This window comes from Bradyrhizobium sp. 187, from assembly GCF_023101005.1.
In the GTDB taxonomy this organism is placed as follows: domain Bacteria; phylum Pseudomonadota; class Alphaproteobacteria; order Rhizobiales; family Xanthobacteraceae; genus Bradyrhizobium; species Bradyrhizobium canariense_D.
Genome location: NZ_CP064693.1, coordinates 3753637 through 4206321 on the forward strand (window position 1 = coordinate 3753637; position 452685 = coordinate 4206321).

A 452685-nucleotide genomic window follows, 5' to 3' on the forward strand; every position below is an offset into this window, starting at 1 on the left:
ACGCTGCTCTGGGTGCTGGAGCGCCAGCGCGCGACACTGGTCGTGACTTTCGCCACGCTGATCGCGACCCTGGCGCTCTATGTCGTCGCGCCAAAGGGCTTCCTGCCGCTGCAGGACACCGCCTCGATCACGGCGGTGACCGAAGCCGGTCCCGACGTCTCGTTTGCGGAGATGCAGAAGCGGCAGGCCGAGGCGGCCGACGCCATCAAGGCCGATCCCGATGTGACCGGCGTGGTCTCGGTGATCGGTGCAGGCTCGGTCAATCCGACCACCAATGTCGGCCGTCTTGTCATGACGCTGAAACCTCGCGGCGAGCGGCGCGACGATGTCAGCGTCGTCATCACCCGCCTGAAGGGGCGGGTGGCCGCCATCCCCGGCATGACCGTCTATTTCCAGCCGGTGCAGGACGTGCAGATCTCGACCCAGTCGAGCCGTTCGCAATACCAGTACACGCTGACCGGCACCGACGCCGCTTTGGTGTCGGAATGGGCGCGCAAGCTGGTTGCCGAAATGCGGCGCGATCCGCTGTTCCGCGACGTCTCCTCGGAAGCGCAGGAAGGCGGTCTGCGGGCGCAGCTCACGGTCGACCGCACCCGCGCCGGCCAGCTCGGCGTCAGCCTTCAGGGCATCACCGACACGCTCAACGACGCCTTCGCGCAGCGCCAGATCTCGACCATCTACGGCCAGGCCAACCAGTACCGCGTGGTGCTGGAAGCGCTGCCGATGTACCAGCGCGATCCCTCGATCCTGTCGAAGCTTTATCTGCCGGGCGCGGCGAGCGCGACCGCCGGTGCGCCCAACGCGCAGGTGCCGCTCTCCGCCGTGGCGACGCTGACGCGCACCACCGCGCCGCTCGCGATTTCGCACCAGGCGCAATTCCCGTCGATCTCGCTCAGCTTCAACCTCGCGCCGGGCGCGGCGCTTGGCGATGCCGTCGAGGCCGTGAAGACCATCGAGACCCGGATCGAGATGCCCAACAGCATCGTCGGCGTCTATGCCGGCGACGCCGCCGAATTCGCCAAGGCACTCGCCGGCCAGCCCTGGCTGCTGCTGGCCGCGGTGATCACGATCTATATCGTGCTCGGCGTGCTCTACGAGAGCTACATCCATCCGATCACGATCCTCTCGACGCTGCCGTCCGCCGGCGTCGGCGCGATCCTGGCGCTGATGCTGTGCGGGCAGGATCTCTCGGTGATCGGGCTGATCGGCATCATCCTGTTGATGGGCATCGTCAAGAAGAACGCGATCATGATGATCGACTTCGCGCTCGAGGCCGAGCGCGGGCAGGGGATGTCGCCGAACGAGGCGATCGTACAGGCTTGTCTGCTGCGCTTCCGTCCGATCATGATGACGACGCTGGCCGCCCTGTTCGGTGCGCTGCCGCTGGCGATCGAGAGCGGCACCGGCGCCGAGCTGCGCTTCCCACTCGGCATCTCCATTATCGGCGGCCTGCTGCTCAGCCAATTGCTCACGCTCTACACCACGCCGGTGATCTATCTCGCCCTCGACCGCATCAACCGCCGCCTCGAGCAGGCGCTGCCGCCGGCCGAATCCGGCGGTCCGCCCGTCGCGGGCGCGACCGAGGGGATGCAGTGATGGCATCGATCTCGGAGCCCTTCATCCGCCGCCCGGTCGCGACCACGCTGCTGTCGATCGGGTTGTTCCTGCTGGGTATCGTGGCTTACGAGTTCCTCCCCGTTGCCTCGGTTCCGAACATCGATTTTCCCGCCATCTTCGTCTCGGCCAGCCGTCCTGGCGCCGACCCGTCCGTCATGGCCGCGACGGTTGCCTCGCCGCTGGAGCGGCGGCTCGGCGAGATCGCGGGCATCAGCCAGATCACCTCGACTTCGTCACTCGGCACGACCAGCATCCAGCTCCAGTTCGACATCGGCCGCAACGTCGACAAAGCCGCCCGCGACGTGCAGGCGGCAATCAATGCGTCGCTGGTCGACCTGCCGAGCGATTTGCCGACGCTGCCGCGCTTCCGCAAGGCGAACACCGCAGGCGCGCCGGTCTTCGTGCTGGCGCTGACCTCGAAGACGCTGTCCGCCAGCGCGGTCTACGACGTCGCCGACACCGTGCTGGCGCAGCGCATCTCGCAGGTGCCGGGGGTGGGCAATGTGACGATCTCGGGTGCCGACCAGCCGGCGGTCAGGATTCAGCTCAATCCTGTCGCGCTGTCCAATGCCGGCATCGCCACCGACGACGTGCGAACTGCGATTATCAACGCCAACCCGCTCGGTCCGGTCGGCATCTTCAACGGCGAGCGCCAGAGCGAGACGCTGTCGCTCAACAAGCAGATGCGGACGGCGAAAGAGTTCCGCGACATCGTCATCAAGAGCGCGAAGGGCAATTTCGTCCGGCTCTCCGATGTTGCCGACATCGAGGACTCCGTCCGTAACGCCCGTTCCATCGCCTGGTTCAACAAGCAGCCGGCTGTGCTGATCCAGATCACCAAGCAGGGCGATGCCAACGTCATCGATACCGTCGACCGGGTGAAGGCGCTGATCCCCGCGCTGAAGCAGTGGATCCCGGCCGGGGTCGATATCTCCACCTTGGTCGACCGCACCAGTACGATCCGCGCCAGCGTGCTCGACATGCAGTGGACCTTGCTCGCGACTGCCATTCTCGTGATGGTCGTCGTGTTCGTATTCCTGCGACGGCTCACGCCGACGATCGCAGCCGGAATCTCGGTGCCGCTGGCGCTGGCCGGAACCTGCGCCGGCATGTGGGTCGCGGGCTTCTCGATCGACAATCTTTCGCTCATGGCGCTGGCGATCTCCGTTGGCTTCGTGGTCGACGACGCCATCGTCATGATCGAGAACATGTACCGCAATCTCGAGCACGGCATGCGCCCGCTCCAGGCGGCATTGGACGGCGCCCGGCAGATCGGCTTCACCGTCGTGTCGATCAGCCTGTCGCTGATCGCGGCCTTCACGCCGCTGATCTTCATGGATGGCGTCGTCGGCCGGCTGCTGCGCGAGTTCTCCCTGACATTGACCTTCGCCATCCTGGTCTCGACCCTGGTGTCGCTGACGGTGACGCCGATGATCTGCGCCCATTACATCCGCCAGACCACGTCTGGCACGGCGACCCTGTTCGACCGGATCATCGAGGGCTCGCTGTCGCGCATCGTCGCGTTCTACACCCGCACCTTGCGCACCGTGCTGGAATATCCGCTGCTGACGCTGCTGGTGTTCTTCGCCACCATCGGCCTAACAATTACGCTCTACATCAAGATCCCTAAGGGCTATTTCCCGACCGACGATTCCGGCTTCGTCATCGGGGCGACGCGCGCCTCGGCCGACATCTCGTTCCAGTCGATGCTGAGCCTGCAGCAGCGGCTCGCCGACATCGTGATGCAGGATCCGGCAGTGGCCGGCATCGGCTCCACCGTCGGCAGCGGCGGCGGACCGGGCGGCGCGACCTCCAATCGCGGCACCATGTTCATCAGCCTGAAGCCGCCGGAGGAGCGCGACCACGTCTCGACCCAGGTGGTGATCGACCGTCTCAGGCGGGCGTTATACCCGGTGCCCGGCATCCGCCTGTTCATGTTCGCCGCCCAGGACGTGCGCGCCGGCGGACGGCAGAGCGATTCCGACTACCAATACACGCTGACCAGCACCGACCTCGGCCTGTTGCAAAAGTGGGCGCCGATCGTGGCCAAGCGCATGGAGAGCGTCGAAGGCATCACCGACATCTCCAGCGACCGCGATCCCGGCGGGCTTCAATTGACCTTGTCGATCGACCGCCAGAAGGCCTCCGCACTCGGCGTCCGCGTCCAGGATATCGACAACGCGCTCAACAACGCGTTCTCGCAGCGGCAGATCGGGATCATCTACACCCAGCGCAACCAGTACATGACCGTGCTGGAGATCGACCCGAAATTCCAGGTCGACCCCTCCAACCTCGATCGCATCTATGTCGCCGGCGCGGGCGACGCGCAGGTGCCGCTGTCGGCCGTGGTGCATGCGACGCGCGGGCTCGCCGCGCTCGCGGTCTATCATTCGCAGTCGTTCCCATCGACCACGGTGTCGTTCAACCTGTTGCCGGATGTGCAGATCCAGGCCGCAACGCAGAACATCCAGCGCGCGGTCGAGGAGCTGCACATGCCGGAAGGCATTCGCGGCAGTTTTGATGGCAATGCTGGCGATTTCGCCAAGACCAGCGGCCGCCAGCCGCTCCTGATCCTCGGCGCGCTGGTGGCGATGTATATCGTGCTCGGCGTGCTCTACGAGAGCCTCGCCCATCCGCTCACGATCATCTCGACGCTACCCTCGGCGGGACTTGGCGCGCTGCTGGCCTTGCAGCTCACCAACACGCCACTGACCGTGATCGCCTTCGTTGGCATCATCCTGTTGATCGGCATCGTCAAGAAGAATGGCATCATGATGGTGGATTTCGCGCTCGATGCCGAGCGCCAGCGCGGCCTGTCGTCGGCGGAGGCGATCTTCGAGGCCTGCCAGGCGCGCTTCCGGCCGATCCTGATGACGACGATGGCGGCGCTGTTCGCCGGCATTCCGCTGGTGGTCGCGACCGGGCCCGGCACGGAACTCCGCCGTCCGCTCGGCATCACCATCATCGGCGGGCTGTTCGTCTCGCAGATCCTGACGCTCTACACCACGCCCGTGATCTACCTGCTGGTCGACCGCCTGCGCCGCCGCTCCGAACCGCGCCCGCTGGCCGCGCCGGCGGAATAGGCGGGTTGTTGAACCGCCGTGCAGAGCGTATAGCGGCGACTATGTCGAACCCCACCGCCGCCGCGCCGGCCGATCCGATCCCCGAATGCCCGCACTGCCAGAAGCCGATGCCGTTGTGCATCTGCGACAGCGTCACGCCCATCAAGAACCGGCTCTCGCTCCTGATCCTTCAGCATCCGCAGGAGCAGGACAGGGCGCTCGGCACTGCGCGGCTGCTTGCGAAGCATTTCGCCGGTGCCACGCTGCGGGTCGGCCTGTCCTGGCCGAGCCTGTCGAAAGCGCTGGGGCAACCCATCGAGAACGCCTCGCACTGGGCGGTGCTCTATCTCGGCTCGGCGCACGCCACCGATCTCGAGGCCGAGGGCGAAATCCTGGCTCTCAACCGCAAGAGCGAGGTCGCGGACAACCAGCGCGCGCGCCTCGGCAAGCTCGAAGGTGTGGTGCTGCTCGACGGCACCTGGAGCCAAGCCAAGGCCCTGTGGTGGCGCAACCCGTGGATGCTGAAATGCCAGCGCGTCATCCTGAACCCGACCACCCCATCGCGGTACGGGCGCCTGCGCAAGGAGCCTCGGAAGGACGGACTGTCGACCATCGAGGCTGCGGCGACGATCCTCTCCGCTCTGGAGAAGCGCCCGGACATCGCCGAGACGCTGAATGCCAGCTTTGAACGGATGTTAACCCGCTACCGCGAGGTCCAGACCGAGATGCCCGAATTGGCGCCAAAGCCGCCGGTGAAGGACCGCCGGCGCGGTGTCCGGCGGGTCAAGCGAGCCTGACTCCGGTCCGGATCATCCGTACGGCCGATTGTCCCGCGAGAGGCGGGCGGATAGAGACCGTCGGCCAATAGGCCGCTATCTGCTATGCTCTCGCACGATCGGAACGCCGGAAACGAAGGGGCCGTCGCATTCAGCTTGCAGCCAAGGAGATCCTTGCCCAGGCGGCGCGGTTCGATCGTTGGGGCACGCTTGCCCTGATGGACGTTTCGCTGCGCTATCGGCGTACCGTGATCGGCCCGCTCTGGATCACACTGACGCTCGCGGCGACCATTGCCAGCGTCGGCACGGTCTATGCGGCACTGTTCAGACAGGACATCACGAGCTTTCTGCCGCACTTTGCCGTCGGCCTGATCGTCTGGACGCTGATCGCGACGACGCTCCAGGAAGGTTCCCACATCTTCGTGGCATCAGGCCATTTGATCAAGGCGGTGCCGGCGCCGCTGATCGTGCACGTGCTCCAGATGATGGCGCGCAACGTCCTCATCTTCGCGCATCATCTGGTGATCGTCGTCCTGCTCTATCTCCTGATGCCGTGGCCGCTGCATGGGAGCATGCTGCTCGCGGTACCGGGCTTCGCGATCCTGCTCACTGTGCTGCTGGGTGGCTCGGTCGCGCTCGGTATGCTCTGCGCGCGGTTTCGTGACATCGGCTCGGCGATCGTCAGCGGCCTGCAATTCGTCTTCTTCCTGACGCCGATCATCTGGACCGAAGACAGCGCGCGCGGCACCGCGTTTTATTGGCTGATCCGCGCCAATCCGTTCGCGACGCTGCTCGATCTGGTGCGCAGGCCGCTACTGTCGCAGTCGACCGATGCGGAGCAATGGCTCCTCGGGGTCATCTATGCGACCGTCGTGGCCGTCATCGGCCTCGGCTGCTACGCGAAATACCGCCATCGTGTGGCGTATTGGCTGTGAGGCACGAGATATGACCCCCGCAGCTCATATCGCGCTTCGCAACGTCTCGGTAAGGTTTCCGGTGCTGTCGTTCCGCGACCGCTCGCTGCGCAGCCGGTTCGTCAACGCGATGACACTGCGGCGGACCACGGCGACCCCGCACATCGTCTCCGCGTTGAATGACGTCAACCTCGACATCCGTGCCGGCGATCGCGTCGCCATCATCGGCGCCAATGGCGCCGGCAAGACCACGCTGCTGCGGGTGCTCGCCGGCATCTACCATCCGACGTCGGGCAGCGTGGACGTGCTGGGCCGCTGTCTGCCGCTGTTCGATCTCTCGGCCGGATTCGACGAGGAAGCGACCGGCTACGAGAACATCATGCGGCGTGGCCTCGTGATCGGCGCACGGCGCTCCGAGATCGACGCCAAGCGGGGGGAGATCGCCGCATTCACCGAACTGGGCGACCGGCTCGACCTGCCGCTGCGCACCTATTCCAGCGGCATGATGCTGCGCCTGATCTTTGCAGTCGCAACCGCCGTCGAGGGCGAGATCGTGCTGCTCGACGAATGGATCGGCGTCGGCGACCAGCAGTTCCGCAAGAAGGCGCGGCAGCGGCTCGACGAGATCGTTGTACGCGCCGGCATTCTGGTGCTCGCCTCGCACGACATCGAGTTGATCAAGAGCACCTGCAACCGCGCGATCCTGCTGGAGGAGGGGTGGATTGTGGCCGCCGGCGCGACCGATGAAATTCTCGGCCAATATCTCGGCGGCGCGAAGGCGTAGCTGGTCCGGTCGGGGTTGCCTAAACCTGTGATCCCCTATATTGCTCCGCCCTCGTTGGGGCCACGTGGCGGAGTGGTTACGCGCCGGTCTGCAAAACCGTTTACTCGGGTTCGAGTCCCGACGTGGCCTCCATCTCAACCTCCTGATATTTCAGCAATATTCGATCGTATCGCGGCTGCCATCGGCCCGCGCGGGCGATGCGTGCTGGCCGCGCACACCGGGTTTGCCCGGGGCCCGGCGGAAACCCGCCATTCAGCCCGCTGGCATAGTCTTCGCATCTGCGAAGTGATGCATCCCAACGATCGAGCGCTGGAGAGCACGTGAGCGAAACCGTCCGATTTGTCCCGAAATCCGAGCTGGAGCGGGCCCGCCTCATCCGCGAGGCCCGTGCGATCTATGACAGCATCTTTCCGCCGGCCGCACCCGACCAGGCGCCGCAGGACGGCGGAGAGCGGGTCAAGACCTGATCGCGATCACGCGGGATTTTCACCGCGTAGCTGCCATAGCAAAACGCCCGCGGAGCGCGGGCGCGTCGGCTCACGGTGAAATTGGCTTCAGCAGGCCGCGTACCAGCCGTCCGGGAAAGGCACCAAGGGCCAGGCGCCCTCATTGTCATTGGCGGCTTTGGGCTTCGCGGAGGCGTTGGGCTTCGCGTAATACGTCCACGAGCGCGGCACGAGATCCTCCCCCGGCACGAACGCCAGATCTTCATGGACCATGGCGTCCTGGACGGCATCCAGCAGCAAGTTGAATTCGGCTTCGCTCATCACACCCTCCGGACCGCGGATGGCGCAATATCGCAACGCCGGTTTGTTTCCCGGTTGAGCCGATCGATCGCATTTTAACGATCCGCCAATCGGGTCCCGATTGGTTAGCGATTGATGAAATCGCGTTGGGAAACTTAGGTTCCTGCCGGGGTGCCCGCAGTGTGAAGGATGTCACATCTTTCGCTGTTTATTTCTCCTACCCCTTTGCACACCGGCCAATACAGGCCGGTCGGGCAAAGCAGACGGGAGACTGGTCATGAAGGCGCGGTTCTTGCGATTTGCGGGCGTGAAAAGCCGGGCGCGCCGGGCCTCGACGGTCGGGCTGTTCCTGACGCTGTTTGCCTCCGCCGCCCATGCGCAGCAGGGAACACCCGAGCAGCGCCGGGCCTGTACCCCCGACGTCTACCGGCTCTGCGCCGGCGAAATCCCCAACGTCCGCGCCATCACGGCCTGCCTGCGCCGTAACAGGCCAAGCTTGAGTGAGGCTTGCCGCATCGTGTTCGATCAGGCCGGCGGCTGACATACCGGCCCTGTGGGTTTGTGCGCAGCAAGTGGCTCGCGCGGGCAGGCGAATCCGGCATAGTCGTCCTGTGGATACACCTGTGGGTATGCTGCGGACAGGCTGGGGACGGCGGGGGATGTGCTTCGGATGTCGGCCGCAGATGCGTCCTTTGATTGTCATATCTCTGTCAAATGACCTCACCGCATGATTCGCTGATCGTGCAGATCGCGGCGTCACGCAAGATCATGTGGTTTCCCCGAATTCGCAATTGCGCGCTACAGCGTCCCGCATTCACGAACAGTTTTTGAGCAGCTGCCTGCCCAAATGGCGGGCTCCCTCCATCCAATTTTTTGTACGCCCGCGGACAAGCTTTCCGGTCCGCTCTCCTCCTAGGCTCGCTTCCGCGATCTGGAACATGGCCATTGCCATGACAATTCGAAGGAGCTGGAGATGGAGAGACCCGTATTGCCCCAGGCGCGGGGGAACGCACGTGCATCGCTGTCTTGGCACAAGGCCGCGCTCGGCGCCGCGGTCACTTTCGGCGCGCTGGCAGCCGCGCCCCTGAGCGCGCAGGCTGCGGCGCCTGCGGCCTGCGCCGCGCTCCAGGACAAATATCCGGACTGGAAGGGCAAGACCCTCGTCAACGCCATCAACCCGCACACGCCGGGCTATGAGACCATCGATCCGAAGGATCCGAGCAAGTATATCGGCTTCGACATCGATCTCGGCGAAGCCATCGGCGAATGCCTCGGCTTCAAGTTGACCTACAAGCCGGTGACGTTCGCGGCGCTCCTGACGACGCTGGCCGCGGGACAAGCCGACATCGTGATTTCCGACATCTACGCCACCAAGGAGCGCGCCAAGGCCGCCGACTTCATCACCTATTCGAAAGTGTTCGACGGCGTGCTGGTCGCCAAGGGCAATCCGAAGGGCATCAACGGCATCAACATGTCGATGTGCGGCGCCGCTGCCGCTGAAAACACCGGCTATGTCGAGGTGCCGCTGATCCAGACGCTGATGCCTGAGTGCAAGAAGGCCGGCAAGGCCGAGCCGACCGTCCAGCTCTACGACAACAACGCCAACTGCATCCAGGCGATCCTCGCCGGTCGTGCCGACACCTATGTCAACGACGTCAACACCGTCGACAGCGCGGTGAAGGCCTATCCGGACAAGCTGGAGAAGGCGACCGCGGTGACGATCCCGTATTCGGTCGGCATCGCCGTCCCGAAGGACAAGCCTAAATTCCGCGACGCCGTGCTCGCAGCCCTGATCGAGGTGCAGAAGGCCGGCACGCATATGGAGCTTCTGAAGAAGCATGGGCTCGACGTGAACAACTTCAAGGAGCCTGACATTCTGACGGCCGACTGATGTCGCTATTCCTCCATTACCTGAGCATGCCGTATCTGCTCGAGGGCATCGAGCTCACCCTCGAGGTGACTGCCCTCGGGCTCGGCGGCGGATTGATCCTTGGATTGATCCTCGCCGGCATGCAGCTCTCCCGCTTCTGGCTGCTGGCGGCGATCGCCAGGGCCTACACCGTGATCTTCCGCGGCACGCCGCTGATCCTGCAAATGGTGTTCGCCTACGACGCGTTGCCGCATATCGGGATCAAGCTGCCGGCGGTGCTGGCCGCCGGCCTTGCGCTGGCCTGCAACGAGGCGCCGTTCATCGCCGAGATGCTGCGCGCCGGCGTGCTCGGTGTCGACCGCGGGCAGGTGACGGCCGGCCAGGCGCTCGGCATGACGCCGCGGATCCTGATGTGGCGGGTGATCGCGCCCCAGGCGATCCGCACCATGATCCCGGCCTTCGGCAACGAGGCCGTGAGTGCGCTGAAGAATTCGTCGCTCGCCTCCGTGGTCGCGGTCCAGGAGCTGACCCTGCGCTCGACCCAGCTTGCGTCCTCGACCTTCGACTTCTTCTCGATCTTCTTCGCCTCGGGCCTGCTATACCTGGTGCTGACCTTTGCCATCAGCATCATCCAGCTTTTCGTCGAATGGTTGCTCGATCTCGATCGTACCAAGGGCCGCCAGCGCAGGCTCGCCGATTACCTGCCCTGGCGTCGCGTCGACCTCGCCACCAAGCTCGAACTTGCCGCAGCGATCGTCGACGTCCAAGTGCCTGCACAGGCTGAGCTCACCGACACGCCACCGCTGGCCTTGACCCGCGAGGAACGCACCCGGCGCGCGGCGACGATTTCACGCAACAACATCGCGGTCGAGACCAAGGACCTCACCAAGAGCTACGGCGGGCAAAAGGTGCTTGCCGGCCTCGATCTCACCGTACGCGTCGGCGAGGTCGTCGCGCTGCTCGGGCCCAGCGGCTCCGGCAAGAGCACGCTGCTCCGCTGCATCAATCATCTCGAAAGCTGGGACGGAGGCACGGTGCGTGTCGGCGGCCGCCGCCTCGGTTTTGGCGACGACGGCAAGCTGCTGCCGCCCCGCGCGATCGCCAATGAGCGGGCAAGCGTGGGCGTCGGCATGGTGTTCCAGCAATTCAATTTGTTTGCCCATCTCTCGGCCAAGGAGAACATCGCCGGGCCCTTGCGCTGGGTGCACGGCATGACCCGCATTGATGCCGATCGCCGCGCCGCCGAGCTGCTCGAGCGGGTCGGGCTGTCGCACCGCGCCGACGCGCTGCCGCGGCATCTCTCCGGCGGCCAGCAGCAGCGCGTCGCGATCGCCCGAGCGCTCGCCCCGAACCCCAGCGTGCTGCTCCTGGACGAGCCGACCTCGGCGCTCGATCCCGAGCTCGTCAGCGAGGTGCTGGAGGTGATCCGGCGGCTCGCCGTCGATGACGGCCTCACCATGATCATCTCGACGCACCAGATCCGCTTCGCCGACGAGGTCGCCGACCGCGTCGCGTTCCTGAGCGGCGGCACGATCATCGAGGAGGGGCCCGCGCACGAGGTGCTCTCCAACCCCCGCAATCCGCTGACCGCGCGTTTCCTCAGCGTGATGGAAGCCGACAAAACTCCGGAGGTGGTGCGATGAGAGCCGCACCCACACCGTTCAAGACCGCGTTTCCAGAAGAGGCCACCTCATGAAGCATGTCACGCTGCCGGTTTCGCCGAAGACCGTCCACTGGGGCTATTTCTCCAAGAAGGTCGCGCCGGCCCTGACCCTGCGCTCGGGGGATCGCGCCACCATCGAGACGCTGACCCATCACGCCAATGATGACTACGAGCGCATGATCCAGGGTGATCCCGGCGCCGAGAGCGTGTTCCAATGGACGCGCGAGCACAAGGCCGTCGGGCGGCGCGGTTCGGGCCCGACCGAAGGCCCGTTCATCCGCGGAGCAGGCGAGGGGATCGGCGTGCATCTCCTCACCGGTCCGGTCGCGATCGAAGGCGCCGAACCCGGCGACATCCTCGAAGTGCGCATCCTCGATATCCGGCCGCGGCCGAGCTGCAGCGCCTGTCATGCCGGGCGCTGCTTCGGCTCCAACATCGCCGCCAATTGGGGCTTTCACTATCACGATCTGATCGAGGAGCCGAAGCCGCGCGAGGTCGTCACCATCTTCGAGCTCGACACGTCAGGCGAGCCCTGCGCCAAAGCGGTCTACAACTACGTCTGGACGCCCCAGACCGACCCCGACGGCATCGTGCATCCGACCATCGATTATCCCGGCGTGCGCGTCGATCACGCCACCATCAAGAAGCGCGAGAACATCCTCACAAGCGTCAGGGTGCCGGCACGGCTGCATTTTGGCACCATGGGGCTCGCGCCGTCGGAGGCCGATTTCGTCAGCTCGATCCCGCCGAGCTATACCGGCGGCAACATCGACGACTGGCGCATCGGCAAGGGGGCGCGGATGTTCTATCCGGTCGCGATCCCCGGCGCCTATTTCTCGGTCGGCGATCCCCACGCCGCGCAAGGCGACAGCGAGCTTGGCGGCACCGCGATCGAAACCTCGCTGACCGGCGATTTCGAGTTCGTCCTGCACAAGAAGGCCGATCTCGCCGGCACCAGCCTCGAAGGTCTCGATCATCCGATGCTGGAGACCGATCAGGCGTGGTCGTTCTACGGCTTCACCTATCCGAACTACCTCGCCGCGCTCGGCGCCGACGCACAGACCGAGATTGCCAACCACTCGAGTCTCGACCGTGCGATGCGCGATGCGTTCCGCAAGCTCAGGAGGTTCCTGATGACCGTGCACGGTTTGAGCGAGGACGAGGCGATTTCGCTGCTATCGGTCGGCGCCGATTTCGGCGTCACCCAGGTGGTCGATGCCAATTGGGGAGTTCACGGCACGATCCGCAAAAACATCTTTCGGTGCGACTGATGGGCCGTAGCCCGGATGGAGCGCAACGCAATCCGGGTTTGTCACGCCGGACTCAAAAGGCCCCCGGATTACGCTTCGCTCCATCCAGGCTACACATCGTGCTCGACGTTGACATCGCGCTCCAACACTTTGAAGAACAGCTCATTTCCAGGATGAGGACGTGACAAAAGACCGTCATTTGCGGCCCCTCGCTGCGACGGATGACCACGTTCGTCTGGCACAGAGGTTGCTTCGATCCACTGCAATCTGGGTCGATCCGATGAGCTTCCGTCCTTTCACGAGCGAGTCCTACGCTCAAGACGACCGCCCCGAAGCCTGGCGGGACGTGCTCGCCGCGGTCGGCCTGCAGCCGGCGGCAGGCCATTGCTTCCTGGATGGGCACGCAACGGCGTCACATCGCCACGCCGCAGGCGTTGCGCTGACGCGCATGGCGGCCGGCGCCCAGACCATCGGTCCGCGTCCGCAGGCCAACGAAGACCTGCCGATTGCGCTGATGCCGGTCGAGGACGGCATGGTGCTCAAGAGCGCCGCCGGCCATCGCATCGTTCCGGTGGGCCATCTCGTGCTGCTGCCGCGGAGCGGGGACTGGAGCATCGTATTCCAGCGCGACATGCGCGCCGTCGTGCTGTCGGTGACCTCGGAGGCGCTGCACGGCCGCCTCTCGGGCAGGCCGCGGCTCGGCGAACCCAGGGTCGTTCCGCCCAGCGGCTTTGCCGATGTCTTCGCGCGCTTGATGGACGCGACCGCGCGCACGCTCGACACGCTGAGCGATGCCGAATGGAATGCGGTCACGCAGTCGCTCGTCGATCTGCTGCTGACACTCGCCCATCAATTGGCGGCTTCGACGTCCGACGCCGGATCGAGCGCGACGCAGTCGGCACTCCTGCACCGGATCTGCCAGACCATCGAACGCCGCCTCGACGATCCCGGACTGGTGCCGGCGCGCGTCGCGCAGGCCGAAGGGATTTCCGAGCGCTATCTGCAAAAGCTGTTCGAGACGGTCGGCGACAACTTTACTCATTACGTTCGCGAGCGGCGGCTGCAGCGCGCCTGGGCCGATCTGTCCAATCCGTCCGAGGCGCATCGCTCAATCTCGGAGATCGCCTACGCCTATGGGTTTGGCGATTCCGCGCATTTCAGCCGCGCCTTCCGCCATCGCTTCGGGCTGCCGCCGCGCGAGTTTCGCCAGCAGGAAGCGGAGCGGGCGACGACCCAGCAGGGGATAGCCGGTCAGCGCGGCTGGCCGCAGGATGCGCTGGCGCAGCTTCGCGTGCACCCGGCGAGCGCCGAGGCGCGCGGCAATCTCGCCCGAACCGACATCGACGAGCCGAGAACGGCCGAACGCAAGCATCATCATCTTCCGATCGAAGCCCACCGTGTTCATTGGGGATATTTCAGTCGCGCGTTACAGCCGCAGCTCGAGATCAATTCGGGTGATACGATCACGATCGAAACGCTAACGCAGCATGCCTCCGATGATCCTGAGCTGATGATCGCGGGCGATACCGCCGCCGAAAGTGTATTCGGTTGGACCAAGGCGAGGAAGAACGTGGATCGCCGCGGCGCGGGTCCGATGGATGCCAGCATATTCGGGCGCGGCGCCGGCGAAGGCTTTGGCGTGCACATCTGCACGGGGCCCGTGTCGGTGAAGGACGCCCAGCCCGGCGACGTGCTGGAAGTCCGGATCCTCGACATCGTACCGCGCACAAGTCGTCATCCGAAACATTCAGGGCGCGTGTTCGGCTCCTCGGTCGCGGCCTGGTGGGGCTATCATTACGACGAATTTCTTTCAGGACCGAAGCCGCGCGAGGTCGTGACGATCTACGAAATCCTGGACGATACCGATGCGCCGCATGCCCGCGCGCTGTATTCCTACCGCTGGGAGCCGCAGACCGACCCGTTTGGCGTGGTGCACGCCACCTACGACTATCCCGGCGTTCCGGTCTTGCCCGGCACCGTGAAGCGCCGCCACGCCGTGCTCGACGGCATCCGCATTCCCTTGCGCCCGCATTTCGGCGTGATCGCGGTGGCGCCGCGCGAGGTCGATTTCATCGACTCCGTGCCGCCGTCCTATTTCGGCGGCAATCTCGACAATTGGCGCTTGGGGAAGGGGGCGACCGTCTATCTTCCGGTCTCCGTTCCCGGCGCATTGTTATCGGTCGGCGATCCCCATGCCACGCAAGGCGACGGCGAATTGAGCGGCACCGCGATTGAATGCTCGATGACCGGAACCTTCGAGGTGATCCTGCACAAGAAGGCCGACCTCTCCGGCCAACCCTTCGCCGATCTCTCTTATCCCCTGATCGAAACCGAATCTGATTGGGTCCTGACCGGATTCAGCCATCCCAACTACCTCGCCGAGTTCGGCGCTCAGGGCCAGAGCGAGGTTTACGCAAAGTCCTCGCTCGATCTCGCCATGAAAGATGCGTTTCGCAAGATGCGACGCTTCCTGATGAACGTGAAGGGGTTGAGCGAGGACGAGGCGATCGCGCTGATGTCGGCCGCCGTCGACTTCGGCGTCACGCAGGTGGTCGACGGCAATTGGGGCGTGCACGCGATCATCAGCAAGCGCCTGTTTCTGGACGCGCCTTAAACCGAAGGATACTCCAGTGAAATTCCACATGATCAGCGGCGGACCCAAGCCGGTCGCGCCCTTCAGCCACGCGGTGGAGACCGACGGTTTTGTCTTTGTCACCGGCCAGATGCCGGACACGCCGCAAATCCCGGGCGTGCTGCCGGAGGGCATCGTGGCGCAGACGAGGGCGGTGATGGAGAATTTGAAGGTGGTGTTGGCGGGCCTCGATCTCGGTTTCGAGCACGTCGTGATGACACGCATCTATCTCACGCGTTTCAAGGAAGACTACACCGCGATGAACGAGACATATCGCGCGTTCTTTCCGCCCGACCGCCTGCCGGCCCGCACCTGCGTCGGTGTCACCGGGCTTGCCTACGACGCGCTGATCGAGATCGACCTGGTCTGCCGCCGGCCGTGAGGAGATGATCCGTAGCCCGGATGGAGCGAAGCGCAATCCGGGATTCGTTTAACGGATACAGGGTGCCGGATTACGCTTCGCTCCATCCGGGCTACAAGCCCTTGCGTTGCCCGACGGGCAAAACACCCAAACGACGGGTCAATCCGCTCGCGCGAAAAGATTCTACTTTACCGAAATTCGACTTTGGCGTATTCAGTCGCCACCTCATCCCTGTCAGCGGGGCGTATCGCGATCGTCACGAACGCGGGGTGAGCTGCGGTGGACGCTAGTCACATCGGCGCGAAGGGCTTTGCAGGGCGGGCAACCGTGAGCGAAGGCGTCGCGCACACGACCGGTGCTATTAGCGCACGGCAAAACCGTGTCGTCCTGACGCCCGGGGTCTGTGCGTCAAGTCTTGTGGTGATGTCGCTGCCCGACCGGGCACGCAGCATCAGCCATCCGCAAGGCGACGGGGGCAATAGTGCATCGCTCCCCGGGGAGAGCTCGGCATAAGCCGTCAAACCACTGCGCAGGGAAGGCCGTGTGTTGGGCTTCACCTGTATGCCGCTGTGCAGCCTCTTGTAGCGCAACCTTCGCACAGTGGACCGTGGGTGCCAGCCGGCACCCGGTCTTCCCTGCGCCCTCTGACGAGGAGGGTGTACGAAACAAAGCAAAGCTCGGGCGAGCCAAGCCGCGAGGGCGCGAAGCTGTGTCTGCGACAAGAATCATATTCGCGCGGTGCCGGGCGCCCGCCCCGGAGACAACAAACCCCGCGATCTATGAATGCCGGTTCATTGCTGCGGAGAATTCGAATCGATAAGAATTGCTCGCTGCGCGTCTCGCGTCGTGCAGAGAGCCGGAGGCGGATCGATCGCGTCTTGCACCTTTCGATTGCGCCTCCGACGAATCCTTCGAGGCAACGCCATTGGTTGCCGCGGCGCCTGCGCCGATCGACGTCAGGCACCGAAAGCCCGTTTCGATCGGGGGAATTTCATATGAAGTATTTTCTGTCTGCACTGATCGCGGTCGGTCTATCGATTGCCGCCGCGCCGTCGTACGCGACTGACGCCCGCAACGTCACTGTCGTCAACGAGACCGGCTATGCCATCAAATTCCTGGGCTTCAACGCCCCGGACGATGGCATGGACGAATGGGACAACGAGCTGGACAAGGTTTTGCAGAACCAGGCGAGCACCTATGTCGAGTTCGACGATGACGACGAAGGATGCGTCTGGAACGTCCGCGTTGACTGGCAGAACTATGACGAGACCGTGCTCTGGAAGAACGTCAACCTCTGCAAGTTCACGGCACTCCGGCTGCGCTACGATTCCGGCACCAAGACCACTTCGTTCGTCGCCGAGTAACTTGACCTGAGGCCGGGCGGAGGAGGGGCCGCGTGCCCTTCCTCGCCGCAATGTGCCACATAGCGAATTCGTCCTTTGCAAGCGCAAGCGGCTTTGTTATACGCAGCCGCGCGCGAACGACAGGTTCGCCCTTTTCCTCGGTAGCTCAGCGGTAGAGCATCCGACTGTTAATCGGATGGTCGCTGGTTCGAATCCAGCCCGGGGAGCCAAATTCCGCTTCATTTTCAGCAACTTGCGCCCAGACTCTGATCTGGCGTGCGATCTCGTTGCAGCAGATCCTCAACTAGATGTGTACCGCGGCGAGCCCGCATCCTCCGCGGTGACGCCAAAACGACTCAATTGAAATCGAGCTTCCAGAGGCCGGTCCTTTATGGAGCTGATTCCCATGCGAGACATCCAGGTCGACCGTTTCCCGCTGGCCCCCTCCATTCTGCCGGCGGACATCCCCGAACTCAGCGACGACGAATGCCTCGCTTGTCTGGCGCGGGCGGTCGAGACCCACGATTCGGCACGGCTGGACGAAGTCGCCGCATTGATCGGCCGCCTCGCGGTCACGATCGAATAGGCGGCTCACCCTCGACGTTGCGAGTTGCGGAAGGGCCCGGTTTGCGGGCCAAAGCCATGTTGCGTTTTCGCAGGGCCTGTTCCAAAGATGCCGCCAACTTTCGTCCGCGGCATCGTCCGCCTTGCAGGGTCCGCAAATGTCCGTTTTCTCGACGGCGCGCCTAAAAATGGTCGATGGCCAGGTGCGCACCAGTGACGTCACCGACCGTCGTGTTCTCGACGCCATGCTCACGGTTCCGCGCGAGGCTTTCGTGCCCGCCAGCCGGCAGGCATTGGCGTATCTCGACCTCGATCTCGACGTCAGCGAGGGAGGCGCCAAGCGGTTCCTGATCAAGCCGCAGCTGACCGGCAAGCTGCTCCAGGCCGCCGAGATCGGCGAGGATGACGACGTGCTGGTCGTCGGCTGCGCCACGGGCTATCTCGCTGCGCTGACCGCCAAGCTCGCGCGCAAAGTCATCGCGACGGAATGCGATTCGGGCCTGGCGGCAAAGGCCAACGACGCCTTCGCCGCCCTCGGGTTGGCCAACGTGGCCTGCAAGGCCGCGGCCTGCACCGAGGGTGATGCCGCCGCAGGTCCCTATGATGTGATCGTCCTCAACGGCGCCACCGAGGTGACCCCGGCAGGGCTGCTCGGGCAGCTCAAGGAGGGGGGGCGCCTGGTGGGGGTCTCGGCCGAATCCAGGCCGCCGCGAGCCATGATCGTGACCCATACCCACGGCGAATTCGGCCATCGGGCGCTGTTCGATGCCGCAGCCCCGGTCCTTCCGGGGCTGGAACGGGCCGCCGCCTTCGTCTTCTGACGGCTTTGGCCCGTTAAAATCCCGTTCTGAATCAGAAGTGTGGCCGGGATGCTGCACGTGAAGAGTTTCCACCGAGAACACCCCTCAGGTAGTTCCGTCGCGCTTGACCGCGTCCTATGTTGCGGCGGGGCAACGACTCCACTCGTAGACGGTAACCCAGCTCGCGGGCACGAGCCGGGCGTTAGAATGAACGGAATTTTTGGATGCATGGGGTGAAGCTCTTCACCGGAGCAGCGGTTTCGGTCCTGCTGCTGGCGCTTGCCGCGCCGACGCCTGCCTTGGCGGATACGATCGAGGCTGCGCTGGTGCGCGCTTATCAGAACAATCCGCAGCTCAACGCGCAGCGCGCCCAGGTGCGCTCGACTGACGAGAACGTGCCGCAAGCGCTGTCGGGCTATCGCCCCAAGGTCGGGATCAATCTCAGCACCGGCTATCAATATCAGGATATTCAGCAGACGCAGAAGGCTGTGCCGATCCATAGCGACCCGCCCCTTCAGCCCAATAGCGCCAGCCTGACCATCAACCAGACGCTCTATAACGGCAATCAGACCGCCAACAGGACGCGCGTGGCGGAAAGCCAGGTCTCGGGATCCCGCGAGGCGTTGCGTGTGCTCGAGCAGACGGTCCTGCTGCAGGCTGCGACCAGCTACATGGATTATCTTCGTGACTCCGCCACACTCGAAGTTCAGCGCAGCAATGTGCGCGTCCTCGAACAGACGCTCAAGCAAACGCGCGATCGGTTCAATGTCGGCGAGGTGACGCGCACGGACGTGGCGCAATCCGAAGCGCAGCTCGCGGCAGGCAGGACCCAGGCCCTGACGGCCGAATCGAATCTCACGACGACGCGTGCCAATTTCCGCCGGATCATCGGCAACGAGCCGACGAACCTTGCGCCGGGCTCGCCGGTCGATCGTTTCCTGCCCGGGACGCTCGCCTCCGCCGTCGGTCTCAGCCTGGTGGAGAACCCCAACGTCACGGCATCGATGTTCGGCATCGACGTCAATTATCTCCAGGTCAAGATCAACGAAGGCGCGCTGCTGCCGACCCTCACGGTTCAGGCTGGCATCACCCAGTCGTACCAGCAGACCCTGACGGTCTTCCGAACGACGACCGCTTCCGCCATCGCGACCGCCTCGGTGCCGATCTATCAGGGCGGCGCTGAATATGCGCTGATCCGCCAATCGAAAGAGAACTTGGCGCAGCAGCGCCTGAATCTTGAAACCACACGCGATCAGACCCGCGCCAACGTCGTGCAGGCCTGGGGCCAGTTGGAAGCCGGCAAGGCGCAGGTGCAGTCTGCGCAGGCGCAGGTTACGGCCTCCGAGATCGCGCTGAACGGTGTGCGCGAGGAAGCCAAGGCCGGCCAGCGCACCACGCTGGACGTGCTCAACGCGCAGCAGGCGCTGGTCAACGCGCGCGTGGCGCTCGTCACTGCCCAGCATGACCGCGTGGTGGCGTCCTATTCGGTGCTCAACGCGGTCGGTCGTCTCGCGCCGCAAGTCCTCGGCCTCAACACCACTGTCTACGATCCCAGCGTGCACTACCATCAGGTCCGCGACAGCTGGGCCGGCGTACGCACGCCAGACGGACGCTAGAGTCCCGTAATCATCCGGTCGGCCTCGCAAATAGCCGAAGCCGACCGGTGCTTTGCTTGCAATCAGCAAAATCCCTGACATAGCCTTGCCAAGAAGGATGCGGGTCGATTCGCTCTGCATCCGATGCCGTGTGCGTAAAGCATGAGTGCCGAGGGCAGGGGCGCACCGCTGCACGTTGAGCTGTCATCTGGGGACAAGTCGGGCTGCCGTGACGAAAATGTCGGGCCACCCATCCGGAACCGGCCAATCCTGTCGTGCTTGGTGTAAAACAACGCATGCGAGGGCGTTGATGATGTGGAGTCGGAGATGACGCAGCCTGCAAAGGTCACAGAACCCTCGATGGAGGAGATTCTGGCCTCGATCCGGCGCATCATTGCCGACGATGAGGCCAAGCCGCCGCCGGCGGATGCCGCTAAGCCCGAGAAAGCTGCCGCCCCCGCCGCGTCACCGAAGCCGCAGGTGATCAACGATATTCCGCCATCCAAGGTCGCGCCGCCCAAACCGGCCGCCGAAAAGCCGGCACCGGCTCCGGCCGCAAAGCCGGCAGCGCCGCCGGCCGCCGCACCCGAGGTGGATGCATCCAACAATCAGGACGATATCGACGCGCTGCTGGCGGGGCTCGACGCAGCCACGCCCGCGCCGGAAATCCGTGCTCCCGAGCCGGAGCCCGAACCTGAGCCCGACGTGCTGGAATTGACCGACGATATGGCGCTGGCGATGGAGCCGACGCCGCCTCCGCCGCCGCCGAGCTTCCGCAAGGTCGAGCCGCGCGACGATCTCGAATTCGCCGAATCGCCGGCGCCGCGTCCGACGCCGGCATCCTATGCGCCCGTGGACTTCGATGCGCCGCCGCTGCCGCCCCAACAGCCGATGCTGGCGCAATCGACGGTCTCCGCGGTCGAATCCGCCTTCAATTCCCTGGCCCACACGGTGCTCAGCAGCAATGCGCGAACTCTGGAGGATCTGGTCAAGGAGATGCTGCGTCCGATGCTGAAATCCTGGCTGGACGACAATTTGCCGGGCCTGGTCGAACGCATCGTGAAGGCCGAAATCGAGCGGGTATCGCGCGGCGGCAGGTAGATCGGGCCGCAGAGCCCTCATAAAGCCCTGCTTGTGGGTAATATTCTGTTTCCCGACCGGACCGGAAAGCCCTGTTGCCGCCTGGCTTTCCGTTGACTTGTCCGTTGACTTGGACCCCGTGCGCGGCTTTCTAACAGCGCCATGATCGAGAAAAATTACCAGCCCGCCGATATCGAAGCCCGCATGTCCGTCGTGTGGGAGGACAGCCTTGCCTTCAAGGCCGGCCGCCCAGACCGCCGCGACGCTGTGCCCTTTACCATCGTGATCCCGCCGCCGAACGTGACGGGCTCGCTGCACATGGGCCACGCCCTCAACAACACGCTCCAGGACATCCTGTGCCGGTTCGAGCGCATGCGCGGTCGCGACGTGCTGTGGCAGCCCGGCACCGACCATGCCGGCATCGCCACCCAGATGGTGGTGGAGCGGCAGCTGATGGAGCGCCAGCAGCCCAGCCGTCGCGAGATGGGCCGCGAGAAGTTTCTGGAGCGGGTCTGGCAGTGGAAGGCCGAGAGCGGCGACACCATCATCAACCAACTCAAGCGGCTCGGCGCCTCCTGCGACTGGTCGCGCGAACGCTTCACCATGGACGAGGGCCTGTCCAAGGCCGTGGTCAAGGTGTTCGTCGAGCTGCACCGCGACGGCCTGATCTACAAGGACAAGCGGCTGGTGAACTGGGACACCAAGCTGCTCACCGCGATCTCCGATCTCGAAGTGCAGCAGACCGAGGTCAAGGGTAGCCTCTGGTACCTGCGCTATCCGATCGAGGGCAAGATCTTCAGCCCCGAGGATCCCTCGAGCTTCATCGTCGTTGCCACCACGCGCCCGGAGACCATGCTCGGCGATACCGGGGTGGCCGTGCATCCCGACGACGAGCGCTATCAGAAGCTGGTCGGCAAGAACGTGATCCTGCCGCTGGTCGGCCGCAAGATCCAGATCGTCGCCGACGATTATTCCGATCCGGAGAAGGGCTCGGGCGCGGTCAAGGTGACGCCGGCGCACGACTTCAACGATTTCGAGGTCGGCAATCGCCACGGCCTCGCCCGAATCAGCGTCATCGACAAGGAAGGTTGCCTCGATCTCCTCGACAACGAGGATTATCTGCGCGACCTGCCGGAAGGTGCCTCGCAGTTCGCCGAGGAGTTCAACAAGCTCGATCGCTTTGCAGCGCGCAAGCGCATCGTCGAGCGACTGGAATCGTTCGGTTTCGTCGAGCGGATCGAACCTCACACCCACATGGTGCCGCATGGCGACCGCTCCGGCACGGTGATCGAGCCCTATCTGACCGACCAATGGTATGTCGACGCCAAGACGCTGGCGAAGCCCGCGATGGCCGCCGTGCGTTCGGGCGAAACCACCTTCGTGCCAAAGAACTGGGAAAAAACCTATTTCGAGTGGATGGAGAACATCCAGCCCTGGTGCATCTCGCGCCAGCTCTGGTGGGGCCACCAGATCCCGGCCTGGTACGGTCCTGATGGCAAGGTGTTCGTCGCCGAGACCGAGGAGGAGGCCGTCAGCCACGCCCTCGGCTATTACGTCGAGCAGGAAGTCATCACGGTCGAGCAGGGCCGCGAGATGGCGCTCGACCGCAACAAGCGGGACGGCTTCATCACGCGCGACGAGGACGTGCTCGACACCTGGTTCTCCTCGGCGCTGTGGCCATTCTCGACCCTCGGCTGGCCCGCAGACGCGCCGGAAGTGCAGCGCTACTACCCGACCAACGCACTGGTGACGGGCTTCGACATCATCTTCTTCTGGGTCGCCCGCATGATGATGATGGGGCTGCACTTCATGAAGGAGGTGCCGTTCTCGACGATCTACATCCACGCCCTCGTCCGCGACGAGAAGGGCGCCAAGATGTCGAAGTCGAAGGGCAACGTCATCGATCCGCTCAGCCTGATCGACCAATATGGTGCGGACGCGCTGCGCTTCACGCTGGCCGCGATGGCCGCGCAGGGGCGCGACATCAAGCTCGCCACCAGCCGTGTCGAGGGCTATCGCAATTTCGCGACCAAGCTCTGGAATGCGTCGCGCTTTGCGGAGATGAACCATTGCGCCGTGCCCGAAGGCTTCGAGCCGGCGAAGGTCAAAGAGACGCTGAACCGCTGGATCGCACATGAGAGTGCGCACACCACGCGCGAGGTGACCGAGGCGATCGAGGCCTATCGCTTCAATGACGCCGCCGGCAGCATCTACCGCTTCGTGTGGAACGTCTATTGCGACTGGTATCTCGAGCTCGCAAAACCCGTGCTACTCGGCCCCGACAGCCCTGCCAAGGCCGAGACCCGCGCCATGGTGGCATGGGCGCGCGACGAGATCCTGAAACTGCTGCACCCCTTCATGCCCTTCATCACCGAGGAGCTGTGGGAGGTGACGGCCAAGCGCGACGGTCTGCTCGCGCTGGCACCGTGGCCGCTGAAGCCGGCCGGGCCGACGCCGGAGCAGCTTGCGATGCTCGCGGCGACGACGGGGCCGACCGACGCGCTCGTCTCGCCGGTTTGGGTGCTGCCGATCTTCGACCATGCCGACTTCACCGATCCCGCGGCCGAGGCCGAGATCGGCTGGGTCATTGACCTTGTCACGCAGATCCGTTCGGTGCGCGCCGAGATGAACATCCCGCCGGCGACCCTCACGGCGCTGGTGCTCGCAGGCGCCTCGGCCGAGACGAAGGAGCGCGCGCCGCGCTGGAGCGACGTCATCAAGCGCATGGCGCGGCTGTCGGACATCTCCTTCGCCGACCGTGCGCCCGACGGCGCGGTCCAGCTCCTGGTGCGCGGCGAGGTGGCCGCGCTGCCGCTGAAGGGCGTGATTGACGTCGTCGCCGAGCGCACGCGTCTGGACAAGGAGATCGGGAAGGCCGACGCCGACATCAAGCGTGCCGAGTCCAAACTGGCCAACGAGAAATTCGTGGCCAACGCGGCCGAGGAGGTCGTCGAGGAGGAGCGCGAGAAGCGCGAGGCCGCGCTCGCCCGCAAGGCCAAGCTGCTCGAGGCGCTGGAGCGGCTCAAGCAGGCGTCGTAAGCTTATTTCGGAAACGGCTTGCTGAGGAATTTCGAGCCCCTGACACCATAGCGCCAGGGCAGCTCGACCGCCTTGGTGATGCCGATCCGGATGCCGGCCGCCACCTCGAAGTCCTCCGTCCGCGCATGCAGCGCGATCGGCGGACGGTCGAGCGGCAAGGCATTGTGCGCGATGGTGATGCCGAGCGCTTCGGTCAGCTTGCCCGGGCCCGAGCACAACGTGTGCAAATCCTGGAGATGGCGGCGCCGCCGCATCGCGGCGATTCCGTGGGTCGGCTCCAGCGCGCGGATCAGCACGGCGCTGGCCGAGCCTTCTTCCTCGCAGACGAAGTTCACACACCAGTGGATGCCGTAGGAGCGGTAGACATAGGCAAAGCCGGGCGGGCCGAACATCACCTGGTTCCGCGGCGTCGGGCCATTGTAGGAGTGCGCCGCCGGCTCGGTATGATGATAGGCCTCGACCTCGACGATGATCCCGCCAACGCCGTTGACCAGCATGGTCGCACCGATCAGATTGGGCGCGACCTCGTGGACGCTGCGCGCGAAAAAGGTACGCTTCAGGGCTTTGCCGAGCCGAGGAGTAGAGGTCTTCGAGACTGGAGCCATTCGAGGTGAGAATCGCCAGAGAACAGAGCAGGATATTGCCCATATCTGCCATGTTCCCTGAAGCGGTGCGAGCCGGGTTGCGATGCCCGGCCAGACCGACTAGGTAGGACTTGGTCAGACCGGACACCCCATGGTCGTTATCGTCGATACCATCTCGAACCCGCTGCGCCCACGTCACCCCGAAAAGGTGAACCGGCCCGATTCCGCTTCGCCGCCGAAGCCGGACTGGATCCGCGTACGCGCGCCCAACACCCGCGGCTATGCCGACACGCGCAACATCGTGCGCGCCAACGGCCTGCATACGGTGTGCGAGGAGGCGGGCTGCCCGAATATCGGCGAGTGCTGGGACAAGAAGCACGCGACCTTCATGATCATGGGCGACACCTGCACCCGCGCCTGTGCCTTCTGCAACGTCAAGACCGGCATGCCGAATGCACTTGACGCGGCCGAGCCGCAGAACGTCGGCGAGGCTGTGGCCAAGCTCGGCCTTGCCCATGTCGTCATCACCTCCGTGGACCGCGACGATCTCACTGACGGCGGCGCCGAGCATTTCGCCCAGACCATCCGCGCGATCCGCGCCGCGTGCCCCTCGACCACGATCGAGATCCTGACGCCCGACTTCCTGCGCAAGGAGGGGGCGCTGGAGGTCGTCGTCGCGGCGAAGCCCGACGTGTTCAACCACAATCTCGAGACCGTGCCGTCGTGCTATCTCACGGTGCGGCCGGGCGCGCGCTATTTCCATTCGATCCGGCTGTTGCAGCGGGTCAAGGAGCTCGATCCCACCATCTTCACCAAGTCCGGCATCATGGTCGGCCTCGGCGAGGAGCGCCACGAGGTGCAGCAGGTGATGGACGATCTGCGTTCCGCCGACGTCGATTTCCTGACCATCGGGCAATATCTCCAGCCGACCCGCAAGCATCACGCCGTGATGCGCTACGTGCCGCCGGACGAGTTTTCGTCCTACGAGAAGGTCGCCTACACCAAGGGTTTCCTGATGGTGTCTGCGACCCCGCTCACCCGTTCGTCGCATCATGCCGGCGAGGATTTTGCGAAACTGAAGGCCGCGCGGGCAGCAAGCGCCCGCTGAATCGCCATGCCCAATTTTTCGAGCAAGCGTCGTGTCGATCACAGCGCGTCCGAGATGTTTGATCTGGTCGCTGACGTCGAGCGCTACCCGGAATTCGTGCCGCTGTGCAGTGCGCTGAAGGTCCGTCAGCGCATGGCGAAACCCGACGGCACCGAGGTGCTGGTCGCGGACATGACGGTGTCGTTCAAGCTGGTCAGGGAATCCTTCACCAGCCGCGTGACGCTCGACCGCGCCAATTTGAAGATCCTGGTCGAATATCTGCAAGGTCCCTTCAGCAATCTGGAAAACCGTTGGACGTTCGAGCCCAAAGGCGAGAGCGTTTGCGATGTCGGCTTCTTCCTTGCCTACGAGTTCAAGAGCCGCATGCTGGCGCTCCTGATGGGCTCGATGTTCGACGCCGCGTTCGCGCGATTTTCCATCGCCTTCGAGAAGCGGGCGGATGCGATCTACGGACGGCGGAAGCTGGTGTCGTCGTAGTGGTTGCGGACGGGCACGCTCTCTCCTCCTTCATTGCGAAGAGCCCTTGCGACGAAGCAATCCAGAATCCCTCTGCGGAGAGACTCTGGATTGCTTCGCTGCGCTCGCAATGACGATGGGGAAGGCAGGCGTGCCAAAATTTCAATCCACCGCCTTCACGACATCCGGCGGCTGCGAGGCATAATACGCAGCGGCCTGCTCGATCTCCAGCGGCGTCATCGCACGGGCAATGTTGCGCATCTCTCGCCGTTGGTCTGGCATTACAGGGCCCACTCTCCAACATCGCCGCCGGCGTCATGCTGCTGCTGTTTCGACCCTTCCACATCGGCAATGACGTCGAGGTCACCTGCATGGCGGGAAAGGTCAAGTCTCTACGGGCTGGTGTGGGGCGCAGCCATCGTCAATCACAGCGCGATCAAGCAGTGCGTGCTCGATCACGTGAGTGCTTAACTCGCGGCTGCGTGAGGGATCTCACCCCCGCGGTCAGCGCGGCGGCCTGCGCTTCACCGCGTGCCGGCGCGGTGATCGTGTCACGCGCGGGCGCAGGCGGGTTACTGCGGCGGCACGTTTCGGCTTGGCCGTAACTTGCGGGCCGCGGGCGAGATCCATCAGCATGCGCAGCGCCTCGACCACGGAGCGCTGACGCACGGCGGTGCGGCCGATGGCGCCAAAGCGATGCTCGCGATGGACGATGCGTCCGTCGCGCGCGGCGGCGGCGAAATGCACGAGGCCAACCGGCTTGCCGGGCGTGGCGCCGCCGGGGCCGGCAATGCCGGTGATAGCGACTGCAAGATCGACGCCGGCACGCTCCAGCGCGCCGACCGCCATGGCTGTTGCCGTCTCCCTGCTGACGGCGCCGAAATTGGTGAGCGTGCTTACCTCGACGCCGAGCATCGCGCGCTTGGCGTCGTTGGAATAGGTGACGAAGCCGCGATCGATGACGTCGGAAGAGCCGGGGATGTCGGTCAGCGCACCGGCAACCAGGCCGCCGGTGCAGGATTCCGCGGTCGCGATCGTCAGCTTGCGCATCCGGCACAAATCGAGCAGCGAGCGGGAGAGGGCGCGTGCGTCGCTGCCGGCCATGGCCTAGACACTCCAGGGCAGACGGATGGTGGCGCTCGCGGTGGCCGCGATGCCTTCCTCGCGGCCGGTGAAGCCGAGCCGCTCGCTGGTGGTCGCCTTGACCGCGACGCGGGAGATGTCGACGCCGGAAATCTCGGCGATGCGCGCGCGCATGGTCTCGCGCAAAGGGCCGATCTTCGGCCGCTCGCAGATCATGGTCACCTCGAGATTGGCGATGCGGCCGCCGCGCTGGGTGACGCGCTCGATGGCGTATTGCAAAAACTGGTCGGAGGAGGCGCCTTTCCACTTCGCGTCGCTGGGCGGAAAGTGCGATCCGATGTCGCCGTCAGCGAGCGCGCCCAGGATGGCGTCGACCAGCGCATGCAGGCCGACATCGCCGTCGGAATGGGCCAGGAAGCCTTTGGTGTGCGGCACGCGCACGCCGCATATCATGAGATGGTCGCCCTCGCCGAAGGCGTGGACGTCGTAGCCCGTGCCGGTCCTGATGTCGCCGAGCAGGCTTGCCAGCCGCGCTTCCTCGCGCACGAAATCCTCGGGAGTGGTGAGCTTCATATTGGCAACATCGCCTTCAAAGGTTGCAACCGTCAATCCCGCCCATTCGGCAATCGCGGCATCGTCGGTGAAATCGCTGCGCCTGTCCTTGGCCGCGCGACGATGCGCTTCGAGGATGACGTCGAAACGAAAGGATTGCGGCGTCTGCGCAATTCGCAACCGCGCCCGGTCCGGCGTGTCCTCGACATTGTCATTCTCGCCGGTGATCTTGATGGTGTCGGTGACGGGAACGACGGGGATCGCCGCGCCGGTGCGGCTGGCCGCATCGATCGCGCGGGTGATCACGCCTTCCGAAACGAAGGGTCGCGCGGCGTCGTGGATCAGGACGATGTCGGGCTTGTGCCTGGCGAGCGCTTCGAGACCGGCGAGCACCGAGGCCTGCCGGGTCGCGCCGCCATTGACCGGCGCCTCGTGGCCGAGCCCTGCGACCGCCGCCGTGAACATGGCGCTGTCGTCCGGGTTCACGACGGGCTGAACTGCGAACACGTCCGCATGACGGCTGAAGGCCTCCATGGCGCGATAGATCACCGGCACGCCGCCGATCTCGCGATATTGCTTGGGGCCACCGGCGCCTGCGCGCAGGCCGCGTCCGGCAGCGACGAGGACGACTGCGGTGCGCTGTGATTTCGCCATAGGACTCAAATACTCATTTGGTGATGAAGAGAGTCGGGGGTGGGGTGATCGCCGCATGCCTCTAGCACGGCAGGCCCGCAATAAAAGGGGTTTCCCCGGATTGTGGGAAACAGCATTTTGCTGCACTGCACTTGAAAGATTTGCAGAACTGTCTAAACTGTAGGCATGACGCTTGACTGCACAAGAATTGTGCGCAAGATAGGTCATGGCAGGCGCGATGAGGCGCTGCCAACGCAACGAGACCCCTGTGACCGGCTCGGTAGTATCAGGCTCTAAGCCATTGAAGATAGGCGATATTGATGTCGCCACCCCGGTCTTCCTGGCACCGATGTCGGGGGTGACTGACTCGCCCGTCCGCCGGCTTGCCGCGGAGTTGGGGGCCGGTCTGGTGGTGTCCGAAATGACGGCCAGCGACGAACTCGCCAATGGCCATCATATGTCCCGGTTGCGCTGCGAAGCCACGGGGATCGGTCCCCACGTGGTCCAGCTCGCCGGGTGCGAGACGCATTGGATGGCGGAGGGCGCCCGGATCGCTGAAGCCGAAGGCGCCGATATCATCGACATCAACATGGGCTGTCCGGCTCGTCACGTCACCGGCGGCCAGTCCGGTTCCGCCTTGATGCGCGACCTCGACCACGCCGTCAGCCTGATCGAAGCGACGATCGCGGCGGTGAAGGTGCCAGTGACGTTGAAGATGCGGCTCGGCTGGGACGACCGCACCCGCAACGCACCGGAACTGGCGCGGCGCGCACAGGCATCAGGCATCAAGCTCGTCACCGTGCACGGCCGCACCCGCTGCCAGTTCTACAAGGGCGAGGCCGATTGGGATGCGATCCGCGCCGTACGCGAGGCCATCTCCATTCCGCTCGTCGTCAATGGCGACATCACCACTTACGAGAAGGCCCTCGCGGCGTTAAAGGCCTCCGGCGCCGATGCCGTGATGATCGGCCGCGGCGCGCAGGGCCAGCCCTGGCTGCCCGGCCAGATCGGCCGCCGCCTCAAGGGTGGGGCGGTGGAAGCCACGCCGCCGCTCGAGACGCAGCTGCATTATGTGCGCACGCTTTATGAAGGCGTCTGCGCGCTCTACGGCCTGCGCATCGGGCTGCGGCACGCGCGAAAACATCTGGGCTGGGCGCTCGACGTCGCGGCCGATGTGAGCCGTGCGCCGGCCGAGAAGCTGAAATCCTGGCGCCAGAAAATCCTCACCTCGGAGGATCCGCACCTCGTTCACCGGTCACTGCAAGATGCCTTCGACGACTTCGCATGGAGCGCCGCTGCATGAGCTCAGTTGCTGAACATCGTCGGCCGTTTCCGTCCGACAGCGATGCCATCCTGGACGCACTTCCCAATCCCGTGCTGATGATCGGGCCGGACGGCAAAATCGTCGCCGCCAACATCGCAACCGAAGCCTTCTTCGATATCTCGACGCAGTTCTTGAAGCGGCAGTCGCTGAAAGAGCTGGTGCCGTTTGGCAGCCCCTTGCTGGCGCTGATCGACCAGGTGCGTTCGTCGAATGCACCTGTCAACGAGTACAAGGTCGATCTGGGCACGCCGCGCATGGGCGGGGACCGCCAGGTCGATCTGCACGTTGCCCCCGTCACGGAACGGCCCGGCCATATCGTGGTGATGCTCCAGGAGCGCTCCATCGCCGACAAGATGGACCGCCAGCTCACCCATCGCAGCGCCGCGCGCTCGGTGATCGCGCTCGCCGCGATGCTGGCGCACGAGATCAAGAACCCGCTCTCGGGCATCCGCGGCGCGGCGCAGCTCCTGGAGCAGCAGGCCTCCTCGGAAGACCGCATGCTGACGCGGCTGATCTGCGACGAGGCCGACCGCATCGTGACGCTGGTCGACCGCATGGAGGTGTTCGGCGACGAGCGCCCCGTGGTGCGCGGCCCCGTCAACATCCATTCGGTGCTCGATCACGTCAAACGGCTGGCGCAGTCCGGCTTTGCCCGCAACATCCGCTTCGTCGAGGATTACGATCCCTCGCTGCCCCCGGTGCTGGCGAACCAGGACCAGCTCATCCAGGTGTTCCTCAACCTGGTGAAGAACGCCGCCGAAGCGCTGATCGACGTTCCCGACGGTGAAATCCAGCTCACCACCGCGTTTCGCCCCGGCGTCCGCCTGTCAGTCCCCGGTCAAAAATCCCGTGTATCCCTGCCGCTCGAATTCTGCGTGAAGGACAACGGACCAGGCGTGCCGGACGATCTTCTGCCAAACCTGTTCGATCCCTTCGTCACCACCAAACAGACCGGCTCGGGTCTGGGCCTCGCGCTGGTCGCAAAGATTATCGGGGATCACGGGGGCATCATCGAATGCGAATCTCAGCCGCGCAAGACAACCTTCCGCGTGCTGATGCCGATGTATTCCACATCGGTGAAACATGCCGATCAAAGCAGTCACGACGGCTCTGCCGGAAAGTCGTCGTCTGCGTCACAGGGGGCGAAATGAGGATTAACGATGCCCGCAGGTAGCATTCTCGTTGCTGATGACGACACCGCCATCCGCACGGTTCTCAATCAGGCACTATCGCGCGCCGGCTACGAAGTGCGGCTGACCGGCAATGCCGCAACGCTGTGGCGCTGGGTCAGCCAGGGGGAGGGCGATCTCGTCATCACCGACGTGGTGATGCCCGACGAGAACGCGTTCGACCTGTTGCCGCGGATCAAGAAGATGCGGCCGAATTTGCCTGTTATCGTCATGAGCGCGCAAAACACCTTCATGACGGCGATCCGGGCCTCCGAGCGCGGCGCCTATGAATATCTGCCGAAGCCCTTCGATCTGAAGGAGCTGATCGCCATCGTCGGCCGCGCGCTGGCCGAGCCGAAGGAGCGGGTCTCGACGCCGAACGAGGACGCCGAGATGGAGGCGATCCCGCTGGTCGGCCGCTCGCCGGCGATGCAGGAAATCTATCGCGTGCTGGCGCGCCTGATGCAGACCGACCTCACCGTGATGATCACGGGCGAGTCCGGTACCGGCAAGGAGCTGGTGGCGCGCGCGTTGCACGACTACGGCAAGCGCCGCAATGGCCCGTTCGTCGCGGTCAACATGGCGGCGATCCCGCGCGACCTGATCGAGTCGGAGCTGTTCGGCCATGAGCGCGGCGCCTTCACCGGCGCCAACACCCGCGCCTCCGGCCGGTTCGAGCAGGCCGAGGGCGGCACGCTGTTCCTGGACGAGATCGGCGACATGCCGATGGAGGCGCAGACCCGTCTGCTGCGCGTGCTTCAGCAGGGCGAATACACCACGGTCGGCGGTCGCACCCCGATCAAGACCGACGTGCGCATCGTCGCGGCCTCCAACAAGGATCTGCGCGTCCTGATCCAGCAAGGCCTGTTCCGCGAAGATCTGTTCTTCCGCCTCAACGTCGTGCCGCTACGGCTGCCGCCGTTGCGCGAGCGCATCGAGGATCTGCCCGATCTCATCCGTCATTTCTTCGCGCTGGCGGAGAAGGACGGCCTGCCGCCGAAAAAGCTCGACACGCTGGCGCTGGAGCGGATGAAGCAGCACCGCTGGCCGGGCAACGTGCGCGAGCTCGAGAACCTCGCCCGTCGCCTCGCGGCGCTGTATCCCCAGGATGTGATCACGGGCTCCGTCATCGACGGCGAGCTGGCGCCACCCACGGTCAGCCCGGGTGCCGCCGTCCAGCATGGCGTCGACAATCTCGGTGGCGCCGTGGAGGCGTATCTCTCCTCGCACTTCCAGGGCTTCCCGAACGGCGTGCCGCCGCCGGGCCTCTATCATCGCATCTTGAAGGAGATCGAGGTGCCACTGCTCACGGCCGCGCTCGCGGCCACCCGCGGCAACCAGATCCGCGCCGCCGATCTGCTCGGCCTCAACCGCAACACGCTGCGGAAGAAGATCCGGGATCTCGATATCCAGGTGTATCGGAGCGGCGGCTAGCCCCACGCAACGGCCGGTGGCTCAGCTCCCCCTACCAAGCGGAGCTGAGCCTGTCCGATCGCGCTGGCCGTCGTGGCTGACGCGGTGAGCAGAAGTCCCGATCGGACTGAAATGTTCCGCAGGAACATTCAAAGGGTGATTTCAGCCGCGGAACGCGGCCTCACACCTATCTGACAAACCGGCCTGAGACCTGTATTGCGCTGGCGACGTTCGCATTGGGCTCCTGCACCCCGAGACCATTGACCAGCAGGTCCGCCGCCACGATCAGCAGCAGCACGGCCGATACCATCATCGCGAGAAAGAACCTGTGCATGCTGGTCAAGCCGCCGGGGCTGGAATCCGTTCCCGCCCTCCGGCATGTCGCTGTGGATGCGCGGGTCGGTCGCGGCGGTGACGCCGCGGAATTGTCGCAATTCGGCAACAATGTGGTACGAATACATCAGTAGCCGCCCGCCGCGGCCCCCCCGTTTTCAGCACCCATTGCCGGAATGACCAGCGCAGACACCTCGGCCGCATCCTTTGACACGGCCCCAGCAGAAGAGCCCCGGCGTTGGTCGGCGCGACGCTGGCTGGCGCCGTTCGCCGTGGCGCTGGCGCTGCTGTCGGCCTTGCTCACCTTCCTGGTCCTGACCGGCCTCACCAGCATCGAACTGACGCCGCAAGTTGTCCGTTCGTTCTATCTGAGCAACGCAGCCACCATCCTGCTGCTGGTCGGCATCATCATCCGCGAGCTCTGGCAGCTGATCCTGGCGCGACGGCGGGGCAGGGCGGCGGCGCGCCTCCATGTCCAGATCGTCAGCCTGTTCTCGATCGTGGCGGTGCTGCCGGCGGTGCTGGTCGCCGTCGTCGCCAACGTCACCATCGAGCGCGGCCTCGACCGCCTGTTCTCCGGCCCGACCAAGGAGGTGATCCAGAATTCACTGACGATCGCGCGGGCTTACATGCAGGACCATGCGCAGCTGATCCGGGGCGACATTCTCGGCATGGCCAACGACATCGCCCACGCGCGGCCGCTCTACGACCAGGATCGCCGCTCGTTTCGCGAATTGCTGACGTCCAGCGCCGCCTCGCGCAATTTGCCGGGCGCGATGATCATCGACAAGAACACCAACATTCTCGAATCCGCCGACACCGGCATGCGGCTGGCCTATTCGCCGCCGGCACCGGACTTCCTCAGCAACGTCAACGAATCCGAACCCGAGATCGCGGTGCTGCCCGATGCGAGCTTCGTCGCCGCGGTGGTCCGCTTGCGCGCCTTCAGTGACACATTCCTCTACGTCGCACGGCCGCTCGATCCGAATGTCGTCAACCAGCTCAAGCAGACCGAGGTCAGCGTCGCCGAATACGCCCAGATCGAGTCGCGCCGGCTCGGCATCCAGGTCGCGTTCGCGCTGATGTTCGCGGTGATCGCGCTGACCATCCTGATGGCCTCGGTGCTGATCGGCCTCAACTTCGCCAACTCGCTGGTCTCGCCGATCCGACGCCTGATGAACGCGGCCCAGACGGTCTCGACGGGCGATCTCCATGTGAAAGTGCCGGTGCACCAGTCGGAAGGCGACCTCGCCCAGCTGGGTGAGACCTTCAACAAGATGACGGAGGAGTTGCGTAGCCAGCGCGACGAGCTCGTCAACGCCAGCGAGCTCATCGACAGCCGCCGCCGCTTCATCGAGGCGGTGCTGTCGTCCGCGAGCGCCGGCATTATCGGTGTCGATACCTCAGGCAGCGTCGGCATTCTCAACCGTTCCGCCGAAAAGCTGATCGGTCACTCCGAAGCCGAGACGCTCGGCCATCCGCTCTCCGACGTGCTGCCCGAGCTCGAAGAGATGATGAAGACGGCGCGGGAAGGGACCCAGCGCCTGGTGCAGGGGCAGATCACGATCACGCGCGACGGGCAGGAACGCAATCTGTCGGTCCGCGTCAGCGCCGAGAAGACCAGCCAGCCGCACGACAGCTACATCATCACGCTCGACGACATCACCGAACTGGTCTCGGCGCAACGCACCTCGGCCTGGGGCGACGTCGCGCGCCGCATCGCGCATGAGATCAAGAATCCGCTGACCCCGATCCAGCTCTCCGCCGAACGCATTCGCCGCAAATTCGGCAAGGACATCACCGAGGGCAAGGACAAGCAGATCTTCGAACAGTGCACCGACACCATCGTGCGTCAGGTCGACGACATCCGCCGCATGGTCGACGAGTTCTCGCGCTTTGCGCGGATGCCTAAGCCGGTCATGGAGGGTGAGGACGTCGCCGACACAGTGCGGCAGGCGGTGTTCCTGATGAAGGTCGCCCACCCCGAGATCGATATCGAGGCCGAGTTCAAGGAAGACCCGCTGCGCGCCCAGTTCGACCGGCGGCTGATCTCGCAGGCCGTCACCAACATCGTCAAGAACGCCACCGAGGCGATCGAGCAGGTCCCCCTGGAGGAGCTCGGCAAAGGCCGGATCGACGTCGTGGTCTCGCGCGAGGGCGAGGACGTGCTGATCGACGTCGTCGACAACGGCATCGGCCTGCCCAAGGTGGCGCGCTCGCGCCTGCTCGAGCCCTATGTGACGACACGCGCCAAAGGCACCGGCCTTGGGCTCGCGATCGTCGGTCGCGTGCTGGAAGACCATGGCGGGCGCATCGAGCTGAAGGATGCCTCGGACTTCCGCGAGGGCCAGCGCGGCGCCTGGATGCGGATGCGTTTTGCGATCGCCGGCGCTCCCGCGAAAAGCGAGGGGGCCGAACCGGCAGCCGCGGCAACGACCAAGCCGGAAAGCGGCGAAACGGCCACGCAATCCCTCAAGGATCCGGAAACAAAAGAGGCGGCCGTCGAAACCAAAGAGCCGGCTGAAAAGACCAATGATTCAACGAAGATCAAAGCCTCAACAGGCAGCTGAGAAAACAGGCGATCCATGGCAAGTGAAATTCTGATTGTCGATGATGAGGCCGATATTCGGGATCTCGTTGCGGGCATCCTCGAAGACGAGGGCTTCGTGACCCGGACCGCGCGCGACAGCGATACGGCGCTCGCCGAGATCGCCAACCGCAGGCCGCATCTGGTGTTCCTCGACATCTGGCTGCAGGGCTCCAAGCTCGACGGCTTACAGCTCTTGGAGCAGGTCAAGAAGGACAACCCCGATCTGCCGGTCGTGATGATCTCCGGCCACGGCAACATCGAGACCGCGGTCGCCGCGATCAAGCGTGGCGCCTACGACTTCATCGAGAAGCCGTTCAAGACCGACCGGCTGATCCTGGTCGCGAACCGTGCACTGGAGAACTCGCGGCTCAAGCGCGAGGTCAAGGAGCTGAAGCAACTCGCGCCGAGCGCAAGCTCGCTGGTCGGCCGCTCGCCCAGCATGAACCAGCTGCGCCAGACCATCGAGCGTGCGGCCAAGGCCAACAGCCGCATCCTGATCGTCGGCCCCGCGGGCGCCGGCAAGGAACTGACCGCCCGCACGTTGCACACGGCCTCGGGCCGCGCCGACGGCCCCTTCGTCGTCATCAACGCCGCTGCGATCACGCCCGAGCGGATGGAGCACGAGCTGTTCGGCATCGAGCAGTCCAACGGCGAGCACGCGCGCAAGCCCGGCGCACTCGAAGAGGCTCATGGCGGCACGCTGTTCATCGACGAGATCGCGGACATGCCGCGCGAGACCCAGAACAAGATCTTGCGCGTGCTGGTCGAGCAGTCGTTCCAGCGCGTCGGCGGCAACGGCAAGGTGCAGGTCGACGTCCGCATCATCTCCTCCACCGCGCGCAACCTCGAAGAGGAAATCGCGGCCGGTCATTTCCGCGAGGACCTCTATCACCGGCTCTCGGTGGTGCCGATCCGCGTGCCCGCATTGTCGGAGCGGCGTGAAGACATTCCGGAATTGATCGACTATTTCATGGAGCAGATCTCCGCGGGCAGCGGCCTGCCCAAGCGGCAGATCGGCCAGGACGCGATGGCGGTACTGCAGTCGCATGTCTGGCCGGGCAATGTGCGCCAGCTCCGCAACAACGTTGAGAGAGTCATGATTCTCGCCGCTGGCGGGCCGGAAGTCATCATCACTGCCGACATGCTGCCGCAGGATGTCGGCTCCATGGTGCCCGCGATGCCGACCAGCAACAATGGCGAGCACATCATGGGCCTGCCGCTGCGCGAAGCCCGCGAAGTGTTCGAGCGCGACTATTTGATTGCACAGATCAGCCGTTTTTCAGGAAATATTTCTCGCACGGCCGAGTTTGTTGGCATGGAACGCTCGGCGCTGCACCGGAAGTTGAAGGCGCTCGGCGTCGGCTAACGCTGCGACGTCGTTGGAATAGGCGAGGAAAATCATCGATTTCCGTAGTTTTTCGGGGCAATACGGCATGGGCTGCCGCGTGAAGCGGCTTGCCTAATAAGCCTACCTGTCCTCTAATTGAACCGCTGTCCCCCCGAGGGGGATCTCATGAGGGACGGCAACCGGACGAGGACCCCGAGTTTCAAAAGAGGGCCGCAACCGGCGCAATAAAAAGAAACTCAAAGCGAGAAAAAAACAATGGCGGCAGACCGCGCACAAAACCTGCAGGACACCTTCCTTAATCACGTTCGCAAAACCAAAACGCCACTGACGATCTTTCTGGTCAACGGAGTGAAGCTCCAGGGCATCGTGACCTGGTTCGACAATTTCTGTTTGCTGCTTCGGCGCGACGGTCACTCGCAGCTCGTCTACAAGCATGCGATCTCGACCATCATGCCGGGCGCTCCGATCCAGCTGTTCGAAGGCGGTGAGGATCAGCCGGCTTGAGAGTGATCTGATTGGAACCCCGGAATTTCGACGGGGATGCCGACCGTCCGCGGTCGGCAGGGGGTACGCAGACGGGGCGGGTGCTTGTCATCGGTCCCTATTTGCGGGTGCGCGCAGGCAGTGCCGACGCGCAATCGGAAGCTCATGTCGTGCGTGACGCGGAAGCCCGGCTCGACGAAGCCGCCGGCCTCGCGCGCGCGATCGATCTCGTCGTTGCCGACGCCATCATCGCGCCGATCAGCCAGATCCGCCCTGCGACCTATATCGGCAAGGGTAAGGTCGAGGAGATCGCCGCGCTCGCCAAGAGCCTCGACGTCGAACTCGTGGTGATGGATTGCGCGCTTGCGCCGATCCAGCAGCGCAACCTCGAGAAGGAGTTGCAGGCAAAGGTGCTCGACCGCACCGGTCTCATCCTGGAAATCTTCGGCCGCCGCGCCAAGACCAAGGAAGGCTCGCTCCAGGTCGAGCTCGCGCATCTCAACTATCAACGTTCGCGCCTGGTGCGCTCATGGACCCATCTCGAGCGCCAGCGCGGCGGCTTTGGATTCATGGGCGGTCCCGGCGAGACGCAGATCGAAGCCGACCGCCGCCTGATCCAGGAGCGCATCTCCAAGCTCGAGGGCGAACTGAAGAAGGTGCAGGCCACACGCCGCCTGCATCGCGCAGGCCGCCAGCGGGTGCCGTACCGCGTCGTGGCGCTGGTCGGCTACACCAATGCCGGCAAATCGACGCTGTTCAACCGCCTGACCCGCGCCGACGTGCAGGCCGCCGACATGCTGTTCGCCACGCTGGATCCGACCCTGCGCGCGCTCACCCTGCCGCATGGCGGCAAGGCGATGCTGTCGGACACCGTCGGTTTCATCTCCAATCTGCCGACGCAGCTCGTCGCCGCCTTCCGCGCCACGCTGGAGGAGGTGCTGGAGGCCGACGTCATCCTGCATGTGCGCGACATCTCGCACGACGATGCCGAGGCGCAGCAGAGCGACGTCGACGCGGTGCTGCGCCAGCTCGGCATCAATCCCGATGATTCAGGCCGCATCATTGAGGTCTGGAACAAGATCGACCGTTATGGTCCCGAACAGCGCGAAGAACTCTTGAATATCGCCGCGCGCAGGCCGGAGGACCATCCCGCGATGCTGGTGTCGGCCGTGTCGGGCGAAGGGGTCGACGCGCTGCTCGCCGCGATCGAGGAGCGCTTGGCCGCCAAGCGCATCACGCTCGACCTCTCCATCGATGCCTCCGACGGCGCCGGCATCAGCTGGCTGCATCGGAATTCCGAAGTGCTGGCGAAAGAGCTGCACGACGGCCGCTTCGACATGACGGTGCGGGTGGACGAGACCAAGCGGGATATCGTGGTGAACCGGTTCGATGCCGTGCCGCGACTGTCCGTGTAGTTAGTGTCGTCCCGGCCGAGTTAGCGGCCGGCTTGCTTGCGCTCCTCTGGTGACGACTGCTTCGCACTCTTCGCCTCATTCCACAACGCGTCCATCTCCGCCAGCGACGCCTGCTCGAGGGTCCGCCCCTGCGCCTCCAGCGCCCGTTCGATATAGGCAAACCGCCGCTCGAACTTCGTGTTGGTCGCCCGCAGCGCGGCTTCCGGATCGGCATCGACATGGCGGGCGAGGTTGACCAGCGCGAACATCAGGTCGCCGGTCTCTTCCGCCAACCCCTCGCTGTCGTTGCGATCGAGTGCGGCCTCGATCTCGTCGGCTTCCTCGCGGATTTTTGCCAGCACCGCGCGCGGATCGTTCCAGTCGAAGCCGACAGTGGAGGCCTTGCGCTGCAGCTCCATGGCGCGCGTCAGGGCGGGCTGGCCGGCCTTCACGCCTGACAGCAGCGACTTGTGGGACGGCGCTTCCTGGGGTGGCCGGCGCGCGGCGCGCTCGGCTTTCTCCTCGGCCTTGATGCGGTCCCAGACTTCCTTGACGTGGGAGGAGGCGAGATTGCCCTCCTTGTCGGCGAAGACGTGCGGATGGCGCCGGATCATCTTGCGGGTGATGGCCTCGACGACATCGCCGAAGGCAAAGGCGTTCTGCTCCTCGGCCATCTGAGCATGGAACACCACCTGCAGCAGGAGGTCGCCGAGCTCCTCGCAGAGATCGTCGAGATCGCCGCGGCTGATGGCCTCGACCACCTCATAGGCTTCCTCGATCGTATAGGGGGCGATGGTCGCAAAATTCTGCTCGAGGTCCCAGGGGCAGCCAGTCACCGGCGTGCGCAGCGCCGCCATGATCTCGATCAGGCGGGAAATGTCGCGGGAAGGGGTCATTGCGGGCATTCTCCTGGCTCTCAAGCCTTATGCCAAAAGCGCCCCCGTTCCCAGCGTAGCGCGGCGGAACAGGGTGATTTCCACCGGTTGGCGCGCCAGATTGGCGAGCCGCGTGCGCAGTGCTAAAGCGCGGGCCATGACTGACGCATCTTCATCCGAAACCGCGCTGGTGCTGTTTTCCGGCGGCCAGGATTCCACCACCTGCCTTGCCTGGGCGCTGAATCGTTTTGCGCACGTGGAGACGCTTGGGTTCGATTACGGGCAGCGCCACGCCATCGAGCTTGCCTGCCGCGACCGGCTGTTCGACGGCATCAAGGGCCTGCGCACGGATTGGGCTTCCAGGCTCGGGGAGAGCCACACGCTAGCGATCCCGACGCTGGCGGCCGTGTCCGAGACGGCGCTGACGCGCGACGTCGCGATTGCGATGGGCGCCGACGGCCTGCCGAACACGTTCGTGCCCGGCCGCAATCTGGTGTTTTTGACTTTCGCCGCGGCGCTGGCCTATCGGCGCGGCATCAGTTACATCGTCGGCGGCATGTGCGAGACCGACTATTCCGGTTATCCCGATTGCCGCGACGACGCCATCCGCGCGATGCAGGCCGCGCTGTCGCTCGGCATGGCCCGCAAGTTCGAGCTGCATACCCCGCTGATGTGGATCGACAAGGCCGCGACGTGGAAGCTCGCCCATGACCTCGGCGGCGACGGGCTGGTCGACCTCATCCGCGAGCAGTCGCACACCTGCTACCTCGGCGAACGCGGCGCGCAGCATGATTGGGGATACGGCTGCGGAGAATGCCCGGCGTGCAGCCTGCGGGCGAAGGGGTGGCGGGAGTACGTGGCGGGACGGTGATACCATAGACTCGGTGTCATCACCCGCGAAAGCGGGTGATCCAGTACTCCGAGAAGGTAGCGATAATCGACAGGCCGCGGCGTACTGGATTCCCCGCCTTCGCGGGGAATGACAGTGTTGGTTGGGATTAGAGTGTACCCAAGCAACGCGCAAAGGGACTACGGCGCAAAATCCTCCGCCTTCAGCTCGATCGGCTTGCCGTGCGGGGTGCGATCGGCCGCGTGGTCCCAGGCGTCGCGGTAGCGATGCAACGTCTCCGCAGACGCAACGCCCTTGCGCGCGACCAGCCCCTCCAGCGTGGCGAGCCAATGGAGATAGTAGGTCTCGCCCGTATCGGGATCGCCGGCCGCCTGCGCGCGCTTGATCTCGGAGGCCAGGGCTGCCGCCCATTCGGGCCAGGTGAACACGCCGCGCTCGTGCAGCGTCAGCGCCATCGCGAAGGCGTGCGCCTCCCAGGGCGCGCGGAACACCGGGCCGTCATCGTCGCGCGGAATGCTCGGGATCGCTGCCGTCGCGGCAGCAGCAGCCGTGCTGCTCATCACGCCGGGTCCAGATACGGCTCGAACGCATCGATCGAGACTTTCGAGGTCGGATCGCCGTCCGCGCCCCAGAGATCGCGGCCCTCGAACACGACAGTGTAGAGCCATTGCGGATTCTCGCCGAGCTCCATCGCCGCCGAGTCCGGAAACACGTGGCAGCCATGGTTCAGCTCGACGATTCCGACATGACCACGCACGTAGCGCGGCAGGCGGGTGTGGGTCGCCGGGTGAATGTTCTTCGCGCGGACCTTGTCACCGATCTTGAATTTCGCCGGCGCCGGGGCAGGGCGGGCGAACTTGCCGCGCACCATGATGCGCTCGACCTGGCCGAGATCAAACTTGCCGTGCTTGAGCGCCTTGGCCGGCTGCATCGCGTGGCCGGCGGCGACTTCCTCCCGAGTGAGGTAGCCCTTCTCGATCAGCATCTCCTCGAGCCCGAGAAACCATTTCTTGTAGTAGGAGCTCGAGAGATAGATATGCGGCGGGATCGTCTCGCGATAGAAGCGCGAGGTGTCGATGTTGAAGGCGCCGGCCGCGCCCATCGCGCGTACCATGGCGAGAACACGCGACTCCCATTCCTCGTGGAACACCGGCTCGTTCGGTTCGGGCTCGACCTTGCCGAACCCGTCCATGCCGCCCATGTCGTGCACGCCGTTCATGACGGCGCCCCCGGCGCCTTGGGAAAGCCGGTGCCGATCATGGAATCGCGCGTGACCAGCTCGGCGAGCTGCTCCTCGCTCCAGCCTTCGGTCCCTGCGGGGCGCATCGGCAGCACCAGAAAGCGCGTTTCGGCGGTCGAATCCCATACCCGGATTTCAACGTCCTTGGCGACTTGCACGCCGAAATCGGCGAGCACGCCGCGCGGGTCCTTCACCGCGCGGGAGCGATAGGGCGCGGCCTTGTACCAGACCGGCGGCAGCCCCAGCATTTCCCAGGGGTAGCAGGAGCACAGCGTGCACACGACCATGTTGTGACGTTGCGGCGTGTTCTCGACCACGACGAGGTGGTCGCCGACGCGGCTGACATGGCCGAGCGTGCCGATCGCCTTCGAGCCGTCCTCCAGCAGTGCCTTCTTGAACGCCGGATCGCTCCAGGCCTTGGCGACAACGCGCGCGCCGTTATGGGGGCCGATCCGGGTCTCATAGGCCTGGATGATGGCGTCGAGCGCGGCCGGCTCGACATAGCCTTTTTCGGTCAGGATCGTCTCGAGCGCGCGCACGCGCAGCTCGGTCTCCGACAGCTCGGAATGGTCGTGATCGTGGTGATGATGGTCGCTCATGGGGCGAAGATAGTCCCAGAATCCGGGCGTTGTCGAGGCGAAGACTCTGCTAACATCGCACCATGGGCTGGGCTGCAAGAACCGGAATAACCGTCGCAATCGCGGCTCTTGGCGCATTCGCGGCGCAGGATGCGCGCGCCGCGAATGGCGCCTATGCGGTCGATGCCGCCGACATTTCCGATGTCGGCTCCTGCAAGGTGGAAAGTTGGCTGTCGGCGGCTTCCAACACGGATTTTTCGGCGGTCGCCAATCCCTCCTGTGTCGTCGATCCCTTCAGGCCGATCGAGCTGAGCCTGCAGACCATCCGGGCCCGGAGCGGCGGCGACTGGAGCACGACAATCGCGCCAAAAGCCAAGACGAATTTCGTCCCGACCGGAATCGGCCGGTGGGGATTGTCGGCCTATGGCGGAGGATCGTTCGACGCGGCGACCGGCGAGGCGCTAGCCGCCTTTGCCGTCATCCCCGCGACCTTCCGCCTGTCGGAGACCATGCGCATCAACGTCAACGGCGGCTGGCTCTGGGATCGGACGGTGGATCGCCATTACCTGACCTACGGCATCGGCTTCGATTGGAAATTCACCGACACGCTGCAATGGACGATCGAGGCGTACGGGCAGGCCGGCGCCGCCGAGGTCGCAAGCATCGTGCAGCCGCGTTTCCAGACCGGTGTCCGCTACCGACCGAACGAGATATTCTCCGTCGATCTGATCTACGGCCGCAACATCACCGGCGAAAATGCCAACTGGATCACCATCGGGACCACGATCCGGTTTCCGGTCCATGGAAGCGAACCCGAACATCGGCGCACCGGGCATCTGTGAGCGCCAGGAAGACCAAGACCAGGGGAGTTTGCGTTGCCTGACTATGTCAAGATCGAGAAGGGCCTCGGGCCGGAGGGACGGATTGCGGTGGTGCGGTTCGACCGCGGCGACGGCATCAATGCGCTATCGCCAGAGGCTTTACGCCAGCTCACCGCGGCCGCGCGCAGTTTTGAGGATGACGCCGCAACCTCTGCCGTGGTGCTGACAGGCAGCGCGGCTGCGTTCAGCGCCGGCTTCGACCTCAAGGATGCCGAAGGCCGCGCGCGCAAGGACATGGACCTCGGCACGCTGCGGCGGCATCTCAAGCTCGGACCGCGCCTGACCCACGCCTGGCAGGAGATGGAGCAGATCACGATCGCCGCCATCGAGGGGTTTTGCGTCGGCGGCGGCGTGGCGCTGGCCGTCGCGCTCGACTTCCGCGTCATGGGACGCGATGCCCATCTGCGCGTGCCCGAGATCGGGCTCGGCATGAACATGAGCTGGCAGAGCATTCCGCGCATGCTGCATCTGATCGGCCCGGCGCGCACCAAGCAGGCGGTGATCCTGGCCGATCAGCGCATCAGCGCGGATGAAGCCTATGAGTGGGGCCTGGTCGAGCAGGTGGTCGATCCCGGCCATGCGTTCGATGCCGCGATGGAGCTTGCGCGCAAGGTGGCCGCGCAGCCGCCGCTCTCCGTTGCCATGACGAAACTCACGGTCAACCGGCTGGCGCATGCGCTGGATAATCTCGCCAGCCACATGGACGTCGACCAGTTCGCCCTGGCAAGCCTTAGCGAGGACCATAAGGAGGGCGTCGAGGCGTTCCTGACGCGACGCAAACCGAAGTTCAGAGGGCGGTAGAAGCCGGCCAGGCATTGATTGCGCCGCCGACTATCCGTATACGCGGCGCTGGGACAAAATAGGCCCGATCAACGGGCCGGCAGACGACAATGACGATCGAGGGGGAGGGCCCATGACCACTGGCACGCAGGCACCCGAGGCGAAAGGGTTTCGCTGGAAGCTGATCGCGCCGCTCGCGGTATGGCTGCTGATCTATCTGTGGCCGGTGCCCGCAGGGCTCAACGCCAATCAGTGGCACTATTTTGCGATCTTCGCGGCCGTCATCACCGGGCTCATCCTGGAATCGATGCCGGTCGGCGCGGTCGGCCTGATCGGGCTGACGGTTGCCGGCGTCGGCGGTTATATCGATCCCGATCCGACCAAATCGCTGCGCTGGATGCTGGCGGGCTTTGCCGAGAGCACGGTGTGGCTGATCGTCGGCGCCTTCGTGTTCTCGATCGGGTACCGCAAGAGCCAGCTGGGCCGGCGTATTGCGCTCGTGTTGGTGCAAAAGCTCGGCACCAACACGCTAGGTCTCGGCTATGCGGTGGCGATGTCGGACTTCTTGCTGGCGCCGGCGACACCGTCCAACACCGCGCGCAGCGGCGGCATCGTCTATCCCATCATCAGCAACATCCCGCGCATCTACGGCTCCGAGCCAGGACCGACTGCCGGCAAGATCGGCACCTACGTGATGTGGACCGCGTTCGCGTCGACCGCCGTCACCAGCTCATTGTTCTTCACCGCGCTGGCGCCCAATGCAGCGGCGCTCGCCATCGCCAAGAAGACCGCCGGAATCGACGTCAGCTGGGCGCAGTGGTTCATCGGCTTTGCGCCGCTCGGCCTGCTCCTGATGGTGCTGGTCCCGCTGCTCAGCTACGCGGTCTGCCGCCCCGAGGTGAAGAGCAGCCCGGAAATTTCCGAATGGGCATCGAAGGAGCTCGCGGAGATGGGCCCGATGTCGCGCAATGAATGGATCATGCTGGCGCTGATCTTGCTCGCGATGTTCCTGTGGATCGCGGGCTCGAGCCCGGACATCCGCGTGCCGCTTCTGGGCTCGAATTTCGTCAACGCCACCACCGTCGTGTTCATCGTGATCTCGCTGATGCTGGTGACGGGCGTGATCGAGTTTGCCGACATCGTCGCCGAGAAGGGCGCCTGGGAGGTGTTCTTCTATTTCACCTCGCTGCTGACGCTGGCCTCGGGCCTCAACGAGATCGGCTTCATCAAATGGTTCGCGACCGAATACGCAAAGCCGCTCGCCGGGCTGTCGCCGTCGACCGCAATGCTCCTGCTGGTCGCGCTGTTCTTCTGGATCCACTATTTCTTCTCGAGCATCACCTCGCATGCCGCCGCCGTGCTGCCCGTGGTGCTCGCGGTCGGATCCGGCATCCCCGACCTACCAGTCACGACGCTCGCCATGCTCTGCATGTATTCGCTCGGCCTGATGGGGGTGATCTCGCCTTACGCGACCGGGCCGGCGCCGATGTATTTCGGGAGCGGCTATATCGGCAAGGGTCAGTTCTGGGGTTTTGGGCTGATCTTTGGGATGCTCTATTTCGCGGGGCTCCTGCTGATCGTATGGCCCTGGTTGCAGGTCCACTGAGTCGGGCGGGAGGCAATGCGGCGGCAGATGAATTTTCTTCAGCGGGAAGACATTTGAAAAACTTCGTCCAACTCCCCGCAAATATCTGACATTGCCAGAGCGACCCGAAAGGGCGATTGTGCGTGCTGCGGTGCAGCGCGCTCCAGCCGAGTCCTCATCGCGGTTTCACTCTCCGTCGCTTGATGCGACCGTTCCCGGATGCCCAGGGGCAAGGGAACTATTGTGCATGAAGGCCGCCTCCATGAACGTCCACCCGTCGCTCGCGATCGGACAGCCGATCGAAAAGTTTGACGCGATCTCAGCTCACGCGATCTCACCTGCCGCGACTGCGTCCGACGCGATGGTCCGCTTCGAAGGCATCTCGAAAACCTATCCGGCCTATCGCGGCAAGCCCGGCGTCAATGCCCTGCAAAACATCGACTTCGCCATCCCGCGCGGTTCGATCACCGGAATCATCGGCCGCTCCGGCGCCGGCAAATCGAGCCTGGTCCGGCTCATCAACGGCCTGGAGAGGCCGACCACGGGCCGCGTCGTCGTCGATAACAGAGATATCTCGGCGCTCTCGGGCCGCGACTTGCGGCTGGCGCAGCGCTCGATCGGCATGATCTTCCAGCACTTCAATCTGCTGTCCTCCCGCACCGCTGCCGCCAACATCGCGCTGCCGCTGGAGATCGCCGGCTGGGCCAAGGCCGATATCCGCGCGCGCGTGGCCGAGCTGCTTGCGCTGGTGGGCATCGCAGACAAGCACGATCGCTACCCGTCAGAACTCTCCGGCGGCCAGAAGCAGCGCGTCGGCATTGCCCGTGCGCTCGCGACGCGGCCGAGCGTGCTGCTGTCGGATGAGGCGACCTCGGCGCTCGATCCGCAGACCACGCGGGCGATCCTCGATCTGCTCGCGAACATCAACCGCGAGCTGGGCGTGACCATCGTACTGATCACCCATGAGATGTCCGTGGTGCGCCAACTTGCGGGGGATGTCGTGGTGCTCGATGCCGGCCGCGTCGTCGAGAGCGGCCATGTCGCCAACATCTTCACCTACCCCAAGCATCCGATCACGCAATCCTTCCTGGCCGAAGTAATCGGAGACAGCCTGCCGGTGTCGCTGGCGAGCCGGATCGTTTCGGAGCAGCCTCCGGCCGGACAGGCCGTGATCCGCGTCAAGGTGCGCGGGGCAGGGGCCGGCGACACGATGGTGGCGCGGCTGGCGCGCGAGCTCGGCCTCGACGTGTCGCTGCTGTCGGCCCGCATCGACGAGATCGGCGGCCAGCATGTGGGCTCGCTGACGCTTGGTATCCCTCTCGGCATGTCCGGCGGCGAGGACGCGACGACGCGCACGCTGGCCTGGCTTTCACAATATCAATTCCCCGCGGAGCGTCTCGGCTATGTCGCCTGAACTCATCAACCTGATCATCCAGGCGACCGGCGAGAGCCTGTACATGGTCGGGCTCGCCGCGCTGATCGGCACCGCCTTCGGCCTGCCGCTCGGCGTCTTTCTCGCGACCAGCCGGAAAGGCGAGCTGTTCGCGGCGCCCATCGTCAATCGCGTGCTCGGTGCCGTCGTCAACGCGACGCGATCCACGCCTTTCATCATCCTGGTCGTCGCCATTATCCCGTTCACGCGGTTGGTGGCCGGCACCTCGATCGGATCGACGGCCGCGATCGTACCGTTGACGATCGCATCGGCGCCGTTCATCGCGCGCCTGGTCGAGGCCGCGATCCGCGAGGTCGATGGCGGCCTGATCGAGACGGCGTCCTCGTTCGGGGCCTCGCCGATGCAGATCGTGCTCAAGGTGCTGATCCCCGAAGCGCTGCCGGGTCTTCTGCTGGCGCTGACGCTCGCGGTTGTCAGCCTGCTCGGCTATTCCGCCATGGTCGGCGCCGTCGGAGGCGGAGGCCTGGGCGATCTCGGCATCCGCTACGGCTATCAGCGCTTCATGCCGGAGATGATGCTGGCCGTCGTCGTGGTGCTGATCGCGCTGGTGCAGCTCGTGCAGAGCGCCGGCGATTATCTCGCGCGCCGGGTTAATCGCCGGCTGCGACATCGCTGACGCCGTTTAAGACATTTCGAACAAGCAGGTTCTTGTCGGTCTGGAAGCATTCCAAACTTCGAGACACGACTGAGTGCATTCGTCGCACGCGTTGCGCACGCGTCTGGAGAAATTCTAACGCAGTTCCTATCGCACTCCGAAATCGCCTGCGTTAGGGCGAGGCATCAAAAACGATACCGGCGAAGCCGGCAGTGCGTGGGGCCTCGACAAACGTGACCGATTTCCAACTTGCTTCGCGTGCCGACACGCGTCGTCGACAGATACAGACTCTCTTCCTCGGAGCGGCCAGCACATTTGCTCTCGTCGTTCCCTTCGGTGCCGTGGAGGCGCAAACGCAGATCCCCGCCGTCACCGTCGAAGCCCCGGCTCAGCGCGCCCGGCCTGCAGCGGTCGCCTCAACGCGACAGTCAGCGGCGACACGCACCGCGCGCGCCAATCGTCGCTCTCCGTCGCAGCAAGCTGCGCCAACCCAGTCGGCATCCTCGAACGACGCCACCGGTGAACGCTCCAATGGTCCGGTGCGCGGTTTCGTTGCGACGCGCAGCGGCACCGCGACCAAGACGGATACGCCGCTGATCGAAACCCCGCAGTCCGTCTCCGTCGTCACGACCGACCAGGTCAGGAACCAGGGCGCGGTCTCGATCGGCGAGGCGTTGCGCTACACCGCCGGCGTCAGCGGCGACGTCAACGGCGGCTCGGACACGCGCTTCGGCGCCCTCCAGATCCGCGGCTTCGACACCACCATGTCGGGCCTCTATGTCGACGGTTTGCGGATTCCCTCCAGCAATTACGTGCACTTCAACGGCCTCGATCCCTATGGCGCCGAGCGTCTCGAGGTTCTCAAGGGCCCATCCTCGGCGATGTATGGCGGCAGCGGCACCGGCGGCATCCTCAACTACGTGACCAAGCTGCCGACGGCCCAGCAGTTCGGCGAGGTCTCGATCTCGGGCGGCAGCTTCAACCGCTATCAGGGCCAGTTCGACATGGGCGGTCCCGCCAACAAGGACGGCACCGTGCTGTGGCGCCTGACCGGCGTGGTGCGCGACGGCGAAACCCAGGTCGACTTCACCAAGGACAACCGCGTCTTCGTCGCGCCCGCCGTCACGTTCAAGCCGAACGATGACACCACCATCACGATCCTCGCCAACTACCAGCGCGACCGGGCAGGGTGGGGCCTCCAGTTCTTGCCGGCCTCGGGCACGGTGTGGCCAAACAACGGCCGCACCATCCCGGTCTCGTTCTTCGGGCGTGCCGAGCTTCAACGCGTTCAACACCGAGATCGCGACCGCCGGCTACCAGCTCTCGCACAATTTCACCGACAACATCACATTCCGGCAGAATTTGCGCTACGCCTACCAGCACAACGAGGAGAAGGTGTTTTTCGGCGGAGGCTATACCGACGAGGCCGCGGGACAGCTCGCCCGTTTCGGCAGCTACAGCAACTCCTACATCGACTCCTTCGCCGTGGACAACCAGCTCCAGGGCAAATTCACCACCGGCTTCCTCAGCCACACCACGCTGGTCGGGATCGACTATCGCAACACCAGATTCCGCGACACCGCCTTTGGCGTCACGACGTCCGCGCCCGAGATCAACGTCTTCAGCCCGGTCTACAGCTACGACTGGACCATGGGCGCCATGAGCGACGACACCGGGGTCAAGCAGTCGCAGGTCGGCCTCTACGCGCAGGACCAGATCAAGCTCGGCCGGCTCTCGTTCCAGCTCGGTGGCCGCCAGGATTTTGTAACGACGCAGGTCGGCAGCGGCATCTTCAATACGTCGGTCGCGAAGGATGCGTCGGCCTTCACCGGCCGCGCCGCAATGATGTACAATTTCGACAACGGCATCGCGCCCTATTTCAGCTACTCGGAATCGTTCCTGCCGGTGCTCGCGACCGGCCCGAGCGGACAGCTGCTCAATCCCGAGACCGGCGTGCAGTACGAGGTGGGCGTCAAGTACCAGCCGCTCGGATGGAACGCGCTGTTCACCTTCGCCGCCTTCGACCTGACGCGCGACAACGTCGTCACCTTTGCGCCTCCGCTCAACATTGCCGAGCAGACCGGTCAAGTGAAATCGCGCGGCCTCGAGCTCGAAGGCACGATGTCGCTCGCCGACGGCTGGAACCTGCGCGCGGCCTATGCCTATGTCGATGCAATCGTCACGCAGGATCCGGTGAATGTCGGCAAGGCGCCGGTCACCGTGCCGCTCAACCGCGCCTCGCTGTGGAACGACTATACGCTTCAGACCGGGCCGCTCGCGGGCCTGCAGTTCGGCGGCGGCGTCCGCTATGTCGGCGCGACCTGGGGCGATGACGCCAATACATTCAAGGTCGGATCCGCGACCGTGCTGGACGCGCTGCTCGCCTACACCAGGGACAATTGGCGCCTGTCGCTGAACGTCACCAATCTCGCCGACACCCGCTACGTCGCCGCCTGTTACAGCCTGTCGGGCTGCTTCTACGCAGAGGGACGCAAGGCCATCGGCAAGCTGACGTATCGGTGGTGAGGTCTAGGACGGTCCGGCAATGGCGGCCGGGCCTGCTTGATGAGAGAAGACGATGAGAGCGATATTCGGCAAGCTGCATCGCTGGGCGGGACTGCTCACGGCCGGATTCCTGTTCTTCTCCGGTATCACCGGGGCGATCATCTCCTGGGATCACGAGATCGACGAGGTCCTGAACAGCCATCTGTTCGACGTCAGCAGCAAGGGCCCGGCCATTCCCTCGATCGATCTCGCCAAGATGATCGAGCAGCGCGATCCCCGCGCGCGCGTTGTCTACCTGTTCATGACGCCGGAGGAGGGCCACTCGCTGTGGTTCTTCGTCATGCCCAGGATCGATCCCGCGACCGGCAAGCGCTATCCGCTCGACTACAATCAGATCTTTCTGGACCCCAATACTGGCGCCGAGCTCGGCCGGCGCTATTGGGGCGCGGTGTGGCCGGTGACGCGCGAAAACTTCGTCTCGTTCCTCTACAAGCTGCACTACACCATGCACATCCCGGAATTCTGGGGCAGCGACCGCTGGGGCATGCGCCTGCTCGGCGTGATCGCCATCATCTGGACCATCGACTGCTTCGTCGGCTTGTATTTGACGCTGCCCTCGCGCCGGCGCGCCCGGGCGGCGCGGGCACCCCAGGTCACGCGCCAGCTCGAACGCGGCTTCTGGGCGCGTTGGGCGCCCGCGTGGACCATCAAGACGTCAGGCAGCGCCTACCGGATCAATTTCGATATCCACCGCGCTTTCAGCCTGTGGACCTGGGGCGTGCTCTTCATCATCGCCTTCACGGCGTTCTCGCTGAACCTCTATTTCGAGGTGTTCTCGCCGCTGATGAAAATGGTGTCGAACTACACGCCGACGCCCTATGAGCAGCGGCCGTATCGCGATCTCGACGACCCCATCGAGCCCAAGGTCAGCTTCGCCGACATCGCCGCGCGCGCGGCGGTCGACGGCAAGGGGCGAGGGTGGACCATCCCGGTCGGCTCGGTCAATCACGGCCCGGCCCACGGCGTCTATGCCGCGGCCTTCTTCCACCCCGGCGACGATCACGGCGCCGGCGGCGTCGGCCCGGCGCAGCTCTATTACGACAGCGAGGACGGTCGTCCGATCGGCGAACGGCTGCCCTGGGTCGGCACCGCCGCCGACATCTTCGTACAGGCGCAATTCCCGCTGCATTCGGGCCGCATCGTCGGGCTGTTCGGCCGCATTCTGATCTCGGTCATGGGGCTGGTGGTGGCGGCGCTCTCGGTCACCGGAATCGTGATCTGGTGGCGCAAGCGCCGCGCCCGTGTCCGCGTGCGGGCGACGGCTGCGATGCGCCCAAGCCGGCAGCAACTGACGCCGGCGGAGTAGGGCGTTCGTCCGGCGCGGATGAACCTTACGGCCCGGCACCGGCACAAAGACTGGAGATCACTCCCCGCCTTTCCGGAAATCGCATGAGATCGCTTGCCTTGCTCTGCCTGCTCGTCTTTGCTACGCCCGCCGATGCGGCCACGCCCGAGCAGCATTATCTCGACCTGCGCGATCGCTACATCGCAAAGTTCTCGAAAGCTGCGGAGAACGACGAGACCTATAAGCAGCACGATGCGGCGCTCAAGGAGTTGACGGGCGTCCTGCGCGGCCTGGTGGGCCCCGTCGTGATCAAGGGACTGCCGGCCGACGGCAAGACGAATGCGGACACGCTCTTCAAGGGCGACTCCGGCTTTGGCCATCTCGACGGCCTCGGCTTCGCCTCCGAAGGCGACAAGATGCAAGCGGTGGCGACCACGACCGGCTTGCTCAGGCACTGGCTTCGCGAGCACCGCGAGGACGGCATGCCGCAGGAGATCGGCGCGGCCTTCAAATCGGACCGCTTCTACTATCAGGCGATCCAGGACTCCGCCTTCGCCAAATACGCCGAACTGCCGATCACGAAGCCCGCGGGAGCGAGCGCGGCCGTCGCCGTGCTGGGCGTGCGCGGCAATGGCGACCTGAAGGGACCGCCGCATGAAATCGACGTCGTCGCGATCCATGGCGACAAGGTCTTCTTTCTCGCCGCAAGCGACGCGGTGAAGACGGCTGAGATCCCGGCCTGCGAAAAGGTCTGGAAGCAGATGATGGCCAAACCCATCGACAAGAAAGACCCCCGCGGCGACATCACCCGCGAAGACAACGCGATGACCGCGTACACGGCGTGCTTCGCCAAGGAGGCACCAAGCCAGAGCTGGTATGCGACGGCGGTCAAGAAAGCGCAGAGCCAGCTGGAGTTGCTGCTCGTGCGCTAGAGCGATCATCCAGTTACCTTCGGGGCTACAACGTTGCGCGCCGCCCTGGCTCAAGAATGCGCAATCGGAAATTGCAGCTTGTCCTGCAGGCGCAACCAAGGCCAAGCAGCGCGAAATCGCCCCAAGCCCGCTCGACGAGGTCGTCGGCCACACTCCGCCCGGATTCGGCGGCGCTCGTGGAACTCGTTCGCGACGAGGGGGTTGCACTGCGGTTGGAACCGAACGGGTAGCACAGTTGAATCGCCGGCAATTCCTGGAAGCCTCGGCATTGACGCCATTGGCGACATTACTACCTGGCGCAGTCTCTGCGGCATCGGCGGCGGAGTTGCCGTTTGGTCCCTCTTATGTCCGCGACCTTGCCCGCAATTTGGCGAGTAAGCCCTTTGCGCCACCAGAGGAAAAGGTCCCGGACGCGCTCAAGGATCTCACCTACGACCAGTACCGGTCAATTCGCTTTCTGCCGGAGCGCGCGGCTTGGCGTAGCGAGAAGCTGCCCTTCGAGGTTCAGTTTTTCCACCGCGGCTTTTTCTATAAGAACAGGGTCGACATTTACGAGGTCGCCGGCGGACGAGCCGTACCGATCAGGTACCGGCGCGACGATTTTGCATTCGGCGACAATATCGGCCAGGTACCGGACGCCGATCTCGGGTTTGCCGGGTTTCGCATTCACGCCCCGATCAATCGCCCCGACTATTACGACGAGGTTTGCGCGTTTCTCGGCGCCAGCTACTTCCGTGCCGTTGCCAAAGGCGAGACGTATGGCCTGTCCGCGCGCGGTCTGTCGATCGATACCGGCGAGAGCAAGGGGGAGGAATTTCCCTTCTTCAAGGCGTTCTGGCTGGAGAAGCCCGCGCCGGGTGCCACATCTGTGGTGGTCCATGCGCTGCTTGACAGCAAGAGCGCTACGGCAAGCTATCGCTTCACGATCAGGCCGGGCGCTCCGACGGTCTTCGACGTGGAGATGTCGCTCTATCCGCGGATCGAGCTGCAGCATGCCGGCCTGGCGCCCATGACAAGCATGTTCTTTTTCGGTCCGAACGACCGACACGATGTCGACGATTTCCGCCCTGCCGTGCACGACTCCGATGGGCTCGCCGTGTTCAACGGAAAGGGCGAGCAACTCTGGCGTCCTCTCAACAATCCGCGCGATCTGCAAGCCAGCACATTCAATGATCTCAATCCTCGCGGCTTCGGCCTGATGCAGCGGGAACGAAACTTCTTTGCCTACGAGGACATCGAATCGCGCTTTGAGCGTCGCCCAAGCCTCTGGGTCGAACCGATCGGAGATTGGGGAGAGGGCAGTGTGGTCCTCTTTGAGATCCCGACCAAGGAGGAAGTTCACGACAACATCGCCGCCTTCTGGCGCCCGAAAACAGCTCTCCAGGCCAAGAGCGAAAACAACTACACCTACCGTCTGCACTGGGGTCCGGACGCGCCGAAGCCCAATTCGCTGGCTCGGTTCACCCGCACAGGCGTTGGCGCGCGGGGCGACGACAGCAAATTGTTCGTGCTCGAAATCGTCGGGGACGGACTGAAGGCGGTCGATCCCAACAAGGTAAGGGGTGCCGTCAGCGCCGACAAATCCGAGATCAAGAACGTCGTCACACAGCCAAACCCGGAAACCGGTGGCTGGCGCCTGAGTTTCCAGTGCGCCGTGAAGGACGCGCCGATCGAGTTGAGGGCGATCTTGATGCAGGGCGAACAGCCGATCTCTGAAGTCTGGGTTTACCGATGGGCGCCCTGACGACCTCGCCCGCGCTCTCGCTTGAGCTTGGCACTCGGTATCTTCCCGACGAAACGCCTCTCCCCATGCAGCCTTGCCGATTGGACCGGACTAACCGTGCCGATCCGGGGCGACTGCGGACCGCCCCTGCCGTTGCAGCGCGACGCCTGTTCATTCTTGGCGGAACGGTCGCGATTACCGCTGCGGGCGCTGTTGAGATGTACGATGTTCTCAAGGTTGGTGGCGTCACGGTCCTCGAAGGCATGGTGTTCGGGCTGTTTCTCGTGCTGCTCGCCTGGATCGCGTTTTCGTTCGTGTCTTCAGTCGCCGGTTTTTTTGTGCTCCTGCGGGGGCGACCGGATGTGCTGCCAATTGACAGCCAGGGTCCGCTGCCCACGATCACCGGCCGAACGGCGATGCTGTTGCCGACCTATAACGAGGATCAGCACCATCTCATGGCGCGACTCCGCGCCATGTACGAGTCGGTCGACGAAACCGGACAGGACCCGTTGTTCGATTGGTTTCTGCTCAGTGACACGACAGATCCGGACATCTGGATTGCCGAGGAGCTTGCGTTTCTGGAACTGCAGCGCAACTGCGGTTCGGGCCATCTCTACTATCGTCACCGATCCGACAACACCGCCCGAAAGTCCGGCAACATCGCCGAATGGGTGAGGCGGTTCGGTGGCGCCTACGACTACATGATCATTCTCGACGCGGACAGTCTGATGAGCGGAGAGACCATCGTGCGGCTGGCGGGCGCGATGGAATCGAACTCGCAAGCCGCGCTGATTCAAACGCTTCCGATCGTCGTCAATGCGCGAACCCTGATTAGCCGGCTTCAGCAGTTCTCGGGTCGTTTGTACGGCCCGCTGATCGCGGCCGGGAACACCTGGTGGCACGCCTCAGAGGGCAACTACTGGGGACATAACGCCATCATCCGGGTGCAGGCTTTTGCGCAAGAGGCGGGCCTGCCCGAGTTGCGCGGGAGGAAGCCTTTCGGCGGCCATATCCTCAGCCACGATTTTGTCGAAGCCGCACTAATGCGACGAGCGGGATGGGGAATTTTCATGGCTCCAGGTATCGGCGGGAGTTTCGAGGAGGTGCCCCCGTCGCTTCTGGATTTCGCGGCGCGCGACCGCCGCTGGTGTCAGGGCAATCTCCAGCATCTTGCCGTTCTACCGGCTCGAGGCCTGCACTGGGTCTCCAGGCTTCACCTGTTGACCGGGATCGGATCCTACCTCACCGCGCCGCTGTGGCTGCTGTTTCTATTGCTCGGAATCCTGACCTCCTTGCAGGCCTATTTCGTCAAGCCGGAGTACTTTCCCAAGGGCTTCTCGTTGTTTCCAACGTGGCCCGCACAGGATCCCGTGCTCGCCGCCTGGGTCTTTGCCGCGACAATGGGGCTGCTCATCGTGCCCAAATTGCTGGCCTACCTCGTTTTGCTCACCAAGCGTGCGGAACGGCAGGCATTCGGCGGCGGATTTCGCGTGCTGCTGGCGGTGGTCGCCGAGAGCCTGCTTGCCGCCTTGATCGCCCCCTCCATGATGATCTTTCAATCCACCGCCGTGGCGGAGATCCTGCTGGGCCGTGACGCGGGCTGGCAAGTGCAACGGCGAAGCGATGGCAGGATCACGCGCGACGAAGTCTATCGCAAGTTCACGGTGCCGACCCTATGCGGTCTGGCCATGGCGGCAAGCGCCTACGCCGTGTCGCTTCCGCTGCTGCTCTGGATGTCACCGGTGATCATCGGCCTGGTTTGCGCCATTCCGATCGGTCTCGTCACCTCGACGGCACCGCGAATGGCGCGCCTGTTTGCAACCCCGGAGGACAATCGCGTGCCGGCGCTGCTGCAGAGGGCGAGAGAGCTTGCCAGCCTGGATCGAATCGAGCCACACGGGGCCCTGATCGAACTTAGACAGAATCCCGCGTTGCTGGGACCGCACATGCAGTCCCTCGAAACGCCGCCGCGCAAATCGGGCCAAATCGACATAGATCTCGCGATCGGCCGGGCCAAGATTGAGCAGAGCGACGATTTCGAGGAAGTCGTCAGCAGCCTCAGCGCACGCGAGACGCTTGCCGTGCTGAAGCACCCACACGCCCTCGAGCAGGTCATGCGCATGCCGCGAGCTACCGCTTCCGCGGAAGTCTAGGTCATGGCGGTGTAGGACAGGGGTTGACGACCCGGCTGGGCTTGGGCCGAGAGCGAGATGTCTGCTGTGCGCGCGGTCCCAGCCTACAGCGAACTGCCACCCAAATTCCAGCCGCGACCACCCTCGCCAAAGATCTCGTAACCCGTCGCCGTCACCGCAACCGTGTCCTCGAGCTTGATGAACCCGCGCTTCGGATGCTTCATCGTGGTCTCGATCGACACCACCATGCCAGTTTCGAGCGGCAGCCGCGCATCCGTGTCGTCGTAGGGGATCGGACCTTTGGCCGTCAGGCGAGGGGCCTCGTGGCTGACGAGGCCCATGCCGTGGGCCAAAAACTCCGTGCAGTCGCGCTGGGTGATCTTCGCGAGCTGCCGCTCGGCCGCGACGTAGATGTCGCCGCCCATGGCGCCCGGCCTGACCGCCGCGAAGGCGGCGCGCTGGACCGCCTCGATCTCGGCCAGACAGTCCTTCAGCTCGGCATCGGGATCGCCGAGCACGGCCATGCGCGCGAGGTCGCCGATATAGCCGTGATAATTGCCGCCGGAATCGAGCGACAGCACGTCACCTTGCTCCCAGCGCTGCGCCGAGGGCGCCCGGTTGTGGCTGTTGCCGCAGGCGAGCAAGCAGTATTCGAAGGTCAGCCCGCGATTGGCTTCGGCGAGCCGCAAGGCGTCCGACAATTGCTGCTTGGTCGTGCCCGGCCCGTGCCCGGCGATCACCGCCAGCATCGAGGCGATCACCAGTTCGGACGCCGTCTTGAGCTTCGCAAGCTCGTCCGCCGACTTCACCGCCCGCAGCCGCTCCAGCACCAGCAGCGCGTCCTTGAGCTCGGCGCCGGGCAGGGCGTCACTGAGCGCCCGGCCCGCATCCATCGGCAGGAACGCCATCTCGACCCCGACCCGCTTCAGGGGCACGCCGGCATCGCGGATCAGGCTTACGGCCCGCGTAATCGCATCGACCGAGCCGTTGGACTCGGTCCGCACCTGCGCCACCCATGGCGGCGCCACGGCGCGCTGATGGGTTTCCAGACGGTGGCCGACATAAACCGCCTTGTCGGGTGCGCCCTTGGGATAGACCAGCACCGGCAGATAGCGGCTGACGCCGAGCGCATCCATGTAGTCGAAGAAGATCGCGCGCTCGGCACCCAGCAGGTACTGCACATTGTGCTTGGAGGTCGCGACCAGGACGTCGAGGCCGGCAGCCTCCATCAGGCGGTCGAGCTTGGCGGCGTCGAATGGAATGGCGCGCGAGCGGTCTGCGCGGGCGACGTTCTCCTGCATGACGAACCTCCCAATGCTGCCGTGGCGACAACCGCTGCGTCGGTTTGCCCGGGGATTTGTTGGCACAAGTTTGATCCGAAAGAGGGGTTCTGGGTAGCTGCGGAATGATCTGGCCTGACCTGCACAGCCATATCCACGATTCGCATAAGGTATATTATGGAATATCATTATATCAAATCAGATCAGTTATTTAGCTAGAATTCCTCTCATCGCACCTTCGTTCCCGGTCCATTTCCAGGCTGGCCGTCGGACGTGGTCCCGACTTTCGACGGCTACTGTGCATGGGGTTGTTTTTCGGTTTTTGAATCGGGCCGATGCCGCCGAAAGCCGATATTGCCGTGAGGATGTCCGGCTGCAATAAGCGAGGCTTCGCGAGATCGCAGATGACCTTCTGACCTTCCGTCCGTATAGGTTTGCATCTCAGAACAACAACAAACTTTCCGAGGAAGCAGACCCATGAGCTTTTCCCGCCGCACGCTTCTCAAGGCCTCCGCCGCGACCGCGGTCCTGGGCGGCCTCAGTGCGCCCCATGTGGCCCGCGCCCAGAGCGCCGAGTTCACCTACAAATACGCCAATAACCTGCCGGACACGCATCCGCTGAACGTGCGCGCCAAGGAGATGGCCGCGGCGATCAAGGCCGAGACAGGCGGCAAGTTCGACCTCCAGATCTTCCCGAACAACCAGCTCGGGTCTGACACCGACATGCTGAGCCAGATCCGGTCCGGCGGCGTCGAGTTCTTCACGCTGTCGGGGCTGATCCTGTCGACCCTGGTACCGGCGGCGTCCATCAACGGCATCGGCTTCGCGTTCCCGGACTACGGCACGGTCTGGAAGGCGATGGACGGCGATCTCGGCGCCTTTGTCCGCGGCGAGATCAAGAAGGCCGGGCTCGAAGTCATGGACAAGATTTGGGACAACGGCTTCCGCCAGACCACGTCGTCGAGCAAGCCGATCACCCATCCGGACGATCTCAAGGGCTTCAAGATCCGCGTGCCGGTGTCGCCGCTATGGACCTCAATGTTCAAGGCATTCGATGCGGCGCCCGCCTCGATCAATTTCGCCGAGGTCTATTCCGCGCTGCAGACCAGGATCGTCGAGGGCCAGGAGAACCCGCTGGCGATCATCTCGACCGCCAAGCTCTACGAGGTGCAGAAATACTGCTCGCTGACCAACCACATGTGGGACGGCTTCTGGTTCCTGGCCAATCGCAAGGCGTGGAGCAGCCTGCCCGAGGATGTGCGCACCATCGTCGCCAAGAACATCAATGCCGCAGCGCTCAAGGAGCGTGAGGATACCGCCAAGCTCAATGCCAATCTGCAGCAGGAGCTCGCGGGCAAGGGCCTGACCTTCAATCAGCCCGCGGTCGCGCCGTTCCGCGACAAGCTGCGCTCCGCCGGCTTCTATGCCGAGTGGAAAGGCAAATATGGCGACCAGGCCTGGGACCTGCTGGAAAAAGCCGTCGGCAAGCTGTCGTAACGCGTTGGAGCCGTCATGGCTCATCTTGAGGTCGAAGTGAGCGGAGTGGCGGGCGAGGCGGCTGTTCGGTCCCCTCACCGGCCTTCCTTGCTGGCCTCGACGGAGCGCGCACTCGGTCTCCTCGTCGAAATTCCGGCGGCCATTTTGGTGGTCGCCGAGATTGCGATCCTGTTTGCCGGCGTGGTCGCGCGCTACGGCCTGCACCGGCCGCTGATCTGGTCGGACGAGCTGGCCTCGATCCTGTTCCTGTGGCTCGCCATGCTGGGCGCGGCGGTGGCGTTCCGCCGTTCCGAGCACATGCGCATGACCGCGGTCGTCGCCAGCACCAGGCCGGCCACGCGGGCCTGGCTCGATCTGGTCGCGACCTGCGCGGCGCTGGCCTTCCTGGCGCTGATCGTCTGGCCGTCCTGGGACTACGCCTACGAGGAAAGCTTCATCACCACGCCGGCGCTGCAGATCTCCAATATGTGGCGCGCCGCGGCATTGCCGGCCGGCATCTGCCTGATGGCGGCGTTCGCGCTGTTGCGGCTGCTGCGCGCAGTCGATTACCGCATGGTGCTGACGGCCGCGGTCGCCGTTGCCGTCGTCGTCGGCTTGTTCTGGCTGGCGCAGCCATATCTGCGGCCGCTCGGCAATCTCAACCTCGTCATCTTCTTCGTCGGCGTCGCCGGCTTCTGCGTCTTTGCCGGCGTTCCCATCGCGTTCGGCTTCGGGCTCGCGATCTTCGGCTATCTGGCACTGACCACGCGCACGCCGGTCATGGTACTGGTCGGGCGGATGGACGAGGGCATGAGCCACCTCATTTTGCTCTCGGTGCCGCTGTTCGTATTTTTGGGGCTCCTGATTGAAATGACCGGCATGGCACGGGCCATGGTGGCGTTCCTGGCCAGCCTGCTCGGCCATGTCCGCGGTGGGCTGCATTACGTGCTTGTCGGCGCGATGTACCTGGTCTCCGGCATCTCAGGTGCCAAGGCCGCGGACATGGCCGCGGTCGCGCCCGTGCTGTTCCCGGAGATGAAACAGCGCGGCGCCAAGCCCGGCGATCTCGTCGCGCTTCTTGCGGCCACCGGCGCGCAGACCGAAACCATTCCGCCGAGTCTCGTGCTGATCACGATCGGATCGGTCACCGGCGTCTCGATCGCCGCGCTGTTCACCGGCGGCCTGTTGCCCGGCGTGGTGCTGGCCATAACGCTGTGCATGTTGGTGTGGTGGCGCTATCGCCACGAGGACATGAGCCATGTCCGCCGCGCCACAGGCGGCGAGATCGGCAAGACCTTCGTCATCGCCCTGCCCGCGCTCGCGCTGCCCTTCGTGATCCGCTACGCCGTGGTCGAAGGCATCGCCACCGCCACCGAAGTGTCCACGATCGGCATCGTCTATGGCGCCCTGGTCGGCCTCCTCGTCTACCGCCGCTTCGACTGGCGGCGGCTGTTTCCGATGCTGGTCGAAACCGCGGCGCTGTCGGGCGCGATCCTGCTGATCATCGGCACGGCGACCGGCATGGCCTGGGGCCTGACGCAATCAGGCTTCTCGCGGGCGCTGGCATCCGCCATGACCGGATTGCCGGGCGGCGCGGCGACCTTCATCGCCGTCTCGATCCTGGCCTTCACCATCCTCGGCAGCGTGCTCGAGGGCATCCCGGCGATCGTGCTGTTCGGGCCGCTGTTGTTTCCGATTGCGCGCGCCGTCGGCGTCCACGAGGTGCACTATGCCATGGTCATCATTCTCGCCATGGGTATCGGGCTATTCGCCCCGCCCTTCGGGGTCGGTTATTATGCCGCCTGCGCCATCGGACGCGTCGATCCGGCCGAAGGCATCAGGCCGATCTGGGGCTATCTGCTGGCGCTGCTGGTAGGATTGATCGTGGTCGCCGTCTTTCCGTGGATCTCCATCGGATTCCTGTAGGCCGGCGCGTAAGGGAGGTGTCGATGAGCGAGCGGCAGAACCAGTACAATATCGGCCTCGACAAGACGCCCGCCAATTACGTGCCGCTGAGCCCGTTGAGCTTTCTCGCACGCAGCGCCGCGGTCTATCCCGATCACGTCAGCACAGTCTACGAGGGGCGCAGCTTCACCTGGCGCGAGACGCATGAGCGCTGCAAGCGCTTTGCTTCGTATCTTGCCGGCAAGGGTATCGGCGTCGGCGACACCGTCGCGGCGATGCTGCCGAACATTCCGGCGATGAACGAGGTGCATTTCGCCGTCCCCATGACCGGTGCCGTGCTCAACGCGCTGAATATCCGGCTCGATGCGCCTTCGATCGCATTTCAGCTCGACCATGGCGGCGCAAAGATCATTCTGGTCGACCCCGAGTTTTCCGGCGTGATCACCGATGCGCTGTCACAGATGAGTGGCCCAAAACCGTTCGTGATCGACGTCGACGACACCGCCTTCAAGGGCGGCGGGCGCATCGGCGAGATCGAGTACGAGGCCGCGCTCGCGCAAGGCGATCCTGACTTCGCGGCGATCCTGCCGGGCGATGAATGGGACGCAATCGCGCTGAGCTACACCTCGGGCACCACGGGAAATCCCAAGGGCGTCGTCACCCATCATCGCGGCGCCTATCTGAACGCCGTCAGCAATATTCTCGCGGGCCAACTCGGCCAGCATCCGGTGTACCTCTGGACGCTGCCGATGTTCCACTGCAACGGCTGGTGCTTCCCCTGGACCATCGCAGCCGCCGCCGGCATCAACGTCTGCCTGCGCAAGGTCGAGCCGACGAAAATCTTCGAGCTGATCAAGCAGCACGGCGTCACCCATATGTGCGGCGCGCCGATCGTCTACAACACGCTGATCAACGCGCCCGATGCACCGAAGGGCGATGCCGCGCGCCGCGTCGTCGGCCTGATCGCCGGTGCCGCGCCGCCGGTCGCGGTGCTCGAGGACGCCGAGAGCATCGGCATCAAGCTGACGCACGTCTATGGCCTGACCGAGGTCTACGGCCCCGCTTCCGTCTGCGCCGAGCAGCCTGGCTGGGATGATTTGCCCGCAGCCGAGCGCGCCAGCCTGAAGCGGCGGCAGGGCGTGCCCTACCCGCTCGAGGAAGCCGTCACCGTCATCGATCCGCAGACCATGAGGCAAGTACCGCGCGACGGCGAGACCATCGGCGAGGTCATGTTCCGCGGCAACATCGTGATGAAGGGCTACCTCAAGAACGACAAGGCGACGCAGGAAGCCTTCGAGGGCGGCTGGTTTCACACCGGCGATCTCGGCGTGCTCGACGCGCACGGTTACGTCATCATCAAGGATCGCTCCAAGGACATCATCATCTCCGGCGGCGAGAACATTTCCTCCGTCGAGGTCGAGGACATCCTCTACAAGCACCCCGCCGTGCTGTTTGCCGCCGTGGTCGCAAAGCCCGATCCGAAATGGGGCGAAGTGCCCTGCGCCTTCGTCGAGCTGAAGGACGGCGCAAGCGCGAGCGAAGCCGATATCATCGCCTTCTGCCGCTCGCATATGAGCGGCTTCAAGACGCCGAAGGCCGTGGTGTTCGGGCCCATCCCGAAAACGTCGACGGGAAAGATCCAGAAATTCCTGCTGCGCAACGAAGCGGGATCGGCGAAGGCAATCTCGAGCTGAGAGCCGCTTGTCTCGACCTCCGCGGCGGTTGGGTGTCGCCGCGAAGTCGTTGCGCAGTTTCGACTGGTCAGATTCGCCGGGCCCCCTCGACCTCACATCTTCTTATAGGCGTCAACCAGGGCCTGGCCGTCGGCTCCCGCCTTCTTGAGCCAGTCGGCGGTGAGCTGTTCGCCGATCCTCTGGAAGCCAGCCTTCAGGGCCGGGCTCGGCGGCTCGACCGTCATGCCCTTGGCCTTGAGCTGATCGATGTACCAGGTGCTCTTGTCCTGCCAGGCCTTCCAGCCGCGGGTTTCCGCGGTCGCGGCGGCCTTGAGGATGGCCTCCTGGGTCGGCTTGTCGAGCGCCTCGAACGCAGCCTTGTTGACGAAGGTGTAGTCCTTCGGGATCCAGGCTTGCACGTCATAGAAGTACTTCAGCGACTCCCATGCCTTCGCATCGTAGCCCGTGCCGCCTGACGACATGAAGGAGTTCACGACGCCGGTCGCAAGTGCCTGCGGCAGCTCGGCGGCTTGAATGGTGACCGACTGCGCGCCAACCAGTTCGCCGATGCGCGCGGTCCCAACGTTGTAGGCCCGCCATTTAAGGCCCTTCATGTCTTCGATGGTCGCAAGCGGCTTGCTGACATAGACGCCCTGCGGCGCCCACGGCACGACGAACAGCAGCTTGAGCCCCTGCGCCTCCAGCTTCTTCGTAATCAGCGGCTTCGACGCCTGGTACAGCTTCATGGCATCCGGGAAGCTGGTCGCCAGAAACGGCACGACGTCGACGCCGAATACCGGATCCTCGTTCTCGTGGATCGACAGCAAGACTTCGCCCATCTGCGCCTGCCCGGTCATCACCGCGCGCTTGATGTCGGGCGCCTTGAACAGTGAGGCGCCCGGATGAACCGTGATCTGGAGCTTGCCGGACGTGCCGGCTTCGACGTCCTTGGCGAACGCGACGAGATTCTCGGAGTGCGGATTGTCGGCCGGATATGCCGCCGGCAGATTCCATTTGGTCTGAGCCAAAGCGGGTGTCGCAGCCAGCACGGCGCTGGCGATCAAGGATGCGCGGAATAAACGAGACATCATCGGGCTTCTCCTCACAGTCAATTTCAAAACCGGTACGCTCAGTCTGGGAAAGCAAGCTTGGGCAGGAACATCACGATCTGCGGATATTCCGTGATGATGAACACGGCGGCGAGCAACAGGACGAAGAACGGGAACGCCGCCCGCGCGACGGTCAAGGTATCACGCCCGCTCATGTTCTGGAGCACGAACAGATTGAAACCGACCGGCGGCGTGATCTGCGCCATCTCCACGTGGATGATGAGATAGACGCCGAACCAGACCAGGTCGAGACCGGCCTGCTTGACCATCGGCAGCACGATCACGGCGGTCAGAACGATCATCGAGATGCCGTCGATCAGGCATCCCAGGATTATGTACATGATGCTCAGATACAGCGCGAGCATGCCCGGCGTCAGCTGCTGGCCCTGGACCCAGGTGGCGAGCGCCGCCGGAATGCCCGTATAGGCCATCGCTGCGGTCGTATAGGCAGCGCCTGCCAGGATCAGCATGATCATGCAGGTCAGGCGCGTCGCGCTCATGATGCTCTCGAGGAAGTTCTTGCGCGTGAGCGTGCGGCTCCACCACGCCAGCAGCAGCGCGCCCGAAACGCCCCAGGCGGCGCATTCCGTCGCCGTCGCGAAGCCGAGCACGAGGGAGAGGAAGACTGCCAGGATCAGCAACAGGCAGGGCGCAAGCCTGGCCGACTCGCGCAGCTTCTGGCGGAACGGCATCGGGGGATCGCGCGGCGGAATCTTCTTCGGGTTCAGCAGCGACCAGATGATGATGTAGCCCGAATAGAGCACCATCACGAGCACGCCCGGCAGGAAGCCGCCGAGGAACACCTGAAGCACGGAGACATTCGCGGTGACCGCATAGACCACCATCGGGATCGACGGCGGGATCAGCAGGCCGAGCGTGCCGGAGCCCGCGAGCGAGCCTAGACTCAAGCCCTTATCGTAACCACGCTTGTCCAGTTCGGGCAGCGCGATCTTGCCGATGGTCGCACAGGTCGCCGCCGACGAACCCGACACTGCCGCGAAGATGCCGCAGCCGATCACGTTGACATGGGTCAGACGCCCCGGCAGCCACTGCACCCAGGGCGACAGGCCCCGGAACATTTCCTCGGATAATTTGGTGCGGAAGAGGATCTCGCCCATCCAGATGAACAACGGCAGCGCAGCCAGCGTCCATGACGAGCTTGCGCTCCATGTCGTGGTCGCAAGCACGGAGCCGAGCGGCAGGCTCGTGGTCAGCGCCATCGCCACGAAGCCGACAAGCCCCAGCGAAACCGCGATCCAGATGCCACTTCCCAGCAGCACGATCATGACGCCGAGCAGAATGAACGATAGTTCGATCATGCCGAGATTGGCCATCGTCAACCTCCGCCGCCCTGCGATATCCGCTCGATGAATTCGTCCGGAGTCTCGTCCGGCGAGCCCTTCTCGTAGCTCGGCCGGTTGCCGCTGATGACACTGACCATTTCATCAATGAGCGCGATCGAGAGGATCACGAGTCCGCCGGAAAACCCGAGCTGCGGAATCCAGAGCGGAAGCGCGACGACGCCCTGCGCCACGTCGTTGAAGCGCCAGGAATCGTAGGTCATCTGCACGGCATGCCGGGTGAAATAGAGGATGAAAGCGGCGGCAATACCAAGGGCCACGACCTCCGCCACCTGTTTGGAGCGCCCATGCAGACGCTCCAGCAACAGGCCGACCCGGATCATCTCTCCGCGCTTGAAGGTGTGAGCGAGGCCGAGGAATGCCATCGCGGCCATGCACCATGAGGCGAAATCATCGCCGGCGGGAATGTTGACCGCAAACTGGCGCCCGATCGACATGATCATCATGATTGCAAAGATCGCAACCATGAAGGCGCCGGCGGCGTAGCCCGCACCGAGATAAAGGAGATCTAGCGCGCGTCGCACCGGCCCCCGGCTCGTGACATCGTCCCCTGCCAACGCGATCCCCATCCTCATACGAAGCGATTCAGAAGGTCCCGGCGATCGCACGTCGCGCGCCGGTCCTGCATGAATATCGCCCCTGCCCAGCGCCTGTCTTTCAGACGTTAGATCAACATGATGGGGCTAGCGCAAGCAAGGAGTATGCCGGCTCTCGCCGGAATTTCCCCCGCAGGTTCAGCGGGTCTCCAGCCGCAGCCCGTCATACGCGGGCACCACTCCCGCCGGCAGCGACTGCCGGATCACCTCATAATCGACGTCGGCCGTCATGTTGGTGATGACGGCGCGCTTCGGCCTGAAGCGCTCGATCCAGGACAACGCGTCGTTGATGCTGAAATGGCTGACATGGCTGGTGTAGCGCAGGCCATCGACGATCCAGAGATCCAGATTTTCCAGGGCGCCCCAGCTCTCGCGTGGGATGTCGTTGAGATCGGGCGTGTAGGCGGCATCGCCGATGCGATAGCCCAGCGCGGGAATGTTGCCGTGCTGCACCAGGAAGGCCGTCATCGTCACCTGGCCGCCCTTCCCCTGAATGGTCTGGCTGTCACCGGCCTCGATCGACTGCGCCGTCAGGATCGGCGGATAGTCGCTGCCCGCCGGTGAGACGAAGCAATAGGAGAACCGCGACATGATGTCGTTCGCAGTCGTCTGATTGAGATAGGTCGGAATCCGCCGGCGCATGTGCATCACGACCGAACGCAGGTCGTCCATGCCGTGGGTCTGATCGGCGTGCTCGTGGGTCAGGAACACGGCATCGATGTGGTCGACATTGGTCGAGAGCAATTGCTCGCGCAGGTCCGGCGAGGTGTCGATCACGATACGCGTGGTGCCCTCGCCCGATGTCTGCTCGACCAGCAGCGAACAGCGGCGACGGCGGTTCTTGGGATTGTTGGGATCGCAGGCACCCCAGCCGAGTGCCGGACGCGGCACGCCGGCGGAGGAGCCGCAGCCCAGGATCGTCAGCGTCAGCGTCATGCGGCTCCCAGTTCTAAGGTTTCACCCTGGAGAACAGGCGAAAGAAGTTTTCGCTTGTCTGGCGCGAGATCTCGTCAAACGACACGCCGCGTGTTTCGGCGAGCACTTTTGCGACCTCGACCACATAGGCCGGTTCGTTGCGCTTGCCCCGGTACTTGCCCGGCGCAAGGTAGGGCGAGTCTGTTTCAACCAGAATACGGTCGGACGGCAGTTCGGCCGCAAGCGCGCGCAAGGCCTCGGACTTCTTGAAGGTCAGGATGCCCGTGAAGCCGATATAGAGCCCGAGCGAGACCGCCTTCAGCGCCAACTCGCGCCCGCCGGTGTAACAATGCAACACCGCGCGAAACGATCCCTTTGCCGTCTCCTCTTCAAGGATACGGCCGCAATCCTGGTCAGCCTCGCGGGTGTGGATCACCAGCGGCAGGCCGGTGGCGCGGGCGGCGGCGATGTGGGCACGAAAGCCCCTCGCCTGCGCCTCCGGCGAGCCGTTGTCGTAGAAATAGTCGAGCCCGGCTTCGCCGAGCGCGACGACCTTGGGATGCTGCGTCAAAGCGATCAGCTCGTCCGGCGCGATGCCGTCTTCTTCATCAGCGTTATGCGGATGGGTGCCGACCGAGCAATAGACGTCGTCATAGCGCTCGGAGATGGCCAAAAGCTGGTTCAGTTTCCTCACCCGCGTCGAGATCGTGACCATGCGGCCGATGCCGGCCGCTCGCGCCCGCGACACGATCCCGTCGAGATCCTCCGCAAAATCCGGAAAATCCAAATGGCAGTGGCTGTCGACCAGCATGGTGCGAACGCCTTTAGGCTGCCGGCTCGATATAGCGGGGGAAGGCCGGCGTCGGCGCGGGCAGCGTCGTACCGGGCGCGATGCGCGTTGCGCCACCAAGCGCGGCGAAGTTGCGCTCCGCTTCGGGGATACCGAGGCTGTTCAGCAGCAATCCCGAGGCCGTCGGCATCGCCGGCTGGGCCAGGATTGCGATCTGGCGCACGACTTCGGCGGTGACGTAGAGCACCGTCCTCTGCCTGACAGGATCGGTCTTGGCGAGTGCCCACGGCGCTTCGCCCGCGAAATAGCGGTTGGCTTCCGCGACCACGGCCCACACGGCATTGAGCCAGTGATGGATTTGCTGCGTCGCCATCGCTTCGCGGGACGCCGCGAGCATGCCGTCTGCTTGTGACAGGATCGCCTTGTCGTTGTCGCTGAATTCGCCGGGCTCCGGGAGCACGCCGCCGAGCTGCTTCGCGATCATCGACAGCGAGCGCTGCGCGAGGTTGCCGAGATCGTTGGCGAGATCGGCATTGATGCGCGCGACGATGGCCTCGTGATTGTAGTTGCCGTCCTGGCCGAACGGCACCTCGCGCAGAAAGAAATAGCGCATCTGGTCGACGCCGTACTGGTCGGCGAGGTTAAAGGGATCGACCACGTTGCCGACCGACTTCGACATCTTCTCGCCCCTGCTGAACAGGAAGCCATGGGCATAGACCCGCTTCGGGAGGGGGATCCCGGCCGACAGCAGGAAAGCCGGCCAGTACACCGCATGGAAGCGGATGATGTCCTTGCCGATGATGTGCACGTCGGCAGGCCAATAACGCCAGTTGTTGTCGCTCTCGTCGGGGAAGCCGACGCCGGTGATGTAGTTGGTGAGCGCGTCGACCCAGACATACATCACGTGATCTTCGTCGCCGGGCACCTTGACACCCCAGTCGAACGTCGTGCGCGAGATCGAGAGGTCGCGCAGGCCACCCTTGACGAAGCTCACCACCTCGTTCTTGCGGGAGTCGGGCCCAATGAAATTGGGCTGCGTCTCGTACAGCTTGAGCAGCTTGTCCTGATAGGCCGACAGGCGGAAAAAGTAGCTCTTCTCCTCGACCCATTCGACCGGCGTGCCCTGCGGCCCGAGCCTCACGCCGTCCTCGTTCAGGCGCGTCTCGTCCTCCGCGTAATAGGCTTCGTCGCGCACGGAATACCAGCCGGCATAGATGTCGGCATAGATATCCCCGTTCGCTTCCATGCGCCGCCAGATCTCCTGGCTGGAGCGGTGATGCTGCTCCTCGGTGGTGCGGATGAAGCGGTCGAACGACACGTTCAGGCGCTCGTCCATTTGCTTGAAACGGCCGGCATTGCGGGCGGCGAGCTCCGAGACGGACATTTTTTCGCCGGCCGCGGTCTGAACCATCTTCTGGCCGTGCTCGTCGGTGCCGGTCAGGAAGAACACATCCTTGCCGTCGAGTCGCGCGAAGCGCGCCAACGTATCGGTCGCGATCGCCTCATAGGCGTGGCCGATATGCGGGCTGCCATTGGGATAGGCGATCGCAGTCGTGATGTAGAAGACGTTGTCGCGCGCGGGGACGGCCACGGGCGTGTTGGCGTGCGGCGCTGCGATGGACTTCGGCGCGCGCGGGGCCTTGGGTTTCGATACATCGGGCTTCGCAGTCTTCGGCGGCGTCGCGACAGGAGCTGGTGCGGCGGTCACTGCGGGCGCAGCCACCCTCGCCGTCTTGGCTATCTTCTTCGCCGGGGCCTTGTTTTTCGCCGAGGCCTTGTTCTTCGCCGAAGCCTTGGCTGGCTTTTTGGTTCCTGTCTTCACCGTCTTCTTGGCGACGACCTGCTTCTTCGCTGCCTTCTTTGCCGTCTTCGCGGCGCTCTTCTTCCCGGTTTTTTTGGCGGCCGCCTCTTTGGTCTTCGTGGCTTTCTTGACGTTCTTGGCAGCTTTGCGCGCGCGCGCCTTCACAGCCTTCTTCGCGGCTTTCTTGACGGCCTTCGTGGCAGCCTTCTTCTTGCTGCTCTTGCCCTTAGCGGTTTTCTTAGCTCGCGTTGCCACGACGAATTCCTTTACCGGCTTCTCGAAATTGGGAAACGAATCTGCGTTAGTTTATTGTCTTGAGCATGATCCAACCGGAAAACCGCTGGACACTTTTCCGGATCATGCTCTAGCGCGTTGCGTCCGCCAGCCAGCCGAACACCGAGAAAACCAAGGGCTTTCGCTCCAGATTGTAGGTTTCGGTGTCGCGCGCGGCGCGGACGATCTTTTCCCATACCTCAGCTAGACGCGCAAGGCGCGGCAGATTTTGGTTGGCATTGGCCTCGTCGGCGTGCAGGCGTTCCGCGATCCAGCGATCGATGCCGTCAATGAAGGCGGCAAGCGCAACGCGGTCGCTTGTGCCGAGCGATTCGCCGAGCGTGTGCAATTCGCGCGGATCGACCTGCGGCAGTCGCGCCAACAATGCGGCCGTGCGTTGCTGGAGCTTCAGGGCGTCGCCGCCGAGCAGCGTCAGCGCCCGCGCGACGCTGCCCTCGGACGCCTCCGCCGCCTCGCGCAATGCCGGATCGTTCGGGTCGAGATCGGCAGCGGTTGCGGCTGCTCCAATCACGTCGTCGGTTGCGAGCGCGCGCAGGCGCAGCTTGCGGCAGCGCGACTGAATTGTGGCGAGCACGCGCGCCGGCGCGTGGCTCACCAGCAGGAACAGCGATTGCTGCGGCGGCTCCTCGAGAATTTTCAGCAGCGCGTTGGCGGCATTTGGATTGAGCTCGTCGACGGTATCGACGATGCAGACGCGCCAGCCTTCGGCCGCCGCGGTCGAGCCGAAGAATCCGATCGTCTCGCGCGTCTCGTCCACGGTGATCACCGTGCGCATCACGCCGCGATCGTTGGCGGTGCGCTCCAGCGTCAGCAGACCCCCATGCGAGCTCGCCGCAACCTGCCGCGCCACGGCGTGATCAGGATTGATGGCGAGATCTTCGGCGCGCTGCACCGAAAGCGCCAGCGGCTGGCCGTGAGCGAGCACGAAGCGCGCCATCCGATATGCCAGCGTCGCCTTGCCGATGCCTTGCGGTCCGCCAATCAACCAGGCGTGCGGGATACGCCCGCTGCGATAGGCGGCGAGCAGCGCGGTCTCGGCCTCGCGATGGCCGAACAGAACGCTCGTCTCGCGCGGATGAGACATGGCAGTTTCGCGCTCGGTCTGACGCGGGCTCATATGGACACCACCGTTGCCGGCGTCGGGAGCAGGCGATCACGCATCGCGATCCAGATGCGTCCGGCAACCGTGTCGGGATCGGAATTGGCGTCGATCAGCACGCAGCGCGCGGGATCGTCCGCCGCGATCTTGCGATAGGCTTCGCGCAGGCCCTGATGGAAACCAAGCTTCTCGGCCTCGAACCTGTCCGGCGTGCCGCTGCCGCGGCGCGCGGCCGCGCGCTGCAGGCCGATCTCGACCGGCAGGTCGAGGATGATGGTGAGGTCCGGCTTGAGATCGCCGATCGTGACCCGCTCCATCGCGTTGATCAGCGCGGCCGGCACGCGGCCGAGGCTGCCCTGATAGGCCCGCGTCGAGTCGGCGAAGCGGTCGCACAGCACCCACGTGCCCTGGTTGAGCGCTGGCTGGATCACGGTGTGGACATGATCGTCGCGGGCGGCCGCGAACAGCAGCGTCTCGGCTTCGGGTCCGAGCAGCTTGCCCATGCCTGACAGCACCAGATGGCGCATGATCTCGGCGCCCGGCGAGCCGCCCGGCTCGCGCGTGACGAGGATACGCATCCTGGCGGCCTTGAGACGGTCGGCGAGCTTCTTGATCTGGGTCGACTTGCCTGTCCCCTCGCCGCCTTCAAAGGTGACGAAACGCCCGCGTCCGGACGGCCACTTTACCGCGCTTTCACTCATGATCAGAGCTTCTCGGCGCCCGCACGGAACATGCCGATCACCAGCTCGCTGGCGCCGTCGATCGCGCGGCGCACCGTCGAGCCGGTGCCGATCGCGTCAGCGGCATAGACCGGCGTCTCCACTGCGATGTTGCCGCTGCGCCAGACCCTGACCAGCCCGACCTTCTGCCCGGCCTCGACCGGCGCGCGCACCGGGCCGTTATAGATGACGCGCGCGATCAGCTTGTCGCTGCCGTTCTTGTGCACCATCACCTTCACGGGCGTCTTGGCGACCAGTTTGACCGAGCGGCTCTCGCCGCCGAACACCTTGGCGTAGCCGACCGGCTGATCGGCCGCGATCAGGGTGCGGGTCTCGAAATTGCGAAAACCCCATTCAAGCATCTTCTTGGCTTCGGTCGCGCGATCGTCGGGGTCTTCCAGCCCGTTAATGACAACGATCAGCCGCGTGCCGTTCTGCACCGCCGAGCCGACCATGCCGTAGCCGCCTTCCTTGGTGTAGCCGGTCTTCAGACCGTCGGCGCCTTCCATCGAATTGAGCAGCGGATTGCGGTTGGGCTGGCGGATCTTGTTCCAGGTGTATTCCTTCTCGCCGAACAGTTTGTAGAATTCGGGAAAGTCGAGAATGATGTGCCGGGCGAGAATGCCGAGCTCGCGCACCGTCATCTTGTTGGCGGGGTCCGGCAGGCCGTTGGAATTGCCGAAGGTCGATTTCGTGAGGCCAAGCTCGCGAGCTCGCTTGGTCATGAAGTCGGCGGCGAAAATCCGCTCGCTGCCCGCCATGGCCTCGGCCAGCGCAATGCAGGCGTCGTTGCCGCTCTGGATGATCGCCCCGTGCAGGAGATCGTCGACCGTGACCTTGCTGTTGATGGCGGCGAACATGGTCGAGCCGCCGGAGGGTGCGCCGCCCTTGCGCCAGGCGTTCTCGCTGATCCGGTATTCGTCGGTCAGCTTGATGTCGCCCTTCTTGATGGCGTTGAAGACGACCTCGGCGGTCATCAGCTTCATCATGCTCGAGGGCGCGCGGAGCTCGTCGGCGTTCTTCTCGAACAGCACACTGCCGCTGGAGGCCTCGATCAGGATCGCGGTCGGGGCGTCGCCGTCGAAGCCGGAATCATCTGTTTTCTTGGCGCCCTGGACGCTCTGGTTGGCGGCGTAGAGCGCCCCGCTCCAGCCAATGGCCGCCACCAGAGCCGTCGCGATCAGCCCGCGCGCCAGCGCTCCGGCGGTAAACCAGGTGCGCCTAAACGAGGAAAGACGAAATTCCATGGCCAAGCCCTGAGAGCGGCGTTCTAACAGTTGGAGCCGGTGCAAACAACACGGGGTGGCCGCTTGTCCCGAGATTGCACGATTCTCGTCCCGCCCCTATCGTGGCACCTCAGATTTTCTGACCAAACCCCTGAAACAAGGCGGAAAAGCGATGTCATCCACCCGCGTGATCAAGGCCAACGGGATCGACCTGTTCATCCGCGAAGCCGGTCAGGGGCCGCTGGTGGTGCTGTGCCACGGCTGGCCGGAACTCTCCTACTCCTGGCGCCACCAGATCCCGGCGCTGGCGCAGGCCGGGTTTCGCGTCGTCGCCCCCGACATGCGCGGCTATGGCCAGAGCTCAGCGCCGCCCGAGGCGACGGCCTATTCGATCTTCGACACGGTCGGCGATATCGTCGGCCTCGTGCAGGCGCTTGGCGAGACCAAGGCCATGGTGGTCGGCCACGACTGGGGTGCACCGGTGGCTTGGCACGCGGCGCTGTTCCGGCCCGACATCTTCACGGCGGTCGCCGGCCTGAGCGTGCCACCGCCGTTCCGCGGCCGCGGCAAGCCGCTCGAACTCCTGCGCCACGGCGGCATCACCAATTTCTATTGGCAGTACTTCCAGGCGCCCGGCGTTGCCGAAGCCGAGTTCGAGCGCGACGTCGCGCGCACCATGCGCATCGTGCTCGGCGGGCGCGGCCTTGCCGATCCCTCCGCAGCCATGTTCGTGCTGGAGGGCAAGGGATTCCTCGGCCACGCAACCCGGAGGAGCCTCTGCCGGCCTGGCTCACCGAGACTGACCTTGCCTATTTCACCGAAACCTTCCGCAAGTCCGGCTTCCGCGGCGGGCTGAACTGGTATCGCAACCTCGATCGCAATTGGGAGCTGACGGCGCCCTGGCAGGACGCGCAAATCCATCAGCCGTCGCTCTTCATTGCCGGTTCGAACGACGCCGTCATCACCGGCCTGATCGGAGCCAAGCGCGTCAACGAACTCGAGCGCGTGCTGCCCAATCTGAAGCGAAAGCTGATCATCGAGGGCGCCGGCCATTGGGTCCAGCAGGAGCGGCCCGACGAGGTGAATGCGGCGCTGATGAGTTTCCTGAAGGAAAGCGCGGCTCAGTAGAGGCCGCGGCCGCTCAGGATGCCGCGGGCCTCGGCAGCGCCGTCCGAGGCGTAGGCGCCGGACGGAGCGCTCTCGGTCGCATAGCGGCCGTCCCCGTCATAGGACACGGCGCGCGCGTTCTGGAGCGCCCGACCCCGGTTGCGGCTCGAGGCCGACATTTCCGAGGTCGCACTGAGTGAAGCCATGTCGGCGGAGGTGTTGCCGAGATTGTAGGGCCGTCCCTCCGGCGTCGGAACTTCGCCGCGCATGGCGCCGCGGTTCGACGATGGCAGCTCCGGCACGAAGGGTCTCGCGGAGGCGACCCGGACCATCGACGGCGATGGCGCCGGGGTCCCGGTGCGCAAGGTGGCCATCAGCTGGCGGTCGTCGGAGCCTTCCAGCGGCGCCCGGCCAACATACTCGACACGGACCTTGGCGATCCCATTGCCTTTGAATTCAAGCAGTTCGGCGGCCTTGTTCGAGACGTCGATGAGCCGGTTGCCGTGATAGGGCCCGCGGTCATTGACGCGGACGATCAGCGACTTGCCGTTCGAGACGTTGGTCACCCGCGCATAGGACGGCATCGGCAGGGTCGGATGCGCCGCGGTCAGCGAGCCCATGTCGAACACTTCGCCATTGGCGGTCAGGCGGCCATGGAAATCGTCGCCGTACCAGGACGCCATGCCCTCGGCGCGGTAGTTGACGTCCTCTTCGGGCACATAGGTCCGGCCACCCACCACATAGGGCTTGCCGACGCGATAGGCGCCGCCGCCCTTCGGGACCGGATCGCCCAAAGCCACGACCCGGGGGCTCGAGGACACGCCGTATTTCGGATCGACCCGGCTGGCGAATTTGTTGGAGGAGGCGCAATTGGCGAGCGCAAGGCAGGTCGCGGCCATCGCAGCAGCGCGCGCGGCCCGCAAAACCGAATCTGACCGTCGGATCCCCATTCGCCCCAAATACCACTTTGCCGGAGGCGTACCTAACCCGCTTTGGCTACGGGTAGCGCTGTCCGGTCCTTTGCTCCGAGGCGGCCCACCACCGCGTCGGAAGTGGTAACGATAACGCAACCCGAACACGGCGGAAATGGGGAGCGCACGGCGTTCACGCCGGGATGGTAAACAGGGCGTATGCGCTCGCCCCGTTGAACTACGGGGCGCCGGTGCCCTGCTCTGTGCCACGCCTGGACATTCTGTTGCGCCAAATCCTCACTCCACCCCATTGTCGCGCCGCTCACTGGAATTCTTTTGACTGTGCAAGGCCGCCCGCGTTTTCTCGCGTGCAGGGCGGAATGGAATGAGACGATGATCGAGACGGTTTCGGCACTGATGGGTTTGGTAAGCGCGGGGATCTTCCTGGCCCATGCGTTTGAAGGTTACCGCACGAGGGCCTGAGGCACTCGCGCGGACGGCAAGCATCACCCTTTCAAGACGGCGCGTTCGGACATTTTTAATCGATCCGATCGAGCATCGCAGACGAGAGCGGCAGGTGTCCCATGCGCAACCATGACCTCGTATCCGATGGCTTCCTGGCATTGACCGCCGGTGGTCTGGTCCTGCTGTGCTCCAGCCTCGTGGCATTGGCCTTCGCCTGAGCACCCAGCACTTCCCGAACAATACGCTTACCGCAGTCCAAGCAGCGAACGCCGATAGAGACTGTCACGGGCTTCGCTCAGGCAGACGAAGCTGCCGTCAAAACCCTGGCCGTACCGCTTCTGGCCTTTGCCGTAATAGACACCTTTGCTGAAATCGAGCCAGACAACCCGGTCGTGCGGGCAGTGACGCTGCGCCTGCGCCTCGTAGCGAAATGGCGTCAGCGGCGTGGCCGATACCTCAGCGCCGCAGCAGCCGACCAGGATCGTAGCAGCGAGTGCGATCGCGCCGGCCCATTTGCGGAAGCTGCTCCAAGATACTCCGCAAGATATTCCGCAAGACACCACCCGCCTCCCGATCCCAGCCGTCGAGGGCCGGCCTGCTTTCACTTGTCCGCTTCGAGTTGCTGCAACGCCTGGTGCATGCATTCCTGAAGCCTGGCTGCGACCTGTTCGCGCGCGACGCCTTTGGCGGCAAGATCGCCTGCCACCTTGTCGAGGATCTCGTCCATCGAGTGGTTCTCCAGATGGTCCGTCACCAACGCCGTCGCATAGCCGGCCGCGGCATCGCCGCTGAGGCCGAGCTGGGTTGCGGCCCAGAGCCCGAGCAGCTTGTTGGACCGGGCCGTGGCCTTGAACATGAGCTCCTCGTCGTGGACGAATTTGGCCTCAAAGCCCTGCTCGCGCTTGTCGAACGTGGTCATGGTCAGCTCCATTTCGTTTTTCGCTGATCGGGATCGGACTGGCTGGAAGCGAACGTCTCCGTGGTTCAAATCAGGGTCGTTGGAAGCTTCCGGCGGAAGCCAAACGCCGTCAAGCCCGCTGGGCGTGCCCAAGGCACCCACCAGCTCTACGCCAGCCAACCCGGCTAGGCAGAGATGTTTACTGTTCATTAAGCAGACTCAGCGCCGCATGGCCGGGGACATCGAGAGCTGACGCATGAACAAAGAACTGCGGGAGTTTCGACGGCTTGAACGGGTCTGCCTGGAGCAGGCAGCCCTCTCCACCATGGACCTCGCGCGAGGCGGGTTGCTCAAGGTCGCTGACGATTGTCGCGTCGCAGCCGAAGCGATCGAGGCGCAATCGCCTCGCAGACCTTTCGCAAGTGCCGTTCAGGCGCTGAAGCAGGCGTTGAGCGTGACCCGCATCCCTCACCGGCACTGAGACCGGCGCTCGCGGGCAAGGACATCCTTGACGGGGCGACCGCGTACGGTCAGCCCTTCGCCTCCGTCTGTTCACGTGCCAACCGTTCGGCCCTTAGCCGTTCCTTGTTCGCATAAAACGCCTTCTGCGCAGCTTCATGATCGCGCATGGCTTTTTCGGCTTCGACACGGCGTGTCGCATCGCGCGCCTGCCGCTGCTCGGGAGTCAAGGGCTTGCGCCGGTAGGAAATGTCTTCCGTCATGGCCAGATAATGCTGAGGTGAGGAAAGAGTTCCTCGTGGTCCCGCTGAGCGGCACTGCGGGCCGACTGCATAATGTGCGAAAACAACCCCATGCACAGTAGCCAAGTCCTTCTGCAGACAGCACTTTTTTTATCGCACTTTCGATGCGTTTGACCCCGCAGGGATCTCGATGTCTGCAATAACAGGCAAATGGTCTGAATAGGCCCTCGCGCCTTCGTCGGTCCAAACCTTCCCGATCGGGCTGTCGGACGTCGCATAGATCCGGTCAAGCCGCAGCAGGGGCAAATGCGACGGGAAAGTTCGCAGCCGCGTACGGTTTGGGCAGACCTGCGCGAGCACGCGCCGCACCGATTTGATCCAGAACCAGTCGTTGAAATCCCCGAGGACGACGGTCCTTCCAGGTTTCACCAGGCTCACCAGCGCCTGAGCCTGCGCGTGGCGCTCGTGGATGCTCAGGCCGAGATGCGTGGCCACCACGCGAACATCGCCAACCGGTGTCAGCAGTCCCGCGGCGATCGCTCGGCGCGGCTCCCGCTCACGATACGACACGTCGACGATCTCGGGCGGGCCGGAGAATGGAAAGCGGCTCAGGAGCGTCTGGCCGTAGTCGCCATCGGCCGTGACGATCGACTTGGCGTGAACACCGTGATCGCCGACGACGCTCGCCAGCTTCGCAAACGGATCGTCCGATCGCGATCGCGAATCCACCTCCTGAAGCGCGACGACATCGGGAGCCCATTTGCGAATGATGGAACAGATCCCTTCCAGATCGAACTTCGGATTGAGATTGAAGGTGCCATGCACATTCCACGTCATGAAGCGCATCAGCGCCTCCCGGCGAGCCACGTCGCGACGAATTGCGCGCCGGCGCAGATCGCGAGCCAGCCCAGGAACGCCAGTGCGAGCAGCAACATGTTGACCCAGGACGCGTTCCTGGCGAGATCAGCGATCTGAGCCCCCAAAACTGCCATGGCGAGAATGCCGGGCGTCATGCCGAGCAGCGTTCCGACCAGGAAGTCACGCAGAGGCAGCGTGCTCGCGCCAGCCACGACATTCACCACTGAGAACGGCGCGATCGGGATCATCCGGATGACGACGACAGCCAGAATCCCCTTGCCGACAACACGTTCCTGGATGCGCGCGGTACGTCGTCCGAGCAAACGCTGGAGGCGTTCGCGCCCGAGTGCCCGTCCGATCGCAAACAGGATAAAGGCGCTGAGCACGACCCCCGTCATGGCGGTGACGAAGCCTAGCCATGGTCCCAGTGCGGCAGCAGTCGCCGCAATGAGCACGAGAACCGGAAACACGACCAACCCGCCGACGACGAAAGCTGCAATCGCGAATGGCGGACCCCAAACGGACTGCGAATAGGCAGACAGAAGCGTCGACATCCGGCCCGCGTCGGCGAAATCGCTCAACGACGTGTAGGACCAGGCCATCGCCAGTCCAAAAAGCGCCACGGCGATCGAGACCATCCCGATGATCGTCTTCGTGCTCCACATCCGCGATGCCGCCCGCTCCAGATGAAGAGGCGCCTCAGGGTCCGCCACCGGCTGAACCATCGTGGCCAGAGCGCTGGTCAGGACCGAGGATTCAACGTCCCGCAGCGCCTTCGTCCCGCTTGCGACGTCGTCCAGGAGCGCAAAAAGACGATCTTCGTTTTGCGCGACGGTCTGTTCATCGAGACCGCAGAAATGGGCGATCAGGCGACGGCGGACCGAGGCGATGAACTCCCGATGCTCGTCTGATGCGGCTTCGAAGATCAGGTCACATTCGCTATCGGCACCCATCGATCGATTGTTCAAATTGGCCGAACCGATCCTCAAGATCCGATCGTCGACGATCATGAGCTTGCTGTGCACCATCACGGCCGCTTCCGTATCCCCGTTCCCCGAGACCGGGTAGACGAAGCGGATGCGATCGGCGACGCCGGCCGAACTGAAGCAATCGATGAAAGCGCCCCGGCCGTTCTGCATCGCTTGGGATTCCAGCCATGAGGAGTGCAGTTTTGGGGTGACGATCAGAACCCGAAGCGAAGGCACGCGCAGCATCTGCTCCGCCAATTCGCGCGCGATCTTGGTGGCGCTGGTGAACTGGTTCTCGATGTACACGAATTTCGTCGCGGACCGCATCGCTGCAATCAGCGAGCGTTCGACCTCCCGGAGCGTCGAACCTGCCGGACAAACCACCTCGGTCCTGGCGATACCCACCGGAATATGTTCAGCCTCGACCGGCACAATCGCCGGCCAGCGCAAGCTTTTCAGCGGGCGCCGATCATCAATTTGTTGGCCCGCCGCGCGCCAGCGTTGCTCCACGAGGTCGAACAACTGCGCCGCCGCATCCCCATCGACCACGCATTGAACATCATGAAACGGCAGGTATGGCTTGCCCTGGGGATCACAGCGCGATGCGTGATCGGCGCGATGATCACTGGTGTCCCAACGCCTGATCGTCAGATCGAGCCCGCCGACGAACGCCAGTGAACCATCGACACAGACGATCTTCTGGTGTTGGGCCGACCCAAAGGGAAGCGTGGCATCCAGGTGAAACCGGACGCGGCCATCTGTGTCGGCGGTAAATTTGGCCGCGGAATTCCATTCCCTCTCGGAGGCGTAGAACGAGACGAAGTCCCAGACGAGAATGTTGATGTGCAAGGTGGGACGGCGGTGGACCAGCGCGCGCAAGAATGGGCCGAGTTGCTCCGGCAAGCCATCATCCGCTCGCCCGGACTCGCCGACCAGCCTGGTCTCACTATGGATATCCCACCCGACGATATAGACGAGGTCCTGCGCCTGCAGCAGGGTCTGCCGCAGGGCCGCGAAATAAGCGGCAGCATCGTTCAGAACCGCCACACGCCGCGCCTCGCACCGCCGCCAGACGGTGTCGCCGGGGATCAGGGTCGATGAGCTCTGAAGCAGGGAGACCTCGCAATCTGCGTTCGCGTTGAAACGCACTGACCGCGCAAGGGGTTCCCCGACTCAGAACCAGAGTGGCCGTTCCAGCGTGCGCGGATTCCGGCGCCACAGTCGCCCATTGCCGCTACTTGGTTCGGACAGTCTTCGCACCTGCGCCTTTCAAGGCGTCCGCGATCTTCTCAGGCGCATCGCCGTGAAAATCCACGGAGACCTCGATGCGGCCTTCCAGCTTCTGGTGTCCCTCCGGCGCAGGCGCGGCCTTGGCGTCAGGACCGGCCGGGCGTGTCCCCGACGTGTTCGCGCCACCGACGGGCTGGACGAAGACGTCGCTTCGCGGCACGCCGCATTCCTGCACGACATGCTCAACCGCAAGCTCGGCGCCGCGGCGCGTGTCGAATTCTCCGATGATCGTACTTTCCAAGGGCGCCCTCCATGGCTGGACGAGAGTGCCAACAACGGGTCAGCGAGGGCCAGGTTCCTGAACCCGCGGGCGGTTAGAACCGAACGATCCCGAACAGAACAAGCAGCGCGAGAGTGATCAACCCGGAGACCAGCAGCGAGCCGAGACATCCCAGCCGGTTCGAGAAAAAGAAGAACATACCTCGCCCATCCCATAGCTTCGTGACGAGCTAAGTTCTCCCATTCGACAGCGTTCCTGGAGGCGCTTTGGGGCGCGCGAACGAGGACCAATCCAAGAACCAATCGTTTCGCGGGACGTTGAGTCCGCGATGTCAGACGCTTTTGATTATTTCCGAGCGCACGCGGTCCGAGCCCTTTGCAAGGCCCGGGCGATGCCGCGCGGACGAATGAAACATCTGCAAACCGTCGTGGCCCGGATCTACCACCTGCTGACCAAGGAGGCTGCGTATGGGCCCAACCTGCAGCACATGGACGACTTCCGGGCAGCCCAGAAGCTCGAGAAGTCGATCGACTGAACTGCAATGACGGTGACGCTGCACGCCCTCCCCCGACGCGCTCAGCTCCCTTTGGGAGCGGTCCTTGACTGCGACCCTGCAAGCCCGGGATTGATGGCCAGCGACGCGCCGGCGGCGCCGCCGGCTTCATAGGCCGTCATCGACACCATCCGGCTGCTGCTGCGCTGGGTCCGCATCTTCAGGTCGAGCTTGTCGAACTCCGCATCGACCACCGACGTCTTGAGAACCACCAGCCCGCGGCCGGTGCTTTCGTTGATCTGATCGCGACTGGCCTTGATCGCCACCAGCCTGTCCGCGATGGACCCCACCATCCCGAGCGCGAAGGAGGCATTGGCCAGATGCCGCTCCTGGTGCCGGAACCTGCTGTAGTCGACCGAGGTCTTGAAGCGGCCGAGCTCGGCGCGGACGGCGCCGTCGATCAATTCGGCCAGATAATGCGCGACCTCGATGTCCGCGCCCAGGCCGAAGAACACATAGCTGCTCTCGCCGGCCGTGTTCTTCTCGCGCCAGACCCGACAATCGCAGAAACGAGCGATCGCCCCGATGCAGTCGTCCAGGGGAATTCGCTTCTTGCGAAAAGTCTCGTAGACCTTCCGCTCGCACGGCGACGCCCGCAGTTCGACGTCGGACAGCGACAAATCGTGGCGATCCAGCAGTTCGGCGACCTTGGCGGCCGCAGACAGCGCCTCGTCCTCAGTGCAGCCATTGGCGATGGTCTTGGAACGCAACGCCTGAATGCGGAGCTTCAGCTTGTCGAGTGCAGCTGGATTGGATGTCTGATTCACCGATCACCTGTCCGGGTAAACCCGACGGATAGAACCCGGTCGGATAGACCGGCGGAAGGGGTCTCTTGTCAACTGTATTGATCTTCGACTTTTTTCGAACGGACCTCACTCCTTCTACGTGCGGTGCACGACCTCGCGGCACTGACCATAGAATGCAGAGACGAGGCTTCACTACAATCGCGCACTCGCTCGATTTCCACCGCAACTGACAAATCACTGTCGGGAGCAGACCACCACAAGCCGAACGGGGTTGCGTGAGCGCCTTGGCTTTGGCGGCGGCGTCGTGTTCACAGTATTTCGAGCTTGCAGCCAGCCGGCTTTGATCCCTGCGCTTGTTGAGGTTAGCCGCAGCAGAGTGGTGGATTGAAGGACGCACTGATCAAGGCCGTCGATCGGTTTTGTGCCGCGACACATAGGGACTGGACCCGCTGTTAAGGTTTAGCGGTCAGGTTAACCCCAGCGAACGTTTGGCTGAGAGCGTCGAACTCGATATGACCTCGAATAGAGGAATATTCGAATGTCCAATAGAACCGCATTTCAAACTGCAGATGCAGACGAGCCCCACAACTTTTTTGATCTCGTCATTCACCTCACCTTCAGCGCTGTAGCCCTCCTGGCCACAGCTGTTTCGCTGGAGGCGATTGGGTTCATCGCTTGGCAGCCATCCACCTTTCTGGTTGCCTATATCTTTGACTGACGCGATTGGCTGGCATGAGCGAATTCGAAGGCCTCTCTGACCACTTCATTCTGCGGATGCACGAGTTCATTCGCCAAGAGGTGCAAGCAGATAGGCTAGCCGGCGCGCGTTTTGTCGGATTGCCAGCGAGGCTGCGCGCGGAAGCTCTTGCACGGGAAATCGAGCGACGCGGCTTGTTCTGCACGGCAATTGACTGGCCTCAGCATCTTGAGCCTGGAGCGGACAAATACGCACTGACCATTGGACACCGGAAGACGATCTAAAGCTCATCGTGCTCACGGCGCGACGCGTCCCGATGACCGGATTGCTCGCCTGCCAGACCGCAATCGCAAATGTCGATCCGCGATCGACTGCGACTCCTGCGGACCTGCATCGTGAACAAGAGAATGCCAAAGCTCCCGCGTAGCGGCCTCGGTCTAACCAGTCCCCGGCCCCTCCAACCCGGGGCCGTCTCTCCATCAGCCTACCGCCGCGTTGCGCCTCGCGCAGCTAACTCCCGATCCAGATCTTTCAAGCGCTCAAGCAGGTTCTCGACGATCTCTATGCAATCGGAAGGTCCCAACGATTGCACGCCGCGCGCCGCTAGCTCGCGCTCCAACATGGCGGCTATAATGATTTGAATGCTCACGAATTCTCCGCCGACTTCGCCTCCGAGACGGTACGGCTCAACTTAGAAATGGGTTTCGCTAAAGCGAAAGGCCGCAGGGTGGTTCCAGCCCCCACTGCGGCCATCCCGGGCAAATTAGAAACTGGTACTTAAATCTCGCCGGTGTTCTCACAGTAGAACACCGTGTTCCGAAAAAGGATTCCGTAAGACTACCGGAATTCGGGGTGGCCCGGATTGTCACTCGGGTGTGGAAATGGCACCGCTTCCTTACTAGGCCCATGCTCATTGCGGATGAGAGCGCCGGGAGCGACGCTGGGCTGGTACGTAGACTTCCCAGATTCCGGAGGTCGCTACCGCCACAGCCGGCGCGTGACGTTGAACAACGCCGCAAGCGGGACGCCTACCAACACACCCAGCATGCCGTACGATGTGACCAGCAGCGCAGCGCTAAGCGGCCCTGCGCTTGTCGCAAATCCGTAAGCTGCGCCTAAGCCTCCCAGCGTCACGGCAAAGACGACCATGTTGCGGTCGTTGCGCGCCTCGATGTTATAGACCGGGGGCCTTTTGCGGTGAAGAACGGGAGGACCGAACGGCACCTTCGAGCCGCAATTTGGACAGGCCGACGCACTCGGTGAAACCGGGTGGTCACAGTCGTGGCAATCGATCAGCTTTTTGGTCTGTCCCATGCCGCAAATCGTAGCGGCGGAGCGGCCAGTCCACAAGTTCGGCAGCTACTCCCAGCACACCGTCCTGCATGACCACAGCAGGGCCGCTCTGATCCTCCAGCATTCTCCGCGCTTGACGGCTTGAAAACCTGCGCGCCGCGCGGAAGGTTGACCAGTTCGGGACCTTTCTCGCCCACCATGGCGAGTACACCCGGGGCCGAACTGGTGCCGCTTGCGAACATGGGAATGGAGAGGCCGCCCGCTCCGGCGCCGAGAGCGGCACCAGACCACGTGGGCACGCTGCTGGAGCCCGCGCTGCCACCAAGCCCAAGCAACGAACCCAACCGTTTTAGATCAAGCGCTTCTTCGAAACAGAAAGACGGATTGGGCACTATTGGACTAGGAGGTGGCGGAAGGGGTGCCCGCTCAACCTCGCTGAATCGCTCGTCTTTTCCACCTGCGCCGAGAACAATCTACGGTCCTATCCACGGTTAGTCTCGCAACCTCACGGCCGAAGTTTTCGGCCATCTTAAGCAGCGCGCCGGCCTCGCCTGTCACCCTGCTCTCCTCCACCAGGTCGCGGCACAGTCGCTCCATTGCCGGGAGTTCGTCGGTGTCGTGCTGATCTCGCCCCATGCGGGCGATCAATCATGAACGTATTCGTCGGCGCAGCAGCAGCCTCCGTAGCCAGCATGCCTCTAGAAGCGCTGGCCTCGCCGCTTCCAGCCAGCGTGCCAAAGCTTGCCTTCGATGGCTCCCAATGCGGCGACGCAATGCGCGAGGCCTATTACAAGCTCGATGAAGCGAACGAGGCCTTGAAGCTGACGGCTGCGGACTTCCAAAGGGTATGGAAGGCTTGCGGCGAATGGCAAAAAGCCAATCCGCAGCCGGGCGCCCACCGCGCTCACAAGAAGTATTGCCGGCGCTACGATAAGCACATGGACGAGATCAACTATGATGCGGTCTTCGATGCGCATCAGAAGGCGCGCGACGCCTTCAAGGCCGCACAACTTGCCTTGGCGAACGTCAAGGTCCGCGACCTTGCCGAATTGTGCCTCAAAGCTTGCATGATCTATGTCTTTGAGGACGTCAGGCAGCCGCACCTACGCCATGTCGATCCGGTGATTTCAGTTTCCGTCGCGATGGATCTGGCCGCAATGGCTGCCCCGACGAAGGGCGAAGCCTGAGCCTCCAGGCCCGCCGGTTCACGGCGGGCCCGTTGTTCTCCGGGCGAGAACAGATTGCGCTAATAATAAATCTTCGTTTGTTCCTTGCGCGTGTATTTATAAGCGGAACACGTAGAAGTACGTTGCCTTAGTTGGCGGCCGTATGCGCCGGTTCACGCTGGCGGGCCTTTGCGAACCCATCGTTACGTTGGCTTTCGCAAGCTCGTGGAGCTCAGCCATTGCTGAATATGCAGCGCGTTCTCACTGAGCTGCGCGGCCTTCAAAAGAGCTTCCCGCTTTGGCCCCGGAGGCGTTGCTTCGGCCCGGGTTCGAGCGGCGCTCGCCATTTGAGTTAGGCGTTCAGTGAGAGAAGGGATGAGCTTGACCATAGATGGCTCCGCGTATTTGGCGGGAGCACGTGGCTCTCAGTCACCGATATATGCCGTGATGGGCCGGTGATGGAATTACTAGGCGCCGGTTCCGCAAGAATAGATAGTCAATTCGCCGTAGGTTCTCGGCCCTTCAGAGGACCCCTGTTGCCTCACCTGGCGGCCCTTCGCGCCGCCTCAACATGGCGGGGCTTTCCTGTAGTTGCCGGCGATCTCCAGCAGCGCCGCGCGCTCTACCGGATCGTCAGTCTGGGCCGCCAACGTGCGGCAGATTGACTCAATGTCGGGCTCGCGATAGCGCGCGCTGATTGTACGTTCGATTGTGCGCTGGAGCCAATCTACAAGTCTAAGTAGCTGATTTTGCTGGTGTTATGGCGGAAGGGGTGGGATTCGAACCCACGGTACCCTTGCGGGCACGCCGGTTTTCAAGACCGGTGCCTTAAACCACTCGGCCACCCTTCCAAGTTCGGAATTGCTGTCGCTTAACGCAGTCGACGGCGCATGGCAACGCGAAGTTGGCGCCCGCCCCTTCCCCGGCATCGGATCTGTCAGGCGAGCGTCAGCCTGTTCCCTTACCCTATGCCCTCTCGGCGATCCCGGACACTGGCGACATCTCCCAGGGCGTCGCCGGTTGCGAGGCCCGGTTTGGAGTCGCCTCCGTTTCCGGGCCTCGTTTGCTGGCTGCAAAGAAAAGCGGCGCCCCCGTTGGGAGCGCCGCTTGAATTCTTCGTAAGCTAGCTTGGCTCAGTTCCCGCAGGAGGCACAGTTCATCTGCACCGGGGCGTAATAGGAATAGCCCGGCTGGACCATCTCGACGCGCTGGCGCGTGGCGTATTGCGGCGGGATGCGCTCGTACTGGACGCTCGGCGGCGCCACCATCACGGTCTGCGGCACCATCACGGTGCGGTACTGCGCCGGTGCGCGGTGCGCCACGACGGAGCCGGGCGACACCATCACGGTCTCGTCGACGGTGCGGTATTGCGGCTGCACGTATTGCTGCTGGTAGCAGGTCGTGCACGGCGGCGGCGTGTAGCAATTGTAGCAGCCGGCGGAAGCCGCGCCGGTCATTGAAATCGCAGCGACGACTGTTGAGAAAACGACAGCGAGAGTGCGAGACATTATTGTGGTGCCCCAATTGCCCGAAACGGATTTGCGAAGATCGATGGCAGTATACGCCGCAAAATTCTGAGCTGCCGAAGTTCATCGGGGCATCCTTAATGCAAACGGCCGGCTTGCGCCGGCCGTTCAGAACTTGTTGACCATGCGCGATGCGTGATGCTTGCGATCACACCCGCACGTGACGCACTTACTTCGAGCGCCGCTTCACCTCGCGCACCGCGCCGCGCGCGGCGCTGGTGGTGAGCGCGGCGTAGGCCTGAAGCGCGGTCGAGACGTTGCGCTTGCGGCCGATCGCCTGCCATGCGGCATCGCCCTTCGCCTCTTCCGCGGCGCGGCGCCTGGCGAGCTCCTCGTCGGAGACCTCCAGCGTGATGCTGCGGTTCGGGATGTCGATGGCGATGCGATCGCCGGTCCTGACCAGACCGATGTTGCCGCCTTCGGCCGCTTCCGGCGACAGATGGCCGATCGACAGGCCCGACGAGCCGCCCGAGAAGCGTCCGTCGGTGACGAGCGCGCAGGCTTTGCCGAGGCCCATCGATTTCAGATAGCTGGTCGGATACAGCATCTCCTGCATGCCGGGACCGCCGCGCGGGCCTTCATAGATGATCACCACGACCTCGCCGGCAACGACCTTGCCGCCCAGAATGCCTTCCACGGCGGCGTCCTGGCTTTCGAATACGCGGGCGGGGCCTGAGAATATCAGGATCGAGGCGTCGACGCCGGCGGTCTTCACAATGCAGCCGTCCTGCGCGAGATTGCCGTAGAGCACGGCGAGGCCGCCGTCCTTGCTGAAGGCGTGCTCGAGGTTGCGGACCACGCCCTTCTCGCGGTCGGTATCGAGCTCGTCGTAGCGGCGCTCCTGGCTGAAGGCGACCTGGGTCGGGATGCCGCCGGGCGACGCCCGGAAGAAGGTGCGGACAGACTCGCTCCTGGAGCGCTTGATGTCCCAGCGCTCCAGCGCGTCGCCCATGTTCGGCGCGTGCACGGTCGAGACCGACGTGTCGATCAGGCCGGCGCGGTCGAGCTCGCCCAGGATGCCCATGATGCCGCCGGCGCGATGCACGTCCTCGACATGCACGTCGGCGACCGACGGCGCGACCTTGCAAAGGACAGGCACGCGGCGCGATAGCCGGTCGATGTCGCGCATGGTGAACTCGACCTCGCCTTCATGGGCGGCCGCGAGCAGATGCAGCACCGTGTTGGTCGAGCCGCCCATCGCGATGTCCAGCGTCATCGCGTTCTCGAACGCCTTGAAGTTCGCGACATTGCGCGGCAGCACGCTAGCGTCGTCCTGCTCGTAGTGGCGGCGCACGATATCGACGATGGTGTGGCCGGCCTCGACGAACAGGCGTTTGCGATCGGCGTGGGTTGCGACCACCGTGCCGTTGCCGGGGAGCGCAAGGCCAAGGGCTTCCGTGAGGCAGTTCATCGAATTGGCCGTGAACATGCCCGAGCACGAGCCGCAGGTCGGGCACGCCGAGCGCTCGATCACCTTGACGTCCTCGTCGCTGACCTTGGAATCGGCGGCTGCGACCATGGCATCGATCAGGTCGACCGCCTTGGTCTTGCCCTGCAGGGTGACCTTGCCTGCCTCCATCGGTCCGCCCGAGACGAACACGGCAGGGATGTTGAGCCGCAGCGCCGCCATCAGCATGCCGGGGGTGATCTTGTCGCAGTTGGAGATGCAGACCATGCCGTCGGCGCAATGGGCATTGACCATGTACTCGACGCTGTCGGCGATCAGCTCGCGCGACGGCAGGCTGTAGAGCATGCCGTCATGGCCCATGGCGATGCCGTCGTCGACCGCGATGGTGTTGAACTCTTTCGCCACGCCGCCGGCCTGCTCGATCTCGCGGGCGACGAGCTGGCCGAGGTCCTTGAGATGGACGTGGCCGGGCACGAACTGGGTGAAGGAGTTGACGACCGCGATGATCGGCTTGCCGAAATCGCCGTCCTTCATGCCCGTCGCGCGCCAGAGGCCGCGGGCGCCCGCCATGTTGCGGCCGTGGGTGGTGGTGCGGGAGCGATAGGCTGGCATGGCGGTTTCCGTCCTCGGTTTGGCTGGCAGGGCGGGGCAAATTTTCGAAGCCGCCTCAGGCCTTTCCGGCCGGATAGCGCACGGGGGGAACGCGCGCAACGGGAACTTGGGCCGGACAGGGCTCCCCTGCTCCCGGCGCGTGGGCACCGGCGGTCTCAGCCGTCATGCCCGGGCTTGTCCCGGGCATCCACGTTCTTGATGCGGAAAGGTCGTGGATGGCCGGGACAAGCCCGGCCATGACGGAATTATTGCAGTTCGGGATCGAGCCAGTCGCCGATCACGGAGACCGGCAGCGTGGTCACGACGATGGTGGTCGCCGGTGCCGGCATGATCAGGGCCACATGCGCTCGCGCGCTTGCATTGGTTTCAGGCAACCGCGCGTGCAGGCGCATGCACCGCGAAAATTCAAGCGCGATGAAATCCGTAGTGATCCGGAATGGAATCCTATTCCGATGTCGCGTACATCGCGGGACATCGATCGGCGGCCTTCCAAGGGCATCACCCTCTGATCGCGCACCACGGGGTTGGGGGACCACATGGGGCGGGGGGATCAAAGGCTGGGGCAAGGTTACGAGGTCCGGACTCCTAGGCACTCCGGACCTCGGGACTTTCTAGTTTGAACGTGATTTCGCGCCGCCGGCTTGATCAGCCGTGCGGCGCGAAGTCGTTTTGGCGTCGTTATGCCGACACGGCGCTAGCGTGTCTGCGGCTCGATCGTCACCGTGCAGTCGCCCTGCCCTTGCGTCGCGACCACGATGTTGCCCGCGGGAGCGCCGATGGCGATCGGCGCGGATGAGCCGCCGCCGGGCATCTGGACAGTCACGCTCAGGGAGTCCGTTCGCGCGGTCGAGCCCACGGTCGAGGGTTCTGCCTGGGCCACATTACCCGAGGCGTCACGCCGCATGATCTGGCAGTTCACATTGCTGCCCCCGGCGGCCGCCATGCTCGATGAGGTGCCGCCGCTCATCTGGGCGCGGGCTCGTGAGGGGTCGCGGGGCACCTGGCTGACGATGCGATGCGTCCGCGGCTCCACAATGACGACGTCGTCGCCCGTCGAAAAATATTCGTAGTCCCGATACTCGGGCTCGATCGCGACGATCTCGGGCGGAAGCCTGTGGAGGCGCACGCGCGAGGGAATGGTTTCACCGACCCGGATCGAGATGTTCAGATTACGCTCCGGCTCCGCCAGGCGTGCGCGGCTCACCGTTTCGGAGATCCGCACCTGCTTCTCGGACGTCACCTGAGTCTGCTGATTGGCCTGCGTGTTGGTCTGGGGCGTCTGATTGGCTTGATTGGTCTGCGTGCCTGAAGTGGCAGGCGCGGTCTGCGCATTGTTGGTCGGGGCCGTCCGGTTCGTGTCGGTCGCTGTAGCCGGTCGGTTGTTCTGTTGCGCCGGCTGCTGCTGCTCGGCCGCGTTGCGCGGCGGCTGGGTCTGGTTGCGCTCGTTCTGGTTGGCCGCAGCTCCCGTGCGCTCGTTCTGCTGGCCAGACGTGCCGGACTTGGACTTCTCGGACTCGGCCGTTGATTTCTGCGGCGCGGACTTGTCCTGCTTCGTCTCGGCGCTGTTCTTGCCGTCGCGTCCCGGTTTCGGGCTCTCCGCCTCACGGTTGCGATCGCGCGAAGGCTCACGAGATTCCTGGGCCTGATCCTTCGACTTCGGCTGGTTGCGCTCGGCAGAACTGGCCGGCTGGCGCTTGTCGTCACTCGCGTCCTGCTTGGCAGCGCCGCCCTTCTCCTCGCGGCCCGCACCCTGCAATCGCTCCTGGGCGCCCTGCGCGCGCTCTTGAACCCGTTCTTGGGCGCCGCCGCGTTGCGGCCCGGCACCTTTCGCCGGCTCCTCGGTCCGTCTCGGCTCGTCCCTTCGCTCACCGGGCGCCTGGGCGTAGGCGAAGCCGGAAGCAAGCATCAGTCCGATAGCCGCGGTCGATAACATCAAGTGCTTGCGCATGGTCCCTCTCCTGGAAAATTCGCAACAACAGACGCGAACGTTCTGTGGGTGCGAAGGTTCCTGATCAGGAACGAGGGCTGATCACGCGGGTCTCACATCGGGTCCTTCAGCGTGAGCCGCGCCGTGAATGTCACGCTGGTCTTGCCAACCAGCGCCATGCCTTCGACTTCGGCGCCGTCGGCGGAATAGTCGCCGGAAAAGCCGCAGGTCACTTCCCTGCCGCCGAACGCGAGCGGCTTGCCGACGGCCTCGGTGTGCTGATTGACGGTCATGTCGCCACGCCATTTCCCGTTCCGGAAGGTGTAGCTGCCGGTGTAGTAGAAATAGCTGTCGCCGCCCATGATGCGGCCATCGCAGAGCACGACGACGCCTTTGGCCTGGCCGCGCTTGCCGTCGCGCATCTCGATCTCAAAGATGTAGAGGCCGTTGAGGACCTTCTGTGGGTTGCCGCCCTGCTCGAGCCCATCGCCGGCCGACATCGCTCATCTCCCGTTCAAACCGGCACATTCCGCTCGAGATCTTCAAGCCACGCCGCAGCGCTCGAATCCGACGGCGCACGCCAGTCGCCGCGCGGCGACAACGAGCCGCCGGCCGAAACCTTGGGTCCGTTCGGCATCGCCGAGCGCTTGAACTGGCTGAAAGCGAAGAAGCGGCGCAAGAACACCTCCAGCCAGCGGCGTATTTCCTTGAGATCGTAGGCCTTGCGCTTGTCGGTCGGAAATGCCGGCGGCCACTCGCCCTGGGCAACGTCTTTCCAGGCCTGCAGCGCCATAAAGGCGATCTTGGACGGCCGCATGCCGAACCGCAGCGTGTAGAACAGGTTGAAATCCTGGAGCTCGTAGGGGCCGACCGAAGCTTCCGTGCTCTGCGGCTTCTCGCCGGGCTCACCCGGAACCAGCTCCGGCGAGATTTCGGCCGACAGGATCGATCCAAGCGTTTGGTTGACGTCGTCGGTGAACTGCTTGGAGGCAATCACCCAGCGGATCAGATGCTGGATCAGCGTCTTCGGCACCCCGGCGTTGACGTTATAGTGCGCCATCTGATCGCCGACGCCATAGGTGCACCAGCCCAGCGCGAGTTCGGAGAGATCGCCGGTGCCAATCACGAGGCCGCCATGATGGTTGGCGAGCCGGAACAGATAGTCCGTGCGCAGACCCGCCTGCACATTCTCGAATGTGACGTCATAGACCTTCTCGCCCTTGCCGAAGGGATGGCCGATGTCCTTCAACATCTGCGTCGCCGTGGTGCGAATGTCGAGCTCCTGCCAACTCGTCTGCAACGCCTTCATCAGCGCCAGCGCATTGGTCTTGCTGTCGCTGCCGGTGGCAAAGCCCGGCATGGTGTAGGCGAGAATGTTCTCTCGCGGCAGGCCAAGAAGGTCGACGGCCTTAGCGGCGACGATCAAAGCATGGGTGGAATCGAGTCCGCCCGAGACGCCGATAACGACGCGCTTGGTACCGGTCGCACGCATGCGCTGGACGAGGCCCGCGACCTGAACGTTGTAGGCCTCATAGCAGTCCTGCTCGAGCAGGCTCTCGTCGCTCGGCACGAACGGAAAGCGCTCGACCTTGCGCAGGAAGCCGATATCGGCGGCCGGCGCCTTCAGGGCGAAGCCGACTTTTCGGAAGAAGGCTTCGCGCTGCCGGCGATTGTCGTCGAACGTACCCATCAGCGCGCGTTCCTGCCTGAGCAGGTCGAGATCGACGTCGGCCAGCGTGATCTGGCCGCCCTGGCGGAACCGCTCGCCCTCGGCCAGCAGCACGCCGTTCTCGTAGATCGAGGTCTGGCCGTCCCAGGCCAAATCCGTGGTCGATTCTCCTGCCCCGGCCGCGGAATAGACGTAAGCCGCGAGGCAGCGGGCCGACGTCGATTGGCACAAGAGCGCGCGCGAGCGGGCGCGGCCGATCGTGATCGGGCTGCCCGAGAGATTGATCAGCACGCTCGCGCCCGCAAGCGCGAGCTCGGAGGCCGGCGTTACCGGGATCCACATGTCCTCGCAGATCTCGACGCCGATGGTCAGGCCCGGAACGTCCTCGGCTGCGAACAGGAGGTCGACGCCGAACGGGGCATGCAGCCCGCCAAAGGCGACCATCTCTCCGACGATGCCGGCGCCGGAGGCGAAATGCCGCCCCTCGTAGAATTCGCGATAGGTCGGCAGGTAGCTCTTGGGCACCACGCCGAGGATCTTGCCGCGATGGATGACGACCGCGCAATTGTAGATCCGATTGCCAAAGCGCAGCGGCGCGCCAACGATCAGGACGGTCATCAGGGACGAGGATGCCTCGACGATGGCCACAAGCCCGCGCTCGACCGCATCGAGCAGCGGATCCTGCTTCACGAGATCTTCGATTGCATAGCCGGACAGGCAGAGCTCGGGGAACACGGCAACCGCCACCGACTGCGCGTGGCAGTCCTTCGCCGCCGCCAGAACCGCAGCTGCGTTGGCCGTGGGATCAGCCACATGAGAGGTGGTGACGCAGGCCGCCACGCGCGCAAATCCGTGGGCATAGATCGAGTGGAAACTCATCGAGCACAGTCCCTTTGTCTCGTCGCGACCGGCCTCCGCCGGCTCTGGACTCCATTTAACCCATCGACATGGCCCCGTGCAGGCCATTCAACGGCATGCATAACGGATTTGCAGCTTCGCTGCCCGGCCGTGCCCTTGAGGCAGTCTCAGGCTCTGCGCGCCAGCATGCCGGGCAGATCGTCGCGCAGCCACTCGGCGATCCGGGGCCAGGCATGGGCGTGGGTCCGCGCGCCCATGAACAGGCCAAGATGGTTGCTGGGCTGGGAGGCCGCCGCAATGAACGCCGGCGGTGTGCCGAGCAAGCCGGCGGTGGCGAGCGCCTGCGCAGCCGGCACGACGTCGTCATCGAGTCCGGCCAAAAGGAAGACCGGCGCCTTGACGTCCTTCAGATCAATCCCGCGGCCGAGTGCCGTGAACTGGCCGCGCGCGATCCGGTTCTCCCGGAAAATCCAGTTGACGATCTCGAGATAGTAGGTGCCGGGCAGATTGAGGGGCTCGGCATTCCAGCGCTCGAAGCGTGCCAGCAGCGCCGCACCGTCCTCGCCGGAGAGGTCGCTCTGCAGCGCCGTCGCGATGTCGTCGCGGCTCGGTGCCTTCGACCAGAGCCGCAGCATCTCTTCGCCGCTGACATTGCCGCCGCCGCGGGCGACGAGCTGGTCGTAGACCATCTCCGGCGCGTTGCGGGCGAGCTGCGACAGCCTGGAGTCAATGGAGAGGTCGACGGGCGCGCCAGCCAGTACCAGCCGCCGCACCTTGGCGGGAAAGCGCGCCGCATAGAGCAGCGAGAGCCAGCCACCCTGGCACAGGCCGACGAGATCGACCGGCGCGCCGATTTCGTCGATGGCGACGTTGAGATCACCGAGATAGCTGTCGATCGAGAGATAGCGCATGTCGGGTGCGGCCGAGCGCCAGTCGGTGAGATAGACCCGGTCGATGCCGCCATTTTGCAGGGACTGCACAACGCTGTGGCCGGGCGCGAAGTCGGCGATCAGGGCCCGGTGCAGCGCATAGGGCGCGCAGACCAGTGCCGGCTGGCCGGCCCCCGTCCGCGCGCAATTACGCAGGCGCATGGTCGCAAGCTCCAGCGCGACGGAGTTGGGCGTGGTCCAAGGCAGGCTGCTGTCGGCCAGCTCCGACGGGCCGCGCTCGAGCCATCCAAAGCAGGCGTCCATGGCAATCCGCGCCGCAGCGAACGGCCACAGCAGCGGGTCATCCGGGACCGGCTCCGGTGCGCGCAGCTGTTTGCCGGTCTTCTCCGCCATGGCTATCCCACGGTCCTCACAGGAAGGCCTCGAAGCTGACGAGCGAAATACCGCGCTCGCGAAAACTCTGATGGGTCGCGGCCACCGAGCCGTCGAGATCGATGCCGCGGCAGGCGTCCTCGATGACGGCGACCTCGAACCCGGCCTTGCGGGCATCGTCCGCCGAGAAGCGAACGCAGAAGTCGAACGCGAGGCCGGCGACGAAGACGGTGTTCAACTCGCGTTCGCGCAAATATCCGAGCAGGCCGGTCGGCGTTGTCCTGTCGTTCTCGAACAGCGCCGAATAGGAATCGATGCCGCGCCGAAATCCCTTCCGCACCACCAGATTTGCGCGGGTGACGTCGAGATCGCGATGAAATTCGGCGCCTGCGGTGCCCTGCACGCAATGGCTCGGCCACAGCACCTGGACGCCGTAGTCGAGCACGATGGTCTGGAACGGCTGTTTGCCCGCATGGTTCGGCGCAAAGGAGACATGATCGCGGGGATGCCAGTCCTGGGTCAGCACCACATTGGCGAATTTTTGGGCGATCCGATTGATGGCGGGGACGACCTTCTCGCCGCCGGGCACGGCGAGCGCCCCGCCCGTGCAAAAATCGTTCTGCACGTCGATGACCAGCAGCACGTCGCGGTCGGAAATCTTCATCGCAAGGTCCATTCCAGGCCATCCGCGCGAGCGGCGCCGAAGGCACGTCTGCAGTGTCGATCTTCCCGGGCTGCTTCGCAACCAACGAGAAGGTGCGGCGATCTGCGCGAATGCGCCCCGTCGGTCCCGGGATGCAACGGTTTGGGCTGATGCGTGTTGACTAGATCCACCCGGGGACGGATTCTGACAGCCGTTCGCGTCTTGCGATCGGATAGAGCGGAGGAAGCGGTTCCCGCAGCCGGAAAGGCTGCGGCAGCCATACGCACATGACCATCGGCAAGACAGGACAGATTCTTCTCGCCGATATCGGCGGCACCAATGCGCGCTTCGCGCTCAGTCAGGGCGATCAGACCGGACCGATCGACTACGTCAAAGTGGCAGACTTCCCGACCGTCCGGGAAGCCATTGCCGATGTTCTCGCGCGTCGCTGCCACGGCCAACCGCCCCCAAGGGCCGTGCTGGCCGTCGCAGGACCGGTGACCAACAACCGCTGCGTCATGACCAACAGCCCATGGGTCATCGACGGCAACGAGCTTCAGCCGGCCCTCGGCTTCGACAGCGTCCATGTTCTTAACGATTTCGAGGTGGTGGCCTGGTCCCTGCCCGCCCTGCAGCCCGCCGACCTGATCCCGCTCGGCGGACAGGATGGCCTTCCCGGAGAGCCGTTGCTGGTGGTTGGCCCTGGAACCGGCTTTGGCGTGTCCTGCCTGGTCGAGCGCCACGGCTCACGGCTGGCCGTCGTCACCGAGGCAGGCCACGCGACCCTGCCGGCGGAGGACGAGCGCGAGGAACGCGTGATCGCGTGCATGCGCCGACGCCTCGGCCATGTCTCCATCGAGCGTGGCGCGTTGTCCGGTTCGGGCCTGCAAAGCCTGTACGAGGCGCTGGCCGAGGTGGAAGGCGCTCAGGTGCCGCATCGCGATGCTGCCGCCATCACGAAGGCCGCCCTGGAAGGCAGTTGCGAGCTCAGCCGCAAGACGCTGGAGATGTTTTGCGCCATCCTCGGCTCGGTCGCGGGCAATCTCGCGGTGACCTTCGGCGCACGCGGCGGCGTTTATATCGCCGGCGGAATCGTGCCGCGCTTTCCTGACTTCCTCGCAGCCTCCGCATTCCGGGCGCGCTTCGAAGCCAAGGGACGCTTCCAGGACTATCTGCGCGACATCCCGACCAGACTGGTCACGAAACCTGATGCGAGTTTCCTCGGCCTGACGATGTTCGCGGAGCACAACCAGCCTTAAACGGCGCGCGCCTCCGTCCGCGGGTTCCAGTCATGCACAGCTGATTGCGCGGCACGCGCGCGCGACGCGGGATCGTGCTTGCGCGCACGTCCCGGATGAGAAACAATCCTAGCTTGTGCGTGGCGTAGTTGCGGGGGCGTGACATGCGTAAGCAGGATCTGGGTTTCGACTATCACCGCTATCACCGCCTGCTGCTCGAGGCGGACGACGAGGGCAAGCGGCTGGCCCTGATCGAGCTCTTGATCGAGGAAAAGGCGCGTGACCGCCTCGCAGCCCAGCGCGCTTCGGACCGCGCCGCCATGACGGCCCACACCATCGCCACGGTGCTGAAGAACGGGCGCCACTGAAACGCGTGATCGCACTCCAGTGCCCGAAAATGCGGTATCGATTGCGATTTCGTTAACGACCCCTCGAAAGCTCGCGTCAAACTTTTTGCTCTAGGAGTTCCCCACCTGATCCAATTCAGGGGCAACAAAGGGGGGAATGAACATGAGCATGATTTCGATCGCCGCGATGCCGGCCACCAGCGAAACGCGTTTGGCCGATTCTTCGTTTTCTTCGTTCAAGACCATCTTGCTGTTTTGCTGCACGGGCCTGGTCGCCTCGTTCGGCCTGATGGCGCGCGGCATCGATCTCGGCGCCGGCCTGATATGAAGCGGCGACGAATTCCGTCGCGAAATGGCCGCCCCTGATGGGCGGCCATTTTCATTTTGGTCTCAGTTCGGCGTCTTCGCTGCCGCTTCCGGAAACATCGAATCGATCATCGCCTTGAGCTGATCGATCGAAATCGGCTTGCGCAGGATCGGCCGGCGCCTGAGCAAGGACGGCAGCAGCTCCGGACCGTAGCCCGTGGCGAACAAAAACGGCTTCCCGCGACGCTCGATCAGATCGGCGACCGGATCGACGTAGAGGCCCTTGAGATTGATGTCGAGGATCGCAAGATCGTACTGCGCGGTCATGGCGAAAGCGCTGGCGTCCCGAACATTATCCGCTTCCGCGATGACGTGGTGGCCGAGTTCCTCCACCATGTCCGTCATCATCATCCGGATCAACGTCTCGTCTTCGACCAGGAAAACGGAGAGTCCGTCCGCCATATCAACCCCGCCCATCAGCTTCCCAAGCTAATCATAACCGAATTGCGAAGAGCATTCACGAATTCGTGGCGGGGTCCGTTAATTCGACGCGCCCGATCCGATTCCACTTGATCAATCCAATCCTCGTTCGTGGCTGAGCCGCACCATCTCCTGCACGAACACCTGCTTTTGTTTGTCATCGAGGCTCGAATAGAGGGGCTCGGCGGCGTCGGCGACATTGCGCTGGTCGGCAGCGCGGTCGATCAGGAATTGGGCCTCGTTGCGCATCTGCTCGACGATGTCGTCGGGAGGATCCCGCTTGGCGCGCGCAACCCGCAGGTTGAGCCGCTCGGCACCGTTATGCCCGAGGTAGTGCATGGCGCTCGAGAAACCGTACCAGTGCTTCTCCTGCTCGGGCGTGAGGTTCAGCTCGGTCTTGATCCGCTCGATATAGGAGTCGCTGTTGGTGACGATCTGGTCGGCGGTCAATTGCGGCGCGCCGGTCTGGGTGAGGACCGTGACATCCTTGTCCTGCGGCGCGTTCTTCGCCTCCTTGCTCGCCTTGGCGCCCTTGCCCGCCTTGGCGCTCTTGGCATCTTTGTCCTTGCCGGCGCCCTGCTTGGCGTCCTTGGCCGCATCCTTGCTTGCATCCTTGCTCGGATCTCTGGCGGCAGGCGCCTGATTGCCATTATTGCCAACGCCGAGCACGCCGGTGAACACACCGACCACACCGCCGATCGCGCCGCCGAGCACACCGCCGACCGGACCCGCCGCCTTGTTCCCGGCCGCCGCTCCTTCCTGAACCCCTTTGACCAGGCCTTGAGCATTCGCCACCGCGGCTGCGCCGAGCAGCAACACGAAAACGGACCCCAGCGCGAACCATCGTCGCAGGTAAAGCCGCGCGGGCGGCGCCGGGTTGATCATTCTGGTCTCCATCTCGATCTGATTAGGCTCTTGGGGATGAGAACCACCCGCCAGCTGCAACTCTATCGTTTTCACCGCTTCGAGGTCTAGGCGCCGACAAATGCTATCCACGCCCGAAAAGTGTTTGCCGCGAGGTGCTTATGCAGGCTCCTTGGAAACTGCGGCGTAATTGCGCACATGTCGGTCGGGCGCGCCAGCGCCAAGTGTGCGTCGCAAAACAACCGGCCGTGGTTCATGGTCCGCGCATGAGGTCGAGGGCGCTGCCGCGTTCCCGGACACAACGTTAGTTCTAGGCGCAAGCCGTTCGGTTTTCTCGACAGACGCAATCAATCATGATCTGATCGCGCTACCAATTTGCCTTCGAAGCCGACGGCATCAACAAGAAACGTCGAACAAGAAACTTTCGAAAAGAAAATCAAAAGCAGAACTCGGAAGAGTTCAGAGGAACGCCAGAATAATAAAACACCCAAGCGAGGAAACGAGATGTCACGCAAGACACTGACGCGACGTCAATTTGTGGCTGCCACTGCAATGTCCTCCGCGGCGCTGATCACGGCGCCCTATGTCCGAGGCGCTTACGCCGCCGGCAAGCTCTCGATCGGCTTCTGGGACCACTGGGTGCCCGGCGCCAACGATGCCTCCACCGCGCTCGTCAAGGAATGGGGCGAGAAGGAGAAGGTCGAAGTCTCGATCGACTACATCACCAGCAACAACAAGAAGATCGAGCTGACGGCAGCGGCCGAAGCCCAGGCCAAGTCCGGTCACGACATTCTCCAGATGCCGAGCTGGTGGCCGCACGCCTATTCCGAGAATCTCGAACCGCTCAACGACGTCATGGAGCCGCTCATCAAGCAGAACGGCGAGGTGAACGACACCGTCAAATATCTCGGGCGGTCGGGCGGCAAATGGCTCGCAGTGCCCGCGACGCCGGGAAGCCAGATCAAGGGCCCCTGCTCCCGCATAGATCTCATGAAGAAACACGCCGGCATCGACGTGCAGGAGATGTATCCAGTCGGCGCTCCGCCAAAAGCAGACAACTGGACCATGGAGACGTTCCTGAAGGCGGCCGAGGCCTGCCACAAGGCCGGCTTCCCCTTCGGCATCGGTCTCGGCGAGACCACCGACAGCGTCGACACCGCCGGCGCGATCTTCCAGTCGTTCGGCGCCGAGCTCGTCAACGCCAAGGGCGATATCACCGTCAAGACCGATGCAGTGCGGCAGGCGCTCGAATTCTACAAGAAGCTGATCGCCGTCCTGCCCACCGACGCGCCGTCCTGGGACGATGCCTCCAACAACAAATGGCTGATCTCGGGCCGCGGGGCGATGATCCTGAATCCGCCGAGTGCCTGGGCGGTCGCCAAGCGCGACGCACCGCAAGTCGCCGAACAGTGCTGGACGCACGGCTTCCCGTCCGGTCCGAAGGGACGTTTTGCGCCCTTCCTGCCGTACTTCTGGGGCGTCTGGGCCTTTGGCAAAAACAAGGAAGCGGCCAAGAGCTTGCTTGTTCACCTGTCCTCGCCGGCGGCGATCGAGAAGTTCGTCGCGGCGAGCGGCGGGTACGATCTGCCGGCCTACGCGAACATGACGAAGTTCAAGACCTGGGCCGAGGAAGGGCCGCCGAAGGGCACGCTCTTCCACTATCCGGATCCCTACAAGCAGCAGACGATGTCGATCGCCGCGTCTCCGGCGCCGCCGAAGATCGCCCAGCAGATCTACTTCCAGGCGACGCTGACCAAGATGGCGCTGCGCTTTGCGCAAGGAGAGAAGTTGGAAACCGCGCTCGCCTGGGCCGAAGGCGAGTGCGAAGGCTTCATGCGAACCTGAGCCGGGTATGTGCCATGGCGGTTCACGCTTCGCGCGTGAGCCGCCGAGGCACACTCGCTCGATCCGCTTGCCGAATGAAGCCGACGGCTGCGCCGGCTTCGCCGTCCTACATGTCCTGCTACGTGTCCTGCAAAAGAGGCTAACGTCATGGCCGATGTCGTCGTTGAGCAAGGCCGTCCCGCTCGAGCTGCGAGCCCGCGCAAACGGGCGAGCCTGCGCAATGCAATGGGACGGAAATCGACCGTCGCGTTCTTCCTGACGCTGCCGCTGATCCTCCTGATCGCCCTGCTCGTGCTCTATCCCGCCTTCTATTCGGTCTACCTGGCGACGCTGAACAAGGCGATGACGAAGTTCGTCGGTCTCAGCAACTTCACCTTCCTGTTCAAGCGCGAAACGTTCTGGATGGTGGTGAGACAGTCCTGCATTTTTGCGATTACCGCCGTGGTCTTCAAGGCGCTGATCGGCTTCATCGTCGCGCATTTCGTCCACAACATTCCCGGCAAGAAGCAACGTAAATGGCGCGGCATGCTGCTGGTGCCTTGGGTGATCCCACCGGCGATGAGCACGCTGGCATGGCTGTGGCTGTTCGATCCCTCCTACAGCGCCTTCAACTATACGCTGTCGTTCTTCGGCATCGGTCCGATCCCGTGGCTCGGTGACACCTTCTGGGCGCGTTTCTCCGTCATCCTCGTCAACGTCTGGTACGGCGCGCCGTTCTTCCTGATCATGTACCTGGCCGCCTTGAAATCCGTACCCGACCAGCTCTACGAAGCCGCAGCGATCGACGGCGCCAATTGGTGGCAGAAGATCTGGCACATCACCCTGCCGATGATGCGCAACATCATCGCCATCACCACGCTGTTCTCGCTGATCGTCACTTTCGCCAATTTCGACATCGTGCGCATCCTCACCTCCGGCGGTCCGCTGGACCGGACGCATTTGTTCGCCACCTGGGCGTTCCAGGTCGGCATCCAGAGCAGCGACATTCCGCTCGGCGCCTGCGTCTCGCTGTTCATGGTGCCGATCCTCGCCGTCGCAGCGGTCTTCATCCTGCGCGATGTCAACAAACGTGGGAACGAAGCCTGATGAGCACGCTCGCAATCGACAAGGCCGGACCGACACGCAAGGTCAAGCTTCGAAGCATGAGCCGCGACCGCACCTGGGCGTTGCGCTGGTCCTACTTTTTCCTGGTGCTGTTTGCGATCTTCTTCCTGATCCCGCCGATCTACATGCTGATCACCTCGCTCAAGAGCAGCGCGGAGATCTCGGCCGCCACCAATCCGTGGTGGGTATTTCATCCGACGCTGTCGAACTATGTGGAGCTATTGACCTCGAACCAGTTCCTGCGATTCTTCTGGAATTCGTCGATGATCTCGATCGTGGTCGTGATCGTGACGATGCTGATCAGCATTCCGGCGGCGTTTGCATTGGCGCGGATGAAGTTCTGGGGCTCGGCGACGCTCGCGACCGGGGTCTTTCTCACCTATCTGATCCCGGACAGCCTCCTGTTCATTCCCTTGTTCAAGATGCTCGCGGTGGTCCAGGACGTCACCGGCATCACCCTTCTCAACCGCTGGTACGTGCTGGTGTTCATCTATCCGACGCTGACCGTGCCGTTCTGCACCTGGATCATGATCGGTTATTTCGCCTCGATCCCGAAGGAGCTGGACGAGGCGGCTCTCATCGACGGCGCCTCCTGGCTCCAGACCCTGACGCGGATTTTCATTCCGGTTGCCCTCCCTGGCCTGATCGCAGCGACCATCTTCGCCTTCACCGTGTCCTGGGCGCAGTTCCTCTATCCGCTGGTGTTCACGACATCCATCGACCAGCTCGTGCTGCCGGTCGGCATCACCACCACGCTGATCAAGGGCGACGTCTTCAACTGGGGGCAGATCATGACCGGCGCGCTGCTTGGCGCTGCCCCGCCGCTGGTCATCTACGCCTTCCTGATGGACTATTACATTGCCGGCCTGACCGCCGGCGCCACAAAGGGTTGATGTCTTATGGCTGAGGTTGCGTTGCGGAAGGTGGTCAAGCGTTACGACGACGTCGAGGCGGTGCGCGGCATCGATCTCGACATCTCTGACCATGAGTTCATCGTGCTCGTCGGCCCCTCCGGCTGCGGCAAGTCGACGACCTTGCGGATGATCGCGGGACTCGAGGACATCACCGACGGCGACATCATGATCGGCGGGGACGTCGTCAACGACGTGCCGCCGAAGGACCGCGACATCGCGATGGTGTTTCAGAACTACGCGCTCTACCCGCACATGACGGTCGCGGAGAACATGTCGTTCGGGCTGCGGCTCAAGCACTATCCCAAGGCCGAGATCAAGGCGCGGGTGACGGAAGCCGCCCGCCTCCTCGACATCACCGACCTGATCGACCGCAAGCCGAAGCAGCTCTCCGGCGGCCAGCGCCAGCGCGTCGCCATGGGGCGGGCCATCGTGCGCAACCCAAAGGTCTTCCTGTTCGACGAACCGCTGTCCAATCTCGACGCCAAGCTGCGCGTGCAGATGCGGATCGAGATCAAGAAGGTGCACCAGAAAGTGCGCACCACGACGGTCTACGTCACCCACGACCAGGTCGAGGCGATGACGCTGGCTGATCGCGTCGTGGTGATGAACAAGGGTCGGATCGAGCAGATCGGCACCCCGAACGAGCTCTACCACAAGCCGGCGACGCGCTTCGTCGCGGGCTTCATTGGCTCGCCGGCGATGAACTTCATTCCGTGCCGTCTCGAGGACGTCGGCGGCAAGCTCAACGTCCGCCTGACGGATCGCATCTCATTCCCGTTGCCGCCGGCCCGCGCCGCCCGTTACAGCGCGCTGCCCCGATCTGAAAACCTGTTGCTCGGCATCCGTCCCGAACATCTCACGGAATCGCATGCGCATCTCGAGCCGGGTGTCGAGACCTTCGACACCGTGCTTGATGTCACCGAGCCGATGGGAATGGAGACGCTGGTCTATTTCGGACTGGAAGGCACGCCCGTCTGCGGCCGTGTCGATCCCAATGCGGGCGCCAAGGACGGAGCACCCATGCGTTTGGCGATGGACCTCAACAATATGCACCTGCTAAACGAGGCGACCGGCGCCGTCTTGTGACGGCCGGCCAAGAAACTCGCGCAGGTAGGGACGATGTCGACCAACAAGAAGAAAATTTTTGTCACGCAAACTTTGTCGCAAGGGGCGCGCGCCCTCCTCACCCAGCGAGATGATATCGAGCTCATCGAGTTTCCGAACCTGATCTCCGCCAGGGATTTCGAGGCCTTGCTGAAGAGCCACGCGCCGGTCCATGGCGTGGCGCTCGGCGCCACCGCTTTCGGCGAGACCGAGCTCGAAGCCTCGAAGGACATGAAGGTGGTGACCCGGATCGGCGTCGGTTACGACGCCGTCGACGTCCCCGCCCTCTCCCGCCGCAAGGTGCCGCTGATGGTCGCCGGCAGCGCGAACTCGCCCTCGGTCGCCGAACAGGCGCTGTTCATGATGCTGACACTGGCAAAACGCGCGCAGGAGATGCACGCCTGCGTGAAAGACAGCAAATGGGCGGACCGTCTCGGCATGCTGCCGTTCGATCTCTACGGCAAGACCGTCCTCATCATCGGCTTCGGCCGCATCGGCACCCGCACCGCCAAGCGCTGCCTGGCGATGGACATGAATGTGCAGGTCTATGATCCCTACAAGGCAGCCGCAGAGATCAAGGCAGCAGGCTGCGAGCCGGTCGCCGATCTCGATGCCGCGCTGCCTCACGCCGATTTCGTCACCATCCACTGCCCGAAGACGCCGGAGACAGTCGGCCTGTTCGATGCGGCGCGGATCGGCCGGATGAAGCCGAAATCCTACCTCATCAACACCGCACGCGGCGGCATCGTGAAGGAGGCGGCGCTGTACGACGCGCTGGTCTCGGGCAAGCTCGCCGGTGCCGGCATCGACGTGTTCGAGGTGGAGCCGCCACCGGTCAGCAACGCGCTGTTCGCGCTGCCCAACGTCATCATGGCTCCCCACGTCGCCGGCGTGACGGTCGAGGCGGTGAGCCGGATGAGCGAGCAGACCGCGCGCAACATCCTGAGTGTGCTGGACGGCGATCCTATCCGGCAGAACATCATCAATCAGGATGTCCTGGGCTGAGCGCATCTCCGGGCTAGGCGGTTCTCCTGGGCGGGCGGCTGCCCCCCGCCTTCGGAACGCCAGAATGAGTCCCATTTTGGTGCAGATCGAGCCCTCACTCAGCCTTAATCAAACCCGCGTAATAGGTCCGGCCGCGGCGGCGGTGGGACAGACTTGCCGGCCGCGTCGAGCTGGAGGATGGACCCTTGTCAGAGATCGACCCGACCGACCACGCGTTGGCGACCATCGCCAGCATCCTGGAGCATCCTGAACCCGTCCTCGTCGTGCGCGAGACCGAGACTGTCACCGTGACTGAAATGGTGGTTGCTGGTGAGCATGGGGTCGCGGACGAGCACCCGATGGTCGACGAGCATCCGGTGGTCGAGGAGCAGCCGCTGGTGCCGGAGCACGCCGACGCCGACGGCTACAGCAAGGTCGGCCCCGGGCCGATGGTGGCGATCCGTCTGAAATGGACGGTCCATCGCGGCGATGACGGCCAGTTCTACGTCCACGAGACCATCGGCGAGCAGTCCGTGCCCGTGGTCAGCGGCCCGATGACCGGCGAAGCCGCGGTGCATTTCGTCGACGCGCATGAGGACGAGGCGCATCGGCGCTTCGAAGAGCTGCGCAGCGAGATCGCCGGCCGCAGTTCGCTCGCCGATTACGAGCGCAAGGGCGAAGCCTAGCGCGCTCTCGCGCGAAGTGGATGCCGGTTCGGCTTATCGTCGTCCGAGATAATCCTTCTTCACGAGCTCGACGCCTGCGTGCCGCAACAGGTCGTAGGCGGTCGTGACGTGAAAGAAGAACTGCGGAACGCTGAAGGTCAGCAGCAGCGTCCGCCCGGTGAAGGGCAACTCGGTCCCGTTCTTCAGCCTGAAGAAGACATTCCGCTCCGCCGCAGCATTGATCTCTGCGCGCGGCAGGCTTTCGATGAACTCGATTGACGTCGCGATGCGGGCCTGGAGCCCGGCCATGTCGTGCTCCAGCACCGGCAGCGCCACCGGCTCGCGGTCGGCGAGCAAGGCCGCGGCGACCGTGGCGTGGCGACAGGCCTCGCCGATCTGTTGCGCCAGATCGTACATGTCGGGCGCCATGCGCATGCCGAGCAGGACGGCCGGGTTGAACTTCCGGGCCTCGGCATAGGCAACGCCCTTGTCGAGCAGTGCGGAGAGGTTGCGCAGATACGGCACGAAGAGTCCGACCGAGGCGTCATACATTGAGATCGTCACTTCAAAATTCCCTTCAATTCCGCCTCGCCAGAGACGGGCATCTGGTCTAAATCCAGGCCTCAAGACAGGCCTCGAGAGCTGCACAATGACAGCTTGGACATGGGTGGAAAAGAGATGATCGTTCGAATGACCATTCGAATTCTGGCGACTTTGGCCGTGGTCCTGCTGGCAAACCTTTCGGCCCACGCACAGCAGACGGCGCCGTCCCGCCTCGACGAGATAGTCAAGCGCGGCACTTTGCGCGTCGGCATGACCGGCGACTACAAGCCCTTCACCTATCTCGACAAGACGACGCAGCAATTCAGTGGCTTCGATGTCGACATGGCGGAGGCACTCGGCAAGGCGCTCGGCGTCAAGGTCGAATTCGTGCCGACGGCCTGGCCGAAGCTGATGAAGGATTTCGAGGCCGATCAGTTCGACATCGCCATGGGCGGCGTCTCGGTCACGCTCGACCGGCAGAAGAAGGGCTTCTTCTCCACGCCGATCATGCGCGAGGGCAAGACGCCGATCGCGCGCTGTGCCGATGTCGGCAAATACCAGAGCATCACCGACATCGACAAGAAGGGCACCCGCGTGATCGTCAATCCCGGCGGCACCAACGAGCGCTTCGCGCGTGCCAACATCAAGGACGCCGACATCACCGTCTTCCCGGACAATACCGTGATCTTCGACGAGATCGCCAAGGGCAATGCCGACCTGATGATGACCGACGCCTCGGAGACGCGCTACCAGCAGAAGCAGCATCAAGGCGTGCTCTGCGCGGTGCATCCCGACAAGCCGTTCGATTTTTCCGAGAAGGCCTATTGGCTCCAGCGCGACATGGCGCTGAAGGCCTTCGTCGATCAATGGCTGCATATTTCGATGCAGGACGGCAGCTACAAGAAGATCTACGCCGCCTGGTTCGATTAGGGCCGCGTCCTCCTGTCGCTTGTGCCGGCCAAACTTTGGACCGGCTCCGGTGTTATTGAACCCGAAACGCAGAAGCCACGACTCATACGGTGACAGTGATCTAGATCACTTTTTGCGATCGAACCGAGGCGTAAGCGTCGGTGCGGGGACCACCTGTTTCAGGAGATGCGAAATGAGGAAGCTGTTGGCCACGGCCGCATTCCTTTTGGCGAGCACCGCTGCGCAGGCGCAGTACACCTTCGACTATGGCGGGCGCACCATCCGCATTGATCCCGACCGCGGCACGGTGCAGATCCCCGGCGTCTACGACAACACCGGCCAGGGCAAGGCGAAGAAAGCCAAGAACGATGCCAAGGGGGCTCCCAAAGCGGACCCGCAGGCACCGCAACAGGCCAAGGCTGATCCGCAGCCGCCTGCCGATCCGGCGCCGGCCCCAACACCTGTCACGGCGCCGCCGGCGGCCGAGCAGGCCCCTGTCCAAGCTCCCGTCCAAGCCCCCGTGGCCGTGGCGCCTCCTGCCCCGCCAGCGCCTCCGGCCACCACGGCTAACAAGGCTCCGGCCGAAGAGGCGCTTGTGCCGCCGCCTCAGCCGACCCCAAGTGCTGCCCCGACGGTGGGAGTCGCGCCGCCGGCGCCATCTCCGCCTCCTGTCCCGGCGCCTGCTCCCGTTCAGTCGGCCGCCGTCGCGCCGCCGGCTCCCGCAACCGCGGCCACGCGCGACCTCAATTCACCGCTCGGCGTCTGGCTCACCGAGGAGAAGGAAGGCAAGGTCCGCATCGAGCAATGCGGCAGCAATCTCTGCGGCTACTCGGTCGATTCGAAATCGAACCAGAATGGCGAGCAGGTTCTGATCAACATGAAGCCCGGCAAGGACCAGAACAAGGACCCAAAATGGTCCGGCCGGATCCTCGATCCGAACTCCGGCTCGACCTACGATTCAACCATCGCGCTGAAGGGCACCGATCGCCTGCGCGTGCAGGGCTGCGCCTTCGGCGGCATGTTCTGCGGCGGCCAGACCTGGACGCGGGTGAACTGACTTCCCGCGACACTCTGACCGAGACAAAGGGCCCGCAATGCGGGCCCTTTTGCTTTTACCCCTCGCTTTCCGGGATGTGCGCGACATCACAGAGCCCGTCGCGCGCGTGACAGCCCTCACATCGCCGGTTCCGCGTCCGTGACACGATCCCCGCATAATCAACCCTAGGGGCGTGTCATGAACGGATTTCGCAAGGCTCTCTTCGCCACAATCATAGTCATCGCGTTGCCGGCCGCGCAGGCCAGCGCCAGCACATTCGACGGCGCATGGAATGTCCGCATCTCGTCATCGAGCGAGACCTGCGGCAACGGCTCGACCGTCGCCATCGGCATCAACAACGGTCAGATCGCCTCGAGCAGCGCAATGGTGACGGCGTCGGGCCGCGTCGCGGATGCCGGCAGCATCAATGTCACCTTGAGCACCGGCATCAAGCGCGCCGTCGGCTTCGGCCGCCTCAGCGGCACCTCCGGCTCCGGCACGTGGCGCGGCAGCATGTGCACGGGAACGTGGACCGCCGAGCGGATGTAAGGTGTCGTGCCCCGGACAAGCAGCGACGAGAAGCGTTGCTGCGCAGAGCCGGGACTCAGCAGTCCTGATGCCGTCAAAAGTTTTGGGCCCCGGATCGGCGACGCATCGCCGCGGGGCGATGCGTCTTGTCCGGGGCACGAGAGCTAGCCCAACGCGGCCCCATACTCCGCGTCGCTCACCGGCTCCAGCCACGTCGAATAGACGCCGTCGAGCGCTTCTTGCATGGCGATATGGCACATGCCGTTGGTCGGCGATCCGCCGTGCCAGTGCACCTCACCCGGCGGAATCCAGACGGTGTCGCCGGGACGGATCTCCCTGACGGGCCCGCCTTTGGTCTGAACGCGGCCGACACCGGAGATGACGTAGAGGGTCTGCCCGAGCGGATGATGATGCCAGTTGGTGCGTGCGCCAGGCTCGAACGAGACACGCGAGCAGTTCAGCCGTGCCGGCGCGGGCGCCATGATCACCGGGTCCTGCCAGACGGTGCCGGTGAAATTTTCCTTGGGCGCGCGGCGGGTCAGCCGCGTGCCTGCAACAGTGATCTCCATTGGGATTACCTCGCTTCTTTCCCGATTACTTCTTGCTTGCTGCGTAGCGCGCCTTGGTCTCGGCGTTCATGGGATAGAGGCCCGGGAGCACCGCGCCATTGTTCACCTCGTTGACGATCCAGGCTTCCATCCGCTCCTGCTCGACACCCTCGTTGAGCACTTGTTCGAGCATCGCCTGCGGGATCAGCACGCAGCCGTCCTGGTCGGCAACAACGATGTCGTTCGGGAACACCGCAACGCCGCCGCAGCCGATCGGCTCGCCCCAGCCGACGAAGGTCAGACCGGCGACTGACGGCGGCGCGGCATAGCCGTCGCACCAGACCGGCAGGTTGGTGCCGAGCACGCCCTCGACGTCACGCACGACACCGTCGGTGACGAGTGCGGTGACGCCGCGCTTCATCATGCGCGCGCATAGGATGTCGCCAAAGATGCCGGCGTCGGTGATGCCCATGGCGTCGACCACGGCGATGCAGCCCTCCGGCATTGCCTCGATCGCGGTGCGGGTCGAGATCGGCGACGACCATGACTCCGGCGTCGCCAGATCCTCCCGCGCCGGCACGAAGCGCAGCGTGAAGGCCGGTCCCACCAGGCGCGGCAGACCCGGACGCAGCGGACGCGCGCCGCGCATCCAGATGTTGCGCAGGCCCTTCTTCAGCAGGACCGTGGTGATGGTGGCAGTGGTGATGCCGGCGAGGGTCTTGCGGGCTTCGGGGGACAGCGACATGGAAACAGACGAGCTCCGGATGGGCGGGAAAGAACGCGCATCTTGCGGGGTGCGGGCCTTGCGTCAAGGGCCAACAAGCTACCAATCATGCAGGGCCGCAGCGCTGTTATGCGTCGCGATAACAAGGGTTTATCGCCTCCCCCTGCATTAATTTATTGGACTTGCGGGCGCATTTACGCGAAGCAGGGACGAGCGGAGCTCAAGGCCGAGCCCGCGTATCTCCAGAAGCCCGATTTCGAGAGCCCATGTCCGCGACGCTTCCCCCGCCCCGCCTGCTGCCCAGTGGCGACAGCGCCGTCACGGTCGAGTTCAGCCGTACCATGGACGACGACGCCAACCAGCGCGTGCTGGCGCTCGACAAGGCGCTCGCAGCGAGTCCGATCGATGGCATCACCGAGTCCGTGCCGACCTATCGCTCGCTGCTGGTGCATTACGATCCCGGCAAGATCGGCTTCGATGAACTTGGCGAAAAGCTGCTCGCGCTCGCCAGCCGGCCGCTGCCGCCGGCCACCAAGGCCCGCCGATGGCGAATTCCCGTCGCCTATGGCGGCGAGCACGGCATCGACCTCGAGGACGTCGCGAAGGCGCTGAACACCACACCCGACGACATCGTCGCGCGCCACGTCGCCGGCGACTACAAGGTTGCCATGATCGGCTTCACGCCGGGCTGGTCCTATCTCAGCGGCCTCGACAAATCCCTGCAGATGTCGCGGCGGCAGAATCCACGGCTGCTGACGCCTGCCGGCACGATCTCGATCGGCGGCATCCAGGCCGGAATCCAGTGCCTGGCGGCCCCGAGCGGCTGGCACCTGCTCGGCCGCACGCCGGTGCGGACCTATCAGCTCCACCGCAATCCGACCTTCCTCACTGAACCCGGCGATCGCGTGACGTTTTTCGCGATCGACCACAAGACATTCGAGGAACAGGACCGCGCTGCCGAGGCCGGCGAGATCATTGCCGAGCAGGTGGTGGCATGAGCCGGCTCGTGATCGCCAGCATCGGGCCCGCAAGCTCGGTCCAGGACGGCGGACGCCATGGCGCGCAACGCTATGGCCTGACGGTCAGCGGAGCGATGGACCGCCTGTCGCTCGCGGCGGCGAACACGCTTGTCGGCAACGAACCGTTCGCAGCCGCTGTCGAGGTCGGCCCGTTCGGCGCCGCGTTCACCGCGCGCGACGGTGCCGTGCGCGTCGCGATCTCAGGCGCGCCGCGCAATGCGGACATCGCCGGCAGTCCGGTCGCCACGGACACATCGGTGACGCTGAAGGACGGCGAGACGCTGACGCTGGGTTTTGCTCGCGGCGGTGCGTTCACCTATCTGGCGATCGAAGGCGGGATCAAGGGCGAGCCGGTGTTCGGCAGTCTCGCAGTCAACGCCCGTGCCGGTCTCGGCAGCCCCTACCCGCGCCCGCTGCAGGCCGACGACGAATTCAGCGTCGATGCCGCAAGCGGTGCACCGGAACAGCGCATCGAACTGCCGAAGCCGTCGAGCGGTCCGATCCGCGTCCTGCTGGGTCCGCAGGACGACGAGTTCGACGACGCCAACAAGGCGCTGTTCCTCGACAGCGAGTGGAAGATCTCGGCGACCTCCGATCGCATGGGCTACCGGCTCGAGGGCCCCGCGATCAAACATTTGCACGGCCACAACATCGTCTCCGACGGCACGGTTAACGGCAGCATCCAGGTGCCCGGCAACGGCGCGCCGATCGCGCTGATGATGGATCGCGGCACCTCCGGCGGCTACCCGAAGATCGCGACCGTGATCACGGCCGATGTCGGCCGTCTCGCGCAGACCTCGGCGGGAACGGCGTTCCGCTTCAAGGCGGTCAGCATGGCCGAGGCCCAGGACGAGGCGAAGAAATTTGCGCAGCTGATCCGCAACCTGCCCGATCGCCTGCGCTCTGCCGACACCGTGGCGCTCAACATCGAAGCGCTCAGCGATGCCAACGTCGCGGGCTATGCTGTCAGTGCCGTCGACGCCGGGACCTGGCAGGTCGCGGCCGAGCCGTAAACGACAAGACGACCAGAGACGGAGAGCAACCCATGAAGACGATCGATCTCAATTGCGATCTCGGCGAAGGTTTTGGCGCTTGGGAGATGGGCAATGATGCCGCCATGATCGAGCTGGCGAGCTCGGTCAACGTCGCCTGCGGCTTCCACGCGGGCGACCCCGACATCATGCGCCGAACGGTCGAGCTGGCGAAGGCGCGCGGCGTCTCGGTCGGCGCGCACCCTGGCTATCGCGACCTGCACGGCTTTGGCCGCCATCCGATCGCGGGTCTGAAGGCCTCCGAGATCGAGAACCTCGTCGCCTACCAGATCGGCGCGCTGCAGGCGATCGCGACCGCGGCCGGCCACAAGGTAACGCATGTGAAGGCGCATGGCGCGCTCTCCAACGTCGCCTGCGAGGACGACATGACGGCGAAGGCGATCGCCGCCGGCATCAAGGCGGTCGACCCGAGCCTGATTTTCGTCGTGCTCGCCAATTCCAAGCTGGTGAAGGCCGGCGAAGCCGCCAATCTGCCGATGGTGCACGAGGTGTTCGCCGACCGCGCCTATGAGGACGACGGCAATCTCGTCTCGCGCAAGAAGCCCGGTGCAGTGCTGCATGACGCCAAGGCCATCGCCGACCGCGTGGTGCGCATGGTGCAGGACGGCGCGGTGGTCTCGGTCACCGGCAAGGTCATCAAGATGCGCACCGACACGGTCTGCATCCACGGCGATACGCCGGGCGCCGTCGACATCGCGCGCGGTCTGCGGCAGGCTTTGAAGGATGCAGGGATCGAGGTCGCGCCGTTCAAGCGCGGAGCGTGATCAGAACGGGTGTACCGACAGCGTGCCGAACACGATCGCGGCGATGACGGCGAAGGCGCTGTACATTGCGGCATGATGCACGCTCGCACCGGTCCGCCGCGAGAGCGAGCGCGCGTAGAAGTGCAGCCTGGCTTCCGCCGATAGTTCGCGCATGGTCGATCTCCAACGCCCCATTCGGACGATTATGAAGGATCAACCGGGGTGGCGGGCAAGAGACCGGCGGAAATAGCGATGCGGGTTCTCTGAAAACCCCCCATCGCAGGAGCAAATTCTCCTCGCCCGCCACTTCCGAGAATCTTATTCGCTCAAATCCGAGCCAGTTGGAACCGGCTCGGATGACCGTAGGATGACATCTAGTAGACGTCAGCCTGGAAGCGGCCCGTCTTCTTGAGTTCTGCGACAAAACTGACGGCTTCGTCGGTCGAACGCGCCCCGAATTGGGCGACGATATCGACCAGTGCACGCTCGACGTCCTTGGCCATGCGTTTGGCATCGCCGCAGATGTAGAAATGCGCCCCCTCGGCGAGCCACGTCCACACCTCGCGGCCGACCTCGCGCATGCGGTCCTGCACATAGAACTTCTTCTCGCCGTCGCGCGACCAGGCCAGCGACATACGCGTGAGCAGGCCCGAGGTCTTCATCGCGTTGAGCTCCTCCTGGTAGAAGAAGTCGCAATCGCTGCGCTGATGGCCGAAGAACAGCCAGTTCTTGCCAGGCGCACCGGTCGCCTTGCGGTCGAACAGGAAGGCGCGGAACGGCGCAATGCCGGTGCCGGGGCCGATCATGATGATCGGCGTCTTCGGATCCTGCGGCAGGCCGAAATTGTGCGCCTTCTGCACATAGACCTTGAGCTTCTCGCCCTCAGCGATGCGCTCGCCGAGGAAGGTCGAGGCAACGCCGATGCGCTTGCGTTTGCCGATCACGTAGCGCACGGAATCGACCGTCAGCGACAGCTTTCCAGGCGTCGCATTGTGCGAGGACGAGATCGAATAGAGCCGCGGCTGCAGCGGCTCGAGCGCCTCCACGAAGGCTTCGGGATGCGGCCGCGTGCCCGAGAACTTCTGCAGCGCCGCCATGACGTCGAGCGTTGCGGCATCGCCGTCGGGATCCTCGCCCTGTGCCAGCGCCCGCGCCTTCTCGCGCTGCGCGCCGCCGGTGATGAAGGAGAGCAGTTCGAATAGCGTGTCGGGCGCCGGCGACAACGAGACGTCGTCGATCAGCACCTCGCGCAGCGTCTTGCCGTTGACCTTCGTGGTGTGGGAGGCACCGAGCAACGCGATGACCTGGTCGACGAGGCCGAGCTCGTTCCGCGCGAACACGCCAAAACTGTCACCGACGACGTAGTCGAGTTTGCTCTCGGAGAGATCGAACTCGACGTGATAGGTTTCCTTCTCGGACTTTCCCTTGTTGAGAAGACGGCGCGACAGGAAGGTCGCCGCAACGGGGTTGTCCCGCGAGCGGCCGGGCTCGGCGATCGTCACGGTCACGGCGGGGGCCGCCACCGCGTCTTGCTTGTCAGCCGGCTTTGCCGCCGGCGCCTTATCCAGCTCTTCGTGCAACGACTTCAGCATCCGTGCGGTTTCCTTGCCACCGGGGACGCAGAGGTTGAGGCGCGCTTCACTGCGGCTCGCGATCGCCTCCGAATAGTCGTGGCAATTGTAGCCGCACTGCCCGCAATCCTGCTGCGCCATCGCCGCCATCATCTTGCGCCGCACGGGACGGCCTTCGGCGAGCTTCATCCGATCGGCGATCGGCATGGTCTGGTCGTGCCACGGCGCTTCACCGTCGTCACCGTCACCAGCCTGCATGACCGCGGCGCCCTGCTCCGCCGACAGCGGCGTGGCCGCCTCAGGCGACAGCAGCCCGGCAAAGAAGCCGTTCAGCCAGGAGCGTTGCGCGTCGGAGAACGGGGCGCTCGTGGGAATAATGTCGAGTTTGGGTGGAGGGCTGATCTGGTTCATGAGGACACCTCGGCATCGGCAAGCTTGCGCAGCGTCTCGCCGTCGTGGCGGCGCGCAAAGGACAGGAAGGTTTCGTCAGGAGACGAGCGATGGGCGATATAGGCCTTGAGCAGCCCTTCGACCGTCTTCGGCGCGTCCTCGGCCTTGAGGTCGTGATAGACCTCCTGACCGACGTCGGCGTCAGGACCGAACCCGCCGCCGGTGAAGAGATGATAGCCCTCCACCGTGTCCTCCTCGTTGACAGGCACGCGCGCCCCGATCAGACCGATGTCGCTGATGTAGTGCTGGGCACAGGAATGGTGGCAGCCGGTGACGTGGATGTTGACCGGCTTGTCCATCTCGACGCGCGGCTCGCACCATTCGCCGATCTCGGCGGCGTGACGCTTGGTGTTGGAGGCGGCAAAGCGGCAACCGGCATTGCCGGTGCAGGCGATCAGGCCGGCGCGGATGTGCGAGGCCTCGGCCGCGAGCCCGATCTGCTTGATCGCCGCAACGGCAAGCTCGACATTCTCGTCACGCACCCCTGATATCAGCAGGTTCTGCCAGACGGTCAGACGGATCTCGCCGTCACCGAGGTCCAGCGCCACCTTGGCGAGACCCCGCATCTGATCGCAGCTGATCTTGCCGAGCGTCAGCGACACGCCGATCCAGTTCAAGCCGTCCTGCTTCTGCTTGTGCACGCCGATATGCGCCATGCGGTCCGCGGCCGGCCGCGGCGCAAACGCCTCTTCCGTCACGCGCGTGAACGGCGTCTTCAGCCGCTCTTCGACCAGCTTGAGAAAGCCGTCATGGCCCATGGCGTCGAGCACGTATTTCAACCGCGCCTTGTTGCGGTTGGTGCGGTCGCCGTGCTCGATGAAGACGCGCACGATGGCGTCGGCAACGGCGGTAGCGTCTTCAGGCTTGACGACGATGCCGGAATATTTCGCAAAGTCCTTGTGGCCGGTGATGCCGCCGAGGCCGAGGCGGAACCAGATCCCGGGTTCGACGCCGAACCCATCCTTCACCTCATACGCCGTGAAGGCGATGTCGTTGGTCTCCTCGAGCACCGCGATCTTGCCGGCGCCGTCGAAGGCGACGTTGAACTTGCGCGGCAAGCCATACAACGAGCGATCGTTCAGGATGTGGTAGTGCCACTCGCGCGCATAAGGCCGCGTGTCGATCAGCTCCTGCGGATCGATGCCCGCCGTCGGCGTTCCCGTCACGTTGCGGATGTTGTCGGCGCCGGAGCCGCGCGAGCACAGGCCGAGATCCTGTATGCCCTCGATCAGCTTCACGGCGTTCTTCGGCGGGATCTCGCGAAGCTGGAGATTGGCACGCGTCGTGACGTGGCTGTAGGGCCCGCAGGTTTCATCGGCGAGGTCGGCAAGGCCGGACAGTTGCCAGTGCTTCATGATGCCGTTCGGAATGCGCAGACGGCACATGTAGGAGTCCTGCGTCGGCGCGACGTAGAAGATGCCGTAATAGCGCCAGCGGAAATTGTCCGCCGGGCTTGGCGGCGTATTATCGAGCGCCTGCTGGCGGAGACGCGGATAGGCATCGAAGGGATGCTCGTCGCGCTTGACCTTCTCCTGGTCGGCGAGCTTCTTGCCCGCGGCGATCACCTTGTCCTGCGCCTTGATGTGCACGGCATCGGGACCGGTCGGCTCGGCGTTCGCCTTGCCGGCGCCGCCGCCGAGACCGCGACCGACGCGACTGATCTGCAGACCGGTCGTGAAGCCTTCAAGGTAGCGTTTCTGGTCGTCGGTAAAGTCGACTGAGACGGTGTCGAGTTTCATGGTCAGTAACGAAGCTCCTGCGGCCACCTGGGTGGTATCGACGGAAAGTGCACGACCCGCGAGGAGCTCGGCTGGCTCGAGAGCCGGCTGCGCACCCAGCGGTCCGAACAGCTTCGTTGCTGGGGACTGGCGCAGCAGGCATCTGTGACAGGCTGGCCGCACTGCAACATTCAAGTTGCGTGCCAGCTTCGATGAAATGAAAATGTGTGAGGTATCAGGTAATTAAGAGCGCGCCGGGGAACTCTGGGCTCCGGAACTCTTATGAAATTCGAGCAGTCGGCCTAAAATTTAGACTCGGATCTCCAGCGCTCAAAAACGATGCAGACCCGAATCACACCTTCCAGCGGCCCACCTCGAAGGCCTCGAGATGCCCCCGAATATTGGCGGGATCGAAGGCGGGGCCGGCGAATGCGCCGAATGCCGCGGGGGCTTGGGCGGGCGGCCGGCGCCCGAGGGCGCCGTCGTAGAGATCGGGCCTGAACACGGCCATCGCCGTCTTGACGCCGTCGGGCGTCAGCGTCGTCTGCCCCCAGCGCACCATCTGCGCATAGAGCCAGGCGGCCTGGACCGGATCGGGGCGCCCTGCTTCCTCGCGTCCCACCAGGAGGTAGCTGCCGCTCTCGCGAAAGGTGCCGTCCGGCGAAATCTTGAGGCGCCCCGTGAGGGTGCGCTGGATGACTTCGGCATCGACGCCGATCCGCTCCGGCTGCGCCAGGATCTGCGCCGCTTCGGTCCGGTTTTCGGGATGCTCGATGAACTCGGCGGCTTTCACCGCCGCGCGCACCAGGCTGGCTACCACGTCGGGATTCTTGTCAGCCCAGACCTGGCGGAGCGCCAGCACCTTCTCGGCCGCATGGGCCAGGATGTCGGAGACGAAATGCAGGATGTGGCCGATCCCGAGATCGACCGCGATCGAATTCCAGGGCGCACCGACGCAGAACGCATCGACATGCCCATTGGCAAGACTGTCGACCATATAGGGCGGCGGCAGCACGACCAGCCGCACGTCCTCGTCGGGATCGACGCCGGCCGCCGCCATCCAGAACCGCAATTGATAATTGTGGGTCGAGAACGGGAAGGTCATGCCGAAGGTCAACGGATCGGCCCCAGCCTTGCGCCGCTTGGTGACCACGCGCGCCAACGCTTTTGCCGTGGCGAGCGGATCGAAGCGGTCGCCGTCGATCTCCTCAATCAGCGCGGTATGAAGCGCCGGCGAGACCGTGATCGCGTTGCCGTTGATGCCGAGATTGAAGGGCGCCGCGATCGGCACCTTGACGTGGCCGAGCCCGAGCGAGGACGCAATCGCGACGGGAGCGAGCAGATGCGCGGCGTCGAACAAGCCGATATTGAGCTTGTCGCGGACGTTGGACCAGGAGACCTCGCGGACCAGTTCGACCTCGAGCCCTTCAGCCGCGGCAAATCCCTTGTCGACGGCAACGATCAGCGCTGCGGCATCGACCAGCGGAATGAACCCGATGCGGAGGGGAGCGGTCATTTCAGCATCTCCGACGCGGTGATGATCGACTGGGCGATCTCGCCGATTTTCTTCTTCTCGCGCATCGCAGTGGAGCGCAGCAGCACATAGGCCTCGTCCTCGGTGAGGCCTTTCACCTTCATCAGGATGCCCTTGGCCTTCTCGATGACCTTGCGATCCTCGAGCTGCGACTTGGTACGCTCCAGTTCCTCCTGGAGTTTTGCGAAGGCATTGAAGCGCGACACGCAGAGGTCGAGGATCGGCTTGATGCGCTCCTTCCTCAGCCCGTCGACGATATAGGCGGAGACCCCCGCCTCGACCGAGGCCTGGATCGAGGATGAATCGCTCTGGTCGACGAACATCGCGATCGGCCGCTTCACGGCGCGGCTGACCTGGAACATCGCTTCCAGCACGTCGCGGCTGGGGTTTTCCAGATCGATCAGGATGATGTCGGGATCGACCGCATAAATCCGGGCGAGCAGGCTCTGCATCTCGCGGATATGGACGATCTGCGTAAATCCGGCCTCCCGCAACCCTTCTTCGAGGATCGCAGCCCGGATCGGGCTTTCGTCGACGATCACGATTTTGGGCGACTGTTCGGCGCTCATTGCTCACTCACCACCAGTGATTCATCCATAGCATGCCCGCGAGCCATGCAAAGGGTTGTAATTATGGGCAATTGGGACTAGCTCAACCCTGTCAATCAGGCAGATTTGGATATGGATCAGACGGCTGCGCCGAAGGTCAGCTTCGTGTCGCTCGGGTGCCCCAAGGCTTTGGTGGATTCCGAGCGCATCATCACGCGTCTGCGCGCCGAGGGCTACGAGCTCGCCCGCAAGCATGACGGGGCCGACATCGTCATCGTCAACACCTGCGGCTTCCTCGACAGCGCCAAGCAGGAATCGCTCTCGGCGATCGGCGAGGCCATGGCCGAGAACGGCAAGGTGATCGTGACCGGTTGCATGGGGGCGGAACCCGAGCAGATCGAGCAGGCCTATCCCGGCGTGCTCTCCATCACCGGCCCGCAGCAATATGAGAGCGTGCTGGACGCCGTGCATCGCGCGCTGCCGCCCGCCCACAATCCGCATCTCGATCTGGTGCCGCCGCAAGGCATCAAGCTGACGCCGCGGCACTATGCCTATCTGAAAATCTCCGAGGGCTGCAACAACCGCTGCACCTTCTGCATCATCCCGAAGCTGCGCGGCGACCTGGTCTCGCGACCGGCCAACGACGTGCTGCGCGAGGCCGAGCGCCTGGTCGACGCCGGCGTGAAAGAGCTGCTGGTGATCTCGCAGGACACTTCGGCCTATGGCGTCGATCTGAAATACGCCGAGAGCCCGTGGAAGGATCGCCAGGTCCGCGCCAAATTCATCGACCTCGCGCGCGAGCTCGGCGAGCTCGGCGCCTGGGTCCGGCTGCAATATGTCTACCCCTACCCGCATGTCGACGAGGTCATCGCGCTGATGAACGAGGGCAAGGTGCTGCCCTATCTCGACATCCCGTTCCAGCATGCGAGCCCCGAAGTACTGAAGGCCATGAAGCGCCCGGCGGCGCAGGACAAGACGCTGGCGCGCATCAAGCGCTGGCGCGAGCAATGTCCTGATCTCGCTTTGCGCTCGACCTTCATCGTCGGCTTCCCCGGCGAGACCGATGCGGACTTTGCCTATCTCCTCGACTGGCTGGACGAAGCCGAGATCGATCGGCTCGGCTGCTTCAAGTACGAGCCGGTCGCCGGCGCCACGGCGAATGCGATCGAGAACCCCGTGCCGGAAGAGATCAAGCAGGAGCGCTACAATGCACTGATGGCGCGCCAGCAGAAAATCTCTGCGCGCAGGCTGAAGCGCAAGGTCGGCACGCGCCAGCAGATCATCATCGACGAGGTCGGCCCGACCGTCGCAAGGGGCCGCTCCAAGGCCGATGCGCCCGAGATCGACGGCGCCGTCTACCTGTCGAGCCGCCGCCCCTTGCGCGTCGGCGAGATCGTCACCGCCAAGATCGAGCGCGCGGACCAGTACGACCTCCACGGCAGCGTCGCGGGATTCTGAGATTCCGGTCGCGGCACGCCGGCAAGACCGGCGCGCCTTAGGCATTTTCCACCAGCCGGCGTTCAGGCTGGGCGTGCCCGAACTACGAGGTCATGTCGCTTCTCCCGACGCCTGCTGTTCGTCGCGTGCGGCGAACACTTCCTTGGCTGCGAACAGCCCGTTCAGCGCCGCCGGGAAGCCCGCATAGACGGCCATCTGCATCATGATCTCCACGATCTCGTCGCGAGACAGGCCGACGTTCAGACCCGCCTCGAGATGCACTTTGAGCTGAGGCGCGGCATTTCCGAGCGCCGTCAGCGCGGCGATCGTGGCGATCTCTCGATCGCGCAGGCCGAGGTCCGGGCGGCAGTAAATGTCGCCGAACGGAAACTCGATCACGTATCGTGCGAAATCCGGAGCTATGTCGGCGAGTGAGGCGACGACCTTTTCGCCGGCACTGCCGTCAATGCGCGACAGGGCCCGCTGGCCGCGATCGAAGCGGCTTTCGTCTTGTGTTTGGGCGTGCGTCATTTTCCTTCGTCCTCTGTTCGTCGCTGGCATAGCCGGCGATCTTGGTATCAAGGACGAGCAGGCATTCCTGGAGTTCGGCAATTTGCGTGCGCACCTGTTCCCGGTGGACTTCCAGCATCTGCCGCCGGGCTGGCCCGGTGGCTTCGCCTTCATCCCGAAGCGCCGCATAACGCAACATGCCCCGGATCGGCATTCCCGTGGTCTTGAGCCGACCGAGAAATTCGATCCATGTGAGGATCGATGCGTCAAAGTCGCGCTGGCCGGAGCGATCCCGGTCGGCGTATGGCAGCAGCCCGATGCGCTCATAGTAGCGCAGCGTGTGTGTCGACAGGCCGGTCCGTTTTGCGAGGTCGCCGATCTTCATGTGTGCCCGTTCTCGTACTGACGCACGTACAGATACCCCTTCGAGCGCGCTCTAAGTCAAGGGGGATCGAAGGTGCCGTTCCGGCGAGGTCATGATGACGCGACAGCGGAAGATTTCGGCGCCGGCTGGGCGGCGGCATCGCTGGATGCCCAGCTTCAAGATTCCGCCAGCCATTTCGGCACCCAGCGCTCCGGGCGCGGGGCGCGGGCAAGATCGGCTTGCGCCTCCGACAGCTTCGCGGGCTCGCCCTCGATGGTCGGGCGCACATCATATTCGAAGTTCGGCATGACGCGGCCGTCGGCATAGAGATCGAATTTCATGGCGTACCACAGCCCGAGCTCGGGCTGTGCGCGGCGCATCTCCTCACGCAGATCGCGCAGCAGGGATTCGATCGAGGCGGCTTCCTCGAACGGCTGCGGCCCGCGCGAGAGGACGCGCGCCTCGTACTGCTTGCCGACGATCGCGACCTCGAAATGCGTCTTGTCCCAGGCGTTCTTGCCCTTGGGGAGATGCGCGGCCAGGCGCCAGCCGAGCTCGGCCATCAGGCGATGATTGGCCCAATAGTCTTCGCGACCCCGGCTCCATCTTTCCATGAAGCCGCGAAAGTCGGGCAGCTCCGACGGATCGTCATCGGACGCCGCCATATCCCTGCCCAGCCGTCCGGTGAGCCATTGCGCGAGCTCGACCGTCTGACATTCGACTTCGTCGTGCGGCTTCAGATCGCTCCAAGCGTTGTCGAATTGTTGCGACGTCAGTTTCGCGAGCAGGCCATCGAGGCTCGGCGCCAGCAGCTCGTAATCGCCCTCGGAGCCAAGCCCCACGATCGGCGGATTGTCGCGGTCAAGACCCGCGCCGTACCAGCCGCCAACAGCCGAGCCATCCGGCAGCCGCATGAACAGCGAAAACCGGTCGCGCAAGGGACTGCCGTCAACAATAGGCGCCTGATCCGAAAACTGGCCCTGCAGCGAGAAACACCCGACACTGCCCCAGGGCCGTCCCTTCAGCCAGCCGGCAAAATCCAGTAACAGCGGCGGCGCCTCCATGCCTGGCGGAAACGCGCCGCGAATGCTGTCGAGGTCGATCGAATAAGGCGTGTCGGACAAGGCTTAAAACTATCTGGTTGGTCCCGCCCCTCTTGGTCCGAACCGTCAGGCGTTCGGTTCGAGCCAATTCGCGTTCGCTGATCACAAACGCGCTAGAGACGTAATGGTTTCCCGGCGCGCATCTCTCTCCTGCCCCATGCACGCTGGGCGTGTGGTCTGCAAGGCGGCGCTTGACAAGCCCGGCCATTCGCATGTATTGCCGCGCCCCATGATCAACGCTCGGACCCATCAGCGCACCGAAATGCTCCGCCGTCGCTTCCGCGACGATGAGAGGGTGCGCCATGTCCGACGACGCCGCTGAAGCACTGAATTCAGCGTAGGTTTTCGAGAAGGCCGCACCCGCAAGGTGCGGCCTTCTTGCTTTTCGCGCCCCCTTTTCCACCCGCCTCCAGAGGAGTTCGACATGACCACCGCCACCCATCCGTATGACGCGTTGATGGACATCACCGCTCGGCCCAAGGCCGTGTTCGTTCGCGGCGCCGGCTCCTACCTCTGGGACGACAGCCGCAAGCGCTATCTCGATTTCGTACAGGGCTGGGCGGTCAACTGCCTCGGCCACTCCCCGCCCGCGATCGCCAACGCGCTTGCCGTGCAGGCCAAGCGGCTGCTGACGCCAAGCCCCGCCTTCTACAACGAGCCAAGCCTGAAGCTCGCGCAGGCGCTGGTTGCAGACAGCGCGTTCGACCAGGTGTTCTTTGCCAATTCCGGCGCGGAAGCCAACGAGGGCGCGATCAAGCTCGCGCGCAAATATGGCAGCCTGCATCGAGGTGGCGCGTACGAGATCATCAGCTTCGAAGGCGGCTTTCACGGCCGCACCTTGGCGACGATGTCGGCCTCGGGCAAGAAGGCCTTTGAGCCGCTGTTCGAGCCAAAGGTCGCCGGCTTCAAGAAGGCGAAGCTCAACGACATCGCCTCGGTCGAAAAGCTGATCAACGACAACTCCGTCGCTGTGATGATCGAGCCGATCCAGGGGGAATCAGGCGTATGGCCGGCGACCGATCAGTTCTTGCAGGAGTTGCGCGCCCTCACCGACGCGCACGGCCTCCTCCTGATCTTCGACGAGATCCAGACCGGGATGGGCCGGAGCGGCAAGCTCTTCCACTACGAGCACACCGGCATCGCGCCCGACATCATGACGCTCGGCAAGGGCATCGGCGGCGGCGTGCCGCTCGCGGCGCTGCTCGCGACCGAACGCGCGGCCTGCTTCGAGCACGGCGACCAGGGCGGCACGTTCAACGGCAACCCGATCATGTGCGCGGCGGGGCTTGCGGTGCTCGACGAGGTCAGCAAGCCGGAGTTCCTGAAGACGGCGACCGAAACCGGGCTGCTGCTCGAAAGCGAGCTGCAGAAGGTCTCGGCGCGGCATGGGCTCGGGGAAGTGCGAGGTCGCGGGCTCCTGCTCGCGCTCGACCTCAAGCTGCCGATCGCGCCCGGCATCGTCGCGCAGGCGTTCGAGGCCGGCGTCCTCCTCAACGCGCCGCAGGTGGACACGTTGCGCTTCATGCCGGCGCTGAACGTCACGCGGGCCGAGATCGCCGAGATGATCGATTGTCTCGACGGTATCTTGACCAGAGCCGGCGCGGCACGGCGAGTGGCGTAGACGGCTCGCTCTCTCTCCGTCATGGCCGGGCTTGTCCCGGCCATGTACGCCTTGAGGCGCGGCACGAAGAACGTGGATGCCCGGGAAAAGCCCGGGCATGACGACTTCGGCAAGACGTTCTCTACGGCTTCAAGATCGACGCGCCCGTGGTCTTGCGACTCTCGAGATCGATATGCGCCTTGGCGGCGTCTTTGAGCGCGTAGGCATGGTTGATCGGCACGTGCAGCTTGCCGTTAATGACGGCGGCGAACAGCGTGTCAGCGCCTTCCAGCAACTCCTTGCGCGTTCCGATATAGTCGTTGAGCTTGGGCCGGGTCGCAAACAGCGAGCCGTGGGTGTTGAGCTCGGCGATCGAGAACGGCGGCACCGGGCCTGAGGCATTACCGAAGGAGACGAACATCCCGCGCGGCTTCAGGCAGGACAGCGAGCCTGGGAACGTCGCCTTGCCGACACCGTCATAAACCACGTCGCAGCCCTCGTTGCGGCTGATCTGTTTGACGCGCGCAACGAAGTCTTCCTCGTTGTAGAGGATCACATGGTCGCAGCCATTGGCCTCGGCAAGCGCAGCCTTCTCGCGCGAGCCGACGGTGCCGATGACGTGGGCACCCATTGCCCTCGCCCATTGGCAGGCAAGCAGGCCGATGCCGCCGGCCGCGGCGTGGATCAGCACGCGATGATGCGGCTCGACCTTGAAGGTCTTGTGCAGGAGATACCACACCGTCAGCCCCTTCAGCATCAGCACGGCGCCCTGCTCGTGGGTGATGTGGTCGGGCAGCTTGACCAGCCGCTCCCAGGGGATGTTGCGCTCGCCGGTATAGGCGCCGAGATTGTGGTAGTAGGCGACGCGGTCGCCGGGATGGAAATTCGTCACGCCCGGCCCGACCGCGACGACCTCGCCCGAGGCCTCGTTGCCGGCGATGAAGGGCAGCCCCGGCGCCTTGTAGAGGCCGGTGCGGTAATAGACGTCGATGAAGTTCAGGCCGACGGCATGCTGGACGATGCGCACCTCGCCGGGCCCGGGCGCCGGAACATCGACGCTCTCATAGACCAGGGCTTCGGGGCCTCCGACCTTGTGCACACGGACGGCTTTGGTCATCACCTGACCTCCTTTTCTCGCGGGCCAGCGAAAGACATCGCGCCCGCCTTGTCAACTCGACGCGGGCTGGAACGCCTAGACCGACGGCTTGCCGGTCTTCCTGCGGTTGCGTTTCGCTAACACGTTGAAAAACTCGACCGCTGCCGAGAACGCAATCGCGAAATAGATGTAGCCGCGCGGGATGTGGAATTGGAATCCGTCCGCAACCAGCGCGACGCCGATCAGCACCAGGAAGGCCAGAGCCAGCATTTTCGTGGTCGGATGCTCCGCGACGAACCGCGACACCGGTCCGGCCGAAATGTACATGATGAGACAGGCGATCACGACGGCCGCGATCATGATTTCGAGGTCCTGCGCCATGCCGATCGCCGTGATGATCGAGTCCAGCGAGAACACGATGTCGATGATCACGATCTGGACGATGACCCAGAAGAAAGCGTTACGAGGTGACTTCTCGCCGCCCTCGCCGTCATCGGCTTCGACCTCGCCATGAATCTCGTGCGTCGCCTTCGCAATCAGGAACAGACCGCCGCCGATCAGGATGAGGTCGCGCCAGGAGAAGCCGTAACCGGAAAACGAAAACACCGGCGCGGTCAGGCCGATCAGCCAGACCAGGAGGCTGAGCAGGATGATGCGGAAGATCAGCGCCAGCGCGAGCCCGATCTGGCGGGCGCGGTGCGCCTGCTTCTCGGGAATGCGCGAGACGATCACCGACAGGAAGATGACGTTGTCGATGCCGAGCACGATCTCGAGCGCGGTCAAGGTGAGGAGCGCGGCCCAGGCTTCGGGGCTGGTCAACAGGTGCATCATGCGAAGGATCTTGTCAGCCGTATCAATGCGTCGCTGAAGCTGATCCAGAGCGCGATCGCGCAGAGCGCGACAGTCACACCGGTGCCGACGCGAAAGTCCATCTGCAGCGTGTAGAAGGAGAGCAGAGCCCAGATGGCGATCAGCGACATCGTCAGCCAGCGCAGCCGCACGACGCGCACCGGATGCAGCACGTGGAACGGCACGAAGGTCAGCACCACCAGGGCCGCTACTAGCAGCGTCGAGAGCAGCGGCGGCCAGTGCAGCAGAAACAGATAGAACGCCGCCGCATTCCACAGCGCCGGAAAACCGCGGAAATGATTGTCGTCCGCTTTCATGCGCAGATCGGCGAAATATAATGCGCTGGTGACGATGATGGCGACGCCGAGCAGGGGAGCTGCGACCGGCAGCAGCAAGCCGCTGGCCACGATCGCATAGGCCGGCACGAAGACGTAAGTGACGAAATCGACCACGAGGTCGAGCACGTCGCCCGACCAGTTCGGCTGCACGTCCTTGACGTTGAGCCGGCGCGCGATCGGCCCATCGATCGCGTCGATGATGAGGGCGACGCCCAGCCATTGAAACATCGCCGCCCAGTGCTCACGCACGGCCTCAAGCATCGCCAGCAGCGCGATCGCCGCACCGAACGCGGTGAAGATGTGCACCGAGAAGGCAGCGGCGCGGATCGCGGGCCTGGGCTTCAGGGAATCCTCTTGGCTGTCCATGACTTCTGCTATCAGAATGACACCGGTTTGCACATAAGCCATTGCGGCGCCTGGTCGCACAATTCGTCATAAAATCAGGGAAATATGAGTGGGCTTGAATTTGCCGCGGGGCATGTCCAATGTCGTTCCATGACAGATGCATCGACACTCTTTGACGCGGCCGTGATCGGCGGCGGACCGGCGGGACTGAGCGCCGCCATCGCATTGGCGCAGGCGGGCGCACGGACCGCGCTGGTGGCGCGTCGCATGCCTTATGCCGACAATCGAACCACGGCGCTACTCGGTGCCTCCGTCGATCTGCTGGAGAGCCTCGACGTCTGGCCGCGCTGCAAGGACAAGGCGGCCGCGCTCGAAATCATGCGGCTCGTCGACGACACCGGCCGGCTGTTTCGTGCGCCGGAGGTCCGGTTCTCCTGCCACGAAATCGGCCTCGATGCCTTCGGCTACAACATCGACAACCGCTCGCTGATGCTGGCGCTGGAAGCGCGCGCGGCCGAACTGCCCGATGTCGTCCGTTTCGACGACGAGGCCGAAACTGTCGTCATCGAAGCCGATGACGTCGCGATCCGCACGGCCGCTGCGCAATTTCTCTCGGCCCGCCTCGTGGTCGGGGCCGACGGCCGGCATTCGCTGTGCCGCGAAGCCTCCGGCATCGCGGTGACGCGGCGCGAGCTGACCCAGACGGCACTGACTTTCAACGTCGGGCACGCGCGGCCCCACCGCAACGTCTCGACCGAGTTCCACACCCCGCATGGTCCTTGCGTGTTCGTGCCCCTGCCCGGCGATCGTTCCAGCGTCGTCTGGGTCTCGGCGCCTGCGGACGCCGAGCGGCTTCGCGGCCTGAGCGATGAGGAATTGTCCGCCGCGATCGAGAAGCAGTCGCATTCGATCCTCGGGCGCATGACGGTGGAGCCGGGCCGCCATCTGTTCCCGCTGGCGATCGAACGTCCCAAATCCTTCGGCGGCGACCGCATTGCGCTGGTCGGCGAAGCCGCCCATGTGGTTCCCCCGATCGGCGCCCAGGGTCTCAATCTCGGCCTCCGCGATGCCGCCGACATTGCGAGGCTTGCAGGCGAGGCCATCGCATCAGGCCAAGATCCCGGCGCAGCAGACGTGCTCAAGCGTTATGACCGGGCGCGGCGTCCGGACATCCTGAGCCGGACCTTTGCGATCGACATCGCCAACCGCTCGCTGCTCAACGATTTCCTGCCACTCCAGCCCGTCCGCGCGGTCGGCATGCACCTGCTCGGCGCGATCGGCCCGCTCCGGCGTTTTGCGATGCGCGAGGGGCTCACGCCGACTTGGCGGAAGTAACCGCCGCTCAAGGAAACGCCAGCCGGCCAGTCTGGATCGCCCACATCACGCTGGTCAGCGTGACCACGGACGCAAACGTCCCGAGCAGCACCGCGACGGAGGCAGACTCGATCCAGGCGTCGTTCTGCCGGGCGATGACGAACACGTTTAGCGCCGGCGGCAGCGAGGCCATCAGCACGGCGGTCGCGGCCCAGGGCTGCGCAAACGGGCCGAGCGCCAGCATCAGGCCGAAAGCTGCAAGCGGATGGATCAGGAGCTTGATCGCGATCACGCCCGGCACTTCCCACGGGACCCGATCGAACGGGCGGAGCGCCACGGTCACGCCGAGCACGAACAGCGCGGTCGGAGCGGCTGCGTTCTGGAGGAAGGTGATGGTGCGATCGAGTGCGACGGGCATCTCGATATGCAGCGATGCGAAGGCCGCGCCAAAGCAGGCCGACATGATCAGCGGGTTGAGCACGATCTGCTTCAGCACGACGCCGAAGGCATGCACGATCGAGGGATGATCGCGGTCGGAGAGCTCGATCAGCAACGGCACGATCGTGAACAGGAAGATGCTGTCGCAGCAGAAGATCAGCGCAGTCGGCGCGGAGGCCTTCGGCCCGAGCACGGCGAGCGCCAGCCCCGGTCCCATGTAGCCGATATTGCCGTAGCCGCCGGAGAGCCCGGCGAGCGTCGCCTCGCGCAGCGTCAGCCCGCCCAAAACCTTGCCGACGACCAGCGCGAGTGTGAACGCCGCAACGGTCGACAGGGTGGTCGCGACCAGGAACGGCGGGTTGTTCAATTCCGAAAACGGCGTCTTCGACATGATCGCAAACAGCAGCGCCGGCAGCGACACATAGAGCAGGAAGAAGTTCATCCAGGCGAGGCCCGATTCCGGCAGGGATTTGACCTTGCCACAGGCGAATCCAACGAAGATCAAGCCGAAATATGGTAGAGCCAGATTGAGGATATCGACCATTGATGAAGTGTTTTCTGAAGATTGGGGGCCTATCTGCCCCGCAACCGGGTTAATTCCAGATCAGGGCACTAGCATCGGCCACAATCCTGGTCTATCGACGGGGAATGATTAAAGCGCGGACCGCCAAATTCCAGATCGGACAGGTCGTGCGCCACCGGATCTTCTCGTTCCGGGGCGTGATCTTCGACATCGATCCGGAATTCAACAACACCGAAGAGTGGTGGCTGTCGATCCCCGAGGAGGTGCGGCCCCACAAGGACCAGCCGTTCTATCACCTGCTCGCGGAGAACTCGGAGTCGGAATACGTCGCCTATGTCTCCGAGCAGAATCTCGTGCCGGACGATTCCGGCGAGCCGGTCCGGCATTCCCAGGTCGCCGAGATCTTCGTCAAGGACAAGACCGGCTATCGCCCGCGCAATCCTTCGCTGAACTGAGTTTCGAAGCCATCAACTGGCCAGCAAAAAAGGCGCTCGAACCGAGCGCCTTTTTCATATGCGGGATTGATCCCTGATTACTTCTGTCCGGCCGGAGCGGCGCCAGGCGCTTGCTGCTGCTTCTTCTGCAGCTCTTCAGCCTTCTTCTGGAGCTCTTCCTGCAGCTTCCTCTGGGTTTCCTCGAACACCTTCGGATCGGTCGGCGGGCCGTCATAGGCCTTCTGGAATTCGCCGGCGAGCGGCAGCGGCAGCGTCAGCGGTGCGCCGTTGGCATTGATCGCCTGAACAACGAGGTTCTGGCCCTTCTTCATGTTGTTGATAAACTCGGGCGTGGCTTCGTAGTCGGACATGCAGCCGTTCTGGAAGCAGATCACATACGGGCTCTGCAACGGCGGATTGTTGTCCACGATGATGCGGGTGCCGTGCACCAACTGCATGCCGAGCGGCAGCGTCACGCGCAGGATCTTTTTCGGCTCGCCTTCTGGCTCGATGATGACGGCCGCGATGACCGGCTGGCCCGACTCGATACGGCCGTCCTTGCCGGTGAAGCAGACCTGCTTGGCATTGGCGTCCTGGCCCTTGAGGCAGAACTTGGTCCAGGGGGCGTAGATCAGCTGGATTTGCTGATCGGCCGGCTGGGCCGCGCCCTGCTGCGCTGGAGCGCCCTGCGCCGGAGCGCCCTGGGCGGGTGCCGGCTGGGCCGGTGCCTGAGCGGCCGGCGCCGGAGCCTTGGGGGCAGCCTTCGGAGCGGCCTTCGGGGTCGCCTTGGGCGCGGGCGTGCCCGGAGCTGGCGCGGGAGCCTGGGCCTCGGCGGCAAACGGGACGGCCAACGCCGTCGCCGTCAACAAGGCGAGAAGTCGCCCGCGCGGCCGGACGGACGCGGCCAAGTAACGGAAATTCATTGCGGAAAACCCTTTCTGAACGGGAAGTGCCCGAACCGCTTCGACGCACCGAGCCTGGCCGCGTTGGGCGCGGCTCTCTCCCCGTCAAATGAGGCAGATAAGTGACGGGCTCGGCGCTCTTGCGCGATTGCGTGCCTTCTTAACGTGGCCGACGAAAAGATCAATGCCGACAAGCGCCTTTGACCGCGCGTCGGCGTGCGCCCCCGGGAAAATCCCTGTGATAGGATTCAGGCCTGCGGTCCTCGAATCAACGTGTCCACATGTTCATGTTCCAGCGCCTTCTCGAGGGCCGTCCTGAAGGTCTTTGCGTCCGCCTCTGTGTCCTGGCTTTCGCCTTGGGGCTCCCGTTTTCCTTGGGGCTTCCGGCCAGCGGCGCAGAGGCCGAGGAAGCCCACGCCATCGCCATGCACGGCAAGCCGGCGATGCCTGCCGGTTTCACCCACATGCCTTACGTCAACCCTGACGCCCCCAAGGGCGGCCGGCTGACCTGGGGCGTTCTCGGCACCTTCGACAGCCTCAATCCCTTCATCGTCAAGGGACTGGCCGTGCAGCCGGTCCGGAACTACGTGGTCGAGAGCCTGCTCGCGCGCGGCAATGACGAGCCGTTCACGCTCTACGGACTGCTCGCCAGATCGGTCGAGACCGATGACGAGCGCAGCTTTGTCACGTTCCACATCGATCCCCGCGCGCGCTTCTCCGACGGCAAGCCGGTCCGCGCCGAGGACGTGCTGTTCTCCTGGCAGTTGCTGCGCGACCACGGCCGCCCCAACCACCGGCAATATTACGGCAAGGTGGCAAAGGCCGAGGCGCCGGATCCCCTCACCGTCCGCTTCGACCTTGCGGGAGCCAATGACCGCGAACTGCCGCTGATCCTCGGCCTGATGCCGATCCTGCCGAAACATGCGGTCGACGTCGCGGCTTTCGAGGAGACGACGCTGTCGGGCCCGGTCGGCTCCGGCCCCTATCGCGTCACCGCCGTGAGGCCCGGTGCCAGCGTGACGCTCACCCGCAATCCCGACTATTGGGGCCGTGACCTCGCCATCAATCGCGGGCTCTACAATTTCGAGGAGATCAGGCTCGACTATTTTCGCGAGGCCAACGGCCAGTTCGAAGCTTTCAAGCGCGGCCTCTATGATTTCCGCATCGAGCACGAGCCGCTGCGCTGGCACGACGGCTACGACTTTCCCGCGGCGAAGAATGGCGACGTGATCCGCGACACCTTCAAGCCGGGCGTGCCGCAACCTTCCGAATTTCTGGTGTTCAACACGAGGCGTCCCATATTCGCCGACATCCGCGTGCGCCAGGCCTTGACGCTGCTGTTCGATTTCGAGCTGGTGAACCGCAACTACTTCTTCAACCTCTACTCGCGCGTCGCCGGCTATTTTGCCGGCTCGGACCTCTCAGCGTATGGCAAGCCTGCGGATGCGCGCGAGCGCGAGTTGCTCAAGCCGTTCGCCGCGCAGATCCCGCCTGACATCATGGACGGCAGCTACCGCCTGCCGGTGACCGACGGTTCGGGCCGCGACCGGACCACGCTGCGCGCGGCGCTGAAGCTGTTGTCGGAGGCCGGCTACGATCTCGACGGCACCGTGCTGCGCAACCGTGCGACCAAGGCGCCCTTCACCTTCGAGATCCTGGTCACGACCCGCGACCAGGAACGCGTCGCGCTTGCCTTTCAGCGCGACCTCAGGCGCGCCGGCATCGAGCCCAGCGTGCGATCGGTCGATCCCGTGCAGTTCGACCAGCGCCGGCTCGCCTACGAATTCGACATGATCCAGAACCGCTGGGACCAGTCCCTGTCGCCCGGCAACGAGCAATATTTCTACTGGGGGAGCGCTGCCGCCGACAGTCCGGGCACCCGCAACTACATGGGGGCCCGGGATCCCGCGGTCGATGCGATGATCGCCGCACTGCTGGAAGCCCGTGAACACACGGATTTCGTGTCCGCGGTGCGGGCGCTCGACCGCGCTTTGATCTCCGGTTTCTATACAATCCCCCTGTTTAACGTATCCGAGCAATGGATCGCGCGCTGGAATCGGATAGAACGGCCAGAGGCCACCTCGCTGTCCGGCTATTTGCCGGAGACCTGGTGGTCGAAGGGGCAGCCGCAAGCTCATCAAGCAAAGTGACGCCGTGAACCAGCCAGCCGTATCGCCGACGCTCGACACACTGTTTCAGCGCACGCTGATGCGGCAGCCGCACGCGACCGCTCTGCTCGACCCCCTGAACAAGTTCCGCGTGACCGGGCACGAGCCGCGGCGGATGAGCTATGCCGAGGCTGACACCGCCATCGAGGCGCTGTCCGCCTATTTCGTCGAATCAGGCCTGCCGGCCAATTCCGTCATCGCCATCCAACTGCCGAATACGGTCGAGTTCGTGCTCACCGTTCTCGCCGCCCATCGCGCCGGTCTTGTCGTCGCCGTGCTGCCGCTGCTCTGGCGCCATGCCGAACTGACCGCCGCTCTCAATCGTACCGCGGCGCGCGCCATCGTCACCATGAGCACGGTCGACGGCGTCAGCTATGCCGATCTCGCCATGCACGCGGCCGCGGAAGCCTTCTCGATTCGCCATGTCTGCGGCTTCGGCACCAACCTGCCCGAAGGCATGGCCTCGCTCGACGACGTGCAGGCCCGTCCGCCCGGCACAGCGCGCGCCGTGATTCAGGATGGCCGCAAGGCGGCGATGATCTCCTTCGACGTCACCGCCGAAGGCTTTCGTCCGGTGCCGCGGCCGCATTTCAGCCTGATCGCCGGGGGGCTCGCGATGTCGCTGGAAGCCGACATCAGGCAAGGCGCAACCGTGATGGCGGCGTTCACGCCGATGTCGTTCGCAGGGCTCGCCTCCTCGCTCGCGGTGTGGCTGCTGTGCGGCGGCACGCTGGCGCTGCATCACCCCTTCGAGAACGACGTGCTGGAGCAGCAGATCAATGCGCACGAATGCGACGTGCTGATCGCACCGGCACAGTTCGCCCAGCGGCTCGGCGATTCCGAGCTGGCGGCGCGGATGCCGAGCTTGCGCAACGTCATCGGCCTGTGGCGCGCCCCCGAGCAGGTGTCGGCGAGCGAGGCATGGATTGCGCCGCATGCGCCTTTCACGGACGTCTATCTGTTCGGCGAGGCCGGATTGTTCGGCGCCCGGCGTGGCGAGGACGGCATGCCGGTGCCGGTGATGCCGGGACCGCACGGCGCGCCGCGCGAGCAGTCGGGTTCGTCGATCGCCGGCGAGATTCTGCTGACGCCGAAGGGCACGCTCGGGCTGCGCGGCCCGATGGTGCCGATCGCGGCCTACGCCCCGCCGCCGCCGGTCGGCGACAGCCTGATCGCGCAGCCGCCACGCGACTATGTCGACACCGGCTACGCCGCGCGGCTCGACCGTCCCAGCGGCGCGATCTGCATCACCGCGCCGCCCTCCGGGATCATGGCCGTCGGCGGCTACCGCTTCCTCTCCAACGACCTGCAGGAATGGGCGCGCCGGCTCGGTCAGGGCGCGCTGCTGACCGCGCTGCCTGACCGGCTCTCCGGTCACCGGCTCGCGGGCCGGGCCCAGGACAATGCCCGCGCCCGCGAGGCGCTCAGCGAACTCGGGCTTAACCCCCTGATGGTCGAAGCTTTTCGCGACCGTTCCGGGCCGGTCTAAGCGGAGTTTCGACCGTTCCATTGACGCTGCATTAAGGCGGCCGGACTAGATTGCGCAGCACCTGTTGCGTGACCAGAGTTTCTCGATGTCCCAGGCCGGCCCGATCCTGTTTGTGTCCAATGGCGAGCGGCCGACCTTCCTTGCGGCGCTGGACGAGGCGCGCTTCTTTCCCGTGATCGACACCGGCTGGGCCGGCGCGGTGCGCGCGGTCGAAGAGGTGCAGCCGGCCGCGGTTCTCGCCGCGATGCATGCCGGGCACGAGCCGCATCTGGCGCCGCTCGCCAGCAAGATCGCAGAGCAATCCCCTTACCTTCCCTTCGTGGCATTGGATGCGGCGGGCGCGCTCCCGCACAACGTCCTGCCCTTCTCTTCCTCGCGCGCCGGCCATTCCGAACGCCTGATCGCGCGGCTTCGCGCCGCTCTACGGATTCGCACGCTCCATGCCACGGTGCTGCGCCGGCTGCCGGAGGTCAAAGTCGCGCTGCCGGAGGCTGATCCCGTTCGCGATGCCACGGTGCTTCTGATCGGCCGCGGCGCGGCTTACCCCGCGCTTTCCGTCGCGCTCGGCGAGCGCGTCGGCGTGATCGGGGCGCTCTCGATCGAGGCAGCGGCCAAGCATCTCAACACCCGCGACCTCGACGGCGTCGTGCTCGCCGAAGGTTTTACCCCCCGCGTGACCGATGCCTTTCTCACGGTGCTCGCCGAGGACACCCGCTTCCGCAGCCTGCCCGTGGTCGTCACTGCGCATCAGTTGACGCAGACTTACGACCTGCCCAATCTCGAACTGATCCCGGGCGAGCCGGCGAAGGTCGCCGCCAACGCGCTGCCCCTGATCCGCCAGCACGCCATGGAAGCCCAGCTGAGCCGTACGCTGCGCTCGATCGATGCCGGCGGCTGGCTCGACCCGCGCAGCGGCCTGCTCACGGCGGAAGCTTTTGCGCGCGATTTTGCCAAGGCGGTCGAGCAGACGCTGGCCCGCGGCGGCGGCCTCTCGGTCGCACGCTTCGCCTTCGATCCCGGCAATTCCCGCGCCCAGCTCGATGCCGCGCGCATTCTCAGCCGGCTGATGCGGCAGATGGATTTTGGCGTGGCGCAGAAGGACGGCTCGGTCGTCGTCGTGTTCGCGGAGACCGACTTCCGCACTGCGCACATGATCGCCCGCCGCCTCTCCGCGGTGATGCGGCACACGTCGAACGGCAAGCACGAGATGCGCAGCGATCCCGTCGTTTCGGTGGATTCGCTGTCGCCCTCGGATACGGCAAGGTCGCTGCTTGGGCGGCTGTCGGCCGAGGCATCGCGGGCGGCGTCGTAATCATCCGCGAGCGCTCGCTGCCGTCGGAGCTCGACTGCTCACATGTGGAAGCTTTACGCGAAACGCACCGTTCGCATTCTCATTCGCGAGGGCCGGCCGCTGGCGCAAAAAACCCGCGGCCGGTAAACGGTCGCGGGTCAAAAAATCAGAAGCTCTGCCAGTACATCCGTGGTCAAAGCAACGTCATTGGGATTGCGACAGCCTATGCGGCGCGCAGATCTTCAGCAGCAGACTTGCCGGTCTTGCGATCTGCAACGATTTCAAAAGAAACCTTCTGCCCTTCGTTGAGGGTATTCATGCCGGCGCGTTCAACGGCGCTGATGTGAACGAAGACATCCTGGCTGCCCTCGTCCGGCTGAATGAATCCGAAGCCCTTTTGGCTGTTAAACCACTTCACAGTTCCCGTCGTCATGGGGATCGTCCTTTAAGATAGATAAACGTTTAGCCGCGCTCAGAAGCGCGGTGGGTGTCGTCGAGATCTGGAGGGAGGGTCGTCAGTCAGGCGCGCTTTTCAGCGGCGAGGCCAAGTCGTTCGGCCGAAACTCGATAGACCGAACCTAGCAACTGTTCGATCATTGCGCAAGTGATCATATGTCGCTGTTCCGAGATCCGAGTGCGGCGCGTCGTTTCGCGCCGCCTCCGGAAACCTCTACGCCGCCTTCTTGCTCTGCGCGAGCTGCGCCAGCTGGCGCATGATCTCGGTGGTGCCGGCCAGACGCTCTTCCGGCGTCTCCCAGTCCTGCAGGAACACCACCTTCATGTCGGGCCGCACCTTCGCGGCCTGGCCGTGGCTGCGGATGAAGCTCACCAGCCGGTCGGGATGGGCGAAGGAATTGTCGCGGAAGGCGATGACGGCGCCCTTCGGACCGGCGTCGATCTTGCCGACATTGGCTTGGCGGCAGAACGCCTTGATCGCGGCGACCTTGAACAAATAGCGCACCTCGTCCGGCAACACGCCGAACCGGTCGCGCATCTCGGCGCCGAAGTTCTCGATCTCCTCCTCGCTGTCGAGGTCGGCGAGCCGGCGGTAGAGTGACAGCCGCACCGAGAGATCGCCGACATAATCCTCCGGAATCAGCACGGGCATGCCGATGGTGATCGTCGGCGACCAGCGGTCGGCCGCGGGCTCGGACACGCCAGCCTTGAGGTTGACGATCGCCTCCTCCAGCATCGATTGATAGAGCTCGAAGCCGACCTCCTTGATATGGCCGGACTGCTGCTCGCCCAGGATATTGCCCGCGCCGCGGATGTCGAGATCGTGCGAGGCGAGCTGGAAACCCGCGCCCAGCGTCTCCAGCGATTGCAGCACGGTGAGCCGGCGCTCGGCCTGCGCCGTGATCTTCTGCTGCGCCGGCAGCGTGAACAGCGCATAGGCCCGCAGCTTGGACCGGCCGACGCGGCCGCGGAGCTGATACAGTTGGGCAAGGCCGAACATGTCGGCGCGATGCACGATCAGCGTGTTGGCGTTGGGGATGTCGAGGCCGGATTCCACGATCGTGGTCGACAGCAGGATATCGAACTTGCCGTCGTAGAACGCCGTCATGATATCCTCGATCACGGCGGGCGGCATCTGCCCGTGCGCAACCGCAACCTTCATCTCCGGCACGTTCTTGTCGAGGAAATCCCTGACCTCGGCGAGGTCGTCGATGCGCGGCACCACGTAGAACGCCTGGCCGCCGCGATAGCGCTCGCGCAGCAGCGCCTCGCGGATCATCAAGGGGTCGTGCGGGGCGACGAAGGTGCGGACCGCGAGGCGGTCGACCGGGGGCGATGCGATGATCGAGAGCTCGCGCACGCCGGTGAGCGCCAATTGAAGTGTGCGTGGAATCGGCGTGGCCGACAGCGTCAGCACGTGCACCTCGGCGCGGAGCTGCTTCAGCCGCTCCTTGTGGGTCACGCCGAAATGCTGCTCCTCGTCGACGATCAGCAGGCCGAGATCCCGGAACTTGATCGACTTGCTGAGCAGCGCATGGGTGCCGACGACGATGTCGACCGAGCCGTCGGCGAGGCCCTTCTTGACCAGATTGAGCTGCTTGGCGGGCACCAGCCGGGAGGCCTGCGCGACCTGGACCGGGAAACCCTTGAAACGGTCGGTGAACGTCTTGTGATGCTGACGGGCGAGCAGCGTGGTCGGCACCACGACCGCGACCTGCTTGCCTTCGAGCGCCACCGCGAAGGCGGCGCGCAGCGCCACCTCGGTCTTGCCGAAGCCGACGTCGCCGCAGATCAGCCGGTCCATGGGACGGCCGAGCTCGAGGTCCTTCAGCGTGGACTCGATCGCACCAAGCTGATCCTCGGTCTCGTCATAGGGGAAGCGCGCGCAGAACTCGTCGTAGAGGCCCGGCTGCACCGGCAGCTTCGGCGCCTCATGGAGGTGGCGCTCGGCGGCGATCTTGATCAGCTCGCCCGCGATCTCACGGATGCGGTTCTTGAGTTTGGCCTTGCGCGTCTGCCAGCCCGAACCGCCGAGACGATCAAGTTCGACCGTGGTCTGGTCGGAGCCATAGCGCGACAGCAGCTCGATGTTCTCGACCGGCAGGAACAGCTTGGTCTCGGCGGCATAATGCAGCTCGAGGCAGTCATGGGGCGCGCCGGCGACGTCCAGCGTCTGCAGGCCGATGAAGCGGCCGATGCCGTGATCGACATGGACCACGATATCGCCGGCGGCGAGGCTCGTCACCTCCGAGATGAAATTGTCGAGCTTGCGGCTCGCCTTGCGCGGTCGGACCAGGCGATCGCCAAGGATATCCTGCTCGCTGATGACAGCGATCTCGTCGGTCTCGAATCCGCTTTCGAGGCCGAGCACGGCCAGCATGGTCTCGTTGCGCGGGGTCGCCTGCACCGTGCGCCAGCTGTTGACGCTGGTCACGGGGGTGAGCTTGTGATCGCGCAGCATCGAGGTCATGCGGTCGCGCGAGCCCTCCGTCCAGAGCGCGATGACCACCTTCTTGCGGTTTGTCAGTAGCCCATGCACATGTGCGACGACGGCTTCGAAGACATTGATCTTGTTATCGTTGCGCTCCGGGGCGAAGTCTCGTCCCTTGCGCGCGCCGGCATCGACCACGCTGGTACCATCAGCGGGCACCGAAAACTGGGTGAGCCGCACCAACGGCATCCCGCTCTCACGCTTGCCCCACTCCTCCTCGGTCAGGTAGAGCCTGTCAGGCGGCAGCGGCTTGTAGATGGCACCGCCGCCCGGATGCTCCATGGCGTCGCGGCGGGCCTGGTAATAATCGAGGATCTGCTTGAAACGCTCGCGGATGGCGTCCTCGGCCTGCGGCTCGATCGCGACGCAAGCTCCTTGCAGATAGTCGAACAGCGTGTCCATCCGGTCCTGGAACAGCGGCAGCCAATGCTCCATGCCGGGATGGCGGCGGCCCTCGCTGACGGCCTCGTAGAGCGCATCGTCGCGCTCGGGCGCGCCGAACTCAGCGACGTAGCCCATGCGAAAGCGGCGGATGGTCTCGGTGACGAGCTGGAATTCGGAGATCGGCACGAGATCGAGCGCGCGCATGTCGAGCAGCGTGCGCTGGGTCTCGGCATCGAAGGTGCGGATCGATTCCAGGCTGTCGCCGAAGAAATCGAAACGGACGGGCTGGTCCAGGCCGGCCGGAAACAGGTCCAGAATGCCGCCGCGCACCGCGTATTCGCCGGGCTCGCGCACGGTCGAGGAGCGGTTGTAGCCGTTGTGCTCGAGCCAGGCGATGATGGTATCCATCGGCACGACGTTGCCGGGGGCGACCGACAGCGCCTGCGCCGCGACGAGCTCGCGCGCCGGCACGCGCTGTACCACGGCGTTCACCGTGGTCAGCACGATCAGCGGCTTGTCGCTACCGGTCAGTGACGCCAGCCGCGCCAGCGTCGTCAGGCGCTGCGCGAGGACGCCACCATGCGGCGAGACGCGGTCATAGGGCTGGCAGTCCCAGGCCGGGAAGGTCAGCACGGGCAAATCGGGCGCGAAGAATTGCAGAGCACGTTCGAGCTGCTGCATCCGCGGCCCGTCGCGACAGATCACCGCGAGGCTGACAGCCGGCTTCTTCGGCCGCGCCGCGATGGCGCGCGCGAGATCAGAGATGACGAGGCCCTCGGCACCCTCGGCAACATTGGCAAGCGTGAGCGCGCGGCCGGGCGTGAGCAGCTCGGCCGGCGATTTCATCCCCTGCTTCATACGTCGCGGTCCGCGATCGGAAACCCCTTGATGCGCGCAAACAGCGGGCCGATGACGTCGGCGGCAAGCACCTTGTCGCCGGTGATGGCGGCATAGAGGTCGGGATCGGCCTCTTCGAGCAGGGTCTCGAGCTGCGTCAGCTCGTCATCGGACAGATTGCCGATCTCGGCATCCGCGAACCGGCCGAGGATCAGGTCCATCTCGCGCGTGCCGCGGTGCCAGCAGCGGAACAGAAGCCGCTTGCGGCGGTCGTCCAGCCCGTTGCTCGATCGTGTCGTTCCCGTCATGTCTCAATTCCAGTCAAACGCCAAAAGCCCGGACGTGCCGGGCCGGGGTGATATAGCCACTCGGGCGGGCCCTGTCAGCCCTCGATTTGTCATGGCCCGCTGCCCCGCAAGGGCACGAAAAACACGTGGATGCCGGGCATAAAGCCGGGCATGACGAGCGAAAACGGTCCTAGATTCGCCTGATGCGCCCCAGCCTGCTCAACCCGCTGTTTGCCCCCGTGACCAGCCTGCCCGGCGTCGGTCCGAAGCAGGACAAGCTGCTGCAATATCTGCTCAGCCGCAATGAGACGCCGCGGCTGGTCGATCTGTTGCTGCATTTGCCGAGCCAGGTGATCGACCGTCGCGCCCGGCCGAAGATCCGCGACGCCGTGCAGGGAACCATGGTGACGCTGGAGGTCACGGTCGACCGCCACCGCCCGCCCCCGCCGCGCAATGCGCGCGCGCCCTACCTCGTTTACGCCAGCGACGACACCGGCGACGTCGTGCTGACGTTCTTCCGCGCAAAGCCCGGCTATGTCGAGAAGCTGCTGCCGATCGGCGAGAAGCGCTTCGTCTCCGGCACGCTCCAGATGTACGACGCCGTCCCGCAGATCGTGCATCCCGACCGGGTGCTGGACGAGGAGGCGATTTCCAAACTCTCCGACATCGATCCCGTCTATCCCTTGACCGAGGGCCTTGCACTCGGCTCGCTGCGCCGTGCGGTCGCGCAGGCGCTGCAGAAGCTCCCGGCACTGCCGGAATGGATCAGCCCGGAGGTGCTGCGCCGCTGCGGCTTCCCGCCGATCGCCGAGGCGCTCACCCGCGTGCACCAGCCGGTCGAGCTCACCGACATTCTGCCCGACCAGCCGTTCTGGTCGCGCCTCGCCTTCGACGAACTCCTGGCCGGGCAACTTGCGCTTGCCCTGATCCGCGCCCAATTGCGACGCCCGGCCGGTGTGCGCAACGCCGGCGACGGGCACCTCCGCAACAAAATCATCGATGCCCTGCCCTATGCACTGACAACCTCCCAGCGCGACGCAGCAGCCGCCATCGCCAATGATCTACAACAGCCGGTGCGCATGTTGCGCCTGCTCCAGGGCGACGTCGGCTCCGGCAAGACCGTGGTCGCGCTGCTGGCCGCCGCTGCCGTCACTGAGGTCGGCAAGCAGGCCGCCTTGATGGCGCCGACCGAAATTCTGGCTCGTCAGCATATCAAGACCATCGCGCCGCTCGCCGAGCGCGCGGGCATGCGGGTCGCGATCCTCACCGGCCGCGAAAAGGGCAAGGAGCGGCGTGACCTGCTGGCACAACTCGAAGCCGGCGAGATCGACCTGCTCGTCGGCACCCATGCGCTGATCCAGGACGACGTGATCTTTAGCGATCTCGCCCTCGCCGTCGTCGACGAGCAGCATCGTTTTGGCGTGCGCGAGCGGCTGGCGCTGACGGCAAAGGGCGAGGCCGTCGACGTGCTGGTGCTGAGCGCCACGCCGATTCCGCGCACGCTGGTGCTGACCTATTTCGGCGACATGGACATCAGCGAGCTCAGGGAGAAGCCGGCCGGCCGCCAGCCGATCGAAACTCGCACCATATCGATGAGCCGCCTCGGCGAGGTCACCGACAGCATCGGCCGCGCGCTCGAATCCGGCAAGCTGGTCTACTGGATCTGCCCGCTGGTCGAGGAATCCGAGGCCGAGGGTACCGAGCACCTGACCAATGCGACCAAGCGCTTCGAAACCCTGCAAAAGCGTTTCGGCGACCGTGTCGGCCTCGTCCACGGCCAGATGAAGGGCACCGAGAAGGACCGCGTCATGGGCCAGTTCGCCGCCCACGAGATCGGTCTGCTGGTCGCGACCACCGTGGTCGAGGTCGGTGTCGACGTGCCGGCGGCGACCATCATGGTGATCGAGAACGCCGAACGCTTTGGCCTCGCCCAGCTTCATCAATTGCGCGGCCGCATCGGGCGCGGCTCGGAGGCCTCGACCTGTCTGCTGCTCTACTCCGAGCCGCTCGGCGAGATGTCGAAAGCACGGCTGAAGGTGATCCGCGAGACCACCGACGGCTTTCGGATCGCCGAGGAAGATCTGAAGCTGCGCGGCGAAGGCGATGTGCTCGGCGTGCGCCAGAGCGGCCTGCCCGGCTACCGCATCGCCCGCTCGGAGGTGCACGGCCAGCTCATCACGCAGGCCCGCGACGAGGCGCTGCGCATCCTGAAGGACGATCCAAAACTCAAGGGCGAGCGCGGCGAGGCACTGCGCTGCCTGCTGTATCTGTATGAGCGGGATGAAGCGATCCCGCTGATCGGAGCGGGTTAGCTGGCCGCTCGTTGCCGCCCAATCTCATAAGCCGCCACATGCGCCCGGGCGAGATCCAGCAGGGGCGTGTCGATGCCGAGTGCACGAGCCCGGTTGGCCATATCGCCGAGGATATGCTCCGCCTCGGTGACCGAGCCGCGCTCGATATCACGCAGCATCGAGGCCTTGAGCGGGGAATCCGGGGTCGTGAACAGCTTCCGGTCAAACTCGATGAAAGGCGCTCGCGGCTCAAAACCCGAGGCCGTGGCGACGGCGCAGCATTCGGCAAACAGGCGGAAGATGGATTGCTCGCCGTTCGGAACGGCCAGAATGTCTCCGATGCTTGCACGCATCAGGCAGGTGATGCCGGCGAGCGTCGAGAGCTGGACGAATTTCTCCCACATGTCCTGCATGATCGCTTCGCTGGCGCGCACGTCGATACCGGGCACGTGCAGCAGCGTCTCCAGGGCGAGCACACGCTCGCTCAACGACCCCCCGATTTCGCCGAAGACGATGGTCTGATTGGCCATGAACTGAACGACGCGACCATCCGCATCGAGCCCGGCACTGACGTTCGCGAGCCCGCCGAGAACCTGAGCGGCGCCGAACCGCGCCGTCAGGGCGTCGACATGTTTCAGCCCGTTGAGGATCGGCAAAATCATCGTGTGGGCGCCAACGGCCGGGGCAAACTGGGCCATCGCATCGTCGAGCGAGTAGGATTTCACCCCGACGAGCACGACGTCGAACGTTTCCTTGAGGTCGTTGGCCAGGATGATCTTCGGCTGCACGGCGAAATCGCCCTGCGGGCTCACGACCTGCAATCCATTCCGCCGCAATTGCTCCGCACGCCCGGCCCGCACCAGAAAGTTCACGTCGCCGCCGGCTCGGACCAGGCGCGCTCCGTAGTAGCCTCCGAGCGCTCCCGCGCCGATCACAAGCACTCTCATTCGAACTCCCATTGCGGAGTGACCGCTTTCGCTGAAACAATAACAGATGAGCCTCGCGACGTCTCCTCAACCGGCGTGCGCGCGCAAGAACCTGCCGTGCTCGGCTTCGGTCCCCTCGTTGGCGGGGAACATGCACTCGAGCCGCAGCTCCTCCGCCGTCACCGTCTGCGGCGTTCCAACCGTCGTGATCAGGGAGAAGTAGTCCAGCGTCACACCGTCCTTGACGAAGGACAACGGGATCATCGGCATCGCATCGGATGCCGACGGCGCACGCCATTCCGGCTTCACCCCGGGGTATTGCGACAGCTCCTCCAGCAACGCCTTCGTCCTGATGTCAACCACGTGTCCGACTGCCTCGCGATACACCCGCGCCAGCAGCCCGCGTGCGGTCTGCGGCCAGTTCGCGATAAAAGGGCGCATGCCCTCCGGATCGAACATAAGATGCAGCAGGTTTCGTGGCGCCGGCCGTGCGGACATGTCGATGAAGCAATTGAACAGAAGCGGCGCGGCCTCATTGGTCATCAGCACGTTCCAGTACCGGTCCATGACGATGGCGGGAAACGGCTCGTGCTGACGCAAGCATGCGTTGCAGGGCACGGTTGATGCTCGTCATGCCGGGCGCCTCGAGCGCGGGCTCGGAATAGGACGGCGCATAGCCGGCGGCCAGCAGCAGCTCGTTGCGTTCGCGCAAGGGCACGTCGAGGGCTTGCGCAAGGTCGAGCAGCATCTGGCGGCTCGGAACGCTGCGGCCGCTCTCGACGAAGCTGATGTGCTTCTGCGAGACGCCGGCGTCGAAGGACAGGTCGAGCTGCGTCTTGCCGCGAATGTCCCGCCATTGACGCAGCAGCGCGCCCGCGGAACTGGCGCGCGTCTTGAGGGCACTGGCCGTCGCTTTCATGGCCGACTGATCCTTCCTGTCGATGTGCGGCATCGTCAACGCGCATCGGCGGCGGTACGTCGGCTTGTCCGAGGCACCACCGCCGATGGTAGCAGGTTCGTGGCGATCAACCGAAGGCGACCGGCCCCACGGCACCGACCCAGTGCCGTACCTTGGTGTCGTTCCTCTCGTCCATGTAGAAGAAGTGCGTCATCGTGGGATGAACCGTCTTCATTGAGGGATCATCGGGTGTCATGTCCACGACACCCCGAAACACCTTCAGCGACCCCGCGTCCCAATATTCGGTGATGTGATGGAGCGCGGTGAATCCGGTGTCGATGAAGGCCTTCAGATTGCCGCGGATCGCCTCGCGCCCCTTCCAATCGGCGACGCCGAGGTTGCAAACGGCATCTTCCGTAAAACAGTCGAAGCCTGGTCCGAAGGTCTTGTTGTCGATCTCCCGCCACATGTCGAGCAGCCATTGCGGCGGCTCCTTCTTCGTAAACACGACTTGCATAGCTCTCTCCTCATGCACCGACACACACGCGACAGGAGGCTTGATGGAATGCTTCCTGTCGGGTGAATGACCGGGACAGTAGCCAGGCTGCAGATGGGCTCAATTACATGCCAGGTAATAAGGCGCGTTCGGAGGCCTCCTCTTTCCCTTCGCCCGACTTTATGGAACCCTACGACGATGCGCCGGATCATCGTTGTAGGCTGTCAGGGTAGCGGAAAGACGAGCCTCTCCCGAAATCTCGGGCAAAAGCTCGCGCTGCCGGTGGTGCATCTCGACGTGCTCTACTGGCGGCCGGGATGGAAGCCATCCGACAAACCGAACTTCCGAGCACGGGTTACCGAGGCGATCGCGGGCGACGCATGGGTTGTCGACGGCAGCTTCTCGGGACTTGCCTTCGATCTCACGCTCGCGCGCGCCGATACGCTGGTCGTCATCGACCGCCCGCGCTGGCTCTGCCAGTGGCGCATTCTCCTGCGATCCGCCTTCGATCGCGACAAGGCCCGGCCTGATCTCCCGGAGGGGTGCCCCGAGCAGTTCGACTGGAAATTGATGCGCGAGGCGTGGCGCTACGACACCGAGCGCGCGCCTGTCATCGAGGCCGAGCGTATGCAGTATGGCGCTGACGTTCCGGTCGTGCGCTTGAGACGCGATCGAGACATCCAGGGGTTTCTGGATTCGCTGCACGGCACATGATGGATGGCGGTGACGTGAGACCGGACGATCAGGATTTCTTCTGCGCGATGCGCGCGGCGAATGCCTTCATCAGGTCGGTATCCGCCGCCTCGCCTTTCGCATCCTCGGCGAGGTGCTCGAACCAGCGCGCAAAGCCTTCGTAAACCTGGCTCGCCGGATGATCGGGGCCGAGGAAGCCGGAAATCTCCCGCATCTCCGCGACCCAGCGATAGGCTTTCGGAATCATGTCCGGCAGCGCGACTTCGAGCCGGGCCAGAACCGCGGGCTGGCTGAGTGCGAGTTCGTCGCGCAGCGCATCCGCAGCCCCCGCTTTCGTTGCCGCGACCACCATCGCCGCGCCGATCCCGGCGAGGCCCTTGACGATCCCGGCATAGGACATTTTCAGCGCGGACGCGGCACCGACCGGCCCTTCGACGATCCGCACGTCGAGCCCGAAATCCTTCAGCACGGCGACATCCTTGGCGTGCTCGCCCGACATGTAGAAGGCCGGGCTCTTGCCACCGGGCTGGGGCGGGAACCCGATGATGCCGGCATCGACGAACGGCGCCTGTGCCGAGCCGATGATCTCCTCGATCCTCATCACGGTATCGACGTTGACGGCATTGCAATCGACCACGACCGGCTTCTTCTCGCGCCGGACGATCAGCCCGGCCAGCCGCTCGGCGAGCGCCACGGCTTCGCCCGGCGGCACGATCGACAGGATGATGTCGGCGTCCGCGATCGCGTCGTCCTCGGCGCCGATCATGCCGGCATCCGTGGCGCGTTTGCGCGTCGCTTCGCTCCGCCCTCTCAACGACGTCAGCACACGCGCACCGTGCTCGCCGAGACGGCGGGCCACGGCACTGCCCATGGCACCGGGCGCGAGGATCGCAATAGTTTTGGACATCGTGCACTCCAGATCGAAGCCCGAGCAACGCGCTCAGTTCAATCGGAGACTAGCAGAGGACGAGACGCCCGCGTGAACGGCGGCCATCCCGCAGGGGAATGGCCCTACTCCACCTTCGCAGGCTGGGGCTGCACCGCCGCCGAGGCGTTGGCAATACGCGCGGCATTCGCCATGCCCGCCAGCGCCGCTGCCTTCTTCGAATCGGGCGCTGAGCCCGGCTGCACGACGCCGGCCGACATGATCAGCGTCGCGGCATCCTCGGTGCTCATGTCGACCTCGACGATCTTGCTCTTGGGCACATAGAAGAAGAAGCCGGTCGTCGGGTTCGGCGAGCACGGCAGGAACACCGAGACGTGCTCCTCCTGACCCGGCAGGCTGCGGGAGACGTCCTCGTTCGGCGCTTGCGAGATCAGCACGATCGACCACATGCCCGGCGAGGGAAACTCAACCAGGCCGACCTTGCGGAAGCTCGAGCCCTTGCCCGAGAACAGCGTCTCGAACACCTGCTTCAGGCCGCGGTAGATGGCGCGTACCGCCGGGATGCGGCCGAGGAAGGTCTCGCCGACATCGACCAGTGTCCGGCCGATCAAATTGGCCGCGAGGAAGCCGACCAGCGTCAACGTGAAGAATGCGACGATCAGCCCCCAGCCGGGAATGACATAGGGCAGATAAGTCTCGGGCCGATAGGCCAGCGGCACGAACGGCCGCACCACGCCATCGACCCAGGTGACGAACCACCAGACCAGATACAGCGTGATCGCAATCGGCCCCGTCACGATGAGGCCGGTGAGGAAATAGTTACGGAAGCGGCCGATCAGGCCGGTATGCGGCTCGGGCACGGCATCAAGAGGCGCAGGCGCGTCGTCACGGGGGTTCATTCGGGTTCCAAGTCAGTCGCTTCGTCCAAGCTAGGGTCTTCTAGCAGGTTTTGGAAGACCACGAAGCGTCCCGCACTCGACCCCTCTGCCTATTCCACCGTCACGGATTTCGCGAGATTGCGCGGCTGGTCGACATCGGTCCCCATGATGACCGCCGTATGATAGGCGAGCAGCTGAACCGGGACCGCATAGACCATCGGCGTGAACGCCGCCGCCATATCGGGCATGACGATGGTGACGAGGGACTCGACGGTTGCCTCCTGCGCGCCTTTGGCGTCGGTCATCAGGATGATCTTGCCGCCGCGAGCGGCGACCTCCTGCATGTTGGAGACGGTCTTTTCGAACACCCGGTCGTAGGGCGCGATGACGACGACAGGCATGGTCTCGTCGATCAGCGCGATCGGGCCGTGCTTGAGCTCGCCGGCGGCATAGCCCTCGGCGTGGATGTAGGAGATCTCCTTCAGCTTCAACGCCCCTTCGAGGGCGAGCGGGAAGCTGGTGCCGCGACCGAGATAGAGCACGTCGCGAGATTTCGCGATCTCGCGCGCGAGCTTCTCGATCTGGAGCTCGGTGGTGAGCGCATCCGACATCAAACGCGGGATTTCGACGAGCCCGTGAACGAGCTTGGTCTCGTCCTCGTCGGTCAGTTCGCCGCGGGCCTTGCCGGCCGCGATCGCAAGATTTGCCAGCACCATGAGCTGGCAGGTGAACGCCTTGGTCGAGGCGACGCCGATCTCTGGGCCGGCCAGCGTTTGCAGCACGGTCTCGCTTTCGCGCGCGATCGTCGAGGTCGGCACGTTGACGACGGCCACCGTGTGCACGCCTTGGGCCTTGGCGTAGCGCAGCGCGGCCAAGGTGTCGGCGGTCTCGCCCGACTGCGAGATGAAGATGGCGAGATCACCCTTGCGCAAGGGCGCCTCGCGGTAGCGGAATTCGGAGGCGACATCGACCTCGACCGGCACGCGCGCGAAACGCTCGAACCAGTATTTTGCGACGAAGCCGGCGTAGCTCGCAGTGCCGCAAGCCGTGATGTTGATGCGCTGGATGTTCTTGAAGTCGAACGGCAGCTTGACCGGCAGCGAGACCCGCTCGGTCGCCATGTCGACATAGCGTGCCAGCGTGTGGCCGACCACTTCCGGCTGCTCGTGGATCTCCTTGGCCATGAAGTGGCGGTAATTGGCCTTGTCGACCAGCGAGGTCGAGGCCGCGTGCTTGGTCTTCTCGCGCTGGACGGCATGGCCGTCCTTGTCGAAGATCGAAGCGCTTGTATGGGTCAGCACGACCCAGTCGCCGTCCTCGAGATAGCTGATCGTGTCGGTGAACGGCCCGAGCGCGATGGCGTCGGAGCCGAGATACATCTCGCCGTCACCATAGCCGATCGCGAGCGGCGGACCGTTGCGCGCGCCGATCATCAAATCGTCCTCGCCCGCGAAGATGAAGCCGAGTGCGAACGCGCCGCGCAGCCGCGCCAGCGTCAATTTCACCGCTTCCACCGGCTTGTTGCCGCGCGTGAGCAGGTCGTCGACGAGATGCAGCACGATCTCGGTGTCGGTCTGGGTGTGGAACACCGTGCCTTTCTTTTCGAGCTCCTCGCGCAGCTCGCGGAAATTCTCGATGATGCCGTTGTGAACCACGGCGACACGCTCGGTCGCGTGCGGGTGCGCATTGTTCACGGTCGGCTTGCCGTGGGTGGCCCAGCGGGTGTGACCGATTCCGGTCGTGCCCTTGAGCGGCTCGGCCTCCAGCCGCTTCTCCAGATTCTTCAGCTTGCCCTCGGCGCGGCGGCGCTCGAGCTGCTTGCCTTCGAGCGTGGCGACGCCCGCGGAATCATAGCCGCGATATTCAAGACGTTTGAGCGAATCCACCAATTGCTCTGCAACCGGCTGGCGCCCGAGAATGCCGACAATCCCGCACATGCGGATCAATATCCCCCAAATCGTCGAAAAATCGCCTAAACGACCAGCTCAGTTTTTAGCGAAGTTCCTAAGGAACCAGATACTCAATAATTATTGCTGATTGAGACAGCACCGACGGCGACCGAGCCTCGCCTGCGTCGAACTGGCTGGGCCTTAAACCGCGCGCGTTAACTTGTTGTCAACAAATTTGGCCAACCCTTGCGTACCAAGGAGAGAGGCCATGAAAGGCTCATCCAACCGCAAAGGCCTGTCATCGATGGCGGTGCGCGCCAGCGAGACCACCGGCACGCACCTCGCGCATTGGCCGCCGCCCCAGCGCGGCAAGGAAAGCAAGCCCGTCTTCATCAAGCACGTCGCCGGCGAGCCGGCGAAGCGTGCCAAGCCGCGCGGCTGGCGCCTGACGCGCGCGATCTTCTCCGAATTCGCCGACGACGAATAGCGGCGCTCATTTCGCCGGCTTATTCCCTCGCGTCTTCATCTCGCGATAGCGCGCCGCACCACCTTCGCGGATGGTCTGCGGGCTCCGCTCCAGCGCCATGGCGTCATCAGGCACGTCGCGCGTGATCACGGAGCCCGAGCCGATATAGGCGCCGTTGCCGATTATCACCGGTGCAACCAGCGAGGAGTTGGTGCCGACGAAGGCGCCCTGCCCGATGATCGTCTTGTGCTTCTTGAAGCCGTCGTAGTTGCAGGTGATGGTGCCGGCGCCGATGTTGGAATTAGCGCCGATGATGGCATCGCCGATGTAGGAGAGATGGTTGACCTTGACGCCGGCCTCCAGCGTCGCGGCCTTGGTCTCCACAAAATTGCCGATGCGCGCGCCGTCGCCGAGCGAGGTGCCGGGCCGCAGCCGCGCATAGGGGCCGATCGAGACCTTCTTGCCGAGCTTGGTCTCGACGATATGCGAGAAGGAATGGACCACCGTGCCGTCGCCGATCGAAACGCCGGGGCCGATCACCACGAAGGGCTCGATCGTCACGTCCTTGCCGAATACGGTATCCGCGGCGAGATAGACGGTTTCGGGCGCGATCAGCGTGACGCCGGACTCCATCGCCACTTTCCGCAACCGCGCCTGCATCACGCCTTCAGCCTCGGCGAGCTGCGCCTTGGTGTTGATGCCGCGCACTTCGTCCTCGCTGGTTTCGATCACCACGGCATCCCATCCCTGTTCGCTGATAATGCCGACCGCGTCGGTCAGATAATATTCGCCCTTGGAATTCGCATTGCCGATCTTGTCGAGGATCGCGAGCGCGCGATGCCCGTCGATCGCCATAACCCCGGCATTGCACAGGTCGATCTTGCGCTCCTCGGCGCTGGCATCGGCCTGCTCGCGGATCGCGACCAGGCGGTCGCCCTCGACGATGAAGCGGCCATAGCCGGTGGGATCGGCGGCGCGGAAGCCGAGTGCGGCAATTGCGGCGCCTTTGGCCAGCGGCGCGCGCAGCCGCGCAAAGGTCTCGGCCGAGATCAGCGGCGTGTCGCCGAACGCAATCAGCAGATCATCCACGCCCCGCGCAATGACATCACGCGCCGCCAGCACCGCATGTGCGGTGCCGAGCCGTTCCTGTTGCACGAAGGTGAGCGCGTCGGGACGGATGCGCCTTGCTTCGTCCGCCACCGCCTGATGATCGGGTCCGATCACGACCGCGAGCGAGGTGCCGGTTCCCTTGGGCGCCGCGGCGAGCACGTGGGCGAGCAAGCTCTGGTGCGCGACAGGATGCAGCACTTTCGGCAGGTGTGAGCGCATACGCGTGCCTTCGCCGGCGGCGAGCACGATCGTGAGGCTGGAACGGGCGGTCATCGCAATCCTGTCAATCGGCCGAATCAATCGGCGCCAGCGGGCGACGGGCCGCCCTCATCAGCTATCGCCTTGCTACCCCCGCAAACGCCCGGAGTTCAAGTGCGACACGCTTTTCCTGTTAATGTTCCCTGATTGATTCGGGGAAGCCGGACAGGGGTTGGGCACTTAACGTTCATGGCAAAGGATTCCGACCCACTGGCGGATGCCTTCGGCGCCAAGGAGACCGGCGGGCTGTTCTCCGGACTTGTGGCCGAGGAGAGTTCGTTCGATCGCGGCATGATGTGGCGGCTGGGCTCATGGGGCGTGACGGCCGTCGGCGCCGTGGTGCTTGCCGTGTTCGCCAACCAGGCCCAGCTCGGCTGGCGGCGCGACCAGGTCGCATCCGCCGATCTCGCGCGCCAGGCCGACCGGCTCCGGATCCTGACCAAGGAGAGCCAGAACGAGGCCCGCCGGCTCGCCTCCGCCATCGAGACGCTGAACACCGATCGCGACCGGCTCTATTCGCGCGTCACCGTGCTGGAGCAAGGGCTCGATTCCGTGACCGGCGCCATCGCCAAGCAGACGACAACGCCGCCGCAGGCGTCCGTTGCGAAGCCGCAGGACGCGCCGGCCTTGATCGGCCCGCCGGCGCCCGGCATCGCGCAGGTCGCCTCGACACCGGCTCCGGCCAACGACAGGCCGCGCGCCGAGGCCGCAAAGGAGCCGTGGAGTCCGCCGCCGCAGAGCGCGGCCGCGGCCTCGCTGGTCGCGCAGTCGCCGGCGACGAATTCGGCACTGCCGATGCTTCCGTTGGTCCCATCCAAATCGATCATGGCGCCGCCCGATCCGGCCGCCCCGAAACTGGTTCAGCCCGAGGCCGCAGAGAAGGCGACCGAGAAGGCTGCCGAGACGAAGCCAGAACCGGCGCCCGCTCCGATCGAAGTCGCCGCGGCACCTGCCAAGCCGCCGGAGGCCGCCGAAAGCGAGGCTCCCGCGATCGCGGTCCAGCAGACGCGCTTTGCGATTGATCTCGGTGGCGCCAACTCGCTCGATGGCCTGCGCGCGCTGTGGCGCGGGGTCACCAAATCCAATCCCGAAATCGCAGCGCTGCGGCCGATCATCATGATCAAGGAAGGCAACACCGGCCTTGGCATGCAGATCCGCCTCGGCGCCGGTCCGCTGATCAATGCAGCGGCTGCAGCAAAACTCTGCGCCGGCCTCGCCGAGAACGACCGCCACTGCGAGACCACCGTGTTCGACGGCCAGCGGCTGTCAATGCGCGGCGGCCAAGAGAAGAAGCAGGACAAGGGGCAAGACAAGACCCAAGACAAGACCCAAGACAAGACCCAAGACAAGACCCAAGACAAGACGCAAGACAGGGTTCAGGAGAAGAACTCCGACAAGAACCAGGACTCGGTGCCGCAAGCCGAGACCGCCCCGGCGCCCGCGCCGGCCGCCAAGCCGGACAAGCATCGCCGCAGCTATTCCTCAAAACGCTCGTCGAAGCGCGAGGAGCCCGCGCCTGCTCCTGCGGCGCAGCCGGCCGCACAGCCGAAGCCGGAGACGGCGTCGGCGGGATCGACGCTGTCGTCGTTCTTCAGAAGGTAGCTTACCTCGCGGCAATTCATCAGCGTAATGGGTGAAGGATCTCACGCAGGTCGCGAGAAACTTGCGCCTCCCCTGTTGCCCCGTTCCACCATCCCGACCATATTGCCGCCATGACAAAAAAGCCCTTCCGCCTCACGCCCTACCAGGTGCAGTTCCTAATCGTCGTCGGCTTCGCCAGCGTCGGCTATGCGCTCTATCTGCGCTATCTCGGAATCGAAAACTCGCAGGTCGGTCTCGCCTGCGACGCCGGGCTTCAGACCCTGGTCTGCAAGGCGCGCTCGGTCTCGACCGTGCTGTTCAAGAATTCGGTGTTCGGCATCGTCGCGCTGGTGGTGGCAACGCTGAACCTGATGCGGCCGTCCATCGTGCTGCTCACCGCCGGCATCATCGCCGCGGGCCTTGGCATCGTGCTCTACAATGTCGTGCTGTCGGGCCTGGCGATCGGCCTGCTCATTCTTGGATTTGCTCGGCCCGCGCCCGCCACAGCGTGAGCGCGAACAAGAGATAGATCGCGCAGGTCCACAGCGACTGCCAATTGTCGCGGCCCTCGTTGAACAGCACATAGGCCGCCGACAGCGTCAGCACGCCGGCGAAGACCGATTCCGCGATCGGACGCTGGCCGATCTGCGGCCGGTTCAGCATCAACAGCGCAAACGGCACAACCGCCATCGTCAGCGCGGCGTAAGGGAAATCCTTGTAGCGCGGGTCGAACACGAATCCGAGCGCGGTCTGCGCCGCGATGACCGCCGTCACTGCCAGCGTCAAGCCGAGCACGGCGGTGAGCTTCGACCATTTCCGGCCCTCGCGCGGACCAAGCAGATCGAGGAAGGTCGGAAGGCTGCGGCCGATCACCATCGCCTGCGCGCAGAAGATCGGCGACAGGATGCCAGCCGCGAGCAGCGCGCCCCACAGCAGCCAGCCGCCGATGCCGTAGCTCTCGTAGTACATCTTGTCGGCGCCGATCCCGAGCAGAATGCCGGCCGAGGTTGCCGAGATCGCCACGCCGAGCCAGGACGAGAAGCGCGGCGTCCACGGTCTGCGCCGCAACGTCAGGCCCGCGACCGCGAACACCAGCACGGAGAGGCCCATGCCGGCGGCCATGTACCATTTCCAGTACGGGAAATTGCTGATCGGCTCGCCCGGCGGATATTTCAGGCCACGGCGCACCGAGTCATAGAGGCCCCAATAGCCGCCGACGGTGCCTTCCAGTTTGCGCTTCCACGGCTGGTCGTAGGACTCGATCAGATTGACGCGGAATTTCTGCGCTTTCGCCAGACTCAGGATCTCCGAGACCACGCGCGCCTGGTTGGTGCGCGACGGCAGCGCGCCATCTCGCATGCGCCCTTCGCTCGGCCAGCCGGTTTCGCCGATCAAAATCTCCTTGCCGGGAAATGCGACCGCGATGCGCTCGCGGATCTGTTCGACATGGGAGGCGGCGAACTTGGCCCGCACCGGATTGTCTTCCCAATAGGGCAGGATGTGGATCGTGACGAAGTCGACGGCGTCATAGATCTCGCGATTCCTGAGCCAGAACTCCCAGACATCGGCATAGGTGACGGGCACGCTGACCTGCGCCTTCACCGAGCGGATGATGGAGACGAGGTCCGCGGTCGTCATCTCGCCGCGCAGCAGCACTTCGTTGCCGACGATGATGCTGGTGATGATCCCGGGGAAATCCTTGGAAAGGCGAATGGCGAGCGCGGCCTGCTCGAAATTCTTGGTGCGGTTGCTGGAGAGCCAGATGCCCTGGAGCACCTTCAGCCCGCCGATCCGGGCCGCGATCGCCGGCACCTGGTCGAGCCCGTTCTCCATCGAATAGGTGCGGACGCAGTCGGTGATCTCCTTGAGCTGGCGCAGGTCCTGCTCGATCTGATCGGCCTCGATATGAGTCCATGCGTTCAGCGGCGACTGCTCGCCGCGGAACGGCGCGTAGGAGACGCATTGGACCTTGTCGGCGGGATCGATCGGGGCGCGCGCGAGCGAGATCGGCGTGGCAAGCCACCACCACACGGCAGCGATCGCACCCAATGAAACGAGCAGAAGCGCCAGTGGCGTACGAAGAGAAATCGGTTCCGTCCTCCGCGAAGGGCCGTCGATTACCTGCTAGCACGCCGTCTGCCAAGGGGGTGACTCCGTTATGGATCCATCCCTCCCCTGAGGAATTTACCTGCGGCCGTTCGACCGAGGCCTAGGATCGTGACTTTGCTGGACAAAATTCCAGATTCAGGCCATGGACTGGGGAGGACTTTTCCGCCGCATTGGAGACCCATTTGGACGCCATCACCGAGCGCGTCCGCGAAGGTCCTGACGCGGACGGTCAGTGATATATTGGGGAATTCATGCGGCAACGGGTGTTCGAGTTACGAAATGCGGTCCTGCGGCAGTTCGCCGCCACCTTGGCCGTTTCTTCCCTTGTCATCCTGATGGGTATCGGCCTGATGGGTATCGGCGCGGCCTCCGCCCAGAGCGGCACGCCCGCCCCCGACCAGAGCAAGGCAGCCGCCCAGCCCGCCGACACGGCCAAGGATGCCGCTCAGAATCAGCGCCGCACCGACGAATTCGCCGAAGCAGCCCAGGTCATCAGCGGCCCGGCCGGCAACCCCGAATGCGTCTGGCTCGGCCGCCGCGTGGTGCGGCTGATGTGGCGGGACGACCTCGATACCGCATTCCGCCATCTCGACCTCTATGACCGTTTCGGCTGCCCCGGCGGCCACATCCAGGCCGCCTTCCGCTGCCTGACCCGCTTCGGCGGCCAGATCGATCCCAAGGTCGCCGAAACCCTGGACAGCCGTGTGCACGCTTGCTGGATCAACCCGGCGTCGCAGCCGCAGCAGGCGGCGGCCGCGGCCTCGCAGCCGGCCGCGCCCGCATCGGGCAATGCGCAGCCGCAGCCGGCCGCGAGCCCCTCGCCGGCGGCAAGCCCGTCACCGGCGCCCCCGAAATAGCCGCGATTGTTTCAGCCTCCGTTCAGGAACGATCGGCGATAGAAGCAATTGGCACAGCTGCGAATTTCGAAATGTGCATGCCCTCATTCGGTCATGAGGCGATGACAGTTGTGAAACCGCGCGGCAGAGGTATGCTCCATTTGCCGCGGACTTGGTCGGATCTCGGGGTCGGATCCGCTTCCCTGCCCCCTCAGCCCCTTTTGGTTTAGCCGCGATGCGGGTTGTCGCCGCCGTTCTGTTGCTTGTGTCCGCGCTCCACGCCGGCCTCTGGGGAGTCTTGCGCGACAAGGAACCCGCGCCCGACTTCAAGGGCCTGCTGCCCAGCGTCTCCTATGCCCCGTTCGAGGGCTCGGCTCATCCTGATATCGACAACATTCCGACGGTGGAGAAAATCCGCGCCGACCTGAAGACGCTGTCGACGATGACGCGCGCGATCCGCCTTTATTCGTCCACGGGCGGCGTGGAACTGGTGCCGCCGATCGCGGCGGAGTTCGGCCTCAAGGTCACCGTCGGCGCGTGGATCGACAAGGACAAGGATCGCAACGAGCGCGAGATCAAGGCCGCCATCGAGCTCGCGCGCAAGAACAGCAACGTCAACGGCGTCGTCGTCGGCAACGAGGTGATCTACCGCGGCGAGCAGAAGGTCGAAGACCTCATCGAGATGATCAAGAAGGTCAAGGGCGCGGTCCGCGTACCCGTCACGACCGGTGAGATCTGGAACATCTGGCGCGACAATCCCGACCTCGGCTCCAACGTCGACTTCATCGCCGCCCACGTGCTGCCCTATTGGGAAAACTTCCGCTCGGATCAGGCGGTCGACCAGGCCGTCGACCGCTACAATCTGTTACGCAACCTGTTCCCCGGCAAGCGCATCGTGATCGCCGAATTCGGCTGGCCGAGCGCGGGTTACAATTTACGCAACGCCGACCCCGGTCCGTTCCAGCAAGCACTGACCTTGCGCAACTTCGTCAGCCGCGCCGACGCCATCGGCATGGAATACAACATCGTCGAGGCCATCGATCAGCCCTGGAAATACTTCGAAGGCGGCGTCGGTCCGTACTGGGGCATCCTCAACGCCAGCCGCGAGCCGAAATTTGCCTGGACCGGCCCGGTGCAAAATCCCGATTATTGGAAGCTGATGGGTGTGGCGCTCCTCGTCGGTATCCTGCTGTCGCTGCCAATCCTGCGGCTGCAGCAGCCGACGGCGAAGCAGGCGTTCCTGCTGTCGGCCACCGCCAACGGCGTCGGCGCCTGGGCTGCCACCGTGTTCGCGTTCTGGAACGGGCACTATTTCATCTTCGGCTCGGCCTTCGCGCTCACGCTCGGCATGATCCTGCTTGTTCCCCTCGTGCTGATCGCGATGGCGCGCATCGACGAGATCGCGGCCGTCGCGTTCGGCCGGCCGCCGCAGCGGCTGCTCACGAAAGGCAAGCCGGTCGAGGACGTGCCCGAGAATTATTGCCCGAAGGTCTCGATCCACATCCCCGCTTATTTCGAGCCGGTCGAGATGCTCAAGCAGACGCTCGATGCGCTGTCGCGGCTGAACTATCCGAACTACGAATGTGTCGTCATCATCAACAACACGCCGGACCCTGCCTTCTGGCAGCCGATCCAGGATCATTGCCGCACGCTCGGTGAACGCTTCAAGTTCATCAACGCCGAGAAGGTGCAGGGCTTCAAGGCCGGTGCGCTGCGCATCGCGATGGACCGCACCGCCGTCGACGCCGAGATCATCGGCATCCTCGATGCCGACTACGTCGTCGATCCCGACTGGCTGAAGGACCTCGTGCCGGCGTTCGCTGATCCCAGCGTCGGCCTGGTGCAGGCGCCGCAGGAACATCGCGACGGCGACCTGTCGATCATGCACTACATCATGAACGGCGAATATGCCGGGTTCTTCGACATCGGCATGGTCCAGCGCAACGAGACCAACGCCATCATCGTGCACGGCACGATGTGCCTGATCCGCCGCGCCGCGATGGACATGGCCGGCGGCTGGTCGTCCGACACGATCTGCGAGGACAGCGATCTCGGCCTTTCGATCCAGCAGCTCGGCTGGACCACGCACTACACCAACCACCGCTACGGCCAGGGCCTGCTCCCCGACACCTACGAGGCCTTCAAGAAGCAGCGTCACCGCTGGGCCTATGGCGGCCTCCAGATCGTCAAGAAGCACTGGCGGAACTTCCTGCCCGGACGGAGCCGGCTGACGCCCGACCAGAAGCGCGAATATGGCCTCGGCTGGCTGAACTGGCTGGGTGCCGAAAGCCTCGGCGTCGTCGTGGCGCTGCTCAACCTCGTCTGGGTGCCGATCGTCGCCTTCGCCGACATCGCCATCCCCGACAAGATCCTGACGCTGCCGATCATCGGCGCCTTCATCGTCTCGCTCGTACACTTCTTGTCGATGTACCGCGCGCGCGTCGCGATCAAGCCCGGCCAGATGCTGGGCGCGATGATCGCGGCGATGAGCGTGCAGTGGACGGTGTCGCGCGCGGTGGCGCAAGGACTGATCACCGAGCACATCGCGTTCGCGCGCACCTCCAAGGGCGGCCTGTCGAGGATGTCGATCGAGTTCCAGGCGTTCTGGGAGGCCGTGATCGGCGCCCTGCTCCTGATCGGTGCCGGCGTGCTGGTGGCCTCCAACAGCTACCGCCAGATCACGGAGATCTACATCTTCGCCGGCGTGCTGGTGCTGCAGAGCCTGCCGTTCCTGGCCGCGGTCGCCATCGCCATCCTCGAGCTCAGCCGCATCAACTCGTTCCAGTTCTGGCGCGACAGCGCGATCCGCACCGCCGAGCTGATCGGCTTGCGCCCGGTCGCGCTACCCACCCCCGCCGGCACGCCGCAGCAAGTGCCGGTGCCGAGCGAGGTCCGGCGGGAAGCGAACTGACGGGGCTCCGAGCGTGGCATCCGTCCCGTGGGCGGACGTCGCGGCTTCTTCGGCGTGGATGACGGCCGCCATTCGGGTTGAAAATCCCGGCTCAAGCATTGGAAACGGCGAGCGAATTCCCGCTGTTGCCTTCAAGTTCGGCAACCACCCGAGCTATTGACCTCCGCGCCCCATCCCCCTACACAGCGCGGGCCGAAAGCATGATCCGGAAACAGCCGGTTTTTCCGCAACGCTTGCGTCGATGTGGCGGCAAGACATGCTTTTCCAAATGACCGAAGACGATGGCTATTTCTGTGAAGCCATCAGCGGCCATGGGAGCGCGTAGCTCAGCCGGTAGAGCACGTGACTTTTAATCACGGGGTCCTGGGTTCGAGCCCCAGCGCGCTCACCAACACAATGAAGCAGTAATCCCAAACGCAACTTCGACAGAAAGCTCCATGTCGGCACTGTGTCGGCAGCTGAATTGCCGCTGCCGACGCGTCCTGCCGCCGCAAACGAGCGGCGCTTTGATGTCGGCGCTTGCCGACGAGACTCTTCCGGAAAGCTGGTGTGCCCAAAGCCATTCCGCCCCAAATAGGCCGCCTCAGTTGCCGCTCTCTCAGACGGTGCCGACGTCCCGCACGCCGGGCTCCGCCTCGTCACCGGAGCCAGAGAACAAGTAAAGTAAGGCGGCGCCGGTCGTCCCCGCCTTAAGCGCGCAATCTTGATTTGGGCTCTCTCCCTGGCGACAGGCCAATCCTATATGATAGCCAACGGACCATCGGCAGGAGCCACTCCATGCTTGCCTCAATCATGTTTGGCTTGGTCATTGTCACCCTGATGATGTGGTGTGGGCGCGTGACCGCCAATTTCGCGGCACAGAGAGGCCGGTCTAGGCGCATTTGGTTCATCTGGGGAGCGCTGCTGTTTCCACTGTTTCCGGCTCAATGGTTCGTCTTGGGACTTCTGCCAAAGAAGTAAGGCCGCTTCTCAAACGTCCGCCTCTTTCATTTGCCTATCGGCCTGAGTTCCGGGCGGAACGAACGGACAGTCGAACGATTGCTCCTCTTGAGTAGGAGTTGCGTCATGCGTCATGCGCCGTCGATTGTGCCGCTGGATCGGCTCGACCGGGAGATTTACCTGGTACTGGAAGACTTCGGCGCGCGCGCCGGCTGCTCCTGGCGCGAGGCCGACGAGCAGGATACCGACGTCGAGACCATCATCCGCGACCTACTCTCCGGGCAGTACGCGTATCCCGTCCGTAACGCGCCTTCAACGCCATCGAGGGCTGGTCTCGCGATGCCACCAGCGAGATCGCAGATGAGCTTGCCGAGCGTGTCACGAGTAGCGAGATCACGCCGGCCTTGCAGGCCTTCGTCCAAGCAAATGCTTCCCGACCTTTTGCTGTACAACTGGCGCTTCCTCTACGGGGGGCCGCCTGAGTTCAATCTGTGATCGTGATGTTGCGTGGGGATTGCGGTGCCAGTGCACTAAACAGGCACAGCCATCGGAGGTTCGCGCTTCCCTTCGGCATGATTTTTTGGTACCAAATAAAATGAAACCAGCAAAAAAGATTCGTGCCAAAAAGCATCGCGGCCGCCCCGCTACTGGTCAAGGCGTCCAGATCGGCACGCGCTGGCCGGAGGCGACTGTCGCTCAGATCGACGCATGGGCGTCGGGGCAGGAAGACACTCCGGCTCGCTCTGAATCCATCCGTCGGCTGGTTGATATTGGCTTGGGCAAACCCGCCTCCGCCCTCGCGGTTACGTCTACCGCCAAGGCCTCGTCCGAGCGGGCTCGGGAAATGGCGGGTAATGCGATCGACAAGCTCAAAGACAACAAAGCGAGCCCGGATGACCAGGCCAGCCGCAAGCGGCGGCTCGTCAAGGGACCCGAGGAATTCCAGAATGTTCGACGCGACCGGCCAAATCGAAAATGAATTGACCGGCGCCCGCCTGGTCAATCTCGCCTGAAGGCAAAAAGCAAATGATCAAACCCAAACGGTCGGCCGCGCAACAAGTCGCGGACGAAGCCGATCGAAGGACCCTCAATCCGATAGGATCGAGACAGACAATAGCGGACAGCCAAGCCACTCCGGAGTTTCAGGAAAACCTCAAACGCCTGAAGTCCGAGCGGCTGGAGCGTGAGGCTAGACTGAATCCGAAGCGCAAGGTCTGATTTGAGCTTATCGACCCTTCGCCTCGCCTGGCTGGGCCGGTCAGGCGAACGGGCCGCGTCGGATGGCGGGTGCAGAAGGTCATGGGAATGTTGAACCGACGGTGGATGATCTTCCTGCTGGTTTCCGTGGTGATTGTTTGCTCGATCTTCGCAGGCGCTCGGTACTATCTGAGCAAATGCCATGGCATGGATGCGTGCGCGGCCGCCGAAGCCGAGAGCCATGAGCGAGACAAGCCAACCGAGCCACAATAGTTTTCGGGTGAAAAGCCGGCTGCGGAGGCGGATGAAGCCACCGGCGAGTTCGCGAACGAATGGCAGTCGACCGCGATGACCGCCTACACCACGCCGCCGAAGTCGATGCCTTCCTTGGCGAGCGCCTCGGCTTCCTCGGCGGACGCTGTCGGCTTCGTGTCGAGATAGGGACGCTCAGTCGCCGGCATTATCGTGCGGATGTTTTGGCCGTCTGTCCGCGTGATGCGAGCAACCCAGCGCTTGGGCCCGTGCTCGACTTGCTGGATGTGGTACTGCTTATAGGTAATCATGACTCACGGACGCAACTGACGCTAACGGCGGCTCCCTTTATATCCAACGGCACGCCGCCGAACAACGATTTCCTAAAGTGAGGTTAAGATCGCCGGCGTGAACCCGTTCAGCGATCATTCAGCCGCTCAGGCGTAGGCATAGTGCGATTGGGAGAAGTCCGATGATCGGTGCAGTTGTGGCAACCTTGCTGGCTCTACAGCTCGGTGAGGTTCATCAGGTTCAATACCGTGTCCCTGTGCACCCACCGCCGTGCGGCCACGGCTGGGACGTCAGCGCCCGCGACGGCATGTGCTACCCCAACGGCTACTTGCCGCCGCAAGAACAGGCCGCACGGCAGTACTATGGAGGCGGTAGAAGCTATGGCCACTATCCCGTTCCTTGCGGAAACGGTGCCGATATCGATACCCGCGACGGCCAGTGTTACCCGACCGGAACGGTTCCGCCGCAGTTTCAACAGGGCCGGCAAGGCTATTACGGCGATGACTATTACGAGCGCCGTCCGCGGCGTCGTTACTATTGAACGGCCCCTCAGGGCAAACCGGCGGGCCCCTGGTCGCTTCTTAGGATCCGGTGACAGTGCCGGAGCGCACTGTCACCAGCATTCCGTAGTTCCAAGTCGGGTAAAAAGCCGCGCTCACGTTAGCCCGCCAAGTGAGCGCGGACAAAGTCTCAGATCACCTGCCTGACCCTATCTTCAGCTCTCCGGGCCCGAAACTGTGGCAGGCACGCTCAACGGCGCTCCTCCAACTGAAACGGGACCTGCAGATTTCGACTGCCGAACGATCCGCTTGCGCATCGCTGCGGACAGTCCATAGCGCGCATGCGCTCTTCGAACGGAGGACGTGACGTCCGACATCATGGCATTTTGCAGCGAGTCGATCTTCGCAATCAGCGTGGACAGCTGCGAAGATACCTTCCTCACATCGACCCGTTCATCCGTGATGCTCTGCCGGAGCGAAAGCAGCACCATCGAATCCGCCTGCAGCACAGCCGCGTTTTGTTGCAAGGCCTGATTGCTCTCCTGCAGCGAAGCCGTGTGTTGCTGCTGGGTCGACTGAATATCCTTCAAGGCCGCGACAACCGGATCCGGCTTTGGCGCTGAAGCCTCTTGGCGCGGGAGCAGATCAGCCAGGCTGCTCAGATTCAGCGATGGCAGGCCGGACGGCCATGTGTAGATCGCCGCCGCGCCGTTGATGGCCAGGGCACACACCGACAGCGCCATGACCGACGTCCGGCCGGACCGCTTGATCGGTTCTGGCGCGTCCAAGCTTGCGGGTTCGCCGGCGGCGATGGCCGCAGCCAGTGCTGCAGGGTCGAGCTGTTCGACAAGGCCTTGCGTTTCGAAAGTCGCGGTCATGGCATTGACCCCAAATGAGCGAGCAACAGGAAGCCGTCGCCGGAACGTCCTCGCGACAGCTCCCTTACGCAGCACCCATCTACAACTGTCTAAAATTGTGGGCTTTTCAGCTTAATTCCACGTTAGCGGCCGCGGCCTGCTGCAGACCCCGGCCATCCCGGCCGACTACGGGGTCGTGCGAGGGTCATGACAGGCAGGCCGGTGCGCGAGCTCCTCCCGATCCCGGGAAGCCGCCCTGGTCCGAAGCGGATTTTCCGAAGTTGGCAGACTACCCCTGTTTTGCCCGACGCGTCAACCGGCGTCTCCGCCGGATGCAGGACCGCCATGTGCCAAAAAGAAAGCGTTGCGCCAGCGGGACTTAGCTACTGTGCATGGGGTTGTTTTGGCGATTTTGGCCATCGCCTGCTCGTGCGCCGGGCCCCTGTCCCAAAAGCCGCGAGACAACCCGCTCAAAAAGTGTAGGATTCGACAAAACAGGGAGGAGCGGCATGTTTGAAATCAGCGGTTTCGACACGGCAGGAATCGTCAGCCTCAAGCGGCTGTCACTCGCCGCCGCCCTCAAGAAGGCCAAGGAGCTCATCGCCGACGGATGCTGGGGCGTTCAGGTGATTGGTCCGGGTGGCCAGGTCTACACCTCGTTCGAGGAGCAAGCCGCGTAGTCGCCCGCCTTCGGCATCATTCGAAAAGCACCCGACCGATCGCGCGCCGCGCGGTCTGGCCGTTGCGGTGATAGACGTGAAAACCCCAGCGCCTGGTGGAGCGCTGGGGCGTTTTCAAAATATCATTTGGTCAAGCAATGAGGCCTTCGTAGCAGCGATCTCGACCATCGCTTGTGAACTGCTTCACACGGCCTTCGATCTTTCCACATCTTGACGAGGCTCAACTGCCGCGCGCCGTGCCGTTGCCAATCAACTCGTTTGGGAGCACGCTCTCTCCAGGCGCGCAGACGCCGCTCAGGGAGAAAGCCATGAAGGACACGGGCCTGGATCATCGCCACCGCGACAAGGATGGCGCGATCAGCAAGAAGCACGGCAACACGCTGGTCGGTACGTTGCGCAAGATCTACGGCAAGGGTTTTGCTGCCGGTTATCCGGATACGACTGAACTCAGCGAGGTCTTGCATCAGCTGAACGAGACATCGCTCAGCCAGTTGCGGCGCGATCACGACACCGGGCATCTCAGCCACAAGATCGACCACGTCCCGAAGTGATGGACGTCACGAGTCCCAACTTCAGGTAGTTGAATCAACTGGGCTGCCGGGCGTCTCGGCGAACTTGCCGTTTGAGCCCTCGCCGCCCGAGCGCTAGGATGAGCCTTTTACGGAGGCTCATTTGAAACAGTTCATGATCATCACCGCCATTGCACTCGCCGTGACGGCTCCCGCCCGCTCGCAGGCTCTCGTCGATCCCAACAAGGTTGCTCCCGAATATCGCGAGGCGGCCGAGAAGCGGCGGGCCGAGCAGATGCGGCAGCGCGAATGCGCGCTGAAGGCGGATCTCGAGAAGGTGCTGCCCAGGGATCGCACCGTCTATCTCAACCATTGCCTGGACACGATGGCGGCCAAGCAATAGCGCCTGATCGAGCGGCTTGAAGTCGCCGACGCGTTCAAGCTTTCTTCAGACATTTGGGATCACCTGACGATCCATTTTCATCAGTCATTGTCGATCGACCGCGCATGAGTTTCGTCCAGATTCAGTGCACGCGCTGCAAGACCGTATTCCGCGACCGCGCGGGACGGTTGCAGGACGGCTATTCCAGGCAATGTCCGAGCTGCGAGGTGGTGCTGTTCTTCGCGGAGGATTCACCGAACCCTCAGGTCAAGCAGGCCATGAAGCGCGCGCGCAAGGCTCGCAAGGAGCAGCGCGAAGCCGAAATGGCCAGAATGTCCGCGCCGCAACCGCGCGCCAATTTTTCGCGGGCCCACACCGGACGGATACAGCTCTCGTCGGAGGACGACGAGGAGGCCTAGCTCACCCGCGCTTCCGCGGAAACAGGCGGTCGCGGATATAGCGCGAGGTCGGCGTTAGGCGGATGCCGCGCGGCTTCTGCCAGACGGCGCGGTCGATCTCGTGCTTGTCGCCGATCGCGAGCCTGCCCTTGGCGCCCTTGGCGATGAAGATCGCGTCGCTCATCTTGCGGCCGGAACGCTTGTTCCTGGCCGTCACTTCCTTCCAGAGGCTGATCCGGCCGAGCTTCAGCTTGGGCAGCTCTTCCTTGATCTCCCGCCGCAGGCAGTCCTTGTCGGACTCGCGCGCGCGCTTGCGGCCGCCCGGAAACATCCACAGGCCGTCCGACCGGCGTCTGACCAACAATACCTTGCCGCGCTTGGCGGCAACCAGTTTGGAAGACTTCGCCATGTCCGCCGTAATCGAAAATAGAATCGAGCCCATGGTAACTTGTCTAGTCGGATAGACAAGTTCCGGATGGATCTTGATCACCCGGGCCAAGGCCGTCAGATCTGATTAAACCCGGCAGGCCGATCCCGCCGTTCGAGGCGCCAGATCAGCCCTCGCCCGCCGCTGTGCCCGCCCTTGCCCCCGCCTCTGCCCGGTCCTCCGTCCTGATCCAGGCCATCATCATCTCCCAGGCCACCGACAGGATGATCGGGCCGATGAACAGGCCGACGATGCCGTGGGCGAGCGTGCCACCGATCACGCCGACGAAGATGACGATGGTCGGCGTGGTCAGGCCGCGCCCCATCACCAGCGGCTTCAACATGGTGTCGAGGAAACCGACGAGGACGAGAAACACGGTGAGCAGCAGCGCGGTGGTGACGTCCTTGGCGGTCCAGATCCAGATGATCACCGGCAGCAGCACCAGGAAGGCGCCGATCTGCACGATCGAGAGCAGCAGCACAATGAAGGCGAGCAGGCCGGCGCTCGGCACCGCGGCAAGCTTGAAGCCGATGCCGGCGAGCAATGCCTGCACGATCGCGACGCCGATCACGCCTTGCGCCACGGCGCGGATGGTCGCGCCCGCGAGCCCCAGGAAATGCTCGCTCTGTTCGGGCACGATGCGAAACAGGAAACCGCGGCCGGCCGCAACCAGCCGCGGCCCGTGCGGAAACAGGAAGCCGGCCACGAACACCGAGACCAGGAACTGGAGCGTGCCGACGCCGGCATCGCCCGCGAGCGACAAGAGCGGTCCCGCCAGCGGCTGGAGATACGGCGCCACCTCGCGGAGCACTGCGCGGATGTTGTTGTAGGCCTGCTCCCAGAGGTCGAATAACCAGGGGCCAACGACCGGCCACGACTTGAGCTGCTCCGGCGCCGATTGAAGCGCGAGGTCGCCGGTGCCGAGCTGGTGCGCCAGCTCGCGCACTCCGTCCACTGCGCTGATACCGAGCCAGGTCGCAGGACCGATGACGATGCCGAGCGTGATCAGGGTCAGGATCGCCGCTGCGGTCTTGGGCCGGCCGCCGAGGATCTTGGCGACCCAGCTGAAGGCCGGGTAGAACGCGACCGCGAGCACGCCGCTCCAGGCAAGGATCGGCACGAAGGGGCGGATGATCAGCAAGGTCCAGATGATCAGCAGGCCGAGCAGGCCGACGCGGATCACGAGCTGGATGATGTCCTCGCCCGTCAGGAGCTGACGCAGACTTTTCACGGGCACGGCTTTCCTTGCGGCATTGACGCGGGTTCCGGCACTTGCGCGGCCCCGCGTTATTGCCAGCCGCGCACCCGGCGTCAAGACGACCGGGCCGGCACGAGCCGGCGATTAGGAACGCATCGGGCCATTCTGCATTCCGAGACGATGGCACGCCGCCCCAGAGAGCCCGTCGCACACGCGGGAATTCACCGCGGCATCCGCTTTTCGCTGAAGCCAAACGGCGCACCGGGCTATTGGCGCTACGCCTATGCCGTCGGCGACAGGGCCCGCACCGGGCGCGTGCAAGGCAGGCTGCCGTTGCTCGCCATCAGGCGCGTTCAGATGTGCATCGACCGGGACATGCGAAGCATCCGGACCGGCGATTGATCTTGCGGCGGCGCCGTGGGCGAGCGCCGGCAAGGTGCGCGACGTGATGCCGGCTTGGCTAACGGTGATTAACCGGATTTCGGCCGACCGGTTTACGTCGATGCAAAGGCGTGCACCTACGCTTCCATCGAGGTCCCTCAAACCACTTCGGTGCAATGGCCAATACCATCTGGACGATCGAAGAATTCACCTGCGCGGGTTGCAGCATGAACTACACGGCGACAAGGGAGGAGCACGCCGAAGCGCATTCCGGCACCTTCAAGTGCAGCATCTGCAGCGGCGTGGTGCACACATGGTCCGGCAAACATCATTTCTTCGGCTGGGAAGCGGTGAAAACCAAGCCACCCGTGTTCGGAAGGCGTTGGGCCGGAGCCGGCGGGTAGACTGCTTCCACCGGACCCAGACCAGCTACTCCCGTCAACGCCCCCTGCCCGAACTGCGGCTTCTGCTACTCTGCGGCAACGGTTAAACTCTCCGCCCCGCAACTGAAGCCGACACGCAATGACCTCACCCTTCGTTCCCCAGATCGCCCTTTACCGCACCTGGCTCGCCGAGAAGCGCGGCCTCAACTTCGACAGCTACGAGGAGATGCGGCAATGGTCGGTGCGCGATCTCGACGGGTTCTGGCACGCCATCTGGGACTATTACGATCTGCAATCGCCGACGCCGTTTGCCGCCGTGATCACCGAGCGCAAGATGCCCGGCGCGCTCTGGTTTCCCGGCGCGCAGGTCAACTATGCCCGGCAGGTGTTCCGCCACGTGGACGCGGCTGACGCCGCCGGCCTGCCCGCAATCGTCAGCTGTGGCGAGGACGGCAGGCTTTGCGAGACGAGCTGGCCGGAGCTGCGGCGCAAGGCGGCTGCGCTCGCGCTGCATCTGAAAGAAAAAGGCATCAAGCCCGGCGACCGCGTCGCCGCCTATCTGCCCAACATCCCCGAGACCATCATCGCATTCCTGGCGAGCGCCAGCATCGGCGCGATCTGGAGCCTGTGCGCGCCCGACATGGCCGCGCCCGCCGTGATCGACCGCTTCAAGCAGATCGAACCGAAAGTACTGATTGCCTGCGACGCCGTCACCTATGCCGGCCGCCGGCACGATCGCAAAGACGTCCTCGCCGAGCTGCGGCGGTCGCTGCCGACGGTCGAGCACGTCATCCTGCACAGCGAGGCCGCCGCGCCCGCAGCGGCCGACGCCCTGCTCTCCGAAATTAGCGCAACAACCGGCGCGGAGATCGACGCGTTCGAGCCGGCCTGGCTGCCGTTCGATCATCCGCTCTGGATCGTCTATTCCAGCGGTACCACCGGCCTGCCGAAGCCAATCGTGCACGGCCATGGCGGTATCATCATCGTGGTGCTGGCGCTGCTCGGCCTGCACAACGATCTTGGCTGCTCCTACCACGAGAACTCGTTCGGCGAGCGCTATCACTGGTACTCTTCGACGGGCTGGATCATGTGGAACAGCCAGGTCGGCGGCCTGCTCAGCGGCACCACCTGCTGCATCTTCGACGGCAGCCCCGGCGGCGCCAAGGACAAACCAGACTGGACCACGCTGTGGCGCTTCGTCGCGCAGTCGAAAGCGACCTTCTTCGGCGCGGGCGCCGCGTTCTTCGCCAACTGCGCCAAGGCCGAGGTCGACCTCGTCGCCGCCGGTGATCTCTCACAGCTTCGATGTCTCGGCTCGACCGGCTCTCCGCTGAGCGCCGACACCCAAGCCTGGTTCAACAACCGCTTCGCTGGCCTGTCGAAGACCAACGGCAGCAAGGCGCAGGCCGATATCTGGTGGGCCAACATCTCCGGCGGCACCGATTTCGCCGGCGCGTTCATTGGCGGCAATCGCGAACTGCCGCAGACGCCGGGCGCGATGCAGTGCCGTCTGCTGGGTGCTGCCGTGGAAGCCTTTGACGAACAGGGCCGCGCCGTCATCGGCGAGGTCGGCGAGCTCGTCTGCACCGAGCCGATGCCGTCGATGCCGCTCTATTTCTGGAACGACAAGGGCGGTGCGCGCTATCGCGCGAGCTATTTCGAGACCTATCCGGACAATTTCGACGGCACCGGCCGTGGGCCGGTGTGGCGGCATGGCGACTGGCTCAAGGTCGACCCGGACGGCTCCTGCATCATCTATGGCCGCAGCGATGCCACCATCAACCGGCATGGCCTGCGCATGGGCACGAGCGAACTCTATTCCGCGATCGAGGCCTTGCCGGAGGTGCTGGATTCCCTCGTCGTCGATCTCGAATATCTCGGCCGTGACAGCTACATGCCCCTGTTCGTGGTGCTGCGCGAAGGCGTCGCCTTCGACGGCGCGATGCAGGCGAAGATCAACAAGGCGATCGAGGCCGGCCTCTCGCGCCGATTCCTGCCCAACGAGATTTTTGCGGTCGCCGAAATTCCCCGCACGCTCTCGGGCAAGAAGCAGGAGCTGCCGATCAAGAAGCTGCTGCTCGGCCAGCCCGTCGAGAAGGTCATCAACCGCGAGGCGATGGCCAATCCCGCCTGTCTCGACTGGTATCTCGCCTTCGCACGCGACTATCTGGCGCGGAGCGAGACTTGAGGGAGATCGCCGCAATTGCGCCGATGCCGTTTGGACTCCGTTCACCGATCGCCGCTAGAGCAGGATGCATCTTCCGCAGCGAACGCGCGCCATGGCCGACCTCAACGCCGTCCTCTCCAGGCTGAACGACCGTCTGCTCCGCCTCGAGGGCGAGCTGTTCGTGCTGCGCTCGCTGGCCCGCGCGACGCTGACGGCGGGCGATGACCACGCGGCGCGAATGCGCAAGCTGGTCGAGGCCGCCAAGGTCGCGCTCGACGACGAGGCCACGCGTCCCCTCGACAAGCCGACGCGCAAATATGTCGATGCGGCGGCCGCGCTGGTGGAGGAATTGCTGGTCGAGCCGACCCAGGCGCGACCGTTGTTCACCGTCATCGACGGTGGCCGGCGCGACTGAACGTCAAACTGGCCGTCCGTCGTCCGTCGCGGCGATATCGCCCGACTTGAGCCGGCTGAGGCCGGCTTCGATGATCGCGATCTCCTCGTCGATCTGGCCGATCGGCAGGCTGAAGTCGTAGCCGGACCTGCTCTTCAGATCGACTGCAAGCCGTTGCCTGTGCATCATCAGCTCGTCGAGGCCGCGCCGGTTCTTCAGCCGGACATAGACGTCGACGATCTGCTCAATCGCGCTCGGCATGAAATAGGTCCCGGCGAAAAAGCCCGCACGGCGCACCCGCGCCGGCGCGACAATCTCGGTGTCGCGGTACGCAATACAAATCCGCGACGGATTCGTCGATACGCCAAGCTGGTTGAGATCACGTTACCGTCAGATGATTTCGTGATGGCCGAGCATGAAAAAGCCGCTGGCGATCACGCCAGCGGCCAAATCCGGGTTCGAAAACGGATGCGGGTTGAAATGTCGCCAGCCCCGGTCGGTCCACGTTCTAACGGCAAATCCTGGGTCTCTCTGTTAAAAACGAAACACAGGAACCGGCCGTCGGCACTCGCCGCACCACCGTGGCGGCGCGGCAACGCTAGTCTGTGCCGCAGAAATATTTGCGCGGCAGCCTGCGGTAGGCGCTGTAGCGGTAATGCGGCCGGTACGCGTAGCCGCGATAGAGCGCCGGCGGCTCCTGGCCGTAATAGGCGCCGTGATAAAAATTGGTGACCGGCCCTTCCGCGCAGCGATAGGTGTCCCAGGTCGGGCCGATGAAGGGCGCCACCCCGACCTCGGGCGGAACCACGGGATAGGGCGGTCCGCCAGCGCGCGCCGAAGTGGTTGCAACCAAGGCCGCGAGAAGGACAAACCACGCGCTCCGCATGCGTTCACTCCGAGCCGATGCCATGCGCATGGAAGCACCGGACCGGCCGACACCGCAATCGCGGAATTCATCGCGCAGCCTCGCCCGGCGCGTTGTTGATAACCGGCGCAAACCCAGCGCGGGTGGTGACAGGACGTCCGGACGTGTTATCGGGAGATGACGCAGTTGCGAGACGGATCGGACACCCATGCGCATTACTCTTGTCGGCTCCCGCCATTTCGGCGTGACCACCCTGAACATGCTCCGGGAGCATGGTGTCTCGATCGTGCGCGTCGTGGTGGCCGACGCCGAGGATCGTCTCGCCGCAACAGCCAAGGCGGCGGGCATCGACGTCGTGGTCCAGGCCAATCCCAAACTGGTGGTGGCCTCCGAGATCGCCCCCGACACCGATCTGATCGTCACCGCGCACAGCCACGCCCGGATCGGCAAGGACGCGCTTGAGGCAGCGAAGCTGGGCGGTATCGGCTATCATCCCTCGCTGCTGCCGCGTCACCGCGGCAAGGCGGCCGTGGAATGGACCATCAAGGAAGGCGATCCGATCGCCGGCGGCACGATCTATCACCTCGCCGACCGCATGGACGCTGGCGCCATTGCGGCCCAGGAGTGGTGCTTCGTCAAGAAGGGCGAGACGGCGCGGGAACTGTGGGAGCGCGCGCTCGCCCCGCTCGGGCTCAAATTGCTGGCCGACGTGATCGACTATGCCAAGGTCCACAAGGCGCTGCCGTCCAAGACTCAAGACGAGCAGTTCGCGACTTCAGCGCCAAGTCTTTCCTGAGGCCCTTTATCCTGAGTCGATCTCCTGACGTTTACTCTTAACGTAACGGGGCATTGATTTTGCTTCAAGAATCCCAGCTTGAAACCCAAATAAACCATTGTTCCCACAGGAACAATTTTCGATTTGGCACTGCACCAAATTTCCGTCACATTTGGCCCGAATAAGGGTCAGCATATCAGACAAATTCAAGGACGGATTTTATGCGTTTTGCTCGCATTGCGGCGTTCTGTGCCGCCTCAGTTACCACCCTCGCCGCGCCCGCCTTTGCCCAAACCCCCTATGACGGCAACTGGCACGTCACCATCGTCACCAAGAGCGGCACCTGCGAGCCGACCGCGAGCTCCTTGCTGACGGTTGCCGACGGCAAGATCACCGCGCCCGGCGCTAACGTTTCCGGCACCATCGGCAGCGGGGGACTTGTGAAAGTTTCGATCAATGGTGCATATGCCAACGGTCAACTCAGCGGCAACGCCGGATCGGGGAAGTGGAATGGAGCATCTGCAGGCATACCGTGCAGCGGGCGGTGGGAAGCATCGCGCCAATAGAAAAATCGTGACGAGCGGTGTGGGCCGGCGGCTGCTGATCGCGGCCGCCGTTATGTTTGCCGCCGGAATTGCAAACTCCGAGAGCAAGGCCCAGTCCGGCCCGTTCGCCCCGCTGGCCGGCAGCTGGAGCGGCTCAGGCACGGTCACCCTGGATGACGGCTCGACCGAACGGATCCGCTGCCGGGCGAAATACGCTCCGATCGGACCGACCATGGAGTTGTCTCTGACCTGCGCCAGCGACGCCTACAAGTTCAACCTCGGCGCCAACGTCAAGGCTGAAGGCAGCGCCATCGCGGGCAGCTGGTCCGAGGCCAGCCGTAATATCAGCGGCTCCCTTTCGGGTCGCGGGGCCGGCGGAAACTATGAGCTGCTCGCCTCCACTGCCGGCTTCAACGCCAACATTTCGCTGAAGACGTCCGGCAACAAGCAGAACGTCACGATGCGCGCCGACAGCCAGTTCCGCGGCGCCAACATCTCGCTGTCGCGCTAAGCCGATACGAGTAGATTGACAATCGACCCGGCGATCTCGCCGGGTCGATTTTTATGTGCCCGGCACGAACGCCGTGACCTCGATCTCGACCTTGGCCCGGTCATCCACGAGGCCGCCGATGTAGAGCAAGGTCGAGGGCGGGAAATTGCGCCCCAGCGTTTCCTTCCAGGCCGCGCCGATGCCGGCCCCGGCTGCCTCATATTCGCTGCGGCTGGTCAGGTACCAGGTCAGGCGGACGATATGCTCGGGGCTGGCGCCGGCCTCGCCCAGGAGCTTGATGATCCGCTTCAGCGCGGTCCCGACCTGCGCTGCCATGTCAGGCGCGTAATTGCCGGTCTCGTCGCCGCCCGTCTGCCCGGCCAGCACCACCCAGCGGCCCGGCCCCTCGACCACGACACCATGGGAAAAGCCGCGCGGTTTTTTCCACTCGGCCGGCTGCAAGATGTGCATGAGCGAAGATCTCCCGATTGTTCTCGTTGTTCACTGATGCCTTAGCACGGCGCCCTGCATCGCTGCACCGGCAGATTTGACCGTTGCAAACGGCGAGGATGTCGCCGATACCGGCCTTCCCTCAAGACCTCGCCTCTCACACCCGCGCCGATGAACACGACACCGTCCAAAACGATGGCTGCCCTGTGGATGGCCGGCTGGCTGTCGCTGATGCTGGTCATGGCGGTCGCCGGACGCGAGACCACGCGCGAGCTGAATGTATTTCAGATCATGGAAGTGCGTTCTCTGCTAGGATTCCTGTTGCTTTCGCCGTTCATCTATCGGGCCGGCGGCTTCAAAGTGCTCAGGACGTCGCGCCTGCCGCAGCACATCGGGCGCAATTTGGTGCACTATGTTGCGCAGCTCGGCTGGTTCTTCGCGCTGACGCTGATCCCGATCGGCCAGGTGGTGGCAATCGAGTTCACCATGCCAATCTGGACGGCGCTGCTCGCAGCGAGCCTTCTCTCCGAGCGCATGACGCCGTGGAAGATCGCCGCCATCGCGCTTGGCCTTTTCGGTGTGATCGTCATCGTCCGACCCGCCACCGGCGAGATCAATCCCGGTCAACTCATCGCACTCGGCGCCGCCATGGGCTTTGGCGTGTCCATGGTGCTCGTCAAATCGCTGACCCGCACCGAAAGCGCGCTGTCGATCCTGTTCTGGATGCTGGTGGTGCAATCGGTCGCAGGCTTCATTCCGACGCTGTTCGTCTGGACGTGGCCCTCCGCCTACGTCTGGGCGTGGGTCGGCGTGATCGGCGTCTGCGGCACGTTTTCGCACTACTGCCTCGCCAGCGCGATGCGCTATGCGGATGCGACCATCGTTGTTCCCATGGACTTCCTGCGAGTTCCATTGACCGCGACCGCTGGCTGGCTGCTGTATTCGGAGCGGCTTGACACCTGGACGGTGGTCGGCGCCGCGCTGATCCTGTTCGGCAATCTCCTGAATCTAAAGCCAGCTCCGGCAGATCCTGCTCCCGCGCGCTGAACCTCGCGCCGCCTCGCGCGACAAAACCAAGTGGCCGTGTGATTTGGATCACGTTGGAAGGGTATTCCATCGTGCACATTCTGCCACACAGCAGCGGGTTGAACGCGACGAACTGCCGTTTTGGTGGCGCCGAGGCGGGCACTTCATGTAAGTTCGTGCCAATTCGTTGCTGCCTGCAATTTCGATTCTGTTGGGGATTCCAGATGCGCACTCTCACCCTCCTCGCGTCGCTGATGTGCATGGCACTGTCGGTCAGTGCCGCGAAGGCCGACCGCCGCGTTGCTTTCGTCGTCGGCAACGGCACCTACAAGAACGTCGCACAATTGCCGAACCCGCCGATCGACGCCAAGGCGATGGCGGCAACGCTGCGCAATGTCGGCTTCGAGGTGATCGAAGGTTCGAACCTCTCGCGCGACCAGATGACGGAGAAGCTGCTGGACTTCGGCCGCAAGGCGCAGGGCTCCGACGTCGCAGTGTTCTATTATGCCGGTCACGGCATCGCGGTCGGCGGCTCCAATTATCTTCTGCCTGTCGACGCCGACATCAAGTCGGAGATGGACGTCAAGCTCGGTGCCGCCATCAACATCGATCTGACGCTCGAGCAGACCATGGGCGACGCCAAGGTCAAGCTGGTGTTCCTTGACGCCTGCCGCGACAATCCGTTCGCCGCCAAGATCAAATCGAACTCCGCGACCCGCAGCGTCAACGTGCAGAGCGGTCTTGCCGAGATGAAATCCGGCGAAGGCACGCTGATCGCGTTCGCCACCGGCCCGGGCCAGACCGCGCTCGACGGCCAAGAGGGCAACAACAGCCCGTTCACCCGTGCGCTCATCGACAACATCACCAAGCCTGGTGTCGAGATCCAGCAGGCGATGACGTCGGTCCGCGCCCAGGTCAACGAGGAGACCCACAAGGGGCAGCTGCCCTGGGGCCACACCAATTTGACCGGCGCGGTCTATCTCAACCAGGCTCCGACGACGCAGGTCGCCAATGCGGCACCGACGGCTGCTGGCAGCGTGCCAATGGCGACGGGCGGCAGCTCGGACGGTGTCGAGCTCGAATACTGGCGTTCGGTCAAGGAGAGCAATAAGTCGGAAGAGCTCAACGCTTACCTCTCCGCCTACCCGAACGGTCAGTTCAAGGCGCTTGCGCTGGCACGCCTCGCGGCCATCAAGAGCGGCCCCTCGACCGCGACGCGCACCCTCACCGCTGGCGTCGATCCCGCGACCTTCACCGAAGAGGCCACCCAGCTTACCGAGGACCAAATCGGCCTCGACAAGAACCAGCGCCGCGACGTTCAGCGTCGCCTGGGCGGGCTCGGCTTCGACAACAAACAGACAGGCGTCTTCGGCGACGAGACCCGGTCGGTGCTCAAGCGCTGGCAGGCGGCGCGCGGCTATCCCGCGTCTGGCTACCTGAACAAGCTCCAGCACAAGGCTCTGCTTTCGGAAGTCGTGGCCGGCCCGCCGACCGCGAGCGACAACAGCCAGAAGGCAGCCCGCCGGGCCGCCGCCCCCGCGGCCAGCAGCGCGCCCGCACCTGCTCCCCATCGCAGCAGCGGCGGCGATCCTGCCGGCGCAGCCTTCGTCGGCGGTGTCGTCGGCGGCATGATGGGCGGCATGTTCCGCCGCTGAGGCGAGGCCAATCGCAGATACAAAAGCCCGGCTCGCGCCGGGCTTTTTCGTTACGAATAACCAAAGCTTTGGCGTCTACTTCCCGGCGGCCTTTCGCAGCGCCTCGTTGATGCGGTCCTGCCAGCCGGGCCCGCCGGACTGGAAATGCTCCAGCACGTCCTGGTCGATCCGCAGCGTGACCTGCTCCTTGACCCCCGGCGCCACGTTCTGCTTTGGCGGCGCCGCAGCGACCTTCGCCGTCACCTTCTTGAACGCCGCCTCGGCCTCCGTCCTGGCGTCGCCCAACGTCCGCGGCCGCCTCGGTGGTTGATCCGCCATGTCCTAGATTCCCTCAAACAGAGCCGTCGAAAGATACCGCTCGGAGAAGGACGGCACTATAGCCAGGATGGTCTTTCCCGCAGCTTCGGGTCGCTTGCCGATCTCGACGGCCGCGGCAATCGCGGCGCCCGAGGAGATGCCGCCCGGAATGCCCTCATGCCGCGCCAGTGCCCGCGAGGTCTCGATCGCCGTCGTCGAGTTGACCTTGACGATCTCGTCGATCACCGAGCGATCGAGAATGTCAGGGACGAAGCCCGCACCGATGCCCTGGATCTTGTGCGGCGTGTGCTGGCCACCCGACAGCACCGGGCTCTCCTCCGGCTCGACCGCAACCACGCGCAGCGAGGGCTTGCGCGGCTTCAGCACCTGGCCGACGCCGGTGATGGTGCCCCCGGTGCCGACGCCGGCGACGAAGAAGTCGATGTTGCCGGCGGTGTCATTCCAGATCTCCTCCGCGGTGGTGCGGCGGTGCACCTCGGGATTGGCGAGATTCTTGAACTGCTGCGGCATCACCGAATTCGGCGTCGTCTTCAACAGCTCTTCGGCCGTCGCGATCGCGCCCTTCATGCCTTGCGCGGCCGGTGTCAGCACCAGCTCCGCGCCGAGAAAGGCCAGCATCTTGCGGCGTTCGATCGACATCGACTCCGGCATGACCAGCTTGAGCCTATAGCCGCGCGACGCCGCGACGAAGGCCAGCGCGATGCCGGTATTGCCGGAGGTCGGTTCGATCAGCACGGTGTCGGGCTTGACGATTCCGGCCTTCTCCATGGCGATGATCATGGCCGCGCCGATGCGATCCTTCACGCTTGCGGCGGGATTGAAATATTCAAGCTTTGCCAAAATGGTCGCGTTCACGCCATGCATGCCCGGCAGCCGGCGCAAGCGCACGATCGGCGTGTCGCCAAAAGCATCGACGATCGAGTCATAGATCCGGCCGCGGCCGGGTTGGTGCGCTGCACCCGTGGTGGACGATGCGTCCATGATGAACTCCCTGTGGCGACGATTGTGCTTCTAGACAGCCTGCGGCGACACGCAAGCGAGATTGCGTTACATGTTAAATACGCTGCATCGCAAAATCGCGTGAGCAATAATTATCAGAAAACCAACGCATTTGTGTTGCGACCTCGTCAACTGATTCTGCTTATGTTAGACTTAGGTCTCAAGCTGGGAGGTCACCACGATGTCAGCAGTCGCTGAAGTGTTGTCGACCGTCGCACCGAACCGCGCTCCGCGTTGCAGTGAGTTGCCGGCCTGTCCCGTCTGCGCCGACTCCATGATCGCCGCCGAAGGTTCTGCGTATTTGTCGGAACACGTGATCAGCTATCTCTGGACCTGCGACAATTGCGGCTACGGCTTCGTGACCAAGCACTCCGTCAAGCAGCGCCTCGTCTGCAACTGACGTTTTGCACTTGACCTAGCGCGGGGCGATGTCGCCCCTCCCCCAGTCTTCGCGCGTACGCCGATAGAACTCCTCGAACGTTCCCTGTGCGATCGCGTCCCTGATGCCCTGCATCAGGAACTGGTAATAAGCGATATTGATCTCGGACAGCAGCATCGCACCCAGCGTCTCGCCCGCCTTGACGAGATGGTGCAAATAGGCGCGCGCGTAGCTGCGCGCCGACGGCCAGGAGCTCTCTTCGTCGAGCGGACGGGGATCGTCGGCGTGGCGCGCGTTGCGCAAATTCACCTGGCCGAAGCGTGTGAAGGCAACGCCATGCCGGCCATTGCGCGTCGGCATCACGCAGTCGAACATGTCGATGCCGCGCTTGACCGCCTCGAGGATGTCGTCGGGTGTGCCGACGCCCATCAGGTAGCGCGGCCGCTCTCTCGGCAGCAGCGGCGCTGTCTCGTCGATGATCGCCAGCATCACCGCCTGCGGCTCACCGACGGCGAGGCCGCCAATGGCATAACCATGGAAACCGATCTCGATGAGGCCTTGCGCGCTGGCATGGCGAAGCTGGGGTATGTCGCCGCCCTGCACGATGCCGAACAGCATGTAGCCGTCGGGCGCGCTCTCGAAGGCGCGCTTGCTTCGCTCGGCCCAGCGCAGCGACAATTTCATCGCGCGGTCGATGTCGGCGCGCTCGGCGGGCAGTCGCACGCATTCGTCCATCTGCATAGCGATATCGGAGCCGAGCAAACGCTGCACCTCGATCGAGCGCTCCGGCGACAGCTCGACCTTGGCGCCGTCGATATGCGAACGGAAGGTCACGGCCTGCTCGCTGACCTTGCGCAGATCCGCCAGCGACATCACCTGGAAGCCGCCGGAATCCGTCAGCATCGGCCCGTTCCAGCCGGTGAATGTCTGCAAGCCGCCAAGCGCCGCGATCCGCTGGGCGCCGGGACGCAGCATCAGATGATAGGTGTTGCCGAGCACGATGTCGGCACCGGCCTCACGCACCTCGCGCCAGTGCATGCCCTTCATCGCGCCGGCGGTACCGACCGGCATGAAGGCGGGCGTGCGCACCACGCCGTGCGGCGTGGTCAGGCGCCCGGTGCGCGCGGCGCCATCGGTGGCGAGCAGTTCGAAATGATTGGGCAGACCGGTGTCAGGACGATTCATGACGGTGCTTATTGCGTGTCGGAGCAGGCCGATCAACCCGCTCGGGCGATGCCTCGGCCGGCTTATGCATCAGACTGGGACAATGGGTGCAAATATTGGGGGACACGGAATTGTGCGCCTGCGACGCTTGTTAAACAAAACGATACAGTGTAGTTTTACCTTGGGCTGGGACGAGATGCCGCGGCGATGTTGCCGGCGGCGGTAGATGCGTGATCGCCAGCCACCGCAATGCCCCTCCCTTCAAGTTCGACTGACCCAGCCGGCCGTTCGCATGGCTGGACGAGGTGGACCGGCGCCCGCCTGTTCGGATTGCTGGTCCTGATGTGCAGCTTGGCGCTCGGCGCCTGCACCTCCCTGCCCCGCACGCCCTATACGGCCACCGAAGCCAGCACATCGCGCGTGCTCGATATCGATGGCCTGCGGCGCTACGCCGACGAACCCATCACGAAATTCAATTTCGAGAAGGACACCAGCACCGCGACGAAGTCCTACCTGGCGCTGTCAGGCGGCGGCGCAGATGGCGCCTACGGCGTCGGTGTGCTCAACGGCTGGACCGCGGCCAAAACCCGTCCCACCTTCTCGGTGGTCTCGGGCGTGAGCACCGGCGGCCTGATTGCGCCCTTTGCGTTTCTCGGCTCGCGATATGACGACACGTTGAAGGAGGTCTACACCAGCGGTGTCGCGGAGAGCCTGTTGAGTGATCCTAGCATCATGCGCGTGCTGTTCGGGTCCGGCCTGTTCGGCAACACGCGGCTGCGCGAGCTCGTCGCCCGCTATGTCGGCCCCGAAATCATGGCGCAAGTCGCTCGTGAAAACGCCAAGGGCCGAAGGCTGCTGGTGGTGACGACCGATCTCGACACCCAGCGCACCGCGATCTGGGACATGGGCAAGATCGCCGAGGTCGGCACGTCCGAGGCGCTCAAGCTGTTTCGCGACGTGATGGCGGCCTCCGCCAGCATCCCGCTGGTGTTTCCGCCGATCATGATCGACGCCGAAGGCGAGGGCCGCAGATTTCAGGAGATGCATGTCGACGGCGGCGTGACGGCCCCGGTGCTGACGCTGCCGGAAGCCTTGCTTTTCCAGGGCAGTCGCCTTCCCGGCCCTGCGAAGCTGGACATCTACATCCTCGTCAACAAGAAGATCGAACGCAATTTCGAGCTCGTCTCCAACAGCACCATCGACGTTGCCTCCCGCAGCCTGTCGTCGATCACCCAGTCGCAGACCCGCTCGATCATCTTCTCGACTTATGATTTTGCGAAGCGCAACCGCCTGGGCTTCCATCTCTCCTATATTGCGCGCGATTATCCGGCCGCCCCCTCGGAAGGGTTCGACACCGCTTATATGCGGGCGCTGTATCAGTACGGATATGAGAAGGCGGCTTCGGGCGAGGCCTGGACTTCGACGCTTCCGTGAGCGCTCGGTGAGGAACGGGGCCGTGCCGAGACGGTTGACGATGCGGTCATTCGGCCAGATTAGCCATGACGCACTCGTTGCCGCGCGTTATAGAGCAATGACTGATGTCACGACCGCGCAGGAATCATTGGGCATGGGATTGACTGCGACCAGGACAAGACCGGCGGCGCCGCGGCGCGAGGTGCCGAAATCGCGCGGCGGCCGGCCGACGAAAAGCGCCGCGATCGAGCGCGATCAGCGGCTGATCGAGGTCGCCACCCGCCTGTTCCTGGATCGCGGCTTTGATGCGACCTCGCTCGATGCGGTCGCGGAAGCCGCGCGAGTGAGCAAGCCCACCGTCTATGCCCGTTACGGCGACAAGCGCGGCCTGTTTGCAGCCGTGCTGAGACGCGAGATCGCGCGATGGCTGGCACCGCTGTCCGCGGCCGCCGAGACGCAGCTCGGCAGCGCCTCGGATATCTCGGTTGAGCAACGGCTGGTCGAGATCGGGCGCGAGATGCTGACATTCACCTGCGGACCCGATGCCGTCGCCTTCAGCCGCATGATGACGTCGCAGGCCATCAACTTTCCCGACATCGCCAAGCTCGGCAAGGAGGAAGGCTGGCTCAAGGCCGTCGCCACCACGGCACGCTTCTTCGACCATCTGGTGGCGCAAGGCGCGCTCGACGTCGACGACACCACCATCGCGGCGGAAGTGTTTCTCGACGTCGTCGTCGGTCATAACCATCGTCTGGCGACGTTTGGAACGCCGCCGGAAATGAAGGCCGCGGAAAAGCGCATGCGCGCTGCGATCAAGCTGTTCCTGGCAGGCGCGCTGGGATCAGCGGACGGCAGCCAGAGTGCCGCCAAGGGCACCCAGCGGCGGCGCCCATCGCGCTGACAATTCCGTGAGCTTGCGAACTTTCCGGGAGATCTCGCGGCTGCGCCGTTGACCGAAACAAAACGATACGGTATGGTTTAATTATAGGGCGATGCGGATCGCTTTTTCACCAGCCCCAAGAGGTCCGCACCGCTTCGATCGTCCCGGCGGTACAGCCCGTCGCGACGCTCAGCGGCCGACCGATGCCCAAGGTCGGCCGCAAATTCTTGACGATCATCCGGCATACTCGCTGGCCGAGGGTTCGAGCATGACGACGGCCAAACGACGGATCTCGGGACTGCTCGCGATCGCCCTGTCCGCACTCCTCCTCGCAGCGCCGGCGCGGGCGATCGTGAGCACGGGCACGCCGACCACCCTTCACAGCGACACAGATGGTGACGCCGAGGCCGACCGCCAAGCGGTCAGCCGCGAGATCGAGCGCTTCCGCAGCTCGTCGATCTCGATCAACCAGGCCATGGCGATCGCGGAAGCCCGCCACGTCGGTGCCACCACGGCGGATGTGAGTTTCGACGGAGCCTCCGGCGTGCCGGTCTACCGGGTGAAGACCCTGCACAACGACCGGATCTGGCGCCACACCATCAATGCCGCGACCGGCGAGCTCGTCGGCGGGGAAGCCGCCCTCCCTCTCGCCGAGCTCGACCTCGACGATCGCAGCAATCTCGCAGCGCTCGGTGCCATCAAGCACCGACTTGCGGATGCCGTCCACGTCGCCGAGCGCGCGGCCTCCGGCAAAGCCATCAGCGGCGGACTGGTGCGCGAACGCGGCCGGCTGAATTTCGCGATCGTCGTCATCAGTGGCGACAACCTCAAGGAGGTCATCCTCGAACCGCCGGGCGCCCGGACCAAATAGCGGCAGCCCCAATCCCGCCGAAAAGCCATTGACGGGGGCAGGACTCTCCCGCATAAGCTCCCGCCATGTTCGCGACCACCAAACGCACGACTAAAACCACCACGGCCTTCGGGGCCCGGGGAGGCGTGCGCGTGTAGTCGTCGACTAGAACGCAATCCACTCTACCGAAGCCCCGCCCATGATGGTCCGGGGCTTTTTTGTTGTTTAGATCGCAATTCAATGGAGGACAAAGTGAGTAACGATCCCGTCGTCGCGATTGTCGGCGTCACCGGTGCGGTGGGCGCCGAATTCATCGCCACCATGGACAAGCGCGGCTTTCGCGTCGGCAAGCTCAAGGCGCTGGCGAGCGCCCGCTCGGCCGGCAAGACGGTGTCGTTCCGTGGGCAAGACGTCATCATCGAGGAGCTGACCGAACGCGCCTTCGAGGGCGTTGACATCGCCCTGTTCTCCGCCGGCGGCAGCATCTCCAAGAAGTTCGCGCCGATCGCGGTCAAGGCCGGCGCCGTCGTCGTCGACAACTCCTCCGCCTTCCGCATGGACCCGAACGTGCCGCTGGTGATCCCCGAGATCAACGCGAACCGCATCCGCGACCACAAGGGCATCATCGCCAACCCGAACTGCGCCGCCATCACGGCGCTGGTGCCGCTGTGGCCGATCCACCAGAGCAACCGCATCAAGCGCGTGATCATCTCGACCTACCAGGCGGCCTCCGGCGCCGGCGCTGCCGCCATGGACGAGCTGGTCGAGTCCACCCGCGCCAATCTCAACGGGCAGGTTTATACGCCGAAGGTGATGCCGCATCCCTACGCTTTCAACCTCTTCAGCCACAACACCGCGATCGACCCTGACACCGGCTACAACGACGAAGAGACCAAGGTCATCAACGAAACCCGCAAGATCTTCGAGGACGACAAGATCGCGATCGGCGTCACCTGCGTGCGCGTGCCGGTGCTGCGGGCTCATTGCGAGGCCATCACCTTCGAATGCGAGAAGCCGATCAGCGAGGACCAGGTCCGCGCCATCATGGCACGAGCGCCCGGCGTCAAGGTCGTCGACGACCGTGCCAGGAACTACTTCCCGATGCCGATCGATGCCTCGGGCCAGGACGACGTCTTGGTCGGCCGCATCCGCAAGGACCTCAGCGACCCCTCCGGACTTTCGATCTCGATGTTCGTGGCGGCGGACCAGCTGCTCAAGGGCGCTGCACTCAACGCGGTGCAGATCGCGGAGCTCCTGCCGCAGCGGATGATGGCGTAACGGAAGATGCGTAAGGTGGGCAAAGGCGCGCAAGCGCCGTGCCCACCACTTCGCATCAAGAAAGTTGGTCGGCACGCTTCGCTTTGCCCACCCTACAATGGCAAACAGCGCGGTCAGGTCAACGCCGGGAGAATGTCTGTCTTAGCAAAGTGGGCTCCCTTGAAGAGCAGCGGTTGCGAACGCGCTTTCGCCAAGCGTAGACCGCACAATCGACGATGTTGAGCTGCGCCGGATGTCCCCCGACCCTTGCCGAAGCGTTGAAATGCCTCGAACGCGCCTTTCGCCATGTCTGCGTCGAACGGCACTACGACAATCCCGGCAATCTCCAGCAATTCGTCGAAGAACTTCACGGCCGATGCTCCGAAGCGAGCAGAGAGAACGATCTTGGTTTCCAGGATTGCTACTGCTGACATCGACAGGCTGGCAGCATCCAGCATGGCTTTCCGATAGCGCTGCCCATCTGGCTCGTTGGTGACGGTCGCGACGATCGCAGACGTATCCAGCACCATCAGGACGGCAGCCCGAAACGGTCATAGCCGAGGATTTCGTCTGCAGGCCGAGAATCGAGAACGGGCAAGCCAGCGGTTCGCTCGAAGAACGACGTCAGGGCGGCCCTCCTATCGACCGCCGGCGATGCCACGCGAGACAAGCGCTCCTCGATGGCGCGTTCGAGCGCCGTCTCGATATCTTCCCCCGTCAGGCGGGCGAGGCGCTGGGCAAGCTCATCTACTTTCGCGGAACGGATGTTCATCGGCCACTCGCTCCATGCAAAACGTATGAGCAATATAGCACGAGAACGCCGCCCGCGTCACTCCCGCGCCGGAAACAGCAAACAGGCATCCCCGTACGAATAGAACCGGTAGCCGGTCGCGATCGCGTGTGCATAGGCCTGCTGCATCGCCTCCAGCCCGGAGAACGCCGACACCAGCATGAACAGTGTCGACTTCGGCAAATGGAAATTGGTCAGCAGAACATCGACGGCGCGGAAGCGATAGCCGGGGGTGATGAAGATCGACGTCTCGGCGGCGAACGGCTCAATGGTGCCGTCCTCGCTGGCTGCGCTTTCGAGCAGGCGCAACGACGTGGTGCCAACCGCGATGATACGGCCGCCGTTCTTGCGCGCAGTGTTGAGCCGCTCCGCCGTTTCGGCCGACAGCGTGCCCCACTCGGCATGCATCTTGTGGCCTTCGGTGTCGTCCACCTTCACTGGCAGGAAGGTCCCTGCCCCGACATGCAGCGTGACGCGATTGATGCCGACGCCGCGCGCGTGCATCGCCTGCTCCAGCGCCGGGGTGAAATGCAGGCCTGCTGTCGGCGCGGCAACGGCGCCTTCGTTCACAGCGAACATGGTCTGGTAGTCGGCGAGATCCTGATCATCAGGCGTGCGTTTCGAGGCGATGTAGGGCGGCAGCGGCGGGCTGCCGAGATCGGCGATGGCTTGATCCAGCGTCGGGCCGTGAAACGAAAATGACAGCGTCACCTCGCCTTCCCCGCCCTTCGCCTCGACCTCGGCGTCGAGATGGCCGAGCAGGCAGACCTTGCCCTCATTGCCGAAGCGGATGCGGTCGCCGGCGATGAGTTTCTTGGCAGGCTTCACCAACGCCTGCCAGCGCGAGCCGTCGAGGCGCTTGATCAGCGTTGCCTCGATCTTCGGCTCGGTCTCGCGGCCGATGCGACGGCCTTTTAATTGCGCCGCGATCACCTTGGTGTCGTTGACGACGAGCTGGTCGCCCGGCTTCAGCCATTGCGGCAGGTCGGTGATGATTTGGTCGCGCAGCGTGCCGCGATCGACGACCAGCATCTTCGCGGAGTCGCGCGGGCTCGCCGGGCGCAATGCGATGCGCTCGGCGGGCAGGTCGAAATCGAAGAGGTCGGTGCGCATCTCGGACTCAGGGCCGCACAGTCACTCCTCATCCTGAGGGGTGCGGAACGCGCGTCTCGACGGATGAAGGCCCCGCTGCTGCAGCTCGGCCTTCATGGTTCGAGACGGCGCTACGCGCCTCCTCACCATGAGGGTTGAACGCCTACGCCGCGTCAGCCGCCATCCGCGCCTTGACGATCTTGTCGGGGTTCTGCACGGGCTCGCCACGCTTGATCTTGTCGACGTTCTCCATGCCCTCGGTGACCTTGCCCCACACCGTGTACTGGTTGTCGAGGAAGCGGGCATCGTCGAAGCAGATGAAGAACTGGCTATCGCCGGAATCCGGGCTGGCGGCGCGCGCCATCGAGGTGGTGCCGCGCACATGCGGCTCCTTGTTGAACTCGGCCTTCAGCTTCTGGCCGGAGCCGCCGGTGCCGGTGCCCTGGGGGCAGCCGGTCTGCGCCATGAAGCCGTCGATCACGCGATGAAACACGATGCCGTCGTAGAAGCCTTCGCGCACGAGTTCCTTGATGCGCGCGACGTGGCCGGGCGCCAGATCAGGCCGCATCTCGATGGTGACGGGGCCCTGCGTGGTCTCGAGGATCAGTGTGTTTTCGGTGGCGTTCATGCTCGTCTCTCTTGGGTTGGGGGTAAAGTCCTGTCAGGTGAAGATTTGCGGTTGCGAAACTGGATCGCGAACGGACGCCCCGCAGCGGCGCCGGCCATCGCATCGGTAAATGGCATCGGCGTGCAGCGTTGCAATGCCTCCATCACCGCGACCCGGTATTGCAGCCGGTCATTGTCGGAAGCCTCCGCGGATTCATAGGTAATCCTCGGATGGCCCAGAATGTTTCCAGCCCGGTTGAAGCTCACCACGACGGTGATGTCGATCGGGCGGGCCCTGGCGGCGGGCGGCGGCTTCCAGCAGGTGCGCAAATGCCGGAAGATGTCCTGGATGGTGTTGACCTGTGCGTCCTCGGCGACCGCGCCCGGGACGCCGAGCAGCAGCACCGCGGCAACCAGCAGGAGCTTGCCACCGCAGCGCGCCATCGCCGCTCCTACTTGATGTCGGAAGCGACCTGCACCTTCACCATCTTGTCGGGGTCGGTGACGGTGCCGCCGCTCGATCCGGGAGGCGCCTTCTTCAGCTTGTCGACGACGTCCATGCCCTGCACGACCTCGCCGATCACGGTGTACTGGTTGTCGAGGCTGCCGCCGTCGGCAAACATGATGAAGAACTGCGAATTGGCGGTGTCGACGCTGTCGCCGCGCCGGGCCATGCCGACGATGCCGCGCGCAAAATGCACCTTCGAGAATTCCTGCTTCAGGTTCGGATATTTCGAGCCGCCGGTGCCATTGAAGTTCTGACCGTCGCCGGTCTGCGCCATGAAGCCATCCATGACGCGGTGGAACGGCACGTTGTTGTAAAAACCCTCGCGCGCGAGCTGCTTGATGCGCTCGGCGTGCTGGGGCGCAAGGTCCGGCCGGAGCTTGATGACGATGCGGCCCTTGGTGGAGTCGATGACGATGGCGTTGGCCTTGTCGAGGCCGGCCGGCAAGGCTTGCGCGAAGGCCGGCACCGCGAACAGAACCGCGGCAAGAACTGCGAGAATTCGGATCATGACAACTCCGGATCAGAGATGAGAAAGGAAACGCGCCGTTATCAGGCGAATTTTGCCTTGAGCTGGGCCGCAACCAGCGGCGGAACGAAGGCCGAGACATCCCCGCCCATGGCAGCGATCTGGCGCACCAAAGTGGCGGTGATCGGGCGGACAATGGGAGAGGCCGGCAGGAAGATCGTATGCACCTCGGGCGCCATGGCCTCGTTCATGCCGGCGAGCTGCATCTCGTAGTCGAGGTCGGTGCCGTCGCGCAGGCCCCGAATCATGATCGTGGCACCGTGCTTGCGCGCCGAGGTCACCGACAGATCGTCAAACGTCACGGCCTCGAGCACGCAGCCGGCCTGGGCGGCCACCGGCCCGCAGACGTCATGGAGCATCTTCAGCCGCTCCTCGGTCGAGAACAGAGGCTTCTTGCCGGGGTGCACCCCGATCGCGACAACAAGCCTGTCGCACAGCGACACGCTGTGCCGGACCACGTCCAGATGGCCGTTGGTGATGGGGTCGAAGGAACCTGGATAGAAGGCAATGCGCGGCATGGCCACGTCCTACCGCGCCCTGCCCGGCCCGGCAAGCCGGTCAGGTTCCCTGGCGGTTTTTCCGCAGAAGCGTGGCGGAATGCGCCGAATTGTTTCGTCCTGAGGGCGGCCACGACACAAAACGGAGCGCGAACGAAACCATTTCCCGCGTTCGCGAAGACGTCCGGAAACTGGCCATGGTTACTAATCCAGCCAACGAACGACGGGCCGCACACTGGGCGTAGCGGCCGCATCACAGGGGACTGTCATGATCAAGGCTCTTTCGGCGATCGCCATTTCTGCGTGTGTTGCTGCCACCCTCACGCTCCTGCCCGGCTTCGCCCCCACCGTCGAGGCGAGCGTGCCGCAGCCGCTTGCCAAGAGCGACCGGCTCGATATCCGCACCGTCGGCAAGGACTGCTCGCAGCAGGCCTGGCCGAATTTCGAAGCGTCCTGCCTCCGCCAGGCCGGCACCAAAGCCAACATCCGCGAGGCTCGCCTTGTGACTGCCAACCGTACTCCGTAGTGGGGGTCTGTCAGTTTCGCGTCAGCTAACTCTCAAGATAAACCCCAAAGATATACCCCATGGATATTTGCGACGTCCCGTCGCACACTGCCTGATGCTCGCGCCCGTCGGAATGACCCGTCGGGCGCGATCCCATCGGGGGGTCGCCATTGTCCAGTACGCCTGCAGTCGCCTCCGGCCATCAACCTGATCCACTGCCGATTGCCATGACCATGGGCGCCCTCGGGGTGGTCTATGGCGATATCGGCACCAGCCCCCTCTACGCCCTGAAGGAAGCCGCCAAGGCCGCCGCCCACGGCGGCACTTTGACGAACGATGCCGTTCTGGGCGTCGCCTCGCTGATCCTCTGGGCGCTGTTGCTGATCATCTCACTGAAATATGCGCTGTTGATTCTGCGTGCGGATAACCGCGGCGAAGGCGGCATCGTCGCGCTGCTGGCCTTGCTGCATGCCCGCAACGCTCAACCCGGTACCTGGCGCGCGCATTTGCTGGTCGTCGGCCTCGTCGGCGCCGCGCTACTGTACGGGGACGGCGCGATCACGCCGGCCATCTCCGTGCTCTCAGCCATCGAAGGTCTGAAGGTCGACGCACCCTCGCTCGCGCCGGCGGTTGTGCCCGTGACCGTCGTCATCCTGATCGGACTGTTCATGATGCAGAAGCAGGGCACCGGCTTCATCGGCCGCATCTTCGGACCGGTGATGCTGGCCTGGTTCTTCGTGCTGGCAGCGCTCGGCATCCACGGCATCGTCAAGGCGCCGGCGGTGCTGGCGGCGCTCAGCCCGCTCTATGCGTTCGACTTCCTGATCCATCAGGATTTTCATGTCTCCTTCGCGATCCTGGGGGCCGCCTTCCTCGCGGTGACCGGCGGCGAAGCCATGTACGCCGACATGGGGCATTTCGGCCGCCTGCCGATCCGGCTGGCCTGGTTCGCGATCTGCCTGCCTGCGCTCGTGCTGAACTATTTCGGCCAGGCCGCGCTGCTGATCACCGATCCCACCATGATCGAAAATCCGTTCTTCCAGCTCTGCCCTGACGCCCTGCATTATCCGCTGGTCGCGTTCTCGGCGGTCGCGACCGTGATCGCCTCGCAAGCCATCATCTCCGGCGTGTTCTCGTTGACGCAGCAGTCGATCCAGCTCGGCTTCCTGCCGCGCATGCAGATCCGTCACACCACGAGCGACGCGATCGGCCAGATCTACGTGCCGTTGGTGAACTGGCTGCTCGCCGCCGCAACGCTCGGCGCCGTGCTGAGTTTCGGCAGCTCGGAGGCGCTGGCCGGCGCCTACGGCATCGCGGTGTCGCTATTGATGGCGATCACCACGCTGCTCGCCGCCCTGGTCGCGATCCAGTGGGGCTATTCACCGTGGCTCGTGGTTGCCGTGAACGGCTTCTTCTTCGTGATCGATTTGATCTTCTTCTCGGCCAATTCGATCAAGCTGTTCGAGGGCGGCTGGTTTCCGCTGATGCTGGCGGGCTTCGTCGCCTTCCTGATGCTGACCTGGCGCAGCGGCGTGAAGCTCGTCGAAGCCGCACGCGCGAAGCTGCGCCAGCCCGAGGAGGATCTGATCGAGACCGCGGTCAACCAGTGCAGCGCCAGACTCCCCGGCACCGCCGTGTTCCTGGCCTCGGCGCCGCGCGGCGTGCCGCTGGCACTGACCCAGTTCGTCAAGCACAACCACGTGCTGCACGAGCGCATCGTCCTGGTCACCGTGCTGATCGAGGAGCTTCCTCACATCGCCGACGAAGACCGCATCGAGGTGATCGAGATCATTCCCGGCATTACCCGCGTCGTTCTGCATTACGGCTTCATGCAGAACCCGACGATTTACGAAGGGCTGACCTTCGCCTGCCGCCACGGCAAGCTGCCCGGCATCGACCTCTCCGACATCACCTATTACGTCGGCCGCGAGACAATCATCCCGCGCGAGGACGTGCCGGGCATGTGGGTCTGGCGCGAAACCGTGTTCGCCTTCCTGCAACGCAACGCCGAACGCTCCGCCGCGTTCTTCGGCGTACCTACCAAGCAGGTGGTGGAATTCGGCACGGAGCTGGAGATTTAGCTGGTCAGTGCAGTATCCGGATCGAGCACAACTCAATCCGGGACAGCCGTCCGAATGAAGAACCCGGATTTCGCTTGCGCTCCATCCGGGCTACGGGGTGACGCATCACTCCCCGTTCGACTCCCCATTCGCCCCGTTTCCGCTCTCGGCCTCTTCCGTGATGTGCTCGACCGAGACGACGTGTTCGTCCTCCGCGGTGTCGAACACGATCACGCCCTGGGTCGAGCGGCCGGCGACGCGGATGCCTTCGACCGGGCAGCGGATCAGCTGGCCCTTGTCGGTTACCAGCATGATTTGATCAGCATCCTCCACGGGGAACGACGCAACGAGGTTGCCGTTGCGGTTGTTGACGCTCATGGCGACGATGCCTTTGCCGCCGCGGCCCGTGGTGCGGTACTCGTAGGACGACGTCCGCTTGCCGTAACCGTTGACGGACACTGTCAGCACGACCTGCTCCTGCGCTGACATCTCGACGTAACGCTCCTGGGCGAGTTGGAAGCTGCCGGAGGTCTCCTCGGCCTCGGCGTCCGCCGCCGGCTCCTCGGCCGCAGCTTCGCCGGCGACCGCACGACGCATCTTCAGGTACGCCGAGCGCTCATCGGACGTCGTCTCGACGTGGCGCAGGATCGCCAGCGAGATCACCTTGTCGCCCTCGGCAAGCGCAATGCCGCGCACGCCCATCGAGGTGCGGCCGGTGAACACGCGCACGTCGGTCACGGGGAAGCGGATGCACTGGCCGCCGGCGCCGGTCAAAAGCACGTCGTCGTGCTCGGTGCAGATCTGCACGTCGACGATCGCTTCGTTGTCGTCGAGCTTCATCGCGATGATGCCGGAGCGGCGGACATCGACGAAGTCGGACAGCTTGTTGCGCCGGACGTTGCCGCCTGTCGTGGCGAACATCACGTCGAGATTGCCCCAGGTGGACTCGTCCTCCGGCAGCGGCATGATGGTGGTGATGCGCTCGCCCTGCTCCAGCGGCAGGATGTTGATCAGCGCCTTGCCGCGCGCATTCGGCGCGGCCATCGGCAGGCGCCAGACTTTGATCTTGTAGACCTGTCCGCGCGAGGAGAAGAACAGCATCGGCGTATGGGTGGACGCCACGAACAGCCGGCTGACAAAATCCTCATCGCGGGTCTGCATGCCGGCGCGGCCCTTGCCGCCGCGGCGCTGGGCCCGGTAGGCCGACAGCGGCACGCGCTTGACGTAGCCGGCGTGCGAGACGGTGACGACCATGTCCTCGCGCTGGATCAGGTCCTCGTCCTCGACCTCACCTTCCTGCTCGATGATGACGGTGCGGCGCGGGGTTGCGAACTCGGCCTTTACTTCGGCGAGCTCGGACTTGATGATGCCCAGCACGCGGTCGCGCGAGCGCAGGATGTCGAGATAGTCGGCGATCTCGCCGGCGAGCTTGTCGAGCTCCTCGCGGATTTCGTCGCGGCCGAGTGCGGTGAGGCGTTGCAGGCGCAGATCGAGAATGGCCCTCGCCTGCTCCATCGACAGCCGGATCGTGCCGTTCTCGCTGATGCGGTGGCGCGGATCGTCGATCAGCGTCAGCATGTCCTCGACGTCCCGGGCCGGCCAGTCGCGCGACATCAGGGTGTCGCGGGCGGTGGTCGGGTCGGGCGAGGTCCGGATGACGCGGATCATCTCGTCGATATTGGCGACTGCGATGGCGAGACCGACCAAAACATGGGCGCGATCTCGGGCCTTGGCGAGCAGGAACTTGGTGCGCCGCGTGACGACCCGCTCGCGAAAGTCGACGAAGATCGCCAGCAGGTCCTTCAGGTGCATGACCCGTGGACGGCCGCTGTCGAGCGCCACCATGTTGACGCCGAAGCTCGTCTGCAGCGGCGTGAACCTGTAGAGCTGATTGAGCACCACGTCCGGCACGGCGTCGCGCTTCAATTCGATGACGACGCGGTAGCCGTCGCGATCGGATTCATCGCGCAGGTCGCCGATGCCCTCGATCTTCTTTTCCTTGACCAGCTCGGCGATGCGCTCGACCATCGTCGCCTTGTTCACCTGGTAGGGAATCTCGGTGATGATGATCGCCTCGCGCTCCTTGCGGATGGTCTCGATCGCGACCTTGCCGCGCATCATGACCGAGCCGCGGCCGAGGTGATAGGCGGCGCGGATGCCCTGCCGTCCGAGGATGACGCCGCCGGTCGGGAAGTCCGGTCCCGGCACGATGTTGATGAGCTCGTCGATGGTGAGCGCGGGGTTGTCGATCAGCGCGACGCAGGCGTCGATGACCTCGCCGAGATTGTGCGGCGGGATGTTGGTCGCCATGCCGACCGCGATGCCGCCGGCGCCGTTGACGAGAAGGTTCGGGAACTTGGCTGGCAAGACCGACGGTTCGGTCTCGTTGTTGTCGTAGTTCGGCTGGAAGTCGACCGTGTCCTTGTCGATGTCGGCCAGCAGAGCCAGCGCCGCCTTCGTCAATCGGGCTTCGGTATAACGATAGGCAGCCGGGGGATCGCCGTCGACCGAGCCGAAATTGCCCTGGCCGTCGATCAGCGGCACGCGCATGGAGAAGTCCTGCGCCATCCGGACCATGGCGTCGTAGATCGACTGGTCGCCATGCGGATGATATTTACCGATGACGTCACCGACCACGCGGGCGGACTTGACGTACTTCTTGTCCGGCGTGTGCCCCTGCTCGTTCATCGAGTACAGGATGCGGCGATGCACCGGCTTCAGGCCATCGCGGGCGTCAGGCAGCGCCCGCGACACGATCACGCTCATGGCGTAGTCGAGATAGGACTTCTTCATCTCCTCGAAGATGGAGACGGGGCGAATATCCGAGGGTTGCGCCGGCTGGTCGCCGGGCTTGTCGTCGTCGTCAGCCAAGGGGAAATCCGGTGAGGTTTTATCTGGGAATCATATAGCGCATCGAGCCTCTGATAACCACCCTCGCGGCGTTCTGGGAAGCGCTTTTTCCGCCTATTTTTCCAACAACTTAAGCCCTTGCGAGCGGTGTCTCGGACAGCACTCGCATCGGCCTTGCAAAATCGCCGCTCACGCGTGGAAAACCGCGCGGTGAGCTTGCCGCGTCGGCGCGTTTGCCAAGCCGCAATCCGAGCTCACCCCAAACATGAAGCGGGCCCGGAAATGCCGAGCCCGTCCTGTCGATTAGTGGGATGTTCTGACATGAGATGAGAAGCGCCGCCCATCCGGCCAGCGCGTCCGCATCAGGCGCCGCGTTCTTGGAGCGGAATCGCTCAGAACGGGATATCGTCGTCCATGTCGCTGTTGCGGCCACCGCCGCCGGCGGCAACAGGGCGCCGCGGCGCGCTGCTGACCGGACCGGAGGAGCCGAAATCGCCGCCCGGCTCGTCGCCGAAGCTGCCGCCTCCGCCACCGCCGCTACGACCGTCCAGCATCGTCAACGTCGAGTTGAACCCCTGGAGCACGACTTCGGTCGAGTACTTTTCGACACCGCTCTGGTCGGTCCATTTGCGGGTCTGGAGCGCACCCTCGACGTAAATCTTGGCGCCCTTCTTCAGATACTGTTCGGCGACCTTGCAGAGCCCTTCATTGAAGATCACGACGCGGTGCCACTCGGTCTTTTCCTTGCGCTCGCCAGTCGCCTTGTCGCGCCACGTCTCCGAGGTCGCGACGCTCAGATTGGCGATCGGCCGCCCGTCCTGGGTGCGGCGGATTTCAGGATCCTTGCCGAGATTTCCAACCAGAATGACCTTGTTGACGCTTCCCGCCATCTCCGCTCTCCGCTCCGAATGCCACTGAATTCAAGAAGGCCGGTCCGCTCCCGCGTTCCGCCGTGCCTGTTGAGGCGACCCTATACGCTCGCCGAACACTTGCGGACGACGATCAGGCCGTCACCCCTCCGGTTATCCCCACATATAGCATCGACCTCCGGTTCGTTCCAGATTTGTTCTTGGCGAAGACAGATCTGAAGGCGTGGGATCGATCGGCCACATGTGTTGCGGAAAGGCACACGTCGATTGGAACCTTTGTAGGTTCCCAAAAATGGAAGAAAGAACTTAACATTCAGCAAGTTATGGGTACTCGCACTGCCCCGGTCTTGTTGCATTTGGGAGACGGACTCTGCCGCTCCGTAGAGCTACGGTTGCCTCGGACTTAGTTCATATGGGCCCTCGCGCCTGATCAGCCGCTTCGGGGAAATAAGAAGCGGACGAAACCTGGGGAGACTGGCAATGAATAAGCTTCTTATTTGTGCAATCGGTGCAGTGGCGATGGGCTTGTCGGCTCCCGCAAGCGCGGCGGACATGGCCGCGCGTCCCTACACCAAAGCCCCGCCGCCGGCGGTTGCCGCCATCTACGACTGGAGCGGCTTCTACATCGGCATCAACGGCGGCGGTGGCTCCAGCCACAAGTGCTGGGACTTCGTCACGCCCGCGACCGGCGTTCTCGTCGGCGAAGGCTGTCACAATGCAACAGGGGGCACCGTCGGCGGCCAGATCGGCTATCGCTGGCAGTCCGCCAATTGGGTGTTCGGTCTGGAAGGCCAGGGCAACTGGGCTGACTTCCGGGGCGACAACGTGAGCACCCTCTTCCCTGGTACCGCTTTGGTGACGGGTGATCGCAACCGTTCCCGCATCGACGCTTTCGGTCTCATCACCGGTCAGGTCGGTTACGCCTGGAACAACGTGCTGCTTTACGTGAAGGGCGGCGCCGCCGTCGTCGGTGACAAGTACGACATCTACGCTGCTGCGGGTACGCCCGGCGCGGGCGCGCTGCTGGCTTCGGCCCGGGAGACTCGCTGGGGTGGCACGGTCGGGGCCGGTCTGGAATTCGGCTTCGCCCCGAACTGGTCGCTGGGCTTTGAGTACGACCACATCTTCCTTGGCGATCGCACGATCGGCTTCACAACGCCCGCGGGTGCGGTATTCGGCAGTGACCGGATTCGCCAGGACGTAGACATGGGCCTGGTGCGCTTGAACTATCGCTGGGGCGGTCCGGCCATCGCAAGGTACTGATCGCGCTGGACATATCGCACTTCGAAGGCCGGCCTTGCGCCGGCCTTTTGCTGTGCAGTTCTCCAATATTAATCGGTCAATAACCGTTCCGTTTTCCGACCGTTGTTGCTTTTGAGTGACACAACTTGCGGCTTCACTGGTGTAAGTACGGCATCAGTTGGGCAAGTGAGTCCGATGCCCTCCCTATCGTGGAAGGCACAATCAGAAACTGGGACTGGGATTAGTTGAAAATGAAAAAGGTTTTGTTGGCTTCGGCCTGTTTGTTCGCTCTCGCCGCCCCGGCTTCGGCCGCTGATCTCGCGGCGCGCCCCTACACCAAGGCCCCGGTGGCCATGGCTTCGGTCTACAACTGGACCGGCTTCTACCTCGGTATCGTCGGTGGCGGCGCTTGGGAAAATTCCTCGACCGACCCGAAGATGAAGGGCGGCTTCGTCGGCGGTACTGCCGGCTACAACTGGCAGACCGGCAATGTCGTGCTCGGCGTCGAGGCCGATGGTTCCTGGGCTGATGTCAGCGCGTCGGTCACCGGCCCCGTTGCCGTCCCCGGCTTCGGCCTCGTCAGCACCACCCTCAGCTCCAAAACCGATGCGATGGGAACCGTGCGCGGCCGCATCGGCTACGCCGTCAACAACGTCCTGTTTTACGGCACCGGTGGTTACGCCTGGATCGACAACAAGCTCAGCGTCAGCGCGCTCGGCGTGACCGTTTCCGACAGCAAGTGGCACTCCGGCTGGACCGTCGGTGCGGGCGTCGAAGCGTTCTTCGCTCCGCAGTGGTCGGTCAAGGGCGAGTACCTCTTTCGCAGCCTCGGCGGCGAGACCTACTTCTCGGGCGCCCTGCCCTCCGGCACGCTCGAGTTTCACACCGTGCAGGTCGGCGTGAACTATCACTTCGGGGGCCCGGTGGTCGCCAAGTACTGAGTTCAGTACTTAGCCCCAACGCCATCCGCGTTACGAAAGGCCGGCCTTGTGCCGGCCTTTTTGTTTTGTCGGGCACGTTGCCGCGCAGTTCCACCCTGCTCCTGCCAGATGCCGCCAGTGCGCCAACAATCCGTTGACGATTCGCAAGTCCCACTGGAAATCCGTCTCCGTTCTTCCTACGTTCGCTGACAACCCCATCGGCGCCGATCCCGGTTCCGGGCGAAGCGCGCCTTTTTTGTTGGCGCGATCGCGCGCCTTTGGGATTCCTTGAGGGCAACCCGGATGGATGAAGTGATCAAGGCGAAGCGCCAACAGCAGAACGTGGGATCAAACCTGCGCGCAATTACCATCCGTGGCGCGCGCGAGCACAATCTCAAGAACGTCGATGTCGAGATTCCCCGCGACAAGCTGGTGGTGTTCACGGGGCTGTCGGGCTCCGGCAAATCCTCGCTCGCGTTCGACACCATCTACGCCGAAGGCCAGCGCCGCTACGTCGAATCGCTGTCTGCCTACGCCCGCCAGTTCCTGGAGATGATGCAGAAGCCCGACGTCGACCAGATCGACGGCCTGTCGCCGGCGATCTCGATCGAGCAGAAGACGACGTCGAAGAACCCGCGCTCCACCGTCGGCACGGTGACCGAAATCTACGACTACATGCGCCTGCTGTGGGCGCGCGTCGGCGTGCCCTATTCGCCCGCCACCGGCCTGCCGATCGAGAGCCAGATCGTCTCGCAGATGGTCGATCGCGTGCTGGCGCTGCCCGAGGGCTCGCGCCTCTATCTGCTCGCGCCGGTCGTGCGCGGCCGCAAGGGCGAGTACCGCAAAGAGCTTGCCGAATGGCTCAAGAAGGGCTTTCAGCGCGTCAAGATCGACGGCGCCTTCCACGAGCTCGCCGAAGCCCCTGTTCTCGACAAGAAATTCCCGCACGACATCGACGTCGTCGTCGATCGCATCGTGGTGCGCCCCGACATCGGCCAGCGCCTCGCCGAAAGTTTCGAGACCGCGCTGAAACTTGCCGAGGGCCTCGCCGTCATCGAATTCGCGGATGCGCCGGCTGCGGCAGCACCCGCGGAAGAGAAGAAGAAGACCGCAAAGATCCACGACAAGAGCGGACCCGAGCGCATGCTGTTCTCGGAAAAGTTCGCCTGCCCGGTGTCCGGCTTCACCATCCCCGAGATCGAGCCCCGGCTGTTCTCGTTCAACAACCCCTATGGCGCCTGTCCCGCGTGCGGCGGCCTCGGCGTCGAGCAGCATGTCGACGAAGACCTCGTCATTCCCGACAAGGAGCTCGCCATTGGCAAGGGCGCGATCGCGCCCTGGGCCAAGTCTTCGTCGCCCTATTACATTCAGACGCTGACTGCGCTCGGCAAGCACTACAAGTTCACGCTGACCACCAAATGGAAGGATCTGCCCAAGAAGACGCAGAACGCGATCCTCCATGGCTCCGGCGAGGACGAGATCAAGTTCTCCTACGAGGACGGCGTCCGCTCCTACGACACCAAGAAGCCGTTCGAGGGCGTCATCACCAACATCAACCGCCGCTATCGCGAGACCGAGAGCGAGTGGGCGCGCGAGGAGCTGGCGAAGTATTTCCACGACGTACCCTGCGAGGCGTGCCACGGTTTTCGGCTCAAGCCCGAGGCGCTCTGCGTCAAGATCGGCGGCAAGCATATCGGCGACATCTCCGAGATGTCGGTGAAGGGCGCCGGCGCGTGGTTCGAGACCGTGCCGGAGGCGCTGAACACTCAGCAGAACGAGATCGCCGGCCGCATCCTCAAGGAGATCCGCGAGCGCCTTACCTTCCTGCTCGATGTCGGCCTCAACTACCTCACACTCTCCCGCTCCTCCGGCACGCTGTCCGGCGGCGAGAGCCAGCGCATCCGGCTGGCTTCGCAGATCGGCTCGGGGCTGACAGGCGTGCTCTACGTGCTCGACGAGCCCTCGATCGGCTTGCACCAGCGCGACAACGCGCGCCTGCTCGACACGCTCAAGAGACTTCGTGACCTCGGCAACACCGTGATCGTGGTCGAGCACGACGAGGACGCGATCCTGCTCGCCGACCACGTGCTCGACATCGGCCCCGGCGCCGGCATGCATGGCGGCAACATCATCGCCGAAGGCACGCCCGCCGAGATCATGCGCAACCCCAACTCGCTGACGGGCAAATATCTCACCGGCGAGCTCGAGGTCGAGGTGCCCGAGCGGCGCCCGCCGAACCATCGCCGCACCATCAAGGTGGTCAACGCGCGCGGCAATAACCTCAAGAACGTTACGGCCGAAATTCCGCTCGGCCTGTTCACCTGCGTCACCGGCGTCTCCGGCGGCGGCAAGTCGACGCTGCTGATCGACACGCTCTACAAGGCGATCGCCCGCAAGCTGAACAATGCCAGCGAAGGCGCCGCGCCGCACGACCGCATCGAGGGCCTCGAGCACATCGACAAGATCATCGACATCGACCAGTCGCCGATCGGTCGCACGCCGCGCTCCAACCCCGCGACCTATACCGGTGCCTTCACGCCGATCCGCGAATGGTTCGCCGGCCTGCCCGAGTCGAAAGCGCGCGGCTACGAGCCCGGCCGGTTCTCCTTCAACGTCAAGGGCGGCCGCTGCGAGGCCTGCCAGGGCGACGGCGTCATCAAGATCGAGATGCACTTCTTGCCCGACGTCTACGTCACCTGCGACGTCTGCAAGGGCAAGCGCTACAACCGCGAGACGCTGGAGGTCCTATTCAAGGGCAAGAGCATCGCCGACGTGCTCGACATGACCGTCGAGGAAGCGGCCGAGTTCTTCAAGGCGGTCCCACGTGTACGCGAGACGTTCCAGACGCTGCATCGCGTCGGCCTCGACTACATCCATGTCGGCCAGCAGGCCACGACGCTCTCGGGCGGCGAAGCCCAGCGCGTCAAGCTCGCAAAAGAGCTGTCAAAGCGCGCCACCGGCCGCACGCTCTACATCCTGGACGAGCCGACCACCGGGTTGCATTTCCACGACGTCAAGAAGCTGTTGGAGGTGCTGCACGAGCTGGTCGCGCAGGGCAACACGGTCGTCGTCATCGAGCACAATCTCGAAGTGATCAAGACCGCCGACTGGGTCATCGACCTCGGCCCCGAAGGCGGCGATGGCGGCGGCGAGATCGTCGCCTGGGGCCCGCCAGAGGACATCGCAAAAGCGCCGCGGAGCTATACGGGGAAGTTCCTGGCGCCGGTGCTGGCGAAGGCTCGGAAGCCGAAGCGGAGACGCGCGGCGAGCGAGGCGGCCGAGTAGGTTACGCCGCGGGAGCGGCCGACACATTGTCTGAGGGAGACTGAGTTTGCCTGCCGGACTTGTGCAAACCTATCGTGCGTTCGCCCACAATAATGCTTGGGCAAACCACCGGCTGCTCACCGCTTGCGCGGCGCTGTCTCAGGCCGACTTCGAAGCCGAGCGGACCGGCTTCTTTCCGAGCCTGCAACGCACGCTGAACCACATCCATGTCATCGACCTCTTCTATGTCGATGCACTGGAGGGCGGATGGTTGGGACCGGCAGCTTGGAAGAACGACGTGCCGCACCTTTCCCTTGCTGCGCTGAAGCCTGCGCAAGCCGCGATCGACAAGCGCTTGATCGCCATGTGCGATGCACTGACGCCCGAGATTCTCAACGGCATTGTGCGGATCAACCGCGACACGCGGGTCCAGGCCGAACGCCGCGACCGACTGCTCATGCATCTGCTCCAGCATCAAATTCATCACCGCGGACAAGCGCACGCCATGCTGTCCGAAACGAGCGTCGCGCCGCCTCAGCTTGACGAGTTCTTCGCCGAGGGAGAGGCGCCGCTCAGGGCCACCGAATTCGACCAACTCGGATGGACCGAGGAAACCGTGTGGAAAGCCTAGCGGTGTAGCTTCGTCTCCATGCCCTACTCCCTCGCCATCTTTGATCTCGACGGCACGCTGACCGACAGCTTTCCGTGGTTCCTGCGCACCATCAACGACGTCGCCGATCGCTTCGGCTTCCGCCGCGTCGCGGACGAGGATATCGAGGGGCTGCGGCATGCTTCTTCGCGGGAGATTCTGAGCCGGCTCGAGGTGCCGCTGTGGAAGCTGCCGGCGATCGCGCGGCATGCGCGGCGACTGAAGGCGGAGGCTGCAGCGGAGATTTCGCTGTTTGCGGGGGTCGAGACAATGCTGCGGACGCTGGCGGAGGGTGGCGTGCAGCTCGCGATGGTGACGTCGGACAGCGAAGCCAATGCGCGCGAGAAGCTCGGCGATTGCGCGACGCTGTTCGCCCATTTCGATTGCGCGGCCTCGCTTTTCGGCAAGCCCGCGAAGTTCCGACGGGTCATCCGCCGCGCCGGCGTGGAGCCGGGCAAGGTCATCTCGATCGGCGACGAAGTGCGCGACATCGAGGCGGCGCGGACAGTGGGAATTGCCTGCGGAGCGGTGGGCTGGGGTTATGCGGCGCCGGCGGCGCTGCGGGCGATGGTGCCGGATCACATGTTTGATCAGATGGATGAGATTGTATGGACGCTGTGCCCCGGTGCCGTAGCCCGGATGAGCGAAGCGATATCCGGGAACGCCGGTGGATGAGGAGAGCCCCGTCCCGCATGTCGCTCCGCTCACGCGGGCTACACGCCCCTACTCCGTCCTGCGCAAGAATGCCCCAAACGCGCGCGGGCCGTCGCCGGTATTGACCTCGCCGATCAGCTTCAGCTCGACCGCATCGATGATATCGAGCGTGTTGCTTTCCCAGCAGGCGACGATAATGCGCTTGCCGTCGGCAGTCGCGGCAATGCCTTCGGGATAATCGCCGACATTGATGCGCTTGAGCGGCTTCAAGGTCGCCAGATCGAACACGCTGACAGTGCCGCCATACTGATCGGTGACGAAGCCGCGGCCCTGCGCCAACGCCACCGCATAAGGGCGCATCCCGACCTGCACGCGGCCGGTCTCGGCCCCAGTGGCGATGTCGATCACGGAGACGTCGTTGGAGCCGACATTGGCGGTGTAGGCGCGCTTGCCCTCGGCATCGATGGTGACGCCGAACGGACGGGTGCCGACCTTGATGGTCGTCGTGCGCTGGCGCGTCGCGGTGTCGACCACCGACACACTGTCGTCGTCGCGGTCGGCCGAGAGCAGCAGCTTGCCATCCGGCGTTACCGCGAGCCCCGATGGCGAGGCGCCGACCGCAATGCTGGCCGTGACGCTGCGCGAGGCCGCGTCGATCACCCGCACCGCCGCCGCATACCAGTCCGCGACATAGACGGTGCGGCCATCCGGCGCGACGGCAATGCCGAGCGGCCCGCCGCCGACCTCGATCCGCGCCGCAACCTGCCGCGTTGCTGCGTCCACCACCGTCACGGCTTTGGCATCCGGGCTCGTGACATAGGCAAAACGTCCGTCCGCGCTGACGGCGACGCCGGCCGGCTTGCCGCCGATCGGGATGGTCGCGACGCTGCGCGCCGTGGCGAGGTCCACGACCATCAGATCGTCGCTGAGCTGGTTGGTGACGAATGCCTCTTCGGCGAACACATGCGCGATGCCGGCCAGGCAAAAGCTGGCGGCGAGCGCCGCCAGGACCAGCGCCCGCACCGTCAGCTTCCGCTCTCGATCTTCTTCTTGAGTGCCTCGAGGCCCGCCTGGTACAGCCCCTTCACCGCCTTGACCGCGGCCTCGTCACTCAGCTCCGGCGGCGGCTCGTTGTTGGGAAAGCCACGATAGAACGCGCCGGCCCATTCCAGCGTCGAGCCCTTGCCGTCAGCGCTCGGCGTCACCGTCAATGTCGAGGAATAATTGGTGACCGGCAGCACCTTCACGTCCACATTGGTGATCCGGTAGGAATAGCTCATCGCGGCGGCGTCAAACTTGTAGAGCTCCTCGTCGACGGTCGCGCCTCCCGTCAGCGTCAGCTTGCGCGTCGCGCCGATCTCGTTGCCCTTCTCGCCCTCGGTCTTGGTGACAGGTGGCAGCCAGCTCATGTCCTGGAAATTGCCCATTGCGGCCCACACCTTGGCCGGGGCGGCGTTGATCTCGATGGATTCGCGCACCTTCTGACGGGTCGGCCCGTGGGCCCAGGCCGATGTCGAAACCGGGCCAAACGCCGCCGTCAAAGCCACCGCGCCCGCGGCAATCAGCACCGCGGCCAGGACCGTGCGCCGTCCAATCGTCACCCTCATCTCGTTTCCTCATACGTGTCGGTGATCATGCGCGACTTGAAGCGCGCTGGAATCATGGTAGCGCATTTTGCGGCCGCGGGGAGACCCGTTCGTGGCCGCGTTGCGGCGGGGCTCGCGCGCCCCACAACCCCTTGCCGCCCCGGCGGGCAAAACACCAATAAGCGGGTCAATCACGGCGCTTAAAAATATTTCTCTTTATCCGCATTTCGGATTATCATATAAAGAGCCATCCCAACCCGGCCGAGGGGCGGATCGCGATCGTCACGAACGCGGGATGGGACGTGGTGGACGTGGGCCACACCGGCGCGAAGGCTTCGCAGGGCGGGCAACCGTGAGCGAAAGTGTCGCGCACACGACCGGTGCAGCCTGCGTACGGCAAAATCGTGTGGTCCTGGCGCCCGGGGTCTGTGCGCCAAGTCTTGCGGTGATGCGTGCGGGCCGACCGGGCCGCAGCGTCAGCCATCCGCAAGGCGACGGGGGCAATAGTGCATCGCTCCCCGGGGAGATCACGACATAAGCCGTAAAACCACTGCGCAGGGAAGGCCGTGTGTTGGGCTTCACCTGTATGCCGCTGTGCAGCCTCTCGTAGCGCAACCTTCGCACAGTGGACCGTGGGTGCCAGCCGGCACCCGGCCTTCCCTGCGCCCTCGGCATTTTGGGGGCAAAGAATGCCGCAAAGCTCGGGCCGCACAGGCCGCGAGAATGCGAAACCGCGCGTATCACGCGAATAGCAATGCCAGATGACTTCGGGCTCTCGTGCCCCGGACGCGGCGCAGCGCCCCTTCGGCGATGCGCCGCAGAGCCGTGACCCATCCTGCGGCAGAATGCACGGCTTCTGGATCCCGGCTCAACGCCACACCGCCGTAAGCGCGTTTACGCGCGTCTTCGACGCGCTATGGCGCTGCGTCGCGTTCGGGACGAGAGCCATTCCGATCGATCTCTTGATCGGGACATATCCGGAACGCAACCCTCACGAAAGCTGTATCTGAGAAACATGCAGCAACAAAACCCGATATGCCTCGCGAGGGCAAACTTGAATCTGGGATCGCGGTCCGAAAATGGCCTTGGAGAACCTGGCTCTGAGACAGTTTGCCGGCATGAGGCCAGCCCCACCTCGCGACCCCGCAATGATTGACGGACGTCCGGGACCGTAGGAGTGCGCGATGGTATCAACGTATTTCAGTTACAGCTACATCACGCGCAATCTCAAGCAGTCCCTGACGCGGGTCGAACAGCAACAGGACGTAGCGCGAGAGGCCGCCTATTACAAAGCCCACATCGGCAACGTGAAGTCCGTCGACGACTTCATGAAAGACTATCGCCTTTATCATTATGCAACGAAGGCGTATGGCCTGGAAGACATGGCCTACGCCAAGGCCTTCATGAAAAAGGTGCTGGAGAGCGACCTCTCCGACGCAAACAGCTTTGTCAACAAGCTGGTCGACAAGCGTTACCGTGAGTTCGCCGCCGCGTTTTCCTTCAATGGCAGTGCCACGCCGGTGGCGCAATCGGAGAACCAGACCGACGAGATGATTGGTCTGTACACGGCGACCAGGAAAAGCCAGGTCGATGCACTTGCCGGCGATTCGAATTACTACAGCGCCGAAATCGGTAACATCAGCAGTGCAGACCAGCTCCTGAACAACGACCGTCTTCGCAACTATGTCTATTCGGCGTACGGGATCGATCAAAGCAAGTGGTCGCGTGACACCATAAGCCAGGTCTTGCGCAGCGATCCATCCGATCCCAACAGCTACGTCAACACCACTTTCGCTTCTCAGCTAAGTGGCCTCAACGCCGACCTTGCTCAGGCCCGATCGGATGTCACCGCGGCCAATTCAAGGATCGCCGACTACACCGCCCAACTATCGCAACCGGGCGCGAACGTGACCCAGTTGAACGTCCAGATTCTGGTCGAAAAGCATCATTTGGAGTCATATGCGAGCAGCATTTCCAGCCTTAGCGAGCAGATAGGGACGATTGGCGGGTTCGTCGACCTGGCCGGTGCGTTCGAGTTTTCCTCCGACGGGTCGCTTCCGTCAGGTGTGTCGGCGCAGACTGCTGCAAATGTCACGATCACGAAACAGAAGTTCGACGACAGCAAGTCCGCCGTCTATTCGGCGGCGAGCCCGTTGAACGAAGCTTTTGCAATCAGGCAATTTAGAACTGCCATCCTCAAGATCAATTCAGTCCAGGCGTTCGTATCGACACCGGGCGTGTATGAATTTGCGCTGGGAGCTGTCGGCCTCGAGCCCGCGAACGTCTCGCCGGCGACTGTCAAGGCCGTGCTCGAAAGCGACATCAACGACCCCAAAAGCTACGTCTATACCCTCAAGGACAATCGATATTTGGAGCTGGCACGCGCCTTCAACTTCGACGCAAAAGGCAATCTGACCACCCCCTTGGTGGCTCAGGACTCGGCTGAAGTCCTCCAGATCGCCAAGGACTACGTCATTGGAGCGGTGAAGAGCGCCAGCACGGCGACTCCCCAGCAGCAGGCCGCAGTTCGGGCACAGGCCACGAAGGATGCGTCGGAATATCAGCAGGCCATCGCCGGCATCGACAGTGTTTCCGATCTTCTCGCAAACAGGCCGATGGTCGATTTCATTCTCTTGGCCAAGGGTCTGGATCCCAGGAAGGTCAGCACCGAATTTCTCAAGAAGATCTTCAGCTCCGACCTGAACGATCCAAAGAGCTTCGCGAACACCGAGAGCGATCCTCGCTTTGCCGAAATCGTGGCGTCGTTCAATTTCGACAGTAAAGGCAACGTCGCGCGTCTTCCGATGATGGGTCCGCAAAAGCGGGATCAGTTTCGGGAAACACAAGCGAACTATGTCGAGCAAAGCCTGGAGCAGCAGCAGGGCGATGCCAATCCCGGCGTGCGCCTTGCGCTCTATTTCCAGCGAAAGGCGGGGGACATCACGTCCGCATACGACATCCTTGCCGACAAGGCTCTTTCGGAGGTGTTCAGGACCACTTTCGATTTGCCTGACTCGATGGCGGCGATGCCGATCGATCAGCAGGCCAAGTTCGTAGACAGATTCATGAAGATCAAGGATCTGTCCGATCCCGCGAAGGTGACAAAGCTGTTGAGCCGTTTCTCCGCCATGTATGACATCAGAAACAGCCAGAGCACCGGCCAGGGTCAATCCCCCCTGCTCAACCTGTTTCAGGGATCCAGTTCGGGGATCAGTGACTCCACATACTTGGCCATCGCCAAGCTGCGCACCCGCTGATGATCGCTCGCCGATACTAGCCCAACACCTCGAGCACCAGCTCCATGGTCATCAGCACGGGATTGTCGCCACGAATCAGACGGCCCTCCGCTATGCCGCCAGTGTAGTCGATCAGGGCGACATCGAGTGCGGCTTCGAGGGCGCCGGAGGAGCCGGCCGCAATCGCGCCGCCGGTTACCGCAAGCTCGGTCGCGAAGGGCTCAGTCACGCCGCCATGGGTGAAGCGCGCCCCAATGGTCGAGCCGACACCGCCATGGATCCTCGCGCGCGCGATGCCTTGCGCGCGGCAGAAGTCTTCGAGACAGCCCGCGAAATCCTGATTGGGGCGCAGCCGCAGCGCGAAAGCGCGGCTGGTCGTGCGTGCGCCGGTGCTCGCAGCCGCCACGGGCCCGAACAGCTTGAAATTGGTCTCGCGATCTGGCTCTGCGGCGAACATCGCACCATCGATGCCGAAGGCCTCGACCTCGAACGGCTCGGCGACATCGGTCACGTCCGGCAGCATGTGGCCACCACCGGCGCGGCCATCGGCCTCCGTCCACAGCCCATGGCAATGAAAGAACGGGGCGCCATTGTGCATGCCCAGCGTCATGCTGCCGAGCCTGGTGCGCGTCACGCCGCTTGGCCGGAATGTGTCGCTATAAGACGCGGCATTCTCGCTGGTCTTCGACAGCGCCGGCATGACATAGCCGAACGGCCCGAGCGCGCCGCGCCCGAAGCTGAGCACGCCGCCGGCGAATCCCTCCGCGGCGAAACCGCGGCGCGCCGCCTCCAGCAGCGGCAGACCTGCTTGAAGCGTGAAGGAGAAAGCGCGTCCCCTCGCCTCCGCCCATTGGATGCGCTCGGCGACCGGCGCGCCGGGCTGCTTGATGCTGCGCATGACCTTCGCTCAGCCCGCCCGTGTCTTGTCGAGATCGAGCAGCCCGCGCGCCTCGAGCTCGTCGCGAACCATCCGTTTGGGAACCTTGCCGTAGCCGGATTTCGGCAAGGCCTCCCAAAAGAAGAACCGCTTCGGCATCTTGTAGCGGGGGACCTTGGGGCCGAGGAATGCCGCCATCTCCGCTTCGCTCACCGGCTTCGCGCCTTCGCGGGCGACGCAGACGGCAACGCCGACCTCGCCCCAGGTCGCATCGGGTACGCCGAGCACCGCGACCTCGCCGACGCAAGGATGGGTCAGAATCTTCTCCTCGATTTCGCGCGGATAGATGTTGGAGCCGCCGGAGATGTACATGTCGGAGGCTCGTCCCGTGATGTAGACGAACCCCTCCTCGTCCATGTGGCCGAGATCGCCAGTGCGGAACCAGCCGTTGCGGAAAGCCTTCGCATTGGCTTCGGGATTGTCATAGTAGCCGGCCAGCACCGCGGGGCCGATTACGCAGATCTCGCCGCTCTGGTTGGCGCCGAGTTCACGGCCCTCGTCGTCCTGGATCGAGACCTGCATGCCGGTACGCTCGAAGCCACAGGTGCCGATCTTCGCGTGCGGCCCGTCCTCGGGGTCATGCAGCGCTGCCGGCAGCACGGTGATGTTGCCGGTCACCTCGCCGAGGCCGAAATACTGCACGATCACCTTGCCGAGCTTCCTCAGCGCAGCCTTCTGGTCCTCGCGATACATCGGCGCACCCGCATAGATCACATGGCGCAGCGAGGAATGATCGTATTTGTCGGCGGCGGGATGCTCGACCATCATCTTCAGAATGGTCGGCACCACGAAGAGATTGCTGACGCGATGCGCCTCGATCAGGCGGAACGCCTCGTCAATGTCGAATTTCTCCGTCGGCAGCAGCACGGTGCACACGCCGCGCGCGGTCTGCACCAGCTGATGCACGCCGGCGCCATGCGACAGCGGCGCCACCACCAGCGAGGCATCTGCTTCGGTGACGCCGGGCGTAAGATCGGCGAGATGGTTGGTGACGACAAAACCCATCTGACCGTGGGTGAGCACCGCAGCCTTGGAGCGGCCGGTGGTGCCCGATGTAAAGAAGAACCAGCAGGGATCGTCGTGCTCGACTGCGACGTTCTCGACCACCGTGCCGGCGCGCGACGCGACGGCATCCGCAACCGACGTCTCGGCAAACGGCGCCCGACCGTCGATGCTCCAGGTGAATTCCAGCGCGCCACCGCTTACGGCCGCGGCGTGCTCGGGAAAATCGACATGGCACAGAAACGCCTTCGCGCCGGAGGCCTGCGCGAGATAGGCGACCTCGTCCGGCATCAGGCGGAAATTGGTGGGTACCCAGACCGCGCCAAGCCGGAACGCGGCGAACATCGAGAAGAACATCTCATCGCCGTTCTTGGAATGAACGAGGATGCGGTCGCCCTTCGCGATCCCGCGCGCCGCGAGAGCGGCTGCCAGTGCCGAGACCTGCGCATCGATCTCGCGCCAGGTCCAGGATCTGTCGCCCCAGACGAAACCGGGACGCGCCCCATGCCGCCGCGCATTCTGGGTCAGCATGTGAGCGAGATTCATGACGCGGCGGGACATGCGCAGGGGCTGCATCGGGCTTCCTCTTCGGCGGCGGACGGCACGCGAGCCGGCCGCTCATTGCAGCCCATTTATCGCCATCGCCAGGAGCCCTGCAAGGTTGCCGGGCGCAGCGCAGCCCATCCAACCGTTCAGGAAATTTTAAACATGATCGGCGCAACCTCGCTCAGTTCTCGCGTACAGAGTGCCGCATCATGGTCAAAGCGCCCGCCCTCCTCATGTTATCGCTGGCGCTTGCCGGATGTGCCGTGGGCCCACAAGCGCACCTCGCCTCCGATCCTGCCTTCAAGCCCGCGCGCTATGCCTGGGACGGCGCCGGCGAAAATCCCAATCACCCGCGCGCTGCTTCAGAACCAGTGCGCGCGGCCCGATCCGAGCGCAACAGGTCGCAAGCCGCGCTTCAGCCCTATTCAAAGGAATGGTGGCAGGCGAAGGATGGCATCGAGGAGGAACGGGACGCCATGGTCAACCGTTCCCTCGTCATCTGCCAGGGATGCCTGCGCCCGCAGGCGCAGCCGGAGGATTCCAGGCTCGCCAAGGCGACCGATTGAAGCATCCGGGCGATCAGGCCTAGGAAGAGATCCAACGCCGGCGTTGCGAGAAGCGGCGGGGGGCTACAACGCCCCGAGCTTCCATAACGACTCCTGCACCGTCGGCAAGCCCGGCTTCAATTCCAGGCTGAGCGGGACACGCAGTTTCCGGATATCTCCCCTGCGGCAACCACTCTTGCTCGCACCTTGGCAAGGACCGGTTGAGGCGCCTAGATCAGAGGCAAGCAGCATGTCGGAAGGATTTTTGCATGGCGCCGTCGGTACGGGATAACAAGGACAGAAGCCGCTTCGAGCTCGATGTCGGCAGCGAAATCGCCTTCGCCAATTACCGGCTGACGCCGTCGGCGGTGATCATCACCCACACCGAGACGCCGCGCGCGCTGCGCGGCCGCGGCATCGGCTCCGAGCTGGTCAAGGGCGCGCTGGAATTGATCCGGCGCGACGGCAGGAAGGTGATTGCCGGTTGCGGTTTCGTCGTCGATTATCTCGACAGGCATCCGGAAGATGCGGATCTCGTCGCCTGAATGCAAAAGGGCCCGCGCGATCGCGGGCCCTTGGATTGCGACCGGGCGATCGGTCAGTGCTTGATCTCCGGCGGCAGCTTGCCGCCATTGGCGGCGAGCTTGGACATCACCTGCTTGTGCAGCCAGACGTTCATGGTCGCGGAATCGTTAGTGTCGCCGCTGTAGCCGAGCTCCTTGGCGAGGTCCTTGCGCGCAGCGAGGCTGGAATCGATGTCGAGCGCCTTCATCAGATCGACGATCGAGGTGCGCCATTCCAGCTTTTCGCCCTTGTGCGCAGCGGCCGCCGCGTCGACGATCGAGGCAACGTCCACCGTCGCCGCGGATCCGCTCGGCGCGGCCCCTGCGGGCGCGCTGCCCGACGGTGCGCTGCCTGCGGGCGCGGCGGAAGCTGGCTGGCTACCGAAGATCGCGCCCATAATTTTCCCGAAAATGCTCATGTCTGCTCCCCGAAAAGGACCCGCTGGAAGGGCCTTGAGTGGCACTTATAGACCAAGTTGCGTCGTTGCGCCCGCCAAAGTTCCGCGAACAAGCACGCAGCATCAGCTTATCTGCGGCGAAATAACGACCGAATGACACTGTAGAGATTGCACCGCGGCATCGAATCTCACCCAAGCGTGAGGGACAGGACTCGCAAATGGGCGTACGGTTGACGTTCAGTTCGCGATGCCATCCGGAATTCGCGTCTGGTTGGGGATCGCGAAACTCAGAATAGCGGCCGCTTGCGCCGTTGCTGGCGCCAGATGCGGCCGCATGGCAAGGGAGCTAGCGACCATGGCCACACTCTACCCGGGCAATGTCCCGTCCATGGCCCAGACCGCCGAAGCGGCTGGACCGGTGATCCGAACCATCCAACTCTCCGATCTGCAGGATGCGCTCAAGCGCGGCTGGGACGATTTCAAGGCGGTGCCGAGCCACGCCATCATCCTCTGCGTGATCTATCCTGTGCTGGGCCTCGTGCTCGCCCGCGTGGTGATGGGCTATTCAGTGTTGCCGTTGTTGTTCCCACTGGCCGCAGGCTTCGCGCTAATCGGCCCGTTCGCCGCTCTCGGTCTCTACGAGCTCTCCAGCCGGCGCGAGCGCCATGAGGAGGCCAGCGCCTGGGACGCCATGGAGGTGCTGCGTTCGCCCTCGTTCGGCGCCATGCTCGGTCTCGGCGCGCTGCTGCTGGCCCTGTTCGTGACCTGGGTTGCGACCGCGCAGGCAATTTATGTCGCCGCTTTCGGCTATGAAGGCGCATCCGGGATCTCGGATTTTCTGACGCGCGTGCTCACGAGCCGGCAAGGCTGGTGGCTGATCGTGGTCGGCTGCGGCACCGGCTTCCTGTTCGCCCTTGCCGCGCTGTGCATCAGCGCCGTGTCGTTCCCGCTGATGCTTGACCGCCATGCCGGCGCGTTCGAGGCCATGGTGACGTCACTGCGCGTCGTCGCGAAGAACCCGGTGCCGATGGCGGCCTGGGGCCTGATCGTGGCCGTCCTGCTGGCGCTGGGCACCATTCCGGCCTTCCTCGGCCTTGCCGTGGTGGTCCCCGTGCTCGGCCATGCCACCTGGCATCTCTACCGCAAGGTGATCGCGGCCGATCCGGGCGCGCGTCCGGTGCCGCCTCCGCCGCATCGTGCACGCAAGCCGGCCGCCGACTTCCCCGCCAACCTCTTCCCCTGGCGCAATCGGACCGACGCCTGACGATATCGTGACATGCGATCCTGCCCCGGTGCGGGCAGGATCGCGCACTGTCATACGCCTTGCTTTGGCCGCGGTTTCCATCGAGATTGCGCGCGCCGTTCAGATCACTTCACGGAATTTATTTGCTCGAATGACCCCGACGATTTCTCGTCTCGCCCTCGCAGCCTTAGCCATCACCGCGTCCATCCTATCCGCTCAGCCAGCGCTCGCCGCTGTTGCCTGCGGTTCAGGCAATTTCGACGCGTGGCTTGCAGACTTCAAAACGGACGCCGCGGCCAAGGGCGTCTCGCAACAGGCCATTTCCGCCGGGCTCGCCGGTGTGACGCTCGATCAGAACGTGCTCAACCGCGACCGCTCGCAGAAGGTCTTCAGCCAGACCTTCGAGGAGTTTTCCGGCCGCATGGTGCCGCCGCGCCTGACGCGCGGCTCCAACATGATGAAGCAATACGGCTCGGTGCTGTCGCGTATCGAGCAGACCTACGGCGTGCCTGGCGAGGTGCTGGTCGCGATCTGGGGTCTCGAGACCGATTTCGGCGTCAATACCGGCAAGTTCGCGACCATCCGCTCACTGGCGACGCTGGCCTATGACTGCCGGCGCTCCGAGCAGTTTCGCGCCGAGCTGTTGGATGCGCTCCGCATTGTCCAGCGCGGCGACCTCGCACCGGCCGACATGAAGGGCGCCTGGGCCGGCGAGCTCGGACAGACCCAGTTCATGCCGTCGTCATGGATGAAATACGCCGTCGATTTCGACGGCAATGGTAAGCGCGATCTCCTGCACAACGCCCCTGACGTGCTCGCCTCCACCGCGAACTATCTTGCCGGTTATGGCTGGCAGAAGGGTAAGGATTGGCAGCCGGGCAGTCCGAATTTCGCGGTGCTGCAGCAGTGGAACAAGAGCGAGGTCTACTCGAAGACCGTCGCCTATTTCGCCACCCAGCTCGCGCGCGCCCCTTAGATGAGATGCTTGCAGGACAAAAGCGTAGGGCCGATCGCTCGGCGACCGGCCCTCTCCTAATGCGTTCCTGAAGTTCCTATTTGCCCATGGTGGCGTGCATCGCTTTGTTCAGATGCGCGCCGCACGCACCCATTTTGCCGTTGAGCAGCGAGTCCTGCGCGGCCGCGATCTCCTTCTGCGCGACGAACTTGCCGTCACCATCGGCCATGTTTTCGATCGCGGTCTCTGTCTTCTCCAGATTGGCCGAGCTGCAGCCGCCGGCGGCGTGCTTGGCGGCCTGGGCCGGCGTGACGGCGAACGCAACGGCGGCAATTGCGATAACCCCGAGTAACTTCGTCATGACGTTACCTTCCTTCTCTTGTTCTTGGGCCAGAGCCAGCGACATTGCCGGAATCTGCGACATCACCTTCCTCCGGGCGCGGCAACTTGACGCAATGAATTCCCCGCGAGAATTGCGTGATGTTGCGCGGCGCGCAGAGCTGCATGCAAAATTTCTGATTTTCATTACACGCTTGTAATCAACGCCACACGTTCAGCGTGTGTGCACTGCGAGCGGGGACGGTTGTGGCTAACCAAGCGGGATAGTCCTGACTCGCCGCCCTTCGTCATGTGGATCCGCTGCAACCAGGCGAATCGCTGGCGAGAGTTGGCAAAAGTGTACGCACGCGCCAACTAATGAGTATCAATTCATTAGAATCATGCGATTCTCGCATGTGAGACTTGGTTATAGAAGCTAGTCGATCCGCTTGCGGACAAGAGCAAAGCGACTTATTTCGCTCCGAACGGAACCGACTAGCCCATAGCAAATCCGTGAATTCACGGGACTTCAGACCTGTGCTCCCTGTTCCGCCTACCCTTTGGGCGGGAGTGCTTTCGGGTTAATCGTCCGTTACCAGCGCCATGCACTCAGCGCTTAGCTGCATCGCAGCATCGGAACTTTCGCACTGCACCACTCTCACCTATATTCATTTCAACGATGAGGCTCGGGCAAGAGCTGAATCGAACTACAGGAGATTACCAATGCTGCTCTCGCTCATCCGCATGATCCAAGCTTTCCGGGACTATCAGCGCAATGTTGCCGAGCTGTCCCAGCTCAGCGATCGCGAGCTTTCCGATATCGGCCTCGATCGCTCGGACATCCCGCGCGTTGCCGCCGGTCAGTATCAGGGCTGATATCGTTCAGCCCTGAACCGGACGGACCGATAGCGCCCGCCTCGTGCGGGCGTTGTCGCATCCGGAGGCAGAAAACTCGATCTCGGCGATTCCACTGATCGCCGAAAAGCGCTACCTGTCCGCCCCATGACAGGACCCCAATCAAATACCGTGCACGTGATCGGCGCAGGCCTTGCCGGCTCCGAAGCCGCCTGGCAGGTGGCCGAATTCGGCGTGCCCGTGGTGCTGCACGAGATGCGGCCGACCCGCATGACCGAGGCACACCGCACCGATGGGCTTGCCGAGCTCGTCTGCTCCAATTCGTTCCGCTCGGACGATGCCGCCAACAACGCCGTCGGCCTGCTGCATGCCGAGATGCGCCGCCTCGATTCGCTGATCATGCGCGCAGCCGACGCCAACCAGGTACCCGCTGGCGGCGCGCTGGCGGTGGACCGCGACGGCTTCTCGGCGGCCGTCACCAAGGCGCTGAACGATCATCCGCTGATCGAGATCGCCCGCGGTGAGGTCGCAGGCCTGCCGCCGGCCGAGTGGAGCAACGTCATCGTTGCGACCGGCCCCCTCACTTCGGCGCCGCTGGCCGATGCGATCCGCGAGTTGACCGACGAGAACGCCCTCGCCTTCTTCGACGCGATCGCGCCGATCGTGCACCGCGAATCCATCGACATGTCGGTGGCCTGGTTTCAGTCACGCTACGACAAGGTCGGTCCCGGCGGCACCGGCGCCGACTACATCAACTGCCCGATGACAAAGGAGCAGTATGACGGCTTCGTCGCAGCGCTGGTCGCCGGCGAGAAGACCGAGTTCAAGGAATGGGAGACCAACACGCCCTATTTCGACGGCTGTCTGCCAATGGAGGTCATGGCGGAACGCGGCCCCGAGACTCTCCGCCATGGACCGATGAAGCCGGTCGGCCTCACCAATCCGCACGATCCCACCACCAAGGCCTACGCGATCGTGCAGCTGCGCCAGGACAACAAGCTCGGCACGCTCTACAACATCGTCGGCTTCCAGACGAAACTGAAATACAGCGAGCAGCAGCGCATCTTCCGCACCATTCCGGGGCTGGAGAAGGCCGAATTTGCTCGCCTCGGCGGCCTGCATCGCAACACCTTTCTCAACTCGCCAAAGCTGCTCGACGGCCAATTGCGCCTGCGCGCGCAGCCGCGGCTGCGCTTTGCCGGCCAGATGACGGGCTGCGAGGGCTATGTGGAATCCGCCAGCGTCGGCCTGATTGCCGGTCTCTATGCGGCAGCGGAGGTGCGCGGCGAGACGCTTGCGAGTCCGCCGGTCACGACTGCGCTCGGATCCCTGCTCGGCCACATCACCGGCGGCCATATCGAGACCATCGAGCCCGGCACGCGCTCGTTCCAGCCGATGAACATCAATTTCGGCCTGTTCCCGCCGCTCGCCAGCGCGCCGACGAAGAAGCCCGACGGAAGCCGGCTGCGCGGGAACGAGAAGACGGTGGCCAAAAAGCAGGCGATGAGCGCGCTGGCGCTCGCCGATCTCGATCGCTGGATCGCCGATCACCTGCGCATTGCCGCCGCGGCGTGAGTTTTCGATGAACCTTCCCAAAGACGACGCCGCAACACTCTCGGCGCGCTGGACCGAGGGCGTGCTGCTCAAGCGCGACGTGTTCTCGACCGTCGAGCGCGGCCGATTCCGCGACGATGACGGCGAGGTCGACGCGGTGCTGCGCCGCCTCGACGAGGTGCCGTGGTGGTCATTCCTTTTGGCGCGCCACCTGTTCGCCCGCGAGAAGCATGCGCTGGCACTCGCTAAGGGACTCGATGTCGGCCCGGAGCTGCTGTGGGCCGGACGCCGCGCGCTGGTGCGCAGCTTCGTCGATGGTGTCGCACTGCATCTGGCGAAACCGCATGGCGACCTCGCCTATTTTCGCTCGGCGAAGGCCGCGCTGCGACGGCTGCGCCGCGCCGGAATCTGCCACAACGATCTTGCCAAGGAACAGAACTGGCTGGTCGGCCGCGACGGTCGCGCCTATGTGACCGACTTCCAGCTCGCCGCCTGCTTCGACCGTCGCGGCCGGCTTTACCGGATCCTGGCCTATGAAGATCTCCGGCATCTGCTCAAGCACAAGCGATCCTACGCGCCCGAGGCGCTGACGCCGCGCGAGCGCAAGATCCTGGCGAAGAAGTCGTTCGCCGCCAGCCTCTGGCTCGCCACCGGCAAGAAGGTCTATCGGGCAATCACCCGCGGCCTGTTCAACTTCACCGACCGTGAAGGCGGCGGCCGAAGGCTCGTCAACGACGCGCCGGTGCTGGCAGAATTGATCCGCAAGAACCCCGCCGTGCGCGACACCGCCATCGTCGCCTTTGCCGACCGCCGCTCCGGTGTCGGCCTCTATGCCTTCGTCGAAGCCGATCAGGCCGCGCTCGAAGGCCAATTGCGCATCGAGCTCACCGCTGCCAAGGGGCCAAAGCCGCCGGAACACATCCAGGTCGTGCACGCACTGCCACGCAATCCGGACGGCAAGCCGCGCACGGAGATCCTGCAACTGGTCGCCATGAACCAGCTCGACCTGATCGAGCCGATGATGAAGAACGACCAGGACCGTGCTTTCCTCAAGGACATCCTGGAGCAGCGCAAGAACCTGCGCGACCGCTTCAATTTCGAGGCCGACCTGCCGGCGAGCTAACGTGGATCACGCCTTGAAGCGTCCACATTGGCGATAGAGAAGCGATCCGATAATTCGAACTTGGTGGGGGGACTTGGCGGGGTCATGGGCACTCGGGGGTACATGATGCATCGTGTGGTTGGCGGCCTGATCGCTAGCCTTCTGCTGCTCGCCACCACGTCCGCAATGGCCGAGTCCCCCGCCGAGCTGATCTCGAGCTTCCGCCTCAAGCATGGTGAGGTCCGCGTCGTCCGCGATTCGACCCTCGACCGCATCGCCATGGACCAGGCGCGCGCGATGGCGACGAAGGACGACCTCAGTCACGACGCCCTCGGCCCGTTCAACCGCCGGGTCGCACCGGCCGGCGCAGGCCGCGCCGCCGAGAACATCGCCTACGGCTACGACAATTTCGAGAAGACCCTCGGACAGTGGATCGACTCGTCGGGACACCGCAAGAATCTGCTGCTGCACAACGCTTCCCGCGTCGGGATCGCGAGCGCGAAAAACGCTAGCGGCAAGCGCACCTATTGGGCAATGGTGATCGCCGGCGACTACGAGCCGAAGGGCAAAGGCAAAGGCAAGAAAGACGGGGAGCCGCTGGTTGCGGTGAAGCGCGAGGCTGCGCCCGCCAGCAAGCCAAAATCCAGCGGCTGCCACATCAAGCTGCTCGGCCTTTGCATCTGAGACCAAGCTTGGCCATCTTGTTCGCATCCCTCGACGCGTTTAATCCATGCATGAGGATCGCGAGACGCGGAGGCATGGATGATGGATATCGACCGAATTCGTCGCGACACCCCGGCTGCCTCTCGGCTCGCCTATCTCCACAACGCGGGCGCAGCGCTGATGCCGGCGTCGGTTGTTGCGGCGATGAAGGAACACATCGATCTGGAGAGCGAGATCGGAGGCTATGCCGCCGCCGACCGCGAGGCGCGCCGACTTGAATCCGTTTACGGCTCGGTCGCCCGCCTCCTGAACGCCGCGCCCGATGAGATCGCCCTCATGGAGAACGCGACGGTTGCCTGGCAGATGGCTTTCTACGCGCTTCCATTCAGCAAGGGCGACCGGATCCTGACCGCCGAGGCGGAGTACGCGGCCAACTATGTCGCCTTTCTTCAGGTCGCCAACCGAACAGGCGTCGCGATCGACGTCGTGCCGAGCGATGCCAGCGGCGAGCTCGACGTCGACGCGCTCGAACGCATGATCGATGAGCGCGTGAAGCTGATTGCGATCACCTGGGTTCCGACCAATGGCGGGCTGGTCAATCCGGCTGCAGCCGTCGGCAAGATAGCGCGGGCGCACGGCATCCCCTATCTGCTCGACGCCTGCCAGGCAGTCGGACAGATGGTGGTCGACGTCGAGGCCATCGGCTGTGACATGTTGTCGGGGACCGGGCGTAAATTCCTCCGCGGCCCGCGCGGCACCGGCTTTCTCTACGTCGGCCGAAAAATGCTGCAGCGGCTCGAACCGCCAATGATCGATCACTTCGCCGCACCCTGGGTCTCCCGGGACGCTTTTCGGCTGCGTGACGATGCGCGCCGTTTTGAGACCTGGGAGAACAACTACGCAGCCCGGCTTGGGCTCGGCGCGGCTGTCGATTATGCCCTCGATGTCGGGATCGGCCCGATCGAGCGGCGTTGCCGCATGCTGGCGGACCGCCTCCGGGGCGGCCTTGCATCCATTCGCGGCATCAGAGTTCGCGACCTCGGACGCGCTCCGGGAGCCATCGTCAGCTTCACGGTGGAAGGGTACGAGGCGGAAGCGGTCGTCAGCGACGCGGCCGCAGCCGGCATCACGATCGGTGCCTCAGATCCGTCGAGCACGCGCATCGATGCCGAAATCCGCTCGCTGCCGCCGGTGGTGCGCGCCTCCCCGCACTACTACAATACGGACGCGGAGATCGATCGGCTGATCGTCCATTTGGCGGGTTTGACGCGGCGATAGCGGCGATCATGCACGCTCAGGTACAGCGCGCACTCAATCCGGATGCGCCAAGCTTCGCCATGACCTCGTCGAGATGGGCGCTGTCGCGGGTTTCAATCACCAATTGCAGCAACGTCGCCTTGGCCGGAAGATCCGAGAACGTGCGCTGGTGCGAGACCTCGATGATGTTGGCGCCGGCCTCGGCCAGCAGTGCCGCGACCGCAGCCAATTGGCCGGGCCTGTCGGGAATGTCGAGCGACAATTGGGTGAGCCGCCCCTCGCGCGCCAACTCGCGGGTCAGGACCGATGCGATCAGACGTGTGTCAATATTGCCCCCGCTCAGCACCAGCCCGACCTTCTGACCGGCGAAACGGGACGGGTCGGACATCAGCGCGGCGAGGCCAGCGGCACCGGCGCCTTCGACGACCGTCTTCTCGATCGAGATCAGGGTCGCCACCGCGCGCTCGAGCTCGGCTTCGTTGACGAGCGCAATGTCGTCGACAAGGCGGCGGACGATTTCGGTCGTGATCTTGCCGGGCGACTTCACCGCGATGCCTTCCGCGAGTGTGTCGCCACGTGCCGGCAAATTGCCGTCATGGATGGCATTGTACATCGAGGGGTAGAGCCAGGCCTCGACGCCGAGGATCCGCAGCGACGGCTTGATCGATTTCGCGGCAATGGCGATCCCGCTGATCAGGCCACCGCCGCCGATCGGGACGACCAGCGTATCGAGCTCCGGCACGGCCTCGAGTATTTCCAGCCCGACCGTGCCCTGCCCTGCGATGACAAGCGGATCGTCATAGGGATGGACGAAGATCATGCCATGGACTTCGCCGTGGCTGCGCGCATACGCGGCCGCCTCCTCCAGCGTGGCGCCCGTCACCACCACCTCGGCGCCGTGATGCCTGGTGTTCTCGACCTTCACCATGGGCGTGCCGACCGGCATGACGATAGTGGCGGGAATGCCGAGCCGCTTGGCGTGATAGGCGACGCCCTGCGCGTGGTTACCCGCCGACATCGCGACGACGCCCCGCGCGCGCTCCTCCGGCGTCAGCGCCTTGAGGCGGTTGAGCGCGCCGCGCTCCTTGAACGAGGACGTGAACTGGAGGTTCTCGAATTTCAGCCAGATGTCGCAGCCGCAGATATTGCTCAGCGTGCGGCTGTAGCTACAGGGCGTCTCGACGACGGCGCCGCGGATCGTCTCGGCGGCGGCATGGATGTCGGCCGGTACGACCGGAAGGCCGCCCAGATCGGAAGATATGGTTTGGGACAACTCAGCCATAGGACAGCATAGAGCATTTGCCCGGCTCCGGCGATAAGCCAACCGCTATTTGGTAAATTCCCGCGAACGTGAAGCCCGCCACAGCGTCCACAGCGTACGCAGCCGCGATGACGGTTGCGGCGTAAATGGATTGCGCCCGGGTTGCGACAGGCGCTTGAGGTCGGCCCGCGCTTGTCCGAGCGGAAGGAACGTTGGACGCACTGATGCCGGCACCTCCACCAGCAGCGACAAGGCCGTCGTCAAATGTTGCTGCGCCTCGCCCGAGAGTTGGCCCAGCGCGGCGCGCAAGTTTGGCGTCTCCTTTCCGGCGAACACGTCTTCCACGTCGCAATCGTGGCTCGCCAGCACCTGCTGCGGCAGGAACAATTGCCGGCGCGCCGCATCGCGCGGCAGATTGGCGATGACCTGTACGATGCCCTGCGCCAGCCCGGCATGGCGGGCGAGATGCTCGGCCGCCGCCGACGGTGGTCCCATGATCCGGGCGGCGAGATCGAACAGCGCCGATGAGGTCGCCGCGAGGTAGCCCTCCAGCGCCGCCATTGTTGGCATTGGGTCGTTGTAGAGATCGAATTGATGCTCGTCGGCGAGCAGCGACAGCGGCTCGACCGGCAGGTCGAAATCACGGATTGCGCGGAGCAGCTCCGCCGCCACCGGATTGCCCTCGGCACTGCCATGGACTTGGCCCGACAGCATGTCGGTCCACCATTGCAGGCGGATTTCACCGGGCAAGGGCTGGCTCACCTGATCGCGGACGCGGACGATCTCGACATTGAAGGCATAGAGCGCCAGCAGCCCGCGGCGCTCGGCAGCGGGCGCGAACAGGGTCGCGGCATAGTGCGGAAAGTCGTGGCTGCGCACGAGGTCAGCACAGAACGCAGCAGAATCCGGCGGCGGCGCGGAGCCACTCATGGCACGGCGATCAGCGCGGCCGCGACGCGCCGCCGTTCGCCCATCATGATGTTGTAGGTACGCACGGCGGGACCGGTCTGCATCGCATCCAGCACCACCCTCGCCGCTTTGAGCGCCTGGCGCAGTTCCGGCGGCGGCAGCCAGACCCCGGTTCCGGTGCCGACCAGGAGCGTGTCGATGCTGTTGGCAGACTTGAAGACTCGATCCAGCGAATAGCGGTCGATCTTTGCAGGGTCCGTTATGTCCCAGGCCCAGATCGCGTCGGGCAGGCAAAGCAGCGATCCCCGATGCGACATGCCGGCAAAGGCAAAGCCGCCCTTGCCATAGGCTTCGATCGGCGCCGAGCGGGGGAAATGCGGTGCGTTGGGATCGCCGGCCATGAGCTTCGTCCGAATGAGCTTACTGCCCTCCCAAACTCCTGCGAGGGCATGCGGTTCGGATCATGCCTTGCTTTTCTTCGCCGGCGTAGCCTTATCGACCGCATCCTCGCGATGCTCGCCGACGCCGAGATAGATCAGGATCGGGGCCGCAATGAAGATCGAGGTATAGGTGCCGACCAGCACCACGCCGAACATCATGACCGCGGTGAAGCTGTGGATGGCATGGCCGCCGAACAGCAGCAGGGCCAGCAGCGCCAGCGTCACAGTGAAATGGGTGATGATCGAGCGCGACAGCGTCGAGTTGATTGATTCGTTGAGGAGCTGCGGCATCGGCATCTTCTTGTAGCGCCGCAGCATTTCACGGATGCGGTCGTAGATGACGACGGTGTCGTTGAGCGAATAGCCCAAAATCGTCAGAAGCGCCGCGATGCTGGTCAGGTCGAAATCGACCTGACTGATCGACATGAACCCGATCGTGAGCACGATGTCGTGCACGTTGGCGATCATGGCGCCAAGCGCGAACTGCCACTCGAATCGGAACCAGAGGTAGATCAGGATCGAGACGATCGCCAGCATCAGGCCGAGCATGCCGTAGGCGAGCAATTCGCCCGATACGCGCGGTCCCACCACCTCGACGCGGCGATAGTCGACGGAATCGCCAAGCGCGGTGCGGACCTTCTGCACGGCCTCCTGCTGGGCGGCGTCGCCGCCCGGCTGCTCCGCGACACGGATCAGGACATCGGCGGGGCCGCCGAATTGCTGCAACTGGACTTCGCCCAGACGCAGGGCATCCAACGTCGTACGCATCGCCGCAATATCGGCGGTGCCGGACTTGGCCTGCACCTCCAGTAGGGTGCCGCCGCGGAAGTCGATGCCGAAATTCAGTCCATGGGTGAAGAACAGCGTGATCGCGACGATCGACAACGCCGCCGAGATCGGGAAGCTGATCCGGCGAAAACGCGTGAAGTCGAAATGGGTATCGTCGGGGACGATGCGCAGCGACGGCAGCCAGCCGAATGCCGCAACCACGGTGAGAATGGCAATGAGGACGCCGAGCCCGATGAGAACAGTGTGATTCACGATCAGGCTCCTAGATCGGCACGCTCTGCGGCCGCTTCCACCGCACCCACCAGGCCACGATCAGCCGGGTCAGGGTGAAAGCGGTGAACACCGTGGTGATGATGCCGATTCCGAGCGTCACGGCGAAGCCGCGCACCGGACCGGTACCGATGTAGAACAGCACCGCGGCGGCAATAAAAGTGGTGATGTTGGAATCGAGGATGGTCGCAAGCGCCCGCTTGAAGCCGGCGTCGATCGCCGAGATCGCGTTGCGGCCGCCACGCAACTCCTCGCGGATGCGCTCGTAGATCAGCACGTTGGAATCGACCGCGATACCGACGGTGAGCACGATGCCCGCGATGCCCGGCAGCGTCAGCGTGGCGTTGAGAAGCGACAACAGGCCGAAGATCATGGCGACGTTGATGGCCACCGCGATGTTGGCGAACACGCCGAACAGCCGGTAGGTCAAGAGCATGAAGATGATGACCAAGATCGAGCCGACATAGGCGGCGAGCTCGCCCTTTTCGATCGAGTCCTGGCCGAGGCCCGGACCGACGGTGCGCTCCTCGACCACCGTGAGCGGTGCCGGCAGCGCGCCGGCGCGCAGCAGGATCGCGAGATCGTTGGCCGATTGCACCGTGAAACTGCCCGAGATCTGGCCTTGTCCGCCGGTGATGGGCTCGCGGATCACGGGAGCCGAGATGACCTTGTTGTCGAGCACGATCGCAAAAGGCAGCCCGACGTTCTCTTGCGTGGCCTGCGAGAACTTGCGCGCGCCCGACGTATTGAACTTGAAACTCACGACGGGTTCGCTGGTGCGCTGGTCGAAGCTCGCTTGGGCATCGGTCAGGTCGCCGCCGGCGACCAGCACCTGCTTCTTGACCACATAGGGTGTGGGCGGCGGTGACGCGCTCATCAGAAGCTCGGATTCCGGCGGCAAACGTCCTTGCTGCGCCTGATCGGGCGGCACCGACGTATCGACCATGCGGAATTCCATCTTCGCGGTCTTGCCCAGCAATTCCTTCAGACGAGTCGGGTCCTGGAGGCCGGGGACCTGCACCAGGATGCGGTCGTTACCCTGGCGCTGGATGACAGGCTCGACGGTGCCGAGCTCGTTGACGCGGCGTTCGACGATCTGGATCGACTGCTCGATCGTCTTGCGCATGCGGTCGAGCATCGCGGCCTGCGGGATGGTAAGGCGGATCACGCCACCGCCGGCGTCAGTCACATCCAGGTCGCGCTGACCGCTGGATCCGACCAGTCCTCCCAGCGGCTGGGACAGCTCGCGCAGCTTGGCGAGCGCAGGCTGCAGATCGGATTCCTTGGTGATCCGAACCTCGGCCGCGTCGTTGCGCACGGTGACGCCGCCGGTGAAGCCGATCTTGGCATCGCGCAGCGTCCGGCGAACGTCGTCGCGGACCTGGTCGAGCCGCTCCTTCTTCACATAGTTGCCGTCGACCTCGAGCAGCAGATAGGAGCCGCCTTGAAGATCGAGGCCGAGCACGAGCCGACGCTGCGCCCAGGCGGGCCAGGTCTTGACCTGCGCTTCGGGGAAGAAGTTCGGGACCGCGCAGAGGCACACGATCAGCGCCGTCAGGATAATCCCGAGCGCCTTCCACCGCGTGAAATACAACATCGACTGGACCTGTCAGATCAGGAGATTTGCAGGAAAACTTGAGAGACTCGCGGAAGCACTCACTTCGACGCGGCGTCTTCCTTGGCGCTTTCCTTGGATTCCTTGGCCGGCTCGCCCTTGGCGCGTACGCCGGAGACCATCGAGCGCATCTGCCGCACGCGCACGCCATCGGCGATCTCGAACTCGATCTGGTCGTCGTCGACGACCTTGGTGACCTTGCCGACGAGACCGCCCGAGGTCACGACGGTGTCGCCGCGGCGGATGTTCTTCACCAGGTCGGCGTGGTCACGGACCTTCTTCTGCTGCGGACGCAGAATCAGGAAGTACATGATCACGAAGATCAGGGCGAACGGCAGCAGCGACATCAACATGCCGCTGGTGTCGCCGGCGCCCGCAGCCTGGGCATACGCAGGGGTAATCAGCATTCGGACGATCCTCGTGAGAACGGGGGAAAACCGGTCAGGCCCAAATGGCGACCGGTTCGGTCAAATTCGCGCGGACTATAGCGGCCATTGCCCCAATTGCAACGCTGCCAGACCGCCCTTTTAGCCACCTTGCGGCGCGCGCACAGGCCCGATAAGGCTGCATTCTCAGGAACTTCGGACATGCCCCAAAAACCAAGCAAAAGCCCGGCCGGCAAAGGCCCTCGCACCCCTGCCGCGAAGGCAGCCGGCGTCGCGGCAAAACGTCCCAAGGTGGCCCTCAAGGCGGCTTCCAAGACGATTTCCAAGACGACGTCCAAGACGAACCAAAACGTCTCCCAGCAGCGCATCGTTCGCGCGCTGGAGACGATTGCGGCGCACCTCTCCGCGCAAGGCAAGCCCGCCGCCGAACGCGAGTCGTTCAAGCAGGCGGATGCTTTCGTCTGGCACCCGGACGGCCGCCTTGCGGCGGTGCCGCGGGTCAGCCGCGTCGAAATGTTCCTGCTCAAGGGCGTCGACCGGATGCGCGACATCCTGATGGAGAACACCGAGCGTTTCGCCAACGGATTGCCCGCCAACAACGCGCTGCTCTGGGGCGCGCGCGGCATGGGCAAGTCGTCGCTGGTGAAGGCGGCGCATGCCAGCATCAACGCGGAGCGCAAACCGGCCGACAGACTGAAGCTGATCGAGATTCATCGCGAGGACATCGAGAGCCTGCCCGCCCTCATGGAACAGCTTCGCGCCTCATCCTTCCGTTTCATCGTGTTCTGCGACGACCTCTCGTTCGACGGCAATGATGCGTCCTACAAATCGCTCAAGGCGGTGCTCGAAGGCGGCATCGAGGGGCGGCCGGAGAACGTCATCCTCTACGCCACCTCCAACCGCCGCCATCTGCTGGCGCGCGAGATGATCGAGAACGAGCGCTCGACCGCGATCAATCCCGGCGAAGCCGTCGAGGAGAAGGTCTCGCTGTCGGATCGCTTCGGTCTCTGGCTCGGCTTCCACCGGTGCAGCCAGGACGAATATCTCGCCATGGTGCGGGGCTATTGCAGCCATTTCGGCGTGAAGATCGACGATGACGCCCTGGAACGCGAGGCACTTGAATGGTCGACGACGCGCGGCTCGCGCTCGGGCCGTGTCGCCTGGCAGTTCGTCCAGGAGCTTGCGGGACGGCTCGGCGTCAAGCTGGCGGCGACGTAGCCACAGTCATAGCCCAACCCAAAACTGTCATCGCCCGCGAAAGCGGGCGATCCAGTATTCCAGAGACGGTTGTGATCGATCGAGAGGCCGCGGCGTACTGGGTCGCCCGGTCAAGCCGGGCGACGACAGCTTCAGTTGGGAGACAATGTAGGCCTCATCACGCCCCGTTCAGGAATTGAAGCGGATCAACCGGGCTCGATCCCTTGCGGATCTCGAAGTGGAGCTGCGGCGACGCCACCTCCCCGGATTGACCCGACTTGGCAATGACCTGGCCGCGCTTGATGGTATCGCCGCGCTTCACCATCAGCTCACTCGCATGGGCATATGCGGTGACGTAGCCGTTGGAGTGCCGAACCAGGACCAGATTGCCGTAACCTTTCAGCTCGTTGCCGGAATAGGCAACGACACCGTCTTCGGCCGCCTTGACCGGCGTGCCCTCGGGCACCGCGAGATTGATGCCGTCGTTGGATTTGCCATTGGTCTTGGCGCCGTAGCTCGTGACCACCTTGCCGCGCACCGGCCAGCGGAAAGTCGGCAGCGCGCTGGTGGTCTCCGCAGCTTTCGCGGGAGTGTCCGCGGCCTTGTCTTCGACGTTGGCGGTGGCCTGGGCCAGGCGCGCGCTCTGCACCGGCGCGGCGACGGCGGCCATCTTGGTGGCGGGCGCAGGCGCGGCAGCAACCGGCTGCAGCGTCCCCGCGACGGGAGCGGCTCCGACCGGAGCCGCGGCAAGCGGTGCTGCGACAGCGGCGGTCTTGGCCCCGGGCACGGCCAGCCTGGCGCCGAGCTTGAGTTTTGCAGAGGGATCGAGGCCGTTGGCGCGGGCCAATTCGGCCGCCGAGATATGGTTCTTGCGGGCAATGCTGGCGAGCGTGTCGCCGTGGTTCACGAAGTGCGTGCTTGACGGCGCGGCAACGGCCGCAACCGGCTTCGCAGCGGGCGCTGGGGCAGCGGCAACGGGAGCCATGAGCGGCGCGGGCGCAGCCGCCGTAGCTTGGTGCGGAATGATCAGTTGCTGGCCGGGCGAGAGCGCGCGCGGCCCCTTATAGCCGTTGGCGGCGAGGATCGCCTGCGGCGTGACGCGATAGCGTTTGGCAAGCAGGTCGAGCGTATCGCTGGTGCCGACGATGATCTTGGTTCCGCCGACCGGCTGGGCGGCTGCAACCGAGCGTGGCGGCACGGTGGCCGTGGTCTCGAGATGCGGCTGCGCCGGGGGTGCGTAGGAGCCCACGCCGCGTCCGCCTCCGGACACACCGCCTGCTGCAACGGGGTAGGATTGCGGCGTGGATACCGCCGGCGGCAAAGGCTGCGACTGATAATAACCGGACTGCGTCTGCGGCCGCGAATATTGCGGCAACTCACGCTGCGGCGGCGGGGCCTGCTGCACCGAACCGGTCGATTCCTGCGCGAAGGGATTGGAGAAGTTCGACTGGGACATGCGCGACGACATGTCGGCGCTGCACCCTGCGAAGCTGAAGGAGATCAGCGCCAGCACCGCGACCTGCGGCACACGGCGCGAGTAAAGCAACTCGGCGGCAACGGACATGGTTACTCACTCGTACGCAACAGAACTGGTGTTTTAAGTAAACACGCGCCGAGTAAATAACGGCTTAACCCTCCCAATAAGATGTTGGCAGCGCAGCCAATCCGGAATTCTACAGCTCCCGCGCCACGCCGGGCAGCGCCGGCACGAAGCGGACCTCGACGAGTTCCTTGCGCTCGATCCCGGCTTCGGTCCGGCTCAGCCGGATCAGCGTCTGCACCCCCTGATGCGGGCCGACGGGCGCGATCAGGATGCCACCCACCTCCAGCCGCTCGACCAGGTTCTCCGGGAGCTGCTCCATCGCGGCCGTGACGATGATGCGATCGAACGGGCCAATATTGGGGGGCAGATTGAGTCCGTCGCCCAGCATCACCTCGACGTTGTGATAGTTGAGTTTTTCAAGCCTGATACGTGCGGCATCCGCAAGCTTGCGGTAGCGCTCGACCGTCAACACCTGGCCGGCGAGCCGCGACAGCACCGCCGCCTGGTAGCCCGAGCCGGCGCCGATCTCGAGGACGCGGTGCTTCTTCTGAAGCTGGAGCTGCTCGGTCATGTAGGCGACGACAAAGGGCTGGCTGATGGTCTGCCCGCAGGCGATCGGGAGCGCGCTGTCGCGATATGCGCCGTCCCGATCGGCGTCGTCGACGAATTGATCGCGCGGCACCTCCTCCATGGCCCTCAGGACCGCCTGGTCGCTGATGCCCCGACGCCTCAGCGTGAGCTGAAACATCATCTTTTCCGGCGGGTGCTGATGGGGGGTCATTGCCTGCTTGTGCTGTGTTTGCGGTCCGGGACGCCCAACCTGGGCGCGAGATTCCTGTTCCGGCTCAGGGAACCCATGATAGGCTTCGGATGGCGTAGTTGACCATAAATTGGCTTGCAACGGGCGAGCCGCGATGGCCATTTTCAGGCATCCGTTCGTCGAAACGCGCATTGCGTCGATTCATGTTATCTGCGAACGTTTTTGGCAATGGGCAAGGACTCGACCATGACCGCGACGGGGCTTACTGGCCGCTCTGTATTCCTCGTCGAAGACGAGGTGATGATCAGGATGATGGTCGCGGACATGCTCGAAGAGCTTGGCTACAAGATCGCAGCCGAGGCGGGCGACATCACCGAAGCCATGCGGCTCGCCCAGGCAACCGAGTTCGACATCGCCATTCTCGACGTCAACGTCAACGGCAAGGTCATCTCGCCGGTCGCCGATGTCATCAAGGCGAAGGGCTGCCCGTTCATCTTCGCCACCGGATACGGTTCCTCGGGCCTGCCCGAGCAGTACCGCGATCGGCCGGCGCTTCAGAAGCCATTTCAGCTCGACGCCCTCGGCAAGACCATCGAAGCCGCGCTTCGCGGCGGCTAGGCCCCATTCCAGGTCGGATTACTTCAGCGTCGGACTTACTTCAGCGTCGCACTCAGCGCCTCGGAAAACGCCTCGTTGGTCCGGTCGAGCCTGAGCGGCGTGACGGAGACGTAGCGTTCGCGGAGCGCCGCGAGATCGGTGCCGTCGGCCGGCGTATCCATCATCGCGGTGCGCTCGAAGCCGATCCAGAAATACGGATTGCCACGGCCGTCCCTGCGCTCGTCGATCCTTAGGAAGCCGAGATTGCGCTTGCCTTGCCGCGTCACGCGGATGCCCAGCACATCCTCCGGCGCGCAGGCCGGGAAGTTGACGTTGATGACGGTGTCCTTCGGGATGCCGGCGGCGATCACCTTGCGCAGGATGTCGGGCCCGAATTTGCGGGCCGTGTCCCACAGCGGCCGGTCGCGGGTCTCCACGCTGAACTCCTGCGACAGGGCGAAGGACGGCAGCCCCAGGATGGTGCCCTCCAGCGCACCGGCGATGGTGCCGGAATAGACCACGTCCTCGGCGACGTTGCGGCCCTTGTTGACGCCGGACAGCACGACATCGGGCAGCTTGGCGCCGAGGATGTGGCGCGCGCCCATGATGACGCAGTCGGTCGGCGTGCCGCGCACCCCGAAATGCCGCGGACCGACCTCGCGCAGGCGCAGCGGATCGTTGAGCGACAGCGAATGCGACACGCCGGACTGGTCGAGCTCAGGCGCGACCACCCAGACGTCATCGGACAATGCGCGCGCGATCTCCTCCAGGACCTTGAGGCCGGGGGCGTGGATGCCGTCGTCATTGGTGCAGAGAATGCGCATGGGAAAGGTCGATTCCTGAAGCGGGTCTGAGCCGTCTTATCCGGCCGGGGCCGATCAGGCAAACCGGCCGACCGGGCGGCACCTGGTCGCCGGCTTGGCGGTTATCGGCGAACTCGCCATTGCGGCAGAAAGCGCGCAAGCCGGCCCTCCGCGTGCAATCTCATCGCCGGCACGACCGGGCTCACCATCGGCGCCTCAATCACGCCGAGCGCCTCCAGCTGCGCGACGAATGGGTCCGGCACCGGCGCCTGCGGAAAGCGTTCGCGTGCCAGCGACAGTGCCTGGTCGAAATCCGCGGCATTCACACCGGGCTTGGCGCGCCGGCTCTGGACCAGATCGTCGTCCCAGAGCCGCGTGATCGCGATGTCGAGCACGCCACGCAGCCGCTGATCGACGGCCTGGATACCGGCACCCGTCACCGCCCATTGTCTGCCGACCCAGAAGATATCGCGGTGCAAGGCCATGAACGATCGGTTCGCGTTGTCGGGTGGCCGGCAGGATAACCGGCCGCCCGATCTTCGCAACTAAACGTTTCTCCGTTTCAGATTGGCGGCACGCCTAGTCGCGTGCGACCACCTTCAGCCCGCCCATATAGGGCTGGAGCACGCTGGGGACCGCAATCGAGCCGTCCTCTTGCTGATAGGTCTCCATCACGGCGATCAACGCGCGGCCTAGCGCTGTGCCGGAGCCGTTGAGCGTGTGCACGAACCGCGGCTTGCCATCGGGGCCGCGCGAGCGCGCGTCCATCCGGCGGGCCTGGAAATCGCCGCAAACCGAGCAGCTCGAGATCTCGCGGAATGCCCCGCCGTCGCCCTGACCCGGCATCCAGACCTCGATGTCATAGGTTTTTTGCGACGAGAAACCCATATCCCCGGTGCACAGCGTCATCACGCGGTAATGCAGCTCGAGCCGTCGCAGCACTTCCTCGGCACAGGCGAGCATGCGCTCGTGCTCGTCCTTGCTCGTCTCCGGCGTCGTGATCGAGACCAGTTCGACCTTGGTGAACTGGTGCTGCCGGATCATGCCGCGGGTGTCGCGCCCTGCGGCGCCCGCCTCCGCGCGAAAACACGGCGTCAGCGCAGTCAGCCGCATCGGCAGCTGCTTTTCGTCGAGGATGGATTCTCGGACGAGATTGGTGAGCGCCACCTCCGCGGTCGGAATGATCCCGAGACGCTCGGTCCGGAGCCGCTCATGGTCGGGCGCGGCGAGCAATTCGCCCTTGATCGCCCAGAACTGGTCGTCCTCGAACTTCGGCAATTGTCCGGTGCCGAACATGATCTCGTTGCGCACGAGCAGCGGCGGATTGATCTCGGTATAGCCGTGCTCGTCAACGTGTAGATTCAGCATGAACTGGCCGAGCGCGCGTTCGAGCCGCGCCAGTCCCTTCTTCAACACGACGAAGCGCGCGCCGGAGAGTTTCGCTGCGGTCTCGAAATCCATGTCACCGAGCGCGGCGCCGAGATCGTCATGGGGTTTTGGCACGAACGCGTAGTTGCGCCTGTTGCCGAAGACATGGCGCTGCACATTGCCGTGCTCGTCGACACCATCGGGCACCTCGCCGAGCGGCAGATTGGGGATCGCCGCCAGCTCCTTGGCGAGCTCCTCGTCGGCAGCCTTCGCGGTCGCCTCGAGCTCCGGCATGGTGGTCTTGAGCTCGGCGACCTCCGCCATCAGCTTCGCCGCGCGCGCCTCGTCCTTCGTCTTCTTGGCATCGCCGATTTCCTTTGAGGCCGCATTGCGCCGCGCCTGCGCCTGCTCGGAAGCCAGGATCGCCGCACGCCGGGTCTCGTCGATCGCAAGCAGCGACGCCGACATCGGCTTCAGGCCGCGTCGTGCGAGGCCGGCGTCGAAGGCTTGCGGGTTGTCGCGGATCGATTTGATGTCGTGCATGGCCGTGGTCCTGGGGCTTGTTGCAACCCTGCAAATCCTGGATTTGCATTTATGCAAATGGCTGCTTCCCCTAGCACGGCTGTCATCGCCCGCGAAAGCGGGCGATCCAGTATTCCAGAAACATCACTGATTCCCCATAGGCCGCGGCGTACTGGATTCCCCGCTTTCGCGGGGAATGACACCGGAGTATGGGGCGCCCTACTCTGCCGGATTGGCCGGCGTCGATACGTCGGTGCCGCTAGAGGCTTGCGAAGCTGCAGCCTTCTTCTCCACAATTCCCACCGCGATGATCGAGCCCTCGTAGAGCGCGAGCAAGGGAATCGCGAGCGAGCACTGGCTGAGCACATCGGGCGGGGTCAGAACGGCCGCGATGACGAAGGCAACGACGATGAAATAGCGGCGCTTCTCGCGCAGCATTTTAGACGTGACGATGCCGATGCGCCCCAGCAGCGTCAGGATCACCGGAAGCTGGAAGGCGATGCCGAAGGCGAAGATCAGCGACATCATCAGCGACAGATATTCGCCGACCTTGGGCAGCAGCTGGATCTGCGCGGTCTCGTCACTGCCGGCCTGCTGCATGCCGAGCGAGAAGCGGACCAGCATGGGCAGCACGACGAAATAGACCAGTGCTGCGCCCAGCACGAAGAAGAACGGGGTCGCGACCAGATACGGCAGGAAGGCCTGCTTCTCGTGCTTGTAGAGTCCGGGAGCGACGAACTTATAGATTTGTGTCGCGACGATCGGGAACGAGATGAAGCCGGCGCCGAACAGCGCGAGCTTGAGCTGGGTGATGAAATATTCCAGCAGCGCGGTGTAGATGAATTTCGAGTTCTCGGGACCCGCGATCCACACGAACGGCCAGACCAGCACGTTGTAGATCTGCTTGGCGAAGAAGAAGCAGAAGATGAAGGCAATGCCGAAGCCGAGCAGCGCTTTGATCAGCCGCGAACGCAGCTCGATCAAATGGTCCATCAGGGGAGCTTTGCTGGCCTCGATATCGGCGGCGCTCATGACGCTTTGGCGTCCTTAATCGCCTCGGCCGGCGCAGTGTCCTGGGTGACGGAATCTTGCGTGCCCGAACCTTGAGCGACCTGCGCCTGCTCGACCTCACGGGTGATGGCGAGCGGCTCGTTCACGGCCGCATGTGCCTCGGCTTCCACGAAGGTCTCCGGCGTCGGCGCTTCCGGCGTGGTGGGCGTCGTCAGCGCTTCGCTTGAAGTCGCCGACGGTTCGACAGCGGTGGAGATCGAGGTCTCGGCGGGCTTGTCCAGCGCATCGACGCGGAGCGCGTCGCTGACGTCTTTCTGGAGCGAGGTCATCAAATTGTTGCCGGCGAAGCCGGAAGCCGCTTCCTTGACCTCGTCGAAGCTCTTCTTGAGGTCGGCCATTTCGGCCTCGCGCATCGCTTCCTGGAATTGGCCCTGGAATTCGGCGGCCATCTTGCGCGCCTTGCCCATCCACTGCCCGACCATGCGCAGCACGCCCGGCAGCTCTTTCGGGCCGATGGCGATCAGGGCCACGACCCCGATCAGGACCAGTTCACTCCACCCGATGTCGAACATGAGGTCTTCCGTTCACGCCAGCCGCAGCCGGCCCAATCCCTCGCGCGCAGGATCGGGTCCGCTACCCGCGTCTCGCGTGCTCTCTGGCTCAGACGGCCTTGCTGCCGACGTCCGACCGTGCCGCGGTCGGCGCGGCATTGTTGTGCTCGATGGACTTGGCCGGCTCGGGCTTGTCGGCGACCTTGTCGTCGTCCTGCATGCCCTTCTTGAACGCCTTGATGCCCTGCGCCACGTCGCCCATCAGATCCGAGATCTTGCCGCGACCGAACAGCAGCAGGACCACTGCGATCACCAGGACCCAGTGCCAAATGCTGAGTGAACCCATCCTGCAACCCTCCAAACGCGCATGGCCGGGGACCGGCCGATCTTCACCGAAACCTAGGCTTGGCAGGTGTCAAAAACAAGGACCAAGGCAGCGCCAATTCGCTGTTGGCGCTACGTAATTTTGCTAGTGTTAACTGGTCGCAGGCGGCCGGTAAAAGGCCGGGACGTCAGTCCTCGCTGCCACCCTCGCCCCCCTCATGGCCGCCTTCCGGCGGCGTCTCGGGCTCGACCGCGGGCGCCAGCGCCAGATCAAGGTCCTCGCCCGGCTCCAGCGGATCCTCGTCTTCCCGCAAAGTCGGGTCATCCGACGGCGTCGGCACGCTGAATCCGGTCGGCAGGCGCGAATCCAGCAGGCCCGTGCCCTTCAGCTCCTCCAGGCCCGGCAAATCGCCGAGCTGTTCCAGAGTAAACTGCGACAGGAAGTCCTCGGTGGTTCCGAAGGTCAAGGGACGGCCCGGCGTCTTGCGACGACCGCGCGGCTTGATCCAGCCGGTTTCCAGCAGCACGTCCAGCGTGCCCTTCGAGGTGACGACGCCGCGGATCTCCTCGATCTCGGCGCGCGTCACCGGCTGGTGATAGGCGATGATCGCCAGCACCTCGATCGCGGCGCGCGACAGGCGGCGGGTTTCGGTGCTCTCGCGGGTCATCAGCCAGGCGAGATCGCCCGCGGTGCGGAAGGTCCATTTGTTAGCGACCCGCACGAGATTCACGCCGCGCAGGGAGTAGTCGGCCTGCAACTGCTCGAGCGCGGCCTTCACGTCGACGCCCTCGGGCATGCGCTTGGCCAGCGTCGCGGTGTCCAGCGGTTCATTCGAAGCGAACAGCAGCGCTTCCAGCAGCCGCAATTCTTCGGGACGTGCCTGGGACTCGTTCTCCATCGGCTCGGCCTCTTCTACCCGCACTTCAGCCAGGCTTGCCATGGCAGATTCTCCTTGTTGCACTTAAGCGACCGGCGCATCGGGCGCAGGAGCTGCGTCCATGACCGGCTTGGGGCGCCCCTTCCGGAAATAGATGGGCGCAAACGCCTCTTTCTGATTCAGCTCGAGCTGACCTTCGCGCACCAGCTCGAGCGCAGCCGCGAAACTCGAGGCGAGCACCGTCGCGCGCTGCGTCGGATCGGCGACATGCTGAAGCAGAAAATCGTCGAGAACGCCCCAATCGTCTTGCTCGCTGATGCTGCCGACCAGCCGCTCCAGCGTGGCGCGCGCCTCGGCGAGCGACCACACCGTGCGCTTGGCCAGATGCACGCTCGCCAGCACGCGCGACTGGCGCTGCGCGGCATAGGCGGTGAGCAGGTCATAGAGCGTCGCGGTATATTTCGGATGCCTGATCTCGGCGATCTGCTCGGGCTCGCCGCGCGGGAAAATGTCGCGCAGCAATTGCTGCCGGTTCATCAGCCGGTTGGCGGCTTCACGAATGGCCTCCAGCCGGCGCAGCCGATTGGCGAGCGCCGTTGCCATCTGCTCGGCGCTCGGGCCTTCCGCACTCGGCGGCTCCGGCAGCAGCAGACGCGATTTCAAGAAGGCGAGCCATGCCGCCATCACGAGATAGTCGGCGGCGAGCTCGAGGCGGATCTTTCGCGCGGCTTCGATGAAGTGGAGATACTGGTCGGCGAGCGCCAGGATCGAGATCTTGGCGAGATCTACCTTCTGCTGCCGCGCCAGTGCGAGCAGCAGGTCGAGCGGACCTTCATAACCCTCGACGTCCACCACCAACGCCGGCTCACCCTCGGCGAGCTCTGCGGGCCGCCCGGTTTCAAACGATAGGATTTCTGCGGTCATGCCGATGCCGTGTTTGCCCGTGCGATCAATGCCTCCAGTTCGGCGCGCGCGGCCGCGCGATCGAACGGTTGCGGTCCTTTACGCGCAGCGAGCGCGGCGTTCGCCCGCTCCAGCGCCCTGCCCGCCAGTTCGGGTGTCTGGCCGGCGACCTCACGCATTTCCTCGATGTTGCCGTTGCAATGCAGGGCCATGTCGCAGCCGGCCGCAAAAATGGCGCGGGTCCGTTCGGCGATGTTGCCCGACAGCGCGTTCATCGACACGTCATCACTCATTAACAAACCCTGGAACCCGATTGCGCCGCGAATCACCTCAGCGATCATTGTCGCAGATGTCGTCGCCGGATGGGCGGGGTCGACCGCGCTAAACACAACATGTGCAGTCATGGCCATCGGCAAATCCGCCAAAGGCTTGAATGCCGCGAAGTCGGTGCGATCCAGTTCGTCGCGCGACGTGTCGACCGTCGGCAGATTGAAATGGGTATCGGCCGTAGCTCGGCCATGGCCGGGGATGTGCTTGAGCACCGGCAACACGCCACCCTGTTCCAGGCCCTCGGTGACCGCGCGGGCGATCGCGGCGACCTTTCCCGGTTCGGTGCCGTAAGCCCTGTTCCCGATGACGGCGTTGGCGCCAGCCACCGGCACGTCGGCCAGCGGCAAGCAATCCACGGTAATGCCGAGATCTGCGAGATCGCACGCGATCAGCCGGGCGCTGAGGCGCGCCGCGGTCAGCCCGAGCGCCGAATCAGTATCGTAGAGGCCTGCGAAAATAGCGCCCGGCGGATAGACCGGCCAATGCGGCGGCGCCAGGCGCTGCACCCGCCCACCCTCCTGATCGATCAGGACAGGGGCATCAGCGAAACCCGCAACCGCCCGCAATTCCGCAACGAGTGCAGCAACTTGAGCCGGCGTCTCGACATTGCGCTTGAAGAGGATGAAGCCCCACGGGCGTTCGCTGCGGATAAACTCCCGCTCGGCGGCGGTTAGTTCCGTTCCGGAAACGCCGGTAATGAAGGCCCGCGTGCTCATACGGCCGATTAACCCTGACCCGCGAGAGGGTCAAGGAAACGGCCGTTAATTCCTCTGGACGAAGCAGGCAGACAGGCCAGCGGATTTCAAACTGTTGCAGGCCTGGTTCGCCTCTTCGAGCGATCCGTACGGCCCAGCGAAGGCGCGGTAGACGATTCCCTTGCCCTTGTCGGTCAGGTCGACCCGCTTGACCACGGGTGCGCGGGAGCCAAGCACGCTGCCGTACTTGCTCTGAAGCACCCGGTAGGAGGCGTGGGCGCTATCCTCGGTCTGCTGCGAGGAGACCTGCACGACGTAGCCGCCGCCACCGCTGCTCGCGGGCGCAATTTGCGTCGGATTGGTCGCAGCCATCCGCTGCGGTGGCTCCGCGGCCGGCGCCGATTGCGGCGCCAGCGAGAGCGGCTGATTGGCACTGGCATTGGCCGAGGTCGGCGGCGTGCGTGGTGCAGCTGGTGCCGCAACGGGCTTCGGGAGAGCTGTCGGCTTCGCGGCCGTGGCCGCTTGCGACGCGGTGGCGTCGGTCTGATCGCCCTTCACGGCCACGGTCCTGATCGCGCGCGGCGAATTGTTCGGCAGCGTGCCGTTGCTCGGATTCGGGCCCGCACTCGACAGCGGAATGCTGGACGGCGACACGCTCGCGACTGGCGGCGGGTTCGCGTTCTGGTTCAGCGCCGGGAACACCACGCGGGGACCTCCCGCCTTGGCGTTGACGTCGACAGGCGCCTCCTCGCGCGGCACGATCTTCTCGGCTCCGTCTCCGGTGACCATGCGGTCCGGTACCTTGGCTGAGGAGTCCGACGGCGCCGGCACGATTTTGGTCGGCGTGTTGTCGGCCTTGATGATCGGCGGCTCGCCGCTGCGGGGCGAGCCCACATAGGTCTTGTAAGCGAACGCAGCGCCGGTCCCGACCACGGCAAGGGCCAGGATCGCCGCGACGGTCATCATGCCGCCGCGCTGCTTCTTCGGCTCGTCGAGATCGGCCTCGGGATAGTCGCTCTGGAACGCGTAAGGATCGTCGGGATAGGCGGGATCGCGCTGATAGTCCTGCTCGCCCGCCTCCAGCCGTCCGTAGAGCGCCTCGTCGTAGCGCGCCGGATCGGGCTGCTGGTGGGCTTGCTCCTGGTAAGCCTGATCGGGCTGCTGATATGCCTGATCCTGATAGGCCTGCCCCTGATGGGTGCGAGCTTGATAGGCCTGATCCGGATAGGCCTGCGGCTGACGATAATCAGGTTCAGGCTCGGGCGCAGTCGGCTGGGCTGAATAACGATGCAGTGGATGAACCGGGTTTACGGAAGCGGGATGGGCAGGCTCAGCTGGCACCGTCTGCGGCTGCACATTGGCGCGCCGCATCCATGAGGGTGGCCCGGGCGGCGGCGGGGCCTGCTCGGCATAGTCCTGCTGGCCATCGTCCTGGCGATAGTCGTCGTCCTGATAGCTCTGGGCAGGCGCAGGTGCTGCAGGCGGGTGCACGCCCGGCCGCCCTTGCGCTGCGAACGGATCGGTCTGCCCGATCAGGCGGGCAAGTTCGGCCAAGGGATCACCGCTCTCCGCCCTCCCATGCTGATCGCCACCGCGATAGTCATCGGAAGGAAACGGTCTGTCCTGATATCGTTCGGCCATCGTGATGATGCGTCCCTTCGGGAAAGCCGCGCGCCCCTCGACCAAGGCGCGGCTTTCGACCCACAAGGCTTTCAACCAAGTCTAAGCGATCCGGCTTCTGCCGGTTAGCCCCGAAATCCCTTAAGTAGTTCGCCCCAAACTACCGCATCTCGTCCGGAGCATGGACGCCGAGGATGGCGAGGCCCGATGCCAGGACAGAGACGACGCCCTGGACCATGGCCAGCCGCGCCTTCGTTAGATCTGCATCATTATTGATAATGAAGCGTAAATAGGGCAAATCGCGCCCCTTCGTCCAAAGTGCATGAAATTCGCTGGCTAAATCATAGAGATAGAAGGCAATTCGGTGCGGCTCGTGGGCGGTTGCGGCCGCTTCCAGCATGCGCGGAAATATTGCGAGCCGCTTAAGAAGGTCGAGTTCAGCCGGGTTCGACAGCCGTTCCACCGCCGACTCACCCAGCCAGGCGATGCGCTTTTCCGTTTCCTCCGGGAGTTCCGGGAACACCTCGGCCCGGGCGTTGCGGAAGATCGAGTGGCCGCGGGCGTGGCCGTACTGCACGTAGAACACCGGGTTGTCGCGCGACTGTTCCACGACCTTGGCGAGGTCGAAGTCGAGCACCGCGTCGTTCTTGCGGTAGAGCATCATGAAGCGGACGGCGTCCTGGCCGACTTCATCCACCACCTCACGCAAGGTGACGAAGTCCCCGCTCCGCTTAGACATTTTCACCGGCTCGCCGTTGCGCAGCAACTTCACCAGCTGGACGATCTTGACGTCGAGCGCCCCCTTGCCGGAGGTGGTCGCCTTCACCGCCGCCTGCATGCGCTTGATGTAGCCGCCATGGTCGGCGCCCCAGACGTCGATCATCTCCGCGAAACCACGATCGAACTTGTTCTTGTGGTAGGCGATGTCGGCGGCGAAGTAGGTGTAGGAATTATCCGACTTGATCAGCGGGCGATCGACGTCGTCGCCATAGGCGGTCGCCTTGAACAGCAACTGCTCGCGATCTTCCCAATCCTCGGTCGGAGCCCCCTTTGGGGGCGGCAGACGGCCCTGGTAGACGTCGCCCTTGGCGCGCAGGAAATCGATGGTCTCGGCGACCTTGTTGTTGCCGGCGTTCTGTAGCGAGCGCTCGGAGAAGAACACGTCGTGGCGGATGTTGAGCGCGGCGAGATCATCCTTGATCTCGTCCATCATCATCGCGATCGCCTTGGCGCGCACCGTCCGTAGCCACGCGCCCTCGCTCACGGCGAGGAGCTTGTCGCCGTGCTCCTGCGCCAGCGCCTGCCCGACCGGCTTCAGATAGTCGCCGGGATAAAGGCCTTCCGGCATCGCGCCGATGTCTTCGCCGAGCGCCTCGCGATACCGGAGGAACGCGGAGCGGGCGAGCACGTCGACCTGCGCGCCGGCGTCGTTGATGTAATATTCGCGCGTGACGTCACGGCCTGCGAATTCAAGCAGGCTCGCCAGCGCATCGCCGAACACGGCGCCGCGGCAATGGCCGACATGCATCGGTCCGGTGGGGTTGGCGGAGACATATTCGACGTTGACCTTGGAGCCGCCGCGGACGCGGCCGTAATCGGCGCCCTCGCGCAGCACGGTCCGTAGCGCCTCGGCCCATGCGGCCGGCTCCAGCGTCAGGTTGATGAAGCCTGGACCTGCGACGTCGACCTTGGCGATCAACGGGTCCGCGCGCAGCCGTTCGGCGATCTGCTCGGCGAGGTCGCGCGGCTTTGCCTTTGCCTCTTTCGCAAGCACCATGGCTGCGTTGGTCGCCATGTCGCCATGGGAAGCATCGCGCGGCGGCTCGACCACCACGCGCGAGAAATCGATGCCCTCGGGCCAGTTGGCTTCCGCCGCGAGCGCGCGGCAGACCGCGTGCACGCGTGCGAGCACGTCGGCGAACAGGTGCAGTGCTGAGGATGTGTCGGGCATGGGCGCCGCCTAACGCAAATCCGGGGTCGAGTCAAAGAGCCGCTGGTGCTCGGTCAGGGCGAAACGGTCGGTCATTCCGGCAATGAAATTCCCGATCCGGCGGGCCCGGTCGCCCTCGTTGTCCGCCTCCGCCCCGACCAGCCATTCCGGCGGCAGCTCGCCGGGCGAGGTGAGGTATTTTGCGAACAGGTCGAACAGGATCTGTTCCGCCTCGCCCATCACCCGCATGACCCGCTTGTGGCGGTACATGTGCTGATAGAGAAAGCGCTTGATGGCGGCCTCCTCCTCGGCGACCGCGGCGGGGAATGCGATCAATGCCCGGCTCTGCTGGCGCACGTCCTGTGCGGATTGCGGTTTCACGGCGGTAAGGTTTATCTGGGCCTCGGCGAACACGGCACCGATCAAGTGTGAGATCAGCTCGCGCACCAGCTCGGCGCCGCGCCTGACGTCTTCGAGATCGGGGTAATGCGCAGAAGTCTCGGCGATGATCTCCGCGGTCAGCGGCATCACCTTGAGGTCGTCGAGGTGAAACAGGCCGGCGCGCAGACCGTCGTCGATATCGTGGGCATCATAGGCGATGTCGTCCGCGATCGCGGCGACCTGTGCCTCCAGCGAGGCGAAACTCCACAATTCGAGATCATAGATCTTGATGTAGTCGGCGATGCCGACGGGAACGCCGCGCTCGCGATAACGCCCGGCCGGCGCACCGCTGCGATCGGTCAGCGGGCCGTTGTGCTTGACGATGCCCTCCAGCGCTTCCCAGGTCAGGTTGAGCCCGTCGAATTCGGGATAGCGCTGTTCCAGGGCCGCAACGACGCGGAGCGTCTGGGCGTTGTGATCGAAGCCGCCAAAATCCTTCAGGCAGGCGTCCAGCGCCCGCTCGCCGGCGTGCCCGAACGGCGGATGGCCGAGATCGTGGGCGAGCGCCAGGGTTTCCGTGAGGTCCTCGTCCAGCCCGAGCTGCCGGGCCAGCGCGCGGGCGATCTGCGCCACCTCCAGCGAATGGGTCAGCCGGGTGCGGTAGTGGTCGCCCTCGTGGAACACGAACACCTGGGTCTTGTATTTCAGCCGGCGGAACGCGGTGGAATGGATCACCCGGTCGCAATCCCGTCGAAACGGGCTGCGGGTCCGGCTTGGCGGTTCCGCGACCAATCGGCCGCGACTGCGCTCGGGATCGCAGGCATAGGGCGCGTGGGGGGCAGCCATTCCGACGGACACGGCGAATTTAGTCTCTATCCATTTGATTCTGCGTATGGTGGCACTTAACTATGCCGGACGCGGGATACCAACTGAATAGGGCACGTGACCTTCAGGTGACCTTGGTGTGAGCGGGCCTATCGGAGACGAACGATGACGACTGACGTGACCATCAGTGACAAGGCCGCACGCCGGATTGGGGAGATCCTCAAGGGCGAAGGGTCTGGCGCGATGCTGCGGATCTCGGTCGAGGGCGGAGGCTGTTCCGGTTTCCAGTACAAGTTCGACATTGACCGTGCCCGCACTGACGACGATCTCGTGATCGAGCAGGACAATGCGGTGGTGCTGGTCGATTCCGCCTCGCAGCCGTTCCTGGCGGGGTCGCAGGTCGATTTCGTCGACGATCTGATCGGCGCCTCGTTCCGCGTCAACAATCCGAACGCCACGGCGTCCTGCGGCTGCGGGACCAGCTTCTCGATCTGACGTCGCCGGCTAGGCGCCGGTCATCTGCCTTTCCTCGTCCGTCCACTCCACGTCGACCGACATGAGCTCCGGCTGAAGTGGTGCGTCTCCCGCCATCACATGTCCATCGAGCGCGCGCAGCAGCGCCGCCAGCAGCGCGGGTTTGCGTAGCGGCTTGGCCAGGAAGTCCGACATGCCGGCCTCGCGGCAGATCTTGACGTCCTCGGGGAAGGCATTGGCGGTGAGCGCGATGATCGGCAAGGATTCGAATCGGCCACCTTGCGCACGGATCGCCCGGGTTGCGGCAAGGCCGTCCATGTCGGGCATCCGCACGTCCATCAGCACGAGATCGTAGTCTTCCTCCGAGGCCGCCGCGACGGCCTCGACGCCGTCGGTGACGACGCGCAGCTCGACGTCGAAGGCCCCTAACATCTTGCTCACGACCATGCGGTTGACGGCGTCGTCCTCGGCGACCAGCACCCTCAGCGGTCGGTCGAGACTCGCGATACGCGCCTTGAGGTAGTCGGCTTCGTCGCGGTCGGCAATGTAGTCGGATGCCTGCTCCTGGCTCCAGGGCAGCACCAGCGTGAAGCTGAATGTCGAGCCCTCGCCCGGCGTCGAGGTGACGCCGATGGTGCCGCCCATCTGTTCGATGATGCGCCGGGAGATCGCAAGCCCAAGCCCGGTGCCGCCGAAGCGGCGGCTGATCGAGGCGTCGGCCTGCGCGAAGTCGGAGAAGAGCTGGCCAAGCTTCTCGGGGGCGATGCCGATACCGCTGTCGGTCACGCTCCATTCGACGGTGGCGAGCAGATCGCGGCGGGCCTGACAGACGGCTGCGATCGTGACTTCGCCTTGGTCGGTGAACTTCACCGCGTTGGATGCGAGGTTGAGCAGGACCTGGCGGATACGCGCGACATCGCCGCGCAGCGTCGGCGGCAGGTTCGGATCGAGCTTGACCTTGACCGCGAGCCCCTTGCTCTTGGCACTCGCGCGCACGACGGTCGCCAATGTCTCTACCAGCGCCTGCGGCGCGAAGTCGATCACCTCGAACGCGAAGCGTCCAGCCTCGAGCTTGGAGAGGTCCAGGATGTCGTTGAGGATGCGCTGGAGATTGTCGCCGGACTCGCGGATCGTGGTGACGGCCTCGTGCTGCTCCGGATCGAGTTTTGTCTCCAGAAGCATGCTGGCAAGCCCGAGCACGCCGTTCATCGGCGTGCGGATCTCGTGGCTCATCACCGCGAGGAAATCCGATTTGGCGCGGCTCTCGGCCTCGGCCTTTTCCGCGCGCCAGCGCTCGGTCACGTCGCGGCCGAAGCCGCGATAGCCGAGGAATTGACCGTCGCGGTCGTAGGCCGGCTTCGCGGTGAGCGACCACAGCCGCGCCTCGCCGCCGGCGACGACCTTGAGATTCATCTCGTGCAGCGGTTCGGCGTGCTCCATCAGGCCGACGACATTGTAGGCCGCGCTCTTGTCTTCGGGGCACAGCATGTCGAGCACGTCGGCGAAATGCGAGCCCTTCAGCAAGGGCAGTGGCAGCTGTGCGACCGCGGCGAAGCGCTCGGGCACGTCGACCAAATGCCCTTCGGCGTCGGTCTGCCACAGCCAGTCGCTGGCGTTCTCCTGAAAATCTTTCAGCAACAGCGAGATGATCTCGGTCTGGCGCTCGAGCTCAAGCTGGGCCTTGAGATTGCCAAGGAACAGATTGCCTTGCGAGACGATGTTGCGCGCCATGAAGAACGCGAACAGCAGCAGGAACACGGCGGTCACGAGGTAAGGCCCGGTGCCGCATAACAGCAACGCACCGGCACAGGCGATCGTCGTCGTCGCGAGATAGACAAGGCCCGCACGCGGGAAGGTCGAGAGCGTGAAGGCACCGCCGGACATCATGCCGACCATAAGGCAGGCCAGAATGAGCTGACTGGTCGGCTCGATGCGGCTGAACAGCGCGACCGGCAGCGTGCCCCAGATTGCGGCGAGGAAGAACGCCTGCCGCAACATCTGCCGCGCGGCGCGGGGTGAGGCTTCCTGAGGCGGGCTTTGGTGGGAGCGCCGCCACGCGCGCACCGCAAGCGAGGCGGCGGTCGCGAGGGTCATGCCCCAGATCGCGAGAAAGTCGTTCCAGCCACGACCCCAGAACAAAATCAGCACCACCGCGACGTTGAGCATAGTGACGGCCATCGTCACCGGGATCAGGCGTATCACCGCGTCGATCTGCTTGGCACGGATGCGGCTCAGCTCGCGCTCGCTGAGACCGGCGGTCAGGCCGTCCTCGATCTCGTAGCCGCCGAGCCAGTACAGGAACGCGCCGATCAACCCGTCGCGGGGCTCGGTTCGCTTCATGGCTTTGTTCGGCCGTCCCATTCGAAAAACCTTTTCACGATCAATGGACCGGGCCCGACTTAAGCCGGGTTAATTTTGTGGGAGATTTCGCAGCGTCCTTGACGGGCGCGTTTGCATTTTGTTCTAACCATGGCCCCTGCCCGGAGCCGCCAAGATGCCCATCAGAATAGCCACCTGGAACGTGAACTCGGTCCGGCAGCGCATCGATCTCCTCCTGACCTGGCTGAAGGAGTGCCAGCCGGACATCGTCTGCCTCCAGGAGATCAAATGCGTCGACGACGCCTTCCCGCGGCTGGAGATCGAGGCGCTCGGCTACAACGTGGTCACCCACGGGCAGAAGACGTTCAACGGTGTCGCCCTGCTCTCCAAGCTCCGGTTCGACGAGACCAAGTCGGGGCTGGCCGGCGACGACGAGGATGCCCATGCCCGCTTCCTCGAAGGCGTGGTGACGCTCAAGTCCGGCGTGCTGCGCATCGCCTGCCTCTATCTGCCCAATGGCAACCCGGTCGGGACCGAGAAATATCCCTACAAGCTCAAATGGATGTCGCGGCTTCTTGAGTATTCGAACGAGCGCCTCAAGACCGAGGAGCCGCTGATCCTCGCAGGCGACTTCAACGTCATCCCGCATGCCCGGGACGTCCATAATCCCGCCGCCTGGATCGAGGACGCCCTGTTCAAGCCCGAGACGCGGGAAAGTTTTCAGTCCCTGCTCGGCCTCGGCCTGACCGATGCGCTTCGGGCCGTCACCGACGAGCCCGGGCTCTACACGTTCTGGGACTACCAGGCCGGCGCCTGGCAGAAGAACCACGGCCTGCGGATCGACCACCTTCTGCTGTCGCCACAGGCCAGCGACCGGCTCGCCAATGTCGGCATCGACAGCTATGTGCGCAGCTGGGAGAAGCCGTCGGACCACGTGCCGGTGTGGGCGGATCTCGATCTTGAGGCGGCGTGAGGCCGCCTCAACCCATCACTCCCGTCGACCCTGCACCCATTGCTCCAGCATCTGCAGGCACATGGCGCGATCGTCGTCGGAGGCCTTTGCGAAGGCGCGGTTGTAGTTTTCCTTGATCCAGGTCTCGTCGCTGCCTGCGCTGTCGCGCGCCAGCGTCAGCCACATCAGGCCGCGCGCGGCCTGCCGCGGCAGGCGGTCGCCGTTGAACAGCATCTGGCCGAGCAGCGCCTGGGCCTCGTGCTGGCCCTTCTGCGCGGCGAGCCCAAGCCAGCGCGCGCCGTAGCGGAAATCCTCGCGCGAAGCGTCCGGCGTCTTCAGGTACAGGCGGGCGAGATCGTATTGCGCATCCGCATTGCCGAAATAGGACGCGGCATAGGAAAACATCTCCCGCGCCCGCTCCTGGTCCGGCTTGACCTTCGAATTCGGGATGCCGCTGAGATAATAGCGGCCGAGCGCCACAAAGGCGTTGGCGACGATCTGCGCCTGCGGCGCGGACGGGCTGTCTTCGGCGTGCGCGTTGGCGATGCGGGTGAAATACTCGAACGCACGCACATCGTCCTGGGCGACGCCGTCGCCATTGGCGTACATGCGGCCGAGCTTCCACTGCGCGATGGGGTGGCCACCCTCCGCGGCATATTGCAGGGCGCTGAGCGAGGTTTCCTGGGGCACGACTGGCGGTACATTGCGCACCTTGCCTGCTGCGCCCGGCAAGGTCGTGACCACCGGGATGGTCGCATCCTTCTGGCTGACGGGTGCGCCGTCAAAGGCGAGAGCCGGCGCGGCCAGCGCGGCAGCCCCCAACACAAACGCAACGATGGTACGCCTAGATGTCCGCATAGCACTGTTTCTCGTGCGCGCCGCCCGGATGGGTCACTGCCCCACCGACCGCTGGTCCAACCTGCTGAGCATATTTCCAGAGCGCGCCCGTCGTGTGGTTAGTCGCGCGAGCGGTCCATTTGGTCTTGCGTTGGGCAAGCTCCTGGTCGCTCAATTTTACGTTAAGGGTACCGGCGACCGCGTCGATTTCGATGATATCGCCGTCCTCCAGCAACCCGATCGGGCCGCCGATGGCGGCTTCCGGCCCGACATGGCCGATGCAGAAGCCGCGGGTGGCGCCGGAGAAGCGGCCGTCGGTGATGAGCGCGATCTTGCCGCCCATGCCCTGGCCGGTCAGCGCCGCGGTGGTCTGGAGCATTTCCCGCATGCCGGGACCGCCCTTCGGCCCCTCGTAGCGGATCACGATGACTTCGCCTTCGCGGTAGGTGCGCTTCTGGACGGCCTCGAAAGCATCCTCCTCACGGTCGAAGCACCTGGCCGGACCGGTGAACCTGAGGTTGGACATTCCCGCGACTTTCACGATCGCACCTTCTGGCGCCAGATTGCCCTTCAGACCGACCACACCGCCGGTGACGGTGATGGGCTTGTCTGCCGGGTGCACCACGTCCTGGTGCGGATTCCACTTCACGCTTTTGAGGTTTTCGGCGATCGTTCGACCGGTGACGGTCATGCAGTCACCGTGGAGAAATCCGTTGTCGAGCAGCGTCTTCATCAGAAGCGGTATGCCACCTACTTCAAACATGTCTTTGGCGACATAACGGCCGCCTGGCTTCAAATCCGCGACGTACGGTGTCTTTTTGAAGATTTCGGCGACGTCGAACAGGTCGAACTTGATGCCGCACTCGTGCGCGATTGCCGGCAGGTGCAGTGCAGCATTAGTCGAGCCACCGGACGCGGCGACCACGGCGGCGGCATTCTCCAGCGCCTTGAGGGTGACGATGTCGCGTGGCCGGATGTTTTGGGCGATCAGCTGCATGACCTGCTCGCCCGCGGTCATGCAGAAGGCGTCGCGAATTTCATAGGGTGCCGGAGCACCGGCCGAGTACGGCAAGGCCAGCCCGATCGCCTCGGAGACGGTCGCCATCGTGTTGGCGGTGAACTGCGCGCCGCAGGCACCCGCCGAGGGGCACGCCACGCGCTCGATCTCGTCGAGGTCCTCGTCCGACATTGCGCCGACCGAGTGCTTGCCGACGGCTTCGAACATGTCCTGCACGGTCACCTGCTGGCCCCGGAAATTGCCGGGCAGGATCGAGCCGCCATAGATGAAGATCGAGGGCACGTTGAGACGGACCATCGCCATCATCATGCCCGGCAGCGACTTGTCGCAGCCGGCCAGGCCAACGAGAGCGTCATAGGCGTGGCCGCGGATCGTCAATTCGACGGAATCGGCGATGCATTCGCGCGACGGCAGCGAGGAGCGCATGCCGTCATGCCCCATGGCGATGCCGTCGGTCACGGTGATGGTGCAGAACTCGCGCGGCGTGCCGCCGGCGGCTGCGACGCCCTTCTTCACCGCCTGCGCCTGGCGCATCAGGGAGATGTTGCAGGGCGCGGCCTCGTTCCAGCACGAGGCGACGCCGACGAAGGGCTGGTGGATCTGGTCGGTGGTCAGACCCATGGCGTAGAGGTAGGAGCGATGGGGCGCGCGCGCAGGACCTTCCGTCACGTGACGGCTCGGCAGCCTCTGCTTGATGTTGCTCTTCGCGTCCATCGCAAACCAGTTTCCCCGGCCAACCCTTTCAGACCCGAAAAATCAGAGCCAAGATTTGAATCGACCTTTTGAATCGACCTTGGGGATTTCCGTCGTCTTCCAGGATCACCGCTGCCGCTAAAATATTCGAGTGATTTTATTCATGTTCGGGTGTGGCCAAAAAGCGGCGTCGATGCGAACGGACAGAGAAGATGGTTAAATCCGTGACGAGTGTTGCACGGACGGCACAATCGTGGCCGTGAGGACACGATCGAGCTTACTGCGATACCCCCGGCGGGAGGACAATCCCACAACTTCAAGTTTCCGGTGCGTGCCTGCGTTGCAACTTCGGCGCGACGACGAGGCGCAGCCAAGGTGAGTCGGCGCTTCATCATCTCCCCGCCTGTCCGGACGCGCCGCAAGGGCGCTGCGTCCAGGCCACAGATCGAAGTGTTGTGCACACTCTCTCCACATCGTCTTTGCGAGCGGAGCGACTTGTCCGCCGAAGCTTTAGCGAAGGCGGAAGCAATCCAGAATCCTCCGCGGAAAGACTCTGGATCGCTTCGCTGCGCTCGCAATGACGGAGCAAGGGGCAGCAATCGCCATCCGCCAATGCAGATTCAACTTGCAGACACGCTTCGCGTTCTCGCGGCTGATTCCGCCCGAGCTTTGCTTCGTCGCTTCACCCTCTTGTCCAAGAGGGCGCAGGGTACCCGCTGTCGTGCTCGCCGGCGTGGGCAGCCTGATCGCGGTGCTCGACCATGCGCACGGGCTGATGACGAAACTGTCCATCGCCGTCGTGGTCTGCGCCTGGGTCTGGATCGTCTGTCGATCGCGGACGCGCGGCTTGAAAATCCGATCGTCCGTGCTGGCTGCAATGTGCGCCGCGACCGTTCTGACCGCGACGGCCGCGCTGTGGCCGGTTATGGGGCCCGCCGTCGTCCACACCCTCGGTGTCGCCAAGAAGCCGAAGCCTCCGGCCGGCTGATGGACGCAATCACAATCTTCGGAGTGCTGTCGGTCAGTGCGATGCTGCTGTTTTACGCGCTTGAGCCGCGCGGACCGCATTTCGTGCTGGCCTTCGCGGCAGCCTGCGCGTTCAGCGGGGTCTATGGCTTTCTCCAGGGCGCCTGGCCGTTCGGGTTTGTCGAGACGGTTTGGACAGCGGTCGCCTTGCAGCGCTGGGCAAAGGTCCGGTTATCGGCATGACCGGACTTCAGTGCCTTGGTTGGCGCTCAGTCGTTCCGCATCGCGCGCCCGAACGGATCGGCCAGACGGACGATCTCACAGACGGCGACGAGGCCGGCGAGCCAGATGGCGCTGGTCAGCCCGATCCGGGTCACGATGGCGGCGGTGAAGGCGCCCTCGCCGCCCAGGACCGGCGTCGCGGCAAGCAGCGCGAACTCATAGACCGCGTAGGCGGCAACGAATGCAATCGCAAGCATCAGTGGCGTGCGGCCTCGCGGCAGCCTACGGAGGACCGTCGATGCTGCTGCGGTCGATAGCAGCGCAGCAGCGCCGATGACGAAGCCCCAGGCGATAGTGCTGGGGTCGATCGGATAGTGCAGCGCGCCGAAGCCGATGCCCTGGTTCACCAGCCAGGCGCCGGTGACGACGAGCAGCGCCGGACGCAGCGGCAGCATGGCGGCGGCGACAACCGCGCAAGCCGCAAACGGCGTGGCACAGGAGAATGCAAAGCTTGCCAGCGCGCATGACACGATCAGCAGCGCGAAGCCGAACAGCGGCGCAAGGCGCGCCGCGACCGGGTTAAGGCGGAAACGGTCGCCGAGGGGCGGCAGGATTGGACGGGGCATGGATGAACTCATGCCGACGATCCTAGCACATTTGCACCTGCTTGGATCACCTCCCGCGGCAGTTCCAACCGCCTCATCAGAGGTCCCGACGGATGGTGACGCGCGCCCTCTTGCCCTCAGCTGGCTGCGCTCGGCCCTCTTCTCCTTAAACGGCGGGCTACGCTCGCCCTCTTGGGCGCTGGGCCTGAGCCCAGGCCGCGGTGACGTCGCGCGGCGGGACGTCGACGCGCCGGATCGGCGTCAACTCGCCGGAGGCGGAGATGATCGCGGTCTCCTCGCGGCGGCAGCGCGGGCAAACGAAGCGGACCTCGTTCGGCGAAGCCGACCAGCTCGAACGTCTTACATTGGCGGCCATCGGCCAGGCTGCGCAGTGAGAGCATGACACCAGGAACCGACCGGGATCGAGCTTACCCATTCCAAAGGACTCCGCGTCCTGCCATCCCTTCAATGATTGATCCATGTGAATCGTTCCGGTGCCAAAACACCGTCGAGACACCATCGGCCTCGAACCAGGAGGCGGAGCCGCTCAGCGGGCGCCCTTGAGCGTGCACGACGTGCTGCAGGTGACCGTGTTGCCGTGGTCGCACGCCTTGCAGGCGGCAACGCACTGGGTCATGTCGCGGGGATTGAAGGAAGTGTAGTTCCGCATCGCGCAGACCGGGGTCGAGCCGGTGATCTCCTGCTCCTGGTTGCAGGCTGCCGTCATGAGTCCAAACATGATGACCGCAAAAAGGCGCATGGGATCGCCCTGCTAGGCACGACAAAACAATCTCGCGACGCGCGCTGCACCGCAGCGAGCCCCGGCATTACCACAGCGGGAAATCGCCGCAGGCGTCCCCGCATCTGCATTGAGGATGCGCGCCAAGTGTTAAGAACGGATTGCCGGCGTCAGGCCGCAGCTTGGCTCGCTATGGCCTGCCGCATGTCCACCGCCAGCTGGCGATACCGCTCCGAGAGCTTCAGATAAAACTCACGCTTGGTGCTGTCGGTGGCGAGCCTGGCGATCAGCTCGCATTCGGCGGTGAGCGTCTCGAACCGTTCGAGCCTGTTCTCAAGTTCTGTCATCGGCGTGTCCCCATCAAACGCCTCAAGGACACCAAACCTAAGCCCGGGAAATAGGTCACTGCGAACATCGTTATCGAGTAGAATCAATTTTTCCCGCGCGGCCGACTATTTCTGCTCCAACCGCCAGGCGCCGTCCCAGCCCTCGTCCGGCGGATGGGCCTCGAACCGCGTGATACGAGCAAGCATTGCCCGCGAGGGGCCGTCGCCTGGGACGGCTTCAAGTGCCGCGTTGAAGCCGGCGCGGGCCTCGTCGAAGCGGCGGGCGCGATAGGCGGCGAGGCCTTCGGCGTAGTGAGAACGCAGGCTCTCATGCGCGGCCGTGAGTGCGCCTGCCCGGCCCATCACCTCGAAGATCGTTTGCGGCGCGCTCTGGCCGGCGACCGCAAGACGGTCGACCTCGCGCAATCCGAGGTGCGAGCCGATCGCGTCCGCCGTCGCCTGCGAGATCAGGATACGGGTGCCATAGGTCTTGTTGACGGCCTCCAGTCGTGAGGCGAGGTTCACGGCGTCGCCCATCACGGTGAAGCTCATCATCAGCTCGGAGCCGATGCTGCCGGTCAGGACCTCGCCGGTGGCGATGCCGATCCGCAGATCGCAAAGCCCGGGCATGGCGCGGATGCCGAGCAGATCCGGCAATTGCTTCTGCAGCGCGGGCACCTGATCGGCCATTTCGATCGCAGCAAGGCCTGCGAGCAGCGCCGGCTCTTCCTCCTCGATGAAGGGAGGGCCCCAATAGGCCATGATGGCGTCGCCGATATATTTGTCGATGATGCCGCGGTTGCTCCTGATCGGACCGGACATGACGGTAAAATAGTGGTTCATCACCTTGACCAAGCCGCGCGGGGTCATGCCCTCGCTCATCGCGGTGAAGCCGCTCATGTCGCAGAACATGATGGTCATCACCCGGCGCTGGCCGTCGACGGCGACCTCCGGCCGGTCAATCAGCCCCTGCACCACCTTGGGATCGATGTAGCGGCCAAAGGTCTCGCGGATGCGCTCGTTCTGGCGCAATTGCTCGACCATGCGATTGAAGGCGGAGGCGAGTTCGCCAATCTCGTCCTGCGTCGAGACACTGATGGTCTTGTCGAAGCGGCCCGCCTCGACTTCGCGGGTGCCGGCCAGCAAGAGCCGGACCGGTCGCGTGATCCCGGTGGAGACCATGATCGCAAAGGCAAGTCCGACGATCGCCGCGAGGATGGTCACGATGCCCGAGACGATGATCGCCTGGCGCTGATGGCGGATCACCTGCGCGGTGCTCACGAACACCTGCGAGAGCATCTCGGCGCGGATCGCATCGATCCGCTGGGTGAAGAGATCGCGGAGCGCGTCCACATGGACGAGCACGTCGCGCGTGGCCGCAAAGTCCTTGGCATCGAGCAGCCGGAGCAGCTTGGCGTCCTCCTCGTCGAGTTCGCGGCGAAGCTCCTTGACTGCATTCTCGATGCGCGTCTCGATCCGGGCGAGTGCCGCGTTGTCCGACGGTGTGCTCTCATCGTCGATGATCGCGTTGATCAGCTTTCGCGCGGCTTCGGCCTCCTGCTCGACCTGGGCGTCCGTTTCCCTGAAGATCTTCAGCCGCGCCGCAAAGCCCTCCTCGTCCGGCGGCGTTTGCATTTTGGCGATCACCATGCGCCGCATCGCCAGCGCCCGCTCCAGCGAACGCACATTGGACCGCGCCAGGTGGCCGTAAGCCGGAATATACCGCGCGGTCAGCTCATCCAGAAGATGGCCGACGCGGCTGGACATCACCATCGACAGGATCGCGGTGACGACCATCAGGATGATGAGGCCGAGCGCAATCCCGACGATCTTGCGCCGGATCGACTGGTTGAAAATCGGCATGGGCGCGGGACAATGGGCTGAAGGGGAAAGGCTTTGGAACCCAATACAACGGATTTGCCGCCGGGAATACGCGCAATTTGGCCGCTTCGAGGCGTCCTGAACCGCCGCAACCGTCGCGCGAGCCGTATTCGTTAATGAAGGTTAAGAGACCCGCTCGCCCCGCCGTTGCACAGGTTCCCTGGCTCCATCCGTATTTCGCCGCATTGTTGGAACAGCTTCAGGATGCGAAACGACGTCGTGTCACCATTTTGACGCCGTTTTGATTCTCGAGCCGCATCTCGTCGCGGACTTTGGTTTGTACTGGTTTCGCAGGGGGACCACGGAATGAACCAGTGCCTACGCTCGCTCGCGTGTGTCGTTGCCGTGGCCGCTTTGGCCTTCATCCCTACAGAGCTGGCAGCGAAGAGCGGTCACAAATCGTCCGCGCCGAAGAAGACGCATGAGGCGAAAACCGGCAAGCAGCGCCACGCCTCCGCCGGCAAGGCGCGGCACGGCAAGCATGCCGAGGCCAAGCGCAAGTCGAAGAAGCAGGACGACGCGCCCTCGGACAAGCCGGCAGCCCCGCCGCTGACTGGCGATCTCGCCGCGCTGAAGGATGCCATCGATCTCGCGCGGAAGGGCAAGACCGAGGACGCCAGCGCGGCGCGCGACCGCATTGCCGACCCGGCCGGACAGAAACTCGCCGACTGGTTTATGCTGCGCCATTCCGAAAGCACGGCGAATTTCAAGCGCTACGCCGCCTTCCTCGCCGCCAATCCGGACTGGCCGAGCAGCGCGCTGCTCCGCCGCCGCGCCGAGGCGCGGCTGTGGCAGGAGAAGGCCAACGCGGCGACCGTGCACAAATTCACGATGGACCGGCCGACCAGCGCCAAGGGCAAGTTCGCGCTCGCCCGCGTGCTGATGACCGAGGGCGACAGCGACAGGGCCGCGCGTCTCGTGCGCGATGCCTGGCGCACGGACGAATTGTCCGAGCGCAGTGAGGAGGATTCCTACCAAGCGTTCCGCGATCTCCTGACCGCCGAGGATCATCGCGCCCGCATGGACAAGCGGCTCGGCGCCAAGGACTATGCGGGAGCGCGGCGCGCAGCCAAGCGGCTCGGCGAGGATGCGCTCGCGATCGTCAAGGCCTGCGCCGCAGTCACCGGCAAGGCCAGCAAGGCCAAGGATTACCTGGAGGATATTTCGGCCGAGGCGCGCCGCGACCTCGGCTATGTGCTGTGCCGCGCGCAATGGCATCTCCAGAATGACCGCATCGACGACGCGGCCGAGGTGATCCTGGCCGCCGCGCCCGATACGATGGCGGCGCAAGACACCGACGCCTGGTGGCGCGAGCGCCGCCTGCTCGCGCGAAAGCTGCTCGACCAGGGCAAGTTCAAAACCGCCTATGATTTGGTGCGCTCGGCAGCCGTGCCCGCGATGGAGGTCTATCGCGCCGACTATCACTTCATGTGCGGCTGGATCGCGCTGCGCTATCTCGATGATCCCAAGGCGGCGATGACGCATTTCGCCGCGATCGACGAAGGCTCCGCCAATCCGATCGCGCTGTCGCGCGCGCATTATTGGCGCGGCCGCGCGGCCGAGGCAATGAACGCACCGGCCGATGCGCGCCTGAGCTATCAGGCGGCGGCGCGCTATCCGACCGCCTATTACGGCCAGCTCGCCCGCGCCAGGCTCGGTCTCGACCGCATCGAGCTGCGTGCGCCCTCGCCCGTGCTGGCAGCAGTCGACGCGCCGCCCGCGGACGAGCGCGTGCGCGCCGCCGACATGCTCTACGGCGTCGGTGAGCGCGACATGGTGTTTTACTTCGCCGAGGATTTTGCCAAGGAGAGCACCGACGTCGCCGCACTCGAAGCGCTCGGCGAGCTCGCCGGCCGGCGCAACGATGCGCGCGTGATGCTGGAGGTCGGCAAGTCGGCGCTGGCGCGCGGGCTCGCGCTCGATCACTACGCCTTCCCGACCATCGGCATCCCTGAACATAAGCAGGTGGCGCCCGCGATCGATCCCAGCGTGATCTATTCGGTGGCGCGCACCGAAAGCTCGTTCGACCAGCGCGACAAATCGGCCGCCAACGCAGTCGGGCTGATGCAGGTGACGCCGGAAGCGGGCCGCGACACCGCAAAGCGCTTCGGCCTGACCTATGACTGGGACAAGATGGTCTCCGATCCCGTCTACAACACGCAGATGGGCGCGGCCGAGCTCAGTGCGCTCATGTCGGAATATCGCGGCAACCAGATCATGACCTTCGCCGGCTACAATGCCGGCCGGGGCCGCGTGCGCGAATGGGTGCAGGCGCGCGGCGACCCCAGGGATCCCAAGGTCGATCCGGTCGACTGGGTCGAGCGCATCCCGCTGTCGGAGACGCGCAACTACGTCCAGCGCGTGATCGAGAACGTGCTGGTCTATCGTGCGAGGTTTGAGGCCAGCAGCGTCGTCGCGGGGAAGTCCGAGCAGCGCGTTACGACGCCGAACAGGGGCGCGATGCCGACGGCATCGGCCGCAGCCGCCGCGCCCTAGCTTCGCGACGCCGGGGCTGGACGCGGCGTGAAGCTGGATGCAGTGACTGCGACCGACCTCTCTGCGCGGGTCCGCATCGTTTGGCGAGCCGTCACCTCCTTCCGTGGTCAGAGGGTTCGTACGCGCGCAGAAATGCTTCCGTCAGCGAGCGCGAGAGCGCGCCCGTCTGCAGTATCCAGTTCCAGCTCGACACCGTGATCGCTTCGAGCGAACTGCGGTAAGGCCAGAGCATTTCCACCGCCGTCTGCTGATATCGACGGTAGCAATCATAGTCGCAGTACCGCCGCTCAGCGGGCACATGGCGGACGTAACTCGCGCCCAGCGGCTGCGCGCACGCGCTGCAGGTACCGCCGTGGCGAGGCCCTTCCTGATTGACGAACATGAATCTCATCGCGATGTCCTCTCGCCCGGACGGCAAATCCACCGCCCGTTTCGCCCTCCTATCCGCTCAAGACGCCGCTCGTGTGCGCCCCTCGATCAGCGGCGCAGCTTCGCCATGAAGCGCGTAACACTCGTAGCCGCAGTAGGGCAGCAGCGTCTTCGCATCGCGCAGATAGCCGCCGCTGATCTCCTCGCAGCACCAGAGGCAGGACGTTTTGCGAAAAGGGGTCCTGCCGTTCACCAATATGAACCTCATGTGGCACCTCCGAGCGCAAAGCAGTAGACCGTGTCGACGAGAGAGGCGGACGGCGGCGGCGCGCAAAGATGGTTGCGGCCGTCGGGATTATCCCTGTTTCGCTCGACCTTCTGAGGCGGAATGAGGATGTATTTCCCGTCTTCCCGGCGCAGCGCGTAGATGCTCCCCTCGACCCGCCGTATCTCGGTCGGGTAGCAGTCGGCGTTGTTGCAGCAAGTCAGCACCGGATTGTCCGGCATGTGCCAACTCGAATAGAACTGCTCGTGGAGGAGCAGATCCCGAGGCGGATGACGATGTGCGCCATCCTGTCCAGCCTCGTCCGCCTCCGCTCCAGTCATCAACGAAAGCGGCAGCGTGATCGCCAAGAGGAGCTTGCAACAACGGTTCAACGCGCAGCCTCCCGATACAGAATTGCCGAACGCAGCGGATCCGGTGACTGGTGCTTACGCCGCCTGAGACCGAAACAGCCATCGGCGATCGCGTTCGCGGCGCGCTCTGAAGCGATCGAGACATTTCCGGGAGCAAAGCGGCGCTCGCCAGGAATAATACCGGATCAGGCCGAACTTCCCGCTGCAGACGGCGCAGCTTTTTGCGGCGGAAGGGCGCTCGGAGTGTTCGGGCTTATCGCACATGATCCTCTCCTCCTGGCCTCTGATGGGCGCCTCTGACGGTCGAGGATCCCCACGGGCGCTGATGCACAATCATCACGTTCGTCAACGAAATGCGGCTTCTCAATCGTGACCAGATCATCGGCAAGTCAGCGCCGGCGGAGGCGAAGCTGGCCTCTTGAGTGCACGACCCCGCGCTACTCAACTGTTCAAGCGTTGCGATCGACACCACTGGATTGCCGGTGAGACTAGTCCCCATGTGACGGGCCGCTCAATTGTACGGAGGTAAATGCAGCGTATGACTAGGATTGCGCGACCTATACATAGGTTTGTCCGGTGATTTACCGGAGTTTCGTCCGCTCGCAACGAGACGGCGCAACGCTGGCAAGCTGCACGGAGCCCGCGAACTTTCGATGCGGAATCCTGCTTTGATCAGGGAATTGCCCCTGCTGTCGCAAAGTGCTCTACTCTCCCTGCCCCACGCGGGCCGGGACGCTTGCGATGATGCCTGGCCAGATCGCAAAACTAGGGAATTCGGCCGCGCAATTCCTGCTCGGCGGCCTTGCGGCGCTTCGATCTCTCGGCAATGCGGGGAAAGGCGAGCCCGCGACTGGGGATGGCTGGCGGCAGGACAATGCCGACCTGCGCGACGCCGTGAAGCAATGGCGACAAGTGTTCGAGCACAATCCGGTCATGTATTTCATGGTCGATCCGGCCGGAACGGTGCTCAACGTAAATACATTTGGCGCCGCGCAACTGGGCTACACGGCGGCCGAGTTGACCGGCCAATCTGTGCTGAACGTCTTTTTCGAAGAGGACCGCGATTTCGTCCGTCGCTGTGTCGGGCTGTGCCTGGAAACCGTGGACCAGTCGCACACCTGGGAGATTCGCAAGATCCGGAAGGACGGCTCGGTTCTCTGGGTCCGTGAGAACGCCAAGGCCATGCGACGCGGCGACGGCACGCCGATCGTGCTGGTCGCCTGCGAAAACATCACCCAGCGCAAGGAGGCGGAGGATGCGCTGCGGCAGAGCGAGGCCTACCTTGCCCAAGCGCAGGAGTTGAGCCGCACCGGCAGCTTCGGCCTGAGCCTGGCAACCCGCGAGGCCGTCTGGTCCAGGGAGACCTTTCGCATCTTCCAATGTGACCCGCAGGTCAAACCGACGCTCGATTTCGTTTTCCAGCGCATTCATCCGGAAGATCGCAATGCGGTCAGCAAGACCCTTGATCGGGCCTTCCGTGAGGTCGGCGATTTCGACCATGAGTATCGCCTGCTGATGCCCGATGGAACCATCAAATATCTCCATTCCGTGGCACGCGTGGTGAGACATGGATCCGGCCACATCGAGTTTGTCGGAGCGGTCACTGACGTCACTACGGCAAAGGAAACCGAACAGCGGCTGCGTCGCAGCGAAGCCTATCTGACCGAAGCCCAGCGCCTCAGCCACACGAGCAGCTGGGCCTGGAACGTGCGCAGTCAGGAGTTTGCCTACCGATCGGCCGAACTCTATCGCCTGTTCGGATTCAACCCGGACCAGATCGATCTGTCGGCGCAGGCTTTCCAACAACGGATCCTCGCCGAAGACTTTCGCCGGATCGTCGATGTGGAACGTCAGGCAATCCGGCAAAAGCAGCCTTTCGAAGTTGATTTTCGGATTTTGCGTCCGGACGGTTCCGTACGACACGTCCATACGGAGGGGCATCCCGTCGTCGGCGGGGACGGCGATGTCACGGAAATCATCGGCACCCACGTCGATGTCACCGAGCAGTTTGCCGCCAGACAAGCGCTGCAAAAAGCCTTTGACGAGCTCAAGCTGTCCGAGCAGCGATTTCGCGACTATGCCGAAACCGCCTCGGACTGGTTTTGGGAGAGCGGGCCGGACCACCGTATCACACGGATTTCGGAACATGCCGACACGGCCGGTCCCGTGCCCACGGGCGTGATCGGCCTCGCCCGTTGGGACATTCCACCCGATGCCGAGCTCGAGCCCGAGAAGTGGGAGCGGCATCGCGCGACGCTCGATGCCCACCTTCCGTTTCGCGACCTGGTCTACCGAAGCAAGGATCGCAACGGATCTCCGATCTACGTGCGCACCAGCGGCAAGCCCTTGCACGACGCGAACGGCAACTTTCTCGGTTATCGTGGCGTCAGCAGCGACGTGACGGCGGCCATCCGCGCCGAGCAGGCCGAAGAAGCGCTGCGCAAGGCGCAAGCCGAACTAGCTCACGTGACGCGTGTCACGATGCTCGGCGAACTCACGGCCTCGATCGCCCACGAGATCAATCAGCCCTTGGCCGCCGTGATCTCCAATGCGGATGCCTGTATCGGATGGCTCGGCCGCGAACCAGCCCAACTGAATGCCGCACGCCGTTCCGTGGAATGGATCGTCGAGGACGCCAATCGCGCCAGCGAGGTGATCCGCCGGATCAGAACGCTTGCGAAGAAGACCGAGATCGAGATGGCTCCGGTCGACATGAACCAGCTCGTCAGGGAGACGGTGGCGCTCGTCCGCCGCGAGCTTGCCACCCATGCCGTGTCGGTACGAATGGAGCTGGCGTCCGCTCTACCCAGCGTTTGCGGCGACCGGATCCAGCTGCAGCAGGTGCTGATCAACCTGGTCATGAACGGGATTGAAGCCATGCACGCCAATGTGGACCGTCCGCGCGAGCTTGCGATCCGCTCCAGCCAGGCGAGCGAGCACGGCGAAGGCCGCATGCTCCTGATCGTGACAGACAGCGGGGTCGGCCTCGGCGACGGCGCGACGGAGCGCATCTTCACACCTTTCTTCACGACAAAGCCGAGCGGCCTGGGGATGGGACTGTCGATCTGCCGATCGATCATCGAGGCTCATGCGGGCCGGCTCTCGGCCTTCCCCAATGACGGAAGCGGAGCAACATTCCAGATTGCCCTGCCCTTGCCGATCGAGGACACGTCGTGACCGACCTTCCCAAGGTGGCGACGGTGCAGACGAGTTCCGACGATCCGATCGTCTTGATCGTCGACGACGATCCATCGATGCGCCGTGCGCTCACCAACCTCTTTCAATCCGTCGGCCTCAAGGTCGAGGCTTTCGGCTCCGCGGCGGAGATCATGGAAGCCAAGCCACCGGCGGTCCCCAGCTGCCTTGTGCTCGACATCCGCCTGCCGGGCTCAAGCGGCTTTGACCTGCAGTCGGACCTAGCGAAGGCGAACATTCACACGCCCATTATCTTCATCACCGGTCATGGTGATATTCCGATGACCGTCAGGGCCATGAAGAGCGGCGCCATCGATTTTCTGACCAAGCCGGTGCGCGACCAGGACATGCTGGATGCGGTTCAGGCCGCGATCGAACGGGATCGCAAGCGACGCAATGCCGAGGAGTCGGTCGCGGGAGTGCGGTCCCGATTCGAGGGTTTAAGCGCGCGCCAGCGCGACATCCTCGCCCTGGTGGCGTCCGGCCTGATGAACAAGCAAGTCGCTGCCGAGCTCGGATTGGCTGAGATTACCGTCAAGATCTACCGCGGGCAGATCATGCGGAAAATGGGCGCCAAGTCGTTGGCCGATCTCGTCAGAATGGTGGAGGCGCTCGGAATCTCACGCCCGGGCGGAAAGGTGCAAACCTAAGTATGCTTTTCAAGCTCGCTCCAAGGGCTCACTTTCGTCAAGTGCGGCACCGTGATCGGCGGCTCCCCGATCAGGAGCGATCATCTTGTCAATCCCCTCGGCCATTTCCGTCATCGACGATGATCGATCAGTCCGCCTTGCGACCAATAATCTGCTGACGTCGCGGGGATACACGGTCAACATATTTCGCTCCGCTGACGAATTTCTTCAATCGGCCGAACTGAAGACGACGTCCTGCGTGATCGCGGATGTGCAGATGTCGTTGATGGGCGGCCTTGAGCTCTTGACGCACATGCGCAGCCTTGGTCACCACACGCCCTTCATTTTCATGACGGCTTTTCCCGACGATGCCGTGCGCGACCGCGCGCTGAAAGCGGGCGCTATCTGCTTTCTGGCGAAGCCGTTCTCCACGCCCGCTCTGCTTGAATGTCTGCGGATGGCCCTGTCCGGCTCCGATCAAACCGAGACGTGATACGCTGGCGCCGAGCCCTGGCGACACGGCGCTCACTCCACCTTGATGTTCGCCGCCTTGATCATTGGCCACCACTTCGCGATCTCCGCCTTCTGGCGGGCGCCCAGGGCCTCGGGCGTGAGCTGATCCTGGGGTGTCATCTCAAGCCCCTGACTTTCGAGCTGCTTCTTCACGCCGGGATCGTTCAGCGCTTCCACGGCAGCGGCATTGAGCTTGGCGACGATCGCCTTTGGCGTGCCCTTCGGCACCCACATGCCGGACCAGAGCGTCATGTTGAAGCCCTTCAGGCCCGCCTCCTCCGCCGTCGGGATGTCGGGCGCCGACGACAGGCGCCTGTCATCGGTGATGGCGTAGGCGCGAATGGTGCCGGCGCGGACCTGGTTGATGGAGTTCGAGGTCTGGTCGACGATGATGTCGATCTGGCCGGCAATGAGATCGTTCAGGGCGGGCGCGGTGCCGCGATACGGTACGTATTGCAGCTTGATGCCGCTGACGCTCTCGAAATAGACCCCGGCGATGTGGCTACCCGAGCCCGCGCCGGCGGTGCCGGCGGTCGGCGGCGACGGTCGCGACTTCAGCCAGTCCAGCAGCTCCTTCAGCGAGGTCGCGGGCACCGCGTTCTTGCTGACGACGATCATCGGATTGCTCGGCAGCAGCACCACCGGCTCCAGGTCCGCGACCAGGTCGTAATTGAGCTTGTAGACGGCGCCGTTGGCAACGTGGGTGCCGAGATGGCCGAACGAGATCGTGTAGCCGTCGGGGGCCGAATGCACGGCGCGGCCGACGCCGATCGAGCCGCCCGCGCCGGTGACGTTCTCGATCACCAGCGGCTGCCCAAGCGATGTCCGCATCCGCTCGGCAAGCACTCGCGCCATCGCATCCGACGGACCGCCGGCGGCGAAGGGAACGATGATGGTGATGGGACGCGAGGGATAGTCGTCGGCGCGCGCGGCGCCTGCAACAGCGAGAATAGCAATCAGCGCAGCCCAGGCGGCCTTCATTGTCTTCTCCCAGCAATGTCATTGTTGTTTTAGTCTCTTCCCGCGTACGGGAAGAGGGATCGTTCCTGAAGGGACGAAATGCCGCGCTAGAACTGCGAATAGTCGATCGGCTTGTGGCGATCGAGCGTGCGGGTGACCGGCGGCAGCGGGTATTTCAGGCCGGTGGCGCAGTTGAACAGCATCACGCGGTCGGACTTGCTGACGCGGCCGTCGGCGAGGCTGTCCTTGTAGGCGGCGTAGGTGGCAGCACCTTCGGGGCAGAGCAACAGCCCCTCCTCGCGCGCGACCTCGCTGAGCGCCGATGAGATCTTATCGTCGTCGACGGCAATGGCAAAACCGTTGCTCTGCCGCACCGCGCGCAAAATGAGAAAGTCGCCGATCGCCTGCGGCACGCGAATGCCTGACGCGATGGTGTGAGCGTCCTCCCAGCGCGTCGCATGCTCGGTGCCGGCCTCATAGGCGCGCACCATGGGCGCGCAGCCGGAGGCTTGCACCGCGACCATGCGCGGGCGCTTGCTGCCGATGAAGCCGATCTTCTCTAGTTCGTCGAACGCCTTCCACATGCCGATCAAGCCGGTGCCGCCGCCGGTCGGATAGAAGATCACGTCGGGCACGTCCCAGCCGAGCTGCTCGGCGAGTTCGAGCCCCATCGTCTTCTTGCCTTCGATGCGGTACGGCTCCTTCAAGGTCGAGGTGTCGAACCAGCCGACTTTCGCCTTGCCCTCGCCGACGATCTTGCCGCAATCGTCGATATAGCCGTTGACGCGGTAGACGGTGGCGCCCTGCAGCTCGATCTCGCTGACGTTCACCTCCGGCGTATCGGCCGGGCAGAAGATCGTGGTCTTGATGCCGCAGGAGGTCGCATAAGCCGCGAGCGCCGCGCCGGCATTGCCGTTGGTCGGCATCGCCATATGCTTGATGCCGAGCGCCTTGCCCATCGACACCGCCATCACGAGGCCGCGCGCCTTGAACGAGCCGGTCGGCAAGCGCCCCTCGTCCTTGACGATGATCTCGCCGCCGCCGAGTTTTGCACCGAGCTTGGGCAGCCGGATCAGCGGCGTCGTGACCTCGCCGAGCGAGACGATATCCCGACATTTACGCACCGGCAAAAGCTCGCGGTAGCGCCACATGTCGGCGGGGCGCTGGGCGAGCGCGTCTTTCGTCAGCGCCGTCTTCACACCGGCAAGGTCGTAGCGCACCAGCAGCGGCTTGCCGGCCTTAGAGAGGTTGTGGACCTGGTCGGCGGCGTAATGATCGCCCTCCATCGCGCATTCGAGATGGGTGACGAAGGTCGGGCGTTCGATGGTGAGGTTGTCGTTGTCTTGCATGGGGTGATTTCCTTCTTGTTTTGCAAACAGATCCCTCCGCTCGTCATTGCGAGCGCAGCGGAGCAATCCAGAGTCTTTCCGCGGAGGCAGTCTGGATTGCTTCGCTTCGCTCGCAATGACGGTGGTGGGCGGCGATGCGCGCCCGTCAAATATTCAGCACCCGTCCATACGCATCCAGCACGGCTTCCTTCATCATCTCCGACAGGGTCGGATGCGGGAACACCGTGTGCATCAGCTCCTCTTCCGTGGTCTCAAGGTTCATGGAGACGACGTAGCCCTGGATCAGCTCGGTGACCTCCGCGCCGATCATGTGGGCGCCAAGCAGCTGGCCGGTCTTCTTGTCGAAGATCACCTTGACCAAGCCCTGGTCCTCGCCGAGCGCGATGGCCTTGCCGTTGCCGACGAAGGGGAAGCGGCCGACGCGGATCTCGCGGCCGTTCTCCTTGGCCTTGGCTTCGGTGAGGCCGACGGAGGCCACCTGCGGCTGACAATAGGTGCAGCCCGGGATCAGGTTCTTGTCCATGGCGTGCGGATGCAGGCCCTTGATCGCCTCGACGCAGATCACGCCTTCATGTTCGGCCTTGTGAGCCAGCATCGGCGGCCCCGCGACATCGCCGATGGCATAGATGCCGGGGATGTTGGTCTTGCCGTAGCCGTCGATCACGATGACGCCGCGATCCGTTTTCACGCCGAGCTTCTCGAGTCCAAGGTTCTCGATGTTGCCGACGACGCCGACCGCCGAGATCACACGCTCGAACTCGGTCGTCACAGGCTTGCCCTTGCCGTCGTCAATGGTAGCGACGACGCTGTCGGCCTTCTTCTCGAGCTTGGTCACCTTGGTCGAGGACAGGATCTTGATGCCCTGCTTCTCGAAACGCTTGCGGGCCAGGCCGGCGATCTCGGCGTCCTCCACCGGCAGGATCTGCGGCAGCACTTCGACCACGGTGACGTCCGAGCCCATGGTGTGGAAGAAGGAGGCGAACTCGATGCCGATCGCGCCGGAGCCGACGACCAGCAGCGATTTCGGCATCCGCTCCGGCACCATCGCCTCGAAATAAGTCCAGATCAGCTTCTTGTCGGGTTCGAGGCCCGGCAGCACCCGCGGCCGCGCGCCGGTCGCGATGATGATGTGCTTGGCCTGATACGTCCCCTCGCCCAGCGCACCCTTGGGGCCCTCGACGTCCGACTTCTTCACGGTGACTTTGCCGGGCGCATCGATCGAGGCCGCGCCCCAGATCACGCTGACCTTGTTCTTCTTCATCAGGAAGCCAACGCCATCGTTCAGCCGCTTCGAGACACCGCGCGAGCGCTGCACCACCGCCTTCGGGTCGAACGAGACGTTGTCGGCCGACAGGCCGTAATCCTTGGCGTGCTGCATGTAGTGGTAGATCTCGGCCGAGCGCAGCAGCGCCTTGGTCGGGATGCAGCCCCAGTTCAGGCAGATGCCGCCGAGATAGGATTTCTCGACGATCGCGACCTTGAAGCCGAGCTGGGCGGCGCGGATTGCGGTGACATAGCCGCCCGGACCGGAGCCGATGATGATGATGTCGAAGGATGTCTCGGCCATGGCGGCTCCCATTCAACTCAAGAGGCGCCGCGGGCGCGGCGCTTGATCAGAAAAGACCTCACCAGCCATTCGAGCATCGTCGCCAAAGCCATTACGGCCAAGGCAATCAGCACGACCGGCTGGGCGATGTTCCGTGCCAGTTGTTCACTGGCAAAGAACGCGGAGTAAAGAAGATCGAGCCCAATCGGGTTGAGCGCGACGACTGCTCCAAGCAGCAGCGACATCCATGGCCAGCGGGTACGGACATGCAACGGTGCCCCCTCTACCGCGCGTCAGACCATCATCATGACGGGATTTTCGATCAGCTGCTTGAAGGCGCCGATCAGTTCCGCGCCGAGCGCGCCGTCGATGGCGCGGTGATCGCAGGACAGGGTCACGCTCATCATGTTCGCGATCTCGATCTTGCCGCCACGGACCACAGGCCGCTCCTCGCTGGTGCCGACTGCGAGGATGGTGGCATGCGGCGGATTGATCACGGCGGTGAAGTGGCTAATGCCGAACATGCCGAGATTCGAGACGGCCGTCGTGCCGCCCTGATATTCTTCGGGCTTCAGCTTGCGCGAGCGGGCGCGTGTCGCAAAATCCTTCATCTCGTTGGAGATGGTCGACAGCGTCTTGGTCTCCGCCTTGCGGATAATCGGCGTGATCAGGCCGCCGGGCATTGCCACCGCAACACCGACGTCCGAATGGTGGTGCTTGACCATGCCGGATTCGGTCCAGCTCACATTGCAATTCGGGATCTTCTGCAGCGCGACCGCCATCGCCTTGATGACGAAGTCGTTGACCGAGATCTTGTAGAGCGGCTTCTTCTCCTTGTCCTTGGGAGCAGCCGTATTGATCTCCTCGCGCGCGGCGAGCAGCTTGCCGATGTCGCAGTCGATCGTGAGATAGAAGTGCGGGACGTTCTGGATCGACGCGGTCAGACGCTGCGCAATCGTGCGGCGCATGCCGTCATGCGGGACGACCTCGTAGGAGCCGGGTTCGAACAGCGCCAGGATCTGCTTGTCCGACATGGTCGGCGCGGTCGAGGGTGCGCCTGACGGCGTCGCCGCGGGAGCCTTCAGGCCAATGCCGGACTTGGCCTGCTCGACGTCGCGTGCCACCACGCGGCCATGCGGGCCGGTGCCAGTCACCATCGCAACATCGACGCCGGCTTCCTTGGCGAGCCGGCGCGCCAGCGGCGAGGAGAACACGCGGCCGGCATGGCCGTTGCTCTGCGCAGCCGGTGCTGCGGCCTGCGGTGCAGGTGCTGCGGCGGGCACCGGCGCCGCTTTGGGCGCAGCAGGCGCAGGAGCCGATGCAGCAGCAGGGGCTTCAGCAGCTTTCGGAGGCGCGGCGGAGGCACTGGGCTTGGCGGCACCTGCCGCTTTCACGTCCTCGCCCTCGCCGGCCAGCACCGCGATCACGTCGTTGACAGGCACGTCCTGCGTGCCCTCTGGCACGAGAATCCTGGCGATCGTGCCCTCGTCGATGGCCTCGACCTCCATGGTCGCCTTGTCGGTCTCGATCTCGGCGATGATGTCGCCGGATTTGACCTTGTCGCCTTCCTTCTTCAGCCACTTGGCGAGGTTGCCCTTCTCCATCGTCGGCGAAAGAGCGGGCATCAGGATGTTGATGGGCATGCTGACCTCAAGAAGAACTTTGCAAAAATCCGTCTCCGGACCGAAGACGAACAGACCAGGTTAGTTGCCGATATCGCCCTGCCACAGGCGCTCATTGGCAGGGATGGAACGCCAATTCTTCATCATGGTGATGGAGCGGTCGTCGGCAAGGTCGATCCAGGAGATGCCGAACTTGTCGAGAATGTCCTTGGAGCCCTCGAAGGTGACGGACTCTCCAATCACCACGAGCTTCACCTTGAACAGTGCGAGCGCACCGGCACACATCGCGCATGGCGACAGCGTGGTGTACATGACGGTATCGTGGAACGAAATCGCACCCGCCTCGCGCAGGCAACTCATCTCGCCGTGCAGGATCGGGTTGTTTTCCTGCACGCGGTTGTTGTGGCCGCGGGCAATGACCTTGTTGTCGCGGGTCAGCACGGCGCCGATCGGCAGGCCGCCTTGCGCGATCGAGGCTTCCGCCTCGCGGATCGCCTCCAGCATGAAATCGAAATGATAGGCTTCGATCGCCACGGTCAGTGCCCCTTCCCGCGCGGCGTCGTGGTGCCGGTGTCGGTGGGACGCTCGATCTCGGCCTGGAACATCTCGATGATCCGGTTCAGCGCGTCCTCCTCGGTGTATTCGCTCTCGCGCGCATAGGCGCGCGCGGCGTGACGGGCGAGATCGACGAGCAGCAGGCCCCACATGTCGGGCTCGTCGAAGGCCCGCTGGAACGCCATCGACAGCCCGCCGTCCAGCACGAACACGCGCAGGATCTCGACCGCATCATCGCGGACGAGGACGTCGGGTGGCAATGGCTGCTCCTTCGGACCCGCCATGGTCTACCTGTAGCAGACGGCTTTGGCGGCCTCGACCACTTCGGCAGCCGAAGGCAGCGCGAGCTTTTCCAGGTTCGCGGCATACGGCATCGGCACGTCCTTGCCGGAGACCCGGGTTACAGGCGCATCCAGATAGTCGAAGGCATGCTCCATGATCCGCGCGGCGATCTCGGCGCCGACACCGCTCTGGGCCCAGCCCTCTTCCACCGTGACGGCACGTCCCGTCTTCTTGACGGAGTTGACGATGGTGTCGGTGTCCATCGGACGCAGCGTGCGCAGGTCGATCACTTCGGCCTCGATGCCGTCCTTGGCGAGTTCGTCGGCGGCCTTCAGCGCGTAGCTCATGCCGTTCGACCACGAGATGATCGTGACATGGCTGCCGGAGCGCACGATGCGCGCCTTGCCGATCGGAATCACGAAATCGTCGAGCTTCGGCACCTCGCCAGTGTGGCCGTAGAGCATTTCGTTCTCGAGGAAGATCACCGGATTGGGATCGCGGATCGCAGCCTTGAGCAGGCCCTTGTAATCAGCGGCCGAGAACGGCGCGACGACCTTGAGGCCGGGGACGTTCGAATACCAGGACGAATAATCCTGGCTGTGCTGGGCGGCCACGCGGGAAGCGGCGCCGTTGGGCCCGCGGAATACGATGGAGCAGCCCATCTGGCCGCCGGACATATAGAGCGTCTTGGCCGCGGAGTTGATGATCTGGTCGATCGCCTGCATAGCGAAGTTGAAGGTCATGAACTCGACAATCGGCTTCAACCCGGTCATCGCGGCGCCGACGCCGATGCCGGCAAAGCCGTGCTCCGTGATTGGCGTGTCGATGACGCGCTTGGCGCCGAATTCCTGAAGCAGCCCTTGCGTCACCTTGTAGGCGCCTTGGTATTCGGCAACCTCTTCGCCCATCACGAAGACGTCGGCGTCGCGGCGCATCTCCTCGGCCATAGCATCGCGCAGGGCTTCGCGGATGGTCTGCGTCACCATCTCGGTGCCGGCGGGCACTTCCGGGTCGGGTTCTGCGACGGCCTGCGGCGCCGGCGCAGCCTTGGGAGCTGGAGCCTCGGTCTTCGCGGCGGCAGGGGCTACGGATTCGGCAGCCTTCTGCTGCTGGGCAGGCGCGGGCGCCTTGGCGAGATCGGCGGCACTTTCGCCATCGGCCAGAATTGTCGCGATCGGTGTGTTCACGGCCACGTCGGCGGTGCCCTCGGGGATCAGGATCTTGCCGAGCGTACCTTCATCGGTCGCCTCGACCTCCATGGTCGCCTTGTCGGTCTCGATCTCGGCGATGACGTCGCCGGACTTGATCGTCTCACCCTCTTTTTTCAGCCATTTGGAGAGGTTGCCCTTCTCCATCGTGGGCGACAACGCGGGCATCAGCACTTGAATTGGCATATCGGCTCCAAAAGAAAGCTTGCGCGCGTTCAGCGGTAAATATCGGTCCAGAGCTCGGCGGCATCCGGCTCGGGATCATGCTGGGCGAAATCGGCGGACGCGTTGACGATGTCGCGCACCTCGGCGTCGATCGCCTTCAGATCCTGCTCGCTGACCTTGGCGGCCAACAGGCGGTTGCGCACCTGCTCGATCGGATCCTGGTCGTGGCGGACTTTTTCGACCTCCTCGCGCGTTCTGTACTTTGCGGGATCGGACATCGAGTGGCCGCGATAACGGTAGGTCTGCATCTCCAGGATGAAGGGTCCCTTGCCGGCGCGGCACCAGGCCGTCGCCTCGTCGCCGGCGGCCTTCACGGCGCGGACGTCCATGCCGTCGACCTGCTGGCCGGGAATGTTGAAGGAGGCGCCGCGCTTGGAGAAATCCTGCTGCGCCGAGGCGCGCGAGACCGAAGTGCCCATGGCGTAGCGGTTGTTCTCGATGACGTAGATCACCGGCAGCTTCCAGAGCTCCGCCATGTTGAAGCTCTCATAGACCTGGCCCTGGTTGGCCGCGCCGTCGCCGAAATAGGTGACGCTGACATTGTCGTTGTCGCGATAGTGATTGGCGAAAGCGAGCCCGGTGCCGAGCGAGACCTGTGCGCCGACGATGCCGTGGCCGCCGTAAAAGTGCTTCTCCTTGCTGAACATATGCATGGAGCCGCCCTTGCCCTTGGAATAGCCGCCGCGACGGCCGGTGAGCTCGGCCATGACGCCTTTGGCCTCCATGCCGGTGGCGAGCATATGGCCGTGATCGCGATAGCCGGTGATGACCTGATCGCCCGGCTTCAGGGCCATCTGCATCCCGACCACCACGGCCTCCTGGCCGATATAAAGGTGGCAGAAGCCGCCGATCGCGCCCATGCCGTAGAGCTGGCCGGCCTTTTCCTCGAACCGCCGGATCAGGAGCATGTCGCGGAGCGCCTTGAGCTCCTGCTCTCTGGTGAATTCCGGGGGCGAACCGCCGTCGGTCTTGTCCTGTGCAGTACTTGCGGCGGCTTTCTTGGGTGCGGCCATGGGAATTCCGGGTCAGAGAAAACTTCAGCCCTGTCTAACCCAAGTCAAACGCCCTTGGAAAGCACCGCGGCGGCATGGCACGCCTTTCATTATGCCGCACTGCAACGCGATCGTAATATTGCAAAATCTTTGACGCGGATCGGGCAACATTTAGCTCCCCGACTCCCACATCGTGTGTGGAATACCGATCGCAGATCCGCTCACGTCAGCCGCAGGAAGCAACGGGCTGCTTGCATATCGCAATCGCGCTGGCTCGATGGAGTCAGCGGCAGACCGCAAACCCCGCAAATGGCGCTTGTGCCGCTCGCGTGTCAGTTCGCCGGGATCGTCCGGACGAGATCGCGCGGATTGACGTAGTCGAGCTGGAAGCGCGCCCGCTCGTCCAGCATGTCGGGGTCGATCTTCGCGGAGCGCAGCAGCGAAACGCGCTGCTCGCTCCTGGCGCGCTCGCGCTTGAGCTGCGCGAGTTCGCTGGTCAGCGCCACGATCTCCTGGTCGAGCTCCTGGCGGGCGTTGAGGCCGTATTTGCCGGTATAGGCGTTGACGCCGAAATAGCCGACGATGGCGGCCGCCATCGCATAGAGGGCAAGACCGGTCAGGATCGATTTCAGGCGCGCGCGGGAGACCATCCTGGGAAGATGGGACAGGTTGGTTAAGGGCGTGCTAATTGCCCGCCCGCTTGGCGTTCCAATGCCTGGCTCAGCCGTCATGCCCGGCCTTGTGTCGGGCATCCACGTTCTTCGTCAATTTGGCAAAGACGTGGATGGCCGGGACATCTAGCGCGAAGACGCGCTTCGCGCTTTTGCCCGGCCATGACGGAGACCCGGGGTTCGCGGCCTCAGCCGTGATGCTTCGCGACGTGCACCGCAAACGCGTCGATATAGGCCTGGAGCACCGGCTTCAGGGACTCCTTGGTCAGGTTGCCGTCGGCATCGAACGCGTCGCCCACCCCGTTCAGATAGGCCTCCGGCTGCTGCATGATCGGGCCGGAAATGCCCGGCAGGATGTTCTGGAGCGTCTTGGCGGCACTGACGCCGCCGAGCGGGCCCGGCGAGTTCGCGATGATGCCGACCGGCTTATCGTTGAACGAGCTCTTGCCATAGGGCCGCGAGGCGACGTCGATGGCGTTCTTCAGCACCCCCGGGATCGCGCGATTGTATTCCGGCGTGACGAAGATGACGCCGTCCGATTTCTGGATTTTTTCGCGGAAAGACAGCCAATCCGCCGGCGGCGCTCCCTCGAGGTCCTGGTTGAAGAACGAGATGCCGGCCGGCGTGATGACCTCGAGCTTGAGCGAGGCCGGCGCGAGCTTGGCGAGCGCATTGGCGATCTTGAGCGAAAAGCTGTCCTTACGCAGGCTGCCGGCGATCGTGGCGATATTGTAGGCCATGGAGTGTCCTCGAAATCTTCAGCGGGAGTGCCGGGTCGGCACTTAAGCGATCTCGACCGATAGATGCAAGTGCATGGACCGGTCGGATTTGGAAACGCTGGGTTTCTGAACGGTTGCCCAAACAATCAGGCCGCCAAGTGGCGGCCCGATCCCTGGTACAAATCTGCAAATCGGCTCAGATCGTCGGATTCCACGCCGACGGGATCAGGCGATATTTGGCGCCGTCCTTCTCGACATGGCCGACCGAGGGGAAGGTGAAGTGGAAGCCGATCACGGTCGCCTTCTCGGCCGCCGCCATGTCGTAGAATTTGTGGCGGGTTTCCTGCGCCAGCGCTGCATCGGTGTCGAACACCACATGCCAGTCCGGATTGCGCAGGAAGAACTCCGGGATGTTGGTGACGTCGGACTGGATCAGCACCTTGGCATCGCCAGAGGCGACCGCGAACGAGGTGTGCCCCGGGGTGTGACCGGGCGTCGCGATCGAGGTGATGCCCGGTGCGACCTCCTTGCCCCACTCGTACTTCGTCACCTTGGATTCGAGGCCGGCAAAGGTCTTCTTCACGTTGGCGAAGTAGGTCTTCATCATCGCGTTGGACTCGGCCTTGGCGGCGTTGTCCTCGCTGGTCCAGAACTCCCAGTCCTTGCCTGGCACCATGATCTCCGCATTGGGGAAGGCAAGCGCGCCGTCGGCGAGACGAATGCCGTTGGTGTGGTCGGGATGCAGATGCGAGAGCAGCACGACGTCGATGCTCTTGGGGTCGACGCCGGCGGCCTGGAGGTTCTGCAGCGTGCGGCCGACCGCGCCCTTGCTGGGCTCGAGATTGGCGACACCGTTGCCGGTATCGATCAGCACGAGCTTGGAGCCGGTGTTGATGAGCTGCGGGTTGAACGGCACCGTGACCATGCCCTTCGGCATGTAGGCCGCCTCGCCAGCGGCCAGCGCTTCCTCCTTCGGCGCGTTGACGACGAACTTGTCCGGCATCGGGAAAGTGCGCGCACCGTCATTGATGGAGGTGCACTCGTAGCTGCCGACCTTGTAGCGGTAGAAGCCCGGCGCCTGCGTGCCGGCTTGCGGTACTGAGGCATTGGCGACGGTCGGCCCAAAGCCGGTCACGGCAGCCGCACCGAAGGTGGCGGCGCCTGCAAGCAAATGGCGGCGATTAAGATCGGTCATGAGGTCCCCTTCTGAGCGCCCCGCGGTTTTCCCGCGTGCAAATGGCGGCGGAATAATCCCCGGCTTCGCTCAGAAGGCAAGACCTTCTTTCGGTGACGTGCCGTCGCACGTCCCGATTATTTGTTCGGGTTGATGAGGAATTTTTCGCCAGTGGCGCGTTTGGCGTACACCGCGATGTTGGCGGGATCGAGCGCCTCGGAAAGCGACACCACCTTGGTGTAGTGGCTGGCAAACGTGGTCTTCAGTTCGTCGACGACGCGCTGGCGCAGCCTGGCCCCGTCCGCCTGCCCGATCTTCATCAGGAACGGAAACAGCAGCCAGCCGCCGACGCCCCAGGCCATGCCGAAGCCGCGCGGCAGCTCAATCGGGCGGACATCGAGCGCGCCATAGACATAGACCTGCTTGTGCACGTTGGAGCCGTAGCGGCTGTATTCCTTCGCGGTCTTGTTGATCGCGACTTCCATGCAGTTGAGGATGTCGCCGGCGAGCTTCCCGCCGCCGATGGCGTCGAAGGCGATGGTAGCGCCGGTCTCGACCAGCGCATTGGTGAGATCGCCGAGGAAGCTCGGTGCGGTGGAATCGACGACATATTTGGCGCCGATCTTGTGCAGGATGTCGGCCTGCTCCTTGCTGCGCACAATGTTGACCAGCGGGATGCCGTCCTTGATGCAGATCTTGTTCAGCATCTGCCCGAGATTGGATGCGGCCGCAGTGTGCACCAGCGCCTTGTGACCCTCGCGCCGCATGGTCTCGGTCATGCCGAGCGCGGTCAGCGGATTGACGAAGCAGGAGGCTCCTTCGGCCGGCGTGGTGCCTTCCGGCAGCGGCAGGCACTCGCGCACTTTCAACGTGCGATACTGCGTGTACATCGCGCCGCCGATCATGGCGACGGTCTTGCCCATCAGCGCCTTCGCGGCATCCGAGGAGCCGGTCCTGATCACGACTCCCGCGCCTTCGTTACCGACCGGCATGGATTCGTCGAGCCGGCCTGCCATCGCCCGCATCGCGCCTTCCGGCACTTTCGCGGTGATGACGGGAGCTTCTTTGGTGCCCGAAGCCTTTGCCGTGCTCATGTCGGCCGCGCCGATCAAGAGCCCGAGGTCGGACGGGTTGATCGGCGCGGCCTCGACGCGGACGACAACCTCGTCCGCGGCGGGTTCGGGGGTCGGCACGTCGAGCAGCGAGATTTCGAGCTCACCGCTCTTCTTGATCAGCGAACGCAGTTGCAGGCCGTTCTTGCCGTCGCTCATGTCGATCCTCCCCTGTTCTTGTCCGACCGCTGGCTTATGCCAGCGCCTTCAGTGCCGCCTTGCCGCCGTAGAGCGCCTGCTTGCCGAGCTGCTGCTCGATGCGCAGGAGCTGGTTGTATTTGGCGGTGCGATCGGAGCGCGCAAGGGAGCCGGTCTTGATCTGACCGCAATTGGTGGCGACCGCGAGGTCGGCGATGGTAGAATCCTCGGTCTCGCCGGAGCGGTGCGACATCACCGAGGTGTAGCCGGCCTTGTGCGCCATCTCGACGGCGGCGAGCGTCTCGGTCAGCGTGCCGATCTGGTTGACCTTGATCAGGATCGAATTGGCCCGTCCGGCCTTGATGCCTTCGGCGAGGCGCTTGACGTTGGTGACGAAGAGATCGTCACCGACGAGCTGGCACTTCTTGCCGACGAGGTCGGTCAGCTCCTTCCAGCCGTCCATGTCGTCTTCCGACATGCCGTCCTCGATGGTCACGATCGGATAGCGCGAGACGAGATCAGCAAGGTACTTGGCCTGCTCGGAGATCGAGCGGGTCTTGCCCTCGCCCTCGTAGACGTATTTGCCGTCCTTGAAGAACTCCGTCGAGGCGCAGTCGAGGCCAATGACGATGTCGGAGCCCGCCTTGTAGCCGGCCTTGCCGATCGCGTTCATGACGAATTCGAGCGCGGCGTCCGCCGACGGCAGGTTCGGGGCAAAGCCGCCCTCATCGCCGACATTGGTGTTGTGACCGGCCTTCTTCAATTCGGACTTCAGGGTGTGGAAGACCTCCGCGCCATAGCGCAAGCCCTCGGCAAAGGAGGACGCGCCAACCGGTAGGATCATGAACTCCTGGAAGTCGATCGGATTGTCGGCGTGCATGCCGCCATTGATGATGTTCATCATCGGCACCGGCAGCAGCCGCGCCGAGGTGCCGCCAACGTAACGATAGAGCGGCATGTCGAGCGAGTTCGCGGCCGCCTTGGCGCAGGCGAGCGACACGCCGAGGATGGCGTTGGCGCCCAGCCGGCTCTTGTTCGGCGTACCGTCGAGGTCGATCATGATCTGGTCGAGCTGGGCCTGCTGCTCGACATCGAGGCCGCTCAGGGCCTCGAAGATTTCGCCGTTGACGGCGCCGACCGCCTTGGTGACGCCCTTGCCGAGATAGCGAGTCTTGTCACCGTCGCGTAGTTCCACCGCCTCATGGGCGCCGGTGGAGGCGCCGGACGGCACGGCAGCACGGCCAAGCGCGCCATCTTCCAGCACGACGTCGACCTCGACGGTGGGATTGCCACGGCTATCGAGAATTTCGCGGCCGATGATGTCGATGATGGCGGTCATGATGTGCACTTCCGTTCGTTAGAGCTGATCGGTGCCGCGGGTCTTACACGGACCGCAAGCAAATGTGAACGCTTGGAGGGTGGGCTTCGACTGACGCGTGAAGCGGCTCGGACTAAGGTTGACCGCATCTGGTCTGCGCGCAAAACCTCAATCTGAAACAGTCGGGGTAACGCCATGAATCGCCGCCAGTTTCTTGCCTCGAGCATCGCCCTCCTCGCGACCCGCCCGAGTTTTGCGCAGGAAGGCCCGTTCCGGACAAAATACTACCCCATTAGCTCCGGCATCGGTCTGCACGACCTCGCTCCCGCTCCCGATGGCACGGTCTGGTTTACGGCCCAGGGCAAGGGCCTGCTCGGCAGGCTCGATCCGAAGGATGGCAGCCATAAGACGGTCAGCCTCGGCCAGGGCGCCGCCCCGCACGGCGTGACCATCGGCCCCGACGGCGCGCCCTGGATCACCGAGGGCGGCCAGAATGCGATCGCCCGCGTCGATCCTTCCGACCTCAAGGTCACCCTGTTCCGCCTGCCCGAGAAGTTCGCCTACGCCAATCTCAACACCGGCGTGTTCGACAAGGACGGCACCTATTGGTTCACCGGCCAGTCCGGCTATTACGGCCGCCTCAAGCCGAACGCGGGCGGGATGGACGTGTTCAGGGCGCCCAAGGGCGTCGGCCCCTACGGAATCACCGTCACGCCCAAGGGCGACGTCTGGTATGCCTCGCTTGCCGGCAGCTATATTGCCAGGATCGATCCGGCGACGGGCAGCGCCAGTGTGGTCGAGCCGCCGACGCCGAGCCAGGGTTCGCGACGGGTCTGGTCGGATTCGAAAAGCCGGATCTGGGTCAGCGAGTGGAACAGTGGCCACGTCTCGGTGCACGATCCCGCGGAAGACTCTTGGAATACCTGGAAGCTGCCCGGCGAGCGTCCCCGCACCTACGCGGTCTATGTCGATGACAAGGACAAAGTCTGGCTGACCGATTTCTCCGCCAACGCCATCGTCCGCTTCGATCCCGCCACCGAGCGCTTCAACGTGTTCGCCAGCGACAAGGCTAACGCCAATGTGCGCCAGCTCGACGGGAGGCCGGGCGAGCTCTGGGGCTGCGAATCCGGCAACGACCGGATCGTCATGATCCAGACGGTCGCCGCCGGTTGACGACAGCGGCATTTGCGTCCATCCCGGCACGCGGAACAGGATGTGACGACAATGGCGAAGAAATCCCTTCAGCTGGGCCGCGCGGTCGAATGGCCGCACACACCGGAAGAAGCGCAGCTCGACCGCGTGCCGAACCCGCAAAAGGGCACGGACTATCTGGTACGCTTCACCGTGCCGGAATTCACCTCGCTCTGCCCGGTCACGGGACAACCGGATTTCGCACATCTGATGATCGACTACGCCCCCGGCCAATGGTTGCTGGAATCGAAGTCGCTCAAGCTCTACATCGCCAGCTTCCGCAATCACGGCGCCTTCCACGAGGACTGCACCGTGATGATCGGCAAGCGCATCGCGAGCGAGATCAAGCCGAAGTTCCTGCGCATCGGGGGCTATTGGTATCCGCGCGGCGGCATTCCAATCGACGTGTTCTGGCAGACGGGCCGCGCGCCGAAGGGATTGTGGGTGCCCGAGCAGGGCGTCGCGCCCTATCGCGGCCGGGGCTGAGCTTGAAGAGACCGTTTCTGACTCACCGCGTTCGGTCTCGACCGCGAAGATTTGCTCGCTCGGGGGACGAGGTATAGCGGCTAACAACCATGCCGCTCGAATAAGCCTTTGCCTCGAGTAATTTTAGCTTCCTGAACCCCGACGCCGCGAAGATCCTGACGCCGTCACCCAATACCGCCGGGTTGACGTAGAATTGAAACTCGTCAACGAGACCTTGTTCGATCAGCGCCGCGGCAAACCCCGCGCCACCGAACACGCCAATGTCGCGCCCTCGTTGGCTCTTTAAGGCGCCGACCACCTCGTGCAAATCTCCGCTGACAAGCGTGGTTCGTTCCCACGCCGGCTCCGTTGGCTTATTCGTCGGAACCATTTTGCTCATTTCTGTGATACGCTTAGCGAACGCGTAGAATGGCTCAGTTGGGTAGCGGTTCGCTGCGTTCTCCCAATGCCGTAGATACCCTTGATTCAGCATCTTCCGACTGAGAAGAATCGTGTCGATGCGCTCGAAGTGTGCATTGAAATCGCGCTTCAGTTCATCATCCCAAAAGTTGTTGTCACCCCAACCCCATAGCTGCCAATTTACCGTTCCGTAGGAGCCGACAAAGCCATCGGCTGACACCTGCATCTGAAGGATAAGTTTTCGCATCGGTCTATTCTCTCGAATCATGCAAGGATCGAAGCTGCGAACGATTCAGCAGCCCATTGTTTGAAGGTCGTTCGAGTTGTGTTTTCTGAAGCTGGCGTGTCGAGTGCCCATCGCTCTTGGCGATTGAAGCTCGCTGGGGTTTCGATCAACGCTTCCGTGAAGCTGGCTGATATCCCGTTTGCGATCATGCTGCTGCGGGCGTCATCGAGCGGGACAGATCGATAAGTCACGTCTTTGCGCAGTTTCCTGCCCGGGAGCTCTGTCACCTTCTGAAATATGTAAAAGCCGCCGCTTGCCACCTGATGGATATCTGCGGGCATTTTCCACCACTCCTCCAGCATTGAGACTTTATGATTGGTTTACATTTGGAAGCATTGACGTCAGCCTCGAATGATGTCAATAGTAAATCGATTTACAAAGAGAACTACGGATGTCGGGAAGACAGCGATCAGGTTGCCCAATCAGTCTGTCGCTGGAGTTGCTCGGCGATCGCTGGACGCTGCTGATTGTGCGTGACATCGTTTTCGCGGGGAAACAGCACTTCCGGGAATTTCTGCAGTCCGATGAATCGATATCATCGCGGACGCTTGCGGAGCGGCTTCAAACGCTGCAAGAAGGCGGCGTGCTTACCCGTCATGACGACCCCACGCATAAACTGAAGGCGATTTATCGCCTTACGGAGGCGGGCATTGATCTGCTGCCTGTCCTCGCCGAGCTTGGCTTATGGGGCAGCAAATATCGTAATGCTGATCCGGATCTTGGTGCGATTGCCGAGAGACTATCGGCGGGGGGCCCCAAGATGCTTTCCCAGATGAAGCATAAACTGAGGAAAGGAGGTTCTAAATGACGATACGCCGCGTCAGGCGCTAGACATCTTTTAGGCGACTGCATCCGATGGCGCCCGCTGTTTCAACAGCCGCGCACAGGCGAAGCCCAGCGCGACCATGATCGCGGCGCTCGCGAACAGGGTCGGCATCTTGCCGCCATGCTGGAGGCCAAGTCCATAGGCGAGCGGCCCCACCGTCTGCCCCATGAAGAAGAAGAACGAATGCAGCGACAACGCGGTTGCGCGCGCCTCGACCGAGAGTTCGCTGGCAAACATCTGAAGGCAGCCATGGGCGATGTAGAAGCCCCATCCCATCACGATGAGATTGAACGCCTGCACTTCCCAGCGCAGGCCGAAGCCGACGGCAACGAGCTGCGAAGCCACCAGCGTCATGCCCGCGATCATCATTCCCTTCATGCCCAGCCATGGCAGCAGGCGCGACACCGTCAGCGTGTAGAACAAGCCGCCGACCGCAAAGCCCGCGATGACGATGCCCGCGATCGAGAGCGAGGTCTGACCGAGCTCGAACAGGAACGAAGCGATGTAGGGAAACAGGCCGAGCACGCAGCAGCCTTCGATGAACACCGCCGCATAACAGACATAGGCGTTCGGGTTGGTGAAGATGGTGCGATAGCCCGCCTTCAGCGCCGACAGGCTCGTCTTCGGCGGATGCTTGACCTTGGCGCCACGAAAACCGGCGGCGACCGCGATCGAGGCAACGATCACCAGCGCGCCGAGCACCGCCAGCACGCCGCGCCAGCCGAGGAAATCGCCGATCAGGCCGGAGGCCGAGGCGCCGAGGAGATTGCCCGCCATCGCGCCGGCGAGCGTGCGGCTGATCGCGACCTGGCGCTTCTCCGGACCGACGAGATCGCTGGTCAGGCTGAGCGCCACCGGAAACACGCCGCCGGAGCCGATACCGGCGAGGATACGGGTCGCGAACAGAACCGAGAATGAGCTCGAGAGCGCCCCCAGGATGTTGGCAAGGCCGAGCAGCGCGAGGCAGCCGATCATCAGCCGCGTCTTGCCGAACAGATCGGCGGCGGCGCCGACGATCGGCTGGATGATCGAGAAGGTGAAGGCGAACACCGCGGCAAAACCGGCAGCGGTCGCGATGCTGACGCCAAAGTCCTCCGCGACGTGCGGCAGCACCGGATCGAGCGCGCGCGCGGAGAGCGCCGCGGCGAAGCTTGCACCGGAGATGACGTAAAGCGCGGCCGGCAGGCCGTGATCGTGCGCCCGCGCCTCGCCTTGCTGCATCAGCGCGGGTCGGCTTTGGTCGAATCCTTGGCGAGCGCGTCGAACGCCATCAGCCTTCGGATCAGCCCTTCGAACTCGCGCAGCGGCACCATGTTGGGTCCGTCGGACGGCGCGCTGTCAGGATCGGGATGGGTCTCGATGAAGATACCGGCAACACCGACGGCGACGGCTGCGCGTGCGAGCACCGGCACGAATTCGCGCTCGCCTCCGGAAGACGTCCCCTTCCCGCCCGGCTGTTGCACCGAATGAGTCGCGTCGAAGATCACGGGGGCGCCGGTGGTGCGCGCCAGGATCGGCAGCGCGCGCATGTCGGAGACCAGGGTGTTGTAGCCGAAGGACGCGCCGCGTTCGGTGACGAGCACGTTGGGATTGTTCGCGCTCGTGATCTTGGACACGACGTTGGCCATGTCCCAGGGCGCAAGAAACTGACCCTTCTTGACGTTGACGACCTTGCCGGTTGCGGCCGCCGCCAGCAGCAGATCGGTCTGGCGACATAGGAAGGCGGGAATCTGCAACACGTCCACCGCCTGCGCCACCTCGGCACACTGCCCGGCGTCATGCACGTCGGTCAGGACCGGCAGGCCGAGCGACGATCGGATTTCGGCGAAGATCGGCAGCGATTGTGCAAGTCCGAGGCCACGCGCGGCCGACGCGCTGGTGCGATTGGCCTTGTCGAATGAGGTCTTGTAGACGAGGCCGATCTGCAGCCGCGCGGCGATCTCCTTCAGCGCGGAGGCCACCTCCAGCGCATGCTGGCGGCTTTCGAGCTGACACGGCCCGGCAATGATCGAGATCGGCAGATCATTGCCGAATTTGACCTTGCCAATGGTGACGACCGGCGCCGCTGACGTCGAAGAGCTCAAGGCAAATCCCTCGTTCCGGCGCGACCATAGCCGCGATGAAGGGCGGATCAACCCCATTCGGCCTGGGCTCCCAGAATATCAGGGTTGCGCCCAGGCTCTCCGCGACGCCCTCGCGCCGGCCGCCTCTACTTCACCGCCGAGAAGGCGGTCGGCGCCAGGATCTGGCTGACGATGTTGCCGACGATCTGGCCGTCCGCCTCGCTCTCGGCGCGCCCCTTCATCCAGTCCGGATCGGTCATGAAGGCGGCCCACTTCTTCTCGCGCTCGGCGAGCGACTCCCAGGCCAGGAAATAGGTCAGCTCCTGGTTGGATTCACCGATCAGGGTCGTGAAGAACCCGGCCTGCTTGATGCCGTGCTTTTCCCACACCTTCAGCGTGACGGTCTCGAACCGCTTGAGCAGTGCCGGCAGGCGGCCGGGCACGCAGCGATAGATGCGCATTTCGTAGATCATTCATATTCCTCCCTGATCAGGTCCGGCGGTTATAACGGCCGGCCCCGACGGTGTCTTGAGGCCCGCTCAGCCGCCCCGGTAGCGTTCCGTGCATGGCTAGAGCCCGCTCAAGCCGCTTCATCGAGAGCGGGTTCCCGCAATGCTGCCGCAATGATACGGCCGCTAGAATGGCGCGATTGAGGTTGAGGTGCGGATCATGCGGATTTTGCTCGTCGAGGACGAGGTCGAAATGGCCGACGCGCTGGCGTCGGCGCTGAAGCGCTACGACATGGTGGTGGACCACGCCCCCACGCTCGCGGAGGCGGAAGAGGCCATTTCTGCCGACGTCCACGCCGCCGTCCTGCTCGATCGCCAGCTTCCCGATGGCGACGGTCTCACCCTGATCCCGAAACTGCGGGCGCGCGCCGACGGCGTGCCGATCATCGTGTTGACGGCGCGCGGCGAACTCGCCGACCGGGTCGCCGGACTGGACTGCGGGGCGGATGATTATCTGTCAAAGCCGTTTGCGGTAGAGGAATTGCTGGCGCGGCTGCGCGCCGTGCTGCGCCGGCCCGCCGGGCTGCATCCCGACATCATGCACGCCGGCCGCCTCGCCTTCGATTTCGGCCATCGCGAGGCAAGCATCGACGGGGCTCCGCTCGAGCTGCCGCGACGCGAGCTCCTCGTGCTGGAAGCCCTGGTCCGCCGCATGGGCCGGACCGTGCTGCGCTCCGCGCTGGAAGAAGCCGTCTACAGTTTCGACGACGAGATCCAGTCGAATGCGCTCGATACGCACGTGTCGCGCCTGCGCCGCAAACTCTCGGAAGCCGATGCGCGCGTGGAGATCCACGGCATCCGCGGCGTCGGCTATCTCTTGAAGAAGCTGCTATGAGCAAGCACCACGAACCCTATTGCCTGCGCTCGCGGCTGAGCTGGCGCCTGCTGTCGCTCCAGGCGGTGCTGCTCACGGCGCTCGTTGCCGTCGTCGTCGGGGCATTGAGCGCGTCGGGATTCGTGATCGCCGGGCGCGACGAAGATCGCGTGATCGATATCGTCCAGCGCGCGCTCGGACGCGACGCGCAAGGCGACCTGGTCCTGCGGCCGACGACCGAGCTGAAACAATTGCGCAGCGAGACCCCCGATCTCTGGTTCCTGGTCCGCGACAGGCAGGGACATTCGCTAAGCGAAGGCGCCGTGCCGGCCGAATTCGCCGCCATCGGCAGCGGCCTCGACCAGATCAGCCAGGCCCGGCTCGGCTGGCAGCTGTTCGAGGACGATCCGCGCAAGCCCCCGGCGCGGCTGAAGCGGGTCGATACCGACGCCGGCAATGTGCAAATCATCACGGCGACGCAAGGCAAGCTCACGGGCGCCAAGGCGTTGATCATGACATCGCTTGCACTGCTCGGCATCGCCCTGCCTGGCCTGCTCCTCATGGGAACGGCGACGTTCATCGCCACGCCGATGATCGTGCGGCGCGCCTTCGAGGCGCTCGATGCGACGGCGGACCAGGCGCGGCGCATCGACATCCATCAACGCGGCGCGCGGCTGTCGCTGGACCGGATTCCGCTGGAAGTCGTGCCGCTCGTGACCGCGGTCAACGACGCGCTGGCGCGGCTAGACCAGGGCTATGCCCGCCACAAGCGCTTCGTCGCCGATGCCGCACACGAGTTGCGCACACCGATCGCGATCCTGAACACGCGGCTGGAGTCGCTTCCAGCGGGGCCGGACAAGACCCGGTTGCTGGAGGATTCCGCGCGGCTGGCAACGCTTGCCGAGCAGCTGCTGGACATTCAAAGGCTCGACCGCTGCGGCCATCCCTTCACGCGCGTTGACCTCGTCGCAATCGCGCAAAGCGCGGCCGCAGATCTTGCGCCGCTGGCCATTGCCGCCGGCTACGAGTTGGCGCTCGACGCCCCCTCCACGCCGGTCGAAACGATCGGCGATGCGGCGGCGCTGGAGCGCGCGCTGACCAACCTTGTGCAGAATGCGATCCAGCACGGCCCGCGCCGCGGCACCATAGGCATTCGTGTCAGCAGGCCCGCGAGCATCGAGGTCACGGACGAAGGCGCCGGCATTCCGGCCGATCAGCGCGAACAGATATTCGAACCGTTCTACCGGCTGACACCGCTGGATCGCGGTGCCGGCCTCGGTCTCAACATGGTGCGCGAGATCGTGCTCCTGCATGGCGGCCACATCTCGGTCGCGGACACAGCGATCGGCGGCGCGTGCTTCAGGATGTCACTGCCGCCCGTCCGGGAGAATTGACGCAATCGACAGGCGGCACGCAATGCTGTCGCAATGCACTCAAGCGATTGTTCGGCCGCCTCACCTCTGACCTGCGAGGCGCAACCAAGATGCCGGAGTGCGCATGCCCAACGATTTCCTCTCGTTCTTCCTGTCATGGATGTCAGCCCCGCGCCGCGTCGGCGCGATCGCGCCGTCAGGCGCGGCGCTGGCCGATCTCATCACCCGCGAGATCACCGCATCGACCGGCCCTGTTCTCGAGCTCGGCCCCGGCACCGGCGCGTTCACCTACAAGCTGCTCAAACGCGGCGTGCGCCAGCAGGACCTCACGCTGATCGAATACGGCTCCGACTTCATGAAGGTGCTCCAGATGCGTTTTCCGAACGCGCGCGTCTTGTGGATGGATGCAGGGCGGCTCGCAACGGAGCGCCTCTATGACGGCGCGCCCGTCGGCGCGGTCGTGAGCGGCCTGCCGCTGCTCAACATGTCGACGCGCAAGGTGGTCTCGATCGTCGGTGGCGCGTTCAGTCATGTCCGCCCCGGCGGCGCCTTCTACCAGTTCACCTAGGGCATGAGTTGTCCGATCCCGCGGCCCGTGCTCGACCGGCTGGGCTTGCGCGCAAAGCTGGTGGATCGTGCCCTGCTGAACGTGCCGCCGGCCGCCGTCTACAAGCTGACGCGACGGCCGCAGATGAAGCTCGTCACGGGATCGCTTGCGCCTGATACGTCAATGCCGGCCGCGCCGGAGCCGATGCATCTTGCAGGTGACTGCACCGCCACGCGCTGAGCGATTACACCAGGCGGCTCTGAACCATTGCCGCGCGAATGAACGACGCGAACAGCGGATGCGGCTCGAACGGTCGCGACTTCAGTTCCGGATGGAACTGGACGCCGATGAACCAGGGGTGATCCTCGTACTCGACGATCTCCGGCAGCACGCCGTCGGGCGACAGGCCCGAGAATTTCAGCCCGTGCTGTTCGAGGCGATCCTTATAGGCGGTGTTGACCTCGTAGCGATGGCGGTGGCGCTCGGAAATCTCGGTCGCGCCGCCATAGACTTCCGAAACGCGGCTGCCGCGATTGAGCGCCGCGGGATAGGCGCCCAAGCGCATCGTGCCGCCGAGATCGCCGGCGTTGGTGCGCTTCTCAAGCTCGTTGCCGCGCAGCCATTCCGTCATCAGGCCGACCAAGGGCTCCTTGGTCGGGCCGAACTCGGTGGAGTTGGCCTCCTCGATCCCGACGAGATTCCGAGCTGCCTCGATCACCGCCATCTGCATGCCGAAGCAGATGCCGAAATACGGCACGTCGCGCTCGCGCGCGAACTGCGCCGCGCGGATCTTGCCTTCGGCGCCGCGCTGGCCGAAGCCGCCGGGCACCAGAATGCCGTTGACGTGCTCGAGGAACGGCGCGGGATCTTCCTTCTCGAAGATCTCGCTTTCGATCCAGTCGAGATTGACCTTCACCTTGTTGGCGATGCCGCCATGGGAGAGCGCCTCGATCAGCGACTTATACGCATCCTTCATGCCGGTATACTTACCGACGATGGCGATGGTGACGTTGCCCTCGGGATTGCGGATGCGCTCGTTGATCTGCTGCCAGCTCCGCAGCTCCGGCGGAATCCGCGAGCCGATGCCGAAGGCGGCAAGCACTTCGTCGTCGAGGCCTGCGGCGTGGTAAGCCTGAGGGACAGCGTAGATGCTGTCGGCGTCGCGCGCCTCGATGACGGCGCTCTCGCGCACGTTACAGAACAGCCCGAGCTTGCGCCGTTCCTCCTTCGGGATCTCGCGATCGGTACGGCAGAGCAGGATGTCCGGCTGGATGCCGATCGAGCGCAGCTCCTTGACGGAGTGCTGCGTCGGCTTTGTCTTCAGCTCACCGGCGCTCGGGATGTAAGGCAGCAGCGTCAGATGAATGTAGATGGCGTGATCGCGCGGCAGCTCGTTCTTGAGCTGGCGGATCGCCTCGAAGAACGGCAGGCCCTCGATGTCGCCGACGGTGCCGCCGATCTCGACCAGCACGAAGTCGTAATCGTCGTTGCCGTCGAGGACGAAATCCTTGATGGCGTTGGTGACATGCGGAACCACCTGGATGGTGGCGCCAAGATAATCGCCGCGCCGCTCCTTGGAAATGATGTCCTGGTAGATGCGCCCGGTCGTGATGTTGTCGGCCTTGGTCGCTGGCCGCCCGGTGAAGCGCTCATAGTGGCCGAGATCGAGGTCGGTCTCCGCACCGTCATCGGTCACGAACACTTCGCCGTGCTGATACGGCGACATCGTTCCGGGATCGAGGTTGAGATAGGGGTCGAGCTTGCGGAGGCGGACCTTGTAGCCCCGCGCCTGCAACAGGGCACCGAGTGCCGCTGAAGCCAGACCCTTGCCGAGCGAAGAAACCACGCCGCCGGTGATGAATATGTACCGCGCCATGGGGCTTAACCTCTAATCCCTCGAATTCGATTCGCCAAAGCGATTCGTATTCCGCCCCAAACATTTTGCGGGGCTGTGGGTGAGCCAGAACTAAGAGTGGTGACAGAGCCTTGATGGGGATTGTTGATGCAGGACGGTAGAAGCCGCCCTGCATGGCCCCCCTGCTTTATTGCGAACGCGGTACCTGCGGGCCGCTCGGTGCCGGAGCCTGCTGCTGCTCGTCGGCCTTCTTCAGCGAATCCAGGATGCCGCCCGAGGTCGGTGGCGCGATCGGTCCGCCACCGGCCGGCTGCGTCTGCGACGCCGGTGCGCCGATGATCGACGACGGCTTGCGGTCGTAGCCGGCATACCAGGACAGGAACAGGCTGGTGAGGAAGAAGCCGACGGCCAGGATCGCCGTGGTCCGCGTCAGAAGGTTCGCCGTGCCACGGCTCGACATGAAACCTGCGCCACCTCCCATGCCCAGGCCGCCGCCTTCCGACTTCTGGAGCAGGACGGCGCCGATCATAACGGTGACGATCATGAGGTGAATGACGATGACAACGGTCTGCATAGTGTCCTTCCGTCACAAGCCGACAGCGCCGAGACGGCGGCCAATCGTGCTTCGCGGGGTTTTCCTGAAGTTGCGCGGTGTTACACGATCAGACGGGTCATTGCCACCCCCGATCGGCCGGGTCCTAAGGTTTGAAGTTAGCTAGGAACAGCCCTGCGCAATCGCAAGGAAATCGGCCGCCTTCAGGCTGGCCCCGCCGACCAGCGCGCCATTGACGTTCTTCACGGCCATCAGCTCGGCCGCGTTCGAGGGCTTGACCGAGCCGCCATAGAGGATCCGCATCCCGGCGCCGTCGGCCTTGAACCTGGAGGTCAGGAATTCCCGGATAAAGCCATGAATCTGCTCGACATCCCCGGACGTCGGGGTCAGGCCGGTGCCGATTGCCCAGACCGGCTCATAGGCCACGACCAGATTGGCGGCGGTCGAGCCATCCGGCAGCGAACCGTTGAGCTGGCCGCGCAGGATATCCAGGGTCTGGCCCGCATCGCGCTGCGCTTGCGTCTCGCCGATGCAGACGATCGCCGTCACCCCGGCGCGCCAGGCGGCCTCTGCCTTCTGCCGGATCAGGGCATCGCCCTCGCCATGGTCGGCGCGGCGCTCGGAATGGCCGACGATGATAGCGGTCGCACCCGAATCCACCAGCATTTCGGCGGCGATGTCGCCGGTATGGGCGCCGGAGGCCTTGGGGTGGCAATCCTGGGCTCCCACCGCGACCTTCTTGCCGCAGGCCTTCTCGGCGAAAGCTGCGATCAGGGTCGCCGGCGGACAAACCAGCAAATCGGCTTTGCCGGCCACTTCTGTCGCACCATTGAGCATGGCGTCGAATTCGGCAGTCGAGGCCTTCAGGCCGTTCATTTTCCAGTTGCCGGCGATCAGGGGGCGGATGGCATCGATCATGTCAAATTCCAGCAAAATTTGGGTTGCGCATGCGCTAGCAGAGGTCCCGTGGCAGTTCCAGAGACCAGGGGCTTTTAACCGCAGGGATCGAAAGCCTGTCGGACCCGAGGTTGCGGGGGGAAAGCCACCACTTTATGATGATTGATCAATTTGGTGACGCGCTTTTGCGGAATCTGCATTAAGACGCGCTCCCGTTCCCCTCCTGCCAAACAAGTTGGACCAAATGCTTCGAGGAATGCGCAAGGCCTCATCAAACTGGCTCGGCAAGACCATTATGGCCATTGTGATGGGCGTGCTGATCATCAGTTTCGGCGTTTGGGGCATTGCCGACATCTTCAAGGGTTTTGGGCAATCCACCGTGGCCAAGGTCGGCGGCACCGAGATTTCGTTGAACGAGTTCCGCCAGATTTACACTGATCGCCTCCAGCAGATCAGCCGCCAGTTCGGCCGGCCGCTGTCGCCTGAGCAGGCGCGCGCCTTCGGCCTCGACCGTCAGGTGCTCCAGCAGACGATCGCGGAAGCCGCCCTCGACGAAGAGGCGCGCCGGCTCGGGCTCGGCCAGTCCGACGACCAGATCCGCCAGCTCATCATGAACGACCCGAACTTCAAGGGCGTCGGCGGCAACTTCGATTCGAACCGCTTTCAGTCCGTGATCCGCAATTTCGGCTATACCGAGCAGCGCTACGTTTCGGAGCAGCGCAAGGTCTCACTGCGTCGGCAGATCACCGGCACGATCGGTGCCGGCCTCGAGCCGCCGAAGGCGATGCTCGACGTGCTGACGCGCTTCCAGAACGAGCAGCGCGCCATTGAATTCGTCAGGCTCGACGCAGCCCAGGCAGGCACCATCGACGCGCCATCGCCGGAGGCGCTCGCCGCCTATTTCGAGGATCACAAGGTCCAGTTCCGCGCGCCCGAATATCGCAAGATCGCGTTCGTCGTGGTCTCGCCGGAGGAGATCGGCAAGTGGAGCGAGGTGTCGGACGAGGACGCCAAGAAAGCATTCGACCAGCGCAAGGACCGGCTCGGCACGCCGGAGAAGCGCCAAATCCAGCAGATCGTATTCCCCAACGCCGCCGAGGCACAGGCCGCACGCGAGCGGCTCACCAGCGGGACGTCGTTCGAGGACCTCGGCAAGGAGCGCGGACTGAGCGCGTCTGACGTCGATCTCGGGCTCGTGACCAAATCCTCGCTCGATCCCGCAGTTGGAGACGCTGTCTTCGCGCTTCCCGCCGGTGAAATCAGCCAGCCGATCCAGGGCCGTCTCGGCACGTCGATCGTCAAGGTCGAAAAGATCGAGCCGGGCACTGAGGCGAACTACGCGAGCGTTGCCGCCGACATCAAGCGCGAGATCGCCACCGAGCGTGCGCGCGTCAAGGTCGCCGATCTCCGCGACAAGATGGAAGACGAGCGCGGCGGCGGTGCCAGCGTGATCGACGCGGCGCAGAAGCTCGGCCTCACCGCCGTGACCATCGACGCCGTCGACCGTTCCGGCCGCGCGCCGAGCGGCCAGCCGGTCTCCGGCATTCCGCAGGGCCTCGACGTGGTGTCGCAGGCCTTTAACACCGATGTCGGCGTCGACAACGACTCGATCTCGTTCAAGGGCGGCTATGTCTGGTACGACGTGCTTGCCATCACGCCCTCGCGCGACCGCAATCTCGACGAGGTTCGCGACCAGGTCGAGGTGCGCTGGCGCCAGGACCAGATCGCGACCAAGCTGAAGGCCAAGGCGACCGAGATGGTGCAGAAGCTCGAATCTGGCGGCAAGCTCGCCGACGAAGCAGCCGCGATCGGCGCCAAGGTCGAGACCGCCACCGGCTTCAAGCGGGACGACTCGCCCGCCAGCGTGCCCGCGGCCATCGTGTCGGCCGCCTTCCGCGTCGCCAAGGACGGCGTCGGGCAGACGGCAGTGACCGGCGGCACCGAGGTGATCGTGTTCCGCGTTACCGAGATCATCGATCCCACCGTCGATGCCGCTTCCGATGCGGTCAAGAAGCTGAAGGACAGTCTCGACCGCGCGCAGACCGAGGAGCAGGTCGCGTCCTACGTCAACAAGCTTGAAACCGACATCGGGACCACGATTAATCAGGCCGCCTTCGCGCAGGTGACCGGCGCGAACCAGTGAGTTGAAAGCACGCGATGGACGACCTGAAATCGATCATTGGAAAAGTGGCGACCGGCGCCAGCCTGTCGCGTGACGAAGCGGCTTCCGCCTTCGACGCCGTGATGTCCGGCGAGGCTACGCCCTCGCAAATGGGCGGCCTGCTGATGGCGTTGCGGGTACGCGGCGAGACCGTGGACGAGATCACCGGCGCGGTCTCGGCCATGCGCTCCAAGATGCTCACGGTCGATGCGCCCGCGGACGCCGTCGACATTGTCGGCACCGGCGGCGACGGCTCCGGCTCGGTCAATGTCTCGACCTGTGCCTCCTTCATCGTTTCGGGCGCCGGTCTGCCGGTGGCCAAGCACGGCAACCGCGCGCTATCGTCGCGTTCGGGCGCTGCCGACGTGCTGGCTTCGCTCGGGGTGAAGATCGATCTGAGGCCGGAGCAGGTCGGCCGCTGCATACGCGAATGCGGCATCGGCTTCATGTTCGCGCCCGCCCATCATCCCGCCATGAAGAACGTCGGCCCGACCCGGGTGGAGCTTGCGACACGCACGATCTTCAACCTGCTCGGTCCGTTGTCCAATCCGGCCGGTGTGAAGCGGCAGATGGTCGGCGTGTTCTCCCGGCAATGGGTGCAGCCGCTGGCGCAAGTGCTCAAGAACCTCGGCTCTGAATCCGCCTGGGTCGTGCACGGTTCAGACGGCCTCGACGAAATCACCCTCACCGGCCCGACCTTCGTCTCCGCGCTCCACAATGGCGAGATCCGGAATTTCGAGGTGACGCCGGAGGACGCGGGCCTGCCGCGCTGCGAGGCCGGTGCACTCAAAGGCGGCGACGCCGACGCCAACGCTATCGCCTTGCAGGGCGTGCTCGGCGGCAAACCGAGCCCCTACCGTGACGTCGCGCTGATCAACGCCGCTGCCGCATTGGTCGTGGCGGGGCGTGCCGGGGATCTCAAGGAAGGTGTCGTGATCGGCGCAAAATCACTCGACAGCGGCGCGGCGCGCGCGCGGCTGAAACATTTGATCGCGGTCTCGAACGGCTGAGCCTGACATGTCGGACATCTTGACCAAGATCGAAGCCTACAAGCGCGAAGAAATCGCTGCGGCCAAGCGCGCGCAGCCGCTGTCGGCGGTAGAGGCGAAGGCCAAGGCGCAAGCAGCACCGCGCGGCTTCCTGCGCGCGATCAAGGCCAAGCACGCCAATGGCGACTACGCGCTGATCGCGGAGGTCAAGAAGGCGTCGCCGTCAAAGGGCCTGATCCGCGCCGATTTCGATCCGCCGCTGTTGGCCAGGGCCTATGAGGCCGGCGGCGCTGCCTGCCTGTCCGTGCTGACGGACACGCCCTCGTTCCAGGGCCATCTCGACTTCATGGTGGCGGCCCGCGCGGCAACGTCACTGCCGGTGCTGCGCAAGGATTTCATGTTCGACATCTATCAGGTGGCGGAGGCCCGCGCGCACGGCGCCGACTGCATCCTGATCATCATGGCGGCGCTCGATGATGCCGCGGCCAAGGAGCTCGAGGATGCCGCCATCGCCCACGGCATGGACGTGCTGATCGAGATCCACGACCGCGCCGAGCTTGACCGCGCGCTGAAGCTGCGTTCGCCGATGATCGGCGTTAACAATCGCAATTTGCGCACCTTCGAAACCACGCTTGCGACCAGCGAAACATTGGCGCCGCTGATCCCCGGCGACCGGCTGATGGTCGGCGAGAGCGGCATCTTCACGCCCGCCGATCTCGCCCGGCTCGAGCGCGTCGGCATGTCGACCTTCCTGGTCGGCGAGAGCCTGATGCGGCAAGCCGATGTTACCGCTGCGACGCGCACATTGCTGGCGCGCGAGACGACGGCGCGCGCGACGGGCACGCGCTGACATGGCCCGCAAGCCGACCGCGACGAAACCAGCCAAGTCCGAGTCCAAGACCCAGTCCAACACCAAGACCGGCCCTGCCCTCACCCATATCGGCGCCTCCGGCGAGGCGCGGATGGTTGACGTGTCGGACAAGCCCGCCAGCGAGCGGCTCGCGGTCGCGGAAGGACGCGTCGTCATGACCAGGGCGACGCTTGACCTGATCGTGTCCGGCAACGCCAAGAAGGGCGACGTGCTCGGCACCGCCCGCATCGCCGGCATCATGGCCGCCAAGCGCACCGCGGAGCTGATCCCGCTCTGCCATCCGCTCGCGCTGTCGAAGGTGACGGTCGAGATCGAGCCAGACGCAACGCTGCCGGGCTGCCTCGTCCGCGCCAGCGTGAAGGTCACGGGCCCGACCGGCGTCGAGATGGAAGCGCTCACCGCCGTCTCGGTCGCCTGCCTCACCATCTACGACATGATCAAGGCGGTGGAGCGCGGCGTGCGCATCGAAGGCATCCATCTGGTCGAGAAGCTCGGCGGCAAGTCCGGCCATTACCGCGTCTGATTGCGGCTGCTACTTCAACGACGCGCTGATCGACCCGAATTTTGAATTGAGCTTGCTGCCCAGGCCGTCCACCACGGCGACGATCGCGAGCGCAATCAGCCCATACTCGATCGCATATTGATTGCTTTTGCGAGGGTCCCTTCACGGCCCATTAACCCAGCTTGCTAACTTCGCCTCCACTCCGTTCCCGTAAACCAACGGATGTTTCCGGGGCCAAGAATTGACCCTGGCGTGTGCACGACAACGATCGATCATGATGACGGGATTCGGCAGTCGCCTTTTTGACCAGGCCTTCGTGCGCAGCGGACCGATCCGCTGGCTGGTGGTGGGCGGCACACTGTTGATCGCTGCGATCGCCGTCGGCGCGACGCTGATGGCGCAGAATTTCCGCGAACGTGCGCTGCGCAGCTCCGGGCGCGAGCTGGAAAACACCGTGCTGATGCTGGCCCATCATTTCGACCAGCAATTGCAGGATTTCGCGGTCATCCAGAAGGATTTCGTCGACTACGTCCGCGCAAGCGGCATCACCAGTGCGGCGGACTATCGCAAGCGCCTCGCCGGCCAGGACCTCCACCGGATGCTGCGTTCGAAGATCGAGGCACTGCCCTACATGGGCGGCGTCAATATCATCGATGCCGAAGGCAATTTGATCAATTCGTCGGCGGCATGGCCGGCCCCGAACGTGAACGTTGCCGATCGCGCCTATTTCCAGACCTTCCGGTACGATCCCGACGCTCCCGACGTCCTGATCGAGCCACTCTACAGTCGCATCTCCGGCGCATGGACCATCCTGATCGTGCGCAAGGTCGTCGGACCGAACGGCGAATTCATGGGTGTGGTCGGACGCGGCATCGAGCCGGCAAACTTCGAAAAATTCTTCGAGTCAGCCGTGCTCGGCGAAAGCACGACGATCTCGATGCTGCACCGGGACGGCACGATGCTCGCCCGTTATCCCCATTCCAGTGAATTGATGGGACGGAATTTCAAGAACGGTCCGTTCGCGCATCAAAGGGTTTTCGGGCTCGACCATTTTACCGGCCGCTTCATGAGCCCCGTTGACGGCGAGGACCGGCTGATTTCCTCACATGCCCTGCCTCACTTCCCGATCCTGATGATGGCCACCACGACGCGCGCGACGGCCCTGACGGACTGGCGCGAGCAGATCGGCATCCTGATCTCGGTCGCGGCCTCTTCCGCGCTCGCCATCGCGGGCGTGTTGATCGCGATCGTTCGCAAGCTCCTGGAGCAGCATCGTCTTTCGCGGGAACGGCTGACGCTGGAAAAGCAGCGTCTCGACCGCGCCGTCAACAACATGACCCAGGGCCTGCTGCTGTTCGACGCCTCGCAGCAGCTCGTGATCTGCAATCAGCGCTACATCGAGATGTACGGGCTGTCGGCCGAAATCGTGAGACCCGGCTGCAGCTTTCACGACATCATTGCACACCGCAAAGCCACCGGCTCGTTCACCGGCGATGCGGACCAGTATGTCGCACGGGTCCTGCGCGACGTCCACGTGCGCAATTCCATGGTGGTCGAGACCTCCGACGGTCGCTCGATCCAGATCGTGAACGAACCGCTCACGGATGGCGGCTGGGTGGCGACGCATGAGGACATCACGGAGCGCCGGCGTATCGAGGAGCGCATCACCCATCTCGCTCATTACGACGCACTGACCGACCTGCCCAACCGCACCATGTTCCACGAGCATCTGCGTCAGGAACTCGATCTCGTCGCCGGCGGCGAACAACTCGCGGTGCACTACATCGACATCGACGAGTTCAAGGGCGTCAACGACGCGCTCGGGCATCTCGTCGGCGACGAGCTCCTGAAGTCGGTCGCGCAGAGCCTCCACCGCTGTGCGGGGCCGACGGACTTCGTGGCGCGCCTCGGCGGCGACGAATTTGCCATCGTCCAGAGCGCGGTGACATCGCTGGATCAGGTCAACGAACTCGTCGCGCGGGTGTTTGAGGCCATCCGCGCGCCGTTCGACTGCATGGGACATCATCTTGCCACCGACGCCAGCATCGGCATCGCGCTGGCGCCGCAACATGGAACGGCGCTGGACCAGATCCTGAAGAACGCGGATATGGCGATGTACGCCGCCAAAGCCGCCGGGCGCCGCACCTACCGTTTTTTCGAGCCGGAGATGGACGCCAAGATCCACGAGCGGCGGCAGCTCGAGATCGCCCTGCGCCACGCCATCGCCCAAGGCGGACGCGAAGGCGGCCTCGAGGTGTATTACCAGCCCTGCCTCAGCCTGAAGGACGACCGCATCACCGGCTGCGAGGCGCTGGTGCGCTGGCGCCATCCCGAGCGCGGCATGGTCTCGCCGGCCGAGTTCATTCCGATCGCCGAGGACACCGGCCTGATCAACGAGATCGGCGAATGGGTGCTGGCGACCGCCTGCCGGGACGCGGCGAACTGGCCCGACGACATCCGCCTCGCCGTCAACGTCTCGCCGGTGCAATTCAAGAGCGGCACGCTGGCGCTGAAGATCATGGCGGCGCTTGCCGCCTCCAATTTGTCGGCGAGCCGGCTCGAGCTCGAAATCACCGAGGCGGTGCTGATCCGCGACGACGACACGGCGCTTGCGATCCTGCATCAACTCCGCGCCATCGGCGTCCGCATCGCGCTGGACGATTTCGGCACCGGCTACTCCTCGCTAAGCTATCTGCACCGCTTCCCGTTCGACAAGATCAAGATCGACCGCTGCTTCGTCAACGACATCGCCGGCCCCGACGGCTCCGCCAGCATCGTGCAGGCGCTCGTCAATCTCGCGGCCGCCCGCCGCATGACCACCACGGCCGAGGGCGTCGAGACCGAGGAGCAGCAGCGGTTGCTGCGCGCGCTCGGCTGCTCCGAGATGCAGGGTTATCTGTTCAGCGCCGCAAAGCCCGCCGACAAGGTGCTGGAGCTGTTCGCAGCTCATCGCAGCCGTCTCGCCCGGCGTAATGGCGAGGAAGGCCGGCGCCGCGAGGCAAGCTAGTTCGGACCTCGTGGTCGGCGCAGCGGCATTCCCAGAAGCTCTCCTCGATACACACGACGCAGGGTGTCGCGGAGGTCATGCAATCGCTGGAGTTGCGGGTCCAGCGGCGAGGTCTGGTCGAGCGCGACCGCGCCCGCCGCTGGGCCGAGCGCGATGGCTGCTACGAGGCCACCTTCGCGGCCATGAACCCGAGCTGACACAGCGTCCCGAAACAAGTTCGCCCGGGAACGGCTATCCGCTCCCGGGCGATCAACACCTTACCGTCGCGAGCGCCTAGTTCGGCACCGCAGCCTTCGACGCCGGCTTGGCGGCGACCGCATTCGCGGTTTGGCCGTGCAGGAAGTCGTAGGCCGTATGCAGGGCCTTGTCGTCTTTCGCTTCCGGTGGGACATAGGACTGCGACCCGGTCTGCTCGGTGCCGTCGGCTGCCTGGAGATGACCGCGCATCTGGGACTCCGCCATGGTGTCCATCCGGCCCTTCAGCTCGGGCGGCACGTCTTGGAGGATCTCGATGTCGGGCGCGATGCCCTGGGCCTGGATCGAGCGGCCCGAGGGCGTGTAGTAGCGCGCCGTGGTCAGCGCCAGCGCGCCGTTGCCGGTGCCGAGCGGAATGATGGTCTGCACCGAGCCCTTGCCGAACGAGCGCGTGCCGATCAGCGTCGCGCGCTTGTGGTCATGCAGCGCGCCGGCCACGATTTCCGAGGCTGAGGCGGAGCCGCCGTTGACGAGAACCACCAGCGGCTTGCCCTTGGTGAGGTCGCCACCATGGGCGGTAAAGCGCTGGGTCTCTTCCGGATTGCGGCCGCGGGTCGAGACGACCTCGCCACGCTGCAGGAACGCGCTCGACACCGACACGGCCTGGTCGAGCAATCCGCCCGGATTGTTGCGCAGGTCCATCACGTAGCCTACCAGCTTCTCCGGCGGAACCTCCTTGGTGATCGATGCGATCGCCTTCTTCAGGCCATCGGTGGTCTGCTCGTTGAACGAGGTGACGCGGATATAGCCGATATCCCCGTTCTCGACGTGGAAGCGCACGGGACGCACATGGATGATCTCGCGCTTGATCGCGACGTCGAGCGGGGCGTCGGCGCCCTTGCGCACGATCGTGAGCTTGGTCTGGGTCTCGACCGGCCCCTTCATCTTGTTGACGGCCTGCTCGAGCGTCATGCCCTGCACGGCATCGCCGTCGATCTTGCTGATGAGGTCGCCCGACATGATGCCGGCCTTGGATGCCGGCGTGTCGTCGATCGGCGAGACGACCTTGACCAGCCCCTCCTCCATCGTGACCTCGATGCCGAGCCCGCCGAACTCGCCGGAGGTGGTCTCCTGCATCTCGGTCCAGGCCTTGTCGTTCATGTAGCGCGAGTGCGGATCGAGCGAGGTCACCATGCCGGTGATCGCGCCTTCGATCAGCTTGGCATTGTCAGGCTTCTCGACATAGCTCGCCTTCACCCGCTCGAACACTTCGCCGAACAGATTGAGCTTGGAATAGGCGTCATCCGCGCTCGCTGCCGCCCGTGCCGCCCATACGCCGCCGTGCGGACTGGCTACCAAAAGGGTCAGACACGCTCCGGTGAGCGCGCCCAGTGGAAACAGCAGGGTTTTCCGCATGGATAGGCTGGCCTTTTTGCTTCGCGGTTCGGTGGGGCTGGGAGCCGCCATGCAAATGGCGATCCAGCCTGCTTCTCACAATACCATTCTGGTTTCTTCAAGGCCGGGATGCCACGCCGGCGGGTACACCGTAAAAATCGGTTGGTCCGGACCTAAACTTTCGGCAACGTTGCAGGACCGGTTCGTGCGCCGCGGGGGTCGGCCGGCCGGCCCGCGCCTCGCAGCCATGCCATTTTAGGATGGTTTTGGCGCCCCGGACGGGTTAGGCGATCAGGGAAGGCTTCAAATTCTCGGGAGGATAACAATGAACGAAGCACCCCGCATCCAACCGGAAAGGAACGTCGAGCTCGGCGCCAGCACCGAGCCGTTCCAGAATCTGCATGAATTCATCCGGAAAGCCCGCGCCAACCTCAACCAGAATGCATGGGACTATATCGTCGGCGCGGCCGAGACCGAGACCACGATGCGTCGCAACCGCATGGCGCTGGACGAGATCGCTTTCCGCCCGCGCGTGCTGCGCGATGTTCGCAAGGTTACAGGTTCGGTCGAACAGTTCGGCCGCAAGATGCGCCTGCCCGTGGTCCTCGCCCCGGTCGGCGCGCTCGAGATCTTCGATCCGGATGGTGCGGCGAGCGTGGCACGCGCCTGCGGCACTTTCGGTGCGGCGCACATGCTCAGTTCGGTGTCCGAGCCCGGCCTAGAAAAGACCGCCGAAGCTGCGTCCGACGCGCTGCGGCTCTACCAGCTCTATGTGCGCGGCGATGACGCCTTCGTCGCCGACGTCGTCAGCCGGGCCGAGAAGAACGCCTACGCCGCCTTCTGCCTGACCGTCGACACCGCCCACTACAGCCGCCGCGAACGTGACATCGCCAAGCGCTACGTTCGCGAGAGCCGCTTGCGCGCCACCGGGGGCGATTACCAGAAGGGTCTGGAGTGGCGGACGGTGAAGATGATCAAGGACAAGTTCAAGATCCCGCTGATCCTCAAGGGCATCGCGACGCCAGAGGACGCGCTGATCGCGATCGATCACGGCGTCGAATGGATCTACGTCTCCAACCATGGCGGCCGTCAGCTCGATCACGGTCGCGGCGCCATGCACGTGCTGCCCGAGATCGTCGACGCCGTGAACGGCCGCGCCAAGATCATGGTCGATGGCGGTGTCTGTCGCGGCACCGACATCGTCAAGGCGATCGCGGCGGGCGCCGACCTCGTCGGCATCGGCCGGCTGCAATGCTGGGCGCTGGCGGCGGCCGGCGAAGCCGGCGTGGCGCGCATGCTGGAACTGCTCGAGGACGAAGTGCTGCGCTGCCTCGGCCTCTTGGGTGCGACCTCGTTCGCCGAGGTCAACAAATCCTGCCTGCACCAGGCGACCGCAACCAACGCGCCGAGTGTGTTCAGCGCGTTTCCGCTGTTCGACCACGAGCCGTATCGATACTGAGTGAAAGGACGCAGGTGACATCGCTCTCTCCCGGCAGCGCGGATGCGCTCCTGTTCGATCTCGGCCGCGTCGTGCTCGATATCGATTTCTCCAAGGCGATCGCCTGCTGGGCGGGACATGCCGGCTGCAAGCCCGAAGCCATCGTCGCGCGCTATGTGCGGGACAGCGAAGCCTATCGGTTGCACGAGATGGGGAAGATCAGCGATGAGGACTATTTCGCCTCATTGCGAGCCTCGCTCGGAATCGGCATTTCGGACGCGCAATTCCTGGAAGGCTGGAACGCGATTTTCGCCGGCGAAATGCCTGACATCGCCGAGCTGCTGCCGCGCGCAGCGAAACAGATGCCGCTCTATGCTTTCTCCAACACCAACCGGCCGCACGTGGACCATTTCTCGAGGGAATATGCCGACCTCCTCGGCCATTTCCGCGAGCTGTATTTGTCGTCCAGCATCGGCCTGCGCAAACCGGATGCGGAGGCCTTCGACCACGTCGTTGCGGCGATCGGCGTGCCCGCCGGGCGCATCGTGTTCTTCGACGATCTTGCCGAAAACATCGAGGGAGCGCGCGCGCGCGGCTTGATGACGGTGCATGTGACCTCGCCGCGTGACGTCGGGAACGCATTGAAGGCATTGGGCATTTGACGACGTCCGTTGTCGCGAAACCCACGACGGCACGGCCCGACGGACCAATTTTGAAAAATTGAGGAACCGGATCACTTTGTGCATTTTTATACAGAGTTCCGGGAACGGAATACCGCCTTCCGGACTCTTAGAGTCCGTTGGGACTTCTACGGACGGATGCATCATCGTGCTGGGCAAAACCTACCTCACCAAGCAGGCCTCTCTTCTTCTTGAATTCGCGAGGACAACTTCAGATTCGGACCTTTCCGCCAAGCTTGTGAGCAAGGCCGCCGACCTGAAATCCCAAGCCGACCCGCTGCCGGACAAGGATCAGGGATCCAAGGCGCCCGACGTAACTCCCGGGCAGGCAGGGAGCTGATCGATTCAGGCCATGGCGCGTTCTCGCCTTGCCATGATTTTCGTCGCTTCCATGACCACTCTCCTGCCGATCTGTGACCTCCTTCGGATCATGCCGCGACGCGCTTGATCCTGCCTTCCGGAACAATGTGAAGGGGCGGGATGACTGTGCCTGCTCAGCCGCTTTTGCCTCTGCGCCTGCGCTCGGCTAGAAGACGTGCGGAACATTCGCCCGAACGTGCCGAGCAGGAGTTTTCGCCGTGGCCTTGATGCCGGTTTCTGACGCGCTTGCCGCGGTGCTGGCGGGTGCAGAGCCGCTGCCGGAAGAAATGATTTCCCTCGACGAGGCCTACCATCGCGTGCTCGCGCGTGACGTCGTGGCGCGGCGCACGCAGCCGCCGCAAGCGATGTCGGCGATGGACGGCTACGCGGTGCGCGCGGCCGATGCCGCGACGATCGATTCGGAGCTCACCGTCATCGGCGAAGTCGCAGCGGGCCGACCGTTCGAGGGGACGGTCGGAGCCGGCGAGGCCGTGCGGATCTTCACCGGCGGCGTCGTTCCCTTTGGCGCGGACGCCGTCGTGATCCAGGAGGACACGGTCGCCGCCGGCAAGCGCATCACGATCAAGGAAGCCGCGATCGCCGGCCGGCACATCCGCCCCGCCGGCGTCGATTTCCGCGAGGGCGACGTGCTCCTGCGCAAGGGAAGCCGTCTGACCGAGCGAGACCTCGCGCTCGCCGCCGGGATGAATCATCCGCACCTTGCCGTTGTCAGGCGTCCGAAGGTCGCGATTCTCGCCACCGGCGACGAGCTGGTGATGCCGGGCACCACGCCCGGCCACGGCCAGATCGTCTATTCCAACGGCTACGCCCTGCACGCGCTCGCCCGCAGCGAGGGCGCCGAGACCATCGACCTCGGTATTGCCGCCGACACGCTCGAGGCCACCACCGCCGGCATCCGCCGCGCCCGCGAGAGCGGCGCCGACGTCCTGATCACGACCGGCGGCGCATCGGTCGGCGACCACGATCTGGTCCAGCAGGCACTGCGGGACGAAGGCATCGCGATGGCGTTCTGGAAGATCGCGATGCGGCCAGGCAAGCCGATGATGCACGGGCGACTCGGCGCAATGGGTGTGATCGGCCTGCCGGGCAATCCCGTATCGTCCTACGTGTGCGCTTTCCTGTTCATGGTGCCGCTGATTCGCGCCCTGTCGGGCCGTTCAGTGATTCACCATCGCCGTGAACGCGCCGTGCTCGGCCGCGACGTCGGCGCCAACGACCAGCGCGAGGACTATCTGCGCGCGCATCTTGAGGAGCGTGACGATGGCACACGCGTCGTTGTTCCCGTCAATCATCAGGACTCTTCGCTGCTTGCGAATCTCGCTGCAGCACAGGTACTTCTCGTCCGCGCACCATTCGCGCCGAAGGCCGAAGCCGGCACGGCTTGCGAAGTGTTGCGGCTCCCCGTCTGAGCGCCCCCGCAACGCGCGTTCCGCGCACTTTGCTCTGTTCACGGTAAATTAAGCAGTTGCGGAACATGTATCGAACATATAGTGTCTGTTCATGATTTGTTTCGAGCATGCAGCGGCTTATGGCCGAATTCAGCGTCTCGGAATCGGACGACATCAACCGGGGGACTTTGGTCGAGATGTTAACGCGCAAACAATACGAGCTTCTGCGGTTCATCAGTGAACGTCTGAAGGAAAGCGGCGTGCCGCCCTCCTTCGACGAGATGAAGGATGCGCTCGATCTGCGCTCGAAGTCGGGCATCCATCGCCTGATCACGGCGCTCGAGGAGCGTGGCTTCATCCGACGCCTGCCCAACCGCGCCCGTGCGATTGAAGTCATCAAGCTGCCGGAGCTCCAGGCAGCCGCTGGCAGCCGCCGCGGCTTCACGCCGAGCGTCATCGAGGGCAATCTCGGCAAGGTGCGTGCGAGCGCGAGCCTGCCCGCTGACGAGGGCGAACGTCCCGTCGCGGTGCCGGTGATGGGCCGCATCGCGGCCGGCACGCCGATCGAGGCGTTGCAGACCCGCAGCCATACTATCAGCGTACCGCCTGACATGCTCGGCTCGGGCGAGCATTACGCGCTGGAAGTGCGCGGCGACTCGATGGTCGAAGCCGGCATTCTCGACGGCGACATGGCCCTGATCCAGCGCAACGAGAGCGCCGATACCGGCGACATCGTGGTGGCGCTGATCGACGACGAGGAAGCGACGCTGAAGCGCTTCCGCCGTCGCGGCGCCTCGATCGCGCTCGAGCCCGCCAACGCGGCCTATGAGGTCCGCATCCTGCCGCCCAACCGGGTGAAGATTCAGGGCAAGCTGATCGGGCTTTACCGGAAGTACTGATACCGGGAGTCTTTCTATCGGCAGTACTTCATATCGGAAGCACTTCATGCCGGAGGTGCTTGGCGCCTCGCGCGCTTCCGATCGACATCGCCGGTCAGAGATTGGAGCGGATCATCGTCCGCTCCGGCTGGATAGCCTTTCTGGTTCTGCACAGACTATCCGGCCCCTCCTCCAACGCTGGCTCCTCGCCACGCCGACGAAGCAGCACCGCTTCAAGCAGCACCGCTTCGCGGCTCGGTTGTTCGAGGAAACAGCGACCAGCGGTCAAGTTCGGCCGTTGCAGCCAAGTTGGCAATGTTCGCGTACGCGCCTCCCGAATGCATCGCGGCGAGCTTTGTTCCTATTGAATTCGGGAAAGATAATGTGATCGCGGCTTGCGGAAGCCAGCCGCAGATTTGCCCACAACCAAGCAGAGCGTTCGTGCTTCCACTCTGATAGAGGCCTGCGCCTCGATAAGAGACGCGGGTTGCTATCCCAGCATGAGGAGCACCCGATGTGTGACTACAGCCTACATGCCGTCGCGTCGCGCCCCGCCGAAGTCGGCGAGACGATCGTCACGACAAGCTTCCGCGGCACCTCGACGCGCGGCTTCGCCTCTGCAGCCGATCCGTCTGTTGCCGTCTGCCTGCTGCCGGGGACGGAGCTCGCCTTCGCCGACGACGTCCGCTACGACAATCGCTGGATCTGGACGCGCACCATCAATTCCCGCGTGGGCAAGTTCGGCAAGATCGATCCGCACGTTCCCGACCGCCATCATGATGCGATCGAATTCCCCGACGGCAAATACGTGCTGGTGACGCAGCTCGTCGAAGGCCAGCGCGCGACGGTGCTGCAACTGCCGGTGACTCAGTCGGTCACCGAGCGCGAGCACAAGGCGCAGATCACCGCCGACAGGCAGCCGACCGTCACGCACCTGCCGATCGGCTGACAGAGCCGCCCTCCGGCTACGAAGTCGGAGGTCAGGATTAAATCGCCATCGCCGGCCGTGGCCGGCGAGATGGTGTGGTTTGCACCCCGCTAATCCGAACGGACGCACCGAACCACTGCGTTGCTCCGCACCATCAGATCAATCGTCGGCTTGCAGGTCGGTGTCCGCCGGCGTTGCGTCCTTGATGCGAGGCGCGGTCGACTTTGGCGCGAGGCTGCCGTCGAAATCACCCTCGCCGGCGCCGGCCGGCAACCAGGGGCGGCTCGTGCCTCTCGCCCTCACTGCCTGAACCACAAAACCGTCACCACGCTGCGTCAGCGCCAGCGCGCTCTGGCTGGCGAGCCGCTGCCGATCGACCACCATCGCCGCGCAATCAGGCGGTGCGGGACGAGTCGTCACCACCAGCGCGGCCCGACTGCAATCGTCCGCGAGAGCGTCGACGCGCAGTGCCAGCGCGACCAGCCTCCCGTCGGCCAGTGGCGTCACGCAGCCGGATTCGTCGCAGGACACGCCATCGGCAAGCGAGGCTCTGCCCGCATCGCGCGGATCGGCCTCGGCAGCGAGCCATTCCTTGAGCAGAAAGCTGTCCTTGTTCGTCCTGATCAGGTGCAGATATCCGTCCCTGCCCCGCACCGCGACGCTGGCGCCATCCCCGGCAATCAGGATGTCGGGCTGCCGCGCCGACAGTCCCCAGAGGATCGCTGCCAGCAGCACCAGGGCGCCGGACCAGCGCAGCGGCGTGCGCAACAAGCCGAGCACAATGATTCCCAGGCTCGCCGCGATCAGCGGCGCGATCCCGAACGCCGGGATGCGGCCCACCGCGCCCGGCAAGGCCGCGACCCAGCGCGAGACCGCGACCATCCACTCGATGCCAATCCCCATCAGCCACCAGAACACGCTGTCCAGCCCGAACGGCGCAGCAAGCAGCCCCAACAGCCCCGCCGGCATCACCAGCGCAGAGACCACCGGCATCGCGCCGAGATTGGCGAGCACGCCGAACGGCGTGACACGGTGGAAATGAAAGGCGGCATAGGGCGTCGTCGCAAGTCCCGCAATCAGCGAAGCCATGAACAGCATCGCAATCTCGCGCCCACCCCACATCGCAATGCGCGCAGTCGCCGAATTGTCCGGCGAGGCAAACAAATTGGGCATGCCGATCTGCACCAGTGCGACCAAGCCGAGCGTTGCCGCAAACGACATCTGAAATGTGGAATGCGGATTCCCCATTCCTTTGTTAACTCAGGTGCTTAACCCACCTCCCGGAGTTTACTCCGGGACTTTTTCCGGGACTCTGCGAGCCGCTCGACCGCTGCGGCAACGTCCTCATCCAGCACATGCGCGTATCTCAGGGTGCTTTTAAGGTCCCTGTGATTGAGCGCCTTTTGCACCAGCTTGAGGTTACCGCTGTCGCGAAGAAGCTTCGTTCCGAAGTCGTGCCTGAAGTCGTGGAAGCGGAAGTCCTTCAGCCCAGAGCCGGCCCGCAGCCGCTGCCAGGCCGTCTTAGCGCCCGTGTAGGTCAGCGGGTAGCGCTGGCCCCTCACCCGGCCAAGTCGCTTGTTGCCGTAGACCGCCACGTAGGTGAAGCAAAACTCCGGGTGCTGCTCCCGCAGCGGAAACAGGATCTCGCGGACCGCTGCCGTGATCGGAAACACTACGCGCCGCCCACCCTTGCCGAGACGGACAATTTGCTTTGTGCCGAAATCCACCTCGGACCACCGCAGCGTCACACATTCCCTCAGCCGCATGCCGCTGGCGCGAACGAAATCAAAGAACGGTGCGTAGTCGAGCCGCATCGCTTCCTCGAGCGCATCGGCCTCCTCACCCTTGAGTTCGCGGACTCGCTCCTCCGGCTCTGCCAGCAAAAGCTTGCCCCACTCGGGCTCATTTTCGAATACCACCTTCTCGGCCTTGGCGAAGGTGAACAAGCGCTGCAGCACCTTGGTCGCCGACCGGTTGACCGTAGCGTTTGAGACCAGCGGCAGGGCCTGCTCCGCTTCCTTGGTACGCTTGCCGCGGCGAGAGACCCGGTGGCCACGCCGCCACGCCACCAGTTCCTTGGCGGCCTTGTGGTCGATTTCTGTTAGCGGCTTCTCCTTGCCAAAGTACTCGATCAGCCGCGCCAGATTGGTCTCGGTTGCCTTCGGCTCCGAGTCGTATTGCGCGCTATCCTTCCAGAGGCGGTCGGCAACGTCATCAATGGAGAGCGACGCCTTGGAGCGCCGCGTCGCCTTCACAAGCGCCTTGGCCTTCTCTAGCTGTGCAGCCTCGAACTTTTCTGCATCCCGTCTAGTCGCGCATTTCGTGCTGCCATGAAACCGATGACCTTCGTGCTGGAAGTCGAATTGGTAATACGGCGAACGCTTGTCACGGTAGACGGACACGGCACTTCCCTCCTGCGGCGGCCTTCAATGAACTCGTTCAGATCCGTCTCAGTGAATCGCCGGCGTGGCCGCTTTTTGCCGAGGCCGACGTTGATGTATCCGAGGGCGCCCTCGCTAACGAGGTCGCGGAGATGATCTTCGGTGATGTTAAGCCAAGAGGCCGCCTGCTCGGGTGTGAGCAAGCGGTTATTGTCGTTGTCGGGATTGGGCAAGAGCGCGCCCCTGAATGAAGTTGCTCTGCTCACCTCGCCGGCTGAGGCCGACGCACTCATCGAACTGTACACGGTCGCTCCGGGACGAATGCGGCACAAACCTGCTTTTCAGCGAATTTGTAACACTTCGTTACCGGCCCCAGCTGGCGCTCCGGGAGGAACCTAGCATCATTGCCCGGCTTGCTGTCTTGCTAGCTCCTCTCCTGAGCTGGCGGAGCGGCCCCGGCCTATAACCTCCAGCCCCCCCAAGCCGGGGTCGTCTCTAAGCCGCCCACTGAGGCGCGGCTTACTTCTGGGTGTTCCGCTTATAAATACACGCTTTTGGAACAAACGAAGATTTATTAAATCACAATCTGTTCTCGCCCGGAGAACAGCGGGCCCGGCCCTCTTTCAAGGGACGGGCCTCGGCGGCGTGGGCTTGATGGGCGTCAGGCCATGACTGGCCGCCGATTCAACGTTGGTGATTATAGCGCGACCGCCCCCGGCCGGGATGCCACGTCCTCTACCACCCGAAGCAGCGCCGCCGAGTCCTCGTCCTCAATCGCCCACTCCAGGCTCTGCGCCAGCACAGAAGCGCGCATCTGGTTCTCGTCGGTGCGGTTCAGCAGCGCTGCCGCCGCGCTGCCGCGGGCCGCGTACAGCCCCTCCAGCAGGGTCTGCACCCACGCATCGACCGGTCCGCTACAGCGCGGTGCCAGCGCCAGCCCAGTCAGTACAGCCGCCAGGGTGTGGGCTATGTCGTGAATTGCAATGAGTTCGCAGGTGGTGGCGCCGACCGTGATGGGTGTCGCGGTATGGATTCGGGTATGGGCGTTCATTGTGGTGATGCTCTGTCGTAAGGGCTTTCGACGGCCCGTGCAGCGGGACAGCCACTGCAGCCGGGGGGTCGAAACTCGCCAGAGCGACGAGCCGAGCGCTTTTACCCGTGAGGGCTGGACAGCACGCCCGACCCCGGCCATAAAGGCAGGGTTCGGAGCCGCACCGCCAAGTGCGTCCGTCGCGAACATTCCGGTTGGGAATGTTTGCATTCAGCCATCACCCCCGACGCCAATCGGGAGCATCCTGACCAAGGATGTGCGGCTATAGCTCTGGTCCGGGTTTCGACGCCCACGGACATCATCATCTGATTCGCAGAACAAACAACCCCTTTCGGGGCGCTTTGGCGCGCCTTGGCTTGCCTTCCACAGGCGGCTGGGCTTCAGTTGACCGTTGGGACCGCTCGTGCGGAACGGTAGCCAGCAAGGGCCGCAGGCGCTGTAACCGGTGTCCTGCGGCCTTCGCTGCTACGCCCAAAGCCGGTCCGCATCCGTCTTCGTGTCGAGCCAGGTCAGGCCGTCATCGTCGCCTACCGGGCTATTCAAGCTGTATTCGCCGTAAACCCGTGGTCGATACCTTTGATCCGACAGAAACTCGCCAACACGCGCTCTCGCATCACTCAGCCTGAGGCGCCCCTCGGCTACTGCAAGAAACATCCGAGACATGACGTCTCCGCGTTCGTCCCTCGAAAGATGGGCCGTAGCTTGCCATACGGCTTCGTAGGCATCTTCGCCGTCATTTCGGGTCAGGGACACAGCTGCAAACCGCCGCCTGGATCGCTGTGCAGCGCTCCGATGAGCGGACGCATTCTTTGCAGAGATGGCAACGAGCCTTCGACCAATTTTCGGATGTACTCTTATAAAATTCCTCATGACGGACTGCGTGTACGTCCCGCCAGAACTTAATGTCCCACCCTCGTGAAGGTAAGCGACCGACGCTCTCACCCGCTCGATCGTTGGCATGCGGTTCTCGCGAGCAAGCTTGTTGCAATCTTTGCAGCGCCTGACCAGACAGCCCCCGTACTCCACGTAGAACGTGTTGTGCATGGTCCGCACGTGACCATTTTTGCATTTCTCGGCCGTGCGGCGGCTGATTGCGGATTGTTCACGCGCAAGCTCCAGGTTCACTTTGGTTCGCCGGAGAGCAGCCGCTTGTTCATTCGCCTTGATCAGCCGCCTCGCCTCCACCGCCCACTCTGGGTGCAGCTCGCAATGCTTCTTGAAACGCTGAGGGGTGACCAATGCAGGGCCGCATCTCTTGTCGCCTGACGTGATCCTTCGCAGCGTCTCCCCCGCTCGCAGTCGCCGCATGAACTCATCGGCAAGTTCTGGGGTCATGCCGGGAGGGACGTTCATCCACTTCCGTCTGGCCGCACTACGCTCCTCGTGTGATCGATGTTTCTGAATACGTGACGGCATGCTCGCCTCCACAAAGCGCCGAATTGCGCTGCGGAAGGCGGCTCCTGAGTCGCGGCTGCGCAAGGGCAAACACATGTCAATCCCCCGACATGGCGCCTTGCGTTCTCGTTACGGTTGCAGTTGTTACTTACGAAGGCTGGAGGGACACTTATGGCTATCGAGTGGTGGGTTGTGATCGCGACGGTGCTTGGACCTGTGGTCGCAGTCCAAACTCAAAAATGGATTGAGCGAGCCAGCGAGCGCGGACGACGGAGACAGTGGATATTCACGGCGTTGATGGCCAATAGGGCTACACGGCTCAGCGACGAATACGTGCGCGCCCTGAATCTCATTGATCTGGAATTTTCTCCTAAACGATTCGGCGGCAGCGCCGATCGGAAGGTTATCCATGCCTGGCGCGCCTTATTCGGCGAGCTGGGAAACGGCCCTCCGGACGATAACCAAGACATGAACGTCGCCCGAGCATGGAACGAGCGCGTCACCGAACGGCTGGTCGATTTGCTTTCTGAGATGTCCACCGCGCTCGGTTACACCTTCTCTGAGGAAGAACTCAGACGAGGAATTTACTATCCCAAAGGACGCGTAGACCTAGAGCAGTCCCAGATCGCCATAATGCACGGACTGAGTAAGATAATTCAGGGGACCACTTCATTGCCGATGAAGATTACAGAGATACCTGCCTCTCCGGAAGCGGCCCAACTCCAGGCTACGCTTAATGAGAAGATGATCGGCGCATACCATGAAGATGGGTCATTGAAAGTCCGTGTTCAAAACACCTGACCTCTCAAAGCCATCTAAAGACTAGTTGCTCCCTCCGGCTCGCTCGCCTTATGGTCGTGACCGGTCTAGGGGATTCCAATGGGGCTGTTCAAACGCAAAGAAAAATGGGACCGCACGTTCCGGCTGCGCAGCCAGCAGAGCACAGGGCGCGGCCTTCTTGCATGTCTTTTTTGGCTCTGGGGCGTCGTTGGACTGCTGTTCAACGCCGGCACGCTGTTCGGTCTCACCGGCAGCATCGGCGTTGGGACGTCGGCGCTTCTTGCAGCCTCCGCATTGATTTGGATCGGCGGAATGGTGCTGTTTGGTATCGGCGCCCTACTCGCTCACACAGACTTTGACGGCGAGAGGCCGAACGAAGGGGAGCACGGCGACGTCCGGGTTACGAGGTAGATGCGGCCTCACTGGCGCAACGCACGAATTTCTCAAACAATGTTTTGAGCAAAAAAAACAAAGAGGATGCTATGAAATTAACGAGTTTTCAGATCCAGAACTTCCGCTCCATTGAGGATAGCGGCTGGATCAACGTCAATGATCTTACCTCGCTAGTCGGACGCAACGAAAGTGGGAAGTCAAACCTGCTCTTGGCATTGACGTCCTTAAACCCGCCCGGGAAAAGGCAGCCCCTGAACCCCGTCAAGGACTTCCCCCGCAGCCGCAGGCTGGAGGAATGCAAAGGCAACACCGTTGTTGTTTGGACTTGGTGGGCTTTGACGCCCGAGGAAGCGGAAGAACTTGCACCGCTGTTAGGTCCACTCAAGAAGGTGGCGATCGGCCGCGGTTACGCCGCTGAAAGTGTCTGGACCGACTTCCAAACAAAGGCGCCTGAACTGGATGCAAAAAAAACGACAAGTGTGCTTAAGAGGCTAAGACCAGTCCTTGAGCCGCTGTGGATTGCATTGGAGGGGGAGCATAAGGCGAAAGTCGACAATGCTTGGGCTGCCCTTGAAAAGGCTAATGCGAATGCGGGATCAAAAGCCTGGGCCGCAGCGGTAACTCCAGCTGCCGCCGCTGTGAGACAACACCTCGGCGGCGCGGGCATCATGCTCGACGACAAACAGGACGAACTCCTCACCGAACTTGAAGATCATGCGATCAAGATAGCTAGCTACGATGCAAATAAGTTAGCGGCGCATAAACTAGTCCTCGAATGGCTTCCGCAATTTGTTTACATAGCGGACTTCCCTGAGTTGCACGGCCATCAAGAGCTTTCATCCTTCGTTGAGCGCCGCGGACAAAACCCGGCAACCAAGGAACGCGAAGATAATTTCGAAAAGTTGGCTAAGGTTGCTGGCTTTAAGCCTCAAGAACTCTACGAAAAACGCGACCACCATGAATTAAGAGGACAAATTCTCAACCGCGCCAGCTCTCTTGTAACTGGCGAAATTCGTCGTCTCTGGAAAGACCGTCAGTTGATGGTTCGGGTTGACGTCGACGGTCCGAACGTCACCGTTCTAGTTTCCGACCCGAATGCTCAGTATCCCGTCGAGGTCAACCTGGACGAACGCAGCCGAGGATTTAGGTGGTTCTTCGCCTTTTACATCACGTTCTCAGCAGACACTCAAGGTGGGAATGCAGACGGCGCCATTCTACTCCTGGACGAGCCCGGACTTTATCTACACGCCAAATCGCAAGAGCATTTGCTCAAACACTTCCGCGAGGACTACAAGAACCAGATCATCTACACCACGCATTCCCCCTTCATGGTACCATCCGACGCGCTAGAGATTGTTAGAACGGTCAATATTGATGAGAAGACAGGTACTACGGTCTCAAACGTACCCACAGGAGATTCAAAGACGCTCTTCCCGCTTCAAGCTGCGCTCGGATATCAGCTGTCCCAAACACTCTTTGTGGGCCACTCCAATCTTATTGTTGAGGGTGTAACTGATTTCTGGATCCTCTCTGCGGTAAACGCGCACTTTGCCGCGACGGGTGCTGCAGCGCTACCAGAAGAATTGACCATCACCCCCGCCGGCGGGGCTGGGAAGGTCTCTTATATGGCCGCACTGTTGGCCTCCGAAGACTTGAAGGTTCTTGTTCTGCTGGACGATGACCGGGCCGGCCGGGAAACACAGAAGGATATCGTCACCAACAAACTTCTGCGGGAGACTGCAATACTTTTTGTCTCGGACGGCTTCGATCCAAAACCCTCCGAGGCTGATATCGAAGACCTCATAGATCCCGTGATTTACGACAAGCTGGTGGCCGACACTTACAAGGTTGAGCTGAAGGGTAAAAAGCTCGTGCTCAACGCCAAAATACCGCGCATCGTCAAACGGTATGAAGAAGCTTTCAAAGCGCTAGGTCTTGATTTCTACAAGACCCGTCCAGCACGCGAATTCATGTCGCTAATTGGTGCTGACCCAGCAAAAGTACTGACTGCAGATAGCACAAAGCGGTTCCAAGTTATCTTCAAAGAACTATCGGCGCGCTACGAGAAGATGAAGAACGTTGCACCTTTCAGGTGACGCTTGACGCCGCCATGAAGCACCAGGAGGCGTACGAACCCCGACGCCTTCTTTTCGCTAGGATGACCGCAGCAACGTCGCCATCCTGCTAGCGAGCAGTTGTAACGTCACCCACCCCATACCGCGCAATCTCAGCACCTGACGCGTCAACGACGATTACCACAGTGCCCGCATCACGGTCACAGTCGGGGTCGCTCGCAATATCCCGAGCGACCCGGGCGCCATATTCGACGGCCAGCTCAGCAGAGCCAAATAGCTCTCCTACCTCGTCCGTCTGTGTTTCGCCGTTGTGGAAGATCGGGAAGTAATAACGTTGCATGGGCACCCTCGTCCTTTTTGCGCGGCGATCATGCCCACATCGGGGACTGCCGGCACCTGCCAAAAACGACAGGGTGCCTTTGACCCCTCACTTCCACCAGCGCCGCCTGCCCTTAAGCTCGCGGCGAAACGCCTTCCAATCGGTATTGTGTTCTGGCGCAATGACCTCGCCAATCTTGTCGGCAGGCCACCGATGGACCACACGTTGGCGAATGCCGCCCGCATCGATCGATGTTAGCAAGGCGTGACCACCTACCTTGGACGTCGCCGGCAAGCCGGGCCGCAGCGGTTCTTCGCGAAGGCGCTGCATTTGCAGCATGACCACCATGTCGACTTCGGGATCGAGCGTGTCTGCCATGGTTGCCTTCGACGCCTTGAATCCGCATTGCTCACCAGTCAGCCCGGCGGCGAACGGCGGATTCATAATCACATCGTCCAGCGGGACCAGTTTGAACGGCTCGTCAGCGACCACGGATTTTTCGCCGAACTCGGCTTTCTGTTTCTCGTGGGTCTTATACCAATACTGCAAAGAGTCCGGCGGAATGCAGAGGATCGAATAGGCCTCGGGGCGGTTACGACCTTCGGACCAGCCACCGATATAGATGCGCGTGTCCGGAATACCACCGCCATTCTCTGTCAACAGGCTTAAGTTGGCGATGTAGATCTTCGGCATAGCTTCTTCCAGGCCGGCAATCATTTCATCAAACGACGAAAACCGCTTGGTAAACTCAGCCGCGGTGATGATGTTAGCCAGCGACGGTCCCATGCAGGCTACGGCTGCATTCAACGAAGGAAGCGCCCAGCATTTAGGCGATACCTCTACAACGAGGCCTTCCTTGTTGTAGGACAGGCCGTCCGTCATGATGTGAACGGCACGCTTCTGGATCGCGATATTAACTGCCGTCATGTTATTGCACCTGAAGCTTGATGGCTGACGAATCCGTTGAACGCAGAGCATCAGCCACGTCTGGATAAAGATTCTTTAGCTCCTGAGCTATCTGAACATCGCCCGGCGATAAGAATGCAGTCTGTTGACCTCGCGAGATGTCGCTAGCGACCTTCGCGTTTGCTAGAGCCTCCGCAGCAAGCCCAGCGTCCTGAGCAAGATCCTGAATGTGATCGCGGACCTTATCGGTGATGGGAATCCCAGCCAACTGAGCCGCATTAAGAAGTTGCGCCTCCGCCTTTGCCTCTTCGATTGCAGCTGCACCCTTACCTTGCGATTCCGCCAGTGCATTCGTCGTGGCGATGTATTTGTTCAAGGTTTCGGTGGCACGGTCGTATGCGTCGGCAGATTCGTCACCGTCCTTGCGCTTTGGCAAGTGAGCAGCGTTGGGGTCGGCATTGTTGGCCGACGCTGGCCTGGTGGCGGGTGTTGGAACGCCACCGGGGAAAGCAACTTTCGACTCCGCCTCAGCTGCAGCCTTAAGCATCTCTGCGGCGAGTTGCGCCTTGGCTCGGATCAATTCTAGCGCGGAGACAATCTCCGGATCGCCCTTGCCAGACTTGTTCATCGCATCAATGGCGCGCGTGACTTGGTCGACGTCTTGAGCTGCGCCGCGGAGGTTCTTTTGGAAAATGTCCGCCGCGTCTGCGTACCTATTAAAGAGGCTCTGACCGCTACCGGCCTGAATATTCTGCGATGCAAGCGCAGTCCTTACCAGGTCGTTGGCCTTGTCGATCAGTTCATCCAGCCAGCCCGCAATATCCGAGGAAGCCGACTTAAACTGCGCCGCAAGCTGAGCCGAAGATTGTTTCCAAGCACGATCGAAGGCAGCGGCCTTTGCAACGGTAGCTCCGTCAATAATAACGCCAGCTGCTTCAGCGCCTTGAGCGATGTCCTCGAACGATTTACTGCCGTTGCGCAGCGCTTCAACCCAACTCTCGGAAAGACCAAGCATCTGAGCTGCCTTGGTCTTCTCTGGGATGGAATCGAATTTATTGAGCAGACCGCCTGCGATCGTCAGCAATTCGTTTAGGCTGATGACCTGGCCGTTACGGTCTTTGTACTTGATGTTGTTCGCGTCAAGCAGGCGGGTAAGCGAGTTTTCATTCTCCTTAGCGTCTGCCAGCAGCGAAGCGACTTTCCGAAGGTCGTTGACGGAGTCCTCGGACGAAACTCCGCCTTGTCCAGCGGCGAACTGGATCTTCTGGAACCGTTCCGCCGTCAGCCCGGTAAACTCAGCGTTCTTTTGAAGGTCGGCAAGCTGACTGTTTACCTGGGTGATCGCGGCCAGAAGCCCACCGACAACACCAGTCACGCCAGCCGCTGCCGTCCCAAGCGAAGCGAAGCCGCCAGCGGTCGGGTTGAGGTTCGCGAAGGATTGTTCAATCCGGCTAATGGCGCTATCCGCCATATCGCCGGCCTGGTTCATGTCGCTGGCGAATTGATCCAGCTTCGCGCCAAGTTGTACTACGAGGTCGTTGGACAATGGGACTCCTGAGGTGAAGGCGCGCAGCACGGACGTGGAAAACGCGCCGAGCCCGCCATGCGGATGCCTTTAGAAAGGTCAGTAAGTTCTACAGTCTCGCATTCAGGCTCAACAGATCGTCATAAAATCCGTTGCCGCTGGCGCTGGCCGTCTTGTAGAAAAGACCGCCAATTGTCGTCAGTCCGGAAGTGGTCGGCGCGGTGGTCGGAAAGTGATCGACCCCGATGTTTGAAATCTGGGCGACTGTCGGCGTAGCCCGCATCTCACAAGGCCAAGTCTGGACGTTGCCATAGGCGCCGCCCGTCGTGACCGCCGCGAATTGAAAGCCAATTCTAATCGGTTGCCAGTACCGTTTGAGGGCCTGGAGTTCGGTGGATCGAACGGGAGGTGTGAACTTCGACGGTATCGTTCCCTTCTCCACCTTGACCTTGCCAATATCCAGCGTGACATTTTGCGCTTGAGTACTGTCCGTCCAAAAAATCACGGAAAGGTTGTTCATGGACCCCGATACAGTCCCGGTGATGGCCGCGATGTCAGTCAAGGTGTTTGCCGACATTGCGATCGAGCCGGCCGCGACGACGGTCGTCGATGTCGACGTGAAGAAGTTTCCAGCCGTGAACGTCGCGCTGGTCCAGTCGCTGACGATGTCCTTGGTGATGGCATCGGCCGTGCCGGTCCACTCCACGAGGGCATACCGCAATGTAGCCGCCGCCGACATTTTCGCACGCGCAGAGAGAACTACCGACTGGGCACGAAGGTCACGGCAGAAGCCGCTTTCGATCCACTGGATGCGGCCGAAGCGTTGCGCAGTCGCGTTCGCTTGAAGCGTGCGCATCATGAACGGCGTGCCGTCCTCGGCGTTCGCAATGGCGCTAACAGTCACTGCGGCGGATTGAGTCAGCGTCAGCCATTGATCGAAATCATAGGCCACGTCCGATCTCGATACCCCTGCGCTAACTCCCTCCTGATCAATCTCGCCGGATGGGTTGAGCAGATAGTTCTTCCGCGACCCGCCAATGTTCGCCTGCACTTGCGATTGCTGTGCATCCGTCAAACTCTGCGAGCCGCCATAGCGGACCACGCCGAGATTGGTCGCCGCACTCGCCGCACTCGCCACGTCCGAAAGGTTGTTGGCGCTCGTGAGATCGCCCGCGCCAGGCTCGCCGACGACGTTCAAATTCCACGCGGTCCCCGTTCCTGAGCCGCTGATCTTATCGCTGGTGATGGTCAGCGTCGTGCCGCTGTAGGTCGCGACGCCTTCAAGCCATCCCGTGGCACCGGCCGTAGCCGTGGCCCGCACGCGGGCGCCGTTGGTATAGGCAAGGCCTGCCTGCGTCGTGAACACTTTCGACGCAACAGTGATCGCAAGCGACGTGGTCGACGTGCCGCCGTAGCCGGCGCCGGTCGGCCCAGTGGCGCCCGTGCTGCCGATGCTCGCCAGCAATTGCCAATAGCTCGTGTTCGGCGGCGTGTGATTGGTGTGGTCGAGCACGCACGCATAGCTCGACCCGCTCAGCGCTACGACGTCATTGACCGCGTAGGCGGTTGCTCCGCTCCAGGCGCCTTTAATCTGGAACGCCTTATAGATGCCTTGATACACCCAGATCCCGCCCGATTTGACCCACTGCTTGCCGGTCGTCGGCTGCAATGCGTATTGGCCGTCATCTCCGAGCGAAGGATCGGGCTCGGTATCGGCGATGTCCACGAACACGAAAAAGCCAGACGTGTTGAGCGCGTCAACGAGCTTGTTGACGCTCTGCATCGTCACAATACCGGTAACGCGTTGAGGGTAGTCCTGCCAGATCACATAAGACGCCCCGCTGACCGTTGAACCCGGCCATGGCGTAATGGTCAGATGCGTGGGATCGACGACATCGACGATCAGCGCCGAGAAATGACCGATATCCAGTCGGTCGCCGGGCTTGACATTAGATCCGGACCAAATCACGCCGGAGCCGGTCACAGTGGTGCCATCGGCCGCAACGGAAACGGTGCCTATGGAGTAGCTGAGAAGCGCGGTCATCGAGTTACCTTAGCCTCGGCGTGCACAATCGCATTGTCGGTCCGCACGTACTGGCCGTTGATCTTTTGCCAGACCTGGGCGACGTCACTTCCGGCCGGCATGAACACAAAGCCCTCAACCGGATTCGCTGGTTCGGTTGGGTCTGATGGAATGTTGTGGAAATCAGTCATTTGAAACCTCTGTTCTAATCTTTTTCAGCAGATGCGGCGAGCTTCACGCGGCCAACTTCGCCCCGACAACATCATCGCCCCAAAGATGAATGATGCGCGTGGCAATAGACTCTGCCGAAATGGTGGTGATCTGCGCAAATCCGCCCACCCAACACGGCCGGCGCCCCGCCTCAAAGTCACGTCGGGCAATCTCACGCTGCGCCGTTAGCGCGGCAACCGCATGGCCGTCCAGGGTTGCCGGCGCCTTCTCTATTGCCGCACGGATCTCCTGCTCATCCGCCTCGGTGCTGCATGGGCATGGGTTGAAGCCGCGGGGAAAGTCAATCACGCGCGATGGTGCGAGGTGATCGCCGCCGGCTTGCAGGGTCGTCATCCGGAAACCGGATGGGCCACTCTGTTCTGAAATTCCCGCGACCGACACCTCGAATGGACTCGCAGCACCCATCGCGGACATCCGGTCATTCAGCTCCCTGAGCGTGGGACCGATCGCCTGCTTGAAATCATCGAAGCCGCTTGCCGCCATTGTCGATAGAGCGAGCGACACGGCCTGGAAAACAACAAAATGCTCAGCGCGGACCGTTGCGGCGGCTTTGAACTGCGGCAATAGAACAGCCTTGTTACAAATCGCAGTGATCGTTTGATCTGCTGTGTTCCAAACAAGCCCGTCCGAAACGAGATGCGCGCCATCCGACGCGACAATTAGGTTAGCTGCCGACATTGTAAAAATCCTCGAATTGAAAATTGACCATCCGTACGGCGCTGACCGGCAGCGAGCCGCCAATTGCGAGGCCCGCACCGATCGCGGTACCAACGCCGGCCGAGAGCGACAGCGAACTGGCAATTGCGCCGCCCAATGGACCCGCAAACGCAGCCACCGCCACGAGCGCCACCAAGCCAATAACCTGCTTGGCCGTGTTTCCGCCGCCGCCACCCAGCGGATAGGACACAAACCGCACATTGTCCTTGGCGCCGATGCGACGACGTCGCCAATCACGGCGGAGGACGGCCTCGCCGTTAATCTCAAGGATGGTCGGCAAGCCCTTCTTGAACTGCCAGCCATATTTGGTGTCGCGCGTCGCCCAGCCAGCGCGGCGCAGGAAGGCCGTCACCGTCTCGCGCGGCAGCGGCTCCACACGAGCGACCTCAACACCCGGCATGACCAGATGCAGGACGGGGGTGCGTTTTGGTTTGGTCCGCAAGGTCAAGTGACTCTCTCCCCGATCTCTTTCATCATCTGCGCCCGAAGCCCGAGCACAACATCGACAGGTTCGCGGTCGCAACCGAGCAGAGTCCGCGGGCGGGCATCCGGCATTCGGCTGCATGATTGTATGAATACAACCTCTAATACCCCATATTTTGAATTGTGGATGCGCGAACTTTGGGCCAAATCCGGTGCGCAGCGCGAAACTTCCGAGAGGCTGAATCACCCCTCTCCCCCTACCCCAGCATGCCCCTGATGCGCATGGCTTCACGCCTTGCTGCTATCCGACGTTGGGCGGCTGCACTGTTGGCATTGGGACTTGAGCGCATCGCGGCGGTTGTCTGAGGGTACGCTGGGAAAGCGACAGCGCTCAGTTCTATAAGCCTGGCCTCAGTGATGATCCGCAAAGGTAGGCCGGATCCGAGGCGGGGCCAATTTTCGGATTTGACATAAAACGACGGACTTATGCCGGACACGTCGCGCCGCCCGACTGTCCCGGCAAGAGTCTGTCCATCTGGCGTGTCAAGGTTCACATCGACTTCATAGCGAAGCCCTAAGGCATCTTCTCGCAATCGGAGGGTGCCTGATGCTGTGCGCCCGACGACACGGCCGGAATCGTGATCGAGCAGCATCCGAATGTCATCCTCCTGGATGCTGCGTGTCAGCGAGCCCTTTGCGAACTGCTCCCGGAACTCATTTGCGATCGTCGTGACGGAGTCCCACAGCACGGCATACCCCCAGACAATCTTAGCTTCGGCCAACCTTCGCCTCCGCTTTCTCCAGGCGCGCCTCACGCTTCCCGAGCGGCGATTCCTTTCGCAGCGCGCGAGCAATTGCGATTGGATCTGTGTCGTCAGTTTTAAAGTATTTGCCGCGGATAGAGATTTTTCGCTTTACTCTAGCGCGACGCTCGTCCGCTTTCTCAAACATTGTGACCCGCCTCCCGCACTTCCTTGAGAAAATACTCGACCCTTTCGACGAAATGCGCGCGAACCGGCCTCAAATAGCCCAGGTTGATATCCTCGCGCTCCAGATCATTTAGCAGCTCGTCGTGATGGCTGCGAGTAACTTCGAGAGCCTTTGCTGCCGTGCAGACGGCCGACAGACGCCGCCTATATTCACCGCGGATGGCGTCGCAAGCAGTTTTGCTCGCGACGTCGCGCGCAGCAGTGATGCGTTTTGCGATCACCTCCAATGCCGTCTCGGCATTCGCAATCTCACCCGAAACTTGGCGGCGGCGCTTCCGAAGGTGCGGAGCAGAATCCTCCGGATCGCCCAACAATGCCGAGACAGCAGCGCTGTGCAGTACCTGGGGTGCTGCGGCGATCTTGTTGTCGAGTTCTGCGGACTCTTTGTTTAGCGAGGACAGCAGCTCACTCAATTCCTGCCTCCGCGCCACGAGGTCTGCATACTCTTGACTGGAAGTCTCAAGAGTAGGCACGATGAATTCGTCAGCGGGTTGTTTCTTAAGAGGTGCCATTAGGCAATGACCTTTCCGAAAATGTCGTCGAGTGCGTAAGCAATCGCTGCCACGCTGAGCGTGGTTGATTTGTTGTGGCCGTTGCACTGCCAATGTGAAGCGTCTTGCCCGATCTCGCAGAAGCGATCGACCGTGCCATCCGGCTTGCGAATCGCAACCGCTCTCCAGTTGCAGGAGACCTCGACTTTCGATGCACGGGCTTCAGGAATACCTGAACGAGCATCTTCGATCACCACCGAGACGGCAACTGCGGCGTGCAAAATCGACAATGGTGCGCCGATCAAACTAGCGCCACCAGGAGTCATTGCGTGGTAGGCGCGGACCACTGCAGGCGCTTCGTGCAAGGTAACGTCGGATGCCAATGCAACAACGATGTCGATGACCTGATACTCATTCAATTCAGGCGGCGCACTCGGCAAGCCCGTTGGCAGAAGGCGAGCTTCCTGCAAGCGGCGCGCGACGCCCGTACTGCGCGAGCGCGGAAACTTTAAATGCTGCTCGATCGCATCGAGTGCAGCGCTTAGCGAGGCCATGGCGGCCATTCTCCTTTTTAAGGATTAAAAGTTGCGACTAGAGGGGGAAATAAAAAGCCGCTCTTAGCGGACCACGGCACTGCGCCGGAAAAAGGCGGCGCAGCCGGTAGTGGGCCGGCGCGCGCCGAGTGCACGTCACGTCAGACCACAAACGTGGCCTTCAACTTGATACGTTCCCAACTATGGCGAAATCTGGATTTATGCAGTCTGTCTTAGGCGCGGCCTGTTCCTGCGAATTTCCGTCAGCACATTGTCGTTAGCGGCCAACAATCGCTTCGCGTCTATAGCGCGGATCATAGCGTCCTCCACCGCGCCAAACTGCATGAGGCGACTCCCTGTGGTCGCTGGGACTACCTTGCCGACGATGTCCAGCGCGCCCTCCGCAATGGCCGGCGCGTATTCGCGCCATCGGCAGGCCACAGCCTCGGTGAACATCCACCCATCGCGCTCGGCCTTGGTGGCGGCTTCGGCCTCGTCCAAATGTAACGCCAGCGTTACATTTTCTTTTGGCTGACGGCGCTTACCTCGCGGCTGGCGATATTGCTCCGCCGTAGAATGCCAGCGCCCGTCCAAGCCGAACCACTGCGTCAAATCGGCGTTGAATGTCTTGCGGGCGGCCGCCTCCAGTTGCCAGCCGTGGGCCGGTCCCATACCAGGGAAGCGGCGGTGCAGGATGCGGTTCAGTTCGTCAGGGCTCGGGCGCGTCTCGACAACACGGTCGGCCGCGATGGGTTGGTCGTCGTTTGCGGGGGTCATGGAAACCTCGACGTGACGTTCTGGCCATTTGCTGGCTCTTAGTGTGGCCGGCATCCGGCTGCACACAGGGGAAAAATAATCTGAAAATTTGCGGGATTTAGCGTGTGACTTGAGCGGCGGTTTCCACGGGCAAATGCCCAAGACATTTCACCCACCCCTACCCCGTCAAGCAGCTTCCCTCTCAGGGAGGGCGGCAAACGTGCTGAGAGCTATCATGAAGGACGTACCGTGCAACTCGGCCGGGTCATTAATGGCGTCGACCCCGCAGGCGTAAGCAAGCCGCTGAAGGTGCTCCTGACCCGCATCCTGCAGAGGAGCATTGCTGCCCTCAACCAGGACGGCAACGCGCCCGCGGTCAGTCTGAAGGGCCATCCAGGTGTCGCCGCCCCTTTTTTCAACCGCGGTGGACACCACGGTAAGCGGCACGCCGCTCGGCACACTGATTTCAATGGCTGCCCCGCTGAGTTTGCGGTCATGCTCGGCGGCCTCAGCTGCGTCAACGGTACTGGAGCGGCGCCTCCCCATGTCATCCTCCTCGGCTAGCTCTGGTGGCTCAGCCTTCGGCCTTACGCTGCGGTCGGCTTCGTCGTACCGTTGGACTGGCTTCGCGCTACCGCGTAACTTGGCTATCGCCGCGGACTTCGCGTTGGAATATACGACGGGAAGGTCATCCTCCCAGCCGCGCGCCGTAATCCAATTTTGGAGCTGGATACGATATCGCCGCTCAATCGCGTGCTCTTCGTAGTGAGCATGCAAGCGCGCTGCCGCCCCAACAATAGTGGCATGAAGGCTGGCCTCCGGCGCCAATTTGTCATAGGCCGCTCTGGCTTTGGCCTTAGTATTTGTCAGCTTGAGACTGAAGGCATCCCATAGCTCGACAAATCCCCCTGGCGGCGTCTCCGGCGTGGCGGGCTCAAGCCCGGCCAAAGCCGGCGGCGTAGCCGCGCCGACAGAACATTCTGCTTCACGTAGGCCGGCTTGTAAGCCGTCTACGTAAGCAGGATTCGTCCCTTCAGACTCGGACACTAGAGGCCCGCAGCGTCCCTCCAGACTCGGACACTGTGTCCCTTCAGACTCGGACACTAGCGTCGGGTGCTTAGAGTCCCTCTGGACTCGGACACTAGGCCATGAGGTCGCGGTGAATTCAGAGGGCCGAGTGCCGGCGCCAGGACGCCTAGTAAAGTAGCCCCACTCGGCCAGCTCGGCGGTGGCCTTGCTGATCCGCCATTTCGAGAGGCCGGTGCCGCGCTCAATGTAGCGCACACTCGCTTGGCTGTTGCCGTGCTCTCGCTTTTGGCGATCGATAACGATCTGGGCGATTTGAATGTGAGGCTTGCGGGTGCGCTTGTCGGCTATGATCTCGCTAAGAAGCGTCCACTGATCAAGCAACCCGCCTGTCTTCTCAATTCTACTGTCCGCCACGGCTACTGCCCCCCATCGCTACCGCTTCCCTGGCGAGGTCGTTTGCAACACCGATATCAAGCCGGACGTTAGGGCCGAACACTCTGTAGCTGCCGTCTTGCTTGCGGATGAGAGTCAGATCCAGCGCTCGCACGCCAGGCGCCAACTCGGCGTCAAACGTGCCGAGTTGTTTCCCGCTACTACGGGATGGTCGGAATTCAATGATTTTCAAGAACGTAGTTTCCTAGAACGTTTGACGCAGGGTGTCCGGCGTAACCGCTATTTCAGGCTGGCCGCGTATTGCGGTTTCGGCTCGAAAAAGAGATCGCCGTCCAGCTCGCAGAACACAAAGCCGCGCCGATCCATGTCAGCGATCGTAAGAGCGACTTGCCGGTGGATATCACTCATCCGCGGATCAGACATGACCCGACATGCCCAGGCGCGACGCTTTGCACGATTACCCATGAAGGCCTCCGATTGGTTGTATGAACTAGTGCGGTTTTCCCGGCTCACCCACTAAAGGCACGCGCAAAAGAAATCGCCATGTTGGCGCGGTGCTCTCGGTTAAGGGCCGTGTCGGTGACCGTGGCTCCGGGCGGGTTGGGTAAGACGGCCAACAGCATTGTGGAGGCCTTGGCCATGGTATCAGGCAAGCCGCTGGCCGGAACCAAGCCGCCAGACGCTCCGAGGAAATCAACTAATGTCCAAGGAATTCAGTCGCTTACCTCCGAAGCCCGGCCAATTGCAAATCAACCGTTTTTGCCGCTGAAATACTCAGGGGTGCCGCAGATTGTTTTTCGCGGCAGTTCATTTCCGCCTAATATGGCCTGGCAGGGGAAATAAGAGGGGTGAGGCGGCCCGAGCCCAGCGCCCGGCCTTCCCGAACGCATGCGGAACGCCTCGAACCATTCCGGGACTTTTTCCGGGACTCTACGTCGCCAATCCCAGCGTTTTGCCCAGTTTTGAGCGGCTTTTGTTCACGGGGTCTCAATGGAAACACCAAAAAACGCTAAACGATTCAATGGCTTTACGGGTGGAAACACGGCTCACGCAATTGGCGCATTCAATCTCTGAAAACTCGGATGCACCAGCGCTTCCGGCGCGACCGCCAGCACGATCAGCGCAGCCACAGCAAGCGTGCGGAAGGTGATGGCGCGGCGATCGACCATCACCGCGATCAGCACCACCGCCGTCATGAAGAACGACCTTTGCGTGGCGACCTCCGCGCCCGACAGCAGCAGGTAGAACGCAGCGGCGACCAGCGCGGCGGCGGCCGACCATTTCTTGATGGCGAAGCCGGCCGCCAATCCGGGGATCAGAGCGAGCAGCGCGCGCACCGCGAAGAACACGACGCCGGCAACGACGGCCATGTGATAACCGGAGATCGGTCAAGCAAAGATTTTAGGTAGGAAATATAACGTTTTATAGCGCCGTTGCTTCCCAGATTTCCGGTGTGGGAAGCAGATGGGAAGCGGCTTTGAAGGCAGATGGCCTCGGCTCGATAGCAGTTGGCCATGAACTCGAGCCCCGCCCTCTCCTCCGGCATGGTCGCGCCGGCGGCGAGCTCTAGACATAGGCGCTCGAACCCCCGCAACTCGTCGATGTCGTGCTGATGTTTCCCCATGCGGCCGAGCAGATTCCCGATTGCTCTCGAGCGTCAAGACCTTTGTTGAACGGACGCCCGTTCTTTCGCAAGACAAGGACGCCATCATTGATGGTCTGGCAGAGTGGGCCTAGCCTGGCGGCGCGAAGGAGCAATCGATGAACAACTCCGACACCTCGGCCACATCAAACTTAGAAGATGACAGATCGAGCGTAGACCGCGAACAAGAGTTGCTGATGGTCGACACTGGGTTACCAGTCGCCACGGAGCTAGCCGAGATGCTACTCACCAAAAACGATCTTAAGAACAGTTTGCTCAGCTTCTCCATATGGGTCGAGCGATACGCAGCCGGACAGGGCGACGAAAAAGACAGGGCGATCAATGGCAGCCTCTTCCGGGATGGCGTTACTCAGTTTGTAGGCTGCTTCGATAGCAAGAACGCTTATCCGCTCGTCGTCGAAACGGTTTACCCAAACGCCGATGGGATCGCGCCGTACTTCAGATGGCTTCGCGATCTGAGAAACTCCTACACTGCGCACCGACATGGCTCGGCGCGGCAATGTAATGTCGCGGCTGTGGTGCAACCGGGGACAGGAAAGTTTCTGGGGCAGTCTGAGTTATTTGCGGTTTACACCGGCCCAAGCGGTGATGGTCACTCACAGCTGCTAGCTGCTGTCGCGCAGGCGCTGCGCTATGCGGAAACCAAAATTGCGGAACTGAAGCAACAATTTATCGCCGAAGCGTCTGCTATCCCCCCAGAAAACCTCTTGGCCCTTCCGCGAGGCGGAGCTGTTCAACCTCCGGGACCAAAATCAATAGGCAAAAGTCGTGGCGACGTGCGCAAAGCGATTGCCAGGGAGGCTGCCGCAACTCTGCCGTCGGAGGAAGCCACGGCCGCCCCAGAATCGCGCCTCCCAAGAAGCGCCGGATTGTGAGGTGAGGCCCGCCGGCATGAACCGGCGAATACGAGAGGCCGCCCCGCTGACGCGGCCGTACTTCTAGGTGTTCCGCTTATAAATACACGCGCGAGGAACGAACGAAGATTTCTTAGAATCACAATCTGTTCTCGCCCGGAGAACAGCGGGCCCGCCAGCAACGAGCCAGCGGGGCATCCACACCCACGACAGGCAGTAGCTCGCGTGAATGAAAGCTGCCGCCAAGGGGTGGCATCATTTACCCTTGATACCCTCGATTTTCTTCATTTGCATGACGTATTCGCTTGCGAGATCAAGAAGGCGCTGAGCCGTACCCTGATCACCGATTTGGCGTGCAAGCCTTCGGCATTGCTCCACCTTCGCAAGCATCTGAAATTGTAGCTCCGACTGGTCGTATGTTTCCACCATGCCCGGTGTATTACACCCGGACGAGCAGCCGCACCCAAGTCTTTGCCCCGTAAGGCTACGGTGCAGCGAGCCCGTGTCCACAAGAGCGGCCTACTCTTCCTGTAGCTCCTTGGCGAGTTCGGCAGTCAGAGCCCTAAGCACGCGCTGGGCCGCGACAGGGGTGCGGCCCAAGCAAATAGCTTCAGCGATCTTTTCAATCATTTCGTCCATCCGAGAGCGGATGGCGGCTATCCGTTCTTCCTGTTCCATGGTGCATACCTCCCGATCGCGAGGTACTTACGGTCTGACCTACATCGAGTTTCGTCGATGCGGGTTCCCTTTCGTCGTCATGGTCGGCTGGATGCGGTACTCTTCCGCCATTTCCAAAAGGGCCTCGCGGACCTTGGCGTTGGAGCTAAGGGCCGCCTGTGTCTCGCACAGTCTTTGAAGGCGCCGGGCATCATTCATCGGTGCTCAATGCCGATAAATAATTTGTGTTCCTGGCCAACTAATTCGACGACTTGTTGTCCTCCTGGCCCGTCCCTCTGTCGGCGGCCGCTTGATCGAACGCTTCCTGGGCTGACCGGGGCCGCTTTGCGAGCAAGCTTAGCCACCCATGAACCAAGCGCAGCCAAGAGGCGCGATCAACCTCGTTGGCGGCCCGGTCCGCTTGGCGCTGAGCTTCCGCCGCGTTGCGCCGGTATTCATCTTGCTGATCCATGCGGGCATTGTGCATCCGAAAAGCAAAACAGGCCACTAACGATTTCGAACTGAGGTGGGAAACAGGCCCGCCTCGGAAAGAGCCCGCCCACTGAGGCGGACTTAGCCCTTCTTTCGAAACTGCTGCGCACGCTCCCTATACTTCGCGAATTGAACCGCCGCGGTGTGCAGTTCGGCATCTCTTACCCAGATGCGGCTCAATCTGCGGAGTTCAACGGCTTCCTCTATCGCGCGCTGAGCGCGGTCCGAACAGGCGGGAGCGCGGTCGCGTCTCTCAGTCACCGACGCCCTGGAATCGTGGCCGGTGATAGATGCTAACGTACCAGAGGCAAAGCGGGTCCTATCGGGTTTAACGCTTCACGGACGGCGCCTGGCGGGAGTTCCTTCGCTCGCTCTCCAGCCCCATGCTCCCGGCGGCCGATCCAATTGCGGATCAGAGCGCCGGAGTTTTCGACGGTGAGATCGCAGGAACGGCTAAAAGGCTGTTACTGCGACCGACGCCGCCACGTTCCGCACGCCAGCGGCCTGCCGTCATTTACAATGAGACCGCCTCCATGAGACGGCAAGCTAGGATCTTACGTTGGGGTCCGGAGCCCGGGAGAGCTCAGCCATTGCTGAATGTGCAAAGCGTTCTCACTCAGTCGCGCTGCCTTCAACAATGCTTCCCGCTTGGGCCCGGGGGGAGTTGCCTCTGCGCGGCTCCGAGCGACGCTGGCCATTTGGGTGAGGCGTTCTGTCAGAGATGTGGTGAGTTTGGCCATAAATGGCTCCGCGTTCTGGCGGGAGCACAGGGCTCTCAGTCACCGATAGAAGCCGTGATGGGCTGGTGATAGGAACTACTAGGCGCTTGTTCCACAGAAATAGATACTGAATTCGGTAAGGCCTTGGGGCTTGGCATTCTGCTGCAGGATGGCAAGGCCCGCCAGCGTGAACCGGCGGGCCCATGTCGTTTTAGCGCCCGCCGGTCCTGCGATCAGCCGCACGATCGCCGCAACGCGATCCGTCCGCTGCCCGATCCGATGAGGTATCGCATGGTCCAGCGACCGCGCTTGCGATAGGCGCGACGAATGAAAGCGTCAGAGCAATAAGCAAAATACGAATCAAAGTGTGTTCCCTCCTGGGTTGAACCCCGCGACCCTAGGCGCTTTATCCGCAGCGCGGGGGAAATTAAAAAGCGCGGGACCGAAGCCCCGCGCTCTGTAACAGTCTACCGCCTCAGCCGTCTGCGGTGCGTCATCAGCCGCTGCCGGTCGCGCTTCCTATGCAGTCTGCCCCGGCGCTTCATGCCGGTCCCCGCAGCTCGCTATTCCAACGGGCGTCGTACTCTTCTTCCAGGCGCGTCAGCATCTCAGCCGAATGAAATACCGCAAATCGCAAGTGATCGTTCTCGATGCTTGCGTTCAACATCAACTCGGCGGCTATGCCGGTCATCCTCACGCAATCGCGAAGGCTGGTTTCCAGATCGCGGAAGGCCTGCGCATGGTGTTCGTCGATATTCACCCCGGAGCGGTCGGGCACGAGCTCAATGACGTTGCTCATTGCTGCGCCTCCCGGCCGTGCTCTTCCGCAATGATCTCGAGATCCACCGCCAACTGACGCGCCATTGCGGCCCCCTCACGCAGCGCCGCCGTTCCGTCGACAGGGTAGCCCAGCGGCTCGCCGCGCTGGAGGCGGCCTGCGATCGTCACGGCGAGAGAGACCCGATTGCAGGGATGCCTCAGGAAGTTACGCGACCGGCTAGCGCGCTGGCGCGCTGTCACGGGGAAGTCGATCAGCTGGACATTGTCGGCAGGCAGGGCGCGCCGCGCTCGGCGCGCGGCCAGGTCGATGATGTTTGCAGACGCGTTTAGGGGTGGCGTGCTATGCACGCTGTCAGCCTTGGTCATGGAATTACCCTTCTGGTTGACTGGGGTTAGAGCCGAGCTTGGAAGTGCCACCTTCCGCTCGGCTCGATTTTAAGGTAATGCCTAAATTATGAAGAAGTCAATAAAAGTAATGCCCAAAAAGCCTCGAGGCCGCCCGGCGACGGGCAAGGATCCTCAGGTGGTCCTTCGTATGCCTGCAGCCTTGATCGAGGCCGTAGAGACTTGGGGCACGGCGAATGATGCGAGCAGATCCGAAGCTATCCGCCGGCTCGTCGAGATCGGCCTGAAGGTAAAGAAATGAGCTCTACTGATGCGCCGAACAAGTTCTTATCGGTTAGCTATTTGACCGACGCCAAGGAATACTTGCAAGCGGCGATAATTTTGCACGACAGTCAGTATGATCACATCACAAGTCCCCAATATTTTCTAATCTCTCAGGGGATAGAATTGTTCTTGAAGGCATTCATCATCGCATCAGGTGGGGCTCAAGCAGACCTCAAAAAGTCGAAGATCAGGCATTCTCTAGTTGATCTCACCGAGATGGCTTCCAAGTTAGGCCATTTTGCCGGTGATGAAAGAACGATCGCCGTGATTGAACTCCTTCATCCTCATCACCTCGACCATTCCTTTAGGTATCGAAAGACCGGTTTCAAAAAGTACTCCGCAGTTAGCGATGGGTTGGCTACGCTTCGCAGAATGGACAGAGAGATCTCGCCAATTGTCCGGCAATCCATTGCCCGTCTTTGATCGCGGCGGGTCAAAGGCGAAAAGGTGGCAGGGCGTTTTCCTTGCGCTCGACCCCAATTGCATGACACTTCGCAGGGGAACCTCCTTCATGAAGGCATGGGACAACAATGACGATGAACGTCGATGAAGATCTACCAGCACTCACGCCAGCAGAAAAATATGCGATTGAAAAAGAACTGGCGAAAGACTTCTTCGAGACAGAGTTTAAGCTTGTCGGCTATCTGCTAGCTGCGAATGGCGCGGGCCTACTTGGATGCATGAGCGTCATAAAGGATTACAATGCAACTCCACAGCTGCACGGGATCGGAGCTTTTATCATTGCATTTTCTATAGGATTTTTAGCAGCAATGGTCGCATTCATGACGACTCAGCAGCATCGTGCAGAAATCATGGGAATCTTTTTGGCAAAACGACCGACTCGGTCCGCAAAACAAATCGTCTGGATGTCGCAACTTCCGCAATGGGTTTCAGGACTAGCGCTGATCGTTGCCGTTCTCGGCGTCATTCACCGGTTTGGTAGCTTGTAATCGACACCATTTGCCGCCCTCGCGCTGGCGCGCCTCATGGCCGGCGATAAGGCGATCCTCCATGGCCTGAGGGATGCGGTCCGGGACTTCGATGCCCTTGGGCTGGCCGACCGGTTGCCAATCATCCTCGGCGGCCGCGGTTACCGGCGCCCAATCGTCCAAACCCTTGTACGCGTTCCAAGGGCCGTCTGCGGACGGAGCATCAACCGTCGCGTAGTCATTCCACGGTCCGGCAGATTTGCTGTTTTCAGCCATCGTTGCTCCTCACGGGTTGAAGCCGACCTAGTACAGCGTCCAGATGCCAACAAAGGTCGTGGTCGCTAGTTACACGCCCCACTGACGCAGGTGATCTGCTTCACGATGTTGCCGGTGAAATTGGTGCCCCCCGATTGCTGATTGAGAACGGTCACCGGACATCCAGTGGAAATATTCTCGATGACCAAGTTTCCGGGGAGATTGCTGGCGGTCAACTGGATCGCTTGAGAGCACGAACCAGACTGCTCTTGGACGTTCTTATAACTGCCAATCACTCCGCTTGTGGTGACTTGGTATTGAAGACCGGTGCCATAGCCTTCGATGTCAATGCCGTCAGCTATCAAGCGGCCGCCAGAGTTGTTGATGCATACCGCCGCACCCGCCGGGCCTGATGCGCAGACGCTGCGTTGAAGGATGTGTTGGCTGGTAAGAGCGCTGAAACTGAAACCGGGATTGGTGGCCGCCCCTTCCTGCACGCAATCAATGCCAATCCAGATGTCGTTCGCTGCACCGCCAGCCCCAGTTTCGTACTTCACGCAGCTCCTGTGATAGGCATCAACCTCCACGTTCTCCGCAAGCGCAAACTGCTGACCGCTGTTCGAGTAGATCGCCGCAATTCCCGCGCTGGCCGTCGTGACCTGCCAGAGGTACAGCGTCATATTTTCGACCTTGCAGCCGAACTGCCCGACCTTTGCAACAGCATCGCAGAGGCCGACATAGTGAGTGCTGCCGGTGTCAGCGGCGCATTCTGCCAACGTCGTTCCGAAAATGCTGGTGCCGCTGACACGCACGCTTTGCGGAATCGGGAGGTTGAAGCCACTCGCGAGAAATTGCCCGCACGTCATGAACGCGCCTTTGGGGATCACGAGATGGCCGCCGTATCCTCCGACCCACCCACTTTTGAGGCTCACGAACGCAAGCGCGCTCCAAAGACACGGCGAGTTGTTGGTCGAGGACGCGTCGGAGCCTATTCCACCCCAGTCGCCTTTGCAGCCGAACTGCAGGGCGTTGGTGGAGCCTTCGGTCTCGACGAACTGCCAGTGATTGCCGGCACTGTCGGTGAAACTGGCCTGCGGTGTAGAAACAGCGGTGACCGTCCACTTAAATCCGGAGCCGGTTCCTCCGATGTAAGTGTTCGATGTGCTGAGCACGCTGCCCACAGATGAGGCCGCACACGGCATTGTGGTCGTAACAGCAGTGACCGCGCCACCAGAGACTGTGATTGCCGCCAGACAATTACCCGTCGTGAGAGCCCCGGTAAGTGGAACGCCCAGATAGCTGCCGTTGGTGTAGCCGGATCCGCCTGTGAGGCTTGCCGACGTGATGTAGTTGTCAAGAAAGGCCGTGGAACCGACATTCTTGAAGGTCGCACCACCGCCGTCGCCAGCGGTCGCATAACCGCCCGTCCGAATGACGTTATAGGCTGACAGGTTCAGCGCTGCGGCGGCAGTTCGGGTGTCGATCGTCAGCGCGCAAGTCGGGCAGCTCAGCACGCCGGTGGTGGCGTTCAGCACGATCGGCAGGGTGGCGGTGGTCGGGACGGTGCCGGACGTGGTCGGCCACTTGATCACAGGCGTGCCGGCAACCGCCTGGGCGCTGATGGTGGCGGTGCCGCTGGTGGCGCCGCGGTAAACCACTGATGCCGTGTTGACCGAGGTGACGGTCAGCGGGTTGAGCATCGAGGCGATCAGCGACGTAATCGGGATTTCCTGCGACGGCCCGGTGCCAATTGCGGTCCGGCCGATGACGGTGCCCGACGGCACGGTGGGGAATGTTTGGGCGAGCGCGGGGAAACAAGCCGCGACGAACGCGATTGCAAGAGCAGCGCGACGCACCAAGCGAAAGAGCATGGACCGACCTCGATGGATCGGCTCAAATCGGTGAGCCGCCGGAGGTCGTTTGCGCCGTTGACCGAAGGCGAGGCCTGTTGCGGAGGGCCCAATCCGAAACGCGCTTTTGGTCCGCGCTACCTACTCGACTGGAAGAGACTCGGCCCTGAGCAGATTTTGAAACTGTCCGGAGTCGAGACCGGCGACGCCGCAGAGCATGACGCACACCTTGCGCCAGCGCTCGTTCTGCCCCTTCAGGTCGCGAACCGCCGCGCGAACTATTTTGATCTCGCGCCTGAGCCCAATGATTGCGGTCTCTCTATCGCTCACTGCCGCCTCGTGAATTGTTGGCCGGGGATCTCCCCGCGTCCCGGCCGCCGCGGATGAAGGGCGAGCTCGACGCCCTGGAGTTGTGAATTCATGACTGCATTTCCGCCATTTCGACGGGACGAAAGCTACCCAACCGCCGCGGCTCCATTTCGAGCGCGGTCATTAGCGACGGATTGAGCACCGCAAACGCCGGAAAGAATTTTGCGAGCGCGTCGAAGGCGCCGGGACGTCCGGGCTGTCCCCGGTCGAGCTGCATAGCCTCGCGGAAAATTTCGTGCGCGGCGTCGCACATTGGAGCGATCGCGGCGATCATCTCCGCGGTCAGCCACCCGCTCGCAGGCTCGTTGGCCCATCCATCGAGATGGTCGAGAAGTTTCAGGCGGTATTCCGGCGGGATGTTCCCAGCCAATGCCCGCTTTACGTCCGAGATCATGATCAAGGTATATTTGCAGCCGATCGGAAACGGGTTTACCCGGCAGACCTGTTCGACATATTCGCTCGTCACCCGCACGGCTTTGTCTCCTCGTTCTCGATGAGGAGAGGCGCCGGCAGCGTCGACATTGGGCCGCAGTATTTTGCGGCTAGCTGGGCCATCCGCGCCATCACCTGCGCGGTTTCCTTGAAGGCTGGCGTCACATCATGATTCAGTTTCACGTTGTGAACGGTCTCCGCAGGGTGAACGCGATCGAGCACCATCCCGATGCCACGCGCATGGTCCTTGTGCCGGGGATCCTCGATCAACCGCGACAAGGCGGTGATAGCGCGCGGTGCGCTGGCCCGAATGAATTTTTTGTCCTCTTCCTCGATGGCCTCAAGCACGCGCTCGTCATGCTTCAGCCGGCTTGCAATCGTCGCCATCGACTGGGGCGAGGACTCTGCGGTGCCGAACCCTGCCAGCTTGGCGGCCTTCACGGCAGCGCCGTGACCTGGCCGCACCGCGTAGAGCGCACGAACGAACGCGCGGTGACGATCGCTCGGCAAGGCCTGCATCTTGGGACCATCTTTCGCGTCGATCGGCTCGAGTGGTTCGAGCTCGCGCCGAGGCTTGCGCTTTGGCTTGACGCGGTCCGTCATGCGCCGCCGGTGCCCAAATCGCGCAGCGCCGGATAGAACTGCGAGGACGGCAAGCCGTTAGCCACGCAAGAAGCAACAAGCGAACGATAGAATGCAATCTCTGCCGTCTTTATCGCCGCGACATAAGTGGCAAGCGAACCACCGGTGTCGTAGGCCAGCTTAGCGCTGCCGATGACGGCCTGTTTCGTCGTTTCCGCCGCTACGCAAGTGGCGTCGTGGGTTGCATGTCCCGACCGAATAATCATGTTCGTCCCCTCCTATGCCCGCGAGAGTGTTTCGCGCGCCTCTTGCAGCCGGCTCAACGCGGCGTGGTCAGATTGCAATTGCTGATGATGAAGCCCGCCCTTGCGCGGATGGGCGCAATAGGGCTTGCCGGAGATCACGCAGCCCTCGGCGCTGCATTCGTTCGGACACATCGCGTCGGTTATGCCGTCCAGCTTCACGCTGCGGCCTCCTTCTTGATCGAGCTGGTGAGCACGATGTTCATCAGCATCATGTCGCGCTTGTGCTCGCCGTTGCCGGCCAGAAACTCCTTCGTCCAGGCGTGATCGCGCATGCGATCGGCCTTCAATCGCGCAACCGCATCATGTTCCGCCTGCGTCACTTCCTGACCGGTGAGCGTCTGCCGGATTACGTCGTCTCGAATCCCGATGTCCCGCAGATGCTGCGCGACACCGATCATTTGCATGTGGGACGCCTCCTGAACCGGAGCGGCGTCGAGCACGCCGGCCATTGCCTTGGTGATCTTGTCGCTGCCGTTGACCGCCAACTCCGAGAGCTTGCGAAATTCGGCGAGCTCCGGGCCGTTGCCGGCCAAAAATTTGGTCGTCCAGTCCTGATTGCCGCGCAGTTCCGAAAGTTTCGCAGCGGCCTCATCCGGAGTTGGAGTCGGGCCCGGTGCGGACGGTGCCGGCGGGGTGATCGGGGAATCCGTCATGCTGAGTTTTCCTGCTGCTCATAACCGGGGATCTTGAGATGGTTTGCGGCCTTCTGGAAAAGCGTCCTGGTCACCTGGTCGCCTTGGCGCCGCGGCCCCACGCCTCCGACCGTGATCGGGTGCGCACATTGCTCGCCGCGAGTAATGATACAGCCGTTCTTCTCGCTGCATGTGCTGCAGCATCTCGTTCTCGTGATGCCGGCTGTTGCCTCGACGGGATCGGCCTCGACCTGCTGCCGCCACTCCGCGACCGCCTCGCGGTCCAGCCTCATCGCCAGCCCATGCGCCAGCACGTTGGCCTCAAGCTGAAAGGTGATCGTCTCCATTGCCGAGACCAGCGCCGCCAGCTTGGTGCGCTCCGCAGTGCCGCCCTCATAGGCCGCCAGAGCCCGCTCGGCGACCTGGAGCTGAAGGTCTGCCAATTCCCGCTCAAGAGCCGGTCGCGCGTCGAGCACGGCGGGAGCACGCGGGGCAGCCGGATTTTTCGGCAACTTCATGCCGCTTTCCCCTGCTGGGGCTTCTCGATCGCCGCGGCAAGCACAAAGCGCACGAACGATGAGACGGTCCGCTCGTCGCGCTCGGCCGCGGCTTCGACACGCGCCGCGAATTTTTCATCGACGCGAGCGCCAATTAGTCGCTTCTCGGTCTTCGCCATGATGGCTCCTCGGTGTTGCTGCGGAAAAGATCGTCCTGTTTGCATGGCACAGCAATGTGCTGATGGGGCCGCGGTGCTTTCCGCCGGCTCGGCGCCAGCCGCTTGCGCACCTTCGCCGCCCGGGCTCGGTCCTCAACGAACTCGACACGCGCAATGCCGAGAGCCAGCGCCTGGAGAAGCAGCGGCAGCGAGCGGTTTCCAAAACGGCGGATCCTCGTCGGTGCCATCAACGCGGCCACATACGAGTCCGGCAAACCGGCGTAGGCTTCAACCGCGCCATACGTCGTCCCGAGCTCGGCGATCCGATCGCGGATCAGCGCGCGCAGCTCGGCCTCGCTTCCGACGACAACCGGCTGCATCACCGATGCCCCCCAATGTTGCTGCAACGTGCTGCAAAGAGATGGGGGAAACGGGGGCGCGAAATTGGGATGGCAGGTACAACTTCAGCACGCGCGCGATATTTCCCCCTAGGGGGGTCATTTCTCGATTTCGTGGCTGAAACCCTGGGGCATCTGGCGGCAGAAGCCGCGGCCGAGCGCTCGCCCCCTGTATCTACCAGAGCGAAAGGTGTTGAAGCATTGCGCGCCTGAAATCCCTCCCGATGATGCGCACACACAGAGCGCCGAAGGACATTCACCCGCAAGATCAAGCGCGTGACTCTTGCTAGCACCCTGGCTGGGAAGCAGATCGGAAGCTTCCGGCCTTCATGGTGATCGCCCATCGGGCTCGCACGCCTGGCTCGATCGTCCTGGAAGGGGGCGGTGGCCGGTGCCGCCCGCTTGGTCGACCACGCGCCGCAGACTCGCTGCGGGCCTCGCTGGTGCGTTCGGCTGCTGGCGGCTGTCTTGGCACGGGCAAGCCCTGCGAACGACTCCACGGGACGCGCTGCGAGGTTGGGAATGTGTCTGCGCACGATCCACGATCGGGATCCGCGTTGACTATCAACACCGCAGCGTGGGTCATCAGCTGAACCCCGCCCTCTTCCGCTTGTCGAGACTTCACGGAGGGATGCTGTCGGGCTGTCCGTGATGATGCTCGGCGTGGGACTGTGCGGTGATCCTAACGTGATGGTGGTCGGCTGAGTGCAGCGAGGACGCAACGAGAGCGCAGCGTCAGCGGAGCGAAGTTGCGGCGAGAGCGGACCCCGGAGCCGCGCGCGTGGGGGAGCGCAACTAGCGCAACCGCACCCTATAGCAACCAAGTTGCGCGGTTGCGGGCAAGTCGAGCACCGACTAAGTGCGCAACCGTTTTTGAAAAGTTGCGCCATGGTTGCGCTGGTTGCGGGACCTGTCATGTGATGAGCCACACCCATTCGCGATCGAAGCCGATCTGGCCACCGTCGCGAAGCTTCGAGAGGTTGGTCGAGAGTTGGGCGCGCCATGAATTGCCTTCTGCGCCTTCCTGCCAAGCCATTGTCTGGCAGTATCTTTTAAGGTCGTCCCGGCTTGCGGCGCGGGTCTGATGAGGTACCGCGGCGCTGCCGTGCGCTGTGGTTCCTGCATCCTCGATGGCGCGGCGAACGATCTTGAGCAGGTCGCCGGCCAGTCCCTTTGGAGGCTTAGGGTTTGCGTTGGTTGCGCGAAGTTGCGATTTGCCCGGCTGCGACAGAATTTCGACAACGCAGGTCGAGTTTTCCACAGCCTCGGATGGGGGGGCGCAACCATCCGAAAACGTTGCGGTCAGATCGAAGGGAGCGAGCCGAAAGCGCCACTCCTGTCCCTCCCGGCCATCCTTCATTTCCTCGATGCGGACGGTGCTGAACGCGTCAGACTTTTCGACCATAATGGTGACGTCGGCCGCACCGTTGAGCGCGTTCGAGCCGCGGCCGCCGCGCGTCGGATCCTTGCCGACGTGGTGCACCAGCACGACCAAGCAGCCGAAATGCCTCTCGATGGCCCCACAGCGGGCAACCAGGCGGCCCATGTCCCGGGCGCTGTTCTCGTCACCCTCGCCCATGCAGCGCGCCAGCGTGTCCAGCACGATCGCCCTGGGGCCTTCCGGACACCGTTCGGCAATGAACGCGTTGAGCTCGGCGAGCATCTGCGGCAAGTCGGTGGCTTCGCTGCCAAGATCTGGGACGTTCTCGATCATGTAGAACGGCACACCCTCCCCTTCGATGCCGCGGTGCTGCCGCATCGCGACCAGCCGCCGCTTGAAGCCGCTCACGCCCTCGCCCGTGAGATAGATCACGGCGCCCTGCAAGGTCTTCCGGCCCGCATATAGAGCACCCTGGGATACGCTACAGAGCATGTCCGAAGTGAAGAAGCTCTTGCCCGATTTCGGCGCTCCAACGACGCACGCGAGCCCGCGGGCCGGCAGAATGCCGTCGATCAGCGAGACAGGTTCTGCCGATATCGTCACGTCGTCGAGCGCGATCGGCGTGAAGCGCGGCCGCAAATGTTTGGCCGTAACCGGCTCACTGGCATGGTGGTAGCCGTAGTCTTCCGGACCGTTCGCCGGCGGCGGCTCGCCAGTGTGTTTCCAGCGATCGCGCGGGTCCTGTACCTCCATGCTTTTGACCAGCATGGCTGCATAACCGTCGTCGTCCGGTGTGAGCGCGTCCATCTAGGTATGCTCCGGCGTGGTGCGCAGCTGGGCGAACGTCCTGCCCAGCAAGTCTTGAATGGCGTCTTGCCCAAACTCGTCGACATAGCCGGCGGCCTCGGCGAGGAATTGCATGCCGTCGGCCGCGATCTGGAGCGTGATCCAGCCTTCAGCGACAAACCAAAGCTGGTATCGTGCGCACTCCACAAAATCCCCGATATCGAGCTGAGGCGCGGCTATCGGATGGCGAAGCGGCGCGCTCATGGCGTCACCTGGTCGAGCGCGGCGCCGATCGGCGAGGATGGCGCGCCGCGGCTGTCCCGCTTCATTGCGGCTTTCATTGCGTCGAGGTCGGCGCCGTGCTGCAAGGCGAACGAGATTGCAATCGCCGCGTCGGACGCAATCGCGTCGAGCATGCTGTTGGCGTGGCCGGCATTGATGAAGATTTCGCCGAGCCGGCCGTCATCATAGCGGCCAGCGGTTATGGTGAAGTCAGCCCCGCCGTGCTCGACCGAAAGCGTTTCGGATCCCCGGCGGTTCGGCATGCGCTGGCGCGCGGGCGGCACATTGTTCGGCGCGGGCTGATCTGTTACGGACATTGCGTCGAGGCCTTTTGGTAGGGGTTTCGGTAGATTCTCGGACATGGCTACGGGGGCGCGCTGCGGACGCAGCGCGCCTCATTCCGTTCAGGCGGCTGTTTCAATCTCGTGAAGCTGTCGGCGCGCCGCATTGGCGTCCCGTTGGAAGAACACCGGCGCTGGCTTGCTGCGCGCATGAGCTGCGGTCCCTTGCCCGCTTTGATTAGGCGCTGCCCGGTGCTGCGCGAGAAGCCATTGAGTTGGCACCAACCGTCGAATGAAAGGACGCGATCGCCGTCCCAAGGGAGGGCGGCCATCGTTCCAGAGCCGATACTTTCGGGGCGGAAATTCATTATCCGGAGCCTCCTGTGCGCTTTTGATGGTTCAGGAGTAGTCGGCGAGGCTCGCCCCAACAACGCACCAAGCGCGGGACTGAGCGATCAAAAAACTTTAAGACCCGTAGTCGGCGCCTCCATATTGGTGATAGCGCGGACTATCGCATTGAGCGTTATTGGCTTTTGTACACGGGTTATTCGGCTTATCAGCACCCTTGGAAGGACTAAAAATTTTTAACGAAAGACCGGGGATCAGTGGATAACCGCGATGCTTGCCCGATCTTGATTTGAGGGTCTCTTGGAACAAAAAACCGCTGTGGTGCAGCGGTCTTTCCAATTCACCACGGGATGCTAAGCGAAGCATGCTAAGCGACGTGCTTAGCTCCCGCTGGTGGCATGACTAATCTGCCGCTTCGTTCGCATGCAGAATTTTGATTTGCCCCGTATTTTTTAGCGAATTGCCACGCTTCGCCGTGATGCAAATTTGCTAGGCTCAAGCATCCGCACGACGCAACGGAACGATGTTACTGACCGGCTGGATGGTGGTTAGCAGAAGGGCTTCCCATTTCCGAAGCGCCTCGCCGATTTCGGCCTCGTAAGTGTGATGGTCATAAACTCCGCCGATGCCGGACTTGTGGCCAGCGTGGTTGAGGACCAATTCCGCGATGTGGGGGAGCACTCCTAACTTGCCGAGGCGGGTCCGGACTGTACGGCGCAGGTCGTGCAGGCGCCATGGTGCCAAGCTCTTGCCGGCCGTGGTGGTGATCGCGGCGTTGAGCCGGAGAGTGTTGTAGCTCCAGGCGTTGAAACCGCTGGGACCGCCCCCAAACACCGTCTCTCGGCCGTGTCGGCGGGGTACTTGCCGAAGAATTTCTTGAGCGGCATCCGGCAACGGCAAGACGAACGGACGTTTGCTCTTGATGCGTTCTTTGGGAAACGTGAGCTTGCCCGTGTCGAGGTCGATCTCCGACCAGCGAAGTGAGCCGATCTCGTCCCGCCGGCACGCAGTGAGCAGCAAGACGCGTACGATGCGACCAAAATCGTCGTCCCCGCACTGGTCCCAGATCGCGCGGATCTCATCGTCGGTAAGGACACGGTCCCGCGGCTCCTTGCCCTCCACAGGGTTTTCCGTCCCAATGACAGGATTTCCTTTCACCTTGGCCTGGCGCATGCACCACACGAAGAACGCGCCCAGCGTTCCGCGGGCTCTAGCGGCCGAGGTGGGGCCGTGGTCCCGGACCAGATCGCGAAGCAGTCCGGCGACGTCCTCGAACATCACCTTTGTGACGGCCCTTTTGTGCAAGGGCCGGCAGTGGTCGAGTAGGTAGCGCTTGGCGGCGATGTACGTGTTTGGCCGCATCTTGGACACGCGAGCTTCCAGGTACTCTTCCGCGGCCTTCAGGAACGTATCAGCGTCCGCCGCCTGCTCTGCCTGTAGCCGCTTGCGATCGGCGACCGGGTCGATGTGGAGCTCGACCTGCGCAAAGCGCTTCCGGGCGATCTCGCGCGCGTCCTTCAGTTCCAGTTTTCGGACGTCGCCGAGGCTCTCACGCCGCTGCTTCCGACCGATCCGGTACTGAACAACGAACGAGCTTCGCCCTCCTCGGAGCCTGACACCGAAGGAAGGCAGTTCTGGATCCCAGTGGATGAAATCTGCCTTGCCAGCCGGTACTGCCAGTTTCCGGACCGAGGTATCAGTCCATCTATTTGCCTTATCCGAAATCATGGGAAGCAGTCCTCGTTTTAGGGAAGCACGGGGGACGCATCGACTTGACCCATTGTGAACACTGCTGAGGCCGACAGTCACGTGCTAGTGCCGCCTAAGCCATTGATATGTGTGGACATTGACGCGCCCTGAATGCTCGTGACGCCTCAGGCTATCTGTTAACCGGAGATCGAGAGCACGTGGCCGAGGCCGGAGATGAACATCGCATCGTTGACGGGCGTGGTGATCGCATCGCGCCGCCCGGTGAGCAGCGCGGTCGCGATCGCCCGATTGTCGCCGTCGAGCGTCGCCCGGATGCGGGCATCGATCGCATCGCGCAGGCCTTGCATGAAGGCCGCGTAACGCAGCCGTAAGCCGCCGGTCTCAGGCGGCGACGCCACCGTGATGGCGCCCATCGCGAAGCCGGAGGCGCCGATGCCCTGGAAGAACATGTCACGCGAAAAGTCGTAGCTGCCGGGCCGCACCGGCGCGAGTGGCGGCATCAGCCGTGCCTTCAGCTGAACGAAGCTACCGACCTCCGGCGCGGTGCCCTTGCGGACCGACAGGCGCACGCGCTCGAGCCTGACGTCGCTGCGCTGCGCCTCCATCGCCGTGACGCGCAGCACGAAACGATCGGTACGCTCGCGGATGTCGCGAGCCTCGACGAAGCCCGACAACGACACCGAATAGAGCGCCCTTGCCAGCACCGGGTGGGCGATGCGCGCCGTCTTCCAGGTTGCGACGGCAAAGCCGGCCGCGACCGCCGCGATCATGATGGCCGGGGCGAACAGCCGGCTCCGCCGCAACAGAGCCGCGCCAAGCAGGAGCGCGATGGCGGTCGTGGCAACGACCCACAGCACCGGCTCATGATCGGCAGAGAAATAAAGCGCGATGCCGCAGCCAAACGCGACGGGCACCCACGGCAACAGCCGCCCGGCGCCCGCCTCGGCGCGCAGCCAGGCGCGGAGGGTCTCGGCCAGCGATGTCCAGAGGTCGAGGCCTGCAGGCGCGAGGCCGCCCGCGGACGCGGCGCGGCCCGCGGGCCACGTCCCCGCGATCCCCTGCGATCGTACCGACCGGCCCGGCTCCGCCATTCCCTGCACTCGATGATACGCAACGAAGCCAGAAGCTACCGGAACGTGCAGGTGGGCGGATAGCGGTACGGATCAGGAACGAAGGGGCGCGGCCGCTACTTTTCCTCTTCCATCGTCACGGCCACATCCGCCTTGGCCGACAGCCTGACCTTGTTGCCCTCGATATCGGCGACGAGGCCCTTGTCGATGAAGTGATGATGGCCCTTGTGGCTGCCCTCGCCGCTGTCCTTCTTGGTCAGCTTGATGCGATTGCCTTCGACCTTGTCGACGGTGCCGATGTGGACGCCGTCGGCGCCGATCACTTCCATATGCTCTGCGATGTTCTGCATGGTGGGTTCCTTGTTGGACCCACCCCAACGCGCGGGGAGCACGTTCGTTCTCTCACGAGAATGACGAAGCCGTGTGCCCGCTCGTCAGATCAGCGGCGCCTGCGACGAAGCATGGTGATTGACGATCTTCCACTCGCCGTCCTCGCGCATGATGACCCAGCTCATCTTGACCGAGAAATCGGGGCGTTCGCCGGCGAGATCGAACGAGATGGTCGCGGCCATATTGATCAGATCAGGACCTGCCTGCGCCGCCGTCACCTCGGAAAACACCGCGCTCGGCTTGCGCCAGCGCGGCAGGCCGTTGAAATAGTCTGCGACGCCGGCCCTGCCCCGGTAGAGCTTGGGTTGGAGCCGAAGAAGAAGGCATTCCTCGCATAGAGCGATGAGAGCGCGGCCGCATCGAGCGTGGCGAAGCCGGCGCGCCATTTCGCGATGATGCCGGAAACGATAGCGTCGGCTTCGTTGCTCATTGTGGTCTCGCAGCTCTTTTCAGCCTTTGGCAACTTCCTTCGCGAACGTGTCGCGCAGACCGATAGTCCTGGAAAATACCGGTCTGTCGGACGTCGAGTCCTTGTCGCGCACGAAATAGCCCTGGCGCTCGAACTGCATCGGCTCGGTCGAATTGCTTTCCGCGACCGATGCCTCGACGCGGGCATTAGCGAGAATTTCCAGTGACTGCGGATTGAGGTCGGCGGCGAAGTTCGAGGCGTCCGGGCTCGGTTTGGCAAACAGCTGATTGTAGATGCGGATTTCCGCGGGCACGGATGTCGCCGCCGGCAGCCAGTGCATGGTGGCCTTGACCTTGCGGCCATCGGGCGCGTTGCCGCCCTTGGTCGCGGGATCGTAGGTGCAGCGCAGCTCCACCACCTCGCCGGCATCGTTCTTGATCACGCCGGTGCACTTGACGAAATAGGCGTAGCGCAGCCGCACCTCGTTGCCCGGCGACAGACGGAAGAACTTTTTCTGCGGGTTCTCCATGAAGTCGTCCTGCTCGATATAGAGCTCACGACCGAACGTGATCTTGCGGGTGCCGGCGGAGGGATCATCCGGATGGTTGATCGCCTCGAGCTCCTCGGTCTGCCCCTCGGGATAATTCTCGATCACGACCTTGAGCGGCTTAAGCACCGCCATGCGCCGCTGCGACGTGCGGTTCAATTCCTCGCGGATGCAGAATTCCAGCATGCCGACGTCGACCACGCTATTGGCTTTCGCAACGCCGATGCGCTTGACGAATTCGCGAAGCGCGGCCGGCGGCACGCCGCGGCGGCGCATGCCCGCCATGGTGGGCATGCGCGGGTCGTCCCAGCCCGCGACATGGCCCTCGCGGACGAGCTGGGTCAGCACACGCTTGGACAGCAGCGTGTAGGTCAGGTTCAGCCGCGCGAATTCGTACTGGTGCGGCTTCGAGGGCACCGGCAGCTTCTCGATGAACCAGTCGTAGAGCGGCCGATGGTCCTCGAACTCCAGCGTGCAGATCGAGTGCGTGATGCCTTCGATGGCATCCGACTGGCCGTGGGCATAGTCGTAGCTTGGATAGATGCTCCACTTGGTCCCGGTGCGCGGATGGTGCGCATGCAGGATGCGGTACAGCACGGGGTCGCGCAGATTGATGTTGCCCGCACCCATGTCGATCTTGGCCCGCAGCACGCGCGCGCCGTTCGGGAATTCGCCCGCCTTCATGCGACGGAACAGGTCGAGGTTTTCATCCACGGTGCGATCGCGGAACGGCGAGTTCTTGCCGGGCTCGGTCAGCGTGCCGCGCGCGAGACGAATCTGCTCCTGGGTCTGGTCATCGACATAGGCGAGCCCGTCGCGGATCAGCTGCTCCGCCCATTCGTAGAGGCGGTCGAAATAGTCCGAAGCGAAGAACAGGTTCTTGCCCCAGTCGAAGCCGAGCCAGCGCACGTCGGCCTGGATGGAATCGATATATTCCTGCTCTTCCTTGACCGGATTGGTGTCGTCGAAGCGCAGATGGCAACGGCCCGGAAACTCTTGGGCGATGCCGAAATTGAGCGCGATCGACTTGGCGTGGCCGATATGGAGATAACCGTTCGGCTCCGGCGGGAACCGGGTCACGATCTCCTTGTATTTGGCCTGCTCGAGGTCGGCCTGGATGATGTCACGAATGAAATCGCGCCCAACCTCGTTCGCCACCGGTTCTGTCATTACGAAAATCCTGTAGGGAAATCAGCGGCCCTTCTGCCAAATTCCCTTGGCTGAGCCAAGGGCTTAAGCAAGGTCTCAAGCAACCCCTGGCGGTCCGCTGCCGGGCTTTAGTTATGCTCCGGTCCTGTTATATACCACCGCCTCCAATGCATAGGCCCTGCCAAGAATGACCTCTCCCGTCGTCACCCGTTTCGCTCCTTCGCCGACCGGCTTCCTCCATATCGGGGGCGCGCGCACGGCGCTGTTCAACTGGCTCTATGCGAAGAAGCACGGCGGCAAGATGCTGCTCCGGATCGAGGACACCGACCGGGAGCGCTCCACCGAGGCCGCGATCGGCGCCATCCTCGACGGCCTGAAATGGCTGGAGCTCGGCTGGGATGGCGACGTCATCTACCAGTTCAGCCGCGCCGCCCGCCACCGCGAGGTCGCCGAGCAGCTGCTCGCCGACGGCAAGGCCTATCGCTGCTACGCCACCGCCGAGGAGCTCACCGCGATGCGCGAGAAGGCGCGCGCAGAGGGGCGCACGCGCCTCTATGACGGCCTGTGGCGCGACCGCGATCCGGCGACGGCCCCGACCGACGTAAAGCCCACCATCCGGCTCCGTGCGCCCCAGACCGGCGAGACCGTGATCGAGGACCAGGTCCAGGGCCGCGTGGTCTGGCAGAACGAGAATCTGGATGACCTCGTCCTGCTGCGCGGCGATGGCAACCCGACCTACATGCTCGCTGTCGTGGTCGACGACCACGACATGGGCGTCACCCACGTCATCCGCGGCGACGACCATTTGATCAACGCGGCCCGCCAAAAGCAGATCTACGACGCGATGGGCTGGACGCTGCCGAGCATGTCCCACATCCCCCTGATCCATGGCCCGGACGGCTCAAAGCTCTCCAAGAGGCACGGCGCGCTTGGCGTCGATGCCTACCGCGCCATGGGGTACCTCCCGTCCGCGCTCCGCAACTATCTCGTCCGGCTCGGCTGGAGCCATGGCGACCAGGAAATCTTCTCGACGGAGGAGATGATCGCGGCGTTCGATCTTGCCAGCGTCGGCCGCGCAGCAGCGCGCTTCGATTTTGCCAAGCTGGAAAACCTCAACGGCCACTACATCCGCAATGCCGACGATCAATCACTCGTGAAGATGTTCGAGGACGTGCTCGACCACGTCGTGCCCAGCCGCGACGAGCTTAAGGCCAAGTTAAACGACACCACGCGCGCGCAGCTCCTGAAGGCCATGCCGGCCCTGAAGGAGCGCGCCAAGACGCTGATCGAGCTGATCGACAGCGCCTATTTCATTTTCGCGGACCGGCCGCTGGAGCTTGACCCGAAGGCGGCGGCGCTGCTGACGCCTGAGAACCGCAAGCTGATCGGCCAGCTTCATTCCGCGCTGGAGAAAGTCGAGACGTGGAGCGCGGCCAATGCGGAAGCCGCGCTGCGCGCCTTTGCCGAGGAAAATAGTCTCAAGCTCGGCGCGGTCGCCCAGCCGCTGCGGGCCGCGCTGACGGGACGGACGACGTCGCCCGGCATATTCGAGGTTTTGGACGTCTTGGGACGCCAGGAAAGCCTGGGCCGGCTTAAAGATCAGGCCACGGAATAGGCCTAGGACCGCGCTAAGGACCGGGCCCAAGGACCAGGCTACGACGTAAGTCGACCATGCGTGGCGCCATCTTGCAGCGCACACAGCAATAATATACCCATCTCAGCCGTACCTTCTGGAACATCCGGCCTGCCCCGCGATATCTCATCGGGGCCTCCGGGTCCGGCCCGTTTCACCATACATCGGGGACCTCTGATGGACGCAAAACCAAGCAATAAGACCGCCACACTGACGGTCGGAAACAAGAATTTCGATCTTCCGATCCACAGCGGCAGCGTCGGGCCCGACGTCATCGATATCGGCAAGCTCTACGGCCAGTCCGGCCTGTTCACCTACGACCCGGGCTTCACCTCGACCGCGAGCTGCCAGTCCAAGATCACCTATATCGACGGTGACGCGGGCGTGCTGGAATACCGCGGCTATCCGATCGAACAGCTCGCCGAGAATGGCGACTTCCTCGAGACCTGCTATCTGCTGCTGTTCGGGGAGCTTCCGACCGCCGCGCAGAAGAAGGATTTCGACGACCGCGTGATCCATCACACGATGGTGCACGAGCAGATGGCCCGCTTCTTCCAGGGCTTCCGCCGCGACGCCCATCCGATGGCGATCATGGTAGCGGCTGTCGGCGCGCTCGCCGCGTTCTATCACGACTCAACCGACATCAACGATCCGAAGCAGCGCATGATCGCCTCCATGCGCATGATCGCCAAGATCCCGACGTTGGCTGCGATGGCCTACAAATACACGGTCGGCCAGCCCTTCGTGTATCCGAAAAACTCGCTGAAGTTCGCCGAGAACTTCCTGCACATGTGCTTTGCCGTGCCGTGCGAGGACTACAAGATCAACCCGGTGCTGGCTGACGCGCTGGACAAGATCTTCATCCTGCACGCCGACCACGAGCAGAACGCCTCGACCTCGACCGTGCGTATCGCCGGCTCCTCCGGCGCCAACCCGTTCGCCTGCATCGCGGCCGGCATCGCCTGCCTGTGGGGCCCGGCCCATGGCGGCGCCAACGAAGCAGCGCTCGCGATGCTCGCCGAGATCGGCTCGGTCGACAAGATCCCCGAGTTCATCGCCAAGGTGAAGGACAAGAACTCTGAAGTCCGCCTGATGGGCTTCGGTCACCGCGTCTACAAGAACTACGATCCGCGCGCCAAGATCATGCAGAAGATGTGTCACGCCGTGCTCAAGGAGACCGGCCATGGCGACGATCCGATGCTGAAGGTGGCGCTCGAGCTCGAGAAGATCGCGCTCAGCGACCAGTACTTCATCGACCGCAAGCTCTACCCGAACGTCGACTTCTATTCAGGCATCACGCTGAAGGCGATGGGCTTCCCGGTCTCGATGTTCACCGTGCTGTTCGCGGTCGCCCGCACCGTCGGCTGGATCAGCCAGTGGAGCGAAATGATCGAGGATCCGCAGCAGAAGATCGGCCGTCCGCGCCAGCTCTACACCGGCGTCACCCGCCGCGACTACGTCGCGATCAACAACCGGAAGTAAGCTCGAGCCCATCACGGCTTTCGAAGCGGCGCCATCACAAGATGGCGCCGCTTTTGTTTGCGCTGAGACAATCTTGCTGCCGCGCACAACAACAAGTCAGCGCAATGCCTCGGCCGACGCTTGACGTTGAGACGCTTCGCGCGCAAATTCTTACTCTAAGTAAGAATGACGACAGGGATGGAAATGCCGGAGCAGCCGAGAAGTCGGCGGCAGACGCGTGCTGCCATTTTGATTCATCTGCTTCAGTCAGGCGCGTCGTTTCGCCCGCCGCTGGCCAAGGCCGTGCGCCTGTCGGAAGCGAGCCTGTCGCGCATCCTGTTCGATCTGAAGGCCGAAGGCCTGATCGAGGAAGTGCGGCGCCCTGCCCCTTATGTCGGCGGCCCGACGGGCCTCGTGTCACTCGATAAAGCGGTGGCGCTCGCGGCGTTCGAGCTGACCACTCAGCGGCTCAGCGTCGGGGTCGGGGGCCTGTCGGGCGAACTGCACTACACCGGGCATGTGCCGCTGCCGAAGACGCCGACCGTCGCGACGGTCGGCCGGGCGTTTCGCGAAGCGATGACATTGCTGCGCGAGTGGACGCGGCGTCGACGTATCCCCCTCGCACAGATCGGCGTCTCGATCCCGGGTCTCGGCCGGCTGGGCGCGTCAGGCAATCCGATCATTCCCTGCGATGTCGGGCGGATCAGCGAGATGTTCGGCGAGACGCTTCCCGGCGTGCGGGTCGAGTTCACCAATTCGGTCGTCGCGCACGCCATCTTTCACCGTTGCCGCACGGAGCATTATCGCGGCGCGCATCTCTTCGTCTTCGTCGGTCAGGGCGTCGCGGGCACCTGGATGGATGACGCGGTCGAGGACGATGTCCTCCAGCCGGTCGAGCTCGGCCACATGGTGTTCGGAGCCGACGGACCAATTTGCCGCTGCGGTCATCATGGCTGCGTCGAGGCTTATACGTCGCTTCCCGCTTTGGCCGAGCTTCTTGGCGTCGCGGAAGCCGAGTTGCTTGAGCTCGGCAGCGAGTGGGTGACCGCGATGCCGCTCTCGTCGCGCGTGCGGCAGGAATTGCGCCGGCGGCTGTTCCGGCTTGGCCTTGCGATCGGCAATACGCTGAACGTGAAGCCATGCAAGGGCGTCGCGATCAGCGGCTGGCCGTCGCTCCTCACCGAGGACGATCGCAACGCGCTCGTCGAGGGGATCGACGCCAGCCTGTTGGGCGGCCGCAAACACGCGCAAGTGTCGCTCGCTTTCGTGCCGCCGTCGAACGGCAACGATCCGCGGGCGGCGCTGGCATTCGCGTCTTTCTGCCTCGCTTGCCGCGGCGGCATGCCGGCCGCATCGGCCGAGGCCGCCTGACGTACCTGATGCCGCGCGGCTCTCGCGCGAAAGAGTTCACACCGGGAGGAAATTGCCATGCCGATCACGACAACAAGGCGCCAACTGCTCGCCGGATCTGCGGCCGCGCTCGCGCTGCCGGCATTCGCCCGCGCGCAAGGCGCGACCAAGCCGCGTCTGACTGCGATCTCGCAATGGTCCGCAGGTAGCGATGGGGCGGCCATCACGGCACTCGGCAAGAAATTCGAGGAGAAAGGCGGGGTTTGGCAGCACTCGCCCGTCCCCGGCTTCACCACCGAGATGATGAACAAGCTGCGTGCCCAGATCATGGCCGGCGATCCGCCGGCCTGCTCGCAGCTCAAAGGTCCCGAGATCGCGGCCTGGTCCAAGATTGCCCCAACCGTCGATCTTGATGCCGTCGTCGCTGCCGCCGGCTACGAAAAGGTTGTCGCTCCGGATCTTGCAAAATTGCACAAGCCGGGGGGCAAGTGGATTGCACTGCCGTTGCAGATCTACAGCACCAACATGCTGTTTCTCTCCAAACGCGCGATGGACAAGGCCAAGGCCGACAAGGTCCCCGTCACATGGGCTGAGTTCAACGACCTCGCCGAGAAGATGAAAGCAGGCGGCGTCCCCTATCCCATCGCCAACGGTGGCACCCGCCCGGACGACGGCCAGAAATTCGAGGCCGCTTTGGCGGGCATCAGCCCCACCGCTTACCGCGCAGCCATCATGAATCTCGACAAGAAGGCCCTGGAGGGCCCCGAGATAAAGGCTGCCTTCGTACAGGTGCGCAAGATTGCCGACTGGATGGACCCCAACATCGGCGCCCAGCACTTTTCGACCAACTTGAAGCGCTTTGTCGACGGCGACATGGGGATGATGATCATGGGCGGGTGGGCGCAGGGCGTCTTGCGCAACGCCGGCTTCAAGTTCGAGGACTTCATCATCGCCCCGGGCCCGAGCGACAATAGCAAGCCGGTCTTCCTGTTGAACGCCGATGCCTTCATATTCTGGCAGCGCAAGGAGCCCGACCTGCAGGCCGGCCAGACGCTGATGGCCCAGCTCGTCATGGATCCGGCGATCCAGACTATGTATTCGCAGATCACGGGATCGATCCCCGTACGCACCGATGTCGATCTCTCCGGCGAAGGCTGGTCGGACGGGCAACGGCGGACCGCAGCAGCCCTGAAAGACGCGATTGCCAGCAATCAGGCCGTCCTCAGCCTTGCGCACAACATGGCGCAGGAAAACGGCATGACCGCAGCGATGATCGACGTGATCACGGAGTACGTGAAGAACAAGACGATCAAGCCGGAGCAAGCGGCCATACGCCTCGCCGAAGCCGTCGAGAGCTCACGTTGACGATCGCCGTCTCGACAACACCGGGCCGGCCGGCGGCCTCTGGCTGGGTACGCCGGCTGCCTGAATATCTGACGATCTGGGTGCCGCTGCTGTTGTCCGCCGCGCATCTCATTGCGTTTACGCTGTGGACGATCTGGATATCGTTCACGCCGTCCACTTTGGTCCCGGTCTCGGGCTGGGTCGGCTTGCGCAACTATTCTGCGGTCGCCGCATCGCGGAACTGGCAGATTGCCTTGGACAATCTGCTGCTGTTTGGCAGCGCCTTCGTGTTGCTGAGCCTGGCGACCGGTCTCATCCTTGCGATCCTGCTCGATCAGCGCATTCGCGGCGAGAACCTGCTGCGGTCCATCTTCCTCTATCCTCTGGCGGTGTCATTCGTGGTCACCGGCACGGTCTGGAGTTGGCTGCTCAATCCCGGCCTCGGGATCCAGAAGCTGGTCCGCGACCTCGGCTGGACCTCCTTCCAGTTCGACTGGCTGATCGACCGCGACATGGCCATTTGGACCATTGTCATCGCTGCGATCTGGCAATCGTCCGGTTTCGCCATGGCGCTGTTCCTCGCCGGCCTTCGCTCCGTCGACGCCGACCTGATCAAGGCCGCGCAGATCGACGGCGCCGGACCGATCCGAATGTACCGGCGTGTCATCCTGCCGACCCTTTGGCCGATCACCATCACCGTCATCGTCATCCAGCTGCAGTTCGCGATTTCGACCTTCGACCTCGTCCGCGCGCTCACCAATGGCGGACCCGGGATCGCCACCCAGCTGCCGGCCCTCGTCGTCTATGACCTGATGTTCCAGCGCAGCCTGCTCGGACGCGGAGCGGCGGCGGCAGTGCTCATGTTGCTCATTCTTCTTGCGGTTTTGCTGCCCTATGCAGCGTGGCGTTATGTCCAGCGGCGGCGGGCGATCCATGCGTGAGCGAACCATCGCGCCAAGCCGGATTCTGATCTATCTCGTCGTCTCGCTGATCGCTGCAGCATGGCTCGCGCCATTGGTTGTTGTCGTGCTGAACTCGCTCCGCACCAACGAGGAGATCGCGCAAGCGTCGATGATCGGCTGGCCGAAGCAATGGGCGTGGAGCAACTACGCCGCGGCCTGGAGCGGTTTCTGCGTCGCCGAGACCTGCGCCGGCATCCGGCCGTACATGCTGAACTCCGCGCTCGTCACGATCCCCGCGACGATTTTCTCGACCCTGCTCGGTGCTGTCGCCGGTTACGCCGTGTCGCTCTGGCGTTTTCGCGGCGATAACTGGATCTACGGCATCGTGACCCTCGGCCTCTTCCTTCCCCAGCAGATGCGCTTGCTTCCCTGGACCATCGTGTTGCGCGATACGGGCCTGATGAACACGCTCACGGGCCTGGTCGTGATCCACACGATCCAGGGGCTCTCCTTTACGGTCTTGTTCTGCCGAAACTACTACACTGCCATCCCGCAGGATTTGATAAGAGCTGCGCGCATCGATGGCGCAGGGTTCTTTCGTATTTTCTGGCGCATCATCCTGCCGCTCTCGCCGCCTATTCTGGTCGTCACCGTGATCTGGCAGTTCACGCATATCTGGAACGAATTTCTCTACGGCGTGACATTCACGACTGGTCAGCAACAGCCCGTCACCGCCGCGCTGATCGCGCTATCCGCAGCAGTCGCGGACATCCCGCAGCATGGCGTGCAGAGCGCGGCGGTGATGATCGCCGCCCTGCCGACCCTGCTGATCTATCTGATCGGCGGCAAGTATTTCGTGCGCGGCCTCACCGCCGGGGCCGTGAAATGATCGGATTGTCATGGCAGCCCTAAGCATTCGCTCCTTGTCCAAGCGCTACGCCAATCTGGAGGTGCTGAAGGGCATCGATCTCGACATCGAGAGCGGTGAATTCACCGTGCTCGTTGGCCCATCCGGCTGCGGCAAGTCCACGCTGCTCAACATCATCGCTGGGCTCGACCTCCCGAGCGCAGGCACCGTGGAAATCGGCGGACGTATCGTCAACGACATTCCGCCGAAGGACCGCGACATCGCGATGGTGTTCCAGTCCTACGCGCTCTATCCGTCGATGACGGTGCGCCAGAACATCACCTTCGGCATGGAATGCCGTCACGTCCCGAAGGCCGAGCAGGAAAAGGCGCTGGCGAATGTGGCCAGGCTGCTCCAGATCGAGCCGCTGCTCGGCCGCAAGCCCTCGCAGCTCTCCGGCGGCCAGCGCCAGCGTGTGGCGATGGGCCGGGCGCTGGTGCGCGATCCCCTGCTCTTCCTGTTCGACGAGCCGCTCTCCAATCTCGACGCCAAGCTGCGCGTCGAGATGCGGATGGAGATCAAGCGGCTGCACCAGCGCATCGGCGCCACCATCGTCTATGTCACACACGATCAGATCGAGGCGATGACGATGGCGACGCGCATTGCCGTGATGCATCGCGGCGTGGTGCAGCAGTTTGCCGACCCGGATACCGTGTATCGCTATCCCGCCAATCTGTTCGTGGCCCGCTTCATGGGCTCGCCGCCGATGAACACGATGCCGGCACGGCTCGACGCTGATGCCAGCGGCCCGGTGGTCGTGATCGGCGCGGGACGGCCGGACGAGGTCCGCCTCCGCCTTGGCCAATACGACGCGGCGGCCCCCTTTGTCGGTCGTGACGTGGTGGTCGGGATCAGGCCGGAATGCATCGCCGAGGGCAGCCGCGTGTTCTCCGCCGATCCGCCCGTCGTCGTCAACGCGCCGGTGGAGATGGTCGAGCCGACGGGAGCCGAAACGATCGTGCTGCTGCGGCTTGGCGGCGAGCCTGCGCTGGCGCGCATCACGCCGGACATCCGCCCCACACCGGGCGCCGCCGCCCCGTTCGCGCTCGACACGCGTCGCATCTGCCTGTTCGACCCCGAGACGGAGCGACTGATCGCATGACAAGAACGAGCTATGCCGGCCTTAGGGACCGCGTGGTGTTGATCACCGGTGGCGCCAGCGGCATCGGTGCCGCCTTCGTGCGGGCGTTCGCGGCGCAAGGGGCGCGCGTCGCGTTCCTGGATCTCGATGAAGCAGCCGGCCGGACGCTGGTCGCGGAAGTGAAGGCCGCGGCCGGGACCGTACCCTTGTTCGTGCCGTGCGATCTCCTCGACATCGACGCCTTGCGCGGCGCCATGGCGCAGGTCCGGGGATCGCTTGGCGATGCCGCGGTCCTCGTCAACAACGCCGCCAATGATCAGCGTCAGGTGCTGGCCGAGGTGACGCCGGCCGAATTCGACTGGATGATCGGCGTCAACCTCAAGCACGTCTTCTTTGCCGCGCAAGCGGTGGTGCCGCAGATGCAGGCGCGTGGCAGCGGTTCGATCATCAACATGTCGTCGATTGCCTGGATGCGCGGCGCGCCGGGGCTGCCTGTCTACGCCGCGGCAAAGGCCGCGATCGTCGGCTTCACCAACTCCCTGGCCCGGTCGCTCGGGCCCGACCGCATCCGCGTCAACGCGATAGCGCCGGGGATGGTGATCACGGAGCGTCAGCGCCGGCTGTGGTACCCGGACGACCAGGTGATCGCCGAGCTGCGCACGCGTCAGGCCATTCCCGACGGGGTGACGCCCGACGACATCGCCAACATGGCGCTTTTCCTCGCCTCGGACGACAGCCAGCGCATCACGCGGCAGTGTTTTCAGGTCGACGCTGGTCTCGGCTAGAGCGTGTACTCACAAACCCGAGCTGCCTCGTAGAGGTCCGCTCCGTATCTGATAGCAGTCGCGTTGGCGTAACTCTCCCTGGGTCCGAGTTGGGCCACAAGCGGAAGTAATCGCTCATTCATTCGATCGGCGCGCCGCCACAATCGCGTACAGTAGTTTCGCGACGCTGTACCCGATATCTTCCCGCGTGAGACCCATACGCAGGATCACCAGTTTACGCGAGGGGATGATCGCAATCACCTGGCGCAGGTGCCCTTGCAACATGAACGTGTCGGTAGGGAGTCGGAATCCCTGGCCCGGCCCCAACCAAAGCTGTCCGCGACCGTAGACCGGGCCATGTCCCTCATCGGACGCTGGCACAGGCGAGCGCATGTAATCGACAAAGCCCGGCGGCAAAAGCTGAGCACCGTTCCACTCTCCGTTCATGCGCAGGAATTCGCCGAAGCGCGCCCAATCATGCGCATTGGCGAAGAGAAAGGCTTCGCCAAGGAATGTGCCTGAAGGGTCAGCCTCAAGAACAGCGCTGGTCATGCCCAAAGGCTTGAACAATCGCTCCTGCGGATACGCTCGCGCGTCCGCTCCAACCGCGTTCTGCCAGACCCGGGCCAACAGGACAGACGAACCCCCGGAATAGTTGAACTGCGTCCCAGGCGGGGCGACAAGCGGACGGTCCCGCGCGAAAGCCGCCGCATCATGTGCGAGATTTTCTAACCCGTCGGGGTCGGGAGAGTCACCGTCCTCGCTCCATTTCAATCCGCTTGTCATGGCCATCAAATCGGCCACCGAGATGTCCGCGCGCGCGTCGCCAGTCCACTGCGGAAACAGATTTTTTCGGTCCAGCGAAAGCTTTCCGTCCCTGATCGCCATGCCGGCCAAGGCGGCGTTCACGGTCTTCGTCATCGACCAGCCCTGGAGGGGCGTCGAAGCGTTGAAGCCTTCGCCGTAGGTTTCTCCGATGATGCGCCCGTCCTGGACCACGACGATCGCGCGCATGCCCGGCCCCTGGAGAGCCGGATCGTTCAGCGTCGCCAGTAAGTGTTTGTCGTCAGACAATTGAGCACTCTCGCCGACCGGCCAGAGCGCACTAGGCTTTCCGGGCAGTGAGGGCGGCTCGGCACGGTCGGGGACTTCGTCCTTAGACACCAGCGTACAACCACGTCCTTCCTCATATTGGGCGTAGCGTTTGGGGAACAGGCCTCGATATGCCGCCTCGACACGCTGGTTGGCGGTGTCGACGTTGATCTTCAGACGTTCGACAATGCGTGGATGTGTTAACGCGAGGTCGGTTTTGATCACCGCATCCGCATCACGTTCGGCAATGAACACATTCGAGCAAACCATTTTTGCCGCATAAGCCGAGGCGGACACTAGTCCATTGGGTGGGCTGAAGGTCAGCCAGCCAGCGAACCCTAAAATCCCAAGAAGCAAGATCGCGACAAGAAATCTGAACATTTTTAGAGCAAGACGCATGCGTCCCTTTAGGTAAATCCAATCAGGAGGCCGCACCTAGGCGAGCGCACAAGATATTGCGCGCAGATCCTGACATGCACCTGACATCCCGGTTTGCCGTGGTTGTTTGGTGGACCGAGGATGTTGGCAGTCTTACCGAGACGATGAGAGATGCAAATCGACGCGAGGTCTGCTCTGGGTCACAAACCGCCGATCACGCCCAAGGTTAGGAGGCTTCCGCTTTGCGCTGGCAAGCCAACGTTTATGAGTACACGTCCAAGCCTGCCCGCCTACCCTTGCGCATCGTCGCCAGCACGATGTCAGCTGCGAGCACGCTCGGCGATCTGTTGCCGGTCGACATGATCGCATCGAGCTGGGCGAATGCTTCCACCTGCTGCCGGCGCAGCGGTGAATCGGTCAGAAGCTCCGAGAGCGCGGCCGCCAGCTTCTCCGGCGTGCAGTCTTCCTGCAGGAACTCCGGGATGACATCCTTGCCGATCACGAGATTGGCGAGGATCACCGAGGAGACACGGATCGCGCGGCGCAGGATGAAGGCTTCGATCGCGCCGACGCGATAGGCCGTCACCATCGGAATGCCCGATAGCGCGAGCTCCAGCGTCACCGTGCCGGATTTTGCCAGTGCCGCGCGCGCGATGCGGAAGGCAGCGCGCTTCTCGTTCTCGCCGACCACGATTTGAGGCTTGACCGGCCAGTTCGCGATGCCTTCGCGGATGGTGGTTTCGAGATGCGGCATGGTCGGCAGCATCAGCTCGAACGCGCGGCCTTCGGTCTGCAATCGGCCGAGCGTCGCGCCGAACACGTCGAGATGGTGCCTGATCTCGCTGCGGCGGCTGCCGGGCAACACCAGCAAGACCGGCGGCTCGCCGTCGCGGCGCGCCTGCTCCTCCGCGTTCGGCCGCAGCGAGGGCAATTGCTCGATCAGGGGATGGCCGACATAGCTGCATGGCGGCCCGCCGAGCTTGCGGTATTCCTCCGGCTCGAATGGCAACAGGCCGAGCACATGGTCGACATAGCCGAGCATGGTCCGCGCCCGTCCCGGCCGCCAGGCCCAGAGCTGTGGCGAGACGTAGTCGACGATCGGGATCGCCGGATTGCGCGTCCGCACGCGGCGGGCGACACGGTGGGTGAAATCGGGGCTGTCGATGATGACGAGCGCGTCCGGCGCGGCTTCGGTCACGGCCTCCGCGGTCTCGCGGATCAGCCGCAGGATCTTCGGCAATTGCTGCACGACCGCGGCGAAGCCGACGATCGAGAGCTGCTCGATCGGAAACAGCGTCTCGAGCCCCTGGCGCGCCATGGTGTGGCCGCCGACGCCCACGAACTGCACGCCGTCGCCGAGGCGCTGGCGCAGCACCTTCATCAAGGCGCTGCCGAGCCGGTCGCCGGATTCCTCCGTGGCGATCAGGAAGATCTTGCGCTTGGGATCGCGACCCTGCATCACGCCGGCAGGCCGATGACGAAGAGATATTTTGCGTCGGCGAGTGCGATCATTGCCTGCGGCTCGGCGGCGATGGTGTTGCCGGCAACGACGGCGATCCCGGCCAGCCCTGCGGCGGCGACGCCCTCGAGGGTGCGCGGGCCGATCGTCGGCAGGTCGAAGCGCAGATCCTGCCCGCTCTTTGGGACCTTCACCAGCACGCCCCGCCCGGTGGCGGCGCGGATGCGGCCCTCTTCGCGCAGCCGTGCCACGCGCGCGAGCAGTGCATCGGTGCCCTCGATATCCTCGACCGCCACCACATGGCCGTCGATCACGACCGCGGCCTGGCCGATGTCGAACGGACCGAGGGCGGTCAGCACCGCGCGTCCGCGCTCGATGTCGGTCTTGCCGGTGTCGCTCGGCCAGGCGCGGCTGATGCAGCCCTCGGGCATCAGCAGATCGGGCGCGACATCCTTGATGCCGACCATCCGAAAGCCGCCCTGCTCGAGAATGCGCCCGACGCCGGACAACAAATGATCGTCGCCGCCGCGGAAGGCGCGGATGACATTGCCGAGCAGCCGAAGCGTCGTGAAGTCGACCCGGACCTCCGAGAGCGAAGGTCGCACCAGCGTGCCGATGAAAATCAGGTCGCGGCAGCCCTCCTCGCGAAACAGCCGCATGGCGCGGCCGAGCTGGCCGACCGAGATCCAGCGATGACGGAATTTCTCTACCCGCGCGGGATCGCAGGCTCCCCGAAGGGGAAACAACACCGGCGTGATGCCGCGGGCGGCGAGCGAGTCGGCAACCGCGAACGGCATCGCGCCGCCGCCAGCGACGACGCCGACCGGCGATGAAATTTCCGAAGCCGCCGATGTCATGCCCGGGGCCATTCCATCATCACTTCGCGATGGCGGGAAGACAGAGCGGGCGCTTGCCCTTGCCGATGAAGTCGAGGATTTCGCCGATCGCCGGATCTCCACCGGCGAGCGGCCGCGCCGCCTCCAGGCGTTCGGCAAAGGTAGCGGGGCCATGGAAGAGTTTCTGGTAGAACGCGCGCACGGTCACAAGCCGCTGCTTGGTGAACTTGCGCCGCTTCATGCCGATCAGGTTGAGGCCTTCGAGCACCGCATATTGGCCGTTGACCAGCCCATACGGGATGACGTCGTCGCGCACGCCGCAGACACCGCCAACCATCACATAGGGGCCGATGCGGGTGAACTGATGCACTGCGGACAGGCCGCCGATATAGACGGCGTCACCGATCTCGCAATGGCCGCCGAGCGTCGCTGAGGTTGCGAAGATCACGTTGTTGCCGACCATGCAGTCATGCCCGACATGACTGTTGTTCATGAAATAGCCGTCGTTGCCGACGCGCGTCAGGCCACCGCCCTTGATGGTGCCGACATTCATGGTCGCACCTTCGCGGATGGTGCAGCCCGAGCCGATCTCAAGCTTCGTGGGCTCGCCCTTGTAGCTGAGATCCTGGGGCGCCCCGCCCAGCACCGCGAACGGCGAGATCACGCAGCCATCTCCGATCGAGGTGTGGCCGATGACGGTGACCTGTCCGATCAGCTTGCAGTTATTGCCGATCGCGACATGCGGGCCGATGATGCAGAAGGGGCCGATCTCGGTGCCCTCGCCGATCACGGCGCCGTCCGCGATCCGTGCGGTGGGGTCAATCTTACTCATCAAGCAATCTGACTCATCAAGAAGGTCTGATTAGGTGTTGAAGTCGCTCGGTTTTCCGCTGGTTAGCGCGACTATGCCCGATCTGTCCAGTGACGTATGATCTCTCCGTGTTTCAAGTGCCGGATGAGGCAGCCTTCCCGGGTCATCAACAAGTTCACGCGGAGCTTCAGGTATCGTGGTCAGGGCCCTGGCACTTCTCCTCGCACAGCTCGCCGCCGCGCCGATCGTCTCCGAGACGATCGAGACCGCCGAACACCGCCCCATCGACCTCGCGACGTTCGAATGCCGCGACATCAGCCGCAGCACGGTGCTTCAGCGGGTCTGTTACGACCGTGCGCAGCAGGCCCTCATCGTGGCTGTGGGCGGCGTGTATGACCGCTATTGCGGCGTGCCGGTCGATACGGTCCAGCGCCTGCTGGGCGCACCGTCCATGGGCCAGTTCTTCAACCAGAGCATTAAGCGCGAGGTCAGCGGCGGCCGGTACGCGTGTCCTGCGCGCGAGCGCATCCAGAGAAGTTGATCCCGCTCAGTCGGTCAGCATGGCGCCGACGTCGGCCTCCGCAACCACCTGGCCGTTGACCTTGGCGTCGCCGTGAAACCACCACATGGCCTTGCGGCGGCCGATCGAGCGCATGTGGTATTCGATGGTATCGCCGGGCAGCACAGGCTTGCGGAACTTGCACTTGTCGATGGTGAGGAAATAGACCGCGCGCGGCTTCTCGGTGCCTTCGACCGACTTGATGCCGATCACACCCGCGGTCTGCGCCATCGCTTCGATCATCATGACGCCGGGATAGACCGGGCGATCGGGAAAGTGGCCCTGGAACGGCGGTTCGTTGAAGGTGACATTCTTGATGCCGATGCCGCTGTAATCGGTGCGGATGTTGATCACGCGATCGATCAGCAGCATCGGAAAACGGTGCGGGAGGGTTTGCAGGATCATGTTGATGTCCACAAGCTCGAACCTGACCGGTGCTTCGTCCGTCACTCCCGTTCCTCCTGCTTCGGATCGGCCTTGCTGTCGCGCGCCAAGCGCTCGACAGCCAAAATTTCCTTGAACCACTGCCTGGTCGGCTTGGCGAAAAAACCACCCCAACGTCCGTTGGGAGGAACGTCGTCCTTGACGCCGCTCATGGCAGTCACCTGAGCTCCATCCCCGATCTTGACGTGATTGTTGATGCCCACCTTCGCTCCAAGCGCCACGTTGTCGCCGAGGGTGAGGCTACCGGCAAGACCGATCTGGGCTGCCAGCAGGCAGTGCCGGCCAATGGTCACATTGTGGCCGATCTGGACCTGATTGTCGATTTTGGTCCCCTCCCCAATTACCGTGTCGCGCAAGGACCCGCGATCAATCGTGGTGCCGGCGCCGACTTCCACATTGTTTTGGATCAGCACGCGCCCGGTCTGGGGCACCTTCAGATGGCCCTCGGGGCCGAAGAAGATGAAGCCGTAGCCGTCCTGGCCGATCGAGCAGCCGGGGTGGATCAGCACGTCGTTGCCGATCAGCGCGCACTGGATGGCGGTGCGTGCGCCGACATTGCAATCCCGGCCGATCTTGACGCCGGGGCCGATCACGGCCCCCACACCGATCACCGTGCCGCTGCCGATCTCCACGTCAGGGCCGATCACGGCTAAGGCATCGACGATCACGCCGTCCTCAAGCCTGGCCGTGGGGTCGATGATCGCCGACGGCGCGATGCCGTCGTTGCCGGTCCAGGATTGCGGCCGGAGCGCGTCGCCATGCCACTCCCGCGCGATCCTGACGAAGGCGCGAAACGGCTGTGGCGCCCGCAGCACGGCGACATGCGCGGGCACCCGCGCCTCGAAGCGTGGGCTCACCAGGCAAGCACCGGCCTTGGTCGCCTTGAGCTCATCGGCATATTTGAGATTGTCGAAGAACGTCAGGTGCATCGGGCCGGCTTCGTCGAGCGAAGCAAGACCCCTGATGATTTGGCCGCCCCTGGCGGGATCGACCAGCTCCGCCTTGGTCAGCGTGGCGATGTCAGCCAGCGCTGAGGCGGGCGGCTGTGTGAAGAAGGTCGGCTGCGCCATTCCACCCCGTCGCGGTCCGGCTTCGGCATGAAGCGGCCAAGCCGCATCATGCCTCATCTCCTGGATTGGCACGATCCCTTTCGGAAACCGGCTCCGGTGGTCCGGATCGTGCCGTGCTGTTCGAATTAGAACGAGGTGCCGCCGCCGAACCGGAACTCCTGCGTACGGTCGTTCTTGCCCTTGGTCAGCGGCACCGCGTAGTCGAAGCGCAGCGGACCGAACGGCGAGGCCCAGATCAAGCCGACGCCGACCGACGACCGGACCGCATTGCCATTGTCATACACCAGGCCGGTGCAGGTTCCAGCCGAAGCGGGATTGACGGTCGACGGCGTGCAGCTCGAATTCTTGGTCGTGGTCAGTTCGTTGGTCACCGACCACGTCGTCGGTCCCTGATAGTCGAACAGTCCGCCGGCGTCGGCGTAGACGGCGCCCTTCAGACCCACTTCCTTCGGCAGGAACCAGAACGGCATCTGCAATTCGAGCGAAGCACCCCAATACTTGGTGCCGCCAAGCGCGTCCTGCGTACCGAAGGGGTTCAAATCGCGCGGTCCGATGCCGTTCGGGGCAAAGCCGCGGACGAGGTTCGGGCCCATCTGGAAATGATCGAGCATGCGCAGATCGCTGCCCATCTTGTTCAGCATGCCGCCCTGGAGGCGAACGAGACCGACGATATCGGAGACCAGCGGAGTGTAGTACTTCGCGTCAACCACAGTCTTCAGATAGGAGACGTCGCCGCCGACGCCGGCGAAGTCCTGCCGGAAATCGACCAGCAGACCGTCGGTGGGGTTCTTGTTGTTGTCGAGCGTGTTGTAGGTCAGCGTGTAGCCGAGCGCCGAGGTCAGGGTCTTGCCGTTGGCAAGCTCCTTGCGGACCGGCAGCGAGGCCTCGCCGTCGCTGTAGCAGCCGAGGCCGTTGGTCGAGGGAGCCAGAGGAATACCACTCGCCGCGGAGAAAGCCGGGCTTGGATTGAATGCCGGATTCGGAGTGACACCGTCGGCAAGGAACTGGTTGTTGTTACAGTTCGCGAGGTACGACGGCAGCGTGATTTCCTGCCGGTAGATCGAGTAGCGCACCTGCAGCGACAGATCTTCACGCAGGGAGAAACCGAGGCGCGGCGAGAAGCCGAGCGTCTTGGTGCCGTAGGAGATGTAGCTGTTGGACCTCTGCTCACGCTGATAGAGGTCGAGACCCAGCGCGACCCGGTAGTCGAGCAGATAGGGTTCGACGAACGACAGCGAGTAGCCGCGGGCATACTGGCCGTAGGTCACCGCCGCCTTGGCGAACAGGCCGCGGCCGAGCAAATTGCGTTCGGAAACCGAGACTTCGGCCAGCGCGCCGTCGGTGGTGGAATAACCACCCGAGACCGAGAAGTCGCCGGTCGATTTCTCTTCCATGTCCACGAGCAGGATCACGCGGTCGCTCGACGAGCCGGGCTCCGTCGTGATCTTCACGCTCTTGAAATAGTCGAGGTTCTTCAAGCGGCGCTCGGCACGGTCGACCAGCGCGCGGTTGTAGGCATCGCCCTCGGAGACGTCGAACTCGCGACGGATCACGTAGTCGCGCGTACGGGTGTTGCCGCGAAGATTGATGCGCTCGATATAGGTGCGCGGACCCTCGTCGATGTTGAACACGACCGACACGGTGTGCGCCTCGAAATTGCGGTCGCCGCCGGGACGGACCACGGCGAAGGCGTAACCGCGACGCGAGGCCTCGATCTGCATCTCCTCGACCGACTTCTCGACCGATTCGACGTTGTAGAGCGAGCCGACATTGACGCGCGAATAGTTGCGCATCGAGGTGGGATCGAAGTTGGGAATGCTGGAGCGGAAGTCGATCGAGCCGACCCGGTATTGCGAGCCCTCCTCGATCTTGAAGGTAACGTTGAAACCCTTCTTCTCCGGATCGTATTCGGTGAGCGCGGCGACGACCTGGACGTCGGCGAAACCGTTCTTGAGATAGAAGCGGCGGATCAGGTCGCGGTCGGCCTCGACCCGATCGGGATCGTAGATGTCGCTGCTGGCGAGGAAGCTCAGCAGGTTGGATTCGTGCGTCTTGATGACGTCGCGCAGGCGGTAGGACGAGTACGCGTTGTTGCCGACGAACTCGATCGACTTGACGCCGGTCTTGGCGCCCTCCTCGACCGTGAAGACGAGATCGACGCGGTTGTTCGGCTGCTCGATGATTTCAGGCGTGACGCGAACGTCGTAACGGCCGGAGCGGCGATAGATTTCTGCGATTCGCAGGGTGTCGGACTGCACCATGGCGCGGGAGAAGGTGCCGCGCGCCTTGGACTGGACTTCACCGGTGAGCTGCTCGTCCTTGATCTTCTTGTTGCCCTCGAAGGCAATGCGGCCGATCACCGGGTTTTCCACCACGGAGACGACGATCTGGCCACCGGCCCCGCGGTTGATCCTGACGTCCTGGAACAGGCCGGTCTCGATCAACGCCTTGAGGCCATCGTCGATGGCACCCTGATCCAGGCGACCGCCGGGACCCGGCTTGAAGTAGGAGCGGATCGTCTCCACCTCGACCCGGCGATTTCCTTCGACGGAAATCGACTGCACGGTCTGAGCAAGCGCAGACGAAGACACAAAGGCAGCCCCAACCGGGGCAAGCACCGGCGCGCCGAACATGATCAGGGTTGCGAGCAAGCCCCCCCGGAGTCGCAGTCCAAACTTCATTGCGCAACGCGCCCTTATCATTCCGTACCAGACCCAACCCCAACGCCGGTCTGGAGATTCCCCAAGTTCAAGCCGCTTGTAGACAATTTCACCGACGCCGCAAACGGTCGAGCGCGCCGTAATTTCATTTTCATTCCAAGACGTTGCCCAAGAGCAACGCCCGGGCAACGCCACAAAAAAGCCCCTATCAGGATGCGGCCATTCGCAGGATGTCGTTATAGGTCGCAAACACCATCAACATCAGCACCAAGCCAAGCCCGATTCGGAACCCCATCTCCTGGGTCCGCTCGGACAGGGGCCGACCACGGGCGACCTCCGCCGCATAGAACATAAGGTGACCGCCATCGAGCAGTGGGATCGGGAACAGATTCAGCAGGCCGATCGACACCGACAGCACCGCGCAGAGGTTGATCACGAACTGGAACCCGGCGCTGGCCGCCTGCCCCGACATCTTGGCAATGCCGAGCACGCCGCTGACCTCGTTCGGATTGCCGTTCCCGACGAACAACGAGCCCAGGAACTTGAAGGTGCTGGTGATGATGAACCAGACCTGCTCCACCCCGATCTTGAGCGCTTCGCCGACGCCGACCGGCGACGTCGAGGCCTCCCCGGCCTGAGACTTGTGTTCGACGCCGAGCACGCCGAGACGGTGGCTGTTGCCGAAGGGATCCTTGCGCTCGAGCAGCGCCGGCGTCGCGGTCAGCGACACGATGGAACCGTCGCGCTTGACCTGGAAGGCAAGCGGCGAACCAGCATTCATCGCAACCATGCGCTGCATGTCGGCAAAGCTTTCGATCGGCTTGCCGTCGATCTGGACGACGACGTCGCCGATCTTGAAGCCGGCTGCCGCCGCAGCGCCATCGGCGACGACACCGTCGACGCGCGCAATCGTGCTCGGCTTGCCGTAATACAGCGCCATGCCGGCGAAGATCAGCGCGCCCAGGATGAAATTGGCGATCGGTCCGGCGGCAACGATGGCGGCGCGCGGGCCGACCTTCTTGTGATGGAAGCTGCCGGCGCGCTCCTCGGCCGTCATGGCCGCAAGCTTCTCGGACGACGGCGTCGAAGCCTCGCTCTCGTCGCCGAAGAACTTGACGTAGCCGCCGAGCGGGATCGCCGAGATCTTCCAGCGGGTGCCATGGCGGTCGTTGAAACCGACCAGCTCAGGTCCGAAACCGAGCGAAAAAGTTAACACGCGAACGCCTGCCCAGCGCGCGACCAGGAAATGGCCGAGCTCATGGAAGAACACGACGATGGTCAGGACGAACAGGAAGGGAACCGCGTACCCAAGGAGCCCATGGCTCAACGTATTGAAACTATGGACGAAAAAGTCGATCATCGAATTCCCTCATCCAGTGCCGCAAGGCGCTGGCCCCGAACCATCTAGGATGCCTTTAAGGCAATTTGAGGCAATAGGGCGGCAGCCCTATTTCGCGCAACATGGTCAACAGCGATTGCATCGTCCGCTGACGTCAGCGGCGCCTGGTTCCCGCTGCGGACCCAGTCATCCAGCGTCTCCTCCACCAGCCTGGCAATCGCCCCGAACCGGATCTTGCCGGCGATGAAGGCGGCGACCGCGACCTCGTTGGCGGCGTTGTAGACCGTGGTCGCCCCCTTCCCGGTCCGGAGAGAATCGAAGGCCAGGCGCAGCCCGGGGAAGCGCTCGAAATCTGGCGCCTCGAAGGTCAACTGGCCGATCTTGGCCAGATCGAGCTTGGCGGCCGGACCCTTGATACGGTCGGGCCAGCCGAGGCAATGCGCGATCGGCGTGCGCATGTCGGGTGAGCCGAGCTGGGCCACGACCGAGCAATCGGAGAACTCAACCATGCCGTGGATGATCGACTGCGGATGAACGAGGACGTCGATCTCGTCGGGCGAGAGCGCGAACAGATAGGAGGCCTCGATCACCTCGAGCCCCTTGTTCATCATCGAGGCGGAATCGATCGTGATCTTCTGGCCCATGCTCCAGTTCGGATGCTTCAGGGCTTGCGCGAGTGTCGCCTGCTCGATGTCGGCAGGCTTCCAGGTGCGGAAGGGGCCGCCGGAGGCCGTGATGATGACACGGACGAGCTCGTCGCGATTGCCCGAGGCGAGCGCCTGGAACAGCGCATTGTGCTCGGAATCCGCAGGCAGGATGCAGGCGCCCGCTTTCGCCGCGCGCTGCATGAAGAAATCACCAGCGCAGACGAGACATTCCTTGTTGGCGAGCGCGACATGCGCGCCGCGATCGACCGCCGCCAGTGCCGGCTTCAGCCCGGCCGCGCCACTCACGGCGGCCATCACCCAATCGGCCGGACGCGCGCCGGCCTCGATCACCGCGCTTTCACCGGCGCCGCATTCGGTGCCGGTGCCCGCGAGCGCAGCCCTGAGTTCGGCAAACTTGGAGGTGTCGGCGATCGCAACGAAGCGCGCGGAAAACTCCTTCGCGAGCTTTGCCAGCGCCTCGACATTGCTGTTCGCCGTTAGCGCCTCGACACGGTAGCGCTCGGGAGAGGCGCGCAGCAGATCCATCGTGCTGTCGCCGATCGAGCCGGTGGCGCCGAGAACCGTGACGCTGCGGACGCTCGATGCCGCAGCCTTGTTGTTACGCAATGGAACCGCGCTCATATCTTCACCAAACCATAAGACCGCTTCCGGCGCTATGCACACCATGGCGGAGGAAGCCGATAATCCATGCCACCAGGATGGCGGCGACAAAACCGTCCAGACGGTCCAATAGCCCGCCGTGGCCCGGAATTAAGTGACTGGAATCCTTGACGTCGAAGCGCCGCTTGACCGCGGATTCGAACAGATCGCCGCAGGCCGACACGATTGAGAGGACCGCGCTGACGAGCAGCAATGGAACTATCTTTCCAACCCCGCAAGCGGCAAAGGCGACCGCGACCAAAAGGCTCGCGGCAAAGCCGCCGAGCGCCCCTGACCAGGTCTTCTTCGGGCTCACGCGCGGCCACAGCTTCGGTCCGCCGATGCCGCGGCCGGCGAAATAGCCGCCGATATCGGTCGCCCACACCACGAGCAGCACGAACATCAGCGCGGCGAAGCCGTTCACGAAATCCTTCCGCAGCAGGATCGAGGCGAGTAGCGCCGCCGACGCATAGGCAAATCCGGAGGCCGCCCAGACGAACTTGCCCCGCGCGATCACCGTCACGACCGCCCCGCCAATCAGGCCGGTGATGATTGCGGTCTTCAGCGCGCCGAAGGCAACGCACAAGCCCATCGTGGCGATGACGATCGTCCCCGCCCCGGTCAGCGCGGTCGAGCCTGCGCCAACCACCATCAGCCATTCCGCGAACAGTCCGATCGACACCAGGGTGACGAGAAGCGCCCACAGCCAGCCGCCGGCATAAGCGAGCGCAATGGCGAGCGGCGCCAGCACCAGCGCCGCGAGGATTCGCATCACGAGATTGCTCGGGGCAGGCTGAGAGCCGGCCGGTGCGGAGTTGGGCTCGCTCACGAGGCGGTTTTCGCGACCAGGCCGCCGAAACGGCGCTCGCGCCTGGCGAATTCGGCGATTGCGCCTTCCAGCGCCGCCTTGTCGAAATCGGGCCAGTGAATCGGCACGAAGACAAGCTCGCTATAGGCGGCCTGCCACATCAGGAAGTTGGACAGGCGCTGCTCGCCACTGGTGCGGATGATGAGATCGGGATCGGGAATGTCGGGCGCGTCGAGATGCGCCCCCAGTGTCTCGGCATCGATCGTGTCAGGATTGCGCCGGCCCTCGGCGACTTCGCGCGCGAGCTTCTGCGCCGCCTTCGCGATCTCCTGCCGGGAGCCGTAATTGAATGCGACGACGAGCGTGAGGCGCGTGTTATCGCGCGTCAGTTCCTCCGCCTCATTGAGAAGTGCGCAGATGTCGCCCTCCAGCCCATCCCGCTCGCCGATGATGCGTACCTTGACGCCGTCGCGATGCAAGCTCGCCAGATCGTTGCGGATGAAGCGGCGCAACAGGCCGAACAGATCGCCGATCTCGCTCGCCGGACGCGACCAGTTTTCCGAGCTGAAGGAGAAGATGGTGAGATAGCGGATGCCAAGTTCATGCGACGCCCGAACCACGCGACGCAGGGCCTCCACGCCGCGGCGATGGCCCTCCGCCCGTGGCAAGCCGCGCGCGGCCGCCCAACGTCCGTTGCCATCCATGATGATGGCGACATGCGCAGGCGCATCGGACCGTTCTGGTCCTTCCGTTGCGGGCGCGGCGGCGTTGGACATGAGGCTGCCTTAAAGCATGATCCGGACCCGAAGGGCCGCGTTAGCGCAAAGTGCGAAGCGGTTTTCCGTAAATCATGCGCGAACAATAACCTAGAGCGCGATCCATCGTGCTTTAGACGGTGAGGATTTCTTTTTCCTTGGCGGCCAGCAACTGGTCGATCTCGGAGATCGTGCCGTCGGTCGCCTTCTGCACCTCGTCGGCGTGGCGCTTCTGATCGTCCTCGGACATCTCGTGATTCTTCTCGAGCTTCTTGAGAACGTCGAGACCGTCGCGGCGGACGTGGCGCGCAGCGACCTTGGCGGCTTCCGCGTATTTGTGCGCGACCTTGACGAGCTCCTTGCGACGCTCCTCATTGAGTTCGGGGATGCGCAGGCGCAGAACCTGGCCTTCAGTCGCCGGCGACAGGCCGAGATTGGAATCGACGATCGCCTTCTCCACCGCCTTGACCATCGACTTGTCCCAGACCTGCACCGAAATCAGGCGCGGCTCCGGCACGCTGACGGTGGCGAGCTGGTTCAGCGGCATGTGGCTGCCATAGGCGTCGACCTGCACCGGATCGAGCATCGAGGCGGAGGCGCGACCGGTGCGCAGGCCGCCAAGCTCGTGCTTGAGCGACTGGATCGCGCCCTGCATGCGGCGCTTGACTTCGTTGAGATCGAAATTGTCCGTGGCCATCACGTTTCTCCTTCAAAATCCCGGCGACCTCTCCGCACCCCTTCTCTGAGGGTGCAACGACAAGCCGTCAGCCGGCGACAATGGTTCCGTGGCCGCCGCCACGCAGTACAGCACCGATCGAGCCCGGCTCCGCGATCGAGAACACGATGATAGGCAGCGACGTCTCGCGGGCAAGCGCGAAGGCGGTCGCATCCATCACCTTGTAGCCGCCCTCGATCGCCTGCGAATGCGTCAGACGGTCGAATCGCGTCGCCGTCGGGTCTTTCTTCGGGTCGGCCGAGTAGACACCGTCGACATTGGTCGCCTTCAGAACCGCCTGGGCGCCGATCTCGGCTGCGCGCAGCACCGCGGTCGTGTCCGTGGTGAAGAACGGATTACCGGTTCCGCCGCCGAGCAGCACGATCCGGCCCTCGGCGAGGTATTTATGTGCCGCGGTGCGGGTGAACAGCTCGGAAATCTCGGGCATGACGAAGGCCGACAGCGTGCGCGCAGGCGTGCCCTTGCGCTCGATCGTGGCCTCGAGCGCGAGGCAGTTCATCATCGTCGCGAGCATGCCCATGGTGTCACCGGTCGGGCGCGACACGCCGCGCGAGGAGACCTCGACGCCGCGAAAGAGATTGCCCCCGCCGATGACGACGGCGACTTCGGTGCCGAGGTGGCGAGCGGCGATCAGATCGTCGGCGACCCGGTCGATGGTCGGTTGATCGATGCCAAAACCCTGCGGTCCCGCGAGATATTCGCCGGACAGCTTGATCACGACGCGACGATAGACCGGATCAGTCATGAGCACTTTCCTTGTCCGGGCGCCGCTTCCGGCGGCACGCCGGAAGGAACGTTCCGGCGCTTACTTCTTGCCGCTGGCCGCCGCGACCTCGGCCGCGAAGTCGCTTTCCTGCTTCTCGATTCCCTCACCGAGAGCATAGCGCACAAAGCCCGCGATTTTCACCGCGCCGCCGACCTTGCCTTCGGCTTCCTTCACCGCCTGCGCCACCGACTTCCCGGTGTCGTGGATGAAGGCCTGCTCGAGCAGGCAAACTTCCTTGTAATAGGTCTTCAGGCCGGACTCGACGATCTTCTCGATCACGTTCTCGGGCTTGCCCTGCTGGCGATATTTGTCGGCGAGCACGTCCTTCTCGCGCTTGACGACCGCCGGATCGAGACCGGACGGATCCAGCGCCAGGGGGTTGGCGGCCGCGACATGCATCGCGATCTGGCGGCCAAGCGTTGCGAGCTCGTCGGCCTTGCCGGGGGATTCCAGTGCCACGATCACGCCCATCTTGCCGGCGCCCTCGACCACCGCGCCATGGACGTAGCTCGACACCACGCCCTGGCTGACCTCGAGCGAAGCTGCGCGGCGCAGCGTCATGTTCTCGCCGATGGTGGCGATTGCGTCATTGATCGCAGTTTCGATCGTGACGTCGCCGACCTTGGCGGCCTTGATCTTGTCGACATCGGCGCCGGTGTTGAATGCGACCTGGGCGATCATCTTGACGAGGCCCTGGAACTGGCCGTTGCGCGCGACGAAGTCAGTCTCGGAATTGACTTCGACCACGACGCCCTTGTTGCCCTTGGTGAGCGCGCCGATCAGACCCTCGGCGGCGACGCGGCCCGACTTCTTGGCGGCCTTCGACAGGCCCTTCTTGCGCAGCCAATCCTGCGCCGCTTCCATGTTGCCGTCGTTTTCGGTCAGCGCGGCCTTGCAGTCCATCATGCCTGCGCCGGTCGACTCGCGCAGGTCCTTGACCATCGCAGCTGTGATCGTTGCCATCGTTCAAAATCCTTTTTGCCTGCCGGTTTGCCGCGGCGCGGCCAGATCGCCTCGCCGCGGTCCATCTCAGGAATTCGCGTCAACTGAAATGGTGGCCGGAGCTTGTCCGGCCAACCCATCGCTCTTTTTGACTATTCCGCTTCCGCGGTCAGCGCCTTGGCCTTGGCCACCCAGGCGTCCGCGCGGCTCGGCAGGCCGACTTCTTCGCCGATCTTGTGCGCGGTATCGTGATCGAGCTCAGCCAGCTGCCAGAAGTGGAAGATGCCGAGATCGTTGAACTTCTTCTCGATCGCGCCCGACACGCCCGGGAGCTTCTTGAGGTCGTCGGACGTGCCGCGCGGGCCGGCAAGGCCTTGGAAGCCGCTCGTGGCGGGCAGCTCTTCTGCGACCGGCCGAACCGAAGCACCGACGTCGATTCCGGAATCGCCTTGGGCGCGTGAAATGCCGTCAATCGCTGCGCGCGCGATCAGATCGCAATAGAGCGCAATCGCGCGGCCGGCGTCGTCATTTCCCGGCACCACATAAGTGATGCCCTTCGGATCCGAATTGGTGTCGACGATCGCCGCGACCGGAATGTTGAGCCGCTGGGCTTCCTGGATCGCGATGTCTTCCTTGTTGGTGTCGATCACGAAGATCAGGTCGGGCAGACCGCCCATGTCCTTGATGCCGCCGAGCGAGCGGTCGAGCTTGTCGCGCTCGCGCTGAAGCGTCAGGCGCTCCTTCTTGGTGTAGGAGGAGGCATCGCCGCCGGCGAGCACGTCGTCGAGATGACGCAGGCGCTTGATCGAGCCCGAGATCGTCTTCCAGTTGGTCAGCGTGCCGCCGAGCCAGCGCGAATTGACGAAGTACTGAGCGCAGCGCTTGGCCGCGTCGGCAACGCCGTCCTGCGCCTGGCGCTTGGTGCCGACGAACAGGATGCGGCCGCCCTTGGCGACGGTGTCGCTGACCGCCTGCAAGGCGTTGTGCAGCAACGGCACGGTCTGCGCGAGGTCGACGATGTGGATGTTGTTGCGGGCGCCGAAAATGAACGGCGCCATTTTCGGATTCCAGCGGTGAGACTGGTGACCAAAGTGCACGCCGGCTTCGAGGAGCTGACGCATAGTGAAATCGGGTAGTGCCATCGTTCTAATTCTCCGGTTGGTTCCTCCGGAAGCGTGTGAGCAGGACAGAGCGTTGTCGCCCCGGCTGCCACCGGACGGCCTTGTGAGCCATGCTTCCGTGTGAGATGGCGCGGTGTATAGCGCGATTTCGGCCAGAAGCAAGGAAATAAGGGCCTTTCGGGGCGGCTTTCGCCCGCAAGAGGCCCCCTTACGTAAAGATCGCTCCGGCCTAGCCCCTGCCTAGCATCTGGGCTGGTTCGGCGGGCACTTCTTTGCCGCCGGCGGCGGAGCCGGAGGACGCGGTGGAGGTGCTGCCGGGCGCGGCGGCGGCGGTGGCGCGACGGCCATCCGGGGCGGCGGAGGTGGCGCCGGCCGGGCGACCGGCGGCGCGGGCCGCGCCATTGGCGGCGGCGCCGGTCGAGCAACCGCCACGGGTGGAGCCGCCCGTGGCGGTGGCGGCGGCGCAACACGCGGCGGAGGCGGAGGCGCCGGCCGCGCCACGGCCTGAGGCCGCGGTGGTGGCGCCGACGGCCGGGCAGCCTGGGCGGGAGCTGCGGTCGGCTGATGCTGCGGCCTGATCGGCTCCCGCGCCGCCGAGGGCGGCGGCGTGACCGGTCGTCCAACTGCGCCAGGAGGCGTGCGGGCAGCAGGCGGCGAACCAGCCGGCTCGCGGGTCGCGGACTTGCCATGGTCCCCAGGCCCGGTCCCGGTCCCGGGCGGGGCTTGGGCCACCGGCGGCTTCGGCGGTTGGCCGGGCACAGCGGCCGGGTTTGTCGCCGTGGGCGCAGTCGCCGGCGCGGCGGCGGTCGGCGCACCGGGATGACCCGGCGGCGTGGTGCCGGGAGCAGCAGTCGTCGGCGCTCCCGCAGGCCCTCCCGGATGGGTCGGCGGCGGTGTGCCGGGAGCAGTGGCCGTGGGCAGCCCGGGTCTGCCGCCCGGCAGTGGCCCGGCTCCCGCTGGCGGTACAGGTGAACCGCCATGGGTGCCGGGAACCGGCAGGGTGTTGGCTTGGGGCAGCTTGGCCGGTGGCGTGGCAAGCGGACTGGCAGGTGGAGTCGTAGGTGGCGTACCGGTCGGTGCGGCATTGGCCGGCCTGGCCGGAGGCATTCCTGGCCTCGCCGTCGGCTGCATCGTCGCGCTCGGCGGCATCGGCGCCTTGCCCTGCTGAATCAGGGCGGCGCGCTGCACGACCGCCTGCGGCATGGCGGGACCAGCCGGATTGGTGCGCCCGGCAATGGCTGGCGCGAGATTGCCCGCTCCGGCACCCGCACCCGCCGGCGGTGCCGGCGGCTGGTTGATCACCGTGTTGATGACCGTCCTGTTATGGATGTTCTGATAGATGATGTTGTTCGGGGGCGGTGCGACATAGACCGGCGGCCTGACGAACACAGGAATTGGCACGAACATCGGCTGCGGCAGCACGAACAGGCCGACCACCGGCATCGGCGGCGACAGCACGACGAAATCCGGCGGCGGCGGTGGCAGATAATAGACCGGCGGCGGCGGTGGCGGCGCAAAGCCAAAATCCGGATCGCTGAAATACAGCACGGGACGCTCGACATAGACCACCTCCTCCGGCGGCGGTGGCGGCACGTCGTAGTCGATCATCGCGAAGCTCGGCGGCGGCTCGGCCGGCGCGGTGAGAATCGCCAAGCGCCGGCGCGCATCCGCCGCATGCGGACCGCGCGGATAGCGACGCAGATACGACCAATAGGCCTCCGGCGTGTCGGTCCGATAGGTCCGCCGCCAGGTGATGGCCTCGCGGCGCGCCGCGACGATCACCATCACGCGCTTCGACAGCGGGTCGCCGGGATAGGCGGAGAGAAACTCTTCGTAGGCCGGCAGCGTGTCGCGCGTGAGCGCGGCGGCATAGGCATCCTGCACGCCGAGATCGCGGATCGGCTTGTTGCGCATCGCGGCGACTTGGTCGGGTGCGGCCTCAGGCGGCGGCGCGTCAGGTCCGCGCTCGAAGAACGAGAATTGCGCCGATATCTTCTGCTCGTTCCAGGGCACTTGCGCGCCCTTGCTGGCCTCGTTGACGCGCAGGCGAACGCGGTCGAACACCTCAGGCAGCGGTAGGCCGCCGGTGCGGATCATCTCCGCCAGCGACTGCGCATAGATGCCGTAAGGTCCAGGCTCCTCGGGCGCCACCGTGCCGGGCGCGGCGTTGAACGCGATCAGCATGTTGGCGTCGGGCTCGACCAGCGCAAGTCCGCTCGCGATCTGCTGGCCGCCCTCCACGAAGGGCTGCGCCCGCGCAGCGTCGAGCACGACGATGTTGGCCTTGAGCGGAACGGAGGCGAGCTGGCGGAGATAGTCGCCGATGCGCAGGCCTTCGGTCGGAATGTCGGTGTCGCGGGTGATGTTGGAATCGACCGGGATGAAGTAGTTCTCACCGGCAAGTTGCACGCCATAGCCGGCGAGGTAGACCATCGCGACGGTGTCCGGTCCGGAGGCCTGCGCCTTCTGGATGAAATCGCGAAAGCTCTTGCGCAGCGTGTCGCCGTCGAGATCGCGGGCGCCGACGACGTCGAAGCCCGCCGCCTGCAGCGTCTGCGCGATCAGGCCGGCATCGTTTGCCGTCGTCGCCAGCGGCGACTTGGCATAGGCGCCGTTGCCGACCACGAGCGCCATACGCTTTTCCTGCTGCTGTGCACGCGCCGGATCCGGCGCGCCCGCGGCAAGGACCGCGATTGGCAGGAGAAGGCAAATGAAGGCTCGGAGCGTCCCACGCATGACTTGCTTGCCCGTTTTTGTTGTTGAGATGCCGCCACGCATCAGACGCGTGGCGAGCTGAATGACACTTGAACGAAAGGCTTCCAAATAACGAAGGCTTGGATTGAGGCGGCGGCATGGCGCCCGGCACCAACGCCAGGGCGCCTGCGTCAGCCTCGCGACAACGAACCGGCGCGAGCCGGTTCGTCTCGTCAGACCTGCGCGATCAGGTCGACCGTTCCCGTCGTGAGCCGATAGATGCCGCCGACGACCTTCAGCTTGCCCTGCTCCACGGCCGCATTGAGGATCGGCGCTGCCGACTTCAGCTTCGCGACGTTGTCGATGACGTTCTGCCGGATCGCCCTGTCGAGGACGTCCCCACCCTGCTGCATCGCAGCCTTCGCTGCAGGCGTGATCGCATCGACCAGCGATGGAATATGGCCCGGCGGCGGCTTGTTGTCCTTGATCGCCTTCAGCGTCGCATCGACCGCGCCGCAAGCGTCATGGCCGAGCACGAGGATCAGCGGCGCATTCAGCACGGCCACCGCGTATTCCATGCTGGCGATGGTTTCGGTGCCGGCAAAATTTCCGGCGACGCGGCAAACGAACAGATCGCCGCGGCCAGTGTCGAAGGCATATTCCGGCGCGATGCGCGAATCGGCACAGCTCAGTACGGCCGCGAACGGATTCTGTCCGCCGACCAACGCCTCGCGCTCGTGCTTGAAATCGTGCCGCCGCGACACGCCTTCGACATAGCGGGCATTGCCTTCCGTCAGGCGCTTCAATGATGCGTCGGGCGACAGCACGTTCTGCGGCTTGGGCGGCGCCTTGGTCTCTTTGGCGAAGGCTCTGCCGGTCAGGGCGAGGCCGAGCGCCGAGGCACCCAACAACATCGCGGATCGTCGCGACGGCGCGATCCTCTCATGTGGGGATTCATTGCACTTGTCGCACATGTCACGTTCCCTCCCGGCGCGATGGACGAACGGCCTCACGGCGATCATAGCCGCAACGCTGTGACGACACCACAAATGACGGTGCGGGCGGAGCTCGAATTTCGCGCGGAGGCTATTCTGCCAACCGAAGCTCTGCGATCGTCGTCCTGGCGGCCGATTCATCCAAGGGCAGGAAATCCAGCGGCCCCTGATTTTTATAGCCGGACGTCATCGCAAGGGTGAGACCCCAGCCCAGCACCCCCGTGCTCGCATTCGCGATCATGGCGCTCTTGCGCTGACTGACGCGCGCTACGAAGAACACGGTCTGGCCGGACTGAGCCGAAAAGTCCACGCGCGTGACGCCGAGCGCCGCCTCCTCTGCTACGAACTGGTGCTGGCCTGCCGGGCGATCGACATAGACATATGTCCCGGTCTTCAGGCCCTTGATCGGCGTACCGTCGAGGGAAAATTCCCAGTCCGGATCGCCGATGCCGCCGAAGCCTTTCTCGCGAAACACGACGACACGGGCCTGCCCGGCTTTCGGCGGACCCAGCTTTCGTACCGTCTCCGAATATCCGAGCCCGCTCCTCGCCGTCTCACAGCCGCACAGCAGTGCCGCAGCCACGAGCAATACCAGCCCACGCAATAGCATCACGCCCTCAGATTTTCCCCGAGTGCATGCTAACCGAAAACAGCGAAAGGTTGCAACAGGGCCGCCGCATGTCCCGCGCAAGACATGCAGCCGCCTGCAACACCGTGCGCGTTGCTAGAGCTGCTGCACGTCCACCACACCGGCGACCGCCTTGATGGCGCCGGCGATCTGCGGCGAGACCTTGAAGCGGCCGGGCAGCTTCATCTCGACCTCGGTTTCGAGGTCGAGCATCATGACCAGCGAGACCTCGCCGTCGCCGTTGGAGCGGGGCGCGATGCCCGGACTGCCGACCTTCGGCGCGGCGCCGTTCGCCATGTCGGGGCCGGCGAGACGCTTGGCGATCGATTCCAGCGGCTTGGTGTCGCGCACGAAGATGCGCAGGCCCTTCTGCGTCTTGGCCGCGGCCTCGTCCAGCGGCTCGGCGTGCAGCACGCGCGCGCGGACGTCCTCGCCCTGGAGCTCGGCGCCGAGCTGGAGCAGCACCGCGGCGCCCGGTTCCAGGACGTCGCGATATTGCGCGAGGCCTTCGGAGAACAGCACCGCCTCAAAGTGACCCGTGGGATCAGAGAGCCCCATGATGCCCATCTTGTTGCCGGTCTTGGTCCGCCGCTCCATGCGCGACACCACGGTGGCCGCGACCTTGCCGGCGGTGGCGCCGGTCTTCACCGCGCGGGAGAACTCGGCCCAGGACTGCACGCGCAGCCGCTTCAGCACGGTGGCGTAATCGTCGAGCGGATGTCCCGACAGGAAGAAGCCGATCGCGTCATATTCGCGGCGCAGCCGCTCGGCCGGCAACCAGGGCTCGATCTGCGGCAGCATGATGGTCGGCGCGTCGGCCGAGCTGCCGAACATGTCGTTCTGGCCGACGGTTGCAGCTTCGTTCGCCCGCTGGCATGCGGCGAGAATCGAGTCGGCGCCGGCGAAGACCCGCGCCCTGTTCGGCTCCAGCGTGTCGAAGGCGCCCGCCGCGGCGAGGCTTTCGATGATGCGCTTGTTGATCGCGCGCGGCGACACCCGCGCGGCAAAGTCGGCGAGCGAGGTGAACAAGCCGTTTTTGGTCCGCTCCGCGATGATCTGCTCGACGGCCGCAATACCGACGCCCTTCAACGCCGCGAGCGCGTAGTAGATGGTCTTGTCGCCGACTTCGAAAGTCGCGCCGGAACGGTTGACGTTGGGCGGTTCGACCTTGATGCCGAGGCGCTGCGCCTCGGCGCGGAATTCGGACAGCTTGTCGGTATTGTTGAGATCAAGCGTCATCGACGCGGCGATGAACTCCACCGGGTAATGCGCCTTCATGTAGGCGGTGTGGTAGGACACAAGCGCATAGGCCGCCGCGTGGCTCTTGTTGAAGCCGTAGTCGGCGAATTTCGCCAGCAGCTCGAAGATGGTATCGGCCTGCCCCTTCGGCACGCCGTTCTTCACTGCGCCTGCGACGAAGATCTCGCGCTGCTTCTCCATCTCGGCGCGGATCTTCTTGCCCATGGCGCGGCGCAGCAGGTCGGCGTCGCCGAGCGAATAGCCCGACATCACCTGCGCGATCTGCATCACCTGTTCCTGGTAGATGATGACGCCGAAGGTCTCCTTGAGAATCGGCTCCAGCACGGGGTGGAGATATTCCGGCTCCTCGTCGCCGTGCTTGCGCGCGCAATAGGTCGGGATGTTCGCCATCGGACCCGGTCGATAGAGCGCGACCAGCGCGATGATGTCCTCGAAACGGTCGGGGCGCATGTCGACCAGCGCGCGCCGCATGCCCTGGCTTTCAACCTGGAACACGCCGACCACCTCGCCGCGCGCCAGCATCTGGTAGCTTTCGGCATCGTCGATCGGCAGCGTCGCGAGATCGACGTGGATGTTGCGCGGCTTGAGCAGTTTGCACGCGACGTCGAGTACGGTCAGCGTTTTCAGGCCGAGGAAGTCGAACTTCACGAGGCCCGCGGGCTCGACCCATTTCATGTTGAACTGGGTCACCGGCATGTCGGATTTGGGATCGCGATACATCGGCACGAGTTCGCTCAGCGGGCGATCGCCGATCACGATGCCGGCCGCATGCGTCGAGGCGTGACGGGTCAGGCCTTCGAGGCGCTGCGCGATGTCGAACGCGCGCGCCACCACCGGATCCTCGTCGCGGAACGCCTGGAGTTTTGGCTCGCTCTCGATCGCGGCGGCCAGCGTCACCGGCGTGGCCGGATTCTGCGGCACGAGTTTTGTGAGCTTGTCGACCTGGCCATAGGGCATCTGCAGCACGCGGCCGACGTCGCGCAGCACGCCGCGCGCCTGCAGCGTCCCGAAGGTGATGATCTGCGCGACCTGGTCGCGACCGTAGCGCTCCTGGACGTACCTGATCACCTCGCCGCGGCGATCCTGGCAGAAGTCGATGTCGAAGTCCGGCATCGAGACGCGTTCCGGATTGAGGAAGCGCTCGAACAGCAGGCCGAACTTGATCGGGTCGAGGTCGGTGATAGTCAGCGCCCACGCCACCAGCGAGCCTGCGCCGGAGCCGCGGCCCGGCCCGACCGGGATGCCCTGGCCCTTTGCCCATTTGATGAAGTCGGAGACGATCAGAAAGTAGCCCGCGTATTTCATGCGCATGATGACGTCGAGCTCGAACGCAAGCCGCGCGTTGTAATCTTCTTCCGTCGTGCCTTGCGAGAGGCCGTGCACGCGCAGGCGGTTGGCGAGCCCCTCCTCCGCCTGCCGCTTCAATTCGGCCGCCTCGACTGCGGCGGCATCGGAGCTTGCGGCAGCGCCGACCGTGAAGAACGGCAGGATCGGCTTGCGCGTCATCGGCCGGAACGAGCAGCGCTCGGCGATCTCCACCGTCGAGGCCAGCGCCTCCGGAATGTCGGCGAACAGCACCGCCATCTCGGCGCGGGTCTTGAAGCGGTGATCGGGCGTGAGCTGCTCGCGCTCGGTCTCCGCGATCAGCCGCCCGCCGGCGATGCAGAGCAGCGCGTCATGGGCTTCATAATCGTCGGTCGTGGCGAAATACGGCTCGTTGGTCGCAACCAGCGGCAGGCCCTTGGTGTAGGCGATGTCAATCAGGCTGCTTTCGACCCGCCGCTCCTTCTCGATGTTGTGGCGCTGCAATTCGATGTAGAGACGGTCTCCGAACAGGCTGGCCAGACGCTCGCAGCGCGCCGCCGCGAGCTCGGTATAACCGCCGGCAAGCGCCAGCGAGATCGGTCCGTCCGGACCGCCCGTCAGCGCGATCAGACCTTCGGTCTCGCCTTCGAGCCAGTCGAACTTGATGTGGGGAGCATGAGTGTCGGGCGTCTCCAGGAACGCGCGCGAGTTCAGCCGCATCAGGCTGCGATAGCCGCGCTCCTGCGCGGCCAGCAGCACCACGCGCGAGGGCAGCAGCACGTTGCGCGCATTGGGATCCTGGTCGCCGAACTCGATCGCGATCTCGCAGCCCACGATCGGCTGGATACCGGAGCCTGCCATCTTGTCGGAGAACTCCAGCGCACCGAACATGTTGTCGGTGTCGGTCAACGCCAGCGCCGGCTGATGGTCTTTCTTCGCTAGCTCGGCGAGCTTGGCGATCTTGATCGAGCCCTTGAGCAGCGAATAGGCCGAGTGAACGTGAAGGTGGACAAATCCGGCGCTCGGCATGGTCGCGTGACGGCCTCTTGCAGATGAGATGGAGCGGTCACCGGCACCGGAGGCATCCTGCACTCGCCCGGCCGACTCGCCTCATAATGGTGGGGCGTCATGGTGCCAGAGTCCACGCCGGAGCGGCCGATCGGCCGCGTCGTCCTGCTTTTCCCCAACCTAGGCCCGCGCCTAGAGCTGCGGGAGCACCTGGGCCCAGATCGCAATCATCCCGACAAACAGCGCGATCGACGCCAACGCGGCGGCCTCTTCAACGAAAATCCTGAACATGGCTTACTCCATGGTGAGAACGCATGAAGAACATTGTTCTCATTTCGTTCTCAGGAGTCAAGCCATCTCGACCATCTCCAAACAGAATGGTTAACCCGCTGAATTTAGGCAACAAAAAAGCCCCGGCCGATGGCCGGGGCTTTCGCCAACCGCTCGAAGTCGAGCGATCGATAGCAGTCTTTTACTCAGTAACGGCCGAGGCTCGGGCCGCCGAACTTGTAGTTCAAGCGAACGAGGCCCATGTCGACGTCTTGGCGGATGCGATCGGTGCCAACCAAGCCTGCGAACGTGACGTTCTTGTCCTGCAGGAAGATGTGGTTGTACTCGACGCCAACCGACCAGTTCGGGGCGAAACCGTACTCGAGGCCGGCACCGATCGTGCCACCCCAACGGGTCTGATCGTTCGAGGACAGCAGCGCGCCGCCAAGGGTCGAGACTTCATACTTGCTGCCGGCGACAGCCGCACCGCCCTTGGCGTAAAGGAGGACGTTGTTCCAGGCGTAGCCGATCTGACCGGTGATCAGACCGAACGAGTCGATCTTGGAGCGGTTGCGCGTCGCGAACAGCGCGCTGACGTTGTCGCCCGAGAAGTCAGCCCAGTTGCCCTGACCTTCGATGCCGAACACCCACTGGCCCGACTGCATGCGGTAGCCGATCTGGCCGCCGACCGTGCCGCCGGTCGCATCGTGCGAACCCTCGCGGCCACCGCCGACGAGATCCCAAGTCGAATGGGCGGAACCGCCGCCGCCGTTGACGCCGATGTAGAAGCCGCTCCAGTCGTAGATCGCGGCGACCATCGCCGGCGCCTTGGTGTAAGGCCGCGCAGCGAGGTCAGCAGCCACCGCCGGTGCGGTCGCGCCGAGCGCGACAAGGCTCACAGCAGCAAGCAACAGATTCTTGTTCATTTGATTCCCGTTCCAGTTTCGTCGTTAGGCCCCCGGGCCGTGGCGTCGTCATAGCAGCGCTCGACAGAATTGCTGTAACCTCGACGCCACAGTTCGCGCTAAAGGATCGCGCTTCATTAATGAAGATTTACCAGCTTGCGCGGGAACCCTTTGAAACACGTGTTTTCATGAGTTCCATTGTCGACTACACGACATCTGCAGCACGCGCGCGTGACAACGTCGCAGGCACGTTCGCGTGATTGGAGAATCGAATGCGCAGACGAATTTCCCTCCCCATTGTCGCCACATTTTCGCTCGCCCTCGCCTCATTTGGGCTCACGCTTAGCGCAAGCGTGCCTGCGCGCGCGTTCGGAACCCACCATGCCTTCTGCCTTACCGGCGATGAATGGCCGGGGCTGAGCAATTGCACGTTCGACACTTACGCGCAGTGCCAGGCGAGTTCGTCGGGCCGCGCCCTCACCTGCATCGCGAACCCGTATTTCGCAGGCCAGAGCGACGATCGCTACGCGTATCAGAACAGGCCGCGCGCGCCAGGTTACTATTTGCCGCGCTGAGATGCGTCGCGCTCGCATCACGCTCCCCGCGATCGGCCTGCTGATCACCGGCGCGCCTGCGCACGCGCAGACCTACGATCCGAGCTATCCGGTCTGCATGCAGATCTACGGTCCCGTCGGCTACTTCGATTGCCGCTACACCTCGCTCGAGCAATGCAGATTTTTAGCCGTCGGTCGGTCAGCGACGTGCGTGGCGAACCCGTATTTTGCGCAGAAGAAGCCCCCTCGCCACTCGCGGCGCGTCTATTAAATCGGGACTTTGATATGCGGCCCGCCTTGCGTTGAGCTTCCGACGCCACGCTCGGCAATCTGGTCGGCGAGACCGGCGCCGCCGCTGGCTCGGGATGATCGAACCCGTTCGGATGCTGCCCGAGATCCGGTGGCTTAAGGACGCCTCCTTAACCAGCCATCGTAACGATCAACGGTCCGCTTCGCGTGGCGATCACGGTGTGCTCGTATTGAACGGTCGGCGCCTCGGGGCTGCTGTAGAGCGTCCATGGATCATCGCCATCCTCTGCCCATTCCGCGCCAAGGGACAAGAACGGCTCGACGGTGAACACGAGGCCTTCGCTCATGATGCGGCGTTCGGAGCGGTCGGGCCACGTTGCGATCTCCGTCGGCTCCTCGTGGAGCGACAGGCCGACGCCGTGACTGGCAAGGTTCCTGACCAGGCTGTAACCGTTCCTCCGCGCAAAAGTCCCGATGGCCTGACCGATACCGGCGATCGGCTTGCCGGCTCCGACCTGCTGCAGGCCCGTCCACATCGCGCGCCGCCCATCTCTGCAAAGACGTTCGACCGCTCGCGTTGCGGGTGGAACGGCGAATGAGGCTCCGGTATCCGCAAAGAAGCCGTTCTTCTCGGCTGACACGTCGATGTTCACGAGGTCCCCGCGCGCGATCCGCCGATCGCCGGGGATCCCATGAGCGATCTCCTCGTTCACGCTGATGCAGGTTGCGCCCGGAAAGTCGTAGGCCAGCTCCGGAGCCGAACGTGCACCGGCGGCCTCCAGCAGCGTTCGCCCGATCTGGTCGAGCTCGGAGGTGGACATGCCCGGCTCGAGCGCCTTCCCCATTGCCTCCAGGGTATTGGCGACGATGCGCCCTATCTCCTTCAGGCGCGCGAGGTCGTTGTCATCCGAGATTGTCATGTCATGCTCTTCCGAAAGCCGGGACATAGCCCTTGTGAAGGCAGCTTGCAAACGGAAGAGATCGTTTCCAAAACGCGTTCAGATCTCGTCGAGCAAGGTGCGGACTTTGGCAGCCAGGTCTTCGATAGCGAAGGGCTTGGGAAGCAGATGCTTGCCGGCATCGAGCACGCCATTGTGAACGATTGCATTGCGCGTGTAGCCGGTGGTGAACAGCACTTTCAGCGCCGGGTATCGTCTCGACAGCTCGGCCGCCAGCTCGGCGCCGGTCATGTCGGGCATGACGACATCCGTGAACAGCAGATCTGGAACGAAACCATTTTCAATCGTCCTGATCGCCTCTTTGGCGCTGGCTGCCTCGATGACGGTGTAGCCAAGTTCGCGCAGGCTTTCGGACGACATGCTGCGGACGCGCTCGTCGTCTTCCACAACGAGAATGATTTCGTTCTGATGGCTTGCACCGGCGGGTATCTCCTCCTGCGACAGAGCTGAGCCCGCCTCCTCGCCGGCGAAGCGTGGAAGGTAGATCTTCACGGTCGTGCCAACATCGACTTCCGAGTAAATTTTGACATGGCCGCCCGACTGCCGCACGAAACCGTAGACCTGACTGAGGCCGAGGCCGGTGCCCTTTCCCACGACCTTGGTCGTGAAAAACGGATCGAACACCTTGCCCAGCACATCGGCCGGAATTCCCGTGCCGTTGTCCGTCACGGCCACGAGAACGTACTGCCCGGGTGCGAGTGCATACTCGCGAGCATATTTTCGGTCTATCGAGGCGTTGCTGGTTTCTATCGTCAGCCTGCCCCCTTTTGGCATGGCGTCGCGCGCATTGACCGCGAGATTGATCATCGCGCTTTCCAGCTGGGCCGGGTCTGCCTTGACCCGCCAGAGGCCAGCCGCCAGCACCGTCTCGAGGCGGATTAGCTCGCCCAGCGATCGCTCGAGCAGCTCACTCATCCCGCCGACCATCTTGTTGATGTCCACGACCTCAGGCGCGAGCGGCTGTTGGCGCGAGAACGCGAGCAGCCTCTGCGTCAACGTGGCTGCGCGATTTGCACCGTCGATGGCGCCCTCGATGAAGCGGTCTATGCTGACCTCTCCCCTGCCGAGCCGCCGCTTGGCAAGATTCAGGCTGCCGAGAATCACGGCCAGCATATTGTTGAAGTCGTGGGCAATGCCGCCGGTCAATTGCCCGACGGCTTCCATCTTCTGGGATTGCCGCAATTGCTCTTCGGCTTTCATGCGCTCGGCGATTTCGTCGGCAACGCGTTGCTCCAATCCGGCATTGAGCGCCTCGAGCCGGGTCAAGAGCTGGGCGTTGTCGATAGCGGTGGCGGCATGGCCCGCAATACCAAGCAACGCGGACTCATGCTCGGCTTGGAATTTACCCGTCTCAGCGTGACCGAAGAAAAGTCCGCCGAAAACTTCGCCGGTGCGCGAGATCACAGGGACCGCAAGGTAGGATCGGACCGGAAGATGGCCCTCGGGCATGCCTTTCCGCGGCGCGTTCTTGCCATAGCGGGGGTCCCGCAGGATATCGTCGGACCTCACCACGCCGGAGCCCTCGAAGGTCGGGCCAAAGACGGCTGTGTTACGCGGCATCGGAAAGTTTTCAAACGCGGATCGCGGCGCACCAGACAGCGAATACAGCATGTAGCTGCCGCCATCCGGCGCCAGAACGTTGTAGAAAAAGGCGCCGAATTGAGCACCGGTGAGTCCGACGCCGGCATCCGTCACGATCTGGACGATCTTGTCGAGGTCGCGTTCGCGAGAGACCGAGGCCCCGGTATCATTGAGTATTCTGAGATGACGCTCGGTTTTCTTTTGCTCGGTGATATCCAGAACCGTTCCGATGAACCGAACAGCCTGGCCGTTGGCAAAGATGGCTTGACCGGTCGCGGCGATCCAGCGTTCGACCCCATCCTCGATGCCAATGGTCCGGTATTCCATGTTGTAGTTTGCCGGCGCGTGCGGCGTCAGCGCCGCGGAGACGGCCTCGTGGGCGCGCTGCCTGTCCTCGGGATGAAGGCCCTTCAGGAACGCCCCTTCATAGCTGACTTCAGCGTCGGGCGATAAACCGAATACCTCCTTGCAGCGGCTATCCCATCGAAGAACGTTGTTGACCGGGTCGTAGTCCCAGGTGCCGATACCAGCCGCCTTGTTTGCAAGCGTCAGTCGTTCGGCGGCCTCCCGCGCCGCCTGTTCCGATCGGACGCGCTCGATGTGGGCCCACGACCGTTCGGTCACTTCGGTGAGCAAGGCGAGTTCGCGCGGCGTCCACTGGTGCGGGCCCCGGTGATGGATCGCCATCAAGGCGGTGAGTTGCCCTTCTTTGACCAAGGGCATGCAAATCGTCGAACCGATCCCGATGTTCTGGAAAGTGGCGGCTTCCTCAGGCGCAAGCTCCTTCAAATTGTCATTGATGATCAGGGGCCTGCCGGCGCCGAGCTCTCGCACCGCCTTCTTCCCGAAGTCAGCCAGGCTGTAGTGACCAAGGATATGCACCGCGCCCGGCGCCGCCCAATCCCCGCGTATGGTGAAGCCGTCCTGGTCGGGATCCATATCAGCATAGGCACAGCTCGATACGTCGAGATGCTCGCCAAGCATCCTGGTCGTCACCGCCATCACGCCGTCGGCATCGCGGGTCCTGGCCGTCTCCTTGTTGAGTGCGTCCAGGAAAAGCAGCCGGGCTTCGTTCTCCCGCACAGCCGTCTCCGCACGCCGGCGCTCGACGGCCGTGCGCGTACGCTCGGCAACATCGCGAATAAGCTCCAGCTCTTCGGGGCTCCATTCGCGCGGCCCGGCATTATTCAAATACAGCAGCGCCACGACCCCATCGGGCTCCGAGATCGGCATGTTGACGAGCGCGCGCGCAGAGATCGCCTCGAGTGCCTCGGCACGATCGCCGACGCGAGGGTCTTTTTCCGCATCGGCACAGATGACGGTCTCGCCCCGCTTGAGATCTTCGATGTAGCTGCCATAGTCGCGGAAGCGCAGCACGCCTGCGAGGCTCAGGATGCCCGGTGCGTTCCAGTCGCGGACAATGGTGATGGTCTCGGCTGAGGTGTCGACCGTGCCATAGCCCGCCCGGCTGACGTTGAGGCTGCGGCCGAGCAGCTCCGCCGCGGCATAGGCGAGATCGTCGGGATTGCTGATCTCTCGGATGTAGTCGCCGAGTGTGGCTAAGACGGAATTGCGATCGGCCGAGCGGATCCCGGTCGCTGTCGTCATTGGTCTTCCCCTGCCACTTCCTAGCTCCACGAGGAGCTAGCTGCCTGATCGTCCCACTGCTGTTCGCTTCGACCGGTGAGCCCGCCTGACCCTTTGAGTGATGCAGCCGGGTCGCGCAAATTGTCTGCGCGATAACCGCATGATGGCGTTTAGGTTCCCGTCGTCACCGTCCCCTGGGAGACGCCGTTCTGCCTGCGCCATTTGGCCTCCGAATGCCAATCCAGACGTCGGGGACAGACCCGCGCGAACGCGCCACCGCAAGTTGTGGCAGCGCGGATCGTCGTGTAGCATCGGCGTCTGCTTTTCACCGCGCGTGGCCCCCATCGTTTCATGCTCGCCCGTCGTCTGCTTGTCCTGGCCTTGCTATTGCTTCCCGGCGCATTGCATGCCGAAGGGACGCCGGCCGAGAAGGCTGGAATTGCGTCCAGGCTGACGATCTATCTTGCCAAGGGGCCACCCGACGCGTGCGGACCGGGCTGCGACCGGTGGATCGCCATCGAGGGCGATATCGACCAGGACGCCGCGCCGCGCATTCGCCGCTTCCTCGCCGGCGTCAAGGACACGCAGCGTCCGATCTACCTGTATTCACCGGGTGGAAACGTGGAGCAGTCCTATGTCATCGGGCGGTGTTGCGCACCCGCAAGGCGGTCGCTCGGGTTGGCCGGACCATCGCGACGGCGTGCGCCGCGGGCACGCAGGTGGACGCCGCGTGCCTGAAAATCAAAAATACCGGCGGCGAGGTGGAAGCCGAACTCACCACGTACCATGCGATGTGCAACTCGGCCTGCGGCTACCTGTTTCTCGGAGCGACATCGCGCGAGGTCGCCCCCGACGCCGCGCTGGCGGTCCATAATTCCAGGCTGGTCCTTGCCTTTCACGGGAATCCGCCTCCGGCGGCAGTCGCGGAATACAGGCAGCGCCGGATGGCCAGGGCCGATCGTGATCGCGCTGCGTTCATCGCGGCGATGGGGATCAGCCGCGAGCTAGACGATCTGATCCGGACGGTGAAGTTCGAAAACCTGCACCTGCTGACGCGCGCCGAGCTCTATCGTTTCGGCATCGACACGCGTTCGCTTGCCGAAACGACATGGAAACTGGAAAAGGAAGCGCGCCCCTTCGCCCGCAAGTTCGCGATGCTGAAGAAGGAGAACGGCGCTTCGTTCCGACCTATGGAATGGCGTCTGTCTTGCGAAAGCGGAAAGCGCGTGCCGTTGACATTCGCGCGCGAGATCGACGAGACGGCCATCGGCAAGACCACCATCCTGGTGACGGCGGACGCCGCTCCGGACAACGCGGCCGGAGGGTCTGTGTTGCGGGCCGGAAAATACGAAGTCTGGCGCGGCAGCATTGATCCGGACATGCTCAAAGCGATACTGGCGTCCCGCTCCCTCCATGTCCGCGAAACCACGCTGTTACCCGACGACAAGGCGGACATCACGAAATTCGACATCGACTTGACGGGCCTGACGTCAGTGTGGCCGCAGCTTGCGGCGTCATGCGCGGCGGCGACGCCGGCTCCGAAGAGCCCGTGGCCGGCCATTCAGCAGCCGAACGCCAGCGTAACGCCCCCGGCCGCACCGTCGCCATGAGTCAACGTGGCGAAACTCGAACATCGCGCCGAAGGTCAGCTCCGCCAGGGAGTGTTGCGGATGCGCGTGCATGCGTTCGGCTTGTGAAATGTGGGGTCGTGATCTTCGATGTAATCGAAATTGACAGTCCCGAACGTGGTCTGCGGCTTCTTCAAGGCCGAGCAGGTTTGTACCTGAAGGAATTCGTTCTTGAAATCACCGCGCGGAAATGCGGTGGTCACCTGGTCGCGCTGCTCTGGCGAGTACTCGTCATAGCCAATCCCCACGACGTCGACCAACACACCCGCATTCGTGAGAGCGATTTCCGGCCGCATGTATTGTGGAATTCCGGGCGTCGTATGTAACGCGATCGCCTCCCAAACCAGATCGGCTTTTGGCTCGTCGATGCCGTGCCCCCTCAGAAATTCGCGGGCGGCATCGGCGCCCTCAACTTCAAATCGCTTGGTCTGTGTATGGTAATGGTCGACAAGCCCGAGATCGTGGAACAGCGCCGCGATGTAGAGCAGCTCGGAATCGAATTTCAGATTTTGCCGATGTCCCTTGATCGCGCCGAACACAAAGACGCGGACCGAGTGGTTGAACAACATGTCGTTTTCGTACTGGCGCACCAGCTCGGCGGCCTCCCGTGTGATCTTGCTGTCGGGAATCTTCACGCCGGAAATTGCGATGGTCATTTCAAGCTCCTGCCTTGAATCGCCGATATCTCAGGACATGCCGTCGCAGTCGATGGCATGTGTTTACCCTCTTGCCGTCTGGCACCGGGGTCAGGCTGCCATCTCTTTCGCGGCCTGTGGCGTATTTCGGAAGCTGATTGCCATGCGATTGTACGCATTCATCAGGCCGATCGCGATGGTGAGATCGACGAGCTCGCGCTCCTCGAAGACGGCGCGGGCAGCCTCGTAAGCTTGATCCGGGATGCCGGTTTCGGCCACACGGGTCACCGTTTCAGCCCATGCGAGGGCGGCACGCTCCCGCTCGTCGAAGAGATGACCGCCTTCCGCCCAGGCCTGCACCAGCGCGATCTTTTCGATCTTCTGTCCGCTCTTCAGCAGATCGCGCGTGTGCATGTCGAGGCAGTAGGCGCAATTGTTGATCTGCGAAATGCGCAGATAAACCAGAGTGACGAGCGTTGCAGGAAGATTGCTCTGCATGACATAGCCGTAAACGCCGCCGAGCGCTTTCATGCCTGCGGGTGCAATGCGGTCGTAGTCGAGACGCTTAGCCATTTTCATACTCCATGATCGGTTCTGTTCGGCGGCTGTCGCCATGTACTTCCGCCATGTACTTCCCTGCCCGATAAATGGCCCCGCCATGGTCTACAAAAAAGCACCAAGAATGGACGAAAATCGTGTACCACGGGGGCATGGTCAAACCGCTGCAGCTGGAGCTCGATCGATCTGCGAAGACGCCATTGGCGGAACAAATCCGCAGAGGTATCGGAGCTGCCATCGAGAGCGGCGTGCTGGCTCCGGGAGCTCGTCTGCCCTCATGGCAGGATTTGGCGGCTCAGCTGGGCGTGGCGCGCGGCACCGTGCGATCGGCCTACGAAAAACTTTCCTCTGCGCAACTGATCGTCGCGTCGCGCGCGACCGGAACGCGTGTTGCGGATCGACCCGCCTTTACCCCTCGGCAGGAAGCCGCTCCCCACCCCGGCTCGTTCATGGAGATGTACCAGGAGCTCACTGCGGGACCGGCCGTTTTCCAAATGGGTGTGCCCGCTCACGAGACCTTTCCCGCCAAGCTCTTCTCGAGGATGCGCACGCGGGCGGTGCGCGCGGAAACCAGCGCACCGGCCATTTATCGGGATCCCCGCGGCGAGCTGGAATTGAGGCGCGACATTGCGGCATATCTCGCGCTGGCGCGGGGTATCGAATGTGCACCGTCGCAGATCATCATCACCGGCGGCTTCAGCAGCGGCCTCGGACTGGCACTGCGGGTTCTCGGCCTCGAGCAGAAGAAGGTCTGGATGGAGGACCCGGGCTTCCCCTTCACAAGACACGGCCTTGAGCTTGCAAGGTTGTCGATCAGGCCGATCCCGGTTGATGTAGACGGCATTGACGTCCGTTACGGCCTGAAACACGCTCCTGATGCTGCGTTGGTGGTCGTGACGCCGGGACAGCAGGCACCGCTTGGCTCCACCTTGTCGCTGGCAAGACGTTCATGTCTTCTCGACTGGGCAGCCCAGGAAGGGGTATGGGTGATCGAGGACGACTATCTGAGCGAGCTTCAGCTGAGAGGGCGGGCCACACCGGCGCTCGCCTCTCTCGATCGTTTCGGGCGCGTGATTCACATCGGGTCGTTCAGCAAGACCCTGACTCCTGCCTTGCGGCTGGGCTTCGTCGTTGCACCCGCCTCTCTGGCATCCCGTTTTGCCGAGGTAGCGGCATGCCTCGCTCCGGCGCCCGGGCCCTCCGTACAGCTCGCAACCGCCGAATTCATCCGCGACGGCCACTATCTGCGGCATCTTCGACGCACGAAGCGGGCCTATGCCGCGCAAGGCGATGCGCTGCTGAAATATTTGAAGGCACGCGCCAAGGACGTTGCGAAGGACGTTGCGATCGCCGGATTGGCCGCGGTCCTGAGACTGCCGGACGGAACCTCCGACGTCGCGATCGCGAGGGAAGCAGCATCGTTTGGGTTGGCGCCCACGCCCCTATCGCTATGGCATGCGTCCGCGGCCTCGGCGCGATCCGGCCTGTTGCTGGGCGTCGCCACATCTCCCCACAAGAGGATCGAGGCGTCCTGCGATCGGCTCCTTCAGATCATCGACCGTCATACGTGACGAGCTTCGACCCCATGTTTCCGCAATCTACACCGGCGTGTAGATCACGAGCTTCAGCGCCGGATCGTCATTGGCCTGAAAGCTCGTGTGCTCGAACCGGAGCACGCCCTTGGTCGGATGGTTCATGATCTTGAGGCCCGCGGCAGTGCTGCGGATCTCGTGCGCCTCCCACCATTTGACGAATTCCGGACTGCCCTGGCGCAGCCGCGTCAGCAATTCCGTAAAGGCGGGATCGCCGGCCCAGACGTCGTGAGTGGCGCGAAACATCGCGACCATGCTCTTGGCGATGTCAGCCCAGCCGGCACCGTAGAATTTTCGCGTCTGCTTGTTCGTCATGACCAGCAGCAGCGTGTTGCGGTCCTGCTCGGGCAATTGTCCGAACCCGAAGATCTCCTCGGCCGCCGCGTTCCAGGCCAGCACGTCCCAGCGCCGCCCCGTGACATAGGCCGGCTGCGCCAGGCTCTCGATCATCCGCCGAACGGGGGGCGGCACGATCTCGCGCGTGAACGCGCGCCTATCGCCGTCGCGCGCAAGTGCCTTGAGATGGGCGTGCTCGGTCTTGCTGAGGCGCAACGCTCGCGCCAGCGCATCCACGGTGGTGACCGAGGGGCTGACGGTGCGGCCCTGCTCGAGGCGGATGTACCAGTCGACGCCGATGCCGGCGAGCTGCGCCACCTCTTCGCGGCGCAGGCCCGCCGTGCGACGCCGCCGGCCCGCGGGAAGCCCGACCGTCTTCGGCGACAGCTTTTCGCGGCGGGACCTGAGGAAGTCGCCGAATTCGACGCGGCGTGGGTCGGCCATGGTGACGTGCCTCGATGGAGGGCTTGGGGAATACTAGGATAATACCAGGCCTTCCTGGGCCTGGAAAGGCGGCGCATATGGGCTTCAACCCACTTTGAGGTGAGATCATGAAAGCTGCCGTATTGAAATCATTTGGATCGCCGCTTGCGATTGAGGAAGCCGCGGACCCTGTGCTCGGCACGGGCGAGGTCATCGTGGACGTCATCGCAACGCGGGTGCTGTCCTACATGAACGAGGTCTTCAGCGGGGCACGCAACTATGCCCTCGACCTGCCGATCATCCCGGGGCCAGGCGGCATCGGCCGGGTGCGCGCCATCGGCCCGGACGCAACCAAGCTCAGCGTTGGCGACTGGGTGTTCTGCGACCCGACGGTGCGCTCGCGCGACGACGCCGCAGCGCCCGACATTGCCCTGCAAGGACTCACTGCCCCCGGTGCCGGCGCCATGCGCCTGCAACAGCATTTTCGCCATGGCTCGTTCGCCGAGCAGATGCGGGTGCCGACGGAGAACGTCAAACGGCTTGGCACGATCGCGTCGGAGGACGCCACGCGATGGTGCGCGCTGGGGACGCTGCTGGTGCCCTATGGCGGCTTTCTCGCCGCCAGCCTTCAGCCCGGCGAGACCGTGCTGGTGAGCGGGGCCACCGGCAATTTCGGCAGCGCAGCCGTCTCCGTCGCGCTCGCGATGGGCGCGGCCTGCGTGGTCGCGCCCGGCCGCAACGACAAGATCTTGGCCGACCTCGTCCGCCGTTTCGGCGATCGCGTGAAGCCGGTCAAACTCTCCGGCAACGAGGATCACGACCGCGAGAGCATGAAGCGTGCGGCGCCCGGGCCGATCGACTGCGTGCTCGACATCATGCCGCCCTCGGTGAGCACGAATGTGGTGCGCGCGGCGATCATGACGGTGCGCCCCAATGGCCGCGTCGTGCTGATGGGTGGCGTCGGCATGGCCGGCGGCGCTGGCCTCGAGCTGCCCTACCCCTGGATCATGCGCAACTGCATCAGCATCCACGGCGTCTGGATGTATCCGCCGGATGCGGCAAGCCGCCTGATCGCGCTGGTGCGCGCGGGACTGCTGAGGCTGGAGGAGTACGAGGCCACGGCCTTCGACCTCGACCACGCCAATGAGGCGGTAGCCCATGCCGCAGCCAATGGCGGGCCGTTCAAATTGACGGTGATCCGGCCTTGAACCTCCCGGGAGCACCATTTTTTTCGTCAGTGCGCCCAAGCACTTGGCTACTGTGCATGGGGTTGTTTTCGCGGTTTTTACTCGAGCTCGACCACCTGGCCGTTCGACAGCGACACGCGGCGGTCCATCCGGCCGGCGAGCTCCATGTTGTGGGTCGCGATCAGCATCGAGACCTTGGTCGCCTTGACGAGCTGCATCAGGGCCTGGAAGACGTGGTCAGCGGTGTGCGGATCGAGATTGCCGGTCGGCTCGTCCGCAAACAGCACCCGCGGAGCATTGGCCACCGCGCGCGCGATTGCAACGCGCTGCTGCTCGCCGCCCGACAGCTCGGACGGACGGTGCGTGATGCGCTCGCCGAGGCCGAGATAGCCAAGGATCTCCTTGGCGCGCTTGACGCTCTCGGATTTCTTGAGGCCGCGGATCATCTGCGGCAGCATGACGTTTTCCAGCGCCGAGAACTCCGGCAACAGCCGGTGGGACTGGTAGACAAAGCCGATGTCGGTGCGGCGAAGCTGGGTGCGCTCGATGTCGGGCAGTTGCGAGGTCGGCGCGCCATTGACGTAGACCTCGCCGGAATCAGGCGCTTCCAACAGACCCGCGATGTGCAGCAGCGTCGACTTGCCCGAGCCTGACGGCGCCACCAGCGCGACGGACTGCCCCGCCCACAGCGCGAGCTTGGCGCCGTCGAGGATCGTCAGCGGCACCTCGCCCTGCAAGTACTGTCGCTTTATCTCGTGGAGATAAATGACCGGTACATCTTCCGCCCCCTGCTGCTCCATCAGCCCCTCACTCGTACCGCAGCGCTTCGACGGGATCGAGGCGCGCGGCGCGCCAGGACGGATACAGCGTCGCCAGGAACGACAGCGTCAGCGCCATGATCACGACGGCCGAGGTCTCGCCGATGTCGATCTCGGCGGGCAGCTTCGACAGGAAATATAGCTCTGGCGAAAACAGTTCGGTGCTGGTCAGCCAGGACAGGAATTGCCTGATCGATTCGATGTTCAGGCAGATCACCAGCCCGACGATGAAGCCGACCATCGTACCGACCACGCCGATCGAGGCGCCCGTGATCAGGAAGATGCGCATGATCGAGCCTTGCGAGGCCCCCATGGTCCGCAGGATCGCGATGTCGCTGCCCTTGTCCTTCACCAGCATGATCAGGCCGGAAACGATGTTGAGCGCGGCGACCAGCACGATCATGGTGAGGATCAGGAACATCACGTTGCGTTCGACCTGGAGCGCGTTGAAGAAGGTCGAGTTGCGCTGCCGCCAGTCCACCAGAAACACCGGCCGGCCCGCCGCCTCCGTCACGGCCTGGCGGAACGCGACGATCTGATCCGGATTGGTGGTGAAGACCTCGATCGAGGTGACGTCGTTGCTGCGGTTGAAATAGGCCTGCGCCTCCGCGAGCGGCATGAACACGAAGCCGAGATCATACTCGGACATGCCGATCTCGAACACCGCGGCGATCTTGTACGGCTTGATGCGCGGTGTCGTGCCCATCGGCGTGACCGCGCCCTTAGGCGCCACCAGCGTGATGCTGTCGCCGGCGTGCAGCGACAGCTGGTCAGCGAGGCGCCGGCCGATCGCGACCCCCTGCCCGTCATCGAAGCCCTCGAGCGAGCCCTGCTTGATGTTCTTGGCGATCGAGGTGAGGTTGTTGAGGTCGTCGGAGCGGATGCCGCGCACCAGGACGCCGGAGGCGTTCCACGGCGATGACGCCAGCGCCTGGCCATCCACCACGGGCGCTGCGAGCCGAATGCCCTGGACCTGACTGAGGCGGTCGGCGACGTCCTTCCAGTCGGTCAGCGGCGATTCCAGCGGCTGGACCAGGATGTGGCCGTTGAGCCCGAGTATCTTGTCGAGCAACTCCTTGCGGAAGCCGTTCATGACGGCCATGACGATAATCAGTGTCGCCACGCCCAGCATGATGCCGAGGAAGGAGAACCCGGCGATGACCGAGATGAATCCCTCCTTGCGGCGCGCCCGTAGGTAGCGCCCCGACAGCATCCACTCGAATGGTGCAAAAGGCGCGGTTTGAACAGTTTCGGTCATGGTCTCATCCATCGCTCGATAGTCCCATGATTCGGGGTCAAATGTGGCCGGATTGGCGGCCGCGATCTCGGGCGATGAACAATATTCAGCCGACCAGCCTTATCAGCCCACAAGTCTTGCGACCGCGTCCGCAGGCGACATGGTCTCGCGGGCGCCGTCACTTCGCCGCTTGAGCTCGACCTTGCCGTCGGCGAGCCCTTTCGGCCCGATCATGATCTGCCACGGAATGCCGATCAGGTCGGCGGCGGCGAATTTGGCTCCGGCGCGCTGTTCGGTGTCGTCGTAGAGCACGTCGACGCACTTGGCGGACAGCTCCGCATAGAGCTTCTCGCAGGCCGCATCGACCGCGGCATCGCCCTGCTTGAGGTTGAGAATCGACACGCGGAACGGGGCAACGGCCTCCGGCCATTTGATGCCGGCATCGTCATGGCAGGCCTCGATAATGGCGCCGAGCAGGCGCGAGACGCCGACGCCGTAGGAGCCGCCGTGGATCGGCACGTCGACACCGTCGGGGCCTGCCACCAGCGCCTTCATCGCCTCGGAATACTTCGTGCCGAAATAGAAGATCTGCCCGACCTCGATACCGCGGGTGTTCACCCGCTTGTCCGCGGGCACTTCCTGCTCGAAGCGCGCGGCGTCGTGAACGTCTTCCGTCGCCGCATAGACCGACGTCCATTGCTTGATGATCGGCGTCAAATCGCTCTCATAGTCGACGTCCTCGCCCGGCACCGGCAGGTCCAGCACGTCGCGATTGATGAACACGCCGGATTCGCCGGTCTCGGCCAGCACAATGAACTCATGACTGAGATCGCCGCCGATCGGGCCGGTCTCGGCGCGCATCGGGATCGCCTTCAGCCCCATCCGCGCGAAGGTGCGCAAATACGCGACGAACATCTTGTTGTAGGCGACGCGCGCCGCGGCCTCGTTGAGGTCGAATGAATAGGCGTCCTTCATCAGGAACTCGCGGCCGCGCATCACGCCGAAGCGCGGACGCTGCTCGTCGCGGAATTTCCATTGAATATGATAGAGATTCAGCGGCAGGCTCTTGTAGGACTTCACATAGGCGCGGAAGATCTCGGTGATCATTTCCTCGTTGGTCGGGCCATACAGCAGCTCACGCTTGTGCCGGTCGGCGATGCGCAGCATCTCGGGGCCATAGGCATCGTAGCGGCCGCTCTCGCGCCAGAGGTCAGCGAGCTGGAGCGTCGGCATCAACAGTTCCAGCGCGCCGGAGCGGTCCTGCTCCTCGCGCACGATCTGCTCGATCTTCTTCAAGACGCGGAAGCCGAGCGGCAGCCAGGCATAGATGCCGGCGGCCTCCTGCCGGATCATGCCGGCACGCAGCATCAGCCGATGCGAGACGATCTCCGCCTCTTTCGGATTTTCCTTCAGAATGGGCAGAAAGAACCGCGACAACCGCATGGCAATACTCGAGGAATCAGTGATGACTTGCAGTGAAACCGGATTGGGAGCCAAAACACAAGACCGGGAATGAGGAAAACCCGCTAACACAGCGGAATTCCTGTCATTTTTCCGTCGACTTCAGATTCGACGTGATGTGCCGAAGAGCCCGATTCAGGGCGCCGCCACCTCAAGCTCGTCCTCCAGCGTGATCTTCTCGAAATCGCTCACCAGCGCGTCGATCCGCACATGCCAGCGGCCCGCAAAGGGCAGCTCGACCTTGCGCACGTGCCAGTAGCTGTCCGGCCCGAGCGAGGCGTTCCGCTCCATCGGCTCGATGCCGCGTTCGGGCAGGCTCAGCGTCAGCGTCACCTCCTTGGCCTCCAGCACCGCCCCCTCGCCAGTGATGAGCTGCAGCACGAAATCGTCGATACCCGCCTTACCCGGCGAGACCAGGATCTGAAACATCGCCCTGTCGGTGTGGATGTGGATCGCCAGCGGGGTCTCCGGAACGATCGTCCGCGGCGGCGGCGTGAAGCGCCAGCCGGCGACCACGGCGAAGATGCCGAGCGCGATGGCGCATTCGATCACGATCGAGCGCTTCAGGGCCGGCGCAGCCTTGTGATCTCCCGCGAGCGCCGGGGTCAGGCGGAAGCGGTTGAGCGCGGCAAGCGCCAACAGCACGAGGACCAGCGCGAGCTTGATCGAGAGGATGAGCCCGTAGCGGGTCTCGACCAATGCAGACGGATCCTCAAGCTGGACGATGGCGAGCGCGAGGCCGGTCAATGCGAGAACACCAACGACCGGCGCGGCGAGGCGAGAGAAGCGGTTCACGACAGGCAATGCCACGGCGGGCCGCTTCGATAACAGGGCGACCAGCGGTGCGAGGGCTCCAATCCAGAAGGCAACACCAAGACCATGGAGAAAGATTGCCGGCCGGGTCAACAGTTCGGGCGGTGCCGTAGCGGCGTGCCCGGTCATTGCCAGCGACAAGCCGACGCCGACGAAGGCAATAATGGTCAGAGCGCGCGCGCACCACGCGCTGCCTAGCGCCAGCAATGCGAACAGCATTGCAGCGACGGCCACGAGCAAGGCGGGGCCCGCGCTGGTCCCGAATGCCACTTTCCAGGGAGCCATCGTCGCGAGAGCCGACAACGGTAGCCCGAGGAGATCAAGCCCCAACACGCCAAGGGACACCACCGCGCTCGGGAGACCGATGGCGAGCGCCACACGCGGGACGGTTATGCCCGTCATCGACCACGCAACCCAGCGCGCAAAGAACGCGCCGCCGACGCCGACGAAGAGGCCAAGATAGAGACCGACCCGCGCCAGCCAGATCAGCACGTTCAATCCGCGATCGGCGTTTGCGGGAGGTTGCGTCCCCGTCGGCGTGCCGATAGAGAAGATCACCGATCCCGTAACGGGATGGCCGTCCTGCGAGATCACGCGATAGCTGACGACCGCCGTGCCCTGCGGCATGTCCATCGGCATCGCGACCGAGATGGTCTCGCCCGATGCGTTGACGCGCACATCATCCCGCGCCCTGCCCGCGCCGTCGATCAGCCGGATCGCGCCCGGCGTCACTGTCTCATTGAAGCGCAACTCCACCGCCTTCGGCGCGCTCGCGAGCATGCTGCCGCTCGCCGGCTCGACCGCGACGAGCGCCGCGTGCGCCGAGGCGCCGGTCGCGAAGCCGACAACGAGAAGCAGCGTCGCCAGCGCGGCGAGCAGGCGCATCAGGGTTTTGGCAGAAGTTTTACGCCCGGCGCCGGTGACTTGCCCTCGTGCGAATGCCCTGCCCCCTCCGCGGGGATCTCGATCCAGCGGCTGACGCCGGTCTCGCATTCCTGGACGACGGGGAAGTACAGGATTGTGTTCGGTTTGAGCGTGTCGGTCAGGGCCGTGTGCATGACGAACTCGTCATAGTTCTTGTCCGGCAGCTTACCGCCGGACCAGGTCACCTCCTTGACGCCGGACGAAAGCTTGTTGCCGTGATAGTCGTATTCGCTGGCATATTTGCCCTCGACCACGTCAACACTCCAGCCCGCCTTCGGCATCGGTTTCACCGCGATCACGCCTTCCGGGATCTGCACCCGGATTTTCACCGTGGGCGAGCCGGCGCAACCGTGCGGGACAGCGAAGACGGCCTTGTACGATCCCCCCACGGTTGCCTGCTTGCCTTCGAGGAAGACGTGCGCAGTCGCTGGCGTTGCCGCAAATACGCTCAGAACAATCAGCCAGGTTCGCTTCGACATATTGGATCTCCCAAAGGTCCAGATCATGCTCGTCACATCTTCATTCCAGAATGATCAGGCATTTTCTTCATCATGTGCCCACTGTCGCCGGGCGCCTGCGCGCCGACGCCCTGGACGTCGAGGGAAACGGCGACCTTGCCGGCCTTCTCGAACTGAAGCGTCACTGGCACCTTGTCGCCCTGCTTGAAGGGGCCCTTCAGCTCCTGGAGCATGAGGTGGTAGCCGCCGGGGGCGAACTTCACCGTCTTGCCGGGATCGATCACCAGGCCCTTGTCGAGCAGGCGCATCTTCATCACGCCGTTCTCCATCGCCATCTCGTGAACCTCGGCCTTCCCCGCGATATCCGCGGAAACGCTGACCAGCTTGTCGGCCACTGTGCCCTTGTTCTCGATGGTGAGATAGCCGCCGGCGACCTTGGCGCCGCCCGGCGTCGCCCGGCTCCACGGTTGCGAGATGACGAGATCGCCGGCCTTGATGTCCTCGGCCTGCGCGACGGCACAGGCGGTCAGCAACACTGAAATCGCAAGGAGAGTTCGTCCGATATTCTTCATGTTGATTGCCTCTTTCTCGATTGATCGGGCCAAGAATGGCCCTGCATTCTTGCGATCACTTTCCGCCGCCGTCAGCATCGGCATTCGGAATGCGGGCCTGCCGCGGAGCCGAGCATAGAGCGTCACCATCGATACCTCATTCCAGCGTATACTGCTCTTCCAGTACCCGGCTCAAACAATGCTGACGTCGCCGTCGCTCGATCGATGATGCTGGCGCTGGCTATGTAGGTCTTGTTGGTGAGATTGCGCCCCTCGATGTAGGCAGACATCGGGCCGCCATTGTCGAATCCGGCTTTCAATCCCAACAGGGCGTAAGGCTCTGTCGTCAGCGTGTTCATGCTGTCGACGAAGTAGGCCTGTGGCACCCATTCTACGTTGGGTCCAACATAGAAACCGGTAGGGTGCTTGTAGAGAAGCTCCGTGCGCAAATAGTGAGTTGGGGCTCCCGGCAATCGATTGTTTCCGAAGATCGGATCTTTGTCGAAGCGGAAGTCGTTGAAGGAATAGGCGACATTTAGCCAGATCTTGTCCGGCGCCGGGCCATTGACGAAGATGTCACGAAAGATGGCTGCGCCCGCGCCGGCCTCGACGCCCTGATGGATGGTGCGGTCGGCATTGGTCACATTGCAATTGCCGAAAGCACTATAGAGGCATTGCAATTCGTCGCGAATGTTGGCCCGGTAGGCCGTCAGTTCCCAGGCATAATCAGATCGCTTCATGCGAGTCCCGATTTCGTACGTGGTCGCAATCTGCGGGCGGATGCTGGTGAACGGGATCGTCGGAATGCCGAGACCGATCGCGCTTTCGCCGAAGCTCGGCACCTCGGCACTCCGCGAGACATTGGCGAAGGCCTGCCAAGCCGGATCGATTTGCCACAACAGACCGCTTTTCGGCGACCAGAGATTAAAGCGCGTCGCCCCCGATTGATCCCCGTCGCTGAGGAAACGATCCTGCCGATTACGGGTCGCGTACAGAAATTGCGTGCCGCCGATCAATGCAAGATTTGGAAGGACGTAGAAGCTGTCTTCGATATAGGCGGAGGTGTTCTCCGACCGATCGATCGAGGAAGAAAGCAGAGCGCCCTTCCTCCCGCCGATGTTGGCGAACTGCTGGTTGTCGATGCTGCCGTTCAGCACCTGGACGCCCGCGACCAACCTGTTGCGGAAGCCGCCAATGGTGCGGTCATCCGTGATCTTCGCGAATCCGCCGTAGTCCTTGTAACGGTAGTCCAGCCACTGGAAAATCGGATGCATCAAATGCCGATCGACGCCAAAGGCGCCGAATTCGACTTTGGTGTCATCGAAACGAACGGTGGTTTTGTTGGCGAGCCTGACAGTGTCGATATTGCGCTGCTGATCCATCGCAACATTCGCCGGTGCAGCAGCTTCCGGATTGGTCAAAGCGGACGTCTTGGTCACGGTACCCGGAATTCGCTGCCGCACCTCGTTGGCATTGAGGTAGAACCGTGTCTCGACATCCGCGGAGAACTGATAGCCCACATTACCGCTCAAACGGTTGCTCGAGCCGAAGCTGTGATCGCGAAATCCGTCTGCGGCCTGCGCGGAAGCGGTCACGAAACCATCCCACCGCCCGTTGACGCCTCCCGCGTTCGCCTGAAGTCGTTTGTAGCCGAATCCTCCGACATCGAAGGATACACCGTTCGGAAACGAGTCGCGGCCAGTCGGGGTCACAAAGTTGATCGCGCCCCCCAGCGAATTGGCGCCAAACTGAAGCGCATTGCCGCCCTTGAAGACTTCGACATATTTGTAGGCGCTCGGATCAATCTCCTGGAAATCGCCATAGCCATCCGCGGTGTTGATCGGAATGCCGTCCATATAGAGCTGCACGCCGCGCAGATGAAAATTGCGCGACAGGCCGGATCCGCGAATCGAAAGACGGGTGTCGTCGCCCCATTTGGGCTGGGCGTACACGCCGGGCACGTAATCCAGAACATCCTTGATCGTGTTGGACGGCGTCGAGTTCCTGTAGGCATCGGCCGAGACGAGCGCCACGCCGCCCGGAGTCTGGTCAATTTCCGCCAGCGCTTGTTGAGCAGTCAGAACCGTCAGGGCACCCGGAGCCCCTGCACTCTGGTCGCTCACGGTTTCCTGCGGTGATGGGGTCGTTCGCAGGCTTCGGGTGATGCGGGCCGATCGCGCAGAATTGCGTGGCGGTCGGACCGCCGGCGTACGCTTCTGGTGAGGCGCCTCAACCGTGATCGGCGGCAGCACTGCGCTGCTGTCTTGGGCAAAGGCTCCGCTCGACGACGCAAGCAGCGCGGCCTGAATGGCAACGACGCTCACGCCAAGGCGGGCATGACAACGTAACATGGGGCATTCCTGACGCCGGGCTTTCTCTCCGGCCATTCGACAGCATCAATCGCCTGCGGCGGACCGCGGCGATCACGAGAGTCGTCAGGAAAATTGAGGCGGGGCGCGCGCCTGGGCGTTTGTACCCTTATGGGCCGCGCCGGCGAATGCCTCCGCCGCGTGCCACACCACGCGCTGGGCGTGGCGCAAGGGAACGGAGAGTTCGGCGTGCGGCGGCGAATCGGGCGACGCGCCCACCTGCGCCAGGCAACAGAGGGCACACGTACCGGCATGTGCGACCGGCGTACCCGCCGGATCGTTCAGCCCGCCTTGCTCGCCTGCGCTGTGGCAGATGACGGCGGCGGACAGCGGATCGGCCACGGCCTGGCCGGCCGCCAGACAGGCGGCAATCGGCGCCAGCACCTGCATAACTAGGGCAAGCAGGACCAGAGGTAGGAATTTTTGCAGCCGTGCGCGCATCCGCCGAACCGTTTGTTCGTCTACTAACTAAACACCGGCGGATGGCCAAGTCGAGCCCGGTTCCGCCGCCTTCTTGGTCCCGCGCAAAATTCCCCGGAAACTGTGGTCCGGCCGGCCCAAGGGAGGGGACCTCCGGGATTTGAGGCAGTCGAGACCTGGCCCATCCACAGATTTCTTATATTTGTCATACACTTATGCGGCCGGCCGTCCGATCATTTCGTCAATTGCTCGAATTTTGAACATTCGTTGCCGAAAATGATGACAAGTGAGAAAAGTTGATCTAGCATCCTTTTGCTCAGGCTGGCCGCGAGGTCGAAGTCTGGTGGTCCAAGTCTCGGGAGGAGCCCCTGACGCGCAAAATGCAGCGTCGCCCCGCCAATCAAGATCAAATCTTAGAATCGGGGATAATAGGGTCGACACAATTTTCGAGCGGGGCTAGGGCCCCGCTCTTTTTTTGTCTGCGGGGCTAAAGCACCGATGAATGCTTCTCCCAATCCGATCGAACAGAGCTTTGAACTTGCAGCCTCGCGCTGCACCGATCTCACGCCACACGTCTATCAACGGCTGTTCGAACAGCATCCCGAAACGCGGGCGATGTTCCGCACCCAAGGCAGCGAACTCGTGATGGGATCGATGCTGGCTCTCACGATCGAGGCCATTCTCGACTTCGCCGGTGATCGCCGCGGGCAATTCCGGCTGATCACATGCGAGGTCGTATCGCACGATGGCTACGGCACGCCGCGCGAGCTGTTCATCGCCTTCTTCACCGTCATCAGGGATACGCTGCGCGATCTTCTCCGCGATGAATGGTCGCCGGACATGGCGCAGGCATGGGACCGATTGCTCATCGAGATCGACGCGTTCGCCGGCGCCCCGGCCTGACGCTTTGCGCTGCACCAACACGGGCTCGCGGCGACCCCGCCGTTGATTGCGGATTGAGTGGTACCAACTCTTGTGAGACACTTTCGAACATCGGTCGCGCAATCAATGACGCGCCGAGATAGAATTGTATGGGAGCGAGCGATGTCCGGGACGAAAGATTTCTCGACGACGAGGCGCGATCTTCTTCAGGCGGCAGCAACCGCCGGCGCCGCGACTGCCATCCTCGGCAGCATAGGCATAAACCCCGCCCTTGCAGCCGAAGTCGGACGAAGCGAGAAGCCGCTGAAGGCGGCGTTCTCCAACGCGGGCCTCCAGGCGACCTGGTGCGCGCAGGGCAAGCAGGCCGCGGAATTCTGGGGCAAGCTGTTCAATGTCGAGGTCACCTGGTTCGACGGCCAGCTCGATGCCGTGAAGCAGCGCGCGGCGATCGACAACATGGCCTCGCAGAAATGGGACTTCGTCGCGATCCAGGCTTTTGGCATCGGCACGCTCACCCAGCCGGTGCAGAAGATGATCGACGCCGGCACGCCCGTGATCGACATGGACACGCTGATTGCGCCGCTCGACCAGATCAACGTCCACTCCTTCCTCGCCCCCGATAACGAGTTCATGGGCGCCTCGGTGACGCAGGCGCTGTGCAACGCCATGGGCGGCAAGGGCAAGATCATCATGACGCAAGGAGCCCTCGGCCACACCGGCGCGCAGGGCCGCGCCAAGGGCTTCAACAACGTCGTGAAGCAATTCCCTGGGATCGAGGTGCTCGACACCCAGCCGGCCGACTGGGATGTGTCGAAGACCGCGCGTCTCTGGGAAACCTACCTGACGAAGTATCCGCAGATCGACGCGGCGTTCTTCCACAATGACGACATGGCGCTCGCCGCCGCCAACATCATGAAGGCGCGGGGCCGCACCAACATCCTGATCGGCGGTGTGGATGCGATGCCGCCGGCGATCCAGGCGGTCAGCGAAGGCCGCATGTTCGCCACCGTCCGCAATCCGTCCTGCCGCATTCATGGCGGCGCCATCATTGCGGGCGTCTCCGCCGTGGCCGGCGGCGAAAAGAGCGGACAGGGCATCCCGAAGAACGTCGTCACCGACGGTCCGGTCGTGACCAAGGCCAACGCCGCCGGCATGCAGTGGATGCAGGATCATTTCCTGATCTGAGCCTCCATGCGAGAGGATCGTTCACCCATTCTGGAACTGCAGGGCATCACGAAGAGCTTCGGCGGCGTCGAGGCGCTTCGTGGTGTCGACTTCGCGCTTTCACCCGGCGAGATCCATGGTCTCGTCGGCGAGAACGGCGCGGGAAAAAGCACGCTGATGAAGATCATCGCCGGCGTGCACACCGAATTCTCCGGCCGCTTCCTGATCGACGGACAGGAGATGCATTTCCGGTCGGCCCGCGATGCCCACAGCGCCGGCATCGCCATGGTGCACCAGGAGCTCTCCGTCGCGCCCGACCTCACGGTTGCGGAGAACGTGTTTCTGGGCAACCAGCCGACCAACGCCCTCGGCCTCGTGCAATGGCGGCGGATGGCGCGGGAGGCCGGCGAGCAGCTCGCCCGCTTCGGCATCGACGTCGATCCGATGAGCAGGCTCGGCGACCTCCCGATTGGGCTGCAGCAGCTGATCGAGATCGCGCGCGTGCTGTTCTCCGGCGCGCGCATCGTCATCCTGGACGAGCCGACGTCCGCCCTCTCTCCGCCCGAGGTCGAGCGATTGTTCGCGACCCTGCGGCGCCTGCGCGAGGAAGGCACGGCGATCGTCTTCATCTCGCATTTCATCGAGGACATCTTGCGCGTGTCCGACACGGTCACCGTGTTCCGCAACGGGCGGAAGGTCGCGGAGACGGCAAGTGCCGCGACCAACAAGGGCGCGCTGATCGAGGCCATGATCGGCCGCGGCGGCGAAGCGCTCGAGCACAGCTACAGCGACGATTTGATGCTGCCCCAACCGAGCGACAGCTCGGTTGTCCTAAGGGTCGACCAGCTGTCGCTGGCCCGCAGCCTGAAGGACATCTCCTTCGAGGCGCGCGCCGGCGAAGTGCTCGGCATCTACGGCTTCATGGGCTGCGGCCAGCAGGAGCTGTCGCGCATCTTGTTCGGCAAGCTGAAGCCGGACGGCGGCACGCTCGCTGTCGAGGGCAAGCCCAAGACCTTCGCGAGCACGGCGGCGGCGCGGCGCGCCGGGGTGGCGCTGGTGCCGGAGAGCCGGCGCGCGATGCTGTTTCACCAGGAGCCGGTTTACAAGAACATCTCGATCAGCATCCTCGATCGCATCTCGGCGTTGCTGCTCAAGCCGGCGCAGGAGCGCGACATCGCAAAGCGCCAGGTCGAGCAGCTCCAGATCAGGCCGCCCGTGGTCGGCCTCGATCTCGGCATGCTCTCCGGCGGCAACCAACAGAAAGTCGCGCTGGCGAAATGGCTGACCTATCCGCCAAAACTGCTGGTGCTCTGCGAGCCCACTCGCGGCATGGATGTCGGCGCCAAGAACGACGTCATCAACATCGTCCGTGATCTCCGCGCCAGGGGGCTCGCGATCATCGTGCTGTCGACCGAGCCGGAAACGGTGCTGTCGCTGGCCGACCGCATCCTGGTGCTCAAGCGCGGCGCATTGGTGCGCGAATTCAAGAACGAGCCGGTCAGCAAGGACCGCCTGCTGGAAGCGGCGTGACGGAGAAGCACCATGGCAAGCAGTGACACGGCTTTGGCGGCGGGGCAGCGGACGCGAGGGCTTGCGCCCTTCCTGCGCTCGCAGATGCGCAACATCGCCCCGTTCCTGACGCTGATCTTCCTGTCCGGCTTCTTCGCGCTGGCCAGTCCGTCGTTCGCGACGCTGGACAATCTCGGCAACATCCTGACGCAGGTCTCCGTCACAGGCATCATCGCCGTCGGCCTCACCTTCGTGATCCTCTGCGCGGAGATCGACCTCTCGATCGCCAGCATCGCCAACGTCACGGGCATCGCGGTCGCCTACTTCACGCTCCAGGAATCCTACGTCAACATTCCCAACATTCCCCTGCCCGGCGCCGCGGCGATCCTGCTGGCCATTTTGCTCTGCGCGTTGCTCGGCCTCGTCAATGCGCTGGGGCTGACCGTGATCGGCATCCCCTCCTTCATCATGACCCTAGCGATGATGCAGATCGCGGCCGGCATCTCGGCGCTGCTGGTGCGCGGCCAGATCGCCTACAAGGTGCCCGGCGTGATCACCACGCTCGGCTCGGGTTCGATCGGCGGCATCCCATGGATCGTCATCGTCGCCGCGATCATGCTGCTCTTGGGACATCTGGTGCTGACCTACACGCGCTTCGGCCGCTACGTCTACATGGTCGGCGGCAACCGCGAGGCGGCCGAATATTCCGGCCTTAACGTCAAGCTCATCCTCGGCGCGGTGATGGTCATTTCGGCGGTGTGCTCCGGGATCGGCGGCATGCTCGGTGTCGCTCATTTCGGCAGCGCGCAGCAGAACGAGTTCGACACCTATCTGCTCGACTCCATCGCTGCCGTCGTCGTCGGCGGCACCAGCCTGTTCGGCGGCCGCGGCGGCATCGGCAACACCATCGTCGGTCTCTTCGTTCTCGGTGTTCTCAACAACGGCCTCGACCACGTCAACATCGACAGCTTCCTGAAAATCCTGATCCGCGGCCTGATCCTGCTGGCAGCGCTGGTGATCAATGTTTATGCGCAGCGGCTGAGGGAGAAAGCGGTGGAATAGCCGCCCCTCAAAACAAAAAGCGCGAAAACAACCCCATGCACAGTAGAGACTGTGAGGGAATTCAACGACTTACAAAAACCCGAAATTGTGTAGCTGCGACCGTGGCGGCATTTGACTCGTCGGGCAAAACAGGAGCAGGATGTCATCGTGGCAGCGGGCGCGGATGGGCTCAGGGTCGCTCCCCAAACTCCGTCATTGCGAGCGCAGCGAAGCAATCCAGGCTGCCGCCGCGGAAAGATTCTGGATTGCTTCGCTGCGCTCGCAATGACGACGTGACAGCAGGGGCAATCCAGCCTCACCTCGATCGCGGAGCATGAGAACGCGGCTTAGCTCTCCGCTTTCTCATCCGGCGCAAGCCGCGAGAACCGGAAATTGCAGTGGCTCGCACCGCCCGCTAACGTCTGTGTCCTTTCCAGCCGGATGCCTCGCGCTGCGTAGGCAACGAAATCGAGCCCGCAGATGTTCGGCAAAATGTCCTTGTCGCCATGGCGCGCCGCGAGTTTGCAGAAGCCGCAAGCCTTGTAGTTGATGCCGAACTCAAAACTGTCACCCGTATCAGGCTCGACGAAATCGTAGACGAAATCTTCCGGAAATTCGGTCTGATGGCTTTCAGTCGCGCTTCTTGCCGCCTGCTCGCGCAGCAAGGCCTGGTTCTCCGGCGACATGAATTGACGCCCTGAGGCGAGACGCTCCGCTTCAGGCGCGGTGAGCAATTGCGCCTTGTAGGTTTCCCGCTCGATCTCGCCGATCACAGGCACCGGCACGCCGTGGCGCCGCAGCACCCGGCTGATGGCCATAAAACCCATCAGACGCATGAAGAAATCGCTCATGCGGCTTGCCGCGCCGCCGACATAGGGCATTTGGATGAGCACGATTTCGAACTCGTCCATCACCTCGCGCCTGATCTCGTCGATCTCGGAAAGTTGCGCGCACTCACGCAACATCGCTTCGGCCAAATCGAGCCGATCGCGCATGGCGGCCTCCATTGCACCGCGATGCGCTTCGTAAAACGGATGGATGATCTCAGCCATGGGACACCCGATATGATTGGCTCATTGCAAAGTCGGCTGGTTCACTCCGCGGCGATCGCCTCGATCTCCAGCAGCCATTTGCTGTCGACGGTCTCGACGATCACGACCGTCAGCGCAGGCTGGTGTTCGCCCAGCATCGCGCGACGAATGGAGCGGTTGGTCACGAGTTGATTGCGGTCAGTCAGGAACGTGGTGACCTTGACCAGATGCGCGATGCCAAGGCCGGCGGCAGCAAGCACCTCGATCAAATTGCGCCAGGCCTGCTCGCACTGCGCCTCGAAACCTTCGGGCACGGTGCCGTCGAGTCTCTCCGGCACCTGGCCGCTGATGAACAACAGGCGGCGATACTGCGTCAATTCAAGTCCCATGCAGTAGCCGCCGGCAGGCGCATGGACTGTTGCGGGATTGTGGCTGACGAGGTGAGCTGGGGGCACGAGGTTTCTCCGGATTGCGGGTCGGACCGTATCCGGCGCCATCACCGCTCCGCAAAGCATCATTGCTGCGGTTCAGCGCAAGAAAATCTATTGCAAGGCCACAGCCCATCAGTGTCAAAATGGAGCCCGATGACCTACGCCCTTCCCCCACTCAACGCGCTGCGCGCCTTCGAGGCCGCCGCGCGGCATCTCAGCTTCAAACTGGCCGCACACGAGCTGCACGTGACGCCCGCCGCCGTGGGGCAGCAGGTGAAGGCGCTGGAGGCGCGCCTCGGCGTGCAGCTCTTCGAGCGGCTGCATAAGCAGCTCGTCCTCACCGTCGCCGGTCAGGCCTATCTGCCCGGCGTCTCCGAAGGCTTTCGCCACATTGCGGAGGCGACCTCGCAATTGAAACCGGCAGGTGCGGTGCTGCTGCAATTGGGCATCCATGGCGGCTTCGACCTCCGCCGCCTCGACCTGGCGGCGTTTCGCAGCACGCATGCGGAGATCGGCTTGCGGGTGCTGCACCCGGCCGGCCTGCACGAATTGGTCGAAGGCAAGGTCGACCTGTTGCTCGCCCGCGGCCTCGGCCACCATCCCGGCTATCGCTGCGACCGGATCGATCAGGGATCGGGTTTGGGTGATTGGCTGGTTTCGCCTGAAGGCACCGCGGATTGTCCGGAGATCGTCAGTTTTCGCGCGTGGCTGCGTGCGCTGCCGGCGGAGAACTCGATAGCGAATCGCCGCCCTCGTCTGGTTGGTGGCAGACGATAGGCTCGACCGGCACGGAGGGTAACGGAGATAGAGCGACGCTCGCTGCACCAATTTCGTCACTTCGCCAACACCTCACCGCGTGCCCGTCCGCCCGCGTTTCAAGCACAGGCCCCGGCTCGCGCCGACACACAGCCTCCGCATACCGGCATCGCGGGCTGAATGCGCATCCGTTCGGCGGATTGAGCGGGTTGGGAAGGTCGCCCCCTGTCGTCGCCAGCGGCGCATGGCGCAAGGGATCGGGGATGGCGGCGATCAGGGCTTGCGTATAGGGGTGCGCGGGCCGTTCGAAGATCTCGCGCCAGTGGCCGTTCTCGACGATGCGGCCGAGATACATCACGGCGACCTTGTCGCTCATGTGTTCGACGACGCCGAGATCGTGGCTGATCATGATGTAGGAGAGGCCGAGCGTTTCCTTCAATTCCAGCAGCAGATTGATGATCTGGGCGCGGATCGAGACGTCGAGCGCCGAGACCGGTTCATCGCAGATGACGATCTTCGGATTGAGGATCAGCGCACGCGCAATGCCGATGCGCTGGCGCTGGCCGCCTGAGAATTCATGCGGGTAGCGGTCGGCCTGCTCCGGCCGCAGGCCCACATGCCGCAGCATCTTCGCGACGCGGTCCTCGATCTCGCTCTTGGCCGTGACGCCATGCACGCGCAGGGGATCTTCCAGCGTGCGGCGAACGGTCTGGCGCGGATTGAGCGAGGCGTAGGGATCCTGAAACACGATCTGCACGATGCGGGCCAGCGCCTTCCGATCGCCGGATGGTCGGTTGGTCACGTCCTGTCCGTCCAGCACGATGCGGCCGCGCGTCGGGGTCACGAGGCCAAGGATCGACAATGCGACCGTCGACTTGCCGGAGCCGGACTCGCCGACGAGGCCGAGGCATTCGCCCCGCTTCAGGGTGAGATCGACGCCGTCAACGGCACGGAGCAGCCGCCGGCCGCGCCCGAGCAGGCCGCCTCCGAGCGGAAAATGGACCGCGAGATCTCTGACGCTGAGAATGACATCGTCGTCCGGCCGTGTTTCAACCAAACTAGCTTGCGGCTCATGCATGGTGGTGACACCTGACCAGGCCGCCGGCGTCCAGCAAATCCGCTTCCGGCGGGGTGGTCCGGCAAATATCGGTCGCCTGCGCGCAACGCGGATTGAACCGGCAGCCGTTGGGGAAATTCGTGATGGCCGGGACCACACCCGCGATCTCCGTCAGGCGGGTGCGGCCAAGCGCTGCGCGACTGCCGAGCCGCGGCAGCGAGGCAACCAGGCCTCGCGTATAGGGGTGCGAGGGTGCCCGGAAAATATCGGCCGAGCCGCGCTCCTCGACGATGCGGCCGGCATACATCACGGCCACGCGGCGGCAGACATTGGCGACCAGCCCCAGATCGTGGCTGATCATCAGGATTGCGGTTCCCCGCTCGGCACACAGATTCCGCATCAGCTCGATGATTTCGGCTTGCACGGTCACGTCGAGCGCCGTGGTCGGCTCGTCGGCGATCAGGAGATCCGGACCGCAAGCGAGCGCGATGGCGATCATCACGCGCTGGCGCATGCCGCCGGACAGCTGGTGCGGGTAATCCTTCACGCGCCGCTCCGGGGCGGGAACGCGCACGCTCGCCAGCGCCTCGACCGCCAGTCTATCGGCTTCCCGCCAGCTCTTGCCCTTGTGCAGCACGAACATCTCGGCGATCTGCCGGCCCACCGGCGAGACCGGGTTGAGCGCCGTCATCGGCTCCTGGAAGATCATGGCGATGCGATTGCCGCGCAGATCCCGTTGCCTGGCGGCTGAAAGGTGCTGGATCTCCCGTCCCTCAAACCGGATGACACCGCCGCCGATCGACAACGGCTGCCGCAACAGGCCGATCAAGGCCAGCGCCGTGATGCTTTTGCCGCAGCCGGATTCGCCGACAAGGCCGAACGTCTCGCCGCGATCGATGCGGAATGAAATGCCCTCGGCCGCCGCAACGCGCCGCGATCCATCGTCGAGATCGATACGCAAATCCTCGACTTCGATCAGCGGCGTGCGGGTCATGTGCGCCGGCTCCGCGATTGCGGATCGAGAATGTCGCGCAGGCCGTCACCGAGCAGATTGAGGCCGAGCACCGTCAGGAAGATCGCAAGGCCGGGAAACACCGAGAGCCACGGCGCGGTCGTGATCTGATCGCGGGCATCCGACAACATGCTGCCCCAGCTCGGAAACGGCGGGCGGACGCCGAGGCCGAGGAACGACAACGCGGCTTCGGACAAGACCGCGCTGCCCATGCCGAGCGTGCCGATGACGACGATCGGCCCTAGCATGTTCGGCAGCAGCTGCGTGATCATGATGCGGAGATCGCCGTAGCCGAGCACGGTCGCGGCCTGCACATAGCCCTGGCTCCTCAGCGACAGCGCCGAGGCCCGCGCGATCCGGCACGTGAAGGACCAGTTGGTCAAGCCGAGTGCGATCAGCAGGCTGGTCAGGCCGGGACCGAGCACCGCCATGATGGCCAACGCGAAGATCAGCGAGGGGATCGCGAGCATGAGATTGGTCAGGCCGTTGACGACATCGTCCCACCAGCCGCCCCAATAGCCGGCGCTCAGGCCCAACGCGACGCCGATGACGCTATTGATGAGCTGCGAGACGATGCCGACCGTCAGCGAAACCCGCGCGCCATAGACGACGCGGGAATAGATGTCGCGGCCCTGGTCGTCGGTGCCGAACCACCAAGTCCAGCTCGGAGGCTCTTCCGCGTTGAGCAGATTGGCGTCGAGGACAGGATCGGTATGCGCCAGCCATGGCGCGAGCAGGCCGACCAGGATCGCAAGCGCGAACAGCGCGCCACCGATGATGAGATTGGCGCGGAGCTTCATGCGTATCTGATCCTGGGATCGATCACGCCGTAGAGCACGTCGATCAGCAGATTGATAGCGAGAAAGGACAGCACCACGACAAGAATGGAGCCCTGGACGGCCGGAATGTCGCGCTGCAGGACACTGTCGACCAGCAGCGAGCCGATGCCCGGCCAGGAGTACAGCTTCTCGACCACGACCGCCTGCCCCATCAGCGCGCCGAACTGCAGGCCAACGGTGGTGAGAATGATGACAAGCGCGTTGCGCATCACATGCCACTTCACGACTCGGGTCTCGCTCATGCCCTTGGAGCGCGCGGTGCGGACGAAATCCGCGGTCATGATCTCGAGGACCGCGGCGCGTGTCGTCCGCGCGAACAGCGCCATCGGCGAGACGCCGAGCGTCACGGCCGGGAGGATCAGATATTTCAGTCCGCCATCGCCATAGCCGAAACTCGGCAGCCAGCCGAGCTTCAACGCGAACAAGTACATCAGCACCAGTCCGAGCCAAAATTTGGCGATCGAAAGGCCTGATACCGCCACGACCATGGCCAGCGTGTCGACGATACCCCCCGGCTTCAGCGCGGCGATGAAACCCAGGGGAACACCGATCACGACGGAAAACGCCATGGCGGTGAAGATGAGCTGGAGCGTCGGCCATATCCGCTTGGCGATCATGAACGTCACAGGCTCGCGCGTCCGGAACGACGTTCCGAAATCACCGGTCGCAAGCTTGGCGATGTAGGCGCCGAAGCGGACATAGACGGGATCGTCGAGCCCGAGCTGCTTCTTCATGCGCAGCTCGACCTGCGGATCGGCATCGTCGCTCATCGACGAGACGATGCTGCCGGGAACGACGCTGAACAGCACGAACACCAGAGCCACCACTGCGAGCACGGTCGGAATGGTCTGCAGCAGGCGGCGGAACAGGAAGGAGAGCATCGGCACTTTTCCTCTCTCCCTCCGTCGTTCATGGCGACGGAGGGAGCGCGAGAGCGCGTGTCACTTCGCGGGCGAGGTCTCGTCGACCCAGAGGTCTTCGACGTTCTGATGGGTCAGTTCGGTCGCATTCAGCTGAACCCCCTTGAGCCACGGCTGCACGGCCATGACCGCCTTGTTGTAGTTGAAGAACCAGACCGGCGCCTCTTCGTAGAGAACAGCATTGGCCTTCTGCAGCAGCTGGGTACGCTTTGCAGCGTCATCGGACTGCCCCGCCTCGTCGATCAGCTTGTCGAACTCGGCATTCTTGAAGTTCATGTAGTTGCAGGCCGACTGCGGTGTCGATGAGTGGAAGCATTTGAGGGCGGCCTGCGGATCGGGTCCGGTCGCCTGCGAATAGACAAAGGCCTGGTAGTCGCCGCTGCGAACCACCTCCGCCAGCACCGCGGTCTCGACCTGCTTGACCTTGGCCTTGATGCCCACCCTGTCCAGCATCGGGATCACGGCCGAGACGATCGGCAGACCCCAGCTCTCGTTCTGGCTGGTGGTCCATTCGAATTCGAAGCCTGAGGGATAGCCGGCGTCGGCGAGCAGCTGCTTGGCCTTGGCGGGATCGAAGGCGTAGGGCTTCATGGCCTTGTCGTAGGCGGTAGAGGTGAGCGGCAGCCAGCTGGTGGCCCGGTAGGCCTTGCCCTTGACCAGCTTGTTGATGATCAGGTCGGTGTCGATCGCGTAGTTGATCGCCTGCCGGACCCGCTTGTCGGCGAACGGCTTGAACGCGGGATTCATCCCCATGTAGCGGGTGAAGACCTCGGCGACTTCCACGACCGTGCCCTTGAGGTCGGCGTCGTTCTGATAGGCGACATATTGCGCCGGTCCCAGCACCGAGGTGTCGATCTCCTTGTTGCGGAAGGCGACATCGCGTGCCGCGGCCTCCCCCATGACCGACACGATGATCTTGTCAGCGTAGGGCTTGCCGGGCTTGTAGAACCGATCCCAGCGCTCCAGAACGATGCGCGACCCCGGCACGTGCTCGACGAATTTGAAGGGTCCAAGACCGATCGGCTTCTGGAGAAAGCTCTCCTTGGCGGCCTCGTCGGCGGGATAGATCGACGTGATCGCGTTCCAGAAGTAGAAACCTGGATCGACCTTCTCGGTCAGCTTCATCTCGAAGGTAAAGTCGTCGATTTTCTTCAGGCCGGAGATCTCCTTGGCCTGGCCCTTCTCGACCGCCGCCGCGCCCTCGATCACGCGGACATAGCGCGCACCGGGATAAGCCTTGGTGCCGTCCATGATGCGGTTGTAGGTCCAGATGATGTCGTCGGCCGTCATCTTGCGGCCGTTGTGGAAATAGGCGTCGTCGCGCAGCTTGAAGGTATGAACGAGGCCTCCGCCCGAGACGACGTCCTCCTTGGCAAGCTCCAGAACCGGCTTGCCTTCCGTGGAATTCCAGATGTAGAGCGACCGGTGCAGCGCCTTGGCGTAGATCTCGTCCTGGGCGCGCTGCGTGGTAAGAATGTCCAGGCTGGTGAAGCTCGAGCCATAAGGCGCGGTCATGCGGATGGTTCCGCCCTTGCGCGGCGTCTGGGCCTCCGCCGAGGCCACCAGTGCCAGCCCCAAACCCGCGATGATCGCCACTATCCTGAACATCATGGTCCCTCCGACAACGCAGCGTGCTCTGGTCCGAGAGTTGACCATCCACGGCACGTCGAGCGCAAGCGTCTTGAAGGGGTTGACGTATGCGAGCGTCGCGCGCGGGCCCCACCGATTTGCGCAGAAGCCCGCTAGAACTCCGGCTGCCAGTCGCGCAATTTTCGCGCTGCAGCGGTGACATCCGCGATGGTCGGAAACGCCCCCACCTCGAGCATCATCGCCCTTGCCAGCCTGACGGCGCGTGCTTCGCTGATCGCGCGCCGGCGCGGATCCTCGATCAGCTCGAAGTCGATATTGTGGGCGAGGCCGAAGATGCGGCGGATGGTTTTTGCCGCGGCGAAGCCGACCGTGTCCGCGAACAGCCGCTGCATGTAGGCCTGCCGCTCGGCTTCCAGCCGTGCCGCGCCTGTCTCGCCGGCGAACAGTGAGGCGGGATAGGCATCGCCTGCGGCGCCAGCGCGCCAGAGCTCGAGGAACTTTCGCGTAAAATCGTTCCAGACCGTTTCCACCGTCTCCAGCACCCAGGCCTCGAAAGCACGCCGTTCGCCCGGCGTGCGCTCATGCCCGGCGGAGGCAAAATAGGCCATCAGGAGGTTGGCCAGCACGGCGCCGACATCGAAACCCATCGGGCCGTAGAACGCGAATTCGGGGTCGATCACCCGCGTCTCGCCGCCCGTGACCATGATCGAGCCGGTGTGCAGGTCGCCGTGGAGCAGCGCCTCGGGGCTCGCCATGAACTTCAGCTTCAACCGGGAGATCGCGACGTGGAGGTCCATATCCTCGCGAAGCTCTGCGGCGAGCGCATCGAGATACGGCGCAGTCCAGCGGTTCTGCTCGGCGACGCGGTAAGGATCGGTGAAGATCAGATCCTCGGTGATCTTGCACAGCGCATGGTTGCCGGCGAAAGCTGCGATGCCCTGCTTCTTCTCGGCCGCCGACACCGCGAGGTCGGAGGTGAAGAACAATGTCCGCGCCATGAAGGTGGTGATGTCATCGACAAAGCGCGGATACTGCGAGCCCGCAACCATCCCCTTGCGCATGATGATGTGGGGCTCGAGCAGCTCCATCACCGTCAGCGCCAGGGCCTCGTTGTGATGCAGCAGCGCCGGCACGAGGCCGGGCGCGAGCTCGGCCTGCCGCGACAAAGCGAGATATTCGTAATGAGCCCGGGACAACGGCAGCGGCCAGCTCTCGCCGACGAGGCGGACATAGGGCAGCGCCTGCTTCACGGCGATGCCGCCGCGGCCGCCCTTGACGATGAAAACGAGATTGAGATTGCCGTCGCCGACTTCGGTGATCGACCAGGAGGCCGGCTCGCCGCCGAGGGTCGCGGCGAGATCCGCAACGCCCGCGAGATAGTCCCGCAACGCCGCCTCATGCAAAATCCGGTAGTCCCCCTGCCCCTGCGCCATGACGATCCCATCCCATGCTTGGCATGGCCGAATCGTTACTCCCGCTCCAGGAAGCTCGAGCCGATCTCGGCCTTTCTTTTGATCGGATCGTAATCACAATAGACGCTGTCCGCCACCAGCGTGTAGCTGGCGCTGACGGTGTATTTGTCTGTTTTGACCGAGTTCAGGCCGATCACCGCGGTGCTCTTGCCGCCGTTCCATTTGAATGGGGTCGAGCTCTTGGCCTGCTCGCAGGCGATCACGGCCTCGTTGAAGACATAGCCCTCGACGAACGCCTTCAGGGTGCGCACCTGCACGGCCATCTTCCACTCGAAATAGCCGATGGCGCCGAGACCGGCGACGATCAGCACTAGAAGCGCGACGACGATCCTCTGAAAAGTCATTCTTCCCCCAACCAAGCCAACCACGAAATTAAAACGGCATGCCCATCAATTTCGACAGGCGCTCGATCGACAAATAGCCGGCGTGATAGGCGACCATGGCGATCCCGTAGATGACCGCCGAGATGATGGTGGTCCAGATCAGCTTGCCCCCCATCCGCGTCAGGATCGGCGCGCCGGGGTCGCTGCCCGGCACTCCGACGCCGTCCTCGTGCTGGCTGCGCACGCCAAACGGCAGCGTCAGGAACAGCGCGACCCACCAGATGACGAAGTAGATCGCGATCGCGGTTGATATCTGGATGGCCATGGCTTCGGCCTATGCCTGCTCGATTTCGACCAGCGCGCCGGAAAAATCCTTCGGGTGCAGGAACAGCACCGGCTTGCCGTGGGCGCCGATCTTCGGCACGCCGTCGCCGAGCACCCTTGCCCCCTCCTTCACCAGCGTGTCGCGCGAGGCGATGATGTCGACCACCTCGTAGCAGACGTGGTGGATGCCGCCGTCGGCGTTGCGGTCCAGGAACTTTGCGATCGGCGAGGCCTCGCCGAGCGGCTCGATGAACTCGATCTTGGTGTTGGGCAGCGTCGCGAACACCGTGGTGACGCCATGCTCGGGCAGCGCGACGGCCTCCGAGATCTGGGCCCCGAATGCGGTGCCATAGATTTTGGCGGCCTTGACGGCGTCCTTGGTCGCGATCGCGACATGGTTGAGCCGGCCCAGCATGTTTCTCTCCCGTTACACTGTCAGCACATGTACCAGACAGGGGGGCTTTTTGCCCCAATGTTCGTTGATCACGGAGCGGACAGCGCGTCGCACCGACTCCGCCAGCGCATCCGGGTCGCGACGGCGCGCCTTCGGCAGGCCCTCGACGGTGGAGACCACGGCGTCGAAGACGAGGTCGTCGAAGGGCTCGCCCGCTTTGTTCTTCTCGGGGATACCGACGAGTTCGACCGCGGGATCGTCGGCAAGCTCGCCCTGCTCCGTCATGGCGATGGCGACAAAGGCGCAGCCGGAGAAGGCCATGCGGCGCCGCTCGCCCACCGCGCGGGACTTGGAGTCCTCCAGAATCGTGCCGTCCTTGTAGAGACGGCCCGCAGGCACTTGCCCAATGATGCCGGGATCGCCGGGGCCGAGCTTGACGAGATCGCCGTTGCGGCAGACCAGCACGCGCGGCACGCCGGCGGCACGCGCGAGCTTGGCGTGCTCGTTCAGGTGCAGGGCCTCGCCATGGACGGGGATCAGGAGCTGCGGCCTGGTCCAGGCGATCATGTCGCGCAATTCGTCGCGGCGGGGATGACCGGAGACATGGACCAGCTGGTCGCGGTCGGTGATGACCTCCACGCCCTGCAAGACCAGGCCATTGATGATGGCCCCGACCGCCTTCTCGTTGCCGGGAATGGTGCGCGAGGAGAAGATGACGCTGTCGCCACGGTTGAGCGTGATCTCGGGATGGTCGTCATTGGCGATGCGCGCCAGCGCGGCACGCGGCTCGCCCTGGCTGCCGGTGCAGAGCGCCAGCACCTTGTCCTGCGGCAGATGACCGTAGACCTCGGCGGAGCGGAAACTCTGCACGCCGTCGAGATAGCCGGTCTCGCGCGCGACCTGCACCACGCGTTCCATGGCGCGGCCGACCACGACGACCTCACGGTCGGCGGCCTTCGCAGCGATGGCGACGGCCTTGAGGCGCGCGACATTGGAGGCAAAGGTCGTGACCGCGACGCGGCCCTTGGCGGCCTTGACGAGCTCGGTGATGGAGCTCGCAACCTCGGCTTCCGAGGGTGAGCGGCCGTCGCGCACGGCGTTGGTGGAATCACCGATCAGGGCGAGCAGGCCCGCATCGCCGAGCTCCCGCAGCCGCTTTTCGTCGGTCGGGCGGCCGATGATCGGGGTCGGATCGATCTTCCAGTCGCCGGTGTGCAGCACCGTGCCGACTTCGGTGTGAATCGCCAGCGCATGCGACTCCGGAATCGAATGCGCGACCGGGATGAACTCGACGTTGAACGGACCGATATCGACGCGCCCGCCCGACGGCACCACCGTCACCGGGATCTTGGGCGCATTGCGCTCGGCGGCGCACTTGGCCTCGAACAGCGCGGCGCTGAACTGCGTCGCGTAGATCGGACATTTCAGCTTCGGCCAAAGGTCGATGATGGCGCCGAAATGATCCTCATGGGCGTGGGTCAGCACCAGCCCCATCAGATTCTTGCGTTCCTTCTCCAGGAAGCTGACGTCGGGCATGATCAGGTCGATGCCCGGCAGATGCTCCTCGTCGCCGAAGGAGACGCCGAGATCGATCGCCAGCCAGGCGCGCTGCTGGCGGTTGCCGAGGCCGTAGATCGACAAATTCATGCCGATCTCGCCGACCCCGCCGAGCGGTGCAAATACCAGTTCTTCAGGCTTCGCCATCACGCAGCTCCCACGGAGGCGGCCGTGCCGAAGAACACCTCGCCCGCGGCGACCGGCACGCGCCGGCCCTCCGCCGTGCGGACGATCAGGCAGCCGGTGTCGTCGATCGTGTCAAAAATGCCGTCCAGCGTCATCACTCCCGTGTGGATCGCGACCCGCTCGCCGAGGCCGGCGGCGCGCTCCAGCCACAATTTGCGAATTTCGGCAAAGCCACGGCCATTGTCCCAGATACCGCGGAATTCCACCCAGGCATCGGAGAGCGCCGAGAACAGCTCCTCCGCGCTGATCTGGACGCCGAGCGCGGCCAGCGACACCGCAGGCGTCGGCGTACCCTCGGGCGCGGCGACGACGTTGGTGCCGATGCCGACGACGATGGCAAGACGGTCGCCGATGGCTTCGGCCTCCAGGCCGATGCCGACCAGCTTCTTGCCGCCGGCCAGCACGTCGTTCGGCCATTTCAGGGCGTAGCGGGGACGGCCCTCGCCGAGGCGCAGTGCAGCCTCCAGGCTAACCTTCTCCAGGGCGGCCTCCTCGGCCAGCCCGGCCGCAAAGCCGATCGTCGCGGCGACGGAAGGGGCGACGTCGAGGACTTCGAGGACGCTAGCTGCAAGGTTGCCCTTGGGTGCGATCCAGGGGCGCTGACGGCGGCCACGGCCGGCGGTCTGCTCCGACGTCACGAACCACATCGGGCCGCGTTCGCCGCCCCTCGCGTGCTCGATCGCCTCCGTGTTGGTCGAGCCGGTCCGTTCGAAAGCTGCGAGCTTGTAGCCCGCCGACGCCGCACGAGGACCGAGCGCGAATGCCATCCTAGAACAGCGACTTGGCGGCGGCGGAGGCGACGCTCACCACCGGGCCCGCGAACAGGGCGAACAGAATGTTGAACAGGCCCGCGACCGCCAGCACCGTCTTGACTTCGACGCGCACCGGATCGACCTGCCCGGCCGGCTCGTCGAAATACATCGTCTTGACGATGCTGAGATAGTAGTAGGCGCCGACCACGCTGGAGAGCACGCCGATCACGGCGAGCGTGAACAGGTTCGCCTTGATGGCGGCGACGAAGACGTACCATTTGGCGAAGAAGCCGGCGAGCGGCGGGATGCCGGCGAGCGAGAACAGCAGCATCGCGAACATGAAGGCGAGCAGCGGATTGGTCCGAGAGAGACCTGCGAAATCGCTGATCTGCTCGACCGGCTGGCCGTTCCGCTTCATCGCCAGGATGATGGCGAAGGAGCCCAGCGTCATCGCGACATAGATCACGATGTACATCAAGACGCCCTGCGCGCCCTCGACCGTGCCTGCGGCAAGTCCGACCAGGGCAAAGCCCATATGGCCGATCGAGGAATAGGCCATCAGGCGCTTGATGTTGCTCTGGCCGATCGCGGCGAACGAGCCCAGCGCCATCGAGGCGATCGACACGAACACCAGGATCTGCTGCCACTGCGAGACGATGCCCGGAAATGCAGTCAGCGTGACGCGGGTGAAGACCGCGAGCGCGGCCACTTTCGGGGCCGAGGCGAAGAAGGCTGTCACAGGCGTCGGTGCGCCCTCGTAGACGTCGGGTGTCCACATGTGGAACGGCACCGCCGAGACCTTGAAGCAGAGGCCGGCGAGCAGGAACACCAGGCCGAACAACAGGCCGACATTCGAGATCGTCGCGGCCGCCGCGATGCCGGTGAAGGCCACCGTGCCCGTGAAGCCGTAGATCAGCGAGGAGCCGTAGAGCAGCATGCCCGAGGACAGCGCGCCGAGCACGAAGTACTTCAGGCCGGCTTCGGTCGACTTGGCGTTGTCGCGGTTCGAGGCCGCGACGACGTAGAGCGCCAGCGACATCAATTCGAGGCCGAGATAAAGCGAGATCAGATCGCCGGCCGAGATCAGCACCATCATGCCGAGAGTCGAGAGCAGCACCAGGATCGCATATTCGAAGATGCGGCGCGACGGATCCGACAGGAACTCGGTCGACAGCACCAGCGTCACCGCCGAGCCGATCAGGGCCAGGATCTTCATGAAGCGGGCAAAATCATCGACGATGAAGCTGCCGCCGAAGGTCACGTGCTTGCCCGCGGGCAGCATGTATTCGAGCACGCCGACAACGATCAGGAGCAGCACCGCAAGCGTCGTGACCGTCTTGGTGGTCTCCTGCCCGCGATAGGCGCCGAGCATCAGGAGTGCCATCGCCCCGACCGCGAGCACGAGCTCGGGCAGCACCGGCGCCAGTTGATAACCTGCAGTCTCAAAGCTCATGGCGATATCCTGACCTGCCCGCTCACTGGAGCAGTGCGGCGGCCTTCACGGCCGTCACAGCGGTGTTGTAATTGTTGACGAGTTGCTGGACCGAGGCCGCCGACATGTCGAGCACCGGCTTCGGATAGATGCCGAACAGGATCGTCAGCGCGATCAGCGGGAACAGCGTCAAGCCCTCCCGGAAGGTGAGATCCTTCATGCTCGCCAGCGACGGCTTGACCAGCGCCCCGAACACGACCTTGCGGTAGAGCCACAGCGCGTAGCAGGCCGACAGGATCACGCCGAAGGTGGCGAAGAACGCGGTCGGGATCGAGACCTTGAAGGTACCGAGCAGCGTCATGAACTCGCCGACGAAGCCGGAGGTGCCGGGCAGGCCGACATTGGCCATGGTGAAGACCATGAAGGTCAGCGCGTAGAGCGGCATCCGGTTGACGAGGCCGCCATAGGCCGCGATCTCACGGGTGTGCATGCGGTCGTAGACGATGCCGACGCAGAGGAACAGCGCGCCGGAGACGATGCCGTGCGAGATCATCTGGAACACGCCGCCGGCGACACCCTGCATGGTACCGGCGAAAATGCCCATGGTGACGAAGCCCATATGCGCCACCGAGGAGTACGCAATCAGCTTCTTCATGTCCTCCTGCATCAGCGCCACCAACGAGGTGTAGATGATGGCGATGGCCGAAAGCGTGAAGACCAGCGGCGCGAAGTCGTGCGAAGCCAGCGGGAACATCGGCAGCGAGAAGCGCAGGAAGCCGTAGCCGCCCATCTTCAGAAGGATCGCGGCCAGGACCACCGAGCCTGCGGTCGGCGCCTCGACGTGGGCGTCGGGGAGCCAGGTGTGCACCGGCCACATCGGCATCTTCACCGCGAACGAGGCGAAGAAGGCGAGCCACGCCCAGGTCTGCAGCGAGCGCGGCACGGCGGTGTGCATCAGGGTCGGGATGTCGGTGGTGCCGCCGTTCCAGTACAGCGCCATGATCGCGAGCAGCATCAGCACCGAGCCGAGCAGCGTGTAGAGGAAGAACTTGAAAGATGCATAGACCCGGCGCGGACCGCCCCAGACGCCGATGATCAGGAACATCGGGATCAGGCCGCCTTCGAAGAACAGGTAGAACAGCACGAGATCGAGCGCCGAGAAGGTGCCGATCATCAGCGTTTCCAGGATCAGGAACGCCATCATGTATTCGCGGACGCGGTTGGTAATCGCCTTCCAGCTCGCGATGATGCAAAACGGCATGATGGCGGTGGTCAGGATCACCAGCGGCAACGAGATGCCGTCCACGCCCATGTGGTAGGTGATGCCGGTGGCAAGCCAGTTCGCCTTCTCGACGAACTGGAAGTCGGCGCTCGACGCATCGAACCGCATGACCAGGATCACCGACACAGCGAAGGTGATCAGCGTGGTCCACAGCGCGATCCAGCGCGAGTTGCGCCGGGCCGCCTCGTCGTCGCCACGGCTGAGATAGACGATCAGCGCGCCGACCAGCGGCAGGAACGTCGTGACGGATAGAATTGGCCAGGTCGTCATTTACTGGCCTCCAAAGCCGAACATGAACCAGGTGATCAGGCCGGCGGCACCGATCAGCATGGCGAACGCGTAGTGGTAGAGATAGCCGGTCTGGATTTTCACGACGTTGCGGGTGACGTCCAGCACGCGGGCTGAGACGCCATCGGGGCCGAGACCGTCGATGATGAAGCCGTCACCCTTCTTCCAGAGCTGATAGCCAATCCACTTCGCCGGACGGACGAAGATGATGTCGTAGAGCTCGTCGAAGTACCATTTGTTGAGCAGGAACTTGTACAGCATTGGCTGCGTGTTCGCGAGCTCGACCGGCAGATAAGGCCGGCGGATGTAGAACAGGTATGACACCAGGAAGCCCAGCACCATCATCACCGTCGGCAGGAAGGCGATGGTCTCGGGAATGTGGTGCATCTCCTCGATGATATGCGGGTTCATCTTCACGGACTCGCGGAAGAACTCCTCGATGCCGTGACCGGCGAACAGCTCCTTGAACGGGAAGCCGGCCAGGATGGAGCCGACCGCAAGCACACCGATCGGGATCAGCATCCAGATCGGCGCTTCATGCGCGGCCTCGTAGTGGTGCTCGTCATGCGGCTCGCCGTGGAAGGTCTTGAAGATGAGGCGCCACGAGTAGAACGAGGTCAGGCCGGCCGCGACGACCGTCATCAGGAAGCCGTACATCGCGAACGGATTGTGCGAGGCGTAGGCGGACTCGATGATCGCGTCCTTGGAGAAATAGCCCGCGGTCAGCGGGAATCCCGTGAGCGCGAGCGTGCCGACCACCATCACCGCGTAGGTGTAGGGGATCTTGCGCCACAGGCCGCCCATGTTGCGGATGTCCTGCTCGTGATGCATCGCGTAGATCACCGAGCCGGAGCCCAAGAACAACAGCGCCTTGAAGAAGGCGTGCGTGAACAAATGGAACATGCCTACCGAATAGGCCCCTGCTCCCATCGCCACGAACATGTAGCCGAGCTGCGAACAGGTCGAGTAAGCGACGATGCGCTTGATGTCGTTCTGGACCAGGCCAATGGTCGCCGCGAAGAACGCCGTAGTGGCGCCGAAGAACATCACGACGGCCTGCGCGTTCGGCGCGAGTTCGAACAGCGGCGACAGGCGCGCCACCATGAAGACGCCGGCGGTGACCATGGTCGCGGCGTGGATCAGCGCCGACACCGGGGTCGGGCCTTCCATCGCGTCCGGCAGCCAGGTGTGCAGCAGGAACTGCGCCGATTTGCCCATCGCGCCCATGAACAGCAGCAGGCAGGTCAGGGTCAGCGCGTCGGCGTGCCAGCCGAGGAAGTCGATGGTCTTGCCGGTCAACCCGGGCGCAGCGTGGAAGATGGTCTCGAAATCGGTCGAGCCGGCCAGCAGGAAGATCGCGAAGATGCCGAGCGCGAAGCCGAAATCGCCGACACGGTTGACCACGAAGGCCTTGATGGCGGCGGCGTTCGCCGACGGCTTCTGGTACCAGAAACCGATCAGGAGGTAGCTTGCCAGACCCACGCCTTCCCAGCCGAAGAACAGCTGCACGAGGTTGTCGGCGGTCACCAGCATCAGCATGGCGAAGGTGAACAGCGAGAGATAGCCGAAGAAGCGCGGCCGGTTCGGATCCTCGTCCATGTAGCCGATGGAATAGAGGTGCACGAGCGAGGACACGGTGGTCACGACCACCAGCATCACGGCGGTGAGCGTGTCGACCCGCAGCGTCCAGTAGACCTGGAGATCGCCGGAGAGGATCCACGGCAGCAGCGGAATGCGCATGTCGTGGTGCATGAAGCCGACATCGACCAGCGTCATCCAGGACAGCGCCGCCGACACGAACAGCAACGCCGTGGTGATCAGCTCGGCAGCGCGCGAGCCCGCCGCGGGCGGCTCGGAGACGTGGTGGTCGTCGTGGCCATCTCCGGGTTCGTGATGAGTCTCGTGGACGACCGACGCATCCTCGTTGATCGTGTCCGACGCATGGGCGTGCGCGCCATGACCGTGATCATCGTGATGCTCGACCGTGTCGCCCGAGGCGTTGCGGGCATGCGCGCCGAACAGCGCGATCAGGCCAGCCAGAATGGCGCCCAGCAGAGGCAGGAAGACGATTGCCTGGACCATGATTTACTCTTTCCGCATGATCTGGTCGGAAAACCGGTGTCCACTTTTCCGGATCATGCGATCAGCCCTTCATCAGATTGACGTCCTCAACCGCGATCGAGCCGCGGTTGCGGAAATAGACCACCAGGATGGCGAGACCGATCGCGGCTTCAGCGGCCGCGACGGTGAGCACCAGGAGCGCGAAGACCTGCCCGACGATGTCGCCGAGGAAGGTCGAGAACGCCACGAGGTTGATGTTGACCGCGAGCAGGATCAGCTCGATCGACATCAGGATCACGATGATGTTCTTGCGGTTCAGGAAGATGCCGAGGATCCCGAGCGTGAACAGGATCGCGCCGACCGCAAGATAGTGTCCGAGCCCGATCGTCATTTTACCCACTCCGCCGCGTCAGAGTCCTGGAGCCCCTGCCCGGGCGCCACCTTGCGTATCGCCATCGCTATTTCGGGCGTGCGCGCGTTCTGAATGTTGATGTCCTGCCGCTTGACGCTCGCCTTGTGCCGCAGCGTCAGCACGATGGCGCCGATCATCGCGACCAGCAGCACCATGCCCGAGAGCTGGAAGTAGTGGATGTACTTGGTATAAAGCACCAGGCCCAGCGCCTCGGTATTGGAGACGTTGGTCGGGATCGCCGCCGTGATCGTCTTGGCGACGCCGGGGTTGATGACCCAGAAGCCGACCGTGAGCAGCAGCTCGAACAGGAAGATGCCGCCGATCACGAGGCCGACCGGCAGGTATTCGATGAAGCCCTCGCGCAGCTCGAGGAAGTCGACGTCGAGCATCATGATCACGAACAGGAACAGGACCGCGACCGCACCGACATAGACGACGATCAGGATCATCGCGAGGAATTCGGCGCCCATCAACACGAACAGACCGGAGGCGTTGACGAAGGCCAGGATCAGGTACAGCACCGAGTGCACGGGATTGCGCGAGACAATCACCATCACCGCCGAGGCGACACAGACGCCGGCGAACAGATAGAAGAACAGCGCGGGAAGGATCATGCTCTCATCTCACCGGTACGGCGCGTCGAGTTCGATCGCTTTCGCGATCTCGCGTTCCCAGCGGTCGCCATTGGCGAGCAGCTTGGCCTTGTCATAGAACAGTTCCTCGCGGGTCTCGGTCGCGAACTCGAAGTTCGGACCTTCGACGATGGCGTCGACCGGACAGGCTTCCTGGCAGAGGCCGCAATAGATGCACTTCACCATGTCGATGTCGTAGCGCACGGTGCGGCGGGTGCCGTCGTTGCGGCGCGGACCGGCCTCGATGGTGATGGCCTGGGCCGGGCAAACCGCTTCGCACAGCTTGCAGGCGATGCAGCGCTCTTCTCCGTTCGGATAGCGGCGCAGCGCATGCTCGCCGCGGAAGCGCGGGGAGATCGGGCCCTTCTCGAAGGGATAGTTCAGCGTCGGCTTCGGCTGGAAGAAATAGCGCATGGCGAGGAAGAACGCCGAGACGAATTCCGACAGCAGAAGCGAGCGTGCAGTGGCGTTGATGTTGATACCCATGACGGCCCTCACTTCGGCGCGATGTCGGCGAAGTGCAGCACACCGGCCACCACGATCACCATCGCCAGCGACAACGGCAGGAACACTTTCCAGCCGAGGCGCATCAGTTGATCGTAGCGGTAGCGCGGCACGATCGCCTTGGCCATCGCGAACAGGAAGAACATGAAGAATAGTTTCAGCGAGAACCAGATGATCCCCGGCACCCAGTTGAAGGGCGGCAGGTCCACCGGCGGCAGCCAGCCTCCGAGAAACAAGATCGTCGCCATCGCGCACATCGTGGCAATCGCGACATACTCGCCGAGCATGAACAGAAGATACGGCGTCGAGCCGTACTCGACCATGAAGCCGGCGACGAGCTCGGATTCTGCTTCGACGAGGTCGAACGGCGGGCGGTTGGTTTCAGCCAGCGCCGAGACGTAGAAGATCACGAACATCGGGAACAGCGGCCAGACGTACCAGTTCAGGATGGTGAGCTGCGGCAGCCCGATCAGGCTGGCGAGGCCGCGGACATGCTGCGCCTCGACCACGGCCGAGAGGTTCAGCGTGCCGGCGCAGAGCAGCACCGTGATGATGACGAAGCCGATCGAGACCTCGTAGGACACCATCTGCGCCGCCGAGCGCAGCGCCGCGAGGAACGGATATTTCGAGTTCGACGACCAGCCGGCCATGATGATGCCGTAGATCGACAGCGACGAGATCGCGAAGATGAAGAGAACGCCGACGTTGATGTCGGAGATCACCCAGCCGAGATTGGTAGGGATCACCGCCCAGGCCGCGAGCGCGAGCACGCACGAGACCAAGGGAGCAAGAAGAAACACGCCCTTGTTGGCGCCGGACGGGATGATCGGCTCCTTCAGCACGAACTTCAGGAGGTCGGCGAAGGATTGCAGCAGGCCCCAGGGACCAACCACGTTCGGGCCGCGGCGGATCTGCACCGCCGCCCAGATCTTGCGGTCGGCGAGCAGGATGTAGGCGATCGCCACCAGCAGAACGACCAGCACCAGGACGCTCTGCGCGATCATGATGATCAGCGGCCAGAGGAACCCGGTCCAGAATGCGCTTTCGAAGAATTCCATCGGCTCACTCCGCTGCGGTCAGCATCTGCCCGGAGGCAAGCCGCGAACATTCCGCCATCACGGCGGACGCACGCGCGATTGGGTTGGTCAAATAGAAGTCCTCGACAAGCGGCTTGAACGGGGCCTTCTCCGTCGTGCCGCCCTTCCCCGCGAGCTTCTTGATCTGGTCGGCCGAGCCGGGCTCGATCTGGTCGAGACGCATCAGATGCGGCACGGCCTTGAAGATCGCCTGGCGCAGGGCCGAAAGCGAGTCATAGCCGAGCTTCTTGCCGAGCGCCTCCGACAGCGCGCGGACAATCGCCCAGTCCTCGCGGGCCTCGCCCGGCGGGAATGCGGCGCGTCCGGTCATTTGCACGCGGCCTTCGGTGTTGACGTAGATCGCGGACTTCTCGGTATAGGCGGCTGCTGGCAGGATCACGTCGGCCCGATGGGCGCCGCGGTCGCCGTGGGTGCCGATATAGACGACGAAGGTGCCGTCCGACGGCTTGATCTCGTCGGCGCCGAGCAGGAACAGCAGATCGAGCGTCCCGAACGTCGTCATCTGCGCCGCATTCAGCCCGCCCTGACCAGCGACAAAGCCGATATCGAGAGCGCCGACGCGCGAGGCGCTCTCGTGCAGGACGCCGAAGCCGTTCCAGCCGTCCTTGAGCGCGCCGACGTCGAGTGCGAGCTTGGCCGCGGCTGCGAGAATGGCGGCGCCGTCGTGGCGCGAGGCGGCGCCAGCACCGACCAGGATGATCGGGTTCTTGGCGTTCTTCAGCACGTCCATGAAGGAGTGCTTGCCGGCCGCGAGCTCACCCAGCGTGTCGGTGCCCGCGCCGAGGTGATCATAGTCGTACGTGAGGTCGGGCTTGGCGCCGATCACGCCGACCTTGAAGCCGCCGGCGCGCCAGCGCTTGCGGATGCGGGCATTGAACACGGCCGCTTCTTTCCGCGGATTGGCGCCGATGATGAGCAGCGCATCGGCCTGCTCGACGCCGGCGAGCGTCGGATTGAAGATGTAGGAGCCGCGGCCGAGCGCGGGATCGAAGGCGTCGCCGCCCTGCACCGCCAGATTGGCCGAGCCGTATTTGGCCAGCAAGTCCTTCAGCGCGAACATCTCTTCGACGCCAGCGAGGTCGCCCGCGATCGCGCCGATGCGCTTGCCGTCGGTGCGGGCCGCTTTCGCGGCGATCGCGGCAAAGGCCTCGGGCCAGCTCGCCGCGCGCAGCTTGCCGGCTTCGCGGATATAGGGCCGGTCGAGACGCTGGGTGCGCAGGCCGTCGACGACGTGACGGGTCTTGTCGGAGATCCACTCCTCGTTCACGGCCTCGTTGATGCGCGGCAGGATACGCATCACTTCGCGGCCGCGGGTGTCGACGCGGATCGCGGATCCCACGCCGTCCATCACGTCGATCGACTGGGTCTTGCCGAGCTCCCACGGGCGCGCGGCGAAAGCATAGGGCTTCGAGGTCAGCGCGCCGACCGGGCAGATGTCGACGAGATTGCCTTGCAATTCCGAGGTCAGCGCGTGCTCGAGATAGGTCGTGATCTCCATGTCCTCGCCGCGGCCGGTCGCACCCATTTCGGGGGCGCCGGCCACTTCCGCCGAGAAGCGGACGCAGCGGGTGCACTGGATGCAGCGGTTCATCGAGGTCTTGACCAACGCGCCGAGATATTTGTCCTCGACCGCGCGCTTGTTCTCGGCGAAGCGGCTGGTGTCGACACCGTAGCCCATCGCCTGGTCCTGGAGGTCGCACTCGCCGCCCTGATCGCAGATCGGGCAATCCAGCGGATGGTTGATCAGAAGGAATTCCATCACGCCTTCGCGCGCCTTCTTCACCATCGGCGAACGGGTGGAGATCTCCGGCGGCTCGCCCTTGGGACCCGGACGGCAATCGCGCACGCCCCAGGCGCAGCTCGCGACCGGCTTCGGGCCGCCCTTCACCTCGACGAGGCACATCCGGCAATTGCCGGCGATCGACAGCCGCTCATGATAGCAGAAGCGCGGAATCTCGGCGCCGGCCGCTTCGCACGCCTGGAGCAGCGTGTATTCGGCGGGGACATCGATCTCTTTACCGTCGATGATGAGCTTGGTCATTCTCTCTACTCCGCCGCGACCATGTTCACGGGATCGCGGACGCCGATATCGTCGATGTCGGACTTGTGCGAATATTGGTCGATGCGCGCTTCGATCTCATGACGGAAATGCGCGATCAGGCCCTGGATCGGCCACGCCGCCGCGTCGCCGAGCGCGCAGATGGTGTGACCTTCGACCTGCTTGGTGACTTCCAGCAGCATGTCGATCTCGCGCTTGTGGGCGCGGCCTTCGGCCATGCGGGTCAAGACGCGCCACATCCAGCCGGTGCCTTCGCGGCACGGCGTGCACTGGCCGCAGCTCTCATGCTTGTAGAAATAGGAGATGCGGGCGATGGCGCGGATCAAATCGGTCGACTTGTCCATCACGATCACGGCCGCGGTGCCGAGACCCGAGCGCAGCTTGCTCAAGCTGTCGAAATCCATCGGCGTGTCGATGATCTGCTCGGCCGGCACCATGCGCACGGAGGAGCCGCCGGGGATCACGGCCTTGAGGTTGTCCCAGCCACCGCGGATGCCGCCGCAATGCTTCTCGATCAGCTCACGGAACGGAATGCCCATGGCCTCTTCGACGTTGCAGGGCCGCTCGACATGGCCGGAGATGCAGAACAGCTTGGTGCCGACATTGTTCGGACGACCGATGCCGGCGAACCATGCCGCGCCACGGCGCAGGATGTCCGGCGCAACCGCGATCGACTCGACATTGTTGACGGTGGTCGGGCAGCCGTACAGGCCGACATTGGCCGGGAACGGCGGCTTCAGGCGCGGCTGGCCCTTCTTGCCTTCGAGGCTCTCGAGCAGCGCGGTTTCCTCGCCGCAGATATAGGCGCCGGCGCCGTGGGCGACGTAGATGTCGAACGGCCAGCCGTTGACGTTGTCCTTGCCGACCAGCTTGGCCTCATAGGCCTGGTCGATCGCCGCCTGGAGATGCTCGCGCTCGCGGATGAACTCGCCGCGGACATAGATGTAGCAGGCATGCGCGTTCATCGCGCAGCTCGCGATCAGGCAGCCCTCGATCAGGAGATGCGGATCGTGCCGCATGATCTCGCGATCCTTGCAAGTCCCGGGCTCGGATTCGTCGGCGTTGACGACGAGATAGCTCGGCCTTCCGTCGGTCGATTCCTTCGGCATGAACGACCATTTCAGGCCGGTCGGGAAGCCGGCGCCACCGCGGCCGCGCAGCCCCGACGCCTTCATCTCGTTGATGATCCAGTCACGGCCCTTGTCGATGATGTTCTTCGTACCATCCCAGGCGCCGCGGCGCCGCGCGCCCTCGAGCCCCCAATCGTGGAGGCCGTAGAGGTTCTTGAAGATGCGGTCCTTGTCCTCGAGCATGTCAGTGCTTTCCGATCAACGGTTGGCTTGCTTGTAGGCAAGCCCGGCGGCGCAGACGGCGAAGGTCAGCGCCCAGAGCAGACTGGATTCCAGCGACGCGTTCAGGGCGAAGCGCTGAAGCAGGAAAATGAATGTGGCCGCCACGGCGGAATGCATTGCGACGAAGCCCCACTTCTTCACAACACTGCTCCCTTCAACTGGCGGTGAGAGATCACGCATCAGGTGATTTCCTTCAGCGTTGTCGGCCCACCGGTCGGCGCCGAGAACTGGCGGCCGTTCTGCGGACCGGGCTTGGGCGGGTTGCCCGAGGCAAAGCCATCGAGCACCTTGCCGAAGCTTTCCTTGGTCAGATCCTCATAGGTATCCTTGCCGATCAGCACCATCGGCGCATTCACGCAGGCACCGAGGCACTCCACCTCCTCCCAGCTGAAATTGCCGTCCTTGGAGAGATGGAAGGGCTCGTGATGAATGCGGTGCTCGCAGACGTGGATCAGATCCTCGGCGCCGCGCAGGCGGCACGGCGTGGTGCCGCAGACCTGGACGTGGGCCTTCTTGCCGACCGGGGCGAGCTGGAACATCGTGTAGAAGGTGGCGACCTCGAGCACGCGGATATAGGGCATGTCGAGCATGTCGGCGATGACGCGGATCGCGGCTTCCGAGACCCAGCCGTCGTGCTGCTCCTGCGCCCGCCAGAGGATGGCGATGACGGCCGAAGCCTGGCGTCCGGCCGGATATTTCGCGATCTGCTGCTTGGCGAACGCGAGGTTCTCCTCCGTGAACGCAAAGCTCGCGGGCTGGACTTCCTTCGGTGCTAATCGGCGAACGGACATCTCTTCAATCTCTCACTGCACGCGGCGCGCTGTTTTCGCATTCAGGGCATTGATCCTGTCCTGCCAGAATGCGCTTGCGGTGCCGAAAACATTGTAGCCGACGTGGGTGGAGACCTTGATGCGGTCGAGGATCGACAGCTCGGTCACCGTTTCCATACGTCGGGTGCTGGGATCGTAGACGATCAGCTTCAGCGGGGTGTGTTCGAGGATGTAGCGCGAGACCGCGTGCGAACGGTCGCTGCCGTGCTCCTCGCACATGATGACGCTGTCGGCCTGGAGCAGCCGGGCGCCGCCCTTGATCGCCTCGATCTCGACGCCCTCGACGTCGAGCTTGATCAGGTACTTGCCGGTGCCTGCGACCTTGCCGTCGTCGATCAGATTATCCAGCGCAATGACCGGCACATCCTCGCCGCCCGCCGACGCATCGCCGGCGATGCTAAAGGCCTCGTGCTTGGTGCCTGACAGACGCGCGGTGCCACGGGCCGCGCCGATCGCGCATTTCATGGTCTCGAAGCGGCTGGCGTTAATGCGGGCGTTGTTGTCAAGCTTCGGATAGTTCTGCCCCGACGGCTCGATCGCGATCGCCTTGTGCGAGCCGAACGGCTTGCTCGACACCAGCACCGACCAATAGCCGTAATTCGCGCCGCAATCGAGCAGCGTGTAGTCGACGTCGATGGAATCGGCGAACAACAGCTCCAGCTCGTCCTCGTAATTGTAGGAGCGGTTGAGCAGCTTGCTCCAATAGCCATCGCCGTAGGGAAATTCGAACACGGCGTCGGGATTGAGCTTGATCGCGATATTGCGCTCGGGCAGCGTCTTGCGCAGCAGATTGGCGCAGGCGATGTAGCCCATATGCGAGAAGTGCGACGAGATCTTCGATCCCGTCACCAGCGCCAAGGCAGCCGTCCGCTCCCACAGGTTGGCCCCTTCAAGGGCCCCCGAGGCGCGGTCAAACTGGATCGGCGCCTGCGCCATCACCGATCGACCTCTCCGAACACGATGTCGAGCGAGCCGAGGATCGCCGAGACGTCGGCGAGCAGATGACCGCGGCAGATGTGGTCCATCGCCTGCAGATGCGCAAAGCCGGGCGCGCGGATCTTGCACTTGTAGGGCTTGTTGGTGCCGTCCGAGATCAGAAAGACGCCGAACTCGCCCTTCGGCGCCTCGACCGCCGCATAGACCTCGCCGGCGGGCACGTGGACGCCTTCGGTGTAGAGCTTGAAGTGGTGGATCAGCGCTTCCATCGAGCGCTTCATCTCGCCACGGCGCGGCGGCGCGACCTTGTTGTCCTCGACGACGACGGGACCCTTCCCGTCGGCCGCGTTCAGCTTCTGGATGCACTGCTTCATGATGCGCACGGACTGGCGCATCTCTTCCATGCGGATCAGATAGCGGTCATAGCAGTCGCCGTTCTTGCCGATCGGGATATCGAAATCCATCTCGGCGTAGCATTCATAGGGCTGCGACTTGCGCAGATCCCAGGCCGCGCCCGAACCGCGCACCATCACGCCGGAGAAGCCCCACTCCCAGGCTTCCTTCAGCGACACGACGCCGATGTCGACGTTGCGCTGCTTGAAGATGCGGTTGGCGGTGAGCAGCCGGTCGAGATCCTCGACCACTTTCAGGAACGGATCGCACCAGGCGTCGATGTCGTCGACCAGCTTCTGCGGCAGGTCCTGATGCACGCCGCCGACGCGGAAATAGGCTGCGTGCATGCGACTGCCGGAGGCGCGCTCGTAGAACACCATCAGCTTTTCGCGCTCTTCAAAGCCCCACAGCGGCGGGGTCAGCGCGCCGACGTCCATCGCCTGCGTGGTGACGTTGAGCAAATGCGACAGGATGCGGCCGATCTCGCAATAGAGCACGCGGATCAGCTGCGCGCGGCGCGGCACCTCGATGCCGAGCAGCTTTTCTGCAGCCATGCAGAAGGCGTGCTCCTGGTTCATCGGCGCGACGTAGTCCAGGCGGTCGAAATAAGGGATCGCCTGCAGATAGGTCTTCTGCTCGATCAGCTTTTCGGTGCCGCGGTGAAGCAGGCCGATATGCGGGTCGACGCGGGCGACGACTTCGCCGTCAAGCTCCAGCACCAGGCGCAGCACGCCGTGCGCCGCCGGATGCTGCGGACCGAAGTTGATGGTGAAGTTGCGAAGGACTTCGGGTTGCTCGTTCATGATCAGACCTTCGGCCCTGCTTTTTCATCCCCTGGAAGGACCGGATAGTCGGCGCCCTCCCACGGGGACAAAAAGTCGAACTTGCGGAATTCCTGGTTGAGCCTGACCGGCTCGTACACCACCCGCTTCTCCTGGTCGTCGTAGCGGACCTCGAGGAAGCCGGTGGTCGGGAAATCCTTGCGCAGCGGATGACCCTCGAAGCCGTAATCGGTCAGGAGGCGGCGCATGTCGGGATGGCCGACGAAGATCACGCCATAGAGGTCGTAGGCCTCGCGCTCGAACCAGTCGGCCCCGGGAAACACCTCGATCAGCGACGGCACCTGCGTGGTCTCGTCCGCCTGGGCCTTGAGCCGGATCCGCGCGTTCAGGGTCGGTGACAGGAAGTGATAGATCACGTCGAAGCGTTTTTCGCGCGACGGATAATCCGCGGCCGTGATGTCGGTGAAGTTGATGAAGCGGCAGTTCGGGTCATCGCGCAGGTACTTGACCACCTCGACGATTTTGCTGACCTCGACATCCACCGTGAGTTGGTTGAAGGCCACCGAATGACCGATGGCGGCGCCCGGAAGCGCGCTAACGATCGTCTGCCCCAGGGCGTCGAGCTTGGCGTCGTCCATGACGTAAAACCTTAGCGTTCGATTGTGCCGGTGCGGCGGATCTTCTTCTGCAGCAGCAGCACGCCGTAGAGCAGCGCTTCCGCCGTGGGCGGGCAGCCCGGCACATAGATGTCGATCGGCACGATGCGGTCACAACCGCGCACGACCGAGTAGGAATAGTGATAATAGCCGCCGCCGTTGGCGCAGGAGCCCATCGAGATGACGTAGCGCGGCTCGGGCATCTGGTCGTAGACCTTGCGCAACGCAGGCGCCATCTTGTTGGTCAGGGTCCCCGCGACGATCATCACGTCCGACTGACGCGGTGAAGCGCGCGGCGCGAAGCCGAAGCGCTCGACGTCGTAGCGCGGCATCGAGACCTGCATCATCTCGACTGCGCAGCAGGCGAGACCGAAGGTCATCCACATCAGCGAGCCGGTGCGCGCCCAGGTGATGAGGTCGTCGGTCGCGGCCACGAAGAAGCCCTTGTCGGACAGTTCCGAATTGACCTCGAGGAAGAACGGATCATTGGCCCCGACCGGCTTGCCGGTCGACGGGTCCAGGATGCCCTTGGGGGCCGGCGCGAGAACCGGACCGGCGGACGACGTAGGGGTCAATCCCATTCCAGTGCGCCTTTCTTCCATTCATAGGCGAACCCGACCGTCAGCACGGCGAGGAACACCACCATGGACCAGAAGCCGGTCGCGCCAAGCTTGCCGAACGCCACCGCCCAGGGAAACAGGAACGCCACCTCGAGGTCGAAGATGATGAAGAGGATGGCGACGAGATAGAAGCGGACGTCGAACTTCATGCGGGCGTCGTCGAAGGCGTTGAAACCGCACTCATACGCCGACAGCTTTTCCGGGTCCGGCTGCTGGAACGCCACGATGAACGGCGCGATCAGCAGCACCAGGCCAATGAGGCCCGCTACCCCTATGAAGACGACGAGTGGAAGATAGTTCTGCAGAATGCCGCTCATTGACGAGCCCTTTTTCCCGCAGCCTCGGGACAGCCACGGATTCGTCCAGTTTGGAATTGTTCTGAGCCTTAGCGCAGTGCACCAATGGGCGCAAGACACGCTCTTTTTAGGCCCTTTGTCGCCCTCAGAACGGTGGAAATCCCGGAATCACCCCGCGGCTGGTATGGAGCAGATCGACAGCCCCAGCAAGGGCGCCCCGATCAGTCCACACGCGCTGGGCCGTGACGTCCGTGGTTGGGAAGGCTCACTTTATCTAGGCCGCGACGCTGCAAAGTCCAGATTATAACGAGGCAAGCGCGCCCATTATCGGGCGAGCGACCCGGGAGCCATGCATCACGATCGGACCTGGGCTCGTCTGGCGAATGTGTCGGGCAGGAGGCGCCCACTTCGCCGCAGCGGAAAATGGGTGGCGAGCGCGGCGGCGACATGGCTGGGTCGTCGCGCGCCGCACTCGCATGAGCTTCGGGCCGGGGGGCATGACCCGCGAGCTCATCGATCTCGTGGTGGAAGCCGGCGACGGGCCGGTCAGGCTCTCACGATGGCCTTCCCTCGCCTGTTCTCGTCATTTGCCTCACCATTTGTAGGAGACGCTGGCGGTGACGCGCCGGCGGTCGCCGTAGAAGCAGGATGACGCCGCCGCGCAGCTCGCGACGTAGATCTTGTCGGTCAAATTGACCACGTTCAGCGCGGTGCGCCAGTTCTGCCATTCGTAGTGGAGCGCGAGATCGCCGAGCACGACCGCGGGAACCTCGAGGGTATTGGCGGTATCCGCCCACGACGAACCGATATAGCGGAGACCGCCGCCGAAGCCGAACCCCGCGAGTGGCCCGTCCTTGAAGGTGTAGTCCGCCCAGCCGGACACCAGGAGCTCAGGCGTGTTGGTCGGGGTCTTGCCGACCAGCGCCGGGTCCAGATCCCTGCTGTTGAACAAACGGTAGGCCGTGAACGAGCCGATCAGCTTCAGCTCACGCGTGGCGTTCGCCACCGCTTCGATCTCGATGCCGCGCGAGGTCACCTCGCCGGTCTGGTTCTGCAAGGTCGTGAAAACCGGATCGGTCGTTGCCACATGCTGACGTTTCAAGTCGAACACCGAAGCGGTGAAGTAGCCGTCAAATCCCCGCGGCGCGACCTTCACGCCGATTTCCGTCTGCTGGCCGGTCTCCGGCAGGAACAGCTGGTTTTGCGCGTTGAGGCCGATGATCGGATTGTAGCTCGTGGCGTAGGACACATAGGGCGCGATGCCGTTGTCGAAATTGTAGATCAGCCCGGCGCGCCCGCTGAACCTGCTGTCGTCGCGGCTGGCAAGCGTGGCGCCGGTATCACGGGCAGCCTGCGTCGTCTCGACCCAATCGTTGCGGCCGCTCAGCACCAGCGTGAAGTTGCCGAGCTTCATCTGGTCCTGAAGATAGGTGCCCGCCTGCTTCTGCGTGATCTGGAAGTTGCGGAACGGTGCGCCCGTCAACGGAATGTCAAACCCGTAGGCGGGATTGAAGACGTTGATCGAAGGGACGGTGCCGAAGTTGAAAGCCTGATAATCGTCGATCTGGTAGCCCTTCAAATCGACCCCGAACAGCATCGTATGCCGCACCGCGCCGGTGTTGAAGCGGTACTCCAGCTGATTGTCGAGATTGGCCTGGTTGGCGGTGTTCTTCGCATACCAATTATAGCGACCGAGACTGGCCGTGTTGATGTCAGCCCAATTATTGCCGACATAGCCGCGATAGGTCACATCGACATGGGCAAAGCGCGCATTCTGCCGGAACGTCAAATCGTCGGTGAGATTGCGCTCGAACTGATAGCCCAGCATCTCCTGCTCGCGCGTGAACTTGTCGACGCTGGGATCGCCAGCGAAAAAGCTGGTCGGGATCTTGCCGAACCGAGCGTTGATCACCGTGCCCTCATAGGGCAGGAAGTTGATGCCACGGGTTTCCTGCCGGGAAGCTGAAGCCAGTACCGTGAACCTCGTGTCGGCGTCCGGCTTCCAGGTCACCGACGGCGCGATGAAGTAGTTGTTGTCCGGCGTGAAATTGACCTGCGTGGGGCCGTTCTGGACCTGACCGACGACGCGGTAGAACAGCTTGCCGTTCTCGTGGCTCGTTGCGACCGGACCGCCAACATCGAAGCCGACATAGGCGTTGCCGAAATTGTTGACGCCGGTCTCGATGAAACGGACGGGCTCCGCCGGCGGCATCTTGCTGATGACGTTGACGATGCCGCTCGGGCTCGATCCGCCATAGAGCACGGCCGATGGACCGCGCAGCACCTCGACGCGCTCCATGTTGGGCGTCTGGAGCTTCCAGCTCGCATAGGAGGTGTAGAACAGCTGCATGCCGTCGAGAAACAGTCCGACGTCGTCGGACTTAAAGCCGCGGATCAGCCACCAGTCGTTGCGCGTGTCCGCGCCGAAGGTCCCGGCGCGGACTCCAGCAGTATAGCGCAGGACCTCGTCGAGCTTGTTCGCCTTCTGGTCGCGAATCTGCTCCGCGCCGATCACCGACACCGCCTGCGGCGTCTCCATGATCGGCGTCGGACGAGCTGCGGCCGGCGACGTAGCCGTGCACCGGGCCGAGCGGGGTCTCGACGAAACCGACATTGCGCGGCGGCTGCGGCCTGTTTCGGTTGGCGGTCTGCTGGGACGATCGCGGCGCACGGCGCTGCACGGAGATGGCTCGTCGGCGCGCTTCCGGCGCGGCGACGGTCACCGACGGAATGTTCTGCGCGCCAATCATCTGCGCAGGAGATTGTGCAAGCGATGCCTGCGGCAGCAAAACCCAAGCGGATGCGGTCGCCAACATGGCCGACCGCAGCATTCCAAGACTGTTCACGCGCAACCCCAAAACTGCGTGTTCTGATGGCACATGCTGTCGGCCCATGACGGCATGCGCTTGCGGTGACGCTTAGGGCAGCGCGCGCGAATTCCCTAATTGAAAGCCTCTTAGAAGGAGTCTTAGAAAGAGTCTTGGAAAGGGTCTTGGAAGCGATCCAACATGTTCCCGGATCGCCGAAACGTCAGCGCGAAATCTTCTCGCTCTCGAGCATCTCGGCGGCGATTGCCGTCAATTGATCGACCTGCTGCAGCAGCGTCTCGAACTCGGCTTCGCTCAAATGTTCGCGCAAACGCCGATTGCGCTCCTGCGCACCGGCGACGATCGCATCATGCGCCGCGAGGCCCGTTGCGGTCAGCGAGACCAGCACCTCGCGGCTGTCCTTCGGGTTCGCCGATTTCGCGATCAGCTTGCGCGACACGAGTTCCGCAAGCGCGCGGCTGATCTGCCCCTTGTCCTGGCCGACGGCTTCCGCGAGCCGCGCCACGCTCATCGGCGGCCGCCGGCCAAGCGAGGCGACCAGGCCGAACTCGACCGATGACAATCCGGCGAGACGCTTGTAGCGCAGGATGGCGCCGCGCTTGAGCAAATTGGCCAGCACCATCAGCCGCGACGACAGCATGACGGTGATCGGCGCCAGCGACTGACTTTCGTCCGCATCGGACGATGTGCGCCCGTCCCTGCCTGATGTCTGGCTCATGGTCCACCTCTGCCAAGAAAGCCGCGGCGTGCCAAGTCTTGGTAGCGCGACCTCCCCAGCCTGATCCGAATGCGATAAGAGGCATTTGGAAATCGTTGACATTGTCATCGATCTAATCTTCACTTGGTACAAGGCATCAAAAAAGCCCGGCCGGTACGGCCGATTGCGGGAGGACCAGCATGACCATCACGCAGCGGGATCGCGATCTCGGAACGGCCTATGCGATGAAGCCGGCGCACACCCACACCGAGCTCACCTCGGTCATGCGCGGCACGCCGATGGGCGAACTGCTCCGCCGCTACTGGCATCCGGTCGGGCTCATCAGAGACGCAACCGACACTCCGAAGAAGGTCCGCGCGCTCGGCGAGGATCTGGTGCTGTTCCGCGACAAGCACGGCCGCGCCGGCCTGCTGCACGCCCGCTGCTGCCACCGCGGCACCACGCTCTATTATGGCAAGGTCGAGGAGGACGGCATCCGCTGCTGTTATCACGGCTGGAAGTTCGACACCGAGGGCCATTGCCTGGAGCAGCCCTGCGAGCCCGATGGCGGCCAGTTCAAGGACAAGGTGCGCCAGCCCTGGTATCCGGTCGAGGAGCGCTACGGGCTCATCTTCGCCTATCTGGGCCCCGCCCAGAAACGCCCGGTGCTGCCGGCCTATGAGTGCCTGGAGACCATGGACGACGGCGAGTTCGTCGACGCCGACGATTCCTCGATCGGCGGCGGTGGTCCCGCGATCATCCCCTGCAACTGGCTCCAGCATTTCGAGAACGTGGTCGATCCCTACCACGTGCCGGTGCTGCACGGCTCGTTCTCGGGTCCGCAATTCACCAACATGATGGCATCGATGCCGGAGGTGACGTTCGACAAGACGCCGCGCGGGATCGCCGTGCGCTCGATCCGCAAGCAGGATGACGGCAAGGTGTTTTACCGCGTCACCGAGGCGGCGCTCCCCACCTTGCGCGTTGTGCCAAACCCGCGCGTGGCGCAATTCGCCCGCGTCGAGTCGATCGGCTGGACGCTGCCGATCGACGACACCTCGTTCCGCATCTACGTCGCCGGCCGCGTCAAGAACGCCGGCGACATCGGTCGCATGCGCTCGAAATTCAACGGCAAATTCTGGTGGGACATGACCGAGGAAGAACATCAGCGATTTCCGGGCGATTACGAAGCCCAGGTCGGCCAGGGACCGCAGACCATCCATTCCGAGGAGCATTTCGGCCAGAGCGACCGCGGCATCCTCATGATCCGACGCATGCTGAGCGACCAGCTCGAGGCGATGGAAGCAGGCCGCGATCAGATCGGAATCTCGTTCGATGCAAGCGCGCCTCCCGTCGAATTCGAAGCGGGGAATTACATCCGCGAAGGCTGACCTGCCAGCCCCAATCAGGGCTGGACCGACAACGATAACAAAGACTAATTGGGGGAAGCGATGGTCGATGTGACGTCACAAATGTCGGTGCAAACGGCCGCGACGGCAAAGCCCTCGGCGCGGCGCTATTACGTGCTAGGCCTGCTCACGATCATCTACGCGCTGAACTTCCTCGACCGCACGATCTTCAACGTGCTGATCGAGCCGATCAAGAAGGAGTTTCAGCTCAGCGATACCATGATGGGCCTGCTCGCGGGCTTCGGATTCGCGCTGTTCTACTCCCTGCTCGGCATCCCCATCGCGCGCGTCGCCGACCGGCTCAACCGGCGCAACATCGTCGCCGCCGCCTTCGCGTTCTGGAGCGCGATGACGGCGTTGTGCGGCGCCGCTTCGAGCGTCACCTCGTTGGCGCTGGCGAGGATCGGCGTCGGCATCGGCGAATCCGCAGGCTCGCCCGCCTCGCAATCGATCGTGGCCGACCTCTTCGCCAAGAACGAGCGTCCGCGCGCGCTCGGCATCTACGCCGTCGGCACCTATCTCGGCGTATTCCTCGGCTATTTCGTGGGCGGGTACGTCAACCAGCACTATGGCTGGCGGATGGCGTTCTACGTTGCGGGCCTGCCCGGCATCCTGCTTGCTGTTGTCCTGTGGCTGACGATCTCCGAGCCGAAGCGCGGCGCCATGCAGGAGAATTTCGTGCCCGAGCCGCTCGGGCCGACGCTGCGCTTCCTGGCCTCGCAGCGAAGCTTCATCATCGTGCTGATCGGCTTCTGTCTCACCACTTACACGAACTATGCGACCGCGGCGTGGATCCCGCCGTTCCTGGCGCGTGTGCACCATCTGTCGAGCGCGGAGATCGGCACCTATGCCGGCACCTTCAAGGGTCTCGCCGGCATGGCCGGCACCCTGCTCGGCGGCTTCGTGGTGGCGCAGATCAGCCGCCGCGACGACCGCTGGAAGCTGTGGGCGCCCGCCATCACCTCGGGCCTTGCCGGCCCGGTGTTCGCGCTGTGCATGCTGACGCAGGACTTTGCGCTGATGGTGGCCACGCTGGCGCTGACCTCGTTCCTGGTCGGCTTCCATCTCGGACCGATCTTCGCGATCGCGCAGACGGTCGCCAAGCCGAGCATGCGGGCGCTGGCCTCCGCCCTGATCGCGCTCACTGCCACCTGCTTCGGCCAGGGCCTCGGCCCGCTCGCCGTGGGCGTGGTCAACGATGCCCTGAAGGGCGCTTACGGCGCCGACGCGGTGCGCTATTCCCTGCTCTCGGCGGCGGTCACGACCACGCTGGGGGCACTCCTGTTCGTCTGGGCGGCGCGCTCGATCCGGGACGATATCGGCCGGGCGGCCGCCTGACGCCGGTACAGGCCGCAAGCCCGGCGAAACCAACCGGGCGCATTAATGAAACCATTTTGCGGAACCCGCGAAACCATCCGGAAACAGACGGTCTTTACAAGACGAGCCATAGACGGCGGCAAAGCCCGTCGGGAGGCTCAGATGAACCACTCTATCCACTCTGCTGATCGTGCGACCCACCTGAAGATCGTGGTGGTGGCGCTGGTGGCCGGAATTACAGTGGCCGGCTTCGGGATCGCAGCCCGCACAAATGCCGATTACAGCCAGACCGCCCAGTCCGCCCATGTGATCAAGGCCGGCAAGCCGGTCGTGGTAACCAGCGCCGGGACGTCGGAGATCCGCTGACACCGCCCCGCTCCGGGCTGACAGAGGCCGCCGCCTGGCGGCCTTTTTCGTTTTCCAGAGCAATGCTTAGCCGGGATGTGCCGGTGAAGCGCAACATCCTTGACTTCACCCAGCCCCGCCTTTAAGTCCCCCCTCGTTCCGCGCGCTGTCAGCGAACCACGCGGGAGTAGCTCAGTTGGTTAGAGCGCCGGCCTGTCACGCCGGAGGTCGCGGGTTCGAGCCCCGTCTCTCGCGCCATTTTGGCAATTCCTTCATAGCCTTAGAGCAAACTTCTACACGCCTTTCGCGGCTGTGACGGCGATTGCCGGCATCCGTCGAGAACTTGCGCCATAGTCAGCCGAAGCCCGAATCGTCTAGGCCTTCCAGGACTTGGAGGGATCCCCACCCTTTACCGCCTTTTCCGGGGCCCCTGTGATTGAGGAGGCCAGATATGGCTAAGAAGGATTCCACGAAGAAGGCTGCCGCGCCCGCCACCATCACGCTCAAGCACCTCGCCGCCGACATTGCGGAGAGCCAGGACCTGTCGAAGAAGCGCGCCGAGGCCGTTCTGACCGACATGGTCGAACTCATCACCAAGCACCTGAAGAAGGGCGACCGCGTCCGCATCGTCGGCCTTGGCATCCTCCAGGTCCGCAAGCGCGCCGCCCGCACCGGCCGCAATCCCGCCACGGGCGAGCCGATCCACATCAAAGCCACCAAGAAGGTCGCCTTCCGCCCCGTCAAGGAACTAAAAGAGGCGATCTGACCACTCACGTTTCGTTAAGCCTGATCAGCCTCCTCCGGCCTCACCGCACCCTGCTTTTCTGGTATACCGCCTCTCTCCCCTGACCCGGCGGTTTGACCAGAAATGTCCTCCCTCACCTTTTCGCATACCGTGACCGAGCGCTTCCTGCGCTACGTCACCATCGACACCCAGTCCGATCCGGAATCCCCGAGCTCGCCCTCGACGGAGAAGCAGAAGGACCTCGGCCGCGTGCTCGCCGCCGAACTGAAGGCCATGGGCGTCGAGGACGCGCATCTCGACGACTTCGGCTACGTCTATGGAACGATTCCGGGCAACACACCTAAGAAGGTACCGGTGATCTGCTTCTGCTCGCACATGGACACTTCGCCCGACGTCACCGGCAAGAACGTCAAGCCGCAGATGGTGAAGAACTATCGCGGCGGCGACATCACGCTGCCGGGCGATACCAGCCAGGTGATCCGCTTCGCCGAGCATCCGGCGCTGAAGAACCAGATCGGCAACGACATCATCACCACCGACGGCACCACGCTGCTCGGTGCCGACAACAAGGCCGGCGTGGCTGAGATCATGGATGCCGCGCATTTCTTCATCAACAACCCGCAAGTGAAGCACGGCACCATCAAGATCCTGTTCACGCCGGACGAGGAGATCGGCCGCGGCGTCGACAATGTCGACATCAAGAAGCTCGGCGCTGATTTCGGCTACACCATGGACGGCGAGAGCGCGGGTAGCGTCGAGGACGAGACCTTCTCGGCGGACGGCGCCACCATCACCATCAACGGCGTCAGCGCCCATCCCGGCTATGCCAAGGGCAAGATGGAGCACGCCATCAAGATCGCCGCCGCCATCGTCGAGCGCCTGCCCCGGGAAGGCTGCTCGCCCGAGACGACATCAGGCAAGCAGGGTTTTCTGCATCCGATCGGGATCGAGGGTGCGCTGGAGCAGGCTACGCTCTCCTTCATTGTGCGCGACTTCACCGAGGAAGGGCTGAAGGAGAAGGAGATCCTGCTCGAGAACATCGTCAAGGACGTGATGAAGGATTTTCCGCGCTCGACTTACACATTCGAGGTGCGGGAGCAGTACCGCAACATGAAGCAGGTGATCGATCGCCACCCGCACATTCTTGAATACGCCATCGAAGCGATCCGCCGCGCCGGCCTGCGCCCGATGCGCACCGCGATCCGCGGCGGCACCGACGGCTCCCGCCTGTCCTTCATGGGACTGCCCTGCCCCAACATCTTCGCCGGCGAGCACGCATTTCACTCCCGGCTCGAATGGGTCAGCCGGCAGGACATGGAGAAGGCGGTGCAGACGATCGTCCATCTCGCCATGATCTGGGAGGAGAAGGCTTAGGCCTCTCGTCAAAAGGCAATATGGCTGGGATCGCTCCCGGCCATCGTCCTGCACGTTACGGCACCCGCATCGCACGCGGAGAGCGATGGAAGCGGTTGGAGCTCGCCATCCAGTTCGGGAGCGGCGCGCCGTCGCGATGCCGGCCACCGGCAACAGCCGCAGCCCAGGCCACCGCAGCGCCGATCAGGGTTGCTGCCGCAACGGAGAAGGCGACGATGATGGAGTTACGCCGCGCCCGATTGATGGCCGTCCTTGAATCCGCGATCAGCGTGTCGACCCGTCGCTCCGAGTCGGGTGCTGCAAGTCCCGTCAACGCGGCCACCTGCTGCACGAGGTAGGCCCGGTCATCGGTGCTGACGCCGCTGTGGCTCGACGACGTCATCAGGATGCGTCCCGCTTCGGCACGAGGTTCCCTGAGGTCGGTGTTGGGGGGCCGCCGCGCTGCGCGAAACAGCTTATCCAGCTCGTAGCTCAACAGAGGCTCGGCGGCGGAGGTACTGCTCGCCGAACTGCGCATCGGCGAGCGGTCAATCGCAGCTGCGCCGAGCATCGCGAGCAGAGCGGCACCAAGCAGCACGGCGAGCGCCCAGGACATCAGGCCATGCAGCCCGTCCCGCCGTTCGCCCTCGTCTTCGATCGTTGTGACCGCCGGGGCTGGTCGCGTCGTCCGGCCGGCGATATAGCCGCCGAAGCCGAAGCTGATAATCGCCTGGATGATCAGATACAGCCCCGACAGCAAAGCCAGCGCCGCCGATGCATCGCGCCATGTCGGCGAGGCTGAACTGACGCCCAGGCCGACGGCGACTCCAAAGCCGACCAGGATGAACGACATTGCGCCGGCAGCCAAAGCGCCTGCGATCACCGAGCTCCACTGGATGATGCGCCTTTCATCGGCAGCGACGCCGCCGCCTTCCACGATGTCTTCCCGTATGAGAGTTTCCATGGTCATCGCCGCTCTCTCAGCGCAAGCCGAAGAACGACAAGATCGCCATGACCACCACGATCAAGCCGATGAGATAAATCAATCCGTCCATGGTCCGTCCTCCTCAATTTCTCCTCGTCGCTAATCACAATGAACAAGGAACGTTCCAAATTGGACCGAGCCCGCGGGAACGAACCCGCGCGATGCGGATTATCTGTCCAAGTCCCAAGGATGAAGTTTGTGAGCACGAAAGCCTCAGCCGGTAAGTCCCGGCTGGGGCTTTCTTTTTGTGCGCCGGTTCCTGTCCTATGTTAACGACGCCGGCTCTCGGATCATCAAGGATGCGCTCGGGGCGGGAACCTCCGGATCGGGAGAGCCGCGTGGATCGCAGAACCGCGTGCCTTCATCAGGCAGATGCATTCCGGGAAAAGGCGATCGCCGATCCCGAGCACCACGACCAGTGGATCGATGAAGCCATCAAATGGCTGGAACGGGCCATGGAAGCGGGCTGCCGCGCCGTCGTCACGGTCGAAGGCGGCGATATGCCGAACGTGGCACGCGGAGCGGCAGCCGATGCTCGGCTGAGCTTGATCACACGCCAATGAGAAGAGCTGCCGTCTTCGCGAGCGCTGCGGCAATTGTTCCCGGAACGTAACAATGTTGCGGGTCGACACTGTTCCCAACGCCATGCTAGGCCGGGCGCAGACCGCAACCAGAGTGACGTCGTGCTCGCGAACCGCCAGCCCTCAGGATCATGCCGGCCGCGCAACTGGCGCGGGCTGCTGTCTGTGCTGATCGCGGTCGTCTACCTGCTCGCGGGAGCGCTGCATGGCCTGCACGACATCGACGTCACCACGCCCGGTGGCGGCTCGGAGATCAGCGCGGTGCTTGACGGCTCGGCGGATCACAACGACCACAAGGCCATCGGCGGGCATCATTGCCATGGCTGCTTCTCGGTGACGGTGGCGCAGCCGACGCCACCGGCCGGATCGATCGGGCTCGTGTCCGCATCGCGCCCGCAACGCGCACCCCGGCTCGCCGGCATTGTTCCCGACACCGACTCCCCGCCTCCCAAACATATGGCCTGAACGGATTGGTCGGGCGCCACGAGCGTCCATTCGGTTCATCCTCACAGGTCGGTTTCATGTTTTTCAGGGGAATGGCCGCGCGCCTGGCGTGCGCGGCAGCGTGTCTGATTGCCGGATCGGCGCTTGCGCCATCTCACGCCCAGACTCTGACGATGCGGAGCGCGCTTTCGCGCGCGCTGGCCGCGAGCCCGCGGCTGACCGCGGCGGAGCGCGATGTCGGCATCGCCACGGGCCAGCGCATCCAGGCAGGTGCGCTTCTCAATCCGGAACTGACCTACGAACAGGACAATTCGTTCGGGTCCGGCATCTATCGCGGCACACGATCGGCCGAGACCACGCTCCAGATCAGCCAGGCCTTCGAGCTGTTCGGCAAGCGCGACGCGCGGATTGCAGCTGGCGTCGCCGGCATCGAGGTCGCCGCGATCCAGCGCAAAGCCGTCAGGCTGGAGGTGCTGTCGGAGACCGCGATCGCCTTCCTCAGCGTGCTCGGCGCACAGCGGCGCATCCAGATCCTCGACGAGCAGATCACCGCCATCGACCGGCTGACGCCGCTTTTGCGCCGACGCGTCGAGGCCGGCGCCTCCTCGCCGGCCGAGACCGGCCGTGCGGAGGTGGCGTCCGCACTGGTGAAGGCCGACCGCGAGCGCTTCAAGGCGACGCTGGCCAGCGCCCGGCGCGAGCTTGCGGTCCTGATGGGCGACGCGGCACCGAAATTCGGCGAGGTCTCCGGCCGGCTCGACACCATGGGACGGCCCCCGACATTCCAGTCGGTCGTCGCCGCGATCGATGCCAATCCGCAGCTGGTGCGCTGGACCGCGATCTATGCCCAGCGCAACGCCGAGCTGTTGCTGGCGCGGCTGCGGCCCTATCCCAACGTGCGGATCGCCGCCGGCTGGCGCCATTTCAACGAGACCAACGACGACGCGGCGCGCCTCACCGTCTCGGTGCCGATCCCCGTGTTCGACCAGAACCAGGGCAATATCCTTTCGGCCCAGGAAAGCCTCGCCAAGACCAAGGCCGAGCGCGAGGCCAACCGCAACACGCTGATCGTGGTCGCCGGCCGCGCCTACGACTCGCTCCAGGGCTCGCTGCGCGAGCTCGCGGTGCTGCGCGAGAGCGCCATTCCCAAGGCCACCGAAGCCTCGGACGCCATCGCGCAAGGCTACGGCCAGGGCCGCTTCAGCCTGCTCGAAGTGCTCGATGCCCAGGCCAGCGTCACCCAGGCGCGGCTGCGCGAGCAGGAGGCGCTGCAGAATTTCCACGCGGGGGTGGCGACCATCGAAGGGCTCGTCGGCAATCCCTTTACGCTGGCGCGGGAGAGCGCACGATGAAGACGTCCTCCACCATCCTCGTCGCATTCGTTGCCGCCGCACTTGGCGTCGCACTTGGCGCTTACGGCTTTTCCCTGCTCGGCCCGGCCAGGGTCGAGCATGCCGAACACGCCGCGGACAAGAAGCCGGAGAAGCCGAACGACCATGTCGAGCAGGACGAGCACGGCGCCGACCGGATCCGCATCTCCGACGTCAAGCTCGCCGCCGCAGGCGTGACGCTGGCGGAAGCCGCGAGCGTCACGCTGACCGACACGCTCGCCTTCAACGGCATCCTGCGCGCCAACCAGGAAGCCGTGGTGCAGGTGACGCCGCGCTTTCCGGGCGTCGCCAAATCGATCCAGAAGCGCATCGGCGACGAGGTCGGCAAGGACGATCTGCTCGCCGCGATCGAGAGCAACCAGAGTCTCTCCGTCTACGAGCTCAAGGCGCCGCTTGCCGGCACCGTCATCGAGCGGCAGATTTCGCTCGGCGAATACGCCTCCGAGCAGAAGCCGGCCTTCGTCGTCGCCGACCTCTCCACTATCTGGGTCGATCTGTCGATCTATCGCCAGGATCTGCGGCGCGTTCGTCTCAACGACGAGGTGCTGATCGATCCCGACGACGGCCGCGGCGAGATCAAGGGCACGATCGCCTACATGGCCCCGATCGGCTCGAGCGAGACCCAGACGGCGCTGGCGCGCGTGGTGCTGCCAAATCCGGACGGGCGCTTGCGTCCCGGCCTGTTTGTCACGGCACGGCTGATCCTCGCCGCCCGCAACGTCGCGGTCGCGGTGCGCAAAAGCGCGATCCAGACGCTGGAGAACAGGACTATCGTGTTCGTTCGTGAGGACGGCGACAAGATCGAGGCGCGCCCGGTGGAGCTTGGCGATTCCGACCCGCGCCATGTCGAGATCAAGGCCGGTCTATCGGCCGGCGAGCATTACGTCGCGGAAAACAGCTTCGTCGTGAAGGCGGAGATGGGCAAGGGCGAGGCCGAGCATGATTGAGCGTCTCATCGCGGTCTCGCTGCAGCAGCGCTGGCTGGTCCTGCTGCTCGCGCTCGGCGCCGTCGCTTTCGGAGCGTGGAATTTCCAACGCCTTCCGATCGACGCCGTGCCTGACATCACCAACGTCCAGGTCCAGATCAACACCCGCGCCCCCGGCTATTCGCCGCTGGAAACCGAGCAGCGCATCACCTTCCCGGTCGAGACCGCGATGGGCGGGCTGCCCAAGCTCGACTACACGCGCTCGCTGTCGCGCTACGGCCTGAGTCAGGTGACCGTCGTCTTCAAGGACGGCACCGACATCTATTTTGCCCGCCAGCTCGTCGGCGAACGGATCCAGCAGGTGAAGGACCAGCTTCCGGCCGGCGTCGAGGTCGCGATGGGACCGGTCTCGACCGGGCTCGGCGAAATCTTCATGTACACCGTCGAGGCCAAGGCGGGCGCGAAGACGCAAGGCGGCCACGACTATTCGCTGACCGACTTGCGCACCGTGCAGGACTGGATCATCAAGCCGCAGCTTCGCAACGTGCCGGGGGTGATCGAGGTCAACACCATCGGCGGCTTCGAGCGGCAATTCCATGTGCTCCCCGATCCCGGCAAGCTGATGGCCTACCGGCTCGGCTTTCGCGACGTCATGACGGCGCTCGCCGCCAACAATGCCGATGTCGGCGCCGGCTATATCGAGCGCAACGGCGAGCAATATCTGGTTCGCTCGCCGGGCCAGGTCGGCAATGTCGGCGAAATCAGGGACATCGTCATCGGCTCGCGCGGCGGCAATCCCGTCAGGATCAGGGATATCGCGACCGTCACCGAAGGCCGCGATTTGCGCACGGGAGCCGCAACGCGCGATGGCGAGGAAACCGTGCTCGGCACCGCCATGCTTTTGATCGGCGAGAACAGCCGCACCGTGGCGCGCCGTGTCGCGGCCCGGCTGGAGGATATCGCCAAATCGCTGCCCGACGGCGTCGTGACGCGGACCGTCTACGACCGCACCGATCTGGTCGAAGCCACCATCCGCACCGTCGAGAGCAATCTGCTGGAAGGCGCGGCCCTGGTCGTGGCCGTGCTGTTCCTGATCCTCGGCAACATCCGCGCCGCGCTGGTGGTGGCTTGCGTCATTCCGCTGTCCATGGCCATGACGGTCACCGGCATGGTCGAGGCCAAGGTCAGCGCGAACCTGATGAGCCTGGGTGCAATCGATTTCGGCATCATCGTCGACGGCGCCGTGATCATCGTCGAGAACTGCCTGCGCATGCTGGCCGAGGTCCAGCGCGAGAAAGGCGGCCTGCTCACGATCTCCGAACGGCTGCGCGCGATCCGGAGTGGGTCGAGCGAGGTGATCAAGCCGAGCCTGTTCGGAACGCTGATCATCGCAGTGGTCTACCTGCCGGTGCTGACGCTGACCGGCGTCGAGGGCAAGATGTTCACGCCGATGGCCCTGACGGTGCTGATGGCGCTGGGTGCCGCGGTGCTGTTCTCCATCACCTTCGTGCCGGCGGCGGTTGCCATCTTCGTCACCGGCAAGGTGTCCGAACACGAAAACCTGTTCATGCGGCTGGCGAAGCGCGCCTATCTCCCCGTGCTCCGGCTGGCGATCGACCATCGCCTCGGCGTCGCAATCATGGCCGCCATCATCGTGGTCGCAAGCTGCGTTGCCGCCGCGCGCATGGGCGGCGAGTTCATCCCGAGCCTGGACGAAGGCGACGTCGCGCTGGCCTCGATCCGGATTCCCGGCACCAGCCTGACCCAGTCGCTGGACCTGCAAAAGGCGCTGGAAAAGCGCGTCAAGCAGATTCCGGAGGTGAAGGAGTTCTTCACCCGCATCGGCACCGCCGAGATCGCAACCGACCCGATGTCGCCGGCACAGACCGACGGCTACATCATGCTGAAGCCGCGCGCCGGATGGCCCGACCCTGGCAGCTCCAAGGCCGAGGTGATCGAGGCCATCGCCCGTGCCGCTGACGACATCCCCGGCAGCGCCTATGAGATCTCCCAGCCGATCCAGTTCCGCGTCAACGAGTTGATCTCCGGCGTGCGAAGCGACGTCGGCGTCAAGATCTTCGGCGACGACCTCGAGATCCTGCAAGGCGCGGCAAAACAGGTCGAAGCCGCGATCCGCGGCATCCGCGGCGCCAGCGACGTCAAGATCGAGCAGGTCTCGGGCCTGCCGATCCTCACCGTCCGCCTCGACCGCCAGGCGCTCGCCCGGTATGGGCTCAGCATCAGCGAGGTGCAGGGCATCGTCGAGATCGCGGTCGGCGGCAAGTCGGCCGGCAAGCTGTTCGAGGGCGACCGCCGCTTCGACATCGTCGTGCGCCTGCCGGAACATCTGCGCGGCGATCTCGAGGTCATCCGGGCGATCCCGATCCCGCTGCCGCCGGGTGAGGAAGCAGCAATCGGCGCGCCAATCCGGACCGCATTGCCCGCCCCTCCCCTTGCCCAGATGCGCTATGTGCCGCTGTCGTCGGTCGCAACCGTCGAAGCGACGCCTGGCCCGAACCAGATCAGCCGCGAGAACGGCAAGCGGCGCATTGTGGTCACCGCCAATGTCCGCGCGCGCGATCTCGGCTCCTTCGTCACCGAGGCCGAGGCAGCCGTCGCGGAGAAGGTCAAGCTGCCGCCGGGCTACTGGATCGGCTGGGGCGGACAGTTCGAGCAATTGGTCTCCGCCACCAAGCGGCTGACGCTCGTGGTGCCGTTGGCGCTGCTGCTGGTCTTCCTGCTGCTGTTCATGGGCATGGGATCGGCGGCTGATGCGGCGCTCGTGTTCTCCGGCGTGCCGCTGGCACTGACCGGCGGCGTCATGGCGCTGCTGCTGCGCGGTATTCCGCTGTCCATCAGCGCCGGCGTCGGCTTCATCGCACTGTCGGGCGTCGCTGTCCTCAACGGGCTCGTCATCATCGCCTTCATCGAGCGGCTGCGCAGCGAGGGCCAACCCGTTGCCGACGCGGTGCGCGAGGGCGCGCTGACACGCCTGCGTCCGGTGCTGATGACGGCGCTGGTCGCGTCCCTCGGCTTCGTGCCGATGGCTCTTGCCACTGGGGCCGGCGCCGAGGTGCAGCGGCCGCTCGCGACTGTGGTGATCGGCGGTATCATCTCCTCAACCGTGCTGACGCTGCTGGTGCTGCCGGCGCTCTACGTGCTGTTCCGCCGTGACGGGGCTGCCGAAACGCCTACAATGGCGCCTGATTTGGCAGCGTCCAGGGAGCGATAGAGGTGGGCAGCCACGACCATCACGGCCATCATCGCGATGATCATAGCCACGGCCATGATCACGATCATGGTGGCCACGCCCATGCCCATGCGCCCGCCAGTTTCGGCAAGGCGTTCGCAATCGGCATCTCACTCAACACCGCGCTGGTCGCGGCGGAGGCCGTCTACGGCTATATCGGCAACTCCACGGCTCTGCTTGCGGATGCCGGCCATAATCTTAGCGACGTGCTCGGCCTGGTCGTGGCCTGGTGCGCGTCGATCGCGGCGCGGCGCGCGCCCAGCGGCCGCTTCACCTATGGCCTGCGCGCCTCCACCATCCTGGCGGCGCTGGCGAACGCGGTGTTCCTGCTGGTCGCAACCGGCGCGATCGGCTGGGAAGCGACTTTGCGCCTGCGGGAGCCGGAGCCGGTCGCCGGCATCACCGTGATGGTGGTCGCCGGCATCGGCATCCTCATCAACGGTTTTACCGCCATGTTGTTCGCGCGCGGTCGCAAGGACGACATCAACATCGAAGGCGCCTATCTGCACATGGCGGCCGACGCCGCGGTCTCGCTCGGCGTCGTCATCTCGGCGGCGCTGATCATCTGGACCGGCTGGCTCTGGCTCGATCCCGTCACCAGCCTCGTCATCTGCGCCACCATCCTCTGGAGCACCACCAGCCTGCTCCGTGGCTCCATCGACATGTCGATGGCGGCGGCGCCCAGGGGCACCGACATTGCCGCGATCAAGATCCTTCTGCTGGAGCGGCCCGGCGTCACTGCGATCCACGATCTCCACGTCTGGCCGATCTCGACCACCGAGACGGCGCTGACTTGCCACCTCGTCATGCCCACCGGCGCCGGCGATGCCTTCCTGATGGAGACGGCGCAGATGCTGAAGCGCTCCCACCGCATCGGCCACACCACCCTTCAGATCGAGACGCATCCGGACAACGGCTGCGCGCTGGCGCCGGATGACGTGGTGTGAGCGACGCAGCGTTGCTGCCTCCGCGGAGAACGGTCTGGATTGCTTCGCTGCGCTCGCAATGATGGGGACAGAGCGACGCCTACGCCGCCTTCGCCGTCACGATCCAGACCGCGCCCTGGAGCGCCACGCTCTGACCCTTCAGGAACGGCGCGAGCGTCTCGCGGATCGAGGCTTTTGCCGCGGCATAGGTCTCCGGCGGATGCCCTTGCAGCGCGCGGCTCGCCGGGCCGATCTGGAGCGAGCCTTCGACCGCGGCATCGAGCCCGCCGCCAATCGCGACGTCCATCGCGAGATTGTGCGGCTCCATCGCGACGTCGACGAAGCCCGCGCCTTTCAGGATGCGCGTCACGCGCTCTTCGGAGGCGAAGGCGAACGGGCCCGGCTCCTCCGGCCCGACCGGCGGCATCTTGGGAACGTGCTTGTAGACCGCCATAAGCGGCGCCATCATCCACGGATTTTCCTTCGGCTCGCGCCAGCAGGCAAACGCCAACCGTCCCGTCGGCTTCAGCGCGCGGCGGAGATTGGTGAAAGACGCGATGGGATCGGCGAAGAACATCACGCCGAACCGCGAGGCCAGCAGGTCAAAGCTCGCCGGCTCGAACGGATGCACCGTCGCATCGGCCAGCACGAAATCGAGCGGCAGGCCTTTTGGCGCAAACGCGCGCGCCTGCGACAGCATCGGCTCGGAGACGTCGAGCCCGAGCGCAAAGCCATCAGGCGCGACATCCTTCGCGAACGCGAACGTCGTCGCACCGGAGCCACAGCCGATGTCGAGGACGCGCTCGCCCGGCTTCGGCCTGGCGCGGGCGATCAGCACGTCGGCAATGGGTCCCAGCAGGCTCTCCTGCGCCGCATGGCGATCGGCCCAGCGCTGCCCGCTGGGGCCATTCCAGTAGGCGATCTGATCGGCGTTCTGCTCGTGTCCGCTTGGTTGTTGCATCAGGGCCTCTGTGGCTCGGTATCGCCCGCCTGCGCCTATCGGCTTCGGCGCGGCAGCCTTCGTTCGCTTCGCGCCAATAACGTGTGAGGCTGGCTCGCCGAGCCGAAGCTCGCGAAGCGAGCAAAGGCTGGTGGGCGGTGAGAGATTCGAACTCCCGACCCTCTCGGTGTAAACGAGATGCTCTAACCAGCTGAGCTAACCGCCCCTCGCCGCTTCTTTATCCCTACCGGCCCCGAACGGGCAAGCGCGGAACGCCAATTCCAGGGCCTCAATCCTGTGGCCGGCCCGGCAGCAGCGGCACCGCGTCGATCCACACCGCCGCCGACTGGCACCAGATCTGCCTGACGGGCCGCAATTTGTCGCGCTGGCGGATGCTGCCCCAGCGGATGCCCCAATCGTCCTCCTGGTCGCCGTCGCCGCTCGTGAACAGCGGGGAACCGCAGTCGGCGCAAAAGTGCTGGAAGCGCATCCGGCCGTTGTCGCCGCGCTTGCCGTAGATCCTGGGCGTGCCGGCAGTCAGGCGGACTTCGGCGCCCGAACAGACGGCCGTCACCCGGAAGGGCGAGCCGGTCAGTGTCTGGCAATCGGTGCAGTGGCAGACCGACACCGTCTCCGGGTCGATCTCGGCTTCAAAGGTAATCTCGCCGCAATGGCATTGCCCGTCGATGTGCATTGTCGTCATCCGCTGCCCAAAACAAAATGCCCCACAAAAAAACGGCGCCCGAAGGCGCCGTTTTATCATCTTTTTCGAGCTGCGATCTCAGTGAGCGGTCAGGCCGCCGGCGGCTTCGTCGCCGTCCGGCTTCACCGTCACCTTGGTGTCCTCTTCCCAGACGATCGGCACTGGCTTCTTGACCAGCGCCTTGGCGACGACGTCGTCGAGGCGCGAGACCGGGATGATCTCCATGCCGCCCTTGATCGCATCGGAAATCTCCGTGAGATCCTTGGCGTTGTCCTCAGGAATCAGCACCGTCTTGATGCCGCCGCGGGCAGCAGCCAGCAGCTTCTCCTTCAGGCCGCCGATCGGCAGCACGCGGCCGCGCAGCGTGATTTCGCCGGTCATCGCGACATCGTGGCGGACCGGGATGCCGGTCATGACCGAGATGATCGCGGTGGCCATCGCCACGCCCGCCGACGGACCGTCCTTCGGCGTCGCGCCTTCCGGCACGTGCACGTGGATGTCGCGCCGGTCGAACAGCGGCGGCTCGATGCCGTAGACGATCGCGCGCGAGCGGACATAGGACGCCGCCGCCGAGATCGATTCCTTCATCACGTCACGCAGATTGCCCGTGACCGTCATCTTGCCCTTGCCGGGCATCATGACGCCTTCGATCGTCAGCAACTCGCCGCCGACATCGGTCCAGGCAAGGCCGGTGACGATGCCGACCTGCGGCTCGCTCTCGATCTCACCGTAGCGGTACTTCGGCACGCCCAGAAGCTCTTCGAGAGTCTTCTCGGTGATCTTGACCGACTTCTTCTTGGAGATCATCAGCTCCTTCACCGCCTTGCGGGCGAGTGTGGAGAGCTCACGCTCCAAATTGCGCACGCCCGCTTCGCGGGTGTAGCGGCGGATCAGAAGCAGCAGCGCGTCGTCGTCGATCGAGAACTCCTTGGAGTCCAGGCCGTGCTTGGACACCGCGGTCGGGATCAAGTGCTTGCGCGCGATCTCGACCTTCTCGTTCTCGGTGTAGCCCGCGATCCGGATGATCTCCATGCGGTCCATCAGCGGTCCCGGAATATTGAGCGTATTCGCGGTCGTGATGAACATCACGTTGGACAGATCGTAGTCGACCTCGAGATAGTGGTCGTTGAAGGTCGCGTTCTGCTCGGGGTCGAGGACCTCGAGCAGCGCCGAGGACGGATCGCCGCGGAAATCGGCGCCCATCTTGTCGATCTCGTCCAGCAGGAACAGCGGATTGGACGACTTCGCCTTCCGCATCGACTGGATGATCTTGCCGGGCATCGAGCCGATATAGGTGCGGCGGTGCCCGCGGATCTCGGCCTCGTCGCGCACGCCACCGAGCGAGACGCGCACGAATTCACGCCCCGTCGCCTTCGCGATCGACTTGCCGAGCGAGGTCTTGCCGACGCCGGGAGGGCCGACGAGGCACAGGATCGGGCCCGTCAGCTTGTTGGCGCGCGACTGTACGGCGAGATACTCGACGATGCGGTCCTTGACCTTCTCCAGCCCGTAGTGATCCGCATCCAGAACCGCCTGCGCGGCTTCCAGATCCTTCTTCACCTTGGACTTCTTGTTCCACGGAATCGACAGCAGCCAATCCAGATAGTTGCGCACGACGGTCGCTTCCGCGGACATCGGCGACATCTGGCGCAGCTTCTTCAATTCATGCTGCGCCTTCTCGCGCGCTTCCTTGGAGAGCTTGGTCTTGGAGATCTTCTCTTCGAGATCGGCGAGCTCGTCGCGACCGTCGTCGTCGCCGAGCTCCTTCTGGATCGCCTTCATCTGCTCGTTGAGATAGTACTCGCGCTGGGTCTTCTCCATCTGGCGCTTGACGCGCGAGCGGATGCGCTTCTCGACCTGGAGCACCGAGATCTCGCTCTCCATCAGGCCCAGCACCTTCTCCAGGCGCTGCGTGACCGACAGCGTCTCCAGGATGCCCTGGCGATCCGCGATCTTGACGGCGAGATGCGAGGCGACGGTGTCGGCGAGCTTGGCAAAATCGGTGATCGCCTGCACGACGCCGACGACCTCGGCCGAGATCTTCTTGTTGAGCTTCACGTAGCTCTCGAAGTCGGACACGACGGAGCGCGCCATGGCCTCCGCCTCGACCGACTTCGCATCGGTATCGGCGAGCGCAATCGCGGTCGCTTCGTAATAGTCGGCGCGATCGGTGTACTTCTGCACGCGCGCCCGCTCGAGCCCTTCGACCAGCACCTTCACAGTGCCGTCGGGAAGCTTCAAAAGCTGGAGCACGCTGGCAAGCGTACCGGTCTCGTAAATGGAATCGGGTGCCGGATCATCGTCGGACGCGTTCTTCTGGGTCGCGAGCATGATCAGCGCGTCGTTCTTCATCACCTCTTCGAGCGCGCGGATCGACTTCTCGCGGCCGACGAAGAGCGGAACGATCATGTGCGGGAAGACGACGATGTCGCGCAGGGGCAGCACGGGATAGGCGTGCGTTTCGCCATGGACGATGGTTGGCCTGGGTTTTGGATTGGTCATGGCCTTTTCCTTTTGCTTTGCCCCCTTGCACGCAGCCCGCCATGCTCATGCGCAACCGCCACAAGGTGCCGAGGTGACCCGCAATACCGATCGCTCCTTTTGAGGTTGGACCGGCTTGCCGAATCGGAACTGAGGCGAATCTTGAAGAGAATTTTTACTCGCCGCCGACATTAGGTGGCTATCGACCCGGGGGGTGTCAAGTCATTGAAAGACGCGCGCCATCAGGCGCTTACGCACGCAAATAAGCGACGCAACACCGGCTGCGGAGATACTTTCCGCAGCCCCTGCTTGAGGAGACGATTGGAGCGTTCCAGCGCCGAAATCAGGCGCTGGCGTTCTCGACGGCGCGATCGGACCGATCGGCGTAGATGTAGAGCGGACGCGCCGTTCCTTCCACGACTTCGCGGGAAATCACGACTTCTTCCACACCTTCGAGGCCCGGCAGGTCGAACATGGTCTCGAGCAGGATCGCCTCGAGGATTGAACGCAGCCCCCGCGCACCGGTCTTGCGCTCGATCGCCCTGCGGGCAACCGCGCCAAGCGCCTCGTCGGCGAAGGTCAGCTCGATGTTCTCCATCTCGAACAGCCGCTGGTACTGCTTCACCAGCGCGTTCTTCGGCTCGACCAGGATCTTCTTGAGCGAAGCCTCGTCCAGATCCTCCAGCGTCGCCACGACGGGCAGACGGCCGACGAATTCCGGGATCAGGCCGTACTTCAGGAGATCCTCAGGCTCGACATGACGGAAGATTTCGCCGGTGCGGCGGTCTTCCGGTGCGAGCACCTGAGCGGCGAAACCGATCGAGGTCGAACGTCCGCGTGCCGAGATGATCTTTTCGAGGCCCGAGAACGCACCACCGCAGATGAACAGGATATTGGTGGTGTCCACCTGCAGGAACTCCTGCTGCGGATGCTTGCGGCCGCCCTGCGGCGGGACCGAAGCCACCGTGCCTTCCATGATCTTGAGCAGCGCCTGCTGCACGCCCTCACCCGACACGTCGCGCGTGATCGAGGGATTGTCGGACTTGCGGCTGATCTTGTCGATTTCGTCGATGTAGACGATGCCGCGCTGGGCACGCTCGACATTGTAGTCGGCGGCCTGGAGCAGCTTCAGGATGATGTTCTCGACGTCCTCGCCGACATAGCCGGCTTCGGTCAGCGTCGTCGCATCCGCCATCGTGAACGGCACGTCCAGGATGCGGGCGAGCGTCTGCGCGAGCAGCGTCTTGCCCGAGCCGGTCGGACCGATCAGCAGGATGTTCGACTTCGCAAGCTCGACGTCGTTGTGCTTGGTCTGGTGGTTGAGGCGCTTATAGTGATTGTGCACCGCGACCGAGAGGACCTTCTTCGCATGGTTCTGGCCGATCACGTAATCGTCCAGCACCTTGCAGATTTCCTTCGGCGTCGGAATCCCGTCGCGCGACTTCACCAGCGAGGATTTGTTCTCCTCGCGAATGATGTCCATGCAGAGCTCAACGCACTCGTCGCAAATGAAGACCGTGGGACCCGCGATCAGTTTGCGCACTTCGTGCTGGCTCTTGCCGCAGAACGAGCAATACAGCGTGTTCTTGGAGTCGCTCGTGCCGACCTTACTCATTCATGTCTCCGTCCGCGGTTCGATCCCGTCCGCTCGATCGCCCTATTCCGGCACGACAGCCGGTACAGTCCTTCAAATAGAGCAAATTCCGTACCAAAAAAGACCCTACGCGTTACATGCCGTGCGAATCGCGGTCATTCGATTCCCCGCGATCATAGCCGATCAGTCATAGCGAACCATGCTGGCACCCGACTATCAAGAATTCGCTAATCGGGGGTCGCCGGCTACCCGTGACAATACCGTGATTTCCGGTCTTGGCACGGGCGAAGTGATCGAAATCACCCCGGCGTTGCTGGATTGCCACGAAAAACAAGCACGAAAGCGGAACTTTCTGCCTGTCGCAGGGCGCAAAAGTGCGTTTTGCGACGCGCGCACGTGTCCTTAACGTGAACGCTCCCTGATGTGCCCGCGGTCCCAGAGGGATTGCCGGCACAGTAGTGCTACGGGGTCTTCGGCGACGCGGTTTCCTCGGCGCGCTTGTCGATCACCCTGTCGACCAGGCCGAACTCCTTGGCGTCGCTCGCGGTCAGGAACTTGTCGCGTTCCAGCGCGTCCTCGATCGCCTTGTAGGTCTGGCCGGTGTGCTTCACGTAGATCTCGTTGAGCCGCTTCTTCAGGTTCAGGATTTCCTGGGCGTGCAGCATGATGTCGGTGGCCTGGCCCTGGAAGCCGCCGGAGGGCTGATGCACCATGATGCGCGCGTTCGGCAGCGAGAAGCGCATGTCCTTCTCGCCGGCGCAGAGCAGCAGCGAGCCCATCGAGGCGGCCTGGCCGGTGCACAGCGTCGAGACCGGCGGACGAATGAACTGCATGGTGTCGTAGATCGCGAGGCCCGACGTCACCACGCCGCCCGGCGAGTTGATGTACATCGAGATTTCCTTCTTCGGATTTTCCGCCTCAAGGAACAACAGCTGCGCGACGATCAGCGTCGACATGCCGTCCTCGACCGGCCCGGTCAGGAAGATGATGCGCTCTTTCAGAAGGCGCGAGAAAATGTCGTAGGCGCGCTCGCCACGGTTGGTCTGCTCGACCACCATGGGCACGAGGTTCATGTAGGTTTCAACCGGATCGCGCATGAGTCACCTAGGGTTTTGAAGAGGCGGACATCGCCAGGCCCGGCTGCCAGTCGGGGCTGGATCTGCCGGAAGGCCGATGGACGTCCCGTGATGCAGGAACTTGGAAGCAGAGGGCGTAGCGACAGATATAGCCCAATTCGCGCCTGACAAGTGCGGAGCGAATTAAGGCTTAATCCGTGAGGCAGTTGAAGCTGATTCGTACAAAGAGGCCCAGCCGGCCACCTGGCTAGCTCGACCTCTTCGCTGATCATCCTTAATGCAAGGCTATCCTGGAGGCTCTCCTAAAGGCTCTTCTGGAGCCCTCAGGCCGCGGTCTTTTCCGCCTCGTCGTCCATGTAGAGATCGTCGCGCGAGACCTTCTTCTCGGTCACCTTGGCAAGCTCGAGGATGAAGTCGACGACCTTGTCCTCATAGATCGGTGCACGAAGCTGGGCCAACGCTTGGGCGTTGCTGCGGTAATAGTCCCAGACCTCCTTCTCGCGGCCCGGCATCGAGCGCGCCCGCTCGATCACGGCGCGGCCGACCTCGTCATCGGTCACGGAGATCTTGTTCTTCTCGCCGATCTCCGAGAGCACGAGGCCGAGCCGCACGCGACGATCGGCGATCTTGCGGTACTCTTCCTTGGCGGCGTCTTCAGTGGTGTCTTCGTCGGCGAAGGTCTTGCCGGCGGAGTCCATCTCGGCCTTCACCGAGTTCCACATCAGATTGAACTCCTCGTCGACCAGCGAGGGCGGAGCCTCGAAGCGATGGGCCTCGTCGAGGCGGTCGAGCAGCGCGCGCTTGACGCGCTGGCGGGTCGCGGTCGCGAATTCGGCCACCAGCCGCTCGCGCGCCGCTTCCTTCAGCTTGTCCAGCGATTCCAGGCCGAGCGTCTTCGCGAACTCGTCGTCGATCGCGAGATCCTGCGGCGCCTCGATCAGCGTCGCGGTGGTCTCGAACTCGGCCGGCTGGCCGGCAAGCTTGTCGTTCATGTAGTTCTTGGGGAACGCCACCTTCAGCGTGCGGGTCTCGTTGGCGGCGATGCCGATGAGCTGCTCTTCGAAGCCGGGGATGAAGGTGTTGGATCCGATCACCACCTGGATGCCCTCGCCGGCGCCGCCTTCGAAGGCTTCGCCGTTGATGGTGCCCTTAAAGGCGACGGTGACGCGATCACCCGATTCGGCCTTGGCGCCCTCGCCCTTCGCGGCATAGCCACGGTTCGAATCGGCGATGCGCTTGATCGCCTCGTCGACGTCGGCGTCGGTGACTTCGGCCACGGGCTTTTCGACCTCGAAGGTCTTGAAGTCGGCGAGCGCAATCGACGGCACCACCTCGATCGCAACCGTGTAGGTCAGATCGGTTTTGCCGTTGAGCAGCTCCTCGACCTCGGCCTGCTCGGTCGGCATGGTGATCTTCGGTTCGGTCGCCAGGCGGAAGCCGCGCTCGGAGAACAGCTGAGTGTTGGTGTCGCGGATGGTCTGGTCGATGGTCTCGGCCATCACCGAGCGGCCATAGACCTTCTTGAGGTGCGTGACCGGCACCTTGCCGGGACGGAAGCCGTTGATGCGAACCTTGTCCTTGAGGTCGACGAGCTTGGCACCGGCCTTGGCGTCGAGATCAGACGCGGGAACGCTGATCTTGAACTCGCGCTTCAAACCTTCCGAGAGGGTTTCTGTGACCTGCATGGTGTCCAATCTTCTTCTCGTTCGGTCCCGGCGCGCATGCGTCGGGACGCTGTCATTAATCGATCCGGCGCGAGGCGAACGCCTCAACGCCGGTGGTTCATCGGACCGACTTCCGGCGGACAAACATCCGCGCGGGAGCAGATCGCGTAATCCGTGCAAACGCTGAAAGCGCTTGGTGCGGGCGGAGGGACTCGAACCCCCACAACTTTCGTCACTGGAACCTAAATCCAGCGCGTCTACCAGTTCCGCCACGCCCGCGTAAATTTGCATCAAGACCGGCCGCGATGCCGCGGGCGGCGGGCTTATAGCATGTGCCCGCCTGTTCGCAGCAAAAAAATGGCCCGATAGAGGCAGGCTTCACCTAGGCACGACGGCTGGACTTATCCAGCACGGCGTGGTCCGGATCGGCCCATGAAAACGCGGATCTTCGACCTGACGAGGCGCGAGGTTTTGGCCGGATTTGGCGCCTCTGCGGCCGGGCTGACGGCGGGCGGCGCAGTCCCGGCCGTGACCGCCCAACTCGCGCTTCAGGCAAGGCCGGCAACGCTGGCTCTGAGGTCGGGGCAGCCGGCTACACCCATCTGGGAGCTGGCCGCCGTCAGCCATCTCGGGGATGTCCGCCTCAAACGTGGCGACCGCTGCGAGGTGGTCTTCCGCAACGACCTGCCTGTGCCGCTTGCACCAGTTTGGTACGGCCTCAATGGCCCGGCCGCGGCCGACCCGCTTCGGGGTCGCGCACCGACGGCCCCGGACGCGACGGAAACATCAGTCATTTCAGTGCCAACCGCGGGAACCCTGTTGGCCGACTTCCGGCTGTTCGAGGACGGCCTGAAGCAGCCCGCGCGCCCCCTTCCGATCATCGCCACCGAGACCAACACGGTCGCCGCCGATCGCGACGTGGTCCTCTTGATCGAGGAGTGGCGGCTGCGGCCGGATGGGACCGCACTTGCCCCGGGCCGGGAGCCGAAGGACACATCCCCGCTCTATACAATCAACGGAACGACTTCATTCGAACTCTCAGCTTCAGCAAATGAGCGGCTGCGGCTGCGCTTTATCAACGGCTCGCAACGTTCTGTTCTGGCGATCAAATTGGAAAGTCACGAGGTCCACGTGGTGGCCTTGGACGGACAGCCGGCTGAGCCGTTCCCGGCTCGCAACGGCGCGCTGGTGCTGGCTCCCGGCGCACGCGCCGACGCCTTCGTGGATGCGGCCACATCGGCCCCATTCCTGCTGCATGACGGCAAGGAGGCGCGCCAGGTCGGCCGCCTGATGGTCTCCGGCAAGCTTGAGCGGCGTGCGCCGCCGTTGCCGCTCTTGCCACTCCCTCCGAATGACCTGCCCGACCGGCTCGATCTGAGGGGCGCCCTGCGATTCGATGTCGCTCTCGGGGCAGCCGACGCCGGGTGGGTACGGGCCGCAAATTTCTCGACGTCCTCCGCCCCCGCCTTTCGCACCAAGGCCGGCCGCACCGTCGTGTTGGCCCTCAAGAACCCCGCCTCCGTCGCAACCGTCTTCCATCTCCACGGCCACCATTTCCGCCTGCTCGACAAGCTCGACGACGGCTGGAAGCCCTATTGGCTCGACACGCTCGCGATCGAACCCGGCCAGACCCAGCGCATCGCATTCGCTGCGGCCTCTCCCGGGCGGTGGCTGATCGAATCCGTCGTCACCGACTGGGCCGCGCCGCGGCTGGTGCGCTGGTACGGGGTGGAGTGAGCTATCGGCCACGCGTCCAAAGATAGCGAGCGTCCGGTTCTTTCTCCTCGTTTCGGGTCCCGTTGGTCTGCTCGATCAGCGTGAACCCGCGCGCTTCATAGAAGCGGCGCGCCAACGCGTTGCGCTGGAAGGTCCAGAGCTCCAGCTGTTCGCTGGCCTGCTTGGCGATATCGAGGAGTTCGGTGCCGACGCCGCGCCCTTGAACAGCAGGAAGCACGTAAAGCTGCTCGACCCAGCCGTCACGGACAGCGATGATTCCGCTCAGTACATCGGCATCGAAGCGTCCCCACACGCGGCACGTCGCCAAGACATGCTCGCGGTAGAACCAGCGGTCCTCATCCGGCGTATGCAGCCCAGCAAGCCAGGGCATCGCATGGTCGAATGCTGCCCGGTGAACCTGCGCCGCCGCGCCCATATCGGTGAGCGCGAGCGGCCTGAGCATTAGTACTCGATCCCCAGCGCATGATAGATCCGTCGGTGCACGGCGGGCAGCGTCTCGGTGAGATCCTCCGCGATCAGGCCCGGCCCCGCCTCGCTCGCCGCTTCGCCATGCATCCACACCGCGATGCTGGCGGCTTCGAACGCCGGGACGCCCTGCGCAAGGAGGCCTGCGATGATGCCGGCGAGGACGTCGCCGGCACCCGCGGTGGCGAGCCAGGGCGGAGCGTTGGCGGCGATAGTGGCGCGGCCGTCGGGCGCGGCAATCGTGGTGTCGGCGCCCTTCAGCAGCACGACCGCGCCGGAGCGCTCGGCGGCGGCGCGCACGCGCTCGATCTTCGAGCGCCCCGGATGTTTATTGCTGAGGTCGGAGAACAGCCGCGGGAACTCGCCCTCGTGCGGCGTCAGCACCACCGCCTTGTCCTGCGACGTCTTGATCGATTCGAACAGGCGCTCGGGATTGGCGGCAAAGCTCGTCAGCGCATCCGCGTCGAGCACCAGGCGCCGCTGGGCGTTAAGCGCCGTGTGGACGAGATCGCAGGTGCGCTCGCCGACGCCCGCGCCAGGGCCGATGATGCAGGTGTTGTAACGCTTGTCGCCGAGCAGCTCGCCGAACTCGATGGCGGTATCGACGGGGTGAACCATCACAGCGGTGAGCGCAGCCGCATTGATCGCCAGCGCATCACGCGGCGTGGCCAGAGTCACCAGGCCCGCGCCGGCGCGCAGCGCCCCGCGCGCGGCGAGCCGCGCCGCACCGGTCGCCGCCGCATCGCCCGAGACCGCCAGCACATGACCTCGCGCGTATTTATGGCCGTCGATGCGCGGCACCGGAAAGGCCGAGCCCCAGAAGTCCGGATCGTTCTCAAAAATCTGCGGCGCGATCTCGTCCAGCACCTGCGCCTCGATGCCGATGTCGGCGACGCGGACGTGACCGCAATGCATGCGCCCCGGCAGCAGCAGATGCGCCGGCTTCTTGCGGAAGAAGGTGACGGTCTCGGCGGCGTTCACGGCCACGCCCAGCACGGCCGCGCTGGTGCCGTTGATGCCGCTCGGCAGGTCGACCGCGAGCACCGGCGCACCATTGGCGTTGATCGCCTCGATCATCTCACGCGCCTCGCCCTCGACGGGACGGCTGAGGCCCGCGCCGAACAGCGCATCGATGATCAGCGCCGGTCGCCCGATCGCCTGCGGGTTGAACGGGAGCACCGGGTGTTTCCAACCACGCGCGGCCGAGGCCGCGTCGCCCTGGAGCTGGTCCCGCTCGCACATCAGGATCACCGAGACCTCGCGGCCTTGCGCGGCGAGCTCGGCGGCTGCGACAAAACCGTCCCCGCCGTTGTTGCCCGGGCCGGCCACGATCAGGATTGGCCCCTCCTCCGCCAGCGCGTGGGCGGCCTCGGCGACCGCCTGACCGGCGCTGAGCATCAGCTTGAAGCCGGGGGTGCCTGCCGCAATGCTGAGCTGGTCGGCGCGCTGCATTTCGGCGTTGGTCAGAACTTCCATGCCACTTCCCTGTCCAAAAGCCTTTTCAAGAGGCACGTTCCGCACCGGGCCATCCGACGGAACGACGATCTGCACAGATATTGAACCGTTTGCCTATTTCGTAGTCTGCGGTATTTTGTGCGGGTCGGCGCCACCTATCAGAGCTGCACGTTAAAGGGCTGATAACGCTCCAATAATCAGGGCATTTGCAACTTGGCATAGACCCTGCTTTCGCGGAAGTCGCTTCGGTTCGTCGTGCTCACTGGCATTTATCAGGGTGTGGCCGGCCGTTGTTGCCGGATTGGTCAGGGATCCCGGCATAGCGAAGACAAGATCATGCGTTAAGAAAAGCGCATCCTGACGAAGACGTTGCTATTGTTCGAAAGGCCGGGAGGCGCGCAGTGAAGAAAATCGAAGCCATCATCAAGCCATTCAAGCTCGACGAGGTGAAGGAAGCGCTTCAGGAAGTCGGCCTTCAGGGCATCACCGTCACCGAAGCCAAGGGCTTCGGCCGGCAGAAGGGTCACGCCGAGCTGTACCGCGGCGCAGAATACATCGTCGACTTCCTGCCCAAGGTGAAGATCGAGATCGTGATCGGCGACGATCTGGTCGAGCGCGCCATCGACGCAATCCGCCGCGCCGCGCAAACCGGGCGCATCGGCGACGGCAAGATTTTCGTCTCCAACATCGAAGAGGCGATCCGCATCCGAACCGGCGAATCCGGGCTGGACGCTATCTGAGCCGGGTGCTATCCCGCATTTTGCGACATTCTG

General features: G+C 63.9%; 429 protein-coding genes, 7 tRNA genes and 14 pseudogenes (1 of these 450 only partly in view). 187 read left to right on the forward strand and 263 right to left on the reverse strand.

What is annotated here, in order from left to right; all coding sequences use genetic code 11:
- The 7 genes from IVB19_RS17900 to IVB19_RS17930 all read left to right on the forward strand — a co-directional run.
- Window positions 1-1596, forward strand: partial view of an efflux RND transporter permease subunit gene (locus IVB19_RS17900; RefSeq protein ID WP_018457799.1) — the 3' portion only. 1554 nt of this gene lie to the left of the window's left edge; only the last 1596 of its 3150 coding nucleotides appear in the window; its start codon lies off the left edge, out of view; the stop codon is at window positions 1594-1596.
- Window positions 1596-4700 carry an efflux RND transporter permease subunit gene (locus IVB19_RS17905; protein ID WP_018457800.1) on the forward strand — a complete coding sequence of 1035 codons (3105 nt, stop codon included), beginning with the start codon at window positions 1596-1598 and terminating at the stop codon, window positions 4698-4700. Before IVB19_RS17900 ends, IVB19_RS17905 begins: the two co-directional genes overlap by 1 nt.
- A gap of 41 nt (window positions 4701-4741) precedes the next feature.
- Window positions 4742-5476, forward strand: a complete 735-nt coding sequence (locus IVB19_RS17910) for a tRNA-uridine aminocarboxypropyltransferase (protein WP_018457801.1) — start codon at window positions 4742-4744, stop codon at window positions 5474-5476.
- A 197-nt stretch (window positions 5477-5673) separates the two neighbouring features.
- Entirely contained in the window at window positions 5674-6390 is a 717-nt protein-coding gene (locus IVB19_RS17915) for an ABC transporter permease (RefSeq protein WP_085385242.1), read from the forward strand.
- A gap of 10 nt (window positions 6391-6400) precedes the next feature.
- Window positions 6401-7153 (forward strand): ABC transporter ATP-binding protein, encoded by a 753-nt coding sequence (locus tag IVB19_RS17920; RefSeq protein WP_018457803.1) that lies wholly within the window; start codon window positions 6401-6403, stop codon window positions 7151-7153.
- Window positions 7154-7211: 58 nt separating this feature from the next.
- Window positions 7212-7285: transfer RNA gene (locus IVB19_RS17925), tRNA-Cys, on the forward strand.
- Window positions 7286-7473: 188 nt separating this feature from the next.
- Complete coding sequence (locus IVB19_RS17930; protein WP_018457804.1) at window positions 7474-7620, forward strand: hypothetical protein; 147 nt, start codon at window positions 7474-7476, stop codon at window positions 7618-7620.
- Between the two features lie 87 nt (window positions 7621-7707).
- Here IVB19_RS17930 and IVB19_RS17935 read toward each other — a convergent pair whose 3' ends face one another.
- A complete protein-coding gene (locus IVB19_RS17935) occupies window positions 7708-7920 on the reverse strand; it encodes a hypothetical protein (protein ID WP_018457805.1) in 213 nt (70 codons plus the stop codon).
- Window positions 7921-8176: 256 nt separating this feature from the next.
- Between IVB19_RS17935 and IVB19_RS17940 the strand changes: the two genes are divergently transcribed.
- The 13 genes from IVB19_RS17940 (at window position 8177) to IVB19_RS18000 (ending at window position 24096) form a co-directional block, all read left to right on the forward strand.
- Window positions 8177-8440, forward strand: a complete 264-nt coding sequence (locus tag IVB19_RS17940) for a hypothetical protein (RefSeq protein WP_018457806.1) — start codon at window positions 8177-8179, stop codon at window positions 8438-8440.
- Between the two features lie 432 nt (window positions 8441-8872).
- Complete coding sequence (locus IVB19_RS17945) at window positions 8873-9790, forward strand: ABC transporter substrate-binding protein (protein ID WP_026233444.1); 918 nt, start codon at window positions 8873-8875, stop codon at window positions 9788-9790.
- Complete coding sequence (locus tag IVB19_RS17950; RefSeq protein ID WP_018457808.1) at window positions 9790-11412, forward strand: amino acid ABC transporter permease/ATP-binding protein; 1623 nt, start codon at window positions 9790-9792, stop codon at window positions 11410-11412. Before IVB19_RS17945 ends, IVB19_RS17950 begins: the two co-directional genes overlap by 1 nt.
- Window positions 11413-11461: 49 nt before the next feature.
- Complete coding sequence (locus IVB19_RS17955; RefSeq protein WP_018457809.1) at window positions 11462-12703, forward strand: acetamidase/formamidase family protein; 1242 nt, start codon at window positions 11462-11464, stop codon at window positions 12701-12703.
- Between the two features lie 259 nt (window positions 12704-12962).
- Window positions 12963-15296, forward strand: coding sequence for an acetamidase/formamidase family protein (locus IVB19_RS17960; RefSeq protein ID WP_018457810.1), 2334 nt, complete (start codon window positions 12963-12965; stop codon window positions 15294-15296).
- 16 nt (window positions 15297-15312) lie between these two features.
- Window positions 15313-15696, forward strand: coding sequence for a RidA family protein (locus IVB19_RS17965; RefSeq protein ID WP_026233445.1), 384 nt, complete (start codon window positions 15313-15315; stop codon window positions 15694-15696).
- A gap of 974 nt (window positions 15697-16670) precedes the next feature.
- Window positions 16671-17039 (forward strand): hypothetical protein, encoded by a 369-nt coding sequence (locus tag IVB19_RS17970; RefSeq protein WP_018457812.1) that lies wholly within the window; start codon window positions 16671-16673, stop codon window positions 17037-17039.
- A 134-nt stretch (window positions 17040-17173) separates the two neighbouring features.
- A tRNA-Asn gene (locus tag IVB19_RS17975) sits at window positions 17174-17248 on the forward strand.
- Window positions 17249-17424: 176 nt separating this feature from the next.
- The gene (locus tag IVB19_RS17980) at window positions 17425-17604 is read left to right on the forward strand and encodes a hypothetical protein (RefSeq protein ID WP_026233446.1); all 180 of its coding nucleotides are present in this window, start codon (window positions 17425-17427) and stop codon (window positions 17602-17604) included.
- 136 nt (window positions 17605-17740) lie between these two features.
- Window positions 17741-18403, forward strand: a complete 663-nt coding sequence (locus tag IVB19_RS17985) for a protein-L-isoaspartate O-methyltransferase family protein (RefSeq protein WP_018457814.1) — start codon at window positions 17741-17743, stop codon at window positions 18401-18403.
- Between the two features lie 203 nt (window positions 18404-18606).
- Window positions 18607-19998 (forward strand): TolC family outer membrane protein, encoded by a 1392-nt coding sequence (locus tag IVB19_RS17990; protein WP_018457815.1) that lies wholly within the window; start codon window positions 18607-18609, stop codon window positions 19996-19998.
- A gap of 306 nt (window positions 19999-20304) precedes the next feature.
- The gene (locus tag IVB19_RS17995; protein WP_026233447.1) at window positions 20305-21078 is read left to right on the forward strand and encodes a PopZ family protein; all 774 of its coding nucleotides are present in this window, start codon (window positions 20305-20307) and stop codon (window positions 21076-21078) included.
- 141 nt (window positions 21079-21219) lie between these two features.
- Window positions 21220-24096, forward strand: a complete 2877-nt coding sequence (locus IVB19_RS18000; protein WP_085349819.1) for a valine--tRNA ligase — start codon at window positions 21220-21222, stop codon at window positions 24094-24096.
- A gap of 2 nt (window positions 24097-24098) precedes the next feature.
- Here the strand turns inward: IVB19_RS18000 and IVB19_RS18005 are convergent, their stop codons facing one another.
- Entirely contained in the window at window positions 24099-24701 is a 603-nt protein-coding gene (locus IVB19_RS18005; RefSeq protein ID WP_247821646.1) for a DNA-3-methyladenine glycosylase, read from the reverse strand.
- A gap of 130 nt (window positions 24702-24831) precedes the next feature.
- Here IVB19_RS18005 and lipA point away from each other — a divergent pair, with 130 nt between their 5' ends.
- Together lipA and IVB19_RS18015 are read left to right on the forward strand one after the other, a co-directional pair.
- Window positions 24832-25788, forward strand: a complete 957-nt coding sequence (gene lipA / locus IVB19_RS18010; RefSeq protein WP_018457819.1) for a lipoyl synthase — start codon at window positions 24832-24834, stop codon at window positions 25786-25788.
- Window positions 25789-25794: 6 nt separating this feature from the next.
- On the forward strand, window positions 25795-26265 hold the full coding sequence (locus IVB19_RS18015; protein ID WP_018457820.1) for a type II toxin-antitoxin system RatA family toxin: 471 nt from the start codon (window positions 25795-25797) through the stop codon (window positions 26263-26265).
- A 141-nt stretch (window positions 26266-26406) separates the two neighbouring features.
- On the opposite strand, the pseudogene IVB19_RS40445 reads toward IVB19_RS18015, so the two are convergent.
- Window positions 26407-26520, reverse strand: a pseudogene (locus tag IVB19_RS40445) (c-type cytochrome); the annotation flags it as partial.
- Between IVB19_RS40445 and IVB19_RS40700 the strand changes: the two are divergent.
- Window positions 26502-26595 (forward strand): annotated as a pseudogene (locus IVB19_RS40700) (mechanosensitive ion channel family protein); the annotation flags it as partial. The pseudogenes IVB19_RS40445 and IVB19_RS40700 overlap by 19 nt on opposite strands.
- Window positions 26596-26748: 153 nt before the next feature.
- Here IVB19_RS40700 and IVB19_RS18025 read toward each other — a convergent pair.
- Together IVB19_RS18025 and IVB19_RS18030 are read right to left on the reverse strand one after the other, a co-directional pair.
- Window positions 26749-27348, reverse strand: a complete 600-nt coding sequence (locus IVB19_RS18025; protein ID WP_018457822.1) for a CinA family protein — start codon at window positions 27346-27348, stop codon at window positions 26749-26751.
- 3 nt (window positions 27349-27351) lie between these two features.
- Window positions 27352-28533: a bifunctional 2-C-methyl-D-erythritol 4-phosphate cytidylyltransferase/2-C-methyl-D-erythritol 2,4-cyclodiphosphate synthase gene (locus IVB19_RS18030; protein ID WP_018457823.1), complete on the reverse strand. Its 1182-nt coding sequence runs from the start codon at window positions 28531-28533 to the stop codon at window positions 27352-27354.
- 280 nt (window positions 28534-28813) lie between these two features.
- Here IVB19_RS18030 and dusB point away from each other — a divergent pair, with 280 nt between their 5' ends.
- From dusB to ntrC, 3 genes are read left to right on the forward strand one after another with little or no spacing between them, the layout of a single operon-like run.
- Window positions 28814-29815: a tRNA dihydrouridine synthase DusB gene (gene dusB, locus IVB19_RS18035; RefSeq protein ID WP_018457824.1), complete on the forward strand. Its 1002-nt coding sequence runs from the start codon at window positions 28814-28816 to the stop codon at window positions 29813-29815.
- Window positions 29812-30987, forward strand: a complete 1176-nt coding sequence (locus IVB19_RS18040; RefSeq protein WP_026233448.1) for a two-component system sensor histidine kinase NtrB — start codon at window positions 29812-29814, stop codon at window positions 30985-30987. Before dusB ends, IVB19_RS18040 begins: the two co-directional genes overlap by 4 nt.
- Window positions 30988-30996: 9 nt before the next feature.
- Entirely contained in the window at window positions 30997-32439 is a 1443-nt protein-coding gene (gene ntrC / locus IVB19_RS18045; RefSeq protein WP_007610301.1) for a nitrogen regulation protein NR(I), read from the forward strand.
- 166 nt (window positions 32440-32605) lie between these two features.
- On the opposite strand, the gene IVB19_RS18050 is transcribed toward ntrC, so the two are convergent.
- A complete protein-coding gene (locus IVB19_RS18050) occupies window positions 32606-32752 on the reverse strand; it encodes a hypothetical protein (protein ID WP_018457826.1) in 147 nt (48 codons plus the stop codon).
- 175 nt (window positions 32753-32927) lie between these two features.
- Between IVB19_RS18050 and IVB19_RS18055 the strand changes: the two genes are divergently transcribed.
- The 4 genes from IVB19_RS18055 to hflX all read left to right on the forward strand — a co-directional run bounded on the left by IVB19_RS18055 (window position 32928) and on the right by hflX (window position 38587).
- Window positions 32928-35321, forward strand: a complete 2394-nt coding sequence (locus IVB19_RS18055; protein WP_018457828.1) for a sensor histidine kinase — start codon at window positions 32928-32930, stop codon at window positions 35319-35321.
- Window positions 35322-35336: 15 nt separating this feature from the next.
- Window positions 35337-36707: a nitrogen assimilation response regulator NtrX gene (ntrX, locus tag IVB19_RS18060; RefSeq protein WP_007591127.1), complete on the forward strand. Its 1371-nt coding sequence runs from the start codon at window positions 35337-35339 to the stop codon at window positions 36705-36707.
- Between the two features lie 237 nt (window positions 36708-36944).
- Entirely contained in the window at window positions 36945-37193 is a 249-nt protein-coding gene (gene hfq / locus IVB19_RS18065; RefSeq protein ID WP_007591126.1) for an RNA chaperone Hfq, read from the forward strand.
- Between the two features lie 11 nt (window positions 37194-37204).
- The gene (hflX, locus tag IVB19_RS18070) at window positions 37205-38587 is read left to right on the forward strand and encodes a GTPase HflX (RefSeq protein ID WP_026233449.1); all 1383 of its coding nucleotides are present in this window, start codon (window positions 37205-37207) and stop codon (window positions 38585-38587) included.
- A gap of 20 nt (window positions 38588-38607) precedes the next feature.
- Here the strand turns inward: hflX and mazG are convergent, their stop codons facing one another.
- Entirely contained in the window at window positions 38608-39462 is an 855-nt protein-coding gene (mazG, locus tag IVB19_RS18075) for a nucleoside triphosphate pyrophosphohydrolase (RefSeq protein ID WP_018457830.1), read from the reverse strand.
- Between the two features lie 136 nt (window positions 39463-39598).
- Here mazG and queC point away from each other — a divergent pair, with 136 nt between their 5' ends.
- On the forward strand, window positions 39599-40312 hold the full coding sequence (queC, locus tag IVB19_RS18080) for a 7-cyano-7-deazaguanine synthase QueC (protein WP_018457831.1): 714 nt from the start codon (window positions 39599-39601) through the stop codon (window positions 40310-40312).
- 158 nt (window positions 40313-40470) lie between these two features.
- Here queC and IVB19_RS18085 read toward each other — a convergent pair whose 3' ends face one another.
- Genes IVB19_RS18085 through nthA form a run of 3 tightly spaced genes read right to left on the reverse strand, consistent with a single transcriptional unit; the run spans window position 40471 to window position 42130 of the window.
- Entirely contained in the window at window positions 40471-40851 is a 381-nt protein-coding gene (locus IVB19_RS18085; RefSeq protein WP_018457832.1) for a nitrile hydratase accessory protein, read from the reverse strand.
- Entirely contained in the window at window positions 40851-41510 is a 660-nt protein-coding gene (nthB, locus tag IVB19_RS18090) for a nitrile hydratase subunit beta (RefSeq protein ID WP_018457833.1), read from the reverse strand. The genes IVB19_RS18085 and nthB overlap by 1 nt, the downstream gene beginning before the upstream one ends.
- Window positions 41507-42130 (reverse strand): nitrile hydratase subunit alpha, encoded by a 624-nt coding sequence (gene nthA, locus IVB19_RS18095; RefSeq protein ID WP_085349816.1) that lies wholly within the window; start codon window positions 42128-42130, stop codon window positions 41507-41509. The genes nthB and nthA overlap by 4 nt, the downstream gene beginning before the upstream one ends.
- Window positions 42131-42192: 62 nt before the next feature.
- Between nthA and IVB19_RS18100 the strand changes: the two genes are divergently transcribed.
- From IVB19_RS18100 to mdoH, 11 genes and pseudogenes are all read left to right on the forward strand, one after another.
- Window positions 42193-42951, forward strand: coding sequence for a PA4824 family protein (locus tag IVB19_RS18100; RefSeq protein ID WP_018457835.1), 759 nt, complete (start codon window positions 42193-42195; stop codon window positions 42949-42951).
- 33 nt (window positions 42952-42984) lie between these two features.
- On the forward strand, window positions 42985-43791 hold the full coding sequence (locus IVB19_RS18105; protein ID WP_018457836.1) for an enoyl-CoA hydratase/isomerase family protein: 807 nt from the start codon (window positions 42985-42987) through the stop codon (window positions 43789-43791).
- A 112-nt stretch (window positions 43792-43903) separates the two neighbouring features.
- Complete coding sequence (locus IVB19_RS18110) at window positions 43904-45376, forward strand: DASS family sodium-coupled anion symporter (protein ID WP_018457837.1); 1473 nt, start codon at window positions 43904-43906, stop codon at window positions 45374-45376.
- 226 nt (window positions 45377-45602) lie between these two features.
- On the forward strand, window positions 45603-46769 hold the full coding sequence (locus IVB19_RS18115) for a methionine ABC transporter ATP-binding protein (RefSeq protein ID WP_018457838.1): 1167 nt from the start codon (window positions 45603-45605) through the stop codon (window positions 46767-46769).
- Window positions 46759-47424: a methionine ABC transporter permease gene (locus IVB19_RS18120; protein ID WP_018457839.1), complete on the forward strand. Its 666-nt coding sequence runs from the start codon at window positions 46759-46761 to the stop codon at window positions 47422-47424. Before IVB19_RS18115 ends, IVB19_RS18120 begins: the two co-directional genes overlap by 11 nt.
- A gap of 518 nt (window positions 47425-47942) precedes the next feature.
- Window positions 47943-48254: pseudogene (locus IVB19_RS40450) on the forward strand (TonB-dependent receptor plug domain-containing protein); the annotation flags it as partial.
- 289 nt (window positions 48255-48543) lie between these two features.
- A complete protein-coding gene (locus tag IVB19_RS18125; protein WP_345946428.1) occupies window positions 48544-49929 on the forward strand; it encodes a TonB-dependent siderophore receptor in 1386 nt (461 codons plus the stop codon).
- Window positions 49930-49981: 52 nt separating this feature from the next.
- Window positions 49982-51274 (forward strand): siderophore utilization protein FsrB, encoded by a 1293-nt coding sequence (fsrB, locus tag IVB19_RS18130; RefSeq protein ID WP_018457842.1) that lies wholly within the window; start codon window positions 49982-49984, stop codon window positions 51272-51274.
- Between the two features lie 83 nt (window positions 51275-51357).
- A complete protein-coding gene (locus IVB19_RS18135) occupies window positions 51358-52185 on the forward strand; it encodes a hypothetical protein (protein WP_018457843.1) in 828 nt (275 codons plus the stop codon).
- Between the two features lie 235 nt (window positions 52186-52420).
- Window positions 52421-53929 (forward strand): glucan biosynthesis protein G, encoded by a 1509-nt coding sequence (locus IVB19_RS18140; RefSeq protein WP_026233450.1) that lies wholly within the window; start codon window positions 52421-52423, stop codon window positions 53927-53929.
- Window positions 53917-56061: a glucans biosynthesis glucosyltransferase MdoH gene (gene mdoH, locus IVB19_RS18145; RefSeq protein ID WP_026233451.1), complete on the forward strand. Its 2145-nt coding sequence runs from the start codon at window positions 53917-53919 to the stop codon at window positions 56059-56061. Before IVB19_RS18140 ends, mdoH begins: the two co-directional genes overlap by 13 nt.
- A gap of 83 nt (window positions 56062-56144) precedes the next feature.
- Here mdoH and IVB19_RS18150 read toward each other — a convergent pair whose 3' ends face one another.
- Window positions 56145-57341 carry a M24 family metallopeptidase gene (locus tag IVB19_RS18150; RefSeq protein ID WP_018457846.1) on the reverse strand — a complete coding sequence of 399 codons (1197 nt, stop codon included), beginning with the start codon at window positions 57339-57341 and terminating at the stop codon, window positions 56145-56147.
- Window positions 57342-57797: 456 nt separating this feature from the next.
- Between IVB19_RS18150 and IVB19_RS18155 the strand changes: the two genes are divergently transcribed.
- Genes IVB19_RS18155 through IVB19_RS18165 form a run of 3 tightly spaced genes read left to right on the forward strand, consistent with a single transcriptional unit; the run spans window position 57798 to window position 62395 of the window.
- Entirely contained in the window at window positions 57798-58817 is a 1020-nt protein-coding gene (locus IVB19_RS18155) for a TRAP transporter substrate-binding protein (RefSeq protein ID WP_018457847.1), read from the forward strand.
- A 15-nt stretch (window positions 58818-58832) separates the two neighbouring features.
- Window positions 58833-60722, forward strand: a complete 1890-nt coding sequence (locus IVB19_RS18160) for a TRAP transporter large permease (protein ID WP_026233452.1) — start codon at window positions 58833-58835, stop codon at window positions 60720-60722.
- Window positions 60723-60745: 23 nt separating this feature from the next.
- On the forward strand, window positions 60746-62395 hold the full coding sequence (locus IVB19_RS18165) for an acyl-CoA synthetase (protein ID WP_018457849.1): 1650 nt from the start codon (window positions 60746-60748) through the stop codon (window positions 62393-62395).
- Window positions 62396-62487: 92 nt separating this feature from the next.
- Here IVB19_RS18165 and IVB19_RS18170 read toward each other — a convergent pair whose 3' ends face one another.
- The 9 genes from IVB19_RS18170 to IVB19_RS18210 all read right to left on the reverse strand — a co-directional run bounded on the left by IVB19_RS18170 (window position 62488) and on the right by IVB19_RS18210 (window position 72305).
- Complete coding sequence (locus IVB19_RS18170) at window positions 62488-63465, reverse strand: TRAP transporter substrate-binding protein (RefSeq protein ID WP_018457850.1); 978 nt, start codon at window positions 63463-63465, stop codon at window positions 62488-62490.
- A 38-nt stretch (window positions 63466-63503) separates the two neighbouring features.
- On the reverse strand, window positions 63504-64817 hold the full coding sequence (locus tag IVB19_RS18175; RefSeq protein WP_007591091.1) for a TRAP transporter large permease: 1314 nt from the start codon (window positions 64815-64817) through the stop codon (window positions 63504-63506).
- A 2-nt stretch (window positions 64818-64819) separates the two neighbouring features.
- Window positions 64820-65413: a TRAP transporter small permease gene (locus tag IVB19_RS18180; protein ID WP_018457852.1), complete on the reverse strand. Its 594-nt coding sequence runs from the start codon at window positions 65411-65413 to the stop codon at window positions 64820-64822.
- 165 nt (window positions 65414-65578) lie between these two features.
- Complete coding sequence (locus IVB19_RS18185) at window positions 65579-66376, reverse strand: MBL fold metallo-hydrolase (RefSeq protein WP_018457853.1); 798 nt, start codon at window positions 66374-66376, stop codon at window positions 65579-65581.
- A gap of 13 nt (window positions 66377-66389) precedes the next feature.
- Window positions 66390-67166 (reverse strand): TatD family hydrolase, encoded by a 777-nt coding sequence (locus tag IVB19_RS18190; RefSeq protein WP_018457854.1) that lies wholly within the window; start codon window positions 67164-67166, stop codon window positions 66390-66392.
- A gap of 13 nt (window positions 67167-67179) precedes the next feature.
- On the reverse strand, window positions 67180-69201 hold the full coding sequence (metG, locus tag IVB19_RS18195; RefSeq protein ID WP_018457855.1) for a methionine--tRNA ligase: 2022 nt from the start codon (window positions 69199-69201) through the stop codon (window positions 67180-67182).
- 109 nt (window positions 69202-69310) lie between these two features.
- Window positions 69311-70357: a DNA polymerase III subunit delta' gene (locus IVB19_RS18200; protein WP_018457856.1), complete on the reverse strand. Its 1047-nt coding sequence runs from the start codon at window positions 70355-70357 to the stop codon at window positions 69311-69313.
- On the reverse strand, window positions 70354-71040 hold the full coding sequence (gene tmk / locus IVB19_RS18205; RefSeq protein WP_018457857.1) for a dTMP kinase: 687 nt from the start codon (window positions 71038-71040) through the stop codon (window positions 70354-70356). The genes IVB19_RS18200 and tmk overlap by 4 nt, the downstream gene beginning before the upstream one ends.
- A 2-nt stretch (window positions 71041-71042) precedes the next feature.
- Entirely contained in the window at window positions 71043-72305 is a 1263-nt protein-coding gene (locus tag IVB19_RS18210) for a D-alanyl-D-alanine carboxypeptidase family protein (protein WP_018457858.1), read from the reverse strand.
- A 151-nt stretch (window positions 72306-72456) separates the two neighbouring features.
- Here IVB19_RS18210 and IVB19_RS18215 point away from each other — a divergent pair.
- A pseudogene (locus tag IVB19_RS18215) lies at window positions 72457-73412 on the forward strand (alpha/beta fold hydrolase).
- Here the strand turns inward: IVB19_RS18215 and IVB19_RS18220 are convergent.
- The 3 genes from IVB19_RS18220 to IVB19_RS18230 form a co-directional block, all read right to left on the reverse strand.
- On the reverse strand, window positions 73406-74341 hold the full coding sequence (locus tag IVB19_RS18220) for a septal ring lytic transglycosylase RlpA family protein (protein WP_083926497.1): 936 nt from the start codon (window positions 74339-74341) through the stop codon (window positions 73406-73408). The pseudogene IVB19_RS18215 and the gene IVB19_RS18220 sit on opposite strands and share 7 nt — an antisense overlap.
- Window positions 74342-75012: 671 nt before the next feature.
- Entirely contained in the window at window positions 75013-75327 is a 315-nt protein-coding gene (locus tag IVB19_RS18225) for a hypothetical protein (RefSeq protein WP_085349855.1), read from the reverse strand.
- A gap of 41 nt (window positions 75328-75368) precedes the next feature.
- Window positions 75369-75686 (reverse strand): DUF1476 domain-containing protein, encoded by a 318-nt coding sequence (locus IVB19_RS18230; protein ID WP_162847233.1) that lies wholly within the window; start codon window positions 75684-75686, stop codon window positions 75369-75371.
- A gap of 235 nt (window positions 75687-75921) precedes the next feature.
- Between IVB19_RS18230 and IVB19_RS18235 the strand changes: the two genes are divergently transcribed.
- A complete protein-coding gene (locus IVB19_RS18235) occupies window positions 75922-76146 on the forward strand; it encodes a hypothetical protein (protein ID WP_018457864.1) in 225 nt (74 codons plus the stop codon).
- Between the two features lie 49 nt (window positions 76147-76195).
- On the opposite strand, the gene IVB19_RS18240 is transcribed toward IVB19_RS18235, so the two are convergent.
- From IVB19_RS18240 to IVB19_RS18255, 4 genes are all read right to left on the reverse strand, one after another.
- Window positions 76196-76387, reverse strand: a complete 192-nt coding sequence (locus tag IVB19_RS18240) for a hypothetical protein (protein WP_018457865.1) — start codon at window positions 76385-76387, stop codon at window positions 76196-76198.
- Window positions 76388-76516: 129 nt separating this feature from the next.
- Entirely contained in the window at window positions 76517-77212 is a 696-nt protein-coding gene (locus IVB19_RS18245) for an endonuclease/exonuclease/phosphatase family protein (RefSeq protein ID WP_039800285.1), read from the reverse strand.
- Window positions 77212-79239: a VTT domain-containing protein gene (locus tag IVB19_RS18250; RefSeq protein WP_085349854.1), complete on the reverse strand. Its 2028-nt coding sequence runs from the start codon at window positions 79237-79239 to the stop codon at window positions 77212-77214. The genes IVB19_RS18245 and IVB19_RS18250 overlap by 1 nt, the downstream gene beginning before the upstream one ends.
- A 187-nt stretch (window positions 79240-79426) precedes the next feature.
- The gene (locus IVB19_RS18255) at window positions 79427-79723 is read right to left on the reverse strand and encodes a hypothetical protein (RefSeq protein ID WP_018457868.1); all 297 of its coding nucleotides are present in this window, start codon (window positions 79721-79723) and stop codon (window positions 79427-79429) included.
- A gap of 307 nt (window positions 79724-80030) precedes the next feature.
- On the opposite strand from IVB19_RS18255, the gene IVB19_RS40455 reads away from it, so the two are divergent.
- Window positions 80031-80237 (forward strand): hypothetical protein, encoded by a 207-nt coding sequence (locus tag IVB19_RS40455; protein ID WP_007591053.1) that lies wholly within the window; start codon window positions 80031-80033, stop codon window positions 80235-80237.
- Between the two features lie 41 nt (window positions 80238-80278).
- On the opposite strand, the gene IVB19_RS18260 is transcribed toward IVB19_RS40455, so the two are convergent.
- Window positions 80279-81022 carry a DUF7168 domain-containing protein gene (locus IVB19_RS18260; RefSeq protein ID WP_018457870.1) on the reverse strand — a complete coding sequence of 248 codons (744 nt, stop codon included), beginning with the start codon at window positions 81020-81022 and terminating at the stop codon, window positions 80279-80281.
- Between the two features lie 517 nt (window positions 81023-81539).
- Here IVB19_RS18260 and IVB19_RS18265 point away from each other — a divergent pair.
- Window positions 81540-81719 carry a hypothetical protein gene (locus tag IVB19_RS18265; RefSeq protein WP_018457871.1) on the forward strand — a complete coding sequence of 60 codons (180 nt, stop codon included), beginning with the start codon at window positions 81540-81542 and terminating at the stop codon, window positions 81717-81719.
- 14 nt (window positions 81720-81733) lie between these two features.
- The gene (locus tag IVB19_RS18270; RefSeq protein WP_018457872.1) at window positions 81734-81982 is read left to right on the forward strand and encodes a hypothetical protein; all 249 of its coding nucleotides are present in this window, start codon (window positions 81734-81736) and stop codon (window positions 81980-81982) included.
- Window positions 81983-82182: 200 nt separating this feature from the next.
- Here the strand turns inward: IVB19_RS18270 and IVB19_RS18275 are convergent, their stop codons facing one another.
- Window positions 82183-82347, reverse strand: coding sequence for a hypothetical protein (locus tag IVB19_RS18275; RefSeq protein ID WP_018457873.1), 165 nt, complete (start codon window positions 82345-82347; stop codon window positions 82183-82185).
- A 329-nt stretch (window positions 82348-82676) separates the two neighbouring features.
- On the reverse strand, window positions 82677-83012 hold the full coding sequence (locus tag IVB19_RS18280) for a hypothetical protein (RefSeq protein ID WP_018457874.1): 336 nt from the start codon (window positions 83010-83012) through the stop codon (window positions 82677-82679).
- A gap of 629 nt (window positions 83013-83641) precedes the next feature.
- Between IVB19_RS18280 and IVB19_RS18285 the strand changes: the two genes are divergently transcribed.
- Entirely contained in the window at window positions 83642-84178 is a 537-nt protein-coding gene (locus IVB19_RS18285) for a hypothetical protein (protein WP_085358631.1), read from the forward strand.
- 740 nt (window positions 84179-84918) lie between these two features.
- On the opposite strand, the gene IVB19_RS18290 is transcribed toward IVB19_RS18285, so the two are convergent.
- The 9 genes and pseudogenes from IVB19_RS18290 to pncA all read right to left on the reverse strand — a co-directional run bounded on the left by IVB19_RS18290 (window position 84919) and on the right by pncA (window position 94095).
- Window positions 84919-85008: transfer RNA gene (locus IVB19_RS18290), tRNA-Ser, on the reverse strand.
- A gap of 282 nt (window positions 85009-85290) precedes the next feature.
- Window positions 85291-85614 (reverse strand): hypothetical protein, encoded by a 324-nt coding sequence (locus IVB19_RS18295; protein ID WP_018457887.1) that lies wholly within the window; start codon window positions 85612-85614, stop codon window positions 85291-85293.
- A gap of 238 nt (window positions 85615-85852) precedes the next feature.
- Window positions 85853-87703, reverse strand: a complete 1851-nt coding sequence (gene ilvD / locus IVB19_RS18300; protein ID WP_018457888.1) for a dihydroxy-acid dehydratase — start codon at window positions 87701-87703, stop codon at window positions 85853-85855.
- Window positions 87704-87948: 245 nt separating this feature from the next.
- Window positions 87949-88035: pseudogene (locus IVB19_RS18305) on the reverse strand (ABC transporter permease); the annotation flags it as partial.
- 362 nt (window positions 88036-88397) lie between these two features.
- A complete protein-coding gene (locus IVB19_RS18310; RefSeq protein WP_247821647.1) occupies window positions 88398-89651 on the reverse strand; it encodes a DUF1236 domain-containing protein in 1254 nt (417 codons plus the stop codon).
- Between the two features lie 92 nt (window positions 89652-89743).
- Window positions 89744-90130: a GrlR family regulatory protein gene (locus IVB19_RS18315; RefSeq protein WP_018457891.1), complete on the reverse strand. Its 387-nt coding sequence runs from the start codon at window positions 90128-90130 to the stop codon at window positions 89744-89746.
- Window positions 90131-90144: 14 nt separating this feature from the next.
- Complete coding sequence (locus IVB19_RS18320; RefSeq protein WP_247821648.1) at window positions 90145-92178, reverse strand: NAD(+) synthase; 2034 nt, start codon at window positions 92176-92178, stop codon at window positions 90145-90147.
- A 146-nt stretch (window positions 92179-92324) separates the two neighbouring features.
- Complete coding sequence (locus IVB19_RS18325; RefSeq protein ID WP_018457893.1) at window positions 92325-93440, reverse strand: alpha/beta fold hydrolase; 1116 nt, start codon at window positions 93438-93440, stop codon at window positions 92325-92327.
- 16 nt (window positions 93441-93456) lie between these two features.
- A complete protein-coding gene (gene pncA, locus IVB19_RS18330; RefSeq protein WP_018457894.1) occupies window positions 93457-94095 on the reverse strand; it encodes a bifunctional nicotinamidase/pyrazinamidase in 639 nt (212 codons plus the stop codon).
- A gap of 254 nt (window positions 94096-94349) precedes the next feature.
- Here pncA and glk point away from each other — a divergent pair, with 254 nt between their 5' ends.
- From glk to IVB19_RS18345, 3 genes are all read left to right on the forward strand, one after another.
- Window positions 94350-95321, forward strand: coding sequence for a glucokinase (gene glk, locus IVB19_RS18335; protein ID WP_018457895.1), 972 nt, complete (start codon window positions 94350-94352; stop codon window positions 95319-95321).
- A 143-nt stretch (window positions 95322-95464) separates the two neighbouring features.
- A complete protein-coding gene (locus tag IVB19_RS18340) occupies window positions 95465-95668 on the forward strand; it encodes a hypothetical protein (protein ID WP_018457896.1) in 204 nt (67 codons plus the stop codon).
- A gap of 142 nt (window positions 95669-95810) precedes the next feature.
- Window positions 95811-95975, forward strand: a complete 165-nt coding sequence (locus IVB19_RS18345) for a hypothetical protein (protein WP_247821649.1) — start codon at window positions 95811-95813, stop codon at window positions 95973-95975.
- Window positions 95976-96037: 62 nt separating this feature from the next.
- Here IVB19_RS18345 and IVB19_RS18350 read toward each other — a convergent pair whose 3' ends face one another.
- Both IVB19_RS18350 and IVB19_RS18355 read right to left on the reverse strand, forming a co-directional pair.
- The gene (locus IVB19_RS18350; protein ID WP_026233459.1) at window positions 96038-96415 is read right to left on the reverse strand and encodes a response regulator; all 378 of its coding nucleotides are present in this window, start codon (window positions 96413-96415) and stop codon (window positions 96038-96040) included.
- 111 nt (window positions 96416-96526) lie between these two features.
- The gene (locus tag IVB19_RS18355; protein WP_018457899.1) at window positions 96527-97318 is read right to left on the reverse strand and encodes a Spy/CpxP family protein refolding chaperone; all 792 of its coding nucleotides are present in this window, start codon (window positions 97316-97318) and stop codon (window positions 96527-96529) included.
- A gap of 483 nt (window positions 97319-97801) precedes the next feature.
- Here IVB19_RS18355 and IVB19_RS18360 point away from each other — a divergent pair, with 483 nt between their 5' ends.
- The 6 genes from IVB19_RS18360 to IVB19_RS18385 all read left to right on the forward strand — a co-directional run bounded on the left by IVB19_RS18360 (window position 97802) and on the right by IVB19_RS18385 (window position 103934).
- The gene (locus tag IVB19_RS18360; protein ID WP_026233460.1) at window positions 97802-99142 is read left to right on the forward strand and encodes an ABC transporter substrate-binding protein; all 1341 of its coding nucleotides are present in this window, start codon (window positions 97802-97804) and stop codon (window positions 99140-99142) included.
- A 147-nt stretch (window positions 99143-99289) separates the two neighbouring features.
- Window positions 99290-100228, forward strand: coding sequence for a carbohydrate ABC transporter permease (locus IVB19_RS18365; protein ID WP_007590928.1), 939 nt, complete (start codon window positions 99290-99292; stop codon window positions 100226-100228).
- A complete protein-coding gene (locus tag IVB19_RS18370) occupies window positions 100228-101139 on the forward strand; it encodes a carbohydrate ABC transporter permease (protein ID WP_018457902.1) in 912 nt (303 codons plus the stop codon). Before IVB19_RS18365 ends, IVB19_RS18370 begins: the two co-directional genes overlap by 1 nt.
- Before the next feature lie 6 nt (window positions 101140-101145).
- Complete coding sequence (locus IVB19_RS18375) at window positions 101146-102246, forward strand: ABC transporter ATP-binding protein (protein WP_247336700.1); 1101 nt, start codon at window positions 101146-101148, stop codon at window positions 102244-102246.
- Window positions 102247-102279: 33 nt separating this feature from the next.
- Window positions 102280-103269, forward strand: a complete 990-nt coding sequence (locus IVB19_RS18380) for a hydroxyacid dehydrogenase (protein ID WP_247821650.1) — start codon at window positions 102280-102282, stop codon at window positions 103267-103269.
- A gap of 185 nt (window positions 103270-103454) precedes the next feature.
- Window positions 103455-103934: a hypothetical protein gene (locus tag IVB19_RS18385; protein ID WP_247336703.1), complete on the forward strand. Its 480-nt coding sequence runs from the start codon at window positions 103455-103457 to the stop codon at window positions 103932-103934.
- Window positions 103935-103967: 33 nt separating this feature from the next.
- Here the strand turns inward: IVB19_RS18385 and IVB19_RS18390 are convergent, their stop codons facing one another.
- Window positions 103968-104465, reverse strand: coding sequence for a DUF1993 domain-containing protein (locus IVB19_RS18390; protein ID WP_018457906.1), 498 nt, complete (start codon window positions 104463-104465; stop codon window positions 103968-103970).
- A gap of 138 nt (window positions 104466-104603) precedes the next feature.
- Between IVB19_RS18390 and IVB19_RS18395 the strand changes: the two genes are divergently transcribed.
- The 3 genes from IVB19_RS18395 (at window position 104604) to IVB19_RS18405 (ending at window position 106950) form a co-directional block, all read left to right on the forward strand.
- Window positions 104604-105386, forward strand: a complete 783-nt coding sequence (locus IVB19_RS18395) for a transporter substrate-binding domain-containing protein (RefSeq protein WP_018457907.1) — start codon at window positions 104604-104606, stop codon at window positions 105384-105386.
- A 172-nt stretch (window positions 105387-105558) separates the two neighbouring features.
- Complete coding sequence (locus IVB19_RS18400) at window positions 105559-106422, forward strand: DUF2147 domain-containing protein (RefSeq protein ID WP_018457908.1); 864 nt, start codon at window positions 105559-105561, stop codon at window positions 106420-106422.
- A 177-nt stretch (window positions 106423-106599) separates the two neighbouring features.
- Entirely contained in the window at window positions 106600-106950 is a 351-nt protein-coding gene (locus IVB19_RS18405; protein WP_007590916.1) for a hypothetical protein, read from the forward strand.
- Between the two features lie 143 nt (window positions 106951-107093).
- On the opposite strand, the gene IVB19_RS18410 is transcribed toward IVB19_RS18405, so the two are convergent.
- Entirely contained in the window at window positions 107094-107498 is a 405-nt protein-coding gene (locus tag IVB19_RS18410) for a (R)-mandelonitrile lyase (protein ID WP_018457909.1), read from the reverse strand.
- A 25-nt stretch (window positions 107499-107523) separates the two neighbouring features.
- Window positions 107524-108222 carry a ribonuclease activity regulator RraA gene (locus IVB19_RS18415; protein ID WP_018457910.1) on the reverse strand — a complete coding sequence of 233 codons (699 nt, stop codon included), beginning with the start codon at window positions 108220-108222 and terminating at the stop codon, window positions 107524-107526.
- A gap of 245 nt (window positions 108223-108467) precedes the next feature.
- Between IVB19_RS18415 and pxpB the strand changes: the two genes are divergently transcribed.
- Genes pxpB through IVB19_RS18430 form a run of 3 tightly spaced genes read left to right on the forward strand, consistent with a single transcriptional unit; the run spans window position 108468 to window position 111036 of the window.
- The gene (gene pxpB, locus IVB19_RS18420) at window positions 108468-109199 is read left to right on the forward strand and encodes a 5-oxoprolinase subunit PxpB (protein WP_247821651.1); all 732 of its coding nucleotides are present in this window, start codon (window positions 108468-108470) and stop codon (window positions 109197-109199) included.
- Window positions 109196-110233: a 5-oxoprolinase subunit C family protein gene (locus IVB19_RS18425; RefSeq protein ID WP_018457912.1), complete on the forward strand. Its 1038-nt coding sequence runs from the start codon at window positions 109196-109198 to the stop codon at window positions 110231-110233. Before pxpB ends, IVB19_RS18425 begins: the two co-directional genes overlap by 4 nt.
- A 32-nt stretch (window positions 110234-110265) precedes the next feature.
- Window positions 110266-111036 (forward strand): LamB/YcsF family protein, encoded by a 771-nt coding sequence (locus tag IVB19_RS18430; RefSeq protein ID WP_018457913.1) that lies wholly within the window; start codon window positions 110266-110268, stop codon window positions 111034-111036.
- On the opposite strand, the gene IVB19_RS18435 is transcribed toward IVB19_RS18430, so the two are convergent.
- From IVB19_RS18435 to IVB19_RS18455, 5 genes are all read right to left on the reverse strand, one after another.
- The gene (locus IVB19_RS18435; protein ID WP_007590908.1) at window positions 111037-111189 is read right to left on the reverse strand and encodes a hypothetical protein; all 153 of its coding nucleotides are present in this window, start codon (window positions 111187-111189) and stop codon (window positions 111037-111039) included.
- Window positions 111190-111389: 200 nt separating this feature from the next.
- The gene (locus IVB19_RS18440) at window positions 111390-112997 is read right to left on the reverse strand and encodes a sulfite reductase subunit alpha (RefSeq protein WP_018457914.1); all 1608 of its coding nucleotides are present in this window, start codon (window positions 112995-112997) and stop codon (window positions 111390-111392) included.
- Window positions 112994-114775 (reverse strand): NirA family protein, encoded by a 1782-nt coding sequence (locus IVB19_RS18445; protein ID WP_018457915.1) that lies wholly within the window; start codon window positions 114773-114775, stop codon window positions 112994-112996. Before IVB19_RS18445 ends, IVB19_RS18440 begins: the two co-directional genes overlap by 4 nt.
- Window positions 114776-115106: 331 nt before the next feature.
- A complete protein-coding gene (locus IVB19_RS18450) occupies window positions 115107-116270 on the reverse strand; it encodes a CmpA/NrtA family ABC transporter substrate-binding protein (protein WP_247821652.1) in 1164 nt (387 codons plus the stop codon).
- Window positions 116267-116857 carry an ANTAR domain-containing response regulator gene (locus IVB19_RS18455; RefSeq protein WP_007590901.1) on the reverse strand — a complete coding sequence of 197 codons (591 nt, stop codon included), beginning with the start codon at window positions 116855-116857 and terminating at the stop codon, window positions 116267-116269. The genes IVB19_RS18450 and IVB19_RS18455 overlap by 4 nt, the downstream gene beginning before the upstream one ends.
- A gap of 111 nt (window positions 116858-116968) precedes the next feature.
- Between IVB19_RS18455 and rimO the strand changes: the two genes are divergently transcribed.
- Window positions 116969-118294: a 30S ribosomal protein S12 methylthiotransferase RimO gene (rimO, locus tag IVB19_RS18460; protein WP_018457917.1), complete on the forward strand. Its 1326-nt coding sequence runs from the start codon at window positions 116969-116971 to the stop codon at window positions 118292-118294.
- A gap of 90 nt (window positions 118295-118384) precedes the next feature.
- Here the strand turns inward: rimO and IVB19_RS18465 are convergent, their stop codons facing one another.
- From IVB19_RS18465 to IVB19_RS18475, 3 genes are all read right to left on the reverse strand, one after another.
- Window positions 118385-118804: a carboxymuconolactone decarboxylase family protein gene (locus IVB19_RS18465; protein ID WP_026233462.1), complete on the reverse strand. Its 420-nt coding sequence runs from the start codon at window positions 118802-118804 to the stop codon at window positions 118385-118387.
- Window positions 118737-119168 carry a MerR family transcriptional regulator gene (locus tag IVB19_RS18470; RefSeq protein WP_085353092.1) on the reverse strand — a complete coding sequence of 144 codons (432 nt, stop codon included), beginning with the start codon at window positions 119166-119168 and terminating at the stop codon, window positions 118737-118739. The genes IVB19_RS18465 and IVB19_RS18470 overlap by 68 nt, the downstream gene beginning before the upstream one ends.
- 155 nt (window positions 119169-119323) lie before the next feature.
- Entirely contained in the window at window positions 119324-120271 is a 948-nt protein-coding gene (locus IVB19_RS18475; RefSeq protein ID WP_085384083.1) for a hypothetical protein, read from the reverse strand.
- A gap of 403 nt (window positions 120272-120674) precedes the next feature.
- On the opposite strand from IVB19_RS18475, the gene IVB19_RS18480 reads away from it, so the two are divergent.
- A complete protein-coding gene (locus IVB19_RS18480) occupies window positions 120675-121871 on the forward strand; it encodes an acetylornithine transaminase (RefSeq protein ID WP_247819772.1) in 1197 nt (398 codons plus the stop codon).
- A 121-nt stretch (window positions 121872-121992) separates the two neighbouring features.
- Here IVB19_RS18480 and IVB19_RS18485 read toward each other — a convergent pair whose 3' ends face one another.
- The 3 genes from IVB19_RS18485 to pcsA form a co-directional block, all read right to left on the reverse strand.
- Complete coding sequence (locus IVB19_RS18485) at window positions 121993-122967, reverse strand: quinone oxidoreductase family protein (RefSeq protein ID WP_018457922.1); 975 nt, start codon at window positions 122965-122967, stop codon at window positions 121993-121995.
- Window positions 122968-123042: 75 nt separating this feature from the next.
- Complete coding sequence (locus IVB19_RS18490; protein ID WP_018457923.1) at window positions 123043-123777, reverse strand: TerC family protein; 735 nt, start codon at window positions 123775-123777, stop codon at window positions 123043-123045.
- Window positions 123774-124541 (reverse strand): phosphatidylcholine synthase, encoded by a 768-nt coding sequence (pcsA, locus tag IVB19_RS18495; protein ID WP_085353096.1) that lies wholly within the window; start codon window positions 124539-124541, stop codon window positions 123774-123776. Before pcsA ends, IVB19_RS18490 begins: the two co-directional genes overlap by 4 nt.
- 87 nt (window positions 124542-124628) lie before the next feature.
- Between pcsA and IVB19_RS18500 the strand changes: the two genes are divergently transcribed.
- Entirely contained in the window at window positions 124629-125813 is a 1185-nt protein-coding gene (locus IVB19_RS18500) for a UbiH/UbiF family hydroxylase (protein ID WP_018457925.1), read from the forward strand.
- 7 nt (window positions 125814-125820) lie between these two features.
- Here IVB19_RS18500 and IVB19_RS18505 read toward each other — a convergent pair whose 3' ends face one another.
- Complete coding sequence (locus tag IVB19_RS18505) at window positions 125821-126774, reverse strand: AEC family transporter (RefSeq protein WP_204511255.1); 954 nt, start codon at window positions 126772-126774, stop codon at window positions 125821-125823.
- 104 nt (window positions 126775-126878) lie between these two features.
- Here IVB19_RS18505 and hspQ point away from each other — a divergent pair, with 104 nt between their 5' ends.
- A complete protein-coding gene (gene hspQ / locus IVB19_RS18510) occupies window positions 126879-127208 on the forward strand; it encodes a heat shock protein HspQ (protein WP_018457927.1) in 330 nt (109 codons plus the stop codon).
- Between the two features lie 77 nt (window positions 127209-127285).
- Here hspQ and IVB19_RS18515 read toward each other — a convergent pair whose 3' ends face one another.
- Window positions 127286-128110, reverse strand: coding sequence for an invasion associated locus B family protein (locus IVB19_RS18515; protein ID WP_018457928.1), 825 nt, complete (start codon window positions 128108-128110; stop codon window positions 127286-127288).
- Window positions 128111-128370: 260 nt separating this feature from the next.
- On the opposite strand from IVB19_RS18515, the gene IVB19_RS18520 reads away from it, so the two are divergent.
- The 3 genes from IVB19_RS18520 to IVB19_RS18530 all read left to right on the forward strand — a co-directional run bounded on the left by IVB19_RS18520 (window position 128371) and on the right by IVB19_RS18530 (window position 133058).
- Window positions 128371-130239 (forward strand): extracellular solute-binding protein, encoded by a 1869-nt coding sequence (locus tag IVB19_RS18520; protein WP_204511256.1) that lies wholly within the window; start codon window positions 128371-128373, stop codon window positions 130237-130239.
- A 4-nt stretch (window positions 130240-130243) separates the two neighbouring features.
- Window positions 130244-131746, forward strand: coding sequence for an AMP-binding protein (locus IVB19_RS18525; protein WP_085353103.1), 1503 nt, complete (start codon window positions 130244-130246; stop codon window positions 131744-131746).
- Between the two features lie 85 nt (window positions 131747-131831).
- Window positions 131832-133058, forward strand: coding sequence for a hypothetical protein (locus IVB19_RS18530; protein ID WP_085353104.1), 1227 nt, complete (start codon window positions 131832-131834; stop codon window positions 133056-133058).
- A gap of 202 nt (window positions 133059-133260) precedes the next feature.
- Here the strand turns inward: IVB19_RS18530 and IVB19_RS18535 are convergent, their stop codons facing one another.
- From IVB19_RS18535 to IVB19_RS18545, 3 genes are all read right to left on the reverse strand, one after another.
- Entirely contained in the window at window positions 133261-133470 is a 210-nt protein-coding gene (locus IVB19_RS18535; protein ID WP_018457932.1) for a cold-shock protein, read from the reverse strand.
- 237 nt (window positions 133471-133707) lie between these two features.
- Window positions 133708-137226 (reverse strand): transcription-repair coupling factor, encoded by a 3519-nt coding sequence (gene mfd, locus IVB19_RS18540; RefSeq protein WP_018457933.1) that lies wholly within the window; start codon window positions 137224-137226, stop codon window positions 133708-133710.
- A complete protein-coding gene (locus tag IVB19_RS18545) occupies window positions 137223-137513 on the reverse strand; it encodes an FAD assembly factor SdhE (RefSeq protein WP_018457934.1) in 291 nt (96 codons plus the stop codon). Before IVB19_RS18545 ends, mfd begins: the two co-directional genes overlap by 4 nt.
- A 182-nt stretch (window positions 137514-137695) precedes the next feature.
- Here IVB19_RS18545 and recG point away from each other — a divergent pair, with 182 nt between their 5' ends.
- Window positions 137696-139804: an ATP-dependent DNA helicase RecG gene (gene recG / locus IVB19_RS18550; RefSeq protein ID WP_247819773.1), complete on the forward strand. Its 2109-nt coding sequence runs from the start codon at window positions 137696-137698 to the stop codon at window positions 139802-139804.
- Here the strand turns inward: recG and panE are convergent.
- The 3 genes and pseudogenes from panE to IVB19_RS18565 all read right to left on the reverse strand — a co-directional run bounded on the left by panE (window position 139801) and on the right by IVB19_RS18565 (window position 142124).
- Window positions 139801-140730 (reverse strand): 2-dehydropantoate 2-reductase, encoded by a 930-nt coding sequence (panE, locus tag IVB19_RS18555; protein WP_018457936.1) that lies wholly within the window; start codon window positions 140728-140730, stop codon window positions 139801-139803. The genes recG and panE overlap by 4 nt on opposite strands.
- A gap of 66 nt (window positions 140731-140796) precedes the next feature.
- Window positions 140797-141628, reverse strand: a pseudogene (locus tag IVB19_RS18560) (helix-turn-helix domain-containing protein).
- Window positions 141629-141734: 106 nt separating this feature from the next.
- The gene (locus IVB19_RS18565) at window positions 141735-142124 is read right to left on the reverse strand and encodes a hypothetical protein (protein ID WP_018457938.1); all 390 of its coding nucleotides are present in this window, start codon (window positions 142122-142124) and stop codon (window positions 141735-141737) included.
- A gap of 177 nt (window positions 142125-142301) precedes the next feature.
- On the opposite strand from IVB19_RS18565, the gene IVB19_RS18570 reads away from it, so the two are divergent.
- Window positions 142302-142817 (forward strand): P-loop NTPase family protein, encoded by a 516-nt coding sequence (locus IVB19_RS18570; protein WP_018457939.1) that lies wholly within the window; start codon window positions 142302-142304, stop codon window positions 142815-142817.
- 28 nt (window positions 142818-142845) lie between these two features.
- Here the strand turns inward: IVB19_RS18570 and IVB19_RS18575 are convergent, their stop codons facing one another.
- The 3 genes from IVB19_RS18575 to glmS form a co-directional block, all read right to left on the reverse strand.
- Window positions 142846-143703, reverse strand: a complete 858-nt coding sequence (locus IVB19_RS18575) for an NAD(P)-dependent oxidoreductase (protein WP_026233464.1) — start codon at window positions 143701-143703, stop codon at window positions 142846-142848.
- 104 nt (window positions 143704-143807) lie between these two features.
- Window positions 143808-144581, reverse strand: a complete 774-nt coding sequence (locus IVB19_RS18580; RefSeq protein ID WP_018457941.1) for a DUF502 domain-containing protein — start codon at window positions 144579-144581, stop codon at window positions 143808-143810.
- Between the two features lie 89 nt (window positions 144582-144670).
- Window positions 144671-146497 (reverse strand): glutamine--fructose-6-phosphate transaminase (isomerizing), encoded by a 1827-nt coding sequence (gene glmS / locus IVB19_RS18585; protein ID WP_018457942.1) that lies wholly within the window; start codon window positions 146495-146497, stop codon window positions 144671-144673.
- 220 nt (window positions 146498-146717) lie between these two features.
- Here glmS and IVB19_RS18590 point away from each other — a divergent pair, with 220 nt between their 5' ends.
- Entirely contained in the window at window positions 146718-146936 is a 219-nt protein-coding gene (locus IVB19_RS18590; protein WP_018457943.1) for a hypothetical protein, read from the forward strand.
- A gap of 6 nt (window positions 146937-146942) precedes the next feature.
- On the opposite strand, the gene glmU is transcribed toward IVB19_RS18590, so the two are convergent.
- The gene (gene glmU, locus IVB19_RS18595; RefSeq protein WP_018457944.1) at window positions 146943-148298 is read right to left on the reverse strand and encodes a bifunctional UDP-N-acetylglucosamine diphosphorylase/glucosamine-1-phosphate N-acetyltransferase GlmU; all 1356 of its coding nucleotides are present in this window, start codon (window positions 148296-148298) and stop codon (window positions 146943-146945) included.
- Window positions 148299-148472: 174 nt separating this feature from the next.
- Between glmU and IVB19_RS18600 the strand changes: the two genes are divergently transcribed.
- Both IVB19_RS18600 and IVB19_RS18605 read left to right on the forward strand, forming a co-directional pair.
- Complete coding sequence (locus tag IVB19_RS18600; RefSeq protein WP_247819774.1) at window positions 148473-149885, forward strand: hypothetical protein; 1413 nt, start codon at window positions 148473-148475, stop codon at window positions 149883-149885.
- Window positions 149886-149995: 110 nt separating this feature from the next.
- Window positions 149996-150376, forward strand: coding sequence for a hypothetical protein (locus IVB19_RS18605; protein WP_018457946.1), 381 nt, complete (start codon window positions 149996-149998; stop codon window positions 150374-150376).
- Here the strand turns inward: IVB19_RS18605 and IVB19_RS18610 are convergent.
- Window positions 150336-151895 (reverse strand): glycoside hydrolase family 17 protein, encoded by a 1560-nt coding sequence (locus tag IVB19_RS18610; RefSeq protein ID WP_247819775.1) that lies wholly within the window; start codon window positions 151893-151895, stop codon window positions 150336-150338. The genes IVB19_RS18605 and IVB19_RS18610 overlap by 41 nt on opposite strands.
- 329 nt (window positions 151896-152224) lie before the next feature.
- Here IVB19_RS18610 and IVB19_RS18615 point away from each other — a divergent pair, with 329 nt between their 5' ends.
- From IVB19_RS18615 to IVB19_RS18640, 6 genes and pseudogenes are all read left to right on the forward strand, one after another.
- Window positions 152225-152830, forward strand: coding sequence for a beta-1,3-glucan biosynthesis protein (locus tag IVB19_RS18615; RefSeq protein ID WP_018457948.1), 606 nt, complete (start codon window positions 152225-152227; stop codon window positions 152828-152830).
- Window positions 152831-153044: 214 nt separating this feature from the next.
- Entirely contained in the window at window positions 153045-155720 is a 2676-nt protein-coding gene (locus tag IVB19_RS18620; RefSeq protein ID WP_018457949.1) for a glycosyltransferase, read from the forward strand.
- A 315-nt stretch (window positions 155721-156035) separates the two neighbouring features.
- Window positions 156036-156111 (forward strand) — tRNA-Lys (locus IVB19_RS18625).
- A 674-nt stretch (window positions 156112-156785) separates the two neighbouring features.
- Window positions 156786-157141, forward strand: a pseudogene (locus tag IVB19_RS18630) (hypothetical protein).
- Between the two features lie 113 nt (window positions 157142-157254).
- Entirely contained in the window at window positions 157255-157638 is a 384-nt protein-coding gene (locus tag IVB19_RS18635; RefSeq protein WP_018457952.1) for a hypothetical protein, read from the forward strand.
- 47 nt (window positions 157639-157685) lie between these two features.
- A complete protein-coding gene (locus IVB19_RS18640) occupies window positions 157686-157877 on the forward strand; it encodes a hypothetical protein (RefSeq protein WP_018457953.1) in 192 nt (63 codons plus the stop codon).
- 335 nt (window positions 157878-158212) lie between these two features.
- Here IVB19_RS18640 and IVB19_RS18645 read toward each other — a convergent pair whose 3' ends face one another.
- Complete coding sequence (locus IVB19_RS18645; protein WP_026233466.1) at window positions 158213-158419, reverse strand: hypothetical protein; 207 nt, start codon at window positions 158417-158419, stop codon at window positions 158213-158215.
- 161 nt (window positions 158420-158580) lie between these two features.
- Between IVB19_RS18645 and IVB19_RS18650 the strand changes: the two genes are divergently transcribed.
- On the forward strand, window positions 158581-158940 hold the full coding sequence (locus IVB19_RS18650; protein ID WP_247397170.1) for a hypothetical protein: 360 nt from the start codon (window positions 158581-158583) through the stop codon (window positions 158938-158940).
- 174 nt (window positions 158941-159114) lie between these two features.
- On the opposite strand, the gene IVB19_RS18655 is transcribed toward IVB19_RS18650, so the two are convergent.
- Window positions 159115-159777, reverse strand: a complete 663-nt coding sequence (locus IVB19_RS18655; protein WP_018457956.1) for a hypothetical protein — start codon at window positions 159775-159777, stop codon at window positions 159115-159117.
- Window positions 159778-160265: 488 nt separating this feature from the next.
- Here IVB19_RS18655 and IVB19_RS18660 point away from each other — a divergent pair, with 488 nt between their 5' ends.
- The 4 genes from IVB19_RS18660 (at window position 160266) to IVB19_RS18675 (ending at window position 161746) form a co-directional block, all read left to right on the forward strand.
- Window positions 160266-160436, forward strand: a complete 171-nt coding sequence (locus tag IVB19_RS18660) for a hypothetical protein (protein ID WP_018457957.1) — start codon at window positions 160266-160268, stop codon at window positions 160434-160436.
- Window positions 160437-160744: 308 nt separating this feature from the next.
- Entirely contained in the window at window positions 160745-160987 is a 243-nt protein-coding gene (locus IVB19_RS18665; RefSeq protein ID WP_026233467.1) for a hypothetical protein, read from the forward strand.
- Window positions 160988-161120: 133 nt separating this feature from the next.
- Window positions 161121-161348, forward strand: coding sequence for a hypothetical protein (locus IVB19_RS18670; protein ID WP_018457959.1), 228 nt, complete (start codon window positions 161121-161123; stop codon window positions 161346-161348).
- A gap of 104 nt (window positions 161349-161452) precedes the next feature.
- The gene (locus IVB19_RS18675; protein WP_018457960.1) at window positions 161453-161746 is read left to right on the forward strand and encodes a hypothetical protein; all 294 of its coding nucleotides are present in this window, start codon (window positions 161453-161455) and stop codon (window positions 161744-161746) included.
- A gap of 1 nt (window position 161747) precedes the next feature.
- Here IVB19_RS18675 and IVB19_RS18680 read toward each other — a convergent pair whose 3' ends face one another.
- Both IVB19_RS18680 and IVB19_RS18685 read right to left on the reverse strand, forming a co-directional pair.
- Window positions 161748-162134, reverse strand: a complete 387-nt coding sequence (locus IVB19_RS18680) for an NUDIX hydrolase (protein WP_026233469.1) — start codon at window positions 162132-162134, stop codon at window positions 161748-161750.
- Window positions 162135-162279: 145 nt separating this feature from the next.
- Entirely contained in the window at window positions 162280-163389 is a 1110-nt protein-coding gene (locus IVB19_RS18685; RefSeq protein ID WP_026233470.1) for an AI-2E family transporter, read from the reverse strand.
- A 141-nt stretch (window positions 163390-163530) separates the two neighbouring features.
- Here IVB19_RS18685 and IVB19_RS18690 point away from each other — a divergent pair, with 141 nt between their 5' ends.
- From IVB19_RS18690 to IVB19_RS18705, 4 genes are all read left to right on the forward strand, one after another.
- On the forward strand, window positions 163531-163752 hold the full coding sequence (locus tag IVB19_RS18690; RefSeq protein ID WP_018457963.1) for a hypothetical protein: 222 nt from the start codon (window positions 163531-163533) through the stop codon (window positions 163750-163752).
- Between the two features lie 155 nt (window positions 163753-163907).
- Entirely contained in the window at window positions 163908-164135 is a 228-nt protein-coding gene (locus tag IVB19_RS18695; RefSeq protein WP_018457964.1) for a hypothetical protein, read from the forward strand.
- A gap of 118 nt (window positions 164136-164253) precedes the next feature.
- The gene (locus tag IVB19_RS18700) at window positions 164254-166302 is read left to right on the forward strand and encodes an acetoacetate--CoA ligase (RefSeq protein WP_018457965.1); all 2049 of its coding nucleotides are present in this window, start codon (window positions 164254-164256) and stop codon (window positions 166300-166302) included.
- A 91-nt stretch (window positions 166303-166393) separates the two neighbouring features.
- Window positions 166394-166696: a hypothetical protein gene (locus IVB19_RS18705; protein ID WP_026233471.1), complete on the forward strand. Its 303-nt coding sequence runs from the start codon at window positions 166394-166396 to the stop codon at window positions 166694-166696.
- Between the two features lie 3 nt (window positions 166697-166699).
- On the opposite strand, the gene IVB19_RS18710 is transcribed toward IVB19_RS18705, so the two are convergent.
- Both IVB19_RS18710 and IVB19_RS18715 read right to left on the reverse strand, forming a co-directional pair.
- On the reverse strand, window positions 166700-166936 hold the full coding sequence (locus IVB19_RS18710) for a hypothetical protein (protein WP_026233472.1): 237 nt from the start codon (window positions 166934-166936) through the stop codon (window positions 166700-166702).
- 337 nt (window positions 166937-167273) lie between these two features.
- Complete coding sequence (locus IVB19_RS18715) at window positions 167274-167561, reverse strand: hypothetical protein (RefSeq protein ID WP_018457968.1); 288 nt, start codon at window positions 167559-167561, stop codon at window positions 167274-167276.
- Window positions 167562-167748: 187 nt separating this feature from the next.
- Between IVB19_RS18715 and IVB19_RS18720 the strand changes: the two genes are divergently transcribed.
- The 3 genes from IVB19_RS18720 (at window position 167749) to IVB19_RS18730 (ending at window position 169371) form a co-directional block, all read left to right on the forward strand.
- The gene (locus tag IVB19_RS18720) at window positions 167749-168336 is read left to right on the forward strand and encodes a formyltransferase family protein (RefSeq protein WP_018457969.1); all 588 of its coding nucleotides are present in this window, start codon (window positions 167749-167751) and stop codon (window positions 168334-168336) included.
- Between the two features lie 200 nt (window positions 168337-168536).
- Entirely contained in the window at window positions 168537-168881 is a 345-nt protein-coding gene (locus tag IVB19_RS18725) for a hypothetical protein (protein WP_018457970.1), read from the forward strand.
- A complete protein-coding gene (locus tag IVB19_RS18730; protein WP_026233473.1) occupies window positions 168826-169371 on the forward strand; it encodes a hypothetical protein in 546 nt (181 codons plus the stop codon). The genes IVB19_RS18725 and IVB19_RS18730 overlap by 56 nt, the downstream gene beginning before the upstream one ends.
- Window positions 169372-169422: 51 nt before the next feature.
- Here the strand turns inward: IVB19_RS18730 and IVB19_RS18735 are convergent, their stop codons facing one another.
- Window positions 169423-169821: a RidA family protein gene (locus tag IVB19_RS18735; protein WP_018457972.1), complete on the reverse strand. Its 399-nt coding sequence runs from the start codon at window positions 169819-169821 to the stop codon at window positions 169423-169425.
- 150 nt (window positions 169822-169971) lie between these two features.
- Here IVB19_RS18735 and IVB19_RS18740 point away from each other — a divergent pair, with 150 nt between their 5' ends.
- Both IVB19_RS18740 and IVB19_RS18745 read left to right on the forward strand, forming a co-directional pair.
- Window positions 169972-170847, forward strand: coding sequence for a DMT family transporter (locus tag IVB19_RS18740; protein WP_085353150.1), 876 nt, complete (start codon window positions 169972-169974; stop codon window positions 170845-170847).
- 203 nt (window positions 170848-171050) lie between these two features.
- Window positions 171051-172481, forward strand: coding sequence for a caspase family protein (locus IVB19_RS18745; protein ID WP_018457974.1), 1431 nt, complete (start codon window positions 171051-171053; stop codon window positions 172479-172481).
- A 75-nt stretch (window positions 172482-172556) separates the two neighbouring features.
- Here the strand turns inward: IVB19_RS18745 and IVB19_RS18750 are convergent, their stop codons facing one another.
- Window positions 172557-172799, reverse strand: coding sequence for a BrnA antitoxin family protein (locus IVB19_RS18750; RefSeq protein WP_007610629.1), 243 nt, complete (start codon window positions 172797-172799; stop codon window positions 172557-172559).
- A gap of 3 nt (window positions 172800-172802) precedes the next feature.
- On the reverse strand, window positions 172803-173780 hold the full coding sequence (gene cysK / locus IVB19_RS18755; RefSeq protein ID WP_018457976.1) for a cysteine synthase A: 978 nt from the start codon (window positions 173778-173780) through the stop codon (window positions 172803-172805).
- A 199-nt stretch (window positions 173781-173979) separates the two neighbouring features.
- On the opposite strand from cysK, the gene IVB19_RS18760 reads away from it, so the two are divergent.
- Complete coding sequence (locus IVB19_RS18760; protein ID WP_026233474.1) at window positions 173980-174198, forward strand: hypothetical protein; 219 nt, start codon at window positions 173980-173982, stop codon at window positions 174196-174198.
- 15 nt (window positions 174199-174213) lie between these two features.
- On the opposite strand, the gene tgt is transcribed toward IVB19_RS18760, so the two are convergent.
- Window positions 174214-175362 carry a tRNA guanosine(34) transglycosylase Tgt gene (gene tgt / locus IVB19_RS18765; RefSeq protein ID WP_247370353.1) on the reverse strand — a complete coding sequence of 383 codons (1149 nt, stop codon included), beginning with the start codon at window positions 175360-175362 and terminating at the stop codon, window positions 174214-174216.
- A 321-nt stretch (window positions 175363-175683) separates the two neighbouring features.
- Here tgt and IVB19_RS18770 point away from each other — a divergent pair, with 321 nt between their 5' ends.
- The 4 genes from IVB19_RS18770 to IVB19_RS18785 all read left to right on the forward strand — a co-directional run bounded on the left by IVB19_RS18770 (window position 175684) and on the right by IVB19_RS18785 (window position 179762).
- Window positions 175684-176775 carry a patatin-like phospholipase family protein gene (locus tag IVB19_RS18770; RefSeq protein WP_247370419.1) on the forward strand — a complete coding sequence of 364 codons (1092 nt, stop codon included), beginning with the start codon at window positions 175684-175686 and terminating at the stop codon, window positions 176773-176775.
- 133 nt (window positions 176776-176908) lie between these two features.
- Window positions 176909-177655 (forward strand): TetR/AcrR family transcriptional regulator, encoded by a 747-nt coding sequence (locus IVB19_RS18775; protein WP_018457980.1) that lies wholly within the window; start codon window positions 176909-176911, stop codon window positions 177653-177655.
- Between the two features lie 247 nt (window positions 177656-177902).
- Entirely contained in the window at window positions 177903-178505 is a 603-nt protein-coding gene (locus tag IVB19_RS18780) for a PepSY domain-containing protein (RefSeq protein WP_247370350.1), read from the forward strand.
- A 219-nt stretch (window positions 178506-178724) separates the two neighbouring features.
- Window positions 178725-179762 carry an aspartate-semialdehyde dehydrogenase gene (locus tag IVB19_RS18785; protein WP_247370346.1) on the forward strand — a complete coding sequence of 346 codons (1038 nt, stop codon included), beginning with the start codon at window positions 178725-178727 and terminating at the stop codon, window positions 179760-179762.
- A 113-nt stretch (window positions 179763-179875) separates the two neighbouring features.
- Here the strand turns inward: IVB19_RS18785 and IVB19_RS18790 are convergent, their stop codons facing one another.
- The 7 genes from IVB19_RS18790 to coaD form a co-directional block, all read right to left on the reverse strand.
- Window positions 179876-180271, reverse strand: a complete 396-nt coding sequence (locus tag IVB19_RS18790) for a type II toxin-antitoxin system VapC family toxin (RefSeq protein ID WP_247370343.1) — start codon at window positions 180269-180271, stop codon at window positions 179876-179878.
- Window positions 180271-180513 carry a type II toxin-antitoxin system VapB family antitoxin gene (locus IVB19_RS18795; protein WP_085353162.1) on the reverse strand — a complete coding sequence of 81 codons (243 nt, stop codon included), beginning with the start codon at window positions 180511-180513 and terminating at the stop codon, window positions 180271-180273. The genes IVB19_RS18790 and IVB19_RS18795 overlap by 1 nt, the downstream gene beginning before the upstream one ends.
- Window positions 180514-180570: 57 nt before the next feature.
- Window positions 180571-181644 (reverse strand): tRNA preQ1(34) S-adenosylmethionine ribosyltransferase-isomerase QueA, encoded by a 1074-nt coding sequence (gene queA, locus IVB19_RS18800; protein ID WP_247370340.1) that lies wholly within the window; start codon window positions 181642-181644, stop codon window positions 180571-180573.
- A gap of 142 nt (window positions 181645-181786) precedes the next feature.
- Complete coding sequence (locus tag IVB19_RS18805; protein ID WP_247370337.1) at window positions 181787-182251, reverse strand: peptidylprolyl isomerase; 465 nt, start codon at window positions 182249-182251, stop codon at window positions 181787-181789.
- Window positions 182248-182673, reverse strand: a complete 426-nt coding sequence (locus IVB19_RS18810; RefSeq protein ID WP_247370334.1) for a UCP034077 family protein — start codon at window positions 182671-182673, stop codon at window positions 182248-182250. The genes IVB19_RS18805 and IVB19_RS18810 overlap by 4 nt, the downstream gene beginning before the upstream one ends.
- An 8-nt stretch (window positions 182674-182681) precedes the next feature.
- Window positions 182682-183245, reverse strand: coding sequence for a peptidylprolyl isomerase (locus tag IVB19_RS18815; protein WP_018457989.1), 564 nt, complete (start codon window positions 183243-183245; stop codon window positions 182682-182684).
- A 41-nt stretch (window positions 183246-183286) separates the two neighbouring features.
- Entirely contained in the window at window positions 183287-183781 is a 495-nt protein-coding gene (gene coaD, locus IVB19_RS18820) for a pantetheine-phosphate adenylyltransferase (RefSeq protein ID WP_247370332.1), read from the reverse strand.
- A gap of 247 nt (window positions 183782-184028) precedes the next feature.
- Here coaD and IVB19_RS18825 point away from each other — a divergent pair, with 247 nt between their 5' ends.
- Entirely contained in the window at window positions 184029-184286 is a 258-nt protein-coding gene (locus IVB19_RS18825) for a hypothetical protein (protein WP_018457991.1), read from the forward strand.
- 206 nt (window positions 184287-184492) lie between these two features.
- Window positions 184493-186346, forward strand: a complete 1854-nt coding sequence (locus tag IVB19_RS18830; protein WP_085353166.1) for a potassium transporter Kup — start codon at window positions 184493-184495, stop codon at window positions 186344-186346.
- A 105-nt stretch (window positions 186347-186451) separates the two neighbouring features.
- Here IVB19_RS18830 and gyrA read toward each other — a convergent pair whose 3' ends face one another.
- Both gyrA and IVB19_RS18840 read right to left on the reverse strand, forming a co-directional pair.
- Window positions 186452-189196, reverse strand: coding sequence for a DNA gyrase subunit A (gyrA, locus tag IVB19_RS18835; RefSeq protein ID WP_247819776.1), 2745 nt, complete (start codon window positions 189194-189196; stop codon window positions 186452-186454).
- 371 nt (window positions 189197-189567) lie between these two features.
- On the reverse strand, window positions 189568-190065 hold the full coding sequence (locus tag IVB19_RS18840) for a single-stranded DNA-binding protein (RefSeq protein ID WP_007590726.1): 498 nt from the start codon (window positions 190063-190065) through the stop codon (window positions 189568-189570).
- A 459-nt stretch (window positions 190066-190524) separates the two neighbouring features.
- Here IVB19_RS18840 and IVB19_RS18845 point away from each other — a divergent pair, with 459 nt between their 5' ends.
- The 5 genes from IVB19_RS18845 (at window position 190525) to IVB19_RS18865 (ending at window position 196794) form a co-directional block, all read left to right on the forward strand.
- Window positions 190525-191307, forward strand: coding sequence for an outer membrane protein (locus IVB19_RS18845; protein ID WP_026233477.1), 783 nt, complete (start codon window positions 190525-190527; stop codon window positions 191305-191307).
- Between the two features lie 230 nt (window positions 191308-191537).
- Window positions 191538-192227, forward strand: coding sequence for an outer membrane protein (locus tag IVB19_RS18850; protein ID WP_018457996.1), 690 nt, complete (start codon window positions 191538-191540; stop codon window positions 192225-192227).
- 282 nt (window positions 192228-192509) lie between these two features.
- Window positions 192510-195491 (forward strand): excinuclease ABC subunit UvrA, encoded by a 2982-nt coding sequence (gene uvrA / locus IVB19_RS18855; protein WP_018457997.1) that lies wholly within the window; start codon window positions 192510-192512, stop codon window positions 195489-195491.
- A gap of 46 nt (window positions 195492-195537) precedes the next feature.
- Window positions 195538-196101 carry a DinB family protein gene (locus tag IVB19_RS18860; protein WP_247391999.1) on the forward strand — a complete coding sequence of 188 codons (564 nt, stop codon included), beginning with the start codon at window positions 195538-195540 and terminating at the stop codon, window positions 196099-196101.
- Window positions 196102-196119: 18 nt separating this feature from the next.
- Window positions 196120-196794, forward strand: a complete 675-nt coding sequence (locus IVB19_RS18865; protein WP_247819777.1) for an HAD family hydrolase — start codon at window positions 196120-196122, stop codon at window positions 196792-196794.
- Between the two features lie 48 nt (window positions 196795-196842).
- On the opposite strand, the gene IVB19_RS18870 is transcribed toward IVB19_RS18865, so the two are convergent.
- Together IVB19_RS18870 and IVB19_RS18875 are read right to left on the reverse strand one after the other, a co-directional pair.
- Window positions 196843-197796 carry a YVTN family beta-propeller repeat protein gene (locus tag IVB19_RS18870; RefSeq protein ID WP_018458000.1) on the reverse strand — a complete coding sequence of 318 codons (954 nt, stop codon included), beginning with the start codon at window positions 197794-197796 and terminating at the stop codon, window positions 196843-196845.
- Between the two features lie 2 nt (window positions 197797-197798).
- The gene (locus tag IVB19_RS18875) at window positions 197799-198380 is read right to left on the reverse strand and encodes an SRPBCC family protein (RefSeq protein WP_018458001.1); all 582 of its coding nucleotides are present in this window, start codon (window positions 198378-198380) and stop codon (window positions 197799-197801) included.
- A gap of 1163 nt (window positions 198381-199543) precedes the next feature.
- Here IVB19_RS18875 and IVB19_RS18880 point away from each other — a divergent pair.
- On the forward strand, window positions 199544-201616 hold the full coding sequence (locus IVB19_RS18880; protein WP_018458002.1) for a DUF1217 domain-containing protein: 2073 nt from the start codon (window positions 199544-199546) through the stop codon (window positions 201614-201616).
- A gap of 16 nt (window positions 201617-201632) precedes the next feature.
- On the opposite strand, the gene IVB19_RS18885 is transcribed toward IVB19_RS18880, so the two are convergent.
- Window positions 201633-202493, reverse strand: coding sequence for a PCC domain-containing protein (locus tag IVB19_RS18885; RefSeq protein ID WP_247819778.1), 861 nt, complete (start codon window positions 202491-202493; stop codon window positions 201633-201635).
- Between the two features lie 9 nt (window positions 202494-202502).
- Entirely contained in the window at window positions 202503-204110 is a 1608-nt protein-coding gene (locus IVB19_RS18890) for an acyl-CoA synthetase (RefSeq protein ID WP_247336735.1), read from the reverse strand.
- A gap of 179 nt (window positions 204111-204289) precedes the next feature.
- Here IVB19_RS18890 and IVB19_RS18895 point away from each other — a divergent pair, with 179 nt between their 5' ends.
- Both IVB19_RS18895 and IVB19_RS18900 read left to right on the forward strand, forming a co-directional pair.
- Window positions 204290-204646 carry a hypothetical protein gene (locus tag IVB19_RS18895; RefSeq protein ID WP_018458005.1) on the forward strand — a complete coding sequence of 119 codons (357 nt, stop codon included), beginning with the start codon at window positions 204290-204292 and terminating at the stop codon, window positions 204644-204646.
- 248 nt (window positions 204647-204894) lie between these two features.
- A complete protein-coding gene (locus IVB19_RS18900) occupies window positions 204895-205170 on the forward strand; it encodes a GNAT family N-acetyltransferase (RefSeq protein ID WP_018458006.1) in 276 nt (91 codons plus the stop codon).
- Between the two features lie 53 nt (window positions 205171-205223).
- Here the strand turns inward: IVB19_RS18900 and IVB19_RS18905 are convergent, their stop codons facing one another.
- Window positions 205224-205607 (reverse strand): DUF3597 domain-containing protein, encoded by a 384-nt coding sequence (locus tag IVB19_RS18905; RefSeq protein WP_085384623.1) that lies wholly within the window; start codon window positions 205605-205607, stop codon window positions 205224-205226.
- 334 nt (window positions 205608-205941) lie between these two features.
- Between IVB19_RS18905 and IVB19_RS18910 the strand changes: the two genes are divergently transcribed.
- Complete coding sequence (locus IVB19_RS18910) at window positions 205942-206850, forward strand: DUF2189 domain-containing protein (RefSeq protein WP_026233481.1); 909 nt, start codon at window positions 205942-205944, stop codon at window positions 206848-206850.
- Between the two features lie 130 nt (window positions 206851-206980).
- Complete coding sequence (locus tag IVB19_RS18915; protein WP_018458009.1) at window positions 206981-207805, forward strand: lytic murein transglycosylase; 825 nt, start codon at window positions 206981-206983, stop codon at window positions 207803-207805.
- A 76-nt stretch (window positions 207806-207881) separates the two neighbouring features.
- Here IVB19_RS18915 and IVB19_RS18920 read toward each other — a convergent pair whose 3' ends face one another.
- Window positions 207882-208208, reverse strand: a complete 327-nt coding sequence (locus IVB19_RS18920; RefSeq protein WP_018458010.1) for a hypothetical protein — start codon at window positions 208206-208208, stop codon at window positions 207882-207884.
- 617 nt (window positions 208209-208825) lie between these two features.
- Between IVB19_RS18920 and IVB19_RS18925 the strand changes: the two genes are divergently transcribed.
- From IVB19_RS18925 to IVB19_RS18945, 5 genes are all read left to right on the forward strand, one after another.
- Window positions 208826-208978, forward strand: coding sequence for a DUF1127 domain-containing protein (locus IVB19_RS18925; protein WP_018458011.1), 153 nt, complete (start codon window positions 208826-208828; stop codon window positions 208976-208978).
- Between the two features lie 126 nt (window positions 208979-209104).
- A complete protein-coding gene (gene trmFO, locus IVB19_RS18930; RefSeq protein WP_247819779.1) occupies window positions 209105-210532 on the forward strand; it encodes a methylenetetrahydrofolate--tRNA-(uracil(54)-C(5))-methyltransferase (FADH(2)-oxidizing) TrmFO in 1428 nt (475 codons plus the stop codon).
- A 7-nt stretch (window positions 210533-210539) separates the two neighbouring features.
- Window positions 210540-211634, forward strand: coding sequence for a serine/threonine protein kinase (locus tag IVB19_RS18935; protein WP_026233483.1), 1095 nt, complete (start codon window positions 210540-210542; stop codon window positions 211632-211634).
- 105 nt (window positions 211635-211739) lie between these two features.
- A complete protein-coding gene (locus IVB19_RS18940) occupies window positions 211740-212297 on the forward strand; it encodes a CAP domain-containing protein (protein ID WP_085384636.1) in 558 nt (185 codons plus the stop codon).
- Between the two features lie 78 nt (window positions 212298-212375).
- Window positions 212376-213554, forward strand: a complete 1179-nt coding sequence (locus IVB19_RS18945) for an aminotransferase class V-fold PLP-dependent enzyme (RefSeq protein WP_018458015.1) — start codon at window positions 212376-212378, stop codon at window positions 213552-213554.
- Between the two features lie 16 nt (window positions 213555-213570).
- On the opposite strand, the gene IVB19_RS18950 is transcribed toward IVB19_RS18945, so the two are convergent.
- From IVB19_RS18950 to yajC, 6 genes are read right to left on the reverse strand one after another with little or no spacing between them, the layout of a single operon-like run.
- The gene (locus tag IVB19_RS18950) at window positions 213571-214815 is read right to left on the reverse strand and encodes a threonine ammonia-lyase (protein ID WP_018458016.1); all 1245 of its coding nucleotides are present in this window, start codon (window positions 214813-214815) and stop codon (window positions 213571-213573) included.
- Window positions 214816-214860: 45 nt separating this feature from the next.
- Window positions 214861-215724, reverse strand: a complete 864-nt coding sequence (locus IVB19_RS18955) for a phytoene/squalene synthase family protein (protein ID WP_018458017.1) — start codon at window positions 215722-215724, stop codon at window positions 214861-214863.
- The gene (locus IVB19_RS18960) at window positions 215721-216104 is read right to left on the reverse strand and encodes an Mth938-like domain-containing protein (protein WP_018458018.1); all 384 of its coding nucleotides are present in this window, start codon (window positions 216102-216104) and stop codon (window positions 215721-215723) included. The genes IVB19_RS18955 and IVB19_RS18960 overlap by 4 nt, the downstream gene beginning before the upstream one ends.
- A gap of 60 nt (window positions 216105-216164) precedes the next feature.
- Complete coding sequence (secF, locus tag IVB19_RS18965; RefSeq protein WP_018458019.1) at window positions 216165-217184, reverse strand: protein translocase subunit SecF; 1020 nt, start codon at window positions 217182-217184, stop codon at window positions 216165-216167.
- 10 nt (window positions 217185-217194) lie between these two features.
- Window positions 217195-218799, reverse strand: coding sequence for a protein translocase subunit SecD (gene secD, locus IVB19_RS18970; RefSeq protein ID WP_018458020.1), 1605 nt, complete (start codon window positions 218797-218799; stop codon window positions 217195-217197).
- Between the two features lie 59 nt (window positions 218800-218858).
- A complete protein-coding gene (gene yajC / locus IVB19_RS18975; protein ID WP_007610701.1) occupies window positions 218859-219224 on the reverse strand; it encodes a preprotein translocase subunit YajC in 366 nt (121 codons plus the stop codon).
- Between the two features lie 180 nt (window positions 219225-219404).
- Here yajC and IVB19_RS18980 point away from each other — a divergent pair, with 180 nt between their 5' ends.
- On the forward strand, window positions 219405-220421 hold the full coding sequence (locus IVB19_RS18980) for an ATP-binding protein (protein ID WP_018458021.1): 1017 nt from the start codon (window positions 219405-219407) through the stop codon (window positions 220419-220421).
- Between the two features lie 157 nt (window positions 220422-220578).
- Here the strand turns inward: IVB19_RS18980 and IVB19_RS18985 are convergent, their stop codons facing one another.
- Entirely contained in the window at window positions 220579-221964 is a 1386-nt protein-coding gene (locus IVB19_RS18985) for a LysM peptidoglycan-binding domain-containing M23 family metallopeptidase (protein ID WP_204511287.1), read from the reverse strand.
- A 109-nt stretch (window positions 221965-222073) separates the two neighbouring features.
- Window positions 222074-222724, reverse strand: coding sequence for a protein-L-isoaspartate(D-aspartate) O-methyltransferase (locus tag IVB19_RS18990; RefSeq protein ID WP_026233485.1), 651 nt, complete (start codon window positions 222722-222724; stop codon window positions 222074-222076).
- Window positions 222725-222949: 225 nt separating this feature from the next.
- Here IVB19_RS18990 and IVB19_RS18995 point away from each other — a divergent pair, with 225 nt between their 5' ends.
- Window positions 222950-223321, forward strand: coding sequence for a response regulator (locus IVB19_RS18995; RefSeq protein ID WP_007590670.1), 372 nt, complete (start codon window positions 222950-222952; stop codon window positions 223319-223321).
- Window positions 223322-223356: 35 nt separating this feature from the next.
- Here IVB19_RS18995 and surE read toward each other — a convergent pair whose 3' ends face one another.
- The 12 genes from surE to IVB19_RS19055 all read right to left on the reverse strand — a co-directional run bounded on the left by surE (window position 223357) and on the right by IVB19_RS19055 (window position 235474).
- On the reverse strand, window positions 223357-224124 hold the full coding sequence (surE, locus tag IVB19_RS19000; protein WP_018458025.1) for a 5'/3'-nucleotidase SurE: 768 nt from the start codon (window positions 224122-224124) through the stop codon (window positions 223357-223359).
- A gap of 101 nt (window positions 224125-224225) precedes the next feature.
- Window positions 224226-224588, reverse strand: coding sequence for a hypothetical protein (locus IVB19_RS19005; protein WP_018458026.1), 363 nt, complete (start codon window positions 224586-224588; stop codon window positions 224226-224228).
- Window positions 224589-224682: 94 nt separating this feature from the next.
- Complete coding sequence (gene serS, locus IVB19_RS19010) at window positions 224683-226014, reverse strand: serine--tRNA ligase (RefSeq protein ID WP_018458027.1); 1332 nt, start codon at window positions 226012-226014, stop codon at window positions 224683-224685.
- Between the two features lie 198 nt (window positions 226015-226212).
- Entirely contained in the window at window positions 226213-227025 is an 813-nt protein-coding gene (tatC, locus tag IVB19_RS19015) for a twin-arginine translocase subunit TatC (RefSeq protein ID WP_018458028.1), read from the reverse strand.
- Window positions 227022-227576 carry a Sec-independent protein translocase protein TatB gene (tatB, locus tag IVB19_RS19020; RefSeq protein WP_085353196.1) on the reverse strand — a complete coding sequence of 185 codons (555 nt, stop codon included), beginning with the start codon at window positions 227574-227576 and terminating at the stop codon, window positions 227022-227024. The genes tatC and tatB overlap by 4 nt, the downstream gene beginning before the upstream one ends.
- An 88-nt stretch (window positions 227577-227664) precedes the next feature.
- On the reverse strand, window positions 227665-227901 hold the full coding sequence (locus tag IVB19_RS19025; protein WP_007610722.1) for a twin-arginine translocase TatA/TatE family subunit: 237 nt from the start codon (window positions 227899-227901) through the stop codon (window positions 227665-227667).
- Window positions 227902-228067: 166 nt separating this feature from the next.
- Window positions 228068-228820 carry an SMC-Scp complex subunit ScpB gene (scpB, locus tag IVB19_RS19030; protein ID WP_027567087.1) on the reverse strand — a complete coding sequence of 251 codons (753 nt, stop codon included), beginning with the start codon at window positions 228818-228820 and terminating at the stop codon, window positions 228068-228070.
- Window positions 228821-228841: 21 nt separating this feature from the next.
- Window positions 228842-229681 (reverse strand): segregation and condensation protein A, encoded by an 840-nt coding sequence (locus IVB19_RS19035; protein WP_027518127.1) that lies wholly within the window; start codon window positions 229679-229681, stop codon window positions 228842-228844.
- Complete coding sequence (gene nagZ / locus IVB19_RS19040) at window positions 229678-230706, reverse strand: beta-N-acetylhexosaminidase (RefSeq protein WP_247409280.1); 1029 nt, start codon at window positions 230704-230706, stop codon at window positions 229678-229680. Before nagZ ends, IVB19_RS19035 begins: the two co-directional genes overlap by 4 nt.
- A 45-nt stretch (window positions 230707-230751) precedes the next feature.
- Window positions 230752-232326, reverse strand: a complete 1575-nt coding sequence (locus tag IVB19_RS19045; RefSeq protein ID WP_247370417.1) for an SPOR domain-containing protein — start codon at window positions 232324-232326, stop codon at window positions 230752-230754.
- 139 nt (window positions 232327-232465) lie between these two features.
- Window positions 232466-234256 (reverse strand): arginine--tRNA ligase, encoded by a 1791-nt coding sequence (argS, locus tag IVB19_RS19050; protein WP_247819780.1) that lies wholly within the window; start codon window positions 234254-234256, stop codon window positions 232466-232468.
- Between the two features lie 9 nt (window positions 234257-234265).
- Window positions 234266-235474 carry a deoxyguanosinetriphosphate triphosphohydrolase gene (locus IVB19_RS19055; RefSeq protein ID WP_085362127.1) on the reverse strand — a complete coding sequence of 403 codons (1209 nt, stop codon included), beginning with the start codon at window positions 235472-235474 and terminating at the stop codon, window positions 234266-234268.
- Between the two features lie 132 nt (window positions 235475-235606).
- Between IVB19_RS19055 and erpA the strand changes: the two genes are divergently transcribed.
- Window positions 235607-235936: an iron-sulfur cluster insertion protein ErpA gene (gene erpA / locus IVB19_RS19060; protein WP_007610737.1), complete on the forward strand. Its 330-nt coding sequence runs from the start codon at window positions 235607-235609 to the stop codon at window positions 235934-235936.
- A 9-nt stretch (window positions 235937-235945) separates the two neighbouring features.
- On the opposite strand, the gene IVB19_RS19065 is transcribed toward erpA, so the two are convergent.
- A complete protein-coding gene (locus IVB19_RS19065; protein WP_018458035.1) occupies window positions 235946-238276 on the reverse strand; it encodes a hybrid sensor histidine kinase/response regulator in 2331 nt (776 codons plus the stop codon).
- A 133-nt stretch (window positions 238277-238409) separates the two neighbouring features.
- Here IVB19_RS19065 and xth point away from each other — a divergent pair, with 133 nt between their 5' ends.
- Window positions 238410-239207, forward strand: coding sequence for an exodeoxyribonuclease III (gene xth / locus IVB19_RS19070; protein WP_247819781.1), 798 nt, complete (start codon window positions 238410-238412; stop codon window positions 239205-239207).
- 15 nt (window positions 239208-239222) lie between these two features.
- On the opposite strand, the gene IVB19_RS19075 is transcribed toward xth, so the two are convergent.
- Window positions 239223-240044, reverse strand: coding sequence for a tetratricopeptide repeat protein (locus IVB19_RS19075; protein ID WP_026233489.1), 822 nt, complete (start codon window positions 240042-240044; stop codon window positions 239223-239225).
- Window positions 240031-241755 (reverse strand): dihydroxy-acid dehydratase, encoded by a 1725-nt coding sequence (gene ilvD / locus IVB19_RS19080; RefSeq protein WP_247296611.1) that lies wholly within the window; start codon window positions 241753-241755, stop codon window positions 240031-240033. The genes IVB19_RS19075 and ilvD (IVB19_RS19080) overlap by 14 nt, the downstream gene beginning before the upstream one ends.
- Before the next feature lie 700 nt (window positions 241756-242455).
- Between ilvD (IVB19_RS19080) and IVB19_RS19085 the strand changes: the two genes are divergently transcribed.
- Window positions 242456-242722 (forward strand): hypothetical protein, encoded by a 267-nt coding sequence (locus IVB19_RS19085; RefSeq protein WP_247819782.1) that lies wholly within the window; start codon window positions 242456-242458, stop codon window positions 242720-242722.
- Entirely contained in the window at window positions 242722-242943 is a 222-nt protein-coding gene (locus IVB19_RS19090) for a hypothetical protein (protein WP_018458040.1), read from the forward strand. The genes IVB19_RS19085 and IVB19_RS19090 overlap by 1 nt, the downstream gene beginning before the upstream one ends.
- Window positions 242944-242969: 26 nt before the next feature.
- Here the strand turns inward: IVB19_RS19090 and IVB19_RS19095 are convergent, their stop codons facing one another.
- The 5 genes from IVB19_RS19095 to IVB19_RS19115 all read right to left on the reverse strand — a co-directional run bounded on the left by IVB19_RS19095 (window position 242970) and on the right by IVB19_RS19115 (window position 246455).
- Window positions 242970-243548 (reverse strand): hypothetical protein, encoded by a 579-nt coding sequence (locus IVB19_RS19095; RefSeq protein ID WP_247819783.1) that lies wholly within the window; start codon window positions 243546-243548, stop codon window positions 242970-242972.
- 157 nt (window positions 243549-243705) lie between these two features.
- Window positions 243706-244008 carry a hypothetical protein gene (locus tag IVB19_RS19100; RefSeq protein WP_247819784.1) on the reverse strand — a complete coding sequence of 101 codons (303 nt, stop codon included), beginning with the start codon at window positions 244006-244008 and terminating at the stop codon, window positions 243706-243708.
- 66 nt (window positions 244009-244074) lie between these two features.
- Window positions 244075-244287 (reverse strand): hypothetical protein, encoded by a 213-nt coding sequence (locus tag IVB19_RS19105; protein WP_018458043.1) that lies wholly within the window; start codon window positions 244285-244287, stop codon window positions 244075-244077.
- 149 nt (window positions 244288-244436) lie between these two features.
- Window positions 244437-244613: a hypothetical protein gene (locus IVB19_RS19110; RefSeq protein WP_018458044.1), complete on the reverse strand. Its 177-nt coding sequence runs from the start codon at window positions 244611-244613 to the stop codon at window positions 244437-244439.
- A gap of 105 nt (window positions 244614-244718) precedes the next feature.
- Complete coding sequence (locus tag IVB19_RS19115) at window positions 244719-246455, reverse strand: adenylate/guanylate cyclase domain-containing protein (protein WP_018458045.1); 1737 nt, start codon at window positions 246453-246455, stop codon at window positions 244719-244721.
- Window positions 246456-246779: 324 nt separating this feature from the next.
- On the opposite strand from IVB19_RS19115, the gene IVB19_RS19120 reads away from it, so the two are divergent.
- Window positions 246780-248969: a lytic transglycosylase domain-containing protein gene (locus IVB19_RS19120; RefSeq protein WP_018458046.1), complete on the forward strand. Its 2190-nt coding sequence runs from the start codon at window positions 246780-246782 to the stop codon at window positions 248967-248969.
- 91 nt (window positions 248970-249060) lie between these two features.
- On the opposite strand, the gene IVB19_RS19125 is transcribed toward IVB19_RS19120, so the two are convergent.
- Genes IVB19_RS19125 through IVB19_RS19135 form a run of 3 tightly spaced genes read right to left on the reverse strand, consistent with a single transcriptional unit; the run spans window position 249061 to window position 249971 of the window.
- Window positions 249061-249360, reverse strand: a complete 300-nt coding sequence (locus tag IVB19_RS19125) for a hypothetical protein (protein WP_018458047.1) — start codon at window positions 249358-249360, stop codon at window positions 249061-249063.
- A 57-nt stretch (window positions 249361-249417) separates the two neighbouring features.
- Window positions 249418-249606 (reverse strand): hypothetical protein, encoded by a 189-nt coding sequence (locus tag IVB19_RS19130; RefSeq protein ID WP_039800268.1) that lies wholly within the window; start codon window positions 249604-249606, stop codon window positions 249418-249420.
- The gene (locus IVB19_RS19135) at window positions 249603-249971 is read right to left on the reverse strand and encodes a hypothetical protein (protein ID WP_231188449.1); all 369 of its coding nucleotides are present in this window, start codon (window positions 249969-249971) and stop codon (window positions 249603-249605) included. Before IVB19_RS19135 ends, IVB19_RS19130 begins: the two co-directional genes overlap by 4 nt.
- Before the next feature lie 744 nt (window positions 249972-250715).
- On the opposite strand from IVB19_RS19135, the gene IVB19_RS19140 reads away from it, so the two are divergent.
- From IVB19_RS19140 to IVB19_RS19150, 3 genes are all read left to right on the forward strand, one after another.
- Window positions 250716-253151 (forward strand): PAS domain-containing sensor histidine kinase, encoded by a 2436-nt coding sequence (locus IVB19_RS19140; protein WP_085384619.1) that lies wholly within the window; start codon window positions 250716-250718, stop codon window positions 253149-253151.
- On the forward strand, window positions 253148-253819 hold the full coding sequence (locus tag IVB19_RS19145; protein ID WP_018458051.1) for a response regulator transcription factor: 672 nt from the start codon (window positions 253148-253150) through the stop codon (window positions 253817-253819). The genes IVB19_RS19140 and IVB19_RS19145 overlap by 4 nt, the downstream gene beginning before the upstream one ends.
- 85 nt (window positions 253820-253904) lie before the next feature.
- Window positions 253905-254291, forward strand: coding sequence for a response regulator transcription factor (locus IVB19_RS19150; RefSeq protein WP_018458052.1), 387 nt, complete (start codon window positions 253905-253907; stop codon window positions 254289-254291).
- A 32-nt stretch (window positions 254292-254323) separates the two neighbouring features.
- Here IVB19_RS19150 and IVB19_RS19155 read toward each other — a convergent pair whose 3' ends face one another.
- The 14 genes from IVB19_RS19155 to eno form a co-directional block, all read right to left on the reverse strand.
- Window positions 254324-255292, reverse strand: coding sequence for a tripartite tricarboxylate transporter substrate binding protein BugD (locus IVB19_RS19155; protein ID WP_018458053.1), 969 nt, complete (start codon window positions 255290-255292; stop codon window positions 254324-254326).
- Between the two features lie 86 nt (window positions 255293-255378).
- Complete coding sequence (locus IVB19_RS19160; RefSeq protein WP_247296605.1) at window positions 255379-256620, reverse strand: threonine synthase; 1242 nt, start codon at window positions 256618-256620, stop codon at window positions 255379-255381.
- A gap of 145 nt (window positions 256621-256765) precedes the next feature.
- Window positions 256766-258187 (reverse strand): dihydrolipoyl dehydrogenase, encoded by a 1422-nt coding sequence (lpdA, locus tag IVB19_RS19165; RefSeq protein WP_018458055.1) that lies wholly within the window; start codon window positions 258185-258187, stop codon window positions 256766-256768.
- 17 nt (window positions 258188-258204) lie between these two features.
- Window positions 258205-258411 (reverse strand): hypothetical protein, encoded by a 207-nt coding sequence (locus IVB19_RS19170; RefSeq protein WP_247296603.1) that lies wholly within the window; start codon window positions 258409-258411, stop codon window positions 258205-258207.
- A gap of 48 nt (window positions 258412-258459) precedes the next feature.
- Window positions 258460-259809, reverse strand: a complete 1350-nt coding sequence (locus IVB19_RS19175) for a pyruvate dehydrogenase complex dihydrolipoamide acetyltransferase (protein WP_018458057.1) — start codon at window positions 259807-259809, stop codon at window positions 258460-258462.
- A 60-nt stretch (window positions 259810-259869) separates the two neighbouring features.
- Window positions 259870-260322, reverse strand: coding sequence for a nucleoside deaminase (locus IVB19_RS19180; protein ID WP_018458058.1), 453 nt, complete (start codon window positions 260320-260322; stop codon window positions 259870-259872).
- Window positions 260323-260324: 2 nt separating this feature from the next.
- Window positions 260325-260627 (reverse strand): DUF5076 domain-containing protein, encoded by a 303-nt coding sequence (locus IVB19_RS19185; RefSeq protein ID WP_007590623.1) that lies wholly within the window; start codon window positions 260625-260627, stop codon window positions 260325-260327.
- Window positions 260628-260630: 3 nt separating this feature from the next.
- The gene (locus IVB19_RS19190; protein WP_026233491.1) at window positions 260631-262019 is read right to left on the reverse strand and encodes a pyruvate dehydrogenase complex E1 component subunit beta; all 1389 of its coding nucleotides are present in this window, start codon (window positions 262017-262019) and stop codon (window positions 260631-260633) included.
- A 29-nt stretch (window positions 262020-262048) separates the two neighbouring features.
- Window positions 262049-263071 (reverse strand): pyruvate dehydrogenase (acetyl-transferring) E1 component subunit alpha, encoded by a 1023-nt coding sequence (gene pdhA, locus IVB19_RS19195; protein WP_085395047.1) that lies wholly within the window; start codon window positions 263069-263071, stop codon window positions 262049-262051.
- A gap of 311 nt (window positions 263072-263382) precedes the next feature.
- Complete coding sequence (locus IVB19_RS19200; RefSeq protein WP_007590617.1) at window positions 263383-263700, reverse strand: FtsB family cell division protein; 318 nt, start codon at window positions 263698-263700, stop codon at window positions 263383-263385.
- 209 nt (window positions 263701-263909) lie between these two features.
- Complete coding sequence (locus IVB19_RS19205; protein WP_018458061.1) at window positions 263910-264461, reverse strand: NADPH-dependent FMN reductase; 552 nt, start codon at window positions 264459-264461, stop codon at window positions 263910-263912.
- A gap of 175 nt (window positions 264462-264636) precedes the next feature.
- Window positions 264637-265635, reverse strand: coding sequence for an MBL fold metallo-hydrolase (locus IVB19_RS19210; protein ID WP_018458062.1), 999 nt, complete (start codon window positions 265633-265635; stop codon window positions 264637-264639).
- Between the two features lie 116 nt (window positions 265636-265751).
- Window positions 265752-266885 carry a zinc-binding dehydrogenase gene (locus tag IVB19_RS19215; RefSeq protein ID WP_018458063.1) on the reverse strand — a complete coding sequence of 378 codons (1134 nt, stop codon included), beginning with the start codon at window positions 266883-266885 and terminating at the stop codon, window positions 265752-265754.
- A gap of 34 nt (window positions 266886-266919) precedes the next feature.
- Window positions 266920-268203, reverse strand: a complete 1284-nt coding sequence (gene eno, locus IVB19_RS19220) for a phosphopyruvate hydratase (protein ID WP_018458064.1) — start codon at window positions 268201-268203, stop codon at window positions 266920-266922.
- A gap of 174 nt (window positions 268204-268377) precedes the next feature.
- Here eno and IVB19_RS19225 point away from each other — a divergent pair, with 174 nt between their 5' ends.
- The gene (locus tag IVB19_RS19225) at window positions 268378-269355 is read left to right on the forward strand and encodes a Vgb family protein (RefSeq protein WP_018458065.1); all 978 of its coding nucleotides are present in this window, start codon (window positions 268378-268380) and stop codon (window positions 269353-269355) included.
- Between the two features lie 51 nt (window positions 269356-269406).
- The gene (gene queF / locus IVB19_RS19230) at window positions 269407-269859 is read left to right on the forward strand and encodes a preQ(1) synthase (RefSeq protein WP_018458066.1); all 453 of its coding nucleotides are present in this window, start codon (window positions 269407-269409) and stop codon (window positions 269857-269859) included.
- A gap of 22 nt (window positions 269860-269881) precedes the next feature.
- Here the strand turns inward: queF and IVB19_RS19235 are convergent, their stop codons facing one another.
- Both IVB19_RS19235 and IVB19_RS19240 read right to left on the reverse strand, forming a co-directional pair.
- The gene (locus tag IVB19_RS19235; RefSeq protein ID WP_018458067.1) at window positions 269882-270505 is read right to left on the reverse strand and encodes a dihydrofolate reductase family protein; all 624 of its coding nucleotides are present in this window, start codon (window positions 270503-270505) and stop codon (window positions 269882-269884) included.
- A gap of 17 nt (window positions 270506-270522) precedes the next feature.
- On the reverse strand, window positions 270523-270825 hold the full coding sequence (locus IVB19_RS19240; RefSeq protein ID WP_143273393.1) for a hypothetical protein: 303 nt from the start codon (window positions 270823-270825) through the stop codon (window positions 270523-270525).
- A 110-nt stretch (window positions 270826-270935) separates the two neighbouring features.
- On the opposite strand from IVB19_RS19240, the gene IVB19_RS19245 reads away from it, so the two are divergent.
- Window positions 270936-271352, forward strand: coding sequence for a winged helix-turn-helix transcriptional regulator (locus IVB19_RS19245; protein ID WP_026233493.1), 417 nt, complete (start codon window positions 270936-270938; stop codon window positions 271350-271352).
- A 30-nt stretch (window positions 271353-271382) separates the two neighbouring features.
- Here IVB19_RS19245 and IVB19_RS19250 read toward each other — a convergent pair whose 3' ends face one another.
- The 3 genes from IVB19_RS19250 to IVB19_RS19260 form a co-directional block, all read right to left on the reverse strand.
- Window positions 271383-272591 (reverse strand): MFS transporter, encoded by a 1209-nt coding sequence (locus IVB19_RS19250; protein WP_018458070.1) that lies wholly within the window; start codon window positions 272589-272591, stop codon window positions 271383-271385.
- Window positions 272591-273454: a 3-deoxy-8-phosphooctulonate synthase gene (gene kdsA, locus IVB19_RS19255; protein ID WP_018458071.1), complete on the reverse strand. Its 864-nt coding sequence runs from the start codon at window positions 273452-273454 to the stop codon at window positions 272591-272593. The genes IVB19_RS19250 and kdsA overlap by 1 nt, the downstream gene beginning before the upstream one ends.
- 125 nt (window positions 273455-273579) lie before the next feature.
- A complete protein-coding gene (locus tag IVB19_RS19260; protein ID WP_007610789.1) occupies window positions 273580-273906 on the reverse strand; it encodes an NIPSNAP family protein in 327 nt (108 codons plus the stop codon).
- A 196-nt stretch (window positions 273907-274102) separates the two neighbouring features.
- Between IVB19_RS19260 and IVB19_RS19265 the strand changes: the two genes are divergently transcribed.
- The 3 genes and pseudogenes from IVB19_RS19265 to IVB19_RS19275 all read left to right on the forward strand — a co-directional run bounded on the left by IVB19_RS19265 (window position 274103) and on the right by IVB19_RS19275 (window position 276916).
- Window positions 274103-274777, forward strand: a complete 675-nt coding sequence (locus tag IVB19_RS19265) for a response regulator transcription factor (RefSeq protein WP_018458072.1) — start codon at window positions 274103-274105, stop codon at window positions 274775-274777.
- Window positions 274774-276150: a sensor histidine kinase gene (locus IVB19_RS19270; RefSeq protein WP_018458073.1), complete on the forward strand. Its 1377-nt coding sequence runs from the start codon at window positions 274774-274776 to the stop codon at window positions 276148-276150. Before IVB19_RS19265 ends, IVB19_RS19270 begins: the two co-directional genes overlap by 4 nt.
- A gap of 103 nt (window positions 276151-276253) precedes the next feature.
- Window positions 276254-276916, forward strand: a pseudogene (locus tag IVB19_RS19275) (class I SAM-dependent methyltransferase).
- A 4-nt stretch (window positions 276917-276920) separates the two neighbouring features.
- Here IVB19_RS19275 and pyrG read toward each other — a convergent pair.
- The 3 genes from pyrG to tpiA all read right to left on the reverse strand — a co-directional run bounded on the left by pyrG (window position 276921) and on the right by tpiA (window position 280002).
- Window positions 276921-278552, reverse strand: coding sequence for a CTP synthase (pyrG, locus tag IVB19_RS19280; protein ID WP_007590604.1), 1632 nt, complete (start codon window positions 278550-278552; stop codon window positions 276921-276923).
- 166 nt (window positions 278553-278718) lie between these two features.
- The gene (gene secG / locus IVB19_RS19285; RefSeq protein WP_007590603.1) at window positions 278719-279105 is read right to left on the reverse strand and encodes a preprotein translocase subunit SecG; all 387 of its coding nucleotides are present in this window, start codon (window positions 279103-279105) and stop codon (window positions 278719-278721) included.
- Between the two features lie 141 nt (window positions 279106-279246).
- Window positions 279247-280002, reverse strand: a complete 756-nt coding sequence (gene tpiA / locus IVB19_RS19290) for a triose-phosphate isomerase (protein ID WP_247370293.1) — start codon at window positions 280000-280002, stop codon at window positions 279247-279249.
- A 223-nt stretch (window positions 280003-280225) separates the two neighbouring features.
- On the opposite strand from tpiA, the gene IVB19_RS19295 reads away from it, so the two are divergent.
- The 4 genes from IVB19_RS19295 to moaC are packed head-to-tail and all read left to right on the forward strand — an operon-like array spanning window position 280226 to window position 284525.
- Window positions 280226-282124, forward strand: coding sequence for a peptidylprolyl isomerase (locus IVB19_RS19295; RefSeq protein ID WP_026233496.1), 1899 nt, complete (start codon window positions 280226-280228; stop codon window positions 282122-282124).
- Between the two features lie 14 nt (window positions 282125-282138).
- Entirely contained in the window at window positions 282139-283152 is a 1014-nt protein-coding gene (gene trpD / locus IVB19_RS19300) for an anthranilate phosphoribosyltransferase (protein ID WP_018458077.1), read from the forward strand.
- 7 nt (window positions 283153-283159) lie between these two features.
- Window positions 283160-283981 carry an indole-3-glycerol phosphate synthase TrpC gene (trpC, locus tag IVB19_RS19305; protein WP_018458078.1) on the forward strand — a complete coding sequence of 274 codons (822 nt, stop codon included), beginning with the start codon at window positions 283160-283162 and terminating at the stop codon, window positions 283979-283981.
- 1 nt (window position 283982) lies between these two features.
- Window positions 283983-284525 (forward strand): cyclic pyranopterin monophosphate synthase MoaC, encoded by a 543-nt coding sequence (gene moaC / locus IVB19_RS19310; RefSeq protein ID WP_018458079.1) that lies wholly within the window; start codon window positions 283983-283985, stop codon window positions 284523-284525.
- A 9-nt stretch (window positions 284526-284534) separates the two neighbouring features.
- Here moaC and IVB19_RS19315 read toward each other — a convergent pair whose 3' ends face one another.
- Window positions 284535-284636 carry a Flp family type IVb pilin gene (locus IVB19_RS19315; protein ID WP_085353576.1) on the reverse strand — a complete coding sequence of 34 codons (102 nt, stop codon included), beginning with the start codon at window positions 284634-284636 and terminating at the stop codon, window positions 284535-284537.
- 142 nt (window positions 284637-284778) lie between these two features.
- Between IVB19_RS19315 and IVB19_RS19320 the strand changes: the two genes are divergently transcribed.
- Complete coding sequence (locus IVB19_RS19320; RefSeq protein WP_018458080.1) at window positions 284779-287511, forward strand: bifunctional diguanylate cyclase/phosphodiesterase; 2733 nt, start codon at window positions 284779-284781, stop codon at window positions 287509-287511.
- Between the two features lie 273 nt (window positions 287512-287784).
- On the opposite strand, the gene IVB19_RS19325 is transcribed toward IVB19_RS19320, so the two are convergent.
- A complete protein-coding gene (locus tag IVB19_RS19325) occupies window positions 287785-289122 on the reverse strand; it encodes a S41 family peptidase (protein ID WP_026233497.1) in 1338 nt (445 codons plus the stop codon).
- A gap of 304 nt (window positions 289123-289426) precedes the next feature.
- On the opposite strand from IVB19_RS19325, the gene IVB19_RS19330 reads away from it, so the two are divergent.
- The 6 genes from IVB19_RS19330 to IVB19_RS19355 all read left to right on the forward strand — a co-directional run bounded on the left by IVB19_RS19330 (window position 289427) and on the right by IVB19_RS19355 (window position 294815).
- Entirely contained in the window at window positions 289427-290560 is a 1134-nt protein-coding gene (locus IVB19_RS19330; RefSeq protein WP_018458083.1) for an alpha-hydroxy acid oxidase, read from the forward strand.
- Between the two features lie 14 nt (window positions 290561-290574).
- Window positions 290575-291201, forward strand: coding sequence for an HAD family hydrolase (locus IVB19_RS19335; protein WP_018458084.1), 627 nt, complete (start codon window positions 290575-290577; stop codon window positions 291199-291201).
- Window positions 291202-291367: 166 nt separating this feature from the next.
- Entirely contained in the window at window positions 291368-291559 is a 192-nt protein-coding gene (locus IVB19_RS19340; RefSeq protein WP_026233498.1) for a hypothetical protein, read from the forward strand.
- Between the two features lie 238 nt (window positions 291560-291797).
- On the forward strand, window positions 291798-293009 hold the full coding sequence (locus tag IVB19_RS19345; protein WP_018458086.1) for a molybdopterin molybdotransferase MoeA: 1212 nt from the start codon (window positions 291798-291800) through the stop codon (window positions 293007-293009).
- Window positions 293010-293185: 176 nt separating this feature from the next.
- Entirely contained in the window at window positions 293186-293887 is a 702-nt protein-coding gene (gene lexA, locus IVB19_RS19350) for a transcriptional repressor LexA (RefSeq protein ID WP_026233499.1), read from the forward strand.
- Window positions 293888-294380: 493 nt separating this feature from the next.
- Window positions 294381-294815 (forward strand): hypothetical protein, encoded by a 435-nt coding sequence (locus IVB19_RS19355; RefSeq protein ID WP_018458088.1) that lies wholly within the window; start codon window positions 294381-294383, stop codon window positions 294813-294815.
- Window positions 294816-294953: 138 nt separating this feature from the next.
- On the opposite strand, the pseudogene IVB19_RS19360 reads toward IVB19_RS19355, so the two are convergent.
- The 4 genes and pseudogenes from IVB19_RS19360 to IVB19_RS19370 form a co-directional block, all read right to left on the reverse strand.
- Window positions 294954-296030 (reverse strand): annotated as a pseudogene (locus IVB19_RS19360) (ComEC/Rec2 family competence protein); the annotation flags it as partial.
- A 32-nt stretch (window positions 296031-296062) separates the two neighbouring features.
- A complete protein-coding gene (locus IVB19_RS19365; protein ID WP_247819785.1) occupies window positions 296063-297196 on the reverse strand; it encodes a tyrosine-type recombinase/integrase in 1134 nt (377 codons plus the stop codon).
- A gap of 26 nt (window positions 297197-297222) precedes the next feature.
- Window positions 297223-297468 (reverse strand): annotated as a pseudogene (locus IVB19_RS40705) (excisionase family DNA-binding protein); the annotation flags it as partial.
- Window positions 297469-297872: 404 nt separating this feature from the next.
- Window positions 297873-298226, reverse strand: a complete 354-nt coding sequence (locus IVB19_RS19370; protein ID WP_247819786.1) for a hypothetical protein — start codon at window positions 298224-298226, stop codon at window positions 297873-297875.
- Between the two features lie 1566 nt (window positions 298227-299792).
- Here IVB19_RS19370 and IVB19_RS19375 point away from each other — a divergent pair.
- From IVB19_RS19375 to IVB19_RS19385, 3 genes are all read left to right on the forward strand, one after another.
- Window positions 299793-300422: a DUF6680 family protein gene (locus tag IVB19_RS19375; protein ID WP_247819787.1), complete on the forward strand. Its 630-nt coding sequence runs from the start codon at window positions 299793-299795 to the stop codon at window positions 300420-300422.
- A gap of 78 nt (window positions 300423-300500) precedes the next feature.
- Window positions 300501-300812 (forward strand): YpbF family protein, encoded by a 312-nt coding sequence (locus IVB19_RS19380; protein WP_247819788.1) that lies wholly within the window; start codon window positions 300501-300503, stop codon window positions 300810-300812.
- Window positions 300813-300883: 71 nt separating this feature from the next.
- Window positions 300884-302890: an AAA family ATPase gene (locus tag IVB19_RS19385; protein ID WP_247819789.1), complete on the forward strand. Its 2007-nt coding sequence runs from the start codon at window positions 300884-300886 to the stop codon at window positions 302888-302890.
- A gap of 88 nt (window positions 302891-302978) precedes the next feature.
- Here IVB19_RS19385 and IVB19_RS19390 read toward each other — a convergent pair whose 3' ends face one another.
- From IVB19_RS19390 to IVB19_RS19450, 13 genes are all read right to left on the reverse strand, one after another.
- Complete coding sequence (locus IVB19_RS19390; protein ID WP_247819790.1) at window positions 302979-303209, reverse strand: DUF6894 family protein; 231 nt, start codon at window positions 303207-303209, stop codon at window positions 302979-302981.
- 87 nt (window positions 303210-303296) lie between these two features.
- Window positions 303297-304115 carry a hypothetical protein gene (locus IVB19_RS19395; RefSeq protein ID WP_247819791.1) on the reverse strand — a complete coding sequence of 273 codons (819 nt, stop codon included), beginning with the start codon at window positions 304113-304115 and terminating at the stop codon, window positions 303297-303299.
- Between the two features lies 1 nt (window position 304116).
- Window positions 304117-305640 carry a hypothetical protein gene (locus tag IVB19_RS19400; RefSeq protein ID WP_247819792.1) on the reverse strand — a complete coding sequence of 508 codons (1524 nt, stop codon included), beginning with the start codon at window positions 305638-305640 and terminating at the stop codon, window positions 304117-304119.
- An 88-nt stretch (window positions 305641-305728) separates the two neighbouring features.
- The gene (locus IVB19_RS19405) at window positions 305729-307663 is read right to left on the reverse strand and encodes a hypothetical protein (protein ID WP_247819793.1); all 1935 of its coding nucleotides are present in this window, start codon (window positions 307661-307663) and stop codon (window positions 305729-305731) included.
- Window positions 307660-307833, reverse strand: coding sequence for a hypothetical protein (locus tag IVB19_RS19410; RefSeq protein WP_247819794.1), 174 nt, complete (start codon window positions 307831-307833; stop codon window positions 307660-307662). The genes IVB19_RS19405 and IVB19_RS19410 overlap by 4 nt, the downstream gene beginning before the upstream one ends.
- A gap of 43 nt (window positions 307834-307876) precedes the next feature.
- The gene (locus tag IVB19_RS19415) at window positions 307877-308551 is read right to left on the reverse strand and encodes a hypothetical protein (RefSeq protein WP_247819795.1); all 675 of its coding nucleotides are present in this window, start codon (window positions 308549-308551) and stop codon (window positions 307877-307879) included.
- Window positions 308538-309038, reverse strand: coding sequence for a hypothetical protein (locus tag IVB19_RS19420; protein ID WP_247819796.1), 501 nt, complete (start codon window positions 309036-309038; stop codon window positions 308538-308540). Before IVB19_RS19420 ends, IVB19_RS19415 begins: the two co-directional genes overlap by 14 nt.
- 232 nt (window positions 309039-309270) lie before the next feature.
- The gene (locus tag IVB19_RS19425; RefSeq protein WP_247819797.1) at window positions 309271-309795 is read right to left on the reverse strand and encodes an HK97 family phage prohead protease; all 525 of its coding nucleotides are present in this window, start codon (window positions 309793-309795) and stop codon (window positions 309271-309273) included.
- A gap of 161 nt (window positions 309796-309956) precedes the next feature.
- The gene (locus tag IVB19_RS19430) at window positions 309957-310415 is read right to left on the reverse strand and encodes a hypothetical protein (RefSeq protein WP_247819798.1); all 459 of its coding nucleotides are present in this window, start codon (window positions 310413-310415) and stop codon (window positions 309957-309959) included.
- Between the two features lie 98 nt (window positions 310416-310513).
- A complete protein-coding gene (locus IVB19_RS19435) occupies window positions 310514-311047 on the reverse strand; it encodes a hypothetical protein (protein ID WP_247819799.1) in 534 nt (177 codons plus the stop codon).
- A gap of 198 nt (window positions 311048-311245) precedes the next feature.
- A complete protein-coding gene (locus IVB19_RS19440; protein WP_247819800.1) occupies window positions 311246-311803 on the reverse strand; it encodes a hypothetical protein in 558 nt (185 codons plus the stop codon).
- A gap of 165 nt (window positions 311804-311968) precedes the next feature.
- Window positions 311969-313225 (reverse strand): hypothetical protein, encoded by a 1257-nt coding sequence (locus IVB19_RS19445; RefSeq protein WP_247819801.1) that lies wholly within the window; start codon window positions 313223-313225, stop codon window positions 311969-311971.
- Window positions 313226-313483: 258 nt separating this feature from the next.
- Window positions 313484-313669: a hypothetical protein gene (locus IVB19_RS19450; RefSeq protein ID WP_247819802.1), complete on the reverse strand. Its 186-nt coding sequence runs from the start codon at window positions 313667-313669 to the stop codon at window positions 313484-313486.
- Between the two features lie 108 nt (window positions 313670-313777).
- Here IVB19_RS19450 and IVB19_RS19455 point away from each other — a divergent pair, with 108 nt between their 5' ends.
- The gene (locus IVB19_RS19455; protein ID WP_247819803.1) at window positions 313778-314047 is read left to right on the forward strand and encodes an AAA family ATPase; all 270 of its coding nucleotides are present in this window, start codon (window positions 313778-313780) and stop codon (window positions 314045-314047) included.
- Between the two features lie 227 nt (window positions 314048-314274).
- On the opposite strand, the pseudogene IVB19_RS19460 reads toward IVB19_RS19455, so the two are convergent.
- Window positions 314275-314589, reverse strand: a pseudogene (locus IVB19_RS19460) (ComEC/Rec2 family competence protein); the annotation flags it as partial.
- 376 nt (window positions 314590-314965) lie between these two features.
- Here IVB19_RS19460 and IVB19_RS19465 point away from each other — a divergent pair.
- Window positions 314966-315742, forward strand: coding sequence for a hypothetical protein (locus tag IVB19_RS19465; protein ID WP_247819804.1), 777 nt, complete (start codon window positions 314966-314968; stop codon window positions 315740-315742).
- Window positions 315743-316240: 498 nt separating this feature from the next.
- Here IVB19_RS19465 and IVB19_RS19470 read toward each other — a convergent pair whose 3' ends face one another.
- From IVB19_RS19470 to IVB19_RS19480, 3 genes are all read right to left on the reverse strand, one after another.
- Window positions 316241-316399: a hypothetical protein gene (locus tag IVB19_RS19470; protein ID WP_247819805.1), complete on the reverse strand. Its 159-nt coding sequence runs from the start codon at window positions 316397-316399 to the stop codon at window positions 316241-316243.
- Window positions 316400-318130: 1731 nt separating this feature from the next.
- Window positions 318131-318388, reverse strand: coding sequence for a hypothetical protein (locus IVB19_RS19475; protein WP_247819806.1), 258 nt, complete (start codon window positions 318386-318388; stop codon window positions 318131-318133).
- Window positions 318385-318735, reverse strand: a complete 351-nt coding sequence (locus IVB19_RS19480) for a hypothetical protein (RefSeq protein ID WP_247819807.1) — start codon at window positions 318733-318735, stop codon at window positions 318385-318387. The genes IVB19_RS19475 and IVB19_RS19480 overlap by 4 nt, the downstream gene beginning before the upstream one ends.
- A 276-nt stretch (window positions 318736-319011) precedes the next feature.
- Between IVB19_RS19480 and IVB19_RS19485 the strand changes: the two genes are divergently transcribed.
- Both IVB19_RS19485 and IVB19_RS19490 read left to right on the forward strand, forming a co-directional pair.
- Complete coding sequence (locus tag IVB19_RS19485; protein ID WP_247819808.1) at window positions 319012-319461, forward strand: hypothetical protein; 450 nt, start codon at window positions 319012-319014, stop codon at window positions 319459-319461.
- 107 nt (window positions 319462-319568) lie between these two features.
- Entirely contained in the window at window positions 319569-319988 is a 420-nt protein-coding gene (locus IVB19_RS19490; protein ID WP_247819809.1) for a hypothetical protein, read from the forward strand.
- On the opposite strand, the gene IVB19_RS19495 is transcribed toward IVB19_RS19490, so the two are convergent.
- The 19 genes and pseudogenes from IVB19_RS19495 to IVB19_RS19585 form a co-directional block, all read right to left on the reverse strand.
- The gene (locus IVB19_RS19495; protein WP_247819810.1) at window positions 319935-320243 is read right to left on the reverse strand and encodes a hypothetical protein; all 309 of its coding nucleotides are present in this window, start codon (window positions 320241-320243) and stop codon (window positions 319935-319937) included. The two genes, IVB19_RS19490 and IVB19_RS19495, sit on opposite strands and share 54 nt — an antisense overlap.
- Window positions 320244-320308: 65 nt before the next feature.
- Window positions 320309-322093, reverse strand: a complete 1785-nt coding sequence (locus IVB19_RS19500; protein ID WP_247819811.1) for a hypothetical protein — start codon at window positions 322091-322093, stop codon at window positions 320309-320311.
- A gap of 120 nt (window positions 322094-322213) precedes the next feature.
- Window positions 322214-322402, reverse strand: coding sequence for a hypothetical protein (locus tag IVB19_RS19505; protein WP_247819812.1), 189 nt, complete (start codon window positions 322400-322402; stop codon window positions 322214-322216).
- Between the two features lie 88 nt (window positions 322403-322490).
- On the reverse strand, window positions 322491-322913 hold the full coding sequence (locus IVB19_RS19510) for a hypothetical protein (protein WP_247819813.1): 423 nt from the start codon (window positions 322911-322913) through the stop codon (window positions 322491-322493).
- Window positions 322904-323476 carry a hypothetical protein gene (locus IVB19_RS19515; RefSeq protein ID WP_247819814.1) on the reverse strand — a complete coding sequence of 191 codons (573 nt, stop codon included), beginning with the start codon at window positions 323474-323476 and terminating at the stop codon, window positions 322904-322906. The genes IVB19_RS19510 and IVB19_RS19515 overlap by 10 nt, the downstream gene beginning before the upstream one ends.
- Entirely contained in the window at window positions 323473-323721 is a 249-nt protein-coding gene (locus IVB19_RS19520; RefSeq protein ID WP_247819815.1) for a hypothetical protein, read from the reverse strand. The genes IVB19_RS19515 and IVB19_RS19520 overlap by 4 nt, the downstream gene beginning before the upstream one ends.
- Before the next feature lie 12 nt (window positions 323722-323733).
- Window positions 323734-323919, reverse strand: a complete 186-nt coding sequence (locus tag IVB19_RS19525; RefSeq protein WP_247819816.1) for a hypothetical protein — start codon at window positions 323917-323919, stop codon at window positions 323734-323736.
- Window positions 323916-324413, reverse strand: coding sequence for a hypothetical protein (locus tag IVB19_RS19530; RefSeq protein WP_247819817.1), 498 nt, complete (start codon window positions 324411-324413; stop codon window positions 323916-323918). Before IVB19_RS19530 ends, IVB19_RS19525 begins: the two co-directional genes overlap by 4 nt.
- Window positions 324410-324910, reverse strand: a complete 501-nt coding sequence (locus tag IVB19_RS19535) for a hypothetical protein (RefSeq protein WP_247819818.1) — start codon at window positions 324908-324910, stop codon at window positions 324410-324412. The genes IVB19_RS19530 and IVB19_RS19535 overlap by 4 nt, the downstream gene beginning before the upstream one ends.
- Complete coding sequence (locus IVB19_RS19540) at window positions 324907-325068, reverse strand: hypothetical protein (RefSeq protein WP_247819819.1); 162 nt, start codon at window positions 325066-325068, stop codon at window positions 324907-324909. Before IVB19_RS19540 ends, IVB19_RS19535 begins: the two co-directional genes overlap by 4 nt.
- The gene (locus IVB19_RS19545) at window positions 325044-325427 is read right to left on the reverse strand and encodes a hypothetical protein (RefSeq protein WP_247819820.1); all 384 of its coding nucleotides are present in this window, start codon (window positions 325425-325427) and stop codon (window positions 325044-325046) included. The genes IVB19_RS19540 and IVB19_RS19545 overlap by 25 nt, the downstream gene beginning before the upstream one ends.
- Window positions 325428-326358: 931 nt before the next feature.
- Window positions 326359-327633, reverse strand: a complete 1275-nt coding sequence (locus IVB19_RS19550) for a helicase RepA family protein (RefSeq protein ID WP_247819821.1) — start codon at window positions 327631-327633, stop codon at window positions 326359-326361.
- Entirely contained in the window at window positions 327634-327876 is a 243-nt protein-coding gene (locus IVB19_RS19555) for a hypothetical protein (protein ID WP_247819822.1), read from the reverse strand.
- On the reverse strand, window positions 327873-328211 hold the full coding sequence (locus IVB19_RS19560; RefSeq protein WP_247819823.1) for a TSCPD domain-containing protein: 339 nt from the start codon (window positions 328209-328211) through the stop codon (window positions 327873-327875). Before IVB19_RS19560 ends, IVB19_RS19555 begins: the two co-directional genes overlap by 4 nt.
- Before the next feature lie 807 nt (window positions 328212-329018).
- Entirely contained in the window at window positions 329019-330251 is a 1233-nt protein-coding gene (locus tag IVB19_RS19565) for a tyrosine-type recombinase/integrase (RefSeq protein WP_247819824.1), read from the reverse strand.
- A gap of 161 nt (window positions 330252-330412) precedes the next feature.
- Window positions 330413-331324: pseudogene (locus IVB19_RS19570) on the reverse strand (DUF4131 domain-containing protein); the annotation flags it as partial.
- Window positions 331325-331419: 95 nt separating this feature from the next.
- On the reverse strand, window positions 331420-331653 hold the full coding sequence (locus tag IVB19_RS19575) for a DUF2171 domain-containing protein (protein WP_007610829.1): 234 nt from the start codon (window positions 331651-331653) through the stop codon (window positions 331420-331422).
- A gap of 84 nt (window positions 331654-331737) precedes the next feature.
- Window positions 331738-332123: pseudogene (locus tag IVB19_RS19580) on the reverse strand (nuclear transport factor 2 family protein).
- A 19-nt stretch (window positions 332124-332142) separates the two neighbouring features.
- Entirely contained in the window at window positions 332143-333819 is a 1677-nt protein-coding gene (locus IVB19_RS19585; RefSeq protein WP_247819825.1) for a glutamine--tRNA ligase/YqeY domain fusion protein, read from the reverse strand.
- Window positions 333820-333985: 166 nt separating this feature from the next.
- Here IVB19_RS19585 and gltX point away from each other — a divergent pair, with 166 nt between their 5' ends.
- From gltX to IVB19_RS19625, 8 genes are all read left to right on the forward strand, one after another.
- On the forward strand, window positions 333986-335413 hold the full coding sequence (gene gltX, locus IVB19_RS19590; protein WP_018458092.1) for a glutamate--tRNA ligase: 1428 nt from the start codon (window positions 333986-333988) through the stop codon (window positions 335411-335413).
- Between the two features lie 195 nt (window positions 335414-335608).
- Window positions 335609-336913: a citrate synthase gene (gene gltA / locus IVB19_RS19595; RefSeq protein ID WP_018458093.1), complete on the forward strand. Its 1305-nt coding sequence runs from the start codon at window positions 335609-335611 to the stop codon at window positions 336911-336913.
- A gap of 177 nt (window positions 336914-337090) precedes the next feature.
- Complete coding sequence (locus IVB19_RS19600; RefSeq protein ID WP_247409275.1) at window positions 337091-338263, forward strand: ROK family transcriptional regulator; 1173 nt, start codon at window positions 337091-337093, stop codon at window positions 338261-338263.
- 57 nt (window positions 338264-338320) lie between these two features.
- Window positions 338321-339607, forward strand: a complete 1287-nt coding sequence (locus IVB19_RS19605; protein ID WP_247819826.1) for an ABC transporter substrate-binding protein — start codon at window positions 338321-338323, stop codon at window positions 339605-339607.
- Complete coding sequence (locus IVB19_RS19610) at window positions 339604-340527, forward strand: carbohydrate ABC transporter permease (protein WP_018458096.1); 924 nt, start codon at window positions 339604-339606, stop codon at window positions 340525-340527. Before IVB19_RS19605 ends, IVB19_RS19610 begins: the two co-directional genes overlap by 4 nt.
- Complete coding sequence (locus IVB19_RS19615; RefSeq protein ID WP_018458097.1) at window positions 340520-341377, forward strand: carbohydrate ABC transporter permease; 858 nt, start codon at window positions 340520-340522, stop codon at window positions 341375-341377. Before IVB19_RS19610 ends, IVB19_RS19615 begins: the two co-directional genes overlap by 8 nt.
- A 10-nt stretch (window positions 341378-341387) precedes the next feature.
- On the forward strand, window positions 341388-342497 hold the full coding sequence (locus IVB19_RS19620) for an ABC transporter ATP-binding protein (RefSeq protein ID WP_247296567.1): 1110 nt from the start codon (window positions 341388-341390) through the stop codon (window positions 342495-342497).
- Window positions 342494-343261 (forward strand): SDR family NAD(P)-dependent oxidoreductase, encoded by a 768-nt coding sequence (locus tag IVB19_RS19625; protein WP_026233501.1) that lies wholly within the window; start codon window positions 342494-342496, stop codon window positions 343259-343261. The genes IVB19_RS19620 and IVB19_RS19625 overlap by 4 nt, the downstream gene beginning before the upstream one ends.
- Window positions 343262-343375: 114 nt before the next feature.
- On the opposite strand, the gene IVB19_RS19630 is transcribed toward IVB19_RS19625, so the two are convergent.
- The 4 genes from IVB19_RS19630 to lpxA form a co-directional block, all read right to left on the reverse strand.
- The gene (locus IVB19_RS19630) at window positions 343376-344731 is read right to left on the reverse strand and encodes a serine hydrolase domain-containing protein (protein WP_026233502.1); all 1356 of its coding nucleotides are present in this window, start codon (window positions 344729-344731) and stop codon (window positions 343376-343378) included.
- 241 nt (window positions 344732-344972) lie between these two features.
- Window positions 344973-346172, reverse strand: a complete 1200-nt coding sequence (gene lpxB, locus IVB19_RS19635; RefSeq protein WP_204511317.1) for a lipid-A-disaccharide synthase — start codon at window positions 346170-346172, stop codon at window positions 344973-344975.
- Window positions 346169-347026 (reverse strand): LpxI family protein, encoded by an 858-nt coding sequence (lpxI, locus tag IVB19_RS19640; RefSeq protein WP_085384805.1) that lies wholly within the window; start codon window positions 347024-347026, stop codon window positions 346169-346171. Before lpxI ends, lpxB begins: the two co-directional genes overlap by 4 nt.
- Window positions 347027-347045: 19 nt before the next feature.
- A complete protein-coding gene (gene lpxA, locus IVB19_RS19645) occupies window positions 347046-347837 on the reverse strand; it encodes an acyl-ACP--UDP-N-acetylglucosamine O-acyltransferase (RefSeq protein ID WP_018455033.1) in 792 nt (263 codons plus the stop codon).
- Between the two features lie 175 nt (window positions 347838-348012).
- Between lpxA and IVB19_RS19650 the strand changes: the two genes are divergently transcribed.
- Complete coding sequence (locus IVB19_RS19650; RefSeq protein WP_018455034.1) at window positions 348013-348357, forward strand: KTSC domain-containing protein; 345 nt, start codon at window positions 348013-348015, stop codon at window positions 348355-348357.
- Between the two features lie 6 nt (window positions 348358-348363).
- Here the strand turns inward: IVB19_RS19650 and fabZ are convergent, their stop codons facing one another.
- The 16 genes from fabZ to IVB19_RS19730 form a co-directional block, all read right to left on the reverse strand.
- Entirely contained in the window at window positions 348364-348780 is a 417-nt protein-coding gene (gene fabZ / locus IVB19_RS19655; RefSeq protein ID WP_050992707.1) for a 3-hydroxyacyl-ACP dehydratase FabZ, read from the reverse strand.
- Between the two features lie 41 nt (window positions 348781-348821).
- The gene (gene lpxD / locus IVB19_RS19660) at window positions 348822-349889 is read right to left on the reverse strand and encodes a UDP-3-O-(3-hydroxymyristoyl)glucosamine N-acyltransferase (protein ID WP_247370286.1); all 1068 of its coding nucleotides are present in this window, start codon (window positions 349887-349889) and stop codon (window positions 348822-348824) included.
- A gap of 125 nt (window positions 349890-350014) precedes the next feature.
- Window positions 350015-352570, reverse strand: a complete 2556-nt coding sequence (bamA, locus tag IVB19_RS19665; protein WP_026232862.1) for an outer membrane protein assembly factor BamA — start codon at window positions 352568-352570, stop codon at window positions 350015-350017.
- 187 nt (window positions 352571-352757) lie between these two features.
- A complete protein-coding gene (gene rseP, locus IVB19_RS19670; protein WP_085353280.1) occupies window positions 352758-353909 on the reverse strand; it encodes an RIP metalloprotease RseP in 1152 nt (383 codons plus the stop codon).
- A gap of 44 nt (window positions 353910-353953) precedes the next feature.
- Window positions 353954-355177, reverse strand: a complete 1224-nt coding sequence (gene dxr, locus IVB19_RS19675; RefSeq protein WP_247370284.1) for a 1-deoxy-D-xylulose-5-phosphate reductoisomerase — start codon at window positions 355175-355177, stop codon at window positions 353954-353956.
- Between the two features lie 4 nt (window positions 355178-355181).
- Window positions 355182-356024 carry a phosphatidate cytidylyltransferase gene (locus IVB19_RS19680; protein WP_085353283.1) on the reverse strand — a complete coding sequence of 281 codons (843 nt, stop codon included), beginning with the start codon at window positions 356022-356024 and terminating at the stop codon, window positions 355182-355184.
- Window positions 356021-356779: an isoprenyl transferase gene (locus tag IVB19_RS19685; protein ID WP_085353284.1), complete on the reverse strand. Its 759-nt coding sequence runs from the start codon at window positions 356777-356779 to the stop codon at window positions 356021-356023. The genes IVB19_RS19680 and IVB19_RS19685 overlap by 4 nt, the downstream gene beginning before the upstream one ends.
- A gap of 112 nt (window positions 356780-356891) precedes the next feature.
- On the reverse strand, window positions 356892-357455 hold the full coding sequence (gene frr, locus IVB19_RS19690; RefSeq protein ID WP_007603628.1) for a ribosome recycling factor: 564 nt from the start codon (window positions 357453-357455) through the stop codon (window positions 356892-356894).
- Window positions 357456-357522: 67 nt separating this feature from the next.
- Complete coding sequence (gene pyrH / locus IVB19_RS19695) at window positions 357523-358239, reverse strand: UMP kinase (RefSeq protein WP_018455040.1); 717 nt, start codon at window positions 358237-358239, stop codon at window positions 357523-357525.
- Window positions 358240-358299: 60 nt separating this feature from the next.
- Window positions 358300-359223, reverse strand: a complete 924-nt coding sequence (gene tsf / locus IVB19_RS19700; protein ID WP_018455041.1) for a translation elongation factor Ts — start codon at window positions 359221-359223, stop codon at window positions 358300-358302.
- A 131-nt stretch (window positions 359224-359354) separates the two neighbouring features.
- Window positions 359355-360344, reverse strand: coding sequence for a 30S ribosomal protein S2 (locus IVB19_RS19705; RefSeq protein ID WP_007603625.1), 990 nt, complete (start codon window positions 360342-360344; stop codon window positions 359355-359357).
- A 219-nt stretch (window positions 360345-360563) separates the two neighbouring features.
- Window positions 360564-363059, reverse strand: a complete 2496-nt coding sequence (locus tag IVB19_RS19710) for a caspase family protein (protein WP_247819827.1) — start codon at window positions 363057-363059, stop codon at window positions 360564-360566.
- Between the two features lie 191 nt (window positions 363060-363250).
- A complete protein-coding gene (locus tag IVB19_RS19715; protein WP_026232864.1) occupies window positions 363251-363991 on the reverse strand; it encodes a carbonic anhydrase in 741 nt (246 codons plus the stop codon).
- A gap of 112 nt (window positions 363992-364103) precedes the next feature.
- On the reverse strand, window positions 364104-364622 hold the full coding sequence (locus IVB19_RS19720) for a DUF2846 domain-containing protein (RefSeq protein WP_247821690.1): 519 nt from the start codon (window positions 364620-364622) through the stop codon (window positions 364104-364106).
- 114 nt (window positions 364623-364736) lie between these two features.
- On the reverse strand, window positions 364737-368234 hold the full coding sequence (dnaE, locus tag IVB19_RS19725) for a DNA polymerase III subunit alpha (RefSeq protein ID WP_018455045.1): 3498 nt from the start codon (window positions 368232-368234) through the stop codon (window positions 364737-364739).
- A gap of 455 nt (window positions 368235-368689) precedes the next feature.
- Entirely contained in the window at window positions 368690-369409 is a 720-nt protein-coding gene (locus IVB19_RS19730) for an outer membrane protein (protein ID WP_085394829.1), read from the reverse strand.
- A 251-nt stretch (window positions 369410-369660) separates the two neighbouring features.
- Here IVB19_RS19730 and IVB19_RS19735 point away from each other — a divergent pair, with 251 nt between their 5' ends.
- Together IVB19_RS19735 and IVB19_RS19740 are read left to right on the forward strand one after the other, a co-directional pair.
- The gene (locus IVB19_RS19735) at window positions 369661-369963 is read left to right on the forward strand and encodes a DUF3551 domain-containing protein (protein WP_247819828.1); all 303 of its coding nucleotides are present in this window, start codon (window positions 369661-369663) and stop codon (window positions 369961-369963) included.
- A gap of 1 nt (window position 369964) precedes the next feature.
- The gene (locus IVB19_RS19740; protein WP_247819829.1) at window positions 369965-370213 is read left to right on the forward strand and encodes a DUF3551 domain-containing protein; all 249 of its coding nucleotides are present in this window, start codon (window positions 369965-369967) and stop codon (window positions 370211-370213) included.
- A gap of 148 nt (window positions 370214-370361) precedes the next feature.
- Here IVB19_RS19740 and map read toward each other — a convergent pair whose 3' ends face one another.
- Window positions 370362-371111, reverse strand: coding sequence for a type I methionyl aminopeptidase (map, locus tag IVB19_RS19745; protein WP_247819830.1), 750 nt, complete (start codon window positions 371109-371111; stop codon window positions 370362-370364).
- A gap of 78 nt (window positions 371112-371189) precedes the next feature.
- Entirely contained in the window at window positions 371190-374339 is a 3150-nt protein-coding gene (locus tag IVB19_RS19750) for a GAF domain-containing protein (RefSeq protein ID WP_247819831.1), read from the reverse strand.
- 629 nt (window positions 374340-374968) lie between these two features.
- On the opposite strand from IVB19_RS19750, the gene IVB19_RS19755 reads away from it, so the two are divergent.
- On the forward strand, window positions 374969-375928 hold the full coding sequence (locus tag IVB19_RS19755) for a hypothetical protein (RefSeq protein WP_247819832.1): 960 nt from the start codon (window positions 374969-374971) through the stop codon (window positions 375926-375928).
- 35 nt (window positions 375929-375963) lie between these two features.
- Here the strand turns inward: IVB19_RS19755 and IVB19_RS19760 are convergent, their stop codons facing one another.
- Window positions 375964-376602: an HD domain-containing protein gene (locus tag IVB19_RS19760; RefSeq protein ID WP_018455052.1), complete on the reverse strand. Its 639-nt coding sequence runs from the start codon at window positions 376600-376602 to the stop codon at window positions 375964-375966.
- Between the two features lie 90 nt (window positions 376603-376692).
- A complete protein-coding gene (locus tag IVB19_RS19765; protein ID WP_018455053.1) occupies window positions 376693-377154 on the reverse strand; it encodes a carboxymuconolactone decarboxylase family protein in 462 nt (153 codons plus the stop codon).
- A gap of 137 nt (window positions 377155-377291) precedes the next feature.
- Between IVB19_RS19765 and pdxR the strand changes: the two genes are divergently transcribed.
- A complete protein-coding gene (gene pdxR, locus IVB19_RS19770; RefSeq protein ID WP_085384787.1) occupies window positions 377292-378710 on the forward strand; it encodes a MocR-like pyridoxine biosynthesis transcription factor PdxR in 1419 nt (472 codons plus the stop codon).
- Window positions 378711-378737: 27 nt separating this feature from the next.
- On the opposite strand, the gene IVB19_RS19775 is transcribed toward pdxR, so the two are convergent.
- Window positions 378738-379511, reverse strand: coding sequence for a helix-turn-helix transcriptional regulator (locus tag IVB19_RS19775; protein ID WP_018455054.1), 774 nt, complete (start codon window positions 379509-379511; stop codon window positions 378738-378740).
- A 107-nt stretch (window positions 379512-379618) separates the two neighbouring features.
- Between IVB19_RS19775 and IVB19_RS19780 the strand changes: the two genes are divergently transcribed.
- Window positions 379619-380698, forward strand: a complete 1080-nt coding sequence (locus IVB19_RS19780) for a zinc-binding dehydrogenase (protein WP_018455055.1) — start codon at window positions 379619-379621, stop codon at window positions 380696-380698.
- Between the two features lie 77 nt (window positions 380699-380775).
- Here IVB19_RS19780 and IVB19_RS19785 read toward each other — a convergent pair whose 3' ends face one another.
- From IVB19_RS19785 to IVB19_RS19820, 8 genes are all read right to left on the reverse strand, one after another.
- Window positions 380776-381477, reverse strand: a complete 702-nt coding sequence (locus tag IVB19_RS19785; RefSeq protein ID WP_018455056.1) for an ABC transporter ATP-binding protein — start codon at window positions 381475-381477, stop codon at window positions 380776-380778.
- Window positions 381478-381484: 7 nt separating this feature from the next.
- Entirely contained in the window at window positions 381485-382765 is a 1281-nt protein-coding gene (locus IVB19_RS19790; RefSeq protein WP_018455057.1) for a lipoprotein-releasing ABC transporter permease subunit, read from the reverse strand.
- 90 nt (window positions 382766-382855) lie between these two features.
- Window positions 382856-384175, reverse strand: a complete 1320-nt coding sequence (gene proS / locus IVB19_RS19795) for a proline--tRNA ligase (protein WP_018455058.1) — start codon at window positions 384173-384175, stop codon at window positions 382856-382858.
- A 153-nt stretch (window positions 384176-384328) separates the two neighbouring features.
- Window positions 384329-385891 carry a copper resistance CopC/CopD family protein gene (locus tag IVB19_RS19800; RefSeq protein ID WP_018455059.1) on the reverse strand — a complete coding sequence of 521 codons (1563 nt, stop codon included), beginning with the start codon at window positions 385889-385891 and terminating at the stop codon, window positions 384329-384331.
- Window positions 385891-386409, reverse strand: a complete 519-nt coding sequence (locus IVB19_RS19805; RefSeq protein WP_018455060.1) for a YcnI family copper-binding membrane protein — start codon at window positions 386407-386409, stop codon at window positions 385891-385893. The genes IVB19_RS19800 and IVB19_RS19805 overlap by 1 nt, the downstream gene beginning before the upstream one ends.
- A gap of 32 nt (window positions 386410-386441) precedes the next feature.
- Complete coding sequence (locus IVB19_RS19810) at window positions 386442-386960, reverse strand: copper chaperone PCu(A)C (protein ID WP_026232867.1); 519 nt, start codon at window positions 386958-386960, stop codon at window positions 386442-386444.
- A 122-nt stretch (window positions 386961-387082) separates the two neighbouring features.
- Window positions 387083-389290 (reverse strand): TonB-dependent receptor family protein, encoded by a 2208-nt coding sequence (locus IVB19_RS19815; RefSeq protein WP_247819833.1) that lies wholly within the window; start codon window positions 389288-389290, stop codon window positions 387083-387085.
- A gap of 84 nt (window positions 389291-389374) precedes the next feature.
- Window positions 389375-389749, reverse strand: a complete 375-nt coding sequence (locus IVB19_RS19820) for a DUF2946 family protein (protein ID WP_026232869.1) — start codon at window positions 389747-389749, stop codon at window positions 389375-389377.
- A gap of 477 nt (window positions 389750-390226) precedes the next feature.
- Here IVB19_RS19820 and IVB19_RS19825 point away from each other — a divergent pair, with 477 nt between their 5' ends.
- From IVB19_RS19825 to IVB19_RS19840, 4 genes are all read left to right on the forward strand, one after another.
- Window positions 390227-390631, forward strand: a complete 405-nt coding sequence (locus IVB19_RS19825; RefSeq protein ID WP_018455065.1) for a globin — start codon at window positions 390227-390229, stop codon at window positions 390629-390631.
- Window positions 390632-390772: 141 nt separating this feature from the next.
- Window positions 390773-391795: a sugar ABC transporter substrate-binding protein gene (locus IVB19_RS19830; RefSeq protein ID WP_018455066.1), complete on the forward strand. Its 1023-nt coding sequence runs from the start codon at window positions 390773-390775 to the stop codon at window positions 391793-391795.
- 6 nt (window positions 391796-391801) lie between these two features.
- Window positions 391802-393304 (forward strand): sugar ABC transporter ATP-binding protein, encoded by a 1503-nt coding sequence (locus IVB19_RS19835; protein ID WP_018455067.1) that lies wholly within the window; start codon window positions 391802-391804, stop codon window positions 393302-393304.
- A 12-nt stretch (window positions 393305-393316) separates the two neighbouring features.
- Window positions 393317-394345: an ABC transporter permease gene (locus tag IVB19_RS19840; RefSeq protein WP_026232870.1), complete on the forward strand. Its 1029-nt coding sequence runs from the start codon at window positions 393317-393319 to the stop codon at window positions 394343-394345.
- A gap of 326 nt (window positions 394346-394671) precedes the next feature.
- On the opposite strand, the gene IVB19_RS19845 is transcribed toward IVB19_RS19840, so the two are convergent.
- Together IVB19_RS19845 and IVB19_RS19850 are read right to left on the reverse strand one after the other, a co-directional pair.
- Window positions 394672-395376, reverse strand: coding sequence for an L-2-amino-thiazoline-4-carboxylic acid hydrolase (locus IVB19_RS19845; RefSeq protein ID WP_018455069.1), 705 nt, complete (start codon window positions 395374-395376; stop codon window positions 394672-394674).
- A 41-nt stretch (window positions 395377-395417) separates the two neighbouring features.
- Window positions 395418-395810, reverse strand: coding sequence for a RidA family protein (locus IVB19_RS19850; RefSeq protein WP_026232871.1), 393 nt, complete (start codon window positions 395808-395810; stop codon window positions 395418-395420).
- 129 nt (window positions 395811-395939) lie between these two features.
- Between IVB19_RS19850 and IVB19_RS19855 the strand changes: the two genes are divergently transcribed.
- Window positions 395940-396563 carry a LysR family transcriptional regulator gene (locus IVB19_RS19855; RefSeq protein WP_026232872.1) on the forward strand — a complete coding sequence of 208 codons (624 nt, stop codon included), beginning with the start codon at window positions 395940-395942 and terminating at the stop codon, window positions 396561-396563.
- On the opposite strand, the gene IVB19_RS19860 is transcribed toward IVB19_RS19855, so the two are convergent.
- The 29 genes and pseudogenes from IVB19_RS19860 to IVB19_RS20000 form a co-directional block, all read right to left on the reverse strand.
- Window positions 396478-397620: an ABC transporter ATP-binding protein gene (locus IVB19_RS19860; protein ID WP_051112980.1), complete on the reverse strand. Its 1143-nt coding sequence runs from the start codon at window positions 397618-397620 to the stop codon at window positions 396478-396480. The genes IVB19_RS19855 and IVB19_RS19860 overlap by 86 nt on opposite strands.
- Window positions 397613-398593, reverse strand: coding sequence for an ABC transporter ATP-binding protein (locus IVB19_RS19865; protein ID WP_018455073.1), 981 nt, complete (start codon window positions 398591-398593; stop codon window positions 397613-397615). Before IVB19_RS19865 ends, IVB19_RS19860 begins: the two co-directional genes overlap by 8 nt.
- Window positions 398590-399411, reverse strand: coding sequence for an ABC transporter permease (locus tag IVB19_RS19870; protein ID WP_007603580.1), 822 nt, complete (start codon window positions 399409-399411; stop codon window positions 398590-398592). Before IVB19_RS19870 ends, IVB19_RS19865 begins: the two co-directional genes overlap by 4 nt.
- The gene (locus IVB19_RS19875; RefSeq protein WP_085384783.1) at window positions 399408-400331 is read right to left on the reverse strand and encodes an ABC transporter permease; all 924 of its coding nucleotides are present in this window, start codon (window positions 400329-400331) and stop codon (window positions 399408-399410) included. Before IVB19_RS19875 ends, IVB19_RS19870 begins: the two co-directional genes overlap by 4 nt.
- Window positions 400332-400391: 60 nt before the next feature.
- Entirely contained in the window at window positions 400392-401981 is a 1590-nt protein-coding gene (locus IVB19_RS19880) for an ABC transporter substrate-binding protein (protein WP_018455075.1), read from the reverse strand.
- 131 nt (window positions 401982-402112) lie between these two features.
- Window positions 402113-403393 carry an S-methyl-5-thioribose kinase gene (mtnK, locus tag IVB19_RS19885; protein ID WP_018455076.1) on the reverse strand — a complete coding sequence of 427 codons (1281 nt, stop codon included), beginning with the start codon at window positions 403391-403393 and terminating at the stop codon, window positions 402113-402115.
- A gap of 35 nt (window positions 403394-403428) precedes the next feature.
- Window positions 403429-403776 (reverse strand): hypothetical protein, encoded by a 348-nt coding sequence (locus tag IVB19_RS19890; RefSeq protein WP_007603574.1) that lies wholly within the window; start codon window positions 403774-403776, stop codon window positions 403429-403431.
- 28 nt (window positions 403777-403804) lie between these two features.
- Window positions 403805-404080: a DUF1467 family protein gene (locus IVB19_RS19895; protein WP_018455077.1), complete on the reverse strand. Its 276-nt coding sequence runs from the start codon at window positions 404078-404080 to the stop codon at window positions 403805-403807.
- 9 nt (window positions 404081-404089) lie between these two features.
- The gene (gene mce / locus IVB19_RS19900; RefSeq protein ID WP_018455078.1) at window positions 404090-404494 is read right to left on the reverse strand and encodes a methylmalonyl-CoA epimerase; all 405 of its coding nucleotides are present in this window, start codon (window positions 404492-404494) and stop codon (window positions 404090-404092) included.
- A 12-nt stretch (window positions 404495-404506) separates the two neighbouring features.
- Window positions 404507-406177: a ribonuclease J gene (locus IVB19_RS19905; protein ID WP_018455079.1), complete on the reverse strand. Its 1671-nt coding sequence runs from the start codon at window positions 406175-406177 to the stop codon at window positions 404507-404509.
- Complete coding sequence (locus IVB19_RS19910; protein WP_018455080.1) at window positions 406177-406983, reverse strand: biotin--[acetyl-CoA-carboxylase] ligase; 807 nt, start codon at window positions 406981-406983, stop codon at window positions 406177-406179. The genes IVB19_RS19905 and IVB19_RS19910 overlap by 1 nt, the downstream gene beginning before the upstream one ends.
- Window position 406984: 1 nt before the next feature.
- On the reverse strand, window positions 406985-408421 hold the full coding sequence (nuoN, locus tag IVB19_RS19915) for an NADH-quinone oxidoreductase subunit NuoN (protein ID WP_018455081.1): 1437 nt from the start codon (window positions 408419-408421) through the stop codon (window positions 406985-406987).
- A 22-nt stretch (window positions 408422-408443) separates the two neighbouring features.
- Complete coding sequence (locus tag IVB19_RS19920) at window positions 408444-409952, reverse strand: NADH-quinone oxidoreductase subunit M (protein WP_018455082.1); 1509 nt, start codon at window positions 409950-409952, stop codon at window positions 408444-408446.
- Window positions 409953-412052, reverse strand: a complete 2100-nt coding sequence (gene nuoL / locus IVB19_RS19925; RefSeq protein WP_247819834.1) for an NADH-quinone oxidoreductase subunit L — start codon at window positions 412050-412052, stop codon at window positions 409953-409955.
- Window positions 412053-412113: 61 nt separating this feature from the next.
- The gene (gene nuoK, locus IVB19_RS19930; RefSeq protein WP_015685769.1) at window positions 412114-412422 is read right to left on the reverse strand and encodes an NADH-quinone oxidoreductase subunit NuoK; all 309 of its coding nucleotides are present in this window, start codon (window positions 412420-412422) and stop codon (window positions 412114-412116) included.
- Window positions 412419-413057: an NADH-quinone oxidoreductase subunit J gene (locus tag IVB19_RS19935; RefSeq protein WP_018455084.1), complete on the reverse strand. Its 639-nt coding sequence runs from the start codon at window positions 413055-413057 to the stop codon at window positions 412419-412421. The genes nuoK and IVB19_RS19935 overlap by 4 nt, the downstream gene beginning before the upstream one ends.
- Before the next feature lie 9 nt (window positions 413058-413066).
- On the reverse strand, window positions 413067-413555 hold the full coding sequence (gene nuoI / locus IVB19_RS19940) for an NADH-quinone oxidoreductase subunit NuoI (RefSeq protein ID WP_026232873.1): 489 nt from the start codon (window positions 413553-413555) through the stop codon (window positions 413067-413069).
- A 14-nt stretch (window positions 413556-413569) separates the two neighbouring features.
- Entirely contained in the window at window positions 413570-414637 is a 1068-nt protein-coding gene (nuoH, locus tag IVB19_RS19945; protein WP_018455085.1) for an NADH-quinone oxidoreductase subunit NuoH, read from the reverse strand.
- Window positions 414638-414641: 4 nt separating this feature from the next.
- Entirely contained in the window at window positions 414642-416717 is a 2076-nt protein-coding gene (gene nuoG, locus IVB19_RS19950) for an NADH-quinone oxidoreductase subunit NuoG (RefSeq protein WP_247362609.1), read from the reverse strand.
- A gap of 5 nt (window positions 416718-416722) precedes the next feature.
- Complete coding sequence (gene nuoF / locus IVB19_RS19955; RefSeq protein ID WP_018455087.1) at window positions 416723-418048, reverse strand: NADH-quinone oxidoreductase subunit NuoF; 1326 nt, start codon at window positions 418046-418048, stop codon at window positions 416723-416725.
- Window positions 418049-418063: 15 nt separating this feature from the next.
- Entirely contained in the window at window positions 418064-418267 is a 204-nt protein-coding gene (locus IVB19_RS19960; RefSeq protein ID WP_026232874.1) for a hypothetical protein, read from the reverse strand.
- A complete protein-coding gene (gene nuoE / locus IVB19_RS19965) occupies window positions 418267-418878 on the reverse strand; it encodes an NADH-quinone oxidoreductase subunit NuoE (protein WP_018455089.1) in 612 nt (203 codons plus the stop codon). Before nuoE ends, IVB19_RS19960 begins: the two co-directional genes overlap by 1 nt.
- A gap of 12 nt (window positions 418879-418890) precedes the next feature.
- A complete protein-coding gene (locus IVB19_RS19970) occupies window positions 418891-419853 on the reverse strand; it encodes an FkbM family methyltransferase (protein ID WP_018455090.1) in 963 nt (320 codons plus the stop codon).
- Window positions 419853-421049, reverse strand: a complete 1197-nt coding sequence (locus IVB19_RS19975; RefSeq protein ID WP_018455091.1) for an NADH-quinone oxidoreductase subunit D — start codon at window positions 421047-421049, stop codon at window positions 419853-419855. Before IVB19_RS19975 ends, IVB19_RS19970 begins: the two co-directional genes overlap by 1 nt.
- 2 nt (window positions 421050-421051) lie before the next feature.
- Window positions 421052-421666: an NADH-quinone oxidoreductase subunit C gene (locus IVB19_RS19980; RefSeq protein WP_018455092.1), complete on the reverse strand. Its 615-nt coding sequence runs from the start codon at window positions 421664-421666 to the stop codon at window positions 421052-421054.
- 11 nt (window positions 421667-421677) lie between these two features.
- On the reverse strand, window positions 421678-422259 hold the full coding sequence (locus IVB19_RS19985; protein ID WP_026232875.1) for a NuoB/complex I 20 kDa subunit family protein: 582 nt from the start codon (window positions 422257-422259) through the stop codon (window positions 421678-421680).
- Window positions 422256-422621: an NADH-quinone oxidoreductase subunit A gene (locus IVB19_RS19990; protein WP_008136158.1), complete on the reverse strand. Its 366-nt coding sequence runs from the start codon at window positions 422619-422621 to the stop codon at window positions 422256-422258. The genes IVB19_RS19985 and IVB19_RS19990 overlap by 4 nt, the downstream gene beginning before the upstream one ends.
- A gap of 571 nt (window positions 422622-423192) precedes the next feature.
- Window positions 423193-425431, reverse strand: a pseudogene (locus IVB19_RS19995) (TonB-dependent siderophore receptor).
- Between the two features lie 199 nt (window positions 425432-425630).
- Window positions 425631-426146 carry a MarR family winged helix-turn-helix transcriptional regulator gene (locus IVB19_RS20000; protein WP_018455095.1) on the reverse strand — a complete coding sequence of 172 codons (516 nt, stop codon included), beginning with the start codon at window positions 426144-426146 and terminating at the stop codon, window positions 425631-425633.
- A 179-nt stretch (window positions 426147-426325) separates the two neighbouring features.
- On the opposite strand from IVB19_RS20000, the gene IVB19_RS20005 reads away from it, so the two are divergent.
- The 6 genes from IVB19_RS20005 to pepT all read left to right on the forward strand — a co-directional run bounded on the left by IVB19_RS20005 (window position 426326) and on the right by pepT (window position 431315).
- A complete protein-coding gene (locus tag IVB19_RS20005; RefSeq protein ID WP_247819835.1) occupies window positions 426326-427516 on the forward strand; it encodes an aromatic ring-hydroxylating dioxygenase subunit alpha in 1191 nt (396 codons plus the stop codon).
- Window positions 427517-427576: 60 nt separating this feature from the next.
- Window positions 427577-428872, forward strand: a complete 1296-nt coding sequence (locus IVB19_RS20010; protein WP_026232876.1) for a spinster family MFS transporter — start codon at window positions 427577-427579, stop codon at window positions 428870-428872.
- A gap of 141 nt (window positions 428873-429013) precedes the next feature.
- The gene (locus tag IVB19_RS20015) at window positions 429014-429217 is read left to right on the forward strand and encodes a hypothetical protein (RefSeq protein ID WP_026232877.1); all 204 of its coding nucleotides are present in this window, start codon (window positions 429014-429016) and stop codon (window positions 429215-429217) included.
- Window positions 429218-429377: 160 nt separating this feature from the next.
- Window positions 429378-429454, forward strand: a tRNA-Asp gene (locus IVB19_RS20020).
- A 193-nt stretch (window positions 429455-429647) separates the two neighbouring features.
- Window positions 429648-429962: an HU family DNA-binding protein gene (locus IVB19_RS20025; RefSeq protein ID WP_085353352.1), complete on the forward strand. Its 315-nt coding sequence runs from the start codon at window positions 429648-429650 to the stop codon at window positions 429960-429962.
- Window positions 429963-430064: 102 nt separating this feature from the next.
- A complete protein-coding gene (gene pepT, locus IVB19_RS20030) occupies window positions 430065-431315 on the forward strand; it encodes a peptidase T (RefSeq protein ID WP_085353354.1) in 1251 nt (416 codons plus the stop codon).
- Between the two features lie 55 nt (window positions 431316-431370).
- Here the strand turns inward: pepT and IVB19_RS20035 are convergent, their stop codons facing one another.
- Window positions 431371-432264 (reverse strand): hypothetical protein, encoded by an 894-nt coding sequence (locus IVB19_RS20035; RefSeq protein ID WP_018455101.1) that lies wholly within the window; start codon window positions 432262-432264, stop codon window positions 431371-431373.
- A 353-nt stretch (window positions 432265-432617) separates the two neighbouring features.
- On the opposite strand from IVB19_RS20035, the gene IVB19_RS20040 reads away from it, so the two are divergent.
- The 6 genes from IVB19_RS20040 to IVB19_RS20065 all read left to right on the forward strand — a co-directional run bounded on the left by IVB19_RS20040 (window position 432618) and on the right by IVB19_RS20065 (window position 439818).
- Complete coding sequence (locus IVB19_RS20040) at window positions 432618-432842, forward strand: protein-tyrosine phosphatase family protein (protein WP_018455102.1); 225 nt, start codon at window positions 432618-432620, stop codon at window positions 432840-432842.
- A gap of 120 nt (window positions 432843-432962) precedes the next feature.
- Entirely contained in the window at window positions 432963-433325 is a 363-nt protein-coding gene (locus IVB19_RS20045) for a hypothetical protein (protein ID WP_085353356.1), read from the forward strand.
- Window positions 433326-433381: 56 nt separating this feature from the next.
- A complete protein-coding gene (gene ihpA, locus IVB19_RS20050) occupies window positions 433382-434656 on the forward strand; it encodes a divalent metal ion exporter subunit IhpA (protein WP_247362607.1) in 1275 nt (424 codons plus the stop codon).
- The gene (ihpB, locus tag IVB19_RS20055; RefSeq protein WP_247819836.1) at window positions 434653-435642 is read left to right on the forward strand and encodes a divalent metal ion exporter adaptor subunit IhpB; all 990 of its coding nucleotides are present in this window, start codon (window positions 434653-434655) and stop codon (window positions 435640-435642) included. Before ihpA ends, ihpB begins: the two co-directional genes overlap by 4 nt.
- A complete protein-coding gene (locus tag IVB19_RS20060) occupies window positions 435635-438853 on the forward strand; it encodes an efflux RND transporter permease subunit (RefSeq protein ID WP_247440743.1) in 3219 nt (1072 codons plus the stop codon). The genes ihpB and IVB19_RS20060 overlap by 8 nt, the downstream gene beginning before the upstream one ends.
- Before the next feature lie 2 nt (window positions 438854-438855).
- The gene (locus IVB19_RS20065; RefSeq protein ID WP_247385794.1) at window positions 438856-439818 is read left to right on the forward strand and encodes a cation diffusion facilitator family transporter; all 963 of its coding nucleotides are present in this window, start codon (window positions 438856-438858) and stop codon (window positions 439816-439818) included.
- A gap of 79 nt (window positions 439819-439897) precedes the next feature.
- On the opposite strand, the gene IVB19_RS20070 is transcribed toward IVB19_RS20065, so the two are convergent.
- From IVB19_RS20070 to IVB19_RS20105, 8 genes are all read right to left on the reverse strand, one after another.
- Window positions 439898-440758: a class I SAM-dependent methyltransferase gene (locus IVB19_RS20070; protein WP_247385793.1), complete on the reverse strand. Its 861-nt coding sequence runs from the start codon at window positions 440756-440758 to the stop codon at window positions 439898-439900.
- A gap of 128 nt (window positions 440759-440886) precedes the next feature.
- Window positions 440887-440963: transfer RNA gene (locus IVB19_RS20075), tRNA-Val, on the reverse strand.
- Window positions 440964-441026: 63 nt separating this feature from the next.
- Window positions 441027-441431 carry a GFA family protein gene (locus tag IVB19_RS20080; protein WP_018455108.1) on the reverse strand — a complete coding sequence of 135 codons (405 nt, stop codon included), beginning with the start codon at window positions 441429-441431 and terminating at the stop codon, window positions 441027-441029.
- Window positions 441432-441518: 87 nt separating this feature from the next.
- Entirely contained in the window at window positions 441519-443942 is a 2424-nt protein-coding gene (lon, locus tag IVB19_RS20085; protein WP_018455109.1) for an endopeptidase La, read from the reverse strand.
- A 322-nt stretch (window positions 443943-444264) separates the two neighbouring features.
- Window positions 444265-445536, reverse strand: coding sequence for an ATP-dependent Clp protease ATP-binding subunit ClpX (clpX, locus tag IVB19_RS20090; protein ID WP_007603503.1), 1272 nt, complete (start codon window positions 445534-445536; stop codon window positions 444265-444267).
- Between the two features lie 440 nt (window positions 445537-445976).
- On the reverse strand, window positions 445977-446612 hold the full coding sequence (locus tag IVB19_RS20095; RefSeq protein ID WP_007611005.1) for an ATP-dependent Clp protease proteolytic subunit: 636 nt from the start codon (window positions 446610-446612) through the stop codon (window positions 445977-445979).
- 302 nt (window positions 446613-446914) lie between these two features.
- On the reverse strand, window positions 446915-448276 hold the full coding sequence (tig, locus tag IVB19_RS20100; RefSeq protein WP_247819837.1) for a trigger factor: 1362 nt from the start codon (window positions 448274-448276) through the stop codon (window positions 446915-446917).
- Window positions 448277-448449: 173 nt separating this feature from the next.
- Window positions 448450-448534, reverse strand: a tRNA-Leu gene (locus IVB19_RS20105).
- Window positions 448535-448687: 153 nt separating this feature from the next.
- On the opposite strand from IVB19_RS20105, the gene IVB19_RS20110 reads away from it, so the two are divergent.
- A complete protein-coding gene (locus IVB19_RS20110) occupies window positions 448688-449992 on the forward strand; it encodes a multicopper oxidase family protein (protein ID WP_247819838.1) in 1305 nt (434 codons plus the stop codon).
- A 1-nt stretch (window position 449993) separates the two neighbouring features.
- On the opposite strand, the gene IVB19_RS20115 is transcribed toward IVB19_RS20110, so the two are convergent.
- The gene (locus tag IVB19_RS20115; protein WP_204511359.1) at window positions 449994-450434 is read right to left on the reverse strand and encodes a GNAT family N-acetyltransferase; all 441 of its coding nucleotides are present in this window, start codon (window positions 450432-450434) and stop codon (window positions 449994-449996) included.
- Complete coding sequence (locus IVB19_RS20120; RefSeq protein ID WP_247819839.1) at window positions 450434-451933, reverse strand: NAD(P)H-hydrate dehydratase; 1500 nt, start codon at window positions 451931-451933, stop codon at window positions 450434-450436. The genes IVB19_RS20115 and IVB19_RS20120 overlap by 1 nt, the downstream gene beginning before the upstream one ends.
- 380 nt (window positions 451934-452313) lie before the next feature.
- On the opposite strand from IVB19_RS20120, the gene IVB19_RS20125 reads away from it, so the two are divergent.
- Window positions 452314-452652 (forward strand): P-II family nitrogen regulator, encoded by a 339-nt coding sequence (locus IVB19_RS20125; protein ID WP_007603495.1) that lies wholly within the window; start codon window positions 452314-452316, stop codon window positions 452650-452652.
- Window positions 452653-452685 lie beyond the last annotated feature (33 nt).

Bases quoted from the DNA above. Each gene is read 5' to 3' on its own strand.
- IVB19_RS19200 (WP_007590617.1), bottom strand. From the start codon at position 263,700: ATGGTCTCCCGCGCGCGCCTGAAATCGATCCTGACCGGTCTTGCCCTC.
- IVB19_RS18640 (WP_018457953.1), top strand. From the start codon at position 157,686: ATGATCAAACCCAAACGGTCGGCCGCGCAACAAGTCGCGGACGAAGCC.
- IVB19_RS18730 (WP_026233473.1), top strand. From the start codon at position 168,826: ATGGAGCATCTGCAGGCATACCGTGCAGCGGGCGGTGGGAAGCATCGC.
- IVB19_RS19405 (WP_247819793.1), bottom strand. From the start codon at position 307,663: ATGACCGCGCTTCTCAGCTACTCCATAGGCACCGTTTCCGTTGCGGCC.
- IVB19_RS19475 (WP_247819806.1), bottom strand. From the start codon at position 318,388: ATGAGCAACGTCATTGAGCTCGTGCCCGACCGCTCCGGGGTGAATATC.
- nuoG (WP_247362609.1), bottom strand. From the start codon at position 416,717: ATGACCAAGCTCATCATCGACGGTAAAGAGATCGATGTCCCCGCCGAA.
- IVB19_RS19555 (WP_247819822.1), bottom strand. From the start codon at position 327,876: ATGAGCGCGCCGCTTCGCCATCCGATAGCCGCGCCTCAGCTCGATATC.
- IVB19_RS18270 (WP_018457872.1), top strand. From the start codon at position 81,734: ATGAGCGAATTCGAAGGCCTCTCTGACCACTTCATTCTGCGGATGCAC.
- IVB19_RS18180 (WP_018457852.1), bottom strand. From the start codon at position 65,413: ATGGGGATCGCGTTGGCAGGGGACGATGTCACGAGCCGGGGGCCGGTG.
- IVB19_RS19115 (WP_018458045.1), bottom strand. From the start codon at position 246,455: ATGCCGATTTTCAACCAGTCGATCCGGCGCAAGATCGTCGGGATTGCG.
- lpxD (WP_247370286.1), bottom strand. From the start codon at position 349,889: ATGGCGCAGCCGACCTTCTTCACACAGCCGCCCGCCTCAGCGCTGGCT.
- IVB19_RS18345 (WP_247821649.1), top strand. From the start codon at position 95,811: ATGAGCATGATTTCGATCGCCGCGATGCCGGCCACCAGCGAAACGCGT.
- IVB19_RS18845 (WP_026233477.1), top strand. From the start codon at position 190,525: ATGAATAAGCTTCTTATTTGTGCAATCGGTGCAGTGGCGATGGGCTTG.
- serS (WP_018458027.1), bottom strand. From the start codon at position 226,014: ATGCACGACATCAAATCGATCCGCGACAACCCGCAAGCCTTCGACGCC.
- IVB19_RS19620 (WP_247296567.1), top strand. From the start codon at position 341,388: ATGGCAGCCCTAAGCATTCGCTCCTTGTCCAAGCGCTACGCCAATCTG.
- IVB19_RS18005 (WP_247821646.1), bottom strand. From the start codon at position 24,701: ATGGCTCCAGTCTCGAAGACCTCTACTCCTCGGCTCGGCAAAGCCCTG.
- dnaE (WP_018455045.1), bottom strand. From the start codon at position 368,234: ATGCCGAGCGCCGGATTTGTCCACCTTCACGTTCACTCGGCCTATTCG.
- IVB19_RS19045 (WP_247370417.1), bottom strand. From the start codon at position 232,326: ATGGCCGAACGATATCAGGACAGACCGTTTCCTTCCGATGACTATCGC.
- IVB19_RS18490 (WP_018457923.1), bottom strand. From the start codon at position 123,777: ATGATGCACCTGTTGACCAGCCCCGAAGCCTGGGCCGCGCTCCTCACC.
- IVB19_RS18535 (WP_018457932.1), bottom strand. From the start codon at position 133,470: ATGACGACGGGAACTGTGAAGTGGTTTAACAGCCAAAAGGGCTTCGGA.
- IVB19_RS18980 (WP_018458021.1), top strand. From the start codon at position 219,405: ATGCCCCAAAAACCAAGCAAAAGCCCGGCCGGCAAAGGCCCTCGCACC.
- IVB19_RS18340 (WP_018457896.1), top strand. From the start codon at position 95,465: ATGCGTAAGCAGGATCTGGGTTTCGACTATCACCGCTATCACCGCCTG.
- fsrB (WP_018457842.1), top strand. From the start codon at position 49,982: ATGAGAGCGATATTCGGCAAGCTGCATCGCTGGGCGGGACTGCTCACG.
- IVB19_RS17915 (WP_085385242.1), top strand. From the start codon at position 5,674: ATGGACGTTTCGCTGCGCTATCGGCGTACCGTGATCGGCCCGCTCTGG.
- IVB19_RS18185 (WP_018457853.1), bottom strand. From the start codon at position 66,376: ATGACGCTGACGCTGACGATCCTGGGCTGCGGCTCCTCCGCCGGCGTG.
- IVB19_RS20015 (WP_026232877.1), top strand. From the start codon at position 429,014: ATGAACCACTCTATCCACTCTGCTGATCGTGCGACCCACCTGAAGATC.
- IVB19_RS19530 (WP_247819817.1), bottom strand. From the start codon at position 324,413: ATGACGGATTCCCCGATCACCCCGCCGGCACCGTCCGCACCGGGCCCG.
- IVB19_RS19970 (WP_018455090.1), bottom strand. From the start codon at position 419,853: ATGGCGCAGGCGCCGATCCAGTTTGACCGCGCCTCGGGGGCCCTTGAA.
- IVB19_RS18115 (WP_018457838.1), top strand. From the start codon at position 45,603: ATGAAGGCCGCCTCCATGAACGTCCACCCGTCGCTCGCGATCGGACAG.
- moaC (WP_018458079.1), top strand. From the start codon at position 283,983: ATGGCCCGCAAGCCGACCGCGACGAAACCAGCCAAGTCCGAGTCCAAG.
- IVB19_RS19765 (WP_018455053.1), bottom strand. From the start codon at position 377,154: ATGGCTAAGCGTCTCGACTACGACCGCATTGCACCCGCAGGCATGAAA.
- IVB19_RS17920 (WP_018457803.1), top strand. From the start codon at position 6,401: ATGACCCCCGCAGCTCATATCGCGCTTCGCAACGTCTCGGTAAGGTTT.
- IVB19_RS18545 (WP_018457934.1), bottom strand. From the start codon at position 137,513: ATGACGGGAACGACACGATCGAGCAACGGGCTGGACGACCGCCGCAAG.
- IVB19_RS19535 (WP_247819818.1), bottom strand. From the start codon at position 324,910: ATGAAGTTGCCGAAAAATCCGGCTGCCCCGCGTGCTCCCGCCGTGCTC.
- IVB19_RS19260 (WP_007610789.1), bottom strand. From the start codon at position 273,906: ATGATCTACGAAATGCGCATCTATCGCTGCGTGCCCGGCCGCCTGCCG.
- IVB19_RS18880 (WP_018458002.1), top strand. From the start codon at position 199,544: ATGGTATCAACGTATTTCAGTTACAGCTACATCACGCGCAATCTCAAG.
- IVB19_RS18150 (WP_018457846.1), bottom strand. From the start codon at position 57,341: ATGCAGGAGAACGTCGCCCGCGCAGACCGCTCGCGCGCCATTCCATTC.
- IVB19_RS18520 (WP_204511256.1), top strand. From the start codon at position 128,371: ATGTTCATGTTCCAGCGCCTTCTCGAGGGCCGTCCTGAAGGTCTTTGC.
- pncA (WP_018457894.1), bottom strand. From the start codon at position 94,095: ATGGACCTTGCGATGAAGATTTCCGACCGCGACGTGCTGCTGGTCATC.
- IVB19_RS18425 (WP_018457912.1), top strand. From the start codon at position 109,196: ATGAGCCGGCTCGTGATCGCCAGCATCGGGCCCGCAAGCTCGGTCCAG.
- IVB19_RS19390 (WP_247819790.1), bottom strand. From the start codon at position 303,209: ATGCAACGTTATTACTTCCCGATCTTCCACAACGGCGAAACACAGACG.
- IVB19_RS18390 (WP_018457906.1), bottom strand. From the start codon at position 104,465: ATGTATGACGCCTCGGTCGGACTCTTCGTGCCGTATCTGCGCAACCTC.
- lipA (WP_018457819.1), top strand. From the start codon at position 24,832: ATGGTCGTTATCGTCGATACCATCTCGAACCCGCTGCGCCCACGTCAC.
- IVB19_RS18320 (WP_247821648.1), bottom strand. From the start codon at position 92,178: ATGAGTTTCCACTCGATCTATGCCCACGGATTTGCGCGCGTGGCGGCC.
- IVB19_RS19355 (WP_018458088.1), top strand. From the start codon at position 294,381: ATGTGTGACTACAGCCTACATGCCGTCGCGTCGCGCCCCGCCGAAGTC.
- ihpA (WP_247362607.1), top strand. From the start codon at position 433,382: ATGTTTTTCAGGGGAATGGCCGCGCGCCTGGCGTGCGCGGCAGCGTGT.
- IVB19_RS19845 (WP_018455069.1), bottom strand. From the start codon at position 395,376: ATGGCTGAGATCATCCATCCGTTTTACGAAGCGCATCGCGGTGCAATG.
- IVB19_RS19560 (WP_247819823.1), bottom strand. From the start codon at position 328,211: ATGTCCGTAACAGATCAGCCCGCGCCGAACAATGTGCCGCCCGCGCGC.
- IVB19_RS19090 (WP_018458040.1), top strand. From the start codon at position 242,722: ATGGACGCAATCACAATCTTCGGAGTGCTGTCGGTCAGTGCGATGCTG.
- queC (WP_018457831.1), top strand. From the start codon at position 39,599: ATGACTGACGCATCTTCATCCGAAACCGCGCTGGTGCTGTTTTCCGGC.
- IVB19_RS17940 (WP_018457806.1), top strand. From the start codon at position 8,177: ATGAAGGCGCGGTTCTTGCGATTTGCGGGCGTGAAAAGCCGGGCGCGC.
- IVB19_RS19375 (WP_247819787.1), top strand. From the start codon at position 299,793: ATGGCTATCGAGTGGTGGGTTGTGATCGCGACGGTGCTTGGACCTGTG.
- IVB19_RS19920 (WP_018455082.1), bottom strand. From the start codon at position 409,952: ATGACGACCTGGCCAATTCTATCCGTCACGACGTTCCTGCCGCTGGTC.
- IVB19_RS19495 (WP_247819810.1), bottom strand. From the start codon at position 320,243: ATGGCTGAAAACAGCAAATCTGCCGGACCGTGGAATGACTACGCGACG.
- IVB19_RS18635 (WP_018457952.1), top strand. From the start codon at position 157,255: ATGAAACCAGCAAAAAAGATTCGTGCCAAAAAGCATCGCGGCCGCCCC.
- IVB19_RS19125 (WP_018458047.1), bottom strand. From the start codon at position 249,360: ATGAGATTCATGTTCGTCAATCAGGAAGGGCCTCGCCACGGCGGTACC.
- IVB19_RS19720 (WP_247821690.1), bottom strand. From the start codon at position 364,622: ATGCTATTGCGTGGGCTGGTATTGCTCGTGGCTGCGGCACTGCTGTGC.
- IVB19_RS18505 (WP_204511255.1), bottom strand. From the start codon at position 126,774: ATGGTCGATATCCTCAATCTGGCTCTACCATATTTCGGCTTGATCTTC.
- IVB19_RS19120 (WP_018458046.1), top strand. From the start codon at position 246,780: ATGAACCAGTGCCTACGCTCGCTCGCGTGTGTCGTTGCCGTGGCCGCT.
- IVB19_RS18735 (WP_018457972.1), bottom strand. From the start codon at position 169,821: ATGCACATCTTGCAGCCGGCCGAGTGGAAAAAACCGCGCGGCTTTTCC.
- IVB19_RS19775 (WP_018455054.1), bottom strand. From the start codon at position 379,511: ATGGCCGACCCACGCCGCGTCGAATTCGGCGACTTCCTCAGGTCCCGC.
- mdoH (WP_026233451.1), top strand. From the start codon at position 53,917: ATGGGCGCCCTGACGACCTCGCCCGCGCTCTCGCTTGAGCTTGGCACT.
- IVB19_RS19910 (WP_018455080.1), bottom strand. From the start codon at position 406,983: ATGGCATTCGCGCTCGGTCCTCGTGCGGCGTCGGCGGGCTACAAGCTC.
- nuoL (WP_247819834.1), bottom strand. From the start codon at position 412,052: ATGGTCCAGGCAATCGTCTTCCTGCCTCTGCTGGGCGCCATTCTGGCT.
- IVB19_RS17910 (WP_018457801.1), top strand. From the start codon at position 4,742: ATGTCGAACCCCACCGCCGCCGCGCCGGCCGATCCGATCCCCGAATGC.
- lon (WP_018455109.1), bottom strand. From the start codon at position 443,942: ATGACCAATCCAAAACCCAGGCCAACCATCGTCCATGGCGAAACGCAC.
- IVB19_RS18370 (WP_018457902.1), top strand. From the start codon at position 100,228: ATGAGCACGCTCGCAATCGACAAGGCCGGACCGACACGCAAGGTCAAG.
- IVB19_RS19870 (WP_007603580.1), bottom strand. From the start codon at position 399,411: ATGAAGCTCCGCGCCAATCTCATCATCGGTGGCGCGCTGTTCGCGCTT.
- IVB19_RS18720 (WP_018457969.1), top strand. From the start codon at position 167,749: ATGCGCATTACTCTTGTCGGCTCCCGCCATTTCGGCGTGACCACCCTG.
- IVB19_RS19830 (WP_018455066.1), top strand. From the start codon at position 390,773: ATGTCCGGGACGAAAGATTTCTCGACGACGAGGCGCGATCTTCTTCAG.
- IVB19_RS19625 (WP_026233501.1), top strand. From the start codon at position 342,494: ATGACAAGAACGAGCTATGCCGGCCTTAGGGACCGCGTGGTGTTGATC.
- IVB19_RS40455 (WP_007591053.1), top strand. From the start codon at position 80,031: ATGTCAGACGCTTTTGATTATTTCCGAGCGCACGCGGTCCGAGCCCTT.
- IVB19_RS18030 (WP_018457823.1), bottom strand. From the start codon at position 28,533: ATGGCGAAATCACAGCGCACCGCAGTCGTCCTCGTCGCTGCCGGACGC.
- IVB19_RS19600 (WP_247409275.1), top strand. From the start codon at position 337,091: ATGGAAATGCCGGAGCAGCCGAGAAGTCGGCGGCAGACGCGTGCTGCC.
- IVB19_RS18415 (WP_018457910.1), bottom strand. From the start codon at position 108,222: ATGTCGCTGTCCCCCGAAGCCCGCAAGACCCTCGCCGGCATCACCACT.
- IVB19_RS18410 (WP_018457909.1), bottom strand. From the start codon at position 107,498: ATGGAGATCACTGTTGCAGGCACGCGGCTGACCCGCCGCGCGCCCAAG.
- IVB19_RS18230 (WP_162847233.1), bottom strand. From the start codon at position 75,686: ATGACCACGTTCGACAAGCGCGAGCAGGGCTTTGAGGCCAAATTCGTC.
- IVB19_RS19380 (WP_247819788.1), top strand. From the start codon at position 300,501: ATGGGGCTGTTCAAACGCAAAGAAAAATGGGACCGCACGTTCCGGCTG.
- IVB19_RS18865 (WP_247819777.1), top strand. From the start codon at position 196,120: ATGCCCTACTCCCTCGCCATCTTTGATCTCGACGGCACGCTGACCGAC.
- IVB19_RS18240 (WP_018457865.1), bottom strand. From the start codon at position 76,387: ATGACGGAAGACATTTCCTACCGGCGCAAGCCCTTGACTCCCGAGCAG.
- IVB19_RS19175 (WP_018458057.1), bottom strand. From the start codon at position 259,809: ATGCCCATCAACATCCTGATGCCCGCTCTTTCGCCGACGATGGAGAAG.
- mfd (WP_018457933.1), bottom strand. From the start codon at position 137,226: ATGAAGCAGGGGATGAAATCGCCGGCCGAGCTGCTCACGCCCGGCCGC.
- glmS (WP_018457942.1), bottom strand. From the start codon at position 146,497: ATGTGCGGGATTGTCGGCATTCTCGGGCGCCAGCCGGTTGCAGAGCAA.
- IVB19_RS19840 (WP_026232870.1), top strand. From the start codon at position 393,317: ATGGCAAGCAGTGACACGGCTTTGGCGGCGGGGCAGCGGACGCGAGGG.
- yajC (WP_007610701.1), bottom strand. From the start codon at position 219,224: ATGCTGATTACCCCTGCGTATGCCCAGGCTGCGGGCGCCGGCGACACC.
- IVB19_RS19810 (WP_026232867.1), bottom strand. From the start codon at position 386,960: ATGAAGAATATCGGACGAACTCTCCTTGCGATTTCAGTGTTGCTGACC.
- gltA (WP_018458093.1), top strand. From the start codon at position 335,609: ATGGACGCAAAACCAAGCAATAAGACCGCCACACTGACGGTCGGAAAC.
- trpD (WP_018458077.1), top strand. From the start codon at position 282,139: ATGGACGACCTGAAATCGATCATTGGAAAAGTGGCGACCGGCGCCAGC.
- IVB19_RS19825 (WP_018455065.1), top strand. From the start codon at position 390,227: ATGAATGCTTCTCCCAATCCGATCGAACAGAGCTTTGAACTTGCAGCC.
- IVB19_RS19225 (WP_018458065.1), top strand. From the start codon at position 268,378: ATGAATCGCCGCCAGTTTCTTGCCTCGAGCATCGCCCTCCTCGCGACC.
- dxr (WP_247370284.1), bottom strand. From the start codon at position 355,177: ATGAGCGCGGTTCCATTGCGTAACAACAAGGCTGCGGCATCGAGCGTC.
- rseP (WP_085353280.1), bottom strand. From the start codon at position 353,909: ATGATCGACTTTTTCGTCCATAGTTTCAATACGTTGAGCCATGGGCTC.
- tgt (WP_247370353.1), bottom strand. From the start codon at position 175,362: ATGAATCGTCCTGACACCGGTCTGCCCAATCATTTCGAACTGCTCGCC.
- recG (WP_247819773.1), top strand. From the start codon at position 137,696: ATGCGCCCCAGCCTGCTCAACCCGCTGTTTGCCCCCGTGACCAGCCTG.
- IVB19_RS19520 (WP_247819815.1), bottom strand. From the start codon at position 323,721: ATGATTATTCGGTCGGGACATGCAACCCACGACGCCACTTGCGTAGCG.
- IVB19_RS19760 (WP_018455052.1), bottom strand. From the start codon at position 376,602: ATGACCATCGCAATTTCCGGCGTGAAGATTCCCGACAGCAAGATCACA.
- IVB19_RS19880 (WP_018455075.1), bottom strand. From the start codon at position 401,981: ATGATGTTCAGGATAGTGGCGATCATCGCGGGTTTGGGGCTGGCACTG.
- IVB19_RS18680 (WP_026233469.1), bottom strand. From the start codon at position 162,134: ATGGCGAAGTCTTCCAAACTGGTTGCCGCCAAGCGCGGCAAGGTATTG.
- IVB19_RS18725 (WP_018457970.1), top strand. From the start codon at position 168,537: ATGCGTTTTGCTCGCATTGCGGCGTTCTGTGCCGCCTCAGTTACCACC.
- IVB19_RS18200 (WP_018457856.1), bottom strand. From the start codon at position 70,357: ATGAGCCCGCGTCAGACCGAGCGCGAAACTGCCATGTCTCATCCGCGC.
- IVB19_RS19490 (WP_247819809.1), top strand. From the start codon at position 319,569: ATGACGATGAACGTCGATGAAGATCTACCAGCACTCACGCCAGCAGAA.
- IVB19_RS18325 (WP_018457893.1), bottom strand. From the start codon at position 93,440: ATGGCGGAGAAGACCGGCAAACAGCTGCGCGCACCGGAGCCGGTCCCG.
- IVB19_RS18190 (WP_018457854.1), bottom strand. From the start codon at position 67,166: ATGCTGGTCGACAGCCACTGCCATTTGGATTTTCCGGATTTTGCGGAG.
- IVB19_RS18355 (WP_018457899.1), bottom strand. From the start codon at position 97,318: ATGATCAACCCGGCGCCGCCCGCGCGGCTTTACCTGCGACGATGGTTC.
- tpiA (WP_247370293.1), bottom strand. From the start codon at position 280,002: ATGATCGATGCCATCCGCCCCCTGATCGCCGGCAACTGGAAAATGAAC.
- IVB19_RS19730 (WP_085394829.1), bottom strand. From the start codon at position 369,409: ATGAACAAGAATCTGTTGCTTGCTGCTGTGAGCCTTGTCGCGCTCGGC.
- IVB19_RS18265 (WP_018457871.1), top strand. From the start codon at position 81,540: ATGTCCAATAGAACCGCATTTCAAACTGCAGATGCAGACGAGCCCCAC.
- tig (WP_247819837.1), bottom strand. From the start codon at position 448,276: ATGCAGGTCACAGAAACCCTCTCGGAAGGTTTGAAGCGCGAGTTCAAG.
- IVB19_RS19440 (WP_247819800.1), bottom strand. From the start codon at position 311,803: ATGACCCCCGCAAACGACGACCAACCCATCGCGGCCGACCGTGTTGTC.
- IVB19_RS19805 (WP_018455060.1), bottom strand. From the start codon at position 386,409: ATGTCGAAGCGAACCTGGCTGATTGTTCTGAGCGTATTTGCGGCAACG.
- IVB19_RS18960 (WP_018458018.1), bottom strand. From the start codon at position 216,104: ATGGCCGGCGATCCCAACGCACCGCATTTCCCCCGCTCGGCGCCGATC.
- IVB19_RS18895 (WP_018458005.1), top strand. From the start codon at position 204,290: ATGGTCAAAGCGCCCGCCCTCCTCATGTTATCGCTGGCGCTTGCCGGA.
- secG (WP_007590603.1), bottom strand. From the start codon at position 279,105: ATGCAGACCGTTGTCATCGTCATTCACCTCATGATCGTCACCGTTATG.
- IVB19_RS19855 (WP_026232872.1), top strand. From the start codon at position 395,940: ATGACCTACGCCCTTCCCCCACTCAACGCGCTGCGCGCCTTCGAGGCC.
- IVB19_RS19710 (WP_247819827.1), bottom strand. From the start codon at position 363,059: ATGCGTGGGACGCTCCGAGCCTTCATTTGCCTTCTCCTGCCAATCGCG.
- nuoE (WP_018455089.1), bottom strand. From the start codon at position 418,878: ATGTCCGTTCGCCGATTAGCACCGAAGGAAGTCCAGCCCGCGAGCTTT.
- IVB19_RS19800 (WP_018455059.1), bottom strand. From the start codon at position 385,891: ATGCGCCTGCTCGCCGCGCTGGCGACGCTGCTTCTCGTTGTCGGCTTC.
- IVB19_RS18220 (WP_083926497.1), bottom strand. From the start codon at position 74,341: ATGGGGATCCGACGGTCAGATTCGGTTTTGCGGGCCGCGCGCGCTGCT.
- IVB19_RS20010 (WP_026232876.1), top strand. From the start codon at position 427,577: ATGGTCGATGTGACGTCACAAATGTCGGTGCAAACGGCCGCGACGGCA.
- IVB19_RS19820 (WP_026232869.1), bottom strand. From the start codon at position 389,749: ATGCGCGCACGGCTGCAAAAATTCCTACCTCTGGTCCTGCTTGCCCTA.
- IVB19_RS19835 (WP_018455067.1), top strand. From the start codon at position 391,802: ATGCGAGAGGATCGTTCACCCATTCTGGAACTGCAGGGCATCACGAAG.
- frr (WP_007603628.1), bottom strand. From the start codon at position 357,455: ATGGCCACGGACAATTTCGATCTCAACGAAGTCAAGCGCCGCATGCAG.
- panE (WP_018457936.1), bottom strand. From the start codon at position 140,730: ATGAGAGTGCTTGTGATCGGCGCGGGAGCGCTCGGAGGCTACTACGGA.
- IVB19_RS18920 (WP_018458010.1), bottom strand. From the start codon at position 208,208: ATGTCGCAGATTCCGGCAATGTCGCTGGCTCTGGCCCAAGAACAAGAG.
- IVB19_RS18155 (WP_018457847.1), top strand. From the start codon at position 57,798: ATGAGCTTTTCCCGCCGCACGCTTCTCAAGGCCTCCGCCGCGACCGCG.
- IVB19_RS19630 (WP_026233502.1), bottom strand. From the start codon at position 344,731: ATGCGTCTTGCTCTAAAAATGTTCAGATTTCTTGTCGCGATCTTGCTT.
- IVB19_RS20095 (WP_007611005.1), bottom strand. From the start codon at position 446,612: ATGCGCGATCCGGTTGAAACCTACATGAACCTCGTGCCCATGGTGGTC.
- IVB19_RS19485 (WP_247819808.1), top strand. From the start codon at position 319,012: ATGAGCTCTACTGATGCGCCGAACAAGTTCTTATCGGTTAGCTATTTG.
- IVB19_RS19330 (WP_018458083.1), top strand. From the start codon at position 289,427: ATGAACGAAGCACCCCGCATCCAACCGGAAAGGAACGTCGAGCTCGGC.
- IVB19_RS18315 (WP_018457891.1), bottom strand. From the start codon at position 90,130: ATGTCGGCCGGCGATGGGCTCGAGCAGGGCGGCAACCCACAGAAGGTC.
- IVB19_RS18100 (WP_018457835.1), top strand. From the start codon at position 42,193: ATGGGCTGGGCTGCAAGAACCGGAATAACCGTCGCAATCGCGGCTCTT.
- IVB19_RS18565 (WP_018457938.1), bottom strand. From the start codon at position 142,124: ATGCAAGTCGTGTTTACGAAGAAGGAGCCGCCGCAATGGCTGCTCGAC.
- IVB19_RS18210 (WP_018457858.1), bottom strand. From the start codon at position 72,305: ATGGAATTTCGTCTTTCCTCGTTTAGGCGCACCTGGTTTACCGCCGGA.
- IVB19_RS19095 (WP_247819783.1), bottom strand. From the start codon at position 243,548: ATGCCCCGTCCAATCCTGCCGCCCCTCGGCGACCGTTTCCGCCTTAAC.
- IVB19_RS18990 (WP_026233485.1), bottom strand. From the start codon at position 222,724: ATGACCCCCCATCAGCACCCGCCGGAAAAGATGATGTTTCAGCTCACG.
- IVB19_RS19415 (WP_247819795.1), bottom strand. From the start codon at position 308,551: ATGTCGGCAGCTAACCTAATTGTCGCGTCGGATGGCGCGCATCTCGTT.
- IVB19_RS18235 (WP_018457864.1), top strand. From the start codon at position 75,922: ATGAACAAAGAACTGCGGGAGTTTCGACGGCTTGAACGGGTCTGCCTG.
- IVB19_RS19065 (WP_018458035.1), bottom strand. From the start codon at position 238,276: ATGGGACGGCCGAACAAAGCCATGAAGCGAACCGAGCCCCGCGACGGG.
- ntrC (WP_007610301.1), top strand. From the start codon at position 30,997: ATGCCCGCAGGTAGCATTCTCGTTGCTGATGACGACACCGCCATCCGC.
- IVB19_RS18915 (WP_018458009.1), top strand. From the start codon at position 206,981: ATGACCCCGACGATTTCTCGTCTCGCCCTCGCAGCCTTAGCCATCACC.
- IVB19_RS19545 (WP_247819820.1), bottom strand. From the start codon at position 325,427: ATGCAGCCGGTTGTCGTCGGAAGCGAGGCCGAGCTGCGCGCGCTGATC.
- IVB19_RS18135 (WP_018457843.1), top strand. From the start codon at position 51,358: ATGAGATCGCTTGCCTTGCTCTGCCTGCTCGTCTTTGCTACGCCCGCC.
- IVB19_RS19385 (WP_247819789.1), top strand. From the start codon at position 300,884: ATGAAATTAACGAGTTTTCAGATCCAGAACTTCCGCTCCATTGAGGAT.
- IVB19_RS19250 (WP_018458070.1), bottom strand. From the start codon at position 272,591: ATGCAGCAAGGCGAGGCGCGGGCGCACGATCACGGCCTGCCGGCCGCG.
- IVB19_RS18580 (WP_018457941.1), bottom strand. From the start codon at position 144,581: ATGAACCCCCGTGACGACGCGCCTGCGCCTCTTGATGCCGTGCCCGAG.
- IVB19_RS18465 (WP_026233462.1), bottom strand. From the start codon at position 118,804: ATGACGCACGCCCAAACACAAGACGAAAGCCGCTTCGATCGCGGCCAG.
- IVB19_RS18910 (WP_026233481.1), top strand. From the start codon at position 205,942: ATGGCCACACTCTACCCGGGCAATGTCCCGTCCATGGCCCAGACCGCC.
- pdxR (WP_085384787.1), top strand. From the start codon at position 377,292: ATGGTCAAACCGCTGCAGCTGGAGCTCGATCGATCTGCGAAGACGCCA.
- IVB19_RS17985 (WP_018457814.1), top strand. From the start codon at position 17,741: ATGTCCGTTTTCTCGACGGCGCGCCTAAAAATGGTCGATGGCCAGGTG.
- IVB19_RS19370 (WP_247819786.1), bottom strand. From the start codon at position 298,226: ATGAACGCCCATACCCGAATCCATACCGCGACACCCATCACGGTCGGC.
- IVB19_RS18485 (WP_018457922.1), bottom strand. From the start codon at position 122,967: ATGACCAAAGCCGTCCGTGTGCACAAGGTCGGAGGCCCCGAAGCCCTG.
- IVB19_RS18940 (WP_085384636.1), top strand. From the start codon at position 211,740: ATGCATCGTGTGGTTGGCGGCCTGATCGCTAGCCTTCTGCTGCTCGCC.
- IVB19_RS19265 (WP_018458072.1), top strand. From the start codon at position 274,103: ATGCGGATTTTGCTCGTCGAGGACGAGGTCGAAATGGCCGACGCGCTG.
- mazG (WP_018457830.1), bottom strand. From the start codon at position 39,462: ATGACCCCTTCCCGCGACATTTCCCGCCTGATCGAGATCATGGCGGCG.
- IVB19_RS19565 (WP_247819824.1), bottom strand. From the start codon at position 330,251: ATGATTTCGGATAAGGCAAATAGATGGACTGATACCTCGGTCCGGAAA.
- fabZ (WP_050992707.1), bottom strand. From the start codon at position 348,780: ATGATCCTGCAAACCCTCCCGCACCGTTTTCCGATGCTGCTGATCGAT.
- IVB19_RS18935 (WP_026233483.1), top strand. From the start codon at position 210,540: ATGAACCTTCCCAAAGACGACGCCGCAACACTCTCGGCGCGCTGGACC.
- IVB19_RS19130 (WP_039800268.1), bottom strand. From the start codon at position 249,606: ATGAGGTTCATATTGGTGAACGGCAGGACCCCTTTTCGCAAAACGTCC.
- IVB19_RS18645 (WP_026233466.1), bottom strand. From the start codon at position 158,419: ATGATTACCTATAAGCAGTACCACATCCAGCAAGTCGAGCACGGGCCC.
- IVB19_RS20000 (WP_018455095.1), bottom strand. From the start codon at position 426,146: ATGAGCCAGACATCAGGCAGGGACGGGCGCACATCGTCCGATGCGGAC.
- IVB19_RS19215 (WP_018458063.1), bottom strand. From the start codon at position 266,885: ATGAGCGACGGCAAGAACGGCCTGCAACTGCGTTCGCTGATCAAGAAG.
- IVB19_RS18890 (WP_247336735.1), bottom strand. From the start codon at position 204,110: ATGCAGCCCCTGCGCATGTCCCGCCGCGTCATGAATCTCGCTCACATG.
- IVB19_RS19615 (WP_018458097.1), top strand. From the start codon at position 340,520: ATGCGTGAGCGAACCATCGCGCCAAGCCGGATTCTGATCTATCTCGTC.
- IVB19_RS18530 (WP_085353104.1), top strand. From the start codon at position 131,832: ATGTCCCAGGCCGGCCCGATCCTGTTTGTGTCCAATGGCGAGCGGCCG.
- IVB19_RS18570 (WP_018457939.1), top strand. From the start codon at position 142,302: ATGCGCCGGATCATCGTTGTAGGCTGTCAGGGTAGCGGAAAGACGAGC.
- gltX (WP_018458092.1), top strand. From the start codon at position 333,986: ATGACCTCTCCCGTCGTCACCCGTTTCGCTCCTTCGCCGACCGGCTTC.
- IVB19_RS19235 (WP_018458067.1), bottom strand. From the start codon at position 270,505: ATGCGAAAACTTATCCTTCAGATGCAGGTGTCAGCCGATGGCTTTGTC.
- ntrX (WP_007591127.1), top strand. From the start codon at position 35,337: ATGGCAAGTGAAATTCTGATTGTCGATGATGAGGCCGATATTCGGGAT.
- IVB19_RS18350 (WP_026233459.1), bottom strand. From the start codon at position 96,415: ATGGCGGACGGACTCTCCGTTTTCCTGGTCGAAGACGAGACGTTGATC.
- cysK (WP_018457976.1), bottom strand. From the start codon at position 173,780: ATGGACGCATCGTCCACCACGGGTGCAGCGCACCAACCCGGCCGCGGC.
- IVB19_RS19320 (WP_018458080.1), top strand. From the start codon at position 284,779: ATGATGACGGGATTCGGCAGTCGCCTTTTTGACCAGGCCTTCGTGCGC.
- IVB19_RS18000 (WP_085349819.1), top strand. From the start codon at position 21,220: ATGATCGAGAAAAATTACCAGCCCGCCGATATCGAAGCCCGCATGTCC.
- bamA (WP_026232862.1), bottom strand. From the start codon at position 352,570: ATGAAGTTTGGACTGCGACTCCGGGGGGGCTTGCTCGCAACCCTGATC.
- IVB19_RS19470 (WP_247819805.1), bottom strand. From the start codon at position 316,399: ATGGAACAGGAAGAACGGATAGCCGCCATCCGCTCTCGGATGGACGAA.
- IVB19_RS18805 (WP_247370337.1), bottom strand. From the start codon at position 182,251: ATGAACGCCACCGAAAACACACTGATCCTCGAGACCACGCAGGGCCCC.
- IVB19_RS18430 (WP_018457913.1), top strand. From the start codon at position 110,266: ATGAAGACGATCGATCTCAATTGCGATCTCGGCGAAGGTTTTGGCGCT.
- IVB19_RS19480 (WP_247819807.1), bottom strand. From the start codon at position 318,735: ATGACCAAGGCTGACAGCGTGCATAGCACGCCACCCCTAAACGCGTCT.
- IVB19_RS18780 (WP_247370350.1), top strand. From the start codon at position 177,903: ATGACGACGGCCAAACGACGGATCTCGGGACTGCTCGCGATCGCCCTG.
- IVB19_RS20005 (WP_247819835.1), top strand. From the start codon at position 426,326: ATGACCATCACGCAGCGGGATCGCGATCTCGGAACGGCCTATGCGATG.
- tatB (WP_085353196.1), bottom strand. From the start codon at position 227,576: ATGTTCGACATCGGGTGGAGTGAACTGGTCCTGATCGGGGTCGTGGCC.
- IVB19_RS19750 (WP_247819831.1), bottom strand. From the start codon at position 374,339: ATGACGACAGCGACCGGGATCCGCTCGGCCGATCGCAATTCCGTCTTA.
- hfq (WP_007591126.1), top strand. From the start codon at position 36,945: ATGGCGGCAGACCGCGCACAAAACCTGCAGGACACCTTCCTTAATCAC.
- IVB19_RS18055 (WP_018457828.1), top strand. From the start codon at position 32,928: ATGACCAGCGCAGACACCTCGGCCGCATCCTTTGACACGGCCCCAGCA.
- IVB19_RS19035 (WP_027518127.1), bottom strand. From the start codon at position 229,681: ATGACCGCAGAAATCCTATCGTTTGAAACCGGGCGGCCCGCAGAGCTC.
- IVB19_RS20110 (WP_247819838.1), top strand. From the start codon at position 448,688: ATGAAAACGCGGATCTTCGACCTGACGAGGCGCGAGGTTTTGGCCGGA.
- nuoK (WP_015685769.1), bottom strand. From the start codon at position 412,422: ATGACGATCGGGCTCGGACACTATCTTGCGGTCGGCGCGATCCTGTTC.
- lpxI (WP_085384805.1), bottom strand. From the start codon at position 347,026: ATGACATCGGCGGCTTCGGAAATTTCATCGCCGGTCGGCGTCGTCGCT.
- IVB19_RS18380 (WP_247821650.1), top strand. From the start codon at position 102,280: ATGTCGACCAACAAGAAGAAAATTTTTGTCACGCAAACTTTGTCGCAA.
- IVB19_RS18395 (WP_018457907.1), top strand. From the start codon at position 104,604: ATGACCATTCGAATTCTGGCGACTTTGGCCGTGGTCCTGCTGGCAAAC.
- IVB19_RS19735 (WP_247819828.1), top strand. From the start codon at position 369,661: ATGCGCAGACGAATTTCCCTCCCCATTGTCGCCACATTTTCGCTCGCC.
- IVB19_RS18480 (WP_247819772.1), top strand. From the start codon at position 120,675: ATGACCACCGCCACCCATCCGTATGACGCGTTGATGGACATCACCGCT.
- IVB19_RS19465 (WP_247819804.1), top strand. From the start codon at position 314,966: ATGAACAACTCCGACACCTCGGCCACATCAAACTTAGAAGATGACAGA.
- IVB19_RS18875 (WP_018458001.1), bottom strand. From the start codon at position 198,380: ATGAGGGTGACGATTGGACGGCGCACGGTCCTGGCCGCGGTGCTGATT.
- IVB19_RS19790 (WP_018455057.1), bottom strand. From the start codon at position 382,765: ATGGATGAGACCATGACCGAAACTGTTCAAACCGCGCCTTTTGCACCA.
- nthA (WP_085349816.1), bottom strand. From the start codon at position 42,130: ATGAGCGACCATCATCACCACGATCACGACCATTCCGAGCTGTCGGAG.
- IVB19_RS18405 (WP_007590916.1), top strand. From the start codon at position 106,600: ATGAACGGATTTCGCAAGGCTCTCTTCGCCACAATCATAGTCATCGCG.
- IVB19_RS19450 (WP_247819802.1), bottom strand. From the start codon at position 313,669: ATGGGTAATCGTGCAAAGCGTCGCGCCTGGGCATGTCGGGTCATGTCT.
- pcsA (WP_085353096.1), bottom strand. From the start codon at position 124,541: ATGGCTTATGTGCAAACCGGTGTCATTCTGATAGCAGAAGTCATGGAC.
- IVB19_RS18470 (WP_085353092.1), bottom strand. From the start codon at position 119,168: ATGAAGATCGGCGACCTCGCAAAACGGACCGGCCTGTCGACACACACG.
- secD (WP_018458020.1), bottom strand. From the start codon at position 218,799: ATGTTGTATTTCACGCGGTGGAAGGCGCTCGGGATTATCCTGACGGCG.
- ihpB (WP_247819836.1), top strand. From the start codon at position 434,653: ATGAAGACGTCCTCCACCATCCTCGTCGCATTCGTTGCCGCCGCACTT.
- IVB19_RS19890 (WP_007603574.1), bottom strand. From the start codon at position 403,776: ATGACTTTTCAGAGGATCGTCGTCGCGCTTCTAGTGCTGATCGTCGCC.
- IVB19_RS18280 (WP_018457874.1), bottom strand. From the start codon at position 83,012: ATGGGACAGACCAAAAAGCTGATCGATTGCCACGACTGTGACCACCCG.
- nuoF (WP_018455087.1), bottom strand. From the start codon at position 418,048: ATGCTCGAGGACAAGGACCGCATCTTCAAGAACCTCTACGGCCTCCAC.
- IVB19_RS18850 (WP_018457996.1), top strand. From the start codon at position 191,538: ATGAAAAAGGTTTTGTTGGCTTCGGCCTGTTTGTTCGCTCTCGCCGCC.
- map (WP_247819830.1), bottom strand. From the start codon at position 371,111: ATGACAATCTCGGATGACAACGACCTCGCGCGCCTGAAGGAGATAGGG.
- IVB19_RS18985 (WP_204511287.1), bottom strand. From the start codon at position 221,964: ATGTCCGTTGCCGCCGAGTTGCTTTACTCGCGCCGTGTGCCGCAGGTC.
- IVB19_RS19190 (WP_026233491.1), bottom strand. From the start codon at position 262,019: ATGCCAATTCAAGTGCTGATGCCCGCGTTGTCGCCCACGATGGAGAAG.
- IVB19_RS19155 (WP_018458053.1), bottom strand. From the start codon at position 255,292: ATGAAGGCCGCCTGGGCTGCGCTGATTGCTATTCTCGCTGTTGCAGGC.
- IVB19_RS18950 (WP_018458016.1), bottom strand. From the start codon at position 214,815: ATGGCTGAGTTGTCCCAAACCATATCTTCCGATCTGGGCGGCCTTCCG.
- IVB19_RS18905 (WP_085384623.1), bottom strand. From the start codon at position 205,607: ATGAGCATTTTCGGGAAAATTATGGGCGCGATCTTCGGTAGCCAGCCA.
- IVB19_RS18810 (WP_247370334.1), bottom strand. From the start codon at position 182,673: ATGGCGCGCTGCGGTGGCAAGCTCCTGCTGGTTGCCGCGGTGCTGCTG.
- IVB19_RS17905 (WP_018457800.1), top strand. From the start codon at position 1,596: ATGGCATCGATCTCGGAGCCCTTCATCCGCCGCCCGGTCGCGACCACG.
- IVB19_RS19980 (WP_018455092.1), bottom strand. From the start codon at position 421,666: ATGGACGACGCCAAGCTCGACGCCCTGGGGCAGACGATCGTTAGCGCG.
- IVB19_RS18825 (WP_018457991.1), top strand. From the start codon at position 184,029: ATGATCAAGGCTCTTTCGGCGATCGCCATTTCTGCGTGTGTTGCTGCC.
- IVB19_RS18110 (WP_018457837.1), top strand. From the start codon at position 43,904: ATGACCACTGGCACGCAGGCACCCGAGGCGAAAGGGTTTCGCTGGAAG.
- IVB19_RS17955 (WP_018457809.1), top strand. From the start codon at position 11,462: ATGAAGCATGTCACGCTGCCGGTTTCGCCGAAGACCGTCCACTGGGGC.
- IVB19_RS19515 (WP_247819814.1), bottom strand. From the start codon at position 323,476: ATGACGGACCGCGTCAAGCCAAAGCGCAAGCCTCGGCGCGAGCTCGAA.
- IVB19_RS18955 (WP_018458017.1), bottom strand. From the start codon at position 215,724: ATGAGTGGCTCCGCGCCGCCGCCGGATTCTGCTGCGTTCTGTGCTGAC.
- IVB19_RS19705 (WP_007603625.1), bottom strand. From the start codon at position 360,344: ATGGCACTACCCGATTTCACTATGCGTCAGCTCCTCGAAGCCGGCGTG.
- IVB19_RS18740 (WP_085353150.1), top strand. From the start codon at position 169,972: ATGAACACGACACCGTCCAAAACGATGGCTGCCCTGTGGATGGCCGGC.
- IVB19_RS19740 (WP_247819829.1), top strand. From the start codon at position 369,965: ATGCGTCGCGCTCGCATCACGCTCCCCGCGATCGGCCTGCTGATCACC.
- IVB19_RS20115 (WP_204511359.1), bottom strand. From the start codon at position 450,434: ATGCTCAGGCCGCTCGCGCTCACCGATATGGGCGCGGCGGCGCAGGTT.
- IVB19_RS20070 (WP_247385793.1), bottom strand. From the start codon at position 440,758: ATGCAACAACCAAGCGGACACGAGCAGAACGCCGATCAGATCGCCTAC.
- IVB19_RS19395 (WP_247819791.1), bottom strand. From the start codon at position 304,115: ATGACGGCAGTTAATATCGCGATCCAGAAGCGTGCCGTTCACATCATG.
- IVB19_RS19410 (WP_247819794.1), bottom strand. From the start codon at position 307,833: ATGACTGATTTCCACAACATTCCATCAGACCCAACCGAACCAGCGAAT.
- IVB19_RS18945 (WP_018458015.1), top strand. From the start codon at position 212,376: ATGATGGATATCGACCGAATTCGTCGCGACACCCCGGCTGCCTCTCGG.
- proS (WP_018455058.1), bottom strand. From the start codon at position 384,175: ATGCGGTTGTCGCGGTTCTTTCTGCCCATTCTGAAGGAAAATCCGAAA.
- IVB19_RS18375 (WP_247336700.1), top strand. From the start codon at position 101,146: ATGGCTGAGGTTGCGTTGCGGAAGGTGGTCAAGCGTTACGACGACGTC.
- IVB19_RS19325 (WP_026233497.1), bottom strand. From the start codon at position 289,122: ATGCGGAAAACCCTGCTGTTTCCACTGGGCGCGCTCACCGGAGCGTGT.
- IVB19_RS17995 (WP_026233447.1), top strand. From the start codon at position 20,305: ATGACGCAGCCTGCAAAGGTCACAGAACCCTCGATGGAGGAGATTCTG.
- IVB19_RS19860 (WP_051112980.1), bottom strand. From the start codon at position 397,620: ATGCATGAGCCGCAAGCTAGTTTGGTTGAAACACGGCCGGACGACGAT.
- IVB19_RS18515 (WP_018457928.1), bottom strand. From the start codon at position 128,110: ATGAATTTCCGTTACTTGGCCGCGTCCGTCCGGCCGCGCGGGCGACTT.
- IVB19_RS18705 (WP_026233471.1), top strand. From the start codon at position 166,394: ATGGCCGACCTCAACGCCGTCCTCTCCAGGCTGAACGACCGTCTGCTC.
- trmFO (WP_247819779.1), top strand. From the start codon at position 209,105: ATGACAGGACCCCAATCAAATACCGTGCACGTGATCGGCGCAGGCCTT.
- trpC (WP_018458078.1), top strand. From the start codon at position 283,160: ATGTCGGACATCTTGACCAAGATCGAAGCCTACAAGCGCGAAGAAATC.
- IVB19_RS18620 (WP_018457949.1), top strand. From the start codon at position 153,045: ATGCGGGTTGTCGCCGCCGTTCTGTTGCTTGTGTCCGCGCTCCACGCC.
- IVB19_RS18605 (WP_018457946.1), top strand. From the start codon at position 149,996: ATGACAAAAAAGCCCTTCCGCCTCACGCCCTACCAGGTGCAGTTCCTA.
- IVB19_RS17990 (WP_018457815.1), top strand. From the start codon at position 18,607: ATGCATGGGGTGAAGCTCTTCACCGGAGCAGCGGTTTCGGTCCTGCTG.
- IVB19_RS19815 (WP_247819833.1), bottom strand. From the start codon at position 389,290: ATGTTACGTTGTCATGCCCGCCTTGGCGTGAGCGTCGTTGCCATTCAG.
- IVB19_RS19895 (WP_018455077.1), bottom strand. From the start codon at position 404,080: ATGGCCATCCAGATATCAACCGCGATCGCGATCTACTTCGTCATCTGG.
- IVB19_RS20080 (WP_018455108.1), bottom strand. From the start codon at position 441,431: ATGCACATCGACGGGCAATGCCATTGCGGCGAGATTACCTTTGAAGCC.
- IVB19_RS18450 (WP_247821652.1), bottom strand. From the start codon at position 116,270: ATGACCGCTCCCCTCCGCATCGGGTTCATTCCGCTGGTCGATGCCGCA.
- glmU (WP_018457944.1), bottom strand. From the start codon at position 148,298: ATGACCGCCCGTTCCAGCCTCACGATCGTGCTCGCCGCCGGCGAAGGC.
- IVB19_RS19550 (WP_247819821.1), bottom strand. From the start codon at position 327,633: ATGGACGCGCTCACACCGGACGACGACGGTTATGCAGCCATGCTGGTC.
- IVB19_RS18165 (WP_018457849.1), top strand. From the start codon at position 60,746: ATGAGCGAGCGGCAGAACCAGTACAATATCGGCCTCGACAAGACGCCC.
- pepT (WP_085353354.1), top strand. From the start codon at position 430,065: ATGTCCTCCCTCACCTTTTCGCATACCGTGACCGAGCGCTTCCTGCGC.
- IVB19_RS19585 (WP_247819825.1), bottom strand. From the start codon at position 333,819: ATGACAGAACCGGTGGCGAACGAGGTTGGGCGCGATTTCATTCGTGAC.
- IVB19_RS18885 (WP_247819778.1), bottom strand. From the start codon at position 202,493: ATGCGCAGCATCAAGCAGCCCGGCGCGCCGGTCGCCGAGCGCATCCAA.
- IVB19_RS19960 (WP_026232874.1), bottom strand. From the start codon at position 418,267: ATGCGTGATCTCTCACCGCCAGTTGAAGGGAGCAGTGTTGTGAAGAAG.
- IVB19_RS19160 (WP_247296605.1), bottom strand. From the start codon at position 256,620: ATGCAAGACAACGACAACCTCACCATCGAACGCCCGACCTTCGTCACC.
- IVB19_RS19025 (WP_007610722.1), bottom strand. From the start codon at position 227,901: ATGGGTTCACTCAGCATTTGGCACTGGGTCCTGGTGATCGCAGTGGTC.
- uvrA (WP_018457997.1), top strand. From the start codon at position 192,510: ATGGATGAAGTGATCAAGGCGAAGCGCCAACAGCAGAACGTGGGATCA.
- IVB19_RS19240 (WP_143273393.1), bottom strand. From the start codon at position 270,825: ATGCCCGCAGATATCCATCAGGTGGCAAGCGGCGGCTTTTACATATTT.
- IVB19_RS18575 (WP_026233464.1), bottom strand. From the start codon at position 143,703: ATGTCCAAAACTATTGCGATCCTCGCGCCCGGTGCCATGGGCAGTGCC.
- IVB19_RS18715 (WP_018457968.1), bottom strand. From the start codon at position 167,561: ATGCGGAGCGCGTGGTTTGTCCTTCTCGCGGCCTTGGTTGCAACCACT.
- IVB19_RS18795 (WP_085353162.1), bottom strand. From the start codon at position 180,513: ATGAACATCCGTTCCGCGAAAGTAGATGAGCTTGCCCAGCGCCTCGCC.
- IVB19_RS18770 (WP_247370419.1), top strand. From the start codon at position 175,684: ATGTGCAGCTTGGCGCTCGGCGCCTGCACCTCCCTGCCCCGCACGCCC.
- xth (WP_247819781.1), top strand. From the start codon at position 238,410: ATGCCCATCAGAATAGCCACCTGGAACGTGAACTCGGTCCGGCAGCGC.
- IVB19_RS19575 (WP_007610829.1), bottom strand. From the start codon at position 331,653: ATGCAGAACATCGCAGAGCATATGGAAGTGATCGGCGCCGACGGCGTC.
- surE (WP_018458025.1), bottom strand. From the start codon at position 224,124: ATGCGCATTCTCTGCACCAATGACGACGGCATCCACGCCCCCGGCCTC.
- IVB19_RS18745 (WP_018457974.1), top strand. From the start codon at position 171,051: ATGCGCACTCTCACCCTCCTCGCGTCGCTGATGTGCATGGCACTGTCG.
- IVB19_RS18440 (WP_018457914.1), bottom strand. From the start codon at position 112,997: ATGAACCAGATCAGCCCTCCACCCAAACTCGACATTATTCCCACGAGC.
- IVB19_RS18120 (WP_018457839.1), top strand. From the start codon at position 46,759: ATGTCGCCTGAACTCATCAACCTGATCATCCAGGCGACCGGCGAGAGC.
- IVB19_RS18675 (WP_018457960.1), top strand. From the start codon at position 161,453: ATGAGTTTCGTCCAGATTCAGTGCACGCGCTGCAAGACCGTATTCCGC.
- IVB19_RS19905 (WP_018455079.1), bottom strand. From the start codon at position 406,177: ATGGCGAAGCCTGAAGAACTGGTATTTGCACCGCTCGGCGGGGTCGGC.
- IVB19_RS19780 (WP_018455055.1), top strand. From the start codon at position 379,619: ATGAAAGCTGCCGTATTGAAATCATTTGGATCGCCGCTTGCGATTGAG.
- mtnK (WP_018455076.1), bottom strand. From the start codon at position 403,393: ATGGCGCAGGGGCAGGGGGACTACCGGATTTTGCATGAGGCGGCGTTG.
- pdhA (WP_085395047.1), bottom strand. From the start codon at position 263,071: ATGGCCGCACCCAAGAAAGCCGCCGCAAGTACTGCACAGGACAAGACC.
- IVB19_RS18015 (WP_018457820.1), top strand. From the start codon at position 25,795: ATGCCCAATTTTTCGAGCAAGCGTCGTGTCGATCACAGCGCGTCCGAG.
- scpB (WP_027567087.1), bottom strand. From the start codon at position 228,820: ATGGCAAGCCTGGCTGAAGTGCGGGTAGAAGAGGCCGAGCCGATGGAG.
- IVB19_RS20025 (WP_085353352.1), top strand. From the start codon at position 429,648: ATGGCTAAGAAGGATTCCACGAAGAAGGCTGCCGCGCCCGCCACCATC.
- IVB19_RS18690 (WP_018457963.1), top strand. From the start codon at position 163,531: ATGGCACGCCGCCCCAGAGAGCCCGTCGCACACGCGGGAATTCACCGC.
- glk (WP_018457895.1), top strand. From the start codon at position 94,350: ATGACCATCGGCAAGACAGGACAGATTCTTCTCGCCGATATCGGCGGC.
- IVB19_RS18695 (WP_018457964.1), top strand. From the start codon at position 163,908: ATGGCCAATACCATCTGGACGATCGAAGAATTCACCTGCGCGGGTTGC.
- IVB19_RS19245 (WP_026233493.1), top strand. From the start codon at position 270,936: ATGTCGGGAAGACAGCGATCAGGTTGCCCAATCAGTCTGTCGCTGGAG.
- nuoN (WP_018455081.1), bottom strand. From the start codon at position 408,421: ATGAGCTTTGAGACTGCAGGTTATCAACTGGCGCCGGTGCTGCCCGAG.
- lexA (WP_026233499.1), top strand. From the start codon at position 293,186: ATGTTAACGCGCAAACAATACGAGCTTCTGCGGTTCATCAGTGAACGT.
- IVB19_RS19865 (WP_018455073.1), bottom strand. From the start codon at position 398,593: ATGACCCGCACGCCGCTGATCGAAGTCGAGGATTTGCGTATCGATCTC.
- IVB19_RS19110 (WP_018458044.1), bottom strand. From the start codon at position 244,613: ATGACAGAACTTGAGAACAGGCTCGAACGGTTCGAGACGCTCACCGCC.
- IVB19_RS18655 (WP_018457956.1), bottom strand. From the start codon at position 159,777: ATGACCGCGACTTTCGAAACGCAAGGCCTTGTCGAACAGCTCGACCCT.
- IVB19_RS18815 (WP_018457989.1), bottom strand. From the start codon at position 183,245: ATGATCCGAATTCTCGCAGTTCTTGCCGCGGTTCTGTTCGCGGTGCCG.
- IVB19_RS18455 (WP_007590901.1), bottom strand. From the start codon at position 116,857: ATGAGCGCCGAACAGTCGCCCAAAATCGTGATCGTCGACGAAAGCCCG.
- ilvD (WP_247296611.1), bottom strand. From the start codon at position 241,755: ATGGACGCGAAGAGCAACATCAAGCAGAGGCTGCCGAGCCGTCACGTG.
- IVB19_RS18310 (WP_247821647.1), bottom strand. From the start codon at position 89,651: ATGCGCAAGCACTTGATGTTATCGACCGCGGCTATCGGACTGATGCTT.
- IVB19_RS18050 (WP_018457826.1), bottom strand. From the start codon at position 32,752: ATGCACAGGTTCTTTCTCGCGATGATGGTATCGGCCGTGCTGCTGCTG.
- IVB19_RS18775 (WP_018457980.1), top strand. From the start codon at position 176,909: ATGGGATTGACTGCGACCAGGACAAGACCGGCGGCGCCGCGGCGCGAG.
- IVB19_RS18925 (WP_018458011.1), top strand. From the start codon at position 208,826: ATGCTGCTCTCGCTCATCCGCATGATCCAAGCTTTCCGGGACTATCAG.
- IVB19_RS18670 (WP_018457959.1), top strand. From the start codon at position 161,121: ATGATCATCACCGCCATTGCACTCGCCGTGACGGCTCCCGCCCGCTCG.
- IVB19_RS18760 (WP_026233474.1), top strand. From the start codon at position 173,980: ATGTCAGCAGTCGCTGAAGTGTTGTCGACCGTCGCACCGAACCGCGCT.
- mce (WP_018455078.1), bottom strand. From the start codon at position 404,494: ATGCTGGGCCGGCTCAACCATGTCGCGATCGCGACCAAGGACGCCGTC.
- IVB19_RS19935 (WP_018455084.1), bottom strand. From the start codon at position 413,057: ATGATCCTTCCCGCGCTGTTCTTCTATCTGTTCGCCGGCGTCTGTGTC.
- IVB19_RS18650 (WP_247397170.1), top strand. From the start codon at position 158,581: ATGATCGGTGCAGTTGTGGCAACCTTGCTGGCTCTACAGCTCGGTGAG.
- IVB19_RS17960 (WP_018457810.1), top strand. From the start codon at position 12,963: ATGAGCTTCCGTCCTTTCACGAGCGAGTCCTACGCTCAAGACGACCGC.
- coaD (WP_247370332.1), bottom strand. From the start codon at position 183,781: ATGCCGCGCATTGCCTTCTATCCAGGTTCCTTCGACCCCATCACCAAC.
- IVB19_RS18600 (WP_247819774.1), top strand. From the start codon at position 148,473: ATGGCAAAGGATTCCGACCCACTGGCGGATGCCTTCGGCGCCAAGGAG.
- IVB19_RS19540 (WP_247819819.1), bottom strand. From the start codon at position 325,068: ATGGCGAAGACCGAGAAGCGACTAATTGGCGCTCGCGTCGATGAAAAA.
- IVB19_RS19170 (WP_247296603.1), bottom strand. From the start codon at position 258,411: ATGTCGCTGCTGCTTGGAGCAGTCGTCGCGCTCAACCCGATTGGGCTC.
- IVB19_RS17980 (WP_026233446.1), top strand. From the start codon at position 17,425: ATGCGAGACATCCAGGTCGACCGTTTCCCGCTGGCCCCCTCCATTCTG.
- clpX (WP_007603503.1), bottom strand. From the start codon at position 445,536: ATGAGTAAGGTCGGCACGAGCGACTCCAAGAACACGCTGTATTGCTCG.
- IVB19_RS18160 (WP_026233452.1), top strand. From the start codon at position 58,833: ATGGCTCATCTTGAGGTCGAAGTGAGCGGAGTGGCGGGCGAGGCGGCT.
- IVB19_RS18710 (WP_026233472.1), bottom strand. From the start codon at position 166,936: ATGCCGAGCGCGATTGAGCAGATCGTCGACGTCTATGTCCGGCTGAAG.
- IVB19_RS19605 (WP_247819826.1), top strand. From the start codon at position 338,321: ATGCCGATCACGACAACAAGGCGCCAACTGCTCGCCGGATCTGCGGCC.
- IVB19_RS18085 (WP_018457832.1), bottom strand. From the start codon at position 40,851: ATGAGCAGCACGGCTGCTGCTGCCGCGACGGCAGCGATCCCGAGCATT.
- IVB19_RS20120 (WP_247819839.1), bottom strand. From the start codon at position 451,933: ATGGAAGTTCTGACCAACGCCGAAATGCAGCGCGCCGACCAGCTCAGC.
- IVB19_RS19005 (WP_018458026.1), bottom strand. From the start codon at position 224,588: ATGGCCTTGCACCGCGATATCTTCTGGGTCGGCAGACAATGGGCGGTG.
- IVB19_RS18750 (WP_007610629.1), bottom strand. From the start codon at position 172,799: ATGGCGGATCAACCACCGAGGCGGCCGCGGACGTTGGGCGACGCCAGG.
- IVB19_RS18365 (WP_007590928.1), top strand. From the start codon at position 99,290: ATGGCCGATGTCGTCGTTGAGCAAGGCCGTCCCGCTCGAGCTGCGAGC.
- IVB19_RS19295 (WP_026233496.1), top strand. From the start codon at position 280,226: ATGCTTCGAGGAATGCGCAAGGCCTCATCAAACTGGCTCGGCAAGACC.
- nthB (WP_018457833.1), bottom strand. From the start codon at position 41,510: ATGAACGGCGTGCACGACATGGGCGGCATGGACGGGTTCGGCAAGGTC.
- IVB19_RS19075 (WP_026233489.1), bottom strand. From the start codon at position 240,044: ATGCGGACATCTAGGCGTACCATCGTTGCGTTTGTGTTGGGGGCTGCC.
- IVB19_RS19875 (WP_085384783.1), bottom strand. From the start codon at position 400,331: ATGCTCTCCTTCCTGTTCCGCCGCCTGCTGCAGACCATTCCGACCGTG.
- IVB19_RS19975 (WP_018455091.1), bottom strand. From the start codon at position 421,049: ATGAACGAGCAACCCGAAGTCCTTCGCAACTTCACCATCAACTTCGGT.
- tatC (WP_018458028.1), bottom strand. From the start codon at position 227,025: ATGAGCGCCGCCGATATCGAGGCCAGCAAAGCTCCCCTGATGGACCAT.
- rimO (WP_018457917.1), top strand. From the start codon at position 116,969: ATGGATCAGACGGCTGCGCCGAAGGTCAGCTTCGTGTCGCTCGGGTGC.
- IVB19_RS18790 (WP_247370343.1), bottom strand. From the start codon at position 180,271: ATGGTGCTGGATACGTCTGCGATCGTCGCGACCGTCACCAACGAGCCA.
- IVB19_RS17970 (WP_018457812.1), top strand. From the start codon at position 16,671: ATGAAGTATTTTCTGTCTGCACTGATCGCGGTCGGTCTATCGATTGCC.
- IVB19_RS19185 (WP_007590623.1), bottom strand. From the start codon at position 260,627: ATGGCGGGTCCGAAGGAGCAGCCATTGCCACCCGACGTCCTCGTCCGC.
- IVB19_RS18040 (WP_026233448.1), top strand. From the start codon at position 29,812: ATGAGCTCAGTTGCTGAACATCGTCGGCCGTTTCCGTCCGACAGCGAT.
- IVB19_RS18245 (WP_039800285.1), bottom strand. From the start codon at position 77,212: ATGCGCTTCATGACGTGGAATGTGCATGGCACCTTCAATCTCAATCCG.
- IVB19_RS19140 (WP_085384619.1), top strand. From the start codon at position 250,716: ATGATGCCTGGCCAGATCGCAAAACTAGGGAATTCGGCCGCGCAATTC.
- IVB19_RS18660 (WP_018457957.1), top strand. From the start codon at position 160,266: ATGTTTGAAATCAGCGGTTTCGACACGGCAGGAATCGTCAGCCTCAAG.
- IVB19_RS19500 (WP_247819811.1), bottom strand. From the start codon at position 322,093: ATGCTCTTTCGCTTGGTGCGTCGCGCTGCTCTTGCAATCGCGTTCGTC.
- IVB19_RS18175 (WP_007591091.1), bottom strand. From the start codon at position 64,817: ATGGCCAATCTCGGCATGATCGAACTATCGTTCATTCTGCTCGGCGTC.
- IVB19_RS19435 (WP_247819799.1), bottom strand. From the start codon at position 311,047: ATGGCCTCGCTAAGCGCTGCACTCGATGCGATCGAGCAGCATTTAAAG.
- IVB19_RS18665 (WP_026233467.1), top strand. From the start codon at position 160,745: ATGAAGGACACGGGCCTGGATCATCGCCACCGCGACAAGGATGGCGCG.
- IVB19_RS18295 (WP_018457887.1), bottom strand. From the start codon at position 85,614: ATGACCGGCGCGGCTTCCGCCGGCTGCTACAATTGCTACACGCCGCCG.
- IVB19_RS18900 (WP_018458006.1), top strand. From the start codon at position 204,895: ATGGCGCCGTCGGTACGGGATAACAAGGACAGAAGCCGCTTCGAGCTC.
- pyrH (WP_018455040.1), bottom strand. From the start codon at position 358,239: ATGACTGATCCGGTCTATCGTCGCGTCGTGATCAAGCTGTCCGGCGAA.
- queA (WP_247370340.1), bottom strand. From the start codon at position 181,644: ATGCGCACCGACCTCTTCGATTTCGACCTGCCCGCCGAGCGCATCGCA.
- IVB19_RS18400 (WP_018457908.1), top strand. From the start codon at position 105,559: ATGAGGAAGCTGTTGGCCACGGCCGCATTCCTTTTGGCGAGCACCGCT.
- IVB19_RS18785 (WP_247370346.1), top strand. From the start codon at position 178,725: ATGGAGGACAAAGTGAGTAACGATCCCGTCGTCGCGATTGTCGGCGTC.
- IVB19_RS18125 (WP_345946428.1), top strand. From the start codon at position 48,544: ATGACACCACCATCACGATCCTCGCCAACTACCAGCGCGACCGGGCAG.
- IVB19_RS18700 (WP_018457965.1), top strand. From the start codon at position 164,254: ATGACCTCACCCTTCGTTCCCCAGATCGCCCTTTACCGCACCTGGCTC.
- IVB19_RS18840 (WP_007590726.1), bottom strand. From the start codon at position 190,065: ATGGCGGGAAGCGTCAACAAGGTCATTCTGGTTGGAAATCTCGGCAAG.
- lpdA (WP_018458055.1), bottom strand. From the start codon at position 258,187: ATGGCCGAGACATCCTTCGACATCATCATCATCGGCTCCGGTCCGGGC.
- IVB19_RS19205 (WP_018458061.1), bottom strand. From the start codon at position 264,461: ATGGCCTACAATATCGCCACGATCGCCGGCAGCCTGCGTAAGGACAGC.
- IVB19_RS17935 (WP_018457805.1), bottom strand. From the start codon at position 7,920: ATGAGCGAAGCCGAATTCAACTTGCTGCTGGATGCCGTCCAGGACGCC.
- nuoH (WP_018455085.1), bottom strand. From the start codon at position 414,637: ATGGAATTCTTCGAAAGCGCATTCTGGACCGGGTTCCTCTGGCCGCTG.
- IVB19_RS17950 (WP_018457808.1), top strand. From the start codon at position 9,790: ATGTCGCTATTCCTCCATTACCTGAGCATGCCGTATCTGCTCGAGGGC.
- lpxA (WP_018455033.1), bottom strand. From the start codon at position 347,837: ATGAGTAAGATTGACCCCACCGCACGGATCGCGGACGGCGCCGTGATC.
- IVB19_RS18830 (WP_085353166.1), top strand. From the start codon at position 184,493: ATGACCATGGGCGCCCTCGGGGTGGTCTATGGCGATATCGGCACCAGC.
- IVB19_RS18435 (WP_007590908.1), bottom strand. From the start codon at position 111,189: ATGCGCGAACTATCGGCGGAAGCCAGGCTGCACTTCTACGCGCGCTCG.
- IVB19_RS19100 (WP_247819784.1), bottom strand. From the start codon at position 244,008: ATGGATCAATCATTGAAGGGATGGCAGGACGCGGAGTCCTTTGGAATG.
- ilvD (WP_018457888.1), bottom strand. From the start codon at position 87,703: ATGCCAGCCTATCGCTCCCGCACCACCACCCACGGCCGCAACATGGCG.
- IVB19_RS18445 (WP_018457915.1), bottom strand. From the start codon at position 114,775: ATGAAACTCGACACCGTCTCAGTCGACTTTACCGACGACCAGAAACGC.
- IVB19_RS20035 (WP_018455101.1), bottom strand. From the start codon at position 432,264: ATGACCATGGAAACTCTCATACGGGAAGACATCGTGGAAGGCGGCGGC.
- IVB19_RS18500 (WP_018457925.1), top strand. From the start codon at position 124,629: ATGACAGATGCATCGACACTCTTTGACGCGGCCGTGATCGGCGGCGGA.
- pxpB (WP_247821651.1), top strand. From the start codon at position 108,468: ATGTCCGCGACGCTTCCCCCGCCCCGCCTGCTGCCCAGTGGCGACAGC.
- IVB19_RS19105 (WP_018458043.1), bottom strand. From the start codon at position 244,287: ATGCGCCTTTTTGCGGTCATCATGTTTGGACTCATGACGGCAGCCTGC.
- IVB19_RS19785 (WP_018455056.1), bottom strand. From the start codon at position 381,477: ATGGAGCAGCAGGGGGCGGAAGATGTACCGGTCATTTATCTCCACGAG.
- tmk (WP_018457857.1), bottom strand. From the start codon at position 71,040: ATGAGTGAAAGCGCGGTAAAGTGGCCGTCCGGACGCGGGCGTTTCGTC.
- IVB19_RS18170 (WP_018457850.1), bottom strand. From the start codon at position 63,465: ATGATGTCTCGTTTATTCCGCGCATCCTTGATCGCCAGCGCCGTGCTG.
- hspQ (WP_018457927.1), top strand. From the start codon at position 126,879: ATGATTAAAGCGCGGACCGCCAAATTCCAGATCGGACAGGTCGTGCGC.
- IVB19_RS20060 (WP_247440743.1), top strand. From the start codon at position 435,635: ATGATTGAGCGTCTCATCGCGGTCTCGCTGCAGCAGCGCTGGCTGGTC.
- IVB19_RS18360 (WP_026233460.1), top strand. From the start codon at position 97,802: ATGTCACGCAAGACACTGACGCGACGTCAATTTGTGGCTGCCACTGCA.
- tsf (WP_018455041.1), bottom strand. From the start codon at position 359,223: ATGGCAACGATCACAGCTGCGATGGTCAAGGACCTGCGCGAGTCGACC.
- pyrG (WP_007590604.1), bottom strand. From the start codon at position 278,552: ATGGCGCGGTACATATTCATCACCGGCGGCGTGGTTTCTTCGCTCGGC.
- IVB19_RS18995 (WP_007590670.1), top strand. From the start codon at position 222,950: ATGACCGCGACGGGGCTTACTGGCCGCTCTGTATTCCTCGTCGAAGAC.
- nagZ (WP_247409280.1), bottom strand. From the start codon at position 230,706: ATGAGCACGCGGGCCTTCATTACCGGCGTTTCCGGAACGGAACTAACC.
- IVB19_RS19990 (WP_008136158.1), bottom strand. From the start codon at position 422,621: ATGAGCGGCATTCTGCAGAACTATCTTCCACTCGTCGTCTTCATAGGG.
- IVB19_RS19685 (WP_085353284.1), bottom strand. From the start codon at position 356,779: ATGTCCAACGCCGCCGCGCCCGCAACGGAAGGACCAGAACGGTCCGAT.
- eno (WP_018458064.1), bottom strand. From the start codon at position 268,203: ATGACCGCCATCATCGACATCATCGGCCGCGAAATTCTCGATAGCCGT.
- IVB19_RS18285 (WP_085358631.1), top strand. From the start codon at position 83,642: ATGAACGTATTCGTCGGCGCAGCAGCAGCCTCCGTAGCCAGCATGCCT.
- IVB19_RS18615 (WP_018457948.1), top strand. From the start codon at position 152,225: ATGCGGCAACGGGTGTTCGAGTTACGAAATGCGGTCCTGCGGCAGTTC.
- IVB19_RS19715 (WP_026232864.1), bottom strand. From the start codon at position 363,991: ATGTGCGACAAGTGCAATGAATCCCCACATGAGAGGATCGCGCCGTCG.
- queF (WP_018458066.1), top strand. From the start codon at position 269,407: ATGGCGAAGAAATCCCTTCAGCTGGGCCGCGCGGTCGAATGGCCGCAC.
- IVB19_RS18025 (WP_018457822.1), bottom strand. From the start codon at position 27,348: ATGGCCGGCAGCGACGCACGCGCCCTCTCCCGCTCGCTGCTCGATTTG.
- IVB19_RS18590 (WP_018457943.1), top strand. From the start codon at position 146,718: ATGAAAGGCTCATCCAACCGCAAAGGCCTGTCATCGATGGCGGTGCGC.
- IVB19_RS19270 (WP_018458073.1), top strand. From the start codon at position 274,774: ATGAGCAAGCACCACGAACCCTATTGCCTGCGCTCGCGGCTGAGCTGG.
- IVB19_RS17945 (WP_026233444.1), top strand. From the start codon at position 8,873: ATGGAGAGACCCGTATTGCCCCAGGCGCGGGGGAACGCACGTGCATCG.
- IVB19_RS19210 (WP_018458062.1), bottom strand. From the start codon at position 265,635: ATGACCGATCTTAATCGCCGCCATTTGCTTGCAGGCGCCGCCACCTTC.
- erpA (WP_007610737.1), top strand. From the start codon at position 235,607: ATGACGACTGACGTGACCATCAGTGACAAGGCCGCACGCCGGATTGGG.
- argS (WP_247819780.1), bottom strand. From the start codon at position 234,256: ATGCCCGACACATCCTCAGCACTGCACCTGTTCGCCGACGTGCTCGCA.